Annotated in this window: 428 protein-coding genes, 2 tRNA genes, 1 other RNA gene, 3 pseudogenes and 1 other annotated feature (2 of these 435 cut by a window edge); of the genes and pseudogenes, 211 read left to right on the forward strand and 223 right to left on the reverse strand. The window is 56.2% G+C overall.

Annotation, left to right across the window (positions count from 1 at the left end; translation table 11 throughout):
• Positions 1–727, reverse strand: the 5' end (the start) of a protein-coding gene (locus tag ACR42C_RS09190) for an EAL domain-containing protein (protein WP_479985035.1). It extends 773 nt beyond the left edge of the window; only the first 727 of its 1,500 coding nucleotides appear in the window; its start codon is at positions 725–727; the stop codon falls past the left edge of the window.
• A gap of 193 nt (positions 728–920) precedes the next feature.
• Here ACR42C_RS09190 and ACR42C_RS09195 point away from each other — a divergent pair, with 193 nt between their 5' ends.
• Complete coding sequence (locus ACR42C_RS09195; protein ID WP_239508619.1) at positions 921–2,405, forward strand: sensor domain-containing diguanylate cyclase; 1,485 nt, start codon at positions 921–923, stop codon at positions 2,403–2,405.
• Positions 2,406–2,683: 278 nt separating this feature from the next.
• Positions 2,684–2,932 (forward strand): GlsB/YeaQ/YmgE family stress response membrane protein, encoded by a 249-nt coding sequence (locus ACR42C_RS09200; RefSeq protein WP_028012758.1) that lies wholly within the window; start codon positions 2,684–2,686, stop codon positions 2,930–2,932.
• 126 nt (positions 2,933–3,058) lie between these two features.
• Here ACR42C_RS09200 and ACR42C_RS09205 read toward each other — a convergent pair whose 3' ends face one another.
• Both ACR42C_RS09205 and ACR42C_RS09210 read right to left on the reverse strand, forming a co-directional pair.
• Entirely contained in the window at positions 3,059–3,157 is a 99-nt protein-coding gene (locus tag ACR42C_RS09205; RefSeq protein ID WP_479985036.1) for a YoaK family small membrane protein, read from the reverse strand.
• 45 nt (positions 3,158–3,202) lie between these two features.
• Positions 3,203–4,222, reverse strand: a complete 1,020-nt coding sequence (locus ACR42C_RS09210; protein ID WP_233002374.1) for a sensor domain-containing diguanylate cyclase — start codon at positions 4,220–4,222, stop codon at positions 3,203–3,205.
• A 310-nt stretch (positions 4,223–4,532) separates the two neighbouring features.
• Between ACR42C_RS09210 and ACR42C_RS09215 the strand changes: the two genes are divergently transcribed.
• Complete coding sequence (locus ACR42C_RS09215) at positions 4,533–4,787, forward strand: putative hemolysin (RefSeq protein WP_116340593.1); 255 nt, start codon at positions 4,533–4,535, stop codon at positions 4,785–4,787.
• Positions 4,788–4,867: 80 nt separating this feature from the next.
• A complete protein-coding gene (locus ACR42C_RS09220; RefSeq protein ID WP_163328879.1) occupies positions 4,868–5,173 on the forward strand; it encodes a nuclear transport factor 2 family protein in 306 nt (101 codons plus the stop codon).
• On the opposite strand, the gene ACR42C_RS09225 is transcribed toward ACR42C_RS09220, so the two are convergent.
• Entirely contained in the window at positions 5,174–5,518 is a 345-nt protein-coding gene (locus ACR42C_RS09225; protein ID WP_166710793.1) for a DUF488 domain-containing protein, read from the reverse strand. It lies immediately after the preceding gene.
• 101 nt (positions 5,519–5,619) lie between these two features.
• Here ACR42C_RS09225 and ACR42C_RS09230 point away from each other — a divergent pair, with 101 nt between their 5' ends.
• On the forward strand, positions 5,620–6,327 hold the full coding sequence (locus ACR42C_RS09230) for a CTP synthase C-terminal region-related (seleno)protein (protein WP_163328882.1): 708 nt from the start codon (positions 5,620–5,622) through the stop codon (positions 6,325–6,327).
• 32 nt (positions 6,328–6,359) lie between these two features.
• On the opposite strand, the gene ACR42C_RS09235 is transcribed toward ACR42C_RS09230, so the two are convergent.
• Positions 6,360–7,547, reverse strand: coding sequence for a CynX/NimT family MFS transporter (locus ACR42C_RS09235; protein ID WP_479985037.1), 1,188 nt, complete (start codon positions 7,545–7,547; stop codon positions 6,360–6,362).
• Between the two features lie 99 nt (positions 7,548–7,646).
• On the opposite strand from ACR42C_RS09235, the gene ACR42C_RS09240 reads away from it, so the two are divergent.
• Positions 7,647–8,438, forward strand: a complete 792-nt coding sequence (locus ACR42C_RS09240; RefSeq protein WP_316378930.1) for an AraC family transcriptional regulator — start codon at positions 7,647–7,649, stop codon at positions 8,436–8,438.
• Here the strand turns inward: ACR42C_RS09240 and ACR42C_RS09245 are convergent.
• Entirely contained in the window at positions 8,422–8,868 is a 447-nt protein-coding gene (locus tag ACR42C_RS09245; RefSeq protein WP_316378932.1) for a DUF441 domain-containing protein, read from the reverse strand. The two genes, ACR42C_RS09240 and ACR42C_RS09245, sit on opposite strands and share 17 nt — an antisense overlap.
• Positions 8,869–9,012: 144 nt before the next feature.
• On the opposite strand from ACR42C_RS09245, the gene yoaI reads away from it, so the two are divergent.
• Complete coding sequence (gene yoaI, locus ACR42C_RS09250) at positions 9,013–9,117, forward strand: small membrane protein YoaI (RefSeq protein ID WP_226857506.1); 105 nt, start codon at positions 9,013–9,015, stop codon at positions 9,115–9,117.
• 8 nt (positions 9,118–9,125) lie between these two features.
• Here the strand turns inward: yoaI and ACR42C_RS09255 are convergent, their stop codons facing one another.
• The 3 genes from ACR42C_RS09255 to yeaG all read right to left on the reverse strand — a co-directional run bounded on the left by ACR42C_RS09255 (position 9,126) and on the right by yeaG (position 13,024).
• Positions 9,126–9,632, reverse strand: a complete 507-nt coding sequence (locus ACR42C_RS09255; protein ID WP_479985038.1) for a YbaK/prolyl-tRNA synthetase associated domain-containing protein — start codon at positions 9,630–9,632, stop codon at positions 9,126–9,128.
• Positions 9,633–9,731: 99 nt separating this feature from the next.
• On the reverse strand, positions 9,732–11,015 hold the full coding sequence (locus tag ACR42C_RS09260; RefSeq protein ID WP_116340581.1) for a YeaH/YhbH family protein: 1,284 nt from the start codon (positions 11,013–11,015) through the stop codon (positions 9,732–9,734).
• Positions 11,016–11,089: 74 nt separating this feature from the next.
• A complete protein-coding gene (gene yeaG, locus ACR42C_RS09265) occupies positions 11,090–13,024 on the reverse strand; it encodes a protein kinase YeaG (protein ID WP_116340579.1) in 1,935 nt (644 codons plus the stop codon).
• 430 nt (positions 13,025–13,454) lie between these two features.
• On the opposite strand from yeaG, the gene ACR42C_RS09270 reads away from it, so the two are divergent.
• The gene (locus tag ACR42C_RS09270) at positions 13,455–14,201 is read left to right on the forward strand and encodes a MipA/OmpV family protein (protein ID WP_041910477.1); all 747 of its coding nucleotides are present in this window, start codon (positions 13,455–13,457) and stop codon (positions 14,199–14,201) included.
• 78 nt (positions 14,202–14,279) lie between these two features.
• Here ACR42C_RS09270 and ACR42C_RS09275 read toward each other — a convergent pair whose 3' ends face one another.
• Positions 14,280–15,164: a D-hexose-6-phosphate mutarotase gene (locus ACR42C_RS09275; RefSeq protein WP_166710801.1), complete on the reverse strand. Its 885-nt coding sequence runs from the start codon at positions 15,162–15,164 to the stop codon at positions 14,280–14,282.
• A 75-nt stretch (positions 15,165–15,239) separates the two neighbouring features.
• Entirely contained in the window at positions 15,240–16,235 is a 996-nt protein-coding gene (gapA, locus tag ACR42C_RS09280; protein WP_014831506.1) for a glyceraldehyde-3-phosphate dehydrogenase, read from the reverse strand.
• A 341-nt stretch (positions 16,236–16,576) separates the two neighbouring features.
• On the opposite strand from gapA, the gene msrB reads away from it, so the two are divergent.
• A complete protein-coding gene (gene msrB, locus ACR42C_RS09285) occupies positions 16,577–16,990 on the forward strand; it encodes a peptide-methionine (R)-S-oxide reductase MsrB (protein WP_013097052.1) in 414 nt (137 codons plus the stop codon).
• Positions 16,991–17,031: 41 nt separating this feature from the next.
• Positions 17,032–17,304: a YeaC family protein gene (locus tag ACR42C_RS09290; RefSeq protein ID WP_045261608.1), complete on the forward strand. Its 273-nt coding sequence runs from the start codon at positions 17,032–17,034 to the stop codon at positions 17,302–17,304.
• Positions 17,305–17,354: 50 nt separating this feature from the next.
• Here the strand turns inward: ACR42C_RS09290 and chiD are convergent, their stop codons facing one another.
• The 4 genes from chiD to sppA all read right to left on the reverse strand — a co-directional run bounded on the left by chiD (position 17,355) and on the right by sppA (position 22,367).
• Complete coding sequence (chiD, locus tag ACR42C_RS09295) at positions 17,355–18,608, reverse strand: chitinase ChiD (protein WP_116340573.1); 1,254 nt, start codon at positions 18,606–18,608, stop codon at positions 17,355–17,357.
• Positions 18,609–18,780: 172 nt separating this feature from the next.
• A complete protein-coding gene (pncA, locus tag ACR42C_RS09300; protein WP_479985039.1) occupies positions 18,781–19,422 on the reverse strand; it encodes a bifunctional nicotinamidase/pyrazinamidase in 642 nt (213 codons plus the stop codon).
• 9 nt (positions 19,423–19,431) lie between these two features.
• Positions 19,432–20,448, reverse strand: coding sequence for an asparaginase (gene ansA / locus ACR42C_RS09305; RefSeq protein ID WP_028012774.1), 1,017 nt, complete (start codon positions 20,446–20,448; stop codon positions 19,432–19,434).
• Between the two features lie 62 nt (positions 20,449–20,510).
• On the reverse strand, positions 20,511–22,367 hold the full coding sequence (gene sppA / locus ACR42C_RS09310; protein WP_479985040.1) for a signal peptide peptidase SppA: 1,857 nt from the start codon (positions 22,365–22,367) through the stop codon (positions 20,511–20,513).
• A gap of 167 nt (positions 22,368–22,534) precedes the next feature.
• Here sppA and ACR42C_RS09315 point away from each other — a divergent pair, with 167 nt between their 5' ends.
• The 3 genes from ACR42C_RS09315 (at position 22,535) to ACR42C_RS09325 (ending at position 26,158) form a co-directional block, all read left to right on the forward strand.
• Complete coding sequence (locus ACR42C_RS09315) at positions 22,535–23,086, forward strand: NAD(P)H nitroreductase (RefSeq protein WP_116340567.1); 552 nt, start codon at positions 22,535–22,537, stop codon at positions 23,084–23,086.
• A gap of 116 nt (positions 23,087–23,202) precedes the next feature.
• A complete protein-coding gene (gene selD, locus ACR42C_RS09320) occupies positions 23,203–24,246 on the forward strand; it encodes a selenide, water dikinase SelD (protein WP_163328894.1) in 1,044 nt (347 codons plus the stop codon).
• Between the two features lie 4 nt (positions 24,247–24,250).
• Positions 24,251–26,158 carry a DNA topoisomerase III gene (locus ACR42C_RS09325; protein ID WP_316378934.1) on the forward strand — a complete coding sequence of 636 codons (1,908 nt, stop codon included), beginning with the start codon at positions 24,251–24,253 and terminating at the stop codon, positions 26,156–26,158.
• Positions 26,159–26,229: 71 nt separating this feature from the next.
• On the opposite strand, the gene gdhA is transcribed toward ACR42C_RS09325, so the two are convergent.
• Entirely contained in the window at positions 26,230–27,573 is a 1,344-nt protein-coding gene (gene gdhA / locus ACR42C_RS09330) for an NADP-specific glutamate dehydrogenase (RefSeq protein ID WP_116340561.1), read from the reverse strand.
• A gap of 227 nt (positions 27,574–27,800) precedes the next feature.
• On the opposite strand from gdhA, the gene ACR42C_RS09335 reads away from it, so the two are divergent.
• A complete protein-coding gene (locus tag ACR42C_RS09335; protein WP_028012780.1) occupies positions 27,801–28,073 on the forward strand; it encodes a YnjH family protein in 273 nt (90 codons plus the stop codon).
• Here the strand turns inward: ACR42C_RS09335 and ACR42C_RS09340 are convergent.
• Positions 28,033–28,449 carry a pyrimidine (deoxy)nucleoside triphosphate diphosphatase gene (locus tag ACR42C_RS09340; protein ID WP_116340559.1) on the reverse strand — a complete coding sequence of 139 codons (417 nt, stop codon included), beginning with the start codon at positions 28,447–28,449 and terminating at the stop codon, positions 28,033–28,035. The genes ACR42C_RS09335 and ACR42C_RS09340 overlap by 41 nt on opposite strands.
• A gap of 75 nt (positions 28,450–28,524) precedes the next feature.
• Here ACR42C_RS09340 and ACR42C_RS09345 point away from each other — a divergent pair, with 75 nt between their 5' ends.
• On the forward strand, positions 28,525–29,094 hold the full coding sequence (locus ACR42C_RS09345; protein WP_163328898.1) for a carboxymuconolactone decarboxylase family protein: 570 nt from the start codon (positions 28,525–28,527) through the stop codon (positions 29,092–29,094).
• A complete protein-coding gene (locus tag ACR42C_RS09350) occupies positions 29,087–29,704 on the forward strand; it encodes a CDP-alcohol phosphatidyltransferase family protein (RefSeq protein ID WP_163328900.1) in 618 nt (205 codons plus the stop codon). Before ACR42C_RS09345 ends, ACR42C_RS09350 begins: the two co-directional genes overlap by 8 nt.
• Here the strand turns inward: ACR42C_RS09350 and ACR42C_RS09355 are convergent.
• The 6 genes from ACR42C_RS09355 to xthA form a co-directional block, all read right to left on the reverse strand.
• The gene (locus ACR42C_RS09355; RefSeq protein ID WP_395312705.1) at positions 29,701–31,008 is read right to left on the reverse strand and encodes a sulfurtransferase; all 1,308 of its coding nucleotides are present in this window, start codon (positions 31,006–31,008) and stop codon (positions 29,701–29,703) included. The two genes, ACR42C_RS09350 and ACR42C_RS09355, sit on opposite strands and share 4 nt — an antisense overlap.
• Before the next feature lie 73 nt (positions 31,009–31,081).
• Positions 31,082–31,702 carry an ATP-binding cassette domain-containing protein gene (locus ACR42C_RS09360; RefSeq protein ID WP_479985041.1) on the reverse strand — a complete coding sequence of 207 codons (621 nt, stop codon included), beginning with the start codon at positions 31,700–31,702 and terminating at the stop codon, positions 31,082–31,084.
• The gene (locus tag ACR42C_RS09365) at positions 31,702–33,231 is read right to left on the reverse strand and encodes an ABC transporter permease family protein (protein ID WP_479985042.1); all 1,530 of its coding nucleotides are present in this window, start codon (positions 33,229–33,231) and stop codon (positions 31,702–31,704) included. The genes ACR42C_RS09360 and ACR42C_RS09365 overlap by 1 nt, the downstream gene beginning before the upstream one ends.
• The gene (locus ACR42C_RS09370; protein WP_370552274.1) at positions 33,204–34,364 is read right to left on the reverse strand and encodes an ABC transporter substrate-binding protein; all 1,161 of its coding nucleotides are present in this window, start codon (positions 34,362–34,364) and stop codon (positions 33,204–33,206) included. Before ACR42C_RS09370 ends, ACR42C_RS09365 begins: the two co-directional genes overlap by 28 nt.
• A gap of 15 nt (positions 34,365–34,379) precedes the next feature.
• Positions 34,380–35,012: a TVP38/TMEM64 family protein gene (locus tag ACR42C_RS09375; protein WP_479985043.1), complete on the reverse strand. Its 633-nt coding sequence runs from the start codon at positions 35,010–35,012 to the stop codon at positions 34,380–34,382.
• Positions 35,013–35,069: 57 nt separating this feature from the next.
• Complete coding sequence (gene xthA, locus ACR42C_RS09380) at positions 35,070–35,876, reverse strand: exodeoxyribonuclease III (RefSeq protein ID WP_116340543.1); 807 nt, start codon at positions 35,874–35,876, stop codon at positions 35,070–35,072.
• Between the two features lie 433 nt (positions 35,877–36,309).
• Here xthA and astC point away from each other — a divergent pair, with 433 nt between their 5' ends.
• From astC to ves, 7 genes are all read left to right on the forward strand, one after another.
• Positions 36,310–37,530, forward strand: a complete 1,221-nt coding sequence (gene astC / locus ACR42C_RS09385; RefSeq protein ID WP_479985044.1) for a succinylornithine/acetylornithine transaminase — start codon at positions 36,310–36,312, stop codon at positions 37,528–37,530.
• On the forward strand, positions 37,527–38,561 hold the full coding sequence (gene astA / locus ACR42C_RS09390; RefSeq protein WP_163328912.1) for an arginine N-succinyltransferase: 1,035 nt from the start codon (positions 37,527–37,529) through the stop codon (positions 38,559–38,561). Before astC ends, astA begins: the two co-directional genes overlap by 4 nt.
• Complete coding sequence (gene astD, locus ACR42C_RS09395; RefSeq protein WP_163328914.1) at positions 38,558–40,045, forward strand: succinylglutamate-semialdehyde dehydrogenase; 1,488 nt, start codon at positions 38,558–38,560, stop codon at positions 40,043–40,045. The genes astA and astD overlap by 4 nt, the downstream gene beginning before the upstream one ends.
• Positions 40,032–41,357, forward strand: a complete 1,326-nt coding sequence (gene astB / locus ACR42C_RS09400; RefSeq protein ID WP_479985045.1) for an N-succinylarginine dihydrolase — start codon at positions 40,032–40,034, stop codon at positions 41,355–41,357. The genes astD and astB overlap by 14 nt, the downstream gene beginning before the upstream one ends.
• Positions 41,358–41,367: 10 nt before the next feature.
• Positions 41,368–42,333 (forward strand): succinylglutamate desuccinylase, encoded by a 966-nt coding sequence (astE, locus tag ACR42C_RS09405; protein WP_116340533.1) that lies wholly within the window; start codon positions 41,368–41,370, stop codon positions 42,331–42,333.
• A gap of 336 nt (positions 42,334–42,669) precedes the next feature.
• The gene (gene spy / locus ACR42C_RS09410; protein WP_116340531.1) at positions 42,670–43,164 is read left to right on the forward strand and encodes an ATP-independent periplasmic protein-refolding chaperone Spy; all 495 of its coding nucleotides are present in this window, start codon (positions 42,670–42,672) and stop codon (positions 43,162–43,164) included.
• 298 nt (positions 43,165–43,462) lie between these two features.
• Entirely contained in the window at positions 43,463–44,020 is a 558-nt protein-coding gene (gene ves, locus ACR42C_RS09415) for an environmental stress-induced protein Ves (RefSeq protein ID WP_045261590.1), read from the forward strand.
• Here ves and cho read toward each other — a convergent pair.
• Positions 43,998–44,876, reverse strand: coding sequence for an excinuclease Cho (gene cho, locus ACR42C_RS09420; RefSeq protein ID WP_439206519.1), 879 nt, complete (start codon positions 44,874–44,876; stop codon positions 43,998–44,000). The two genes, ves and cho, sit on opposite strands and share 23 nt — an antisense overlap.
• A 148-nt stretch (positions 44,877–45,024) precedes the next feature.
• On the reverse strand, positions 45,025–45,849 hold the full coding sequence (gene nadE / locus ACR42C_RS09425; RefSeq protein ID WP_316379296.1) for an ammonia-dependent NAD(+) synthetase: 825 nt from the start codon (positions 45,847–45,849) through the stop codon (positions 45,025–45,027).
• A 232-nt stretch (positions 45,850–46,081) separates the two neighbouring features.
• On the opposite strand from nadE, the gene osmE reads away from it, so the two are divergent.
• The 7 genes from osmE to chbG all read left to right on the forward strand — a co-directional run bounded on the left by osmE (position 46,082) and on the right by chbG (position 51,933).
• A complete protein-coding gene (osmE, locus tag ACR42C_RS09430; protein ID WP_003857836.1) occupies positions 46,082–46,426 on the forward strand; it encodes an osmotically-inducible lipoprotein OsmE in 345 nt (114 codons plus the stop codon).
• 281 nt (positions 46,427–46,707) lie between these two features.
• Complete coding sequence (chbB, locus tag ACR42C_RS09435) at positions 46,708–47,025, forward strand: PTS N,N'-diacetylchitobiose transporter subunit IIB (RefSeq protein WP_014883474.1); 318 nt, start codon at positions 46,708–46,710, stop codon at positions 47,023–47,025.
• A gap of 80 nt (positions 47,026–47,105) precedes the next feature.
• Entirely contained in the window at positions 47,106–48,464 is a 1,359-nt protein-coding gene (gene chbC / locus ACR42C_RS09440; protein ID WP_028012799.1) for a PTS N,N'-diacetylchitobiose transporter subunit IIC, read from the forward strand.
• A 47-nt stretch (positions 48,465–48,511) separates the two neighbouring features.
• Positions 48,512–48,859 (forward strand): PTS N,N'-diacetylchitobiose transporter subunit IIA, encoded by a 348-nt coding sequence (gene chbA, locus ACR42C_RS09445; RefSeq protein WP_028012800.1) that lies wholly within the window; start codon positions 48,512–48,514, stop codon positions 48,857–48,859.
• Between the two features lie 29 nt (positions 48,860–48,888).
• Positions 48,889–49,707: a transcriptional regulator ChbR gene (chbR, locus tag ACR42C_RS09450; RefSeq protein ID WP_226857504.1), complete on the forward strand. Its 819-nt coding sequence runs from the start codon at positions 48,889–48,891 to the stop codon at positions 49,705–49,707.
• Between the two features lie 109 nt (positions 49,708–49,816).
• A complete protein-coding gene (locus ACR42C_RS09455; protein ID WP_163328926.1) occupies positions 49,817–51,172 on the forward strand; it encodes a 6-phospho-beta-glucosidase in 1,356 nt (451 codons plus the stop codon).
• 11 nt (positions 51,173–51,183) lie between these two features.
• The gene (gene chbG / locus ACR42C_RS09460; RefSeq protein WP_320720441.1) at positions 51,184–51,933 is read left to right on the forward strand and encodes a chitin disaccharide deacetylase; all 750 of its coding nucleotides are present in this window, start codon (positions 51,184–51,186) and stop codon (positions 51,931–51,933) included.
• Between the two features lie 614 nt (positions 51,934–52,547).
• Here chbG and katE read toward each other — a convergent pair.
• Complete coding sequence (gene katE / locus ACR42C_RS09465) at positions 52,548–54,797, reverse strand: catalase HPII (RefSeq protein ID WP_474482784.1); 2,250 nt, start codon at positions 54,795–54,797, stop codon at positions 52,548–52,550.
• 203 nt (positions 54,798–55,000) lie between these two features.
• Here katE and cedA point away from each other — a divergent pair, with 203 nt between their 5' ends.
• Entirely contained in the window at positions 55,001–55,240 is a 240-nt protein-coding gene (cedA, locus tag ACR42C_RS09470) for a cell division activator CedA (protein ID WP_028012805.1), read from the forward strand.
• A gap of 48 nt (positions 55,241–55,288) precedes the next feature.
• On the opposite strand, the gene tcyP is transcribed toward cedA, so the two are convergent.
• The 4 genes from tcyP to hxpB all read right to left on the reverse strand — a co-directional run bounded on the left by tcyP (position 55,289) and on the right by hxpB (position 59,052).
• Complete coding sequence (tcyP, locus tag ACR42C_RS09475; protein ID WP_041910456.1) at positions 55,289–56,680, reverse strand: cystine/sulfocysteine:cation symporter; 1,392 nt, start codon at positions 56,678–56,680, stop codon at positions 55,289–55,291.
• Between the two features lie 129 nt (positions 56,681–56,809).
• A complete protein-coding gene (locus tag ACR42C_RS09480) occupies positions 56,810–57,400 on the reverse strand; it encodes a metal-dependent hydrolase (protein WP_032644865.1) in 591 nt (196 codons plus the stop codon).
• 94 nt (positions 57,401–57,494) lie between these two features.
• Positions 57,495–58,256: a 2-dehydro-3-deoxy-D-gluconate 5-dehydrogenase KduD gene (gene kduD / locus ACR42C_RS09485; RefSeq protein ID WP_302218791.1), complete on the reverse strand. Its 762-nt coding sequence runs from the start codon at positions 58,254–58,256 to the stop codon at positions 57,495–57,497.
• A 124-nt stretch (positions 58,257–58,380) separates the two neighbouring features.
• On the reverse strand, positions 58,381–59,052 hold the full coding sequence (gene hxpB, locus ACR42C_RS09490) for a hexitol phosphatase HxpB (RefSeq protein ID WP_166710831.1): 672 nt from the start codon (positions 59,050–59,052) through the stop codon (positions 58,381–58,383).
• Positions 59,053–59,200: 148 nt separating this feature from the next.
• Here hxpB and ACR42C_RS09495 point away from each other — a divergent pair, with 148 nt between their 5' ends.
• A complete protein-coding gene (locus tag ACR42C_RS09495) occupies positions 59,201–59,737 on the forward strand; it encodes a YniB family protein (protein WP_049000725.1) in 537 nt (178 codons plus the stop codon).
• Positions 59,738–59,773: 36 nt separating this feature from the next.
• On the opposite strand, the gene ACR42C_RS09500 is transcribed toward ACR42C_RS09495, so the two are convergent.
• The 3 genes from ACR42C_RS09500 to pfkB form a co-directional block, all read right to left on the reverse strand.
• Complete coding sequence (locus ACR42C_RS09500; protein WP_116340514.1) at positions 59,774–60,634, reverse strand: fructosamine kinase family protein; 861 nt, start codon at positions 60,632–60,634, stop codon at positions 59,774–59,776.
• Between the two features lie 105 nt (positions 60,635–60,739).
• Positions 60,740–61,030 (reverse strand): type V toxin-antitoxin system endoribonuclease antitoxin GhoS, encoded by a 291-nt coding sequence (gene ghoS, locus ACR42C_RS09505; RefSeq protein WP_028012811.1) that lies wholly within the window; start codon positions 61,028–61,030, stop codon positions 60,740–60,742.
• A 102-nt stretch (positions 61,031–61,132) separates the two neighbouring features.
• Entirely contained in the window at positions 61,133–62,065 is a 933-nt protein-coding gene (gene pfkB, locus ACR42C_RS09510; protein WP_163329605.1) for a 6-phosphofructokinase II, read from the reverse strand.
• A gap of 296 nt (positions 62,066–62,361) precedes the next feature.
• On the opposite strand from pfkB, the gene ACR42C_RS09515 reads away from it, so the two are divergent.
• Complete coding sequence (locus ACR42C_RS09515; protein WP_028012813.1) at positions 62,362–63,120, forward strand: DUF481 domain-containing protein; 759 nt, start codon at positions 62,362–62,364, stop codon at positions 63,118–63,120.
• A gap of 114 nt (positions 63,121–63,234) precedes the next feature.
• Here ACR42C_RS09515 and yniD read toward each other — a convergent pair whose 3' ends face one another.
• Complete coding sequence (yniD, locus tag ACR42C_RS09520) at positions 63,235–63,342, reverse strand: small membrane protein YniD (protein WP_088205299.1); 108 nt, start codon at positions 63,340–63,342, stop codon at positions 63,235–63,237.
• A gap of 97 nt (positions 63,343–63,439) precedes the next feature.
• Entirely contained in the window at positions 63,440–63,559 is a 120-nt protein-coding gene (gene yncL / locus ACR42C_RS09525) for a stress response membrane protein YncL (protein WP_332908628.1), read from the reverse strand.
• A 294-nt stretch (positions 63,560–63,853) separates the two neighbouring features.
• On the opposite strand from yncL, the gene thrS reads away from it, so the two are divergent.
• From thrS to selO, 14 genes are all read left to right on the forward strand, one after another.
• Positions 63,854–65,782: a threonine--tRNA ligase gene (gene thrS, locus ACR42C_RS09530; RefSeq protein WP_028012814.1), complete on the forward strand. Its 1,929-nt coding sequence runs from the start codon at positions 63,854–63,856 to the stop codon at positions 65,780–65,782.
• Positions 65,783–65,785: 3 nt separating this feature from the next.
• Complete coding sequence (gene infC / locus ACR42C_RS09535) at positions 65,786–66,328, forward strand: translation initiation factor IF-3 (protein WP_023616141.1); 543 nt, start codon at positions 65,786–65,788, stop codon at positions 66,326–66,328.
• A gap of 97 nt (positions 66,329–66,425) precedes the next feature.
• A complete protein-coding gene (gene rpmI / locus ACR42C_RS09540; protein WP_003030583.1) occupies positions 66,426–66,623 on the forward strand; it encodes a 50S ribosomal protein L35 in 198 nt (65 codons plus the stop codon).
• Positions 66,624–66,673: 50 nt separating this feature from the next.
• Complete coding sequence (gene rplT / locus ACR42C_RS09545; protein WP_000124850.1) at positions 66,674–67,030, forward strand: 50S ribosomal protein L20; 357 nt, start codon at positions 66,674–66,676, stop codon at positions 67,028–67,030.
• 115 nt (positions 67,031–67,145) lie between these two features.
• Positions 67,146–67,270, forward strand: a sequence feature (Phe leader region).
• On the forward strand, positions 67,151–67,195 hold the full coding sequence (pheM, locus tag ACR42C_RS09550; protein WP_001386830.1) for a pheST operon leader peptide PheM: 45 nt from the start codon (positions 67,151–67,153) through the stop codon (positions 67,193–67,195). (Overlaps the previous feature by 45 nt.)
• Before the next feature lie 62 nt (positions 67,271–67,332).
• Complete coding sequence (gene pheS / locus ACR42C_RS09555; protein ID WP_020884406.1) at positions 67,333–68,316, forward strand: phenylalanine--tRNA ligase subunit alpha; 984 nt, start codon at positions 67,333–67,335, stop codon at positions 68,314–68,316.
• A gap of 15 nt (positions 68,317–68,331) precedes the next feature.
• Complete coding sequence (gene pheT, locus ACR42C_RS09560) at positions 68,332–70,719, forward strand: phenylalanine--tRNA ligase subunit beta (protein WP_479985046.1); 2,388 nt, start codon at positions 68,332–68,334, stop codon at positions 70,717–70,719.
• A 4-nt stretch (positions 70,720–70,723) separates the two neighbouring features.
• Positions 70,724–71,023: an integration host factor subunit alpha gene (ihfA, locus tag ACR42C_RS09565; RefSeq protein WP_003857805.1), complete on the forward strand. Its 300-nt coding sequence runs from the start codon at positions 70,724–70,726 to the stop codon at positions 71,021–71,023.
• A 102-nt stretch (positions 71,024–71,125) separates the two neighbouring features.
• Positions 71,126–72,106, forward strand: a complete 981-nt coding sequence (gene btuC, locus ACR42C_RS09570) for a vitamin B12 ABC transporter permease BtuC (protein ID WP_116340506.1) — start codon at positions 71,126–71,128, stop codon at positions 72,104–72,106.
• A 32-nt stretch (positions 72,107–72,138) separates the two neighbouring features.
• Entirely contained in the window at positions 72,139–72,690 is a 552-nt protein-coding gene (locus ACR42C_RS09575) for a glutathione peroxidase (protein WP_166710835.1), read from the forward strand.
• Complete coding sequence (btuD, locus tag ACR42C_RS09580) at positions 72,690–73,445, forward strand: vitamin B12 ABC transporter ATP-binding protein BtuD (protein WP_116340502.1); 756 nt, start codon at positions 72,690–72,692, stop codon at positions 73,443–73,445. The genes ACR42C_RS09575 and btuD overlap by 1 nt, the downstream gene beginning before the upstream one ends.
• A gap of 74 nt (positions 73,446–73,519) precedes the next feature.
• On the forward strand, positions 73,520–73,984 hold the full coding sequence (locus ACR42C_RS09585) for an NlpC/P60 family protein (protein ID WP_320720431.1): 465 nt from the start codon (positions 73,520–73,522) through the stop codon (positions 73,982–73,984).
• A gap of 292 nt (positions 73,985–74,276) precedes the next feature.
• Entirely contained in the window at positions 74,277–74,993 is a 717-nt protein-coding gene (locus ACR42C_RS09590; protein ID WP_116340500.1) for an EAL domain-containing protein, read from the forward strand.
• Positions 74,994–75,054: 61 nt separating this feature from the next.
• Complete coding sequence (gene selO, locus ACR42C_RS09595; RefSeq protein WP_479985047.1) at positions 75,055–76,497, forward strand: protein adenylyltransferase SelO; 1,443 nt, start codon at positions 75,055–75,057, stop codon at positions 76,495–76,497.
• A gap of 43 nt (positions 76,498–76,540) precedes the next feature.
• Here the strand turns inward: selO and ACR42C_RS09600 are convergent, their stop codons facing one another.
• From ACR42C_RS09600 to ACR42C_RS09620, 5 genes are read right to left on the reverse strand one after another with little or no spacing between them, the layout of a single operon-like run.
• Positions 76,541–77,311 carry a 3-hydroxybutyrate dehydrogenase gene (locus ACR42C_RS09600; protein ID WP_302218790.1) on the reverse strand — a complete coding sequence of 257 codons (771 nt, stop codon included), beginning with the start codon at positions 77,309–77,311 and terminating at the stop codon, positions 76,541–76,543.
• Between the two features lie 10 nt (positions 77,312–77,321).
• Entirely contained in the window at positions 77,322–78,713 is a 1,392-nt protein-coding gene (locus ACR42C_RS09605) for a GntP family permease (RefSeq protein ID WP_116340494.1), read from the reverse strand.
• A 44-nt stretch (positions 78,714–78,757) separates the two neighbouring features.
• Positions 78,758–79,939, reverse strand: coding sequence for an acetyl-CoA C-acetyltransferase (locus tag ACR42C_RS09610; RefSeq protein ID WP_479985048.1), 1,182 nt, complete (start codon positions 79,937–79,939; stop codon positions 78,758–78,760).
• A gap of 9 nt (positions 79,940–79,948) precedes the next feature.
• Positions 79,949–80,605, reverse strand: coding sequence for a CoA transferase subunit B (locus ACR42C_RS09615; RefSeq protein WP_479985049.1), 657 nt, complete (start codon positions 80,603–80,605; stop codon positions 79,949–79,951).
• Between the two features lie 2 nt (positions 80,606–80,607).
• Complete coding sequence (locus tag ACR42C_RS09620; RefSeq protein ID WP_116340487.1) at positions 80,608–81,315, reverse strand: CoA transferase subunit A; 708 nt, start codon at positions 81,313–81,315, stop codon at positions 80,608–80,610.
• Positions 81,316–81,455: 140 nt separating this feature from the next.
• Between ACR42C_RS09620 and ACR42C_RS09625 the strand changes: the two genes are divergently transcribed.
• Complete coding sequence (locus ACR42C_RS09625; protein ID WP_320720427.1) at positions 81,456–82,379, forward strand: LysR family transcriptional regulator; 924 nt, start codon at positions 81,456–81,458, stop codon at positions 82,377–82,379.
• Here the strand turns inward: ACR42C_RS09625 and ACR42C_RS09630 are convergent.
• The 8 genes from ACR42C_RS09630 to ppsR all read right to left on the reverse strand — a co-directional run bounded on the left by ACR42C_RS09630 (position 82,346) and on the right by ppsR (position 90,522).
• The gene (locus ACR42C_RS09630; RefSeq protein WP_163328955.1) at positions 82,346–83,125 is read right to left on the reverse strand and encodes a heme ABC transporter ATP-binding protein; all 780 of its coding nucleotides are present in this window, start codon (positions 83,123–83,125) and stop codon (positions 82,346–82,348) included. The two genes, ACR42C_RS09625 and ACR42C_RS09630, sit on opposite strands and share 34 nt — an antisense overlap.
• On the reverse strand, positions 83,118–84,110 hold the full coding sequence (locus ACR42C_RS09635; RefSeq protein ID WP_316378951.1) for a FecCD family ABC transporter permease: 993 nt from the start codon (positions 84,108–84,110) through the stop codon (positions 83,118–83,120). The genes ACR42C_RS09630 and ACR42C_RS09635 overlap by 8 nt, the downstream gene beginning before the upstream one ends.
• Positions 84,110–84,931, reverse strand: coding sequence for a heme/hemin ABC transporter substrate-binding protein (locus ACR42C_RS09640; protein ID WP_479985050.1), 822 nt, complete (start codon positions 84,929–84,931; stop codon positions 84,110–84,112). The genes ACR42C_RS09635 and ACR42C_RS09640 overlap by 1 nt, the downstream gene beginning before the upstream one ends.
• Positions 84,928–85,956, reverse strand: a complete 1,029-nt coding sequence (gene chuS, locus ACR42C_RS09645) for a hematinate-forming heme oxygenase ChuS (RefSeq protein WP_316378953.1) — start codon at positions 85,954–85,956, stop codon at positions 84,928–84,930. Before chuS ends, ACR42C_RS09640 begins: the two co-directional genes overlap by 4 nt.
• A gap of 35 nt (positions 85,957–85,991) precedes the next feature.
• On the reverse strand, positions 85,992–87,974 hold the full coding sequence (locus ACR42C_RS09650) for a TonB-dependent hemoglobin/transferrin/lactoferrin family receptor (protein WP_479985051.1): 1,983 nt from the start codon (positions 87,972–87,974) through the stop codon (positions 85,992–85,994).
• Between the two features lie 72 nt (positions 87,975–88,046).
• Positions 88,047–88,235 carry a hemin uptake protein HemP gene (gene hemP, locus ACR42C_RS09655; protein ID WP_166712687.1) on the reverse strand — a complete coding sequence of 63 codons (189 nt, stop codon included), beginning with the start codon at positions 88,233–88,235 and terminating at the stop codon, positions 88,047–88,049.
• A gap of 254 nt (positions 88,236–88,489) precedes the next feature.
• Complete coding sequence (gene aroH, locus ACR42C_RS09660) at positions 88,490–89,536, reverse strand: 3-deoxy-7-phosphoheptulonate synthase AroH (protein WP_479985052.1); 1,047 nt, start codon at positions 89,534–89,536, stop codon at positions 88,490–88,492.
• Positions 89,537–89,688: 152 nt separating this feature from the next.
• A complete protein-coding gene (gene ppsR, locus ACR42C_RS09665; RefSeq protein ID WP_014883510.1) occupies positions 89,689–90,522 on the reverse strand; it encodes a posphoenolpyruvate synthetase regulatory kinase/phosphorylase PpsR in 834 nt (277 codons plus the stop codon).
• Between the two features lie 335 nt (positions 90,523–90,857).
• On the opposite strand from ppsR, the gene ppsA reads away from it, so the two are divergent.
• From ppsA to ACR42C_RS09680, 3 genes are all read left to right on the forward strand, one after another.
• Positions 90,858–93,236 carry a phosphoenolpyruvate synthase gene (gene ppsA, locus ACR42C_RS09670; RefSeq protein WP_023311316.1) on the forward strand — a complete coding sequence of 793 codons (2,379 nt, stop codon included), beginning with the start codon at positions 90,858–90,860 and terminating at the stop codon, positions 93,234–93,236.
• 234 nt (positions 93,237–93,470) lie between these two features.
• On the forward strand, positions 93,471–94,871 hold the full coding sequence (locus tag ACR42C_RS09675; RefSeq protein ID WP_316378956.1) for an MFS transporter: 1,401 nt from the start codon (positions 93,471–93,473) through the stop codon (positions 94,869–94,871).
• Between the two features lie 3 nt (positions 94,872–94,874).
• Positions 94,875–97,250 carry a glycoside hydrolase family 3 N-terminal domain-containing protein gene (locus ACR42C_RS09680; protein ID WP_479985053.1) on the forward strand — a complete coding sequence of 792 codons (2,376 nt, stop codon included), beginning with the start codon at positions 94,875–94,877 and terminating at the stop codon, positions 97,248–97,250.
• 5 nt (positions 97,251–97,255) lie between these two features.
• Here the strand turns inward: ACR42C_RS09680 and rprA are convergent.
• Both rprA and ydiK read right to left on the reverse strand, forming a co-directional pair.
• Positions 97,256–97,363, reverse strand: an RNA gene (gene rprA, locus ACR42C_RS09685) — antisense sRNA RprA.
• Between the two features lie 209 nt (positions 97,364–97,572).
• Positions 97,573–98,688 (reverse strand): AI-2E family transporter YdiK, encoded by a 1,116-nt coding sequence (ydiK, locus tag ACR42C_RS09690; protein WP_116340471.1) that lies wholly within the window; start codon positions 98,686–98,688, stop codon positions 97,573–97,575.
• Positions 98,689–98,886: 198 nt separating this feature from the next.
• Between ydiK and ydiJ the strand changes: the two genes are divergently transcribed.
• The 3 genes from ydiJ (at position 98,887) to ACR42C_RS09705 (ending at position 102,630) form a co-directional block, all read left to right on the forward strand.
• Positions 98,887–101,943, forward strand: a complete 3,057-nt coding sequence (gene ydiJ, locus ACR42C_RS09695; RefSeq protein WP_166710851.1) for a D-2-hydroxyglutarate dehydrogenase YdiJ — start codon at positions 98,887–98,889, stop codon at positions 101,941–101,943.
• Entirely contained in the window at positions 101,940–102,350 is a 411-nt protein-coding gene (menI, locus tag ACR42C_RS09700) for a 1,4-dihydroxy-2-naphthoyl-CoA hydrolase (RefSeq protein WP_028012841.1), read from the forward strand. The genes ydiJ and menI overlap by 4 nt, the downstream gene beginning before the upstream one ends.
• An 85-nt stretch (positions 102,351–102,435) precedes the next feature.
• Positions 102,436–102,630, forward strand: a complete 195-nt coding sequence (locus tag ACR42C_RS09705) for a YdiH family protein (RefSeq protein WP_003857766.1) — start codon at positions 102,436–102,438, stop codon at positions 102,628–102,630.
• Between the two features lie 50 nt (positions 102,631–102,680).
• Here ACR42C_RS09705 and ACR42C_RS09710 read toward each other — a convergent pair whose 3' ends face one another.
• Together ACR42C_RS09710 and ACR42C_RS09715 are read right to left on the reverse strand one after the other, a co-directional pair.
• Complete coding sequence (locus tag ACR42C_RS09710; RefSeq protein ID WP_316378959.1) at positions 102,681–103,310, reverse strand: helix-turn-helix domain-containing protein; 630 nt, start codon at positions 103,308–103,310, stop codon at positions 102,681–102,683.
• 69 nt (positions 103,311–103,379) lie between these two features.
• Entirely contained in the window at positions 103,380–104,039 is a 660-nt protein-coding gene (locus ACR42C_RS09715) for a helix-turn-helix domain-containing protein (RefSeq protein WP_116340465.1), read from the reverse strand.
• 406 nt (positions 104,040–104,445) lie between these two features.
• Here ACR42C_RS09715 and ACR42C_RS09720 point away from each other — a divergent pair, with 406 nt between their 5' ends.
• The 6 genes and pseudogenes from ACR42C_RS09720 (at position 104,446) to ACR42C_RS09745 (ending at position 110,472) form a co-directional block, all read left to right on the forward strand.
• Positions 104,446–104,976, forward strand: coding sequence for a fimbrial protein (locus ACR42C_RS09720; protein WP_163328973.1), 531 nt, complete (start codon positions 104,446–104,448; stop codon positions 104,974–104,976).
• A gap of 61 nt (positions 104,977–105,037) precedes the next feature.
• A complete protein-coding gene (locus ACR42C_RS09725; protein WP_316378960.1) occupies positions 105,038–105,715 on the forward strand; it encodes a fimbrial biogenesis chaperone in 678 nt (225 codons plus the stop codon).
• A gap of 51 nt (positions 105,716–105,766) precedes the next feature.
• Positions 105,767–108,292 (forward strand): annotated as a pseudogene (locus ACR42C_RS09730) (fimbria/pilus outer membrane usher protein).
• A gap of 9 nt (positions 108,293–108,301) precedes the next feature.
• Complete coding sequence (locus ACR42C_RS09735) at positions 108,302–109,264, forward strand: fimbrial protein (RefSeq protein WP_316378961.1); 963 nt, start codon at positions 108,302–108,304, stop codon at positions 109,262–109,264.
• Between the two features lie 11 nt (positions 109,265–109,275).
• Positions 109,276–109,788 carry a fimbrial protein gene (locus ACR42C_RS09740; protein WP_316378962.1) on the forward strand — a complete coding sequence of 171 codons (513 nt, stop codon included), beginning with the start codon at positions 109,276–109,278 and terminating at the stop codon, positions 109,786–109,788.
• 48 nt (positions 109,789–109,836) lie between these two features.
• The gene (locus ACR42C_RS09745; RefSeq protein ID WP_316378963.1) at positions 109,837–110,472 is read left to right on the forward strand and encodes a helix-turn-helix transcriptional regulator; all 636 of its coding nucleotides are present in this window, start codon (positions 109,837–109,839) and stop codon (positions 110,470–110,472) included.
• 71 nt (positions 110,473–110,543) lie between these two features.
• On the opposite strand, the gene fdhF is transcribed toward ACR42C_RS09745, so the two are convergent.
• From fdhF to ycgZ, 4 genes are all read right to left on the reverse strand, one after another.
• Positions 110,544–112,694: a formate dehydrogenase subunit alpha gene (fdhF, locus tag ACR42C_RS09750; RefSeq protein ID WP_192981582.1), complete on the reverse strand. Its 2,151-nt coding sequence runs from the start codon at positions 112,692–112,694 to the stop codon at positions 110,544–110,546.
• 184 nt (positions 112,695–112,878) lie between these two features.
• A complete protein-coding gene (locus ACR42C_RS09755) occupies positions 112,879–113,157 on the reverse strand; it encodes a biofilm development regulator YmgB/AriR family protein (RefSeq protein ID WP_116340453.1) in 279 nt (92 codons plus the stop codon).
• Between the two features lie 29 nt (positions 113,158–113,186).
• Positions 113,187–113,507 (reverse strand): hypothetical protein, encoded by a 321-nt coding sequence (locus ACR42C_RS09760; RefSeq protein WP_116340451.1) that lies wholly within the window; start codon positions 113,505–113,507, stop codon positions 113,187–113,189.
• A gap of 4 nt (positions 113,508–113,511) precedes the next feature.
• Positions 113,512–113,751: a regulatory protein YcgZ gene (gene ycgZ, locus ACR42C_RS09765; protein WP_163328985.1), complete on the reverse strand. Its 240-nt coding sequence runs from the start codon at positions 113,749–113,751 to the stop codon at positions 113,512–113,514.
• 338 nt (positions 113,752–114,089) lie between these two features.
• Here ycgZ and ACR42C_RS09770 point away from each other — a divergent pair, with 338 nt between their 5' ends.
• The 9 genes from ACR42C_RS09770 (at position 114,090) to ldtE (ending at position 123,169) form a co-directional block, all read left to right on the forward strand.
• Positions 114,090–115,310, forward strand: a complete 1,221-nt coding sequence (locus tag ACR42C_RS09770) for a diguanylate phosphodiesterase (protein WP_320720408.1) — start codon at positions 114,090–114,092, stop codon at positions 115,308–115,310.
• A 188-nt stretch (positions 115,311–115,498) separates the two neighbouring features.
• Positions 115,499–116,230 (forward strand): MerR family transcriptional regulator, encoded by a 732-nt coding sequence (locus tag ACR42C_RS09775; RefSeq protein ID WP_479985054.1) that lies wholly within the window; start codon positions 115,499–115,501, stop codon positions 116,228–116,230.
• Positions 116,231–116,540: 310 nt separating this feature from the next.
• A complete protein-coding gene (sufA, locus tag ACR42C_RS09780) occupies positions 116,541–116,909 on the forward strand; it encodes a Fe-S cluster assembly scaffold SufA (protein WP_116340443.1) in 369 nt (122 codons plus the stop codon).
• A gap of 8 nt (positions 116,910–116,917) precedes the next feature.
• Positions 116,918–118,408, forward strand: a complete 1,491-nt coding sequence (gene sufB / locus ACR42C_RS09785; protein WP_032657798.1) for a Fe-S cluster assembly protein SufB — start codon at positions 116,918–116,920, stop codon at positions 118,406–118,408.
• A 9-nt stretch (positions 118,409–118,417) separates the two neighbouring features.
• Positions 118,418–119,164, forward strand: coding sequence for a Fe-S cluster assembly ATPase SufC (sufC, locus tag ACR42C_RS09790; RefSeq protein WP_116340441.1), 747 nt, complete (start codon positions 118,418–118,420; stop codon positions 119,162–119,164).
• Positions 119,139–120,410 carry a Fe-S cluster assembly protein SufD gene (sufD, locus tag ACR42C_RS09795; protein WP_479985055.1) on the forward strand — a complete coding sequence of 424 codons (1,272 nt, stop codon included), beginning with the start codon at positions 119,139–119,141 and terminating at the stop codon, positions 120,408–120,410. The genes sufC and sufD overlap by 26 nt, the downstream gene beginning before the upstream one ends.
• Positions 120,407–121,627, forward strand: coding sequence for a cysteine desulfurase SufS (sufS, locus tag ACR42C_RS09800; RefSeq protein WP_479985056.1), 1,221 nt, complete (start codon positions 120,407–120,409; stop codon positions 121,625–121,627). The genes sufD and sufS overlap by 4 nt, the downstream gene beginning before the upstream one ends.
• 14 nt (positions 121,628–121,641) lie before the next feature.
• On the forward strand, positions 121,642–122,058 hold the full coding sequence (gene sufE / locus ACR42C_RS09805) for a cysteine desulfuration protein SufE (RefSeq protein ID WP_028012869.1): 417 nt from the start codon (positions 121,642–121,644) through the stop codon (positions 122,056–122,058).
• 97 nt (positions 122,059–122,155) lie between these two features.
• A complete protein-coding gene (ldtE, locus tag ACR42C_RS09810) occupies positions 122,156–123,169 on the forward strand; it encodes a L,D-transpeptidase LdtE (RefSeq protein WP_116340435.1) in 1,014 nt (337 codons plus the stop codon).
• Positions 123,170–123,229: 60 nt separating this feature from the next.
• Here ldtE and lpp read toward each other — a convergent pair whose 3' ends face one another.
• The 5 genes from lpp to ACR42C_RS09835 form a co-directional block, all read right to left on the reverse strand.
• On the reverse strand, positions 123,230–123,466 hold the full coding sequence (gene lpp, locus ACR42C_RS09815) for a murein lipoprotein Lpp (RefSeq protein ID WP_001082307.1): 237 nt from the start codon (positions 123,464–123,466) through the stop codon (positions 123,230–123,232).
• Positions 123,467–123,775: 309 nt separating this feature from the next.
• The gene (gene pykF, locus ACR42C_RS09820) at positions 123,776–125,188 is read right to left on the reverse strand and encodes a pyruvate kinase PykF (protein ID WP_045284943.1); all 1,413 of its coding nucleotides are present in this window, start codon (positions 125,186–125,188) and stop codon (positions 123,776–123,778) included.
• Between the two features lie 7 nt (positions 125,189–125,195).
• Entirely contained in the window at positions 125,196–125,390 is a 195-nt protein-coding gene (gene ynhH / locus ACR42C_RS09825; RefSeq protein ID WP_420094870.1) for a protein YnhH, read from the reverse strand.
• Positions 125,391–125,565: 175 nt separating this feature from the next.
• Positions 125,566–126,711: a trans-sulfuration enzyme family protein gene (locus tag ACR42C_RS09830; RefSeq protein ID WP_479985057.1), complete on the reverse strand. Its 1,146-nt coding sequence runs from the start codon at positions 126,709–126,711 to the stop codon at positions 125,566–125,568.
• An 11-nt stretch (positions 126,712–126,722) separates the two neighbouring features.
• Entirely contained in the window at positions 126,723–128,093 is a 1,371-nt protein-coding gene (locus ACR42C_RS09835) for a pyridoxal-phosphate dependent enzyme (protein WP_479985058.1), read from the reverse strand.
• 400 nt (positions 128,094–128,493) lie between these two features.
• Here ACR42C_RS09835 and ACR42C_RS09840 point away from each other — a divergent pair, with 400 nt between their 5' ends.
• The 4 genes from ACR42C_RS09840 to fumD all read left to right on the forward strand — a co-directional run bounded on the left by ACR42C_RS09840 (position 128,494) and on the right by fumD (position 131,458).
• Positions 128,494–129,516 carry a methionine ABC transporter ATP-binding protein gene (locus ACR42C_RS09840; protein WP_316378968.1) on the forward strand — a complete coding sequence of 341 codons (1,023 nt, stop codon included), beginning with the start codon at positions 128,494–128,496 and terminating at the stop codon, positions 129,514–129,516.
• Positions 129,509–130,177: a methionine ABC transporter permease gene (locus ACR42C_RS09845; RefSeq protein WP_028017271.1), complete on the forward strand. Its 669-nt coding sequence runs from the start codon at positions 129,509–129,511 to the stop codon at positions 130,175–130,177. Before ACR42C_RS09840 ends, ACR42C_RS09845 begins: the two co-directional genes overlap by 8 nt.
• Positions 130,178–130,325: 148 nt before the next feature.
• Positions 130,326–131,138 (forward strand): MetQ/NlpA family ABC transporter substrate-binding protein, encoded by an 813-nt coding sequence (locus tag ACR42C_RS09850; RefSeq protein WP_479985059.1) that lies wholly within the window; start codon positions 130,326–130,328, stop codon positions 131,136–131,138.
• A 110-nt stretch (positions 131,139–131,248) separates the two neighbouring features.
• Positions 131,249–131,458, forward strand: a complete 210-nt coding sequence (fumD, locus tag ACR42C_RS09855; RefSeq protein WP_008500615.1) for a fumarate hydratase FumD — start codon at positions 131,249–131,251, stop codon at positions 131,456–131,458.
• Here the strand turns inward: fumD and ACR42C_RS09860 are convergent.
• From ACR42C_RS09860 to ACR42C_RS09875, 4 genes are read right to left on the reverse strand one after another with little or no spacing between them, the layout of a single operon-like run.
• On the reverse strand, positions 131,439–132,125 hold the full coding sequence (locus ACR42C_RS09860) for an amino acid ABC transporter permease (RefSeq protein ID WP_479985060.1): 687 nt from the start codon (positions 132,123–132,125) through the stop codon (positions 131,439–131,441). The genes fumD and ACR42C_RS09860 overlap by 20 nt on opposite strands.
• A complete protein-coding gene (locus ACR42C_RS09865; protein ID WP_479985061.1) occupies positions 132,109–132,855 on the reverse strand; it encodes an amino acid ABC transporter permease in 747 nt (248 codons plus the stop codon). The genes ACR42C_RS09860 and ACR42C_RS09865 overlap by 17 nt, the downstream gene beginning before the upstream one ends.
• Positions 132,855–133,670, reverse strand: a complete 816-nt coding sequence (locus ACR42C_RS09870) for an amino acid ABC transporter ATP-binding protein (protein ID WP_479985062.1) — start codon at positions 133,668–133,670, stop codon at positions 132,855–132,857. Before ACR42C_RS09870 ends, ACR42C_RS09865 begins: the two co-directional genes overlap by 1 nt.
• Position 133,671: 1 nt before the next feature.
• On the reverse strand, positions 133,672–134,502 hold the full coding sequence (locus tag ACR42C_RS09875; protein WP_479985187.1) for an ABC transporter substrate-binding protein: 831 nt from the start codon (positions 134,500–134,502) through the stop codon (positions 133,672–133,674).
• A 245-nt stretch (positions 134,503–134,747) separates the two neighbouring features.
• Between ACR42C_RS09875 and ACR42C_RS09880 the strand changes: the two genes are divergently transcribed.
• From ACR42C_RS09880 to ACR42C_RS09900, 5 genes are all read left to right on the forward strand, one after another.
• On the forward strand, positions 134,748–134,915 hold the full coding sequence (locus ACR42C_RS09880) for a hypothetical protein (RefSeq protein WP_479985063.1): 168 nt from the start codon (positions 134,748–134,750) through the stop codon (positions 134,913–134,915).
• Positions 134,916–135,059: 144 nt separating this feature from the next.
• On the forward strand, positions 135,060–136,466 hold the full coding sequence (locus ACR42C_RS09885) for a DUF1996 domain-containing protein (protein WP_479985064.1): 1,407 nt from the start codon (positions 135,060–135,062) through the stop codon (positions 136,464–136,466).
• A 91-nt stretch (positions 136,467–136,557) separates the two neighbouring features.
• Entirely contained in the window at positions 136,558–137,868 is a 1,311-nt protein-coding gene (locus ACR42C_RS09890) for a sensor histidine kinase (protein ID WP_479985065.1), read from the forward strand.
• On the forward strand, positions 137,861–138,472 hold the full coding sequence (locus ACR42C_RS09895) for a response regulator transcription factor (RefSeq protein WP_163329016.1): 612 nt from the start codon (positions 137,861–137,863) through the stop codon (positions 138,470–138,472). The genes ACR42C_RS09890 and ACR42C_RS09895 overlap by 8 nt, the downstream gene beginning before the upstream one ends.
• 90 nt (positions 138,473–138,562) lie before the next feature.
• Positions 138,563–139,042 carry a GlcG/HbpS family heme-binding protein gene (locus ACR42C_RS09900; protein WP_479985066.1) on the forward strand — a complete coding sequence of 160 codons (480 nt, stop codon included), beginning with the start codon at positions 138,563–138,565 and terminating at the stop codon, positions 139,040–139,042.
• Between the two features lie 35 nt (positions 139,043–139,077).
• Here the strand turns inward: ACR42C_RS09900 and ACR42C_RS09905 are convergent, their stop codons facing one another.
• Entirely contained in the window at positions 139,078–139,218 is a 141-nt protein-coding gene (locus tag ACR42C_RS09905; protein ID WP_061098445.1) for a hypothetical protein, read from the reverse strand.
• Positions 139,219–139,343: 125 nt separating this feature from the next.
• Between ACR42C_RS09905 and ACR42C_RS09910 the strand changes: the two genes are divergently transcribed.
• The 4 genes and pseudogenes from ACR42C_RS09910 to ACR42C_RS09925 all read left to right on the forward strand — a co-directional run.
• Positions 139,344–140,126, forward strand: coding sequence for an MBL fold metallo-hydrolase (locus tag ACR42C_RS09910; RefSeq protein ID WP_316378974.1), 783 nt, complete (start codon positions 139,344–139,346; stop codon positions 140,124–140,126).
• Positions 140,127–140,198: 72 nt separating this feature from the next.
• Positions 140,199–140,834, forward strand: coding sequence for a carbonic anhydrase (locus ACR42C_RS09915; RefSeq protein ID WP_316378975.1), 636 nt, complete (start codon positions 140,199–140,201; stop codon positions 140,832–140,834).
• 550 nt (positions 140,835–141,384) lie between these two features.
• Positions 141,385–143,862, forward strand: coding sequence for a glycosyl hydrolase family 18 protein (locus tag ACR42C_RS09920; RefSeq protein WP_479985067.1), 2,478 nt, complete (start codon positions 141,385–141,387; stop codon positions 143,860–143,862).
• Positions 143,863–144,041: 179 nt separating this feature from the next.
• A pseudogene (locus ACR42C_RS09925) lies at positions 144,042–144,122 on the forward strand (carbonic anhydrase); the annotation flags it as partial.
• 31 nt (positions 144,123–144,153) lie between these two features.
• Here ACR42C_RS09925 and ACR42C_RS09930 read toward each other — a convergent pair.
• The 4 genes from ACR42C_RS09930 to mdtK all read right to left on the reverse strand — a co-directional run bounded on the left by ACR42C_RS09930 (position 144,154) and on the right by mdtK (position 147,552).
• Positions 144,154–145,749: an FAD-NAD(P)-binding protein gene (locus ACR42C_RS09930; RefSeq protein WP_479985068.1), complete on the reverse strand. Its 1,596-nt coding sequence runs from the start codon at positions 145,747–145,749 to the stop codon at positions 144,154–144,156.
• A gap of 118 nt (positions 145,750–145,867) precedes the next feature.
• Positions 145,868–145,944: transfer RNA gene (locus ACR42C_RS09935), tRNA-Val, on the reverse strand.
• A gap of 4 nt (positions 145,945–145,948) precedes the next feature.
• A tRNA-Val gene (locus ACR42C_RS09940) sits at positions 145,949–146,025 on the reverse strand.
• Positions 146,026–146,178: 153 nt separating this feature from the next.
• The gene (mdtK, locus tag ACR42C_RS09945; RefSeq protein WP_316378978.1) at positions 146,179–147,552 is read right to left on the reverse strand and encodes an MdtK family multidrug efflux MATE transporter; all 1,374 of its coding nucleotides are present in this window, start codon (positions 147,550–147,552) and stop codon (positions 146,179–146,181) included.
• A gap of 224 nt (positions 147,553–147,776) precedes the next feature.
• On the opposite strand from mdtK, the gene ACR42C_RS09950 reads away from it, so the two are divergent.
• Positions 147,777–148,418, forward strand: a complete 642-nt coding sequence (locus tag ACR42C_RS09950; protein WP_028012887.1) for a riboflavin synthase — start codon at positions 147,777–147,779, stop codon at positions 148,416–148,418.
• A 31-nt stretch (positions 148,419–148,449) separates the two neighbouring features.
• Here ACR42C_RS09950 and cfa read toward each other — a convergent pair whose 3' ends face one another.
• Together cfa and punC are read right to left on the reverse strand one after the other, a co-directional pair.
• Entirely contained in the window at positions 148,450–149,598 is a 1,149-nt protein-coding gene (gene cfa, locus ACR42C_RS09955) for a cyclopropane fatty acyl phospholipid synthase (RefSeq protein ID WP_116340402.1), read from the reverse strand.
• Positions 149,599–149,896: 298 nt separating this feature from the next.
• Positions 149,897–151,087 carry a purine nucleoside transporter PunC gene (gene punC / locus ACR42C_RS09960; protein WP_479985069.1) on the reverse strand — a complete coding sequence of 397 codons (1,191 nt, stop codon included), beginning with the start codon at positions 151,085–151,087 and terminating at the stop codon, positions 149,897–149,899.
• 114 nt (positions 151,088–151,201) lie between these two features.
• Here punC and punR point away from each other — a divergent pair, with 114 nt between their 5' ends.
• Positions 151,202–152,128: a DNA-binding transcriptional activator PunR gene (gene punR / locus ACR42C_RS09965; RefSeq protein WP_479985070.1), complete on the forward strand. Its 927-nt coding sequence runs from the start codon at positions 151,202–151,204 to the stop codon at positions 152,126–152,128.
• Positions 152,129–152,130: 2 nt separating this feature from the next.
• On the opposite strand, the gene purR is transcribed toward punR, so the two are convergent.
• On the reverse strand, positions 152,131–153,156 hold the full coding sequence (gene purR / locus ACR42C_RS09970; protein WP_008500597.1) for an HTH-type transcriptional repressor PurR: 1,026 nt from the start codon (positions 153,154–153,156) through the stop codon (positions 152,131–152,133).
• Between the two features lie 297 nt (positions 153,157–153,453).
• Between purR and cydH the strand changes: the two genes are divergently transcribed.
• Positions 153,454–153,543: a cytochrome bd-I oxidase subunit CydH gene (cydH, locus tag ACR42C_RS09975; RefSeq protein WP_008500596.1), complete on the forward strand. Its 90-nt coding sequence runs from the start codon at positions 153,454–153,456 to the stop codon at positions 153,541–153,543.
• A gap of 163 nt (positions 153,544–153,706) precedes the next feature.
• The gene (locus ACR42C_RS09980) at positions 153,707–154,873 is read left to right on the forward strand and encodes an MFS transporter (protein ID WP_439206533.1); all 1,167 of its coding nucleotides are present in this window, start codon (positions 153,707–153,709) and stop codon (positions 154,871–154,873) included.
• A gap of 37 nt (positions 154,874–154,910) precedes the next feature.
• Here the strand turns inward: ACR42C_RS09980 and sodB are convergent, their stop codons facing one another.
• Both sodB and ACR42C_RS09990 read right to left on the reverse strand, forming a co-directional pair.
• Positions 154,911–155,492 (reverse strand): superoxide dismutase [Fe], encoded by a 582-nt coding sequence (sodB, locus tag ACR42C_RS09985; RefSeq protein ID WP_116340394.1) that lies wholly within the window; start codon positions 155,490–155,492, stop codon positions 154,911–154,913.
• Between the two features lie 122 nt (positions 155,493–155,614).
• Positions 155,615–156,388, reverse strand: coding sequence for an NlpC/P60 family protein (locus tag ACR42C_RS09990; protein WP_474482744.1), 774 nt, complete (start codon positions 156,386–156,388; stop codon positions 155,615–155,617).
• Between the two features lie 338 nt (positions 156,389–156,726).
• On the opposite strand from ACR42C_RS09990, the gene grxD reads away from it, so the two are divergent.
• Positions 156,727–157,074 carry a monothiol glutaredoxin 4 gene (grxD, locus tag ACR42C_RS09995; RefSeq protein WP_003832760.1) on the forward strand — a complete coding sequence of 116 codons (348 nt, stop codon included), beginning with the start codon at positions 156,727–156,729 and terminating at the stop codon, positions 157,072–157,074.
• 44 nt (positions 157,075–157,118) lie between these two features.
• Here grxD and rnt read toward each other — a convergent pair whose 3' ends face one another.
• The 5 genes from rnt to eptA form a co-directional block, all read right to left on the reverse strand.
• Positions 157,119–157,769 (reverse strand): ribonuclease T, encoded by a 651-nt coding sequence (gene rnt / locus ACR42C_RS10000; RefSeq protein ID WP_061098432.1) that lies wholly within the window; start codon positions 157,767–157,769, stop codon positions 157,119–157,121.
• A gap of 94 nt (positions 157,770–157,863) precedes the next feature.
• Complete coding sequence (gene gloA, locus ACR42C_RS10005) at positions 157,864–158,271, reverse strand: lactoylglutathione lyase (RefSeq protein WP_044596747.1); 408 nt, start codon at positions 158,269–158,271, stop codon at positions 157,864–157,866.
• A gap of 100 nt (positions 158,272–158,371) precedes the next feature.
• Positions 158,372–159,469, reverse strand: coding sequence for an alkene reductase (gene nemA, locus ACR42C_RS10010; RefSeq protein WP_395312746.1), 1,098 nt, complete (start codon positions 159,467–159,469; stop codon positions 158,372–158,374).
• Positions 159,470–159,522: 53 nt separating this feature from the next.
• Entirely contained in the window at positions 159,523–160,122 is a 600-nt protein-coding gene (locus ACR42C_RS10015) for a TetR/AcrR family transcriptional regulator (RefSeq protein ID WP_479985071.1), read from the reverse strand.
• Between the two features lie 41 nt (positions 160,123–160,163).
• Positions 160,164–161,789, reverse strand: coding sequence for a phosphoethanolamine transferase EptA (gene eptA / locus ACR42C_RS10020; RefSeq protein WP_163329032.1), 1,626 nt, complete (start codon positions 161,787–161,789; stop codon positions 160,164–160,166).
• 149 nt (positions 161,790–161,938) lie between these two features.
• On the opposite strand from eptA, the gene ACR42C_RS10025 reads away from it, so the two are divergent.
• The 3 genes from ACR42C_RS10025 (at position 161,939) to sodC (ending at position 163,723) form a co-directional block, all read left to right on the forward strand.
• The gene (locus ACR42C_RS10025; RefSeq protein WP_116340384.1) at positions 161,939–162,178 is read left to right on the forward strand and encodes a DUF1289 domain-containing protein; all 240 of its coding nucleotides are present in this window, start codon (positions 161,939–161,941) and stop codon (positions 162,176–162,178) included.
• Between the two features lie 48 nt (positions 162,179–162,226).
• Positions 162,227–163,123, forward strand: a complete 897-nt coding sequence (locus ACR42C_RS10030) for an aldo/keto reductase (protein WP_116340382.1) — start codon at positions 162,227–162,229, stop codon at positions 163,121–163,123.
• A gap of 81 nt (positions 163,124–163,204) precedes the next feature.
• The gene (gene sodC / locus ACR42C_RS10035; protein WP_116340380.1) at positions 163,205–163,723 is read left to right on the forward strand and encodes a superoxide dismutase [Cu-Zn] SodC; all 519 of its coding nucleotides are present in this window, start codon (positions 163,205–163,207) and stop codon (positions 163,721–163,723) included.
• Here the strand turns inward: sodC and ACR42C_RS10040 are convergent.
• The 3 genes from ACR42C_RS10040 to ACR42C_RS10050 are packed head-to-tail and all read right to left on the reverse strand — an operon-like array spanning position 163,702 to position 166,834.
• A complete protein-coding gene (locus ACR42C_RS10040; protein ID WP_163329036.1) occupies positions 163,702–165,735 on the reverse strand; it encodes an FUSC family protein in 2,034 nt (677 codons plus the stop codon). The two genes, sodC and ACR42C_RS10040, sit on opposite strands and share 22 nt — an antisense overlap.
• Positions 165,735–166,595, reverse strand: a complete 861-nt coding sequence (locus ACR42C_RS10045; RefSeq protein WP_479985072.1) for an efflux RND transporter periplasmic adaptor subunit — start codon at positions 166,593–166,595, stop codon at positions 165,735–165,737. The genes ACR42C_RS10040 and ACR42C_RS10045 overlap by 1 nt, the downstream gene beginning before the upstream one ends.
• 2 nt (positions 166,596–166,597) lie before the next feature.
• A complete protein-coding gene (locus tag ACR42C_RS10050) occupies positions 166,598–166,834 on the reverse strand; it encodes a DUF1656 domain-containing protein (protein ID WP_039266199.1) in 237 nt (78 codons plus the stop codon).
• 186 nt (positions 166,835–167,020) lie between these two features.
• On the opposite strand from ACR42C_RS10050, the gene slyA reads away from it, so the two are divergent.
• Complete coding sequence (slyA, locus tag ACR42C_RS10055) at positions 167,021–167,461, forward strand: transcriptional regulator SlyA (protein ID WP_021241135.1); 441 nt, start codon at positions 167,021–167,023, stop codon at positions 167,459–167,461.
• 35 nt (positions 167,462–167,496) lie between these two features.
• Here slyA and ACR42C_RS10060 read toward each other — a convergent pair whose 3' ends face one another.
• Positions 167,497–168,858, reverse strand: coding sequence for an MASE4 domain-containing protein (locus ACR42C_RS10060; protein WP_316378984.1), 1,362 nt, complete (start codon positions 168,856–168,858; stop codon positions 167,497–167,499).
• A gap of 199 nt (positions 168,859–169,057) precedes the next feature.
• Complete coding sequence (gene slyB, locus ACR42C_RS10065; RefSeq protein ID WP_028012906.1) at positions 169,058–169,525, reverse strand: outer membrane lipoprotein SlyB; 468 nt, start codon at positions 169,523–169,525, stop codon at positions 169,058–169,060.
• A gap of 255 nt (positions 169,526–169,780) precedes the next feature.
• On the opposite strand from slyB, the gene anmK reads away from it, so the two are divergent.
• The 5 genes from anmK (at position 169,781) to pdxY (ending at position 174,363) form a co-directional block, all read left to right on the forward strand.
• Positions 169,781–170,905 (forward strand): anhydro-N-acetylmuramic acid kinase, encoded by a 1,125-nt coding sequence (anmK, locus tag ACR42C_RS10070; RefSeq protein WP_316378985.1) that lies wholly within the window; start codon positions 169,781–169,783, stop codon positions 170,903–170,905.
• Between the two features lie 93 nt (positions 170,906–170,998).
• Positions 170,999–171,322 carry a C-type lysozyme inhibitor gene (gene mliC, locus ACR42C_RS10075; protein WP_116340370.1) on the forward strand — a complete coding sequence of 108 codons (324 nt, stop codon included), beginning with the start codon at positions 170,999–171,001 and terminating at the stop codon, positions 171,320–171,322.
• A gap of 57 nt (positions 171,323–171,379) precedes the next feature.
• The gene (pdxH, locus tag ACR42C_RS10080) at positions 171,380–172,036 is read left to right on the forward strand and encodes a pyridoxamine 5'-phosphate oxidase (protein WP_028012909.1); all 657 of its coding nucleotides are present in this window, start codon (positions 171,380–171,382) and stop codon (positions 172,034–172,036) included.
• A 125-nt stretch (positions 172,037–172,161) separates the two neighbouring features.
• The gene (gene tyrS, locus ACR42C_RS10085) at positions 172,162–173,436 is read left to right on the forward strand and encodes a tyrosine--tRNA ligase (protein ID WP_023311370.1); all 1,275 of its coding nucleotides are present in this window, start codon (positions 172,162–172,164) and stop codon (positions 173,434–173,436) included.
• A 66-nt stretch (positions 173,437–173,502) separates the two neighbouring features.
• Positions 173,503–174,363, forward strand: a complete 861-nt coding sequence (gene pdxY, locus ACR42C_RS10090) for a pyridoxal kinase PdxY (RefSeq protein WP_479985073.1) — start codon at positions 173,503–173,505, stop codon at positions 174,361–174,363.
• 77 nt (positions 174,364–174,440) lie between these two features.
• Here pdxY and gstA read toward each other — a convergent pair whose 3' ends face one another.
• From gstA to blr, 12 genes are all read right to left on the reverse strand, one after another.
• Complete coding sequence (gene gstA, locus ACR42C_RS10095) at positions 174,441–175,046, reverse strand: glutathione transferase GstA (RefSeq protein WP_116340365.1); 606 nt, start codon at positions 175,044–175,046, stop codon at positions 174,441–174,443.
• 105 nt (positions 175,047–175,151) lie between these two features.
• Positions 175,152–176,660 carry a dipeptide/tripeptide permease DtpA gene (dtpA, locus tag ACR42C_RS10100; protein WP_192981514.1) on the reverse strand — a complete coding sequence of 503 codons (1,509 nt, stop codon included), beginning with the start codon at positions 176,658–176,660 and terminating at the stop codon, positions 175,152–175,154.
• A gap of 601 nt (positions 176,661–177,261) precedes the next feature.
• Positions 177,262–177,897 carry an endonuclease III gene (gene nth / locus ACR42C_RS10105; protein ID WP_008500570.1) on the reverse strand — a complete coding sequence of 212 codons (636 nt, stop codon included), beginning with the start codon at positions 177,895–177,897 and terminating at the stop codon, positions 177,262–177,264.
• Entirely contained in the window at positions 177,894–178,580 is a 687-nt protein-coding gene (locus ACR42C_RS10110; protein WP_163329042.1) for an electron transport complex subunit E, read from the reverse strand. Before ACR42C_RS10110 ends, nth begins: the two co-directional genes overlap by 4 nt.
• On the reverse strand, positions 178,577–179,203 hold the full coding sequence (gene rsxG / locus ACR42C_RS10115) for an electron transport complex subunit RsxG (protein ID WP_116340359.1): 627 nt from the start codon (positions 179,201–179,203) through the stop codon (positions 178,577–178,579). The genes ACR42C_RS10110 and rsxG overlap by 4 nt, the downstream gene beginning before the upstream one ends.
• A 10-nt stretch (positions 179,204–179,213) precedes the next feature.
• Positions 179,214–180,266 carry an electron transport complex subunit RsxD gene (rsxD, locus tag ACR42C_RS10120; protein ID WP_302218721.1) on the reverse strand — a complete coding sequence of 351 codons (1,053 nt, stop codon included), beginning with the start codon at positions 180,264–180,266 and terminating at the stop codon, positions 179,214–179,216.
• Positions 180,267–182,288 (reverse strand): electron transport complex subunit RsxC, encoded by a 2,022-nt coding sequence (gene rsxC, locus ACR42C_RS10125; protein WP_479985074.1) that lies wholly within the window; start codon positions 182,286–182,288, stop codon positions 180,267–180,269. It abuts the gene before it with no gap.
• Entirely contained in the window at positions 182,281–182,859 is a 579-nt protein-coding gene (rsxB, locus tag ACR42C_RS10130) for an electron transport complex subunit RsxB (protein WP_028012918.1), read from the reverse strand. Before rsxB ends, rsxC begins: the two co-directional genes overlap by 8 nt.
• Complete coding sequence (rsxA, locus tag ACR42C_RS10135) at positions 182,859–183,440, reverse strand: electron transport complex subunit RsxA (RefSeq protein WP_014883581.1); 582 nt, start codon at positions 183,438–183,440, stop codon at positions 182,859–182,861. The genes rsxB and rsxA overlap by 1 nt, the downstream gene beginning before the upstream one ends.
• 76 nt (positions 183,441–183,516) lie before the next feature.
• Positions 183,517–183,957: a DUF2569 domain-containing protein gene (locus tag ACR42C_RS10140; protein WP_023311379.1), complete on the reverse strand. Its 441-nt coding sequence runs from the start codon at positions 183,955–183,957 to the stop codon at positions 183,517–183,519.
• Positions 183,958–184,043: 86 nt separating this feature from the next.
• Positions 184,044–184,259 (reverse strand): transcription modulator YdgT, encoded by a 216-nt coding sequence (ydgT, locus tag ACR42C_RS10145; RefSeq protein ID WP_013096896.1) that lies wholly within the window; start codon positions 184,257–184,259, stop codon positions 184,044–184,046.
• A gap of 233 nt (positions 184,260–184,492) precedes the next feature.
• Complete coding sequence (gene blr / locus ACR42C_RS10150; RefSeq protein WP_168733269.1) at positions 184,493–184,618, reverse strand: division septum protein Blr; 126 nt, start codon at positions 184,616–184,618, stop codon at positions 184,493–184,495.
• Between the two features lie 241 nt (positions 184,619–184,859).
• Between blr and ACR42C_RS10155 the strand changes: the two genes are divergently transcribed.
• Complete coding sequence (locus ACR42C_RS10155) at positions 184,860–185,900, forward strand: oxidoreductase (protein ID WP_316378988.1); 1,041 nt, start codon at positions 184,860–184,862, stop codon at positions 185,898–185,900.
• Between the two features lie 42 nt (positions 185,901–185,942).
• On the opposite strand, the gene add is transcribed toward ACR42C_RS10155, so the two are convergent.
• From add to malX, 3 genes are all read right to left on the reverse strand, one after another.
• Positions 185,943–186,944: an adenosine deaminase gene (gene add / locus ACR42C_RS10160; RefSeq protein WP_116340349.1), complete on the reverse strand. Its 1,002-nt coding sequence runs from the start codon at positions 186,942–186,944 to the stop codon at positions 185,943–185,945.
• A 96-nt stretch (positions 186,945–187,040) separates the two neighbouring features.
• Positions 187,041–188,213 carry a MalY/PatB family protein gene (locus ACR42C_RS10165; RefSeq protein WP_316378990.1) on the reverse strand — a complete coding sequence of 391 codons (1,173 nt, stop codon included), beginning with the start codon at positions 188,211–188,213 and terminating at the stop codon, positions 187,041–187,043.
• 48 nt (positions 188,214–188,261) lie between these two features.
• Positions 188,262–189,854: a maltose/glucose-specific PTS transporter subunit IIBC gene (malX, locus tag ACR42C_RS10170; RefSeq protein WP_116340344.1), complete on the reverse strand. Its 1,593-nt coding sequence runs from the start codon at positions 189,852–189,854 to the stop codon at positions 188,262–188,264.
• 177 nt (positions 189,855–190,031) lie between these two features.
• On the opposite strand from malX, the gene ACR42C_RS10175 reads away from it, so the two are divergent.
• The gene (locus ACR42C_RS10175) at positions 190,032–191,060 is read left to right on the forward strand and encodes a Mal regulon transcriptional regulator MalI (protein WP_046091759.1); all 1,029 of its coding nucleotides are present in this window, start codon (positions 190,032–190,034) and stop codon (positions 191,058–191,060) included.
• Between the two features lies 1 nt (position 191,061).
• Here ACR42C_RS10175 and ACR42C_RS10180 read toward each other — a convergent pair whose 3' ends face one another.
• Positions 191,062–191,958 carry a LysR family transcriptional regulator gene (locus tag ACR42C_RS10180; RefSeq protein WP_479985075.1) on the reverse strand — a complete coding sequence of 299 codons (897 nt, stop codon included), beginning with the start codon at positions 191,956–191,958 and terminating at the stop codon, positions 191,062–191,064.
• Positions 191,959–192,064: 106 nt separating this feature from the next.
• On the opposite strand from ACR42C_RS10180, the gene ACR42C_RS10185 reads away from it, so the two are divergent.
• Both ACR42C_RS10185 and ACR42C_RS10190 read left to right on the forward strand, forming a co-directional pair.
• A complete protein-coding gene (locus ACR42C_RS10185) occupies positions 192,065–193,045 on the forward strand; it encodes an MBL fold metallo-hydrolase (RefSeq protein ID WP_479985076.1) in 981 nt (326 codons plus the stop codon).
• A 15-nt stretch (positions 193,046–193,060) separates the two neighbouring features.
• Positions 193,061–193,915, forward strand: coding sequence for an alpha/beta fold hydrolase (locus tag ACR42C_RS10190; RefSeq protein ID WP_479985077.1), 855 nt, complete (start codon positions 193,061–193,063; stop codon positions 193,913–193,915).
• A 39-nt stretch (positions 193,916–193,954) separates the two neighbouring features.
• Here ACR42C_RS10190 and ACR42C_RS10195 read toward each other — a convergent pair whose 3' ends face one another.
• The gene (locus ACR42C_RS10195; protein ID WP_479985078.1) at positions 193,955–195,487 is read right to left on the reverse strand and encodes a YdgA family protein; all 1,533 of its coding nucleotides are present in this window, start codon (positions 195,485–195,487) and stop codon (positions 193,955–193,957) included.
• A 99-nt stretch (positions 195,488–195,586) separates the two neighbouring features.
• Positions 195,587–196,762: a mannose-6-phosphate isomerase gene (gene manA / locus ACR42C_RS10200; RefSeq protein WP_479985079.1), complete on the reverse strand. Its 1,176-nt coding sequence runs from the start codon at positions 196,760–196,762 to the stop codon at positions 195,587–195,589.
• Between the two features lie 199 nt (positions 196,763–196,961).
• On the opposite strand from manA, the gene fumA reads away from it, so the two are divergent.
• Both fumA and fumC read left to right on the forward strand, forming a co-directional pair.
• Positions 196,962–198,608 (forward strand): class I fumarate hydratase FumA, encoded by a 1,647-nt coding sequence (fumA, locus tag ACR42C_RS10205; RefSeq protein WP_061715401.1) that lies wholly within the window; start codon positions 196,962–196,964, stop codon positions 198,606–198,608.
• A gap of 139 nt (positions 198,609–198,747) precedes the next feature.
• Entirely contained in the window at positions 198,748–200,142 is a 1,395-nt protein-coding gene (fumC, locus tag ACR42C_RS10210) for a class II fumarate hydratase (RefSeq protein WP_479985080.1), read from the forward strand.
• On the opposite strand, the gene tus is transcribed toward fumC, so the two are convergent.
• From tus to rstA, 4 genes are all read right to left on the reverse strand, one after another.
• Positions 200,143–201,072, reverse strand: a complete 930-nt coding sequence (tus, locus tag ACR42C_RS10215; protein ID WP_479985081.1) for a DNA replication terminus site-binding protein — start codon at positions 201,070–201,072, stop codon at positions 200,143–200,145.
• Between the two features lie 73 nt (positions 201,073–201,145).
• A complete protein-coding gene (gene rstB / locus ACR42C_RS10220) occupies positions 201,146–202,444 on the reverse strand; it encodes a two-component system sensor histidine kinase RstB (RefSeq protein ID WP_116340323.1) in 1,299 nt (432 codons plus the stop codon).
• Between the two features lie 75 nt (positions 202,445–202,519).
• Positions 202,520–202,780: a hypothetical protein gene (locus ACR42C_RS10225; RefSeq protein ID WP_479985082.1), complete on the reverse strand. Its 261-nt coding sequence runs from the start codon at positions 202,778–202,780 to the stop codon at positions 202,520–202,522.
• Positions 202,781–203,006: 226 nt separating this feature from the next.
• Complete coding sequence (rstA, locus tag ACR42C_RS10230) at positions 203,007–203,723, reverse strand: two-component system response regulator RstA (protein WP_116340319.1); 717 nt, start codon at positions 203,721–203,723, stop codon at positions 203,007–203,009.
• 128 nt (positions 203,724–203,851) lie between these two features.
• Here rstA and ACR42C_RS10235 point away from each other — a divergent pair, with 128 nt between their 5' ends.
• Positions 203,852–204,187 carry a GlpM family protein gene (locus ACR42C_RS10235; RefSeq protein ID WP_316378999.1) on the forward strand — a complete coding sequence of 112 codons (336 nt, stop codon included), beginning with the start codon at positions 203,852–203,854 and terminating at the stop codon, positions 204,185–204,187.
• Here the strand turns inward: ACR42C_RS10235 and folM are convergent.
• The 3 genes from folM to ydgH all read right to left on the reverse strand — a co-directional run bounded on the left by folM (position 204,184) and on the right by ydgH (position 207,458).
• On the reverse strand, positions 204,184–204,906 hold the full coding sequence (folM, locus tag ACR42C_RS10240; protein ID WP_061098394.1) for a dihydromonapterin reductase: 723 nt from the start codon (positions 204,904–204,906) through the stop codon (positions 204,184–204,186). The two genes, ACR42C_RS10235 and folM, sit on opposite strands and share 4 nt — an antisense overlap.
• Positions 204,907–204,945: 39 nt before the next feature.
• Entirely contained in the window at positions 204,946–206,328 is a 1,383-nt protein-coding gene (locus tag ACR42C_RS10245) for an amino acid permease (protein ID WP_116340315.1), read from the reverse strand.
• A 185-nt stretch (positions 206,329–206,513) separates the two neighbouring features.
• Positions 206,514–207,458, reverse strand: coding sequence for a DUF1471 family protein YdgH (gene ydgH, locus ACR42C_RS10250; protein ID WP_028012941.1), 945 nt, complete (start codon positions 207,456–207,458; stop codon positions 206,514–206,516).
• 535 nt (positions 207,459–207,993) lie between these two features.
• Here ydgH and pntA point away from each other — a divergent pair.
• The 3 genes from pntA to ACR42C_RS10265 all read left to right on the forward strand — a co-directional run bounded on the left by pntA (position 207,994) and on the right by ACR42C_RS10265 (position 212,138).
• Positions 207,994–209,523, forward strand: a complete 1,530-nt coding sequence (pntA, locus tag ACR42C_RS10255) for a Re/Si-specific NAD(P)(+) transhydrogenase subunit alpha (RefSeq protein WP_163329068.1) — start codon at positions 207,994–207,996, stop codon at positions 209,521–209,523.
• Between the two features lie 10 nt (positions 209,524–209,533).
• The gene (gene pntB / locus ACR42C_RS10260; RefSeq protein ID WP_163329070.1) at positions 209,534–210,922 is read left to right on the forward strand and encodes a Re/Si-specific NAD(P)(+) transhydrogenase subunit beta; all 1,389 of its coding nucleotides are present in this window, start codon (positions 209,534–209,536) and stop codon (positions 210,920–210,922) included.
• Between the two features lie 106 nt (positions 210,923–211,028).
• Positions 211,029–212,138: a mechanosensitive ion channel family protein gene (locus ACR42C_RS10265; RefSeq protein WP_316379001.1), complete on the forward strand. Its 1,110-nt coding sequence runs from the start codon at positions 211,029–211,031 to the stop codon at positions 212,136–212,138.
• 39 nt (positions 212,139–212,177) lie between these two features.
• On the opposite strand, the gene uspE is transcribed toward ACR42C_RS10265, so the two are convergent.
• The 4 genes from uspE to ogt form a co-directional block, all read right to left on the reverse strand.
• The gene (gene uspE / locus ACR42C_RS10270; RefSeq protein ID WP_028012944.1) at positions 212,178–213,128 is read right to left on the reverse strand and encodes a universal stress protein UspE; all 951 of its coding nucleotides are present in this window, start codon (positions 213,126–213,128) and stop codon (positions 212,178–212,180) included.
• A 109-nt stretch (positions 213,129–213,237) separates the two neighbouring features.
• Entirely contained in the window at positions 213,238–213,420 is a 183-nt protein-coding gene (locus ACR42C_RS10275; protein ID WP_014883604.1) for a hypothetical protein, read from the reverse strand.
• A gap of 146 nt (positions 213,421–213,566) precedes the next feature.
• Positions 213,567–214,319, reverse strand: a complete 753-nt coding sequence (gene fnr, locus ACR42C_RS10280; RefSeq protein ID WP_006174991.1) for a fumarate/nitrate reduction transcriptional regulator Fnr — start codon at positions 214,317–214,319, stop codon at positions 213,567–213,569.
• A 183-nt stretch (positions 214,320–214,502) separates the two neighbouring features.
• Positions 214,503–215,018: a methylated-DNA--[protein]-cysteine S-methyltransferase gene (gene ogt, locus ACR42C_RS10285; RefSeq protein WP_233002432.1), complete on the reverse strand. Its 516-nt coding sequence runs from the start codon at positions 215,016–215,018 to the stop codon at positions 214,503–214,505.
• 168 nt (positions 215,019–215,186) lie between these two features.
• Between ogt and ACR42C_RS10290 the strand changes: the two genes are divergently transcribed.
• The 4 genes from ACR42C_RS10290 to smrA all read left to right on the forward strand — a co-directional run bounded on the left by ACR42C_RS10290 (position 215,187) and on the right by smrA (position 218,921).
• Positions 215,187–215,552, forward strand: a complete 366-nt coding sequence (locus ACR42C_RS10290) for a GtrA family protein (RefSeq protein WP_316379002.1) — start codon at positions 215,187–215,189, stop codon at positions 215,550–215,552.
• 2 nt (positions 215,553–215,554) lie between these two features.
• Entirely contained in the window at positions 215,555–216,493 is a 939-nt protein-coding gene (locus tag ACR42C_RS10295; protein ID WP_269837395.1) for a glycosyltransferase family 2 protein, read from the forward strand.
• Positions 216,477–217,991 carry a glucosyltransferase domain-containing protein gene (locus tag ACR42C_RS10300; RefSeq protein ID WP_320719665.1) on the forward strand — a complete coding sequence of 505 codons (1,515 nt, stop codon included), beginning with the start codon at positions 216,477–216,479 and terminating at the stop codon, positions 217,989–217,991. Before ACR42C_RS10295 ends, ACR42C_RS10300 begins: the two co-directional genes overlap by 17 nt.
• 366 nt (positions 217,992–218,357) lie before the next feature.
• Positions 218,358–218,921: a DNA endonuclease SmrA gene (gene smrA / locus ACR42C_RS10305; RefSeq protein WP_163329080.1), complete on the forward strand. Its 564-nt coding sequence runs from the start codon at positions 218,358–218,360 to the stop codon at positions 218,919–218,921.
• Positions 218,922–218,948: 27 nt separating this feature from the next.
• On the opposite strand, the gene tcp is transcribed toward smrA, so the two are convergent.
• Positions 218,949–220,610: a methyl-accepting chemotaxis citrate transducer gene (tcp, locus tag ACR42C_RS10310; protein WP_116340293.1), complete on the reverse strand. Its 1,662-nt coding sequence runs from the start codon at positions 220,608–220,610 to the stop codon at positions 218,949–218,951.
• A 144-nt stretch (positions 220,611–220,754) separates the two neighbouring features.
• Here tcp and ACR42C_RS10315 point away from each other — a divergent pair, with 144 nt between their 5' ends.
• Entirely contained in the window at positions 220,755–221,621 is an 867-nt protein-coding gene (locus ACR42C_RS10315; protein ID WP_028012953.1) for an aldo/keto reductase family oxidoreductase, read from the forward strand.
• A gap of 46 nt (positions 221,622–221,667) precedes the next feature.
• Here the strand turns inward: ACR42C_RS10315 and ACR42C_RS10320 are convergent, their stop codons facing one another.
• Entirely contained in the window at positions 221,668–221,868 is a 201-nt protein-coding gene (locus ACR42C_RS10320; protein WP_192981471.1) for a hypothetical protein, read from the reverse strand.
• Positions 221,869–222,179: 311 nt separating this feature from the next.
• Between ACR42C_RS10320 and umuD the strand changes: the two genes are divergently transcribed.
• Both umuD and umuC read left to right on the forward strand, forming a co-directional pair.
• Complete coding sequence (umuD, locus tag ACR42C_RS10325) at positions 222,180–222,614, forward strand: translesion error-prone DNA polymerase V autoproteolytic subunit (protein WP_116340291.1); 435 nt, start codon at positions 222,180–222,182, stop codon at positions 222,612–222,614.
• On the forward strand, positions 222,598–223,860 hold the full coding sequence (gene umuC / locus ACR42C_RS10330) for a translesion error-prone DNA polymerase V subunit UmuC (protein WP_116340289.1): 1,263 nt from the start codon (positions 222,598–222,600) through the stop codon (positions 223,858–223,860). Before umuD ends, umuC begins: the two co-directional genes overlap by 17 nt.
• Positions 223,861–223,867: 7 nt before the next feature.
• On the opposite strand, the gene ACR42C_RS10335 is transcribed toward umuC, so the two are convergent.
• Positions 223,868–224,764, reverse strand: coding sequence for a LysR family transcriptional regulator (locus ACR42C_RS10335; RefSeq protein WP_192981468.1), 897 nt, complete (start codon positions 224,762–224,764; stop codon positions 223,868–223,870).
• A gap of 97 nt (positions 224,765–224,861) precedes the next feature.
• Between ACR42C_RS10335 and ACR42C_RS10340 the strand changes: the two genes are divergently transcribed.
• Complete coding sequence (locus ACR42C_RS10340) at positions 224,862–225,917, forward strand: SDR family oxidoreductase (protein ID WP_479985083.1); 1,056 nt, start codon at positions 224,862–224,864, stop codon at positions 225,915–225,917.
• A gap of 41 nt (positions 225,918–225,958) precedes the next feature.
• On the opposite strand, the gene ACR42C_RS10345 is transcribed toward ACR42C_RS10340, so the two are convergent.
• Positions 225,959–226,939, reverse strand: a complete 981-nt coding sequence (locus ACR42C_RS10345; RefSeq protein ID WP_479985084.1) for an NAD(P)H-dependent flavin oxidoreductase — start codon at positions 226,937–226,939, stop codon at positions 225,959–225,961.
• Between the two features lie 135 nt (positions 226,940–227,074).
• On the opposite strand from ACR42C_RS10345, the gene ACR42C_RS10350 reads away from it, so the two are divergent.
• Positions 227,075–227,959 (forward strand): LysR family transcriptional regulator, encoded by an 885-nt coding sequence (locus ACR42C_RS10350; RefSeq protein WP_479985085.1) that lies wholly within the window; start codon positions 227,075–227,077, stop codon positions 227,957–227,959.
• On the opposite strand, the gene ACR42C_RS10355 is transcribed toward ACR42C_RS10350, so the two are convergent.
• Positions 227,931–229,385: an aminotransferase-like domain-containing protein gene (locus ACR42C_RS10355; RefSeq protein WP_479985086.1), complete on the reverse strand. Its 1,455-nt coding sequence runs from the start codon at positions 229,383–229,385 to the stop codon at positions 227,931–227,933. The genes ACR42C_RS10350 and ACR42C_RS10355 overlap by 29 nt on opposite strands.
• Before the next feature lie 96 nt (positions 229,386–229,481).
• On the opposite strand from ACR42C_RS10355, the gene ACR42C_RS10360 reads away from it, so the two are divergent.
• Positions 229,482–230,249 (forward strand): arylamine N-acetyltransferase family protein, encoded by a 768-nt coding sequence (locus ACR42C_RS10360; protein WP_233002437.1) that lies wholly within the window; start codon positions 229,482–229,484, stop codon positions 230,247–230,249.
• A gap of 22 nt (positions 230,250–230,271) precedes the next feature.
• Here ACR42C_RS10360 and ACR42C_RS10365 read toward each other — a convergent pair.
• From ACR42C_RS10365 to ACR42C_RS10380, 4 genes and pseudogenes are all read right to left on the reverse strand, one after another.
• Positions 230,272–233,349, reverse strand: a pseudogene (locus ACR42C_RS10365) (efflux RND transporter permease subunit).
• Entirely contained in the window at positions 233,346–234,503 is a 1,158-nt protein-coding gene (locus ACR42C_RS10370) for an efflux RND transporter periplasmic adaptor subunit (RefSeq protein WP_479985087.1), read from the reverse strand. The pseudogene ACR42C_RS10365 and the gene ACR42C_RS10370 overlap by 4 nt, the downstream one beginning before the upstream one ends.
• Positions 234,504–234,581: 78 nt before the next feature.
• Complete coding sequence (locus tag ACR42C_RS10375; protein ID WP_192981456.1) at positions 234,582–235,778, reverse strand: sensor histidine kinase; 1,197 nt, start codon at positions 235,776–235,778, stop codon at positions 234,582–234,584.
• The gene (locus ACR42C_RS10380; RefSeq protein WP_163329103.1) at positions 235,775–236,470 is read right to left on the reverse strand and encodes a response regulator; all 696 of its coding nucleotides are present in this window, start codon (positions 236,468–236,470) and stop codon (positions 235,775–235,777) included. The genes ACR42C_RS10375 and ACR42C_RS10380 overlap by 4 nt, the downstream gene beginning before the upstream one ends.
• A 124-nt stretch (positions 236,471–236,594) precedes the next feature.
• Here ACR42C_RS10380 and ACR42C_RS10385 point away from each other — a divergent pair, with 124 nt between their 5' ends.
• Entirely contained in the window at positions 236,595–237,380 is a 786-nt protein-coding gene (locus ACR42C_RS10385) for a MipA/OmpV family protein (protein WP_479985088.1), read from the forward strand.
• A 28-nt stretch (positions 237,381–237,408) separates the two neighbouring features.
• Here the strand turns inward: ACR42C_RS10385 and yajD are convergent, their stop codons facing one another.
• On the reverse strand, positions 237,409–237,756 hold the full coding sequence (yajD, locus tag ACR42C_RS10390) for an HNH nuclease YajD (protein ID WP_003857471.1): 348 nt from the start codon (positions 237,754–237,756) through the stop codon (positions 237,409–237,411).
• Between the two features lie 178 nt (positions 237,757–237,934).
• Between yajD and ACR42C_RS10395 the strand changes: the two genes are divergently transcribed.
• Positions 237,935–238,960 (forward strand): LLM class flavin-dependent oxidoreductase, encoded by a 1,026-nt coding sequence (locus ACR42C_RS10395; protein ID WP_163329107.1) that lies wholly within the window; start codon positions 237,935–237,937, stop codon positions 238,958–238,960.
• 28 nt (positions 238,961–238,988) lie between these two features.
• Positions 238,989–239,936 (forward strand): zinc-dependent alcohol dehydrogenase family protein, encoded by a 948-nt coding sequence (locus tag ACR42C_RS10400; RefSeq protein WP_479985089.1) that lies wholly within the window; start codon positions 238,989–238,991, stop codon positions 239,934–239,936.
• Positions 239,937–239,939: 3 nt separating this feature from the next.
• On the opposite strand, the gene ACR42C_RS10405 is transcribed toward ACR42C_RS10400, so the two are convergent.
• On the reverse strand, positions 239,940–240,974 hold the full coding sequence (locus tag ACR42C_RS10405) for an AI-2E family transporter (protein ID WP_479985090.1): 1,035 nt from the start codon (positions 240,972–240,974) through the stop codon (positions 239,940–239,942).
• A gap of 133 nt (positions 240,975–241,107) precedes the next feature.
• On the opposite strand from ACR42C_RS10405, the gene ACR42C_RS10410 reads away from it, so the two are divergent.
• The 3 genes from ACR42C_RS10410 to mdtI all read left to right on the forward strand — a co-directional run bounded on the left by ACR42C_RS10410 (position 241,108) and on the right by mdtI (position 242,075).
• Positions 241,108–241,278 (forward strand): protein YdgV, encoded by a 171-nt coding sequence (locus ACR42C_RS10410; RefSeq protein WP_420094871.1) that lies wholly within the window; start codon positions 241,108–241,110, stop codon positions 241,276–241,278.
• Positions 241,279–241,396: 118 nt separating this feature from the next.
• The gene (gene mdtJ / locus ACR42C_RS10415; RefSeq protein WP_320719635.1) at positions 241,397–241,759 is read left to right on the forward strand and encodes a multidrug/spermidine efflux SMR transporter subunit MdtJ; all 363 of its coding nucleotides are present in this window, start codon (positions 241,397–241,399) and stop codon (positions 241,757–241,759) included.
• A complete protein-coding gene (mdtI, locus tag ACR42C_RS10420) occupies positions 241,746–242,075 on the forward strand; it encodes a multidrug/spermidine efflux SMR transporter subunit MdtI (protein ID WP_116340271.1) in 330 nt (109 codons plus the stop codon). The genes mdtJ and mdtI overlap by 14 nt, the downstream gene beginning before the upstream one ends.
• A 38-nt stretch (positions 242,076–242,113) precedes the next feature.
• Here the strand turns inward: mdtI and ACR42C_RS10425 are convergent, their stop codons facing one another.
• The 9 genes from ACR42C_RS10425 to puuD all read right to left on the reverse strand — a co-directional run bounded on the left by ACR42C_RS10425 (position 242,114) and on the right by puuD (position 251,027).
• Positions 242,114–242,935: a trypsin-like serine peptidase gene (locus tag ACR42C_RS10425; RefSeq protein ID WP_479985091.1), complete on the reverse strand. Its 822-nt coding sequence runs from the start codon at positions 242,933–242,935 to the stop codon at positions 242,114–242,116.
• 102 nt (positions 242,936–243,037) lie between these two features.
• Positions 243,038–243,121, reverse strand: a complete 84-nt coding sequence (ydgU, locus tag ACR42C_RS10430; RefSeq protein ID WP_021241182.1) for a small membrane protein YdgU — start codon at positions 243,119–243,121, stop codon at positions 243,038–243,040.
• Positions 243,122–243,213: 92 nt separating this feature from the next.
• Entirely contained in the window at positions 243,214–243,588 is a 375-nt protein-coding gene (gene asr, locus ACR42C_RS10435) for an acid resistance repetitive basic protein Asr (RefSeq protein WP_479985188.1), read from the reverse strand.
• Positions 243,589–243,816: 228 nt separating this feature from the next.
• Positions 243,817–245,304: a carboxypeptidase M32 gene (locus ACR42C_RS10440; RefSeq protein WP_316379014.1), complete on the reverse strand. Its 1,488-nt coding sequence runs from the start codon at positions 245,302–245,304 to the stop codon at positions 243,817–243,819.
• 150 nt (positions 245,305–245,454) lie between these two features.
• Positions 245,455–246,726: a 4-aminobutyrate transaminase gene (puuE, locus tag ACR42C_RS10445; protein ID WP_233002442.1), complete on the reverse strand. Its 1,272-nt coding sequence runs from the start codon at positions 246,724–246,726 to the stop codon at positions 245,455–245,457.
• Positions 246,727–246,751: 25 nt separating this feature from the next.
• Positions 246,752–248,032 carry an NAD(P)/FAD-dependent oxidoreductase gene (locus tag ACR42C_RS10450; protein ID WP_479985092.1) on the reverse strand — a complete coding sequence of 427 codons (1,281 nt, stop codon included), beginning with the start codon at positions 248,030–248,032 and terminating at the stop codon, positions 246,752–246,754.
• A complete protein-coding gene (puuC, locus tag ACR42C_RS10455; protein WP_163329117.1) occupies positions 248,029–249,522 on the reverse strand; it encodes an aldehyde dehydrogenase PuuC in 1,494 nt (497 codons plus the stop codon). Before puuC ends, ACR42C_RS10450 begins: the two co-directional genes overlap by 4 nt.
• Before the next feature lie 157 nt (positions 249,523–249,679).
• Positions 249,680–250,237: an HTH-type transcriptional regulator PuuR gene (puuR, locus tag ACR42C_RS10460; protein ID WP_013096835.1), complete on the reverse strand. Its 558-nt coding sequence runs from the start codon at positions 250,235–250,237 to the stop codon at positions 249,680–249,682.
• A gap of 25 nt (positions 250,238–250,262) precedes the next feature.
• Entirely contained in the window at positions 250,263–251,027 is a 765-nt protein-coding gene (puuD, locus tag ACR42C_RS10465; protein WP_302218667.1) for a gamma-glutamyl-gamma-aminobutyrate hydrolase, read from the reverse strand.
• A gap of 214 nt (positions 251,028–251,241) precedes the next feature.
• Here puuD and ACR42C_RS10470 point away from each other — a divergent pair, with 214 nt between their 5' ends.
• On the forward strand, positions 251,242–252,660 hold the full coding sequence (locus tag ACR42C_RS10470) for a glutamine synthetase family protein (RefSeq protein WP_302218665.1): 1,419 nt from the start codon (positions 251,242–251,244) through the stop codon (positions 252,658–252,660).
• Positions 252,661–253,016: 356 nt separating this feature from the next.
• The gene (locus ACR42C_RS10475) at positions 253,017–254,408 is read left to right on the forward strand and encodes an APC family permease (protein ID WP_116340255.1); all 1,392 of its coding nucleotides are present in this window, start codon (positions 253,017–253,019) and stop codon (positions 254,406–254,408) included.
• A 74-nt stretch (positions 254,409–254,482) separates the two neighbouring features.
• Here ACR42C_RS10475 and ACR42C_RS10480 read toward each other — a convergent pair whose 3' ends face one another.
• Positions 254,483–255,736, reverse strand: coding sequence for an MFS transporter (locus ACR42C_RS10480; RefSeq protein WP_479985093.1), 1,254 nt, complete (start codon positions 255,734–255,736; stop codon positions 254,483–254,485).
• A gap of 121 nt (positions 255,737–255,857) precedes the next feature.
• On the opposite strand from ACR42C_RS10480, the gene ACR42C_RS10485 reads away from it, so the two are divergent.
• The 3 genes from ACR42C_RS10485 to bioD all read left to right on the forward strand — a co-directional run bounded on the left by ACR42C_RS10485 (position 255,858) and on the right by bioD (position 258,930).
• The gene (locus tag ACR42C_RS10485) at positions 255,858–256,754 is read left to right on the forward strand and encodes a LysR family transcriptional regulator (RefSeq protein ID WP_116340251.1); all 897 of its coding nucleotides are present in this window, start codon (positions 255,858–255,860) and stop codon (positions 256,752–256,754) included.
• 129 nt (positions 256,755–256,883) lie between these two features.
• A complete protein-coding gene (gene mlc, locus ACR42C_RS10490) occupies positions 256,884–258,104 on the forward strand; it encodes a sugar metabolism global transcriptional regulator Mlc (protein ID WP_045401244.1) in 1,221 nt (406 codons plus the stop codon).
• A 130-nt stretch (positions 258,105–258,234) separates the two neighbouring features.
• A complete protein-coding gene (gene bioD / locus ACR42C_RS10495; protein WP_116340249.1) occupies positions 258,235–258,930 on the forward strand; it encodes a dethiobiotin synthase in 696 nt (231 codons plus the stop codon).
• Here the strand turns inward: bioD and clcB are convergent.
• From clcB to ACR42C_RS10535, 8 genes are all read right to left on the reverse strand, one after another.
• Entirely contained in the window at positions 258,865–260,175 is a 1,311-nt protein-coding gene (gene clcB / locus ACR42C_RS10500; protein WP_479985094.1) for a voltage-gated ClC-type chloride channel ClcB, read from the reverse strand. The genes bioD and clcB overlap by 66 nt on opposite strands.
• A gap of 102 nt (positions 260,176–260,277) precedes the next feature.
• Complete coding sequence (osmV, locus tag ACR42C_RS10505) at positions 260,278–261,426, reverse strand: osmoprotectant ABC transporter ATP-binding protein OsmV (RefSeq protein ID WP_479985095.1); 1,149 nt, start codon at positions 261,424–261,426, stop codon at positions 260,278–260,280.
• Positions 261,426–262,073 (reverse strand): osmoprotectant ABC transporter permease OsmW, encoded by a 648-nt coding sequence (gene osmW / locus ACR42C_RS10510; protein WP_316379023.1) that lies wholly within the window; start codon positions 262,071–262,073, stop codon positions 261,426–261,428. The genes osmV and osmW overlap by 1 nt, the downstream gene beginning before the upstream one ends.
• A gap of 8 nt (positions 262,074–262,081) precedes the next feature.
• Positions 262,082–262,981 (reverse strand): osmoprotectant ABC transporter substrate-binding protein OsmX, encoded by a 900-nt coding sequence (gene osmX, locus ACR42C_RS10515; RefSeq protein ID WP_420094872.1) that lies wholly within the window; start codon positions 262,979–262,981, stop codon positions 262,082–262,084.
• 18 nt (positions 262,982–262,999) lie between these two features.
• Positions 263,000–263,710, reverse strand: coding sequence for an osmoprotectant ABC transporter permease OsmY (gene osmY / locus ACR42C_RS10520; RefSeq protein WP_116340238.1), 711 nt, complete (start codon positions 263,708–263,710; stop codon positions 263,000–263,002).
• Positions 263,711–263,979: 269 nt separating this feature from the next.
• Positions 263,980–264,723 (reverse strand): YoaK family protein, encoded by a 744-nt coding sequence (locus tag ACR42C_RS10525; RefSeq protein WP_116341139.1) that lies wholly within the window; start codon positions 264,721–264,723, stop codon positions 263,980–263,982.
• Between the two features lie 197 nt (positions 264,724–264,920).
• Positions 264,921–266,105: an MFS transporter gene (locus tag ACR42C_RS10530; RefSeq protein ID WP_479985096.1), complete on the reverse strand. Its 1,185-nt coding sequence runs from the start codon at positions 266,103–266,105 to the stop codon at positions 264,921–264,923.
• 48 nt (positions 266,106–266,153) lie between these two features.
• Positions 266,154–267,281: an alpha/beta hydrolase gene (locus ACR42C_RS10535; RefSeq protein ID WP_479985097.1), complete on the reverse strand. Its 1,128-nt coding sequence runs from the start codon at positions 267,279–267,281 to the stop codon at positions 266,154–266,156.
• Between the two features lie 115 nt (positions 267,282–267,396).
• Here ACR42C_RS10535 and ACR42C_RS10540 point away from each other — a divergent pair, with 115 nt between their 5' ends.
• Together ACR42C_RS10540 and catA are read left to right on the forward strand one after the other, a co-directional pair.
• Positions 267,397–268,281, forward strand: a complete 885-nt coding sequence (locus ACR42C_RS10540; protein ID WP_479985098.1) for a LysR family transcriptional regulator — start codon at positions 267,397–267,399, stop codon at positions 268,279–268,281.
• A 114-nt stretch (positions 268,282–268,395) separates the two neighbouring features.
• Positions 268,396–269,073, forward strand: a complete 678-nt coding sequence (gene catA / locus ACR42C_RS10545) for a type A chloramphenicol O-acetyltransferase (protein WP_320719626.1) — start codon at positions 268,396–268,398, stop codon at positions 269,071–269,073.
• Between the two features lie 80 nt (positions 269,074–269,153).
• Here catA and ACR42C_RS10550 read toward each other — a convergent pair whose 3' ends face one another.
• Both ACR42C_RS10550 and ACR42C_RS10555 read right to left on the reverse strand, forming a co-directional pair.
• Positions 269,154–269,471: a YebG family protein gene (locus tag ACR42C_RS10550; protein WP_116340232.1), complete on the reverse strand. Its 318-nt coding sequence runs from the start codon at positions 269,469–269,471 to the stop codon at positions 269,154–269,156.
• Between the two features lie 68 nt (positions 269,472–269,539).
• A complete protein-coding gene (locus tag ACR42C_RS10555; RefSeq protein ID WP_116340230.1) occupies positions 269,540–269,893 on the reverse strand; it encodes a helix-turn-helix domain-containing protein in 354 nt (117 codons plus the stop codon).
• A gap of 333 nt (positions 269,894–270,226) precedes the next feature.
• Here ACR42C_RS10555 and oqxA point away from each other — a divergent pair, with 333 nt between their 5' ends.
• On the forward strand, positions 270,227–271,402 hold the full coding sequence (gene oqxA, locus ACR42C_RS10560) for a multidrug efflux RND transporter periplasmic adaptor subunit OqxA (protein WP_163329133.1): 1,176 nt from the start codon (positions 270,227–270,229) through the stop codon (positions 271,400–271,402).
• A gap of 24 nt (positions 271,403–271,426) precedes the next feature.
• Positions 271,427–274,579, forward strand: coding sequence for a multidrug efflux RND transporter permease subunit OqxB (gene oqxB, locus ACR42C_RS10565; protein ID WP_116340225.1), 3,153 nt, complete (start codon positions 271,427–271,429; stop codon positions 274,577–274,579).
• Between the two features lie 60 nt (positions 274,580–274,639).
• Here oqxB and oqxR read toward each other — a convergent pair whose 3' ends face one another.
• From oqxR to ACR42C_RS10580, 3 genes are all read right to left on the reverse strand, one after another.
• Positions 274,640–275,119: an efflux pump transcriptional repressor OqxR gene (gene oqxR, locus ACR42C_RS10570; RefSeq protein ID WP_116340223.1), complete on the reverse strand. Its 480-nt coding sequence runs from the start codon at positions 275,117–275,119 to the stop codon at positions 274,640–274,642.
• Between the two features lie 137 nt (positions 275,120–275,256).
• The gene (locus ACR42C_RS10575) at positions 275,257–276,645 is read right to left on the reverse strand and encodes a sensor histidine kinase (protein ID WP_316379027.1); all 1,389 of its coding nucleotides are present in this window, start codon (positions 276,643–276,645) and stop codon (positions 275,257–275,259) included.
• Positions 276,645–277,322: a response regulator gene (locus ACR42C_RS10580; protein ID WP_116340219.1), complete on the reverse strand. Its 678-nt coding sequence runs from the start codon at positions 277,320–277,322 to the stop codon at positions 276,645–276,647. The genes ACR42C_RS10575 and ACR42C_RS10580 overlap by 1 nt, the downstream gene beginning before the upstream one ends.
• 203 nt (positions 277,323–277,525) lie before the next feature.
• Between ACR42C_RS10580 and ACR42C_RS10585 the strand changes: the two genes are divergently transcribed.
• Entirely contained in the window at positions 277,526–278,359 is an 834-nt protein-coding gene (locus ACR42C_RS10585) for a MipA/OmpV family protein (protein WP_479985099.1), read from the forward strand.
• Between the two features lie 95 nt (positions 278,360–278,454).
• Entirely contained in the window at positions 278,455–279,009 is a 555-nt protein-coding gene (locus ACR42C_RS10590; RefSeq protein WP_302218831.1) for a nucleotidyltransferase family protein, read from the forward strand.
• Between the two features lie 89 nt (positions 279,010–279,098).
• On the opposite strand, the gene ACR42C_RS10595 is transcribed toward ACR42C_RS10590, so the two are convergent.
• Positions 279,099–280,016: a LysR family transcriptional regulator gene (locus ACR42C_RS10595; RefSeq protein ID WP_116340213.1), complete on the reverse strand. Its 918-nt coding sequence runs from the start codon at positions 280,014–280,016 to the stop codon at positions 279,099–279,101.
• A 103-nt stretch (positions 280,017–280,119) separates the two neighbouring features.
• Here ACR42C_RS10595 and ACR42C_RS10600 point away from each other — a divergent pair, with 103 nt between their 5' ends.
• Both ACR42C_RS10600 and ACR42C_RS10605 read left to right on the forward strand, forming a co-directional pair.
• Positions 280,120–281,328: an MFS transporter gene (locus ACR42C_RS10600; RefSeq protein ID WP_479985100.1), complete on the forward strand. Its 1,209-nt coding sequence runs from the start codon at positions 280,120–280,122 to the stop codon at positions 281,326–281,328.
• 134 nt (positions 281,329–281,462) lie between these two features.
• The gene (locus tag ACR42C_RS10605; RefSeq protein WP_116340209.1) at positions 281,463–283,178 is read left to right on the forward strand and encodes a SulP family inorganic anion transporter; all 1,716 of its coding nucleotides are present in this window, start codon (positions 281,463–281,465) and stop codon (positions 283,176–283,178) included.
• 39 nt (positions 283,179–283,217) lie between these two features.
• Here ACR42C_RS10605 and dmsD read toward each other — a convergent pair whose 3' ends face one another.
• The 3 genes from dmsD to ACR42C_RS10620 all read right to left on the reverse strand — a co-directional run bounded on the left by dmsD (position 283,218) and on the right by ACR42C_RS10620 (position 286,763).
• Entirely contained in the window at positions 283,218–283,832 is a 615-nt protein-coding gene (dmsD, locus tag ACR42C_RS10610) for a Tat proofreading chaperone DmsD (RefSeq protein ID WP_166710978.1), read from the reverse strand.
• A 93-nt stretch (positions 283,833–283,925) separates the two neighbouring features.
• Entirely contained in the window at positions 283,926–286,364 is a 2,439-nt protein-coding gene (ynfE, locus tag ACR42C_RS10615; protein WP_479985101.1) for a selenate/tellurate reductase subunit YnfE, read from the reverse strand.
• Positions 286,365–286,496: 132 nt separating this feature from the next.
• Complete coding sequence (locus tag ACR42C_RS10620; RefSeq protein WP_316379033.1) at positions 286,497–286,763, reverse strand: DUF1161 domain-containing protein; 267 nt, start codon at positions 286,761–286,763, stop codon at positions 286,497–286,499.
• A gap of 69 nt (positions 286,764–286,832) precedes the next feature.
• Here ACR42C_RS10620 and ACR42C_RS10625 point away from each other — a divergent pair, with 69 nt between their 5' ends.
• The gene (locus ACR42C_RS10625) at positions 286,833–287,579 is read left to right on the forward strand and encodes a YnfC family lipoprotein (RefSeq protein WP_395312775.1); all 747 of its coding nucleotides are present in this window, start codon (positions 286,833–286,835) and stop codon (positions 287,577–287,579) included.
• Positions 287,580–287,596: 17 nt separating this feature from the next.
• On the opposite strand, the gene speG is transcribed toward ACR42C_RS10625, so the two are convergent.
• Positions 287,597–288,157, reverse strand: a complete 561-nt coding sequence (gene speG, locus ACR42C_RS10630; protein WP_023311549.1) for a spermidine N1-acetyltransferase — start codon at positions 288,155–288,157, stop codon at positions 287,597–287,599.
• Positions 288,157–288,495 (reverse strand): DUF1283 family protein, encoded by a 339-nt coding sequence (locus ACR42C_RS10635; RefSeq protein WP_063145673.1) that lies wholly within the window; start codon positions 288,493–288,495, stop codon positions 288,157–288,159. Before ACR42C_RS10635 ends, speG begins: the two co-directional genes overlap by 1 nt.
• A 297-nt stretch (positions 288,496–288,792) precedes the next feature.
• Here ACR42C_RS10635 and rspA point away from each other — a divergent pair, with 297 nt between their 5' ends.
• The 4 genes from rspA (at position 288,793) to ACR42C_RS10655 (ending at position 294,163) form a co-directional block, all read left to right on the forward strand.
• A complete protein-coding gene (gene rspA, locus ACR42C_RS10640) occupies positions 288,793–290,007 on the forward strand; it encodes a starvation-sensing protein RspA (RefSeq protein ID WP_116340201.1) in 1,215 nt (404 codons plus the stop codon).
• Between the two features lie 14 nt (positions 290,008–290,021).
• The gene (locus tag ACR42C_RS10645) at positions 290,022–291,041 is read left to right on the forward strand and encodes a Zn-dependent oxidoreductase (RefSeq protein ID WP_479985102.1); all 1,020 of its coding nucleotides are present in this window, start codon (positions 290,022–290,024) and stop codon (positions 291,039–291,041) included.
• A gap of 72 nt (positions 291,042–291,113) precedes the next feature.
• A complete protein-coding gene (locus tag ACR42C_RS10650; protein WP_163329153.1) occupies positions 291,114–292,481 on the forward strand; it encodes an MFS transporter in 1,368 nt (455 codons plus the stop codon).
• A 218-nt stretch (positions 292,482–292,699) separates the two neighbouring features.
• On the forward strand, positions 292,700–294,163 hold the full coding sequence (locus ACR42C_RS10655; protein WP_479985103.1) for a mannitol dehydrogenase family protein: 1,464 nt from the start codon (positions 292,700–292,702) through the stop codon (positions 294,161–294,163).
• Positions 294,164–294,206: 43 nt separating this feature from the next.
• Here the strand turns inward: ACR42C_RS10655 and ydfZ are convergent, their stop codons facing one another.
• Positions 294,207–294,410, reverse strand: a complete 204-nt coding sequence (gene ydfZ / locus ACR42C_RS10660) for a putative selenium delivery protein YdfZ (protein ID WP_028013008.1) — start codon at positions 294,408–294,410, stop codon at positions 294,207–294,209.
• A 288-nt stretch (positions 294,411–294,698) separates the two neighbouring features.
• Here ydfZ and ACR42C_RS10665 point away from each other — a divergent pair, with 288 nt between their 5' ends.
• Positions 294,699–295,130: a universal stress protein gene (locus ACR42C_RS10665; RefSeq protein WP_116340191.1), complete on the forward strand. Its 432-nt coding sequence runs from the start codon at positions 294,699–294,701 to the stop codon at positions 295,128–295,130.
• 33 nt (positions 295,131–295,163) lie between these two features.
• Here the strand turns inward: ACR42C_RS10665 and ACR42C_RS10670 are convergent, their stop codons facing one another.
• Positions 295,164–295,850 carry a GntR family transcriptional regulator gene (locus ACR42C_RS10670; protein WP_028013010.1) on the reverse strand — a complete coding sequence of 229 codons (687 nt, stop codon included), beginning with the start codon at positions 295,848–295,850 and terminating at the stop codon, positions 295,164–295,166.
• A 91-nt stretch (positions 295,851–295,941) separates the two neighbouring features.
• Positions 295,942–296,688, reverse strand: a complete 747-nt coding sequence (ydfG, locus tag ACR42C_RS10675) for a bifunctional NADP-dependent 3-hydroxy acid dehydrogenase/3-hydroxypropionate dehydrogenase YdfG (RefSeq protein WP_479985104.1) — start codon at positions 296,686–296,688, stop codon at positions 295,942–295,944.
• Positions 296,689–296,830: 142 nt separating this feature from the next.
• Between ydfG and dcp the strand changes: the two genes are divergently transcribed.
• Positions 296,831–298,864 (forward strand): peptidyl-dipeptidase Dcp, encoded by a 2,034-nt coding sequence (dcp, locus tag ACR42C_RS10680; RefSeq protein ID WP_316379039.1) that lies wholly within the window; start codon positions 296,831–296,833, stop codon positions 298,862–298,864.
• A gap of 271 nt (positions 298,865–299,135) precedes the next feature.
• Complete coding sequence (locus ACR42C_RS10685; RefSeq protein ID WP_479985189.1) at positions 299,136–301,718, forward strand: bifunctional diguanylate cyclase/phosphodiesterase; 2,583 nt, start codon at positions 299,136–299,138, stop codon at positions 301,716–301,718.
• A gap of 67 nt (positions 301,719–301,785) precedes the next feature.
• Here ACR42C_RS10685 and uspF read toward each other — a convergent pair whose 3' ends face one another.
• Both uspF and ACR42C_RS10695 read right to left on the reverse strand, forming a co-directional pair.
• A complete protein-coding gene (uspF, locus tag ACR42C_RS10690) occupies positions 301,786–302,220 on the reverse strand; it encodes a universal stress protein UspF (RefSeq protein WP_116340182.1) in 435 nt (144 codons plus the stop codon).
• A 271-nt stretch (positions 302,221–302,491) separates the two neighbouring features.
• Positions 302,492–303,163: an MgtC family protein gene (locus tag ACR42C_RS10695; protein ID WP_116340180.1), complete on the reverse strand. Its 672-nt coding sequence runs from the start codon at positions 303,161–303,163 to the stop codon at positions 302,492–302,494.
• A gap of 453 nt (positions 303,164–303,616) precedes the next feature.
• Here ACR42C_RS10695 and ACR42C_RS10700 point away from each other — a divergent pair, with 453 nt between their 5' ends.
• On the forward strand, positions 303,617–304,825 hold the full coding sequence (locus ACR42C_RS10700) for an MFS transporter (protein ID WP_479985105.1): 1,209 nt from the start codon (positions 303,617–303,619) through the stop codon (positions 304,823–304,825).
• An 18-nt stretch (positions 304,826–304,843) separates the two neighbouring features.
• Here the strand turns inward: ACR42C_RS10700 and ACR42C_RS10705 are convergent, their stop codons facing one another.
• Complete coding sequence (locus ACR42C_RS10705; protein WP_116340177.1) at positions 304,844–305,833, reverse strand: 2-hydroxyacid dehydrogenase; 990 nt, start codon at positions 305,831–305,833, stop codon at positions 304,844–304,846.
• Between the two features lie 326 nt (positions 305,834–306,159).
• Between ACR42C_RS10705 and ACR42C_RS10710 the strand changes: the two genes are divergently transcribed.
• The 4 genes from ACR42C_RS10710 to ACR42C_RS10725 all read left to right on the forward strand — a co-directional run bounded on the left by ACR42C_RS10710 (position 306,160) and on the right by ACR42C_RS10725 (position 309,763).
• Complete coding sequence (locus ACR42C_RS10710) at positions 306,160–306,483, forward strand: hypothetical protein (RefSeq protein ID WP_316379045.1); 324 nt, start codon at positions 306,160–306,162, stop codon at positions 306,481–306,483.
• Between the two features lie 127 nt (positions 306,484–306,610).
• A complete protein-coding gene (locus ACR42C_RS10715) occupies positions 306,611–309,250 on the forward strand; it encodes a YdbH family protein (protein WP_479985106.1) in 2,640 nt (879 codons plus the stop codon).
• Positions 309,247–309,438 carry a YnbE family lipoprotein gene (locus ACR42C_RS10720; RefSeq protein ID WP_045354815.1) on the forward strand — a complete coding sequence of 64 codons (192 nt, stop codon included), beginning with the start codon at positions 309,247–309,249 and terminating at the stop codon, positions 309,436–309,438. The genes ACR42C_RS10715 and ACR42C_RS10720 overlap by 4 nt, the downstream gene beginning before the upstream one ends.
• A gap of 7 nt (positions 309,439–309,445) precedes the next feature.
• Positions 309,446–309,763, forward strand: coding sequence for a YdbL family probable chaperone protein (locus ACR42C_RS10725; protein ID WP_316379047.1), 318 nt, complete (start codon positions 309,446–309,448; stop codon positions 309,761–309,763).
• Here the strand turns inward: ACR42C_RS10725 and feaR are convergent, their stop codons facing one another.
• Positions 309,764–310,672 carry a transcriptional regulator FeaR gene (gene feaR, locus ACR42C_RS10730; RefSeq protein WP_479985190.1) on the reverse strand — a complete coding sequence of 303 codons (909 nt, stop codon included), beginning with the start codon at positions 310,670–310,672 and terminating at the stop codon, positions 309,764–309,766.
• 241 nt (positions 310,673–310,913) lie between these two features.
• On the opposite strand from feaR, the gene ACR42C_RS10735 reads away from it, so the two are divergent.
• On the forward strand, positions 310,914–312,413 hold the full coding sequence (locus tag ACR42C_RS10735) for an aldehyde dehydrogenase family protein (RefSeq protein WP_320719614.1): 1,500 nt from the start codon (positions 310,914–310,916) through the stop codon (positions 312,411–312,413).
• Between the two features lie 99 nt (positions 312,414–312,512).
• Here the strand turns inward: ACR42C_RS10735 and ACR42C_RS10740 are convergent, their stop codons facing one another.
• From ACR42C_RS10740 to paaZ, 3 genes are all read right to left on the reverse strand, one after another.
• Complete coding sequence (locus ACR42C_RS10740) at positions 312,513–313,619, reverse strand: GGDEF domain-containing protein (protein WP_479985107.1); 1,107 nt, start codon at positions 313,617–313,619, stop codon at positions 312,513–312,515.
• A 118-nt stretch (positions 313,620–313,737) separates the two neighbouring features.
• Entirely contained in the window at positions 313,738–316,011 is a 2,274-nt protein-coding gene (gene tynA / locus ACR42C_RS10745; protein ID WP_316379050.1) for a primary-amine oxidase, read from the reverse strand.
• Between the two features lie 196 nt (positions 316,012–316,207).
• Positions 316,208–318,250 (reverse strand): phenylacetic acid degradation bifunctional protein PaaZ, encoded by a 2,043-nt coding sequence (gene paaZ / locus ACR42C_RS10750; protein WP_479985108.1) that lies wholly within the window; start codon positions 318,248–318,250, stop codon positions 316,208–316,210.
• A 285-nt stretch (positions 318,251–318,535) separates the two neighbouring features.
• Between paaZ and paaA the strand changes: the two genes are divergently transcribed.
• From paaA to paaY, 13 genes are all read left to right on the forward strand, one after another.
• A complete protein-coding gene (gene paaA, locus ACR42C_RS10755; protein ID WP_316379053.1) occupies positions 318,536–319,465 on the forward strand; it encodes a 1,2-phenylacetyl-CoA epoxidase subunit PaaA in 930 nt (309 codons plus the stop codon).
• A gap of 12 nt (positions 319,466–319,477) precedes the next feature.
• Positions 319,478–319,765: a 1,2-phenylacetyl-CoA epoxidase subunit PaaB gene (paaB, locus tag ACR42C_RS10760; RefSeq protein WP_003857353.1), complete on the forward strand. Its 288-nt coding sequence runs from the start codon at positions 319,478–319,480 to the stop codon at positions 319,763–319,765.
• Between the two features lie 8 nt (positions 319,766–319,773).
• The gene (gene paaC / locus ACR42C_RS10765; protein WP_479985109.1) at positions 319,774–320,520 is read left to right on the forward strand and encodes a 1,2-phenylacetyl-CoA epoxidase subunit PaaC; all 747 of its coding nucleotides are present in this window, start codon (positions 319,774–319,776) and stop codon (positions 320,518–320,520) included.
• Positions 320,521–320,531: 11 nt separating this feature from the next.
• The gene (gene paaD, locus ACR42C_RS10770; protein WP_116340157.1) at positions 320,532–321,029 is read left to right on the forward strand and encodes a 1,2-phenylacetyl-CoA epoxidase subunit PaaD; all 498 of its coding nucleotides are present in this window, start codon (positions 320,532–320,534) and stop codon (positions 321,027–321,029) included.
• Positions 321,030–321,036: 7 nt separating this feature from the next.
• On the forward strand, positions 321,037–322,107 hold the full coding sequence (gene paaE / locus ACR42C_RS10775; RefSeq protein WP_479985110.1) for a 1,2-phenylacetyl-CoA epoxidase subunit PaaE: 1,071 nt from the start codon (positions 321,037–321,039) through the stop codon (positions 322,105–322,107).
• Positions 322,104–322,871, forward strand: coding sequence for a 2,3-dehydroadipyl-CoA hydratase PaaF (gene paaF, locus ACR42C_RS10780; RefSeq protein WP_316379056.1), 768 nt, complete (start codon positions 322,104–322,106; stop codon positions 322,869–322,871). Before paaE ends, paaF begins: the two co-directional genes overlap by 4 nt.
• Complete coding sequence (gene paaG / locus ACR42C_RS10785) at positions 322,871–323,659, forward strand: 2-(1,2-epoxy-1,2-dihydrophenyl)acetyl-CoA isomerase PaaG (protein WP_116340151.1); 789 nt, start codon at positions 322,871–322,873, stop codon at positions 323,657–323,659. The genes paaF and paaG overlap by 1 nt, the downstream gene beginning before the upstream one ends.
• A 1-nt stretch (position 323,660) precedes the next feature.
• The gene (gene paaH, locus ACR42C_RS10790) at positions 323,661–325,085 is read left to right on the forward strand and encodes a 3-hydroxyacyl-CoA dehydrogenase PaaH (RefSeq protein ID WP_320719609.1); all 1,425 of its coding nucleotides are present in this window, start codon (positions 323,661–323,663) and stop codon (positions 325,083–325,085) included.
• On the forward strand, positions 325,075–325,497 hold the full coding sequence (gene paaI, locus ACR42C_RS10795; protein ID WP_116340147.1) for a hydroxyphenylacetyl-CoA thioesterase PaaI: 423 nt from the start codon (positions 325,075–325,077) through the stop codon (positions 325,495–325,497). Before paaH ends, paaI begins: the two co-directional genes overlap by 11 nt.
• A complete protein-coding gene (gene pcaF / locus ACR42C_RS10800) occupies positions 325,497–326,702 on the forward strand; it encodes a 3-oxoadipyl-CoA thiolase (RefSeq protein ID WP_479985111.1) in 1,206 nt (401 codons plus the stop codon). The genes paaI and pcaF overlap by 1 nt, the downstream gene beginning before the upstream one ends.
• Before the next feature lie 27 nt (positions 326,703–326,729).
• Positions 326,730–328,046: a phenylacetate--CoA ligase PaaK gene (paaK, locus tag ACR42C_RS10805; protein WP_116340143.1), complete on the forward strand. Its 1,317-nt coding sequence runs from the start codon at positions 326,730–326,732 to the stop codon at positions 328,044–328,046.
• 197 nt (positions 328,047–328,243) lie between these two features.
• A complete protein-coding gene (paaX, locus tag ACR42C_RS10810; RefSeq protein WP_021241337.1) occupies positions 328,244–329,179 on the forward strand; it encodes a phenylacetic acid degradation operon negative regulatory protein PaaX in 936 nt (311 codons plus the stop codon).
• A 9-nt stretch (positions 329,180–329,188) separates the two neighbouring features.
• On the forward strand, positions 329,189–329,791 hold the full coding sequence (gene paaY / locus ACR42C_RS10815) for a phenylacetic acid degradation protein PaaY (RefSeq protein WP_023327376.1): 603 nt from the start codon (positions 329,189–329,191) through the stop codon (positions 329,789–329,791).
• Here paaY and ACR42C_RS10820 read toward each other — a convergent pair.
• Positions 329,694–330,965: a serine hydrolase domain-containing protein gene (locus tag ACR42C_RS10820; RefSeq protein WP_479985112.1), complete on the reverse strand. Its 1,272-nt coding sequence runs from the start codon at positions 330,963–330,965 to the stop codon at positions 329,694–329,696. The genes paaY and ACR42C_RS10820 overlap by 98 nt on opposite strands.
• 173 nt (positions 330,966–331,138) lie before the next feature.
• Here ACR42C_RS10820 and ACR42C_RS10825 point away from each other — a divergent pair, with 173 nt between their 5' ends.
• Complete coding sequence (locus ACR42C_RS10825; RefSeq protein WP_316379061.1) at positions 331,139–331,624, forward strand: DinB family protein; 486 nt, start codon at positions 331,139–331,141, stop codon at positions 331,622–331,624.
• A 1-nt stretch (position 331,625) separates the two neighbouring features.
• Positions 331,626–332,117, forward strand: coding sequence for a glutathione peroxidase (locus ACR42C_RS10830; protein ID WP_116340135.1), 492 nt, complete (start codon positions 331,626–331,628; stop codon positions 332,115–332,117).
• A 96-nt stretch (positions 332,118–332,213) separates the two neighbouring features.
• On the opposite strand, the gene ACR42C_RS10835 is transcribed toward ACR42C_RS10830, so the two are convergent.
• Positions 332,214–332,624 (reverse strand): ASCH domain-containing protein, encoded by a 411-nt coding sequence (locus ACR42C_RS10835; RefSeq protein WP_302218829.1) that lies wholly within the window; start codon positions 332,622–332,624, stop codon positions 332,214–332,216.
• A 237-nt stretch (positions 332,625–332,861) separates the two neighbouring features.
• On the opposite strand from ACR42C_RS10835, the gene ACR42C_RS10840 reads away from it, so the two are divergent.
• Complete coding sequence (locus ACR42C_RS10840; protein ID WP_116340133.1) at positions 332,862–333,785, forward strand: LysR substrate-binding domain-containing protein; 924 nt, start codon at positions 332,862–332,864, stop codon at positions 333,783–333,785.
• A 49-nt stretch (positions 333,786–333,834) separates the two neighbouring features.
• On the opposite strand, the gene ACR42C_RS10845 is transcribed toward ACR42C_RS10840, so the two are convergent.
• Positions 333,835–334,305, reverse strand: coding sequence for a hypothetical protein (locus tag ACR42C_RS10845; RefSeq protein ID WP_395312789.1), 471 nt, complete (start codon positions 334,303–334,305; stop codon positions 333,835–333,837).
• Between the two features lie 116 nt (positions 334,306–334,421).
• On the opposite strand from ACR42C_RS10845, the gene ACR42C_RS10850 reads away from it, so the two are divergent.
• The gene (locus ACR42C_RS10850) at positions 334,422–334,940 is read left to right on the forward strand and encodes an Arm DNA-binding domain-containing protein (protein ID WP_479985113.1); all 519 of its coding nucleotides are present in this window, start codon (positions 334,422–334,424) and stop codon (positions 334,938–334,940) included.
• A gap of 70 nt (positions 334,941–335,010) precedes the next feature.
• Here ACR42C_RS10850 and ACR42C_RS10855 read toward each other — a convergent pair whose 3' ends face one another.
• Positions 335,011–335,853, reverse strand: coding sequence for a DUF3800 domain-containing protein (locus ACR42C_RS10855; RefSeq protein ID WP_479985114.1), 843 nt, complete (start codon positions 335,851–335,853; stop codon positions 335,011–335,013).
• 1,496 nt (positions 335,854–337,349) lie between these two features.
• Between ACR42C_RS10855 and ACR42C_RS10860 the strand changes: the two genes are divergently transcribed.
• Complete coding sequence (locus ACR42C_RS10860) at positions 337,350–338,135, forward strand: phosphotransferase family protein (RefSeq protein WP_479985115.1); 786 nt, start codon at positions 337,350–337,352, stop codon at positions 338,133–338,135.
• A gap of 136 nt (positions 338,136–338,271) precedes the next feature.
• The gene (locus tag ACR42C_RS10865; RefSeq protein WP_320719602.1) at positions 338,272–338,748 is read left to right on the forward strand and encodes a WbuC family cupin fold metalloprotein; all 477 of its coding nucleotides are present in this window, start codon (positions 338,272–338,274) and stop codon (positions 338,746–338,748) included.
• A 63-nt stretch (positions 338,749–338,811) separates the two neighbouring features.
• On the opposite strand, the gene ACR42C_RS10870 is transcribed toward ACR42C_RS10865, so the two are convergent.
• Positions 338,812–339,354 carry a cysteine hydrolase family protein gene (locus ACR42C_RS10870; protein ID WP_479985116.1) on the reverse strand — a complete coding sequence of 181 codons (543 nt, stop codon included), beginning with the start codon at positions 339,352–339,354 and terminating at the stop codon, positions 338,812–338,814.
• 228 nt (positions 339,355–339,582) lie between these two features.
• Positions 339,583–341,004, reverse strand: coding sequence for an amidohydrolase family protein (locus ACR42C_RS10875; RefSeq protein ID WP_479985117.1), 1,422 nt, complete (start codon positions 341,002–341,004; stop codon positions 339,583–339,585).
• Between the two features lie 125 nt (positions 341,005–341,129).
• Between ACR42C_RS10875 and ACR42C_RS10880 the strand changes: the two genes are divergently transcribed.
• Positions 341,130–342,014, forward strand: coding sequence for a LysR family transcriptional regulator (locus ACR42C_RS10880; RefSeq protein ID WP_320719599.1), 885 nt, complete (start codon positions 341,130–341,132; stop codon positions 342,012–342,014).
• Here the strand turns inward: ACR42C_RS10880 and ACR42C_RS10885 are convergent.
• From ACR42C_RS10885 to ACR42C_RS10910, 6 genes are all read right to left on the reverse strand, one after another.
• The gene (locus tag ACR42C_RS10885; protein ID WP_479985118.1) at positions 342,007–342,606 is read right to left on the reverse strand and encodes an NAD(P)H-dependent oxidoreductase; all 600 of its coding nucleotides are present in this window, start codon (positions 342,604–342,606) and stop codon (positions 342,007–342,009) included. The genes ACR42C_RS10880 and ACR42C_RS10885 overlap by 8 nt on opposite strands.
• Positions 342,607–342,680: 74 nt before the next feature.
• On the reverse strand, positions 342,681–343,274 hold the full coding sequence (locus tag ACR42C_RS10890; RefSeq protein ID WP_320719597.1) for a TetR/AcrR family transcriptional regulator: 594 nt from the start codon (positions 343,272–343,274) through the stop codon (positions 342,681–342,683).
• A 34-nt stretch (positions 343,275–343,308) separates the two neighbouring features.
• Positions 343,309–346,398, reverse strand: coding sequence for an efflux RND transporter permease subunit (locus ACR42C_RS10895; protein WP_479985119.1), 3,090 nt, complete (start codon positions 346,396–346,398; stop codon positions 343,309–343,311).
• Positions 346,395–347,504, reverse strand: coding sequence for an efflux RND transporter periplasmic adaptor subunit (locus ACR42C_RS10900; protein ID WP_320719595.1), 1,110 nt, complete (start codon positions 347,502–347,504; stop codon positions 346,395–346,397). The genes ACR42C_RS10895 and ACR42C_RS10900 overlap by 4 nt, the downstream gene beginning before the upstream one ends.
• 75 nt (positions 347,505–347,579) lie before the next feature.
• Positions 347,580–348,194 carry a TetR/AcrR family transcriptional regulator gene (locus ACR42C_RS10905; RefSeq protein ID WP_479985120.1) on the reverse strand — a complete coding sequence of 205 codons (615 nt, stop codon included), beginning with the start codon at positions 348,192–348,194 and terminating at the stop codon, positions 347,580–347,582.
• A gap of 208 nt (positions 348,195–348,402) precedes the next feature.
• Complete coding sequence (locus ACR42C_RS10910; protein ID WP_320719593.1) at positions 348,403–348,651, reverse strand: SDR family oxidoreductase; 249 nt, start codon at positions 348,649–348,651, stop codon at positions 348,403–348,405.
• A 74-nt stretch (positions 348,652–348,725) separates the two neighbouring features.
• Here ACR42C_RS10910 and ACR42C_RS10915 point away from each other — a divergent pair, with 74 nt between their 5' ends.
• On the forward strand, positions 348,726–349,094 hold the full coding sequence (locus ACR42C_RS10915; protein ID WP_479985121.1) for a MerR family transcriptional regulator: 369 nt from the start codon (positions 348,726–348,728) through the stop codon (positions 349,092–349,094).
• 195 nt (positions 349,095–349,289) lie between these two features.
• Here the strand turns inward: ACR42C_RS10915 and ACR42C_RS10920 are convergent, their stop codons facing one another.
• Complete coding sequence (locus ACR42C_RS10920) at positions 349,290–349,757, reverse strand: nuclear transport factor 2 family protein (protein WP_032645324.1); 468 nt, start codon at positions 349,755–349,757, stop codon at positions 349,290–349,292.
• A gap of 104 nt (positions 349,758–349,861) precedes the next feature.
• On the opposite strand from ACR42C_RS10920, the gene ACR42C_RS10925 reads away from it, so the two are divergent.
• Positions 349,862–350,440, forward strand: a complete 579-nt coding sequence (locus ACR42C_RS10925) for a TetR/AcrR family transcriptional regulator (RefSeq protein ID WP_116340101.1) — start codon at positions 349,862–349,864, stop codon at positions 350,438–350,440.
• A gap of 51 nt (positions 350,441–350,491) precedes the next feature.
• Here the strand turns inward: ACR42C_RS10925 and ACR42C_RS10930 are convergent, their stop codons facing one another.
• Entirely contained in the window at positions 350,492–351,271 is a 780-nt protein-coding gene (locus ACR42C_RS10930) for an SDR family oxidoreductase (protein WP_116340099.1), read from the reverse strand.
• Between the two features lie 90 nt (positions 351,272–351,361).
• Between ACR42C_RS10930 and ACR42C_RS10935 the strand changes: the two genes are divergently transcribed.
• Complete coding sequence (locus ACR42C_RS10935; protein ID WP_479985122.1) at positions 351,362–351,739, forward strand: winged helix-turn-helix transcriptional regulator; 378 nt, start codon at positions 351,362–351,364, stop codon at positions 351,737–351,739.
• Between the two features lie 91 nt (positions 351,740–351,830).
• Here ACR42C_RS10935 and ACR42C_RS10940 read toward each other — a convergent pair whose 3' ends face one another.
• Together ACR42C_RS10940 and ACR42C_RS10945 are read right to left on the reverse strand one after the other, a co-directional pair.
• Positions 351,831–352,613: a hypothetical protein gene (locus tag ACR42C_RS10940; protein WP_116340096.1), complete on the reverse strand. Its 783-nt coding sequence runs from the start codon at positions 352,611–352,613 to the stop codon at positions 351,831–351,833.
• 1 nt (position 352,614) lies between these two features.
• Positions 352,615–352,812, reverse strand: coding sequence for a hypothetical protein (locus tag ACR42C_RS10945; protein WP_024908361.1), 198 nt, complete (start codon positions 352,810–352,812; stop codon positions 352,615–352,617).
• A 258-nt stretch (positions 352,813–353,070) separates the two neighbouring features.
• On the opposite strand from ACR42C_RS10945, the gene ACR42C_RS10950 reads away from it, so the two are divergent.
• From ACR42C_RS10950 to ACR42C_RS10985, 8 genes are read left to right on the forward strand one after another with little or no spacing between them, the layout of a single operon-like run.
• Positions 353,071–353,505, forward strand: coding sequence for a nuclear transport factor 2 family protein (locus tag ACR42C_RS10950; protein WP_192982463.1), 435 nt, complete (start codon positions 353,071–353,073; stop codon positions 353,503–353,505).
• A complete protein-coding gene (locus tag ACR42C_RS10955; protein ID WP_163329241.1) occupies positions 353,502–354,221 on the forward strand; it encodes an SDR family NAD(P)-dependent oxidoreductase in 720 nt (239 codons plus the stop codon). The genes ACR42C_RS10950 and ACR42C_RS10955 overlap by 4 nt, the downstream gene beginning before the upstream one ends.
• Positions 354,218–355,477: an NAD(P)/FAD-dependent oxidoreductase gene (locus ACR42C_RS10960; protein WP_479985123.1), complete on the forward strand. Its 1,260-nt coding sequence runs from the start codon at positions 354,218–354,220 to the stop codon at positions 355,475–355,477. Before ACR42C_RS10955 ends, ACR42C_RS10960 begins: the two co-directional genes overlap by 4 nt.
• A gap of 1 nt (position 355,478) precedes the next feature.
• Positions 355,479–356,201, forward strand: a complete 723-nt coding sequence (locus tag ACR42C_RS10965; RefSeq protein ID WP_479985124.1) for a DUF1365 domain-containing protein — start codon at positions 355,479–355,481, stop codon at positions 356,199–356,201.
• On the forward strand, positions 356,198–357,418 hold the full coding sequence (locus ACR42C_RS10970) for an SAM-dependent methyltransferase (protein WP_302218549.1): 1,221 nt from the start codon (positions 356,198–356,200) through the stop codon (positions 357,416–357,418). The genes ACR42C_RS10965 and ACR42C_RS10970 overlap by 4 nt, the downstream gene beginning before the upstream one ends.
• A complete protein-coding gene (locus ACR42C_RS10975) occupies positions 357,415–357,900 on the forward strand; it encodes a DUF2878 domain-containing protein (protein ID WP_479985125.1) in 486 nt (161 codons plus the stop codon). The genes ACR42C_RS10970 and ACR42C_RS10975 overlap by 4 nt, the downstream gene beginning before the upstream one ends.
• Positions 357,897–358,421: a chalcone isomerase family protein gene (locus tag ACR42C_RS10980; RefSeq protein ID WP_479985126.1), complete on the forward strand. Its 525-nt coding sequence runs from the start codon at positions 357,897–357,899 to the stop codon at positions 358,419–358,421. Before ACR42C_RS10975 ends, ACR42C_RS10980 begins: the two co-directional genes overlap by 4 nt.
• The gene (locus ACR42C_RS10985; protein WP_479985127.1) at positions 358,418–358,945 is read left to right on the forward strand and encodes a DUF3833 domain-containing protein; all 528 of its coding nucleotides are present in this window, start codon (positions 358,418–358,420) and stop codon (positions 358,943–358,945) included. The genes ACR42C_RS10980 and ACR42C_RS10985 overlap by 4 nt, the downstream gene beginning before the upstream one ends.
• A 2-nt stretch (positions 358,946–358,947) precedes the next feature.
• On the opposite strand, the gene ACR42C_RS10990 is transcribed toward ACR42C_RS10985, so the two are convergent.
• Together ACR42C_RS10990 and ACR42C_RS10995 are read right to left on the reverse strand one after the other, a co-directional pair.
• Positions 358,948–359,406, reverse strand: a complete 459-nt coding sequence (locus ACR42C_RS10990; protein ID WP_233003537.1) for a DMT family transporter — start codon at positions 359,404–359,406, stop codon at positions 358,948–358,950.
• Between the two features lie 4 nt (positions 359,407–359,410).
• Complete coding sequence (locus ACR42C_RS10995) at positions 359,411–359,845, reverse strand: DMT family transporter (protein ID WP_233003536.1); 435 nt, start codon at positions 359,843–359,845, stop codon at positions 359,411–359,413.
• Positions 359,846–359,940: 95 nt separating this feature from the next.
• Here ACR42C_RS10995 and ACR42C_RS11000 point away from each other — a divergent pair, with 95 nt between their 5' ends.
• The gene (locus ACR42C_RS11000) at positions 359,941–360,873 is read left to right on the forward strand and encodes a LysR family transcriptional regulator (RefSeq protein WP_479985128.1); all 933 of its coding nucleotides are present in this window, start codon (positions 359,941–359,943) and stop codon (positions 360,871–360,873) included.
• A gap of 5 nt (positions 360,874–360,878) precedes the next feature.
• Here the strand turns inward: ACR42C_RS11000 and ACR42C_RS11005 are convergent, their stop codons facing one another.
• The 3 genes from ACR42C_RS11005 to ACR42C_RS11015 all read right to left on the reverse strand — a co-directional run bounded on the left by ACR42C_RS11005 (position 360,879) and on the right by ACR42C_RS11015 (position 363,505).
• The gene (locus tag ACR42C_RS11005; protein ID WP_023311627.1) at positions 360,879–361,907 is read right to left on the reverse strand and encodes a methionine synthase; all 1,029 of its coding nucleotides are present in this window, start codon (positions 361,905–361,907) and stop codon (positions 360,879–360,881) included.
• Between the two features lie 23 nt (positions 361,908–361,930).
• Positions 361,931–362,905: a DUF1852 domain-containing protein gene (locus ACR42C_RS11010; RefSeq protein WP_479985129.1), complete on the reverse strand. Its 975-nt coding sequence runs from the start codon at positions 362,903–362,905 to the stop codon at positions 361,931–361,933.
• A 123-nt stretch (positions 362,906–363,028) separates the two neighbouring features.
• Entirely contained in the window at positions 363,029–363,505 is a 477-nt protein-coding gene (locus ACR42C_RS11015) for a GNAT family N-acetyltransferase (RefSeq protein WP_316379090.1), read from the reverse strand.
• 141 nt (positions 363,506–363,646) lie between these two features.
• Between ACR42C_RS11015 and ACR42C_RS11020 the strand changes: the two genes are divergently transcribed.
• Positions 363,647–364,186, forward strand: coding sequence for a DUF2058 domain-containing protein (locus ACR42C_RS11020; RefSeq protein ID WP_229225830.1), 540 nt, complete (start codon positions 363,647–363,649; stop codon positions 364,184–364,186).
• A gap of 7 nt (positions 364,187–364,193) precedes the next feature.
• On the opposite strand, the gene ACR42C_RS11025 is transcribed toward ACR42C_RS11020, so the two are convergent.
• Together ACR42C_RS11025 and azoR are read right to left on the reverse strand one after the other, a co-directional pair.
• The gene (locus ACR42C_RS11025; protein ID WP_163329261.1) at positions 364,194–364,880 is read right to left on the reverse strand and encodes an RluA family pseudouridine synthase; all 687 of its coding nucleotides are present in this window, start codon (positions 364,878–364,880) and stop codon (positions 364,194–364,196) included.
• A 90-nt stretch (positions 364,881–364,970) separates the two neighbouring features.
• Positions 364,971–365,576 (reverse strand): FMN-dependent NADH-azoreductase, encoded by a 606-nt coding sequence (azoR, locus tag ACR42C_RS11030; protein WP_116340063.1) that lies wholly within the window; start codon positions 365,574–365,576, stop codon positions 364,971–364,973.
• A gap of 205 nt (positions 365,577–365,781) precedes the next feature.
• On the opposite strand from azoR, the gene hrpA reads away from it, so the two are divergent.
• Positions 365,782–369,684 (forward strand): ATP-dependent RNA helicase HrpA, encoded by a 3,903-nt coding sequence (hrpA, locus tag ACR42C_RS11035; protein ID WP_316379091.1) that lies wholly within the window; start codon positions 365,782–365,784, stop codon positions 369,682–369,684.
• 65 nt (positions 369,685–369,749) lie between these two features.
• On the opposite strand, the gene ACR42C_RS11040 is transcribed toward hrpA, so the two are convergent.
• From ACR42C_RS11040 to ACR42C_RS11060, 5 genes are all read right to left on the reverse strand, one after another.
• Positions 369,750–370,409 carry an O-methyltransferase gene (locus ACR42C_RS11040; RefSeq protein WP_316379092.1) on the reverse strand — a complete coding sequence of 220 codons (660 nt, stop codon included), beginning with the start codon at positions 370,407–370,409 and terminating at the stop codon, positions 369,750–369,752.
• Positions 370,410–370,484: 75 nt separating this feature from the next.
• Positions 370,485–371,864: an efflux transporter outer membrane subunit gene (locus tag ACR42C_RS11045; RefSeq protein WP_163329267.1), complete on the reverse strand. Its 1,380-nt coding sequence runs from the start codon at positions 371,862–371,864 to the stop codon at positions 370,485–370,487.
• Entirely contained in the window at positions 371,861–372,943 is a 1,083-nt protein-coding gene (locus ACR42C_RS11050) for an HlyD family secretion protein (RefSeq protein WP_479985130.1), read from the reverse strand. Before ACR42C_RS11050 ends, ACR42C_RS11045 begins: the two co-directional genes overlap by 4 nt.
• A 22-nt stretch (positions 372,944–372,965) precedes the next feature.
• Positions 372,966–374,618, reverse strand: coding sequence for an MFS transporter (locus ACR42C_RS11055; RefSeq protein ID WP_116340053.1), 1,653 nt, complete (start codon positions 374,616–374,618; stop codon positions 372,966–372,968).
• Positions 374,619–374,775: 157 nt separating this feature from the next.
• Positions 374,776–376,095: an MFS transporter gene (locus ACR42C_RS11060; RefSeq protein ID WP_116341129.1), complete on the reverse strand. Its 1,320-nt coding sequence runs from the start codon at positions 376,093–376,095 to the stop codon at positions 374,776–374,778.
• 327 nt (positions 376,096–376,422) lie between these two features.
• Here ACR42C_RS11060 and ACR42C_RS11065 point away from each other — a divergent pair, with 327 nt between their 5' ends.
• Positions 376,423–377,217 carry a YdcF family protein gene (locus ACR42C_RS11065; RefSeq protein ID WP_316379094.1) on the forward strand — a complete coding sequence of 265 codons (795 nt, stop codon included), beginning with the start codon at positions 376,423–376,425 and terminating at the stop codon, positions 377,215–377,217.
• Positions 377,218–377,279: 62 nt separating this feature from the next.
• Here ACR42C_RS11065 and gap read toward each other — a convergent pair whose 3' ends face one another.
• Positions 377,280–378,281, reverse strand: a complete 1,002-nt coding sequence (gap, locus tag ACR42C_RS11070; RefSeq protein WP_166711064.1) for a type I glyceraldehyde-3-phosphate dehydrogenase — start codon at positions 378,279–378,281, stop codon at positions 377,280–377,282.
• Between the two features lie 189 nt (positions 378,282–378,470).
• Between gap and cybB the strand changes: the two genes are divergently transcribed.
• On the forward strand, positions 378,471–379,001 hold the full coding sequence (gene cybB, locus ACR42C_RS11075) for a cytochrome b561 (RefSeq protein WP_116340047.1): 531 nt from the start codon (positions 378,471–378,473) through the stop codon (positions 378,999–379,001).
• A gap of 110 nt (positions 379,002–379,111) precedes the next feature.
• On the opposite strand, the gene ACR42C_RS11080 is transcribed toward cybB, so the two are convergent.
• The gene (locus tag ACR42C_RS11080; RefSeq protein WP_479985131.1) at positions 379,112–380,179 is read right to left on the reverse strand and encodes an oxidoreductase; all 1,068 of its coding nucleotides are present in this window, start codon (positions 380,177–380,179) and stop codon (positions 379,112–379,114) included.
• Between the two features lie 13 nt (positions 380,180–380,192).
• Positions 380,193–380,936: a DeoR/GlpR family DNA-binding transcription regulator gene (locus tag ACR42C_RS11085; protein ID WP_163329273.1), complete on the reverse strand. Its 744-nt coding sequence runs from the start codon at positions 380,934–380,936 to the stop codon at positions 380,193–380,195.
• A 738-nt stretch (positions 380,937–381,674) separates the two neighbouring features.
• On the opposite strand from ACR42C_RS11085, the gene ACR42C_RS11090 reads away from it, so the two are divergent.
• The 4 genes from ACR42C_RS11090 to ACR42C_RS11105 all read left to right on the forward strand — a co-directional run bounded on the left by ACR42C_RS11090 (position 381,675) and on the right by ACR42C_RS11105 (position 404,653).
• Positions 381,675–383,012 (forward strand): TolC family outer membrane protein, encoded by a 1,338-nt coding sequence (locus ACR42C_RS11090; protein ID WP_163329275.1) that lies wholly within the window; start codon positions 381,675–381,677, stop codon positions 383,010–383,012.
• A 121-nt stretch (positions 383,013–383,133) separates the two neighbouring features.
• Positions 383,134–401,139 carry an Ig-like domain-containing protein gene (locus tag ACR42C_RS11095; RefSeq protein ID WP_479985132.1) on the forward strand — a complete coding sequence of 6,002 codons (18,006 nt, stop codon included), beginning with the start codon at positions 383,134–383,136 and terminating at the stop codon, positions 401,137–401,139.
• A gap of 176 nt (positions 401,140–401,315) precedes the next feature.
• Positions 401,316–403,481 carry a type I secretion system permease/ATPase gene (locus ACR42C_RS11100; protein WP_479985133.1) on the forward strand — a complete coding sequence of 722 codons (2,166 nt, stop codon included), beginning with the start codon at positions 401,316–401,318 and terminating at the stop codon, positions 403,479–403,481.
• The gene (locus ACR42C_RS11105) at positions 403,478–404,653 is read left to right on the forward strand and encodes an HlyD family type I secretion periplasmic adaptor subunit (RefSeq protein ID WP_479985134.1); all 1,176 of its coding nucleotides are present in this window, start codon (positions 403,478–403,480) and stop codon (positions 404,651–404,653) included. Before ACR42C_RS11100 ends, ACR42C_RS11105 begins: the two co-directional genes overlap by 4 nt.
• Before the next feature lie 34 nt (positions 404,654–404,687).
• Here ACR42C_RS11105 and ACR42C_RS11110 read toward each other — a convergent pair whose 3' ends face one another.
• A complete protein-coding gene (locus ACR42C_RS11110; RefSeq protein WP_116341127.1) occupies positions 404,688–405,572 on the reverse strand; it encodes a helix-turn-helix domain-containing protein in 885 nt (294 codons plus the stop codon).
• Positions 405,573–405,852: 280 nt separating this feature from the next.
• Between ACR42C_RS11110 and ACR42C_RS11115 the strand changes: the two genes are divergently transcribed.
• Positions 405,853–407,316, forward strand: a complete 1,464-nt coding sequence (locus ACR42C_RS11115) for an EAL domain-containing protein (protein ID WP_163329283.1) — start codon at positions 405,853–405,855, stop codon at positions 407,314–407,316.
• Between the two features lie 25 nt (positions 407,317–407,341).
• Here ACR42C_RS11115 and ACR42C_RS11120 read toward each other — a convergent pair whose 3' ends face one another.
• From ACR42C_RS11120 to ACR42C_RS11130, 3 genes are all read right to left on the reverse strand, one after another.
• Positions 407,342–407,614, reverse strand: a complete 273-nt coding sequence (locus ACR42C_RS11120) for an ElaB/YgaM/YqjD family protein (protein ID WP_047651242.1) — start codon at positions 407,612–407,614, stop codon at positions 407,342–407,344.
• 119 nt (positions 407,615–407,733) lie between these two features.
• On the reverse strand, positions 407,734–408,402 hold the full coding sequence (locus ACR42C_RS11125) for an epoxyqueuosine reductase QueH (protein WP_479985135.1): 669 nt from the start codon (positions 408,400–408,402) through the stop codon (positions 407,734–407,736).
• A 173-nt stretch (positions 408,403–408,575) separates the two neighbouring features.
• Complete coding sequence (locus tag ACR42C_RS11130; RefSeq protein WP_045260478.1) at positions 408,576–409,052, reverse strand: GNAT family N-acetyltransferase; 477 nt, start codon at positions 409,050–409,052, stop codon at positions 408,576–408,578.
• 90 nt (positions 409,053–409,142) lie between these two features.
• On the opposite strand from ACR42C_RS11130, the gene ACR42C_RS11135 reads away from it, so the two are divergent.
• The gene (locus ACR42C_RS11135; RefSeq protein WP_316379102.1) at positions 409,143–410,072 is read left to right on the forward strand and encodes a LysR family transcriptional regulator; all 930 of its coding nucleotides are present in this window, start codon (positions 409,143–409,145) and stop codon (positions 410,070–410,072) included.
• Between the two features lie 51 nt (positions 410,073–410,123).
• Here ACR42C_RS11135 and ACR42C_RS11140 read toward each other — a convergent pair whose 3' ends face one another.
• From ACR42C_RS11140 to ACR42C_RS11160, 5 genes are all read right to left on the reverse strand, one after another.
• On the reverse strand, positions 410,124–410,990 hold the full coding sequence (locus ACR42C_RS11140) for an AraC family transcriptional regulator (RefSeq protein WP_166711083.1): 867 nt from the start codon (positions 410,988–410,990) through the stop codon (positions 410,124–410,126).
• 260 nt (positions 410,991–411,250) lie between these two features.
• Entirely contained in the window at positions 411,251–411,502 is a 252-nt protein-coding gene (locus tag ACR42C_RS11145; RefSeq protein WP_116340023.1) for a hypothetical protein, read from the reverse strand.
• Positions 411,503–411,527: 25 nt separating this feature from the next.
• A complete protein-coding gene (locus ACR42C_RS11150) occupies positions 411,528–412,022 on the reverse strand; it encodes a surface-adhesin E family protein (protein WP_479985136.1) in 495 nt (164 codons plus the stop codon).
• On the reverse strand, positions 412,019–412,642 hold the full coding sequence (locus tag ACR42C_RS11155) for a hypothetical protein (protein ID WP_479985137.1): 624 nt from the start codon (positions 412,640–412,642) through the stop codon (positions 412,019–412,021). Before ACR42C_RS11155 ends, ACR42C_RS11150 begins: the two co-directional genes overlap by 4 nt.
• Positions 412,643–412,818: 176 nt before the next feature.
• Positions 412,819–413,205, reverse strand: a complete 387-nt coding sequence (locus tag ACR42C_RS11160) for a hypothetical protein (protein WP_116340020.1) — start codon at positions 413,203–413,205, stop codon at positions 412,819–412,821.
• Positions 413,206–413,432: 227 nt separating this feature from the next.
• On the opposite strand from ACR42C_RS11160, the gene ACR42C_RS11165 reads away from it, so the two are divergent.
• From ACR42C_RS11165 to ACR42C_RS11175, 3 genes are all read left to right on the forward strand, one after another.
• A complete protein-coding gene (locus ACR42C_RS11165) occupies positions 413,433–413,708 on the forward strand; it encodes a metal/formaldehyde-sensitive transcriptional repressor (RefSeq protein ID WP_479985138.1) in 276 nt (91 codons plus the stop codon).
• A gap of 31 nt (positions 413,709–413,739) precedes the next feature.
• The gene (locus ACR42C_RS11170; protein ID WP_166711085.1) at positions 413,740–414,858 is read left to right on the forward strand and encodes an S-(hydroxymethyl)glutathione dehydrogenase/class III alcohol dehydrogenase; all 1,119 of its coding nucleotides are present in this window, start codon (positions 413,740–413,742) and stop codon (positions 414,856–414,858) included.
• Between the two features lie 160 nt (positions 414,859–415,018).
• On the forward strand, positions 415,019–416,710 hold the full coding sequence (locus ACR42C_RS11175) for a methyl-accepting chemotaxis protein (RefSeq protein ID WP_479985139.1): 1,692 nt from the start codon (positions 415,019–415,021) through the stop codon (positions 416,708–416,710).
• A gap of 119 nt (positions 416,711–416,829) precedes the next feature.
• On the opposite strand, the gene ACR42C_RS11180 is transcribed toward ACR42C_RS11175, so the two are convergent.
• The 4 genes from ACR42C_RS11180 to ACR42C_RS11195 all read right to left on the reverse strand — a co-directional run bounded on the left by ACR42C_RS11180 (position 416,830) and on the right by ACR42C_RS11195 (position 421,908).
• A complete protein-coding gene (locus tag ACR42C_RS11180; protein ID WP_479985140.1) occupies positions 416,830–419,211 on the reverse strand; it encodes a glucose/quinate/shikimate family membrane-bound PQQ-dependent dehydrogenase in 2,382 nt (793 codons plus the stop codon).
• A gap of 247 nt (positions 419,212–419,458) precedes the next feature.
• Entirely contained in the window at positions 419,459–420,382 is a 924-nt protein-coding gene (locus tag ACR42C_RS11185) for a LysR substrate-binding domain-containing protein (protein ID WP_316379105.1), read from the reverse strand.
• 187 nt (positions 420,383–420,569) lie between these two features.
• Positions 420,570–421,454, reverse strand: coding sequence for an SDR family oxidoreductase (locus tag ACR42C_RS11190; protein ID WP_479985141.1), 885 nt, complete (start codon positions 421,452–421,454; stop codon positions 420,570–420,572).
• Positions 421,455–421,518: 64 nt separating this feature from the next.
• The gene (locus ACR42C_RS11195; protein WP_163329309.1) at positions 421,519–421,908 is read right to left on the reverse strand and encodes a YdeI family stress tolerance OB fold protein; all 390 of its coding nucleotides are present in this window, start codon (positions 421,906–421,908) and stop codon (positions 421,519–421,521) included.
• Between the two features lie 139 nt (positions 421,909–422,047).
• Here ACR42C_RS11195 and ACR42C_RS11200 point away from each other — a divergent pair, with 139 nt between their 5' ends.
• From ACR42C_RS11200 to ACR42C_RS11215, 4 genes are read left to right on the forward strand one after another with little or no spacing between them, the layout of a single operon-like run.
• Positions 422,048–422,551 carry a hypothetical protein gene (locus ACR42C_RS11200; RefSeq protein ID WP_479985142.1) on the forward strand — a complete coding sequence of 168 codons (504 nt, stop codon included), beginning with the start codon at positions 422,048–422,050 and terminating at the stop codon, positions 422,549–422,551.
• Between the two features lie 9 nt (positions 422,552–422,560).
• A complete protein-coding gene (locus ACR42C_RS11205) occupies positions 422,561–423,007 on the forward strand; it encodes a DUF421 domain-containing protein (protein ID WP_116340006.1) in 447 nt (148 codons plus the stop codon).
• An 11-nt stretch (positions 423,008–423,018) separates the two neighbouring features.
• Positions 423,019–423,537, forward strand: a complete 519-nt coding sequence (locus ACR42C_RS11210) for a 2-oxo-tetronate isomerase (RefSeq protein WP_116340004.1) — start codon at positions 423,019–423,021, stop codon at positions 423,535–423,537.
• Between the two features lie 17 nt (positions 423,538–423,554).
• Positions 423,555–424,541: an SDR family oxidoreductase gene (locus ACR42C_RS11215; RefSeq protein WP_163329313.1), complete on the forward strand. Its 987-nt coding sequence runs from the start codon at positions 423,555–423,557 to the stop codon at positions 424,539–424,541.
• Here the strand turns inward: ACR42C_RS11215 and ACR42C_RS11220 are convergent, their stop codons facing one another.
• The 8 genes from ACR42C_RS11220 to ACR42C_RS11255 all read right to left on the reverse strand — a co-directional run bounded on the left by ACR42C_RS11220 (position 424,542) and on the right by ACR42C_RS11255 (position 431,077).
• The gene (locus tag ACR42C_RS11220; protein ID WP_479985143.1) at positions 424,542–426,167 is read right to left on the reverse strand and encodes an alpha-amylase family protein; all 1,626 of its coding nucleotides are present in this window, start codon (positions 426,165–426,167) and stop codon (positions 424,542–424,544) included.
• A gap of 8 nt (positions 426,168–426,175) precedes the next feature.
• The gene (gene cydB, locus ACR42C_RS11225) at positions 426,176–427,186 is read right to left on the reverse strand and encodes a cytochrome d ubiquinol oxidase subunit II (RefSeq protein WP_479985144.1); all 1,011 of its coding nucleotides are present in this window, start codon (positions 427,184–427,186) and stop codon (positions 426,176–426,178) included.
• Positions 427,186–428,589, reverse strand: coding sequence for a cytochrome ubiquinol oxidase subunit I (locus ACR42C_RS11230; RefSeq protein WP_028013105.1), 1,404 nt, complete (start codon positions 428,587–428,589; stop codon positions 427,186–427,188). The genes cydB and ACR42C_RS11230 overlap by 1 nt, the downstream gene beginning before the upstream one ends.
• Before the next feature lie 66 nt (positions 428,590–428,655).
• Positions 428,656–429,528: a manganese catalase family protein gene (locus ACR42C_RS11235; RefSeq protein ID WP_008502274.1), complete on the reverse strand. Its 873-nt coding sequence runs from the start codon at positions 429,526–429,528 to the stop codon at positions 428,656–428,658.
• Between the two features lie 15 nt (positions 429,529–429,543).
• Entirely contained in the window at positions 429,544–430,050 is a 507-nt protein-coding gene (locus tag ACR42C_RS11240) for a ferritin-like domain-containing protein (protein ID WP_479985191.1), read from the reverse strand.
• Positions 430,051–430,075: 25 nt separating this feature from the next.
• Positions 430,076–430,279, reverse strand: a complete 204-nt coding sequence (locus tag ACR42C_RS11245) for a hypothetical protein (protein ID WP_013096662.1) — start codon at positions 430,277–430,279, stop codon at positions 430,076–430,078.
• A 23-nt stretch (positions 430,280–430,302) separates the two neighbouring features.
• Positions 430,303–430,797 carry a YciE/YciF ferroxidase family protein gene (locus tag ACR42C_RS11250; protein ID WP_008502272.1) on the reverse strand — a complete coding sequence of 165 codons (495 nt, stop codon included), beginning with the start codon at positions 430,795–430,797 and terminating at the stop codon, positions 430,303–430,305.
• Between the two features lie 94 nt (positions 430,798–430,891).
• Positions 430,892–431,077: a con-10 family general stress protein gene (locus ACR42C_RS11255; RefSeq protein WP_004150795.1), complete on the reverse strand. Its 186-nt coding sequence runs from the start codon at positions 431,075–431,077 to the stop codon at positions 430,892–430,894.
• Between the two features lie 526 nt (positions 431,078–431,603).
• Here ACR42C_RS11255 and hglS point away from each other — a divergent pair.
• Positions 431,604–432,947 (forward strand): 2-oxoadipate dioxygenase/decarboxylase HglS, encoded by a 1,344-nt coding sequence (gene hglS / locus ACR42C_RS11260; RefSeq protein WP_116339994.1) that lies wholly within the window; start codon positions 431,604–431,606, stop codon positions 432,945–432,947.
• Positions 432,948–432,990: 43 nt separating this feature from the next.
• On the forward strand, positions 432,991–434,496 hold the full coding sequence (locus ACR42C_RS11265; RefSeq protein WP_439209798.1) for a carboxylesterase/lipase family protein: 1,506 nt from the start codon (positions 432,991–432,993) through the stop codon (positions 434,494–434,496).
• On the opposite strand, the gene ACR42C_RS11270 is transcribed toward ACR42C_RS11265, so the two are convergent.
• Complete coding sequence (locus tag ACR42C_RS11270) at positions 434,483–435,325, reverse strand: LysR family transcriptional regulator (protein WP_316379113.1); 843 nt, start codon at positions 435,323–435,325, stop codon at positions 434,483–434,485. The genes ACR42C_RS11265 and ACR42C_RS11270 overlap by 14 nt on opposite strands.
• Before the next feature lie 114 nt (positions 435,326–435,439).
• Between ACR42C_RS11270 and ACR42C_RS11275 the strand changes: the two genes are divergently transcribed.
• From ACR42C_RS11275 to rimL, 4 genes are all read left to right on the forward strand, one after another.
• Positions 435,440–436,609 carry a pyridoxal phosphate-dependent aminotransferase gene (locus tag ACR42C_RS11275; protein WP_163329325.1) on the forward strand — a complete coding sequence of 390 codons (1,170 nt, stop codon included), beginning with the start codon at positions 435,440–435,442 and terminating at the stop codon, positions 436,607–436,609.
• A 155-nt stretch (positions 436,610–436,764) separates the two neighbouring features.
• Positions 436,765–437,538, forward strand: a complete 774-nt coding sequence (locus ACR42C_RS11280) for a transporter substrate-binding domain-containing protein (RefSeq protein WP_316379114.1) — start codon at positions 436,765–436,767, stop codon at positions 437,536–437,538.
• A 242-nt stretch (positions 437,539–437,780) separates the two neighbouring features.
• Positions 437,781–439,436, forward strand: a complete 1,656-nt coding sequence (locus ACR42C_RS11285) for a glucan biosynthesis protein (protein ID WP_479985145.1) — start codon at positions 437,781–437,783, stop codon at positions 439,434–439,436.
• A 45-nt stretch (positions 439,437–439,481) separates the two neighbouring features.
• Positions 439,482–440,030: a 50S ribosomal protein L7/L12-serine acetyltransferase gene (gene rimL, locus ACR42C_RS11290; RefSeq protein ID WP_316379115.1), complete on the forward strand. Its 549-nt coding sequence runs from the start codon at positions 439,482–439,484 to the stop codon at positions 440,028–440,030.
• On the opposite strand, the gene ydcK is transcribed toward rimL, so the two are convergent.
• Entirely contained in the window at positions 440,025–441,005 is a 981-nt protein-coding gene (ydcK, locus tag ACR42C_RS11295; RefSeq protein ID WP_116339979.1) for a YdcK family protein, read from the reverse strand. The two genes, rimL and ydcK, sit on opposite strands and share 6 nt — an antisense overlap.
• 134 nt (positions 441,006–441,139) lie before the next feature.
• On the opposite strand from ydcK, the gene tehB reads away from it, so the two are divergent.
• On the forward strand, positions 441,140–441,733 hold the full coding sequence (gene tehB, locus ACR42C_RS11300; RefSeq protein WP_479985146.1) for a tellurite resistance methyltransferase TehB: 594 nt from the start codon (positions 441,140–441,142) through the stop codon (positions 441,731–441,733).
• Here tehB and pepT read toward each other — a convergent pair.
• A complete protein-coding gene (gene pepT, locus ACR42C_RS11305; RefSeq protein ID WP_479985147.1) occupies positions 441,730–442,959 on the reverse strand; it encodes a peptidase T in 1,230 nt (409 codons plus the stop codon). The genes tehB and pepT overlap by 4 nt on opposite strands.
• Positions 442,960–443,070: 111 nt before the next feature.
• Between pepT and ACR42C_RS11310 the strand changes: the two genes are divergently transcribed.
• Positions 443,071–444,666, forward strand: coding sequence for an ABC transporter substrate-binding protein (locus ACR42C_RS11310; RefSeq protein ID WP_479985192.1), 1,596 nt, complete (start codon positions 443,071–443,073; stop codon positions 444,664–444,666).
• A gap of 135 nt (positions 444,667–444,801) precedes the next feature.
• The gene (locus ACR42C_RS11315; protein ID WP_302218459.1) at positions 444,802–445,476 is read left to right on the forward strand and encodes a DUF3313 domain-containing protein; all 675 of its coding nucleotides are present in this window, start codon (positions 444,802–444,804) and stop codon (positions 445,474–445,476) included.
• A 33-nt stretch (positions 445,477–445,509) separates the two neighbouring features.
• On the opposite strand, the gene ACR42C_RS11320 is transcribed toward ACR42C_RS11315, so the two are convergent.
• Positions 445,510–446,406 (reverse strand): DMT family transporter, encoded by an 897-nt coding sequence (locus tag ACR42C_RS11320; RefSeq protein ID WP_166711120.1) that lies wholly within the window; start codon positions 446,404–446,406, stop codon positions 445,510–445,512.
• 174 nt (positions 446,407–446,580) lie between these two features.
• Between ACR42C_RS11320 and ACR42C_RS11325 the strand changes: the two genes are divergently transcribed.
• Complete coding sequence (locus ACR42C_RS11325) at positions 446,581–447,453, forward strand: helix-turn-helix transcriptional regulator (protein ID WP_116339966.1); 873 nt, start codon at positions 446,581–446,583, stop codon at positions 447,451–447,453.
• On the opposite strand, the gene ACR42C_RS11330 is transcribed toward ACR42C_RS11325, so the two are convergent.
• Positions 447,433–448,599 (reverse strand): benzoate/H(+) symporter BenE family transporter, encoded by a 1,167-nt coding sequence (locus ACR42C_RS11330; RefSeq protein WP_479985148.1) that lies wholly within the window; start codon positions 448,597–448,599, stop codon positions 447,433–447,435. The genes ACR42C_RS11325 and ACR42C_RS11330 overlap by 21 nt on opposite strands.
• Before the next feature lie 92 nt (positions 448,600–448,691).
• On the opposite strand from ACR42C_RS11330, the gene ACR42C_RS11335 reads away from it, so the two are divergent.
• A complete protein-coding gene (locus ACR42C_RS11335) occupies positions 448,692–449,219 on the forward strand; it encodes a helix-turn-helix domain-containing protein (protein WP_233003507.1) in 528 nt (175 codons plus the stop codon).
• An 80-nt stretch (positions 449,220–449,299) separates the two neighbouring features.
• On the forward strand, positions 449,300–451,264 hold the full coding sequence (locus tag ACR42C_RS11340) for a peptidase U32 family protein (protein ID WP_479985149.1): 1,965 nt from the start codon (positions 449,300–449,302) through the stop codon (positions 451,262–451,264).
• On the opposite strand, the gene ACR42C_RS11345 is transcribed toward ACR42C_RS11340, so the two are convergent.
• On the reverse strand, positions 451,265–451,495 hold the full coding sequence (locus ACR42C_RS11345) for a DUF2554 family protein (RefSeq protein ID WP_116341124.1): 231 nt from the start codon (positions 451,493–451,495) through the stop codon (positions 451,265–451,267).
• A 243-nt stretch (positions 451,496–451,738) separates the two neighbouring features.
• Between ACR42C_RS11345 and ACR42C_RS11350 the strand changes: the two genes are divergently transcribed.
• Entirely contained in the window at positions 451,739–452,101 is a 363-nt protein-coding gene (locus ACR42C_RS11350; protein ID WP_166711126.1) for a hypothetical protein, read from the forward strand.
• A gap of 173 nt (positions 452,102–452,274) precedes the next feature.
• Here the strand turns inward: ACR42C_RS11350 and ACR42C_RS11355 are convergent, their stop codons facing one another.
• Positions 452,275–452,335, reverse strand: the end of a protein-coding gene (locus tag ACR42C_RS11355) for a dihydrofolate reductase family protein (protein WP_162874949.1). 476 nt of this gene lie beyond the right edge of the window; only the last 61 of its 537 coding nucleotides appear in the window; its start codon lies beyond the right edge, outside the window; it ends in the stop codon at positions 452,275–452,277.

The raw sequence follows: 452,335 nt of genomic DNA on the forward strand, positions 1-452,335 counted from the left end.
GTCGAAAGAAAAATAGCGTTATCGCCACCCAGATAAAACATAAAATGGCCGCGAGCACGGTAAACACGACGGGCGACAGGGAGGCCAGTCCCGCATTGTGGTGCTTCACAATGACGCACAAATCCCAGGATGCGCTGCACTGGGTGAGTGTAAGGGTAAACAAAGAGGAATGCAGTCCGCTCTGCTTTTTTAACTCCGGGGTCGCCGAAAAAAATATTCTGCCGAAGTCTTTTGTGGTTGTGCTGAGAGAGTAGTTTGCGGTGACCGGGATGAATTTATCGTAAGCGTTGCGGGAGGTGAAGATAATAAGATTATTATAGATGGCCGCATTGCCGGTAAAAAAATCTTTTCTGGAAAATTGCGCGAGGAGGAATCCTCTGGGCGTTTTATGCAGTTCTGCAGGAAGCGGGACAGGATTAGCGAGTTTTCCCCAAAAAGCGGTACAGATTATTTTCCCCTGTTCTATATAACCGATGTCTGCAAGATAGCGGCTTTCAAGCTTTATCTGCCTGTAGCGATCGAGACTGCTTTTGTCACATCCCTGAGCGCTCAGGCTTTTGAGTGTCTGTGCCACGCTCTGGGTCAAACTTTCCGAATAGTGTAAAAGGGTACGGGAAATTTCAAGCTGCTTGCTTTTCTGCTGACCCACGATAACCGCGTTGACCGCATAAAGAGACAGGAAGACCAGAAACGCTGAAACGATAGCAACGGCAATGATCTTTTTCATTTTCCGGATACCCTGTCTGCTCCCTGATTTCTCAAATCTTAACACAGGCAGGGCAAGCTACAAGCGTGATAATAACGGCAGCCGGGCTACTCCAGAGAAATGAACGCCTGCCTAAGTGCAATTCATTTTCCTCTTAACCAGAGCTTTGTTACAGTGACAACAGTTGTCAGCCAGGGATGACTGGCGTGATAAGGTGGAAAAGCTCGTGCATGTGAAAAATACTTTTTACACAACAACCATTACCGTCATCATTGTCTCACTGATCGTTTCATTGTCGCTTGCCGTCCAGATTGCCACGTCCCGACAGCAGTCAATCCAGCAGATCAATACCAGCGTTGCCAATTTGAGCCATACCCTGAACGTCTACACTGAAGGGATCATCCGCCAAAGTGAAATGTTGATTACCACCGTTTCCGACACAATTGAAATTTATGGCATGACCCCTCAACAGGCGATCAATATTCAGCGAATGATAAGCAATCAGGATAATCTTCTCACTCAGATTAATAATGTAGTTGTCTATGATGCGCATGGGGATATCTTCACCGCGTTGCACAAAAATTTTGCGGGTCCCCGTAAAGGCGCGGACAGGGCATTTTTTGTCTATCACAAGGAAAATAAAAGTCAGCAGATTTATATTGGTGAGCCGGTGATAAGCAGAACCAATGGTAAATGGGTTATTACCCTTAGCCGACGACTTGAAACCCATACCGGTGCGTTTAACGGTGTTGTGGTGGTGACACTGGGTATCGAAAATTTTCTGGCCCTGTATGGACAGATAAATATTGGTCACGCGGGTGTTATCGGTTTAACGACACAAGCAGGCGTTTTACTGATTCGTTATCCTTTTAAAAATAACTATATCGGTACGATTTTTTCTGATTCACCTCTCTTCAGAAAATACCTCAAGGTACAAAATACAGGTATAGCCAGCTCTGTCTCCCGGTTTGATAAAATCGAACGCATTTATGCCTATGAGAAAAACAGACGCTACGGACTGGTTACGACGGTAGCGGTAAGCATCGATGAAGCCCTTTCACCGTGGCGCAAGCAGGCGATTCAGCTTGCCGCACTTATTTTGGTCTTTACCGCGACACTCATCGTGGCGTCCTGTTTCCTCTATTCCGATTTATCCAGAAAAACACGGGATAACAAAGCGCTAAAAATTATTGCCTCGGAGGATGCGCTGACAGGGCTTTATAACAGGCGCATCTTTGATGAAAAAATTCTCTCGGAAATTGCGGCGTGTGCGGTAAAGGACGCGCCGGTTTCGCTGCTCCTTGTGGATGTGGACTACTTCAAAAAGTACAACGATAACTACGGCCATCCGGAAGGAGACAGATGCCTGGCGTTGCTGGGAAACTGCCTCAGGGAAAGTCTCACTCGGGACAACCAGATTGTGGCGCGCTATGGCGGGGAGGAGTTTGCGTTGATTTTGCCTGAAACGGATATTCAGGAGGCGCTCCGCCTTGCGCAGACGATTATTCGCAATGTTTTCTCTCAGCAAATTGAACACGCGTTTAGCCCCTTCGGGCGGGTCACGGTAAGCGTAGGGATCTCCAGTGCGCGTGCTGTCAACATCGCGGATAGCCAGCAGAATATTATTAATGCTGCCGACCAGGCGCTCTATCAGGCAAAACGCGGGGGACGCAACCGGCACGCTTTTGTTGGGGCATGATCAAAAAAAAGCCCACTCATGAGTGGGCAAGAAATACTGGAAGCAATGTGAGCAATGTCGTACTGAATACCTGAGTGTTTTTCTCAACTATTCAGTGTTGAGAAAGATAATCTTTCTCAACAAAAGATGCAACCCCACATTTCTTGTGGAAGGGCATATTGATGAAGAAATGTTCACATGCTCTCTGTGAGGCTTATCACAAATTTCCTTTCTCAGATCCTGTGCTATCCTTTTTGTGTCGTTGATTTAATGACAAAAACCATACAGAGAGGAAAGTTATGGGAATTTTATCCTGGATTATCTTTGGGCTTATTGCGGGTATTCTGGCGAAGTGGATCATGCCGGGCAAAGATGGCGGTGGGTTTATCGTCACCATAATACTGGGTATTGTCGGCGCGGTAGTCGGCGGTTGGATCAGTACGCTGTTCGGTTTTGGTAAAGTCGATGGCTTTAACTTCGGCAGTTTCGCGGTCGCGGTGATCGGCGCGCTGGTTGTGCTGTTTATCTACAGAAAGATCAAAAGCTAATACTGAAGCGTTAAAAAGGCTGCCAGATGGCGGCCTTTTTACGTAGCGGGTTTACCACCAGCCAAACTGTGTGCCGGCAAACGCCACGACGGCAACGAGCAACATAATGAGGGTGGTTTTTCTCATTTATCCCCCCGGAGCTGCGTAACCACCGACAAAAAACCACGCCAGAAAGACTACCGCCGTTATAAAAATAACGACCGGGAAGAGGATCCCTATTCTCATATCATCACCTGTTTCGGTTTCTGTAACGCCGTAGAGTGTACGGGGTTAATCCATAACGAGAAAGCCTGTTTTGCTTTTTCCTTTCTTATCCTGATACATCGCGATATCTGCGGCACGTAACGCACTGTCCGGATCGGTTACCCCGGGATCCACTTCGATAACGCCGAGGCTGGCGCCCGGATAAATGATGCTGATGGTACCCAGCCAGTATTCCCCCGCAATGCGGGCGCTGAGACGCGTTCTGAGAAGGTTAATTTGCTCCTCATTCCCGGCATTGCTCAGGGAGGCCACCAGAAACTCATCGCCGCCCAGCCGACCGATGATATCGTCCTGCTGTTTTTCTGCGGTCAAACGCTTGCCCACTTCAATCAGGAACTGGTCGCCTGCTTCATGCCCGTAGCGATCGTTAATCAGCTTGAAATCATCCAGATCGATAAAGGCAATGATGGCGTTACGTTTCAGATGTCGCGCCAGTGAAAACAGGGTGGTGAGATCCTCAAAAATGGCGCGACGGTTGGGTAACCCTGTAAGGGCATCTGTGTAGGAGTGTGCAATAAGGGCCGCATTGGCTTCACGAAGCTGGGTCACCAGAGACTCTTTCTGGATGGACTGGGCAATCAGCCCGGCGAATAACTTCAGAACCTGTTCACCGCGCTCGCTAAGCGGCTTTCTGGCCGTGCTGGTGGCACAGAGCGTTCCGTAGAGTGAACCATCCGCAAGATGGACAGGAATACTCATGTAGGTCGTAATGCCGAGCGCTTTCGCCGCTTCGCACTCTGGCCAGCGTTCGGGAACGTCGTTGCTGAATACGGTATCACTGTCCAGCGCACGCTTACACAGAGTTTCATCCCACGGGACGCTCAGCCCCTCAGGGATTGTCATCTGCTTGCTGTTGCGGGCATACAGGATATGCTGCAGTCGGGCTTCGATATCGATCTTAGTGAGGTAAGTCGACTCCATATCCGTCACGATCTCCAGCATCTCCAGCAGCTGACGAACGAGACCTTCAAGGGATTGTTCAGTGGCGAGGGTTTCTGAAACACGGGCAAGGATAATATCCGACATGACGTAGAAAGACTCCCAGCAGAAGACGTCTGCATCTGCATGCTATGCTGAATTCGTAGGCTTCCGGCATAGTTAAACATGAATGCAGAAAATTTAATACAGGCTGAAAGAAGGGGGATTAAGCGGGGAAAAAAGCCCCGTTGTTGTGAACGGGGCAAAGACATCTTGATTACGGAATGATGTTCTCTGGTCATAGTGAGAACATGCCGGACTATAGCGCTGAAAAGTGCAGTTAGAATGGAGAAATCATGGAGAATACGGCGACAAGCCGTTACCCTTAGCTTACGATGATGCTAAAAGGATCAATGAGATGAGATTTCTGCTTCTGGCGCTGGCGCTTCCCCTGGTTGCCTGCACCGCAAAAACAACCCCACCCGACGCCCCGAAACCGCCGCACGCCGTAGGCATGGCGAACCCGGCTTCCGTTTACTGCCTTGAAAAGGGTGGGGAACAGGTCCCGATTCAAAGCCCGCAGGGTGTCCGCACCGAGTGCAGGCTGCCTGGCGGTGAAGCGATCGACGAATGGACGCTCTATCGTCGCGATCATCCGCAACCCGCCAGGTGACAGACGGATACCGCCTGCGATACACTTCTCTTTAGGATTAATCTTAGCCAGTACCTGGCTACCGTTACCGCGAGAGAAGTATGTTTCAGCTTAAACCGGGCAGCATGGCGATGATCATCGGTGCCCGTACGGCGTCTGGACGTCGCAATATTGGTAAATCTGTTGAGCTATTTGGTCTTTGCCAGCCAGGCCTGCGTTTCGTTAACCCGGTCAACGGCGTGATGACGCAGTTGCCCGCAAGCGCGGACCGCGCGCTCTGGCTGGTGACGGGTGATGTTTACGCCTTTGACAATCAGCACGGCTTTGCGTTTGTTCGTGCCGAACACCTGATGCCGCTCACCCCGGACGAAGCTCCACAAATCCAGGATGCGCTGGCGGTCGGCTGATCACAGATGGCGCAGCCAGTCGGCTAAAACCAGAGCGTGATTCTGCTTCGTGTCTTTCGCGCCGTAGAGCAGGGTTACGGTCTGCTTGTTCGCCAGCGCCGCCAGACGCTCTCCTTCGTCCTTATGCTGCGCCAGCTCTTCCTTGTAGGCTTGAGTGAACGCCGCGAAATCAATCGCTTCGCTATGAAAGTCCTTGCGTAACGCACTGGACGGCGTGAGTGTTTTGCACCATTCGTCATACGCGAGGTCCGTTTTTTTCATCCCGCGGGGCCAGAGCCTGTCCACCAGAACCCGATAGCCATCGTCCGGGCTTGCCTGCTCATAGACGCGTTTGCATTGGATCATGATTCCACCCTCCCAATTTAAGGTATTGTGATAATTGCAGAAGATCGGTAGTCTGAGGTTCCTTATGTTATCTGATAATACTCTGGCATAAGGAACCTTTCATGGAACACCTCCCGGTTAAAACGACGCTGCGCATTGCGCTGGTTGGCGATTACAATCCTGATGTTATTGCACACAAGGCGATCCCACTGGCCATTGACGACGCCGCCGCGGTCCTTGACCTCACCGCCGATTACGACTGGCTAGCCACCACGGAATTAACCAGTTCTGAGGATCTGGTGGGCTACGATGCCATCTGGCTGGTTCCCGCAAGCCCCTATAAAAACACCGAGGCGGCCTTTATTGCCGCACGCTACGCGCGTGAAAACAGCATTCCGTTCCTGGGCACCTGCGGTGGATTCCAGCATGCGTTGATTGAGTATGCCCGTAACATGCTGGGCTGGAGCGACGCGGCACATGCTGAGACGGATACCGAAGGCACGATGGTGATTGCGCCGCTGACCTGCTCGCTGGTGGAAAAAACCGATGCCATTGAGCTGCGTAATAATACGCTGATCGCGAAGGCCTACGGAAAGCCGGAAATCGTTGAGGGTTATCACTGTAACTATGGCGTGTCGGCGGCGTTTGCGCAGGAACTGGAGAGCGGTGATATGCGCGTGACGGGCTGGGACGAGCAGGGGGAAATCCGCGCTGCGGAGCTGGTGACCCATCCGTTCTTTGTGATCACCTTATTCCAGCACGAGCGTGCTGCGCTGGAAGGGCGTCCGGTGGTGCTGGTGCAGGCAATGCTGCGCGCGGCGCGCGGTTAAAAAAAGGCAGACCCTATGGTCTGCCACCGTGTTTAACGAGGCGTGATTTCGCGGTCGCGCCCGGCAAGTACGCCGCAGATGGCCATGACGACAGCGGCCAGCGCGCAGGCGAGAAGCGGGATGCGCCAGTCTCCAGTCGAATCGTGAATTTTACCCATCAGCGGCGGACCGCAGGCGGCGAGCAGATAGCCAATCGACTGCGCCATACCTGACAGCGCCGCGGCCTGGTGCGCGGTGCTGGCGCGCAGCCCGATAAACGTCAGGCCGAGGATCATCGTTGCCCCGGTACCAAAGCCGAACACCAGCGTCCACATCACCGCCATGTCAGGCATAAACCATAGCCCCGCCGCGCTTACCGCGCACAGCAGCGCCACTGCGCCTGCAATGGTTCGCTGATCTTTCAGACGGTGGAGGATCAGCGGCACGGCAAGCCCAGGCACGGCCGTGGCCAGCTGCAACAGCCCGTGCACCGAGCCGGCCTGCGCTTCGCTGTAGCCGTGGCTGAGCAATATCGCCGGCAGCCAGCCGATGATGACGTAGTAAATCAGCGAGTTAATCCCCAGAAAGAGCGTCACCTGCCAGGCGAGGGCCGAGCGCCAGATGGCGCGATTATGCAGCGCGCCGGCGCCTGTTACCGTCGCAATGTGTTTCTGACGCCACTGGGGCAGCCAGAGCAGCAGCGCGACCAGCGGAAACGCCATCAGCATCAGCAGCGCGCCATGCCAGCCCGCGCTACCCTGCGCCAGGGGAACAATCATCGCTGAGCCAAACGCCGCCGAGATGCCCATTGTCAGGGAATAGGCGCCCGTGAGTCGGGCAACCTGGCCCGGGAAATCACGTTTGATTAAGCCGGGCAGCAGCACATTCCCGAGCGCGATCCCGCAGCCAATTACCGCCGTTCCGACGAAAAGCAGGGTGGTGGAAGGCAGGGAGCGAACCGCAATTCCGGCGCAAATCAGCAGCAAGGCGACAAACAGGCTGCGCTCCATGCCGATACGCCGGGCAACGCCTGCTGCGAGCGGCGAGACAAGGGCGAAAGCCAGCAGGGGCAGGGTGGTCAGCAGACCGGTTTGCGCCGTGCTTAAGCCATAATCGAGGCGAATAGTATCGAGCAGCGGGGCTGCTCCGGTAAAGGTGACGCGAAGCGTGGTGGCAATCATCAGGATGCCTGCGATTAACAGCGCGCCGTGTTTTCCTGAGGTGCGAAGAGCAGTAGTCATTGTGTTCTCATACGTTCAAGCGAGCGCACACAATACCGATTTTTTCAGCGGTTGAAATCAGGCTAAAATGACAGTTTATCGCTTATATCGGACAAACTGATGATTGGTCTGGGACTGGACGGCTACGATCCTGATAGCCAGCACGATGCGGCCGTCGCGTTTCGCATCCGCGTGGTGGCGGAGGAACAATATATTCCCCGGCATCAACACCGTAAGGGGCAGCTGATTCTGGCCCTCGGCGGCGCCATTACCTGCGAAGTGGAAAATGCCATGCTGATGGTACCGCCTCAGTATGCCGTCTGGATCCCTGGCCAAATGCCGCACAGCAACAGGGCCACGCCGGGGGCGCAGCTCTGCTTTTTGTTCATTGAGCCAGGTGCCGCCAGCCTGCCCGACCGCTGCTGCACTCTGAAAATTTCCCCCCTCGTGCGGGAGCTGATTTTATCGCTGGCTGAGAAATCACGTGAACAGCTTCAGCTTGCGGCCACATCGCGTCTGGTGGATGTCCTTTTTGACGAGCTGCCGCTCCAGCGGCAGGAGCATCTGCAGCTGCCCGTCTCACCCCATCCTAAAATCCGGCTGATGAGCGAGAAGATGGCGGAAGAGCCCGCTGCCTGGCAGACGCTGGCACAGTGGGCGAGCCACTTTGCGATGAGCGAACGTAATCTGGCGCGGCTGGTGGTGAAAGAGACCGGCTTAAGCTTTCGACGCTGGCGTCACCAGCTGCAGCTGATTTTGGCGTTACAGCATCTGATAAGCGGGAAATCGGTTCAGCAGGCGGCACAGTCGCTGGGCTACGACTCTACCACCGCGTTTATTACCATGTTCAGGAAGGGGCTGGGCCAGACGCCGGCACGTTATATGGCCAGCCTGACTATGACTTCCCGATAAACAGGGAAACCAGCCCTGCCGCAATCAGCGGGCCCACCGGCACGCCGCGAAAGAGCGCCACGCCCAACACGGTACCCACCAGCAGGCCGGCAACCAGTGAAGGCTGGCTGCTCATCAGCGTAACGCCGCGCCCGCCCAGCCACGAGACAAAAATGCCTACCGCGATCGCCACCAGCGATTTCCAGTTCACAAACGAGTGTAGTAACGTCGAGGCGGGAAGCGTTCCGCCGGCAATGGGCGCCATCACCCCGATGGTTAAAATGATGATCCCGATGGTGAGGCCTTGCTTTTCTATCCACGGGAAAAAGGTGTTTAACGGGGTCACGCGCACAATAATCAGCACCAGAATCGAGATGGCGACTGTGGTGTTATGGCTGATAAACCCGAGCGCGGCGAGAGCCAGAAGAATGAGCAGAGTAGGGTCAAACATGGGAAGTCCTTGCCAGAATAGTTACCCTGCTTACTGTACGCGGAAAAGCGGCGGAAGACAGTTTTAAAAAGATTCTCTTGCTGTCATAACCTTGTCATTTACGCGGACTAAAACGAAGGCAGGTATCGCAACGGGGCCGCCATCATGAACGATCACATGTTTGTTGAAGCGCTGATCATCTCCTCATCGTTTTTCGCTATTGCCGCGATTCTCGTCGCCTCCGTCCTGTTTCTGGAACGAAAAGGCTGACAGCGCCGTCACGACGACGCTTTATGGAAGTTAACAAGCTCAGGACGGGCAATGCGCAGGTAATCCTGGGTATCCATAATCACGGATTTCTCCAGTAAGCCGGCGTTAAAGGCGATTTCGTCGAAACGCTCAAACAGCAGCGGGTCTGCAACCAGCGCTAAATCAGGATGGAAGCTAAAGGGCGGGATAGCGCCAAAAACGCAGGCGGTAAGGGTATCAACCTCGGCCGGGCTGGCGAGGGAAGCCTTAAGCCCGCCAAAATGGCTGGCAAGCTGGCTCAGATCGGCCTGCAGGTCTGCGGCAAGAATCGCCAGTACGTGTTTTTTAACGCCGTTGCCCTTCACTTTGCAGACCAGGGCTTTTGCACCCTGGCGCAGATCGGTCCCGCGAATTTCACTCACCGCTTCACATTTCCCGACCGCCTCATGCTCCATGACGCGAAAACGCGCGCCCTGCTCGGTGAGTAAGGAAATCAGCTTCTGGTGGGTTCCTGCCCCAAAAACGTCGTCAGTCATCACAATTTTCCCGGTGATAATCCAGTATGCAGCTTGCTACATTAGCACGGGATGAACGGGGTCGAAAGAAAACAGCCAGCGGATTCGCTGGCTGCAGGGTTATACGTTGCTGGTGGCAGATTGCTTGTGGAAGAGCTCTCTGAATACCGGATAAATATCATCCTGATCGCGGATATGCTGCATGGCAAAGTTATCGAACATGGACTGCAGATGTTCATACTCCCGCCACAGGGTCTGGTGAGCGCGACGGGTGATTTCGATATAGCTGTAGTAACGCACCACCGGCAGAATTTTCTTCGCCAGGATCTCGTGACACAGCGGTGAGTCGTCGGCCCAGTTGTCGCCATCCGACGCCTGCGCGGCATAAATGTTCCACTGCGCCGGGTCATAACGCTCTTTCACCACTTCGTCCATCAGTTTCAACGCGCTTGATACGATGGTCCCCCCGGTCTCCTGAGAGTAGAAGAACTCATGTTCATCCACCTCTTTCGCCTGGGTGTGATGGCGGATATACACCACTTCCACGTTCTTATAGGTTCTGCTCAGGAACAGGTAGAGCAGAATATAAAAACGCTTCGCCATATCTTTGGTGGCCTGGTCCATTGAGCCGGAGACGTCCATCAGACAGAACATGACCGCCTGGCTGGAGGGTTCAGGGCGTTTTTCGTAGTTCTTATAGCGCAGGTCGAAAGTGTCGATAAACGGCACGCGGTCGATCTTCGCTCTTAGCTCGGCAATCTCTTTACGCAGGCGCTCCTCTTCCAGCAGTTGCGCTGGCTCCGTGTTTTCCACGACCTTCAGGCTGCTCTCCAGCTCGCGCAGCTCACGACGTTTGCCTGCCGTCATGGCCGTGCGTCGCGCCAGCGAATTCTGCAACGAACGCACAACACTGATATTGGCGGGCACGCCGTTGGCGGTATAGCCCGCGCGATGGGTTTTGTACTCATTAAGCTGACGATGCTGATTTTTTTTCAGGTTCGGCAGCGCAAGGTCCTCGAACAGCAGGTCGAGATATTCATCTTTCGAAATCTGGAAAACGAACTCATCCTGACCTTCACCGTCCTGGCTGGCCTGTCCCTGACCGCTTCCTGAACCACCACCGCCGCCCTGAGGGCGCTCAATTCTGTCGTTCTGAACAAAGTGGTCATTACCTGGGTGTACGCGATGGCGCAGGCCCCCGCGCCCCTGATGAAACATCGGTTCGCTGATGTCATCGGTAGGGATGGAGACAGACTCGCCGCTGTCGACGTCGGTCACCGAGCGTTTGTTGATGGCCTCGGAGATCGACTGTTTAATTTGCGCTTTATAACGGCGCAAGAAGCGCTGGCGGTTCACCGTGCTCTTGTTTTTGCCGTTAAGACGCCGGTCAATAAACCAGGTCATATACCCCCCGTACTGCATTTGCCAACTTGCGTTTTTGTTGGCCCGGCAGGCGCAGGCGCTACCGGGCACTTGTTTTAGGACGATTTACGCACGCGCAGATACCATTCGCAGAGCAGGCGAACCTGCTTGCGGGTGTAGCCTTTTTCCATCATACGGTCGACAAAATCGTCGTGTTTCTTCTGCTCGTCGGTTGAGGTTTTGGTGTTAAACGAGATCACCGGCAGCAGCTCTTCGGTATTGGAGAACATTTTCTTCTCAATGACCGTGCGCAGCTTCTCGTAGCTGGTCCAGTTCGGATTGCGACCGTTGTTATGCGCTCTGGCGCGCAGGACGAAGTTCACAATCTCATTACGGAAGTCTTTCGGGTTGCTGATCCCGGCAGGCTTCTCAATTTTTTCCAGCTCCGCGTTCAGGGATTCACGGTCAAACAGCTGGCCGGTATCCGGGTCGCGGTACTCCTGATCCTGAATCCAGAAGTCAGCGTAGGTGACATAGCGGTCGAAAATGTTCTGCCCGTATTCTGAGTAGGATTCCAGATAGGCCGTCTGGATCTCTTTGCCGATGAACTCAGCGTATTTCGGAATCAGGTAGCCTTTCAGGAACTCAAGGTAGCGTTCAGCCTGCTCCTGCGGGAACTGCTCGCGCTCAATTTGCTGCTCCAGCACGTAGAACAGGTGAACCGGGTTGGCCGCCACTTCCGCATGATCGAAGTTAAAGACGCGGGAGAGGATCTTAAACGCGAAACGCGTGGACAGACCGTTCATCCCCTCATCGACCCCGGCGTAGTCACGGTATTCCTGATAGGACTTCGCTTTCGGATCGGTATCTTTCAGACTTTCACCATCATAGACGCGCATTTTCGAATAGATGCTGGAGTTTTCCGGCTCTTTCAGGCGCGACAGGATGGAGAAGCGCGAGAGCGTTTCCAGCGTACCCGGGGCGCATGGCGCGTGTACCAGCTCGCTGTGGTTAAGCAGTTTCTCGTAAATTTTGATCTCTTCGGAGATCCGCAGGCAATAAGGCACCTTGACGATGTAAACGCGGTCAAGGAAGGCCTCATTGTTTTTATTATTACGGAAGGTCACCCATTCTGATTCGTTAGAGTGGGCGAGAATGATGCCGTTAAACGGCAGGGCGGAAATACCTTCCGTCCCGTTGTAGTTCCCTTCCTGGGTCGCTGTCAGCAGAGGATGCAGCACTTTAATCGGTGCTTTGAACATCTCAACGAATTCCATAATCCCCTGGTTGGCGCGGCACAGCGCACCGGAATAGCCATAGGCATCCGGGTCGTTTTGTGCGTAGTTTTCCAGCTTACGGATATCGACTTTGCCCACCAGCGCCGAGATATCCTGGTTGTTCTCATCACCCGGTTCCGTTTTGGCGATAGCGATCTGCTCCAGTATGGATGGCCATACTTTCACCACACGGAACTTAGTGATATCGCCGCCAAACTCGTGGAGGCGTTTTGCCGCCCACGGCGACATGATGGTGCCGAGGTAGCGGCGCGGGATGCCAAACTCTTTATCCAGAATTTGCGCATCTTCCTGCGGATTAAACAGGCACAGCGGATGGTCGTTCACCGGGCTGCGTTCGCCGTTGGCGCTCAGCACATAAATCGGTACGCGCTGCATCAGCGACTTCAGGCGTTCAGCCAGCGAGGATTTACCGCCGCCGACGGGGCCGAGTAAATAGAGGATCTGTTTCTTCTCTTCCAGACCCTGGGCGGCATGCTTCAGATAGGAGACAATCTGTTCAATGGCATCTTCCATACCATAGAACTCTTCGAAAGCCGGATATCGGGCGACCACCCGATTCGAAAACAGACGGGAAAGCCGTGGCTCCAGGGCAGTATCAACCATGTTTGGCTCACCGATAGCCATCAATAGCCGTTCTGCCGCATTGGCATAGGCACTGCGATCTTGCCGACAAATGGTAAGAAACTCCTGCAGTGTGAACTCTTCGTCCTTGGCAGCTTCATAGCGCTGGCGATAGTGATCGAATATATTCATGGCATGCCGTCCTTTCGTTTTTTAGCACAGGATAAGAGCCGTTCGTATGAGTAGTGGAGGCTCCCGGAAGAGAATCTCTCGCACCCCACTGCCAGAGCAGCAACCTGTGTGCCAGGTCAGACGCTAAGAACCGCAGGTGTTCAGGAAAACTCTTCTTAAATTTAAGCGTAGATGGCATTTGCCAAACTTGCATGCTGAGAAAAACTAATTTCAATGACATATCAATAACTCATCCAAAAATTTCCACCTGAGTTATAAGGCTTAAGGACGTTTTTCATTCAGCGGTCATATAAATGAAAGCGGGCTGTCATCTGAAAAGTTAAAAATAATGGGTTAATCAGACTGATTAGCAGGCAAAAAATTTTGGGATGTACGGGAATGGCGGTTACACTTCACCCGCTGATTATTTGACTACAGGAAAGAATGGATTGTGACCAAACTCAAACTTCTGGCATTGGGCATCCTTGCCGCTACCGCAGTTAGCACCGCTCAGGCGGAAAGTCAGTGGACGGTGGGCGCGGGCGTTGGCGTCATTAACAGCCCATACAAACAGTATGACCGCGATGTTTATCCTGTTCCCGTTATCACCTATGAAGGCGATAATTTCTGGTTCCGTGGTCTCGGCGGCGGCTACTATCTCTGGAACGATACGGCCGATAAGCTATCTATCATGGCCTACTACGATCCAACGCACTTCAAGCCGGGAGACAGCGACAGCCATGCGCTTCGCCAGCTCGACAAGCGCAAAAGCTCTATGATGGCCGGGCTTTCGTACGTGCATAACACCCAGTATGGCTTCCTGCGTACGGCCCTGGCGGGTGATACGCTGGATAACAGCAACGGCTTTATCTGGGATCTGGCCTGGCTGTACCGCTATACCAACGGTGGGCTCACCCTGACGCCGGGTATCGGGGTGCAGTACAACAGTGAAAACTACAACGACTACTACTATGGCGTCTCTAAAAACGAGTCCCGCCGCAGTGGGCTGAAAAGCTACAGCGCTGATGACGGCTGGGATCCTTACCTGGAGCTGACCGCGAGCTATAACTTCCTTGGCGACTGGAACGTCTACGGCACCGGTCGTTACGAGCGTCTGAGCGACGAAGTGAAGGATAGCCCGATGGTCGATAAGTCCTGGGCTGGCATCTTCTCTGTGGGTGTGACCTACAAGTTCTGATTGTGCATTATTTTAGTGCAATCTTTGCATCAAAACGGGGCGCTTGCGCCCCGTTTGCTTTTGCGTGGTGCGGCGGCATTATCGCTTAACGATGCGGATCGTCTGCCCTAAACGTGATGGCTTTTCTTCACTGGCTTTCTGCGGGGTGGTCACGCAGGCCGTTTCCACGCAGACGAACGTTTTATAACCGTCGTCAGGCACGTCGGCCATGCTTACAGACAGAGCAGGACCCGGGTTCCAGCCCACCACGTTGCTGTGATGGTGATGGACCACCTCAATGCTGCGGTTCAGGGCACCGTCGTGGATCACGCTGCATGCTTCCGGATGCAGATAGACGCGGTCGGTACGGTCAGGGAACGCCTGAACGCCGTCGCTCAGTTTGCCTTCTTTGGCGTTATCCACTTTATCGATAAAGGTATCGCCAAGGCCGCTCACCTTCACTGCGCTGATATCACCCACGTTGAAGTAGGTATGCAGGGCCGAGGTGGTGTCGAACTCGCCGTGGGCTTCCAGCTCAATTTCGCAGGTTTTACCCAGCTTGAAGCGGGCATACAGGGTGAACTCGTGCGGCCACAGGGCGCGGGTCTCGTCATTTGCCTGCAGCTCAAAGGTCAGCACGGCGCCGTTATCGTCTTCGTTATGCGCTTTCAGCGTCCACTGCTGGTTGCGGGCAAAACCGTGAGAAGGCAAACCCGGCTGTGCAGACGGGCCAAACCACGGCCAGCAGATCGGTACGCCACCGCGAATAGCCGCCCCTTTTTTGAAGGAGGTCGCATCGCTCAGCCACAAACCTTCGGCTTCGCCTTCCGGTTTCCAGGAGAGCAGGTGAGCGCCGTTCAGCGCCACGGACGCTTTAACGCGGGGATGGTCAACGACGATAACGTCGGCACCGTCAATCTGACGGCGGGAGAGCACAGGGGTAAGTTGTTCGACTACCGGAAGTGCAAAAATTTTATTAATCATTAAGCAATCCTCTGTCTAAAAAACAATAAAAAAGGCGACCGAAGTCGCCTTTTTGGATCAAGCACTCATCTCAACTTATTTGGAGATGTGAGCGATCAGGTCCAGTACTTTGTTAGAGTAACCAGTTTCGTTGTCGTACCAGGAAACCAGTTTCACGAAGTTGTCGTTCAGTGCGATACCTGCTTTAGCATCGAACACGGAAGTGCACACTTCGCCGTTGAAATCGGTAGATACAACGTCGTCTTCGGTGTAACCCAGAACGCCTTTCATTGCGCCTTCGGAAGCAGCTTTGATTGCTTTCTTAATTTCTTCATAAGAAGCAGCTTTTTCCAGACGAACAGTCAGGTCAACAACGGATACGTTAGGAGTTGGAACGCGGAACGCCATACCAGTCAGTTTGCCATTCAGTTCTGGCAGTACTTTACCTACAGCTTTAGCAGCACCGGTAGAGGATGGGATGATGTTCTGAGCCGCGCCACGGCCGCCGCGCCAGTCTTTGTGAGACGGGCCATCAACGGTTTTCTGAGTAGCGGTGGTAGCGTGAACGGTAGTCATCAGACCTTCGATGATGCCGAAGTTGTCGTTGATAACTTTAGCCAGCGGTGCCAGGCAGTTGGTGGTGCAGGATGCGTTAGAAACGATGTCCTGGCCAGCGTAAGTTTCGAAGTTTGCACCACGAACGAACATTGGGGTGTTGTCTTTGGAAGGACCGGTCAGAACAACTTTCTTCGCACCCGCAGTGATGTGTTTACGTGCAGTTTCGTCGGTCAGGAAGATACCGGTTGCTTCAGCAACAACGTCAACACCGATTTCGTTCCATTTCAGGTTAGCTGGGTCTTTCTCAGCAGTAACGCGGATGGTTTTACCGTTAACAACCAGGTGGCCGTCTTTCACTTCAACGGTGCCGTCGAAACGACCGTGAGTTGAGTCGTACTTCAGCATGTACGCCATGTATTCAGCGTCCAGGAGATCGTTGATACCAACGATTTCGATGTCAGAACGTTTCTGAGCAGCACGGAAAACAATACGGCCGATACGGCCAAAACCGTTGATACCTACTTTGATAGTCATATATTCCACCAGCTATTTGTTAGTGAATAAAAGGTTGCCTGTAAAATTACAAAAACCTTACGCAGCGTCAAGCGGAATCGTGTCAATCATTGCGACAAATCAATCCTGTGACTAACGTTTGTGCGACTGACTCGCCTCACTTTCCCTTTGAGCTTGCAACCACATGGGGGCTGCGCCCGGAATTTTAAAGGCCTCGCAGGATAAAAATGTGAACATGATCACAATTGCCTGACCGCCTTTTCGCGACACATAAGTTTAGAACAAAAGTGCACGCAAGGGTGTTAATGTTTTGTTAGAATCGGGGTTAAAAGATGTCTGTTTCTACAGCGAGATGTAAGCATATGTCGAACCAACGTAACCCTGACGATTTGAAAAAAAACCTCACAGAAATGCAGTTTTACGTGACGCAGAATCACGGAACGGAGCCGCCATTTACCGGGCGTTTGCTGCATAACAAGCGAGACGGCGTCTACCACTGTCTGGTCTGCGATGCCCCGCTGTTTAATTCACAAACGAAATACGACTCTGGCTGCGGCTGGCCGAGCTTTTACGAGCCGGTGAGCGATGACGCAATCCGCTATCTGACCGACTCGTCGCACGGTATGGTGCGCACGGAAATTCGCTGCGGCAACTGCGACGCGCACCTGGGGCATGTTTTCCCGGATGGCCCTCAGCCAACGGGCGAGCGTTTCTGCGTAAACTCAGCTTCTCTGAGCTTCAGCGACGATGAAAACGGCGACCAGATTAAGGGTTGAAAAAACGATTCAGCAAATTATTCCTTTGAAAGGGAGAGATCGTGAATATTGAGGACATGATTAACGGGATGACCCCGGAAGTTTATCAGCGTCTGGTGACCGCCGTTGAGCTGGGTAAATGGCCCGACGGTGTGGCCCTGACGCCTGAGCAAAAAGAGAACAGTTTGCAGTTGGTGATGCTGTGGCAGGCGCGCAACAACACCGATGCACAGCACATGACTATCGATACCAACGGTCAGATGGTGATGAAGAGCAAGCGCGAGCTTAAGGAAGATTTTGGCATCACGCCGAAGCCGATTGCGACTTTCAAATAACGCTCTCCGTGTGGGCCGGGTAAGCGCTAGCGCCACCCGGCACATACACCTTAGTGCTTAATTCCGAGTGATTCCGCCAGCTGTTTCGCTAACTGATTGTTATCATCAGCCCCGTACTCCCAGAACATCGCCCCGGCGAGGCCTTTCTCTTTGATGTAGTCTGCCTTGATCGCGACGGAACGCGGGTTCTCATACGAAATCGCAAACAGCGCGTTGCCATCAGAACCCTTTACCGAGAGCCACGGCACCTTCGCCTGGTCGTCCCAGTGCTCGGTAAAACGCTTCTGCGGATCGTTCAGCAGCTTCTTCACGATATCGTTGTACTTCACGTAGGTATCTTTGGTCAGGTCATAGCCGAGCGATTTAAACAGGCCGATCTCCTGCGGCCCGAAGTAGGGCTGGGTGACCGGATTTTTTTGCGCGTCCGGCTTGCTCCAGTCAATGCCCGGTTCAACCGCACGTTTCGGTACGCGACCGTAAAAACCGATCCCGAGGTTCATCTGCTTCGGCTTAAGTCCGGCGGCCAGATAGTTGCTCACCACAAAATCGACGCTGTATTTATCGGCGGCAGCCACCGTTGGCCAGGCGCTGGAGTCATACAGGTTCGCGTTGAAATACTGGGTACCGTACGCCATGTCGTAGGTCATCAGGTTGATATAGTCGAGCAGGGGCGCGATGGCTTTGACATCTACCCAGCTTTTCGGACTTTCCGCATTCGCGCCCACCGCAATGGTCACCAGCTTTTTCTGCCCAAACGCCGCGCGCATCTCTTTCAACAAGGCGGTGAAGTTATCCCGATCGGCTGGCTGGCTTGCAACCAGCCCCCACGCGCCGTTAACCGGATACTCCCAGTCGAGATCGATCCCGTCCAGGCCGTATTTGTCGACAATTTCCTGCGCGGAGCGGATAAACACTGCGCGACTCTCTTTGGTTGCCGCCGCGCCAGAGAAACCACGCGCGCCCCAGCCGCCAACAGAGAGCAGGACTTTCAGGTTCGGGTTTTGTTTACGCAGGGCCGGTATGAGGGCCAGATCGGACGCCACTTTTGGCGACAGCCAGATTTGATGCAGTTTCGTCGGATCTTTCAGCGCGGCGTTGGTCTCGTCTTTCTCGTCGTTATAAACAAGTCCAAACGAGTAGTTCAGATGGGTGATCTGGCGAACGTCCAGCTTATTAATATCGCCACCCGGTCCGGCGGTGACATCGCCACCCCCGTTAAAGTAGCCCACGGACATCAGCGGCGCGGCGGAAGCAAGTGACGCGCAAAGCAAGGGTAATGCTGCCAGCAGGGGCAAACGTTTCATACAAGTTCCTCTTTGACGTAATAAAAATAACCACGCCACAGAAAAGGCGTGGCGAAAAAACAGCCTGATGAGAATAGCATTGCCGTTTCGCTTGTGATGCGAGGGAGTTCACTTTATGGGAGATCGGAGCGGGGTAAGCCGGGTAAGCGTCAGTGCCACCCGGCTTAAAAGACTACGCCTGCGTTTCCAGCCAGTCTGCCAGCGTATACAGCGTAGCACCTTCAGCGGCCATATCCATAAACGCCTGAGCGCTGTCCTGTGGGTGAATGTTCACCCCACGACAGCCGTCGGTGATGACGCTGACGGTATAGCCTAACTGGAGCGCGTCCAGCACGGTAAACTTCACGCAATAATCCGTCGCCAGACCCAGCACGATCAGCTCCGTGATTTCATGGTGACGTAACCACGCGTCCAGCGCCGTCTTCTGACGATGCCCGTTATCGAAAAACGCGCTATAGCTGTCGATAGCCGGGCTTTCGCCTTTATGGAACACCGCGTCGATGGCTTTCTGATTCAGGAGCGGATGCAGCTCCGCGCCTTCCGTCTGCTGTACGCAGTGATCCGGCCAGAAAGTTTGCGCCAGCCCGTCGAGTTCACCCTGGGTGAACGGCTCGACGTTGTGCTGGCTGGCAAAGCTGCCGTGATTCGCCGGGTGCCAGTCCTGGCTGGCGACAACCGCTTCACTGCGTGCTTTGCACCAGTCAATCAGCGCGTTGGCCACGTCAACGGTGCTGTCACCTTCGGCGACGGCAAGCGCACCGCCCGCGCAGAAATCATTTTGCAAATCGACCAGTAGCAGGGCGCGTTGCTTCATGAGACCTCCTTATTCGTCCGGGGTCAGTTCGCCGCGCAGGTTTTGCATCATGGCGCGGCGAATGGACTGAATGTCCAGATCCTGACTCAGTAAATAGTGAAGTTTAGTCAGCGTCGCCTCAACGGTCATATCGAAGCCGCTGATCACCCCCGCGTGCGCCAGCGCGTTGCCGGTGGCATAGCCCCCCATATTCACTTTGCCGGACATGCATTGGGTCAGGTTCACGACCACAATTCCGCGCTCGCTGGCTTCCTGAAGCTCTTTCAGGAACTCGCCGTTCTGCGGAGCATTGCCCACGCCATAGGAGCGCAGGATCAGCGCTTTCACCGGCTGGCGCAGGAAGTTGCGCACCACGTCTGCGGAGATCCCCGGATAGATGGTGACCACGCCAATCGGCTGCGGGGTAATCGGATGCACGATCAGCTCGCCAGCGGTGTTCGGTGCCGGAGGCGTTCCCAGACGACGGATATGAATCCCGGCTTCCAGCAGCGGCTGCAGGTTAGGGGAGGCGAAGGCGTCAAAACCGTCGGCATGGGCTTTGGTGGTGCGGTTGCCGCGATACAGACGGTTGTTGAAGAACAGCGACACTTCGTTGATCGGGTAATTGGCCGCCACGTACAGGGAGTTCAGCAGGTTGATCTGCCCGTCAGAGCGCAGCTCGGCCAGCGGAATTTGCGACCCGGTGACGATCACCGGCTTGCTCAGGTTCTCCAGCATGAAGGAGAGCGCCGAGGCGGTGAACGCCATGGTGTCAGTGCCGTGCAGGATCACGAAGCCGTCGTACTGGTCGTAATGGGCTTTAATGTCATCCGCAATGTGCTGCCAGTCTTCCGGCGTCATGTCGGAGGAGTCCATCAGCGGCTCGTATTCGTGGATGGTAAAGTCAGGCATTTCCGGACGGTGGAATTCAGGCATCAGCGCAAGCTGACGCTGCAGGTGGCCGGAGACCGGAATATAGCCGTTTTCAGAGCGCTGCATCCCGATGGTACCGCCAGTGTAGGCGACATAAATCGATTTCTTCTGCATGGTAGTGAGTTCTTGTTCTTCAAAAGAAAAAATCCCCTCTTCACGGGAAGAGGGGACGGTTTTTAACGGACGTTCGCGCAGGTCAGGCAAAACGCGTAACGGCTTTGTGGATCGTTGAAGGCCGCGAGCTTATCGCTTTCCGCCTTCATTGCTTTCGCAGCCGTGGCCACCGGGGCAGGCAGGTACGCCTGCAGCGCCTCCGGCAGCATGGCGCGAACGGAAACGGACATGCTGTCCATCACCATATCTAAGAACGACGGCTCGTCCTGGTAATACTCAATATGCCACTGCTTGAGCTTCGCCAGTTCGGCGGCTTTCTTCACCGCGTCGTCAAAGTCGCCCAGGCTGTCGACCAGACCGTTACTCTTCGCATCCTGCCCGGTCCAGACGTGGCCCTGAGCAATCTGGTCGATCTGCTCAGGCGTCTTCTTACGCGAGTCGGCAACCAGCGTGATAAAGCGCTTATAGCCGTTCTCAATGCTCAGTTGCATCATCTCTGAAACTTCCGGCGGCAGGGATTTGGTCATCGACACATCCGCCAGCGGCGACGTGGAAACGCCATCGGTATGCACGCCCAGATAATCCAGACTGTTTTCCACGGTGTTAATCACCCCGAAGATGCCGATCGAGCCGGTCAGCGTGCTTGGGTTCGCCACAATGTAGTTGGCAGGCGTGGAGATCCAGTATCCGCCAGACGCGGCCATACCACCCATGGATACGACGACAGGCTTGCCGGCGGCACGCGCCGCGGCCAGTTCAGCGCGGATCACCTCGGAGGCGCTGACGCTGCCGCCAGGGCTGTTGACGCGCAGAACAATCGCTTTCACTTTCGGGTCAAGACGCGCGTCGCGGATTTGCGACGCGGTGGTGTCACCGCCGACGTTCCCCGGCGTTTCCTGACCGTCCATGATGGCGCCGTTAGCAAAGACCACGGCTACGCTGTCACCGCTATCGTCCGGCTTTTTCGCAGCATAGTCATACATGCTGATGGCGCTGTAGTTTTTGTCCTCTTTGCTCCAGCCAAACTGTTTGGTCAGGGCCTTTTCGATATCCGCACTGGTGCCCAGCGCGTCAACCAGCTTATTGTCGAGCGCGTATTTCGCGGTATCGCCGTCGACCTTACGCAGCCCGTCCAGCACGCCGCGAGCGCCAGGGAACACCTGCTCAGCGGTAATTTGACGGTTAGCGGCAACGGTGCCGAGATAGTTCTGCCACAGCTCGCCAATCCAGCGGCTGTCTGCTTCACGGGCGGCAGGAGACATATCGTCGCGGATAAACGGCTCCACGGCAGATTTATAGGTGCCGACGCGGAAGACGTGGGTGGTGACCTTCAGCTTGTCGAGCAGCGATTTGTAGTACAGGCCGTTGGTGGCAAAGCCGTGCAGATCGACCGTCCCCTGCGGAGAAAGCCAGATCTTATTGGCGAAGCTCGCCAGATAATATTGCCCCTGGCTGTAGCTGTCGCCCACGGCAATCACCGGCTTGCCGCTGTCGCGGAATTCGCGCAGCGCTTTCCCGATGTACTGCATGGAAGGCTGGTCGCCGCCGGCAAAATCTTTCAGATCCAGCACGATCCCGGTGATGTTACGGTCGTCTTTGGCCTGTCGGATGGTATCGACGATATCGAACAGGGAGTTCTCCTGCAGGCGGTCTGACGTCGCGCCAAACAGCTGTCGGCTGATAACCCCCAGACGGTTGCTGGTGGACGGTTTATCAACGATCACGCCGGTGATATCGAGTAACAGGGCCCCGCGAGTCGAATGCTGAGCCTGATTCGCGTTGCTGATATGCATCCAGATGCCCGCGCAAACCAGAACCAGCAGGATGAAGAAGATATTCATCACCAGGTTGCGGACGAAGTTGAGCAGTCGCCACGTCCATTTAAAGAAACCGGCAAAGATTCGCCAAAGGGTTCGCATGTATTCTCCCTAACCAGAAAATGACTGTTTCCGTCGCCACTGGACGGTAATGTTGGGTTATCGTAATGACCCAACCGCCACTTGTCAGCAGGAATCGCCTGCCAGGCTGTAACAAAATCTGCCGTCGTGTTAATTTTGTGAGTAAATTTCAAGAAAGGAGTTAACCAATGGATGCACTCGAACTGCTTGTTAACCGTCGTAGCGCGTCACGTCTGGCCGAACCTGCCCCTGTGGGCGAGCAGCTGGAAAACATTCTGCGTGCCGGCATGCGTGCCCCGGATCACGGCACGCTGCAGCCATGGCACTTCTTTGTGATTGAGGGTGAAGGCCGCGAACGTTTCAGTCAGTTGCTGGAGCAGGGGGCGATTGCCGCTGGGCAGGATGAGAAGGGGATTGATAAAGCTCGCAACGCGCCGTTCCGCGCCCCGATGATCGTTACCGTCGTGGCCAAATGCCAGGCCGACCATAAGGTGCCGGTCTGGGAGCAGGAAATGTCTGCTGGCTGTGCGGTGATGGCGATGCAAATGGCCGCCGTTGCGCAGGGGTTTAACGGTATCTGGCGCACCGGTCCGCTGACCGAGAGCGCTGCCGTGCGGGCAGGATTCTCCTGCGGTGAGCACGACAAAATTGTCGGCTTCCTCTACCTCGGTACCCCACAGCTTAAAGCCTCCAGCACCATTAGCGTGCCGGACACCACGCCTTTCGTCAGCCGTTTCTGATAACGCGCGCTAAACTGTCTGGATTCTGAGCATCTGCCGCAGAATTCAGACAGTCATACTTACCTCTTTATGGAATGAGCGCTACCATAGCGCGATTGAGATGACAGGAGACGTCCATGAGCGAGCAAACCATTCGTTTAACGCAGTACAGCCACGGAGCCGGTTGCGGTTGTAAAATTTCCCCTAAAGTGCTGGAGACCATTCTGCACAGCGAACAGGCGAAGTTTGTCGACCCGAACCTGCTTGTCGGCAATGAAACGCGTGACGATGCGGCGGTTTATGACTTAGGTAACGGTACCAGCATTATCAGCACCACTGACTTCTTTATGCCGATTGTCGACAACCCGTTCGACTTCGGGCGCATTGCGGCCACCAACGCCATCAGCGATATCTTCGCCATGGGCGGTAAGCCGATCATGGCGATCGCCATTCTGGGCTGGCCGATCAACACCATTCCACCGGAAATCGCCCGCGAGGTGATTGATGGTGGGCGTTTCGCCTGTCAGCAGGCGGGAATTGCCCTGGCCGGCGGCCACTCGATTGATGCGCCGGAGCCGATCTTCGGCCTGGCCGTGACGGGCGTGGTGCCGACCGAGCGCGTGAAGCGCAACAGTACCGCGCAGGCGGGCTGCAGGCTCTTCCTCACCAAGCCGCTGGGCATTGGCGTGCTTACCACCGCCGAGAAAAAATCCCTGCTGAAACCAGAGCACAAAGGCCTGGCAACGGAAGTGATGTGCCAGATGAACCTCGCCGGTGCGGCGTTCGCCAATATCGACGGCGTGAAGGCGATGACCGACGTCACCGGTTTTGGCCTGCTGGGGCACCTCTCTGAGGTCTGTCAGGGCGCAGGCGTGCAGGCGCAGGTCTGGTATCAGGACGTGCCGAAGCTGCCGGGCGTGGAGGAGTACATTGCCCAGGGCGCGGTCCCGGGCGGTACCCAGCGCAATTTCGCCAGCTACGGTCACCTGATGGGCGAAATGCCTGAGGAGTGGCGCAACCTGCTGTGCGATCCGCAAACTTCCGGCGGTCTGCTGCTGGCGGTCACGCCGGAATCCGAAGCCGAGGTACAGGCAACCGCGGCCGAGTTTGGCATCACCCTGACGGCGATCGGCGAGCTGGTGACCGCGCGCGGTGGCCGACCGATGATTGAGATCCGTTAATTCGATGCGGTTGTTTATTGCCGAAAAGCCGAGCCTGGCCCGAGCCATCGCCGACGTGCTGCCTAAGCCGCATCGCAAAGGCGACGGCTTTATCGAATGCGGTAACGGACAGGTGGTGACCTGGTGTATCGGCCACCTGCTTGAGCAGGCGCAACCGGACGTCTACGACAGCCGCTACGCCCGCTGGAACCTCAACGATCTGCCGATTGTGCCGGAAAAGTGGCGCCTTCAGCCTCGCCCGTCCGTTACCAAACAGCTCAACGTTATTAAACGTTTTCTGCACGAAGCGACGGAAGTGGTCCACGCGGGTGACCCGGACAGAGAGGGGCAGCTGCTGGTGGACGAAGTGCTGGACTATCTTGAGCTGGCGCCGGAAAAGCGCCAGCAGGTGCAGCGCTGCCTGATCAACGACCTCAACCCGCAGGCGGTTGAGCGTGCCATTTCGCGTCTGCGTGCCAACAGCGAATTTATCCCGCTGTGCGTCTCCGCGCTGGCGCGTGCACGCGCCGACTGGCTGTACGGGATCAACATGACCCGCGCCTACACTATCCTCGGTCGCAACGCGGGCTATCAGGGCGTGCTCTCCGTGGGCCGCGTGCAGACGCCGGTGCTGGGGCTGGTGGTGCGTCGCGATGAAGAGATTGAGAACTTCGTCGCCAAAGATTTCTTTGAAGTGAAAGCCCACATCGTCACGCCAAAAGACGAACGCTTTACCGCCGTCTGGCAGCCGAGCGATGCCTGCGAGTCGTATCAGGACGAAGAGGGGCGGCTGCTGCACCGTCCGCTGGCGGAGCACGTGGTCAACCGTATTACCGGCCAGCCCGCTATCGTCACCAGCTATAACGATAAACGGGAATCAGAACCCGCGCCGCTGCCGTTCTCCCTTTCTGCTCTACAGATTGAGGCCGCGAAGCGCTTTGGTCTCAGCGCGCAGAACGTGCTGGACATCTGTCAGAAGCTTTACGAAACCCACAAGCTGATCACCTATCCGCGTTCGGACAGCCGCTATCTGCCGGAAGAGCACTTTGCCGGACGCCACTCGGTGATGAACGCCATCGGCGTCCACGCGCCGGATCTGCTCCCGCAGCCCGTCGTTAACCCGGATACCCATAACCGCTGCTGGGATGACAAAAAGGTGGATGCCCACCACGCGATTATCCCGACGGCGCGTGCCAGCAGCGTCAACCTGACCGATAACGAAGCGAAGGTGTATAACCTGATCGCCCGTCAGTACCTGATGCAGTTCTGCCCGGACGCGGTATTCCGTAAATGCGTGATTGAGCTTGAGATTGCCAAAGGCAAGTTTATCGCCAAGGCGCGTTTCCTTGCGGAAGCTGGCTGGCGCACGCTGCTCGGCAACAAAGAGCGCGACGAGGAGAACGATGGCACGCCGCTGCCGGTGGTGGCGAAAGATGACGAACTGCTGTGTGAAAAAGGCGAAGTGGTTGAACGACAGACCCAGCCGCCGCGCCACTTCACCGATGCGACGCTGCTTTCCGCCATGACCGGGATCGCCCGCTTTGTGCAGGATAAAGATCTGAAGAAGATCCTGCGCGCCACCGACGGTCTGGGTACGGAAGCGACCCGCGCGGGGATCATCGAGCTGCTCTTTAAGCGTGGTTTCCTGGAGAAAAAGGGACGCTATATTCACTCAACGGAACCGGGCCGGGCGCTAATTCACTCTCTGCCGGAGCTGGCCGCCCGGCCGGACATGACCGCACACTGGGAATCGGTGCTGACGCAGATCAGCGAGAAGCAGTGTCGTTACCAGGACTTTATGCAGCCGCTGGTCGGGACGCTTTACCAGCTGATCGATCAGGCTCGCAGCACGCCGGTGAAAACGTTCAGAGGGATGGTTGCACCCGGTGGCGGTGCGAAGAAACCGTTCAAGAAGAAAAAGAGCGCGGCCTGATACGCCCGGTTTTCTCCCTCTCCCTGTGGGAGAGGGCCGGGGTGAGGGCACCCGGCCGTACGATATAAACCTTAAATCACACCCTGCCCAATCATCGCATCCGCTACCTTCACGAACCCGGCGATATTCGCGCCGCGCACGTAGTTGGTCTGCGACGCTTCACCGCCGTACTCCACGCAGGCGTGGTGAATATCGAGCATGATGTGGTGCAGGCGTGCATCCACTTTCTCCGCCTTCCAGCTGAGACGCGCGGCGTTTTGCGCCATCTCCAGACCGGACGTTGCCACGCCGCCCGCGTTAGCGGCCTTGCCCGGCGCAAACAGCACGCCCGCCTCCAGGAACAGATCCGTCGCCTCGATAGTGGTCGGCATATTCGCCCCTTCGGCCACCGCTTTCACGCCGTTGGTAATCAGCGTGCGCGCGGCGTCCGCGTCCAGCTCGTTTTGCGTGGCGCACGGCAGGGCGATATCCACCGGCACGCCCCACGGCTGTTTACCTTCCAGATACGTCAGGCCAAACTCCGCGGCATAATCGGCAAGTCTGCCATCGCGGCTGGCTTTGATTTCGCACAGGCGCGCCAGCTTCTCAGCCGTAAAGCCCGCTTCATCCACTACCGTGCCCTTAGAGTCGGAGGCCGTCACCACGCGGGCGCCAAACTGCATCGCTTTTTCGATAGCGTACTGCGCCACGTTTCCGGAGCCGGAAACCGCCACGCGCATCCCTTCAAAACCTAAGCCGTGACGCTTGAGCATTGCCTCGGTGAAGTAAACCAGGCCGTAGCCGGTCGCCTCCGGGCGGATCAGACTGCCGCCAAACGATAGTCCTTTCCCGGTAAAGACGCAGGCGCTGTTATTGGAGAGTTTTTTCATCATCCCGGCCATAAAGCCCACTTCGCGGGCCCCCACGCCGATATCCCCCGCCGGTACGTCGGTGTCCGGGCCGAGGTGGCGGTAGAGCTCGGTCATCAGCGCCTGACAGAAACGCATCACTTCGCCTTCGCTTTTGCCTTTGGGATCGAAATCACTCCCGCCTTTACCGCCGCCCATTGGCAGGGTGGTGAGCGCATTTTTAAACGTCTGCTCAAAGCCGAGGAATTTCAGAATCGACAGGTTAACGGAAGGGTGGAAGCGCATGCCGCCCTTAAACGGACCGATGGCGGAGTTAAACTGCACGCGCCAGGCGCGGTTGACCTGCACCTGGTTGCGGTCATCCACCCAGGTCACGCGGAACTGGATCACGCGTTCTGGCTCAACCAGACGTTCCAGCAGCGACAGTTGACGATAGCGCGGGTTTTCTTCAAGGAACGGCCAGAGGGTGGTCATTACTTCACGAACAGCCTGAGCAAATTCGCTTTGGTGCGGGTCGCGCTGCTGAACATGGGCAAGGAAACTTTCCAGAGAGCGTGTCTGATCCATAGATATAAGAACCTCTTATAGTAATTTATGTCTGTTGCTTATGCGATTTGTGTTGTTTTTTTGACTATACCACCCGTACCGCTTTGTGAAGCAAGCGGAAATGTATGCCGAAAGGGAAATTAATGACCCGGGCCGCGTCATAACAAAAAGCGATGACGCGCTAAATTAAAGATTCTGCCCGATTTACCGTTATAGTCATTAACAGGAGACAACAGGAAGAGAAGTCTATGAACCGTTACGTGATGGCCGCGTTATCATTGATGTTGACCGCAGGCGCGCAGGCTGACCGCATTCGTCCGGATGTAGAAGTGAATGTGCCGCCGGAGGTGTTTAGCTCCAGCGGCCAGCGCGCGCAGCCGTGTAACCAGTGCTGCATCTACCAGGATCAAAACTATTCTGAAGGGGCCGTCGTGAAGGCCGATGGCGTGCTGCTCCAGTGCCAGCGCGATGAACGTACCATCAGCACGAATCCGCTGGTCTGGCGGCGCGTAAAAGAATAAACGCCTCCAGCAGCGGGATATCCGCAGGGGCCAGGCTGTAGCAAAGCGCCTCTTCCGGCGTACACCACACCAGCGCGCTGTGGTAGTGCGCCGTTAACTCTCCGCTGAAGGTAGGCACGTGCCAGGCATGCAGGTTGATTAACCGCTGTGATACCTCGCGCTGATGGCTTGCCACGTACTGCTCAGGCTGCGCCTCAATACCCAGCTCTTCACGCAGCTCGCGGATAAGCGCCTCGGGATGGGTTTCTCCGGCCTCCACTTTGCCGCCAGCGAACTCCCACATACCCGGCTGGTCGGCGTGAGCAGGGCGCTGCGCCAGTAAAATTTTGTCGTCTTTTTCGATGATGGCCGCAACGACATCGACTGTTTTTAGCATGGTCGTCAATACTTGATAGCGAAAAACGCCATATTATCGTGCCCTTTCAAAGAGTCCAGCCATCAGGAGAATCAGGTGAAAGAGACGTCCACCTGGGTAGAGCCCATCCCAACCCTTCCGGCGAGCGTAAAACCCATTGCCGCCGCGCAGCGAAAACACTTCGGCGCCGTGCTGAACCCCACGCGCTGGTGGGGACGCATGCCGCGTCTGTTCTGGCTGGTCGCCTTGTTCGTGGCCTTTCTGGAGCGCAGAAAAGCGCGCCTGACGCCAGTGCTGCGCTCGCTGCTCATGACGCGCGTATCGCAGCTGTGCCACTGTGCGTTCTGCATTGATGCCAACAGCCTGCGCCTGGCCGAGCGCTGCGGCGCGCTGGATAAAGTCCAGGCCGTGAGCGGCTGGACTGATTCTGACTTGTTCAGTGAACAGGAGCGCGCGGCACTGGCATATGCGGAGGCGGTGACCGCCACGCCACCCCGGGTGGATGAGGCCGTCAAAACGGCGATGAAACGCCACTTTACGGATGATGCCATCACTGAAATGACGGCACTCATTGCCTTTCAGAATCTCTCGGCCCGGTTTAATGCCGCGCTGGATATTCCGGCTCAGGGGCTGTGCGCCACGTTTAAAGGGAAGCCAGATGCTTGACCGTCACCTGCACCCGCGGGTAAAGCCCGCTCTGAACCGTCTGGTTTCCATGCTGGATAAGCCGGGCATTACGCCCGACGGGCTAACGCTTGCCGGGTTTGCCATCGGCCTGCTGGCGCTGCCGTTTCTGGCCCTCGGCTGGTATCTGGCGGCGCTGGTTGCCATCGTTCTGAACCGCCTGCTGGATGGTCTGGACGGCGCGCTGGCGCGTCGGAGAGGGCTGACGGATGCGGGAGGGTTTCTGGATATCGCCCTCGATTTTCTGTTCTACGCGCTGGTGCCGTTTGGCTTTGCGCTGGCTGCACCCGCAGAGAATACGCTGGCCGCCGCCTGGCTGCTGTTTGCGTTTATCGGTACCGGCAGCAGTTTTCTGGCCTTTGCCGCGCTGGCCGCGAAGCATAACATCGACAACCCCGGCTATGCGCACAAGTCGTTTTACTATATCGGCGGATTAACGGAAGGGACGGAAACCATCGCGCTGTTCGTGCTGTGCTGCCTGTTTCCGGCCCACTTTACGCTGTTCGCGTGGATATTCGGCGCGCTGTGCTGGCTGACCACCACAACGCGCATCTGGAGCGGCTACGTGACGCTGAAGTCACTCGCCCCTTAGAGAGTGCTTTCCGGCCCGCGCTCGCCGGTAGTGACCGGGTTCTGCGGGTGGCTGCTCCATTCATACCAGCCGCCGTCATAGACGGAGACGTGCTTCCAGCCCATCGCCCGGGCGTACATAAAGGTTTCTGACGCTCGCCAGCCGGTGCCGCAGTAAAACGCGACCTGCTGTTCCGGCAGGATGTTCCAGCTTTTCCACTGGGCGGCGATATCGTCCGCGCTGCGCATGGTGCCATCCGGGTTATGGAAGTCTTCCATATGGGTGGCATCGCTGCCCGCATGGCCCCAGCGGGCGCCGGCAATTTCACCTTTTGGCTTGATGTAGCTGTAGCCGCTGGTTTCGCCGATAAACTCCGGCCACGAACGAATGCTGACCAGGGAGGCATCCTGGCGGTGCAGCATGCCGCGCGCCTGTTCCATATCCACCATCAGCTGCGGCTGGCCGGGGATCGGCGCGCCAAAATCAGCGGCCGGAGCTACTTTAGCGGGCATGCCGCGCTCAACTGGCAGACCGGCATCTGACCACGCCTTCCAGCCGCCATCGAGAATGCGCACATCCTTCACGCCCGCGTACAGCATAATCTGTGCCACGCGCGCGGCGGCGTAAACGTCACGGCCATACAGAATGACGGTGGTATCGTGACGGATCCCGTGCTTTGCCAGCATCGCTTTCAGTCTTTCGTCGGAGACTTTATTCCACAGCGGCTCGCTTTCCACCTCATTAGTGTCGATGTAGCCCGCGCCGGGAATGTGGTTCAGCAGGTAAAACTTCGGCGCGCCCCAGGCAGCTTCAATTACTTTCCATTCGCCCGCCGGCGCGGCGGTCACCGGTTTACCCTGCTGGAGCTGGTGGATCCACTGCGGGTAGACGAGCTGTTCAAAGTGCGCCAGACGCTGAAGGCGGTCGGGCACCTGCAGGGCATCGCTGAGAAGCGAAACGTGGCGGTATCCGACTTTCTCCAGGCGGGCTTTCACCGCCAGGCTGGCGCCACTGTCGCCGTATAGCGCGATGGCCGTCCCCGGCGTCAGCTGATGCTGCCTGGCCCAAAGCGCAATCTGCTCGTCGCTCATTGCATCAAGCCAGGCGGCAGCCAGGTTGAGCGCTGCGGGTTCATGCCCGGATGGGCCGCTGAGGGTCTGCGGCCAGCCGTTATAGAAGGCGCTGGGGCGGGTGTCGATTGCCGCGCCGTGCTGTGCCTGAAGCTGAGACAGCGTCATCGTATTGGCCATATCAGCTGCCAGAGAGGAAAAAGAGGCGAGGCCGCAGATCAGGGCCAGCGCGGTCAGTTGAGAAACACGTTTCATCGAATAACCTGACGTCAGTAAAAGAGGGGGGCATTGTCGTCTCTCCCGAAACGGAAAACATTGCGTTAGCACATTATTGCCAGAGAGAAATCTCCATCACCTCGCCGCCGGGCGGAATATCGTCCTCGTCATGGGTGACCAGCACCACCGGAATATTGCGTGCGCGGACGGTGTCAAACACCCATGCCCGGAACGTCGTGCGTAACGCTTTATCAAGGCGGCTGAACGGTTCGTCCAGCAGCAGCGCCTGCGGCTCTGCGAGCAGGGCGCGCAGCAGGCTAACCCGGGCACGCTCGCCGCCGGAAAGCGTGGCCGGATCGCTGGCGTAATGACCGCTCAGCCCGGCGGAAGCCAGCGCCTGCTCGACCGCTTCCCGACGCGCGCGTCCGACGATCCGCTCGGGCAGCGCCAGCATCAAATTCTGCCCGACGCTGAACGGGTCAAACAGCAGCGCGTCCTGAAAAAGAATGCCCAGACCGCGGGATTCGACGGGCAAACCGTCGCAGCGGCGTTCGTCGAGCCACAGTTCGCCCCACGCCTGAAACTCGTCTGACAGCGCGCCGACCATCCAGGCAAAAAGGGTCGATTTGCCGCTGCCGGATGGACCCATCAGGGTGACAATCTCCCCGCGGGGTACGCAAAAATTGACCCCGCGGAAAAGCGGTTCGATGGTGAGATTGCTTACCTTCAGCATTAACGTAATCCTTGACGGTAGCGGCCCGCGAGCCGGGATAACAGCGCGGCAAGGCCGAATACGACGCCCGTGACGAGCAATAATCCCAGGGCACGGTTCGCGAGAACCGGGATGCTGCCCCCGCTGCTGAGCGCGACGGTCTCAGTGGTCAGCGTGGCGAAACGCCCCGCGCCCAGCCAGAGCGTCGGCATATATTGCGCCATGCTGACGGAAAAGCCGGTGGCAAAGGCCAGCAGCGCAGGGCGCACCAGCATGGGGCATTTCAGCAGTAAGAATATTTTTTCCCGCCGCCAGCCGAGCGTTCTGGCGGTAAGGATAAGCCGGGGATCGATCTGCCGCCAGGCCGGTTGCAGCACCAGCAGCATCCACGGTAGCACCCACAGCAGATGGCTCCAGAGGACGGCGGCAAAGCGTCCATCGAGCCCCAGATGCAAAGCAACCGCGTATTGCCCGGTGACGAGCGGCAGGGCCGGAAGGGCGAGCGGTAACCAAACCCACGCCGCGCCTCGCTGCGGCCCCCATTCCAGCCAGAGAAAAATGACGATAAGGGCGATAAGGCTCGAAAGCAGACCGAAGGAAAGGCTGATGCCCACGGGACCCACGTCGTCCCGTTGCGCCAGCATCAACAGCACGGCGGCGCACAGGATGCCGCAGGCGGGCAGAAACCCGCTGAATGCGCGTTCAGGCAGCACGATATGCGACCTGCGGCGCGTACCTGTCTGGTCCGGAATCGCGCGACGCCAGGCCTTCCACAGGCCGTACCCCAGCGCGGCAAGCGCGGCCAGCAGGCAAAGGAGCAGCAGGCACAGCAGCGTCCCTTTTGCCTGCTGCTGCGCGTCGCCCTGGCTCAGCCACTGCCAGGCCAGCACGGCCAGCGTGGGCGGGTTGCCGGGCCCGAGAACGATCGCCACGTCCACGACCGACAGCGACCACGCCAGCACCGCCAGCATCACCGCCCCGAGAACGGGCGCGATCACCGGAAGGATCAGCCAACTGAGCGTCTGAAAACGCCCGTAGCCGAAGGTCTGCAGGACGATCTTCTGCTGCGCGAGCCCTTTTTCCGGCAGCACGGCGTAAATCGCCCACAGCACAAACGCGCTCTCTTTGACCGCGAGCGTCAGGCCCAGCCCGGCGCCGTAGCGGTCAAACGGCGGCGAACAGACGGTACAAACCTGATACAACAGACCGCCCTCGGCAAACAGCAGTAGCGCGCTGGTGGCGAAGGCTACGTGGGGGATCGCCAGCAGCCACGGCAGGCGCGTGCTGAGGCGCCGCCAGCGGTTGCCGGGCCAGAAAAGGGCCACGAGAGAAAGGGCGATAAACAAGGCCCCCAGCGTGGCGATAAGCGTTGAGACCAGCGTGGCTACGGCTGCCTGCGGCAGCTGCGGATCGTTCAGCAGCCGCTGCCAGTTCGTTACGGAAAAGGCCGGTGCGAACAGCATGGCGCCAGCGGGCAGGATCGGCAGATAAATCACCGCCATCGCCAGCCAGACAAGCCAGCTTAACGGGTGCCGTAACGACGCAGCCATTCCTGCTCCAGCGCGTTCACCCAGGCGGACTGCGGCTCCGCGAGCATCTTCGGCAATCCCTGAGGCGTATGGACCATCAGCTGTTTCGCTTCACCTTCGGGCAGCGTTTTCGCATCCAGCACGCTCGGATCTCCCCAGACTGCCGGGTCGGCTTTGCGGATCTGCGCCTGCGGCGACAGCAGGAAATTGGCGACCACTTTCGCCCCCGCACTCGCGCTGGCATTGGCCGGAACAGCCACAAAATGCACGTTGCCGAGCATCCCGTCGCGAAAACCAAAGCTGTAGCTGTCGGCAGGCAGCTCGCCGCTCGCCACTTTTTGCTGCGCGTGCGCCGGGTTAAAGGTCAGCGACAGATTCAGACTGCCGCTGGCAAGCAGGGCATCCATCCGGGCGGGAGAGGGAGGGAAATCTTTTCCTTCACGCCACAGCAGTGGGTGTAGCTTATCGAGGTAGGCCCAGAGCGGCGCCGTAACCTGGGCAAACGTAGCGTCAGGCGCTTTTTGTAACGCCTCGGGATGCGCCGCAAGCGTCAGCAGCAGCTGCTCCAGAAAGGCCGTGCCGGTAAAATCGGGCGGGCGAGGATAGCTGACTTTGCCCGGGTGCTGCTGCGCGTACGCCAGCAGCGCCTGAGGATCTTCTGGCGGCGTCGGCATGCTGACCCGGCGGGCGATAAAGGTCAGCTGCGCGCCGCCCCACGGCGACTCCGCGCCGTCTGTGGGAATGGCAAAATCTTCCGTGACGGGTTTGCGGGTATCGACATAGCGCCAGTTAGGCAACCTCTGCGCCCACCCGGTTTGCAGCAGGTTAGCCTCTTTCAGGGTGCGGAAGTTTTCGCCGTTGACCCACAGCAGGTCGACCGAGCCGTTGGTCTTTCGCCCTGAAGTGGCTTCGGTCTGGATACGTTTGACCGCATCGGCGGCATCCGCCAGCGGGACGATTTTTAGCGTAATGGCATAGTGCGTTTGCATCTCACCGCTAACCCACTCAAGGTAGCGGTTGACCGCCGGATCGCCGCCCCAGGCGTTAAACCAGACGGTCTGGCCTTTGGCCTGCTGTTGAACAGTTTGCCAGCCTTCGGCGGCATAGAGGGGGGCTGCCAACAGCAGACCGGTCAGGAACGTGCAAAAACGCACACGGCGCATAATGCCTCACTTTTTAGCAGAAGGGAGATAGCGGGATAAGAGCCGGCGCGTGGCCAGCGGTAATAACCCCAGTAGTGTAAAGGCGAATACCATGCCCGGCGACAAAATATCGCGAAGCGATGCCACTTTTCCCAGCTCCCGCCCGGCGTTCAGAAAGACAACCGTCGCGGGCAGCATGGCGACCTGGCTGACCCACCAGTAGCGCCGCACCGTGATGCGTGTCAGCCCCATGAGCAAATTCACCAGAAAAAACGGGAACAGCGGCATCAGGCGCAGGGCAAAAAGATACCCCGTGCCGTCGCGCGCCATGCCGGCATTCACCATTGTCATCTGACGGGCAAACTGCCGTTGCACCCAGTCGCGCAGCAGGTAACGGCTGGCGAGCATCGCCAGCGTGGCCCCGAGCGTGGAGGCAAACGAAACCAGCACGGTGCCTTCCCACAGCGTGAATAACGCCCCGCCCAGCAGGGTCAGAACTGCTGCGCCGGGTATCGACAGGGCGGAAACCGCAACATAAAGCGCAAAGAAGATCAGCGCGCTATGCAGCGGCGCGCGGTCGACATGGGAGAGTAACGTCTGCTGATGCGTTTTAATTCCTGCCAGAGAGAGCGTGTCAGGCGGCAGAAAGACAAATGTCATAAGAAATGCGCCCAGAAGGGCGCACAGGAAAAGTGTTTTTCGCATGTTCACGCGCGATTACAGCTTGAATTTAGCCCATACCGGCGCGTGGTCCGACGGTTTTTCCATGCTGCGGATGTCGTAGTCGATTCCGGTTTCGATGCAGCGCTCTGCCAGCGGCGTGCTGGCCAGCAGCAGATCGATACGCAGGCCGCGGTTGTCGTCAAAGCCCTTTGAGCGGTAGTCAAACCACGAGAAGCGATCCTGCGTTTCCGGGTTGGCACTGCGGAAGGTATCCACCAGGCCCCAGCCCAGCAGGCGCTCCATCCACTCACGCTCTTCCGGCAGGAAAGAACATTTGCCGGTGCGCAGCCAGCGCTTGCGGTTCTCTTCGCCGATGCCGATATCGAGATCCGTCGGGCTGATGTTCATGTCGCCCATGATCAGCACCGGATTCTCTTTTTTCAGTTCGGTCGTCAGGTAATTCTGTAGATCCTGATAAAACTTCGCTTTGGCCGGGAATTTTGTCTCGTGATCGCGGCTCTCGCCCTGCGGGAAATAGCCGTTAATGACCGTGATGTTCCCGAGCGCGGAAGGCACTTCCGCCATGATGATGCGGCGCTGCGCTTCTTCTCCGTCGCCGGGGAAGCCGCGGCGCACGGAAACCGGCGTATCTTTGGTGAGCAGCGCGACGCCATAGTGACCTTTCTGACCGTGGTAAAAGACGTTATAGCCAAGTTTCGCCACCTCTTCGAGGGGGAACATGTCGTCGTGAACCTTGGTCTCCTGCAGGCCGATCACATCTGGCTGATGTTGCTCAACAATGGCTTCAAGCTGATGGGGGCGGGCGCGCAGGCCGTTGATATTAAAAGAGACAAATTTCATAGTCGCTGCCAGTGCAAGGTGAATAGTGCATGGATGGTAGCAGAATTTGCGTCAACTGTTACCGGGTTCGACCAATAACTGCGACAGATCATGCCGGTGGTGCAATATTTGCACCATTCTGACGCGCTTCGCCCCCAAAGAGGGCGTAAATGGCCGATAAATTTCGCGAGCGATCACAATTCCAGAATTATATTTGGCCTCTGCATACTCTTTCTGATTTTCATGCGGCAAAGCGCCGCTTGTCGTAAAAATATTCACTTTTTATGCACTAACAGTGAATAACTCCATGTTGTAACTTGTTGATATTCTGTTACCTCAACCCGTTTATGCAATTTTATCGCTGGCTGGCACGAAGGCTGCAATCTACATTCACAGTGCAAACACTCAATTATTTAACATTCAAATAACTTTTTATTTACCGGATGAGGTCGCTATGTCTCTGTCAATTACGCGTGAAAATTTCGATGAATGGATGATGCCGGTTTACGCTCCGGCGGCTTTTATTCCGGTTCGCGGGGAAGGCTCACGCCTGTGGGATCAGCAGGGTAAAGAGTATATCGACTTTGCAGGTGGGATTGCGGTCAATGCGCTGGGTCATGCGCACCCTGCGCTGCGTCAGGCGCTGAATGACCAGGCGGCGAAGTTCTGGCATACCGGCAATGGCTTTACCAACGAACCCGCACTGCGCCTGGCGAAAAAGCTGATTGACGCGACCTTTGCCGAAAAAGTCTTTTTCTGTAACTCCGGGGCGGAAGCCAATGAAGCGGCGCTGAAGCTGGCGCGCAAATATGCCCACGATAAGTTTGGTACGCACAAAAGTGGGATTGTGGCGTTTAAAAATGCCTTCCATGGACGCACGCTCTTTACCGTGAGCGCGGGCGGCCAGCCTTCTTATTCACAGGATTTTGCCCCGCTGCCGCCGGATATTCGCCACGGCATCTATAACGACCTGCAGTCCGCCAGCGAGCTGATTAACGACACCACCTGCGCGGTGATCGTCGAGCCGATGCAGGGCGAGGGCGGCGTGCTTCCGGCGCAAAAGGCATTCCTTCAGGGGCTGCGCGAGCTGTGCGACCGTCACAACGCGGTCCTGATCTTCGACGAAGTGCAGACCGGCGTGGGCCGCACCGGCGAGCTGTATGCCTATATGCACTACGGCGTGACGCCGGACGTGCTCTCTACCGCCAAAGCGCTGGGCGGCGGCTTCCCGATTGGCGCGACGCTGACTACCGATAAATTCGCCAGCGTGATGACCGTGGGCACGCACGGCACGACCTACGGCGGCAACCCGCTGGCGACCGCCGTCGCCGGACAGGTTCTTGACATCATTAACACACCTGAGGTGCTGAAGGGCGTTAAACAGCGTCACGAGTGGTTCGTTGAGCGCCTGAACGCCATCAACGGCAAGCTTGGCCTGTTTAAAGAAATTCGCGGTCTGGGGCTGTTAATCGGCTGCGAGCTCACCGCTGAGTTTGCCGGAAAAGCTAAACTTATTTCACAGGAAGCGGCAAAAGCGGGTGTGATGGTGCTGATTGCCGGTGCCAACGTGGTGCGTTTCGCACCTGCGCTGATCGTCAGCGAGGAAGAGGTGCAAACCGGTCTGGACCGTTTTGCGCTGGCGTGTGACAAGGTGAAATCCGGGGTGTCATCATGATGGTCATCCGTCCCGTTGAGCGCGGCGATATCGCCGGGCTCATGCAGCTTGCCGGTAAGACGGGAGGCGGGCTGACCTCGCTTCCTGCCGATGAAAAAACGCTGTCGGCGCGCATCGAGCGCGCCCTGCAAACCTGGCAGGGGACGTTGCCAAAAAGCGAACAGGGTTACGTGTTCGTGCTGGAAGACACCGACACGGGGAGCGTGGCCGGGATTTGCGCCATCGAAGTGGCCGTCGGGCTTAACGACCCGTGGTACAACTACCGCGTCGGCACCATGGTTCACGCCTCGAAAGAGCTGAACGTCTATAACGCGCTGCCCACGCTGTTTCTCTGTAATGACCACACGGGCGCCAGCGAGCTCTGCACGCTGTTCCTCGACCCGGCGTGGCGCAAAGAGGGCAACGGCTATCTGCTCTCCAAATCTCGCTTTATGTTTATGGCCGCCTTCCGCGATCGCTTTAATGAAAAAGTGGTGGCAGAGATGCGCGGCGTGATCGACGACAAAGGCTACTCTCCCTTCTGGGAGAGCCTGGGCGAGCGCTTCTTCTCGATGGAGTTCAGCCGGGCGGACTATCTCTGCGGCACGGGCCAGAAGGCCTTTATTGCCGAGCTGATGCCTAAACATCCTATCTATACCCATTTCTTAACGCCGGAAGCGCAGGCGGTGATCGGTGAAGTGCATCCGCAAACCGCGCCTGCCCGCGCGGTGCTGGAGAAAGAGGGCTTCCGCTACCGTAACTACGTCGACATCTTTGACGGCGGACCGACGCTTGAGTGCGATATTGACCGCGTGCGCGCGATCCGCAAAAGCCGCCTGGTTGAGGTATCCGAAGGCCAGCCTGCGCCGGGTGACTGGCCAGCTTGCCTGGTGGCGAACGAAAATTACGCCAACTTCCGTGCCATGCTGGTGCGGGCCAACCCGAAATGTGAACGTCTGGTGCTGACGGCGGCTGAGCTGGATGCCCTGAAATGTAACGCCGGCGATACGGTTCGCCTGGTGCGTCTCTGCCCTGAGGAGAAAACAGCATGACATTATGGATTAACGGTGACTGGGTCACGGGCGAAGGCGAACAGCGCACAAAGACCAATCCGGTTGGAAAAGAAGTTCTCTGGAAGGGGAATGACGCCAGCGCCGCGCAGGTCGAGCAGGCCTGCCGTGCCGCGCGCCGCGCGTTTCCCGCGTGGGCAAAACAGCCTTTCACCGAGCGCCAGGGGATTGTTGAAAAGTTTGCCGGTCTGCTGGAGGCGAACAAAGCCGAACTGACGCGCATCATCGCGTCTGAAACCAGTAAACCGCGCTGGGAAGCGGCAACCGAAGTGACGGCGATGATTAATAAGATCGCTATTTCGGTCAAGGCGTACCACACCCGCACCGGCGAACAACATACCGAGATGCCGGACGGCGCGGCCACGCTGCGCCACCGTCCGCACGGCGTGCTGGCGGTGTTTGGCCCGTATAACTTCCCGGGGCATCTGCCGAATGGCCACATTGTGCCCGCGCTGCTGGCGGGCAATACCGTTATCTTCAAACCGAGCGAGCTCACGCCGTTAACCGGCGAGGCAGTGGTGAAGCTATGGGAACAGGCTGGCCTGCCGCCGGGCGTACTGAACCTCGTGCAGGGCGGACGGGAAACCGGCCAGGCGCTCAGTGCGCTGAGCGATATTGACGGCCTGCTGTTTACCGGCAGCGCCGGAACGGGTTATCAGCTGCACCGCCAGCTGGCGGGCCAGCCGGAAAAAATCCTGGCGCTGGAGATGGGGGGCAACAACCCGCTGATTGTGGAAGACCCTGACGATATCGACGCCGCGGTGCACCTGACGATCCAGTCCGCCTTTATTACCGCCGGACAGCGCTGTACCTGCGCTCGCCGCCTGCTGGTCAAGCGCGGCGCGCAGGGGGATGCCTTCCTGAAACGTCTGGTAGAGGTGAGCGCGCGTCTGGTGCCTGCCGCGTGGGATGCCGACCCGCAACCGTTTATCGGCGGGCTGATTTCCGAACAGGCCGCGCTGAACGTGCTGAAGGCCTGGCAGGACCACGTCGCGCGCGGCGCGAAAAGCCTGCTGGAGCCGAAGCAGGTTCAGCCGGGTACCTCGCTGCTGACGCCGGGCATCGTTGAGATGAGTGGCGCGAGCAACGTGCCGGATGAAGAGGTGTTTGGCCCGCTGCTGTGCGTCTGGCGTTACGACGATTTTGACGCGGCCATTGCGATGGCCAATAACACCCGCTACGGCCTGTCGAGCGGGCTGATTTCACCGCATCGCGAGAAGTTTGATCGCCTGCTGCTGGAAGCGCGCGCCGGGATCGTGAACTGGAATAAACCGCTGACCGGGGCGGCGAGCACCGCGCCGTTCGGCGGCGTAGGGGCATCCGGTAACCATCGCGCCAGCGCGTGGTATGCCGCCGATTACTGTGCGTGGCCGATGGCGAGCCTGGAAACCCCGGCGCTGACGCTGCCGGAGACGCTCAACCCGGGGCTGGACTTTAGCGAAGGGGCTCGACATGAAAGCGCGTGAAGTTAACTTTGACGGGCTGGTGGGGCTTACGCACCACTATGCCGGTCTCTCTTTTGGTAACGAAGCCTCGACGAAGCACCGCTTTCAGGTCTCCAACCCGAAACTGGCGGCGAAGCAGGGGCTGCTAAAAATGAAGGCGCTGGCGGATGCCGGTTTCCCGCAGGCGGTGATCCCGCCGCAGGAACGCCCGAACGTGGCCGTGCTGCGCCAGCTCGGTTTCACCGGCAGCGATGAGCAGGTGGTCGAAAAAGCGGGCACGCAGACGCCGCACCTGCTCTCTGCCGCGAGCTCCGCCTCCTCAATGTGGGTGGCCAACGCGGCGACCGTCGCCCCGTCAGCCGATACGCTGGATGGCAAAGTCCACCTGACGGTGGCGAACTTGAACAACAAATTCCACCGCGCCACCGAAGCGGACACCACCGAGCGCGTGCTGCGCGCCATTTTCAAGCATGACGCCCATTTTGAGGTCCATCAGGCCCTGCCGCAGGTGGCGATGTTTGGCGACGAAGGTGCGGCCAACCATAACCGTCTGGGGGGCGATTACGGCGATCCCGCCGTGCAGCTGTTTATTTACGGGCGCGAGGAGGGCGGGCATTCCGCCCCGGTCCGTTATCCAGCGCGTCAGACGCTGGCGGCCAGCCAGGCGGTGGCCCGCCTGAACCAGGTCAATCCCTCACAGGTTATTTTTGCCCAGCAGAACCCGCAGGTGATCGATCAGGGGGTGTTTCATAACGACGTGATTGCTGTGTCCAACCGCCAGGTGCTGTTCTGTCATGAGCAGGCCTTTGCCCATCAGGAGAAGCTGCTTGCCACGCTGCGCGAACGCGTGCCCGGCTTTATGCCGATTCAGGTGCCAACGCAGGCGGTCAGCGTGCAGGACGCGGTCGAAACCTATCTGTTCAACAGCCAACTGCTGAGCCGCGATGACGGTAGCATGATGCTGGTGCTACCGCAGGAGTCCCGGGATCATCAGGGCGTGTGGCGCCATCTCACTGAACTGGTGAAGGCCGATAACCCGATTGACGAGCTTCGCGTCTTTGACCTGCGCGAAAGCATGGCCAACGGCGGTGGTCCCGCCTGTCTGCGCCTGCGGGTCGTGTTAACGTCGAATGAAATGCAGGCCGTTAACCCGGCTGTGATGATGAATGAGGCGCTGTTCAACACCCTGAACGACTGGGTAGATCGCTACTATCGCGACCGGTTAACGCAGGCCGATCTGGTCGACCCGCAGCTGCTGCGCGAAGGGCGCGAGGCGCTGGACGCGTTATCGACAATCCTGCAGCTGGGATCGGTTTATCCGTTCCAGCGCTAGAGGAGTGGGTATGGAAAATTTACTGGCGCTGACCCTGGCGGATGAAACGCCGGAACAGAGCGAGGGGGAAGGCCCCTCATTCCGCTGGCGGTGGCAGGGGCGCGGGGTGCTTGAGCTGACGCCGAGCGCAAAAAGCGATCTCTCGCTGCTGCTTTCCACTGGGATTCACGGGAATGAAACCGCACCCGTTGAGATTGTCGATGGGCTGCTGCGCGCGCTTTATCGCGGAGAAATCACCCTTGCGTGCCGCGTGCTGGTGGTGCTTGGCAACCCGCCTGCGCTGGCGCAAAACAAACGGTACCTGGTGAGTGATATTAACCGCATGTTTGGCGGTCGCTGGTCGCAGTTCCCGCAGAGCGACGAAACAGCGCGCGCTCAGTGGCTGGAGAACGTCGTGACGACGTTTTTTGCCGCGGCGGGGCCAGCGCGCTGGCATCTCGATCTGCATACGGCGATCCGCGCCTCTTACCATGTGCGCTTCGGCGTTCTGCCGCAGCGCAATCAGCCGTGGGATGAGGGCTTTTTGAGCTGGCTCGGGGATGCCGGGCTGGAGGCGCTGGTGTTCCATCAGTCGCCGGGCGGAACGTTTACGCACTTTACCTGTGAAAACTTCGGTGCGCTGTCCTGTACGCTGGAGCTGGGAAAAGCACTACCGTTCGGACAGAACGATCTTACGCGCTTTGCGCCAACGCGTCTCGCGCTTCGGGCGCTGCTCGGTGGGACAGCTCCCGAGCACGCACATCAGCCCGTTGAGCGGTACCGGGTCGTACAGCAGATCACCCGCCGTAGCAATGCTTTCCAGCTTCATATGGCCGCGCATACCCTGAACTTCACGCCGTTTCGCAAAGGGGCGCTGCTTGCGGAAGATGGCGAAGATCGTTATGAGGTGCAGAAAACAACCGAATATGTGCTGTTCCCTAACCCCACAGTGGCGTTTGGCCTGCGAGCCGGTCTGATGCTGGAAAAACTCTCCTGACCTTTCCCCTCTCGTCATCCGGGAGGGGAAGTAAAAATGTTTTCTTAGCGATTAAAGCGCTCTGACTTGTTTTACGGAATATTCCTGGCGAATTGCTTTATTATTCACCTTCACTCCGTTATACTTCTGCTAAATATCTTTAAAATCATCGCGTTGAATATTTTTTGTTGCAACTCTCCACGCTTTATCCTTATTTCCTCCACATTTGGCGAAAAATTGTTTTTTACACTTTCATTGTTTTACCGTTGCTCTGACTAATTGACGATAAACCCCGTAAAGTTAATCTCGTCAACACGGCATAGCGCCGAAGAATAACTGAAAGAAAGGAAATAAATTATGCGTAAGTTTACTGCACTGTTTGTTGCTTCTACCCTGGCTCTGGGCGCTACCAGCATGGCGTTCGCCGCAGATACCGCAACCACCGCTGCCGCGCCGGCTGAGGGCAAAATGATGATGCATCATCAAGGCAAGCCGGGTATGCACCATGAAATGATGATGTTTAAAGATCTGAACCTGACGGACGCGCAGAAGCAGCAGATCCGCGAGATCATGAAAAGCCAGCGCGACCAGATGAAGCGTCCTCCGCTGGAAGAGCGCCGCGCAATGCATGACATCATTGCCAGCGACAGCTTCGATAAGGCGAAAGCTGAAGCGCAGATCGACAAAATGGCCGAGCAGCATAAAGCCCGCATGCTGGCTCACATGGAAACCCAGAACAAGATCTACAACATTCTGACCCCGGAACAGAAAAAACAGTTTAATGCCAATTTTGAGAAGCGTCTGACAGAACGTCCGGCGATGGAAGGTAAAATGCCAGCACCAACCGAATAATCGGTTCACTCTCTTAAGACCGCCGGGATCCTGTCCACAAAAGCGCAATCGCTGTGGACAGGACCGGCGGTTTTTCTATTCTGCCCTCTTGTCTGCCGCCGCCAGCGCGGTATTCTCCTGTAGTCGCTTCAGAGAATGTTTGTAGAGTCATGGCGTTAGCTTTTTTTACTAACGCTCCTCTAAGGCCTGCCCGCTCTGCTGCCGATACTGTGTCTGTGAATCTCTAACGATAACAAACAAGACTGCAAGGATAGCGATATCCTTGCCCTGGCACGGGTTGTGCCATTCAGGAGTGGTGATGGAGTTCTTTGATATTCGTAAGATGCCGGTCAGCCTCTGGCGCAATGGTGCCGGCGAAACGCGAGAAATTTGCTGTATTCCTCCCGCGACGCGCGATTTTTTCTGGCGTGCCAGTATCGCGACCATCGCCAGCAACGGCGAATTCTCTTCGTTTCCCGGTGTCGACCGGGTAATTACGCTGCTGGAAGGCGGGGAGGTGACGCTGGATGCCGGTCAGGCGTTCTGCCATACCCTTAAACAGCATCAGCCTTACAGTTTTGCCGGCGATTTGCCGGTGAAGGCGCTGCTTTCCGATGGCAGGATGGCGATGGACTTCAACATCATGACCCGGCGCGACTGCTGTCAGGCGAAGGTACGGGTTGCCGATCGTACCTTTACCACCTTTGGCTCGCGCGGAGGCGTGGTGTTTGTATTAAGCGGGGCATGGCAGCTGGGTGATAAATTGCTGACGGCCGATCAGGGCGCCAGCTGGCAGGAGGGGACCCATACTCTGCGTCTGCTGGAGTCACAGGGTACCCTGCTGTTCAGTGAAATTAACTGGCTGCCGGGTCACTGAGCGCGATGACCTCGAACTTGCCCGCTAAGACGGGCTTGCAGAGGATTTTGTAGCCGTCGTGGTCGAATCCGGCGGGGGTGCGCAACAGGGTTGCCGCGTCGCTTAAATCATCGACAGCCCCCAGCCAGAGCCAGTTATTGACGATGTGATACTGCGTCATGGTTTCACCCACCTCTTTTAGCGCAACGGCGCCGTCCCACGGCCAGCAGTTGACGCTGATGGCCGCCAGACCGCTGAGGAGACGGGTGTGATGCGCCTCAAGGCTCTCTTTCCCGCAGCAGGCGCCTGCGCAGCGCTTCAGCGCGGAGCGAAAACAGGCGCGGCCCCGCGTGGTGCCCTCTAACCCTAAAAGGCTGTAGCATAGCTGCAGCTCGTCGGCGAGCGCCTGGAGAGACTGCAGGGCCGCACGCTTGTTTGCGAATAATCCAAAGAGATTAGGGGCATGTGAAAAATCGACTTCGCGGGCGTACACCACCTGCGGCTTGCCGTCGGCGATCTGCAGGGAGCAGAGCTGGCGGTTGCGTCGCAGGCGCTTATTAAAGAGCGGCTGCTGCTCCTTTATCAGCCGGGCTTCCAGCAACAGCGCGCCCATTTCTCCCGCCGTCTGGAACCAGGTAATGCGTCGCGACTGGCGCAGCATGGCGGCCTCGTCCGGGGTACGCAGGTGGGATAATACCCGGCTGCGAATGTTAACGCTTTTGCCGATGTAGAGCGGCAGGGTCTCGCTTTCACCGTGAAAGATGTACACGCCCGGCTGTTTGGGCAACGCCTCAAGCCAGGGGCGGAGATGTTCGGGATATTCATAGATAGCCGCCGCTTCAAACTCAAGACGCGGGGCGGATTGACGCCTGCTCACATACTGCTCCATATACTGTTCAGGTATACAGTGTAGCAGGTGTGCTGTGGTTAAAAAAGAGCCGGGTGGCGGCTGCCCCTCACCCTAACCCTCTCCCCATAGGGGAGAGGGGATTCTCCACTGCTCGCATAAGTTTGTGGAGATGCGTTTATTTCCAGAAGTCGTCAAATACCGTAATTGGCGTGTGGCGCTTGTGCTCGGTTTTCAGATACCAGCCTTCGATAATTTTCGCGGTACCTTCATCCAGCGTTTTGCCTTCCAGATAGTCATCAATGTTGTCATAGGTAACGCCAAGGGCAGCTTCATCCGGCAGGGAAGGGCGATCGTCTTCCAGATCCGCTGTCGGTGCTTTCTTGTACAGGTGCTCAGGGCAGCCCAGCGCGGCGAGCAGCTGCTTGCCCTGTCGCTTGTTGAGACGGAAAATCGGGTTTATGTCGGTGCCGCCATCGCCGTATTTGGTGAAGAAACCGGTGATCGCTTCTGCTGCATGGTCGGTGCCTACCACAACGCCTTTGGTCATCCCGGCGATGCTGTACTGCGCTTTCATGCGCTCGCGCGCTTTCTCGTTGCCGCGCACAAAATCGCTCAACTCAATGCCCGCTTCGCGAAGCGCCTGCTCGCTTGCCAGCACCGAGCCTTTAATATTGACGGTGAGCACGCGGTCAGGCTGGATGAAGGCGATGGCATCCTGGCAGTCCTGTTCGTCCGCCTGTACGCCATAAGGCAAACGCACAGCGATAAACTGCAGCGCGTCATCGCCCGTCTCTTCGCGAAGCTCTGAAATCGCCATTTGACAGAGTTTACCGGTCAGGGTTGAGTCCTGCCCGCCGCTGATGCCCAGCACCAGGGATTTCAGGAAAGCGTTCTTTTTTAAGTACGACTTTAAAAAATCCACGCTGCGGCGGATCTCTTCATGTGCATCTATCGCAGGCTTTGCGCCCAGCGCCTGAATAATCTCTTGTTGCAGAGCCATCATGCCCTCCGTATGCAGAACATAAACAGAATGTGTTAACTGTTAAAACTAAACCTTTGGGCGGAAAACGACAAGGATCACAGTTTCGAGTGCGTTAATTTGCGGCGATTTAGCAGGTTATCGTTGTTTTATTAGAATTTTCCGAAATTCGTCTGGCATAAATCACAAAGTTGAACAATAGTACTTTTTATTCCATGCTTAGATAACACGCTGATAAACAAGAGGACGGAATATGAACAAGAACGTAGCAGGAATTCTTAGCGCAGCGGCGGTACTGACGATGCTGGCAGGGTGTACAGCTTACGATCGCACCAAGGATCAGTTTACCCAGCCCGTGGTTAAAGACGTTAAAAAAGGGATGACCCGTTCGCAGGTGGCTGCAATCGCCGGCAAGCCTTCTTCTGAAGTCACCATGATTCACGCGCGCGGTACGTGTCAGACCTATATCCTGGGTCAACGTGATGGTAAGGCAGAGACCTACTTCGTCGCGCTGGATGATACCGGACATGTGATTAACTCCGGCTATCAGACCTGTGCTGAATACGACACCGATCCGCAGGCACCTAAGGCGCAGTAACCCTGCTTGCCTGACGATGTTAATAAGCCGGCCCATGGGCCGGTTTTTTTATGCATACGTAAATCTTATTTCTTTGCGCGAATTATTTGCCTGAAATGTGAAGGGAGTCAACAAGCCAGGTCAATGAGAGACAATTTGAGTCTATCCAGAATTATCCCCTGTCTGTACCATTGCGTATACTCACTCCAACGATAAACAACAGTATGCAAGCTACCTGTCTGCCGGGACAGCGAGTCGAGTGATAGCGCGACGGCAGGTAGTCCTACAAGAGGGAAATTACGATGGAAAAGAAACATATCTACCTGTTCTGCTCAGCCGGCATGTCAACCTCGCTTCTGGTGTCAAAGATGCGCGCGCAGGCTGAAAAGTATGAAGTCCCTGTGGTGATTGAAGCGTTTCCAGAGACGCTGGCGGGCGAAAAAGGCCAGAAAGCCGATGTTGTTTTACTGGGGCCGCAAATTGCCTACATGCTGCCCGAAATTCAACGACTGTTACCGAATAAACCGGTCGAGGTGATCGACTCGGGGCTGTACGGCAAGATTGATGGTTTAGGTGTACTAAAAGCTGCTGTGGCAGCCATTAAAAAAGCTGCTAATTAATTTTTATTTTTCCCGTCAAAGAGTTATTTCACACACAATTACGCCGTAACATGCGTTACGGCATTTAAGGGTATTTTCCTATGAGTAAAGTCATCGCTTCACTTGAAAAGGTACTCCTTCCTTTTGCTGTTAAAATAGGAAAGCAGCCTCACGTTAATGCCATCAAAAACGGTTTTATTAAATTAATGCCGTTGACGCTGGCAGGGGCCATGTTCGTTTTAATTAACAACGTTTTTCTTAGCTTCGGTGAAGGTTCCTTCTTTTATTCATTAGGAATTCGGTTAGACGCTTCCACTATTGAAACCCTTAATGGTTTTAAAGCCATCGGCGGCAACGTCTATAACGGTACGTTGGGTATTATGTCGCTGATGGCGCCTTTCTTTATCGGGATGGCGCTGGCTGAAGAGCGGAAAGTGGATCCGCTGGCCGCCGGGTTATTATCCGTTGCCGCGTTTATGACCGTCACGCCATACAGCGTGGGGGAGGCGTATGCCGTCGGCGCGAACTGGCTGGGTGGCGCCAACATTATCTCCGGTATTGTTATCGGCCTGGTGGTGGCAGAAATGTTCACCTTTATTATCCGTCGCAACTGGGTCATCCGTCTGCCGGATAGCGTACCGGCCTCCGTTTCTCGTTCATTTTCCGCGTTGATCCCAGGCTTCATTATTCTCTCCATCATGGGGATTATCGCCTGGGCGCTCTCTCACTGGGGCACGAACTTCCACCAGATCATCATGGACTCTATCTCTACGCCGCTGGCGTCGATGGGTGGCGTGGTCGGTTGGGCGTATGTGATTTTCACCTCTCTGCTGTGGTTCTTCGGCGTGCATGGTTCACTGGCACTGGCCGCGCTGGACAGCGGGATTATGACCCCATGGGCACTGGAAAACGTTGCGCTTTACCAGCAGTACGGCTCCGTTGATGCGGCGCTGGCGGCAGGTAAAACCTTCCATGTGTGGGCGAAGCCGATGCTTGACTCCTATATCTTCCTGGGTGGTACCGGGGCGACCCTGGGTCTGATCATCGCGGTCTTTATTGTCTCTCGTCGCGCTGACTACCGTCAGGTGGCGAAACTGGCGCTGCCATCGGGCATCTTCCAGATTAACGAGCCGATTCTGTTCGGTCTGCCAATCATCATGAACCCGGTAATGTTTATCCCGTTCATTCTGGTGCAGCCGCTGCTGGCAGCGATCACCCTGACGGCCTATTACATGGGTATTATTCCACCGATCACCAACATTGCGCCGTGGACCATGCCGGCAGGTCTGGGCGCGTTCTTTAACACCAACGGTAGCGTCGCGGCCTTCCTGCTGGCGATATTCAACCTCGGGATTGCCACCCTGCTGTACATGCCATTCGTGGCGATTGCGAACAAAGCCGCCACCATCATTGATGAAGAAGAGAGCGAAGAGGAAATTGCCCTCTCACTGAAATTCTAAGATTGACCGGCGCGGGAAAGCCCGCGCCAGCCACAAGGAGCTTAAACATGTTAGATTTGGATAGTATCGTCGCAGACGAAGCCGCAGAGAACGATCTCGAAGAAGTGGTGATGGGCCTCATCATCAACTCCGGTCAGGCGCGCAGCCTGGCGTATGCCGCACTGAAGCAGGCCAAGCAGGGCGATTTCGCCGCCGCGAAAACCATGATGGAGCAGTCCCGCACGGCGCTGAACGAAGCGCACCTGGTGCAGACAAAGCTGATTGAAAGCGACCAGGGCGAAGGGAAGATGAAGGTCAGTCTGGTGCTGGTACACGCACAGGATCACCTGATGACGTCCATGCTGGCGCGCGAGCTGGTGGCGGAGTTGATTGAGCTTCACGAGAAAATGCATTAAGTCGGATTGAGCAGCAGGAGGTCAGCACGATGGAAATCAAAACCGCATTTGAACAGCAACTGTTTAATGGCAAAAATTTTCACGTGGTTATCTACAACAAGACGGAGAGCGCCAGCGGTCTGCACCAGCATGACTACTATGAGTTCACGATTGTTCTGACCGGGCGCTACTACCAGGAGATCAACGGTAAGCGCGTCCTGCTAGAGCGAGGGGATTTTGTCTTCCTGCCGATGGGTTCCTATCACCAGAGCTTTTACGAATTTGGCGCGACCCGCATTCTGAACGTGGGCGTCAGCAGACGCTTCTTTGAGAAGCACTATCTGCCGCTGGTGCCGTTCTGCTTTGTGGCGTCCCAGGTATACCGTGTGAAAAACGAGTTCATGACCTGGATTGAAACGGTCATCGCCTCGCTTAACTTCCGCGACAATGAATTTGATGAGTTTATTGAAACGGTGACCTTCTACGTGATGAACCGGTTGCGGCATCACCGTGAAGAGCAGCAGGTGACGGATGATGTTCCACAGTGGCTGCGCAGCACCGTGGAACTGATGCACGATAAAGGCCAGTTCAGCGAAAATGCGCTGGAAAATATGATATCCCTCTCGGGGAAATCCCAGGAATATCTGACCCGCGCGACGCAGCGTTATTATCGTAAAACGCCGGTGCAAATTATTAATGAAATCCGCATTAACTTTGCCAAAAAACAGCTGGAAATTACCAACTATTCTGTCACCGATATTGCGTATGAGTCAGGATACAGCAGTCCCAGTCTGTTTATTAAAACTTTTAAGAAATTGACGTCATTCACACCGAACAGCTACCGGAAGAATTTAACGGTAATTAATTAACTTTCGGCGGGTTACCCGCCACAAATATTGCTTTAATGGCTTGCCCAAATAGCGGGAAGAGTACGCTATACCTTGCAGGCGATTAACCTGATACGCTAAGGGAGATATTATGCAAAAGAAATTAAAAGTCGTAACCATTGGCGGCGGCAGCAGCTATACCCCGGAATTACTTGAAGGCTTTTTAAAACGCTATCACGAATTACCGGTCAGCGAATTATGGCTGGTGGATGTTGAGGAAGGTCAGGAGAAGCTGGATATTATTTTCGACCTGTGCAAGCGCATGGTTGAGAAAGCGGGCGTGCCTATGACCGTGCATAAATCCGTCGATCGTCGCCTGGCGCTGAAGGATGCGGATTTCGTCACTACCCAGCTGCGCGTCGGCCAACTGAAAGCGCGCGAGCTGGACGAGCGTATTCCGCTGAGCCACGGCTATCTGGGGCAGGAGACCAACGGCGCGGGCGGCCTGTTCAAAGGCCTGCGTACCATTCCGGTGATTTTCGACATCGTAAAAGATGTGCAAGAGGTCTGCCCGAACGCGTGGGTGATTAACTTCACTAACCCGGCCGGAATGGTGACCGAGGCGGTTTATCGTCATACCAGTTTCAAACGCTTTATCGGCGTCTGCAATATCCCGATCGGCATGAAGATGTTTATCCGCGACGTGCTGGAGCTGACCGACAGTGACGATCTTTCTATCGACCTGTTCGGCCTGAACCACTTGGTGTTCATTAAGGACGTCATCGTGAACGGAAAATCGCGCTTTGCCGAGCTGCTCGACGGCGTGGCTTCCGGTCGCCTGACCGCGGCCTCCGTGAAGAACATCTTTGACCTGCCGTTCAGCGAAGGGCTTATCCGCTCGCTGAATCTGCTGCCGTGCTCGTACCTGCTTTACTACTTCAAGCAGAAAGAGATGCTGGCCATCGAAATGGGCGAGTACTATAAGGGCGGCGCGCGCGCGCAGATCGTTCAGAAAGTTGAGAAGCAGCTGTTCGATTTGTATAAAGATCCGAACCTGAACGTTAAACCGAAAGCGCTGGAGCAGCGCGGCGGGGCCTATTATTCTGATGCGGCGTGTGAAGTGATCAACGCCATCTACAACGACAAGCAGGCGGAGCACTATGTCAACGTGCCGCATCACGGCCATATCGACAATATCCCGGCTGACTGGGCGGTTGAGATGACCTGCATCCTGGGACGCGATGGCGCTAAACCGCATCCACGCATCACCCACTTCGATGATAAGGTCATGGGCCTGATCCACACCATCAAAGGCTTTGAAGTGGCGGCAAGCAATGCAGCGCTGAGCGGCGAGCTCAATGACGTGCTTCTGGCGCTGAACCTTAGCCCGCTGGTGCATTCCGACCGCGATGCGGAGCAGCTGGCCAGCGAGATGATCCTGGCGCATGAAAAATGGTTGCCGAACTTTGCCGCCACGATCGAGAAGCTGAAGTTCAAACATCACTGAGAGGACGCACAATGGAAAACCTGCTGATCGTTAATGCTGATGACTTTGGCCTCTCTAAAGGTCAGAACTACGGCATTATTGAAGCCTGTCGTCGGGGGGTTGTAACCTCTACCACGGCACTGGTGAATGGTGAGGCGGTTGAACACGCGGCGCAGCTGAGCCGCGAGGTGCCGGAGTTGGGCGTCGGCATGCATTTTGTGCTGACGCTCGGGATGCCGCTTTCGCCAATGCCGGGCCTGACGCGCGACGGCCTGCTGGGCAAATGGATTTGGGAGCTGGCGGAGCAGGACGCTCTGCCGCTCGAAGAGATTGCCCGTGAGCTGGACTGCCAGTACAACCGCTTTGTTGATCTGTTTGGCAAGGCGCCGACGCATATTGACAGCCACCATCATGCGCACATGATCCCGGCGATTTTCCCGATCGTTGCGGCGTTTGCCCAACGCAAAGGCGTGGCGATGCGCGTGGATCGTGAGGTGCGGGGCGTGCAGGACTGCGCCGTGGCAACCACTGAGGGGTTCAGCAGTGCCTTTTACGGCGATGAGATCGACGAAGGGCTGTTCCTGAAGGTGCTGGAAGATTCCGCCGCCAGGGGGGAACGGTCGTTGGAAGTTATGGCGCATCCTGCTTTTGTCGATAACACAGTGCGGAAAAGCGCCTACTGCTGGCCGCGCCTCGCTGAGCTGGACGTGCTAACGTCGGCGTCGCTGAAGTATGCGATTGCCGAGCGTGGGTATCGTCTGGGGACGTTTGGGGATCTGTGAGAAATTCCCCCTCACCCTAACCCTCTCCCCAAAGGGGCGAGGGAACCGGGCGGTGCTGTCTGTAATGCGAGCACAGGTCTGCATTTCTCCCTCTCCCTTTCAGGGGTGTACGGTCCGGGGACATGGTGAACACTTTTTAACATCCTTTATCCAAAGGGGCGAGGGAACCGGGCGGTGCTGCCTGTAATACGAGCACAGGTCTGCATTTCTCCCTCTCCCTTTCAGGGTGTACGGTTCGGGGACATAGTGAACACTTTTTAACATCCTTTATCCAAAGGGGCGAGGGAACCGGGCGGTGCTGCCTGTAATACGAGCACAGGTCTGCATTTCTCCCTCTCCCTTTCAGGGTGTACGGTTCGGGGACATAGTGAACACTTTTTAACATCCTTTATCCAAAGGGGCGAGGGAACCGGGCGGTGCTGTCTGTAATGCGAGCACAGGTCTGCATTTCACCCTCTCCCTTTCAGGGGTGTACGGTTCGGGGACATGGTGAACACTTTTTAACATCCTTTATCCAAAGGGGCGAGGGAACCGGGCGGTGCTGCCTGTAATACGAGCACAGGTCTGCATTTCACCCTCTCCCTTTCAGGGAGAGGGCCGGGGTGAGGGTATTTTTAGGCCGGTATCTGGTCAATCTTACTGCTGCGTGACCAGACGCGGTGCGCGGCGAGCAGGTCAAACAGCTTCGTCATAAAGGCATCGTCCACGTTATCGCCCTCGACAATGCCATCCTCACCTTGATCGGCAACCTTCAGCTGCGCCTTAAACTGTCGCGCGTCGCCGGACAGCGCGATCGGTTTCAGGTGCTTATAGGCTTCCAGCAGATAATACACGGCGTCACCGTTGTTCAGTAGGCTGTCAATATCCCCGCACGGCACAATCACTGCATCGACGGTCAGCGATGGTGCCCCGGCAAAGGTCGCCGCCACCGGCAGCACGGAGCCGTCATCGGCGGTCACTTCCCCCATGCGGGAATAAAGCAGTTTCGCATGCACGCCCTGGGTTTTCAGCGCCTGCATGATCCCCAGCACGTCGCTGGCGCGGGTTTTATCGTTCAGCAGGATGGCGACCACGCGGCCTTTAATCGAGCCTCCAGGCACCGCATACAGGCTCAACGACGGATCTTTCTTCACGCCGTTAACCTCTTTCGGCGGAGCAAGGTTGCGCTGCTCGTCCGTTAGCGTAATGCCCAGGTTATCCGCCACGCTCTGGGCAAGCTGAATATCAATATGTGCCAGCTGATCGACCACCCGCTCGCGGATATAGGTGCGCACCACTTTGCTGAGCTCGAAGCTAAAGCCGCCGATGATGTGCTGTTGCTCAATCGGCGTCTGGCTGTTCCAGAACAGGCGAGGGTGGGCGTAATACTCGCCGAACGAAGGGCTACGCTCGCGAATTTTGTTGCCGTCGATACGTTCCTGATAAGATTCGAATCCGCCGCGTTTCGGCCCCGGCGGGGTTTCTCGCGGCCAGTTATCGTTGATGGAGTTCGGCTCATAGTTCGCCGGGTTGGTATCAATATCCTGACGGTGCATCCCGTCGCGCTGGAAGTTATGGTACGGGCAGGTTGGGCGGTTAATCGGTATCTCGTGGAAGTTCGGCCCGCCAAGACGGCTAATCTGCGTATCGGTATACGAGAACAGACGGCCCTGTAACAGCGGATCGTTGGTGAAATCCAGCCCCGGTACGATATGGCCCGGGTGGAACGCGGCCTGCTCGTTTTCGGCAAAGAAATTATCCGGGTTGCGGTTGAGCACCATTTTCCCCACCAGCTGTACCGGCACCAGCTCCTCAGGAATGAGTTTGGTCGGGTCAAGCAGGTCGAAATCGAACTTAAACTCGTCCTCTTCCGGAATAAGCTGCAGGCCCAGTTCGTACTCCGGGAAGTCGCCCGCTTCAATCGATTCCCACAGCTCGCGACGATGGAAGTCCGGATCGCGCCCGGTGAGCTTCTGTGCTTCATCCCACACCAGCGAGGCTTTGCCCGCTACCGGCTTCCAGTGGAAGCGCACAAACGTGGCTTTACCTTCCGCATTGATCATGCGGAAAGTATGAATACCGAACCCTTCCATCGTGCGATAGCTGCGCGGAATGCCCCGGTCGGACATCGCCCACATCACGTTGTGTAAGGTTTCAGGCTGCAGGGAGACATAGTCCCAGAAGGTATCGTGCGCGCTTTGGCCCTGGGGTATGGCCCAGTGGGGCTCCGGTTTTACCGCATGGACAAAGTCAGGAAATTTATGCGCATCCTGAATGAAAAACACCGGGGTATTGTTGCCCACCAGATCGAAAATACCCTCTTCGGTATAAAACTTAGTGGCAAAGCCGCGGATATCTCGGACCGTGTCTGCCGAACCTGCGCCGCCCTGCACGGTGGAGAAACGCACAAATACCGGGGTGATTTTATCCGGGTCAGAAAGGAAATCCGCTTTGGTGATCGCTTTCAGGCTCTTATAGGGCTGGAAGTAGCCGTGTGCAGCCGAGCCGCGCGCGTGAACGATGCGTTCAGGAATGCGCTCGTGGTCAAAATGGGTAATTTTTTCCCGCAGGATGAAATCTTCCAGCAGGGTTGGCCCGCGCGCGCCTGCGCGAAGGGAGTTTTGATCGTCAGCAATCCGCACGCCCTGATTGGTGGTGAGCGCAAAACCTTCGCTGCCTTTGCGGTGCGGCTCAAGCGATTTCAGCTTCTCGTTTCCAGTATCCGGCGATTTCATGCTTCCCGGCGCGGTTGGCTGTTCGCCAGGGGCTGAAGGGCCAGGCGAGGGGCGGTGAGAGCCGTCAGCAGGGGCGAGAGAGTCCATACCCGGTTGAGATTCTTCAGTGCCATGAATCGGTGATTGATGTGTTTTATCTTTGTTCGACATTGCACGCTTCTCCTTTATCCATTGCTAAAAACCCTATTAAGGATAGAACAATGTCGTGAGATGGCTCGCGAACTAAGAGTTTTCACATCTCGCCATTAACGAAAGGAGCCATCTCACCCACTCGGAGCGCGACGTAAGGTAGCAGGATCGGCTATCATAGAATTTTCCTGCTTCAAGAATTTGCTTTAGTGAATCCGTCGCTTATGAAACCTCTTCGTCAACAAAACCGCCAGGTTATTAGCTATGTGCCCCGCGTTGAGCCCGCGCCGCCTGACCATGCCCTGAAAGTGGATGGTTTTCGTGATGTCTGGCTGCTTCGCGGTAAATATGTGGCTTTTGTCCTGATGGGTGAACATTTCCGCCGGTCGCCGGCGTTTTCCGTGCCGGAGTCAGCCCAGCGATGGGCGACGCAAATCCGCCAGGATGAAGAGGTTGAAGAATAACAGCCATAAAAAAACCGCCATCAGGCGGTTTTTTTATTTCTACCGTGATTAACGGTGCGCCAGCTCGGCGTCGTCTTCACTTTCCAGAATGGCTTTGTCGGTCTGCTTCAGCCACTGGCTGGTCAGCGTACCGGCAGTCATGGAACCGCTCACGTTCAGCGCGGTACGGCCCATGTCGATCAGCGGTTCAACGGAGATCAGCAGGGCGACCAGCGTAACGGGCAGGCCCAGCGCGGGCAGCACAATCAGCGCGGCGAAGGTTGCGCCACCGCCAACACCTGCAACGCCTGCGGAGCTGATGGTAACAATCCCGACCAGCGTGGCGATCCAGACCGGATCCAGCGGGTTGATACCCACGGTCGGGGCAACCATCACTGCCAGCATCGCCGGGTAGAGCCCCGCACAGCCGTTTTGACCAATTGTGGCACCAAAGGAGGCAGAGAAGCTGGCGATGGATTCCGGCACGCCCAGACGACGGGTCTGCGCTTCAACGTTCAGCGGAATAGACGCGGCGCTGGAACGGCTGGTGAAGGCGAAGGTCAGTACTGGCCAGACTTTGCGGAAGTATTTCAGCGGGCTGACGCCGTTTACGCCGAGCAGGATACCGTGCACCACGAACATAATGCCCAGACCCAGATAAGAGGCGACAACGAAGCTGCCCAGTTTAATGATGTCCTGCAGGTTAGAGCCAGCTACCACTTTGGTCATCAGCGCCAGAACGCCGTATGGCGTCAGCTGCATGACCAGACGGACCAGCTTCATCACCCAGCTTTGCAGGGTATCAATAGCGGTCAGCACGCGTTCGCCTTTCGGCGCATCGTCTTTCAGCAGCTTAAGCGCCGCCACGCCCAGGAAAGCCGCGAAGATCACCACGCTGATAATAGAGGTTGGACTTGCACCGGTCAGGTCAGCAAACGGGTTCTTCGGAATGAAGGAGAGCACCATCTGCGGAACCGTCAGGTCAGCCACTTTACCCACGTAGTTAGTTTGAATGGCAGTCAGACGCGCCGTTTCAGCGGTACCCTGAACCAGACCTTCGGCGGTCAGGCCAAACAGGTTGGTAACCAGCACCCCCACCAGGGCGGCAATCAGCGTGGTAAAGAGCAGCGTACCAATCGTCAGAAAGCTGATTTTACCCAGCTGGGTCGCGTTGTGCAGGCGGGCAACGGCGCTCAGAATAGAGGCGAACACCAGCGGCATAACGATCATCTGCAGCAGCTGAACGTAGCCGTTACCGACAATGTTGAACCACTGGATGGACTCTTTCAGTACCGGGCTATCGGAGCCGTAGACGGCGTGTAAGGCCAGACCAAACGCCACACCCATGACCAGGCCCACCAGCACTTTTTTCGCCAGGCTCCACTGTTTGTGACGCGCCTGCGCGAGAAGCAATAGTAATACGACGAACACGACTATGTTCGCGATGAGTGGAAAATTCATCCCCGTTCTCCTGATTTATTATGTGGGATCGGTTTTTCCCGATCCTGTTGGCGGAAGGTTAGCAGAAGTGTGATGTGGCGCTTATATCCAAATGGAATGGTTTATGACAAATGGAATGATTTTGTTGGTTTACTGTTCAATCTGGTGATGAATAAAACGATTGAACTGAAATTGCAGCGAATTGATCATCTGGGAAGACCAGCGCACTGCACTGTTTTCGGGCAAGGTTTGCGGCATCCAGACGGCGTACGCGAACAGCGCCATGCACAGCACGCGTTCAAGCTGGTTCCCTTTCTGCGGCGCAAGGATCGGAAAACGAAAACGCCAGCGGCAGGGCCACAGCAGCGGTACGCCCGCGGGCGTCAGCATATCGGCGAGGATATGGCTTAAATAACCCAGCACCATCCCCTGGATGGCATCGCCCGGCACTATCCAGCTTTCTGGGACTTTTAAATAGAAAAGCGTTAGCAGGCCAAACACGGCCAGCAGACTGTGGGTAAACCCGCGGTGGCCGAACGCGCGGGCGATGGGCTTAGACACCCACTTCAGCCGCTGCCCGAGGAAGGATTTCGGGTGGTCAATATCGGGCAGCAGGCAGGTTAATACGGCGGAAGGGACAATATGCCACCAGTCTCCCTGTGCAAGCACGGGAGTGAGCTCTGCGTTTTTGGCAAATACTGCGCACGCAATTGAAAAAAGCAGGTGGCCTTCCGCCGTCATGATAAAACCCACAAAACTGTCAATTTATACAGTATAGGGTTTTTATACAGTGGGCGAAAGAGGTGACGGTGTAACTGTTTGTCACAAACGCGCGTCAGCGCGCCAGCCAGCCGCCGTCGACGGCTAAGGTGTGGCCATTTACGTAATCCGAGGCGGAAGAGGCCAAAAAGACGACCGGTCCCTGAAGGTCGTCCGGTGTTCCCCAGCGACCCGCCGGAATGCGCGCAAGGATCTCGGCATTGCGTTGTTCGTCCGCGCGCAGCTGCTGCGTGTTGTTCGTCGCCATGTAGCCCGGCGCGATGGCATTCACGTTGATGCCATGTACCGCCCACTCATTCGCCAGCAGGCGCGTTATCCCCAGTACGCCGCTTTTCGAGGCGGTATACGACGGTACGCGAATGCCGCCCTGGAACGAGAGCATAGAGGCGATATTGATAATTTTGCCGCCCTGGCCCTGGGCGATAAACTGTTTAGCGACCGCCTGCGAGAGGAAAAAGAGCGATTTGAGATTCAGATTCATCACCTCATCCCAGTCCTTTTCACTGAACGCCAGAGCGTCCTCCCGGCGAATCGTCCCGGCATTGTTCACCAGAATATCGACCCGCCCCATCTCCGCCACGGCGGTATCCACGACGTGCTGAAGGCTTTCCTGCTGGCTCAGATCGGCCCGAATAGCTAAAAAACGTCTTCCCAGGGCGGTGACGGAGCTGGCCGTTTTCTCTGGATCTTTGCGATTTACCCCAACGATATCGCAGCCTGCCTGCGCCAGCGCAATGGCCATGCCTTGTCCCAGCCCGGTATCGCACCCGGTGATAAGGGCCACTTTGCCTGAAAGAGTAAAGGTGTCCAGTATCATACGCGCCTCAGAAGCTGGTTATCGTCGTTCTGACGTTAAAGATAGGAGGCAGGAATGAGAAAAGCAAATAAAATGAAACAGTGTTTTGTTTTTCAGGCAGCATGATGCTGCCTGAAGGGGGGCGTTACTCGCCGCGCAGGTGTTGCACCGTCAGTTCAGCCAGCGAATTGAGCTTTACGTCGGCAAGAGCAAACCGGGGGTCGTGGCGGTTTTCTTCAGCAGGTACCACAATGGAGCGCATACGCGCGGCTTTGGAGGCCACCATGCCGTTAACGGAATCTTCCAGCGCGACGCAGGTAAGCGGATCAAGACCCAGCTTCGCGGCGCAGTCCATATAGACCTGCGGATGCGGCTTGCTGTAGGGCAATTTTTCCGCAGACGCCAGGGCGTCAAAACTGTCGCGCAGCTCAAACATGATCAGCACTTTTTCCAGCATATGCAGCGGTGAAGCGGAAGCCAGGCCAACCTTCAGCCCCTGAGACTTGCACAGCGCGACAGCGTCACGTACGCCGGGCAAGAGCGGCTTGGTCTCCTCCACCAGCGCGATGGCGCGGCTGATAATGCGCGCGGTGACTTCGTCGCGATCGGGCCCAACCCACGGCTGTTGGGCGTACCAAAGGTCAACGACCATATCAATGCGCAGGCCCAGCGTGTCGGGAAGTTCATTACGGCGGCTGATATCAACGCCCAGGCTGGCCATCACGTCCAGCTCGGCGCGATCCCACAACGGCTCGGAATCAATCAGTAATCCATCCATGTCAAAAATAGCGGCAAGTATCTGGCGCGGTGTCGACATCACAACGTCTCCTTATCCAGGGTGTTCGACAGACGATAAGTGCTAAGCACAGTCTGCAATTTAGCATATTGCTTTCAAAGAGCGGGCGAAATTGATGTCCAGCAGGTAGACTTAGGCACACATAACGCGTCTTTATGAAGAGGAACTGATGACGTATCAACAAGCTGGACGCATTGCTGTCTTAAAACGTATTGCAGGCTGGGTGATTTTTATACCCGCCGTCATTTCTACGCTGATCTCCGTGCTGAAGTTTATGTACGATCACAGCGAAAAACAGCCGGGCATTAATGCGGTAATGCTTGATTTTGCACATGTCATGATTGAGATGGTGCGGTTTAACACCCCGTTCCTGAACGTCTTCTGGTTCAACTCGCCAACGCCGGACTTTCACCAGCAGCTGAATATTGGTTTCTGGATTATCTATGCGCTGATTTTTATTGCGATGGCGCTACAGGCATCAGGTGCACGAATGAGCCGCCAGACCCGTTTTTTACGCGAAGGGGTGGAAGATCAGCTTATCCTCGAGAAGGCGAAAGGCCCTGAAGGAATGAGCCGGGAGCAGATTGAATCCCGCATTGTGGTGCCTCGTCACACCATTTTCCTGCAAATTTTCCCGCTCTATATCCTACCGGTTATTATCATCGTGGCGGGATACTTCTTCTTCTCACTGCTCGGTTTTCTGTAACAGATAAGGGTGGCGGCAAGGCCACCCGTTTTGTCTTTATACCGCAAGCACGCGTTCAAGCGCACGCTGGGCGTTGACCAGATGTTGCCCGCCAAAAAGAATGGCTCGGTTCATCAGCGTATAGAGCTGGTACACGGGCTGGCGCTCAAGGAAGTCCGGCGGCAGGGGGGAGACAGACTGATAGCCATCGTATATTTGCGGCGGCTGTTCGGGATGCAGGGGCAACATGGCCAGATCGCACTCTCTGTCACCCCAGTAGCAGGCCGGGTCAAAGATATACGGGCCGTTGGGGCCCAGCGCGCAGTTATCGGACCATAGATCGCCGTGCAGCAGAGAAGCCTGAGGCTGGTGGGAGGCCAGGCGCTGTTGCACATGCTCGACGATGGCATCAATGTTGCCAAATTCCAGCCCTTTTTCAGCGGCCAGCTCAAGCTGCCATCCGATGCGCTGCTCGGCAAAGAATGTTGCCCAGCGGCGCTGCCAGGCATTGGGCTGCGGCGTGGTGGAAAGGTCGTTGTCAAAGTCGAGGCCAAACTGGGGCTGGTCGCTCCACTGGTGCAGACGCGCTAACTGTTGTCCGAGAATAAAGGCATTATGGGCATCCAACGGACGGGCAGGGAGATAGTCCATCACCAGAAAGCTGTAGTCCCGGTCGCTACCCACGGCCAGTACCTCAGGTACCGTCACCGTTTTACTGCGGGACAACAGTTCAAGCTGATCGGCTTCAGCGGTAAAGATCGGGAGCAGCTCTCGCTCGTCGCATTTAACGAACAGATCGCGTCCTGCGTAGCGTAAATGCCACGCGGCGTGAATTTCACCGCCCGGCAGCTCGTTACGCAGTTCAATTTCACCTTCACCCAATTGCTCATGTAAAAGATGACTGATAGCCTGCCACATGTTGACTCTCCCATGTTGTCTGCCAGATCATAAAGTTAGCGCATAATTGCGGTAAAAAAATACGAACTAACGCACACCTGAGCGGTTTAATTTCATGCAGGGCACTTATTGTTCTTTTTTCTGCCAGCGCTCCCACGTTTCCACGGTAATGTCGGCAGGCTTGTCGGTCACACTTTCCACCAGACTGGCGGCCAGCGCATGCACCTCTTCTTCACTCAGGGCAGCGATCAGGCCAAACGCCAGGGTGCCTAAATCATGAATATGACCTTCGTCATCCGTCAGCGTGAGCAGGAAGTTCGCCCGTGTAAAGGCGTTGTTGAGCTCATTAAGCTCGGTCAGCGATGCTTCATGAAGGCTGATGGTCACGACGTAGCGGGTGATATCACCACTGCTCATAATTCACCTCGTTGTTATCCTGAAAGTTTTTTTAGCATAGTCGATACGCTATATTTGGCGACTTCGACGTGTATCCCCCTCCGTCAGGAAGGGGAATAGCGGTCAGCTTCGTGACAGGTAATCGACGATTTTCTGCGTATCGGCAAGCGAACACAGGCGCGTTCCCTGATTGATGGTGGCGGCACTCCCCGCTGCGACACCATAACGGGTCATCTCCAGAAGTGACGCGCCCTGTGCCAGCTTCAGCGCCATCGCGCCCACCATACTGTCACCTGCGCCGACGGTGCTCTGGCTCTTCATTGGGGGCGGCACAACCTGCACAAATCCCGTCTTGTCGACGGCCAGCGCACCCTGAGGACCGAGAGAGACGACAACGCGGTGCGCTTTGCCGCTGCGAACTAGCTCTTCTGCGGCAGTACGCACGTCATCCGGCTGGCTAAGTTCGCGATTAACAAGCGCACTGAGCTCTTTCTGGTTAGGCTTAACGAGCTCAAGCTGTCCGGGTTCCAATGCTGCCTGCAGGGCTTCGCCTGAGCTGTCGACAATGCAGCGGATGCCGCGCTGAAGTACGGCCTCAACCAGCGCGGTCAGCTTTTCTGTTCTGACGCCCGGCGGCAGGCTACCGCTGATGACCAGCAGCGAGCCGCTTTCAATAGTCAACACCTTCTCTTCCAGTTGACGAAACTCATCATCGCTCAGCCTGGCGCCCGGCATAACGAAGCGATACTGTTCACCGCTGGACTCAACGTGGACATGCAGGTTCTGCCGGGTCCAGTCTTTGGCGTCGACGGTATCCACGGCAACCTGTTCATCGGCCAGCAAGGTAACAAGATGCTCCCCCGTGGCGCCACCGGCCGGGAATATGGCCGTTGCTTTACCGCCGAGGTGAGTAATCGCGCGCGCCACGTTAATCCCGCCGCCGCCCGGCTCAAATACGGGTGCGCTACAGCGTAGTTTACCTTCCGGGTAAATTTGCGGCGTTATGGTCGCGGAGTCGAGGGAAGGGGAGAGCGTCAGCGTATAAATTGAAGCCATCATAACCTCCTTTTAGCATGGGTTCTTTTAAGCCTGGCACCGATCGACAGGAAGGCAATGTAAATAACAGTATGATTTTAAAAATGAATGCTGACATAAATGCGATGAGGGATATATAAAATAAAACGCGTTTTGAGATCGTTCTTATTCAAAAAATGAAATAAGAAAATATTGCTATGTTATTTGCGCCTTTTTATAATTTGTTACCTTTCTCTGGACGCCTTGTCATTGATCCTCAAGAAAGTTTCCGAGACCGTGGTGGTCTCTTTTTTTGTTGTACGGACTCCTTAAATAAAATGAAGCTTTTGAAGACAGTACCCGCAGCACTGATGCTGGCGGGTGGCGTTTTTGCATCACTGAATGCAGCCGCCGATGACACCGTTTTTACTGTCATGGACGATCCCTCCACTGCCAAAAAACCGTTTGAAGGTAACCTTAACGCCGGGTATCTCGCGCAATCGGGTAATACGAAAAGCTCTTCTCTGACGGCGGACAGCACCCTGACCTGGTACGGCAATACCACTGCATGGTCGCTGTGGGGAAATGCCAGCAACACGTCCGCTAACGATGAACGCTCATCCGAGAAATACGCGGTAGGTGGACGTAGCCGTTACAACATGACCGACTATGACTACATCTTTGGTCAGGCTAGTTGGTTAACCGACCGCTTCAACGGCTATCGCCAGCGCGATGTGTTCACCGCCGGTTATGGTCGTCAGTTCCTGAATGGACCGGTACACAGCCTCCGTTTCGAATTCGGTCCTGGTGTCCGCTATGACGAGTACACCAATGGCGAAAATGAAACCCAGCCGCTGGGTTATGCTTCTGGCACGTATGCCTGGCAGATGACCGACAACACCAAATTTACGCAGGGTGTTTCTGTGTTTGGTGCCGAGGATACGACGCTGAACTCCGAAAGTGCTTTGAACGTGGCTATCAATGAACACTTTGGTTTGAAATTGGCCTACAACGTGACCTGGAACTCTTCGCCGCCAGAAACGGCACCGGATCATACCGATCGCAGAACCACGATTTCGCTGGGCTATAAAATGTAATCATAGCGGGCCGATGATGGTGTCGGCCCGTTTTCATTATTATGGTTAACCCGCGCCAATAAATTCTCTTCACGCGCAACGGCATTTATTTTATTTGGACAGCTAAAGTTGTATTTAGCCCCAAATCATTGCCGCCCACCGAAATAACAGCATTGCGCCGCAGATGGCAACCAGCACCAGCACCATTTTCCAGTGTTTTACGGCAAATCGTTTTGTTGGCATAACCTAATCCTTGTTCGTTGATACGCATAGTCTATCAAACGGGGCTAAAAGATGCGCCTTCCCGGGAGCGATCGGGTTATGCCAACGAGGGTTCGGCTCAGAACCAGTGGAATCGTTCGGCGAGAATCAGCAATAAACCTGTTGCGGAAAGGACGTTCAAAATCACAACCGTTCTACTGGATACATTCATGGTATGCACCTGTTGATTTAAAGGCATGTTCAAGAGTAGCCCAGCATGTCTGAAATGCGAGCGCCGGAGAGATGCAGCCTGCAAATTCGCGCGAAATGCCAGCCTATCAATCTGGCTGCAGAGGGTGCAATCTCCTTGCTGATAGTGTTAACATTACGTCGCTTGCCGTAAATCCGCATTAATCTGAATTCGGCAGGTGCATGATGACGAACCAATTTGACGATTGTTGGTCAGATGGTGTCGTAATCTATTGTCAAATCACGATTATTTTCTTTGTATATGCTCTTATGTGTGGGGCATCACTGCAAATAAGGATATAAAATGCCTGTAATTACTCTTCCTGATGGCAGCCAACGCCATTTCGACCACGCTGTTAGCCCTATGGATGTTGCCCTGGACATCGGTCCTGGCCTCGCGAAAGCGACCATCGCCGGCCGTGTGAACGGTGAGCTGGTTGATGCGTCCGATCTGATTGAAAACGATGCGACGCTTGCAATCATCACCGCGAAAGACGAAGAAGGTCTTGAGATCATTCGTCACTCCTGCGCGCACCTGTTGGGTCATGCTATCAAGCAGCTGTGGCCAAACACCAAAATGGCGATCGGTCCGGTTATCGACAACGGCTTCTACTATGACGTTGATCTTGACCACACCCTGACCCAGGAAGATATCGACGCGCTCGAAAAACGTATGCACGAGCTCGCCGAAACCAACTATGACGTCATCAAGAAGAAAGTCAGCTGGCACGAAGCGCGTGAAACCTTCGTCAAGCGTGGCGAGAGCTACAAAGTCTCTATTCTTGATGAAAACATCGCTCATGATGACAAGCCTGGCTTGTACCATCACGAAGAATACGTCGACATGTGCCGTGGACCGCACGTGCCGAACATGCGCTTCTGTCATCATTTCAAGCTGATGAAGATCGCCGGCGCCTACTGGCGTGGCGACAGCAACAACAAGATGTTGCAGCGTATCTATGGTACCGCGTGGGCTGATAAGAAAGCCCTGAACGCGTACCTGCAGCGCCTGGAAGAGGCCGCGAAGCGTGACCACCGTAAAATCGGTAAGCAGCTCGACCTGTACCATATGCAGGAAGAAGCGCCGGGCATGGTGTTCTGGCATAACGATGGCTGGACTATCTTCCGTGAACTGGAAACGTTCGTACGCTCCAAGCTGAAAGAGTATCAGTATCAGGAAGTGAAAGGCCCGTTCATGATGGACCGTGTGCTGTGGGAAAAAACCGGCCACTGGGACAACTACAAAGATGCGATGTTCACCACCTCGTCTGAGAACCGTGAATACTGCATCAAGCCAATGAACTGCCCTGGCCACGTACAGATCTTCAACCAGGGTCTGAAATCCTACCGCGACCTGCCGCTGCGTATGGCGGAGTTCGGTAGCTGCCACCGTAACGAGCCATCAGGCGCGCTGCACGGTCTGATGCGCGTTCGTGGCTTTACTCAGGATGATGCGCATATCTTCTGTACTGAAGATCAGGTCCGTGATGAAGTTAACGCCTGTATTCGTATGGTCTACGATATGTACAGCACCTTTGGCTTCGAGAAGATCGTGGTCAAACTCTCAACGCGTCCGGAAAAACGTATCGGTAGCGATGAGACCTGGGATCGCGCAGAAGCGGATCTCGCCGTAGCGCTGGAAGAGAACGGTATTCCGTTTGAATACCAGCTGGGCGAGGGCGCGTTCTACGGTCCGAAAATTGAATTTACCCTGTATGACTGCCTCGATCGCGCATGGCAGTGCGGAACGGTACAGCTGGACTTCTCCCTGCCGCAGCGTTTAAGCGCCTCTTATGTTGGCGAGGACAACGAGCGTCAGGTGCCGGTCATGATTCACCGTGCCATTCTCGGTTCTCTGGAGCGCTTCATTGGCATCTTGACCGAAGAGTTCGCGGGCTTCTTCCCAACCTGGCTTGCGCCAGTGCAGGTCGTAGTGATGAACATTACCGATTCTCAGGCAGATTACGTTAAAGAATTGACGCAGAAACTACAAAATGCGGGCATTCGCGTAAAAGCAGACTTGAGAAATGAGAAGATTGGCTTTAAAATCCGCGAGCACACTTTACGTCGTGTCCCGTATATGTTGGTCTGTGGTGATAAAGAGGTGGAAGCAGGCAAAGTTGCCGTTCGCACCCGCCGTGGTAAAGACCTGGGCAGCCTGGACGTAAGTGAAGTGATTGAGAAGCTGCAACAAGAGATTCGCAGCCGCAGTCTTCAACAACTGGAGGAATAAGGTATTAAAGGCGGAAAACGAGTTCAAACGGCACGTCCGAATCGTATCAATGGCGAGATTCGCGCCCAGGAAGTTCGCTTAACAGGTCTGGAAGGCGAGCAGCTGGGGATTGTGAGTCTGAGAGAAGCGATCGAAAAGGCTGAAGAAGCTGGAGTAGATTTAGTTGAAATCAGCCCTAACGCCGAACCGCCAGTTTGTCGTATCATGGACTACGGCAAGTTCCTTTATGAAAAGAGTAAGTCTTCTAAGGAACAGAAGAAGAAGCAAAAAGTTATCCAGGTTAAGGAAATCAAATTCCGTCCTGGTACCGACGATGGCGATTATCAGGTAAAACTCCGCAGCCTGATTCGCTTTCTGGAAGATGGCGATAAGGCCAAGATCACGCTGCGTTTCCGCGGTCGTGAGATGGCCCACCAACAGATTGGTATGGAAGTGCTTAACCGCGTCCGTGACGATCTGAGTGAACTGGCAGTAGTCGAATCCTTCCCTACGAAGATCGAAGGCCGCCAGATGATCATGGTGCTCGCTCCTAAGAAGAAACAGTAAGGCCTTCAAGCAGCAAAATCTGTGGAGCCTTCGGGTTTCATAGGTTTTGTTCGCCTATGTTTCGTTTATTTAACAATGCGAAGTGGAAGTTATTAAGATGCCAAAAATTAAGACCGTACGCGGTGCTGCTAAGCGCTTCAAAAAAACCGGTGGTGGTGGATTTAAGCGTAAGCACGCAAACCTGCGTCATATTCTGACCAAAAAATCTACTAAGCGTAAACGTCACCTGCGTCCAAAAGGCCTTGTTTCTAAAGGCGATCTGGGTCTGGTTATCGCGTGCCTGCCGTACGCATAAGCCGTTAACGTTTAATTTTTTACTAAGAATATAGATACAGGAGAGCACATATGGCTCGCGTAAAACGTGGTGTAATTGCACGTGCACGTCACAAGAAAATTTTGAAACAAGCTAAAGGCTACTACGGTGCGCGTTCACGCGTATACCGCGTTGCCTTCCAGGCTGTTATCAAAGCAGGTCAGTACGCTTACCGTGACCGTCGTCAGCGTAAGCGTCAGTTCCGTCAACTGTGGATTGCGCGTATCAACGCAGCAGCACGTCAGAACGGTATTTCTTACAGCAAATTCATCAACGGCCTGAAAAAAGCCTCTGTTGAAATCGACCGTAAGATCCTGGCTGACATCGCAGTATTCGACAAAGTAGCGTTCACCGCTCTGGTCGAAAAAGCGAAAGCAGCACTGGCATAAGCCAGTTGAGAGAGGGGGCTTTGCTCCCTCTTTTCATTTAACACCATCAGAAGATTGACATTTATCCGTCCAGGCTTTTCAATAAGGTCTTAACGGTTTACCACACAAGGTAACGCAAGCATGAATGCTGCTATTTTCCGCTTCTTCTTTTACTTTAGCACCTGATCTCAGGAGGCTAGCGCGTGAAAGATGAAACGAAAAACAGCGCCAGATAAGCCTCCCGATGGAGGCTTTTTTTGTGCCTGAATTTGAGAGAATAACTCCACCAAATCGGTGTCTGCACCGACATAATGAGGAAAATCATGTCACATCTCGCAGAGCTGGTTGCCAGTGCAACAGCCGCCATTAATCAGGCCTCAGATGTTGCCGCGTTAGACAATGTCCGCGTCGAATATCTTGGGAAGAAAGGGCACCTGACCCTTCAAATGACAACCCTGCGTGAACTGCCGCCTGAAGAACGCCCGGCAGCGGGTGCGGTGATTAACGAAGCCAAAGAGCAGGTCCAGCAGGCGCTGAACGCACGCAAGGCCGAGCTGGAAAGCGCGGTGCTGAACGCGCGTCTGGCGGCAGAAACCATTGACGTTTCTCTGCCGGGCCGTCGTATCGAAAACGGCGGTCTGCATCCGGTCACCCGCACCATCGATCGCATTGAAAGTTTCTTCGGTGAGCTCGGCTTTACCGTGGCGACTGGCCCGGAAATCGAAGATGATTACCACAACTTCGACGCCCTGAACATTCCAGGCCATCATCCGGCACGCGCTGACCACGACACTTTCTGGTTTGACGCTACGCGTCTGCTGCGTACCCAGACCTCAGGCGTTCAGATCCGTACCATGAAGGAGCAGGAACCGCCAATCCGCATCATCGCGCCGGGTCGCGTCTATCGTAACGACTACGATCAGACCCACACCCCAATGTTCCACCAGATGGAAGGCCTGATTGTTGATAAAAATATCAGCTTCACCAACCTGAAGGGCACGCTGCACGATTTCCTGAACAACTTCTTTGAGGAAGATCTGCAGGTTCGTTTCCGTCCTTCCTACTTCCCGTTCACTGAGCCGTCTGCGGAAGTTGACGTGATGGGCAAAAACGGCAAATGGCTGGAAGTGCTGGGCTGCGGCATGGTGCATCCAAACGTGCTGCGCAACGTGGGTATCGATCCGGAAGTTTACTCCGGCTTTGCGTTCGGTATGGGCATGGAGCGTCTGACCATGCTGCGCTACGGCGTCACCGACCTACGTGCATTCTTCGAAAACGATCTGCGTTTCCTCAAACAGTTTAAATAAGGGCAGGACAGAACAATGAAATTCAGTGAACTGTGGTTACGCGAGTGGGTGAACACCACGCTGGACAGCGAAGCGCTTTCCAACCAGATCACCATGGCGGGCCTGGAAGTTGACGGCGTTGAGCCGGTTTCCGGTGCCTTCAACGGTGTGGTCGTCGGCGAAGTGGTAGAGTGCGGCCAGCACCCTAACGCTGACAAACTGCGCGTGACAAAAGTGAACGTGGGCGGTGACCGTCTGCTGGATATCGTCTGCGGTGCGCCAAACTGCCGTCAGGGCCTGAAGGTGGCCGTGGCGACCGTCGGTGCCGTGCTGCCGGGTGATTTCAAAATCGAAGCCGCCAAGCTGCGCGGCGAGCCGTCTGAAGGCATGCTGTGCTCTTTCTCCGAGCTGGGTATTTCCGACGATCACAACGGCATCATTGAGCTGCCGCTGGATGCACCAGTTGGCACCGATATCCGCGAATACCTGAAGCTTGATGACAACACTATCGAAATCAGCGTCACGCCAAACCGTGCCGACTGCTTAGGCATTATCGGCGTGGCGCGCGACGTGGCCGTACTGAACCAGACCGAACTCAACGCGCCGGACATTGCGCCGGTTGAAGCGACCATCAGTGACGTGCTGCCGATTCAGGTTGACGCTGCTGACGCATGCCCGCGCTACCTCGGCCGCGTGGTGAAAGGCATCAACGTTAAAGCGCCAACCCCGCTGTGGATGAAAGAGAAGCTGCGCCGCTGCGGTATCCGTTCAATCGACGCCGTGGTTGACGTCACTAACTACGTTCTGCTGGAGCTGGGCCAGCCGATGCACGCGTTCGATAAAGATCGCATTGAAGGCGGCATCGTTGTGCGCATGGCGAAAGAGGGCGAAACCCTGGTGCTGCTGGACGGCACTGAAGCCAAACTGAATGCCGACACCCTGGTGATTGCTGACCACAGCAAAGCGCTGGCAATGGGCGGTATCTTCGGGGGCGAGCATTCTGGCGTGAACGATGAGACGCAAAATGTCCTGCTGGAATGCGCGTTCTTCAGCCCGCTCTCCATCACCGGTCGCGCACGCCGTCACGGCCTGCACACCGATGCCTCTCACCGCTACGAGCGCGGCGTTGATCCGGCGCTGCAGTACAAAGCGATGGAACGTGCGACCCGCCTGCTGATCGACATCTGCGGCGGTGAAGCGGGGCCGGTTATTGACGTCACCAACGAAGCGACGCTGCCTAAGCGTGCGACCATCACCCTGCGCCGCAGCAAGCTGGATCGCCTGATTGGCCATCACGTTGCCGATGCGCAGGTGACCGACATCCTGAAGCGTCTGGGCTGTGAAGTGACCGAAGGCCAGGACGAGTGGAAAGCCGTTGCGCCATCATGGCGTTTCGACATGGAAATTGAAGAAGATCTGGTCGAAGAAGTGGCCCGCGTTTACGGCTACAACAACATCCCTGACGAGCCTGTCCAGGCGGGTCTGGTAATGGGGACCCACCGTGAAGCTGACCTGTCCCTGAAGCGTGTGAAAACCATGCTGAATGACAAAGGCTACCAGGAAGTGATCACCTACAGCTTCGTTGATCCTAAGCTGCAGCAGCTGATCCACCCAGGTCAGGAAGCGCTGATCCTGCCAAGCCCAATCTCCAGCGAAATGTCCGCGATGCGTCTGTCCCTGTGGACGGGCCTGCTGGGGACTATCGTTTACAACCAGAACCGCCAGCAGAACCGCGTGCGCATTTTCGAAAGCGGTTTACGCTTTGTGCCGGATAATCAGGCAAATTTAGGCATCCGTCAGGATCTCATGCTGGCTGGCGCCATCAGCGGTAACCGCTACGAAGAGCACTGGGACCTGGCAAAAGGCACGGTTGATTTCTACGATATGAAGGGTGATCTGGAAGCGATTCTGGATCTGACCGGTAAATTATCTGAAATTGAATTCCGCGCGGAAGCGATTCCTGCGCTCCATCCGGGCCAGAGCGCGGCGATTTATTTAGAGGGCAAACGCGTTGGTTTCATTGGGGTTGTTCATCCTGAGCTGGAGCGTAAGCTGGACCTGAACGGCCGTACCATCGTGTTCGAGCTGGAGTGGAACCCGGTTGCAGACCGCGTTATTCCTCAGGCGCAGGACGTCTCTCGCTTCCCGGCGAACCGCCGTGATATCGCGGTTGTGGTCGCTGAAAACGTGCCCGCAGCAGATATTTTGGCCGAATGTAAGAAAGTTGGCGTAAATCAGGTAGTTGGCGTAAACTTATTTGACGTGTACCGCGGCAAGGGCGTAGCAGAAGGTTTCAAGAGCCTCGCTATTAGCCTTATCCTTCAGGATACCAGCCGTACACTCGAAGAAGAGGAGATTGCCGCTACCGTCGCCAAATGTGTAGAGGCATTAAAAGAGCGATTCCAGGCATCATTGAGGGATTGAACCTATGGCGCTTACAAAAGCTGAAATGTCAGAATATCTGTTTGATAAGCTTGGGCTTAGCAAACGGGATGCCAAAGAGCTGGTAGAGCTGTTTTTCGAAGAGATCCGTCGTGCTCTGGAAAATGGTGAGCAGGTAAAACTCTCCGGTTTTGGCAATTTTGATTTGCGAGACAAAAACCAACGTCCGGGCCGTAACCCGAAGACGGGGGAAGATATTCCCATTACAGCCCGCCGCGTGGTGACCTTCAGACCCGGCCAGAAGTTAAAGAGCCGCGTCGAAAACGCAACGCCTAAAGCAGAGTAATATGAACTAACCAAAAAGGCCGCCCACGCGGCCTTTTTTCTTTGCGCTCTTCGGCAAAGCCGCCGTAAAATCAATTACATCACTCGCTAACAAACCGTACACATGCTTGATTATGCTCATCGTCAGCACCGTTCCGATCGGCGTCGCCTGCTTCTGCTGGTGCTGCTGCTTATTCTCGCCGCGGGTATCAGCCTCTGCGCAGGCGACAGCTGGATCGGGCCTGAAAGCTGGATGGGGCCTGACGGGCAGCTCTTCGTCTGGCAGATTCGTCTGCCGCGCACCGTCGCGGTGATCCTGGTCGGCGCCGCGCTGGCGCTGTCTGGCACCATAATGCAGGCGCTGTTCGAAAACCCGCTGGCGGAGCCCGGCCTGCTCGGCGTGTCGAATGGTGCAGGCGTCGGGCTGATTGCGGCGGTAATGTTGGGCGGGGGAGAGCTGTCCGGCTGGAGTATTAGCCTGAGCGCCATTCTCGGCGCACTGCTGATCACCGTCATTCTTCTTCGCTTCGCCAGACGGCACCTGTCGACCAGCCGGCTGCTGCTTGCCGGTGTCGCGCTGGGGATCATCTGTAGCGCGCTGATGACCTGGGCGGTCTACTTCTCGACGTCCTTTGACCTGCGTCAGCTGATGTACTGGATGATGGGCGGCTTTGGCGGCGTTGACTGGCAGCAGGGCTGGCTAATGGCGCTGCTGGTGCCTGTCATCGCGTGGGCTGCTCTGCAGGCCCAGCCGTTGAACCGGCTCGCGCTGGGGGAAATCTCTGCTCGCCAGCTCGGCATGCCGATTGGTTTCTGGCGTAACGTACTGGTCATTGCCATTGGCTGGCTGGTGGGCGTGAGCGTGGCCCTGGCGGGGGCGATTGGCTTTATCGGGCTGGTCATTCCGCACATGCTGCGTCTGTGCGGTTTCACGGATCATCGAACCTTGCTTCCGGCCTCGGCGGTTGCCGGGGCCGCCACGCTGCTGGTGGCCGATATCATCGCCCGGCTTGCCCTGACGGCCGCAGAGCTGCCGATTGGCGTGGTGACCGCTACGCTGGGCGCGCCAGTCTTTATCTGGCTACTATTAAAAGCCGGACGTTAAAAACTACCCGTAAGACAACCTGAGGGAATGCTATGCAGTCAGATATCCTGAATACCGAAGTGACCACCATTGATGGGGATAACACCACGCTGGAAGGCTACAAAGGCAAGGTGTTGCTCATCGTCAACGTGGCATCGAAATGCGGCCTGACGCCGCAGTACGAGCAGCTGGAGAATATTCAGAAGGCCTGGGAGAAAGACGGTTTTACCGTGCTGGGCTTCCCGTGCAACCAGTTCCTGGGCCAGGAGCCGGGCAGCGAAGAAGAGATCAAAACCTTCTGCAGCACTACCTATGGCGTGACGTTCCCGATGTTCAGCAAAATTGACGTCAACGGTGAAAACCGCCATCCGCTGTATGCGAAGCTGATTGCTGCCGCGCCGAAGGCCGTTGCGCCGGAAGAAAGCGGTTTTTACGAGCGTATGGCCAGCAAAGGCCGCGCGCCGCTCTATCCGGACGACATTCTGTGGAACTTCGAAAAATTCCTGATTGGTCGTGACGGCCAGGTCGTTCAGCGTTTTTCGCCGGATATGACGCCTGAGGATCCGATCGTCATGGAATCTATCAAGCTGGCGCTGGCGAAATAATGCCACTCCTGATGCAGCTCACGGACGTCGCCGAGAAGGGGCGTCTGGAGCCGATAACCTGCGGCATCGATTCGGGCGAAATCCTGCATCTCGTCGGGCCAAACGGCGCGGGTAAAAGTACGCTGCTGGCGCGGATGGCGGGGCTGACTACCGGGCCTGGGCAGATTACGCTGCTGGAACATGCCCTGGCCGACTGGTCACCCGCCTCGCTGGCCCACCGGCGCAGCTACCTGGTGCAGCAGCAGGTACCGCCTTTTGCGATGCCGGTCTGGCATTATCTGATGCTGCATCTGCACGACAAACAGCATACGGCACTGCTGGAGGAAGTGGCTGCGGCGTTAGGGTTGGAAGATAAACTGTCCCGGCATGCCAGCCAGCTTTCCGGTGGTGAATGGCAGCGGGTGCGTCTGGCGGCGGTCATTCTGCAGATCCATCCCGCGGGCAATCCTCACGGGAGGCTGCTGCTGCTGGATGAACCGATGAGCGGTCTGGATGTCGCCCAGCAGGCGGCGCTGGATAGCCTGTTAAGCGCTCTGAGCAGGAAAGGTATCGCCGTAGTGATGAGCAGCCACGATCTTAACCATACGCTGCGTCACGCCCATCGGGTATGGCTCCTGTCGCGCGGCAGAATGATTGCCAGCGGCACGCGGGACCGGGTCCTTACGCCGCCAAATCTCGCCCGCGCCTACAGCATGTCGTTCCGCAGGCTGGATATAGAGGGACATAAGATGCTGATTTCTACCGGGCAGGAGTAACCGTTTCTTGCCTGTGAACACAATTGCACGCTAAATTACCGAAAGAACAATAAAAGCAGAGGATTCGTCTGAAAATGCGATTCTGGTTTCTCCTCATGGCGGCACTATTTCTTGCGGGATGCAGCAGCCATCGTGCACCGCCGCCTAACCCGCGGCTATCAGATTCTATCACCGTCATTGCCAGCCTTAACGATCAGCTGAGCAACTGGCGCGGTACGCCTTATCGCTACGGCGGCATGAGCCGCGGCGGAGTGGACTGCTCAGGCTTTGTCCTGATGACGTTTCGTGACAAGTTTGATCTACAGCTTCCGCGAGACACGCGCAAACAGGCGGAAATAGGAACAGAAATTGATAAAGACGATCTCCTGCCCGGGGACCTGGTCTTTTTCAAAACCGGCTCGGGAGAAAGCGGTTTGCATGTTGGCATATATGATACAGACAACCAGTTTATTCATGCATCTACCAGCCGCGGCGTGATGCGCTCTTCTCTCGATAACGTGTACTGGCGTAAAAATTTCTGGCAGGCGCGACGTATTTAGTCTGCCCGGACACGTTTTTTATGTCGGCATGGTAACTATTAAACCATGCCGTTTTTTCTCAAATAAGCTGATTAAAGTTAAATTTACCTAAATTAGCAACATCCTTATGTGTCTGTTTTATCTAAAACTGGCTATTACTCTGTAACCAGGATAAGATTATTTTAGATTCAGGGATAAATCTGAAAATTAATACGGAACTAATGAAATTAAACTTATTAAAATCAAGACAGTGGAATTGTGTCAGCAATTGCTCCAGGATGTCCTCTCTCATCTTTAATGCGGGGCGAGTGCAATGATTATTACGCTAGATAATGCTTACCAGTCTGAACTGATGCTTCTGCCTGCCCGTAATAGTGCAGGCGAGCTAAAAGGTTTAGAAATACTGGTTAACTTTACTGGCGTCGGCACCGATGTGAGGATCCCTACCGAGCTCGTTATCCCCCGGCTTTCAGCGGCAGAAGAGTTAGCGCTGTTTAACGAAAAACTGCAATTGCTTGATACCTGTAAACTGTTTTTTATTCAGCATCAGTTAATTGCATGGATCAATATTACACCAGCAATTGTTGAGTTTTTATTAAGTAATGGGAATGCTGTTTCAATTCTTGAGCGTTATCCGTTTCTTGAGTTTACTGTTAATGAGAACTATCCAGGTTTAAATAACGGAAAGGACGATCTGCAGCTGGCAAGAATGGCGATCCATTTTCCGCTGGTCCTGGCAAACTTTGGTGCCGGTGCTGCATCGCTCAAGGCCGTCTATGATGGATTATTTAAACGGGTTATTCTTGATAAAGGATTCATCCAGCAGCGTGCTTCGGAGCTTTCTTTCGAGCCTTTTATGCGCGCGATCCTCTGGCAAATAACGCCGCACTGCCAGTCGGTGATCGTCTCCGGCATTGACGACCACGCTCTGCTGCAGCGCGTCCTGTCCTTTAATTTTGGTGCCATGCAGGGCGCGCTCTGGCCAGCCGTCTCGCCGGAGCACGTCACAACGCTCGTTCAGCAGCGATAACCCTGCCTTTCGCCCGTGTTTAAGTCCGGGTAAACCCTCTACACTAAAAGCAGGAGGACTTATGACCCTGTCTTTTACCGCTCACTGGCATGACGAGTTGCCTGGCTTTTACACCGCACTCAAACCAACACCGTTACATAATTCACGTCTTATCTGGCATAACGATCGGCTGGCCGATGAGCTGGCCATTCCGCCTGATATGTTTCAGTGTTCAGACAGCGCTGGCGTCTGGGGAGGAGATACGCTTCTCCCCGGTATGCAGCCTCTGGCTCAGGTCTATAGCGGACACCAGTTTGGTGTCTGGGCGGGGCAGCTGGGCGACGGCAGGGGGATCCTGCTCGGCGAACAACGCCTTCCCAACGGAGAGACGGTTGACTGGCATCTCAAAGGCGCAGGTCTTACCCCATATTCACGAATGGGCGACGGGCGGGCTGTATTGCGGTCTACAATACGCGAAAGCCTGGCATCCGAAGCGATGCACGCGCTGGGTATTCCCACTACCCGCGCGCTGTCGATCGTCACCAGCGACACGCCGGTGACGCGCGAAACGGTGGAAAAGGGGGCGATGCTGATGCGCATTGCGCAAAGCCATCTGCGCTTTGGTCATTTTGAGCACTTTTACTATCGCCGCGAGCCGGACAAGGTTCGCCAGCTCGCGGACTTCGCCATTCGCCACCACTGGGCGCATCTGCAGGATGAGGCGGATAAATACGTTCTCTGGTTCCGGGACGTGGTTGCCCGTACCGCCATGATGATTGCGCGCTGGCAAACGGTAGGCTTTGCTCACGGGGTCATGAACACGGACAACATGTCGATCCTCGGCCTGACCTTTGATTACGGTCCGTTTGGTTTCCTTGATGATTATCAGCCGGGGTATATCTGCAACCATTCCGACTATCAGGGGCGTTACAGCTTTGACAATCAGCCCGCGGTTGGGCTGTGGAACCTCCAGCGGCTTGCACAAACCTTATCGCCGTTTATCGACGTCGATGCCCTGAACGATGCGCTCGACAGCTATCAGGACCTTTTGCTGCGGGAATACGGCACGCTGATGCGTAACAAGCTGGGGCTGATGACCCAGGAGAAGGGTGATAACGACATCCTTAACGGACTGTTTGCCCTGATGGCGCGTGAAGGGAGCGATTACACCCGCACCTTCCGCATGCTGGGCCAGACGGAGCAGCACAGCGCCGCCTCGCCGCTGCGCGACGAGTTTATTGACCGGCAGGCGTTTGACGACTGGTTTACACAGTACCGCACGCGGCTGCAGCAGGAGCAGGTAGACGATGTTACACTTCAGGTACAGATGAACGCAGCGAATCCGGCAATGGTATTGCGCAACTGGCTGGCGCAGCGGGCGATTGAGCAGGCAGAGCAGGGCGAGTATGACGAGCTACACCGTCTGCATCTGGCGTTGCGCACGCCGTTTGCCGACCGGGATGATGATTACGTCAGCCGCCCGCCCGACTGGGGCAAGCGGCTGGAAGTCAGCTGCTCAAGTTAAGGATTTTGGCCGGGCGGCGGGGTCGCCTTACCCGGCCTGTTCATCACTGAGCAACCCAGCCGCCATCCATATTCCACGCGGCGCCGCGAACGTTCACGGCGCCCTCGCTGCACAAAAACAGCGCCAGTTCACCCAACTGCTCCGGGGTAACAAACTCCCCTGAAGGCTGTTTCTCTGCAAGGAGCTGTTCGCGAGCCTGCTCCGGCGGCACGCCATCCGCGATGCGCTTATCAATTTGCTGTTGTACCAGCGGCGTCAGTACCCAGCCGGGGCAGATGGTATTGGCGGTAATACCCGTGCGGGCGGTTTCCAGCGCCAGCGATTTGGTAAAGCCCACTACGCCATGCTTGGCCGCAACGTAGGCCGATTTCTCTTTCGACGCGACCAGCCCGTGAACGGAGGCAATATTGATAATGCGCCCCCAGTTTTTCTCGCGCATGGCCGGCAGCGCCAGCCGGCTGGTGTGAAACACTGCAGAGAGGTTTATGGCGATAATGTCGTTCCACTTCTCCACCGGAAAGGCGTCAACCGGGGCCACGTGCTGGATCCCGGCGTTGTTCACAAGAATATCCACCCCGCCAAACTGCGATTCGGTGTAGCGCATCATGGCCTCAATCTGCAGCGCGTCACGCAGGTCCGCATCGTGATAGCCAGGCTTTTTACCCAGTTGCGCAATTTCTTCCCGTGCCGATGCGCTGTCGCCAAAACCGTTGAGGATCAGCTGCGCGCCCGCCTTCGCCAGTACGCGGGCGATCCCAAGTCCAATGCCGCTGGTCGAGCCGGTCACCAGGGCGGTTTTACCGTTCAGATTCATTTTTCTCTCCTTACACAATGCCGGTCAGATAGAACACGGCAATGACAAAAAGCACTGCCAGACTTTTAATGATGGTGATTGCGAAAATGCCGCCGTAGGCCTGGCGATGGCTCAGGCCGGTGATAGCCAGCAGGGTAATCACCGCGCCGTTATGGGGCAGCGTATCCATCCCGCCGCTCGCCATCGAGGCCACGCGGTGCAGCACCTCAAGCGGAATATTGGCCGCATGGGCGGCAGCAACAAAGGTATCGGCCATCGCCGCAAGGGCGATGCTCATTCCGCCGGACGCCGAGCCGGTGATCCCCGCGAGAACGGTCACGCTGATGGCTTCATTCAACAGCGGATTCGGGATAGTCGCCAGCGCTTTGGATAACACCAGGAACCCGGGCAGGGCGGCGATAACCGCGCCGAAACCGTATTCGGAGGCGGTATTCATCGCCGCCAGAATGGCACCGCTCACCGCGGTCCGACTGCCTTCAGCCAGACGCCCCCGGATATTGCGAAAGCCAAAAATCAGCACCAGCACGATACCGGAGATCAGCGCCGCTTCCACGGCCCAGATGGCGGTGATCTTGCCCACCTCGGTGACAATCGGTTTCGCCAGACCTGGCAGAGTAAGCTCGTGGGTCGTGCCGTACCAGCCGGGGATCCAGCGGGTAAACAGCAGGTTCAGTATGCCCACCAGCAGCAGCGGGGAGATAGCAATCAGCGGATGCGGGAGGTTAATGTTATCCGGCGTTTCGGGCTCATTTTTCAGATCCGTGCCGTAACCTTCATTGTTATTCAGCGCCTTACGACGCTGGCGCTCCAGCCAGAGCAGGCCAAAGACGATAATAAACAGTGAGCCGATAAGCCCCAGCCACGGCGCCGCCCAGGCGTTCGTACCAAAGAAGCTGGTGGGGATGATATTCTGGATCTGCGGCGTGCCGGGCAGGGCGTCCATGGTAAATGAGAACGCCCCCAGCGCGACGGTTGCCGGGATCAGCCGCTTAGGGATGCCGCTCTGGCGAAACAGCTCGGCGGCAAACGGGTACACCGCAAACGCCACCACGAACAGTGAAACGCCGCCGTAGGTTAACAGCGCACACACCAGGACAATCACCGGGATGGCGTGTCGACGCCCGAGGATCTGGATCGCGGCGGCGACGATGGAGCGTGAGAAACCGGAAAGCTCAATCAGCTTGCCAAAAACGGCCCCCAGCAGGAACACCGGGAAGTAGAGCTTAACAAAGCCGACCATCTTTTCCATAAACAGGCCGGTAAACGTCGGGCCGACGGCTCCCGGATCGGTCAGCAGCACGGCACCGAGCGCCGCAATCGGCGCAAACAAAATAACGCTGTATCCGCGATAGGCCGCCAGCATCAGCAGCGCCAGCGCCGCCAGGGCAATTAACACGCTCATTACGACTCCTCACTTTAATTATTATTCGGGTACCAACGAGAGGCTTAACGCTCGACGGTCAGGGCGATGCCTTGCCCGCCGCCTACGCACAGGGTGACAAGCCCTTTTTTGACGTCACGGCGCTGCATTTCGTACAGCAGCGTCACAAGAATGCGGCAGCCGGAGGCGCCAATCGGATGGCCCAGGGCGATAGCGCCGCCGTTAACGTTCACCCTGCGTTCATCCCAGCCGAGCTGCTTGCCCACCGCCAGCGCCTGGGCGGCAAAGGCTTCGTTAGCTTCAATGAGGTCCACCTCGTCGAGCGTCCAGCCCGCCCGCGCCAGTGCCGTCCGGCAGGCGCTGACCGGGCCGATACCCATTACCGACGGATCAACGCCCGTCACGGCGTAACTTACGATGCGGCCAAAAACAGGCAATCCGCTCTCCCGCGCCTTTTCCTCGCTCATCAGCAGCACCGCGGCAGCACCGTCGTTGAGCGTGGAGGCATTCCCCGCCGTGACGGTGCCTTCCTCGTGTAAAAATGCGGGGCGCAGCTGGGCCAGCTTCTCAGCGGTGGTGCATGGCCGGGGCTGTTCGTCACGGCTGACGATAAGCGGCGGTTTTTTACCCTGTTTCACCGTCACCGGCGCTATCTCGTCGTCAAAGCGACCCGCTTCGATGGCGGAGGCCGCTTTTTGTTGCGACCGGGCGGCGAAGGCGTCCTGGTCCTCGCGGGAAATGTCATACTCACGGGCGACGTTTTCAGCGGTGAGCCCCATGTGGTAATCGTTGAAGGCGTCCCACAGGCCATCGGTAATCATGCTGTCCTTAAGGCCCGCATGCCCGAAACGCAGCCCGGCACGTGCGCCGTCCAGCAGATACGGCGCGTTGCTCATGCTCTCCTGACCGCCGGCGATAGCCACCTCCGCGTCGCCGCAGCGGATCGCCTGGGCGGCGAGCTGCACCGCTTTTAAGCCCGCGCCGCACACCAGGTTGACGGTGGTCGCCGGCGTGCTGACAGGCAATCCGGCGCTGATGGCCGTCTGGCGGGCGGGGTTTTGCCCGCATCCGGCCGTCAGCACCTGTCCGAAAATCAGTTCGTCTATGTGCTCTGTGCTGAGACCGCTGTTCTCAAGCAGGTGCCGTACCGTGACGGCCCCAAGCTCAACCGCAGAAAGGGACGAGAGCGATCCGCGAAAACTGCCTATGGGGGTTCGCGTTGCCCCGACAATCATGACCTTTTTCATGCTGACCCCTCAGTTGAAGCGCATCTCGCGCACGTCATCCGCCACAATGATTTTCCCTGCCGTTTTACGCACGATCTCGTCAATACTGATGCCCGGGGCGTATTCCCGCAGAATGAACGCGCCGTCCTCGATTTCCAGCAGCGCGAGATCGGTCAGGACCCGACGGATGCAGCCCGCGCCCGTGAGCGGCAGCGTGCAGCGCGGCAGCAGCTTTGACTCACCGCTTTTTGAGGCGTGGGTCATCACCACGATGATGTTCTGTGCCCCGGCGACAAGATCCATCGCGCCGCCCATGCCCTTCACCATCTTTCCGGGGATCATCCACGAGGCGATGTTGCCCTCCACGTCCACTTCAAACGCGCCCAGCACGGTCAGGTCGACATGGCCGCCGCGGATCATGGCAAACGACTGGGCCGAGTCGAAAATGGCCGCGCCGGTCCGCGCGGTCACGGTCTGTTTACCGGCGTTGATCATGTCGGCGTCAAGGCTCTGCTCATCAGGAAACGCGCCCATCCCCAGCAGCCCGTTTTCCGACTGGAGCATCACATCCATCCCGTCCGGAATGTAGTTCGCCACCAGGGTAGGGATGCCGATCCCCAGGTTGACGTAGTAACCGTCGCGCAGGTCGCGGGCGACGCGCATGGCCATCTGTTCACGGGTTAACATCGTCACACTCCTTCCGCGCGCAGCGTGCGCTGTTCAATGCGTTTTTCAAACTGGCCGACAATCAGCCTGTCGACGTAAATTCCCGGGGTGTGAATGGCCGAGGGGGGCAGCTCACCCGGCGGAACAATCTCTTCCACCTCCACCACCGTGATCCGGCCTGCCGTTGCCATCAGCGGATTAAAGTTTTGCGCGGTATGGCGATAGATAACGTTGCCGTACCAGTCTGCTTTCCAGCCCTTAATGAGCGCGAAATCACCGGTAATAGCCTCTTCAAGGATGTAGTGCTTCCCCGCAAACTGGCGCACGTCTTTACCGACAGCCACGGGCGTGCCGTAGCCGGTAGCCGTGTAAAATGCCGGAATGCCCGCGCCGCCCGCGCGCACCTTTTCCGCCAGCGTGCCCTGCGGCGTGAGTTCAATCTCCAGCTCGCCGCTCAGCACCTGCCGCTCGAACAGTGCGTTCTCGCCGACGTAAGAGGCCACCACTTTGCGTACCTGCCGCGTTTCGAGCAGTATCCCGAGACCGAAACCGTCCACGCCGCAGTTGTTTGACACCACGGTCAGATCTTTCACCTGACGGCGTCTGACCTCTGCAATAAGGTTCTCCGGAATGCCGCACAGACCGAAGCCGCCTGCCAGCAAAGTCATTCCGTCCGTCAGCCCATCCAGCGCCTGCGCATAGCTGCCGACGCGCTTATCCAGTCCTGCCATAGTCATCCCTCCCGTTAACCGTGGCGGTATCATTAGGGGCGGCGACTCATTTGTTAATTTTGAATTTGTGACCCACTCATTTGGTTTTCTTATTAATTTACCGTTAACTAATTCTTTTCAATTAGTTAACGGGATGAAAAATGAGAATGAGTGTCAAACAGTTACGCGCGTTTTTAGCGGTAGCTCACACTCTCAATTTCGCGCACGCCAGCGAACGCTTAAATCTCTCCCAGCCGGCACTGAGCCTGACGATTAAAAGTCTGGAAGACGCGCTCGGTGGCCCGCTGCTGCAGCGGAGCACGCGCAAGGTCGCGCTGACGCAGGAGGGAGAGACGTTTTTGCCGATGGCGCGCCAGCTGCTTGCCGACTGGGATAACGTCGAAGAGGCGATGCACCAGTGCTTTACCCTGCAGCGCGGTAAAATCTCGGTCGCCGCCATGCCGTCGTTTGCCGCGAATGTCCTGCCCGAGGTGCTGAAAGCGTTTCGTGATCGCCACGCCGGGATCAACGTCACCGTGCATGACGTCATCAACGAGCAGGTGATTGAGATGGTGCGGGAAGGGCGGGTTGAGATGGGGATCGCCTTCGAACCGGCCCCCACGCACAACCTGCTGTTTACGCCGCTGGGGCTCGACAGGTTTGTTGCCATTGTGCCTAAAGATTCCTCGCTGGCGGGCAAAAAGCGGCTGGCATGGGAAGAGCTGCTGACGCTGGATTTCATTACCCTGCAGCGCCCTTCGGCGGTACGTCTGATGATGGAGGAGGAGCTGGCGCGAAGCGGCAGAAAGCTGGACGTGGCGCTGGAGAGTCATCAGCTGGTGACGGTAGGGCGCATGGTCGCCAGCGGGCTGGGCGGCAGCGCCGTACCGGCGCTCTGCGAGGCGCAGATGACGGCACTGGGCGCGGTCTGTATCCCGCTGGATAGCCCGCCTATTGAAAAGTGCATCGGAGCAATCCATCCAGGGCACACGCAGCTCTCTAAGGCGGCGCATGCCCTGCTGGAAACGCTGAAGGATTTTTACCAGCCCACTCAGGGGGCGAGAAATACCTGCGGTACGGGGTGATCCGGGTGGCTGCCAACGCACACCTGCGCGCCGTACCAGCGCGCCAGCGTCCCGGCCTGCAGCACGTCCTCGGGCGCGCCGCGGGAGACCAGCCTGCCGTTGTGCATCAGCAGAATGCGATCTGCCCACAGCGCCGCCAGATTGAGGTCGTGCAGCACCACGCAGACATGGAGGTGACCCCGACGGGTCAGGGATTTCAGCAGGCGCAGCAGATGCTGCTGGTGGTAGAGATCCAGCGCGGAGGTGGGTTCATCAAGAAACAGCCAGCCGCGCGGTGCCCCGTCGCACCAGAGCTGGGCCAGCGCGCGGGCGAGCTGGATCCGCTGCTGCTCTCCGCCGGAGAGCGTCGAATAGTGTCTGCCCGCCAGCGGTAAACAGCCCGTAATCGCCATCACTTCCTCAACCACTGATGCTTCAGGGGCGCGAGTCCAGGGCGCCCGGCCCATACCGACCACCGCTTCTACCGGCCAGTCGAATCCAGGCTGTGTATTCTGGCGCATCACCGCCCGGTAGCGGGCGAGGGTATCCGGCGGCCAGTCCGCAAGCGGCGTGCCGGCCAGAGTGCAGCGTCCGCTTGCGGGCTTGAGGTAGCCGGTAAGCAGCCGCAATAATGTCGACTTCCCGGCACCGTTGGGGCCAATCAGTGCGACCAGCTCACCCTGAGAGAGAGTAAGCGACACATCGTCGATCAGCGTCCGCTGCCCGGCGTGAAAGAAAATGTTCTCCGCACAATAGCGTTCAGCCATGCGTACCTCCGCGACGAAAGATAAGCCACAGGAACCACGGCGCACCGAGAAGGCTGGTCAATAACCCGACGGGCATCTCCGCCGGGGAGACCAGGGTGCGCGCCAGCGTGTCGGCAACCAGCAGCAGCAGCGCGCCGGCCAGCACCGAGCCGGGAACGACGGCCCGGTGGTCGGCTCCCAGCCACATGCGCATCAGGTGCGGCACCACAAGGCCAATAAAGCCGATCACGCCGCTGACGGCCACCGCCGCGGCAACCAGCAGGGCGCTGCACAGCAGCAGGATCCTCTGCACAGTGGCAACATCCACCCCGAGATAGTGCGCCTCTTCATCGCCCAGCTGCAGCAAATTGAGCGGGCCAGCCAGCCGCCAGATAATCAGCACCGCGGGCACCATCAGCGACGTTACCGCCAGCAGGGTGGACCACTGCGCCTGCCCGAGGCTGCCCATTCCCCAGAGCGAAAGCTGGCGAAGCTGGGCATCGTTGCTAAGCCAGGAGAGCACCCCGACGGCCGCGCCGCACAGGGCGTTGATGGCGATCCCCACCAGCAGCAGGCGGGACAAGGAGCCGTGACGCTGCTGGCTGAGCAGGAAGATAAGAACGGTTGCGGCCAGCGCGCCGAGGAACGCCGCAAGCATCGGGGCGTACAGCATCAGCAGGGCAGGTAAAGCGGCGGGAATAACCACCCACAGCGCCACCGCCAGCGCCGCGCCGCTGCTGATCCCCAGCAAACCCGGGTCCGCCAGCGGGTTGCGGAACAGCCCCTGCATCACACAGCCGGCCAGCGCCAGCGCACCGCCAATCACCAGCGCCAGCAGCACGCGGGGCAGGCGAATGGTAAGCCAGATCTGACGCATGGCCTCATCGCTGCCGCTCCACAGCAGGCTGACCGGCAGGTGCAATGCCCCAAACCCCGTCGCCGCGAGCGTCATGATGCTCAGGATCGCGGCCAGCATCCACAACGACAATGCGATCCGCCGGGACATCAGGGCAGTTGCTCCGCTTTGGCGCGCAGCTTCAGGATGGCATCCGGCGTTCGCACGCTGAAGCCCAGCAGGGCCATATCATCAATCGCCAGCATCTGCCTGTTGCGTCCCGCCGGGGTTTGCGCCAGGCCGGGCAGCTTCCACAGGTTTTCCTCGCCGCCCAGCGCGTTCACGCCGTCCTGCGAAATCACCACCAGGTCGGGCCGGCTGGCAATGACTCCTTCCTGCGACAGCGGCTGATAGCGGGTGAATCCCTGCATCGCGTTCTGCAGCCCGGCGGCCCGGATGGCGGCGTCTGCGCCGGTCTGCTGCCCGGCGGCCATCGCGGTCATTCCCCCGTGGTTGAGGATAAACAGCACCCGCTTGTTAAGGGGCGCTGCGGGCAGCGCCGCCAGCACCTGACGCAGCGTGTTGCGCAGGGCTTCCCCCTCGGCTTCACGGTGCGTGGCGTCGGCAATCACCCGAACCTTTTCGTCAATGACGCTCAGGTCGTTGCGGCCAGGAACGGTAACCACCCTGACGTGACTGTGTTCGACCTGCTTCAGCGCAAGAGACGGCTGCGCCTGGTCGCTGGCCAGCACCAGCGTGGGGCGCATGGACAAAATGCCTTCGGCGTTGAGCTGACGTAAATATCCCACGTCAGGCAGATCGTTTGCCGCCTGCGGCCACTGGCTGGTGCTGTCGCGTGCGACCAGAGAAGACTGCGCGCCAAGCGCATAGACAATCTCCGTCACGTCGCCGCCAAGGGCGACAATTTTCTCCTGCGCGGCGGCAAACTCTACCAGAGGCAGGGCGCACAGCAGGGCTAACCACGTTTTCATGCGGCCAGCCCTTTTGGCGTCAGGGCGTCAATCTGGCTGCGCCACTGGCTCTGCTCCGGCTCGCCTTCGGTACGCTGGCCATAAAGCTGCGCGATTTGCGTGCCGTCGGCGGCAAACAGCTCCAGGCTGGTGACGTGGCCGTCTGCGGTTGGCTTGCGCGTAACCCAGCTCTCCGCGATGGTTTCTTCCAGCAGATGCAGCGTAAAGGCGGGATTAAAGATGTTCAGCCAGCCTTTCATCGGCACGACTTTCTGTACTGCACCGGTGAAGATCTGCACGCAGCCGCGGTTACCGACGAATACCATGATTTCGTTGCCGTCCTGACGTGCCGTTTCCAGCAGCTGTGCCAGCGCGCTATTCTCCACCTTACAGGCAAGGTCGTCGCCCACCAGGCGAAACGCCTGCTGACGGCTGAGATTGTGGCGTTTGAGCAGGCTGAAGAACTGATGCACGTCAGTCATGGCGCGCCACTCCTTATCCACGAGAGCGGCATCCGCGTTTTCGGCGTGAGCCGGGGCATCCGCAGCGCCCAGCTCAAGCGGCGGATTATCGGCAAAGATAAAGCGGGTCAGCACATCGCCCCAGGCAGCGAGGTCGGTGTTGTCCGTGGTATAGACCTTGAGCACCGCATCGCCCTGGCGATCGAAGAACTGAATGCTCTGCCGCTCGCCGCGTGGGGTGGCTTCGCTGAGGTGAAACGCGCTCGCCCACTGGTTGAGGAACAGGCGAAGATCCAGCGCGCGCGGGTTCAGCACCAGCCCGGCGTGGCCCTTCAGGTGCTGGTTGGTGAAGTTGCCAACCTGCTCGTGCACGGCATACTCGTTGCGGCAGATGCATTTGGTTTCACCCACTGCTTCCAGCGCGCCCAGGATATCGCGGATTTCACCGCGCAGTCGCCAGGCGTCGTGACCCACGCGGGCAAAGGTCAGCTCCGCTTCGCTGATATTCATTAACCCTGCGATGTCTCGCGCGTACTTACCCGGATGTTCTTCTTTTAGCTCAAGCCAGCGTGTGTAGTGATTCATTGTCTTATCCTTCTGAAGAGTGGCCCCGAAGGGAATTACCACTGATAGCTTACGAAAATCTTGCCGTTACGCCCGTCCTGCGGAATGCCCTGAGGTGACCAGTACTCTTTGTCAAAGGCGTTGCCCAGCACCAGCGTGGTGGTGACGCCCTTGAGCTGCTCCTGGCCCTTATAGCTGACGTAAAAATCGTTGACCGCATAGCCCGGCTGCTTGCTGTAGCTGCTGCTGACGTGAGTTGAGCGATCGGCAAAAGTGCCGATCCAGCCGACGGAGAACCCGCTTTGCGCCACCGGAACGTCCAGCTTGCTGGTGACGGTGTCCGGGTTGATGCTGGAGATGTACTCCCCGGTATTGGTATCTTTCCCGCGCGTGCGGTTATAGGCCACGTCAAGGTTAAACAGATCGGCCGAATATTTTGCCATTACGTCCCAGCCCCAGATTTTGGCGTCAGGAACGTTGTACGACATGGTGGTCGCCGCGGCGAAGTTGACGGTGGTGGAGATGTAGTCTTTCGCTTTGGTATCGAAATAGCTGGCCTTGAACTCCAGCGCATCGTTGGCGAGCATCAGATCGTCAAAGCGCAGGCCAAAACCAAACTCCTGCGTTTCGTTGGTTTCCGGGCGCAGGTTCGGGTTAGGTACCCAGTAGTTGGTGTAGAACCGGCCGATGGAGAAGTGTTTAGCGTCGTTATACATTTCACCCATGGTCGGCGCGCGGAAGGCCTGCGCGTAAGAGCCGAACAGCATCAGCCAGTCGGTGGGGCTGACGGTTAACCCCGCCCGGGAAGACCACTTATCGGCATTGACGTCATCGTAGCCATCGCTGCTACCGCGATAGTTGTCATAGCGCGTGCCGCCCAGAAGGGTAACGGGCAGATCGCGCAGGGTGATTTCATCCTGCAGCCAGCCGGAGCTAAAGTCGATTTTCGCCTCCGGGAAGCCGGTCGTGGCGCCGCCCGGACGCTGCTCCTGACGATAGTATTCTCCGCCGTAGGTCAGAAGGTGAGACGCAAAGGAGTCGCTGAACAGGCGGGTACGGTTTTCCACCTTGCCGCCTTTGGTGGTCTGCTTGCGGAACTCGCCGGTGCTGTCGATGTTCTGGGCGTTAATGCGCGCTTCAGACCAGTAAACCTTCGCATCGGCGTTCAGCCAGTCGTACCCTTCCGGCGCAATGCGGTAGCCAACCTGCGCATCTCGCTGGATGGTGGAGCGGTCGGTCATCGGGTTGCTGCTGTTGGCATCTGATGTTTGCGGGTTTTTCGGCTCCTGCGCGGCGTTGTTGTAGTAGCGCAGGGCGCCACTCAACGTCTGAGCCGGGTCGATTTTCCAGCTGCCTTTCGCCAGCATGTTATTAATGGATTCGTCGTTCGGCGCCGTTGCACCGTCGCTCTGGCGGATATCACCACGGTCGCGGCTGGACCACGACACAAGGCCGTCCAGGGTATCGGTGCGGCCATAGGCGCTGGCCCCCAGGCCGAGGCTGTGGTCACCCGTTGCACCGGTACCAAACACGCGATAACCGCTGTTTTTACCCGGCTCCAGCAGGTCTTTGGCGTCGACGGTGTCATAGGAAATCACGCCGCCCAGCGCGCCGCTGCCGTAGAGCAGGGCCGACGGGCCGCGCACCACTTCAATACGTTTGATGAGCGCGGGATCGAGGAAGGTGCTGTTCAGGTGGCCGGTATCGGTTCCCTGACGCACGCCGTCAACCAGTACCAGCACGCCGCGACGGTCGTAGCCGCGCAGGTTAACGTCCTGACCGTTGGTGCGGCCGGTGCCGTCAAGCGTCAGGCCGGGGACGTTGCGCAGCAGATCGGCGGCAGAGCTGGCGGTCTGTTTTTCCGGGGCGGTGGCGTCAATCACGCTCACCATCATCGGGGCTTCGAAGGCGCTACGGGCGTTGCCTGTGGCGGTGACGGTTATTTCATCTGCGGCAGCAAACGCGACGCCCGGCAGGGTGCTGACAATCGCCAGCGCCAGAAGGGACGGGCGTAAACGTGCGGTGTGCAGGTGTGGCATAGCAACTCTCCATAAAGTATCGAAAGCGCTGGCTGCCTGGGGATGACCTGGGTGGCTGGCGAAGGTTTTAGTTTATTTTGTGAGGATCAATTTTCCGGCATTCGTCTGGCGCAGCAGGTAGTGCTGGCCGTCATGCTCGATAATCACCCGGCCCTCATCACCCAGCAGAGTTTTGCTGTCGATGCGACGATCGCCAGGGGCAGGGGACGGTGCTGTGTGTGTTTTTGCTGGCGTTGCCGCGCTGTTATCCGTAGGTGACATCATGTTTATAAATAACAATCAATGTAACAATGATAATCATTATCAATAAACTGCAAATTCACGGCAAGCGTTTTTGTGAAAATTGTGTGACGGGATCAAATTCAGGGGGCGAGGTGCGGTCTGATCCCCTCACCCTAACCCTCTCCCCAAAGGGGCGAGGGGATTGTTCACTGCTCGCATTAATTTGTGGGGATTCCTCAACCAAAAGGAAGAGAATCGTAGGTCGGGTAAGCGTAGCGCCACCCGACAAGGTTTTAGAATCGCGTATCAACCGCAGCTGCAAGCTTCTCCAGCAGCAGTTCGCTGTCTTCCCAGCTCAGGCACGGGTCGGTGATCGACTGACCGTACACCATCTGCTGGCCGGCAATGATTTTCTGCGTGCCTTCCTTGATGAAGCTTTCGGCCATAATCCCGGCAACGGCGGTCGAGCCGCTGCGGATCTGCTGACAGATCTCATCGCAGACGTCCAGCTGGCGGCGATGCTGCTTCTGGCAGTTGCCGTGGCTGAAATCCACCACCAGGTGTTCCGGCAGGTCGAACTCGGCCAGCGTTTCACAGGCCGCCGCAATATCTTCTGCATGGTAATTGGGCTTCTTCCCGCCGCGCATAATGATATGCCCGTACGGGTTACCGCTGCTCTGGTAGATGGTCATATGACCGCTTTTGTCCGGCGACAGGAACATGTGGCTGGCACGCGAGGCGCGGATCGCATCTACCGCGATACGGGTGTTGCCGTCGGTCCCGTTTTTAAAGCCGACCGGACAGGAGAGGGCGGAGGCCATCTCGCGGTGGATCTGGCTTTCGGTGGTCCGCGCGCCAATCGCGCCCCAGCTGATCAGATCGGCGATAAACTGCCCGGTCACCATATCGAGAAATTCGGTGGCCGTCGGCACGCCCAGCTCGTTGACCTGCAACAGCAGCTTGCGCGCCAGTTCGATGCCGTGGTTCACGCGATAGCTGCCGTTAAGGTCAGGGTCCGAAATCAGCCCTTTCCAGCCCACCACGGTACGCGGTTTTTCAAAGTAGGTGCGCATCACAATCTCAAGGCGATGCTGGTATTTATCCCGCAGCCCCTGAAGGCGTTTTGCGTAGTCCATTGCCGCATCCAGATCGTGGATGGAGCAGGGGCCAATCACCACCAGAAGACGCCTGTCTTCACCATTGAGGATTTTTTCAATGCGGCGGCGGGAGGCCGTCACATGTTCCGCGACCGCGGCGGAAACGGGGTGCCGCTCGGCCAGTTCAGCCGGGGTGACCAGGCTGTCTATGCGCGCCGTGCGGAGTTCATCGGTTTTATTCATGACTTGTCTCAGAAAATTTTTGCTTCATCGGCAGACTACCGGGAAGTGATGGGCATCACATTAAACCAATCCCTGCTGATTTCAAGTTCGGGGCGACACCGCCCCGCTGTTGAAATGGATGATACATGAATCCGAGCTAATGTACTAGCTTATTAGTACATTCGGCGGTTAAGTCCCATGATGTCGAGAATTTTGGTGGCGATCTCTTCAACCGAATAGTTGGTGCTGTTCAGCCACGGGATCTGGTTTTTGCGGTACAGCGCCTCTACTTCGGAAACCTCCATGCGGCACTGGCGCATCGAGGCGTAGCGGCTATTCTCGCGGCGCTCTTCGCGGATCGCCGCCAGGCGTTCCGGGTTAATCGTCAGGCCGAACAGCTTGTGCTGCAGCGGCTTAAGAGCAGCGGGCAGCACCAGGTTATCCATGTCATCAGCGATAAACGGGTAGTTTGCGGCGCGGATGCCGAACTGCATCGCCAGATAGAGGCTGGTTGGCGTTTTGCCGCAGCGCGACACTCCGAGCAAAATCACCTGGGCCTGGTCGAGATTGCGCAGCGAAATCCCGTCGTCGTGCGCCAGGGTGTAGTCGATGGCGGCGATACGCGCATCGTATTTGGTCAGGTTGCCGGGGTTCAGCCCGTGGGTGCGATGCGCGATAGGCGTCGGATCAAGCTTCAGTTCGCTCTGGAGCGGAGCCACCAGCGCCTGCACGATATCCTGGCAGAAGCCCTCGCTTTGCAGAATGATGTGGCGAATTTCGGGAATCACGATGGAGTAGAACACCAGCGGGCGCACGCCGGTCTGCTGGTAGATGGCATCGATCTGATCCTTCACCGCTTTGGCGCGGCTCTCATTTTCCACAAAAGGCAGCGTGATGCTGTTAATCGAAACGGGGAATTGCGACATCACCGCGTGGCCCAGCACCTCGGCGGTGATCGCCGTACCATCAGAAATATAAAAAACGTGACGATCGACAGCATTATCCATTTTACCCACCCTGAATATCATACGTAATTGTCTGAAAGCATAAATTAAAAAAGGTAATTACACAGCAAAGAACTTATCCTAATTATAAATGAAACGCTGTTTTTGATTTTACTGAAAAGCGGATTTCATTTTTCAAATAGCGACTTTATTTTTGGGGTTTATGGCTGAATATAGAGGAATCATCGGGTTATTGGCTGGTGGGAAACTATCCGAAAAGTTGAAAATTTAAATTGCTTACACGATTCACCGTTTTTTTAGCGCAAATAATTATGCCAGTATAAATACGTAGTCAGGTGTTACTTACTCCGATCAAATATCACAAAAGGATTGTTTCGATGTCCAACAATGGCTCGTCACCGCTGGTGCTTTGGTATAACCAACTCGGCATGAATGATGTAGACAGAGTTGGGGGCAAAAATGCCTCCCTGGGTGAAATGATTACAAATCTGTCCGGTATGGGTGTCTCCGTACCAAACGGGTTTGCCACTACCGCCGACGCGTTTAACCTGTTTTTAGACCAGAGCGGTGTAAACCAGCGCATTTACGACCTGCTGGATAAAACGGATATTGATGACGTCACCGAGCTTGCAAAAGCCGGGGCGCAGATCCGCCAGTGGATCATCGACACACCTTTCCAGCCGGAACTGGAAAAAGCCATCCACGACGCCTACAACCAGCTCTCCGCTGACGATGCGCAGGCGTCCTTTGCCGTGCGTTCTTCCGCGACCGCAGAAGACATGCCGGACGCCTCGTTTGCCGGACAGCAGGAAACTTTCCTGAACGTTCAGGGCTACGATGCCGTGCTGGTGGCGGTGAAGCACGTGTTTGCCTCCCTGTTCAACGACCGCGCCATCTCCTATCGCGTGCACCAGGGCTACGACCATCGCGGCGTGGCGCTCTCCGCGGGCGTGCAGCGTATGGTGCGCTCCGACGTTGGCTCCTCCGGCGTGATGTTCTCCATTGATACCGAATCCGGCTTCGACCAGGTGGTGTTTATCACCTCCGCGTGGGGCCTGGGCGAGATGGTGGTGCAGGGCGCGGTTAACCCTGACGAGTTCTACGTCCACAAGCCTACGCTGGCCGCTGGCCGTCCGGCGGTGGTGCGCCGTACCATGGGCTCGAAAAAAATCCGCATGATCTATGCCCCGACCCAGGAGCATGGCAAGCAGGTTAAAATTGAAGATGTACCGCAGGAGCAGCGCGACCGCTTCTCACTGACCGACGCAGAAGTGCAGGAACTGGCGAAGCAGGCGGTGCAGATAGAAAAACACTACGGCCGTCCGATGGATATCGAATGGGCGAAAGACGGGAACACCGGCAAGCTCTTCATCGTGCAGGCGCGCCCGGAAACCGTCCGCTCACGCGGTCAGGTGATGGAGCGTTATACGCTGCACGCGCAGGGTAAAATCGTGGCGGAAGGCCGTGCCATTGGTCACCGCATCGGTGCCGGCCCGGTCAAAGTGATCCACGACATCAGCGAGATGAACCGCATTGAGCCAGGCGACGTGCTGGTGACCGACATGACCGACCCGGACTGGGAACCGATCATGAAGAAAGCCGCGGCCATCGTCACCAACCGCGGCGGTCGCACCTGTCACGCGGCGATCATTGCCCGCGAGCTGGGTATCCCTGCGGTTGTCGGCTGCGGTGATGCCACCGAGCGCATGAAGGACGGGCAGAACGTGACCGTCTCCTGTGCCGAAGGCGATACCGGCTACGTATACGCCGATATTCTCGATTTCAGCGTGAAGAGCTCCAGCGTGGATACCATGCCGGACCTGCCGCTGAAAATCATGATGAACGTCGGCAACCCGGACCGTGCGTTTGACTTCGCCTGCCTGCCGAACGAAGGCGTTGGCCTGGCGCGTCTGGAATTCATCATCAACCGTATGATCGGCGTTCACCCGCGCGCGCTGCTGGAGTTTGACGACCAGGATCCGAAGCTGCAGAACGAAATCCGCGAGATGATGAAAGGCTACGACTCGCCGAAAGAGTTCTACGTCGGCCGTCTGACCGAAGGGATCGCCACGCTGGGCGCAGCGTTCTACCCGAAACGCGTGATCGTGCGTCTGTCTGACTTCAAGTCAAACGAATACGCCAACCTGGTGGGCGGCGAGCGCTACGAGCCGGAAGAAGAGAACCCGATGCTGGGCTTCCGCGGCGCCGGACGCTACGTGTCCGACAGCTTCCGCGACTGCTTCGCGCTGGAGTGTGAGGCCGTGAAACGCGTGCGCAACGATATGGGGCTGACCAACGTCGAAATCATGATCCCGTTCGTGCGTACCGTGGATCAGGCGAAAGCGGTGGTGGACGAGCTGGCGCGTCAGGGGCTGAAGCGCGGTGAAAACGGGCTGAAGATCATCATGATGTGCGAGATCCCGTCCAACGCCCTGCTGGCCGAGCAGTTCCTGGAGCACTTCGACGGCTTCTCTATCGGCTCGAACGACATGACTCAGCTGACGCTGGGCCTGGACCGCGACTCCGGCGTGGTTTCCGAGCTGTTTGACGAGCGTAACGAGGCGGTGAAAGCGCTGCTTTCCATGTCCATCCGCGCGGCGAAGAAGCAGGGTAAATACGTCGGCATTTGTGGTCAGGGTCCATCTGACCATGAAGACTTTGCCGCCTGGCTGATGGAGGAGGGGATCGATAGCCTGTCCCTGAACCCGGACACCGTGGTGCAAACCTGGCTGAGCCTGGCGGAACTGAACAAGTAACGACATCACGATCGGAAAAAGGCGAGGATATTATTCCTCGCCTTTTTTATTTCACCGCTAATTTGCTCCCCATCACAAATAAACTAAAAAACCAAATATCATAATTTGTCTGTTAATTAAGACAATTGTTAGTGCGCAAAGCGTTGCTAATACTTGAGCCTTACTGCGCATTTTCCTTCGGAAGATGCGCAACTGGTTGAAATACGTTTTAACCTGATAAAAAGGCAAATAACAATGACACTTTCCTCTGTATTGCGTACCAAAGATAAAATAGGTTATGGCTTAGGCGATATGGCCAGCGCGCTGGTCTGGCAAACGGCCACGTTATTTCTTGCTTATTTCTATACCGACGTTTTCGGTTTACCCGCTGCCATTATGGGCACCATGTTTTTAGTGGTGCGCGTGGTCGATGCGTTTGTCGACCCGTGCATTGGCGCGCTGGTTGACCGCACGCAGACGCGTCACGGCCGTTTCCGTCCCTGGCTGCTGTGGTTTGCTATTCCCTTTGGCGTAAGTTGCCTTATCACCTTCTACGTACCGGACGTCGGGCCGACGGCAAAAATTGTTTATGCCTGCGCGACCTACGCGATTTTAAGCCTGATTTACTCCGCCATTAACGTGCCTTACTGCGCCATGCCGGGGGCGCTGACGCTGGATCCGCGCGAGCGCCACTCCCTGCAGTCCTGGCGTTTTGGCTTGTCGTTTATCGGCGGGCTGATCGTAACGGTTATCGCCTTGCCGCTGGTCTCATTGTTAGGACAGGGCAACGTGCAGAAAGGCTATTTCTACGCCATGAGCCTGATGGGGCTGCTGGGGATTGTGCTGTTTTTCTGCTGTTTCCTGATGACCCGCGAGCGTTATTCCCCACGCAATGATACCTCCGGCTCCATGCTAACCGATTTAAAACTGCTGGCCGGGAACAGCCAGTGGCGTATTGTCTTCCTGTTTAATATTTTGCTGTTAACGGCGGTGGTGACGCGCGGCTCTGCCACCATGTATTACGTCAACTATGTGCTGTTGCGCCCGGAGCTGGTTTTTGCCTTTATTGTTTCCGGCATGGTGGCCTCCTTAAGCGGCGCATTATTATCTGAACGGCTGCTGGGGAAATTTGACCGCGTCCGCGCCTATCAGTGGACGATTATTTCCTTCGTCATCTTCGGCGCGCTGATTTTCTTCCTGCCGCCTTCTCAGGTGTGGCTGATTTTTGGCCTCAACATTGTCTTTAGCTTTGTGCAAAACCTCACCACGCCGCTGCAGTGGACTATGTTCTCAGATGTGGTCGACTACGAAGAGCACCGCAGCGGCCGCCGTCTGGACGGGCTGGTCTTCTCCACCGCGCTGTTTGCCATCAAGTTTGGGCTGGCGCTGGGCGGGGCGGTCGTCGGCTGGGTGCTCGGCATGGTGGATTACGCCCCGGGCCAGGTAGCCCAGGCGCCGCACGTGCTTTCCACCATCAACGCGCTGTTCACCCTTATTCCGTGCGCGCTGTTCCTCTGCATGGTGGCGCTGCTTTCCATCTACAAGCTCAACAGCCGGCTGGTGGATTCCATCGCCCGGGAGCTGGCGAGCAAGCGTGAGGTAAGACCCGATGCGGGGCAGCTCAGCCCGGCAACCCCTTCCGCACTACAGGAGTAAAATATGACTGCTATCTATAAGGACGCTGGACGTCCCGTACACGAGCGCGTCGCCGATTTACTGGCGCGCATGACCCCGGAAGAGAAGTTCGCCCAGATGCATGCGTACTGGCTGATCCTCGATGAAAACGGTAACCACCGCGAGCGCAGCGACCTCAGCGATGAGTTCGCCGGCGTGAGCCAGCAGGCTGCACTCAGCGAACGGCTGAAGCTGGGCGTCGGTCAAATTACGCGCCCGCTGGGCACCCACATCGTTGATGCGAAAACCGGCGTGCGCGCCGCTAACCGCCTGCAGCGCATGATGATGGAGGAGACGCGTCTTGGCATTCCGGCATTGTTCCATGAAGAGTGCCTGGTGGGGCTGCTGTGCAAAGACGCCACGTTGTTCCCGTCGTCGCTGAACTACGGCTCCACCTGGGACCCTGAACTGGTGCAGCGCGCGGCAGAGCAGATTGGTAAAGAGGCGCGTTCCGTCGGCTGCCAGCAGGGGCTGGCCCCGGTGCTGGACGTTTCCCGCGACGTGCGCTGGGGGCGAACCGAAGAGACCTTCGGGGAAGATCCCTGGCTGGTGGGGGTGATGGCCACCGCCTACGTGAAAGGCTTACAGGGCGATAAGCGCGATCTGCTGGCGACGCTCAAGCATTACGTGGGCCACTCGTTCAGCGAAGGGGCGCGTAACCACGCCCCGGTTCATCTCGGCTTCAGCGAGCTGAACGACACCTTCCTGCTGCCGTTTGAAATGGCGGTTAAGCTGGCAAACGCCGGTTCGGTCATGCCCGCCTACCACGATATCGATAACCAGCCGGGGCACAGCGACAGCTTCCTGCTGACCACCGTCCTGCGCGAACAGTGGGGCTTCGACGGCATTATTGTCGCGGACTACGGCGGCGTCAGCCTGCTGCACCAGCATCACGGGATTTCCCACGACGCAGCGGAGTCCGCCGCGCTGTCCTTTAACGCCGGGCTGGACGTTGAGCTTCCGAAAGACGACTGCGCGAGCCATCTGGCAGACGCCGTTGCGCGTGGATTGATTTCCATGGCGAAGGTGGATGAGATCGTAGCGCGTACGCTGACCGAAAAATTCCGCCTCGGCCTGTTTGAGAACCCGTATGCCGATGAAAACGGTATCGATCTGCAAAATGAGATGACCCGAGAGGTCGCGCGGGAGGTAGCGACCAAATCGATCACGCTTCTGGAAAACGACGGCATTCTGCCGCTGAACGGTAAGCCCCGCGTGGCGGTGGTGGGGCCGACGGCAGACGATCCGCTGGCGTTACTCAGCGGCTACAGCTTCCCGGTGCATTTGATCATCAGCGATATGGTTGAGGAGACCTCGCAGGTGACGACCCCGCGCGCGGCGGTGGAGCAGTACCTGGGGGCATCGAACGTGCGCTACGCGAAAGGGTGCCACATTATCGAAAAACGGATGGCGGGCGCGCCGGTCTTCCCCGGCGACAGCGGTGGCAAGCCGATGCAGCAGTCTCCCGTGTCGCAAAGCACCGCACTTATCCCTGAGGCGGTCAGCGCCGCGCAGGATAGTGACGTGGTGGTGGCCTGCGTGGGCGATCTCGCCGGACTGTTCCAGAGCGGCACGGTCGGGGAAGGATCTGATACCGATTCTCAGAATCTGCCCGGCGTGCAGCAACAGCTGCTGGACGCCCTGGTCGCCACCGGCAAACCGGTGATTGTCGTGATGACCGGCGGGCGCCCGTACAACCTTCAGGGGCTGGAGGAGAAGGTTGCCGCGCTGATGATGGCCTGGGCGCCGGGGCAGGAAGGGGGCTGGGCGATTGCCGATGTGCTGACCGGTCGCGCGGAGCCGCAGGGGCGGCTGGTTGTCAGCGTGCCGAAAAGCGCCGGGGCAATGCCGTATTACTACAATCACAAGCTGAAAAGCGGCGGCACGCCGTTTGCGTTCCATTTCGGTGCGCGTTATCCGTTTGGTTTTGGCCTTGGCTGGACGCAGTTTAGCTGGGGCGCTGCCCGCGTCGCTGAAAGCCGCGTGCCGGTCGACGGTGAGGTGACGCTGAGTGTGGATATCACCAATACCGGCGAGCGCAGCGGGAGTGAAGTCGTGCAGGTCTACGTGCGGGATAGGGTCGCTAGCCAGGTGCGCCCGCTTCAGGAGCTGAAGGCTTTCCAGCGCGTCACGCTCTCGCCGGGCGAAACCGCCACGCTCACCTTCACGCTGCCGGTTGAGATGTTCAACTTCACCCGACGTGACGGGAAACGCATTGTTGAGCCTGGCGAGTTTGAACTGCAGATTGGCGCATCGTCGGCGGATATCCGCGAGGTCGTGACGGTCAACGTAACCGGAGAGACGTGGGTTCTGCCTGCTGAATGGCGGATGCTCAGTCGCTGTGACGTGAAGCGCGCGTAGTCAGGATAAAAAAAAGCCCATCGTGGGAGATGGGCAAAGACTACACACAGCAATTCGTTGTTTCACTCAGGGGATTTCCATGCTTATAAACCAAGGTGTTGATTTATAACCGTGAGCTAATAGTAGGCATTGTGTTATTTAGCGTCGATCAGATTCGTCTCAATAGTTAAAGAGACTTAAAGATTTCTTGAGGATAATAGCGGACTTACTGTTGAAATAGCGGGTCTGACCAGTGAGTGACGAATAAATAGTTTAGTAATGCTTAAGTGTTGGTGAGGGTAATGTAGACCGGGTGCGCGTTAGCGCCACCCGGCCAAAAGGCTTACTGCGTGTTCTTCTCTTCCAGCTCTTCCAGCTCGCTCAGAATCACGTCCGGGTCGGTTCCCGGCGGCGGCACTTCATGAACCCAGGCGGAGAACAGACGCCAGGTGACGGCAAGCAGCACCGGGCCAATGAACAGACCGATCATCCCGAAGGCAATCAACCCGCCGATAACGCCGGAGAGGATCAGGATCAGCGGCAGGTCTGCACCCATACGGATGAGGATGGGGCGAATCACGTTATCCATGGTGCCGACCACGCAGCTCCAGACCAGCAGAACCGTTCCCCACGTGGTATCACCCGTCCAGTAAAGCCAGATAATACTCGGAACCAGCACCAGCAGCGGCCCCAGTTGCGCAAGGCAGGTCATCAGCATGACCACGGTAAAGACGGTGGCGTACGGTACGCCGGAAATCGCCAGGCCGATACCGCCCAGCACCGCCTGCACCAGCGCCGTCACCACAACGCCCAGGGCGACCGCGCGCACGGCCTGCGCAGCCAGCAGTACCGCGGCATCGCCCCGTTTTCCCGCCAGGCGGGTGGCAAAGTGACGAACGCCTAAAGCCACCTGCTCACCGCGCCAGTAAAGCAGGGCGCTGAAGACCAGCATCAGGGTACAGTGCATCATAAAGCGGCCGATATGCGCGGCCTGACCGACAAACCAGGTGGTGGTGGTGCCAATATACGGACGCACTTTCGCCATCAGCGCGCTGCCGCCCATCTCCAGCAGGCTATGCCAGCCGCTGTAGAGTTTAGCGCCCACGACCGGAATGCTGTTCAGCCAGGCGAGATCCGGCAGCGTCAGGTCGCCGCTGGTCACGGCGCGGATCACCGGGCCGCTGGAGTCGACAAGGCTGTTAACCAGCAGGGCAATCGGAATAATAAACAGCAGGAACAGCAGCAGCGTCATGACCAGCACGGCTAAGCCGCGGCGGCCAAACAGCAGCTTCTGCAGGCGTAATAAAAGAGGCCAGGTTGCGACGACAACGGTCGCGGCCCACGCAAAGCCGAGAATAAAGGGTTGAACAATCCACAGACACGCAATAATCATGAGGGCTAAGAACAGCACCGACAGCAGAATTTGCGCAACATCCCTGGGCTGACGAAGATTGACCATAAACGAAACATTTCCTTAAATGAACGCCAGCCGGGCTGGCGGGAACGTAAACCACATCTCTCTAATCATTAGTGATATCAGCGATTTTTGACAGGCGAATTCTGCCTGTAATTCAGCAGAGATTATAAGAAAAAAATGTGATAAAACTTTTAAGATACACGCAAACGATTCCCACAACTCTAATTAGGGTCGACAGTAATGATCCCACAGATTTCTCAGGCACCTGGCGTCGTTCAGCTGGTGCTTAATTTTTTGCAGGCACTGGAGCAACAGGGTTTTACAGGTGATACCGCCACGAACTATGCCGACAGGCTGACGATGGCAACCGATAACAGTATCTACCAGCTTCTTCCCGATGCCGTTGTTTTCCCTCGATCTACGGCCGACGTGGCGCTTATCGCCCGGCTGGCAACGCAGGAGCGCTTTGCCTCTCTGGTCTTCACGCCGCGCGGCGGTGGCACCGGGACCAATGGTCAGGCGCTGAACCAGGGCATCATTATTGATATGTCGCGCTATATGAACCGCATCATTGAGATCAACCCTGAAGAGGGGTGGGTGCGGGTCGAAGCGGGCGTCATCAAAGATCAGCTTAATCAGTATCTCAAGCCTTACGGCTACTTTTTTGCCCCTGAGCTCTCCACCAGCAACCGCGCGACGATTGGTGGAATGATCAATACTGATGCTTCCGGCCAGGGCTCGCTGGTCTACGGTAAAACCTCCGACCACGTGCTGGGCGTGCGTGCGGTGCTGCTGGGCGGAGACATCCTTGATACCCAGCCGATGCCGGTTGAACTGGCGGAAACGCTGGGCAAAGATAACACCGCCAGCGGGCGCATCTACCGCACCGTGCTGGAGCGCTGCCGCGACAACCGCCAGCTTATTCTCGACAAATTCCCCAAACTGAACCGCTTTTTAACGGGCTACGACCTGCGCCACGTGTTTAATGACGACCTGACGCAGTTTGATTTAACCCGCGTGCTGACCGGCTCCGAAGGGACGCTGGCGTTTATTACCGAGGCGCGGCTGGATATCACCCGCCTGCCGAAGGTGCGTCGTCTGGTGAACGTCAAATATGACTCCTTCGACTCCGCGCTGCGCAATGCGCCGTTTATGGTGAAAGCGCAGGCGCTGTCGGTGGAAACCGTCGACTCGAAGGTGCTCAATCTGGCCCGGGAAGATATCGTCTGGCACTCCGTTAGTGACCTCATTACCGACGTGCCGGATAAAGAGATGCTCGGTCTCAATATTGTGGAATTTGCCGGCGATGATGCGGAGCTGATTGAACGCCAGGTCACCACGCTCTGCCAGCGTCTGGATGAGCTGATTGCGCAGGGAGAAGGCGGTGTGATCGGCTGGCAGCTCTGTAACGATCTGGCCGGTATCGAACGTATTTACGCCATGCGTAAAAAAGCCGTGGGCCTGCTCGGCAATGCGAAAGGGGCGGCGAAGCCCATTCCTTTTGCCGAAGATACCTGCGTGCCGCCTGAACATCTGGCGGATTATATCGTTGAGTTTCGCGCCCTGCTGGACAGCCACGGCCTGAGCTACGGCATGTTCGGCCACGTGGATGCCGGGGTGCTGCACGTGCGTCCGGCGCTGGACATGTGCGACCCGCAGCAGGAGATCCTGATGAAGCAGATCTCCGACGACGTGGTGGCCTTGACCGCCAAATACGGCGGTCTGCTGTGGGGAGAGCACGGGAAAGGGTTCCGCGCGGAATACAGCCCGGCCTTCTTCGGGGAGCAGCTCTACGCGGAGCTGCGTAAGGTGAAAGCGGCATTTGACCCGGATAACCGCCTTAACCCGGGGAAAATCTGCCCGCCAGAAGGCGTGGACGCGCCAATGCTCCAGGTGGATGCCGTCAAGCGCGGCACCTACGACAGACAGATTCCGATTGCGGTGCGCTCGTCCTGGCGCGGCGCGATGGAGTGTAACGGCAACGGCCTGTGCTTTAACTTCGACGCGAAAAGCCCGATGTGCCCGTCAATGAAAATCACCAGCAACCGTATTCACTCGCCGAAAGGGCGGGCGACGCTGGTACGCGAGTGGCTGCGTCTGCTTGCGGATCGCGGCGTCGATCCCCTGAAGCTGGAGCAGGAGCTGCCGGAAAAACGGGCCAGCCTGCGCTCGCTGATTGAGCGCACCCGCAACAGCTGGCATGCCAACAAGGGCGAATATGATTTCTCCCATGAGGTGAAAGAGGCGATGTCCGGCTGCCTGGCCTGTAAAGCCTGCTCTACCCAGTGCCCGATTAAAATCGACGTGCCGGAATTCCGCTCGCGCTTCCTGCAGCTTTACCACACCCGCTACCTGCGCCCGGTGCGCGACCATCTGGTGGCGACGGTGGAAAGCTACGCGCCGCTGATGGCGCGCGCGCCGAAGACCTTCAACTTCTTTATCAACCAGCCGCTGGTGCGCAAGCTTTCCGAAAAACACATCGGCATGGTCGATCTGCCGCCGCTGTCGGTGCCGTCTCTGCAGCGCCAGCTCGTCGGCCATCGCTCGGCAAACATGACCCTGGAGCAGCTCGAAGCGCTTACCCCTGAGCAAAAAGCGAACGTGGTGCTGGTGGTCCAGGATCCGTTTACCAGTTACTACGATGCCCAGGTCGTGGCCGATTTCGTCCGTCTGGCGGAGAAAGTGGGTTACCAGCCGGTTGTGCTGCCGTTCTCGCCTAACGGCAAGGCGCAGCACATCAAGGGTTTCCTGAACCGATTTGCGAAGACAGCGCAGAAAACGTCTGACTTCCTGAATCGCGTGGCGCAACTCGGAATACCGATGGTCGGCGTCGATCCGGCGCTGGTGCTTTGCTATCGCGATGAATACAAACAGACGCTGGGTGAGAAGCGGGGCGATTTCCACGTCATGCTGGTGCACGAGTGGCTGCCGTCGGCCCTGGAAGAGAAGACCGTTCAGGAGGCTGGCGGTGAACCGTGGTATCTGTTCGGCCACTGTACCGAAGTGACGGCGCTGCCGGGGGCCCCGGCGCAGTGGGCCGCTATTTTTGCGCGTTTCGGCGCGAAGCTGGAGAGCGTCAGCGTGGGCTGCTGCGGGATGGCCGGCACCTACGGCCACGAAGTGAAAAATCACGCCAACTCGCTCGGCATCTATGAGTTGTCCTGGCATCAGGCGATGCAGCGTTTACCGCGCAACCGCTGCCTGGCGACGGGCTACTCCTGCCGCAGCCAGGTCAAACGGGTAGAGGGTAACGGCGTACGCCACCCATTGCAGGCTTTACTGGAGATAATTGGATGATCTGGAAACGTGCCGTGACGCTGCAGGCGCTGAACGCCATGGGCGAAGGGAATATGGTGGGGCTGCTGGATATCCAGTTCACCCGCATCGGGGAAGACGATCTGGAGGCGACGATGCCTGTCGATAGTCGCACCCACCAGCCGTTTGGTCTGTTGCACGGCGGGGCCTCCGTCGTGCTGGCGGAAACCCTGGGCTCTGTCGCGGGGTATCTCTGCACCGAAGGCGAGCAGAAGGTGGTCGGGCTTGAGGTGAATGCTAACCATATTCGCTCGGTGCGTAGCGGACGCGTGCGCGGTATTTGCCGCGCGCTGCACGCCGGTAGCCGCCACCAGGTGTGGCAGATTGATATTCTCGATGAGCAGGATCGCCTGTGCTGCTCGTCGCGGCTGACGACGGCGGTCGTGTAAAGTTTTCAGATGAATTGGCTTTGGTCAAAAACTAGCCAGGATGTTGTGATATACTGGTCAGGATTTGTACATAAGCGAGGACATCATGGATACTGAAATAACCCCAACACAGCTGGCAATTGAATATTTACGTCGCGATAAGAGCAACCTGTCTCCGGCGCAGTACCTGAAAAAGCTGAAACAGCTTGAGCTGGAGTTCACGGACTTGCTGGCGCTCTCTTCGAATGAGCTGAAAGAAGAGATCTACTTTGCCTGGCGGTTGGGCGTTCACGTCCATTGAGCGAGTGTTGTTGAAAAGGCCGCGACTGCGGCCTTTTTTGTGCCCCGAATTCAGTATCGGGCAGGAAGCTTGTTGATCCTGATGAGTCGGCCTTCTTCGATTTCGATAAATCCGCCGGTTTTTAAATCCGCCAGAATACGCATTACGCCGCTGCGGGAGAGCTGGGTTTTCTCCCGAATATACCTTTCCGCCGTCACGCTGCTGCGATAGCTCTCATCTTCCTCCATCAGCTTTATCAGCTGCTGGCGAATCATCTCATACGCCGTCGGGGCGCCCTGCGGCATTACATTGTTATAAAGACGGCTATACACAAACATGAGTTGCTTCGAGAGTAGTCCCCACAGCGCCTTATCTTTAATAATCTCATTCACCCGCGCGGTGGTGAGCGTGCCAATCAGGCACGGGCTAACCGTCTTGATATAATCATTAAAATAGATATCGGTGAGGTTAGCGAGGCCGAACACGGCGGGGCTGCGGGCCGTAGACAGCATCATGTCATCGCTTCTTCTGTAGATGGCGACCGTTCCCTCAAGAATTAAATAGCAGATTCCCTGACCGTTGATCTGGAGGTCAAGCCGCTCGCCGCGAGCGGTGCGTCGCGTTGTGCAATCAGGCAGTAAGTGTGAAATAAGCTCTTGTGCGTAAGGTGAGCCGCGGTGAGACGTTTCTGGAAGGGACATGGTAGCCGGTAACCTTAAGAATAACCTGGCTAATTATAGCGTCTCTCGCTGATACAGGCACGGTGGCAATCAATATTTGCGTGGCAGATGGTGAATTTCACGCAGCACACCGCGCTCCATGGTGATGTACTTGCCGGTCCGAAGTTCCGACAGGATACGCATAATTCCGCTACGTGAAAGATACGTCCGGCTTTTGATGTAGGCTGCCGCCGTCGTATTGTGCCGTATGGCGTCCGGCTCCTGCATCAGCTCAACAAGCTGGAACCGGATGATATCGTAGGCAGACATTTGCGATATTTGCGCGCAATGTTCGTATACCCGCGAGGCGGTATAAATAAGCAGCTTTGAAAAGTGCTCCCATAAATCATGCTGCGACACAATCTGGTTAAAGCTTTCCAGGGGCACGCGGGCGATTTCCGCGGTTTCCAGCGCCCTGACGTAAAGATGCTCAGAAGAGAATTGACTGCTCACGCCCAGAATAAAAGGCGCTGACTCAGAGTTTAATACAATACCGTCACCGCGGCGATGAAGCGCCACGCTGCCCTGGATAAGCAAAAAGCACTGCCGAACATCATCTTTATAATAATGAACCGTTTCACCCCGGGCGATGATCATTCTCTTCGCTGCCGGGACCACATGGTTAATCAGCGTGTCTATATGGAATAACGGTTTTAAATCCAGAGCGGATGACGGCTGATTATTCAGCGGGGTGGTTAAACGTGTATTCATAAGATACCTCACATCGACTGCTTGTGTGATCATTTTTTGATCTGCGAAGAGAATTATCTTAAAAATTAATAACTCAGGGAACATTCTGCAGAGGTCTAAAAGTAGACTGGGGAGTTTTTTCTATCTAACTCCTTGAAAAACAAGAGGAATTTATTTAAGTCTATTAATAGACCTGAAGCAACACGTGATAAGAATTTTCAAAAAATGAATGTTTCTTTTTTGTTAAATCTGAGTCTACAGCTAGACCATATAACCGTTGTCCTTGTGAAAAGAATTATATAAATTTTAACCAAGCAGTAAGAAAAGGCTTAAGCCATTTATTGGAGAATAAAAATCCCCAGGATTTTTATCGGCCCTCTACTGCATGAATCTCAGTAATAAATAAAGTGATACAGGGTAGAGCATTATGAAAAAGCAATTAATGATGGCAATGTTTGCAGCCAGTTCTGTACTGACCATGACAAATGCATTCGCAGCGGCAGGTACCGTTAATTTTAACGGTAATATTCTTGATTCTGCCTGCGATGTTGATGTGGCTTCGCAGAACCAGGTGGTGGTGCTGGGCGATTATAATAAAACGGAATTCCCGGTTACGGGTTCCAGAACGGCTGCAACACGATTTGATATTGTACTGAAAAACTGTCCGGTTACGGTTACCAGCGCAAAAGTCCGTTTCGACGGCACGCCGGATCCAACCAATGCCAACCTGCTGGCAATTGATTCGTCGGTGGCAGGGGCGGCAACAGGGGTGGCGATTAACCTGATGTCAGCGGATAAGGCCGATCTGCCGTTACACAGCAGCAATAATTATTCCTATGTGCTCAGTAGTACAACGGATAATACGCTGAATTTTTACGCGCAGTATATTTCCACTGAAGCAACGGTAACCGCCGGTCCTGCAAATTCCGTGGCTAATTTCTCCGTTGTCTATAACTGATTTTTCTTGACGGAAACCATTGGGGGGCCGTCTGTTGGCCCCTTTGTTATTGAGGTATAAAATGTATTTTCTGAGTAAAACTTTACTTGCCTGCGTGTTTCTTTCAGTCGGTATTTCTCAAGCCACTGCGGGTGTGGTCATTGGCGGGACGCGCGTTATTTATGATGGCAATAAAAAAGAGTCTTCTATTAGCGTCACTAACCCCGACACGGCACCGTATTTAATTCAGTCGTGGGTAGAGTCGCAAAACGGAAGTGCTGAGAAAACACCTTTTATTATCACGCCACCACTCTACCGCCTGGATAAAGGCCAGCAGAACGTGGAACGTATTGTATTAGCAGGTTCGGTTGCCCAGGATAAAGAGTCGCTCTACTGGCTAAATATTAAGTCTATTCCTGCGGCATCGCGAAAAGACAATACGCTGCAAATTGCGGTAAAAACCCGCATTAAATTGATCTATCGTCCAGCAGCCCTGAAAGGGGTCATTCCTGAAGAGCTGGCAGATAAATTAACCTGGCAGCGTAGCGGGAATCAGATTCAGGTCACTAACCCAACTAACGTGGTAATGAATTTCAATGAAATCCGCGTGAATGGTAAAAAGCTCGAGGATGTAACTTATGTACTTCCCGGGGCTAGCGCACGGTTTGATTTGCCGAAAGGTATTACCGGCGGTTCGGTAACGTTCAAGTTAATTAATGATTACGGTGGTACCGGAAATGTGCACAACGCCACTCTGTAATTCGTATTGTGCCAGAGGCTCCCTTTATTCTCGGTATGGAGTAACGTCGTGATTAGCCATAATAAGCAGGCGGTTTTATTTAATCCGGCACTGTTAATCGCTGTCGTACTCGGTTCGGTTACCGAGACCGCTTATGCAGGTGAGTATTTTAACCCTGAGCTGATTGAACTGGACAACCCTGGCATGAAAGGCGCCGATCTTTCGGCGTTTGAATCCGGTTCGCAGCTGCCCGGCACCTATCGCGTTGATGTGCTCATCGGCGGGCAGGTTGTTGACACGCGCGAGATCAGATTTGACGCGGTAAAAAACGCGGAAGGTGAGACGTCCTTGCAGCCCTGCCTGAGCGTGGCGCAGCTGAAAAGCTGGGGGGTAAAAACCGAGCTATTCCCTGACCTGAATTCAGGCGGCGAATGTGCGAAGCTCTCGGCGATCCCGCAGGCGTCAACCGCGTTTATTTTCAGTGCCCAGCACCTTGAGATTACGATTCCACAGGCGGCGCTGTCACCGCAGGCTCGCGGATATGTGCCGCCAGAAATGTGGGACGAGGGGATCACCGCCGCGCTGCTCAACTACAGTCTGAGCGGCTCAAACAGCTGGGGACGTGACGGCAACAGCAGTAACACGAACAGCCAGTACGCCAACCTGCGTCCGGGCATTAACGTCGGTCCATGGCGGATCCGCAACTATTCCACCTGGAGCCGCGACGGCAGCGGTAAAGACAAATGGGACACGGTCTACACCTACGTACAGCGGGCGATCGTTCCGCTGAAGGCTCAGCTCACGACCGGCGACAGTGCCTCTCCGGCTGACGTATTTGACAGTATTCCATTCCGGGGGGCGCAGCTGGCCTCTGACGATGACATGATGCCGGACTCGTTGAAAGGCTATGCTCCGGTGGTGCGCGGTATTGCCCGCACCAATGCACAGGTCATCATTCGTCAAAATGGCTACCAGATTGCTCAGAGCGATGTGGCGCCGGGGGCGTTTGAAATTACGGATATATACCCCACTGGCGGCGCGGGTGACCTCGACGTTACCGTGAAAGAGAGCGACGGCAGCGAGCAGCACTTCACCGTGGCCTTTGCTTCACTGCCGGTATTACAGCGTGAAGGGCGTTTTAAGTATGCGGTAACCGCAGGCCAGTACCGATCGTATAGCAGCGAAGTTGATAAAACCCCGTTCGCACAGTTGACCGGGATCTACGGCCTGCCGCATGGCCTGACGCTCTACGGCGGTTTCTAGGAATCGAGCAAGTATCAGTCTCTGGCAGCAGGGATCGGTAAAAACATGGGCGACTTTGGCGCCTTCTCGACGGATGTTACTCAGGCGTGGTCAACCCCACAAAATCTGCCGGGAAGTAGCGGTCAGTCCTGGCGCATTCGCTACAGCAAGAACTTTGTTGAGACGGGAACCAACTTCGCCATCGCGGGCTACCGCTATTCAACCAGCGGCTACTACGGAATGCAGGAAGTGCTGGATTCCTATGGCGACAGCAGCGCGCTGCAGAACCGCCGTCGTAACCGGGCCGAGCTGACGATGAGCCAGAACATCGGTCAGAACCTGGGATCGCTCATGCTCAGCGCCGTTCGTGAAGATTACTGGAATTCAGGCAGGACCACAGCGTCTTACAGCGCCGGGTACAACAACGCCTGGAAAAGCGTGAGCTATGGGATCACCTATACCTACAGTGAAAACGGCAGTACTGACGGCAACAGTGGTTCATCCCGCAACGGTAAGGATCAGCAGATTGCACTGAACGTTAGCGTGCCGTTAGAGGCCTTCTTGCCGCGTACCTGGGCTAATTACAGCATGAACGCCAGCAAGAACAACGGCACGACGCACAGCGTCGGCCTTAACGGCACCGCGCTGGAAAACAACGCGCTCAGCTGGAACGTACAGCAAGGTTACGGAACGGATTCCGTGGGATATACCGGCAATGCCAGCGCTGATTTTAAAGGCACGTATGGTGAAGTCTATGCGGGGTACGGTTACGACAAGGGCAGCGATCGTCTGAACTATGGATTGCAGGGGGGGATCCTTGCCCACGCCGACGGGGTGACTTTCTCGCAGCCACTGGGTGAAACCAACGTGCTGATAAAAGCACCCGGCGCGAAAGGGGTGAGTATCCAGAATCAGAGCGGCGCAAAAACCGACTGGCGTGGCTACACCGCGGTGAGCAATTTAATGCCGTATCGCAAGAACGACGTGGCGCTGATGACCGATACGCTACCGGATGATGTGGAGCTGGAGTTAACCAATAAGACGGTGATACCAACCCGCGGTGCGGTGGTCAGGGCGGATTATGTGGCAAATGTCGGCATGCGGGTATTGATGACGCTTCAATATCGTAATGGCCAGCCGGTCCCGTTTGGCGCTATCGCCACTGTCAAAGGGCAGAGCGGGAACAGTTTTATTGTTGGGGATAAAGGTCAGGTTTATTTGACCGGCTTGAGTCCGAACGGAACGTTATGGGTTAAATGGGGTAGTGATAATTCAGAACAATGTCAGGTCAACTATGCGATTACTGGAAAAGACAGGTCAAACAGTATCCCTGCCGTTGTTTATGATTGTCGTTGAGGAAGCGTTATGTATTTAGTAAATAAATATCGGCCGTATGCGCAATTCATTTTTCTGGCGCTGTTATGGTTATGCTCACTACGTGCTGAAGCCGACTGTACGTATGGGGGAAGTGGATTTAACCCGGCACAACCGTTTAACATACAGCAGCCCGCCGTAACGGTTCAGCGTGATGCTCCCGTTGGCACAGTGATAAGTAGCTTCATTACCAATGGCAGCGGTGATATTGATCTCTGTGTCGGTTCGGGAACTATTACGTATGAAATGAGTATGTTCAGTACGCCGTCATCCATCACTCATTATTATAATACAAACGTGCCGGGCGTCGGTATTGCGTTAAGATTTGCTTCTGCAAGCTGGTATTTTTCCAACGTCAGGCAGTATGTAGACTCAACACCGACAAAAACGGTTGTGTATCCTCTGGAGGTGACGTTAATAAAGACGGGGGATATTACGTCAGGCGTGATCGGCTCTGGATTACTGGCAACGGCTCATGGTGACGATAACATTCAGTCGTTAACGGTTAACTATATTGGCAATAAAGTGACGCAATTAGCATGCGCAATAACAACGCCTAATTTAACTTTTCCAATCGGTGATATATCGGCATCGGCTTTTGGCAATACTGTCGGCACCATTCCTTCTGGTGCTCAAAGCACACAGAATCTGGGTCTTGATTGCGATGCCGATGCGAATATTAACGTCATGCTGCAGGGGATGCAAAACCCGGACGTCAGCACTGACAGCGTATTAGCCTTGACTGGGCAAGGGAACGCGGACGTGGCGAAAGGTGTCGGCGTGCAATTGCTATATAATGGGGCGCCTTTAGCGTTAAATAACCGAATTGTTTTGAAACAATCCGCAGGTGGCCAGGAAACGTTCCCGATAACCGCCCGTTATTATCAGACTCAGGCGAGTGTTTCAACAGGCAAGGCCAACGCATCAGCCACCCTTGACTTAACGTATCAGTAATGGATAACGCGATGAATATTTTGCGCGCGGCAGCGCTTGCCGCCACGTTAATAAGCTGCAATACCTTTGCAGGGGACGCTGTTAACGTCAGCGTTACCGGAAATATTATTGCCTCGCCCTGCATATTTAACGGAGGGAATGACAATATGGATATTAACTTCGGTAATATTCAGGCATCAAACATGTCTACGCCGGGTTCATCTTCCGATCCTGTGCCGTTTAACCTGATGTTTACCCAGTGTCCGGCTGGCACTAGCAGCGTAACGGTCTCATTTACCGGTAACCCCGATCCCGTCGCGGGGGCGGATTACTACATGAACAGCGGTTCTGCCACTAATGTCGCGATAGCGATGAGTGAGGCGGCAACCGGTGCGTTAAAGGGGACGGGGACAAGCATTACGCAGACGATCGCAGCAGACAGAACCGCAACGATGGCCATGCAGGCCGCGGTGACATCCTTTACCGGCGGGGCGACGCCGGGGAACATCAGCGCCGTTGTTGTCATGACGATGCAGTACAACTGATCGCTACGTGGAGATAATGGTGATGATTGACTGCTGGCGGTAACTGCTATGTTGAATATTCTCATTAAAGAGACTGATTTATTTTTTAGAGACGGATTGCAGCGTTTTCTTGTGGATTTCTTCACCCATAATTTCAGGCATTCGCTCCATTTTGACGTTGAACTTTCTCATGAACATGTTAGTGCCGCCGATATTATTTTTCTCGCGTTATGTCAGGGGGAAACCCTGACCTGCTATCCTGAATTACTGGCGCGCAAAAAAGGAATTGTGGTTGGTCTGGTCGAGGATGAGCACCGTTTCTCGGCATGTCCGTCTTGTTATCAGGACATGATATTTCTCTCTCGGCGCACCTCGCTTGACAGAATGACCGAGACGCTGTTTATCGCATGGTATCGCACCCAATTACCCAGCTTTCGCTGGAAAAATAAAAGCTGCGATGAATGCCAGCACAAAATATTATCGCTGCAGCAAATTCGCGTTATGGTGCATTTTTACAGAGGATTATCGGTAGGGCAGATTGCGGATAAGCTTAACACCAGTGATAAAACCATTTTTACCCATAAATATCTGCTGATGCAGAAATTTGACCTGCGTAGTGATTTTGAACTCATGGCCTTGATCCACCGGATGGTAGAGAAGAATACCTGTCCGAACCGGTTGCGTGACTATCTGACTAACGATTGATAAACAGCAGCAAAGCTAACGCGTGGAGTTGTTGCCGGGTGGTGTGGTGCTGACGCCACCCGGCAGATGCATCAGACATTCACTGCATTAATCAACCGCGTTTTCATCGTCTGGTAAGACGACGCCGCAAAATCCTCCGCCCAGCGCTGGTCCTCAATCGCCTCCAGCTGCACTGCGCAGTACTTCGTTTCCGGGGTTTTGGAGATGGGATCGAGGTTATCCTGGGTTAGCTCGTTGCAGGCGCCAATCCACCACTGATAGGTCATATAGACGGCTCCGGCGTTGATACGCTCGCTGATGCTGGCGCGGGTAATCACCTTGCCGCGACGTGAACGTACCCAGACCAGCTGTCCGTCGGTAATGCCCAGTTTGTCCGCATCGGCAGGATTCATTTGCACCCGACCCGGCTCATCGGCCAGGCTTTGCAGCGCGGCGCAGTTCCCGGTCATCGAGCGGCAGGAGTAGTGGCCTACCTCGCGCACCGTGCAGAGTACCAGCGGATAATCATCATCGGGCGTCTCTGCCGGCGCGCGCCACGGCGCGGCAAACAGTTGACCCTTGCCTGTTGGCGTGTCGAACTGATTGTTTTTGTACAGGTACGGCGTTCCCGGATGATCGAGCGTCGGGCACGGCCACTGCACGTGCCCCATCTCGCCCATCTTTTCATACGTCACGCCATAGAAGAGAGGGCACAGCTCGCGCATCTCGTCCCAGATCTGCTGGTTGGAGTCATAATGCATCGGGTAGCCCATCTCGGTGGCGAGCAGGCTGATGATCTCCCAGTCGCGCTTCACGTTGCCGCTGGCCTCAATGGCTTTGCCAAAACGCTGGAAACCCCGGTCGGCGCAGGTAAAGACGCCGCCGTGTTCGCCCCAGGAAGTGGCAGGGAGCAGAACGTCCGCCACTTCCGCCGTTTTGGTCATAAAGATGTCCTGAACCACCACAAAATCGAGGGCGTCAAAACCGCTGCGGACGAGACCGAGATCGGCTTCCGTCTGAAGCGGATCTTCCCCCATGATGTAGTAGGCCTTGACCTTGCCTTCCAGCGCCAGATGAGGCACCTCGGTAATACGCGTCCCGACCCGATCGTCCATTTTATTGACGTCAATCCCCCAGGCATCAGCGAACTTCTGCCTGACCGCCGGATCGGTCACATCCTGATAGCCGGGGAACATATTCGGCAGAACGCCCATATCACAGGCACCCTGAACATTGTTTTGTCCGCGTACGGGGCCGACGCCGACGGCGGGGCGGCCCAGGTTGCCGGTCAGCAGTGCAAGGCTGGAAAGCCCTTTGACGACATCGACGGCCTGACCAAACTGGGTCACGCCCATTCCCCACATTACGGTGGCGGAAGGGGCCGCCGCGAAGGTGCGCATTGCCTGACGTACGTCTCGGGCGGGAATGCCGGTAAGATGCTCGACCTTCTCCGGCGCATAGTCTTTTACCGTTTGCCGGTAGGCCTCAAGCCCTTCCGTAAAGCGAGCGACATAGTTTTTGTCGTACAGCTCCTCTTCCAGCAGCACATAGCCAAAGGCGTTCACCAGCGCCATGTTGCTGCCGTTTTTCAGCTGCAGGTGCTGATCGGCAATGCGCGCCGTTTCGATGCGGCGCGGATCGCAGACGATGATTTTCGCGCCGTTTTCACGGGCTTTGAGTACGCGGCGGGCGACGATAGGGTGAGAGTCTGCGCAGTTATAGCCGAATACCAGCAGACATTTAGAATGCTCAATATCGTTGATGGAATTACTCATCGCACCGTTGCCGAGGGTCTCCTGTAACCCTGCCACGGAAGGACCGTGACAGACGCGCGCGCAGCAGTCGACGTTGTTGGTGTGCAGCACCGCACGGGCAAATTTTTGCATGACGTAGTTGGTTTCATTGCCGGTTCCGCGTGATGAACCGGTAGTCATGATTGACCGCGGCCCGTGTTGCGCTTTAATGCTGCTGAGCTTCTGGGCGGTGTATCGGATAGCCTCCTCCCAGGTCACGGGAGTGAATGCTTCGCCTTTACGGTAGCGGATCATTGGCTGGGTCAGGCGTGGGGTGAGGAGGCGGGTATCGTTGAGGAAGTCCCAGCCGTAAAATCCTTTCAGGCATAAAGTGCCCTGGTTTGTCACCCCTTCTGCCGCTTCGGCACGGATGATACGGTTATTCTCAACGACAAGGTTTAATTTGCAGCCTGCACCACAGTAAGGGCAGACGCTGGCGATTTTTTTCATCAATAACAGACCTGTTAAGAAATGAAGCAAAATGACTGGTAAGCCCAGTCCCGTAAAAGGGAGTAAGCAGAAACCATGCCATCTTTATAGCGCTTATTTAACAGGGGATTATGAAGAGAAAGCGTGTCATCGTCAGAACGTTCGTCAGTTTTGACGATGACACGATTGCGGAATGGCAGGGTGCTTAAACGTCATCCATGGTGTAGCCCACCACGATTTCAAGCGTCTTACGAATAACATCCGCCTGAACAACGTCGTTGGTCGCTTCCAGCGTCTGAATGAGCCAGAGAATGATGGCTTTATTGGACAGATGTCCTTCAGAAGCCAGAACACAGCGTACTGCAGTAGAAAAAACAGCAGACTCTTCAGCAAAACGATCGCCTGCATGACGGAAATACTCCGACAGCGCGCTTTCTAAAAAAGCAGAATGGTATTCGGGTTGCAGCTGAATATTTTGTCTCATTTGTTCTCACCGTAGCTGTTAAATTGCAGTCAATGTATTTTTTTGGGATCGGACGGTTTTCCCTTTCCAAATAACGGCACTACATTGTCTCTTTGATAACTGAGAGGTCCCTCTCTGTTCATTCGTCCTTGTGCGGCTCTGCGACGTTTTAATCCGAGGCTTTTTGATCCGATATCGGCAATCACCCTCGCAAGTGTCTCCCGCCGCCGGGGATCCTTTTCATGTGCTTTCATATCCCGCAGACGCAGAACCAGCGCTTCCGTTGTAACGGGACCGTGCTCCTTCAAAAGTGAAAGAACGGCTTGTCCAATCAGCTGGTCAGTCAGCGTGTCTGCGTCACTGCTTTTCATAACATTATCGTTCGAAGAGAAGACCAAGCAGCATGTGGTAATGCTGCTCCTCTTCCGGGCCATCGGCTCTTTCGAGGCGGCTTAATAGTTTGGTACAGAGCGATTTACGATTGAGGTTCCGCCCGTCGCTAAGGATCTCAACAACCACCTGACCGAGCGTTTCTTGCTGGGTAGGAAGAGAGGCTTTTTCGAAGTACTGTGCGATTGCTGCTGCGGAATCTGCGACGTGACCTTTCTGCTGCATGTTTCGCTCCTGTAAAATTTTGTAATCAGTAACGTTACATTTAAGGTATACACAATTTATAAATCTGTACATTAAAAATGTACAATTTTTTAAATTTAGTATGATATATTTTATAAAGTGCTTTTTATTCAGGTGGTTAAGATGATGTAGCGCATCGGTGAAATCACAGGATATATTGTACAAAGCTGTGCGTTGCAGTTAAGTTGTACAGCACGGAAAAAGGTCTCATTAAAAGCCGTAAATGGTTGAGATGTAAATTATTTGTCAGCCAATTAATGTGCTATAAATGATCCTTACCCACCTTTATTGTGGCCAAAACCCTAACCCCCAGGAATAGCATGCTTACAACCATCATTTACCGCAGTCATATCTGCGAAGACGTTCCAGTGAAAGCGCTGGAAACAATGGTCGCTGCTGCAAATAGTAAAAACCGGCAATCCAATGTCACGGGGATCTTGCTGTTTAACGGCACACATTTTTTCCAGTTGCTTGAGGGGCCAGCGGATCATGTTTCTGCTATTTATGAGCAGATCTGCAACGACACCCGCCACCATAACGTGGTAGAGCTGATGCGGGATCACGGGCCTGTCCGGCGTTTTGGCAAGGTGGGCATGGAGCTTTTTGATTTACGCCAGTTCGACAGGGATGAGGTGCTGCAGCAGGTGCTCAACAGAGGCACGACGCGCTACCAGCTGACGTATAATGACCGCCCGCTGCAGTTTTTTCGGACCTTTGTTGAGGCCACAGAAAAAGCGAACTATTTTGAACTGCCTCCTGCAGATTCATGGGATTTTGTTCCTGAAGACACTCACTTATCTGCACAACCTGAGGTGGTCGCGAAAGGGGCGGATTGTAGCTTTGCCTTTCAACCGATAGTCGATCCGTTTATGCAGCGGGTCGTCTCCTGGGAGGCGCTTCTCCGCACCCCGTCCGGCGACTCGCCGGGGGTCTACTTCGCCAACCGCTCGCGCGAGGACGTGTATACCTCTGATTTGCAAAGCAAGCAGGTAGCGCTCTCAATGGCCAGCGCGCTGGGGTTACAGGACCAGACGTTGTCTCTTAACCTGCTGCCTATGACGCTGGTCAATCTCCCCAACGCCGTGGACTTTCTGCTTACCGCCATCGAAGCAAATGGTTTTGTGCCCGAGCAAATTATGGTCGAGTTCACCGAGAACGAAGCCATTTCCCGTTTCGATGAGTTCACAGACTCGGTCAGGCAGTTAAAAAGTGCGGGGATCAGCGTAACGATCGATCACTTTGGTGCCGGTTTTGCCGGGCTACAGCTGCTGGCCCAGTTCCAGCCGGACAGAATTAAGATTAATCGCGATCTGGTAGCGAACGTGCACAAAAGTGGCCCGCGTCAGGCTATTATTCAGGCGATTATCAAATGCTGTTCTTCGCTGGAAATTCAGTTCTGCGCGGTCGGCGTGGAGAAGGCGGAAGAGTGGATGTGGCTGGAGTCTGCGGGGATTTCGCAGTTCCAGGGACATCTTTTTGCCAGCCCCCGGCACGGCGGTATTCCGGCCATTGCATGGCCAGAGAAAAAATTCGACTTTTGATAAAGCCGGGCGCAATTGAGTCGGTCTGGCTGTACGAATGGCAAATTTTGTACAACAATGTATTAACAGGTGGATGGTGGAATGCCCCATTCACCTGGGCAAAATACGGTCTTAGTTATACAAATGGTTTGTACAATCTGATAAGGTTGGTGCAGTTAGGTATGGAAGTTCTGAGCGTGAGGGAGTTAATGGCCTATTACAGTATCGGCGAAGTAGCCGAACGATGCGGTATCAACCCCGTTACGCTGCGTGCCTGGCAGCGCCGTTATGGATTGTTGAAGCCGCAGCGCAGCGAAGGGGGTCATCGTCAGTTCGACGATGAAGATATCCTGCGTATCGAAGAGATCAAGCGCCTGATGAAAAGCGGCGTTTCGGTCGGAAAAGTCAAAGCCCTGCTGGAAAACAAAGAAGTTCTGACCCAGGGTAACTGGGCCTCGTTCCAGGAAGAGATGATGACCGTTCTGCGCTACGCCAGCCCGGCAAAGCTGCGTGCCAAAATCGGCGAATTTCGCCGCGACCACGCGATGGATGCGCTGATCGATAACATCATTTCCCCCGTCCGCCAGCGAATGAATCAGGATCAAAATACCGTACGCCACATGGCGAGCATGCTTGACGGTGTTCTGATTGAATTCGCGATTGCAAGCCTGGCGGAGTCGCGCAAGAAAGCGGGTAATGATGCGTTGCTTATCGGCTGGGAATGCGATGACCGGACCCATCTGTGGCTGGAAGCCGCGCGCTTATCGCACAAGGGCTGGCACATTGATGTTCTGGCCGAGCCGATTGATTCCCCGCGTCCTGAACTCTTCCCGGGGCAAAAAATCTTCGTCTGGACGGGAAAAACGCCAACACCGCGTCAGCAGGAACAGCTCGATCACTGGCGTGAACAGGGTTTTACCGTTTCATTTCATCACTCATAATCAGAGGCCTTGAGGGCCTTTTTTTGTTTTGGTCACTTCCTGAACAAAAGCTATCTCAAAAATAGGCATTTCCGATGCATATTTTACTTTTCCTTTCGTCGCTGTTTCCTCCGTTCAATAATCTATTAATTTTCAAAGCATTGAACAATTTAATCCATCCCGCCCGCATCTTCTGACAGGGTCTATGCTTAATAAAAGTAGACAAAAAGGGCGGTTTAGCCGAATGCCCCTGCTGACAGAGGGTTGAAGTGATAATCGTTATCACTAACATGGTGTTATGCCCTGATGGCTAATCAGATGAGGTGGACCTATGGAACTGCATTCAGAAACCTTCAATCCTGCCGATTTTGCCTGGCGTGGTTTAACGCTCACGCCTGCGGCGGCAGCGCATATCCACGAGCTGGTGGCGAAAAAGCCCGAGATCCTCGGCGTACGCTTAGGCGTTAAGCAGACCGGCTGCGCGGGCTTTGGCTACGTACTGGATACCGTCACCGCACCGGAAAAAGATGACCTGGTGTTTGAAACCGATGGCGCAAAGCTGTACGTCGCGCTACAGGCTATGCCGTTTATCGACGGTACAGAGGTGGACTACGTACGGGAAGGTTTAAACCAGTTATTCAAATTTCATAACCCGAAAGCCCAGAACGAATGCGGCTGCGGCGAAAGCTTTGGGGTATAGGCGGTACTATGTCTCGTAATACTGAAGCAACGAGTGATGTAAACACCTGGAGCGGCGGACACCTCAACTATAAAGAGGGTTTTTTCACGCAGCTGCAGACAGACGAGCTGGCGAAAGGGATTAATGAAGATGTCGTGCGCGCCATCTCGGCCAAACGTAACGAGCCCGAGTGGATGCTCGAATTTCGCCTGAGCGCCTTCCGCGCCTGGCTGGAGATGGAAGAGCCGCACTGGCTGAAAGCCCATTACGACAAACTGAACTATCAGGATTACAGCTACTACTCCGCGCCCTCCTGCGGCAGCTGTGACGATACCTGCGCTTCGCAGCCCGGCGCGGTACAGCAGACCGGTGCCGAGAACAGCTTCCTGAGTAAAGAAGTGGAAGAGGCCTTTAATCAGCTTGGCGTCCCGGTTCGCGAGGGCAAAGAGGTGGCGGTGGACGCCATTTTCGACTCCGTCTCGGTGGCGACCACTTATCGCGAAAAGCTGGCCGAGCAGGGGATTATTTTCTGCTCCTTTGGCGAAGCGATTCATGACCATCCCGAGCTGGTGAAGAAGTACATCGGCACCGTGGTACCGAGTAACGATAACTTCTTCGCCGCGCTAAATGCCGCGGTAGCCTCTGACGGCACCTTTATCTACGTGCCGAAAGGCGTGCGCTGTCCGATGGAGCTCTCCACCTATTTCCGCATTAACGCCGAAAAAACCGGCCAGTTCGAACGCACCATTCTGGTTGCGGACGAAGGCAGCTACGTCAGCTATATCGAAGGGTGTTCTGCACCGGTGCGCGACAGCTATCAGCTGCACGCGGCGGTGGTCGAGGTCATCATTCATAAAGACGCGGAGGTGAAATACTCCACGGTGCAGAACTGGTTCCCCGGCGACGGCAACACCGGCGGTATCCTGAACTTCGTCACCAAGCGCGCGCTGTGCGAAGGTGAAAACAGCAAAATGTCCTGGACGCAGTCGGAAACCGGCTCCGCTATTACCTGGAAGTACCCGAGCTGCATCCTGCGCGGGGATAACTCCATCGGTGAGTTTTACTCGGTGGCGCTCACCAGCGGGCATCAGCAGGCCGATACCGGCACCAAGATGATCCACATCGGTAAAAACACGAAATCTACCATCATTTCGAAAGGGATCTCTGCCGGGCATTCCCAGAATAGCTATCGCGGGCTGGTGAAAATCATGCCGACGGCCACCAACGCGCGTAACTTCACCCAGTGTGACTCGATGCTGATTGGCGCAGACTGCGGGGCGCATACCTTCCCGTACGTGGAGTGTCGCAACAACACGGCCCAGCTGGAGCACGAGGCGACCACGTCGCGCATTGGGGAAGATCAGCTCTTCTACTGTCTGCAGCGTGGGATCAGTGAAGAAGATGCCATTTCGATGATTGTGAACGGCTTCTGTAAGGACGTGTTCTCTGAACTGCCGCTGGAATTTGCCGTTGAAGCACAAAAACTCCTCGCCATTAGTCTTGAACACAGCGTCGGTTAAGGAAAGCACATGTTAAGCATTAAAGATTTACAGGTTAGCGTGGAAGAGAAAGACATCCTGCGCGGTCTCAATTTTGACGTCAAGCCGGGTGAAGTTCACGCCATTATGGGGCCGAACGGCTCCGGGAAAAGTACGCTTTCTGCAACGCTGGCGGGACGTGAAGATTACGAAGTGACTGGCGGTTCGGTCGAATTTAACGGCAAAGATCTGCTGGAGATGTCGCCGGAAGACCGCGCGGGTGAGGGCATCTTTATGGCCTTCCAGTACCCGGTGGAAATTCCGGGCGTCAGCAACCAGTTTTTCCTCCAGACGGCGCTGAATGCGGTGCGCAAGTATCGCGGCCAGGAGGCACTGGATCGCTTCGACTTCCAGGATCTGATGGAAGAGAAGATCAAGCTGCTGAAAATGCCGGAAGACCTGCTGACCCGCTCGGTCAACGTTGGCTTTTCCGGCGGCGAGAAAAAGCGTAACGACATCCTGCAGATGGCGGTGCTGGAGCCCGAGCTGTGCATTCTGGATGAGACCGACTCCGGTCTGGATATCGACGCCCTGAAGATTGTCGCCGACGGGGTGAACGCCCTGCGCGACGGCAAGCGTTCATTCATAATCGTCACCCACTACCAGCGCATTCTGGACTATATCAAGCCGGACTACGTGCACGTGCTTTACCAGGGACGCATTGTGAAATCCGGTGATTTTACGCTGGTTAAACAACTGGAGGAGCAGGGTTATGGCTGGCTTACCGAACAGCAGTAATGCACTCCAGCAGTGGCACAGGCTGTTTGAGGCGCAGGGTAATACGCGCTCCGAGCAGGCGCAGCAGCATCTCCAGCAGATGCTGCGTCTCGGCCTGCCGACGCGCAAGCATGAGAACTGGAAATACACCCCGCTCGACGGCCTGCTGAACGGCGAGTTTGTGACGCGCCTGGCGGAGATCGACCCGGCCCGGCGTGACGCTCTGGCGCTGACGGTGGATGCGGTGCGTCTGGTCTTTGTCGACGGCGTCTGGCGCCCTGAACTGAGTGACGACGTTCAGGGGAGCGGGTTCGATATCGTGATTAGCGACGACCGCCAGAGCCTGAGCGCCCCGGTTCAGCCGGAAGTGTTTCTCCACCTGACCGAGAGCCTGGCCCGCAGCGTGACGCATATTCAGGTTAAGCGTAACCAGCGCCCGGCCAAACCGCTGCTTCTGATGCACATCACGCAGGGCGTGGAGGGCGATGAGATCAACACCGCGCACTATCGCCATCACCTTGATCTGGCGGAGGGGGCGGAGGCTACGGTAATCGAACATTACGTCAGCCTCAACGAGACCCGCCACTTTACCGGGTCGCGGCTGACGATGAACGTCGCCGCAAATGCGCAGCTTCACCACATTAAGCTGGCGTTTGAGAATCCGCAGAGCCACCATTTTGCCCATAACGATATAGCGCTGGGTCAGGATGCCGCGGCGTACAGCCACAGCTTTCTGCTCGGCAGCGCGGTGCTGCGCCACAACACCAGTACGCAGCTTAACGGTGAAAACACCACGCTGCGCATCAACAGCCTGGCGATGCCGGTCAAATCAGAAGTGTGCGACACGCGCACCTGGCTTGAGCACAACAAGGGCTACTGCAACAGCCGCCAGCTGCATAAAACCATTGTCAGCGATAAAGGGCGGGCGGTGTTTAACGGCCTGATTAATGTGGCCCAGCACGCCATTAAAACTGACGGGCAGATGACCAACAACAATCTGCTGTTGGGGCGCCTGGCGGAGGTGGACACCAAACCGCAGCTGGAGATCTACGCTGATGACGTGAAATGCAGTCACGGCGCGACGGTCGGGCGGATTGACGACGAACAGATGTTTTACCTGCGTTCCCGCGGCATCGACCGGCAGGCGGCGCAGAAAATGATTATCTACGCCTTTGCGGCGGAGCTTACGGAAGCGCTACACGATGGCGTATTGAAGCAGCAGGTGCTGGCCCGCATTGGTCAGCGTCTGCCCGGAGGCGAAGCATGAGTTTTCCCGTAGAGAAAGTGCGGGCCGACTTCCCGGTTCTGACCCGTGAAGTGAACGGCCTGCCGCTGGCCTATCTCGACAGCGCGGCCAGCGCGCAGAAACCGAATCAGGTGGTGGATGCGGAAGCCGAGTTCTACCGCCATGGTTATGCTGCGGTGCACCGGGGTATCCATACCCTGAGCGCCGAAGCGACCCAGCGCATGGAGAACGTGCGCACGCAGGTGGCCGCTTTCCTCAATGCACGTTCGCCTGAAGAGCTGGTCTTCGTGCGCGGAACCACTGAAGGGATCAACCTTGTCGCCAACAGCTGGGGCAACGCGCAGGTCCACGCGGGGGATAACATCGTCATCACCCAGATGGAGCACCACGCCAATATTGTGCCGTGGCAGATGCTCTGCGAGCGTGTCGGCGCACAGCTGCGGGTCATTCCGCTGAATGAGGACGGCACGCTGCAGCTTGAGCAGCTTGACACGCTGCTGGACGATAAAACGCGGCTGGTGGCGGTCACACAGGTCTCTAACGTGCTGGGCACCGAAAACCCGGTGGCAGAGATTATCGCAAAAGCCCATCAGGCCGGTGCGAAGGTGTTGATTGACGGCGCGCAGGCGGTAATGCACCACGCGGTGGATGTGCAGGCGCTGGACTGCGATTTCTACGTATTCTCCGGGCATAAGCTCTATGGTCCAACCGGCATCGGCGTGCTGTATGTGAAAGAGGACATTCTGCAGGCGATGCCGCCGTGGGAAGGCGGCGGATCGATGATTGCCACCGTAAGCCTTTCGGAAGGGACAACCTATGCCCGTGCGCCGTGGCGTTTTGAGGCGGGTACCCCCAACACCGGCGGGATTATCGGCCTGGGGGCGGCGGTGTCTTACGTTTCCGCAATCGGCCTGGACGCCATCCAGGAGTACGAACAGCTGCTGATGCACTACGCGCTGCAGGAGCTTGCCAGCGTGCCGGATCTAGCCCTGTATGGCCCGGCCGACCGCCAGGGCGTGATTGCGTTTAACCTTGGGAAACACCACGCCTATGACGTGGGCAGCTTCCTTGATAACTACGGCGTGGCCGTCCGTACCGGGCACCACTGCGCCATGCCGCTGATGGCCTTTTACCAGGTACCGGCAATGTGCCGCGCGTCGCTGGTGATGTATAACACAATGGAAGAGGTCGACAGGCTGGTGGCGGGGCTTAAGCGCATTCACCAGCTGCTGGGCTAACGAAGAGGCAAAAGATGGCAGAACTGCCGGACAGAGATAAATTGCTGCGCAACTTTGGGCGCTGCGCAAACTGGGAAGAGAAGTACCTTTATATCATCGAGCTGGGGCAGCGTCTGCCGCCGCTCGGCGAAGAGGCGCATAACCCGGAAAACATTATTCAGGGCTGCCAGAGCCAGGTGTGGATTGTGATGGAGCAGTCTGACGACGGCACTATCGCACTGCACGGCGACAGCGATGCGGCCATTGTAAAAGGGCTGATTGCGGTGGTCTTTATTCTTTACCACCGGATGTCGGCGCAGGATATCGTTGCGTTCGATGTCCGCCCGTGGTTTGAAAAAATGGCCCTGACCCAACACCTCACCCCGTCCCGTTCCCAGGGGCTGGAAGCGATGATTCGCGCCATTCGCGCCAAAGCTGCAATCCTTAGCTAGACTTACAGAACAGCATTCATTCTGTTTCGCGAGGTGGTTCCCGCCTCGCTGGTTTTTCAGCTTTCTGGCGTCCTGCCAGTGAATAAGGAATCTCAGCATGAAGCGCGCGTCTCTAATAACTCTATTACTCGTCAGTTCGCTCGGTACGTTTAATTCGGCCCGCGCGATGGACTATCCGTTGCCGCCCGCAGGCAGTCGCCTGATTGGGCAAAATCAAACCTACACGATACAGGAAGGGGATAATAAGCTTCAGACCATCGCCCGTCGGTTTAATACGGCGGCGCAGGTGATCCTTGAAACGAACAATACCATTGCGCCGGTAAACCCGGCACCGGGTACCGTTATCACGATTCCGTCGCAGATGCTGCTGCCGGATACCCCGCGCGAGGGCATTGTGGTGAATCTCGCTGAGCTCCGGCTCTACTACTTCCCGCCGGGAGAAAATATTGTCCAGGTCTACCCGCTCGGCATCGGACAGCTGGGGCTGGAAACGCCGGTGAGCACCACCCGCGTAAGTCAAAAAATCCCTAATCCAACCTGGACGCCAACGGCGGGCATCAGAGCCCGTTCGCTGGCACAGGGTATTAAATTGCCTCCGGTCGTCCCGGCCGGGCCAAATAACCCGCTGGGGCGCTACGCGCTGCGTTTGGGTATTGGTAATGGGGAATATCTTATTCACGGCACCAGCGCGCCGGACAGCGTAGGCCTGCGCGTCAGTTCCGGCTGCATGCGTATGAACGCCCCGGATATTAAAGCCCTGTTCGAACAGGTACGGGTTGGCACGCGGGTACAAATTATCAATGAGCCGGTGAAGTTCTCGGTTGAGCCGGACGGGAAGCGTTATATTGAGGTTCACCGTCCGCTGGCGCAGGTGGAGGGCGAGAACCCGCAGATTTCGCCCATTAACCACTCCGCAGAGTTTGCGACCTTTGTGTCTCAAGCCGGAAGCGACAAAGCGCTTATTGATAAAGCGCTGGCACGCCGCGCGGGGATCCCGGTTGTCGTATCCGCGGGTAGCGGCCCGTCGGCCAGCAATAGCGTGCTGTCGGTACAGAACAGTCGGGTGTCGGCTGCGGTAGCTGAAGAGGAAGGGGAGAAGGTAACGCAGTAGTCGTTTGACGCAGGCAAAAAAAATGGCGCACAATGTGCGCCATTTTATTAACAGGTACTATTACTTACGGTATTTAGTAGCCTGGTTGTCCAGACGCTGGTTAGCGCGAGCTGCGTCGTCTTTAGCAGCCTGAACGTCGGAACGCATTGCGTTCACGTCGTTGCTCAGCTGGTCAACTTTAGCGTTCAGAGTCTGAACGTCAGAAGACAGCTGATCGATTTTAGCGTTGCTGGAGCAACCAGCCAGCAGAGTAGAACCCAGGATTACCGCGCCCAGTACCAGTTTAGTACGATTCATTATTAATACCCTCTAGATTGAGTTAATCTCCATGTAGCGTTACAAGTATTACACAAACTTTTTTGGGTTGAGAATATTTTTTTGATGGGAATACGCCTATTTTTGATCGTTCGCTCAAAGAAGCATCGAATCAGCCCTTTTTGAGTAAAAAGCTATGTAAAAAAAGGCATTTTTCATCGGATTCATCTTAGATAATTCGCAATTAAATAGAAAAACCCGATTTGCTTTTTGAATGAATTTGGCTAATGACGGTAATAAAAAAAGCGCCTATTGGGCGCTTTTTATCAAAACTAATTCGTTCCTGAATTATTACAGCACGTGAACGGAGGCCGTATTGGTCGTTCCGCTTGGTACCAGCGCACCAGAAACCATCACAACAACGTCGCCTTTCTGCGCCAGACCGCTTTCCAGAGCCAGTGCTTTACCCTGAATGTAGAAATCGTCAGTAGAGGCGATCTCTTTGACCAGGTGCGCAACCACGCCTTTGCTCAGCACCAGCTGACGTGCGGTGGTTTCGTTGGTGGTCAGGGCCAGGATGGTGGCATCCGGGAAGTATTTACGTACTGCGCGCGCAGATTTACCGCCCTGGGTCGCTACCACAATCAGTGGTGCTTCCAGTTTCTCAGCGGTTTCTACTGCACCGCGGCATACTGCTTCGGTGATGCGCAGCTTGCGGCTGTCGTTGTTGAAGTCCAGACGGCTTGTCATCACGCGGTCAGTACGTTCGCAGATGGTTGCCATGATGCCGACCGCTTCCAGAGGATATTTCCCTTTCGCGGATTCACCGGACAGCATCACTGCATCGGTACCGTCGAGGATGGCGTTCGCCACGTCACCTGCTTCAGCGCGGGTAGGGCGTGGGTTTTTGATCATGGAGTCCAGCATCTGCGTTGCGGTGATAACCACTTTACGCGCGCGAACACACTTCTCGATCATCATCTTCTGCGCGAAGATCACTTCTTCAACCGGGATTTCAACGCCCAGGTCGCCACGTGCAACCATGATGCCGTCAGATGCTTCAAGGATTTCGTCGAAGTTGTTCAGGCCTTCCTGGTTTTCAATTTTGGAGATGATCTGGATCTTCTCGCCGCCGTGCGCTTTCAGGTGCTCACGAATTTCAACCACGTCGGAACGCTTACGGATGAAGGACGCCGCAACGAAGTCAACGCCTTGTTCGCAGCCGAAGATCAGGTCCTGTTTGTCTTTCTCAGCCAGTGCCGGCAGTGCGATGGAAACGCCCGGCAGGTTAACGCCTTTGTTTTCGCCCAGGTCGCCGTTGTTCAGCACTTTACAGATAACCTTGTTGCCTTCGATAGCGGTCACTTCCATACCGATCAAACCATCGTCGACCAGCACGGTGTTACCCACGGAGAGATCGCTGGTGAAGCCTTCATAGGTTACCGCAACGATTTCGCTGTTACCGACAACGGATTTATCGGTAGTGAAGGTGAAGGTCTGGCCCGCTTTCAGAGAAACGTCGTTACCGCCTTCCAGTTTGATGGTACGGATTTCCGGACCTTTAGTATCCAGCAGAATAGCGGCTTTTTTGCCAGTCTTGCTCATCACGTTGCGCAAGTTCTGGATACGCTGACCGTGCTCAGCATAGTCACCGTGGGAGAAGTTCAGACGCATCACGTTCATGCCGGCGTCCAGCATTTTGCTCAGCATCTCTTCGGATTCGGTTTTCGGGCCGATAGTACAAACAATTTTCGTCTTTTTCATGACAGTCTTAGTCTTTAAGTTGGGAAGGATATGGAAATCTCGCTCCGGGGGCGCACCGCCGCGGAGTCAAACCTGTGTTGCAAAAGAGTATATGACACGCACTAAGGATAGGAGACATCAAATGAGCGTGCAGAAGAAAGTGTGCCTGAGTGTCAGCCCAACGAAGGAGAGGAGAAGTTGTACGTTGTTTTTTGTATTCCAAGCGCTGAAACCATTCACCAGGGATTTGGCGCGCATTATACGCTGATTTTAAGATAAAAGGAAAATGGATACGGCGTTTCAGAATTAATCAATGCCGTTTCACATAATATTGTTATCAAGGCGTTAAGCCATGATGACAACTTTTGGCGGCAGGCGTTTGACCTGCCGCATTTTGCTTATTTTTGCAGCGCCTGACTGAGGTCGGCAATCAGGTCTTTCGGATCTTCAATGCCCACCGACAGTCGAATCAGCTGCGGCACAATGCCGTTTGCCAGGCGTTGTTCCAGCGGAATCGAGGCGTGCGTCATGCTGTAGGGCTGGCTCACCAGGCTCTCTACGCCGCCCAGGCTTTCCGCGAGGGTGAACAACTTCAGGTTGCGAATCACCTCTGTGGCGCGTTGCGCATCGCCTTTTACCACGACGGAAATCATCCCGCCAGGCAGGGCCATCTGCGTGCGGGCAAGCTGATATTGTGGATGCGATTCCAGCCCGGGATAGAACACCTTTTCAACCAGAGGATGCTGCTCCAGCCATTGCGCAATCGCCAGCGCGTTGCTGCTGTGCTTTTCTACCCTCAACGCAAGCGTGCGGATACCGCGCAGGGTCAGGAAGCTGCTAAAGGGATCCAGGACGCCACCGACCGCATTTTGCAGGTAGCCAAGCCGGTCCGCCAGTACCGGGTTATCACCCACCACCGCCAGCCCGGCCACCACGTCCGAGTGGCCGTTGAGGTATTTAGTGGCGGAGTGCACCACGATATCGAAACCCGACGCCAGAGGGCGGTGGATCGCCGGCGACGCGAAGGTGTTATCCGCCACGCTGATGACGTTATGGCGCCGCGCGATAGCGGCAATGGCCGCCAGGTCCGCCAGCTTCAGCAGCGGGTTGGTCGGCGTTTCCACCCACACCATGCGCGTGTCCGGGCGAATGGCGGCCTCAAGCCCCGCTAAATCGTCAGGCTTAACCCAGCTGACCTGCAGGCCGGTGCTGCGCTTGCGCACGTTTTCAATCAGGCGGTACGTCCCGCCGTAAACGTCGTCAATGGCGACGATATGGCTGTCTTTGTCCAGCAGTTCGAGCACCGTGGAGATGGCGGCGAGACCGGAAGCAAAGGCGTAACCGCGCGTGCCGCCTTCAAGTTCAGCGATAGCGGTTTCCAGCGCGTGGCGGGTAGGGTTGCCGCTGCGGGAATACTCATAGCCGGTATGCTCGCCGGGTGACGGTTGCGCAAACGTCGAGGTGGCGTAAATCGGCGGCATGACGGCGCCGTGCTGGTCGTTGAACGCGCCGCTGTGGACGCTCAGAGTTGCCAGGTTTTTCATCGTTTATTCCTTTATTGCTGTAGACGATTGCGCCACGCGGTCAGAACGTCGCTGCGCGTAATCAGGCCGAGAAAACGGTCATTGTCGTTAATCACGGCCACCAGACCGCGGTCGAAGATGGCGTGCAGGGCGCTCTCCGGGGCGCGTTTGTCGAGGAATTCCACCTGACGCGTCATGGCTGCCGTCACCGGAAGGGCAAAGCGGTCGCCGTCACCGCCGATATGCCGCAGCAGATCCCACTCGTCGATAATGCCCACCACCTTGCCGTCCTCAAGGACCGGCAACTGGGAGATGTCATACAGGCGCATGCGTGCCAGTACGGTGGAAAGCGTGTCGTCCGGAGCGGCGGTGACGGTGGCGCCTTCATCGTGTCGCAGGGCGATGTAGTCGGAGAGATCGCCCGCCTGAGGGCGCGTGAAAAGCCCCTGCTGGCGCATCCACTCGTCGTTGAACATCTTCGAGAGATACTTATTGCCGCTGTCACAGGCGAAGGTCACCACGCGTTTCGGTGCGGTTTGTGCCTGGCAGTATTTCAGCGCGGCCGCCAGCAGCGTGCCGCTGGAGGAGCCCGCCAGAATGCCTTCCGTTTTCAGCAGATCGCGCGCGGTGGTGAAGGCTTCGCGGTCGGTGATGCGCCAGGCGCGATTCACCCCTTCGATGTGAGCCAGCGGAGGAATAAAGTCCTCTCCAATGCCCTCAACCAGCCAGGAGCCCGCGTCGTGGTAGCGTCCGGTTTCCACCTGGTCGGCGAGAACCGACCCGGCGGGGTCTGCCAGGACAAACTCCGTGTGTGGAGAGTGCTCGGCAAACCACGCCTGCAGGCCGCCGAGCGTCCCGCCTGAGCCGACGCCGACCACGATGGCGTCGATCCTGCCGTCAAGCTGCTCAAACAGCTCCGGTGCCGTGGTGGTGCGGTGCGCAAGCGGGTTGGCTTCGTTATTGAACTGGTCGATGTAAAACGCGCCGGGCAGCTCGTTAGCCAGACGCCGGGCGTAATCCTGGTAATAGGCGGGGTGGCCCTTGTTGACGTCGGAGCGGGTCAGCACCACCTGGGCACCCAGCGCGCGCAGGTGGAAAATCTTCTCGCGGCTCATTTTGTCCGGCACCACCAGGATCAGCGAGTAGCCTTTCTGGGCGGCGATCAGGGCCAGGCCCAGACCGGTATTCCCCGCCGTTGCTTCAATAATCGTGCCGCCCGGCTGCAGCTGACCGGTGCGCTCCGCTTCGTTAATCATCGACAGCGCAACGCGATCCTTGATAGAGCCGCCCGGGTTCTGGTTTTCCAGCTTCAGGAACAGCGAGCAGGGACCGGTATCAAGCTTATGCAATTGGATAAGCGGGGTACGACCAATCAGTTCAGTGACGGAGTGATAAATCGTCATGATGTTTTCCTTTCTGGATGTCATGACGGGATGATAGAGCGGTGAAATTTTCGCAATAAAGAACCATTCACTGCCGTTTAGAACGGAATGGAATATAAATGTTTTTTTTGGATGGCAGGACAGCAAGACGTAAAGTTGTCTGGAAGTGAGGATGGCTATATCCGCATAAAATGCTGCAAAAATGACCGTTTTTTTAGCCAGTCAGCCAGCTGATATGCGTCTGACAGATAATTATTGCTGAAATTGGTCTAAATGCTTTCGACCCTCTAAATCCGCTGTTTATTACCTCAGGTTATAACACATGCTTTTTTGTTCATTTAAAAGCTGATAACGCCTGTTTACTATCTTTTGGACATCCATACTGCTAAACCGCCAAGGGCGGATCGGATAACGAATAAGAATGATCGTACTCAGGAATATTTCGAAGGTTTTCGACAACGGAAAGGTCGCGCTGACTGCCGTTGATAACGTCAATTTGACGATAGAGCAGGGACAGATTTACGGCATTATCGGCTACAGCGGCGCCGGGAAAAGCACGCTGATTCGTCTGCTGAACGGTCTGGAAAAACCCAGCGCCGGAAGCGTCACAATTAACGGGCAGGATATCTCTGCGGCAAAAGGTGAAGCGCTGCGTCAGGCGCGTCTGAAAATCAGCATGGTGTTCCAGCACTTCAACCTGCTGTGGTCGCGCACGGTGAGCGAGAACATCGCTTTCTCGATGCAAATCGCCGGTGTGCCAAAAGCCCGGATTAAGGCGCGCGTGGCCGAGTTGGTGGATCTGGTTGGCCTGAAGGGGCGTGAGCATGCGTATCCGTCGCAGCTGAGCGGCGGGCAAAAGCAGCGCGTGGGTATTGCGCGTGCTTTGGCTAACAACCCTGATGTGCTGCTCTGCGATGAAGCCACGTCCGCGCTCGACCCGCAGACCACCGATCAGATCCTCGATCTGCTGCTGGACATTAACCGTCGCTTCAAACTCACCATCGTGTTGATCACGCACGAGATGCACGTTGTGCGCAAAATCTGCGACCGCGTGGCGGTGATGGAGAACGGTAAAGTCGTGGAGGAGGGCGACGTGCTGAGCGTCTTTACCCATCCGCAGCAGCCGATTACGCAGCAGTTTGTCCGCCAGGTGAGCCAGTACGCTGAGGAAGAAACCTTCAATACCGAACTGGCAAACGATCTGGAAGGCACGGTCATCAGGCTGACCTTTACCGGGCACAGCACCCATAAGCCGATCGTGGGTGAACTAACCCTGCGCTACGGCCTGCCGTTTAACATCCTGCACGGGAAAATGACCCAAACCGCCCACGGCGTGTTTGGCCAGCTCTGGGTGCACGTGGTGGCATCCGACGAACAACTGAACAATATCCTCGCCGACCTGCAGCACAGCGATATTGAAGGCGAGGTGATTAAACATGGCTGAGAATCTCTTTCCGCATCTCAAGTGGGATCAACTCTGGGCGGCAACGCTGGAGACGCTTTACATGACCGCGCTTTCCGGCGTAGCGACTTTTGTGCTGGGCATCGTGCTGGGCCTGGCGCTGTTTTTAACCGCGCGCGGCGGGCTGTTCCACAACCGCACGGTTTACAGCGTGATTTCGATTGTGGTGAACGTGTTCCGCTCTATTCCGTTCATCATTTTGATTGTCCTGCTGATCCCTTTCACCAAGACCATCGTCGGCACCATTCTTGGCGCCAACGCGGCGCTGCCAGCGCTGATTGTGGGCGCCGCACCGTTCTACGCACGCCTGGTGGAGATCGCCCTGCGTGAAGTGGACAAAGGCGTTATAGAAGCAACGCGCTCGATGGGCGCACGACTGAGCACGTTAGTGTTTCGGGTTTTGCTGCCGGAATCATCACCTGCACTGGTATCAGGCATAACGGTGACGCTCATTGCGCTGGTGAGCTACAGCGCGATGGCGGGGGTGATTGGCGCCGGCGGTTTGGGAAATCTGGCTTATCTGGAAGGATTCCAGCGCAACCATGGTGACGTCACGCTGGTGGCAACGGTGACCATTCTGATCATCGTTTTCATTATCCAGTTCTGCGGCGATGTCATTACATCACTGTTAGATAAACGCTAATACCCGTCATATTTCGAGCCTCAGGCGCGTTGGCTGCATTCGTTCACCCCAGTCACTTACTGTATGTAAGCTCCTGGGGATTCGCTCACTTGCCGCCTTCCTGTGACTCGAACTATTTAGGGTAACAACAACACACAGGAACCACATCATGAAAAAGACACTGACGCTGATTGCCGCCGTAACCCTGAGCGCCCTGAGCTTCGCCTCCTGGGCCGACACTCTGACCGTGGGCGCGTCCAACACGCCGCACGCCGAAATTCTGGAGCAGGCCAAGCCAATTCTGGCGAAGCAGGGTATCGACCTGGAGATCAAACCGTTCCAGGACTACATTCTGCCCAATACCGCGCTGGCGGGACATGACATTGACGCCAACTATTTCCAGCATATTCCTTACCTGAACAGCGTGCTGAAAGATCACGCGGGCGATAAAGACTATGACTTTGTCAGTGCGGGCGCGATCCACATTGAGCCCATCGGCATCTACTCCAAAAAATACAAATCGCTGAAGGACCTGCCGGAAGGCGGCAAGATCATCATGCGTGATGCGGTTTCCGAAGAAGGCCGTATTCTCTCCATCTTCGAAAAAGAGGGCGTGATCAAGCTGAAGCCGGGCATCGATAAAGTGACCGCGCGCATCAGCGATATCGTCGAGAACCCGAAAAAGCTGAAGTTCACGCCAAACGTTGAAGCCTCTCTGCTGCCGCAGATGTACAACAACGACGAAGGCGACGCGGTGGTGATTAACGCCAACTACGCGATTGACGCCGGTCTGGACCCGGTTCATGACCCGATTGCGGTCGAGAGTGGTGAAAACAACCCGTACGCCAACATCATTACCGTGCATCGCGGCGACGAGAAGAAGAAAGACATTGTCGCGCTGGTGAACGTGCTGCACTCCAAAGAGATTCAGGACTGGATCCGCACCAAATACAAAGGCGCGGTCATTCCCGTAAACAACTAATTACCTGATTTTCAAGATGAAGCCCGGCGAGTATCTCGCCGGGCTTCTTTTTTGTATCCGGCAGGAGAATCATTTAAGCTCAACGTTTAACAGGCAATGGAGTGATGACGATGGGTAACGTGACCAAAGATGAAGCGCTGTACCAGGAGATGTGCCGGGTGGTCGGGAAGGTGGTGCTTGAGATGCGTGATTTAGGGCAGGAGCCAAAGCATATTGTCATTGCCGGAGTCCTGCGAACCGCGCTGGCGAACCAGCGCGTTAAACGCAGTGAGTTGACGACCGAAGCGATGGAAACGGTGGTTAAAGCGCTGGCCGGGTAAGGCGCCAGCGTTTCGCAAGCTGCTCGAGCGCGCAGCAGAGCAGGTAGTAGACCACGCCCGTAAAGATAAAAATGGCCGCCGGGTAGATTTGCACCCGGTTGTTGACCTGGCCCGCTACGGTGGTCAGTTCCGGGACGTTCACGATAAACGCCAGCGACGTATCCTTCAGCAGGCTGATAAATATCCCCACCAGAGACGGCAGAATATTGCGCATTACCTGCGGGAGCAGCACGCGCCACAGGGTTTGCCGCGTGCTGAACCCCTGGGTCAGTGCCGCTTCATATTGCCCGGCGGGCAACGCGTTTAGCCCGGCGAGAACCGAATGCATGACCGATGCCGCCGTGAACCAGGCCAGCGCCAGCGTGACGGTAAGCGCCCCCGGCAGATCGCCGCCGGTCATCAGCGGCAGCAGATACCACATCCAGAAAATCACAAAGATGAGCGGAATACCGCGTATCAACTCTGCCCATAAAAACAGCGCCTTACGCCCAGGTCCGGGATAGCGCCACGCGGCGCACGCCAGCGCAATACCGCCGGGCAAAGCAAGTATGGCGGCACCCGCGGCCATCAGCAGCGAGAGCAACACGCCTCCGGGCTCACCCGCAGCGGCACGTCCCCACAGCAGATAATCCAGGTTATCAGCAATCACGTTAAATCCGGCAATCATGCTGAGCCCTCCCTGCGCGGGGGCCGAGTCGCGTCAGTAGCGTACCCATCACAACGCCGGTAAGCAGATACAGTGCGGTTCCCACGGTAAAGGCCTCCAGCGCGTGCGCGTTGTAGCTTTCGATCTGCCGCACCTGACAGGTGAGTTCGGCAAAGCCAATTCCGCTGGCGAGGGAGGAGAGCTTCATCAGGTTGAGATACTGACCAACGACAGGCTGCCAGGCGTTCGCCAATCCTTGCGGCAGCAGAATGTAGCGAAATAACCGCCAGGCAGAAAACCCCTGCGCCAGCGCCGCTTCCCGCTGTCCGCCGGGGACGGAACGCAGCCCGGACTCAATCTCCTCAATTAAAAATGCTGAGGTGAACACGCCCAGCCCCCAGGCAGAACATAAAAATTCAGGGGTGAACCACCAGACGTCACCGGGCAGAATCGACCAGGCGTGATCGGCATTCACGACGTCCTTAAGCCCGAGCGGCAGGCCGTTCCAGGCGGCGAAGTACCAGAACAGGAGCTGCACAAGCAGCGGCGTGTTGCGAAACAGCGAGACCCAGCCGCTGACGACGGCATGACCAAACCGTCCTGCGGAGAGGCGAAGAAGCAGAAACAACAGCGCTAGCAGGGTGGCAAGCGCCACTCCCGCAAGCGTGGCCCACAGCGTGGTGAGAAAACCGGATAATATCCACTGCAGGGGCTGCCCGGTCAGCACGCCCTGCCAGTCGAACGCGTGCATTACAGCGGCTCCTGGTGAAGCGGGTCGAGCACTTTTTGCAGGAACCGCCGCGCACGCGGATGTGACGGCTGGCTGAAAAACTGTGCCGGCGGAGCGGTTTCCAGAATTTGCCCGCCGTCGATAAAGACGATCCGGTCAGCAATCTCCCGGGCAAACTGCATCTCGTGGGTCACCACAATCATGGTGATCCCGCTGTGGGCGAGGGCCTTCATCACGTACAGCACTTCGCCAATCATCTCCGGATCCAGCGCGGAGGTGGGCTCATCGAACAAAATGATTTGCGGCGACGAGGCCAACGCGCGAGCAATCGCCACGCGCTGCTGCTGGCCGCCGGAGAGTTGCGCGGGAAAGTGGTGGGCTTTATCAAGCATGCCGACTTTTTCCAGCAGTGCCAGGGCGCGCGCCTGGGCAGGCTGCGGCTTCCAGCCGTGCACGTGCTCCAGTGCCAGGGTAATGTTCTGGCTGGCGGTGAGGTGGGCGTAAAGATTGAACTGCTGGAAAACAAAACCGACGCGGCTGCGTAACTGGCGCAGGGCCGCAGCTGCAAGTCGGGCGGTGGGTTTGTTATCAATCAGAATGTCGCCGTCACTGAGGGTTTCAAGCTGGTTGATAAGACGGATCAACGTCGATTTACCTGAACCGGATGGACCGAGGATTGCCACCACTTCACCCGGAGAGATGCTGAGGTTAATGCCTTTTAATACCTCGTGGTCGCCGTAACGTTTAACGACGTCACGAAACTCGACACTGGCGTGTTCCAGATGTGAAAAATCCGCGGCGCTGGCCGCGGAGTGTGAAAATAAACCTGAGAGCATATTACTGAGCTTCTATTTTAAAGGCGCGAGGCTGTGGGGCGGGGGTGTTTGGGCCAAACCAGACATCGTAGATTTTTGCCGCCTGACCGTTCTTCTCAAGATTAACCAGCTCGTCGTTGACGGCCTTCAGCAGCTCAGCTTCGCCTTTTTTCACCCCAACGCCAATCTCTTCCTTGCTGAGCAGATCGGGGAGGATTTTAAAGTTCGCTTTATCCGGGGCCTGTGCCAGCAGGCCTGCAAGAATAGTGCTGTCCTGGGTGATGGCCTGCACGTTGCCGTTGCGCAGTGCCGTCAGCGCCAGAGGAATATCATCATAAGAAAGCACGCGAGACTGCGGGAAACGCTGGTGCAGCGCCTGCTCACCCGTTGTCCCTTTCACTGCACCAATGCGCGCCCGGCTATAGTCATCAAGCTTGTCCGATGATTTAGCCGGAACCAGAAACTGTTGTCCGGTCACGAAATAGGGGGTGGAGAAATCAATCACCTGCGCGCGTTCCGGGGTGATGGTGATATCCGCCACAATCAGATCCGCTTTACCGGACTGAAGCAGTGGAATTCGGTTCGCCGGATTGGTGGCAACCAGCTCAAGCTTCACGCCGAGTGATTGCGCCAGCGCTTTGGCGAAGTCCACGTCATAACCCACGATCTCGTGCGTTTTGGCATCAATAGAGCCAAACGGCGGGTTGGCGTCAAACGTGGCCACTTTCACCACCCCTGCGGCCTTAATATCCGCCAGCCGATCGGCCTGTGCTTGTGCTGAAAGCAGGCTGCCCGCCGCCAGTAATCCCAGAACCAGTGTCCGTTTGGTAAACCCTTTCATGTTTGCTGCCATAGTCATTCGCCATCCCGTTGTTTTTGTTTTACCCCGCTACGCTCCCATAAGCGAAAGCTATCACCAAATAAGAAATCGTTCTTTGCTATGAGAAAAAAAGCATTAGTGAACAGGGTGTTATGAACAGGTAAATAAAAGGGAAGGCTATTTGCAGATACTGCACATGAACAGTCGATATTGGTATTTCCCCCGCGCCAAATTTGAGTGTTTAACTTAGATCAGGTGAAGCAAGAGGAGTAAAGACGATGAAAAAATGGATCAGCACGTTACGGCGGTTTTTTGCGACCCGACCCGCGAATGCGGAGAACAGCGCGCAGCGTGTTCTTGAGTCGATACTGCCTGTTGCCAGCCTGTATGGCGTGGACGTTGCCACCATCGACCCGGAGTGGTTCCATGATAAAACGTCACGCTGAACTGCGCCGCACGCGCGAAATGTACTGGAATGAGCTGTGCGTGCTGCATGTAAAGCAGGGATGAACGGAAAAATACGCGGGCAAATCCTCGGTAAACCATAGCCGTTTTGTTACCAATATCTCCTTTCTCAGAGGGAGATGATAATGAAACGGACAGTATTAACCCCGGCACTTTCTGCCACCGCACTACTTTTTGCCATGCAGGCGGCACACGCTGCGCCACAGGCGCATGTCGTCTGCGGTTACTCCCACACGCTCGGCGACGATGCCATTATGATGTACGGCATGCCCAACGAGGCTATGCTGCACGATTTTTTTGGCAACGTGCAAACGGATGCCTTCTCCAGCCGTGAATCGCTGCGTAGAGATGAAAAGACCACCTGCGATAACAAAGCAGACAGCTCGGCCTACTGGGCACCCTCTCTGAGATTGCCTGACGGAACGGTGGTTAAACCTGCCTATCAAAAAACCTATTATCAGGCATCGAACGTGTACGCCTGGCCGCTGCACCCATTCCCGGCGGGGCTGTCGCTGCTGGCGGGCGATCATCACGGCACCGCGCCGAATCCACATATCACCTTCCTGTGCGCTAACGGCAATGGCTACACCACCAAAACGGGTGAGGTCTGCGGCTTACGCAAGGCGAACGATGCTGTGCAGTTTAATATCGGCATTCAGTTTCCGAACTGTTGGGACGGGGTAAACCTGAAGCCCGCCCACGGTCTTGTCAACGCCACCTACGACACCAAAGGGCAGTGCCCGTCCGATTTCCCGGTGAAAATTCCCACCGTGAACATGAACATTGCGTACGTGCTCCCGACAATTAGCTCGCTCGATACCAGCAAAGCGCAGCTTTCCCTCGACCCCATCATGCACGGCGACGAGCGTGAAGAGCGATGGGGAAGCCTGTATACGGCGCATGCTGACTTTATGAACGGCTGGACGGAAGACGCCGCGCGCTTTATGACTGACATGTGTATGAATCGCGGGCTGGATTGTGGCACTACCGTTCCGTATGGTTATTCAAAAGCGAAAGCCAACGTCTGGCTCAGCAGCCTGGAGCCAGCGCTTTCCCAGCCCGATCCCCAGGCCCTGCTGGTGCAGGATAACTGGCAGAACGGCGGACGCACGAGAAACAGCGAAACGCTGTCGCTGGTGAAGTTCCATATTCCGCCGCTGCCTGCCGGACAAGATCCTGCGCAGTTTAAATACCGCGTGCGGATTTATGGCGGGAAAGTGGAAACCAACGGCGCGGATCAAATCTTCTTCTATCCGGCAAGCAACGACTGGGATCCGGCCAGCGTGAGCTGGCAGTCGCGGCCAGCCTGTAACTACCGTTCGGATGCGGTGCTTTACCTTAACCACTCCCGCGAATACCGGATGGTGGACGTGGATAAAGCGGTGCGCAAGGCGCTGGCAGAAGGGAAAACCGAGATTTCGTGGTACATCGGCGGCGATCGTCAGGGCAATCACTACCAGTTTGAGACGGCAGCATCCCCACAAAGCCTGATCCTCATGCTGACCGGCTTTAGCAAAACGCCGGAGATCTGATCGCGCCGCGTTTTTTTGTTCTCATCAACGTTAACTGGTAATGTCGATAGCCTGAATGACGGTGCCAGTTAACGCTATGAGCATAAAAAAAATGATAAAGCGCAGCATCGCGGTATGGGTGCTGGTCTGCCTGATAAGCGGCGTGCTGCTGTATGCGGAACAGATACGCCGCCAGTTCTGGGAGCGCGATCGCGAGTTTACGGCGCTGTATTCGGCGATCGGCGCCGTGCTGACGCAAAACGAGTCGGTGCTTCCGCTTCTGAATGGCGATGAAGACCTCGCCGCGTTGCGCAAAAAATTCCCCCACATTAAGGCCCTGGAAAAAACCACCGGTCGTGCACTGGACGCCGCGCGCGTGGAGCCGTTTAGCGGTGTTCAGTACTGGCTATACAACCCGTGGCGGCAGATCCGCGTCCTGATCGACTTAACCGCGCTGCTTGCGCCGGGCCATCGCTTTGCAGAGCTGCATCTGAACCTCTCGAATGACGAACAACCGGGGTCTACAGGCGCGTTCTGGCACTGGCAGCGCGCCTTCCCGCAGCATACACAACCCTTTATTCTCACTGCCACGGCAGATCCGGACTGGTTCAGGGTCTCCTGGCTGGCGTATCCGCTGCTCTTTCTGACGTGGGGAATGGTGATTGCAGGCGCGGGAACCGTGCTCTGGCAGCGCAAACAGCGCCAGCAGGCCGAGCAGCGTGCACTTTATTATCAGCATGCCAGGCTTAACACGCTGGGGGAGATCACTGCGGGCATCGTCCATGAAATCAATCAGCCGCTTACCGCCGTGCAAACCTGGATCCAGGGGGCGCAGCGACAGCAGCAGGATAATCCGCAGGCCGTCTCGCAGGCGCTCGCGGCCGCGCTGCTGCAAACGCAGCGTATCAGCGCTTTGCTGACGCGGTTTCGCGAGCATGTGGTACAGGAGAAGGTGACCCTGCGCGAAACCGATCTGGTGCAGTGCTGGCAGCAGGTGGAGAATTTACTGGAGCACGAGCGTAAATCCCGGCGTATCGCGGTCATTCATGCGTTTGCTGCGGATGCCACGATCGTGATGGCGGACCGACTCTGGCTGGAACAGATCCTGCACAATCTGCTCAGCAATGCGATTCAGGCGCAGCAGGAGAGCATGCACGGCTGGGTGCGAATCGACAGTCAGAAAAATGAGAAGGGCATTCTGGTGACTCTGACCGACGGCGGGCCCGGGTTTAGCCCGGATGCTCTGCAGAACGCATTTATGCCATTCTTTAGCGGACGTACCGGCGGAATTGGGCTGGGGATGACCTTAACGGAGACGCTGATGACGCGCATGAACGGCTCGATCGCCCTGGGCAATGCCCCGCAGGGTGGGGCGCAGATCCGCTTGCAGCTGGCAGCAGGAAAGGAGATAAAGCATGGATAAGGTGGTCTGGCTCATTGATGACGACGAGTCCATCAGAGAATCCCTGGCGTTTTTACTGTCAGGGATGGGCTGGCAGGTTAAGGCCTTTGAGAGCGTCGAGGCCTTTACTAAGGCGCAGCGCGATGAATCGACGCTCGTCGGCTGTCTGCTTCTGGATATGCGCATGCCGGGCAAAGGCGGGCTGACGTGGCTGGAGGAGGGCGAATGGCCGTGGCCGCTGCTGCCGATTATTATCATGACCGGGCACGGAACGATTGACGCCTGCCGTCGCGCGTTTCGCAACGGCGTGTTTGAGTTTTTCACCAAACCGTTAGACGCCGATAAACTCATCGAAACGGTTGGGTTGGCCTTTGAGGAGAGCCAGCGACGGTCTGCCGCCTGGCAGGATCTTTCACAGATCAAAGCACGCTTTGAACAGCTAACCGCGCGGGAGCACGAGGTGCTGACTGTACTGATGGAAGGGTGCAGTAATAAAGAGGTTGCTGCACGTCTGAATCTTTCCCCGAGGACCGTGGAAGCGCACCGCGCAGCGGCGTTTGCCAAGCTCGGCGTTACTAGCCTGGTGCAGGCGAGCCGGGCGTACGACAAATTGCAATCCGTATAACTACCAGGTGGAGTGCGTAATCAACCGAATTACGTTTCATCGCGCCGTTAAGTAACCTCCGGGATGTCTAACAACACGCGAGGAAGTGCGATGAAAAAAGTCATGATGGTTGCGGCACTGGTCGCGGTTAGCGTAAGTCTGGCCGCGCAGGCCGAGACGTTGACCCAAAAAAATCTCTCTCTGACCCAGGCTAACGCGCTGGCAACATCCGCCATTCAGGCGTGCGCAGCGAAAAATTACCAGGTTGCTGTTACCGTGGTTGACCGTGCGGGCGTGGTAAAAGCGGTGCAGCGTATGGATAACGCCGGTCCTCACACGGTAAAAGCCAGCGAAATGAAAGCGTTTACGGCGCTTAGCGCAAAGAATGCGTCAGGCAAAGTAATGGAAGCGGCGCAGAGCAATGCGGGCGCACAGAATATGCGTGATATTCCAGGCTTCCTGCTGCTGGCCGGCGGGCTGCCGGTAAAAGAAGGTGATGAGGTGATTGGGGCTATCGGCATCGGCGGTGCGCCGGGCGGTCATCTTGATGAAGCCTGCGCTCAGGCGGCCATTGACGGGCTGAAAAAGTAGTAAAAAAAAGCACCGGTTTTCCGGTGCTTTTCTTATCAAATCTTGCAAGCATCACCGCAGTCGTCGTCAGCAACAACCGCCTGCGCTTTTTTATCCGCGTCGTCCAGACGTTCCGCGTTACGCTCTTCCGCTTCATCCAGTCCGTTAAAAACTAAGTTATCGAGATCAATTTCCATGTTGCACCTGCTCTGTTCGGGTTTTGATACTGGCACAGTATAGGGTAAAAAAAGCCGGCAATGTACCTCGCAGCACATAAGGATAATCCCTGCCATACTCAGTGCTTTATCACCGAGGAGCGCTCATGATTACACTCTGTAGAACCTGCGGTACTTCCTATGATGGAAAGCCGGAGAGATGTCCGATTTGCGAGGATGAACGCCAGTATGTCCCGGCCAGCGGTCAGGCGTGGATTGATTACGCGACGGTGACGGCCACACACGCGAACAAGTGGCAGCAGCTGGAGCCCGCGCTGTTCAGTATCAAAACGGTACCGTCCTTTGCTATTAACCAGCGAGCGCTGCTTCTGCGCACCCCCCACGGCAATATTCTGTGGGACTGCATTGCCAACCTCGATCCCGCAACCCAAACGCTCATCACCGCGCTCGGTGGCCTTCACGCCATTGCGATTTCGCACCCGCACTATTACACCACGATGCAGGCGTGGGCAGCGGCTTTCGATGCGCCGGTCTATCTCCACGCCAGCGATAAGGAGTGGGTGATGCGCGACAGCCCGGCGATTCATTTCTGGGATGGCGACGCGCTGGAGATTATGCCCTCGGTCACGCTGCTGCGCCTCGGCGGGCATTTTGCGGGCGGGACGGTGCTGCACTGGCAGGAAGGCGAGGGCGTTTTGCTGGCAGGGGATATTTTGCAGGTCACCCCGGGGAAAGATGCCGTGTCGTTTATGTGGAGCTACCCGAATATGCTTCCGCTGCCTGCCCGTACGGTTGAGGACGTTACCCGGCGCCTGGCGGGAAAACCGTTCGCTCGTCTTTACGGCGCGTTCGAAGGGCAGAACATCCAGGCCGGTGCCGACGACATCGTGCAGCGGTCGGGCCAGAAATATATTGCTTGTCTCAGGTAAAGTACGGTGGGTAAACTTTACGAGTGTGATCGCGATCATACCTAAACGAAAACAGATAAAAGAGAAATTGCTATGCAACATATCATTGAAGGTTTTCTCAGCTTTCAAAAAGAGATTTTCCCGCAACGTAAAGAGCTCTTTCGCAGTTTAGCGTCCAGCCAGAATCCCAAAGCGCTGTTTATCTCCTGCTCCGACAGCCGTCTGGTTCCTGAACTGGTCACCCAGCAAGAGCCGGGACAGCTCTTTGTCATTCGTAATGCTGGCAACATTGTCCCTCCGTTCGGGCCGGAGCCAGGCGGCGTCTCTGCAACCATCGAGTATGCGGTAGTGGCGCTGGGCGTGACCGACATCGTGATCTGCGGCCACTCCAACTGCGGCGCGATGAAGGCGATTGCCGATAACGCGAACCTGGAGCCAATGCCTGCTGTATCGCACTGGTTGCGCTATTCCGACGCGGCAAAAGCCGTGGTTGAGAAAAAAAGCTGGGATAAGCCGATCGATAAAGTGAATGCGATGGTGCAGGAGAACGTGTTTGCGCAGCTCAGCAACATCAAAACCCACCCGTCCGTCGCGGTGGGCCTGCGTAATAACTCGCTTCGCCTTCACGGCTGGGTGTATGACATTGAAAGCGGCGATATCCGCGCGCTGGATAAAGCGACGAAAACCTTCGTTTCACTGTCTGAGAACCCGGACGTGTTCTTCGAGTAATCTCGCTTTGCAGGGCATGGAAGCCCTGTCAGTTTTCAACGTAAAGTAATCTCCGCCGTAAACCAGAAACGGGTATTTCCGCTACCTTCATCCGTAGCATCCAGCTATTTACATCGCGTCGTTAAAAGGCAGAACGTTTTTTTTGCGCGGCATTTTTCTGCACGGATTAAAAAACCGTGAAACGGTAATGTACAGTGTTGTGAAATCATCGTCCGCACATTGCCTGTGTTAAAATAAAAATTGAGATGTTTTACGAAACATTAATCAGGGTAAATTAATAGCCCTTAAATATAACTCACGTAAATAATGACAGTGTCAGATGGTAAGGTGTTTTATTGTTTATTGGGGGCGGGTTGGTATATTAGGTGTGAATATTTGTCTGAGGCAGATATAACTGATATCTATTAATATCTGGTCTGTCTTGCAGGCTGAATTCTTGGTTTTATTGCCTGCTGTGCTTTTAAATTCCTCATTGCGTGAGATGCTTATAGAGTTGTATTGCTAATCATTCTTCTATTAGCTTAATTTTTTTGCGACAAGGAAAAAATAAATGAAACTCAGTGCAATGAGTAAAGCGATGCTTGCTGTTGGATTATTATGTTCTGCCGTGCCGGTATTTGCGCTTGAAGCATGGAACGGGCAGGAAGGTTCGGGGCCCTATGAAGTCATTTATGACAGCAACGTTTACACCAATGCATGGTGGGTCGCTAAAACCGACTGCCCGGGGACCGAGTCTGACAGCAATCCCTGGAAGTATGAACGTGTTGCGACAAGTGCAGAAATGAGCCAGTACGGTAATCCTACGACTTGTGAGACCAGCGGCGGCGATGTGACCTACCCGGACTACAACAGCGCTAACAGTTATAACGCAAATGATGTCGTCACTTATAACGGTACAACCTGGAAAACCTCCACAGCTCAAAGCCCGTATGGTTTTGCTCCAGGTGAAGGTAACCCCTGGGCTCTTTATTCGGAGGTCCCGCAGTGGATTTCAACTACCACTTACAATAAAGGGGATAAGGTTCAGAAAGACGGTCAGGAATATGAAGCTCTGTTCTATACAGTCGGCGAGGATCCTTCTCTACCTGCCAACCAGAACCCGACAGGCACCAACGGACGCCCATGGAAACCGTTGGGTGCAGTTGTTGTGTATACAGAGGATCAGTTAAATAACGCACCTGTGTTTAGTGACAGCACACTTTACGCGAGTGGTACGTTAATTCGCTATAACGGGGAGAATTTCGTTTCCCAGGCGAAAGTTCAGAAAGTAAGTCCTTCTGATACAAACCCATGGAAAGTATATATCGACTGGTCTGGAACCAAAGCGATGGTGGGTACACCTTCAGCGCCGTGGCCAGCCCATGTTTATGCACCATACGTCGATTTTACGCTGAACAGCATCCCGGATCTGGCAACTCTGGCGAAACAAGAGAATGTCACTCACTTCACCATGGCATTTGTGGTGAGTAAAGATGCTGACACCTGCCTGCCAACCTGGGGCACTGCGTATAATATTAACGATTATGCCCAGTACAGCAAAATCAAGGCACTGCGTGAGGCGGGCGGCGATGTAATGGTATCGATCGGTGGCGCCAACAACTCACCTTTGGCAGCCTCTTGCAAAAATGTATCCGACCTACAACAGCATTATTATGACATTGTTGAAAATCTGAACCTGAACGTTCTGGATTTCGATATTGAAGGGACGTGGGTTGCCGATCATGACTCCATCAATCGTCGCAACGAAGCTGTTAAAGCGGTGCAGGATCAGTGGAAGTCCGAAGGCCGCAGTGTAGGTATCTGGTACACTCTGCCTGTCCTGCCTACGGGGCTGACGTCAGACGGTCTGTATGTGCTGAACGATGCAAAAGCAAAGGGGGTAAACCTGGCAGGGGTGAACGTGATGGCGATGGATTATGGCAGTAGTATCTGCCAGTCCGACGGAACGGAAGGGCAAAATATCCATGGCGCATGCGCAACGTCAGCCATTGAAAACCTCTTCAGTCAATTGAAGCAGATCTTCACCGATAAATCAGACAAAGAAATTAATGCGATGATGGGCGTCACGCCAATGAACGGCTATAACGACGTTCAGGGTGAAGTGTTCTATATCTCCGATGCGAAGTTGGTGGAGGACGATGCTCAGGATCGCGATATGGGTATGATCGGTATGTGGTCGATGATGCGCGATCAGCCGGGTGTACCGGGGCAGGTCTCTCCGGAACACAGTGGTCTGACAGAATCACAGGCACCGCAGTATGCTTTCAGCGAGGTGTTTGCACCGTTTACGCATAACGATACGGTACCCGTTGATACGGAGATCAAAGACGTCGCAGTGAATAAGGAAAGTTATGCTCCTTCACTTGAATGGTCTCAAAATACTGCCAGTGTGCAGGGGAAAAAATATAACGTTGTGTTGCAGCGAGACGATTTCCATGATGGTCAGCCCTACTCAGGCGGAAGCTATGGGGCAGGCGTTGACCAAACTCCAATTGTTCAGACCGATCTTGGGAATGGCTATACAAAAATCAGCTTTAAGGGCAAAGATCTCCGTGAAGGACATCTCCTTAAAGTGATGGATGAAAGTAACAATGTTGTTTTAACCTATCAATTTACTGTTGAGGACTTTGCGACTGCAACGTCTGCAAACATCGACTGGGCAAAAACAGAAAGGGTAGGCTCGCAGTTTAAATATTCTGTTGGTATCCCCACCCAGTATTATGCCTCGTATCAATATTTCAACCTCTACATAGATTCCCAGGATGCCACTGGAAAAGTGAGCACGACTTTCTGCGGTTCCTGGTTCCAGGGGAAATTTAAAGGAGGCAGCACGAATAAGTGTTCTGGATGGGGCACATCCAACATGGACTACGCAGGTTATGTTTTGGGTGAGACAGCCTCTACGCTTCCTAAGGTGGGCGACAAATTCTTTATCGCTACAGCTGACGGAAATACAAAAGATGCCAAAATCTTCAATGTTCTAAACAGCCTGACGGTATCGGAAGGAATGCTTCAGTCAACAAAATAAAGGATCCATAATGTCTGAAAAAAGCCGCAATAGTAATATTGCGGCTTTTTAATAGCATGACAAATTTCTCTTTCCACATGCCCGGCGGAGTAGGACAGGGGGGATTTTCATTACCGGTAGGTTTATCGATATGTTAGCGAATTCCGGAACACAAAGAATACGTCTGGGGAGACGGCAGTGAACTCGGCAAAATTTGTGTGCTGGATAAAGCAACGAGAACCTTCGTCTCGCTGTCTGAAAACACGGACGTGTTCTTCGAGTCATCTTGCTTTGCAGGGCATGGAAGCCCTGTCAGTTCTCCACGTAAGGTAATCGACGCCGTACCCCTGAGGCAGGTTTTTCAGCCGCCTTCGCCATCGCTTCTGCAATCTCCGCGCACTCCGCCAGCCCCTGAACGAAGGGACTATCGTGCATCAGCCAGGGTATCGCGCCGAAAGCGATGCGCCCGCGAACCGATTCAGGCGCTTGTAGCGTGTAATCCTCGCCGATATCGGGTATTTCTTCCCCCGTTGCTTCCAGTCGTTTGCGTATCGTCGGGAAGGGCAGATCTTTCGTTTTGAGCGGCTTTTGCCCGCGAGCGTCAATAAAAACGTCGAAACGATAAACGGTCTCTCGTGTGGTGATGACTGTCCGATCGCTGCCGGCATCAAGCGTGTAATCATCGCCGAGCGCTGTCACGCTAATGATGCCTGCCTCGCGAAGCGCGAGAAGCCTGCGAATAGACTGCGGCGGGATGGCGGCATAGTTGTCGATAAACACGCGCGCCAGGCCCTGCTTAAAGCGTTTTCTGTCCTGCTCGCTGAGATGCGGAACGATCTCCTGAACGACCTCATGCAGCCGAAGTACGGTGTAGCGCCAGGCCACGGTACGGCGTTCACGTTTGTTCCGCTCAACCTCGCTGAGGTTCTCTTCCGCCCAGGTGAAGGGCCCGTGCCGTTTACGATCCTCAAACCACGCCTCACGAAGGCTGTCGGCATCCTGGTTACGCAGAGAAATTTTCTCGCACCACGCCGGGTCGGCGAGTTCAAGCTCTTTCACCATCAGAGCAAAGATGCGGTCAAGCAGGCCATCCGATCCTTTGGCTATCTCGCTTTCAACCACGAATTCGGTCAATACCGACAGCGGTTCATAAGGGATAGGGCAGTAAAAATCGGCTTCCGGCAGAATGCCCGTTCGGGACAATAGCGTAATGTTTAACCCCTCGCTGCCTTTGTCGAGGATGAATTCACCATCACGAAACTCACCGTGCTGCATCACCACCGCCATAGCCGCGTCCAGACCGCTCAACGAGGTTCCCATAATGCCCACGCGGCAAGGGGGAATGCTGGCGTCCATCAAACCGGACCACGGGCTTGGGAAGAACGTGCGCGTGGCTTCATCCTCTTCTGGCCAGACATGGCCGGTGGCGATAACCGCCAGGTCGAATTGATCGGGCAAGGTGTCGTCATTGACTGAAAGCGTTACGCCGGATGTCGAGGGGATGATGTCCGTTACCTTCGCGGATTCATGGACCGTAACCTGGAACCCCAGCTTTTGAGCCTCTTTTACAATTGAACGAAAGCTGTCGCGAAAATACTCTCCCAACAGGAGTCTGGGCAGGAACTGCCGATCATGCAGGCTGGCTTTATCAACCTTAAAGCGCGCCAGATGGATGTCGCTCTGTTCCTTGAGCCAGTCGAGGTAGGTCATAAAAATGGGGGGAATTTCAATGCTCGCAATGTTCGCCAGCATCAGCCGGGAATTATCGTCGTCATTATAGGGCATGCCTACGCCGGCTTCATCGGCCTGTTCAAAGACTGACACGGAGAGCGGGGTGCTGTTATTCAGCAAATGATAAAAGGTGTAAATCCCTGTGGGGCCGGAGCCGATAATCGCGATATTCTTCATTGACGCGCTTCCTGTATTTTTTCCATAAGAAAAGCGTAGCAGGAGAATAATGATGGAAATAAGGGATTAAGAAAATTCAGGGTAACAAGAGAGGATTTGCACCATTTCAGGACTGAAATGGTGCGTCCGAGTGGACTCGAACCACCGACCCCCACCATGTCAAGGTGGTGCTCTAACCAACTGAGCTACGGACGCAGAATGGTGCGTTCAATTGGACTCGAACCAACGACCCCCACCATGTCAAGGTGGTGCTCTAACCAACTGAGCTATGAACGCAACGTGTTGTCGGTGACAACGGGGACGAATATTAGCGGCACAGCACCAAGGAGGCAAGAGGGAAAACGCATTTTTCTCTCTGATTTCACGCGATTGCTTCATTACCGCGCAAAGTGAAGAGAAAGTAGCCGCCGGGCGGCGGCTACTGCGTAGTTAACGTGCAGCGCGCTGCAAAATCATCGTTGACGGCTGGCGCTGCAGGAAGCGCATGCGCAGCATCATCATGATCGCCGCCGATGTGAGTCCGATGATAAAGCCCATCCAGAATCCGGCTGGCCCCATGCGATCAACGACCAGATCGGTCAGCGCCAACACGTAGCCAGCCGGCAGACCCAGCACCCAGTAGGCGATAAAGGTAATAAAGAAGATCGAACGCGTGTCTTTATATCCGCGCAATACGCCGCTGCCAATCACCTGGATGGAGTCAGAAATCTGATACACCGCAGCCAGCAGCATCAGGTGTGAGGCCAGCGTCACCACGTCCGGGTTGTCATTGTAGAGCAGGGCGATCTGCTCACGCAGTGCCACCGTGAACAGCGCCGTACAGATGGCCATACAGACGCCGACGCCCAGCCCGGTACGCGCGGCCGTTTGCGCATCCAGCGTCGAGCCCTGGCCCAGGCGGAAGCCAACGCGAATCGTCACCGCCGCCGCCAGCGACATCGGCAGGACGAACATCAGAGAGCTGAAGTTGAGGGCAATCTGGTGCCCGGCCACGTTAACAATCCCCAGCGGGGAGACCAGCAGGGCGACCACGGCAAAGAGCGTCACCTCAAAGAACAGGGCCAGTGCAATCGGCAAGCCTAGCTGTACCAGACGCGTCATGATGCTCCAGTCCGGCGTGCTGAAGCTCTTTGCGTTGCGAATATCGCGCATTGAACGGGCGTGTTTCACATAGGCGATCATACTGAAGAACATTACCCAGTAAACGGCCGCCGTCGCCACGCCGCAGCCGACGCCGCCCAGCTCCGGCATGCCGAAATGACCGTAAATAAAGACATAGTTCACCGGAATATTTACCAGCAGGCCGATAAAGCCCATCACCATGCCGGGCTTGGTTTTCGCCAGCCCTTCACACTGGTTACGTGCTACCTGGAAAAAGAGGTAACCAGGCGCTCCCCAGAGCAGGGCGCGCAGATAGCCCACGGCTTTGTCTGCCAGCGCCGGGTCAATATTGTGCATGGCGCGAATGATATGGCCCGCGTTCCAGAGCACGACCATAATCAGCACGGAGACAAACCCTGCCAGCCAGAAACCCTGGCGGACCTGATGGGCAATACGCTCGCGACGACCCGAGCCATTGAGCTGAGCGATAACCGGCGTGAGCGCGAGCAGCAGACCGTGGCCGAACAGGATGGCCGGAAGCCAGATTGACGTGCCGATGGCAACGGCCGCCATATCGGTGGCGCTGTAGCCACCTGCCATTACCGTATCCACAAATCCCATTGCGGTCTGGGCCACTTGCGCGACGATCACTGGTATAGCCAGTGCCAATAACTGGCGCGCTTCATTCATGTACTTCTGCACGTGAACACCTTTATTTTGTAGTTATATGAGAGACAAAAAAGCCGCCGTAACTGGCAGCAAGAAGAAAATGCAGGGGGGTGCCAGCTATTGTAGCGGGCTTTAGCTATTTATCTAGTGAAAAAATCGCCAGAAAATGCGCTCCGCTGGCAACCTGTTTTTCCAACTGTTATTGTGGTGGGATTAAACGGTGTTACCACCGTCCGGAAAAAACAGGAGTTGTAAGCATGTTTACTGGTATTGTGCAGGGCACCGCCAAAGTGGTGTCCATTGATGAAAAACCTAATTTTCGTACGCATGTTGTAGAGCTGCCGGAATATATGCTCGACGGCATCGAAACCGGCGCCTCGGTTGCCCATAACGGCTGCTGCCTGACCGTCACCGAAATTAATGGCAACCAGATTAGCTTTGATTTAATGAAAGAGACGCTGCGTATTACCAACCTGGGCGAGCTGGTGGTGGGGGACACCGTCAACGTTGAGCGCGCGGCGAAGTTCAGCGACGAGATTGGCGGCCACCTGATGTCCGGGCACATCATGACCACCGCCGAAGTGGCGAAAATCGTTACATCAGAAAATAACCGTCAAATCTGGTTTAAAGTGCAGGACCCGTCATTAATGAAATACATCCTCTATAAAGGGTTTATTGGCATTGATGGGATTAGTCTGACGGTAGGAGAAGTTACTCCGACGCGTTTTTGCGTGCATTTAATTCCCGAGACGCTGCAGCGCACCACGCTGGGTTCGAAAAAACTGGGGCATCGCGTGAATATCGAAATCGATCCGCAAACCCAGGCGGTTGTAGATACCGTTGAGCGCGTGCTGGCCGCAAAAGAAGCCGCAATAATTAAAGCTGTAGAAGAAGAATAAAAAATACCCCCGGCTTGCCGGGGGTATTTTTCTAGCGTGCGACCCGCAAGCCGTGTTCAATCCCTCGGCTGAAAACAACCTGCCAGAGCTGAATATCGCGCGCGCGAAACGCCCCCGCGCAGGCATTCAGATAATAGCTAAACATCCGCTTGAATCGTTCAGAATAGTTGTCCGCAATTTCAGGCCAGGCTTCCTGAAAACGCGCATGCCAGGCCATTAACGTGGTGTCGTAATCCGCGCCGAAGTTATGCCAGTCTTCCATGACGAAATGGGATTCGCTGGCGTTGGCAATCTGGCGAACGGACGGTAAACAGCCATTCGGAAAGATGTATTTGTTGATCCACGGGTCGACGTTATTGTCGGTCCGCTTCGAGCCGATGGTATGCAGCAGGAAGATGCCGTCCGGTTTCAGATTACGGTCCACCACCTCAAAGTAGGTGTCGTAGTTTTTTGGCCCCACGTGCTCGAACATGCCGACGGAAACGATCCGGTCAAACTGCTCATTCAGGTCACGGTAGTCCTGCAGCCGAATATCCACATCAAGATCCTGACAGCGCTCTCGCGCCATTTTTTGCTGTTCTGCTGAGATCGTCACGCCGACCACGCTGACGCCGTAGTGCTTCGCCATAAAATACGCCAGTCCGCCCCAGCCGCAGCCGATATCCAGCACGCGCATGCCGGGCTGTAGCTGCAATTTCTCGCTAATCAGGCGCAGCTTGGCCTGCTGAGCCTCTTCAAGCGTCGACGCCTCTTTCCAGTAGGCGCAGGAGTATTGCATGAAGGGGTCCAGCATGCGGCTGAACAGATCGTTGCCGAGATCGTAATGCTCTTTGCCGACGATCCACGCACGTTTTTTACTTTGCAGATTAAACAGGCGGGCAGAGGCGACACGCAGGGTGTCTTTCAGATTGCGAGGGAGCTGTTTTTCCAGACCGGCACGCAGCACGCTGGCGAAAAAGGTATCCAGCCGTTCGCACTCCCACCAGCCGTCCATATAGCTTTCTCCCAGACCTAACGATCCCTCCCGCAACACGCGTTTATAAAAATCGGGATGTTTAACCTGAGGATCGGATGGCGATGATCCATTGATAGTGATGCCTGCCCGACCTAACAGTTCACTGACGATCCGGGACCAGTTATCGTCCGGAACGCTGACTTCTTCTATACACGATGAACTCATAGCTTCTCCATCACCCTACTGTGATCAGAACCTTAAAACAGCGTAGACGCTTTTTTTGGTTTGTGAGAAATCTCACGGTAAATACCGCGAGGCTAGTATCCGACGTAGAACAGAGGAAGGGAGATAACCCTTGCCGAAATGCCTTCCATGGTAAAACGGGAGCACTCCGGCTCCCGTTAACACTTAATATTTATCGTATTTAATCGAACCAAATTTAGTATAGGCCTCAAAATTTGGTGATTCAATAGAAAATTCTTAGCAACCTAATCACTGAAAATTAACATAGTTCCTGGTGCGATCAGGCGTGCGAGGTTTCAACCTGCGTACTCTCATCCTGCGCGGCAGCCTGCATGCGATAGCCTATGACGGCCAGCGCAACGGTAGCCAGCATTACGCTGGTTGTCGTCAGCAGCGGCGTGGCAATCAGCGCTGAGACTACCAGACTTGCCAGGAAGCACAGCCCCAGTTGCAGGGTGTTCTGCAGCGCGGCCGCGCGGCCTGTCGCCTGCGGGAACGGACGCAGCGCCTGCGCCACCACGATAGGGTAGATCGCCCCGTTCGCGACGGCCATCACGCAGAATGGAATCAAAATTTCGGCCAGACCGGCACCCGGAATAAAGCCAACGGCCCAGGTCCCGATGACGCTCAGCGCATACAGCACCAGCAGCCATGGCAGCATCTGCTGACCTTCCCACTTTTGCAGCGCCGCGCGGCAGCCATACCCGCCCACCAGGAACGCGATAGTCTGTGGAACATAGCTCAGGCCGATGGCTGCAGGGCTGTAGCCTATATCGTGCAGAATGAACGGCGAACCGGTGAGCCACGCGAAGAAGCTTGCCGAGCAGGCGGCATAGATCAGAACGTTGCCGCGATACGCTTTGGTGCTGAGCAGGGAGGTGAAGGTGATCGGCTTCGCGTCTGCGTGCACCTCTTTTTTATGCGCGGGCTTGAGGGCGAATGCCGGCAGCATCAGCACCAGCGTGATGGCAAACAGCGTGGCAAAGATGGCCTGCCAGTCAAAGTGCGCGAGGATCCAACTACCCAGCAGCGGAGCAAGGGCAGGTGAAAGCCCTACCAGCGGCATAATGGTGGCGAAAATACGGTTGGTGCGGTTTGCCGGGTAGTAGTCGGTGACCAGCGCCTGCCAGGTCACGGCAGCGGCACAGACGCCGACCGCCTGAACAAACCGCAGTACCAGCAGCCAGGTGGCATCGCGCACCCATAGCATTCCCAGGCAGCCCACGGCAAAAATGGCCAGACCCAGCAGCAGTACCGGTTTACGGCCGAAGCGATCCGAAAGCGGTCCCCAGAGCAGCTGCGCGAAGGCAAAACCGGCAAGGAACAGGCTCAGGCTGGCGCTGATGGCGGCAGCAGGGGTTTGCAAATCTTCCTGCATGGCGGCGAAAGCCGGCAGGTACATATCGGTGGCCAAAAAGCCCAGCACGCTTAAGCCGCCGAGCCAGACTAAAAAACCTTTCCTGGGTTGCACTGTTTTATTCTCCTGAGGAGGCAGGTATACGTTGGCGCTGAGTGTAGGGAGTGCAAAGCCGCTTGTGAAACGCTAATATTTGGCGGGTGCATTCAAATTTTTTGCAGGCAGAAAATGTGGTCAGATTATTCTCTTGAAGTGGTCGATGCTGTCGCACGTAACGGCAGCTTTAGCGGGGCGGCGCAGGAGCTGCACCGCGTCCCTTCGGCTATCAGCTATACCGTACGTCAGCTTGAGGAGTGGCTGGCGGTACCGCTGTTTGAACGGCGGCATCGTGATGTGGAATTAACGCCTGCTGGGGCGTGGTTTTTGAAGGAAGGGCGTTCTGTTATCAAAAAAATGCAGATCACCCGCGAGCAGTGCCAGCAGATCGCGAACGGCTGGCGGGGACACCTTTCCATTGCGGTGGATAACATCGTTAAGCCCGAGCGCACCCGGCAGATGATTGTCGATTTCTACCGTCATTTTTCTGACGTCGAACTGCGGGTTTCGCAGGAGGTGTTCAACGGCGTCTGGGATGCGCTGGCGGACGGCAGGGCAGAGATGGCCATTGGGGCCACGCAGGCGATCCCGGTCGGGGGGCGTTACGCCTTTCGTGATATGGGGATGCTGAGCTGGAAATGCGTGGTGGCAAGCGATCATCCGCTGGCGAAGATGGAAGGGCCGCTGAGCGATGATACGCTGCGCGGCTGGCCGTCGCTGGTGCTGGAGGATACCTCCCGCTCGCTGCCCAAGCGTATCACCTGGCTTTTGGACAACCAGCGGCGGGTGGTGGCCCCTGACTGGGAATCGTCGGCGACGTGCCTCAGCGCCGGGCTCTGCGTCGCGATGGTACCCGTTCATTTTGCGCGACCGCGAATCGACACCGGTGAGTGGGTTGAGCTGGCCCTGGAGAATCCGTTCCCGGATGCGGCCTGCTGCCTCACCTGGCAACAAAATGATGTTTCGCCGGCGATGGCCTGGCTTCTGGATTATCTGGGGGACAGCGAAACGCTTAACCGGGAGTGGCTGAGGGAGCCAGCCTGGCTGGCTCCGCAATGAGATTAACGACGGTAGTCGCGGAACGGGCCATCCGCAACGGAACGGCGTTCGATAAGGCGAGGGTGAACTTCAATGGACTGCGACTCTTCACGTTTGTTGACGATCCTGTCCAGCAGCATATTGAAGGCGGTTTCACCCAGCGAATCTTTCGGCTGGTGAATGGTGGTCAACGCTGGCGTGAAGAAGCGCGCGTTGCGCACGTTGTCATACCCGATCACGGAGATGTCCTGCGGGACGCGCAGACCCAGCTCGTCGGCCGCACAGAGGGCGCCCATCGCCATGATGTCCCCCCCGCAGAAGACGGCGGTCGGGCGGTGCGGCTGGGAGACGATCTGCTGCATCGCGCGGTAGCCTGATTCCGGCTCAAAGTCGCCCTGCACGATCCAGTTTTCCGGCACGGTAATCAGCGCTTCTTCCATCGCTTTCATAAAGCCGGCCAGACGGCCCGCGCCGGTGTTGCGCTCCAGCGGACCCGGGATCACGCCAATCTCGCGATGGCCGCGCTCAATCAGATAACGGCCGGCCATATAGCCGCCCTCAAAGGCGTTATCGATAACCGAATCGGTGAAATCCGCGCGCGCTTCGCCCCAGTCCATCACCACCATCGGAATATGGCGATACTCTTCCAGCATCGACAGCACGGATTCCGGGTACTCGGAACACATTACCAGCAGGCCATCCACGCGCTTTTGCGCCATCATCGACAGGTAGGCGCGCTGTTTTTCAATGCTGTTCCATGCGTTGCCGAGAATCAGGGTATAGCCTTTCTGGAAGCAGTTTTTCTCCACCGCTTCAATGATCTCGGCAAAATAGGCCGCTTCACTGCTGGTCGCCAGCAATCCAATGGACTTGGTGTGATTGACCTTGAGGCTGCGCGCAACCGCGCTTGGCGAATAGTGCAGCTCTTTGATTGCTGCCCAGACCGCGTTGCGCGTCTCTTCCGCCACGAAGCGGGTTTTGTTAATTACATGTGATACGGTTGTAGTGGAAACGTTTGCGCGTTTTGCTACGTCTTTAATTGTTGCCATTAAATGTCACTCCAGACCATATCCTAAGCTCCTGAAAAACTTGAAGGTAAACGTTTGCCTTCTCTCACCCTTATCACGCAATTTTGGATTGCGGCACGCCAGGAAAACGACACGGGACGTCAGGAGGGGGTCAATGGCCGGTACGCTAATAAATTTAGCGTGGAATTTTGGCCTATCTTGATGAAAAGGGGAAGAGGTAAAGTGGTTATCAGTATAAATCCAGGAAGATTTTTGACGGAATCTGTGCAAAAATGAGCAAGCTCACTTTTCGTGGGGGGATTAAAAGGAGAAAAATTGATGAGTTCCGATCTGAAGTTTTCGCTGTTCACCACCGTTGTTGTGCTGGCTCTGATTGTCGCGGCCGGTCTGACGGCTGCACTGCACTGATTTACGCGGAGGGAGAGCCTTCTCCCTCCCCATCGCCGCGATTGTTACTTCTCTGGCAAAAATCTTTTGCCATTTTGTTAACTTCTCATTTTTTGTGATTGATGTCATGCTTTCCGCTTCTTTGTTCTGTGTCACCACATGACACGGCATCCGGAGTTGACGCATGAAAATCAATTTTCCCCTGCTGGCCCTGGCGATTGGCGCTTTTGGGATTGGCACCACTGAATTCTCCCCGATGGGGTTACTGCCTGTTATTGCCCGGGGCGTAGACGTCTCGATCCCTGCGGCAGGCATGTTAATCAGCGCCTACGCCATCGGCGTGATGGTGGGGGCGCCGCTGATGACGCTTCTGCTTTCTCACCGGGCGCGCCGCAATGCGCTGATTTTCCTGATGGCGATTTTCACTCTGGGCAACGTGCTTTCGGCCATTTCGCCGGACTACACTACCCTGATGCTGTCGCGCATTCTGACCAGCCTGAACCACGGCGCGTTCTTTGGGCTGGGCTCGGTCGTGGCCGCAAGCGTAGTGCCAAAACACAAGCAGGCAAGCGCTGTAGCGACCATGTTTATGGGGCTGACGATTGCCAACATTGGCGGGGTGCCGGCGGCAACCTGGCTGGGGGAAGCGATCGGCTGGCGTATGTCCTTCCTGGCGACGGCCGGGCTGGGCGTGGTCGCAATGGTGGCGTTGTTCTTCTCTCTGCCGAAAGGCAGTGCAGGAGAACGTCCGGAAGTGCGTAAAGAGCTGGCGGTGCTGATGCGCCCGCAGGTGCTCTCCGCGCTGCTCACCACGGTGCTGGGGGCAGGGGCGATGTTTACCCTCTACACCTATATTTCACCGGTGCTGCACGATATCACCCACGCACCGCCTCTTTTCGTTACCGCGATGCTGGTGCTGATTGGCGTCGGCTTCTCGATCGGCAACTATCTCGGCGGGAAATTTGCTGACCGTTCCGTGAGCGGGACGCTGAAAGGCTTCTTAACCCTGCTGATTGTCATTATGGTTGCTATCCCGTGGCTGGCGCGTAATGAGTTCGGAGCGGCGATTGCGATGGTCGTCTGGGGGGCCGCAACCTTTGCCGTGGTGCCGCCGCTGCAGATGCGCGTGATGCGTGTCGCCCATGAGGCGCCGGGCCTCTCGTCTTCCGTGAATATCGGGGCGTTCAATCTCGGCAATGCGCTGGGCGCAGCCGCCGGAGGCGCAGTGATTTCAGGTGGTCTGGGGTACAGTTTTGTGCCGGTGATGGGGGCCATTATTGCCGCGCTCGGCCTGCTGCTGGTAATGATGTCCGGCCGTAAACAGCCTGAAGCCGTTTGCACGGCGGAATAAGCAAAAACGCAGAAGGGCGCACCCTTCTGCGTGTCTTTTACGCGGCGAAATTCTTCGCGACAAATTCCCAGTTAACCAGCGCCCAGAAGTGTTCCAGGTAGTTCGGGCGCGCGTTGCGGTAATCAATGTAGTAAGCGTGTTCCCACACGTCCACGGTCATCAGCGGCGTAGCGCTGGTGGTCAGCGGGGTGCCCGCGTTAGACGTGGACACGATAGCCAGTTTGCCATCCGCCTCTTTTACCAGCCACGTCCAGCCAGAACCGAAGTTCTTGATGGCTGCATCGGTAAACTTCGTCTTAAACTCGGCGAAGCTGCCAAAAGCGGCGTTAATCGCGGCCGCCAGCTCACCGGCAGGTTCGCCACCGGCATTGGGTGCCAGGCAGTGCCAGTAGAAGGTGTGGTTCCACACCTGAGCCGCGTTGTTAAAAACGCCACCCTCTGAGCTGCGAACGATCTCTTCCAGCGTTTTGCCTTCGAAATCGGTGCCCTTGATCAGGTTGTTCAGGTTGGTGACGTACGTCTGGTGATGTTTGCCGTAATGATATTCCAGGGTTTCCGCTGAAATGTGCGGTGCCAGGGCGTCTTTTGCATACGGTAGTGCAGGTAATTCGAACGACATTGCTTCTCTCCTTATTGTATTTTGCGTTGCCAATAACCACACAGACAACAGGGACAGGATAGCAAATTGAAAGGGTATGCAAAAGAGGAACTTACCCTGCCACGGATGTGGCAGGGCAGGGATTAGCGAATGGTTTTTGGCGTCATCACGCGACGCGCGCCGACGTAGTGGCGCATCCAGTAGTCTTCACTGAGCGAGGTGATCTGAATATCCTGGCCGCTGCGCGGTGACTGGATGAATTTCCCGTTGCCGACGTAGACGCCGACGTGGTCAGCCGTGCCGCGACCCTGGGTACGGAAGAAGACCAAATCGCCGTTTTCCAGCTCCGCGCGGTTAACCGGTGACGCATCGCGCAGGTGATACATCTCGTTGGCGGTACGCGGAATGCGGAATTTAACCAGATCTTTATAGGCGTAATAGACGAGGCCGCTGCAGTCGAAACCGGTACGCGGCGAGCTGCCGCCCCAGCGATAAGGTTTGCCAATCTGTCCCATCAGCTTATTCATCGCGGTTTTTTGCGCTTTTTGCACACGCACTTTATGCACATCCGCCAGTTTCGTCACCTTCGTGCATTTTGCTTTATGCCCTTTACGGGTAATGCATTTTTCTGTAACGAGGTTAGCGGCGGTCAGCGAAGCTTTATTTTTGGCGGTGCGGGTAGTGCGGGAAGATTTTGTTTTCGTCTTGCTGGAAGCGGTCTGTTTAGTCTGAGCGGTGGTTTTTTTCTTGACGTTCTTTGTGGTGGTTTTTTTCTTACGTTCTGTGGCTTTTACCAGATGGCTTTTTTGTACAGCAGATTGCCGCGCCTGCTGAGAGGCGTTTGCCGCTGGCGTGAAAGTGAGTGAAGTAAACAGTAAAGCACAGAGCGTGATCGAGATTTTAGTTATCCGCGCCACTGGGCAGTCCCCTGATATATGCAGGTCATCAATAATACCCGCGTGTGATTTACAAAGCCCGTCGATTCTAATCCATAAAAACCCGAGAAGTTAATAGCATTTTTCAATCTAAAAACCTGTTTCGTTAGCAAGTGCAAAAAAAATCATCGTTCTGCCGCACAATTGTTCACTCCCTGAGCAAAACCCTGACGGTCGCAGGGGTAAACACCATTTGCAATGCAACTTTTGTAGAGTCGCGGTAAAATATATAAACGTGACGAAAATGTTATTTTCCGATGCCAGCCTGACCCGCTACAATGTCAGACTATTGCCGTAACAGAAGTTAAAGGAAGCAAGACATGAGCACCACTATTGAAAAAATCCAGCGCCAGATCGCTGAAAACCCGATTCTGCTGTATATGAAAGGTTCTCCGAAGCTGCCAAGCTGCGGCTTTTCCGCGCAAGCGGTTCAGGCGCTGTCAGCCTGTGGTGAGCGTTTTGCTTACGTTGATATCCTGCAGAACCCGGACATCCGCGCAGAGCTGCCAAAATACGCTAACTGGCCGACTTTCCCGCAGCTGTGGGTTGACGGCGAACTGGTTGGCGGCTGCGATATCCTGATTGAGATGTACCAGCGCGGCGAACTGCAGCAGCTGATCAAAGAGACGGCGGCGAAGTACAAAACCGAAGAGCCAGACGCTGAGTAATTTTCTGCGTTAATAAAAAAGCGACCTGATAAGGTCGCTTTTTTTTATTCTTCACTGTCGCCCATCGGCAGCGGCCAACCGCCCAGACGCTTCCAGCGGTTGACGATCTCACAGAACAGCTCTGCGGTGCGCTCCGTGTCGTATAAGGCGGAGTGTGCCTGGGTGCCGTCAAACGGTATACCCGCCGTAATGCAGGCCTTTGATAACACCGTTTGTCCCAGCGCCAGGCCGCTCAGCGCGGCGGTGTCGAAGGTCACAAACGGGTGGAAAGGGTTGCGCTTGAGCGACGCGCGCTCGGCTGCAGCCATGGTAAAGCTGTGATCGAAGGTGGCGTTATGGGCCACCATGATGGCGCGGCTGCAGTTGCTCTCTTTCATGCCTTTACGCACCATTTTAAAAATGGCGTGCAGCGCATCATATTCGCTGACTGCACCGCGCAGCGGGTTATGCGGATCGATACCGTTAAACGCCAGCGCCTCCGGCTGTAAGTTTGCCCCTTCGAAAGGTTCAACGTGGAAATGCAGCGTGGTGTCCGGTGTAAGCCAGCCCTGTTCATCCATCTTCAGCGTGATGGCGGCAATTTCAAGCAGCGCATCGGTTTTAGCGTTAAATCCGGCTGTTTCTACATCAATGACAACGGGATAAAAACCACGAAAACGGTCGCACAGACCGCTAAATTGAGCGTTATCGGACATCAGGGTCTCTTACCAGGGAAAAAGCAGAGCGCATTATGGCAAATTTTGCGGGGGGATGCAGTAAAACTACGGGCGCATATTGCGCCCTGAGGGATCAGTTGCCCAGACCGCGACCCGCGTCTTTGGCTTCAATCAGCTCGATCTTGTAACCGTCCGGATCTTCAACAAACGCAATCACGGTGGTGCCGCCTTTTACCGGGCCTGCTTCGCGCGTGACGTTACCGCCATTTTTGCGAATGCGTTCGCACGCTTCGGCCGCGTTGTCCACTTCCAGCGCGATATGGCCATAGGCGGTACCCAGCTCATAGCTGTCCACGCCCCAGTTGTAGGTCAGCTCAATGACAGCTTCATCCGTTTCCGGTCCGTAACCCACGAACGCCAGCGAGTATTTGTATTCCGGGTTTTCGCTGGTGCGCAGCAGCTTCATGCCCAGGACGTTAGTGTAGAAATCGATCGAACGTTGCAGGTCGCCAACGCGCAGCATGGTGTGAAGTAGGCGCATAATTTCCTCATTAACCAATGGAATAGACTATTTTTTTGAACAGAAACGATGTTTTAGTATAGCGGCGAAGTGTCGCCGCTATCAATGAACAATGGCGAGATTACAGAGAAGGATAGTCGGTGTAGCCTTCCGCGCCGCCGCCGTAGAAGCTCTCAGGACGCTGCGGGTTCAGGGCCGCTTTCTGCTGCAGACGGGCTACCAGATCCGGGTTGGCAATATAGTCGCGGCCAAATGCCACGGCGTCGATCAGCCCTTTATTAATCAGGTCTTCGGCTTTCTCTGGGGTATAAGCACCCGCACCGATGATCACCCCGTGGAAGCGCTCGCGCACTTTCTGACGGAAGGCTTCCGTGTAAGGCTTGCCGCCAGCCCAGTCCGGCTCGGACATGTGCAGATAAGCGATGCCACGTTTAGCCAGTTCTTCGATCAGGTACAGGGCATCGGCTTCTTCGTTCGGACCGTTGTCGACGTTCTGGAAAGAACCGATTGGGGAGACGCGGATCCCGATACGTTCCGGGCTCCACTCCTGGCAGACGGCGTCAACCACTTCCAGCACCAGGCGAGCGCGGTTTTCGACACTGCCGCCGTACTGGTCGGTGCGATGGTTAGACGACGGTGACAGGAACTGGTGCAGCAGGTAACCGTGCGCGGAGTGCAGCTCAACCAGGTCAAAACCGGCTTCACGGGCGTTGGCTACGGCCTGGCGGAAATCGTTCACGATACCCGGGATCTCGTCCAGCTCAAGCGCGCGTGGCGTAGAGGTATCGACGCGGATCGCGTTGCCGTTTTCATCGCGCAGCGAGGTACGGGTATTCGCATTCAGGGCAGAGGCTGAAACCGGTGCCTGACCGCCAGGCTGAATGCTGCTGTGGGAGATACGACCGGTATGCCACAGCTGGACCGCAATGCGACCCTCTTCAGCGTGAACACCCGCGGTGATTTTCTGCCATGCGGCGATCTGCTCCGGGCTGTGCAGCCCCGGTGCACCCGCATATCCCTTGGCCTGAGCAGAAATCTGCGTGGCTTCGGTGATAATCAGGCCAGAGCTGGCGCGCTGACGATAGTATTCACCCATCAGTGGGGTTGGGATGTCACCCGGCTCAATGCTGCGCAGACGGGTAAGCGGAGCCATAAACACGCGGTTTGGCGCGGTGACGGCACCCACTTTTAAAGGGGTAAATAATTTTTCAGCTGACATAAAGACTCCTGAGTAGACCAGTCGACTAGTAATAATGGAAATAAAAACGCCTGCTAAGCGCCAGGCGCAGTAATCGTACTTTTCACATGCGCCAGCGAGCTTTCGAGCGGCACGGCACTGCGAGAAATTTTAGCCTGCAGGTTGGCCCCTAACCAGAGAGAGTAGAGTACCTGAGCCTGCGTTAAGGGATCGCCGGGGAAGGCGAGCGTATTTTCTTCGCGCCCCTTCGCCAGCGCCTGCGCCAGCAGGGCGATAACGCCGCTGGCGCCTTTATCCATTGCCGTGCGCATATCTTCTGAGAGATCGCACACTTCGGCAGAGAGTTTAACCGTCAGGCATCCGCTGATAATGCCCTGCTGACAGAACTGGTTCAGCGTTTCCTGATAGTAGTTCAGAACACGATCCCGATAGTTACCTTTCCCCGTGGCGAAGTGGGTCGCGAGGCGCTGGTGGTAGGCAGCATAGTGCCGCTCCAGCATCGCCACGCCAAAGGCCTCTTTGGACCGGAAGTAGTGATAGAACGACCCTTTCGGTACCTCAGCGGTTTTTAATAGCTCGCTCAGCCCCATACCGGTAAAGCCGCGGTGCATGCACAGCCGCTCGCCGGTCGCCAGGAGATGTTCGCGGGTATCGTGTTCAGTATTTCTGCTCATGGATTCACTCTAATAGACCGTTCGGTCTAATGCAAGCTCTGTTACTGGCGACACGCGTTCAGAATGTCCAGCTGTTGCTGATAAACGCTTGATTTAACGTCCATCATGCCCAGCACCGTCGAGAACAAATTGTCCTGCGAAACCGCATTTTTTGCTGCGTGGTCGCGTAAACACTGCTCGTTGATGCCAAAGTTTTTCGCATAGTCCGGGGACAGCCAGAACATAAACGGAATGTGCGTTTGCTGCTCCGGCGCCAGCATGTACGGCGTGCCGTGCAGATAAATACCGCTCTCACCGAGCGATTCCCCGTGATCGGAGAGATAAATCAGCGCGGTGTTCATGTTCGCCTGACGGGCTTTCAGCGCGTCAATGGTTTTGCTGACCATGCTGTCGGTATACAGAATGGTATTGTCATAGGTGTTCATCAGCGCCTGATGATCGCAATCCTGAATTTCGTTGGTATCGCAGGTAGGGGTGAATTTACGGAAATTATCCGGGTAACGGCGATAGTACGCCGGGCCGTGGCTGCCCATCAGGTGGATAACCAGCACCGTGTCCTGCTTCAGACCGTCCAGCACGTTGTCCAGGCGGTAGAAGTTCACGTCATCAATACAGGATTGGTCTTTGCAGAACTGATCCAGCTTCCACTGCGTCATGTCGGTATGGGGAATACGATCGCACGCGCCTTTACAGCCACCGTCGTTGTCGCGCCACAGGAGGTTGAAACCCGCATGCTTGAGCACGTCGAGCAGCCCTTCCTGATGGTGCGCCAGGTCGGCATCGTATTTGCTGCGCGTCATACCGGAGAACATGCAGGGAACGGATACGGCGGTTTCAGTGCCGCACGACGAGGCCTGGGGGAAGTTGATCACATCCTGCTTTTTCAGTTCGGGGTTGGTTTCACGCCCGTAGCCATTCAGGGAGTAGTTCGCCGCGCGCGACGCTTCGCCGATGACCAGCACCAGAACGGTTTTCTTATGCTGACCCGAAATCAGCGCGCCTTTGTGCGCATCTTCGCCAATCCGCACCAGCGTTTGATCGCCGGCAAACCAGCGCATTTTGCTGTATTTCACCACGGCGCTGACGTAGTTCGCCGGGGTGACCATTTTGACGATGCTTTTATTATTGCGGAACAGCGAGGCGTAATCTTTATAAAACACAGCGGCGATTAGAATAATCACCAGCAGGGCACCGAGCATCGCAGCAACGCGCGTCAGCAGGGCGTACCACCATTTTCCGGTACGAATACGGGTCAGCGCCAGCACCAGGGATGGAACAAGACCGGCTATGACAATCCACAGAATCATCTGCGGGGTCACCAGGGCGGTGGCTTCCTGGGAGTTAGTTTCGAACACGTTCACAATCATGTTTTGATCGATGACCGCGCCGTAGGTAAACATAAAATAAGTTGCCGCAGCGCACCCGACAGTTAAGACGATCAGCAGTGGCTTGCGGATATACGGAATATTGAGCAGGCTAAAAACAATCACCCAGCCACAAAACAGCACCACCGGTACGGACGCGGCAAAGAGAATGTCGTGTAGATGAGCAGGGGCAATAATGGCCCAGCTGCGCTGGATAAACAGCCCGTTTAGCAGCGTAAAGAAGAGTGCACAGCCCAGAGTGAATTTAATGTCGTTACACTGTAACTTTTTACTTAACCACATCGATCGCAAAACCTGTCATTGTATTGATGTGGCGAGTATAGAGAGTGAAGATTAGTGAAACCTTAATGCCATAAAACTGTGGTAAAGCCCTTGCACGCGGCGCTGTTAGCGTCTTCACTGTAGGTGAGAGTGGTTAACCGGAGGTGAGTGTGGCAGAGCAACTGGAGTTTTTCCCCATCCAGAGCCCGTGCCGGGGGATTTGTCAGGTAGATGAGCGCGGTTATTGCCGCGGGTGCATGCGTACCCGTGACGAGCGTTTTAACTGGCAAAACTTCAGCGACACGCAAAAGCAGGAGGTGCTCCGCCTCTGCCGGCAGCGACTTCTGCGCAAAATCCGCGCAAACAAAGCCAGCGAGGCCGAAGAACCCCAGCAACCTTCACTATTTTAATGCGGTAATTGCGTATACTCATGACATCACGTCCTTGAGGAAAATGTTATGGTTCAGCGAATTACCCTTGCCCCCCAGGGGCCAGAATTCTCCCGTTTTGTGATGGGCTACTGGCGCCTGATGGACTGGAATATGTCCCCCCTCCAGCTGGCAAGCTTTATTGAAGAGCACCTCGATTTAGGCATCACCACGGTCGATCATGCGGATATTTACGGAGGCTATCAGTGCGAGGCCGCCTTTGGCGAGGCGCTCAAGCTGGTTCCGGCGCTGCGCGATCGCATGGAGATCGTCACAAAATGTGGTATTGCCACCACGGCCAAACCTGAACATGCCCTCGGTCATTACATCACCGACAGCGCGCATATCATCAAGAGCGCCGAGCAGTCTCTGGTCAATCTGGCAACCGATCGTATCGACCTGCTGCTGATTCACCGTCCTGACCCGTTGATGGATGCCGATGAGGTGGCGGAAGCCTTCCTGAGCCTGCATCAGAGCGGGAAAGTGCGACACTTCGGCGTCTCCAACTTTACCCCGGCCCAGTTTGCGCTGCTTCAGTCTCGTCTGCCGTTTACCCTGGCCACTAACCAGGTTGAGATCTCCCCGGTACACCAGCCGCTGCTGCTGGACGGTACGCTCGATCAGCTGCAGCAGTTGCGCATTCGCCCGATGGCCTGGTCCTGCCTGGGCGGTGGACGCCTGTTTAATGACGAGGCGTTCCAGCCGCTGCGCAATGAGCTGGAAACCATCGCCCGCGAGCTGAACGCGGAGAGTATCGAACAGGTGGTTTATGCCTGGATCCTGCGTCTCCCGTCAAAACCGCTGCCGATTATTGGCTCCGGAAAAATTGAACGCGTCCGTTCCGCTCTGGCCGCCGAAGAGCTGCAGATGACCCGCCAGCAGTGGTTCCGCATCCGCAAGGCCGCGCTGGGTTACGACGTGCCATAAACCGCCAGAAGGTGACTTTCCGGTGAAATCTGTGCCCCTGGTATACACTTAAGGGGCAAAAAATAACCCGCGGAGGTCATTATGAAGCGTTTTGCTCTGGCAATGGTCGCGCTGGTTGTTTGCGCAGGGGCGCAGGCAGCCAGCGACGAAGTAGAAATGAATCTCGTCACCTCACAGGGGGTGGGTCAGTCAATCGGGACGGTGAAAATCACTGAGACCGATAAAGGGCTGGAATTCGCACCCGATCTTAAAGCACTCCCGCCGGGCGAACACGGCTTTCACGTTCATGCCAAAGGGAGCTGTCAGCCAGCAATGAAAGAGGGTAAACCGTCGGCGGCGGAAGCAGCAGGGGGCCACCTCGACCCGCAGAACTCAGGTAAACATGAAGGGCCTGACGGAATGGGGCACCTGGGCGACTTGCCGGTGCTGGTGGTAAACAATGACGGTAAAGCCACGGATCCGGTCGTGGCCCCGCGGCTTAAAAAGCTGGATGAGGTCAAAGGCAAAGCGCTGATGATCCATGTGGGCGGGGATAACATGTCCGATCAGCCTAAACCGCTTGGCGGCGGTGGGGCACGCTATGCCTGCGGCGTAATCTGATCTCCAATCGTGCCCGGCGGTGGCGCCTGCTCGAGCTGCGACAGCGAGCAGTGCAGGCGCCAGATAATCGAGGCCAAATCGCGGGCTGCGGGCAGGTGATGCCGTGCAAGGGTATCGCAGATGCGCTGCAGTTCAGCAAGCGTGGCCTCCAGCGGCCGCTGCTGAACCCCGCGCTCGCTCATGACATCGCGCAGCAGGGAAATGCAAACGTCACGCACCTGCGACAGCGGATCGGAACGCGTTTCCCACGCGCGAAGCTGCCAGACTACATGTGAACAGTTCAACAGCACCACGCCCCAGCGCAGCAGCCAGCGGCGGGAAAGCGCGTCCTGACTGTTATTTAACTGGCTGACGTGGTGATACACCAGCGATTCATACTCGCTTTCACGCAGATGCGGTTTGCGGCTGAGTTGGTCGACAAACCCTCTGCGCAACTCCCGAATATGCCTGCGGCTTTTGCGCGCGTCAGAGCCGGGACGCAACACCGCGAAGGCCAGCCACGCCAGCCCCACGCCCAGGATCTTCGCCAGGTTGTCATTGAGAAAGTCGGCGTAATCGTAAACCGGCGGATTCGTCACGGAGATAAACGAGCCCATAAAGACAATCAGCTGTCCCCAGAGGCCCGCCAGTTTCGGCATTTGCAGCTTAAGTAGCTGCATGGTGGTTAACAGCGGAAACAGGAACAGCAGAAACTGCCAGAGATCGCTTATCTGTACCATCAGGCCAAACTTCACCACAAAACTGAACAGTGACAGCAACACCAGCGTTCGCAGCAGCAGCGTAAGGGAGTTAAACGGCGAGGCCGCGACGGAGTATAGCACGCAGCTGATGGCGGCCAGCGTCAGGGCCGCCGAACCGGACTCCCACTGCGTGGTGATGCTCCATGCCCCCACCAGCATCAGCGCGCAGAAGGTGCGAAAACCGCTCCACAGCGCTTCCAGATAATCGGTGTGCCGCGCGAGAGCCGGGCTGCCGGGAACGGTGAACTCCGTGACCGGGGTGGCATTCTCTACCGCCTTAATCCAACGGCTGCTGCGCAGGTATAGACGGCAAAAATAATTCAGACGCTGCCAGAAGGCGCGATGGCGGTAATCATATTCATCCACCGGAGCGAGCGGGGCAATGATCTTCGCAACGGTGTAGATATCTGCATCCGGGCGGGCAAGCGCCGCGAGCAGCGTTTCGATCACGGCGCGCGTGTTTTCCGGCGGCGTTGACCAGTTGAGCAGCATCCGGCGCAGGCTGGAGATGGCGCTGGTCATGCGCAGCTGCTGGTGCAGCAAATAGTTAAGCAGGGTGTTCTGACGGCGAAAACGGTAATGGCTCCAGAAAGCCTGAATCCGCAACAGATTCATGGTCAGGATCTGCCCGATAACCTTTTCATGCGCGAGGCGGATGTCATCGCTGGTATCCGGTTGCCACAGCAGGCTCGCGTGTTCCAGCAGCCGGGTATGCATGGTTTTCAGCGCTGTGATAAGCGCGGTCCCGTCGGAGGTGCTGGGCAGGACCATCATCATAAATCCGCCGCAGAGGATCCCGACAATCACTTCGCAGACGCGCGCCTGAGCGATATCCCACAGCTCGGTAGTGTCGAGCACGTTGACGACCGGGAAGGCGATAATGGCGGCCGTATAGCCCGCCAGCTGAAAAGCGTAGGCGACGTTATTGGTGAAATGGGCGCAGGCCCATGTACAGCATCCCAGCCATGCCGCCATGCTCAGCAGGAACAACCACGGATCGTTCAGCGTGTGGCCCGCGATAATTAACGCCGCGGTGGCACCCAGCAGACTGCCTGCGATACGGCCAAGGCTTTTGCTGATCACTCCGCCAACGGTCGGGAAACTCACCACCGCCGCGGAGGTCATCGCCCAGTAGGGTTCGTCCAGGTTCAGGTAATAGGCGACGGTCAGCGCCAGGCACATGGCTATGCCGTTACGCAGCGCGTAGCGCCACTGGGGACGCGTCGCTTTCATCCACGGCGTGTTTTGCCAGGAGAGCGCCTGCAGCTTCATTAACGGGTTCCGATGGAGACAGTGCAGGTGGTGCCGGATACCAGCGTGATGTCCCCGGGTAAATGGTCAAACTCCACGCGCACAGGCACGCGTTGAGCCAGGCGCACCCATGGTACATTCGGTTTGATGTCCGGCACCAGCCCGGAATCGGTTTCAACGCTTTGATCGTAAATGGCGCGGCCAATGCTGGAAACGTGACCCCGTAACTTCTGCGAGCCGCTGTAAAGCGTTATGGCGGCGGGTGCGCCTTCACGGATGTGCCGAAGCTTGGTCTCTTCGAAATAGCCCACTACGTAGAAGGAGTGGCTGTCGACGAGGGCAAAAATCGGCTGGCCGGTGGTGGCATAATTCCCCACGCGGGCGGAGAGGTTGGTCACCCATCCGTCGACGGGGGCGGTAATCACGGTTTGAGTCAGCTCCCACTGCGCTTGCTTCAGCGTCGCCTCTGCCGCGTTAACGCTCGCCTGCATCGCCTTAACGTTGATGTTGGCGGTATCCAAATCTTCCGCAGAGATGTAGTTTTTCGACAGATGACGGCGGCGGTTGGCCTCGTTGTTGGCCTTTGCCAGATCGGACTGGGCTTTCGCCAGCTGTGCCTGGGCGTTCAAAATCGCAATATGGTACGGGGTGTCGTCGATGCGGAATAACACCTCTCCCTTTTTAACGTACTGGTTATCCTTAATCAGCAGCGACGTAATGCTTCCTGACACCTGCGGGGTGATGCTGACCTGCTCAGCGCGAATTTTACCGTCGCGGGTCCAGGGGGACTGCATATAGAAATTCCACAACCACCAGCCAGCGACCAGGGCGAGGACCAGGACAAACAGGGTGGAAAAGTACTTCAGCGTTTTCAGAGGCATATTCACCACACGATCAGAACAGCAAGGCCCAGGCACACGGAGAGGGCAAACAGGGAGAGATCCATCAGCATGGGATGCCAGATTTCGCCGGAGTACATCCAGTCGCGAAGCAGGCGATGCGCGATGAGCCAAAGAATAAAGCCCACCAGCACGGCTTTAAACAGAGGGGGAAAGTAGACTGACGCACCGAAGATCAGGTCCTGGAGGGGTAAACCCTCTGAGCGATGAAAAAAGGTCACGAGCAGAGATCCTTTGCAGTGAACAGAATGCCGCGTTGGCTTGTCTGAGTATGAAGAAGCATCACGATTCAGTGTAAGTCATACTTTTGAGTTAGATGAATGCAGTATTGCATTTGTTTTGCCAATACAAATGCTGCACACTATTCTAAAATCAGTATAATAACTTAGCAAGCTAATTATAAGGAGATGAAATTGGAATCGCCATTAGGTTCTGATCTGGCAAGGTTGGTACGCGTCTGGCGTGCTCTGATTGACCATCGCCTGAAACCTCTGGAACTGACACAGACGCATTGGGTCACGTTGCACAACATTCATCAGCTGCCGCCGGACCAGTCGCAAATTCAACTGGCTAAAGCGATAGGCATTGAGCAACCGTCGCTGGTGCGCACGCTTGACCAGCTGGAAGAGAAGGGGCTGATCTCCCGACAAACCTGCGCCAGCGATCGTCGCGCCAAACGGATTAAGCTGACCGAGAAAGCGGCTCCTATCATCACTGAAATGGAAGCCGTAATTACCAAAACGCGCGGTGAAATCCTTTCAGGGGTTTCACCGGCGGAGCTGGAAATGCTCATCAGCCTGATTGCACGCCTTGAGCAAAACATCCATGAGCTGCAGTCTCGCGACTGACAAACACCAGGCCTTGCAGCAGCAAGGCCTTTTAATTACTTAAAGACGACCACCCGATTACGGCCGGTCTCTTTCGCTTCATACATCGCCTTGTCGGCACTTTCCACGCACGTTTCAGCGGTTATCGATGATGAGGTTGCCGTGAATACCCCCATGCTGATGGTAATCGGCTCCGGTAACTGCCCCCCGCTGCTGGCTTTATCAAAGCTGCTTAGCTTTAACCGTATACGTTCCGCCACCTGACATGCTGCCTCAGAGGAGGTGTTTGCCAGCATCAGGACAAATTCTTCGCCACCGATTCGCGCCGCGATGTCCTGCGGGCGCACGGAATCCATCAGCAGATTGGCGACAAACTGCAGGACTTTGTCTCCCTGAAGGTGACCATAGTTATCGTTGATGCGCTTGAAGCGATCGAGATCGCTGACGATAACCGAAACGGGCCGGCTGGATTTCGCGATCTCCAGCGCCTGGTTTAACGATTCATAAAAATAGCTGCGGTTATAAAGGCGCGTGAGCGGATCGCGAATCGAATTCTGATACGACTGCTGATATTTTAAATGGGAATCGCGGTACAGCATGAAAACGTCGTAAAGCAGAACAAAAATAATCATCAGCGTAGCGACGGTTTCAAATAGCCGGGCGCGATACCACGATATATCTTCAGCATGTCCGCCCACTAACAGCATTACAAGCGTAACGATATAGCACACGCACAGAAAATTACCGCCCACCCAGAACAGATTACGTACCCGCGTAATAAACATCAGGCTTGCTAATGTTACAACCCAGAGAACAATTAATGAAATATTGATGCAGTGGCTCCACAGAACCATAAACTGCCGCGTTTCATTATCAACCAGGTCGATGGATAAAAACGCAGAATGGCTGGAATATATCCAGGCTAACAGTACGCCGCAGGCGGTAAACAGAAATATACCGCTGACGATGGCGATATGGGCCGCACGGGAAAAGGACTGATTCCGAGTGGGATAGAGTAATGCCGAAGCGATCATCAGCACAGCCATTAAGAGATGGCGGAACATATAGTAGATCATCGCATCGTTGTAGTTAACGACGTTAAACTGATAGAGGTCAAGCCACGCTGGAAAGCTGGACAGCGTTCCGACCATCAGCAGTGCCGAACCGGCAAAGGCAAAGGCGATCGCAATCAGATAGAGCCGCCTCTTATCGCACCAGTATTTCATAGCCATAAAACAGGCAATAAACAGGTGAAACACGAGTAAAAAAATGGTGAGCGTAGGGAACACAAGAGGCGAGAAGGATGGTACCCATTCAACCAGTTTTGAAAAGAGGGCTTGTAGTATTCCGATAACGACAAGGCACCCGAAACAGAACGAGATATAACGACCTTTTAGACAAAGACTATTCGCAAGCATATAAATTTTTACAAAATGAAAAATAATTTATGAAGAGGTAATTGCGAAGAGTCTAATCAATTAATGCAATAAATACTTTGCGCAGAAACAATATACGGTGAGGTTAATTATTGGTGGGGTGAATGGATTTTGTAAATATATTCGTTCAAGTGATATATATTGTAAATGGATGTGGCCCGACGGCCACATCCATTTTTAATTAACGTGGGGACACGGTAACCTGGCTTCCGTTGCTTGCCAGCACAACGCGCTGACCTGCTGAGAAGCGGGTATTGCCCTGTTTCTGAACAACCATAATGGTGCTGCCGTCGTCTTTACGAATTTCCAGCTCTACGCCCTGCGTTTTGTTCATCGCACCCTGGACGCCCTGGCCTGCCACGCCACCGGCAACGGCGCCCGCTGCGGTTGCCAGAGAGCGGCCTGTGCCACCGCCAACGGTGTTACCCAGGAAACCACCCAGAACAGCACCACCGATTGCGCCCATGACGTTGTTTTCATCACCACCCTGAATTTGTACAGGACGGGCGTTAACAACGGTACCGTAAGTCACGCTCTGAACCTGTTTAGCTTCAGAAGCGCTGTAAACGTCGCCAGACAGTGAGCTGTCGTTCACACAGCCAGCCAGGGTTAAACCAATCAGCGAAACGCCCAGTACACGTACAATCATTTGAATCTCCTGTTCACCAAAAACGCCCATTTGGAGGCATCCGTTATGGCTAAATTATATGGCATAAAGGGCCATAGTTCATATCTTTGCACTAACAATAAGAAAATTGTACTTGAATTTGACTTAACGAGACATAAACAGGATCCGCTCGCGTTACCGGCATGACATTGTTAAAAAATATTATCGTCGGATGGCAAAGCAGCGTCGTTTATGGTTGAGTGGATATCCTTAGCCCACGCAACGTAAGGAAAGCGCATGAAATCGGGTCGCTACATTGGTGTGATGTCGGGCACCAGTCTGGATGGGGTAGATGTCGTTCTGGCCGCCATTGACGAACATATGGTAGCACAGCAGGCGAGCCTGACCTGGCCAATCCCCATTTCGCTGAAAGAGGATATTCTGAGTATCTGTCAGGGGCAGCAGCTGACTCTCTCCCAGCTTGGTCAACTTGATGTTCGCCTGGGGGCGCTGTTTGCGGATGCGGTGCAGGCGTTAATGCAAAAAGAACATCTTCGACCTCAGGATGTGGTCGCCATCGGGTGCCATGGACAAACCGTCTGGCATGAGCCGATTGGCGAGGCGCCGCATACGTTGCAAATCGGCGATAACAACCAGATAGTGGCAAAGACGGGCGTGACGGTCGTCGGGGATTTCCGTCGTCGCGATATTGCCCTTGGCGGGCAGGGCGCACCGCTGGTGCCCGCTTTCCATCAGGCGCTGTTGGCGCATCCTTCAGAGCGTCGCATGGTGCTCAACATTGGCGGGATTGCTAACCTCTCGATGCTTATTCCGGGGCAGCCCGTTCGCGGTTACGATACCGGCCCCGGGAATATGTTAATGGATGCCTGGATCTGGCGGCAGTGCGGTCAACCGTATGATAAAAATGCCGAGTGGGCGAGCGAGGGTAAAGTGATCCTCCCGCTGCTGCAGTCTATGCTCAGCGACCCATATTTTGCCTTGCCGGCGCCGAAAAGCACGGGGCGTGAATACTTCAACTTTGGCTGGCTTGAGCGCCAGCTGGCGCTGTTCCCGGCACTGGCCCCGCAGGATATTCAGGCGACGCTTGCCGAATTAACGGCCGTGTCTATCTCTGAGCAAGTGCTGCTCAGCGGCGGCTGCGAACGCCTGCTGGTGTGCGGCGGCGGAAGCCGAAACCCGTTGGTGATGGCACGCCTTGCCGGGCTGCTGCCGGGTACAGAAGTGACGACGACGGACGAGGCCGGCATCAGCGGTGATGATATGGAAGCGCTGGCTTTCGCCTGGCTTGCCTGGCGCACCATCGCCGGGCTACCGGGCAATTTGCCGTCGGTAACTGGCGCGCGCGAGGCCAGTGTCCTCGGGGCGATTTTCCCGGCAAATCCGCGTCATAATCAGAGTTAACTGAAATTCAGCGCGTCGTCTCGTCGTTAGAATGGAGTAAAACAGGAGGGCGGTCATGCCCTCCAGGACCAGGAAAGTCTTCGGAATACGCCCATGAAAAAAGTTCTTCTTATTGTCGCGCCTTTATTGCTGTCAGGGTGCAGCGTCTATAACCAGTTCCTTGAGCGCATGCAGACCGATACGCTGGAGTATCGCTGCGATGAAAAACCGCTGACCGTGAAGTTGAATAACCCACGTCAGGAAGCCAGCTTCGTTTACGACAATAAGCTGCTGACCCTTAAACAGGGGATCTCGGCCTCCGGAGCACGTTATTCTGACGGTATCTATGTGTTCTGGTCAAAAGGCGACAGCGCTACGGTCTACAAACGCGACCGCATTGTGCTGAACAACTGCCAGCTTGAAAATCCGAAGCGTTGAGATTTTTACAGGGGCGGCGCACAATAGCGCCACCCAATCTCAAGATCAGCTAACGCCATGTCAGATAACGATGAACTGCAGCAAATTGCGCATCTGCGCCGTGAATACACCAAAGGCGGCCTGCGCCGCCAGGATCTTCCCGCTGAACCCCTCGTGCTCTTTGAACGCTGGCTGAAACAGGCCTGCGATGCGAAGCTGGCTGACCCAACGGCCATGGTCGTCGCGACGGTAGATGAAAACGGTCAACCGTATCAGCGCATCGTCTTGCTCAAGCATTACGACGAGAAAGGGCTGGTGTTCTATACCAACCTGGGTAGCCGCAAGGCGCACCATCTGGAAAATAATCCCCGCATCAGCCTGCTGTTCCCCTGGCACATGCTGGAACGTCAGGTGATGGTCACCGGCAAGGCGGAACGTCTTTCGACGCTGGAGGTGGTGAAGTATTTCCACAGCCGTCCACGCGACAGCCAGATTGGCGCCTGGGTGTCAAAACAGTCCAGCCGGATCTCTGCCCGCGGCGTGCTGGAAAGTAAGTTCCTGGAGCTGAAACAGAAGTTCCAGCAGGGGGAAATTCCCCTGCCAAGCTTCTGGGGCGGCTTCCGCATTCCGATTGAGCAGATGGAGTTCTGGCAGGGCGGTGAGCATCGCCTGCACGACCGCTTTTTATACCAGCGCGAGAATGGCGGCTGGAAAATCGACAGACTGGCACCGTAATCCCCGAAATTTGTTGATTTAAGCGCTAGCGCACACCGCGCTTGCGCTTTATTCTATTGTCCTTTCGCATCAGGCGAAAAGTCGTGTACCGGCAAAGGTGCAGTCGTTTATACATGGAGAATTTGATGGCAAGCAGTAACTTGATTAAACAATTGCAAGAGCGGGGCCTCGTGGCCCAGGTGACGGACGAGGAAGCGTTAGCAGAGCGACTGGCGCAAGGCCCGATCGCGCTCTATTGCGGCTTCGATCCCACCGCTGACAGCTTGCATTTGGGGCATCTTGTTCCATTGTTATGCCTGAAACGCTTCCAGATGGCGGGCCATAAGCCTGTTGCCCTGGTGGGCGGCGCGACCGGTCTGATTGGTGACCCAAGCTTTAAAGCCGCGGAGCGTAAGCTGAACACCGAAGATACCGTGCAGGAGTGGGTGGATAAGATCCGCAAGCAGGTTGCACCGTTCCTCGACTTCAACTGTGGTGATAACTCTGCCATTGCCGCCAACAACTACGACTGGTTTGGCAGCATGAACGTGCTGACCTTCCTGCGAGACATCGGCAAGCACTTCTCTGTTAACCAGATGATTAACAAAGAAGCCGTGAAGCAGCGTCTGAACCGTGACGATCAGGGTATCTCCTTTACCGAGTTCTCCTACAACCTGCTGCAGGGCTATGACTTTGCCTGCCTGAACAAGCTGCACGGCGTTTCTCTGCAGATCGGCGGTTCTGACCAGTGGGGGAACATCACCTCCGGTATCGACCTGACCCGTCGTCTGCATCAGAACCAGGTGTTTGGCCTGACCGTTCCATTGATTACCAAAGCGGACGGCACCAAATTCGGTAAAACCGAAGGCGGCGCGGTGTGGCTGGATCCGAAGAAAACCAGTCCGTACAAATTCTACCAGTTCTGGATCAACACGGCGGACGCCGATGTTTACCGCTTCCTGAAGTTCTTCACCTTCATGGACATTGCAGAGATCAACGCGCTGGAAGAGGAAGATAAGAACAGCGGTAAAGCACCGCGTGCCCAGTACGTGCTGGCGGATGAAGTGACCAAACTGGTTCACGGTGAAGAAGGTCTGGCCGCGGCAAAACGCATTACTGCAAGCCTGTTCAACGGTACCCTGAGCGATCTGAGCGAAGCGGACTTCGAGCAGCTGGCGCAGGACGGTGTGCCGATGGTCGAAATGGAAAAAGGGGCTGACCTGATGCAGGCGCTGGTGGACTCTGAGCTCCAGCCTTCCCGCGGTCAGGCGCGTAAAACCATCGCGTCCAACGCTATCACCATCAACGGTGAAAAGCAGGCTGACCCGGAATACACCTTCGTTGACGGCGATCGTCTGTATGGCCGCTACACGCTGCTGCGCCGCGGTAAGAAAAACTACTGTCTGGTCTGCTGGAAATAATTAAAAGTCTTCAGGGGCGTGGGAAACCACGCCCTTTTTGTTTTTTTCGGGTTTGGTAAGTAAAAGATGAAGAACATCCTCGCCATTCAGTCCCACGTTGTATTTGGACATGCTGGCAATAGCGCAGCGGAGTTCCCGATGCGCCGCCTCGGTGCCAACGTCTGGCCCCTTAATACCGTGCAGTTCTCTAACCATACGCAATACGGCAAATGGACCGGCTGCGTGATGCCGCCTTCACACCTCACCGAAGTTGTGCAGGGTATTGCCGATATCGACCAGCTCAAACGCTGTGACGCCGTGCTGAGCGGCTACCTCGGCTCAGCGGAGCAGGGGGAACATATCCTCGGTATCGTGCGTCAGGTTAAAGCGGCAAACCCGGCGGCAAAATACTTCTGCGACCCCGTCATGGGACACCCGGAGAAAGGCTGCATCGTGGCGCCTGGCGTAGCGGAGTTTCACGTTCGTCATGCGTTGCCCGCCAGCGATATCATTGCGCCCAACCTGATTGAGCTGGAGATCCTCTGCGAGCATTCGGTTAATAGCGTAGAAGAGGCGGTACGCGCGTCTCGCGAGCTGATAGCCCAGGGGCCTGAAATTGTGCTGGTAAAACATCTCGCCCGCGCAGGACTGACCCAGGAGCGTTTTGAGATGCTGCTGGTGACGAAAGATGACGCATGGCATATCAGCCGCCCGCTGGTGGATTTCGGCACGCGTCAGCCGGTGGGTGCGGGTGATGTGACCAGCGGGCTGCTGCTGGTGAAACTGTTGCAGGGCGCAACGGTGAGAGACGCGCTGGAGCACGTTACGGCAGCGGTGTATGAAATTATGATTGCGACGAAAGATATGCAGGAATATGAACTGCAGGTGGTCGCGGCACAGGATCGAATCGCTAAGCCGGAGCATTATTTCAGCGCAACGCAGCTTTAAACGATGCCGGGTGGCGCTGCGCTTACCTGGCCTACTTAATCCGCAGGCCCGTGCAAGCGTAGCGCCGCCGGGCGATATTAGTTAAGACCTTCCGCTTTTAGCGCCGCAGCCACCGCTGGACGCTCCGCCACGCGCGCCATATACGATGCGATGTGGTCCAACCCCTCCAGGTTCAGCTTAACCGCACGCGCCCAGCGCAGTACGGTAAACAGGTACGCGTCGGCAATGGTGAAACGTGAACCACAAATCCACTGATCGTCTTTCAGCGCTTCATTCACAAACTGCAGCTTTTTCTCCAGCAGGGCTCGCACGGTTGGCTTGTACTCTTCCGGCGTATCCGGGCGGAACAGGGGGGTAAAGCCTTTGTGCAGCTCGGTGGCGATATAGTTTAACCACTCCAGCGTCTTATAACGTGCGACGCTGCCGGTAGGGGCAAGGAGCTGGCGATCCGGTACGTTGTCCGCCAGGAATTGCATAATCGCCACGCCTTCGGTCAGCAGAGTACCGTCATCCAGCAGCAGGGCCGGAACCTGCCCTTTTGGATTAATCGCAAAAAAGTCATCCCCGTTTTCCAGGCGCTTTTTCATCAGATCAACGCCATCCAGCGTGAAATCTTTGCCGCTCTCGCGCAAGGTGATATGGGAAGCAAGAGAGCACGCGCCCGGTTTGTAGAACAGTTTCATCGGTAACTCCTTTTTGCTGAGGTTTCAGCTATGTTAGTGCGCGAAGGGACAAAAAAAAAGCCGCTAATCTCTTAGCGGCTTCTGTTCAGTCGTTTCTCTCAGATATTACGCGGTAGCGGTTTTGGTCGCTTCAGCCGTCTTGTCGTCGTCCTGAGTCATTCGATTCAGTTTCGGCGCGGTCAGCAGCATCAGCGCCGCGATAACCGCCGTAGCGATACCAATCTGCATGAACACGGTACCGTAGACGTTCAGGGAGACCAGTGGATCGGTCACGTTTTCCGGCACCGCCATCAGGTTCGCGATCTTACCGGCGATGATTGCTGCACCGGCAGTGGTCAGGAACCAGCTACCCATAATGAAGCCCATCAGACGCTGTGGCACCAGCTGTGCAACCATCGCCAGACCCAGACCGGAGATCATCAGTTCGCCGATAGACTGCAGCGCGTAGCTCAGGATCAGCCAGTTCACGGACACGATACCTGCGTCAGTCGCAAACCTGGTACCCAGCGGCAGCACCAGGAACGCACCGGAGCACAGCACCATTCCGATGGCGAACTTGTGCGGCATCGGCAGGCGGTCGCCCATCTTGTTATAGATAGCGGCCAGAATCGGGCTACCAATCATGATCCAGAATGGGTTCAGCGCCTGATACTGCTCCGGCTCGAACGCGATGCCCAGGATAGAGTGCTCAACGTTACGAATCGCGAAGAAGTTCAGAGAGGTTGGCATCTGGCTGTACAGCACGAAGAAGATAATCGCTTCCAGCATCAGAATGAACGCCACAATCATCTTACGGCGCGCAGCACCCTGCATAGCGAACGCTTCTTTCGCGAAGATGACCACGATACCCAGCGCAACCACGCCCAGAACGGCACGAGCGATACCCTGGTTGTGCAGCAGCCAGGTGGCGATCGCCGCCAGGACGACAACGCCCACGATAGTCGCCAGCAGTTTACCCATGTGTACTGGCTCGAAGTCAGGTTTTGAACCGTAGTCTTTTACCCAGCTGCGGCAGAACAGGAAGTTCACCACGGTGATCAGCATACCCACGAAGCTCAGCGCAAACGCCACGCTCCAGCCAAATTTCGCGGCCAGCCATGGGGTTGCCAGCATGGAGAAGAAGGAACCAATGTTGATGGACATGTAGTACATGGTAAATGCACCGTCCAGACGTGGGTCATCTTTGCTGTAGCAGGTTGAGAGCAGGGAAGACGGGTTCGCTTTGAACAGACCGTTACCCACGGCGATGGTTGCCATGCCCATATAGACCACAGCCGCATCATGTCCAGACCATGCAACCAGACCATAGCCAATAGCCAGAACAATAGCGCCCAGCATAATGACGCGCTTAGTACCAAGAACTTTATCACCCAGCCAGCCGCCAATGGCAACCAGACCGTAGACGAGGGCACTGAAGGAGGAGAACAGCGTGATGGAATCGGCTTCGGACATACCCAGCTGTTTAACCAGGTAAACCGCCATGATCCCTTGCAGGCCGTAGTAACCAAAACGCTCCCATAACTCGATAGAGAAGATGAGATAAAACGCTTTCGGTTGTTTAAAAGCGTTCAGACTCACGCTTTCATCTGTTGGTTTATTGTTTGCAGTCGACACATATACCTCTTTTTTTACATCCCATATTAACGGGGGTGTTCATAGCGTGATGGCCGTAGCCCATCCGCCTTATAGTTATATTGGGAGGAGAAACGGCGGGTAATGTTCACTATCCTGACCCGTCTGGCAATACGTTTGTAATACTCTGTTACATATATCTGGAGCGGTATAATCGTCGGTTTCTGCAAATGTTATTCAGCGTTAAATTTTATACGATAACTAAAGGTAGTTTTTTCGACTGGTATACACCCTGTGTGATGGGCTTTTGGCGATATGTTCTGCTATTTGCCGTCTGTTGCAGTGATATAGCCCATATTCTGAAAAATAGCTGGTCTTATCTTCCGGGTAAGCACAGTTATATCTTGCCCGGCAAAGGGTTTGCGATGACTTTGACTACAAAAAATCAACATGACGTTATCAGAGTGATCGCGATCACAGATGTATAGAAATTTTTGGCTATGAAAAAACTATTAACCTGTTTGAGCGTTATAGCGCGGAAGAAGTGACAGGCTGGAGGATAAAGAAGGCGGATGATTTATGGTCAGGAGAAGGGTTTCTGGAAGGCCCTCTCCTGGTGTGGGATTGTGATTGCGGATAAAAGTCAGGGATACACTTTTTCTTTATATTCGCAGAGATCTTCAATAATACAGGAGCCGCAGCGCGGCTTTCGGGCTATGCAGGTATAACGACCGTGCAAAATCAGCCAGTGATGGCAGTCAACCTTGAATTCGGCAGGGACCACTTTTAATAGCTTCTCTTCTACCTGCTCGACATTTTTCCCTGGGGCGAAGTTGGTCCGGTTTGAGACGCGGAATATATGGGTATCAACGGCTATCGTCGGCCAGCCAAACGCGGTATTGAGTACAACGTTCGCGGTTTTACGTCCCACCCCCGGTAAGGCCTCCAAAGCCGCGCGGTCTTCCGGCACCTCGCCTCCGTGCTGTTCCAGCAGGATCCGGCAGGTCTTAATGACGTTCTCCGCCTTGCTGTTAAACAGGCCGATGGTTTTGATATAAGACTTAACGCCCTCCACGCCCAGCTCCAGCATCGCTTTTGGCGTATTGGCGACCGGATAGAGCAGGGCAGTGGCTTTGTTGACGCTCACATCGGTCGCCTGCGCAGAGAGCAGCACCGCGATCAGCAGCTCAAACGGGGAGGTAAAATTCAGCTCCGTCGTCGGGTGCGGGTTCTCGTCCCGCAGACGAGTCAGGATCGCAATGCGCTTTTCTTTATTCATGAAGCTTTCTCGGGTGTCCCTTCCAGAACGCTGCGCTCTGCCGCGCGGCGCTTACGTTTTTCATCAATCAGGTATTTTACCGCCAGCATCATGCCAAGGCCAATGAACGCGCCAGGCGGCAGCATCGCCAGCAGGAATGGCGTGTCGGTGTGGAACACTTCTATGCGCAGCACCTTGGCCCAGCCGCCCAGCAGGGCATCGGCACCGTCGAAGAGCGTCCCGTTGCCGAGAATTTCACGCATGGACCCGAGGACGAACATGGCGGCAGTCGCGCCCATGCCGATGGAAAACCCATCCAGAGCGGAAATGGCCGGGTTGTTTTTTACCGCGAAAGCCTCAGCGCGGCCAACGACGATGCAGTTGGTCACGATAAGCGGAATAAAAATCCCGAGCGACTGGTACAGGCCAAACGCGTAAGCGTTGATAAGCATCTGCACGACGCTCACCACCGACGCAATGATCATCACGTAAATCGGAATACGGATCTCCGACGGCGTCCAGCGGCGCAAAACAGAAATAGAGAAGTTGGTCAGGGTCAGCACCAGCGTGGTCGCCAGGCCCAGCCCGAGCGCGTTGGTAGCGGTAGATGTCACCGCCAGCAGCGGACAGAGTCCCAGAAGCTGTACCAGCGCGGAGTTGTTCTTCCACAGCCCCTGGACAATAACCTCTTTAACCTGGCTCATGATGACTCCCCACAGGCCGGAAGATTGTTGATTTGCGCGGGCAGCGTTTCAGCATATAGCCCGGCTCGTTTTACGGCGTTCACCACGGCGCGCGGCGTGATGGTTGCGCCGGTGAACTGGTCAAACTCACCGCCGTCTTTCTTCACCGCAAACGCGGTGTCACCTTCGCCATGGATTACTTTACCGGCAAAGTGCAAAATCCAGTCGCTCAGCCGGGTTTCAATTTTATCGCCCAGGCCCGGCGTTTCATGGTGTTCCGTCACGCGGGTGCCCAGTATGGTTCCGGTGAAATCGCTGCCGACAAGCAGTTGAATGGAGCCAGAATAGCCATCGGGCGCCGTCGCTTCCATCACTGCGCCTACGGGTTTATCTCCTTTGCGGGCGATAAAGACACGGTGCGTGCCTTTTCCAAGCTGCGTCGCGTCTACCACAAAGCAGCTTTTTTGCAGGTCATTATCGTAGAAATCGGACGGGATCACCTGATCGAACAGCGCCTTTTGCTGCTTCAGCGCCTGTTCTTCAATGGTCGTTTTGGTCAGCGCATTGACCAGTGCCGTCAGCCCGGTCAGGACCGCGGCGAAGACTGCCAGCGTGACGCCGTGTTTTTGCATCGTTTTTAGCATGGCGAAACCCTTAGCGATGGCCGTACACGCGGGGGCGCGTGTAATAGTCGATGAGCGGAACGGTAATATTGGCAAGCAGCACGGCAAACGCCACGCCGTCCGGGTATCCGCCAAAGCTGCGAATAAGCCACACCAGCAGCCCGGCCAGCGCGCCGAAGATCAGACGGCCGCGGTTAGTCGTTGATGCCGTAACCGGATCCGTCAGGATAAAGAAGGCACCCAGCATGGTCGCACCGGAGAGCAAATGCATCTGCGGGCTGGCCAGTGATTCAGGAGAGAAGAGCCAGCCCAGCGTGGCGCAGAACGCCAGCGTCACGAGGAAGCTCACCGGAATATGCCAGCGAATGGCTTTTTGCTGCAGCAGGAACAGGCCGCCCAGCAGATACGCCAGGTTGACCCACTGCCAGCCCGCGCCCGCCAGCATGCCGCTGTAGATCGCGGATTTCATGGTCTGCTCAACGCTGTGCCCGGCATGCAGGGACGTTTTGAAGGTATCGAGAGGCGTCGCCTGGCTGATGCCGTCCACGCCCATACGCAGCGCGTTCATATCAGCCCCCAGCGCCGTATGGCCGGTAAAGATCACGTGCAGGGCATCCATAAAGCCCGGAACCGTGGCCGCAATCTCGTGCGGAGGAAGCCAGCTGGTCATCTGCACCGGGAAAGAGATCAGCAGCACCACGTAGCCAATCATCGCCGGATTAAACGGGTTATGGCCCAGCCCGCCATACAGCTGTTTAGCAATAATTACGGCAAACACGGTACCAAGTATCACCATCCACCACGGGGCAAACGGCGGAATACTGATGGCCAGCAGCAGGCCGGTCAGCAGCGCGGAGTTGTCGGCCAGGATGCGTGAAACGGCCATCTTGCGCAGCTTCAGCACGAGAGCCTCTGCTGCTATGGCGCTGGAACAGCCCAGGGCTATCTGGAACAGGGTTCCCCAGCCGAAAAACCAGCACTGAACGGCAATGCCCGGCAGCGCGGCCAGGCAGACCAGCATCATGATGCGCGAGGTCTGACGCTGGTTGTGGGTGTAAGGGGAACTTGCGATTCTGAAAACCATTTAATCCTCGTTTACGGCTTGCTGTGCGGCTTTCTTCGCCTGAACGCGCGCGATCGCGGCCGCGACGGCGGCCTTGCGCGGGTCGTCGTTTGCGGCCTGCGGCTGCTCTTCCTGCTGTGCCGCTTTATGCGCTTTGGCGCGAGCAATCGCGGCTTCAACGGCGGCTTTACGCGGGTCGACCGGTGCTTCGGGTTCTGCGGCAGGCGCCTGCTGCGCCGCTTTGCGCGCTTTGGCGCGGGCAATTGCGGCTTCAACGGCGGCTTTACGCGGATCGACCGCTTCCTGTTCAACCACTACCTGCTGCTCCCCGGCCTTGCGGGCTTTGGCGCGGGCAATGGCCGCTTCAACGGCAGCTTTGCGTGGATCGACTTCAGCTTCCGGCTGTGCCGTTTGCGCTTTTTCCGCCTGGCGGGCGCGGGCCGCAGCCTTACGTGCTTCGCGGGCGGCAATCGCTTCGCTGTTATCCGGTTTTTCACCGGCCTGGATCACCAGCGTCTGGGCGGCATTGGCTTTTTTCTCGCGAACGCGCGCCAGGGCGGCGTTAATCGCATCCTGATCTTTTTCGGCAGGCTGAACGGCGGCCTGCTTATGTCGCTCCTGACGAGCCATCTTCTCACGTTCGAGACGCGCCTGGCGCGCTTCGAAGCGAGCCCTGGCTTCCGCGGCGCGTTTTTCTTCCATGGAGATGGCATAAATCTCGGCCTTCTCCTGGCGGAAGTACTGCACCAGCGGAATGTTGCTTGGACAGACCCAGGCGCAGGCGCCGCATTCGATACAGTCGGCCAGGTTATGGGCTTTGGCTTTATCGTGCAGCTGGCCTTTGCTGTACCAGTACAGCTGCTGCGGGAGCAGATCCGCCGGGCAGGCATCGGCACAGGCGCTGCAGCGGATGCAGCCTTTCTCTTCCTGTTCTTCGCCCATCTCAGTCGGGGAAGGGGCGAGCAGACAGTTGGTGATTTTCACTACCGGGACATCGAGCCACGGCAGGGTAAAGCCCATCAGCGGGCCGCCCATGATCACCATCTGGTCGCTGGCCGGGCAAAATTCAGCCTGTTCCAGCAGGTGGCGCACCGGCGTACCAAGACGTGCCCAGACGTTGCCCGGACGAGAGACCGACTCTCCGGTCAGCGTCACCACGCGTTCGGTCAACGGCTCGCCGTCAATCACCGCGCGCTTCACGGCGTAAGCGGTTCCGACGTTTTGCATCAGTACGCCGATATCCGACGAGCGTCCGCCGTGCGGCACCTGCTTTCCGGTGAGGATTTGCGTCAGCTGTTTTGCGCCGCCAGAAGGGTACTTGGTCGGAATGACGCGCAGTGCGATATCATGGCTACCGGCCAGCACGGCGCGCAGCATCGAGATAGCCTGCGGTTTATTGTCTTCAATACCAATCAACACTTCTCGCGGCTGTAAGATGTGCGCGAGGATGCGGATGCCTTCCACCACCTGGGCGGCGCAATCCTGCATCAGACGATCGTCAGCGGTGATATACGGCTCGCACTCGGCGGCGTTAATAATCAGCGTCTGAATGTTATCGCCACCGCCGCGCAGCTTGACGCCGGTCGGGAAGCCCGCGCCGCCGAGGCCCGCGACGCCGTACTGATGAATACGCTCGATAAGCGCTTCGCGGCTCCGGCTGCGGTAGTCGCTCCAGCCGTCACGGTCAATCCAGCGATCTTCGCCGTCGGCTTCAATAATCACGCTCAGTTCCGATAGCGCGGACGGATGCGCCACCGTATGAGGGGCAATCGCCACCACTTTACCGGATGTTGGGGCGTGAATCGGCAGCATACGTCCACGGCCAAAGGTCAGCGGCTGACCGCGCAGGACCGTATCGCCTTCTTTCACGCACAGCTCGCCCTCAGCGCCAATATGCTGCTTGAGCGGCATGACGAAACGGGTAGCCAGCGGAATTTGACGCAGCGGCGTGCCGTTGGACTGGGTTTTCATCTCCGGCGGATGGATCCCGCCGTCAAAGTCCCAAATCTTCTCTTTTCTGAAAGCAGAAAATAACTTAAGCATGTTGTTCCACAGGAATATTGCGAACCGGAATGGTTTGAAGATCCCACTTCCAGCTTTCGGTAGTCGTTTCAACCGGGCGCAGCTCAATACATTGCGTCGGGCAGGGGGCCACGCAGAGGTTACAGCCGGTGCACAGATCCGCCACAACGGTGTGCATGGCGCGGGTCGCGCCGACAATGGCGTCAACCGGGCAGGCCTGAATACATTTGGTGCAGCCGATGCAGTTTGCTTCGTCGATCACGGCGAGGGCGCGAACCGGCTCCTGCACCTCCGCATCGCCATCTACGGGCTGCGGATCTACGTTAAGCAGGGCGGCAATTTTCAGCATTACCGCTTCGCCGCCGGGCGCACAGCGGTTAATTTTTTCACCCTGAATCCCTACCGCTTCAGCGTAAGGGCGGCAGCCCGGGTAGCCGCACTGCCCGCACTGACTTTGCGGCAAAAGCTCATCAATTTTTTCAACAACAGGATCGTCCTCTACCGCGAAACGGCGGGAGGCGTAGCCCAGGATAAGGCCAAACACCAACCCCAGGACGCTGATAGAGGCGATGGCAATCCAGATAGCATTCATTACAACTTCACCAGACCACTAAAGCCCATAAAGGCCAGAGACATTAAACCCGCGGTGACCAGCGCAATGGCATTACCGCGAAATGGCGCAGGGATGTCCGCTGCCGCCAGACGTTCGCGAATCGACGCGAACAGAACCATAACAAAGGAGAAACCGACGGCGGCGGAAAAACCGTACAGCGCCGACTGCATAAAGTTATGCCCAAGGTTGATGTTCAGCAGCGCCACGCCGAGTACCGCGCAGTTGGTGGTGATCAACGGCAGGAAGATACCCAGCAGGCGATAGAGCGCCGGGCTGGTTTTACGCACCACCATTTCAGTAAATTGCACCACAACCGCAATGACCAGAATAAATGCCAGCGTACGGAGATAGATTAACCCCAGCGGGATAAGGATCCAGGTGTCAATCAACCACGCGCAGATAGACGCCATCGTCATGACAAAGGTCGTCGCCAGCCCCATGCCCATCGCCGTTTCCAGCTTCTTGGACACGCCCATAAACGGACACAGGCCAAGGAACTTCACCAGAACGAAGTTGTTAACCAGCACGGTGCCGACAAAGAGCAGTAAGTAATCGGTCATTATTTAGCCTGAAATAAAAAAGCCGCCTATTATCGGACAAACCGGGTCAGGCGACAACAGGTTATCTGTAAGGTTATTACGGGTTCACGAAGGTGTTTTTCACACGCGTTGAACGCTTGAAATAGGGCACCAGCAGCGCCGCAGCCAGTAACGGGAAAAGCAGCTGGCGGACAGCAAGCGCGTCAGACACGGGCGAGAAAGCAAACGCTTTAACCGCCAGCAGAACCGAAATGAGCAGCCAGATAATATAGTGCTTAGGCACGCTCTTGCGGCGCTTAAAGAAGGCGATGGTCAGCCACAGGGTGTAGTACCACATCCCAATCGCGAAAACGAACGACACAAACCACATAGCTATATTCAGCACGCTTTGCGACATCAGGGTCTGGATGGCGTGAGGGGTAATCAATGCGGTGGTATAAAGCAGCAGCGCAAGCGATGCGCTTAATAAGGCAACCAGCAGCCATGCCAGTGGGGCGATTAACCAGCCTCCGATGCGTTCTCCAGGCGTTGCGGTCATGAACTCTCCCATTATCTGCGCGAAATGTTGTACAGCCAGTTTGCAGGGCGGAGAGTATATAACATTTCGCGCGGATGGCTACTTTCTTATAAAACGTAGCGCCATACGGACTTCGGCACCTCGCCGACGTTGAACAAGCGTCCGCCGGAGACCAGCTCCGCACGGCGGTGGTCAGCGGCGCGATACATATTGATAATGTCCTGATTATCCGACAGGGTGTAGTTCAGATGGTCAAACAGTTTTTCCAGGCTCTCAAGCGAATTGATCTTGCGAAATTTTAATAAATAGTCCTGAACTGTCATATTAATAAGTTTCCATATAAAAGTGAGTAATACCAGTTAAGGTAATTCGGTCGAATAATAAACGGATTAATAAAGACGTAAACAGCCCACTCAGGTAACGCGACGAAATTAGGAGTTTTCTTTGCTGAAATTCAGGCACCGAAGGCGATGCCTGGAAGAGAAGGTTAACCGCGTTCACCAGGGCTGGCAATATGAAACTGACATATTATGTCACTCTTTATCGCAGCAACCGGTTACTTAGGATGGGTGACGGCAGCAGGCTCCGGCGGCTGGTAGTTATCAATATGGCTGGCTACGCCGAGCAAAATGACCGAAACCCCAAGAACAATCCATCCCGCTAATTCAATGATTCGATTAATAATTGATGCCATGATTTGCTGTTGTAATTTATCCATAAATACAGGGCGCAAATGTTACAGCGCTGTTTCTCTGACGGCAAGCGCTTTGGGAACGATTCCCTTAAACAAAATCAGAAGGTTAATACTATGTAACAAAAATAACCGCTACAGCCTGCTATTTTAAGCGCCATGGCTCATTATTAATGAGGGCAATGCCAGACAGGCCAGTATGAAATAAGAAACGCAAAAAGAGGACAACACGATGAGTGATAACATCCGCGTCGGGCTTATAGGCTACGGGTACGCGAGCAAAACGTTTCATGCGCCTCTGATAGCCGGGACGCCGGGGATGGCGCTGGCTGCGGTATCCAGCAGCGACGCTGCTAAAGTCCACGCTGACTGGCCCTCTGTGCCGGTTGTCTCTGAGCCAAAACATCTCTTCAACGATCCGAATATCGATTTAATTGTTATCCCCACGCCTAACGACACGCACTTCCCGCTGGCGAAAGCCGCGCTGGAAGCGGGAAAGCACGTCATTGTTGATAAACCCTTCACCGTGACGTTGTCACAGGCGCGTGAGCTGGAGGCGCTGGCAAAAAGCCTGGGAAGGGTGCTGTCCGTTTTCCATAACCGCCGCTGGGACAGCGATTTTCTGACAGTAAAAACGCTTCTCGGTGAGGGTACGTTAGGGGAGATCGTTTTTTTTGAATCGCACTTTGACCGCTTTCGCCCGCAGGTAAGAAACCGCTGGCGCGAGCAGGCCGGTCCGGGCAGCGGCATCTGGTACGATTTAGCCCCGCATCTGCTGGACCAGGCCGTTAATCTGTTTGGTCTGCCGGTGAGCATGACGGTCGATCTGGCCCAGCTCAGGCCCGGGGCACAGACAACCGATTACTTCCACGCGGTGCTCAGTTACCCGCAGCGCCGGGTTGTGCTGCACGGCACGATGGTCGCGGCTGCGGAATCTGCCCGATATATCATTCACGGCACGCGCGGGAGCTACGTGAAGTTCGGCCTCGATCCGCAGGAAGACCGGCTTAAAAACGGTGAACGTCTGCCGCAGGAAGACTGGGGCTATGATATGCGTGACGGCGTCGTGACGCGGGCAGAAGGTGAGGAACGGGTCGAAGAAACGCTACTGACGATACCGGGTAACTATCCGGCTTATTATGCAGCCATCCGCGATGCGCTGAACGGAACGGGGGAAAACCCGGTTCCGGCCAGCCAGGCGATTCAGATTATGGAACTGATTGAGCTGGGGATTGAATCAGCCAAACATCGCGCAACGCTTTGTCTGGCATAATTTTTGTAAGCCGGGTAAGCGCCAGCGCTACCCGGCAGCGCGTTAACCGCGCGCCACTTTATCTCGCAGCGCCTGCTTCTCTGCTGGTGTCAGGAAGGCTATTTCCAGCCCATTAACCTGCGCCTGACGGATCTGCTCGCGGCTCAGACCTGCCTGCGGTGCCGCAATGTTGTACTCGTGGATGATATCCACGCCCTGGACCGCCGGATCGTCCGTGTTCAGCGAGGCCAGCACGCCGTGCTCAAGGAACGTTTTCAGCGGATGCTGCGCCAGCGTTGCCACGGTGCTGGTCTGAATGTTGGACGTCAGGCATGATTCTATCCCGATACGCTGCTCCGCCAGGAAATCCATCAGGGCGCGATCTTCTACCGCCTTCACGCCGTGGCCGATACGCTCGGCGCCCAGCTCGCGGATGGCCTGCCAGATGCTTTCCGGGCCCGCTGCTTCCCCCGCATGCACGGTAATGTGCCAGCCGGCATCGCGCGCGCGGTTGAAGTGGGAGAGGAACAGGCTGCCGGGGAAGCCCAGCTCGTCACCGGCGAGGTCGACGGCGGTGATGGCATCGCGATGGGCCAGCAGCGCTTCCAGCTCCTGCAGGCAGGCGGCTTCACCGAACGTACGGCTCATAATACCGATAAGACGGGCCTGAACGTCGAAGGTTTTACACCCTTCGCGGACGCCTTCAATGACGGCTTCCACCACGCCTGCAACGGGCAGGCTGTGGGTCATCGCCATGTAGCCCGGCGAGAAGCGCAGCTCGACGTAATGCAGGCCGTTACGTGCCGCATCTTCAATGTTCTCAAACGCCACGCGGCGACAGGCATCCAGCGAGGCCAGCATCTTCACGCCCCAGTCGAGCTTGCTCAGGAAGCTGACCAGATCCGGTTCATTGGAGGTCACCTGTACGTGAGGGATCAGCGACTCAAGCGTCTGCGCAGGAAGCGTTAAATTGAACTGGCGGCCAAGATCGAGGATGGTTTGGGCACGAATGTTACCGTCAAGGTGACGATGAATATCAGTTAAAGGCAGGCGTGTATCAATCATGGTCGCACTCTTTTCTGGTTAAAGTGCGCCATATTATAAAAACAAAACGGGGTAAAAAGCTATTTGCGCAAGTGAAAATTCCGTTGCGCAAACAAATTACAGCAGCGTGTTGATCCCGGCGATGAGGCGCTGAACCCCTTGTTCCAGCTTGCTGCGCGGACAGCCGGCGTTTAGCCGTACGAAGCCGTTACCTTCGTTTCCGTACGTGTATCCCGGCATGATGGCGACCTTTTGCTGCTCGATCAGCACTTTTTGCAGCGCTCTGTCGTCAATGTTCAGCGGGCGCAGGTCGATCCAGGCCAGATAGGTTGCTTCCGGCGGCTGCCAGTTCAGTTTCGGAAAAGCACTGTTTACTTCATGCGCGACGTACAGAAGATTCTCCTCCAGATAACGCCGTAAGGCATCCAGCCACGGCTCTCCCTGCTGGTAGGCGGCAATATGGGCCGTCAGCGCCAGTACGGAAGGAGAAGAGAGTCCATCCCGGCCTTTTAGCGCGCTGAGATAGCCGTCGCGGCTCTCTTCATCGCCAATCAGGCCATATGCGCCCGTCAGCGCCGGAATATTAAAGCTTTTCGAGCCGGAGGTGAGAAGCGCCCATTTGCCGCGCGCCACCGCGTTCCACGGGGTGTGGCGATGCGCGCCCCACACCATGTCCATATGAATTTCATCGCTGATAACCGCCACGTCATAGCGTGCGCAAAGCTCCGCCATATGAGTCAATTCTTCCCGCGTCCATACTTTTCCGGTTGGGTTTTGCGGGCTGCACAGTAGCAAAATTTTGTTTTCCGATTTCGCCAGCGCCGCTTCAAGCGCCGCCATATTGCCCTGCCAGCCTGCCGCCTGTTTCTCCATCTCAACGGGCACCACAAGGCGCGCATTGCCCTCAATGGCCTTAAAAAACGCATCGTACGCCGGGGTGTGAACCACCACGCCGTCACCGGGCTTTGACCAGAGGCGAATCAGCTCTGACACCATGTAGATGACGGAAGGTCCATAAACGACGGTTTCCGTATCAATCGGGCTGTTGAAGCGCTGTCGGAACCAGTGCGCGACGGAGGCGAGAAACTCGTCGTTCTTCCAGCGGCTGTAGCCCAGCACGCCGTGGTTAATGCGCTGATGCAGCGCGTCGGTTATGCAGGGGGCGGTGGCGAAATCCATATCTGAGATGGTGAAGGGCAGCAGATCTGCCGCGCCAAAGCGGTCGGCGACGTAGTCCCACTGCGTACACCAGGTGCCGTGTCGATCCACGACGGTAGAAAAATCAAACATGACGTAAATCCTTAAAGTAAAACCCCCTCATGAGAGGGGGTTGAGGCATCAGGCTTCTACTGTTCGCATCAGGGTGGCCAGCTCATCCTTCACTGACTGAACCTGCGGGCCGATAACTACCTGCAAATTGTGCTGGTTTAATTGTACCACGCCGATGGCCCGGTTGGCCTTCAGGGCGTTGGTATCCACTTTTGCCATATCCGCCACCGACAGGCGCAGGCGGGTAATGCAGTTGTCCAGTGAGGTGATGTTATCCGCACCGCCCAGCGCCGCCAGAATGGCTGGGGTGTTATACCCGGATTTGCCCACGGTACCGGTAACCGCCTGCTCAACGCTGGTGGCCGTATCGGTATCGCGGCCCGGCGTTTTCAGGTTAAAGCGGGTGATGGCGAAGCGGAAGATACCGTAGTATACCGCGAACCAGATAGCCGCCACGACCGGCACCAGATACCACTTGGTGGACAGACCGTGCAGGATCCCGAACACCACGAAGTCGATGACGTTGCCGTCGGTGTTGCCGATGGTCACGCCCAGCACCGCCATCACGGTGAAGCCCAGACCGGTCAGCAGCGCGTGAATGAGATACAGCACCGGCGCAACAAACAGGAACAGGAATTCGATAGGCTCGGTGGTGCCGCCGACGACGCAGGCAATCACGCCGGAAATCAGCAGCCCTTTAATTTTATGACGGTTTTCCGGGCGCGCGCAGTGGTACATTGCCAGCGCGGCACCCGGCAGGCCGCCGAGGAAGGCCGGCATTTTGCCCTGAGACAGGAAGCGGGTGGCGCTTTCGGAGAAGCCGTGGGTGGTCGGGCAGCTCAGCTGCGCCTGGAAGATGGTCAGCGCACCGCTCACGTCGTGACCGCACACTTCCATGGTGCCGCCCGCTTCGGTGAAGCGAATCAGGGCCACCAGGATATGCTGCAGGCCAAACGGCAGCAGCAGACGTTCGCCGGTGCCAAAGATCATCGGACCAAAATCGCCCGCGCCGTTGATGATGCGGCCAATGCCGTTAATGCCCATCGCAAAGACCGGCCAGATTAGCGGAATGATCAGGCCGAACAGACCCATGACCACCAGAGTGACGATCGGCACGAAGCGGGTACCGCCGAAGAAGGCCAGGGCATCCGGCAGGCGGATATTGTGGAAGCGCTCGTGCAGCATCCAGATAATGACCCCCGCGATTACCGCCCCGAGGATCCCGGTATCAATAGACTGGATACCAATCACGCTCTGGATGTTGTTAGCCTTCAGCACGGCAGCGTCGGTGGTCGGCAGAATGCCTTTCGCGGTCAGCCAGAAGTTAACCGCCAGGTTCATCACGGCGTAACCCACAAACCCGGCAAACGCCGCGACGCCTTTGTTCTCGCGGGCCAGGCCCAGCGGGATGGCGATGCAGAACATCACGGGCAGGAAGCTAAACGCGAAGGAGCCGACCTTACTCATCCAGATAAAGATCGCCTGCAGCACAGGGGTACCGAGGAACGGGATCAGCGTGATGACGTCTTTACTGCTTAGCGAACTGCCGATCCCGAGCATGATCCCGCAGAATGAGAGGAGTGCCACGGGGAGCATAAAGGTTTTACCCAGTTGCTGGAAAAACTCCCACAGCGATATTTTTTGTGCCGCTTTCGCCGTCATAAAACGACTCCTTTATTGTTAAAATCAATTTATCTGCTTCAATGCTGCGAGAAGATAAAACGTTTTATCAAAGTTTAGTGCGCGCTGAATCACATTCTCAGGCTTTGACTGGTAGTATAAAGATAACGTATTGATAAAACGTTTTACCGATCTCATTTCAGGGAGTCACGCTGACACATGGCTGTAGCGAAAAAAGTCACCATCAACGATGTCGCGCTGGCGGCGGGGGTTTCCGTCAGCACCGTTTCTCTCGTGCTCAGTGGAAAAGGGCGCATCTCGCCCGCAACCGGCCAGAGGGTGAACGAGGCGGTTGAACAGCTGGGCTTTGTGCGTAACCGTCAGGCGTCGGCGCTGCGCGGCGGGCAAAGCGGGGTGATTGGCCTGATTGTCCGTGACCTGACGTCACCGTTCTATGCGGAGCTGACCGCCGGCTTAACCGAAGCGCTTGAAGCGCAAGGGCGGATGGTCTTTCTGCTGCACGGCGGTCGCGAGGCCGATCAGCTGCTTTCCCGGCTCGATATGCTGCTGAATCAGGGAGTGGACGGGGTGATCGTTGCCGGGGCGTCGGGCGTGGGCAGCGAGCTGTGCGAGCGTGCCGCCGAAAAAGGCGTGCCGCTGGTGTTTGCCTCGCGCGCCAGTTACCTGGACGAGGCCGACACGCTGCGCCCGGATAACATGCAGGCTGCGCAAATGCTGACCGAGCATTTGATTCGTCGCGGCCATCAGCGCATTGCCTGGCTGGGCGGCAAAAGTTCGTCCCTGACGCGCGCCGAACGGGTCGGCGGCTACTGCGCGACGCTGATTAAATACGGCCTGCCGTTCCACAGTGAATGGGTCGTGGAGTGCGAATCCAGCCAGAAGAAAGCGGCGGAAGCGATTGGGGCACTGCTGCGAAGCAGCCCGACGATCAGCGCCGTAATTTGCTACAACGATGTGATTGCCATGGGCGCGTGGTTTGGCCTGATCCGCGCCGGGCGTCAGAGCGGTGAAGGGGGCGTTGAAACCTTCTTCGGCCACCAGGTGGCGCTGGGGGCGTTCGCCGACGTTGGTGAGAACGCGCTGGACGATCTCCCCATCGTCTGGGCCACCACCCCCGCACGCGAGATGGGCTACACCCTGGCGGACAGGATCATGCAGCGCATCGACAATACGGATGTCCAGGCCGGGCACCAGATTGTGGCGGCACGGCTGGTGACGGTGAAGTAAATCAGCTCTGCCGCGTAAGAGGGTTGAGCGTCAGCTGTGTCTCCAGTGCCTCTATAAATTTTCGCACTTTTGCTGGGATCAGGCGAGAAGTCGGGTAAACAGCCCAAATGGCCAGCGATTCCGGCTGAGCATCTTCAAGGACGATCCGCACGAGTTTACCCTCTGTAATTGCAGGCTCTACGTACCAGCGAGATAAATTTGCGATGCCGAGTCCCCCCTGGCAAGCCTCGAAAATTGCCTCAATCGAGTTAGCCGAGAATCGGCCTGACACCTTTTGTTTGTAGCGCTGTTCACCCTTTTCAAATGACCAGTGTGTCGTATCTGAGATGGTCAGGCAGCTATGTCCAGCCAGATCGTTAAGTAATTTCGGCGAACCGTACGCAGCCAGATACTCCGCGCTGGCGCAAAGCTCGCGGGGATTATCACAGATGCGGTGTGCAACCAACCGGTTATCGCGCAGCGGGGCAATGCGTAACGCCACGTCTATGCCTTTCCCGACAATATCAATCTGATCATCGGTTGCCAGCAGGTCAACCTGCAGGGCCGGATGTTGCTGCATAAACAGCGGCAGCATTGGCGCGACGATCTTGCGCCCAAACGCCGCTGAGGCGGTAATGCGAAGGCGTCCGGACAGGTGCGTACCATCGGGAAACAGATCGGCAAGCGCGTTATTTTTATCTTCCAGCAACGCCTGTGCATGAGGCAAAAAAACCTCCCCATCGCTCGTGGGTGAGAGGGAGCGCGTGGTGCGATGCACCAGCCTGACACCCAGCTCAGCCTCAAGATTATTAAGAGACCGTGACGCCGCCATGGCGCTCATTGAGAGCCGACGCGCGGCGCCCGCCAGGCTACCTGCCTTAATGGCTTCGACAAACACTTCAACGTCTTCAAGCTTCATTATATCGTTTTTCGTTACTCTGCCTTATCAAAGTACATATCTACAGTATTTATCGTTGTGCTGCCATAGTCTCTTCACATCCTGAAAACATGAATCTGGAGTGAAGATGAAAAAGTTGAAAACGGTTCTGGCATTCAGCGGCCTGTTCCTGGTAAGTGCCGCCTGGGCTGACGCACCTGCGCAGGTGAAACAGCAGGTCCCCGGCTATTATCGTCTGGCGGTAGGGGAATACGAGGTCACGGCGCTGTTCGACGGCTATAATGACCTTTCGCCGTCATTACTACACGGGCTTTCAGGCGACAAGGTTCGTAAGCTGCTGGATCAGAATAAAATTGATGCCGAACGCATGCCGACCGCGTTTAACGCTTTCCTGGTTAATACCGGGAAACATCTGGTCATGATTGACAGCGGAGCGGGACACTGCGTGCCGCAAACGGCAGGCCAGCTGGTCAACAATATGAAAGCATCAGGCTATCGTCCTGAGCAGGTTGATACCATTTTCCTGACGCATCTTCATCTTGATCATGTTTGTGGCCTGAGCGACGCGGACGGTAAAGCGTTGTTCCCCAATGCGACCGTCTACGTACCGCAGGGGGAGGCCGACTACTGGCTCGATCCGGCAAAAGAAGCGAGCGCGCCGGCTAATGCGAAGGATTATTTCGCTATCGCCCGAAAAGCGTTATCTGAGTATAAAGCGTCAGGACACCTTAAAACCTTCGTTCCGCCAGCTTCGCCTATCCCGGAAGTCCAGACGGCCTATGCCGTTGGTCATACGCCTGGCAGTACCGTTTATCGCTTTGCGTCCCAGGGAACGGCTATTAACTTCATTGGGGATCTGATCCATGCGCCTGCCGTCCAGTTCCCGCATCCTGAAGTATCTATTCGCTTTGATGTCGATTCGAAAAAAGCCATCTCGTCCCGGGCGCAGGAGTTTAACGCGCTGGCGAAAGACGGTGAGTGGATGGCTGCAGCGCATCTGCCTTTCCCCGGTATTGGGCATATCACCGCCTGGCAGCAGGGATATAGCTGGAACCCTGTAAATTACGGTCCTTATCAACGTGCGGCCAACGTGCCTCTGCTGAAATAAAGTGAGGTTACGACCATGAAAAGTTACACCGTAACGGCAAACGGCATCCGCCAGTTTGTGGTTGAAGAGGGTGAAGGCGCGCCAGTTATTCTCCTGCACGGTTTTCCTGAAACAAACTATGCCTGGCGCTTCCAAATACCGGTATTGTCCCGGCACTACCGCGTAATCGCGCCGGATTTACGAGGATATGGCGAAACGGATAAACCGGCTTCTGGCTATGATAAACGGAACATGGCGCGGGACATCCGGGAGCTGATGCGTGCGCTGGATTTACAGAAGGTGGTGCTGGTGGGGCACGATCGCGGCGCGCGCGTCGCGACGCGGTTCGCAAAAGATTCCCCTGAGCTGGTGGATCGTCTGGTGGTGATGGATAACGTGCCAACGCGCATTGTGGCGCGCGATTTGAATGCGTCCATCGCCCGCGCATACTGGTTCTTCCTGTTCCATCTCGTGCCCGATCTTCCGGAAGCGCTGATTGCAGGTCGAGAAAATATCTGGCTGCGCCACTTTTTCTCGGACTGGACCTACGATCCGTCAACCATCAGCGGCGAGGCGTTTGACACCTATGTTCGGGCGTATCAGGCGCCCGGAGCCGTGCGAGGCGCGATGGCTGACTATCGCGCCAACGCAGAAGATGTGGCGCAGGATCTTGCCGACGCTGACGTGAAAATCGCGTGTCCGGTAATGTCGCTGTGGGGCAATGATTTTCATGCGGTCGGCAAGCTCTTCGATATGCAAAGCGTCTGGGCTGAAATGGCGGATAACCTTCGGGCGTACGGTATCGACGAGTGCGGCCATCTTCCTCAGGAGGAACAGCCTGAGAAAGTTAACGCACTGCTGTTGGATTTCCTGCAGGGATGGAAGGGATAACGGTAATAAAAAAACCCCTCATGCGAGGGGCTTTGCTGTTTACTTCTGCGGTGCCGCCGGGTCTGCTGGCGCTGCCGGTTCAGCCGGTTCCGGCATCCCCAGCGTGGGCATACCAAACATGCCGACAAACTCTTCCAGCGGCATTTTGTCGCCGTTGAGCGTGACCTGGCCGTTGGCGTACTGCAGGCTGGTAGAAATCGTGTTGTTATCCACCTTCGTGATGCGGAACATCTGGCCCATGGCCGCCAGACCTTTCACCTGCTGGTTCGCCAGCTTGCCGGCATCTTCATCGCCGTAGCCTTCCAGCTTCGCAATCTGGGTCATAAACTCGGTCGCCATATCCATCGGGATGGTCAGCTTGCTGTCGAGCGACTTCACGCTACGATCCACTTCCTGCGCCAGCGTCTGCGGTTCACCCGTTGCGGCTGCAGGATCTTTCAGGAACAGCGACAGGTTAAAGCTGGTTTCGCCTTTGCTGTTTTTCCAGCTCAGCGGCGCAACGGTGACCACCGGCTCGCCTTTCAGCAGGATCGGCAGGTTATTGAACAGCACCGCCATCGCCTGCTGCTGGTACACCTCAGGGTTCTGCTGCAGCGCGGCGTCGGTCAGCAGCGCCTGGCTCTCTTTGCTGTATTTCTGGCTAAACTCGTGCCACGCCTGACCGTCGATATTGCCGATCTTCAGCGACAGCTTGCCGGTGCCCAGATCCTGATTCTGCACTTTCAGGCTCTTCAGGGTGTAATCCAGCTGGGTGTTGATGCTCTTACCGTCTTTAGATACGTCGGATTTACCGTTAACGTCCATGCCTTCCAGCACGGCCATCTCTTTCCCTTCAATTGCGATAGCAATCTTATCAACGGAGAGCTTCTGGTCGCCGATACGCTCTTTAAAATCGGTCATACGGCTGTTGCCGTCGGCTTTCAGGTTGTTGAAGGTGAGCTGAACCTTCTGATTATATTCGTTCACGGCGTTGACCAGGCCACTTTCCGCTTCACCCGTCATGGAGAAGACGTTGCCATCCCGATCTGCATCAAGTTTGAAATGACCGCCGCTGAAGGCGACTTTCTCGTTCTCTTTCTCGTAGTTCAGCGCTTTCAGCGCGATATCAGAGCTGGTATCACCGGAGTAGCTAATACGGGTATTAATGTCGAAAGGTGACTCATTCTTTGCCAGGTCAAACAGCGGTTTAGTGACGTCGTTATTCACCAGCACGGTATGAACTGACGCCATGGACGGGATCAGGTTAAACGACTTCAGCTGCGCCAGCGGCAGCGGACCGTGGCTTACCACTTCATCCAGCACCACGCTCTGGCCCGGCTTCAGCCAGCCGTTTGCTGCACCGGCCACCGGCTTCACCACCAGCTGCATACGGCTGGTAAACACGCCGCGCTGATAGTTCTGATAGCTCAGCTCCAGACCCGCCTCCGGCGCGCTGCGCTTAATTTCTCCGTTAGCCTGTGCCACCATCTCAGCCAGACGGCTTTCCAGCTGTTTCCCGGTAAACCAGGAGGCACCCGTCCAGACCACGCCTAACGCTACAATCACTCCAACCGCTACGACCGATTTTTTCATTGCGACTATCCCTAAAATGAAACCAGGCGGTAAAAACCGCCCGGAGATATTAAGCCTGCAACTAGCTTAGCAAGAGTTGTTAAAAAATTCAGTAAGTGCTTAAAGCTTATTAAAAACGCGCGCCAGGCGACCGGCGCCGCTTACGCTAACCGGAGACTCATTGGCTGCAACGAATGCTGACTCACCGGGCTTAAGCACCAGACGCTGTTCGCCTTTATGCAGCGTCGCTTCGCCCTCCACGCAGAACAGGATCGCCGCGCTCTCCTGCGCAATGGCGGTTTCGGCCTGGCTCAGGTCGTGCAGAGAAAACGCAAAATCCTCAACCGGAATCGGGAAGTCCAGCTCTGCGCCGTTTTTCACCGGCTGAGTCAGCAGCTCCGCGGCAGGCTTCGCCACAAACTTCACGTTGGCAACCAGCTCAGGGATGTCGATGTATTTCGGCGTCAGGCCCGCGCGCAGCACGTTGTCGGAGTTGGCCATCACCTCCAGTGCCACGCCCTGCAGATAGGCGTGCGGGGTTTCGGCGAACAGGAACATCGCTTCGCCCGGGTTCAGCTTCACCACGTTCAGCAGCAGAGGGGAGAACAGGCCGCTGTCGTCCGGGTAGAATTCGGAAATCAGGCGGATGGTCTCCCACGGCTCACCCTGCTGGCTGTCCAGGGCCGCTTTCAGCACCGCCAGCGCGTGAGATTTCTCTTCACCCTGCATATTCAGCAGGCTGGCGAACAGCTGGCTCAGCGCGTCTGCGTTCGGGTTTTCGAGGAAGTGGGCGATAGCCTTGTTGGCACCCGCGACCGGCTGCAGCAGGGAGATAATCTCTGAAAACTCGCGGAACGCGTTCATCGCCAGGAACGGGGTCAGCGCAAACACCAGCTCCGGCTTGTGGTTAGGATCTTTGTAGTTACGCTCTGCGGCGTCTAACGGGATACCCGCCGCGTTCTCTTTCGCGAAGCCAATTTCAGAGGCTTTCTTGTTCGGGTGAACCTGGATCGAGAGCGGCTGGTCGGCGCACAGCACCTTGAACAGGAACGGCAGTTCGCCGAAGCGCTGAGCCACCTTGTCGCCCAGCAGCGCGGTTTTATCGGCATCAATCACGTCACGCAGGCTGCGAACCTGGCCGCTGGCGTCTTCAATTTTTGAGCTGCTCTTCGGGTGCGCCCCCATCCACAGTTCCGCCATCGGCAGGTTGTTCGGGTTCGCGATACCGTAGAGATCCGTTAACGCAGTTTTACTTCCCCAGGCGTAGTTTTGCACTGAGTTAATGAGTTTTTGCATTATCAAGCCCTGATTCAAATGTGGAATTAACTCCGGGTATTAAAGCAATAAACCACGTGGAAGTAACCTGTGGATGTAAAAAGTCGTACTAGTCTCAGTTTTTGTTAAAAAATTGTGTAGGATAAGCTGACTCGCTTTTAAGCCGGGCAGCGGAACATCTGCCCTGAATAAACAGACCGAAGCAGTAAGTGAGAGAACAATGTCGAATAAACCCTTCCATTATCAGGATCCTTTCCCCCTCAGCAAGGATCAGACCGAGTATTACCTGTTAACCCGCGATCACGTCTCCGTCTCTGAGTTTGAAGGACAAGAGATCCTCAAGGTGGATCCGCAGGCGCTGACGCTGCTGGCGCAGCATGCTTTCCACGACGCCTCGTTTATGCTCCGCCCCGCGCATCAGCAGCAGGTTGCCGATATCCTGAGCGACCCGCAGGCCAGCGAGAACGATAAATACGTTGCCCTGCAGTTCCTGCGTAACTCAGACATCGCGGCGAAAGGCATTCTGCCAACCTGCCAGGACACCGGCACGGCGATCATCGTCGGTAAAAAAGGCCAGCGCGTCTGGACCGGCGGCGGTGATGAAGCGGCGCTGGCGCATGGCGTCTACAACACCTACACCGAAGACAACCTGCGCTATTCGCAAAACGCGGCGCTGGATATGTACAAAGAGGTCAACACCGGTACCAACCTGCCCGCGCAGATCGATCTCTACAGCGTCGACGGTGACGAGTACAAATTTCTCTGTATCGCCAAAGGCGGCGGTTCAGCCAACAAAACCTATCTCTACCAGGAAACCAAAGCGCTGCTCACCCCGGGCAAGCTGAAGAACTACCTGGTTGAGAAGATGCGCACCCTCGGCACCGCGGCGTGCCCGCCGTACCATATTGCCTTCGTGATCGGCGGTACCTCGGCGGAAAGCACGCTGAAAACCGTCAAGCTGGCCTCAACCAAATACTATGACGGCCTGCCTACCGAAGGTAACGAGCACGGCCAGGCGTTCCGCGACGTGCAGCTTGAGCAGGAGCTGCTGGAAGAGGCGCGTAATCTGGGCCTCGGCGCGCAGTTTGGCGGCAAATACTTTGCCCACGACGTACGCGTGATCCGTTTGCCGCGTCACGGCGCATCCTGTCCGGTCGGGATGGGCGTCTCCTGTTCTGCAGATCGCAACATCAAGGCCAAGATCAACCGCGAAGGCGTGTGGATCGAAAAACTGGAAAACAACCCGGGCAAATACATCCCGGAAGAGCTGCGTAAAGCGGGTGAGGGTGAAGCGGTTCGCGTTGACCTGAACCGTCCGATGAAAGAGATTCTGGCGCAGCTTTCGCAGTACCCGGTCTCGACCCGCCTCTCCCTGAACGGCACGATTATCGTGGGCCGCGACATCGCGCACGCGAAGCTCAAAGAGCGTCTGGACAACGGTGAAGGGCTGCCGCAGTACATTAAAGATCACCCGATCTACTACGCGGGCCCGGCGAAAACGCCTGAAGGCTACGCCTCTGGCTCGTTAGGCCCGACCACGGCAGGGCGTATGGACTCGTACGTTGACCAGCTGCAGGCCAACGGCGGCAGCATGATCATGCTGGCGAAAGGCAACCGCAGCCAGCAGGTGACGGACGCCTGCCACAAGCACGGCGGCTTCTACCTCGGCAGCATCGGCGGACCGGCGGCGGTACTGGCCCAGGGCAGCATCAAGAGCCTGGAGTGCGTGGAGTACCCGGAGCTGGGTATGGAAGCGATCTGGAAAATCGAAGTAGAAGACTTCCCGGCGTTTATCCTCGTGGATGACAAAGGTAACGACTTCTTCAAGCAGATCCAGTCGTCCCAGTGTTCGGCGTGCGTGAAGTAATTCTGTAAATTGCCGGGTGGCGCCAGCGCCACCCGGCATCAAAAAGAGCGCACAAAGCGCCATAACGTTTCTCAGAAGTCATCAATACTTATCCCTTAAGCATGTGAGCAATCCCTCTTTTGTTATCAAGGAGAAAGTAATGACAACGGTACGCCATGAGAAAGATTCTATGGGCGCAATCGCGGTTCCGGCCGACAAGCTGTGGGGCGCGCAAACCCAGCGTTCGCTGGAGCACTTCCGTATTTCGACCGAAAAAATGCCCGTCTCGCTGATTCAGGCGCTGGCGCTCACCAAACGCGCCGCCGCGAAAGTGAACCAGGATTTGGGCCTGCTGGACGCCGATAAAGCCACCGCTATCATCAACGCCGCCGACGAAGTGCTGGCGGGCAAGCATCCCGATGAATTCCCCCTCGCTGTCTGGCAGACCGGTTCCGGCACCCAGAGCAACATGAACATGAACGAAGTGCTGGCGAACCGGGCCAGCGAGCTGCTTGGCGGCGTGCGCGGCATGGAGCGTAACGTCCACCCGAACGATGACGTCAACAAAAGCCAGAGCTCTAACGACGTCTTCCCGACGGCGATGCACGTGGCGGCGGTAATTGCCATTCGCGAGCAGCTGATCCCGCAGCTCAACGTGCTGAAATCCACGCTTAACGAGAAAGCGCAGGCCTTCCGCGACATCGTCAAAATTGGCCGTACGCACCTGCAGGACGCCACGCCGCTGACCCTCGGCCAGGAGATTTCCGGCTGGGTGGCGATGCTGGAGCACAATCTGAAGCATATCGAGAACAGCCTGCCGCACCTGGCGGAGCTGGCGCTCGGCGGGACGGCGGTCGGTACCGGGTTAAATACCCACCCCGAATACGCGGTACGCGTGGCGGAAGAGCTGGCAAGCATTACCGGACAGCCGTTCGTCACGGCGCCCAACAAGTTCGAAGCGCTGGCGACCTGCGATGCGCTGGTCCATACCCACGGCGCGCTGAAGGGGCTGGCGGCCTCGCTGATGAAAATTGCCAACGACGTGCGCTGGCTGGCTTCCGGTCCGCGCTGCGGCATTGGCGAAATCAGCATCCCGGAAAACGAGCCGGGCAGCTCTATCATGCCGGGTAAAGTGAACCCGACCCAGTGCGAAGCCATGACCATGCTCTGTTGTCAGGTGATGGGCAACGACGTGGCCGTCAACATGGGCGGAGCGTCCGGCAACTTTGAGCTGAACGTCTATCGCCCGATGGTGATCCACAACGTGCTGCAATCTGTTCGTCTGCTGGCAGACGGGATGGAGAGCTTTAACGAACACTGTGCGGTAGGGTTTGAGCCCAACCGCGAACGTATCAGCCAGTTGCTCAATGAATCCCTGATGCTTGTGACTGCACTCAATACCCATATCGGCTATGACAAAGCCGCGGAGATCGCTAAAAAAGCGCATAAAGAGGGGCTGACGCTGAAAGCCTCCGCCCTGGCGCTGGGCTATCTCACGGAGGCGGAGTTTGACGCCTGGGTTCGTCCGGAAGCGATGGTCGGCAGCCTGAAATAATCATCCCGCCACGTACAGGTGCAGCCGCGGAATAATCAGCTGTAGCGGCTGTGCCTGAGGTCTGTAACGGTGCTGAACATTTTCAGCATCGTAATTCAGCAGTTCCCCAATATCGGGCACCACCGCGCCCTGGTTGGCATCGTAAAGCGCAATCAGCGGCGTCGGGCAGGCATACTGCACCTGCTTTTGCTGACCGGAATACCAGACTCGGGCGATAGGCTGCACCTTCACCGGCCGCTTTATCTTGAGGCGCGTATCCGCCGGAAGCGAGGCGATGCTGTGGTACTCCTGCTCCAGGCGCTCAATCCACTGTTCACGCGACCACGGCGCGACGGTGCGCGGCGTCTTCAGGCTTTTTTCCAGCTGCGCCAGAATCTCATCCCGGGTGAAGTTTTTAATGATGTGTTTATTCGCCCAGCCGAAGCGCAGCGTGGCGGGGTGACGCAGTACCGTCAGGGTTCGGTAGGCATTCAGAGTAATCAGCCCCGGAAGCTGGCGGTGCACCCACTCAAACCGCGCGGCAGGCGCGAGGCCGGACTCTTCGGTGATGATCTTTTCAAAGGCCGCTTTCAGGGTGTTGATATGCGTAATCTGGCTTTCCAGCGCTTCACGCGTTATCGCATCGGTTTGCAGACAGATGACGCCCGGCAGGCGCACGGCGGCCTTACTGCTGCGGTTTTCTGACTGCTGCTGGATAAACAGGCGACGATAGTGCTTCAGTGCCCGTTCAAGAGCGGCATTGCCGATGTGCTGTTCGACCTCGATGGCATCCAGCGGATCGTGCTCGGCCCCTTTAGCCACATCGGGCAGGGTAAAGACGCGCGCGGCCAGCAGACGGCAGGCCTGCAAGCGCTCGGTCAGGGTCAGTAGCTCATGTTCTATTTCCCGAAACGTGCTGTTCAGCCGTTCGATGAGATCGTAAGTTGCCATAAACACCCTCATTAGTTACAACATACTTATCATATAGCACAGCACACCGGGTCAGGCCAGCGTGCGGGTGAGGTCAGGCAGGAACGGGAAGGGCGATGTTATGGTACACCGGCCAGCTAAAGCAGAAGCGCGCGCCGCCGAGCTCGCTCTCCTCGCAATGCACCGTGCCCCCCATCGCCTGCGCGATTGAGTAAACAATTGCCAGCCCCAGGCCGCATCCACCGGTGGCGCGATCGCGGCTGGGGTCGAGGCGGACAAACGGTTCAAACACGGTTTCTCGCGCTTCCGGGGCAATTCCCGGTCCGTCGTCCTCCACCGTCAGGCTGGCCCGGTTGCCCTGCAAATCCAGGCCAATCTGGAGCGTACTCTCGCTGTAGCGCATGGCGTTGTTCATCAGGTTGTCCAGCACGCGCTCCATCAGGCGCATATCGAGCGCGCCGTAATCACCCGGCGTGACGCGCGTCAACAGCGTGCGCTGCGGGTTTACGCTCTGAACATCATCAATGTGGGTTTGCAGCCAGGCGGGTAGGTCCGGCGTGCTGAGGTTCAGCTCGTTCTGCGGACGATCGAGACGCGCGTAGGTCAGCAACTCCTCAATCAGCGCTTCAAGCTGGCCAATGTCGCGGTTCAGGGCCTGAGACTCCGCTTCCGTCAGATTTTCGCTCATCTCCAGACGGTAGCGCAGACGAACCAGCGGCGTGCGCAGCTCGTGCGCAATCCCGTCGATCAGCTGCTTTTTACTGGCGATCAGGGCATTGATGTTATCAGCCATCTGGTTAAAGGCCACGCCCAGACGCTCAAAGCTGGAACCGCTGTCGAAGTGAATGCGCTCGGTAAAATGCCCCTCGCCAAAACGCTGCGCGGCGGACTCCAGCTTCAGCATGTCCTGCCAGTGGGGGCGCATCCAGATAAAGACCGGAAACGCGAGTGAAATGGCGATAAAGGCCATCAGCGCCATATCCAGCAGACGCATCTGGTGCAGATAATAGAGATAGGGCACCGGCCCGACGGCCAGCACGTAATGGCTGCGCGGGATGCGCTGGATAAAGGTGTATTTCTCATCCAGCGCGACGATATCCCCGTCGCGCAGGCGCTGCATGGCGGGTGGATCCAAATCGAAATCTTTTAACGGCTCGATGCGTAAATCAAACGACAGGTTCAGATCGAGCTCTTTGAGGGTTTTTGCCCAGTCGTGCGGCGGGATCTCTCTCAGCTCGCTGCGCATCAGATACAGCGAGCTTTTCATCAGATCGTCCAGCGACTGCCTGCCCGCACGTTCGGCGGTGAACTTATAGACCAGCCCGACCAGCATGGTCATCACCAGGAAGCAGACAAACAGCAAAAGATAAAACTGCACAAACAGCTTTTTCATTGGATCTCACCGAAAAAACGCTTTGTGCAGAATATACATGAAAACCCGTCGATATTTTCATGTCTGTGAAGCGTGTTACATGGCTTTCGCGCTGTTTTTTACCCTGGCGATGAGTGTTTCCGTTACGGCCAGTCCTTCCGCAATGTGCGGTTCAATCACGGCGGTCCCAAATTCGTTAATTAAATCCAGAAGAATTTCGTAAAACTGGATGAGTTCAAGGAGATCAATGAGCGCTTTTTGATCGGCGCGTGAGAGGGAGGAATGGCTAAGCGCAGCCTGATTAACAATCCATTCAAGATTGGTTTTGATGGCTTCGACTTCGTGGTAGCTATACATAGTTCATGGGCTTAAATCCTCATTTCAAGATTTTATGGGAGAAATGTGCTGAAAAGGTGTGGGTTTATAGCCGGCCCGGTGAGGCTTTAAGAAAAGAATGTAGGAATGTTAATTATGGATTAGTTCGCGGGCTTATCAAGTTAATTGTTGCGCAAACTGGCAAACTAACGCGCGAAAAAGGGGACATCGACGGGTAATGCCTTCATTTCGCGCACGTTATCTTTTATCAGGTTTCCCAGGCGTGCGGGGCAAACAGATACCCCTTATTACGCACGGTTTTAATGCGGTAGGGCTCGGTGGCGTTATCCTGCAATTTTTTGCGCAGACGCGAAATCGCTACGTCAACGCTGCGATCCATTCCGTCATAGCTCACGCCACGGAGGTTTTTCAGCAGCGCGTCGCGGTCCATGATTTGCCCGGCATGCGTGGCTAGCTCCCACAGTAGGTCAAAGTCTGCGGTGGAGAGGGCGATAAGCTCGCCGGAAAGCAGGACCTGGCGGTTAACCGGGTCAATAGACAGCGTACCGAAGCGCATCGCTTTGTGAGGCGTCAGAGACGGTGCGGGCGCTTCGCGTTCGATACTGGCGTGCTGGCGCAAATGCAGGCGCAGGCGGGCCAGCAGGACGGCAGGCGGTGTGGTCTTCAGAATGTAATCATTGGCGCCCATCTCCAGCGACAGAATATGGTTCATATCGCTGTCCAGTGAGGTGAGCAGAACGATAGGGCCGTCCCAGCGGGCGCGCAGGTCACGGCAGAGCGTCATGCCGTCTTTGCCTGGCAGCATGATGTCCAGCAGCACTAAATCCGGATTTTCACGGACGACCACCTCTTCGGCACGATCGCCGCGAGGCTCAACAATGACGTCCATATCATGTTTACCCAGATAGGCGGCGATCAATTGCCCGACTTCGGGTTCGTCTTCAACATAAACAATCTTATTCATACAACGTCTGTTTTCGTGAAAAAAGCCAACATACACCGCGGAACCTTAACCTTCCATTAATCTTTCAAAATTAACGCCGCTTCCGTTATTCTGACGTCTATTGTTACTTGATTGTTATAGGGAAAAATATGGGGCTGGTGATCAAAGCCGCGCTGGGGGCGCTGGTGGTGTTATTGATTGGCATTCTGGCAAAAACCAAAAACTACTATATTGCCGGGCTGATCCCGCTGTTCCCGACCTTCGCGCTGATTGCCCACTATATTGTGGCTTCTGAACGGGGCACGGAGGCGTTACGTACGACCATTGTGTTTGGCATGTGGTCGATCATCCCATATTTTCTCTACCTGCTTTCTCTGTGGTATTTCACCGGTTTTCTGCGGCTTCCCCTGGCGCTGGGCGGGGCGGTGATCTGCTGGGCACTCAGCGCCTGGATGTTAATATCCTTCTGGAGCCGCTTTCACTAGCGCAGCGGGCGTCCACCGTCCACGGCAAAGGTTCTGCCGGTGACATAGCAGCTGGTGAGGAGGTAATCCACAAGGTCGATCACCTCTTTCTCGCCTGGGGCAATTTTCATCAGCGACTTATTCAGCGCCTGCTGGCGGTACTCCGCATCATCGTTTTCGTTAAACAAAATCATCGCCGGGGCGATGGCGTTCACCTTCACCTCGGGCGCAAGCTTGCGGGCAAAGGAGCGCGTCATGTTGTCCAGCGCGGCTTTACTGGCCGCATAAGCGATGTGCTTGTCGCTGCCGCGCTCAACCACATAATCGGTGAAGTGGATAATGTCACCCGCCGCATGGCCGTGACCGCGCAGCAGATCCTGCAGGGCGTGGTTAAGCAGATAAGGGGCGTTGACGTGGATCTGCAGCATGGCGGATAGCGTATCGCTGAGGGACGTGCCGGGCTTCTCTGCACACCAGGCGCTGGCGTTATGGATCACAGCGCGCAGCCCCGTCGCGGTGGATTTCACCTGCTCCGCAAAGGCCAGGATGCCTTCATCGGTGGAAAAATCAGCCTGAATGCAAACCGCTCCGGCTTTGCGCAACCCCTCAATCGACGGGTATTCCGTACGGTAGCTGACAATGACCGGATGGCGAAGGTTGAGAAAGTGATGGGCGAGGGCGAGGCCGATACGGCGGCCTCCACCGGTGATCAATATTGGGCGAAGCGGTGCATTTCCCATCGTATTCTCCTTTACAGTTCAACAATGGGAAAGACAGTGCTATCCCATTAACATCCAGGTTGCCGGTACGGCAGCAACCAGTAACAGCCCGATTAAGGCCATTTCACGGCGTTTCAGCGCGTTCTCCAGCTGATGCGTGCGGCGGGCGTAGATAAATACCAGCAGGCCCGGCGCATACAGCACTACCGACAGCAGCAGATGCATCGGCCCGGAAGCATACAACAACCACAGGCCGTAAATACAGGCCCCAACGCCCACGACATAGTGCGCCGGACGCGTGGCGATTTTTAACAAATACGCACCCACTAAGAAATAGGGTACCAGAATCATCTCGGAGGCGATGGTCAGCAGGGTGTTATAGTCTGAACCTGTGAGCCAGATCAGCACCAGGCAGACCTGAACGCTGATGTTGGTCAGCCAGAGTGAGGCTGATGGTGCATTATTTTTGTTTTGTCGGGCAAACAGGCGTGGAAACGCCTTGTGCGTCGCGGCCAGGAACGGCACTTCAGCCGCCATGATGGTCCAGCTCAGGTAAGCGCCGCAGACGGAGACGATCAGCCCTGCGGCAATCACCACGTCGCCCCAGGGGCCGAGCATTTTCACCATCAGGCCTGCCATCGACGGGTTACGCATTTCGGCCAGTTCAGGACGCGCCACCACGCCCAGCGACAGCAGCGTTACCAGCAGATACACGCCCAGCGCCGCCAGGACGGCCAGCAGCGTGGCGCGGCCCACATCGCGTTTATTACGCGCGCGGGCAGAAACCACCACCGCGCCTTCAACGCCGATAAACACCCACAGGGTAATCAGCATCGTGTTTTTCACCTGTTCCCAGACCGGAACGCCAAGCGCAATTCCGCTGAAATCAAGCGTAAACACGTCGAGACGGAACGCAATGAAGGCCAGCACGATGAACAGGCCAAGCGGCACCAGTTTCGCCAGCGTCGCTACCAGGTTGATGCTGGCGGCGGTCTGGACGCCGCGCAAAATCAGCCAGTGAACAATCCATAGCAGCGCCGAGGCGCCGACGATAGACTGCCAGGTATTACCGTCGCCAAACAGGCGCAGCTCAGGGGTATCGGTAAAGAAACTGAGCGCCGAGAAGACAATCACCAGATAAGAGACGTTAGCGATGACCGCGCACAGCCAGTAGCCCCAGGCGGAGCAGAAGCCAATCAGCTCGCCAAAACCTTCACGTGCATAGGTGAAAATACCGCCGTCCAGATCCGGGCGAACCCGGGTCAGCAGTAGCATGGCGAATGCCAGCAGCAATATCCCGACACCGGTAATGCCCCAGCCAATGAGCAAGGCGGCAGGGCTTGCAACGGCCGCCATGTTCTGCGGTAAACTGAATACGCCCGCACCCAGCATTGAGCTTAAAACGAGTGCAGTCAGAGCACTCAGGCCAAGTTTCTTTTCCATTGGCTTCCTGTTATGAAAAGTCCCAATCCAGAATAATTATTTCGCTAAGGCGCATAAAAATGGTGGATCACACTAAGGCGCGGGATTTTACGGAGTGTAACGAAAGCATGCAATGATGTGTGGCAGAAATTCGAAAAAAGTAACAAAAAAAGGCGGCATTGCGCCGCCTTTCGTCAACGATTTTGTTACTTGTACAGATCGGCGCTGATGGTCACGTTGTTGCCACGTTCCTGCCACTGGCGGGTGATGTGGTAATACTTCGCCCCTTTCTTCGCCGCACGCTTCGCGACCTGGTAGGAGACTTCCGTCATATTGCCGTAGTTGCCGGTGAACTTGATGCTGTCGAACGGCACCATTTGCGCGGCAGTGGCTTTGTTCAGCTCTTCAATTTTAGTGCCGTCCGGCAGCGTAACGGAGTAGCGGCCACCTTTCGTGGATTGTGTTTCAAAGAAACGGCCCACTTCAGCGCTTGGCGCCGCAGAGGTCGCGACGCCTGGAATTTCAACTTTCTTCGCTTCTTCGCCGCCTTTGGCTATCGCCGCGCGACCCGCTTCAGAATCCGCAGGGATGGCATCCGGGCTCTGCAGAACGCGTTTTTTCGCATCTTCTTTGTAGATGAATGCGGTAATGCGCTGGTTGCCACCCTGGTTAGCATCCACCTGACGCACGATATAGAAAGAGTAGGCACCTTTCTCTTTTGCGGCTTTGGTGATGGCATCGTTCACTTCAGGCTGGCTGCGATAGAAGCCCTGAACGGTAACGGTGTCGTAAGGTTCCAGCTCAATGGCCTGATCTTTCGGCAGCTCAACGATACCGTTGATCACGCGGTTTTTCGGTGCGTCAGCCTTTGGCGCATTATCTTTATATAGCGCAATGGTCACGCGCTGGTTACCGCTGTTGCCGTAATCGGACTGGTCAACAACGTAAAACGAGGCCGCCCCGTTTTTATCAGCGGCTTTTGATGCGGCGGCGACGGCATCGCCAATAGAATTATAACGACCCACAATGACCGTATGGTCAAAAGGTTTTAATGCTGCCGCTTGCTCCGGCGTTAACTCTGTTGCGGCATTCGCAGACAGGGCGGTCGCACAGAGAAGTGCGGACGCCAGGAGTGTGTTCTTAAGCTTCATAAAAATAATCCTTCGCCTTGCGCAAACCATGTACTGGTATTGTTGTTTATTTGAGACGGTCCCGATTATGGCATTTAAAACCCGTCGCTGTCTGCGCCATTTTTCACAGCCTGTGCTCACTGAATTACCGAATTCGATAACATTTAGTGATATGTTGAAAAAACAGGCGTTTGACAAGCAAAACTGATAAAGCATATGACTTTTACAAGTTAATTTAATGTTAATAACTTGTTCTCTTATGGCGCTATATCATGTTTTTACCGCTTCGCTTGCGCGATTTATCGGTTCTGGCGATGAATTTAAGGTAAATATCACTGTCAGTGACGCCGATCGCTTATTTTTCACAGATAAAGTAAGAAATAGTGTTTTCTGGCGGTAGATCACAAGCGCTATTTTCAGTAGGTTATAGACAGTTTGTTACTGTTTTATTTTGCGGGGGTACTCATTTCTCGTCGCTATCATACTGGCGAAAATTGATACAAACCGCGGGCATTTATCGACAAACCATCATCAAAAACCGATGGAAGGGAAAACTATGCGTATTGGGGTACCAAAAGAACGGTTAGCCAATGAAACCCGCGTAGCGGCAACACCGAAAACGGTGGAGCAACTGCTTAAGCTGGGTTTTACCGTCGCGGTTGAAAGCGGCGCAGGCAAACTGGCGAGTTTCGATGACGAGGCCTTTATTCAGGCTGGCGCAGAAGTGGTGGACGGTGCTGAAGTCTGGCAGTCTCCCGTGATTCTGAAGGTCAACGCGCCGGAAGAGAGCGAGATTGCGCTGCTGAATCCGGGAACAACGTTGGTGAGCTTCGTCTGGCCTGCACAAAATCCTGAACTGATGGAGAAGCTGGCGGCCCGTGGCGTGACCGTGATGGCGATGGACTCCGTGCCGCGTATTTCGCGCGCGCAGTCGCTGGATGCGCTCAGCTCCATGGCAAACATTGCCGGCTACCGCGCCATTGTCGAAGCCGCTCACGAATTTGGACGCTTCTTTACCGGTCAAATCACCGCGGCGGGGAAAGTCCCGCCGGCGAAAGTGATGGTGATTGGCGCGGGCGTGGCGGGTCTTGCTGCAATCGGTGCGGCAAACAGCCTGGGCGCTATCGTGCGCGCGTTCGACACCCGTCCCGAAGTGAAGGAACAGGTTCAGAGTATGGGGGCCGAATTCCTTGAGCTGGACTTTAAGGAAGAAGCGGGCAGCGGTGATGGCTATGCGAAGGTGATGTCAGAAGCCTTTATCAAAGCCGAAATGGAACTCTTTGCCGCGCAGGCGAAAGACGTCGACATTATTGTTACCACCGCGCTTATTCCGGGTAAACCCGCGCCGAAGCTGATCACCCGCGAGATGGTGGACTCCATGAAGCCGGGCAGCGTGATTGTCGACCTGGCGGCGCAAAACGGCGGTAACTGCGAGTATACCGTTGCCAATCAGGTGACCACGACCGCTAACGGCGTGAAGGTTATCGGCTATACCGATCTCCCTGGCCGCCTGCCAACCCAGTCTTCCCAGCTGTACGGTACCAACCTGGTTAACCTGCTGAAGCTGCTTTGCAAAGAGAAAGACGGCAACATCACCGTTGATTTTGATGACGTGGTGGTGCGCGGCGTCACCGTGGTACGCGAAGGTGAAATTACCTGGCCTGCGCCACCTATTCAGGTTTCTGCTCAGCCTCAGGCGGCGCAGAAAGCGGCACCCGAGCCAAAAGAACCTGCTAAACCGGCTTCGCCGTGGCGTAAATACGCCATCATGGCGCTGGTTATCATTCTGTTCGGCTGGCTGGCTGACGTTGCGCCGAAAGAGTTCCTCGGCCACTTTACCGTCTTCGCGCTCTCCTGCGTTGTAGGTTATTACGTGGTGTGGAACGTCTCCCACGCGCTGCATACGCCGCTGATGTCGGTCACTAACGCCATCTCGGGGATCATCGTAGTGGGGGCGTTACTGCAGATTGGACACGGCGGCTGGATCAGCTTCCTGAGCTTTATCGCGGTGCTGATCGCCAGTATCAATATTTTCGGTGGTTTCACCGTGACTCAGCGCATGCTGAAAATGTTTCGTAAAGGCTAAGGGGTAGCATATGTCTGGAGGATTAGTCACAGCCGCATACATTGTTGCTGCAATCCTGTTTATTTTCAGTCTGGCGGGGCTTTCCAAACACGAAACGTCTCAGCAGGGAAATAACTTTGGTATCGCCGGGATGGCGATTGCGCTGATTGCCACCATCTTCGGGCCGGATACCGGCAACGTGGCGTGGATCCTGGTGGCGATGATCATCGGCGGCGCGATTGGTATTCGCCTGGCGAAGCGCGTTGAAATGACCGAGATGCCTGAGCTGGTGGCGATTCTGCACAGCTTCGTGGGGCTGGCGGCGGTGCTGGTGGGCTTCAACAGCTACCTGTATCACGAACCGGGCATGGAACCGATTCTGGTCAACATTCATCTGACCGAAGTGTTCCTCGGCATTTTCATCGGTGCAGTGACCTTCACCGGTTCTATCGTGGCGTTCGGCAAGCTGCGCGGTAAGATCTCTTCTAAACCGCTGATGCTGCCTAACCGTCACAAGCTGAACCTGGCGGCGCTGGTGGTGTCGTTTGTGCTGCTGGTGGTCTTCGTGCGTACCGAAAGCGTGGGCCTGCAGGTGCTGGCGTTGCTGGTGATGACCATCATCGCGCTGGCGTTCGGCTGGCATCTGGTGGCGTCCATCGGCGGTGCGGATATGCCGGTGGTTGTCTCAATGCTGAACTCCTACTCCGGTTGGGCAGCGGCGGCTGCGGGCTTTATGCTGAGCAACGACCTGCTGATCGTCACCGGTGCGCTGGTGGGTTCTTCCGGTGCGATCCTGTCTTACATCATGTGTAAGGCGATGAACCGCTCGTTCATCAGCGTTATCGCCGGTGGTTTCGGGACCGATGGGTCTTCTTCCAGTGCGGATGAAGAAGTGGGTGAGCACCGTGAAATTTCTGCGGAAGATACCGCAGAGATGCTGAAAAACTCGCATTCCGTGATCATCACCCCGGGCTACGGCATGGCGGTGGCACAGGCGCAGTATCCGGTGGCGGAAATCACCGAGAAGCTGCGCGCGCGAGGCATCAAGGTTCGCTTTGGTATTCATCCGGTGGCAGGGCGTCTGCCGGGCCACATGAACGTGCTGCTGGCGGAAGCGAAAGTGCCTTACGACATCGTGCTGGAAATGGATGAGATCAACGATGATTTCGCCGACACCGACACCGTGCTGGTCATTGGCGCCAACGACACCGTTAACCCTGCTGCACAGGACGATCCGGGTAGCCCAATCGCCGGGATGCCGGTTCTGGAAGTGTGGAAGGCGCAGAACGTGATTGTGTTTAAGCGCTCCATGAACACCGGCTATGCCGGGGTTCAAAACCCGCTGTTCTTCAAAGAGAACACCCACATGCTGTTTGGCGACGCCAAGGCCAGCGTGGATGCGATTCTGAAAGCGCTGTAATTCGCTTTCTCCTGACAAACCGCCCTTCGGGGCGGTTTTCTTATTTCTGCGGTCAGCTTTTCTCCTCTGTCTATACTTTACCCTTTGTGTAATACGAGGAGGTGTAATGCAATTTCTGTCCCGCTTCGACTTCATCGCGTTGATGATGACGCCGACATTCTGGATAGGCGCCGCCACGGTTGTCTTTGTGACGCTGCTGGTGTACTGGCTGCTGACGCGCCTGATCGCGTTCGTTAAGAAAGGCATCACCACCTGGGGCGACAAGCACCCGGCCACCAACCGGATGCGTTTTATCCTGACGGATATGCTTAACCGCACCAGCCGTTTCCTGCTGTTTGTGGTGGCACTGCTCCTCAGCCTGCGTTTCGTTGACCTGCCCGATCATCTTTTTGGCACCGTCAGCCACGCCTGGTTCCTGGTCTTCGCCATCCAGGTTGCGCTGTGGATGGATCAGGGGGTCGTGTCGTGGCTTCGTCACGTCATGCTGGCGCCGGGAAGCCATAAAAACCCGGTTACGCTGGTGATCACGGGGCTTATTCTCCGTGCCATCGTCTGGTCAGTGATGCTGCTGTCTATCCTTGCTAACGCGGGCGTCAACATCACTGCTCTGGTTGCCAGCCTTGGGGTAGGGGGTATTGCCATTGCCCTTGCCGTACAAACGATTCTGAGCGACGTGTTTGCCTCGCTTTCTATCGGCTTTGATAAACCGTTCGAAATTGGCGATTTCGTGGTGTTCAACGACGTGGCGGGGACGGTAGAGCACATTGGCCTGAAAACGACCCGTATCCGCAGCCTGAGCGGAGAGCAGATCGTCTGCGGCAACGCCATTTTGCTTCAGCAGACGCTTCACAACTACAAACGCATGCAGACGCGCCGCATCGTCTTTACCTTTGGCGTTGCCAGCGACACGCCGCCCGATAAGCTCCGCTACGTGGGGGATATGGTCAGGCAGATCATTACCGATGTCGGTGAGACAAAATTTGATCGCGCCCATTTTCTCGGATTCGACCGCGACCGCCTGACGTTTGAAGTCGTCCATATTGTTAATACCGCGGATTACAACAAATACATGGACATCCAGCAGGAGATCAATATCCGTATTCTTGAAGGGCTGAACGCCCAGGAGATTAAGCTGGCGCTGCCCAGCATGGTATTGCACGCGCCGTGGATGCAGGAGGAGTCAGGTGAACAGCCGAAGCCGGTAATGGAGAGCTGATGAGAAAAGCCCGCCGGAGCGGCGGGCTTTTAAATTACATTAATCGTCTTCCGGGTCGTCCAGCTCAATCGGCGTCTGATACTCATCCGGCTTAATGACCAGCAGGTCGCAGCGCAGATGGTCGATCACCTGTTCGGCAGTATTGCCGAGGAAAGCGGCAGAAATACCGGTCCGGCCAATGGTTCCCAGGACCACAATCCCGGCCTGCAGATGCTCGGCTAAATCCGGGATCACCTCTTCAGGCAGCCCTTTTTCCACGTGCGTCATGTTTTCGTCGATGCTGAACTTCTGGCGCAGCGCTTTCATCGCCAGCAGATGCTGGCCGCGGATGGCGTCGTTATAGACGCTAGGGTCAAATTCCGGCAGCTCGATGGCGATATTGATCGGGGTAACCGGATAGGCACCCACCAGATGCACTTCGGTGTGGTTGACCTGGTCAGCAAGCTGGATGGTCTCCTTCACCAGCTTTTCGTTGAGCGAATTGTGATAATCCTCTTCGCTCGCGAGGTTCACCGCCACAACGGCTTTCCCGCCTTCAGGCCACGGCTGGTCTTTCACCATCCAGACCGGGCAAGGGCATTTACGCAGCAAATGCCAGTCGGTCGGGGTGAAGATCACGGATTCCAGCTTGTCGTGCTGGTGCGCCATCTTCAGCAGCAGGTCGTGCCCGCCGGCAACCACTTCCTGGATAATGGCTTCAAAAGGTCGGTTATGCCAGACCACTTTAATATCAATAGGCACACCCGCTTCCAGGTAATACTTCGCCTGTTCACGGATCCACGCGGTACGCTGGCTGATGACGCCCTGACGCATAGCGGTGCGCTCGTCAGGCGACAGAAGGGTGGTCATCTCATACGAGAAGTCATAGATCGGCAAAAACGCTTTGATTTTGCCACCAATCCGTTGATGTAAATACACAGCACGTCGTAATGCCGGCTGATCGTCCTGATTCGGATCGATAGCCACCAGCATGTTTTGATACTTTGCCATACAGGTCTCCTTACTACTGTCACCACAGTCTGTAATTAAAAGAGTAACCTATATATCCTGAATGAAACAGAGGGGAGCTTTTGCCAGATCAATAATTCATGAAAATTTATCAGAGGAAAAGCACGGTGGTTGTCACCGCGATAAACGCAATGAACAGCAGCACCATTACCGCTATCGCAAAGGTCGTGGAATCCTGAACGTAGGTTTTTTCCTCCCCCTTCATTGGGCCGACAAGCATGATCCAGATGAAGATAAAGGTCACAGAGGCAATCACGACTGAAACGAAAAACAAACTTTCTCTCAATTCATAACCTCAACGACAACCTTTCAGGCGCTGTGTAGGGACGTGCTACGGTGAAAATGTCTTGAAACGGGGGCGATTATACCAGACCAATAAATCACGTGAATTTATCAGTCTGGTTATCAGCATGCGGAGAGTTATGCCACGTTGCGGGCGTGCCCGGCAAGAACGGCCAGCGCTTCACCGTTTTCGATAGTGATGTATTTACCCTTAACGGCCAGCATACCGCTTTTCTGGAAACGGCCCAGCAGACGGCTGATGGTTTCCACGGTCAGGCCCAGGTAGTTACCGATATCGCCACGGGTCATGGTCAGACGGAACTCACGCGGCGAGAAACCGCGCTCGGCGAAGCGGCGGGAGAGGTTATAGATAAACGCGGCCAGGCGCTCTTCTGCATTCTTTTTGGAAAGCAGCAGAATCATGTCCTGATCGCCTTTAATCTCACCGCTCATCAGACGCATCATCTGCTGACGCAGATTAGGCATCTTGCCGGACAGATCGTCCAGGGTTTCAAACGGGATTTCGCAAACCATCGAGGTTTCGAGTGCCTGAGCAAAGCTCGGGTGGTGGCCAGTGCCGATGGCATCAAAGCCCACCAGATCGCCAGCCAGATGGAAGCCGGTGATCTGCTCGTCACCCTGTTCGGTGATGGTGTAGCTCTTGATGGTGCCAGAACGGATTGCATAGAGCGATTTCAGTTCGTCTCCCGCTTTAAACAGCGTCTGCCCTTTCTGAATAGGCTTTTTGCGCTCGATGATGTTATCAAGCTGATCGAGTTCATGCTCATTCAGGGTAAACGGGATACAGAGCTGGCTGATGCTGCAATCCTGGCAATGGATAGCACAACCGCCAGACTGAATGCGTCGTATAATTCGCTTTTCCGGGATCATAGGTTTGCTCAAGCCTTAATTGATATTGGTCAATTTTAACATCTTTTTGGTAAGTACGTAAGCCTGACAAACCCTCAATAAGGACAAGTGGCGACATTGTGTCGCCATCTTCTTGAAATTCCACAGCTTGATTATGGATTTTTAGCCTAACCGGTAGAAAATTAAGCACAAAAAGCCTGGGAACTAGAGTAAGAGATACCCTTCGTGACGCAGCAACCACTCTTTTCGCTGCACGCCGCCGGCATAGCCGGTCATGGTGCCGTTGCGGCCGATGACCCGATGGCAGGGAACCACAATGCTGACAGGGTTGGAGCCATTGGCAGCACCCACCGCGCGTGCGGCGCCCGCGCGACCTAGCTGCTCCGCGAGTTGACCATAATGCATGACCTGCCCGCACGGAATCGACCGCAGCGCCTGCCACACTTCCCGCTGAAAAGGCGTGCCTGCTGTGGCGGTTGGCAGAGTATCAATGATGCTGAGATCGCCTTCGAAATAGGCGCTGAGCTTATCGCACAACCCCCCCGGGTTAACCGCATTCCGGCGCTGATAGCCTTCTTTACTGTAATGGATGGCGAGCAGCACCTCCATGCGATCGCTGTGCTCTTGCCACTCTACAGCTCTTAAGCGGTACTGTTCATCACATATGACCCATAGCGGCCCCAGCGGCGTGGGGATCAATTCCTGCAATAGCGTTAGCATAAGCGATACCTGAATAACCAAAGCCATTATCATGTCGGGAAATTTCGGGATGTTCAAGATGTTGCGAGGGAACAAGAGGGGTAGTTTTTCAGATTATATTTACATGCAGGAGGAATAATTTCCGAAGGCGTTAGCATATACTATGGATAATTGTGTCTGGGATTAATTATGCGTGCGTCCTTATATTTATTCATTCGGTTTGTCTCCGTCGGTGTGCTGAATACCGCTATTCATGCCGCTGTATTTCTCCTGACCTTTTTTTTATTTTCATTTTCGCAAAGCCTGGCTAACGTAACTGCTTTTTTTGTTGCGGCATCATTTAGTTTTGTTGCTAACGCTACCTGGACGTTCAAAAAAAAAAGGACCTTACATAAATATCTGCTTTTTGTCATGGCGATGGCGTGTCTGGCGTGGTTGACGGGCAAGCTGGCGGAGGTTGCCGGACTTCCCGCTTTATTCACGTTACTCACGTTCTCTTCTGTCAGCATGGTGCTCGGCTTTTTACTTTCTAAACGTTTTATATTCAGGGATTGAATATGGTTATCTCACTTGTGATTCCCGTTTTTAATGAGGAACAGGCTATTCCACTGTTTTTCAACGCGCTGCGATGCGAGCCCCTCCTGGCTCATTACTCGCTTGAACTGATTTTTGTCGACGACGGTAGTCGCGATAATACTGTCCAGGCGATCCGCCGGGAAACGTTTCCCGGCAGCGTTCGTCTTGTCGAGTTTAGCCGTAACTTTGGCAAAGAGGCTGCACTGTTGGCCGGGTTGCGGGCGGCAACGGGCGACGCGGTGATCCCTGTTGATGTAGATTTACAGGATCCTGTTCACGTCATACCTGCGCTTATTTCGCGCTGGCAGGACGGGTTTGATACCGTGCTTGCCCAGCGCATCGATCGCCGATGTGATACCTGGCTAAAACGAAAAACGGCACAGTGGTTTTATCGAGCACATAATCAAATTAGCTCACCAGGCATTGTGGAGAACGTTGGCGATTTCAGGCTCCTGTCACGTGAGACGGTAAACGCGATTCTTCAATTACCAGAAAGAACGCTTTTTATGAAAGGCTTGCTTTCGTGGACAGGAGGAAAAACCACGGTTGTGGCTTATTCCCGTGATCCCCGCCGTACGGGGATCAGCAAATTCAACGGTTGGAAATTATGGAGGCTGGCGGTGGAAGGCATTACCTCATTTTCCATTTTTCCGCTCCAGCTATGGACTTACCTGGGTTTTTTTATCGCCACCCTTTCTATGACTTACGCTCTATGGATGATTATCGATAAACTCATCTGGGGAAATGATGTCCCAGGCTATCCATCATTAATGGTGGCGATTTTATTTATTGGCGGCGTGCAGCTAGTCAGTATTGGTGTACTGGGTGAATATATCGGCAGGATTTTTATCGAGGTAAAAGGTCGCCCGCGTTATATTCTTAAGCAAGGAAGTGAAGGGTGTGATGATGTTAAAAAATAATGCGGCAATGTTGGGGTTATTCGCACTTTGTGCTTTTATTTATTTTTTCCCCGCTCTGAGCCAAACCTATCTGTTCAATGATGATATTGGGCGTAATGCATTAGGTTACGGCAGGTACGAATTCACAGGTTTAGGTGAATATGCTGACAGCGGTCGTCCGGCCGCGGAAATCCTCATTCGCTTGCTCTCCGGGTGGATCGGTCGTTCAACCGACGTTGTGGCTATTAACCTTGCACCGTTAACCAAACTCATTAGCGCTATGTGCGTGGCGAGCGTAGCGTGGATTGTCTATCAAAGAATCATCAAGGAAGCGACATGGAGCGGTTTTCTGGTCTGCCTGACGGTCGTCTTCTCTCCCTGGTTTATTCATTGTATCCAGTACAGCTTTGACTCAGTGTCAATGGGAGCCGCATTGCTTCTGACTGCGCTTCCATTTATTGGTAAACGTAACTGGCGCGGCTATCTGTTCTTCTATGGCTGCTATTTTCTTTCTCTCTGTTTTTATCAGCTTTTCCTGGTTGCCCCGTTTTTGATTATCGCGGTTTTTCTGTTAAAAGAGTTTTTTGACACCGGAACCTTAAGTCTTGCCACGCGGCAGCACGCCGGGAATGTCATCATTACGTTATTTGCTGGATTTGTTACGTATAAAGTATTTATTCTGCTGCTGCCGCTAAGGGAGTACGTATTAATTCACAGCAAAATGCTGACGCTGAGTATTATTTTCCCTGCGCAGGTTTCTACTCATCTCCGGTATCTTCTGGATGTGTTTTTTTCGCCATTTTACGGTACGGCCGGAGTGGTTCTCATCATATTATTTATGTTTTCCATCGCGGGTGTGATCGTGGCGGCAACGCGTATTCAGCGTAACAGATGGCTCTGTCTAACGATCTATTTGTTATCCTGCGTGCTTGGACTGCTGATGGCGTTGCTGCCCCAGGCACTGTTGCGTGCTCCTCTTTATGCGGGAAGGGCGATGGCGGGGAACCAGTTCGTGATGCTTATTTGGTTCTTCCCATTGCTTTATCTGCCGAAGATAATGCTTAAATATCTTTGCGTGGGCTGGGTAATTTTCTTTACGTTGATGGCAAGCCTTAATGCGGCGATTACCGGCGCTATTCTGGCACAATATCAGTATGAAGATCGGTTGCTTGACGTAATTTTAAACTACCCGGTCAATGATACATTGCCTGAGAAAATATTTTTGGTTGCACCATATTACGCGAAAGATCGTGTCTGGCTACGTCAGGCGAGCAACGTTCGCGCTAATTTCCCCTATACAAAATATATTTTGCATAATACCTTTATTTTAAATGCCAGTATCTGGCCAACCCGCCAGGCGCAGTTATACAATAGAGATATACTTATCAAAAAAGTAAAAAATGATGGTTCTTTCTGTCAGTGGAAAGACAAACTGGTCAGGCAAGAATTTACCATGTATGTCAAGGGGGATGTACGCTACGTAGACTTTGACAAAACAGCATGCAATAAATCGTTATAAATAGCAGCGAAAAAAACTGGGCCTGCCGACATCGTCAGGCCCATGAACACACAGCAGTGCTTCCTTTCGCAAGCCCACTTTGCTTTTTTCCCTTACAGCAGGTTTTTTATATATAGCATACGCGCCGGAAAATGACAGCGTGTTTACTGATTGAATTCACAAAATTTTAACTTAAATTTGAATTTTAAGTGTCGTAAAATTTTAGTTAAGCCTTGTTAAAGATAATCATTCCGCAAATATGTTTAGCGCTTTTAAAATATGGCTTCCCCGGTAATTAAACCGCTCTTCTCCATGTACCCGTTTGTCATTGAGCCCGTTATCCTCTATGGGTATAGTACGTCTCTCAGATGTAGCCGGAGGATTTCCATGAACCCTGACGACAAATCTCTTTTTCTTGACGCCATGGAGGATGTCCAGCCCCTGAAGCGCTGCACCGATATCCACTGGCAGCAAAGCCGTAATACCCGGGCTCGCCAGGACATCGATACCGAACAGCTCGACAACTTTCTGACCCTGGGTTTCCTTGAGCTATTGCCCCTTGACGAGCAGCTGGCTTTTCAGCGCGAAGGCGTTCAGCAGGGCGTTATTGATAAGCTGCGTTCGGGTAAATACTCCCGACAGGCCAGCCTGAATCTGTTGCGCCAGCCTGCTGAACGCTGCCGCCAGATGCTGTATTCCTTTATTCGTCAGGCCAGTCGTGACGGACTACGTAACCTGATCGTCATTCACGGGAAAGGGCGCGAGCAGAATTCGCACCCTAATGTGGTGCGCAGCTATCTTGCTCGCTGGTTAACCGAGTTCGAGGAAGTGCAGGCTTTCTGCGTGGCGCTGCCGCATCACGGCGGCAGCGGGGCATGCTATGTTTCCCTGCGAAAATCCGATGAAGCAAAACAGGACAACTGGGAGCGGCACGCCAAGCGCAGCCGCTAGCGGGCGATATCTTCGCCCGTCTGAGGCTTAAAACGTTTCCCAGTTACTGTCGGGGGTGGCGGTTGCCGTTGCCGGACGCAGCAGCTGCGGCGTTTTAACGTTGGCCGGGCGCGGGGCGGTGGCGTTGACTTTACCGTTCAGGCGAAACGCGGCCACGGCCTGGCGCAGCTGTTCGGACTGGTCTTCCAGCGCCGCTGCCGCCGTGGCGGACTGCTGCACCAGCGCGGCGTTTTGCTGCGTCACGCTGTCCATCTGCGACACGGCGAGGCTCACCTGCTCAATACCGCGGCTCTGCTCGTCGGACGCGGACGAAATCTCGCCCATGATATCGGTCACGCGGGTGACGGCGGCGACAATCTCCTTCATGGTGGTGCCAGCCTCGCTGACCTGCTCAGAACCGGTGTTCACCCGGCTGACGGAGTTCTCGATAAGCCCTTTAATCTCTTTCGCCGCCTGCGCGCTGCGGCTGGCCAGCGTACGGACTTCACCGGCGACAACCGCAAACCCGCGGCCTTGCTCGCCGGCGCGCGCGGCTTCCACCGCGGCGTTAAGCGCCAGAATGTTGGTCTGGAACGCAATGCTATCAATCACGCCGGTAATATGGGCGATTTGCTGCGAACTGTTGGCAATTTCGTTCATGGTGCGAACCACGTTATCCACGACGTGGCCGCCGCGAGCCGCTGTTTCAGAGGCGTTCTTCGCCAGCAACGTCGCCTGACGGGCGTTATCGGAGTTCTGTTTAACCGTCGCGGTCAGCTCTTCCATGCTGGCGGCAGTTTCTTCGAGCGAGGCAGCCTGCTCTTCGGTGCGGGCGGAGAGATCGTTGCTCCCTGCGGCAATTTCACCCGCGCCGGTGTAGATGGAATCGGTGCTGCCGCGCACGGCGCTGACGGTGGTTACCAGCGATTGCTGCATCTCATGCAGGCCGGCGGCCAGCTGACCCATTTCATTGCGGCCAGAGAGGGCGATATTCTGCGTCAGGTCGCCTCCGGCAATGGCGCGAATATGATTCATGATGGCGTTGAGCGGTTTTAACAGCAGGTGCTGTAAACCCTGCCAGATCACCACCAGAACGGCAATAACGGCCAGGAAAATAGCTGCCAGCGTCCACTGCATCTGGGTGAAGCTGCTCTGGTTCTCTTCGGTTGCCGCTTTCAGCAGCGTGTTGTTTTCGGCGCGCCAGCGGTTGTAGACCGCTTCCATATCGTCCTGAGCCTGCTGAGCGTCCAGATCGCCATAGGCCTGATAGTTGTCGGCACGCAGATACTCAATCGACAAACGCATCACTTCATGCATCTGATTCCAGGATTTCTGCATCTCGTCGGTTAACGCCGCATTCTGGCCGTTAACCTGCGGCATTTTCTGCCATTCTTTGTTATAGGTTTCCGCTTTAGCCAGAGAGTCGCCTGCGGTGCCGAGCAGTTTGTTAATTGCGGCAAGGGATGCCGGATCGCGCTGGTTTTTCAGGTAGCGAATTGCCACGCGGGTGACGGTGACGCGCGTTTTCACCAGCGTGTTCACGCTGTCGCTCAGGCTTTCCTGCTGGGCATTCAGCACGCCGGAGTTCTGGAAGTTATGGCGATCGTTGCTGACGGCAGAGTAGAACAACCCTCCCGTGACAACTTGCAGCAGACAGAATATGGTGAGGGCAAAGATAATTCCGGTAATCACGTGCAGATTTTTCAGCATAGCGGTCGTCCGTTAGAAAAGATGCAGAGGTACACCAATACTATCGTCGTATAGAATTTAAACTTTAATTTAACTCGCGCTTAACTTAGGGCTTCGGTCAGGAACCTGTTGTAAATCCGGATCATTTTGATGAGGAAGGTTAATATGAGCAGCATTGATAAAAGCGGGACGTACGCGCTCGGAACGCGAACGGTTAAACGACTGGGCTACGGGGCGATGCAGCTTGCCGGGCCGGGCGTGTTTGGCCCGCCGAAGGATAAACAAGCCGCGTTGGACGTGCTGCGCGAAGCCGTGGCGGCGGGCGTGAACCATATTGATACCAGCGATTTTTATGGTCCGCATGTGACGAACCAGCTGATCCGCGAGGCGCTTCATCCTTACCGGGACGATCTCACCCTCGTCACCAAGATCGGCGCCCGCCGTGATGACAAAGGGGCCTGGCTGCCCGCTTTTTCCGCGCAGGAACTGACTCAGGCGGTGCATGACAACCTGCGTAATCTGAAGCTGGATGTGCTGGACGTGGTGAATCTGCGGATCATGTTTAGCGCACACGGCCCTGCGGAGGGATCGATTGCTGAACCGCTTTCCACCCTCGCAGAATTACAGCAGCAAGGCCTGGTGCGCCACATTGGCCTGAGTAACGTCACGGCCACGCAGGTGGCGGAAGCGCGGAAGATGGTGCAGGTCGTCTGCGTGCAGAACATGTACAACATTGTGAACCGCGGCGACGATGCGCTGGTAGATTTACTGGCGCAGCAGGGGATTGCGTATGTGCCGTTCTTCCCACTGGGAGGCTTTACGCCACTGCAATCTACCGGCCTGCAGGCCGTCGCGGATTCCCTGGGCGCAACGGCGATGCAGGTTGCGCTTGCATGGCTGTTGCAACGGTCGCCGAACATCCTGCTGATCCCCGGTACTTCATCCGTGGCGCATCTGCGGCAAAACCTTGCGGCGGGAGAGGTGCAATTGCCGCCTGAAGCACTTGAAAAACTGAATGCTCTGATGGGTTAATCACGGCATGGGCAAAGCCGGAAGGACACCTCCAGACTTTGCCCGATCAGACTCCGCATTGACTTTGCTGTCTGTGAAGCGCTAACGCTTCTGCCACAATCTCCTGCTTGCTTTTACGCGTCTCAAAGGCGGTGATTCTGATGTATTCCATCAGCTCAGGCTCAATGCGGGCGCTCAACATCCTGAGATCGGCCTCCTTTGCTAAACCACGGGCAACTCGCTTGTCGGGATAGTCACGGGCTGGCATAGAAAACGTCCTCCAAAAGTCTTGATAATTCGTGCCCTAAAATATGCGTCACTCTTATATAAAAGTCAATTGATAGTGTTTCTGTAGTGATTTGTCGATCTTTCGTTTTTCACTTAAAGTGATTTTAAAGTGTTTGAATGACTTTCTTATGACTTCTGTTTAACCCATCTGCGACCGCCCGCACAAGAGGTTGCTGAATTAAATCCGCTCAAACTTCAAGGCGTTTGCGGTCTTTGTCGGAAATGACCTTGATCCTGTGCCGGAATCCGTAATACTGTGTTTATATACAGTATCTGGCGAGAAAGGCATTTATGGACACTCTCTTTTCTTATCATCCAAAACAACCTATTGAATTACCTCTCTATCTTGAGCGCGTTGCCTGTGGCTTCCCAAGCCCTGCGCAGGATTATGTGGAGGATCGTCTCGATCTTAACCGGCTGGCAGTCAGGCACCCCAGTGCGACTTACTTTATCAAAGTGAGCGGGGACTCCATGATCGACGCGGGGATTAGCGACGGCGATCTGCTGGTGGTCGACCGTTCGTTGAATGCTGAACATGGGGATATCGTTGTGGCGTCGGTCGCCGGTGAGTTCACGGTGAAAGAGCTACAGACCCGTCCGGTTCTGCGACTGTTGCCGCGTAATGCCCGCTATCAGCCGATCGCCTTTCAGTCCGAAGAGGAGCTGCAAATCTTCGGTGTCGTCACTCATACGCTTAAAACGCATAAACATGTTCGCGCTGGTTGATGTGAATAGTTTCTATGCCTCCTGCGAGAGGGTGTTTCGCCCCGATCTGGTGGGTAAACCCATCGTGGTGGTGTCCAATAACGACGGCTGCATTATTTCGTTGTCGCGAGAGGCAAAGCAGTTCGGCATAAAAATGGGGGAGCCCTATTTTAAATTCAAAGAGAAGGGTTATCCGTCGCGGGTTTACGTCTTTAGCTCGAACTATGCGCTGTATGCCGACCTCAGCAGCCGGGTGATGCAAACGCTGACCGATCTCGCGCCGGCCATTGAGATCTACTCCATTGATGAAGCATTTGTGAACGTTTCGGGTGTCAGCAACTGCCTGTCGCTGGAAGCATTCGGTCATCAGATGCGTACGCAGGTCTTCAAAAACACTGGCTTAACCGTTGGCGTCGGGATTGCGCCGACCAAAACGCTGGCGAAGCTGGCCAACTATGCGGCGAAGCGGTGGTCAGCCACCGGGGGCGTGGTCGATCTCTCGGATCGTGAACGGCAGCGTAAGCTGCTGGCAAAGGTTCCGGTGGAGGAGGTGTGGGGAGTAGGACGACGCATCACGAAAAAGCTCAACGCGATGGGGATTACCACGGCGCTGGAGCTGGCGGAAGCGTCATCCTGGGTCATCCGCAAACATTTTAACGTGGTTATGGAGCGCACGGCACGCGAGCTTCGCGGTGAGCCCTGCCTCGATCTGGAAGAGTTTACCCCTACGAAGCAGCAAATTATCTGTAGCCGCTCGTTTGGACATCGTATTACGCAGTACGAGGAGATGCACCAGGCCATTTGCGCCTATGCGGAACGCGCAGCAGAGAAACTGCGCGGCGAGCATCAATACTGTCGTTTTATCAGCGTGTTTGTACGCACCAGCCCGCACGCGGACAACGAAATTTATTACGGCAATCAGGCTTCCGTCACCCTGATGACGCCCACCAATGACTCGCGTGATATCATCCGCGCCGCCACGGAGGCGCTGGGGCGTATCTGGCTTGACGGGTATCGCTATATGAAAGCCGGGGTCATGCTGGCGGACTTTTTCAGCAGCGGCGTCGCTCAGCTTAACTTGTTTGACGATAACCGCCCGAGCGCCAACAGCGCGGCGCTGATGGAGACGATCGACAGCCTGAATCACTCCGGCAAAGGGAAGATATGGTTTGCCGGGCAGGGGATTGAGAAATCCTGGGCGATGAAGCGTGAGATGCTGTCGCCGGCTTATACAACGCGGTACGCGGATTTACCGGTGGCGCGGTAGGAGGCGGTTATTTTGCGGGGGCGTGCTCCGCGATCTCAATCAGCAATTGCTCAATCACACCTACGACGCTTCGCACGCGTTGCGGAATAAAGCGGGCGTCAGGATAGACGGCATAGAGAACGCGATCGGGCAACCGCCAGTCGGGCAATACCGGCACCAGCGTGCCGGTTTTCAGCGCCCTGGCCGCAAGCGGTCGCTGCATACCGCCGATACCGATGCCCGCCTCCAGCGCCCTTAGCAGCGCGTCGCTGGTGTTGGCGCGGAAAACGGTATTCACTTTTACTTCGATCGCTTCTTCATCCGTGATGAGCCGCAGGGGGGCATCCAGCGGGATGCCGCTAAAGCGCACGTGGGGCAGCGTGGTCAGCTCGCTAACGTCGTGCACCGCCTGAAAGCCGGGGGCGGCGAACAGCGCGCTTTCAATACGCGCCAGCACGCGGGCCGCATGCGCCTGCGGGGGCTCACTGCCCAGCCTAATCGCGACGTCCACGCCCTCCGTCACCAGGTCTGCAAGGCGGTCATCAAGAGAAAGCCTGAGATGTAATTCTGGATGCAGGCGCTGCAGCTCCAGTAGATGTGGTAAGACGATCTGCCCCAGGCCGCTCGGCAGCTGGACATGAACGCTTCCCTGAAATTGATGATCGACCGGCGCCAGCCGTCCCTCCGCTTCCCGCATGGCGTCCAGCAGCAGCTGCATGTCGCGGCGGTAACGTTCTCCCTGTTCGGTCAGCTTCATTGCACGCGTTGTTCGGTGCAGTAACACCACGCCCAGTTCTTGTTCAAGGGCGGCGATCTGCTGGCTGACGGCGGACTGCTTCATCCCGCTCCGACGGGCTGCGGCAGAAAAAGAGCCTGCATCCGCGACGCAAAGAAAGGTGGAAATGGCGTTGAGCTTATTATTCATTTAATGGTTTTTCTGATAAGTGATATCGGATGGAGGGGGTATTCACTAAAAAAATAATATATGACACTGCATCTGTCACCCTTTCTGGAGAAACACGATGGATAAGATGCAGCAAAAAAATGTCGCCCTGGTCGCGGGCGCGAGCGGAATTGTCGGCAGACAGCTTGTTAAAACGCTTCTGCACAATGGATGGGAAGCGATCGGCCTGAGCCGTCAGGCATTATCCCATCCTGACGGTATTCCAGTGGTGAACGTCGATTTGCTGGATGCTAAGGACAGCGAGCGGGCGCTGCAATCGCTGAGCAGGGTTACCCATCTCTTTTACAGCGCCTGGGTGAACGCCGCGAACTGGACAGAGATGGTTGAGCCGAACGTCACTATGCTGCGTAACCTGGTCAGCACCCTCGAAGAAACGGCACCTTTGCAGACGGTCAGCCTGATGCAAGGCTACAAAGTGTATGGCGCACACCTGGGGCCGTTTAAAACTCCGGCTCGCGAAAGCGATCCTGGCGTGCCCGGTGCCGAATTTAACGCCGCGCAGCTCGCGTGGCTCAGCCAGTTTCAGCAGGGGAAACGCTGGCACTGGAATGCCATTCGGCCGGGCGTGGTGGGCAGTGCGGTGCCCGGTAATACCATGAACCTTGCGCTGAGTATCGCCCTGTATGCCTCTTTGTGTAAGGCGCTGGGGTTACCGCTGCGTTTTCCCGGTTCGGAACAGACCTGGCACAGCATTGTGGATTATACCGATGCCGGACTGCTGGCCGAGGCCACGCTGTGGGCGGCCACGTCACCGGCGGCACATAATCAGGCGTTCAACGTGAATAATGGCGATATCTGGCGCTGGAGCGAGCTGTGGCCGCGCATTGCCCGCTGGTTTGAACTGGACTCTGCGCCGCCGGTGAGGTTGTCGTTTCACCAGTTGTTTACGGACTATCGCGGCGTATGGCGCGATCTTGCCGGGGAAGGGCTGGTAGAAGCGGATATTTTGCAGCTGAGCGATGGGCAGTTTGCCGATTTCGTCTTCAGCTGGAACTACGACATGTTTGGTGACGGGAGCAAGCTGCGGCGGTCGGGCTTCACGCGGATGCAGGCGACGGATGAGATGTTTTTCAGCCTGTTCGCGCAGCTGAGAGCGGCGCGGATTATTCCCTGATAAATCTGGGCGTCCAGGTGCAAGCCAGGACGCCGGGGGGTTTACTCAACCGTTAAGGCATTAACAACCTCGGCCACGCTTTTCACGCTGCGGATGTTCCCAATCCCCGTGCCGAGCGCGATATAGCCTTCATCAGTATTATCTTCCAGCATGCCCAGGCGCAGACCCCGTAATCCTCCCATCGCCTTGCCCAGCGCTTCGTTGCTTGCGCCTGCTTTATCCATCGACGCCAGTTTTTCCGCCAGCTTGCCGGGAAGAGCGCGGTAGTAGTGGGGCACGGTGCGGAAAAGCAGCAAATCGAGACCGTTGGCAGCAACAATTTTCTCTTTGACTCCCTGCGGCACGCGGCTTTCTTCCGTGCTGATAAAGACCGACCCGGCAAACACGCCTTCCGCGCCTAATGCATGGGCCGCTCTGGCGGTGCGATTATCGGTAATGCCGCCCGCGGCCATCACCGGGATGTGCTTCACGGCATCGGCAATCAGCGGCACGATGGAAAAGGTGCCAAGCACCGTTGCGGGTAACGTTCCGCCCTCATCAAAACCGGTAGCAACGATAATGTCAGCCCCCATGTCTTCTGCGAGGCGGGTGTTCTCCGGCGTTGGATTGATGTCGCGGTAGATAATGGCGATACCCGCCTCTTTTAACTCGCTGAACAGCGCGGGAATAATGCTGCCTTCCCCGTAGCCCGTATACACCACGGCCCTGACGCCTTCGTCTTTCACCACCTGAAGAATAGGCCCAGTCCAGACGTCATTAACGGCCGTGGGGATCAGGTTCACGCCAAACGGTTTTTCGGTCAGCCGTTTGGTTTTACGAATTTCTTCGCGCATTTTTTCGGCGGTCTCTTCCGGCGTGGAGACCGCCGTGTCGGCGGTTAAACCGGCATTGGGCCCCAGCACGCCGAGCCCGCCGGCATTGCTGACCGCGGCGACCAGGCGGGCATCCGTGAGCCAGGATAACGGCCCCTGAATAACAGGTTTTTCGATACCCAGGATCTGACAAATACGGTTATTTTTCATAGCAGACTCTCCCTTACGTTTGAATGGGGAAGAGTGTAGGGCGCAGGATTGTTAGGAAAAATAGCCAAAAAAATTCATCACTGTTATAAAATTAATAACAATAACGTTATTCTGATCGCGGCAAAAGCATCCCTTATGCAAATAAACCTCTTTGAAGCTATTCGAATTTTTATTGAAATTGTCGAGTCGGGGAGCCTGACCCAGGCTGCGGAAAATCTGCAGGTCCATCGCCCGGCGGTCACCAAAGCGTTACAGCTTCTGGAGCAGCACAGCGGCACGCGTTTGCTGCAGCGAACAACGCGTCGAATCAGTCTGACGCCGGATGGCGATGCGTTTTATCGCCGGAGTAAACCTCTGCTGGCGCAGGCGGACGAATTACTGGAGTCGTTTGGTACGGACCGGGCAATACACGGTCAGCTGCGTGTGGATATGCCGGTCTCTTTTGCCACGCTGCGGGTGATCCCTCATCTGCCTGATTTTTATCGGCAGCATCCTGAAATCGACATCATTCTGAGCAGCTCTGACCGCCGTCGGGATATGCTCAGGGACGGCCTTGACTGCGTGCTGCGGGTGGGAGAGCTGGAGGACGGCGAGTATATCGCGCGTAAAATCGGGAACATCAACATCACGACCTGCGCCAGCCCGGCCTGGCTGGCAAAACACGGTACGCCAGAAACGCCGGATGATTTACGCAAACATCAGGCCATCAACTGGATTAATAACCGCAGCAGACACATTCAGCCGTGGACGTTTACCACGCCGGAAGGCATCGCGGAGATTACCCTGCCCGGTAAGCTTGTCGTGGATAACTCCGAAGCCTACATTGCGGCAGGCCTTGCCGGGCTGGGGTTAATGCAGGGGATGAATCTTTTTCTCCAGCCTTACATTGACCGCGGTCTTCTGGTTGAAGTCTTGCCAGACTATCGCTCGCCGGACCGCAAGCTGTCGCTGCTCTATCCACACCGTCACCTCTCCCGCAAGGTGCGGGTCTTTACCGAGTGGCTGGAGACTCTGGTGTGAAAGCGGCCAGCTCGTGACACAGCGCGCCAATCTGGTCCACGGCGTTCAGCAGGCGGGGCGTGGGTTCGTTTGCGCAGTTCAGCCGCAGAAAATGCGTTAACTCTGCGGTCGGGGAAAACAGGGGGCCAGGGCTGACGCCGATGCCCAGCGCCAGCGCGCGACGGTGCACCTCCAGCGCGCTGACCTGCTGAGGCAGTTCTACCCACAGCAGGAAACCGGCTGCGGGTACGCTAACGCGCGTGCCGGGTGGGAAGCTGGCCTCGACCCGCGCGACAACGGCGTGGATCCCCTCTGCGACCCGGCGCTTTAGCCTCCGGAGATGGCGATCGTAGTCGCCGCTTGCCAGCATCTCGCTGGTTGCGGCTTCCAGCAGCGGCGTGCCGGCCCAGTCTCCGGCCATGCGGGCCTGTAAGACCTGCGGGTGGTAGCGTCCGGCGGCAATCCAGCCGATTCGCCAGCCAGGCGCAAGCGTTTTTGACAGGGAACTGCAGTAAATCACATTCCCGCTCTGGTCGAACGCCTTGCAGGCCGGAGGACGTTGCCCCTCGCCGACCAGGTCACCGTAAACATCATCCTCAATCAAAGGAATTTCTGCCTCTTCAAGCAGGGCAACCAGTTCCTGCTTGCGCGCGACGGGCATGCTGGCACCCAACGGGTTTTGCACGGTGGGCGAGGCCAGAACGGCAGCAGGGCGGTGGCAGCGAATGGCGTCTGCCAGCGGTTCCAGCAGCAGGCCTTCGACAGGGTCGGTGGGGATCGCTAAGGCCTTCAGGCCTAAATCCTCCAGCAGCAGGAGCGTGCCAAAGTAGGCGGGCTCCTCAATCGCCACGACATCACCTGGCTGACACACGGCCCGAAGGGCCAGGCGCAGCGCCTGCGTCGCACCTGCGGTAATAATCAGATCGTCTGCGCCGAACCGGGCTCCCCACTGTGCAGAACGCGCGGCAATCTTACTTCGCAAATCCCCTCTTCCCGGAGGCAGGCTGTAGCTCTGTCCATGCGCGTCCAGACGACGACCCGCAGAGTGCAGAGCCCGCTGCAGCGCATCTCCCGGCAGCCACGCGGGATCGGGCAGGGCGGCGCCCAGCGGGATCAGCCTGGCTTCTGCACTGCTGAACAGCGACCGGGCCACGGCGGACATGGTGACGGGAACCGGGCCAGGTGAGGAACGTGCGGGCTCCACGCGCGGAGGCAGGCTGGTCTGGCGGATGTAATAACCTGAACGCGGGCGCGCAACAATCAGCCCTTCAGCCTCAAGGCAGCGAAGGGCCTCCAGCGCCGTCGGAAGGCTAACGTGCTCGCGCTCGGCCAGTTTACGTGCGGAGATCATCCTGTCACCGGCGCGCAGCGCGCCAGAGGTCAGCGTGAGGCGCAGCATCTCAGCAATTCGGCGATAGTGTGGGGACGACTGGGACGGGGCGGACATGGGGATCTGTTCAGGCTAATTTTCGATAAAACTGACTATACAGCCAATGATGCACGCCATCTATAGTGTCCGGCATGTTCAGGACAAGGAGGCATTATGCACAGCGATAATTTCAACATTTCCACCTATTTCAAACGCATAAACTACACCGGACCGGCGGCTGCCGATACGGCCACCCTGCATGCGCTGATGCGCCATCAGCTCTTTTCCGTTCCCTTTGAGAATCTGGACGTGCAGGCGGGTAAAATTGTCTCGCTGGCGCCAGACGACATTGCCGATAAGGTGTTAACGCAGGGGCGCGGCGGCTACTGCTATGAGGTGAACGGGCTTTTTGCCATGGCGCTGGCGGCGTTAGGGATACCTTACCGTTTCGTGGCGGCGCGGCCGATGTTCTACCCCGTGCGGCGACCTAAAACCCATATGGCGCTCATCGCTGAGGTAGATAGCCGACTGTGGCTTTGCGACCTCGGGTTTGGCAGCTACGGTATTCGTGCGCCGATGGCGCTGGACACGCTTGATGTGGATATCACGCAGGATTTCGACACGTTTCGACTAAGCCGCAGCGCGGAGGGCGAATATCTGCTTGAGGCGAAGGTGGAGGGAGAATGGGCCCGGCAGTATGGCTTTGATCTCACGCCTCAGGAATGGATTGATTTTGTTCCGGCCAACTACCTTAACTCCACGCACCCGGATGCGATCTTTGTGCAGAAGCGGGTGGTGGTGCAGCATCGCCCGGAAGGACGCCTGATTTTACTGGGCGATGTGCTGAAAACCATCACGGCGAACGGCACTGAAACGCGGCAACTGGCGGAGGAGGAAATCCACCAGGTCCTGAAAGACCGTTTTGCGCTGACCGCCGCGTAATCAGCCGGGAAACGGTGGAGCCTCAGCGCAGTCCGTCTTCTGTGGCGTTGCGCTGAGCTCCCCACTGTAACAGCAGGCTAAACGACGTGGGTAACACGGTCAGCGTCACCAGCGTCGCGGACAGCAGCCCGCCGATAATGGCATAGGCCATTGGGCCCCAGAATACCTGGTGAGAAATGGGGATCATGCCCAGAATGGCGGCACAGGCGGTCAGACAGATGGGCCTGGCCCGGTGTTCCGCAGCCGCCATAATCGCGGCATCGTTTGTCATCCCCTGAGCAAGATTGCTGTCAACCTCGCTAATCAATATCACCGCGTTACGCACGATCATCCCCGCCAGTGCGATGACGCCCAGCAGCGCGACAAACCCCATCGGCGTTCCGCCGGGCAGCATAGCCAGCACGATCCCCGGTAAACCAAACGGGGCCATCAGGAGTGCCAGCAGCATCCGGGAATATCGCCGCAACTGAAGCATCAGCAGCAACAGCATGATGACCAGCGTCACCGGAAGAACGGTGAAGACGGAGCTGTTCCCCTTATCCGATTCGGCAACCGCGCCGCCTTCTTCAATGCTGTAACCTGCCGGCAGGCTAGCGCGCAGTTTATCGACCGCCGGACGCAGCGCTGCAGATACCGCTTCAGCCTTCAGCCCCGGGGCAAGATCCGTTTGCACCGTGATAAAGGGCACGCGTTGCCGACGCCAGATGACCGGATCGTCCACGCCCCAGACCGGCGTCGCGACGGCGCTGAGCGGAATTTATTTACCGTCATTCCCCTGGATCGTGAGCGAGGAGAGGGTGGCGGTGCTGTGACGTGCATCGTCCGTGGCCCGGAGCACCACGTCGACAAGGCGGTCGTTATCCCTGATAGACGTGACAACGCTGCCGGACCAGACGGTATTCAGCGTGCGGGCGAGGCTCTCTGATGATATTCCCGCCGCCCTGGCCGCCGTCTGATTCACCTCAAGGGTTATGACCCTCTCCGGCTCTCCGGCCGTCTGGTTAACGTCGCGTGAGAACGGGGACTGCCCAATCGCGTCCGTGAGACGGTTCGCAAACGCCCGAACCTGCAGATAGTCAGGCCCGCTCACCCGGTATTTGATTGGCCAGCCGACGGGGGGCCCCAGCTCAAGGGGCGACACGCGCGTGATGATATCGCTAAACTGCGTCGCCAGGAGCCTGTTGAGCTGCTCATGCAGACGATCCCGCGCCTCAAGATCCTTAGCCACCACAACCATCTGGGCGATATTTTCATTTTCCAGCAGCACGTCCATCGGCAGGTAAAAACGGATGGCGCCGGACCCGACGTACGTCGAATAGCGATTGATGTTGCCGTTGCCTGCCAGCGCCTTTTCCAGCTTTTCCACCTCTCTTAGCGTTTCCGCCTGCGACGCGTTGGCCGGAAGCGTCAGGCTGACCAGCAGCTCAGGCCGGTCCGAGGCGGGGAAGAACTCGCCCTGCATAAATGTCGTGCCGTACGCTGACAACCCCAGCGCGGAAAGCGCAATCAGCACGGTAGCGAGCCGGTGGCGCAGTGCCAGGCGTAAAAGCCGTCCGTACCCGCGCGCGATCCTTCCGGGGCCCGCCGCGTGATGTCTGACTTTTTCCGGCAGCAGCCACGTACCCGTCAGCGGCGAAAACAGGATCGCGACAGCCCAGGAACAGAGCAGGGCAATGAGCACCACGGCAAACAGGGAAAAACAGTATTCACCGGCGCTGGAGGCCGCAAAACCAACGGGAATAAAACCGGCAATCATCACCAGGGTACCGGTGAGCATCGGGAAGGCCGTCGTTTTGAATGCATGGGTGGCCGCATGCCGACGGGAATCCCCCGCTTCCAGCCGGGAGACCATCGTTTCGACGGCGATCATGGCGTCATCCACCAGCAGGCCCAGGGCAATAATCAGCGCCCCGAGCGAGATGCGCTGAAGGCCAATGCCGGCGAACATCATGCTGGCAAACGTCATGGCGAGCACCAGCGGGATGGCCGTCGCCACCACCAGCCCGGCCCGTAAACCCAGTGAGACAAATGAAACCGCCAGCACGATAATAACGGCTTCGATAAGCACCCGGATAAACCCACTTACCGCGTCACTGACCACCGCTGACTGATCGGCGACTTTCACCATCTCGATACCGTGCGGCAGCCCGGCGCTGAGGGCCGCCATTCTGGCGTTCAGCGCAGCACCGAAACGCAGCATGTTGCCCGTTGGCGCCATCGACACCGCCAGCCCGATAGCCGGTTTGCCGTTCACCCGGTAGGCCGGGGCCGGTGGCTCGGCGATTTCCCGGGTGACGGTGGCAATGTCGGTCAGCGGAATATAGCGATTATTCACGTGCAGTGTGACGGCCCGTAAACTCTCTTCGGTCGTGAGCGCCCCGCTGACTTTTATCGCCATGTTCTCCTGCCCGGTACGCATAGTGCCTGCCGGGACAACCGCGTTCTGCGCCCGGAGGGCGTCGGCGACCGCCTGAATATCGAGCCCCATCCCGGCCAGGCGTGCCGGAGAAAAGGCGAGAACCCACTGCTCCTGCTGTTCGCCCAGCAGGGTGGTTTTGCCCATATCCGGCAGGGACATAAGCTCGCGTCGCAAGGTCTCTACGCGATCCCGCACCTCCCGCAGGGTGAAACCTTCGGGAATAAAGGCATAAATTGTGCCGAACGTGTCGTCAAATTCGTCGTCCACGGCAGGAACCTGCACCCCTTCAGGCAGGGACGGCGCGATGTCCTGCATTTTTTTGCGAACCTGATACCAGATGTCCGGCACGCTTTGCGGGGGCGTATCGTCACGGAGGTTGACATGGATAACGGTGCGTCCGGCCCGGGTTTCACTTTCGAGATAGTCCAGCCAGGGGGGTTCCTGCAGCTTTTTTTCAAGCGTATCGGTCAGCAGGCGGGTGGTATCCGCCACGGATGCTCCCGGCCACTGCGCGGAGACGACGGCCGTTTTAATGGTAAAAGCCGGATCTTCGTTACGCGGCAACTTCTCATAGCAGAACACGCCCATCGCAATCACCAGCAGCATAAAAAAGCTGACCATCTGCTGGTTCTTCAGCGCCCAGGCGGAGAGGTTAAATTTGGCTTCCTGTCCTGTGTTCATGGCTGAACCTCTCCGGCCATCACCGGCTCGTCGGACCGCAATGTGCTCACGCCCGCGGTAATCACCCGATCGCCGGGCTCAAGGCCGGAGGCGATGATGACGGAGGTAGCCGTATAGCTCGCGGGTACCACCACGCGCAGCTGCGCCCGCGACTGCGGGGTAATCACAAAAACCGCCGGTTTGTCGCCGGCACGGGTCAGCGCGGATGCGGGAAGGGTGTACCCGTGCGGGGCTGACGATGGCAACGTGACGGTAACGCTGGCACCCAGCGCCATGGCCGACGGCGGGTTTTGCAGGGTGGCTCTGACGCGCCAGGTGCGGGTCTGAGGATCGGCCTGCGGGGTGATATCCCGCAGCACGGCAGACGCCTGTACTGACGGGTCGCTGAGAAGGGAAACCCGCAACACCGCCTTATCAAGAGGCGGGAACGCATCGGGAGTGGCAATATCAAACATCACATCGCGTTCTTCCCCGGTCGCCAGCGTCAGCACGGACTGACCGTCGCTGACAACCTGTCCCGCAGAGGCGTTCACGGCCGTGATGATGCCCGCTTGTGGCGCGATCAGGCGCGTCCAGCCGAGGCTTTCGCGGGCATTTCGCCGCGCGGCCTCGCTGCTTTTTAAGCGCGCGCGGGCGACAAGCCAGTCCGCACGGGCGCTGTCGAGCTGCGTGCGGGCTATTGCCCCCGTTGGCATGAGTTTTTGCATTCGACTGACGTTAAGCGCGGCGACCTGCGCGGAGGCTTTGGCGCCTTCATAGTCGGCCTCAGCGCTGTCGAGCTGATTCTGCCCGGTCGTATTGTCAAGCGTGGCCAGCAGTTGTCCGGCAGTGACCCGGTCGCCAATATCAACGCTATCAACGCTGCGCGTCAGTATCCGACCCCCGGTACGAAAGCTCAGGGTCGTTTCATCGTGGGCATGGATCTCACCGGTTCTTTCCAGCGCGGGAAGGGTTTGATCGGTGCCAACGACGACGTAGCGTACCGCCCGTGCAGGAACGGGCTTATTTTCGTGTTTATCACCACAGCCGGTCAGCGGAAAAATCGCCAGCGCAAGCAGGGCCAGGGGAAGAAAATGCAGCCAGGAAAGGGTGCGCGCCACGCCGTACAAATGATGCAGGCAGTGGCGGAGGGAGAGAAAAAATTCGTCTGACATAACGCCGCTCCATAAAGGGAATGGCGTTATTAAATGCGCGCTACGTCGAGAAAGATTCGATGTTCTGTCAAGGCTTTATCAAGAGTGGCGATTTTCATTATCGGACGGATGCCAGGGCAGCAAAATGCGCACGGCGAGGCCGCCGGTTTCCGGTAATGACGCGCTAATCTCACCCCCATGCGCCTGACAAATCGCCCGTGCGATGGACAAGCCGAGGCCGCTGCCGCCGGAATGCCGCGCGCGGGACTGCTCCTCGCGGCTAAAACGTTTAAACATTTCCGGTAAAAACTGGGGCGATACGCCCGGCCCGTCATCGGTAAATTCAAGGGTGTAATGCCCGCGGGCGTAGTACAGTGCCACCTCAAGGTGGCCGCCATCGCGTCCGTAACGTAGCGCATTTTCCATGAGGATAGTAACGACCTGTCCCAGGCGGAACGCATCGCCTCTGAAGGGGCAGGTACGCGGGTTACGAAGGATTATCCGGAAATTATGCGCATCAGCCTGGGGCATGATCCAGGCTGCCCGCTCCTGAATCAGCTCATCCAGACAGAACGGCTGGTCCTCCAGCACAAGGTTACCCGCGTCGGCCAACGAGAGAAGGTGGAGCTCATCGGTGAGGCGGTTGAGGTGCTGGAGCTGTTTCATCACCATGCCCAGCTGCGCCGGGCTGGCATCAAACACGCCGTCTAACATGCCTTGCAGACGCCCAATGGCGGCCGTCAGGGGCGAGCGCAGCTCGTGCGCCATCGCGACGTGTGAGGCGCGGAGCTCTTTTTCATAGCGGGCGAGTTGCCCCGTCATGGAGTTAAAATCGGTCGCAAAGCTGACCATTTCCGCCGGTGCATCCTTGATGAGCTCTGCCTGACGGCCAAACTGCCCGTCGGCGACATCCTTTGCTGCATCGCGAAGGCGGCTGAACTGCTGCGCCAGCGGCCGGGCGTGTTTTAGCCCCATCACCACAATAAACGGGATCATTACCAGCACCAGCAGGGCCACCGTGACCCAGTCGGCTGAGGCGATAGACGGCGTGGAGTAGCTCAGGCCCCACCAGGTGTCCACAATCGTGTGGAAGCGGGCCGGATTGGCCTGCGGGTTCTGGCTGAGCGTAAGAAACTCCTGCCGGACCGCCGCTGGCATTTTGCCCATTATCCAGTAGTTCTGCACCGCATAACGTAGCCACATGCAGGTGGCAATGACGATCACGCTGCCGATGGCCAGCGCTAAGATGCGGGCGCAAATCCAGCGCCACAGAGACGAGTGCCGGTTTTTTATCATGGCTGTCTGAACCTGTAACCCACGCCGCGAACGTTGATCAGCACGCCGGAAATACCCGCCACTTCGAGTTTTTTACGCAGGTTATAAATATGGGTGTCCACCACGCGCTCCAGCGCCTCGCTTTCCGGCAAGCAGTGTTCCAGTAAATACTGGCGGGAGAACGGGTGCGCAGGAGAACGCAGCAGCGTTGCCAGAATCGAGAATTCCGTTGGCGTAAGATCGAGCATCACAGGCGCGTCGCCGCCGTTATCCACGCTCGCCACAATGGCGCCCACATCCACCTCCAGCGTTTGCCAGCGAAGGATCGCTTCGTCTGTCTCTTTTTTACTGCTGCGCCGCAGCACCGCCTGTACCCGAGCCACCACTTCCCCCGGATGATAAGGCTTCACAACGTAATCATCGGCACCGTACCGCAGGGCCCCAATGCGGTCGGGGGTATCCCCCATGGCCGTGACCATAATCACCGGCACATCGCTTTTACGGCGCAGACCAGCCAGCACCTCGGTGCCGTTAAGCCCCGGCAGCATCACGTCCAGCAGGATGAGGTCGGGCTTCCACCGCTGCGCCATATCCAGCCCGGAAAGACCGTCTCCGGTAATGGTCACGTCGTAATTTTCACGCCGTAAATAGGCTTCGAGCACGCCAGCCGCATCGGCGTCATCTTCAATAATCAGCACTCTTCTGGACAACATCCGTTCACCTTGACCATTTCTTAACACTATCCCGACGATTCATTGATTCAGCCAAATCATACTGCGCCAACATTATGTGGCCGCCCCTGTATCAGGTGACGCCAGCGTCTGTATGGAGAGCAGTATGATAGCGATAAAAAAAGTCCTGTATATGTCCGTCCCGCTTCTGATGGTCGTGACGTCTGGCGTGCAGGCGGATGATGGCTCCGCGTCCGATTCCTTAACCGTCGGGCTGGGAGGGCAGTATGCCCCGCGTTACTCAGGCTCAGACAAGCAGGTGTGGCAGGTGGTTCCGGTGCTGCAGGGTCGTAAAGGCGCTTTCTTTATTGATGCGCAAAAAGGGGTGGGATATGACCTGCAAAACGACAGCGGTTGGTACTTCGAACACACGCTGGGCTATGACTTCGGAAGGGCTGAGAAAAATTCTGGCTGGCGTGAGGGCGCAAACAATCTGAAAGGGATGGGGGACATTGATACCACCCTGAATACCGGCCTTGCAGTGGGCTGGCAGGCCGCGCCCTGGCTGAGTGTGGAGGGGAAAGCGACGCTGCCTTTAACGGACAGCCAGGGGGCCAGCTATCAGGCCTCCGTGACGCTAGTCCCCGTACAAAATAACCAGGATACGGTCGCCTTTCAGTCTGCGGCCCTGTTTGGCGACAGCCATTATCTGAATACCTGGTATGGGGTCAGCGAGCAGCAGAGCCGCCGCAGCGGATATCGCCGCTATTCAGCGCCGGGTGGATTTTATGGCGTCGAAACCAGTCTGACCTGGAGCCATCAGTTCGATGCCCACTGGGGGACGGTGCTGAGTGCGGACTATACCTGGCTTGGCGACCATGCCAATGATAGCCCGATTGTGATACGGCGCAATGAGGGGTCTGCAACCGCCGCTATCACCTGGACATTCTAATTCGCGGAGCGCGATGTGGGCGAGGGGATTATTTCTTCTTATCCATCATCGCTTTTAAATCGGCAAACGGGTTAAACGTGGCGACGCCCACGTCTTTTTGGGCGTCTTCACCGGCGACCACAGTGGTGCCGTACTGATCCGCTTCGGTGTATTTCGAATGTTCGTGATCGTGGCAAAACAGGCACAGCAGCTCCCAGTTGCTGCCGTCTTCCGGGTTGTTGGTATGGTCGTGATCGATATGGTGAACCGTCAATTCACGCAGGTTGGAATAGACGAACTCCCGCGAGCAGCGTCCGCAGACCCAGGGATAGATTTTTAATGCTTTTTCGCGATAGCCGCTTTCCAGTCGCGCGTAGTTTTTAGGGATCAGAGCCATTGCCGGTTTTACCTGCCATGTAAAAAGTGGGGGATATTATATCCCATTATGAAGCGGAATGACGAACCGCTCAATTCCGTCAATTTATTTGACGCTTTCCGTTAAATAAACGGCATTTATTCTCACCGGGTAATGCGTAAAGTAGAGAGAACGCAATGCATTATCAGGACACACTGTTATGAAAAAGATCGGGTTTTTATCATTTGGTCACTGGACGCCTTCTCCGCAGTCCGGCACGCGTTCGGCGGCAGATACGCTGCTGCAGTCCATCGACCTGGCCGTGGCGGCCGAAGAGCTGGGGGCAGACGGTGCGTATTTCCGCGTGCACCACTTTGCCCGACAGCTTAGCTCGCCGTTCCCCCTGCTGGCCGCAATCGGCGCCAAAACGAAAACCATCGAAATCGGTACCGGCGTGATTGATATGCGCTATGAAAATCCGATGTACATGGCTGAAGATGCGGGCGCGGCGGATCTGATTTCCGGCGGTCGTTTGCAGCTTGGCATCAGCCGGGGCTCCCCGGAGCAGGTCATTGATGGCTGGCGTCATTTCGGCTATGTCCCGCAGGAAGGGGAAAACGAAGCGGACATGGCGCGCCGTCATACCGAGGTGCTGCTTGAGGTACTGCGCGGCGAAGGGTTTGCAAAGCCGAATCCACAGCCGATGTTCCCGAATCCTCCGGGGCTGCTGCGCCTGGAGCCTTATTCAGAAGGTTTGCGGGAGCGTATCTGGTGGGGTGCCGGTTCGAATGCGACGGCCGTATGGGCCGCAAAGCTGGGAATGAACCTGCAAAGCTCAACCCTGAAAGACGATGAAACCGGCGAGCCGTTCCATATTCAACAGGCAAAACAGATCCGCGCGTACCGCCAGGCCTGGCAAGAGGCCGGGCATGCGCGTGAGCCGCGCGTCTCGGTCAGCCGCAGTATTTTTGCCCTGATGGACGACCGCGACCGGATGTACTTCGGCGCCAGCCGCAACGACAGCGACAGCGTGGGGTATCTTGATGAGAAAACGCGCGCGATCTTCGGACGCAGCTATGCCGCAGAGCCTGACAAGCTGATAGAGCAGTTGAAAAAGGACGAGGCGATTGCCGAGGCTGATACATTATTACTGACCGTACCGAACCAGCTTGGTGTGGATTACAATGCGCACGTGATTGAGTCCATTCTCAAACATGTCGCACCGGCAATGGGCTGGCGCGATTAGGTATTCCGCCGTCAGCCGTGAGATCGTAATGGAAAATCTGGCCCTCTGGTATCGCCGTTTTGGCGAGCCAGAATCTGTTCTGCAACCTGAAACCGCGTCGCCGGGCGCGCTTGCACCGGAACACCTCCGCGTGCGAATGCTGTTTGCGCCGGTGAACGCGTCCGATCTCATTCCCATGACCGGCGCCTATCGCCACAGGACTCCGTTACCCGCCGTCGCGGGGTATGAAGGCGTCGGCGTTGTCATTCAGGCGCCCGCGTCGTTTGCGCATCTGGAGGGTAAACGCGTTCTGCCGCTGCGCGGGCAGGGCACCTGGCAGCGCTATGTCGATTGCCCGGCAGAGTATGCTATCCCCGTTCCGGACGATCTCGATTCATGCCTGGCCGCGCGGGCCTATATCAATCCTCTGGCGGCGCAGATGATGCTGACCCACTATCCACCGCAGGGAAAGCGGGTGATGCTCACGGCCGCCGGTTCGGATTGCGCCGTTCTGCTCGGGCAGTGGGCGCGTCTGGCGGGGGCTGACGCGGTGTACGGTATTCATCGTTCGCCCGTTCACGCTGAGCGGCTGGCGGCCATGGGGATTGTTCCTGTCGCACAGCATGACATGCAGAAGATCGCCAGCGTCGCCTCGCGTGCCGACGTCGTTTACGATGCAACCGGCGGGGCGCTTGCGGAAGCGATCCTGAACGTGATGCCTGAGCAGGGTATATTTGTCTGCTATGGGCTGCTCTCCGGGCAGACCTTCCGCCAGCAGCGGCCCCTGCCTCGCGTGGCGTGGTTCCATATTCGTAACTATCTGGACAGGCTCAGCGCTGAGGCGTGGCGCGCGGAGTTCGATCAAATCTGGCCCCGGATGCGCGCCAGCGAGTACAGCCCCGGTACGGTATACCCTCTGACGGACTGGCAGAAGGCGCTCAGGGTTTATCGTGAAGGCGGAAGGGCAAGCAAGCCCCTCCTGTCGATGGCGGAATGACGGCTACTGATGGCTCATATCGCTCAGCAGTACGGCGATGCTTTGCCCGCCCGCCGTCTGTTCCAGACCAATCTTCACGATGATGGTCAGCGGAACGGAGAGCAGCATGCCTACGGGGCCGAGCAGCCAGCCCCAGAAAATCAGGGACAAAAAGACGACCAGCGTCGAAAGCCCCAGCCCGCGTCCCATCATTCGTGGTTCAAGAATATTACCGAATACCAGATTAATCACCAGATAGCCGGCCAGCAGAATCAGCGCATCATAAAATCCGCTGAACACCAGCACCTGAAGAATAGGGGGGATCGCTGCCAGCACGGAGCCGATGTTGGGAATGTAGTTGAGCGCAAACGCCAGTAACCCCCAGACGAACGCAAAGCGAACGTCCAGCGCCACCAGCATTCCCCAGACCACCACCCCAGTAACCAGGCTAATGGCGGTTTTCAGTACCAGATAGCGGGAAACGCTGTCCAGCGCGCGCTGAATAGCCCCCATTCCTTCAACCGGACGAACCATAATATGCTGTAACTTTGCGGGCAGCTGTGGCACCTCCAGCAGCATGAACACGACCGTTAAAAACAGCAGGAAAATGGAGGTCATGGCATTGGAAAGCTGCGTCAGCAGGCCTGTGACGATCGTCATGGCCGCATTAGGGTCGATATATTTAAGAAGCTCCTCAACGGAGACTTCTATTCCCGCGCGCTGTAGCCAGGGCTCAAGCTGCAGCAGCGGTATCGCCAGCGAGGAGCGGTATTTCGGCAGCGTTCGCGCCAGTTCGTTCAGCGAGGTACCCAGATAAGCAACCAGTAACACCATGGCGAAAATAATGACGCTAATCAGCAGGGTAATGGCCAGCACGCGCGGGATGCGCAGCCGTGTCATGCGCTGTACCAACGGGTTAAGGATCACCGCAACGAACAGGGCCAGAATAAAGGGCACAATGATGTCGGCGGCAAAACGAACGCCCGTCAGTATGATCACCAGCATGCCCAGCATGATGACAATTTTTATCCCGTTCAGGGTAATAATGGGTTTAGCCATGGTGACTCCGAAAAACGCTTTTTCTTCATAATAAAGGGTAAACGCCCTGCAATAAACTAACCAAAATCAAACGGGACGGGTAAAGAATTGAAAAGACTTTGAGTAAAATCCTGGCTTATGGTACAAATCTAGCGTGTTCAACTACCGAGGACAATTTTCATCCGCAAAGACGAGAAGCAACAACGCGGATAATTGTAATTTTATGGACAATTTGTTCAGGACGTATTCTTCAAACAACACTGCTGTATTTACCACCTCCTTCTCCCTGCTTGCTGGTGAGCAACACTGGCGCACCGCACTATAGTTATCTCTTCTGCCTGAGCTGGCGCTACGCGCTTAGCTGTCTGATTTAATTTCATATTTTTTGGGTTTGCTGCATGCGGCAGGCCACGATGGATTATATTCTCAAGCAGGAGAAAAACATGTTTTACTGGATCTTATTAGCTCTGGCGATTGTCGCTGAAATTACCGGCACGCTGTCTATGAAGTGGGCAAGCGTCAGCGAGGGTAATACCGGTTTTATTTTAATGCTGGTGATGATTTCACTTTCCTATATTTTCCTTTCGTTTGCGGTGAAAAAAATTGCGCTGGGCGTGGCGTATGCGCTGTGGGAAGGTATTGGTATTTTATTGATTACGCTGTTCAGCGTCCTGATATTTGACGAAACATTAACAACAATGAAAATCGCAGGATTAACGACGCTGGTTGCGGGCATCGTGCTGATTAAATCAGGTACCCGTAAACCGGCTAAACAGCAGAAGGAGCAGAACCATGCAACAGTTTGAATGGGTTCATGCGGCCTGGCTGGGCTTCGCTATCGTGCTGGAAATTTTCGCTAACGTTCTGCTGAAATTCTCCGACGGTTTTCGCCGTAAAATATACGGCCTGATGTCGATTGCCGCGGTGCTGGGAGCGTTTAGCGCCCTGTCACAAGCGGTCAAAGGTATCGATCTTTCAGTGGCCTATGCGCTGTGGGGCGGTTTTGGTATCGCCGCCACCCTGGCCGCCGGGTGGGTGCTTTTCGGGCAGCGTTTAAATAATAAAGGCTGGATAGGGCTGATATTGCTGCTTGCGGGCATGATCATGATAAAACTCGCCTGATCAATCGGAAACCCTTACTTAACGACAGCCGCGCTGGCTTACTCTTTAGCCAGCGCTTCCAGCTTATCGCGAAAGCCGGTGACGGACAGGGCCCGGTTATCGGCTCGCCAGCGGTCTTTCGCCGCCGGGGCGGAGCTTTGAACGCCAATCAGCTGCCAGCCGTTATCGGTTTTCAGCATCAGCGGTGAACCGCTGTCGCCCGGCAACGTATCGCACTGGTGCGAAAGCACGCTGGTTTGTGCCCAGCCCGTCACGATACAGTCCGTGTGGGTGTAGAGCGCATCCAGATGATCGACCGGATAGCCAGACTGCGTCACCTTGCGGTCGGCGGCTTTCAGCGCGGCGGTCAGCGCCGCTTTATCTCCGTCAAACAGGGGCAGCGGCGTAATACCCGAAGGCGGGTAGCGTAAAATAATCAGGCCAAAATCCCATGAGGCTGCCGCGGGCGGCACTATCCAGCCGTCACCATCCGGCTTCAGGCGCTTCCCGAGAGAAGGATCAACCCGGCCTTCAATGCCGTGGATTTCATAGCGCCAGATCCCTTTTTGCGACACAAATCGTAAGGCTACCGCTTTGTCTGGCTTACCGTTGGGTGGCGTCAACAGGCAGTGGCCCGCCGTCAGAGCTAATTGTGGGGTAATCAGGGTTGCAGTACACAGGTTACCGCTGGCGGTTTCCAGTTGCCCGATCGCATCCCAGGGGGCCTGGGTAGAGTCGGAGACGCGAGTACGATCGTCATGACCGAAAAAAAGCGTCTTTAGCTCTTTCGCGCTAATGGCACCATCATCGCCATCATCCGCCTGTGAAAATCCAGAAAAAAGGCCAAACGTTCCCAGCAACAACACAACAGATTTACGCATATCACACTCTGGTGGGGGTAATTATGATTATTAAAAGTGAACCCTATGAAAATACTATAGACGGGACGGCGCTAAAGTGGGAGTAAAATCAGCGTGCTACAGTCAGGAAAGATAAAAATGGCTTGCGATGAGCGCGCATAAAATAAGCAGGATCAGAATCAGCTCAAACCGATAGCGTCGCAGCATACGCCCTCCGGATAAAAAAACGGCGCAGAACCTTTTCCGGTTCAGCGCCGGTTTACCAACGTGCCCCGCAGGGCACGGTTAAGCTTGTACTCTTACGCAGCTGGCTGTGCAGCTGGTTTAGCAGCTTCGTGTTTTACTGCTTTTTTGTGATGCTTTTTCGCAGCCTGGGCTTTTTGCTCTACGGCTGGTTTAGCCGCTTTTTTATGGTGCTTTTTCGCCGCCTGGGCTTTTTGCTCTACGGCTGGTTTAGCGGCTTTTTTGTGGTGCTTTTTAGCCGCCTGCGCTTTTTGTTCTGCAGCCGGTTTAGCGGCTTTAAGGTGTTTCTTGTGATGTACGGTTTTTGCTGGCGCCGCGGTGGTCGTTGCAGCAGGTGCCGCAGCCGCTGGTGCAGCAGTGGTTTCAGCAGCAAACGCAGCAGAAGACAGACCCATAGCAGCGGCAACAACCAGAGCTAATACTTTTTTCATGTTCATACCCTCGAATTTGGTTTTTCATTTAACCCCACTGCGGGGCCGTTGAAATAACTATATCCCTGTAAATTCGGGGTTTCCGTGAGTGATTGGTATCGGCGTGTAACCATATGTACAAGGCCGGGGTTCTGCACGGACGACCCCCTCTCCCTTGAGGGAGAGGGCTGGGGTGAGGGGGAACATACGGCTCTTTTACTTGAGGTCCCTCACCCCCGGCCAAACAGATTACAAATAGCGCGAGGTCAGATGTTCGCGGAAGTAACGAATATTCAGATCCTCGCCCGTCGCCTGGGTGATTAACTGCGACGTGCTGAAGCGGCTGCCGTGCTGCCAGATGTTCTGACGCAGCCACTCAAAGAGGGCGGAAAAATCGCCTTCGGCGATGGAAGCCTGCAGTCCCGGAAGCGCGGTCTTTGCCGCATGGAACAGCTGCGCGGCATACATCGCGCCCAGCGTGTATGACGGGAAGTAACCAAACCCGCCGTCGGTCCAGTGGATATCCTGCATGCAGCCGTTGCGGTAGTTGTCTTTGGTGGATAACCCGAGCCAGGCCTGCATTTTTTCATCCCACAGGGCGGGGATATCGTCCACCTCGATCTCGCCGTTGATCAGCGCGCGCTCAATCTCATAGCGCAGCACCACGTGTGCCGGGTAGCTCACTTCGTCCGCATCGACGCGGATATAGCCAGGCTTAACGCGCTGGTTCCAGGCAATAAAGTTCTCTTCGCTAAACGCTGCCTGGCTGCCAAAGCGGGCATGTACCGCAGGGAGGAGGTGCTTGAGGAAGGCTTCGCTGCGCCCCAACTGCATTTCAAAGAACAGGCTCTGGGATTCATGGATCGCGGTTGAGCGGGCGAGGGCGATGGGCTGGCCTGCCCACGTACGCGGCAGGTTTTGTTCATAGCGCGCGTGTCCGGTTTCGTGGATCACGCCAAACAGCGCGCTGAGCAGTTCGTCTTCATCATAGCGTGTGGTGATCCGCACGTCTTCCGGAACGCCGCCACAGAACGGGTGCGCGCTTACGTCCAGCCGTCCGCTGTTAAAATCGAAGCCGAGCATCTTCATGGCTTCCAGACCCAGCTCGCGCTGGGTTGCCGTCGGGAAGGGGCCCTGCGGCGGAACGAACGACCGCTGAGCCTGTTTCTCCACCGCGCTTGCCAGCAGGTCCGGCAGCCAGGTTTTCATATCGCCAAACAGCACGTCCAGGCGGGCGCTGGTCATGTCCGGCTCAAAAATGTCCAGCAGCGCGTCGTATGGCGTACAGCCTTTAGCTTCGGCGCGCAGGCGGGCCTCTTCGCGGCTGAGTTTCACCACTTCTTTCAGGTTGGCGGAAAAGCCCTGCCAGTCGTTGGCGGGGCGCTGTGTGCGCCAGGCGTGCTCGCATTTGCTTCCCGCGAGCGATTTGGCTTCCACCAGCGATTCCGGCAGCAGGGTCGCCTGCTGGTAGTGGCGCGTCATTTCGCGCAGATTAGCCTGTTCAACGTCGTTCAGATCTTCTCCTGCTGCGGCCGCTAACAGATCGCCGACTTTTTTATCGGTCAGGATCTGATGTTGCAGAACGCTCATTTCCGCCAGCGCTTCACCGCGCGCGGCGCTGCCGCCTGGCGGCATCATGGTGAACATGTCCCAGTTGGCGATGGAGGAGAGGTGCGAGAAGCGGGAGAGACGCTGGAAGGTTTTGACAAGTGATTGATAGGCTGATGTTTTTTGCAATTCTTATTTCCTCATGCCAGGGATGTGTTTCATGGAGCATACAATGAAACAGACCAAATTCCCCAACATTTCCCACACAGAGGAAATCTGTGCCGATCTCCTCCGTTGAAACCGTCCCCGGCATTCCGGGAGACGGTTTTCGGTGGGCACTCAGGACTTATCACGCATAACCTGTTGCAGGATCGCCAGCGCCTGGGTGAACTGGGCATCCGGAATCGTCAGCGGATAAAGGAAGCGGATCACGTTGCCGTACTGGCCGCAGATCAACAACAGCAGGCCCTGGGCGAGCGCCTTTTGCTGGATCGCCTGCGCGATGGCGGCCGAAGGTTCACGGCTCTCGGGGTCAAAAAACTCCGCCGCAATCATCGATCCTCTTCCCCTTATTGCCACGAGCGCAGGAAAGCTGCCCTGAATCTCCTCCAGCGTGGCTTTCAGTCGATCGCCCAGATGGCAGGCGCGGGCGCACAGTGACTCGTTGTCGATAATATTCAGCACCGCGTGCGCGGCAGCCACCGCCAGCGGGTTGCCTGCATAGGTTCCTCCCAGACCGCCGGGAGCCGGCGCGTCCATGATTTCGGCGCGGCCCACCACGCCGGACAGCGGCATTCCGCCTGCCAGGCTTTTCGCCATCGTCATCAGGTCGGGCTTGTCCGCGTAGTGTTCCATGGCAAACAGTTTACCCGTACGGGCGAAGCCGCTCTGCACTTCGTCAGCAATCATCACGATCCCGTGCTCATCGCAGATGCGGCGGATGGCGGCCACCAGCTCTGGCGGGGCGACGTTGAATCCGCCTTCACCCTGGATGGGTTCAAAAATAATCGCCGCCACCTGTTTCGCCTCAATATCCGCTTTGAACAGGCGCTCTATCGCCGTGATGGCATCCTGCGTCGTAATGCCGTGCAGCTCAGAGGGATACGGCACGTGATAAACCGACCCGGGGAACGGACCAAACCCCAGCTTATAGGGCGCGACCTTGCCGGTTAAGGCCATGGTCATATAGGTTCGGCCATGAAAGCCTCCCCCGAAGGCAATCACACCCGGTCTGCCGGTGTGGGCCCGGGCGATTTTAATGGCATTTTCCACCGCTTCCGCGCCCGTTGTGAAGAACGCCGTCTTGGCCGGGCCCTGCACCGGGGCCAGCTCGTTAAGTTTTTCGGCTAAGGAAACGTAGCTTTCATACGGCACAATCTGGTAGGCCGTGTGGGTGAACTGGTGAAGCTGTTTTTCCACTGCGGCCACCAGTTCAGGGTGACGATGGCCGGTATTCAGTACCGCTATCCCGGCGGCGAAATCAATATAGTCATTGCCTTCCACGTCGGTGAGGGTGGCATTCTCCGCCGTGCGGGCAAAGAAATTACACATTACGCCTACGCCGCGCGGGGTGGCAGAAAGTCTGCGTTGATGAAATTCCTGGTTACTCATGTCAGATACCCTTTTGTCGAAACGATCATACGCCAAGACGATCGCGCAGGCTGTAGTACGCCGCGCCCATCGCCGTAAATGGAATCCGCAGGCTGCGACCGCCCGGGAAGGGATAGTGCGGGAGGTTGGCAAACGCATCAAAGCGCTCGGCGTCACCGCGCAACAGTTCCGAGATCAGCCGTCCGGCCAGGTGGGTGCAGGTCACGCCGTGACCGCTGTAGCCCTGCATGTAATAGATGTTATTGTCCAGACGACCAAACTGCGGCATGCGTGACAGGGTCAGCAGGAAGTTGCCCGTCCAGCGGTAGTCGATTTTGACGCCTGCCAGCTGCGGGAAGGTTTTCAGCAGCTTTGGCATCACCAGACGCTCGACATCGTCCGGATCGCGCGCGCCATAGACTACGCCACCGCCGTACAGCAGGCGGTTGTCGGCGGTGAGACGGTAGTAATCCAGCAGGTAGTTGCAATCCTCCACGCAGTATTTATTGGGGATCAGCGTGCGGACGACCGCTTCCGGCAGCGGGGCGGTGGTCACCACCTGGGTGCCGCAGGGCATGCTGCGTTTTGCCAGCTCCGGTTCTATCTTATCGCCCAGATAGGCATTCCCGGCGACGATCACATAGCGGGCCGTCACCTGGCCATGCTGCGTGCTCACCACGGCCGGGCTGGTGTGCTGAATGGCGGTCACCGGGGACTGTTCATACACCCGCCCGCCGTTGAGGCGAATGGCGTCCGCTTCGCCGATTGCCAGGTTCAGCGGATGAATGTGTCCCCCGCTGCGGTCCAGCAGCGCGCCGGTATAGCGTTCGCTGTCAACTTCCCGGCGGATGGCGTTAGCGTCCAGCAGCTCCAGCTGCGTGTTGCCGTAGCGTTCCCAGTTGGCTTTTTGCTCCTCCAGCGTCTCCAGCTGCTTATGGTTTAGCGCCACAAACAGCCCGCCGGGACGATAGTCGCACTGGATCTGGTAGCGCTGGATACGCTCCCGGATGATTTCCCCGCCCTCAAACATCATGCTCCCGAGGACTCTGGCGGCATCGGGGCCGTAGTTTTTCTCAATCACGTCGATATCGCGGCTGTAGGAGTTAACCAGCTGGCCGCCGTTGCGTCCGCTGGCACCGAAACCGATGCGCGCTCCTTCAAGGAGCACCACGTCGTAGCCCATTTCGGCGAGATGCAGCGCGGAGGAGAGGCCGGTATAGCCGCCGCCCACCACGCACACGTCACAGCTGATCGACTCGTTTAGCGTCGGGAAAGGTTCGTAAGCGTTCGCGCTGGCCGCGTAGTAGCTGGTGGTATGTTCGGTCATGATTGAGGCTCCAGGGCAATCCAGATGGTTTTCAGTTCGGTAAATTTTTCCAGCGCGTGCAGGGACTTGTCGCGACCGTTGCCGCTCTGCTTATAGCCGCCAAAAGGTACAGTCATATCGCCATCGTTATAGTTATTGACGAAGACCGAGCCTGCTTTCAGACGGCGGCTCATGCGGTGCGCGCGGGAAAGATCGCGGGTCCATACCGCCGCGCCAAGCCCATATTCACTGTCGTTGGCCAGCGTTAAGGCTTCTTCTTCGGTTTTAAAACGGGTGACGACCAGCACCGGCCCGAAAATCTCCTCCCGGCACAGCGGGGAGGCTGGGTCGATGTCGACAAAAATTGTGGGACCCACTGCGGAAGGCCATGCTTGTTCCCGCCCGTCCAGCAGCAGCGTACCTTTCCTTGTTCCCTCGCGAATAAACGTGTGGACGGTATCGGCGTGCGCAGCGTCGATGAGCATTCCCATCGTGCTGTCGGGGTCGAGCGGATCGCCCGGCTGCCAGTGACGGGCCTGCGCTTTTAGCTTTGCCAGGAAGTCATCGGCGATGCTGTCTTCGAGCAGCAGGCGGGTACCGGCGATACAGACTTGCCCCTGGTTATAAAAAATCCCGGCGGCGGTCGCGCTCACGGCCTTGTCCAGGTCCGGACAGTCGGCAAAGATAATGTTGGCGCTCTTGCCGCCCGCCTCCAGCCAGACGCGCTTCATGTTGCTTTCTCCCGCGTCCTTCAACAGCTGCTTGCCGGTACGGGTAGAGCCGGTAAACGTCAGCACCTCGACTTCAGGATGCAGTGCCAGCGCCTGTCCCGCTTCGTGGCCGTAACCGCTTATCACATTCAGCACGCCGTCAGGCAGGCCCGCCTCTTTCGCCAGCCCGGCCAGCCGCAGGGCGGTGAGGGGCGATTTCTCCGACGGTTTCAATACCACGCTGTTGCCCGCGATCAGCGCCGGGCCCAGCTTCCAGCAGGCCAGCAGCAGCGGGAAGTTCCAGGGGACGATGGCCGCGACCACCCCGATCGGCTCGCGCACGATCATCGCCAGCTCGCCTGGACCCGTAGGCGCCACTTCGCCGTAGACTTTATCCGCCGCTTCGGCGTACCAGCGAATGGCGCGAGCCGCGCCGGGAATATCGTCGCGCAGGCTGTGGCGGATGGGTTTACCGGTGTCCAGCGTTTCCAGTAAGGCCAGCTCTTCGGCGTGGCGTTCCATCAAATCGGCGAGCTTATTCAGCACGGCCTTGCGCTGCGCCGGAGACGCCTGCGACCAGTCACCGCGCTCAAATACCTCACGCGCGGCCTGAACCGCACGGTCTACGTCCGCCTGCTTGCCGCGGGCCACGTTCGCCAGCGTCTGTTGGGTAGCAGGATTGACGGTTTCAAACGTGGCGTTATCGGCGGCGTCACAATAGGCACCGTTAATAAATAACCGGGTCTCAATGGCGCTGTTTTTTGCTTTATCCTGCCAGTAAGTCAGGTGCTGAAAATGCATATTCACTCCTTTCTTTCGCAATCAGATAAATAAAGGCATGGCCGTTTCAGGCAATACGAAGCCGTGAGGCATCCCGGGAATTAACCCGTTGAATGCCGACATTGATCGTTTTTATTTGTCCCGGCGTAAGCGTGCTTACGCCGGGACTGAGTGGTTATTAGAACGTGGTGGGGGTGTGGGCACTGATAATGCGGCAGATGCCTGCCGAGGTGTTGCTGAAGCTGTGCGGTATGCCGGTATTGATGGCATAGCTCTGCCCCGCAACCAGGTGATAAGGCTGACCATTAATGGTCAGCACTATTTCACCTTCCAGTATCGTACCAATCTCCTCACCCTGGTGTTTGATCCTCTCTCCGGTCGTGGTTCCAGGCTGGTAAGTTTCAAAAATCATCGCCAGCGTACGGTTCGGATTTCCGTTATGAACCAGCTTCATCGAAACCCCCTGACTGCCTATTTCGATAAGGTCTTCCTGATTAATAACCACCTGCGGTTCATCAGGTTTTTCCGGTTCCGAAAAGAATTCCGAGAGCGACAGCCCATAAACTTTCAGCAGCTTTTGCAGCGTACTGATGGCAGGACTGACTTTGTCCTGCTCGATGGTGCTGATGGCACTGTGTGTTAACCCAGACAGTTCGGCGGCACGCCGCTGCGAGAGACCCAGCTGCTGGCGGATCTCAGACAGACGTTTCCCTGGCGCCAGTCCGTCATCGCTCATAGTTGCATTTCCTTTACGGTAGAGGTCAAAGCCGTTGCTTCTCGGCAATGTGGCTTTGACAGGCGGTGATAAAACCTTCAAACAACATGCGTGACAGGGCGTACTCGCTGCTGTTCCATTCGGGGTGCCATTGCACGCCGAGGGCAAAAGGGTGGTCCTGAACGCTGACCGCTTCGACCAGCCCATCCGTCGAGCGGGCCTCCACGCGAAGCCGTGGTCCTAACGTTCGTGCACCTTGCCCGTGTAACGAGTTTACCCAAAATGTGTTACAGCCTGGTATTAATTGAGACAGCAGTCCTCCCTCCTGAACCTGAACTTCATGAGACGGGGCGTATTGTAGCTCAACCGGCAGTTCAGGGTCTTCCCGGTGCTCAAGCAGGTCGTTCTGCTCGAACAGGCGGCGATACAGCGTCCCTCCCGTCGCAACAACCATTTCCTGCAGCCCCCGGCAGATGGCGAAAATGGGGATGCGCCTTTCGAGCGCGGCACCAATCAGCGCCATACTCAGAAGATCTCGCCCGGGATCGGCGTCAGGCTCATCGCCGTTTTCACCATAAAGGTGCGGCTGCACGTTACTTGGGCTGCCCGGCAGGTAAATCCCGTCCAGGGTGGGCAGCAGAGCGGTAAGTAGCTCTGGCTCTGCCAGCGCATGCGGTAAGGCAATGGGTAAGCCCCCCGCGTTAATAATGGCATTCAGGTACTTTTCTTGCAGGGTCTGGGTCTCATGACCCTTAAGCCTGTTTCTGCACATCACCACGCCAATAACTGGCTTGTTCATTATATTTTCCATGATCGCCCTCACAAAGTGGACTAAATTTAGGCCATTTTCGCCTGTGAAACGGCCTTTTCGTTCAATATTTTCTCAATCTAGCAACGAGATCTGCCTTTTGCAAACTTAATTTAACATTTGACAAACATTTTATTTGCATACAGATTCGATAGGGTGGACATTATATTTGACAGTCCAGAGCAGCGAACGCAAATCCCAAAAACGGTGGTAAATCATGGAAACCAATATCGTAGAAGTTGAGAACTTTGTGCAGCACACGGACGAGAGGCGGGGCAGCGCCTTTACGCAGGAAGTGAAGCGCTATTTAGAAAAGTATCCTGACACCCAGTTTATTGATGTCCTCCTGACCGACCTGAACGGCTGTTTTCGCGGCAAACGTATCCCGGTTGCCGGACTGAACAAGCTTGAAAAAGGCTGCTATTTCCCGGCATCGGTTTTCGCCATGGACATTTTGGGTAACGTCGTGGAAGAGGCGGGGCTGGGGCAGGAGCTCGGCGAGCCGGACTGTATCTGCGTGCCGGTACCGGGCACCCTGACACCGTCCGCCGCCGACCCGGAATACATTGGTCAGGTGCAGCTCACCATGGTTGATGAAGATGGCGCTCCCTTTGACGTTGAGCCGCGGAACGTACTCAACCGACTCTGGCAGCAGCTGCGCCAGCGCGGTCTGTTCCCCGTGGTAGCGGTAGAGCTGGAGTTCTATTTACTTGACCGTCAACGCGATGCCGACGGCTATTTGCAGCCGCCCTGCGCGCCGGGGACCGACGTGCGTAACACGCAGAGCCAGGTCTACTCGGTAGATAACCTGAACCACTTTGCTGACGTGCTGAATGACATTGACGAGCTGGCGCAGCTGCAGCTGATCCCCGCCGACGGGGCGGTGGCTGAGGCCTCCCCGGGCCAGTTTGAGATTAACCTGCACCATACGGAAAACGTGCTCGACGCCTGCGATGATGCGCTGGCGCTAAAGCGTCTCGTCAGGCAGATGGCGGAAAAACATAAGATGCACGCCACGTTTATGGCAAAGCCGTATGAAGAGCATGCGGGCAGCGGGATGCATATTCACATCAGCATACAAAACAACAGAGGCGAAAACGTGCTCGCAGACGCCAGCGGCGAGGATTCCGCGCTGCTGAAACGCGCGCTGGCCGGGATGATCGATCTGATGCCGGCGTCCATGGCGCTGCTGGCACCTAACGTCAACTCCTACCGCCGTTTCCAGCCGGGAATGTACGTGCCGACGCAGGCATCATGGGGACACAATAATCGCACGGTTGCCCTGCGTATCCCCTGCGGCGATCGCCATAACCATCGGGTCGAGTACCGGGTGGCGGGAGCAGACGCGAATCCGTATCTGGTGATGGCGGCGATTTTTGCCGGCATTCTTCACGGGCTGGATAACGATTTACCCCTGCAGGAAGAAGTGGAAGGCAATGGTCTGGAGCAGGACGGGCTGCCGTTCCCGATCCGTCAGAGCGATGCGCTGTGGGAATTTATGCAAAACGATCATCTTCGCGAGCGGCTGGGCGAACGTTTCTGCCACGTATATCACGCCTGCAAAAATGATGAGTTACTGCAGTTTGAACGCCTGATTACCGAAACAGAAATTGAGTGGATGTTGAAAAACGCCTGATGACGAGCCCCGGTAAGGGGCCGCTTTGTTTCATCGCATACGTATCACCAAACGGCCTGCGCGGAGCCTGGCCTAACTGTTCGCTGGCACGCCAGCTATCTCCCGGGAGTCGCGTTATGGAGCGCAGGCGGCACAGGGATTTTCTTAACGACACTGTGTGACGAGGTAGGAAATGATGCAGATGTTCAACTATCCGCAGGGCGAAGGGGGCCAGTCAGGCGCCTGCTGTGAGTGCGAGCGAGAGATGCTGCGCTGGTACGATCGCGTATGTTCTTTACAACTACCCCCTTTGCTAAGCAGGTTTGCGTTAAGGACAACGCGATTGCAAACCACGGTAAGCATGGGGGGGACGGTTTATGGCGACTAACACCTCTCTTGACTCGCCGGGCATGGCCGGAAGAACCCGGCTGCGCAGTTCCCTCAAGCTCTGGCAGGTGGTCATGATGGGCCTGGCTTACCTCACCCCCATGACCGTGTTTGATACCTTCGGCATTGTGTCCGGTATCAGTAATGGCCACGTGCCCGCCTCGTATCTCCTGGCGCTGGCGGGCGTTATGTTTACCGCCATCAGCTACGGCAAACTGGTGCGTCAGTTCCCGGAAGCGGGCTCTGCGTATACCTACACGCAGAAATCGATCGGACCCCATCTGGGCTTTATGGTCGGCTGGTCATCGCTGCTGGACTATCTCTTCCTGCCGATGATCAACGTGCTGCTGGCGAAGATCTACCTTTCCGCGTTGTTCCCGGAAGTCCCACCGTGGGTCTGGGTGGTGGGGTTTGTGACGATCCTGACGCTGGCGAACCTGAAGAGCGTTAATTTGGTCGCCAACTTTAACACCCTGTTTGTGCTGGTGCAGATCGCCATCATGGTGGTGTTTGTCATACTCGTGGTACATGGCCTGCACAAGGGTGAGGGCGTCGGCACCGTCTGGTCGCTGCAGCCGTTTATCAGCGAGAACGCCCACCTGATCCCGATTATTACCGGCGCGACTATCGTCTGCTTCTCTTTCCTCGGCTTTGACGCGGTCACCACGCTGTCAGAAGAGACGCCAAACGCGGCGCGGGTGATTCCCAAAGCCATTTTCCTGACTGCACTGTATGGCGGGCTGATATTCATTGTTGCCTCGTTTTTCATGCAGCTCTTTTTCCCGACGATCGCGCGCTTCAAGAACCCGGACGCCGCACTGCCGGAAATTGCGCTGTACGTAGGCGGCAAGCTCTTCCAGTCGGTATTTCTGTGTACCACGTTTGTGAATACGCTCGCTTCAGGCCTGGCCTCGCACGCCAGCGTCTCACGCTTGTTGTATGTGATGGGGCGTGACAACGTCTTTCCGGAGCGGGTGTTTGGTTACGTGCATCCGAAATGGCGGACTCCGGCTCTGAACGTCATTATGGTAGGGATAGTGGCACTGTCGGCCCTTTACTTTGATCTCGTGACCGCGACGGCGCTGATCAACTTTGGCGCACTGGTGGCGTTTACGTTTGTTAATCTCTCGGTGTACAACCATTTCTGGCGGCGTAAGGGGCTGAACAAAACGTGGAAAGATCGGTTCCACTATTTCCTGCTGCCACTCATTGGTGCCGTAACGGTCGGCGTGCTATGGATAAACCTCGAAGCGACGTCCCTGACGCTTGGCCTCATCTGGGCGGCGCTGGGGGTCCTTTACCTGGCATGGCTAACGCGCCGTTTCCGCAAACCGCCTCCGCAGTTTGAAGCCGGTAAGATAGAGCAGGCCTGGGATTCCTGAACGTGAAACGGCACCAGTACGCTGGTGCCGTTTATCGGGATCGCTCATCTACCGGGCATCAGCCCGCAGGCTTACTATCTCAGACGTTTATGAAGACTTGCTCCCACCAGCAGCGCAGCGCACAGCATCAGCGCGATAAACCCGCCCACGCCGTTCCAGCCGTAGTGATGCCAGAACACGCCCCCGAGGGTCCCGGCGATGCTGGAACCCAGGTAATAGCTAAACAGATACAGCGACGATGCCTGACCTTTGGCGCGACGCGCGCGCGGGCCAATCCAGCTGCTGGCGACCGAGTGTGCGGCGAAGAATCCTGCGGAGAAGAGCAGCATTCCGGCAAAAATCAGCCACAGGGAGGTGAAGAGCGTCAGCAGCAGGCCGACCAGCATCACCACCGTGAAGAACAGCATGACCGGGCCGCGGCCGAAGCGCGCGGTCATCGCCCCGGCTTTCGGCGAGCTCCACGTGCCGGTGAGATAGGCCACGGAAAGCAAACCTACAACGGCCTGGTTTAGATGCCACGGCGAGAGCATCAGGCGATAGCCAATATAGTTAAACAGCGTCACGAAGGAGCCCATCAGCAGGAATCCCATCAGAAACAGTCGCGGCAAACCTTTGTCGCGCCAGTGCAGGCGGAAGTTGATAAACAGCGTTTTCGGCCGCAGAGAGGTCGGGCGGAAATGGCGCGATTCCGGCAGGATTTTCCAGAACATCAGGGCCGATGCCAGCGCAAAACACCCGATTACCGCCAGCGCAATACGCCAGCTAAAGAAGTCCGTGAAGACCCCGCTCAGCAGGCGTCCGCTCATGCCGCCAATCGAGTTCCCGCTGATGTAGAGCCCCATAGAGAAGGCAACGAAGCTCGGGTGGATCTCCTCGCTGAGGTAGGTCATCCCGACCGCCGCTACGCCGCTGAGCGAGAGTCCAATCAGCGCGCGCATTACCAGAATACCGTGCCAGCTGGTCATCATGGTCGAGAGTAACGTGCAGACCGAGGCCAGCATCAGGGCGGTTACCATCACCGGTTTACGGCCAATGGCGTCGGACAGCGGCCCGGTAAAGAGCAGGCCAATCGCCAGCATGCCGGTAGAAACAGAGAGTGAAACGCTGCTGCTGGCAGGCGATACGCCAAACTCGTGCGAGAGAACGGGCAGGATCGGCTGAACGCAATAGAGCAGGGCAAATGTTGCCAGACCGGCGGAGAAGAGCGCCAGCGTGACGCGCATAAACTGGGGGGTACCACGTTTAATGAACTGGACCGGCTGCGGTGCTGCGGGTAAATCATTGATATCTCTTGCCGGATCGATATCAATAGTAGTTGTACGACTCACACAGTTTCCTTGCTTAAACATCCCCGTGATTTCTGGTGACGGGTATGACCACCTGTTCAGGGTAGGAAAATGTAAATATTCTGTCTAATATATTAATAATCTCAAATGATACCTTAAAAATATGAATATCGAGCTGCGTCATCTTCGCTACTTTGTCGCCGTCGCTGAGGAGCTGCATTTTGGTCGCGCGGCGGCGCGGCTGAATATCTCTCAGCCACCCTTAAGCCAGCAGATTCAGATCCTGGAACAGCAGGTCGGGGCGCGCCTTCTGGCCCGCACCAACCGCAGCGTGAGCCTGACGGCGGCGGGGAAGCAGTTTCTGATCGACAGCCGACAAATCCTGAGCATGGTCGATGACGCCGCCGCCCGGGCGGAACGGCTTTATCTCGGGGAAGCCGGAGAGCTGCGAATCGGGTTTACCTCGTCCGCGCCGTTTATCAGCGCCGTCTCGCAGACGCTCTCGTCATTCCGCCGTCATTTTCCGGATGTGCATATTCAGACGCGCGAAATTAATACCCGCGAGCAGATTGCGCCGCTGAATGAAGGTGCGCTCGATCTGGGGCTGATGCGTAATACCCAGCTGCCGGACACGCTGGCGTGGGAGGTGATCCTGCGCGAACCGCTAATGGCCATGATCCCGCTCGATCACCCGCTGGCGTCGCGTCCGGCGGTCTCGCTGGCAGAACTAGCAAAAGAGCCGTTTGTTTTTTTTGACCCGCAGGTCGGAACGGGTCTGTATGACGATATTCTGGGGCTGATGCGCCGCTACGATCTGGCGCCGGTCATTACCCAGGAAGTGGGAGAGGCGATGACCATTATTGGCCTGGTCGCCGCCGGGCTGGGCGTGTCGATACTCCCGGCCTCCTTTAAGCGGGTACAGCTGCGCGAAATGCGCTGGGTTGCCATTGCCGAAGAGGATGCCGTTTCGGAGATGTGGCTGGTGTGGTCAAAACATCGCGAACAGAGTCATGCTGCGCAGCGCTTCAAACAGCAGTTAATCCAGGCCTCCGCAGCCTGATTTTTCCCGGGAAAACGGGTAAAAATGTGCGGTAAATCACATGGCTAAGTAAATATTTGACGACACCCATGGAAGTGCTTCACCATAGCCAATAGTTTATTTCGAAGCTCGAAAATAAGGGAGTACGAGGTGGTTGCTGATAGTCAGCCAGGGCATATTGATCAGATTAAGCAGACCAATGCTGGCGCGGTGTATCGCCTGATTGATCAGCTTGGTCCGGTTTCGCGTATCGATCTGTCGCGCCTGGCACAGCTGGCACCTGCCAGTATCACCAAGATTGTCCGCGAAATGCTGGAAGCGCACCTGGTTCAGGAGACGGAAATTCAGGAGCCGGGCAGCCGTGGCCGTCCGGCGGTCGGGCTGGTAGTTGAGACGGAAGCCTGGCACTACCTCTCACTGCGCATTAGCCGCGGAGAGATCTTCCTTGCGCTGCGCGATCTCAGCAGCAAGCTGGTGGTGGAAGACCGGCTTGAGCTACCGCTCAATGCCGAGGAGCCGCTCCTTGACGCGATTGTCTCGCACATCGATCGCTTCTTTATCCGCCATCAGCAGCGGCTTGAGCGCCTGACGGCGATTGCCATCACCATGCCGGGAATTATTGATACCGAAAACGGCATTGTGCACCGCATGCCGTTTTACGACGACGTCAAAGAGATGCCGCTGGGTGAGGTGCTGAAAAACCATACCGGCGTGCCAGTCTATATTCAGCACGACATTAGCGCCTGGACGATGGCGGAAGCGCTGTTTGGCGCGTCTCGCGGTGCGCGGGATGTCATTCAGGTGGTCATTGACCATAACGTCGGGGCGGGGGTGATCACCGACGGTCGTCTTCTCCACGCCGGAAGCAGCAGCCTGGTGGAAATCGGCCACACCCAGGTCGACCCGTACGGTAAGCGCTGCTACTGCGGGAATCACGGTTGTCTGGAGACGATTGCCAGCGTGGAAAGCGTGCTGGAACTGGCGCAGGTCCGGCTCAGTCAGTCCATGAGCTCCTCGCTGCACGGCCAGCCCTTAACGGTGGACTCCCTCTGCGCCGCCGCGCGCCAGGGCGATCTGCTGGCGAAGGACATCATTACCGGAGTGGGGAATAACGTTGGCCGCATTCTGGCTATCATGGTGAACCTCTTTAACCCGCAAAAAATCCTGATTGGCTCACCGCTCAGCCAGGCGGCGGAGATCCTTTTTCCGGCGATTACGGCCTGTATTCAGCAGCAGTCGCTTCCCGCCTACAGCAAAAATATTGCGGTAGAAAGCACTCAGTTTTCCAACCAGGGAACGATGGCCGGTGCGGCGCTGGTCAAAGATGCTATGTACAACGGCTCGCTGCTTATCCGCCTGTTACAGGGTTAACTCTTTTTTGCAGATGTAAGAAAAATTGCGCTATCTCAAGCCGGGTAGCGCACGCATCCCGTAGACTTCCTCCACTGAATTATTTACCTGGTTTATATTTTCGAAGCATACCCAAGAGGTGGAGTGAGTCATGCTTAAGCGTTTCTTTGTTACTGGTACAGATACCTCTGTCGGCAAGACCGTCGTATCCCGCGCGTTGCTGCAGGCGCTGGCAGCAAGCGGTAGACGCGTTGCAGGGTTCAAACCGGTCGCAAAAGGGAGTAAAGAGACGCCAGAGGGATTGCGTAATAAAGACGCCCTGGTGCTGCAAAGCGTCTCGTCGCTGGAACTGCCTTATCACGCGGTCAATCCCATTGCGTTAAGCGAAGAGGAGAGCAGCGTGGCGCACAGCGGCCTGATTAACTACTCCCTGTTGTCCGACGGGCTGGCGAACCTGAGCGAGCAGGTTGATCACGTGGTGGTGGAAGGCACGGGCGGCTGGCGCAGCCTGATGAATGACCTGCGTCCGCTCTCCGAATGGGTCGTGCAGGAGCAACTGCCGGTGGTGATGGTAGTGGGTATTCAGGAAGGGTGCATCAACCATGCGCTGCTGACGGCGCAGGCGATTGCCAATGACGGCCTGCCGCTGATTGGCTGGGTGGCAAATCGCATTAATCCGGGCCTCGCGCACTACGCTGAAATCATCGACGTGCTGAGCACCAAGCTGCCTGGTCCGCTGGTGGGCGAGCTGCCTTATCTGCCACGCGCCGAGCAGCGCGAGCTAGCGCAGTACATCGATCTCTCTGCCCTCGGTGGCGTGTTGACCGTAGATCGAGTCGTGGCGTAGCGTCCGCGACAGCACGGACGCCATCACGCAGGCGACCAGTAAACCGGGCAGTAAAAAATATTGCCCGGTCATTTCACTGACCATCAGCGCCGACATAATGGGCGCATGCGTGGTCGCGGCAAGTAGCGTTGCCATTCCTGCCAGCCCCAGCAGAATCGCCGTCTCAGAGCTCGGCAGCCATAGTGCGAACAGCTGCGCGAACAGCATCCCCGTTGCCATGCCGACAAACAACGTGGGCGTAAACACCCCGCCCGGCGCGCCCGAACCGCTGCTCGCCAGTACCGCCAGCAGCTTACAGATGAACACCCCGGCAATCACCGACAGCAGCGGCGGGGCGAGCAGAAAAGCCTGAACCACGCTGTAGCCATTCCCCCACACCTTCGGCGTCATGAGAGACAACAGCCCGACGATCAAGCCGCCGAGCGCCAGCTGCCACGGTGGCGAAAGCCTGAGGCGCAGGAAAAGTCCGTGGCTGAAGGCCATCAGCCACATCAGCAGCGGCCCGCAGAGACCCGCCAGCAGGCCCATGGCGACCAGCAGAGCATAATCGGCCGCGGTGAGAATACCGCTCAGATGGACCACGTAGAGCGTACCGGCGCCCGGAGCCAGAAGCTGCGTGGTGAGAAGCGCCACCACCGCCGCAATCACCACCGGACCGAGCGAGGCCAGCATCAGCGTGCCAAACAGAATCTCAGCGATGAACAGGCTTCCGGCTAACGGTGCATGGTAGGCGCTGGCCATCCCGGCGGCGGCGCCACAGGCGATCCAGAGCTTCCATTCCGATTTGGGCGTAAAACGACGGGCGAAAAAGGAGGCGGCGAGGGCGGCAAGCAGGATCATCGCACCTTCCCGGCCGATGGCGCTTCCGCTGGCAACGACCAGCAGCGAAGCAAGGGATTTAACGAGGCTGGCGCCGTAGTCAAACTGACCGTCGCCGGTCTCCAGCGCTTCCATATAATCGGTCGGGGCGTGGGGACGCTGGGCGGTCAGGCGCTGCCATCCCCAGAGCAGCAGTCCGGCAGCCAGCCCTCCAAGCGCAGGCGTTAGCGCGCGTCGCAAGGGTGAGAGCGACGCGGCGGCATTCACCAGGCTGCCGCTGTCGTTGCTCAGAAGCAGCCACTCCAGCAGGTACATGCTGTGGCGGAACGCCGCAACGGCCAGCGCGGCCAGCACGCCAGTTACGGTGGCAATCAGCAGTCGGCGAAACATCGCGCGGATGTCGGGGTAGGTATGAAGACGTTGCATGGGTCGCGTTTTAACGGGAACGATACGATATTGTGGCGGGAAAACGCGGGGTTAGCAAAAGGTCTGCGTGCGAAAAAGCCGGGCGATGCCCGGCCAGAAAGGTTAGCTGTCGCTATGAATATTCAGCGCCCGACGCGTACGCCCGGAGCTCAGGTACTCGGCAATATAGTCCTGCGAAATCTCGCCGTTATAGCGCCCGTCCTCATCCACGATCGGCATCCAGCTGGCATTACTCTCATACAGACGGGAAAGCACCACGCGCAGGTTGTCCTCGGCCTTGCCGGTCATGCGGAACGGATGCAGAATGTCGGCACAGGTGCCGCTGGCGTTACGCGCTTCGCGACGCTTCACAAAGCCCAGCGGTTTGCCGTGCTCGTCGACCACCGTAACGGCACGAATATCATTATCATCCATGGTCGCAAAAGCTTCGGGAAGCGGAGTAGAGCCCCGCACCGTAATGGTCGGCTGCTGGTCGGTGACGTCTCCCGCGGAGACCAGCAGCAGGCGCTTCAGCGTGCGGTCCTGACCGACAAACGAGCCGACAAACTCATTCGCCGGTTTCGCCAGCAGTTCATCCGGGCTGGCGCACTGCACGATTTTCCCCTGACGGAACACCGCAATACGGTCGCCGAGCTTCAGAGCTTCGTCGATATCGTGGCTCACCAGCATGACGGTTTTTTTCAGCTTGCGCTGCATTTCCAGAAACTGGTTCTGGATCACCTCGCGGTTGATCGGGTCCACCGCGCCGAACGGTTCATCCATCAGCAGTACCGGAGGATCCGCCGCCAGGGCACGGATGACGCCGATACGCTGCTGCTGGCCGCCGGACATCTCGCGCGGATAGCGGTGAAGGAACTTGTGCGGATCCATCGCCACCATGTCCATCAGCTCTTCGGCGCGGGTTTTGCAGCGCGCTTTATCCCAGCCCAGCATGCGCGGCACGACGGTGATGTTCTCTTCAATGGTCATGTTCGGGAACAGGCCAATCTGCTGGATCACGTAGCCGATGTTGCGGCGTAATGTCACGGTGTCCATCCCGCTGGTGTCCTCGCCGTTAATCAGGATGTTCCCGCTGCTTGGGGTGATGAGGCGGTTAATCATCTTCAGGGTGGTGGTTTTCCCGCAGCCGGACGGGCCGAGCAGGACGCACATTTCCCCTTCAGGCACGTTCAGGTTGACGTTATCGACGGCCTTAAAGGTCTGGCCGTGCTTTTGTGAAAATTGTTTGGTGAGGTTTTCCAGTTTTATCATTATCGAATCCCCTTCGGAGTCAGAACCACCTGCAGACGGTGCAGCAGCCAGTCGAGTACAATCGCTAAAAGACAAATCATCAACGCGCCCGCAATCAGCATGCGAATATCGCTTCCGCCGATGCCGTTAAGCAGCAGCAGGCCCAGCCCACCCGCGCCAATCACGGCGGCGATTGCCATCACGCCGATGTTCATCACCACGGCGGTGCGAATCCCGCCGAAAATCACCGGCAGCGCCATCGGAATTTCCACCCAGCGCAGACGCTGCCAGAACGTCATGCCAATGCCGCGTCCGGCTTCGCGCAGGCCCGGCGGCAGGCTGTCGAGCGCCGTGTGGGTGTTACGCACAATCGGCAGCAGCGAGTAAAGAAACACCGCCGTAATGGCGGGCAGGGCACCAATCCCCTGACCGATCAGCGAAAACAGCGGGATCATCAGGCCAAACAGCGCGATAGACGGAATGGTCAGCACGATGGTGGCTATCCCCAGCACCGGCGTCGCCAGCCACCTGTGGCGGACAATCAGAATGCCCAGCGGGACGCCGATGAGAATCGCTAAGCCCACGGCCAGCGCCACCAGCCACAGATGCTGCAGCGTCAGGGTTAACAGATAGTCCCAGTTGTCCAGAATGTAGTGAACGGTATCCATAGCGCCTCCTATAGCAGCTGTTTGCTACGCAGGAAATCGCGGGCGACCTGCTGCGGTGACTGATGGTCGATATCCACCTTTTTGTTCAGCTCGGTAATAACGTCGTTGTTGAGCTGGGCAGAGAGGGTATTGAGCGCCTCTTCCAGACCGGGATTGGCCTCCAGCGTGTCCTTACGCACCACGGGCGTGACCGCGTAGCTCGGGAAGAAGCCTTTATCATCCTCAAGCACCTTCAGGTCGAATCCTTTCACGCGCCCGTCGGTGGTGTATACCAGGCCGGCGTCAACGAAGCCGTCGCGCACCGCGTTATAGACCAGGCCGGGGTCCATCTGGCGGATTTGCGGGCGGTCCAGATCCAGCTTATAGGCCTCCTGCAGGGGCTTCATGCCGTCGCTGCGCCCGGCAAACTCCAGGTCTAAGCCCAGCAGCCAATTTTTGTCCGGGTTGGTGTTACGGATCTGCTCAATCTTCGCCACCATCTCCGACATGGTGTTGATATGCTCCGCCTCGGCGCGCTTACGCTGCATGGCGAAGGCATAGGTGTTGTTCATGTCGGCGGGGTTGAGCCAGACCAGACCGTGCTTCGCGTCGAGGCGCTTCACCGTCTCGTAAGATTCCTGAGGCGACATGCGCTTATTGATGTGGTTGAAGATGATCAGCGACGTACCGGTGTACTCCCACGTCATATCAATCTGCTTGTTGATCATCGCGTTGCGGGAGATCACCGTGGCGATATTGGTTTTTGGCTGAACCTGGAAGCCTTTTTTTTGCAGGTACTGCACGGTCATCGCCGAGAGAATGTGCTGCTCGGTAAAGCTCTTGGTCGCCAGAATCAGCGGGGCTGCCATCGCCTGGCCGGTGAACAGCGCCGCGGCACACAGCGCCGTCAGGCTGGAAAACAGTCTCATAGAAGCTCCTTGTTATTGTTATCGAGCGAGATGGGGGCTCATCACGCGACCCAGCGCGGCCAGCAGGGTGTCGAGGATCAGGGCGAACAGAGCGGTGGCCGCCGCGCCGAGGATCAGGGTCGGGAAATCGTTCAGGTAAATGCCCGGGAAAATCAGCTCGCCGTAGCTGCTGGCGCCAATCAGGAAGGCCAGCGGAGCGGTACCGACGTTAATGGCCGTGGCGATGCGGATCCCCGAGAGCATGACCGGCCATGCGTTGGGCAGTTCAACCTGGCGCAGGCGCTGCCATTTGGTCATCCCAATCCCGTTTGCCGCTTCCAGCAGCGACGCAGGGACCGAGCACAGCCCGGCGTAGGTATTGCGCACTATCGGCAGCAGCGAGGCGAGGAACAGGGCGATGATGGCAGGCGTATCGCCGATGCCAATCACCACCATCGCCAGCGCCAGCACCGCCAGCGGGGGCAGGGTGTTGCCGACGTTGAAGATTTGCATCACATATTCGGCGACGCCTCGCGCGGCCGGTCGGCTCAGCAGAATCCCGGCCGGAATGCCCACCAGCAGGGCAAAAAACATCGAGGAGAAAACCAGAATCATGTGCTGTTGCCCGAGGTAAATCAGGTCAACCTGTCGCGCCTTGATTGTCTCAAGCCCAATACCCCAGACGAGGAGGGCGAGGACCACGATAATGGCGCCGACAAACAGCAGTGAACGTTTGAGTAATGGGTGCATTGCGGTGTGTCTCCCTGTGCGCATGCGTTATAGCAACCACCGGTTGCCTGTTGTTATGCCATGTTTCGGCAGGGGTAATTGAGCTATAGCAAGCGTTTGGGAAGGGTTCCAGCGAAGGGGGAAAATCAGTAACCCTATGAAATTAGTGACAACCTTAATTAAAGCCTTACGGCGTAAGGGCTGGTTGCGTGTCAGGCAGAATAGTCCTAAAGCGAATTTGCACAAGTGACAGTGTCACAAAATACAGGGCCCTTACGCCGATGTCATCGTTATTTACAGAGGGAGGCACGAACCCGGCGAACGCGAACCGAGATGCTAATGATAGAAAAAATGGCTACAATCGCGAGCATCAGCCCCAGCGCCAGCATGGCGTTAAACCCAATCCACCTGAACAGCAGCAGCCCCGCGATACCGCCCGTAATAAACGAGAAAAGGGTGGTTAAGTGGGTCTTGAGCTGACTTTTTTGCGCTGCGGTATCCTTCGAGTAATCCCTGCGAAGCATCGCCACCAGCACGGAGGCCAGTGATATTCCCGCATCCGTCAGGGTGCCGGTAATGTGCGTCGATCTTACCCGCCCTCCGGAGAGCTGCGTCGAGGTCGAATTATGAATGCCCATCAGGCCGCACAGGAAAATAATAATCTCGCGGTTGCTCGTGAGGGCGTGGAAATACATTTCGTAGAGAGATACGCCGGTCAATAATATCCCCTCGACGAAAAGGATTTGGCAAAAAACCAGCCGGATATTATGGATAATCCCCCATAACACAATGAGACGCGCAAGGATTGCGCCTGCAACAAAGGAGAGAATGATCGAGCCAAAGAAAATGATATCGCTCAGATCGGTGGAGGAGACTTCGCTGGATAACTGTGAGGTGTTGCCGGTCATGTGAGAGGGGAAGAAGCCAAACGCCCCAAGGGCGATGGCGTTCAGTAAACCTGCCGAGGTCGCCAGCCAGAGAGCAAGCCGGCGATCCTCCTTATGCGTTCGTTCTTTCTTGAGTCTAATCAGCAAGAATACCTCCGGGTTGAGCTTTGCCTGAATAGTCAGGCTAGCAAAGCGGTGCAACGGGCTGTCCAGGATATGGCTTAATTATTATTCCCTCTGACGCCAATCAGGGTTTAGTAATTAAATAAAATATCCTTGCTCAAGGTGTGGATGTGAATAATTAAAACCCTGCCGTTATTTCCGTTCCCTTTATCCCCGCCGCGTTATCGGTGGAGACGTGAAAGCATAAACGTCAGCACGACCGCACTGAGGAGCAATATTCCACTCAGGGCAAACGTGCTCTGCCAGCCGAGACGATCGAACGCTATACCGCCCGCCGTTGAACCCAGCGCAATGGCGAGCTGGATCACCGCGACCATCAACCCCCCGCCCGCTTCGGCACTCTCCGGCAGTGTTCGGGCGATCCACGTCCACCAGCCCGTCGGTGCCGCCGTCGCCAGCATTCCCCACAGGCCTGACAGCAGGGCAACAATCCACACGCTTTGCCCGGTCAGAATCAACGCGCCAGCGATGGCGGCCATCAGCAGTGGAATGGCTATCAACGTCAGGTAAAACGCCGCGTTCAGGACCAGCGCAACGAGCAGGGTGCCAACAAAACCGGCAATCCCGATGGTGAGCAAAATCAGCGACAGCCCGGAGGCGCTGACGTGCGTGACGGTCTCAAGAAAAGGGCGTACGTAGGTAAACAACGTAAACTGCCCCATAAAGAACAGGCCGCAGGCCATCAGACCGACGGAAATGACGGGCTGGCGGAACAGCCGAAAGACGCTGTCGCCTGACGCACCGTTTTTACGCCCGTTCATATCCGGCAGGCTAAAACACTGCCAGATAAATGCCGCTACCGCCACGGGCACCAGGCAAAGAAAGGCGCCGCGCCAGCCGATGGTGGCCCCCAGGTAGCTGCCAAGCGGGGCGGCGACCACCGTTGCCAGCGCGTTACCGCCGTTGAAAATAGCCAGCGCGCGAGTGACCTGATGCGAGGGAACAAGACGAATAGCCGTTGCCGCAGACATGGACCAGAACCCGCCGATGGCGATGCCGATCAGCGCGCGGCCGGTCATATACGTCGGATAGTTCGGTGCAAAGGCAATAATCAGCCCCGAGAGAGCCATCAGTATCGTCATGCCCAGCAGAAGGTGTTTACGATTCATATTCCCGGCAAGCCGGGAGAGGAAGAGGCTGGTCAGTACCGCCAGCGCGCCGGAGATGGCAATACCCTGGCCTGCAAGCCCCTCCGTAACGCCTAAATCTCCGGCAAGCGGGGTGAGCAGGCTTACGGGCATAAATTCTGAGGCAATCAGGACGAATACGCAGAGGGTCATGGCAAAAATACCGCCCCAGTGCGCAGGTTCCTCATGCTGTGAGGTAGCGTGGTTTAATGTGGACATAGTCAGATTTCGCGCAGGGCCGCCCGTCAATACGGGCGGCAGAGGGGTTTATTTCAGGCTGGTTTTGAAGAACTGTTCAAACTGAGCAAACGGGATCTTCCCGGCGGCATTGTCGTAGAGATCGACATGGTTTGCGCCCGGGACAATCACCAGCTCTTTCTGCTTGCTGCCGACTACTTTAAACGCATCTTCGGCGAAATAGCGGGAGTGTGCTTTTTCACCGGTGACGATAAGCGTCGGGATAGCGATCTCCCCGGCATAACTCAGGAGCGGCATGTTCATGAACGAGAGCGGCATCGTCGCAGTCCATGCGCCGGTTGAGTTAACGGAACGCGCATGGAAGCCGCGCGGCATGCGGTAGTAATCGTAAAACTCTTTCAGAACCGGATGCGGAGCGGCAGGCAAGGCTTCTGGCAGAATACGCTCGGCCGCGGTCACTTTGCCATTCTCGTCAACATAAATGTCATGGCCACCCTGCGCAAAGGTGCCGCTCTCGGCATCCTTCCAGCGTTGCTCGTTCAGGTATTGCAGCACAGCATGGCGATCCGCCGCTGAATAACGATCTTTCCCGTCGCCCACGCCGTGACCCATCGCCCGGCTCATATCATACATTACACTGGTGGCGACGGCTTTCACGCGCGTATCCATGGATGCCGCATTCAGCGCCATACCGCCCCAGCCGCAGATGCCAAGAATACCGATTCGGTTACGGTCGACCTCTTTCTGCTGTCCCAGGAAATCTACCGCGGCGCTAAAGTCTTCGGTGTTGATGTCCGGAGACGCGACGTTGCGCGGCTGGCCGCCACTTTCGCCCGTATAGGACGGGTCGAACGCCAGGGTCACAAATCCTTTTTCCGCCAGAGTCTGCGCATAGAGGCCGCTGGACTGCTCTTTGACCGCGCCGAATGGCCCGCTGACGGCAATCGCCGCCAGCTTACCGTCGCCGCGGTTTTTAGGAAGATAAAGATCGCCTACCAGGGTAATTCCGTAGCGGTTCTGGAAGGACACCTTGCGGTGGTCGACCTTGTCGCTCTCGGCGAAGGTTTTATCCCAGGCGGTGACCATCGAAACAGGCGCGTTTGGGTTGGTGGTTTCTGCATAACTCATTGTTGTCACTCCACTTAATGATGCGCAAAGCAGCATCGCAACGGACAATTTTTGGGTGAATGTTTTCATGAAAAGATCCCCTGTGCTGTTGTGTTGCGGTCATTATAGTTAGCAGGAATAGTGCTGATTAGAGGCTAAAACGTGCTAGGATTAATATCATATTGTTATGAATTGGCGGGACAGGATGGCAAAGCGAGAAAACTATAATGAGCTGTACCTGTTTATGCAGGTGGTGCGTGAGGGGAGCTTCACGGCGGCTGCGCAACGGCTCGGGCTGGCGCAGTCCGGCATCAGCCGCTCGGTTCGCGAGCTGGAGGAGCGGCTGGGCGTCCAGCTTCTTGTTCGCACCACGCGCAAGCTGTCGCTCACCCACGCCGGGGAACAGCTCTATCAGACCGCCGGATCCGCATTCGATGCGCTCGATTCGGGCCTGGCGACCCTGGCACATTATCGTCAAACGCCGTCAGGTACGGTGCGCATCAACGCCAGTCAGCACGCCATCGACAAATGTCTGCTGCCAAAGCTAGCCATCTTTAAACAGCGTTACCCGGATATCCGGCTGGAGCTGATGAATGAAAGCCGCTTCGTTGACATTATCACCGAGCGGTTTGATGCCGGAGTAAGGCTGGGGCCGGAGGTGGGGCCGGGGATGATTGCGGTGCGCATCACGCCTGACATGGAAATGGCCGTCGTGGCCGCCCCGGGACACTTCAGGCGCTACGGTTTTCCCCAGACGCCAGCCGATTTGGCGGCTCATCCCTGTATTGCCTATCAGTTTGCCGATGGCAGTGATTATCAATGGGAGCTGGTTCAGGACGGGAAAAAAATCACCCATCGGCCAGAAGGGCAGTGGGCGCTGTCGGACAGCTATATGGAAGCCGAAGCCGCCCGGCTGGGGCTGGGGCTGGCCTATGTCCCGCTGGAGCTGGTGGTTGACGATCTGGAGCGAGGAACGCTTATCCGGGTATTACAACGCTACAGCCTGCGCATGGATGGACTGTATCTCTATTACCCGCACCGCAACGTGTCGCCCGCGCTGAGAGCGGTGATTGATACGCTGAAAATTTGATTACTGCGATAGCGGTTATTCGGCGACATTGTCTCCACGGACGTCTGATTGCTTGATTGATGAAAAAAAATTAGGCTAACATCAGATATGTAATGGCTCATTAAGAGTTAAAAAATGAAAAAAACACTCCCGAAATATACGTCCGTTGACTTATCTCGTTGGGCAAGGAAAGAACATTTTGAGATATTTCAGGGCTTTGCTCAATCGACATTTAATCAGACGGTTTTAATTGATATTACTGCGCTGTTAAAACATATCAAAGCGGTTGGCTGGAAATTTTACCCGACTATTATTTTTCTCATTTCGAAAATCGTCAACAGTCATCCGGAATTCCGTATGGCTATGAAGGACAATGAGCTTATTATATGGAACGAAGTCCATCCAAACTATACTATTTTCCATAATGAAACAGAGACCTTTTCATCATTATGGAGCCATTACGATGGCAATATTCAGCACTTCCAGAACACCTATACTGAAGACATTGCACGCTACGGTAATAATCTTGCTTATTGGCCTAAAGAAGAATCCCGGGAGAATATCTTTTTCATATCAGGTATTCCCTGGGTAAGTTTTACCAGCTTTAACGTCAACGTTGCACACATGAAGAACTTTTTTGCCCCTATGTTTACGCTTGGAAAATACTACGAACAAGATGGCAAAGTATTATTGCCCCTCGCCGTTCAGGTTCATCATTCCGTGTGCGATGGTTTCCATGTGGCAAGACTGTACAATGAGCTACAGGCGATGATCGATGCCTTGCCGCGCCACTCGGCGCAATCCGGTGCGTGATGCGCCAGGCGCTGACGTTAATAAAAAAAGCCGCAAGCAGCATGCTGCTTACGGCGTCAGGCTCGGTGACGATGAGGCGATCAGGCAGCTTTTACCGCTCTGATTTTTTTACTGTCAGCTTCAGCTGGCTCGGCTTTATCGTCAGCCGTTGGGGCATCGGGAGCAGGGAGCTTGCTGGTGCGCAGAATATGCTGCACGGTCTCTTTCTGCTCGGCGAGATACAGACCAAGATCTTCAGCCTGGTTTTCATCCATCTGCATTCCGCTTTGCAACAGCCAGTCGGTGAACGCGTCTGCCATATCGAGCAGCTTGTCGTGAGCGTCAGCCTCTTTCTTACTGGCAAATGTCATTTTCTCTTCACCTTTTCTTACGACAACATATTTTATTTCAACAGCCATCACGCACCTCTCATACTGTATTTATATACAGTATAACAGATCCGGGATGATGTTGCAGTAAAAAGTGACTACTGGTGCATCGGCTGGGTTTCACGGCTGCCGATACTGCGTCGCCATGCGCCCGGAGCCTGGCCGTATTGACGCTTAAAGCTGCGGTTGAAGGACTGCTGAGAGTCAAAACCGAGCGCGATTGCCACGTTCAGGATGGGCTCATCGCTGTGGGCTAAGCGTTCAACCGATTTTTGCAGCTTTTGCGCGCGAATATATCCGGCGAGGGGGTAGCCCGTGTGCTCTTTGAACAGGCGCTGGAGGTGCCATTTCGAATAGCCGGAGCGTCTGGAGACGGTCTCAATGTCCAGGCGACTGTCGAGGTTGTTATCGATCCAGTCGAGTAAATCATGCATAAATGCGCCAGTGTTCATCAGGTTTCCCCCACGCAGCGATAGAAAAGTATCTTTGTTTGTTGCACTTTAAGGTGGCCTGGTTTTACGGTAATTGCAAGTTTTATTGTTGCATTTAAATCCTTGCCCGAAACGGGCCTTTTATCGTCGACGCAAATAGCACATAAAGTGCAACAATTATTCTTGCACTTAGTTAGGCGCATTCCTACAATCGCCGCGATAGTGTATTCGAAACTGTTACAGTTTTGTGGCGATGAACGACACAAATGGCCTTAAGCCAGCCCGGACAAAGGAAGTGGCGCAGCGCCTCCCGCTGCGTCTTGCCCGGCGGCTACAATTACCGGAATAAAAATAATGAGCCTGCAAAAAACCTGGGGAAACTATCATCTGAATGCGCTGGGAGCGATGCTGCTCTCCGTGCTGCTTGTCGGATGTGATGACAGCGTCGCGCAAAACGCCGCGCCGCCCGCGCCTGCCGTCAATGCTGCTGACGTGGTTGTGAAATCCATTAGCCAGTGGGATAGCTTTAACGGCCGGATTGAAGCTGTGGAAAGCGTGCAGCTTCGCCCCCGCGTCTCTGGCTACATCGACAAAGTGAATTTCACCGACGGCCAGGAAGTGAAAAAGGGCGAGGTGCTGTTCACGATTGATGACCGAACCTATCGCGCCGCGCTGGAGCAGGCGCAGGCGACGCTGGAAAGGGCCAAAACGCAGGCCAGCCTGGCGCGAAGCGAGGCTAACCGTACCGATAAATTAATCAATACCAACCTGGTATCCCGTGAAGAGTGGGAGCAGCGCCGTTCGGCCGCCATCCAGGCACAGGCCGATATTCGCGCAGCCCAGGCTGCGGTAGACGCCGCGCAGCTGAATCTCGACTTTACCAAAGTGACGGCACCTATTGATGGCCGCGCCAGCCGGGCGTTAATCACCAGCGGCAATCTGGTCTCCGCGGGCGACAGCGCCAGTGTACTCACCACGCTTGTCTCGCAAAAGACGGTTTACGTCTACTTTGACGTGGATGAGTCAACCTATCTTCACTATCAAAATCTGGCGCGCAGCGGGCAGGGGGCGTCCAGCCATCATACGGCGCTACCGGTTGAGATCGGCCTTGCCGGCGAGGAGGGCTACCCCCATCAGGGTAAAGTGGACTTCCTGGATAATCAGCTCACGCCGAGTACCGGTACGATCCGCATGCGCGCGTTGCTGGATAACGCGCAGCGCCAGTTCACGCCGGGACTTTTTGCCCGCGTTCGCCTGCCGGGCAGCGCAGAATTCCAGGCGATGCTTATCGACGACAAAGCGGTGCTGACTGACCAGGATCGCAAGTATGTCTATATCGTGGATAAAGAGGGCAAAGCGCAGCGTCGCGATATTACGCCGGGGCGTCTGGCCGACGGTTTACGCATCGTGCAGCAGGGGCTGAAACCTGGCGATAAAGTCATCGTCGACGGTTTACAAAAAGTGTTTATGCCGGGTATGCCGGTGAACGCGAAAACCGTCGCCATGACCGCCAGCGCCGCCCTCAACTGATCACTTGACCTGAGAATCCTTCCCATGGACTTTTCCCGCTTTTTCATCGACAGGCCCATTTTCGCTGCCGTACTGTCGATTCTGATTTTTATCACAGGATTAATCGCCATCCCGCTGCTGCCGGTGAGCGAGTATCCTGACGTCGTACCGCCAAGCGTGCAGGTGCGCGCAGAGTATCCGGGCGCCAACCCGAAAGTGATTGCCGAGACCGTGGCGACGCCGCTGGAAGAGGCTATCAACGGCGTCGAGAACATGATGTACATGAAATCCGTCGCCGGCTCGGACGGCGTGCTGGTCACTACCGTCACGTTCCGTCCGGGTACCGATCCGGATCAGGCGCAGGTACAGGTGCAAAACCGCGTAGCGCAGGCCGAGGCGCGTCTGCCGGAAGACGTGCGGCGCCTGGGCATCACGACGCAGAAGCAGTCGCCAACGCTTACGCTGGTGGTGCATCTGTTCTCGCCCAACGGTAAGTACGATTCACTGTACATGCGCAACTACGCCACGCTGAAGGTGAAGGACGAGCTGGCGCGTCTGCCCGGCGTCGGGCAGATCCAGATTTTTGGCTCCGGTGAATACGCCATGCGCATCTGGCTGGACCCGAACAAGGTTGCAGCCCGCGGGCTGACCGCCTCGGACGTGGTCACGGCAATGCAGGAGCAGAACGTGCAGGTGTCCGCCGGGCAGCTTGGCGCCGAGCCGCTGCCGAAAGAGAGCGATTTCCTGATCTCCATTAACGCTCAGGGCCGTCTGCATACCGAAGAAGAGTTTGGCAACATTGTCCTGAAAACGTCGGAGGACGGTTCGGTCGTCCGCCTGCGCGACGTGGCGCGTATCGAGATGGGTTCCGGCAGCTATGCGCTGCGTTCCCAGCTTAACAATAAAGACGCGGTCGGGATTGGTATCTTCCAGTCACCGGGAGCAAACGCCATCGATTTGTCTAACGCGGTGCGCGCGAAAATGGAGGAACTGTCCACCCGTTTCCCGGAAGATATGAAATGGGCGGCACCTTACGATCCGACGGTTTTCGTGCGCGACTCCATCCGTGCGGTGGTGCAAACCCTGCTGGAAGCGGTGGTGCTGGTTGTACTGGTGGTGATCCTGTTCCTGCAAACCTGGCGCGCGTCGATCATTCCGCTGATCGCGGTGCCGGTGTCGGTGGTGGGGACGTTCAGCATTCTCTATCTGCTGGGCTTTTCGCTTAACACCCTCAGCCTGTTCGGGCTGGTGCTGGCCATCGGCATCGTGGTGGACGACGCCATCGTGGTGGTGGAAAACGTCGAGCGAAATATCGAAGAGGGGCTTGCGCCGCTTGCGGCGGCGCATCAGGCGATGCGTGAGGTCTCCGGGCCGATTATCGCGATTGCGCTGGTGCTGTGCGCGGTGTTCGTGCCGATGGCGTTCCTCTCCGGCGTTACCGGTCAGTTCTACAAGCAGTTTGCGGTGACGATCGCGATTTCCACGGTGATCTCCGCCATCAACTCGCTGACGCTCTCTCCGGCGCTGGCCGCGCTACTGTTAAAACCGCACGGCGCGCCGAAAGACTTCCCGACCCGGCTTATTGATCGCCTGTTCGGCTGGATTTTCCGTCCGTTTAACCGCTTTTTCCATCGTAGCTCGAACGGCTATCAGGGGCTGGTGGGCAAAACGCTTGGCCGACGCGGCGCGGTGTTTGTGGTTTATCTTCTGCTGCTGTGTGCCGCGGGCGTCATGTTTAAAGCGGTGCCCGGCGGGTTTATTCCGACCCAGGATAAGCTTTACCTGATTGGCGGCGTGAAGATGCCGGAAGGCTCGTCGCTGGCCCGCACCGACGCGGTGATCCGCAAAATGAGCGAAATTGGCATGAACACCGAAGGCGTGGATTACGCGGTCGCGTTTCCAGGGCTGAACGCGCTGCAGTTCACCAACACGCCGAATACCGGGACGGTCTTCTTTGGCCTGAAGCCGTTTGACCAGCGCAAGCACTCAGCGGCGGAAATTAACGCGGAGATCAACGCCAAAATCGCGCAAATCCAGCAGGGCTTTGGTTTCTCCATCCTACCGCCGCCGATTCTGGGCCTGGGCCAGGGATCGGGCTACTCGCTGTACATTCAGGATCGCGCGGGCCTGGGCTATGGTGCGCTGCAAAACGCGGTGAACACCATGTCCGGTGCAATTATGCAGACGCCGGGAATGCATTTCCCAATCTCCACTTACCAGGCTAACGTTCCGCAGCTGGACGTGCAGGTTGACCGCGATAAGGCAAAAGCGCAGGGCGTGTCGCTGACCGATCTGTTCGGTACGCTGCAAACCTATCTGGGCTCGTCGTACGTGAACGACTTCAACCAGTTCGGGCGTACCTGGCGCGTGATGGCGCAGGCAGACGGGCAGTTCCGCGACAGCGTGGAGGATATTGCGAATTTACGCACCCGGAATAGTCAGGGCGAAATGGTGCCGATTGGCAGCATGGTAAAAATCACGACCACCTACGGGCCGGACCCGGTGATCCGCTACAATGGCTACCCGGCGGCAGATCTGATCGGCGATGCCGACCCGCGCGTGCTCTCGTCCGCTCAGGCGATGACGCAGCTGGACGCGATGTCTAAGCAAATCCTGCCGAACGGGATGAACATAGAATGGACGGACCTGAGCTTCCAGCAGGCCACCCAGGGTAATACGGCACTGATCGTCTTCCCGGTCGCGGTGCTGCTGGCGTTCCTGGTGCTGGCGGCGCTGTATGAAAGCTGGACGCTGCCGCTGGCGGTGATCCTCATCGTGCCGATGACGATGCTCTCCGCACTGTTTGGCGTCTGGCTGACCGGTGGCGATAACAACGTCTTCGTGCAGGTGGGGCTGGTGGTGCTGATGGGGCTGGCGTGTAAAAACGCGATTCTTATCGTGGAGTTTGCCCGCGAGCTGGAAATTCAGGGCAAAGGCATCATGGAAGCTGCGCTTGAAGCGTGCCGCCTGCGTTTGCGTCCGATTGTGATGACCTCCATCGCCTTTATCGCCGGGACCATTCCGCTGATCCTCGGCCACGGCGCGGGCGCAGAAGTGCGTGGCGTCACCGGGATCACGGTCTTCTCCGGGATGCTCGGCGTAACGCTGTTTGGCCTGTTCCTGACACCGGTATTCTACGTGACGCTGCGTAAGTTTGTGACGCGCGGCAAAGTGGAAAGAGAGGTTCTGCCCGCGTAGGGATATCGCAGATAACAAAAAAACCGCCTTTATCGTAAAGGCGGTTTTTTTTCGCGAAAATTAATGGGCTTTTTTGTACTGGGCAATAAGTTCAGGTAAAGGATCGCACCCGCTGGTATCGGCTTTTTTAACCTCGTCCAGCGCGCTTGCCACGGTGTGGCGCGCTAATACCGCGAGCGATGCCTGCTCCGCTTCTTCGGAAATCGATTTAAAGTACCAGCAGGCGTTCGCGCTGACCACGCAGCGGGCCGGCACGTCAGGGCGCGACGCCCAGAGTTTTTTATCTTCGGTGACCGAAAGGTAGATATCGCGCAGGGTGATCTCTTCCGGTGGACGACCAAGATGAATAGAGCCGTTGCGGCCAAGCGTTGAGACGATAATGCCGTCGCGCGTGAGTGGAACCATCAATTTGCGGATAAAGCTCGGATTGGCTTCCAGGCCGTAGGCCAGAATTGCACTTGTCGAACGTTCACCTAGTTGCTCCGCCATCGCTACGCTGAGAACCATCTGCAAAGCTGTCGGGAAGCGGTAATCTAACATTTCTCTTTCCTGGGTAGCGGTGAATCTTGTTCTTTTTGGCACCGCAGAGGTGAATAAGCAATAAACAACAATATAACAAATACGGTAATTTTTTTGAAGCAATCTGCGGCATTTGCGATCGAACACCCTGTTCCGGTTTAGCTAAACGTGCGGTCCGGGAAGTCAACCGTCACCAGGAGGCCACCTTCCGCTGAGGTACTCAGGTTTACACTGCTGTTATGTTGCAGTGCAACCGCTTTGACGATGGCAAGCCCCAGTCCGCTTCCGCTCTGCACCTGATTGGGATCGCGGAAAAACCGGTCGAAGACGCGCTCGCGCAATTCAACCGGAATGCCCGGCCCCTCATCGGAGACGCGTATTTGGGCTGATTTATCTGCTGAGCGTACCTCTACCTGAATCCGTCCGCCCTCAGGACTGTACTTCACGGCATTTTCAATAAGATTGTCTATCAGCGACATCAGACGTTCCCGGACGCCAGCGATCCAGATTTCATCCTCAGCGAAGAATTCCAGCTCAATCCTGCGCCCGGACGCCAGCGGCTCCAGCGCAGCCATTCGCTCTTGTATGAGTGACGTCAGCGGCACGGGCTCCATCGCGGTGTCAATACGCGCTTCACTGTGCATCATCAGCAGCAGCTGGTTGACGAGCCGAGCCGCCCGGCTGTTGCTGCGCACAATCCCTGCAAGCAGCTGCCGCTGGCTCTCGCTGCTCGCCCAGGACTGCAGCGCCTCCACGTTGATGCGCATCGCTGCCAGGGGCGTACGCAGCTCGTGTGCAGCATCCGCAATGAAAACCCGTTCCCGTTCAGCGCTTTCCCGCACTCTGGCAAGAAAATCGTTTATCGCGTCCACCATTTTGCGAAGCTCCCTGTGCCTGGGGCCGGCTTTTAAGGGAGAGAGATCGTCTGGCCTGCGTAATGAAATTTCATTCACCACCTTGCTCCAGGGACGCATCGCAATGCGGATCGACAGCCACGCGGGAAACAGAAGAAAAGGAATACAGACCAGCAGCGGCATAATGTAGTAGCCGCGTGAGTTCAGATAGATAAAGAAGTTCCAGCTGCCGGCCGGGGTGAAAAGCGTAACTTCCACGTCGGAACGAGGGGACTTAAGGGTACGGCTGGTCCAGGTACGACCGTCACTCTGAACACGCTGCATTTCCCCCTGCCTGGTGTTCATTACCCCCGTCGGAGCGCCATCCGATGAAAAAATGATTGCGTTATTCTTACGAACGATGAGGTTGATTGATAATGCGGGATCTTCGCCGCCGCCATAGCCTTCCCGCAACGCCTTACTGAACGCTTCCAGCACCTCGTTACGGTCCTGCGGGCGCTCGCCAATATGATCAACCAGAGTAAAAATGGTTTCGTAGGTCTTACTGCCCGTGAGTATCGGAGGGCTACGCAGGTCCTCCAACAATATGAAGGTCAAAAAAATACACCACAGCAGGGTGAGCAGCGCCATCTGGGCGATGATAATTCGCCGTACCAGCGTGGGACGCTTCAGGAGGTACCAGACGTTTCGCATTAACCCGTCACTTTCTGAACAGCAACGGTATCAATGACGTATCCGACGCCCCGCACCGTTCGCACATAGCCTTCACCAATTTTCCGCCGCAAATTCCCCATATGGACGTCGAGCGCATTACTGAGATTTTCTTTGTTGCCGAATATCCTTTCTTCCAGAAAACGTCGGGTAATCACCCGGTCAGCGCGCAGCATCAACGTTTCAAGAAGCGCATATTCACTGGCCGTCAATTCAACGTGACGCGCGCTCACCGTCACGCGACGCGTCGGTACATGAAGCGATAAGCCCCGGATCTCTATTGCCTCATTTTCAAAACCGTAGCTGCGTCGGGCAAGAGCCCTGACTCGCGCCAGCAGTTCGGCGAGAACGAAGGGTTTGACAAGATAGTCGTCTGCACCGGCATCCAGCCCGCACAGGCGATCCTGCAGCGTACCTCGCGCCGTCAGGATGATGACGGGGATCCCCTTCAGCTGCTGGCGCAAACGCGTCATCAGGCTCATGCCGTCGCCGTCGGGCAGCCCCAGGTCGAGCAAAACAAGTTCCGGCGCACAGACGTCAAGCTGATGCAGCGCATCCTCTTTACGGCGAACCCATATGACATCAAATCCTTGATCTGAAAGGGCGATACGCACGCCATTGCCGAGATCCAGGTCGTCTTCGATTAGTAAAATTTTCACATTGATAACTGTAACAACCGTGGATGAAGAACAACTTAAGAAAAAAACGGTAGCAGGAAATCCGTCCGGTTTACAGCACCGGCTCGTGCTTCAGCGTTTCTTCATTTTCGGCTCATAAGAACCTTAGGGTCGGTATTCAAAATGGGCGTCCTGGCGTTTAACCGCTTGCATCGCAACCATTTGAATCCATAAGGGCTTCTTTAATGAGAAACATCGAACTGCGTCATACGTTCCTCCATTCACTTTCGGGCTTCAGACTAAAAAGCATAGTGCCGGGCGTTGTTCTGGCGTTACTGGCCACCCCGGTAATGGCGGCAGAGCAGAAAGGCAATGTCTTAACTCTGGGGGGCGGCGCGGACGTCGCGCCACGCTACTCGGGTTCGGATAAAAGCCGCGTCAGCGCGGCTCAGGTGGTGGATTACTCGATGGCGAATGGCTTCTTTATCAGCACCACGCGGGGTATCGGTTACGGCAATAACATCGGTAATTTCGATTACAGCGCTGCCCTGAGCTATCGCGCAGGCCGTAAAGATAAAGACGTCAGCAGCGATTCGATCGCCTCCGGCAGCGACGAGCTGCGTGGAATGGGCGAGATAAAAGGCTCGGCAATCGTTGTGCCCGGGCTGGGGTACAAGGTGACCGACTGGCTTAACCTGCAGCTGCAGGCTGAGGTGCCGGTTTCTGAGAGAGACAACGGAGAGGCGGTGCATTTCGGCATTTCCAGCCCGCTCTATGCCTCATCAAAAAATGAGGTGACGCTGGCGCTGACCGGCAGTTGGGGATCCGGCAAGTATATGCAGACGTACTATGGCGTCAATGACGCTCAGTCGAGCGCATCGGGGTTTGCCCGACATGACGCCGGGGCGGGGATTTATGCCTGGTCTATGAATCTTGACTGGACCCACAAGCTCACCTCGCGCTGGAGCGTGCTTGCCGCTGCGGGGGTTACGCAACTGACGGGGGATGCGGGTGACAGCCCGATCGTACAACGTAAAACGTCCCCCACGGGGAGCTTGAAGGTGACGTACAGTTTTTGATGGCGGTTGCTTATGAGTTTGAGCGCGCAATAGCGACGAATTTGAGCCGCTCCGGTTAAGATGACGGGGCGGTGCTTTTGATGACGGGAATAATGATGGATTATTTAAATTCATTGCAGAGAATATTGTCACTTGATCCTTCACGAATGCAGGTGCTTTACGCGGTTCGTGATTTGCAACTTCCTGATTGCTGGATAGGCGCGGGTTTTGTCAGGGATGCCGTATGGGATCACTTGCATGCCTATTGGAAAAAGTCCTTTTCAGGCGATGTGGATGTGGTCTGGTTCGATCCCGAATGGTGTACGCCAGACGATGAACGTCATCTGGAAGAAAAACTTAAGCAACGGATGCCCGCTTTTGACTGGTCCGTAAAGAATCAAGCCAGGATGCATCTGCGTAATGGTGATAATCCCTATCGCTCAACAGAAAATGCGCTGTTGTACTGGCCCGAAACTGCGACGGCTGTAGGCGTCAGGCTGGGCGCTAACGATGTTATTGAGGTCATTGCACCCTATGGTCTTAATGACCTGTTTGAGCTGAGTTTAAGACCAACGCCTGCGTTTGAGCGGGAAAAATATGACGTATTCAGGCGGCGCGTTGAAGAGAAGCGGTGGTTAGAACGTTATCCTCAACTGCGACTTATTAATTGAGCATAATTAATAGCTTAAAGTCTAATCTGTCTGTTGGGCGCTTATGCCTGTGAACCTTACAGATGACCTGTTGCACACGATCGTGAGCCTTATGTTACGCAAGATATATTACTCAATTTCTGATGCATGAAATCTATGAGTGCTCGTGTTTTAGCAGGCAAGTAGCGCCGATCTGAATAAAGTGCGAACAATTGCAGTGGAGCAGGGGATTGTTCAAAGTTAAGCTCGATTAGCCGTCCATCGTTGATGTAGGGTTGGCAGGCTTGTTTCGATAGAATGGCAAAACCGACACCTGCTACAGCCGCTCGTCCTGCCATCTCTCCGCTGTTTACCCGGTAATGGCCTTTAACCTTTATCGTCTCGAATCCCCCCTTTTTATTAACAAACTGCCAGGGAGCACCTTTAAGTGCGCTTACGGTTGTAATACAGGGTAATTCTTCAAAATGCTGTATATGAGAAGGGGTGCCATAACGTTGAATGACAGAAGGAGCAGCAACGATGGTACAAGGGATAGTCACCAGATGGCGAGCGATGTAGTCACTGTCATCCATCTGGCCACGGGTGACAATGATCGCTAAATCCAGATCGTCACGAACGGATTCAAAGCCAGACAAATTTGTGACGCAGCTAATTTCCAGATCCGGGTGCTGACAGGCGAAATCGGCAACTATAGATCCCAGCAAGACCGGGCCTATTTCATTAGGAATACAGATACGTAACGGGCCCTTAAGCTGCATTTGCCGCAACGTTAATTCTGTTTCAGTTTGCTCAAGTGCCTCCAGTATTGGCTTCGCTCGGTTATAGAGCAGGTGGCCCGCCTGGGTGAGTTTCATATGGCGGGTACTGCGCTCTATAAGCTGAAGGTTGAGTTTGTCTTCTAACTGAGAAATACAACGACTCACATTTGATGTCGGCATTTCCAGCGCCCTGGATGCCCCAACAAAACTCTCTTTTTCAACCACAGCAATGAACACTTTCAGGGTATTAAAATCCAGAGGCGGCCGCATTGATTATCCCATAAATGATAACAATAAGTGCCATTTTTACCATCTAATGAACAGATTTGATAGCGGTTAAACTCGGATATCTTTCATCCACAGGTCGCCTGCTATGCCACTGGTCACAAAAACGTTAAATCATAAAACCCTCATACGAATCGCTGCTGTAATTGCTTTTATCCAGTTCACGAATGCGCTGGAATATATGATGTTCAACCCTATTTTTGCTTTTATGGCGGCTGATTTTGCTGTTCCCGTATCCTTCTCAGGCTACGTTTCTGGCCTGTACACAACAGGTGCCGTTCTGTCGGGCATTATCGCTTTTTACTGGATCGGTCGTTTTAATAAGAAACGCTTTCTCATCGCCAATATGGCTCTCCTGGGGCTGCTGACCTTTTTAACGACATTGACTTCCAGTTTTAGCCTTTTGCTTACATTACGATTCTGTGCAGGATTGTTGGGCGGTACCACAATGGGGGTGGGTATCAGTATATTGATAAACCACGCACCGACTCACTTGCGTGGAAAAATGTTAGCGACGGTGATTGCGTCATTTGCGATAGTAAGCATTGCGGGAATGCCCACAATATTATTTTTATGTACTCATTATGGCTGGCATATTGCTTTGTGGTTCATCAGTACGCTGTGTTTGTTGGCGATGCCACTGATTGTCACCATCATTCCGCAAGATCGCGTTTCTTTCGAGACACCCCATTCACAGCCTCTCAATGTGGATATTTTACTGTTTGCTTCCGCTAATGCGCTTGTACAGTTTAGCCCAATGCTGGTCGTTCCTGTTCTGGTACCATTATTGTTACAGCAGCCTGGCGCTTCTTCGGACATGTTGTCCTGGCTATTCTTCGGCGGGGGGATGGCAGGGTACCTGTCGACAAAAATGACAGGCGTGTTAACGACACGTTTTTCTGCTGTAGTTCTGGCGACAGCTTCAACTATCATTTTTATTCTGAGTTTGCTCATACCCATCCTGGGGCTTCCGCATCCGGCGCTATTTATTACTTTATTTCTCGGTGCATCTTATAGTCGTCTGGTTTCATCTTCGGCGGTTACGATTCAGTTTCCTGATAACAGGCAACGCGCAGGATTCATGTCATTACAAACATCAATGATGTATTTGATTACAACGATCGCATTTTTTTTGTCTTCTTTTTTATTACCTGGGCATGACATGTCACAACAAAAAATGAACACGTTACTAACGGTAAGCGCCATTTCCGCATTAGGGTTCCCAATCATCGTTATCATTTTGCAAAAGAAACTGGCTAAACGTAAGAACCAACCTGATCTTCTCGTCATTGATTAGCATAACGTCCGCTTTTGGCTGTGAGTACAACGGGTCGATGCAACGCGATCCTTTATCCGGAGCATTTGAAAGCCAGAACCTCGTAAAGAAGTGTGCCAATATTACGTGGGTGATATCTATATCCGGAGAATAACGTGTTCGGAAGAGTTTTATTAAACTACATGCCAGGTCTACAAAATTTGTTAGCCTACGATAAAAGCTGGCTAAAACAGGATGTTAAAGCCGGGTTATCCGTTGCGGCTGTAGCGCTACCCGTAGCTATTGCTTATGCTGAGCTGGCAGGTGTTGGGGCAATAGTGGGGCTTTATTCGTGCGTTTTACCGATGATAGCGTATGCACTGTTTGGTTCTTCACGTCAGCTTATTGTTGGCCCTGATGCCACGACCTGCGCGGTGATTGCGGCCGTCGTCTTTCCGCTTTCTGCAGGTAATCCCGAACTGCACTGGCAACTGACGATTATCATGACATTGATGATGGGCGGGTGGTGCCTGCTTGCCAGTAAGTTTCGTCTGGGCGCACTTGCCGATCTGCTTTCTCATCCCATTCTTACGGGTTTGCTAAATGGCGTAGCCGTGACGATTATTGTCGGGCAATTAGGCAAGGTTTTAGGGATCAAGCTAGATGAAGCACAGGTTATTGAAAAAATAATAGCCTTGCCAGGCCGATTGTCAGACAGCCATTTATTAACCATAGGGATATCACTTTTAACGTTAATTATTTTAATGGTTATTAAAACGTATCGTAGCCACTGGCCAGCACCGTTGATTGCCATTGTCCTGACAACGGTTCTGGTGTGGGGAACAGCTGCGCAACAGTATGGTATCGCCACGATTGGGGGAGATGGCTTCCAGTCTGGCTTACCCGTCGTTAACTGGGGGGAATTCCAGCCTGGTCCGATGCGTGATTTGGTGATCCCGGCGCTGAACCTGGCTTTGGTCAGTTTTGTGAGTCTGATGCTGACCGCCCGCAGTTTCGCCGCGAAAAATGGTTATGAAATCAATGCTGATGCTGAGTTCAGAGCACTGGGTATTGCGAACATTATGTCTGGGTTATCCCAGGGTTTTGCTATCAGTGGAGCTGATTCCCGGACCGCGGTTAATGATTCAGTGGGTGGGAAAAGTCAGCTGGTTTCCATAGTCGCGGCCTTACTCATCGGTATCGTTGTGGTATTTTTCACCCAGCCATTACAATTTATTCCGGTATCTGCATTAGGTATTGTTCTAATGTATGCCTCGTGGTCATTAATTGATTTACGTGGGCTCTGGAACCTGAGGCGCAGAAATAAACAGGCATTCCGCCTGGCCTTCTTCACTTTTGGCTGTGTTTTAATTATCGGCGTTATCCAGGGGATCGGCCTTGCGGTGTTGCTTGGCCTGTTACAGTTCCTTCGTACAGTGTTTCGTCCCTCTGAGCACTTGTTGGGCACTGACGAAGATGGAATGATTCACTCATTAGGTAATACAACCGATATTAAAATGGTCCCGGGCGTGCTGATGTATCGATTTAACTCACCGTTGACCTATTTTAATGTGGCTTATTTTAAACGTCGGGTATTGAACCTGGTTGATGGTACTGCATTACAACCTAAATGGGTGGTCATTGATGCCGTTGCTTGCTTCACCTATTCAGACATCAGCGTCCTGGCAACCATTAATGAGTTAAAGCGTGACCTGAAAGGGCGAAAGATTACGTTAATCCTGGCGGGCAGAAAAACGGAATTAACGCGCTGGTTTAAAGAGAGTCGGCCAACGATGAATGATGATGACATGATTCTGGCGCCAGACCTCTATCTGGCACTTCGGTTCATTCAGAGTAAAGAGAGTGCGAGTGAATCAGGTGGCGAGGTATAAGTTAAAGGCTTGCCCGCCACCAGCGAGCAAGCCACACCTCTAGCGATACAGCGTCTTTTCCGCAACCGGAATAAGCAGTCCGGATCGCCAGTCCGCCAGCGTCAGCTGCGCAAGCCTGCCCAGCGCGGTATAAAACGGATGCCCGGCGTTATCGACAAACACCGACAGGAAGCGGGTGCTCCACGGCAGGAGGTGCCACGCCAGAAGTTGAGCGCACTCCGCTTCGCGGCCATTCTCGGCCAGCCACGCCGCGAGCATTAGCAACGTGCCAAAGTGATCTTCCGGTTCCTGTTGCTGCATCTCAAACGCGATATTGTTCTCCCGCATCCACTGTCGCAGCGCGAGGGTCGAATCGCCAAACAGCACGGATTCACGGTCCAGCCAGACGGAACCCCACGGCGGAGCGGGCAGGGCATAAGGACCAATAAACAGCCGTTGCCAGGCGTCGGTCAGCGGTTCATCGGAAGATGAGGCAAACGTATCGGCAACGGGCTGCAGCGCTTCCGGCGGCAGGGGCCAGTCCTGAACCCATTCGCCAGCGGTGAGAGCGCTCACCAGCGGCGCGGCCTGCTCGCTGTCGGGAGCGAAATAAAACAGCGCGCCCAGTACCCTGGCACTGAACGCGAACGATTCACGATGTGAGACGTCTTCCATAAAACTTTCCTTGCTTGCGCGGACGACGCCCGCGCGACTGTGATAACCGATAATACTGACCATTGAATAAACTATGGTCTCGCGTTTCACCTTTTACACCTTCTCAATCTGCACCAGATTGGTGTGCTGCGGGTTGCCTTTTGCCAGCGGAGAAGGTCGATGGGTCGTCAGCGTGTTGATGCATGAGCCGTGGTCGATACGATCGCCACTCATATTGGCATCGTGCCAGGCTCCCTGGCCCATCGCGCTCACGCCGGGCATGATGCGCGGCGTCACTTTTGCTTCAGTTCGCACCTCACCGCGACTATTAAAGACGCGCACCGTATCGCCGTTCTTAATGCCGCGTTTTTCGGCATCGACAGGATTAAGCCAGACCTCCTGGCGGCAGGCCGCTTTCAGCACGTCGACGTTGCCATAGCTCGAGTGGGTTCGGGCTTTAAAGTGGAAACCGAACAGCTGCAGCGGGAACTGCGCGCGCTCGGGCGCATCCCATCCGTCAAAGGTTGATGCGTACACGGGCAGTGGGCTAATGGTCTCGTCTTTTGCCAACTCCCAGGTCGCCGCAATCTTCGCCAGCTTGCTGGAGTAAATTTCAATCTTGCCCGATGGCGTTTTCAGCGGATTGGCTTCCGGGTTCTCGCGAAATTTTTTATAGGCCACAAAGTGTCCGTTAGGATCTTTGCGCTTATAAATGCCCATTTTTTTCAGCTCGTCATAGGACGGTAGTACGGGATCTTTTGCGAGCATTTTGGCATACAGATACTGCAGCCACTCTTCCTGCGTGCGCCCTTCGGTAAATTTCTGATGAATATCCGGCCCGAGGCGTTTCGCCACTTCGCTCATGATCCAAAAGATGGGCTTACGCTCAAACTTCGGTGCGGTTACGGGCTGGAGGAAAATCAGATAGCCCATATTACCTGCATAATCGTTAGGAATGATGTCTTCCTGTTCGACGGTCATCAGGTCCGGCAACACGATATCGGCGTACTTCGCTGACGAGGTCATGAAGTTATCAATGACGACGATCGTTTCGCATTTACTTTCGTCCTGCAGGATCTCGTGAGTTTTATTGATATCGGAGTGCTGGTTAATAATGGTGTTGCCCGCGTAGTTCCAGATGAACTTAATCGGCACGTCCAGCTTATCCTTACCGCGCACCCCGTCGCGCAGGGCGGTCATTTCCGGGCCACGGACGATGGCATCCGTCCAGCTGAAGCAGGATATTTGCGTTTTAACCGGATTTTCCGGCAGCGGCATACGTTCGATAGTGATGGTGTAGCTGGATTCGCGCGCGCCGCTGTTGCCACCGTTGATCCCCACATTACCTGTGAGGATCGGCAGCATCGCGATGGCGCGGGAGGTCAGTTCTCCGTTTGCCTGTCGCTGTGGTCCCCAGCCCTGGCAGATGTAGGCCGGCTTCGCGGAGCCGATTTCGCGGGCCAGCTTGACGATACGATCTACCGGAATGCCGGTGATTCGCGAGGCCCATTCAGGCGTTTTCGCCGTGTTGTCATCCCCCTGGCCGAGAATATACGCTTTATAGTGACCATTCGCGGGGGCGCCTTCCGGCAGCGTTTTTTCGTCATAGCCAACGCAGTATTTGTCCAGGAACGGCTGGTCGACCAGGTTTTCGTCGATCAATACCCAGGCAATAGCTGCCACCAGTGCGGCATCAGTACCCGGACGGATCGGGATCCATTCATCTTCGCGTCCGGCTGCCGTATCGGTATAGCGTGGGTCGATAACGATCATGCGCGCGTTGGACCGCTCGCGAGCCTGCTCCAGATAATACGTAATCCCGCCGCCGCTCATGCGCGTTTCCGCCGGATTATTGCCGAACATCACCACCAGTTTGGTGTTTTCAATATCCGAGGTGCTGTTCCCGTCATTGCTGCCGTAGGTATAGGGCATGGCGCAGGCGATTTGCGCCGTGCTGTAGGTGCCGTAGTGGCTCAGAAAACCGCCGTAGCAGTTCATCAGGCGCGCCACCAGCGAAGCGTAAGGAGAGGAACGGGTGATATTGCCGCCGACAATGCCGGAGGAGTAGTTAATATACACCGCTTCGTTGCCGTATTTGTCGACCACGTCTTTCAGGCTGGCGGTGATAGCGTCCAGCGCTTCATCCCAAGTGATGCGCTCAAATTTGCCCTCACCGCGTTTGCCCACGCGTTTCATCGGGTAGTTCAGGCGGTCAGGGTGGTTGATGCGGCGGCGAATAGAGCGCCCGCGCAGGCAGGCTCGGACCTGGTGATTACCATAGATATCCTCACCGGTGTTATCCGTTTCGACCCAGTACACTTCATTGTCGCGGACGTGCAGGCGCAGCGCGCAGCGGCTGCCGCAGTTGACCGAGCAGGCACCCCAGACCACTTTATCTTCCGCAGGCTGGACGGCATTTTGCACCGCAGCGGCTGCGCTTTTTAGACCAAAAGGAAGCGAGATCCCGCCAGCGGCAAGCGCCAGAGAACCTATTGCGGTAGATTTCACGAGAGTTCGGCGGCTAATACCGCCGTGATGATCGACCTCAGACATGGCTCACCCCAAGATTGAGATTACGTATTATTTTTACCCGTGATTACAACCGGGCTAATGATGGGGTGAGTGTTACTTATTTGGAGGTATTAGATCTTAATCCTCATCAAATCAAAGGGGATTGAAGGTAAATTACTGAGATTCCGCAGCCCCATTGCCTGTACGGGTGTACAAAATTTTAAAGGTGTCGTTGGCGCAGTGGCCCACCACCTGCGCGTCCGGCTGGTCAGCTTGATCATTCGGCACAATGCTCAGCGTAAAACCTGACTCCGGCACGCCGTTGTTGATAATCTTCTGCTGAATGTCGCTTTTCACGCGCTCGCAGGAGTCGGGTGCCGCCAGCGCGGCGGTTGAAGCACTCATTAACAGCAGGGCGGTAATCCAGGGTAACCGTTTCATCTGTAGCTCCTTTTCTCTGTGTATAGATTAATTTTAGCATGCTTCGTGTAAACAACTGTATTTGCTAATATGATTGGGAATAATCTCTCTGTATTGGTAAAGAATGTGAAGAAATATGCAGCGATAACGCTCCTGGCAGCCGCTCTCGCAGGGTGTGACAACAACTCCGCGCCGCTGTCGTTTACACCGGAGATGGCGAGTTTTTCAAACGAGTTTGATTTTGACCCTCTGCGCGGCCCGGTCAAAGACTTTACCCAGACGCTGTTCAACGAGAAGGGCGAAGTGTCCAAACGGGTTACCGGCACCGTGTCGGCGGAAGGGTGTTTCGATACGCTGGAACTGCACGACCTGGAGGCTAACACGGGCGTAGCGCTGGTGCTGGATGCCAACTACTACATCGATGCAGAAACCCAGCAGCGTAAGGTGAAGCTGCAGGGCAAATGCCAGCTGGCCGAACTGCCGTCAGCCGGTGTGACGTGGGATACCGACGACAACGGCTTTGTGGTGGCCGCGCACGGCAAAGAGATGGAAGTGAAATATCGATACGATGCGGATGGCTATCCACTGGGCAAAACCACTGTCTCCGGGGATCAGCATTTATCGGTGCAGTCGACACCGTCAAAGGATCTGCGCAAAAGAATGGATTACTCGGCCGTGAGCCTGTTAAACGACAAGCCGCTCGGCAACGTGACGCAGAGCTGCGACTACGATCGACACAACAACCCGGTCAGCTGCGATCTCACCATCACTGACGACAGCGTTAAGCCTGCCGTTGAGCGCAAGTACACCATCAAGAATACGATTGAGTACTACTGAGAATAAAACCGCGCAGGTTACTGCGCGGTTGGTTTCAGCAGGCTGGCGCCTGACGGCTTGTGTCCCGCCAGGTGCTGATGCTGGAAGATGCACATGCGGATGGTGTTGCGGTATTCGCCGTTGATAAAGAACTCGTGAATCAGCTCGCCTTCTACCATAAAGCCCAGCTTACGGTAGATATGGATCGCTTTCTCGTTCTCTTTATCCACAATCAGATAGAGCTTGTAGAGATTCAGAACGTTGAAACCGTAATCCATTGCCAGCTTCGCAGCCCGTGAGGCAAGGCCTTTTCCCTGATGCTCAGGCGAAATAATGATCTGAAACTCCGCCCGACGGTGAACATGGTTGATCTCAACCAGCTCCACAAGCCCCGCTTTTTCACCCTCACACTCCACCACAAAACGACGCTCGCTCTGATCGTGAATGTGCTTATCGTAGAGATCAGACAGCTCGACAAAGGCCTCGTACGGCTCTTCGAACCAGTAGCGCATTACGCTGGCGTTATTGTCGAGCTGGTGGACAAAGCGCAGATCTTCACGCTCCAGCGGCCGGAGTTTTACGTCACAGGGCGCCGACATTATGGGGCAACCGTACGACCAGTGCGGCGATCCAGGCAGCGCAGGGTGTTCGGCTCCCAGTAGGCATTGACGTTCGCACTTTGCTGACACTTATCGCGTGCGTCGAAGGCGACATCTTCTTTGTCCCACTCTTTCTCAGCACGTTTGTTGACCTTCTGACGAAGGCTGCGGGTGTCATTCCATTGTTCTTTGTCCATCGCGGCGTTCTGGCGGCTTTGCGCGCTGTCACCAGACTCAATAACGAGCTTGCTGGTTTCCGCTGTCGCAGAGGCGGCAAAGGCGAACGATGACAGCGCCAGCAGGGCTGTCAGACAAAGGCGTTTGCTTAATGTAGTCATAGCGTTTCCTTTAAAATGGGTGCAGATGAGCAAGTTTCCCCGTTCAGATTCTACACCAAAGAGCAATAACGGCATACCCGCGGCACAGGTATGGAAAAGTAAAGGATATCTTCAGGTATGCTGCCTAAATGAATCGTCACCTGAAGTGAAACAGGCACGAAATGATGGGTTTTAGGGATACGCGGAGCCGACAGTTTTTGTGACCGTTAGCTGATTTTATGATCATTATACTTGTATGGTAGTAGTTCGGATGGGTAAATTTCCGTCATCACAACGAACGATGTAAGGAAAGGAATTATGAAGATTGTCGCGGCTGACGTGTTTGTTACCTGCCCGGGGCGGAACTTTGTCACCCTAAAAATCACCACCGATGAGGGGATTGTGGGCCTCGGTGACGCCACGCTGAACGGGCGTGAGCTCTCCGTTGCCTCCTACCTGAAAGATCATCTCTGCCCGCAGCTGATTGGCCGCGACGCGCACCGTATCGAAGACATCTGGCAGTTTTTCTATAAGGGCGCCTACTGGCGTCGCGGCCCGGTCACCATGTCGGCCATCTCCGCCGTGGATATGGCGCTGTGGGACATCAAAGCCAAAGCGGCCAACATGCCTCTTTACCAGCTGCTGGGCGGCGCATCCCGTGAGGGCGTAATGGTCTACTGCCACACCACCGGGCACACCATTGACGACGTGCTGGAAGATTACGCCCGCCATAAGGAGATGGGCTTTAAGGCGATCCGTGTCCAGTGCGGCGTGCCGGGCATGAAAACCACCTACGGCATGGCCAAAGGGAAGGGGCTGGCCTACGAGCCTGCGACCAAAGGCGACTGGCCGGAAGAGCAGCTCTGGTCCACCGAAAAATACCTCGATTTCACCCCGAAGCTGTTTGACGCGGTGCGCAGCAAATTTGGCTTCAATGAACATCTTCTGCACGACATGCACCACCGCCTGACGCCCATCGAAGCGGCGCGCTTCGGCAAGAGCATTGAAGCATTCCGCATGTTCTGGATGGAAGACCCAACGCCCGCTGAAAACCAGGAATGCTTCCGCCTGATCCGCCAGCATACCGTCACGCCAATTGCGGTGGGGGAAGTGTTTAACAGTATCTGGGACTGCAAGCAGCTCATCGAAGAGCAGCTTATCGACTATATTCGCACCACCATTACCCACGCGGGCGGGATCACCGGGATGCGTCGCATAGCGGACTTTGCCTCACTCTACCAGGTGCGCACTGGCTCGCACGGCCCGTCGGATCTCTCGCCTGTATGCCACGCGGCCGCGCTGCATTTTGACCTGTGGGTGCCAAACTTTGGCGTCCAGGAATATATGGGCTACTCCGAACAGATGCTGGAAGTCTTCCCGCACAGCTGGCGCTTTGATAACGGCTATATGCACCCGGGCGACAAGCCGGGCCTGGGCATCGAGTTTGACGAAAAGCTGGCGGCGAAATACCCCTACGATCCGGCCTATCTGCCGGTGGCCCGTCTTGAAGACGGCACGCTGTGGAACTGGTAAGCGAGGAACGAACGATGAAAAGCGTAGTGATTCAACAGCCGAACGAACTGGTGATTGAAGAGCGGCCACGCCCGGAGCCCGGCACAGGCGAAGTCCGCGTCAAAATCACGCTGGCGGGGATCTGCGGTTCGGACAGCCACATCTACCGCGGCCATAATCCGTTTGCGAAGTATCCACGCACGATTGGCCACGAGTTCTTTGGCGTGATTGACGCCGTGGGAGAGGGCGTAGACAGCGCGCGCCTGGGCCAGCGCGTCTCGGTTGACCCGGTGATTAGCTGCGGGCACTGCTATCCGTGCTCCGTCGGAAAACCGAACGTCTGCACCTCGCTGGTGGTGCTGGGCGTACACCGTGACGGCGGCTTCAGTGAATATGCGGTAGTGCCCGCTAAAAATGCCTGGCCTGTTCCGGACGGCATTCCTGATAAGCACGCCGTCATGGTTGAGCCCTTCACCATCGCCGCCAACGTGACGGGGCAGGCTAATCCCACCGAACAGGACATTGCGCTGATCTACGGCGCAGGGCCGATGGGGCTGGTCACCGTGCAGGCGCTGAAGGGTGTCTATAAGGTGAAGGAGATCATCGTTGTTGACCGCATAGACGAGCGCCTGGCGATGGCCCGGCGCAGCGGCGCGGACTGGGTCTTAAATAACAGCGAACAGTCGCTGCAGGCCGCGCTGGACGAAAAAGGCATCAAGCCGACGTTAATCATTGATGCCGCCTGTCACCCGGCGATTTTGCACGAAGCGGTCACTCTGGCCTCTCCGGCGGCGCGCATCGTGCTGATGGGGTTCTCCAGCGAGCCGAGCCAGATAGTCCAGCAGGGCATCACCGGTAAAGAGCTGGCGATCTTCTCTTCGCGCCTGAATGCTAACAAATTCCCGGTCGTCATCGACTGGCTGCAAAAAGGGCTGATCGACCCGGACAAACTGATCACCCATACCTTTGACTATCACCATGTAACAGACGCCATCGAACTGTTTGAAAAAGACCAGCGGCAGTGCTGCAAAGTCTTGCTCACGTTCGGACAATAATCCTATACGCGGTTAAGAGCCTGCGCAGACAGGCTCTGGTGGTACGCATCTTACCTTTTAGAGATAGCCATTATGACGCAAGCACAACCTCAAAGAACCACCTCCGATCTGGTGAAAGCCGCCGTCTCCGGCTGGCTGGGCACCGCCCTGGAGTTTATGGATTTCCAGCTGTACTCGCTGGGCGCCGCACTGGTCTTCCATGAGATCTTCTTCCCGGAACAGTCCGCCGCGATGGCGCTGATCCTCGCGATGGGCACCTACGGCGCTGGCTATATTGCGCGCATCGTCGGGGCCTTTATCTTTGGCAGAATGGGCGACAGCATTGGTCGTAAGAAGGTGCTGTTCATTACCATCACCATGATGGGGATATGCACCACGCTGATTGGCGTGCTGCCGACCTACGCGCAAATCGGCATTTTTGCACCCGTACTGCTGGTGACGCTGCGTATTATTCAGGGGCTGGGCGCCGGGGCGGAGATCTCCGGGGCCGGGACCATGCTGGCGGAGTATGCGCCAAAGGGGAAGCGCGGCATCATCTCCTCGCTGGTGGCGATGGGTACAAACTGCGGAACGCTGAGCGCCACGGCGATCTGGGCCATTATGTTCTTTGCCCTCGACCGTGAACAGCTGCTCGCCTGGGGCTGGCGCGTGCCGTTCCTCGCCAGCGTCGTGGTGATGGTCTTTGCCATCTGGCTGCGAATGAACCTCAAGGAGAGCCCGGTGTTTGAGAAAGTAAACGATGCAGAAACCGTGCAGCCGGACACCTCGCTGGGTTCAATGGTGAAAAGTAAATCCTTCTGGCTGGCGACCGGCCTGCGTTTCGGTCAGGCGGGCAACTCGGGGCTGATCCAGACATTCCTCGCGGGTTATCTGGTCCAGACGCTGCTGTTCGATAAAGCGATTCCCACCGATGCGCTGATGATAAGCTCCATTCTCGGGTTTATCTCCATCCCGCTGCTGGGCTGGCTTTCCGATAAAGTGGGGCGCAGGCTGCCGTACATTATCCTTAATATCTCCGCCATTATTCTGGCCTACCCGATGCTGTCGATTATCGTCGATAAAAGCTATGCGCCGGGGACAATCATGCTCTCGATCATCGTTATCCATAATTTCGCCGTGCTGGGGCTGTTTGCGCTGGAAAATATCACCATGGCGGAGATGTTTGGCTCGCGGAATCGCTTTACCCGCATGGCTATCTCTAAAGAAGCGGGCGGGCTGGTAGCTGTGGGCTTTGGTCCGGTACTGGCGGGGATCTTCTGCAACATGACCGGCTCCTGGTGGCCGATCGTTGCCATGCTGGTGGCCTATTCCGCAATCGGCCTCGTCTCGGCGTTCCTGATGCCGGAAGTACGCGACCGCGATTTGAGCGCGGCGGAAGATGCAGCGGAGGCCGCGCCAAAAGCGAGCGTGGGCTACGGTGCGATCTCCACGCGACGCTAGTGGTTTATATCTTGCGTGACTTATCACACAACTTTTTATTTATGTCACACCACATGAGCAAAAGTTAATATAAATCAAAATCTCAAACGGCAGTATCAGTATGGTTGATGGCAGTTATTTTTACCCCAACTGCCATTCTAGTTGGTGTAGTCAGCAGGCGCTGCCGATTCAGAAGGAGCGGCAGCGATCCACAGCTTTCTAATGAGCGAGTCTTAATCATGGAAAACACCTTATTACAGGCCAACGCGACGCTGCCACAGTACGATCGCGACAGTCTTAAAGCACGCATTGTACATTTAGGCTTCGGCGCATTTCACCGCGCGCATCAGGCGGTGTATGCCGATATCCTCGCGGCTGAACACAGCAGCGACTGGGGCTACTGTGAGGTTAACCTGATTGGTGGCGAGCAGCAGATTGCCGATCTGAACGCGCAGGATAATCTCTACACCGTGGCGGAAATGTCTGCCGATGCCTGGACCTCCCGCGTGGTTGGCGTAGTCAAAAAGGCACTGCACGCGCAGGTTGACGGCCTGGAGAGCGTGCTGGCAGCGATGTGTGAACCTCAGGTGGCGATTGTTTCGCTGACCATCACCGAGAAGGGGTACTGCCACTCGCCGGCGACGGGGCAACTGATGCTCGATCACCCGTTTATCGTCGCCGACCTGCAAAACCCGCACCAGCCGAAATCCGCGCCCGGGGTGGTGGTGGAAGCGCTGGCGCGTCGCAAAGCGGCGGGTCTGCCTGCGTTTAGCGTGATGTCCTGCGACAACATGCCGGAGAACGGCCACGTGATGCGCAACGTGACCTGCGCATACGCCCGGGCGGTAGACGGCGAGCTGGCGGACTGGATCGAGGCAAACGTCACCTTCCCGTCAACCATGGTGGATCGTATCGTGCCGGCGGTTACTCCCGATACGCTGGATAAAATCGAAAAGCTGACCGGCGTGCGCGATCCGGCGGCGGTGGCCTGTGAACCGTTCCGCCAGTGGGTGATCGAAGATAACTTTGTGGCAGGGCGCCCCGAGTGGGAAAAAGCGGGCGCCGAGCTGGTTTCAGACGTGATCCCGTTTGAAGAGATGAAGCTGCGCATGCTCAATGGCAGCCACTCGTTCCTGGCGTACCTGGGCTATCTGGTCGGATACCAGCATATCAACGACTGTATGGAAGATGAGAGCTACCGCGTCGCCGCCCACGCGCTGATGCTCAACGAGCAGGCGCCGACCCTGAAAGTGAAGGGCGTCGATTTAGAACGCTACGCTGACCTGCTGATTGCCCGTTACAGCAACCCGGCCCTGCGTCACCGCACCTGGCAAATTGCGATGGACGGCAGCCAGAAGCTTCCGCAGCGTATGCTGGACTCCGTACGCTGGCACCTGGTGCACCAGACGCCTTTCCCACTCCTGGCGCTGGGCGTGGCAGGGTGGATGCGCTATGTCGGCGGCGTTGACGAGCAGGGTAATGCCATCGATGTGAGTGATCCGCAGCTGGCGGTGATTCAGGCGGCGGTGAAAGGGAGTGCCGAAGGGGAAAACCGGGTTAACGCGCTGCTCGGCATTGAGTCCATTTTTGGGAAAGAGCTGCCGCGAGAAAAAGCCTTCACAGACGCCGTGATGAGCGCATATCTGACGCTGCTGCAGAAGGGGGCAAAGAACACGGTTGCGGAGTGCGTGTCACATCTGTAATTCAACACATGCCGCCGTTCGCGGCGGCATGTTGGCGCACAATTTAGTGCATACCCAGACGAATCAGTTCAATTGGTTCGAACTTACCTTCGCATCCTTCCACTTCCACCGTTTTGCCACGGCGCACCTGCGCGGCATCGAGCCCGTCGCTGTGGATTGCCTTAATCACGCCGGTTTTGCCGGTGCCGCTAATCATGACGCGGCTGCCGGTGGTGATTGCATTGCGGTTACGGTCGTATGTCATCATGGTATTTTCTCCTCTCTAAACTATCCGTTACGGCGCTATTTCAGCTTTTGCCGTTCACGGGGCACTATAAATACGCCTGTCTGCCAGCCATGTTTTTGTTTTTGATCAAACTCACACTTTTTTCTTTATTCCGTGGGGTGCTGACGGTTAACGACAGCAATTTACAAAGCAGACCGTTATTTTCATTTGTTTATAGTTTCGAAGAGGAAGTGTTGAGGATTGGTTTATATTCCCGATGCCATTCTGGGTACAGGAAATAACCCTTCATCGGAATGAGGAGTCAGGCTTATGTATAAGAAGATTTTGATGCCTGTTGACGTGTTTGAAATGGATCTGAGCGACAAAGCGGTTCGCCACGCGGCTAACCTCGCGAAGGCTGAGGGCGCGTCGATTACCCTGGTCAATATTCTGCCAGCCAGCAGCCGGTCTCTGCTGCGAGGATTCAACGCCGATATTAAAAAGTTTGAAGAGTATATGACCGCGGAATCCGCGAAGAAAATGAACGCGTTAAAAAGACTGTTCGATATCTCTGCGGAGAATATTCACTCTCTGGTTCGTTTTGGTAACGTCCGCGATGAAATTATCAGACTGAGCAAAGAGGGGGAATATGACGTGATTGTCATCGGGTCGAAAAATCCGGGCATCACTACCCATCTGCTGGGATCAAATGCAGAATCTATTCTGCGCTACGCCACCATCCCGGTGTTAGTCGTTCGCTAATCACAACGCCGCCCGCGAATGGGGCGGCAAATATCACTCTTCGCTAAACCACTCGCTATTTTCCTGACGAATAAGCTGCACGGATTCGCCGATCTCCTGCAGATGCAGCGTCATCGCTTTTTCCACGCCGTCCGGGTCGCGTTTTTCCAGCGCGCTGAAAATATCGTGATGCTGTCGGAGCAGCATTTCCGGCGGGGAGACGTGATCGAGGCTCATATAGCGCACCCGGTCAATGGTGGCCTTGATGTTCTCGATGGTATCCCAGGCCAGCTGGCAGTCCGCAATTTGCGCCAGCTTCTGGTGAAACTCGTCATCAAGCTGGAAGAAATCGTTGAGCTGCTTACGGTCAATCGCAATGCGCTGCTGATGCAGGTTTTGCTCCAGCAGGTAACACTGGTTGTCATTAATAAGCGTTGCAGCACGGCGCACCACCGCGCATTCAATCGCCTGGCGGACGAAACAGCCGTTGCGCACCTGAGAGAGTGAAATTTTGTTCACGTAGCTGCCGCGCTGCGGGCGGATCTGAATCAGGCCGTTCTCAGCAAGCTTAATAAACGCTTCACGCACCGGCTGGCGGGACACGTCAAAACGCACGGAGACCTCTTTTTCAGAAAGCGGCGTTCCCGGCGGGATCAGGCAATGGACAATATCACGTCGCAAAATGCGATAGATTTGCTGGTTTACGGGCTGGGTGGGATTGAGTTGCGATTCAGCGGCCATGAGTTGTCAGTTCTCAGAGAGTTAGCCTGAACATACTACCATTCTTTTACAACCCGAAACAGACCCGGCCCGCAGGCCGGGAAGGGCATATTTAACCACGATGGACGCTAAGTCCGGCAAAACTCTGGCTGACCGGCATCATCTCTACGGTATTGATGTTGACGTGTTTTGGCAGCGTTGCCACCCACCAGACCGTTTCGGTCACATCTTCCGGCGTCAACGCGTTGGCGTTTTCGTAGGTTTTATCCGCTTTCGCGTCATCGCCCTTGAAGCGCACGTTAGAGAATTCGGTGCCGCCCACCAGGCCCGGTTCGATATCGGTGACGCGAATGGCGGTGCCGTGCAGATCGGTACGCAGGTTCAGGCTGAACTGGCGAACAAAGGCTTTAGTTGCGCCGTAGACGTTACCGCCCGCGTAAGGCCAGCTCCCGGCGGTAGAACCGATGTTGATAATGTGGCCGCGGTTGCGCTCCACCATGCCCGGCAGCACCGCGCGGGTCATGTACACCAGCCCTTTGTTGTTGGTGTCGATCATGTTTTCCCAGTCCTCAACGCTGGCTTTGTGGGCAGGCTCCATGCCCAGCGCCAGACCGGCATTGTTGACCAGCACGTCGATGGCGCGCCACTCTGCCGGCAGGTTAGCAATCATCTCTTCAATGGCCGCGCGGTTACGCACGTCCAGCTGTGCGGTCAGGATTCTGTCACCTAATTCGTCCTTCAGCTCCTGCAGGCGCTCCTGACGACGGCCGGTTGCAATAACCTTGTGTCCGTTGGCGACGAAGCGACGCGTGATGCTTTCACCAAAACCCGCCGTTGCCCCGGTAACTAAAATAATCATCTCACTGTTCCTCAACGCTTTTTGTGTTGTACTAACATAGCACGGTCGCAGAGGATGCGTTAAGGCAACATTTGTATGACGGCGTTGCAGGCGATGGCGGCCTGGCCTACTCTGGGAGGATACCCGTACTCAGGAGTGAAAGATGACGGCCACGAATCCCTTTTTTGACATCAGCCTGTTGCCCTATCAGGCACCCCATTTTGATACCATCAAAGACGAGCACTATCGTCCGGCCTTCGATGAAGCGCTTCGTCAGAAGCGGGCGGACATAGACGCGATCGTCTCTCAAACCGCTGCGCCAGACTTCACTAACACCGTGCTGGCGCTGGAGAAAAGCGGCCTCATGCTCGCGCGCGTCAGCAGCGTTTTCTTCGCCATGACCTCCGCGCACACCAATGCGTATCTGCAGGAACTGGAAGAGCAGTTCTCCACCGAACTTGCCGCGCTGGCGAACGACATCTGGCTGAACGATATCCTTTTTGCCCGCGTCGAGAGCGTCTGGCAGGACCGCGCCGCGCTGGACGCCGAATCCCGTCGGCTGGTCGAAGAGACGTATCAGCGCTTTATTCTGGCTGGCGCGCGCCTGAATGAGACAGAAAAAGCCGAGCTGAAGGCGCTGAATACTGAGGCCGCATCCCTGACCAGCCAGTTTAACCAGCGCCTGCTGGCCGCCAACAACGCGGGCGGGCTGGTGGCTGATTACGCGCACCAGCTTGAAGGCCTCAGCGCAGAAGAGATTGCTGCCGCGGCGCAGGCCGCCGCGGAAAAAGGGCTTAACGACCGCTGGCTGATCCCGCTCCTGAATACGACACAGCAGCCTGCGCTAGCCGCGCTGCGCAATCGCCAGACGCGCGAAAACCTGTTCAACGCGGGTTGGACGCGCACCCAGAAAGGGGATGAAAACGACACCCGCGCATTGATCCTGCGTCTTACGGCGCTGCGCGCGCGCCAGGCCCGTCTGCTCGGCTTTGAAGATTACGCCAGCTGGAGCATCGCCGACCAGATGGCGAAAACTCCAGACGCCGCGCTGGCCTTTATGCGCGGGATTGTGCCCGCGGCGCGTGCCCGTGCAGAGCGCGAGCAGGCCGATATTCAGAAGGTCATTGATGACGAGCAGGGCGGTTTCACCGCGCAGGCCTGGGACTGGGCCTTTTATGCCGAGCGCGTGCGCCAGGCGAAATACGCCCTTGATGAATCGCAGATTCGACCCTATTTTGCGCTCAATACCGTATTGCAGGATGGCGTATTCTGGGCGGCCAGCCAGCTGTTTGGTATTCGTTTTGTGGAGCGTTTCGATATTCCGGTTTATCACCCGGACGTCCGGGTCTGGGAAATTTTCGACCACACCGGTGAGGGCATGGCGCTGTTTTACGGCGACTTCTTTGCCCGCGATTCCAAGCAGGGCGGAGCCTGGATGGGGAATTTTATCGAGCAATCCTTCGAGTTTGCTGCCCGTCCGGTGATCTACAACGTCTGCAACTACCAAAAGCCGGGTAACGGCGGCGTCGCGCTTCTCTCCTGGGATGACGTGATAACCCTGTTCCACGAGTTTGGCCATACTCTGCACGGTCTGTTTGCCAGCCAGCGCTTCGCTACGCTGTCCGGTACCAATACGCCGCGTGATTTCGTTGAATTCCCGTCGCAAATCAATGAGCACTGGGCCAGCCATCCTCAGGTGTTTAGCCACTATGCCCGTCACTACGAAACCGGTGAACCCATGCCGGACGCGCTGCGGGAAAGCATGCTCAACGCGACCCATTTCAACAAGGGTTATGACATGACGGAGCTGCTGAGCGCGGCGCTGCTGGACATGAACTGGCACGGCATCAGCGAGGCCGTGTCGAGCGTTGAAGAATTTGAAGCCGCGGCGTTGAAAAAAGAGGGGCTGGATCTGCCCGCCGTACCGCCGCGTTATCGCAGCAGCTACTTTGCCCATATTTTTGGCGGCGGCTACGCTGCGGGGTATTACGCCTACCTGTGGACGCAAATGCTGGCGGACGATGGCTATCAGTGGTTCGTGGAGCAGGGGGGCTTAACCCGCGAGAACGGGCAAACGTTCCGTGAGGCGATTTTGTCTCGTGGCAACAGCGCTGATTTAGCCGAACTGTATCGAAACTGGCGCGGGCACGATCCGAAGATTGAACCGATGCTGGAGAATCGCGGATTGAGCGAATAGCGTCATGTTTGGGTGAAAACAGAACCGGGCCCGAAGCCCGGTTTTTATCTCCTTTCTCTTCTTCTGCTATTTCAATAAATATCAGTGACATTTTCCAGAATATACGCGGTGCAATTATCTTTATCACGAATAGCGCCTTTTATTAAAATTTTCCGGGTTATAAAAATAAACGCTGATTTAAGGTGTGTTTTTCACTGTAAATTTTTCCCTTTTTATGCCGATAAATGAAGATGAGAAAAAATTGACGTTATAGCAGTTAAGAAGGCGAATGATGACCCTACCTCTGACCACCTCTGGCTTTACGGATGTCGAGCAATCTAAAAGGCTGATAAATAAAACCTTTACCTATGTTGTAACGTTGCTGGTCGGTATTTTTGCGGCAGCAATAGTGTCTTTGCTGGTAATAAAAAATAATGTTAATGAAATCAGCGACAAGCATGACGAATTTTTATTAAGAAAAGCGTTAGAGGCCCGCCAGGAGAGCATCCGCAGTCATCTGAAAGACTATGCAGAGTGGGGCGATGCCTACAAACACCTCCATCAGAAAATGGATACGCACTGGGCATGGGACAAGCAGAATCTGGGCAAGTCGCTGTATGAAAACTTTGGCTATGAAGGCGCGTTTGTCCTCTCCCCGGAAGGCACCACGCGCTACAGCGTGATTGACGGGAAACTGAAACAGGAAGAACTGGAGCGCTGGTTAGGTACATCGACAAAAGACCGTTTACTCAGCGAACTGAGCAAAAATAAGGGATTGCCGGTTTCTGTACTAACGCTAATTGATTCCATGCCTGCCATTGTATCTGCTGAATGGATAACAACGGGCGATGATACCAGTGTACACCCCTTACCGGGCCGGCCTTCGGCAATGGTGTTTGTAGATAAATTAACGGCTAAAAAACTTCTCACGATGGGGCATGATGCCGCCATTAAAAATGTTCGTATTTTACCCAACGCGTTGGTTTCTAAAATAAACGATCGGACGGAATTAACATTAAGCACCCAGAAGGGTGATGTGCAGATTATCTGGGACAGCGAAAATCCCGGCCAGGCGTTGATCGTCTATTTTCTGCCGTTACTTATTCTTTCCGTACTGCTTACAATAACGATGACGGTAATTCTTATGCGTCATATTATGCACAAGGCGAAAATTCATGACGAAAATGCCTTTCTCCTTGAGCAGGCACGGTTGAATCTTATCACCAGTGAAAAACGATTCAGGGATGTCAGCGAAACAACCAGCGACTGGTTCTGGGAAACAGATTTATCGTTAACTATAACGTGGCTATCGGGCCGCTTTTCCACCGTTACGGGATATGAAAACAGCAAATGGATAGGTCGCAGGCTGGATGAACTCTTTCCTTCAACAGGAGACCTGCTTCGTGATTGTGTCAGCCATCGGGAATTAACAGGACGCTTTGAATTCAGGAACTGTCCTTATATCAATAATCAGCACTCCACCTCTTATTGCACGCTTTTGGCAAAATTTTCTGCTCAGCCTGATGGAACGGTAGTTTTACGCGGGGCGGCAACGGATGTCTCTCTGGAAGTAGAGGCAATAAAACGCGTGGAGTTTCTCTCCCGCCATGATGAATTAACGGGGCTCCCGAACCGGTACCACATCAAGGAGTTTCTGGCGGGCCAGTTAGCTCAAGAAGGCGTCAACGCGAGCCCCTTTGCAATGATTTGCCTCGATTTAGATAAGTTTAAGCCCGTCAACGATATATTTGGGCATTCCACGGGCGACGCCCTGCTTGGTGAAGTCGCGTCACGACTTAAGGGCTGTATTCGTGATGGTGATTTTGTTGCACGGCAGGGAGGAGATGAATTTATGCTGCTCCTCGGCAACACCAGCCAAATAGATCGTATTGAAGAGGTGTGTCAACGCATCGTGCAGGAACTTAACCGTCCTTTCTCCATTGAAGGTAATGAGGTAACAATAGGCGTCAGCATGGGGATTGCATTGGCTCCGCGCGATAGCAGCAGCGCAAACGAGCTTCTACGCTATGCGGATATTGCGCTTTATCAGGCTAAACAATCCGGCAGAAACAGATGGGTCTATTATCGTCCGGATATGTCAGAAAAGTTGACCGAACGCAGGAAGCTGGAATTAGAACTGAAGACGGCAATTCGTGAAGACCAGCTCTGCCTGCTCTACCAGCCGCGTTATAACCTCAGATATTCCAGAATAGATGCCGTGGAAGCGCTTGTGCGCTGGCAGCACCCGGTTAGAGGAACCATAATGCCCGATCGGTTCATTCCGCTGGCTGAAGAAACAGGATTAATTATTAGCCTCAGCAACTGGGTTATTCGTAAAGCGTGTGTAGAAACAAAAGGTAAATTACCAGGACTATCGGTATCCGTAAACATCTCTGCTATTGAATTCCAGGCAAGCGATCTCGCTGAACGGATAAAAGAGATCCTCCATGAAACAGGGCTTGAGCCCAACCGTCTGGAAATTGAAGTGACTGAAAACGTCACGCTTTCCGATCCTGAACAAACGCTGCTGACCATGAAGGCCCTTAAAAAAATGGGCGTGCGCATTCTGATTGATGATTTCGGTACGGGCTATGCGTCTCTGAGCTATCTTCGGAAGTTTCAGTTTGACGGCCTCAAGCTCGACAAAAGCTTTATTTTTGCTTTAGGCGATTCACCGCAGAACCAGTCGGTCGTCGAGAAAATTATCGATCTGGGTAAAGCCTATTCGATGGAGATAACCGCAGAAGGGGTGGAAACCATCGAACAGCTGTCGTTCCTGAAAAAAAATAAGTGCGATGAGGTTCAGGGCTACCTGCTTGGAAAACCGGCTGCCATTGCCGATCTCAATTTAAACGCGAACGTACTGAGTGTTTAAACGCGTTTTTTCAGCCCTGACTCAGGGAAGCATCAACGAAAAAAAACCGGGCTTCTCGCCCGGTTTTCTATCTTACGACCAGTACCGGACATTTCGCATGCCGCACCACTGCTGCAGCATTTGAGCCTAACAGATACGTTGATATGTCAGGCTTGTGGGATGCGATGATAATCAGGTCAGCGCCGATCGTGTCAGCGAGCTTAAGAATCTGATCTTTAGGGGATCCCGTCACGGCATGAGTCTGTATCTTGTCTGGAGGAATTTTGAACTGCTTAACAATTTCATCCAGTTTTGCTAAGGCCGCATGCTGGAACTCTTTTATCTTCGGCATTTCCACTGAGTATGCCAACCCTAAAGATGAATAGTAGGGTAGCGAGGGAATAACAGTTAGAAAATGGACTTTGGCCGTATTGAGTGCTGTATGTGCCTGAACGAACGGGATAACCATGTGGGTCAGGCTATCCTCGGAAATGTCAATCGGAACCAAAATAGAGTTGTACATTTGTCCCTCCTGAGTGTTTTTTACACAGTTCAGGTTAGACCGTTAATTTCAGGAAAACAGAGAGCAACGTGTCATAACGGGTACAAATTTCTGTTCTGTAGTATTTGTGCAGTCAAACTTGCCTGGCATTTCGTCGTGACTAAGTACATTCTCGCTTTATGGGCGAGCTGGCGCTCAGCCTTGATCGGCGCATGTCCCTTTTTATGGGCAGCGAGCAGAGTAGCGTAAAATTATGCTAAAACAGAACCGGGCGTAATGCCCGGTTTAGTATTTATACTGCGTGACAGCTGACGGACGCGATAATTTTATTTCCGCCCATATTCCCCATAATCAGATCGAGTAATTTTCGGTATTCCTCACGGGTCATCACCTCAGCCCGAATTTCGGTTTTTCCCTCGGCGTGCGCCGTAGCGGAATAAATCGCTTTCAGACTTAACGTCAACTCTTTGGCCATATTTACGATGCTATTCCGCACTGCATCTTCATGCTCATCATTGCAGGTGATAGTCAGGACATAGCATTTTTCGTCTTCGTGGAGCGCGGGCAGCTGATTGATTCGCTGCGCGGCTTCACGAAGCAATATGTTGGCGCTGAGAATAATTAAGCTTGCCGTGGCGGCATTCCAGAATTGACCTAAGCCGCACAGTACGCCTATTCCGGCCGAGCACCACAGCGTTGCGGCGGTATTCAAACCGCGAATGTTCATGCCTTCACGCATAATGACGCCTGCGCCAAGAAAGCCTATTCCGGAGACGATCTGCGCTGCGATGCGCCCAGGGCTATCAGAAGACGTAGATATGGAACTTAAAATAAACACGGCCGCACCCGTGGCAACCAGTGCATTGGTACGAAGTCCGGCCATGCGCTGGCGCCACTGTCTTTCCGCGCCAATAATTGCGCCCAGCAGCATTGCTGCGAGCAGATGAGAGATATAAGGGAACATCAGCCTGTCGCCTGTTAACGTATTAAATAATAAGCGTCAGCGCTTCACAAAGCGCGCGATAACGCCGTTTAAACGCAAAGCATTTCAGGCGAAGGCGGCGGGAAAAGGGAATGTTTAAACATGACCATCGCGATTACCCACAATTTTAGTCTTTGTAAATGTATCGGGAGGCAATCGTCTGGAAGAGATTGCTGCCCACCGTTAAGGTAAGCAGCGAGAAAATCGCGTTAGCTTACCTTCGTATCGTATATAAAATGGCTGTCCAACGAAGAGCTCCTGTATGAATTTATCGTCAGTATAATCAGACGTATTAATGAGTAAAGCGAAAAAGAAGGGTCCGTGAGGATTTGTTTAAGATCGGGAAAATTGTTTTTCAGCGTTCCTCTGGTCTTCAAAATACCCGGTATACTACGTTTTGTTCTTTTCAGGCGACAATATGCAAAGGCAGGAAGTATGTCCCTTCGTTCGCTGCGGGCGTTATGCCTCACAAGTTTTTTCATTGCCGACGTCCGCGATGGCCTCGGCCCTTTTCTCGGTATTTTCCTCACTGAGCGTCACTGGACCCCCGATGATATCGGCTTTCTGATGACGGCAGGTGGGCTGGCGGGATTACTGGCCACGTTGCCGGCGGGGGTTATCACCGACACCTCACGGAACAAACGTGCCTTGCTGGCGCTGCTCTGCATGTTGATCACCCTGAGCACGCTGCTGCTCTGGTTTAGCCAGCAGACCAGCGTTGTCGCCGTCTCACAAATGGTCACCGGCATCTGTGCGGCGTTTGTCGGGCCGCTCGTCGCCGGGATTACGCTGGGGCTGACCGGCCAAAGCGGGTTCAGCGCACAGATGGGCAAGAATGAGGCGTTCAATCACGGCGGCAACTTTGTTACCGCGCTGATTGCAGGCGGCATTGCCTGGTACTGGGGCGTCGGCGGGATTTTCCTGCTGATGACCTGTACCACGCTGTTAACGCTCTGTGCGCTACTTGCCATCCGCAACGAGGACATTGATAACGACGCGGCGCGGGGGCTTTCATCCTCAGGAAGCGTGCCTGTCCCCGGCTTCGCGGTGCTGATTAAAAACCGGGCGCTGTTTGTGACCGGGCTGACGCTGCTGCTGTTCCACCTGGCGAACGCCGCGCTGCTGCCGATGCTGAGCATGAGGGTGGCCGCGGCACCCGCCTCGATCAACCCCGGCCTGTACGCGGCGGGCACCGTCATCATCTCTCAGGCGGTGATGATCCCCGTTGCCATCTGGGTCGCCCACCGAATAGACCGCTACGGCTACTGGCGCTTAATTATGCTGGCGCTGCTGGTTATGCCGGTGCGCGCGGCGCTGGCAGCAAGTACGGACGCGCCGTTAATGATGATCCCGGTACAAATTCTCGACGGGCTGGCCGCAGGGATCCTGGGGGTGGTGGTGCCGTCGTTTATCGTGGTGCTGTTGCGCGGGAGCGGGCACGTCAATGCCGGACAGAGCGTGGTGATGCTGATGCAGGGCGTTGGCGCATCCATGAGCCCGGCGTTAACCGGCACAATTGCCGGTCACTACTCCTTTGCGACGGCGTTCAGCGTGCTGAGCGCGATTGCGCTGGTGGCCGTCCTGCTTTGGTGGTGCTTTGCGCACCGGACCTGGGAAACAGACAGTACGCCGGGTGGGGCATAGCCGCCACCCGGGGTCACGTTAAACCAGTTCGTTAGGGCAGGTTTCGCCCTTTTCCAGCTGCTGCAGGTTGCCCAGCGTGGTTTCTGAAATGCTGATCAGCGCTTCGGCAGTCAGAAACGCCTGGTGGCCTGTAAACAGGACGTTATGACAGGCAGACAGGCGGCGGAACACGTCGTCCTGGATCACATCGTTGGACTTATCTTCAAAGAACAGATCGCGCTCGTTCTCATAGACGTCCATCCCCAGCGCGCCAATTTTCTGGGTTTTCAGCGCTTCGATAGCGGCCTGAGAGTCAACCAGACCGCCGCGGCTGGTGTTGATGATCATCACGCCGTCTTTCATCTGGTCAAACGCCGCCTGGTTAAGCAGGTGGTAGTTTTCCGGCGTCAGCGGGCAGTGCAGGGAGATCACGTCTGACTGCGAGAACAGGGTCGCCAGGTCAACGTACTCCACGCCCAGCTCCAGCGCCGCGGCGCTTGGGTACGGATCGAATGCCAGCAGACGCATGCCGAAGCCTTTCAGAATGCGTAGAGCGGCGACGCCGATTTTTCCGGTGCCGATCACGCCCGCGGTTTTGCCGTACATGGTAAAGCCGGTCAGCCCTTCCAGAGAGAAGTTGGCGTCACGGGTGCGCTGATAAGCGCGATGAATACGACGGTTGAGCGACATCATCATGCCAATAGCGTGTTCCGCGACGGCTTCCGGGGAGTATGCAGGAACGCGCACCACTCTCAGACCCAGCTCTTTCGCCGCGTCGAGGTCCACGTTATTAAAGCCCGCGCAGCGCAGGGCGATGTACTTCACCCCCTGTTTTTTCAACTCTTCCAGCACCGGACGACTGCCGTCGTCGTTAACAAAAATGCAGACGCCTTCACAGCCGTGCGCCGTTTTGGCGGTTTTTTCGGACAGCAGAAAGTCGAAAAATTCAAGCTCAAACCCGTAAGCCTCGTTAACATGTTGCAGATACTTTTTGTCGTACTGCTTTGTGCTATATACCGCGAGTTTCATAAGACTTTCTCCAGTGATTTTGCATTCACGTTAGCATGATTAAAATTATCTTACAATTTATAAAATATTATTGAATTCAATAAGTTCTATCAATTATTCTAGAGCATATGTACACCCTAACTCCATGATATTCTTACTACGAGAAATCTTCGGCGCGAATCTGAGCAGGGCATGTAGCGGAAAATGGAGTGGGTAGAGGATGCGAGAAACGCCTGTCTGGATTACGTTAAAGAATGGCAAGAGGGTGTGAAAACTGCAATGCCTCCGGATGCGATGGAAAGATATTAGGAACCGGGTGAGTTTCTGACAAATATGGAGAATGATGCATGTCGCAACAATTGGAGTTGTCCTTATCTCCGCCGATGCTGCCCGCTTTGTACTATTTTGTTGTATCTATTGCGGTTTTATTCTTACTGTTGATGGGGAAACTCAAGGTCAACAGGCTGCGTAAATATCCTCTGCTCATTGCCTATACGCTTTTTGTGATAGCCATTGCTGCCATTCAAATTAACGTTTTTGCCAACGGCTATGAGTTTGTTAGCGGTTTCTTACATATTGATTTTGATCCCTGGCGTTACGACTCGGTGTTTTGGGGGTCGTTGATATTCGCCATGCTTTACCTTCTGGCGATGCCTCGGAACAGGCCCTAGTTTCGCAACTTAACGTTACAACATCTATCCTTAAATCTGGCTTTGGCTTCAACTGACCCGCTAAACATGCGACAATATTCGGCATTGCCGGCTTAATTCTTTCGAAAAATCAGGATATTAACTGCCCATGAAGGGTAAATACAAAGCCGCCATTGCGGTTTTACTGCTGTTAATTTTGGTGCCGCTGACGCTGCTGATGACGCTCGCCCAGTGGGTGCCGACGCTCGCCGGGATCTGGCTTCCCGTCGGAACGCGCATCGCTTTTGAAGAGAGTCCAAAACTTACCCGCCATGCGCTGGTGATCCCCGATCTTCGCTATCTGGTTGAAGACTGCGAAATTGCCCGTATCGATAACGTGACGCTGTCACATCCGAGCCGCTGGAAACTGGATGTCGGCTCGCTGGATCTTAACGCCGTCTGTCTGAGCAAGATTCCTCAGTCAGCCCCGTCCACGGTAGCACCAAAAACGCTGGCCCAGTGGCAGGCGGTGTTACCGAATACCTGGCTCACCATTCACCGTCTGACGCTCTCGCCCTGGCAACAGTGGCAGGGCGAGCTGCATGCGTCGCTGACTCCGTCCATTCAGGAGATCGCCTATAAAGGCGAGCAGGTCAGCATTAAAGGCACGCTTCGCGGCCAGACGCTATCGGTCAGCCAGTTTAATGTTCAGCTCCCGGACCAGCCGCAGCCGATTAAGCTGGTGGGCGAGTTTACCTTGCCGCTGGTACCGGATGGCGTGCCGGTGAAAGGCCACGCGGTGGCGACCTTTAACGTGCCTCAGCTAACGTCTCTGGTCGATGCCGATCTGGACTGGGAAGACAATCAGGGGCAGCTGGTGGTCATGGCGCGAGACAACCCCGAGCCGCTGCTCGATCTGCCGTGGCAGATCACCGCGGAACAGCTGAACATCAGCGACGGGCGCTGGAACTGGGATCTCTCCGGTATGCCAGCGAGCGGCCGGGTTTCCCTTCGCGCCTACAACTGGCAGCAGGGGCTGGAGAAAGCCACCCTGACCGGACGTCTGAATGTGCTTACCCACGGCGACGCGGGGAAAGGCAACGCGGTACTGAATATTGGGCCCGGCAGGCTCAGCATGGAAAACAGCGACATGCCACTGCATCTCAGCGGCGAGGCGAAGCAAAACGATCTCATTCTTTACGCCAGATTGCCGGCAAAACTGACCGGCAGCCTGTATGAACCGCAGCTGGCCTTTGCGCCGGGCGCGCTGCTTCGCTCGCGCGGGCGCATCATTGACTCGCTAGATATCGATGAAATCCGCTGGCCGCTGGCGGGCGTGAAGCTCACGCAGAAGGGTGTCGACGGTCGTCTGCAGGCTATTCTGCGCGCCCATGAAAACGAGATGGGGGATTTTGAACTCCACCTGGACGGCCAAGCCAACGATTTTCTCCCTGACAACGGCCTGTGGCAGTGGCGCTACTGGGGCAAAGGGCATTTTACGCCAATGAATGCCCGCTGGGATGTCGCCGGGAAAGGCGAGTGGCGCGACAACCTCATTGAGCTGACGGCGCTTTCCACCGGTTTTGACAAGCTCCAGTACGGCACGATGGACGTCAGCAAGCCGCGCCTGGCGCTGGAGCAACCGGTGCGCTGGGTCCGCGATCCCGAAAAGCCTACCTTCAGCGGCGCGCTGTCGCTCAATGCCGGGCAAACCCGTTTCTCCGGCGGCAGCGTTTTGCCGCCGTCGGTCCTGACCTTCAGCGTCGACGGCACCGACCCAACCATTTTTCAGTTTAAGGGTAACCTGCATGCGGACGCCATCGGCCCGGTGCAGGTGAACGGTCGTTGGGATGGGGAGCGCCTTCGCGGACAGGCCTGGTGGCCGAAACAGTCGCTCACCGTCTTCCAGCCGCTGGTCCCGCCGGACTGGAAAATGACGCTGCGTGACGGGGAACTTTATGCGCAGGTTGCCTTCTCTGCGGCCCCCGATCAGGGCTTTGAGGCGGGCGGGCACGGCGTGCTGAAATCCGGTAGCGCCTGGATGCCGGATAACCAGATCAACGGCGTCGATTTTGTGCTGCCGTTCCGCTTCAGCGAGGGAACCTGGTCCCTGGGTACCCGCGGCCCGGTCACGTTGCGCATTGGCGAAGTGGAAAACCTGGTGACCGCGCGCAACATAACCGCCGATCTACAGGGGGATTATCCCTGGACGGAGGCCAACCCGCTGCTGCTCACCAACGTCAAGGTGGAAATGCTCGGCGGGAAAATCACCATGCAGCAGCTGCGGATGCCGCAGCACGATCCGGCCCTGCTGCGCGTGGACAATATCTCCTCAAGCGAGCTCATTAGCGCTGTCAACCCGAAGCAGTTTACCCTGTCGGGTCCGGTGAGCGGGGCGCTGCCGTTCTGGCTGGACAATGAAAAATGGATTATTAAAGATGGCTGGCTGACCAACCCTGGGCCAATGACGCTACGCATCGACAAAGATACGGCCGACGCCATCGTGAAAGATAATATGGTGGCGGGCGCGGCGATTAACTGGCTCCGATATATGGAAATTTCGCGTTCGTGGACGAGAATCAATTTAGATAACCTGGGTGAATTAACCATGCAGGCGACCATCAAAGGGACCAGCCGGGTGGACGGCAAAAGCAGCTCCGTCAATCTGAACTATACCCATGACGAGAATGTTTTTACCCTCTGGCGCAGCCTGCGTTTTGGAGACAACCTGCAAACCTGGTTTGAGCAACATGCGGTGATACCTGCTCCCCGCAGTTCGACCGGCAAGGAAAGTGAGGAACAACAATGAAAAAGATGGCTGGTGCGCTCACCGTTGCCGTTGCCGCGCTACTGACCGGCTGTACGCCGCGCATTGAAGTCGCTGCGCCAAAGGAGCCGATTACCATCAACATGAATGTCAAAATCGAACACGAGATCCATATTAAGGTCGATAAAGACGTTGAAACCCTGCTGAAATCGCGCAGCGATCTGTTCTGAGGACGCCATGAAACGAGTAGCTCTGATTTTACTGGCACTGGGGATGAACGTGCAGGCGGCTGCGCTGACCTTAAACGATGCCCGCTCGCAGGGGCGCGTGGGGGAAACCCTGAGCGGTTATCTTGCTCCGATCCAGCAGGATGCCGAAACGCTGGAACTGGTAAATCGCATTAACGCGGCGCGCACGGAGAGCTATCAGAAGCTCGCCGACAGCAACAATTTACCGGTTGATGAAGTGGCGAAAATGGCGGGGCAAAAGCTGGTAGCCCGCGCGCAGCCGGGCGAGTATGTGAAGGGCATTAACGGTAAGTGGCTGAAAAAATAGCTAGCGGTAGCGCCTGCGATATTCACCCGGCGAGACGCCAAAACGCTGTTTAAACGCCGTTGAAAAGTGGCTATGGTCGGTGAATCCCCAGCTGAAGCCAATGCCCGCCAGCTTTTCGTCATCGCCGGTTGACTGCAATGCCTGCGCGCAGAGATCCAGACGACGGTTTTTAATGTACTGCGCCACCACCAGCCCCTTTTCGGCAAACATGCGGTACAGGCTGCGCACGGACATTCCGCTCTCGGCGGCAATCCATTCCGGGCGCAGCGATTCAGACTGAATATGGTCGTCAATCAGCGCCACCACATGCTGGAACTGGCGCTCCTTGCGCGGCTGAATGATTTCGCGCTGTTGGAAAGCGGGGCGCAGCAGGCAGATCATCGCTTCGAGCGCCGCTTCGCTCTCCCGGTCACTCAGGTCGGCATTGCTCATGCTCTCCATCAGCAGGCGATGGCTCAGCTGTACCGTGGGCAACGAGCGGGAAAGGGCGGTTGCGCAGCTTATCTCCTGGAAGCGACACTGCTGCTCAATAATCTGACGGGGAACCAGCAGCGAAATCTGGCGGGACTTTTCCTGCCAGTTGATCGAGCAGGGGCGAGCGGCGTCAATCAGCGTAATATCGCCGGTTCTGAGCACCGCGCGACGCTCATCCTGCTCAATTTGCGCACTACCCTCAAGCTGGAACACGGTATAGAACCAGGCATCGTTACTCTGTGTAATCTCCTGGCGGGAGCGGAACAGGTTAACGCCGCCTGCGGTAACGGTACTGAGCTTCAGGCTGCGCGCGTAGCTGGTCTCCAGCTCGCCGAAGAATTTGCCTTCGGTGGGCTGCGCGTTAAAACGGCCGCAAACCTGGTTAATTTGCGCCAGCCACTGCTGATACTGTTCCTGCTCACTTGCACACGCCATCGTTTCTCTCGCCGCACCGTCAACGTTTTCGCATTGTTGCATTTGTGTTGCATTTTGTCAGAGCTATGAGGCTGACTATAGGAAAGAACACTCTCCGGTAACAGCGATATAAGCGACGATTATCGCGAATTGCGGCACCTGTCACAGGTGGCAAAGCGAATGTCACAGAGACAAAAGCGAGAATGCAAAACCGCACGTAGACTGGATGAACACCCTGAGAATAACAACGAAGGAGTATCCTATGTCTGAATCACTGGTGGCCATTCTGCCTGCCGTGCAGCAGTTTTTAGACCGACACCACGGCCTGTGGATTGAAGGGCGTCAGGCCGCGTCGGACAGCGAAAAGCGGCTGAACGTCTACAACCCGGCCACGGGCGAGGTGATTGCCTCGACCGCCGATGCCAGCGTCGATGACGTTGACCGGGCCGTTATGTCCGGTTGGCGCGCGTTTGTCGCCCGCTCCTGGGCCGGAAAGTTACCGGCGGAGCGCGAGCGGATCCTGCTTCATTTCGCCGATCTCGTCGAACAGCACGGCGAGGAGCTGGCCCAGCTTGAAACGCTGGAACAGGGCAAATCGATTAACATCTCCCGGGCCTTTGAAGTCGGCTGCACCCTCAACTGGATGCGCTATACCGCCGGGCTGACCACCAAAATTGCGGGCAAAACCCTCGATCTCTCCATCCCGCTGCCGCAGGGGGCGCGCTATCAGGCGTGGACGCGTAAGGAGCCGGTTGGCGTGGTGGCCGGGATTGTGCCCTGGAACTTCCCGCTGATGATCGGAATGTGGAAAGTGATGCCTGCGCTGGCCGCGGGCTGCTCTATTGTCATCAAGCCGTCGGAAACCACGCCGCTGACACTGCTGCGCGTGGCCGAGCTGGCAAGCGAAGCGGGTATCCCGGACGGGGTCTTCAACGTGGTAACCGGGAGCGGCGCGGTGTGCGGCGCAGCGCTGACCTCGCATCCGCATATTGCAAAGGTGAGCTTTACCGGCTCAACGGCGACGGGTAAGCAAATCGCCCGCGCGGCGGCGGACACGCTAACCGGAGTAACCCTGGAGCTGGGTGGGAAAAACCCGGCCATCGTGCTGAAGGATGCGGATCCGGCGTGGGTGATAGAAGGGTTAATGACCGGCAGCTTCCTGAACCAGGGGCAGGTATGCGCGGCGAGCTCGCGCATCTATATTGAAGCGCCGCTGTTCGACACGCTGGTCAGCGGGTTTGAGCAGGCGGTGAAATCCCTGAGCGTCGGGCCGGGCATGTCGCCGGAGGCCTTTATCAACCCGCTGGTATCACGCGCGCACTGCGATAAGGTGCAGACCTTCCTCGATGAAGCGACGTCGCGCAACGCGGAGCTGATCGTCGGCAACCGGGGCCCGGAGGGCAAAGGCTATTACGTGTCGCCGACGCTGGTGGTGAACCCGGATGCCGCGCTGCGGTTAACCCGAGAAGAGGTGTTTGGTCCGGTGGTCAACCTGGTGCGGGTATCCGACGGAGAAGAGGCGCTCCAGCTGGCAAACGACACCGAATATGGCCTGACCGCCAGCGTCTGGACGCAGAATATCAGCAAGGCGCTGGCGTATACCGACAGGCTGCAGGCGGGCACCGTCTGGGTGAACAGCCATACGCTGATCGACGCTAACCTGCCGTTCGGCGGCATGAAGCAGTCCGGTACAGGACGTGATTTTGGCCCGGACTGGCTGGACGGCTGGTGTGAAACCAAGTCGGTGTGCGTGCGCTACTAGTAAAAGCAAAAGGCAACCGGGAGGTTGCCTTTTTAGTGTTTGTTCCCTCTCCCGTGGGAGAGGGTCAGGGTGAGGGCATCAGGCCGCACCCGGCGTTATTCAAAGCGACCACCGATCCCGCCCGGCCTCCTTCGCCCGGTACAGCGCCGCATCGGCGCGAGCAATGATCTCGGTGCCGGCTAAGCCCTCCACCATGCCCGCAATCCCCATGCTCACGGTGACATGCTCGCTAACGGTCGAAGCGCTGTGCGGTATGGACTCCGCGCGAAGGCCGTCCTGAATGCGTAAGGCCACTTTTTCAGCGATGTTTTCCGGGCAGTTAAACAGGATCACCACGAACTCCTCGCCGCCGTAGCGTGACACAACATCGTCAGGCATCCGCACCGACTGCTTCAGCACCCGCGCCACGCGCGTCAGACAGTCGTCACCCGCCTGATGCCCGTAGGTGTCGTTGTAGCGCTTGAAATAGTCGATATCCAGCATAATCAGTGAGAATGGTTTCTTCTGCTCAACCGCGTTCTCCAGCACCACTTCCATCCTCCGGCGATTGGCGGTTGTGGTTAACGGATCCTGATGCGCCAGCGCATCCAGTCGTGAGATCAGCAGCTGGTTTTGCTGGTTACGTCGCCAGGCCTCGTCAAACCAGCTCAGCAGGATGAAACGCCCGCAGATCAGGATCAGCGAAAAAACGCTCCAGATGATAACGAAATGAAGATTAAGGCCATCATTAAGTACCCAACTCGCTATCGGCAGGGTGATCCAGAGCGGGAGCACGAAGGCGAGCAGCCCCTCGGGGTAAAAATAGAGCGCCGTTAAGCCGGCGAGCAATAAAATGACGCACAGCGGCCAGACGTGCGGTAGCAGAAGCTGGGTGATAAACCAAAAGCAGGAGACCGACCAGATGGCGCTGCAGATAAACAGCACCACGCTGATGCCGGCGATGCGGCGCCAGGCCATCAGGATCAGCGCAGCCGAGAGGATGATGATGCCGAGCATGGAGGCATCGACCATTTTCGTTAGCGGCGGCGAGTGGGGATAAAGAGGATCGCTGGCCTTAAGCAGGACGTGGCGCAGCAGGATCATCACGGCGAAGCTAACGTTGACGAAGGCCAGCCAGGGCAGGTTCATCGCCAGCCCGTGCATGACCATGGCATGGCGCGTCGGCCAGGTTGCCCGTTCAAGTGTCGGTTTTTTTCTTTTTTCCATAAAATCCTTTCCCGTCCGGGGGATAAATCATTCAGGTGAGATATCAGTAACTATAAGCAAGCCCGGACGATCCTCAAACGCTGGGGCAAAAAAAACCGGGCTATTGCCCGGCAGGTGGTTATTTTTCGTCTTTTTTCTTACCAAGCGTTGGCGTCTCGTCGAAGAAGTTCCACGGTTTAAGCAGGGTGTGCACCCATTCCGTCGGCATGATCGGCCACTCTTCCGCTCGCGCCACGTGGGTTGTACCGGTGGTCATCCAGACTACGTCATCCTGGCCGTTGAGCGACTCGTTATCCTTGCTGTACTGACCGAGGCCCGTGTCGTGGATGGAACGGTTGGGGAATTTCCCTTCCGGGTAGAGCTCATCCGGGTGGTAGCGGGTTACCCAAAGCTGTTTGTCCATAAAGCTCAGGCGATGGTAGATCCACTCGTCCGGGGCAAATTTCGCGCCGGTCGCCACCGGATGGGTACCGCCCGCGTAAGGGATGATCTGGTACGAGACCGGGTTGCCCATGCGGTTCTCCTTGCTGGTGTTGCTCAGCAGGCGGATGGTGCCAGGGTCGAACTTCTGCGCCGCCTGCTGTTCGGTATCAATATCGTACTGATTGACCTGCATGGTGCTGGTGCGCGGGCCGCCGGCGGTATTCGGCTTCACTTCCGGATCCATCGCCACCAGCTTGTTGTTGATGCCGTCCACGTCCATATCAAGCCGGAAGTTATAGATGTGCTGGTGAGTAGTGCCCACGATGTTATGGTCGATCAGCGTGCCGTATCGGGTGTCATCTTTAGCGGTGGCATCGTGCATGGTTTTCGCCTGAACGCCTTTCACCGCCTCGATACCCGTCGCGCCGGCATCAATGCCGATGGTGCCGTTTTCATGGAACACCCAGTCGAAGATGTAATCATAGTTGCCCACTGTGCTGACCCAGCGCACCACCAACTCGCGGCGCTCGGCGCTGACGTTGGGCTTACCCATCTCCTGATGCTTATATTCCGGGCCCGCGTAGCGTTCGAAAATGGCGATCGCGCGCGGGATCTCCATCGGCGTACCGGTGTAGTCCGGGATGGTTTCATTGAGCATCACGGCGTTGGACGGCACGTCCTTACCGCGCACCAGCGGCGAGGTCAGGGTGCCCATGCCGTAGTCACCGGAGTCGAGATAGGCTTTAAAGTACCAGCCCACGTCCGGATCGCCGTAAGGGACGATCATGCCGCCGAGCGATCCCTGATACATTACCTGACGCTTTTTGCCGTTGTCGTTATACGTGACGGTTGAAATCATCGGGCCGACGCGGGAATCGAGGCTCAGGTGGAAATCCCAGTTCTGCCAGTGCACCATATCGCCGGTGATGGTGTAGTTCTTGCCTTCCGGCTCAATGATGTGGAGCGGTTTTTTCGGCGTCTCGACACGGTCGCGGCCGTCATAGGGGCGCGGAGTCATCGGAACCGGCACAACGGCGCCTTCTTCAATTTTCTGGATCTTTTTCTGCTCAAGATCGACCACTGCCACGAGGTTCTCAATCGGGTGCGCCCAATAGTTGCCGTCGCCGACGTCCAGATAGCTCACCACCTTCAGCAGGCGGTCTTCCTGCTTCAGGCCGTCTTTTCCGTCGAAATAGCCGACGGTCAGCGGCGTGGTAATCACTTTTTTCGGGTCGGTGATGCCGTGTTTTTTAAGCACCTCGGCGAACTCTGTACTTTCGTTGATGATCTGCTGAACCGCGGTGAAATCATCCAGCAGCACCATGCCGTGCGCGTCTTTCACCGGTTCCCAATGCAGGATTTTTTTATCCTTCAGATCCACCACGCTTTCGATGACGTGCTTGCCGTCGAGCATGACGATTTTCGCCTGGCGAGGGGCATCCACTGCCGTACCGTTGAGGACAAAGTCCCACACTTTGGCCTTCTCTGGTTCCGCAAGGGCAATCTGGGTAAAGCGGGTATTCGGTTTAAAATCCGCAGAGGCTTTAACAATCTCGACGGCCTGCTTAATTTCGTCCGCCGTCAGCGCGTTTAGCGGGTGAGGGCGTTTTTCAACCTGGAAGGTCTGGTCAAGACCAGACTGGAAAACATCGTTGATGAAGGTCTCTGAGATAAAGGCTTTTTGGCCCTTCATCACTACCGGCACCTCAAGCTTGAGGGGTTGACCGTTAACGATGGCCGTCTTAGCGCCTGGTTTGACCTTCACAAAGGCGCCGTCCTTCGCAATGGTGAACATCTGTGCGTAATCATCCCACTGCACGTCCGCGCCAAAGTCCTGCAGGGTTTTGTCCATCGGGACCATATGCGCCTCGCTGCCGTGGGCGAAAACAGGGGATTGCCAGGCGCAACACAGCGCAACGGCCATGGCCAGCGCCGTTCTACGGGCAGAAAAAGAAGAAATGCTTCCCATCGTAGACCTCATCTTGTTGTGTTTATTGTGTTGTGACAGCCTTATCCTGACAGGCGCCTGAGAAAAGCGTTTGCCTGCATCTGCCAGGTTATTTGTTGGTCTTGCCAGGTTAAAAAAAGAGCGGGGGGTAAATCACAGGGTCGTGCAGAACATTCCCCTCTCCCCTTCGGGGAGAGGGTCAGGGTGAGGGGCGACGTTACCTGAAATCACCCTGCTGGCGCGCCACCAGCGTCAGAATGGAATAGAGCGCCACGGCTTGCTGGTGCTGGTTGAAGATCTCAACCGCCCATTCCACCACGCCGGTCGGTCTTTCCTCGGCGGTACGCTGTTTCTTAAGCGTTTTGCGTTTGCAGGTCAAACGCACCTGGATGGTATCGCCCGGCTTGACCGGCTCGATAAAGCGCAGGTTTTCCATGCCGTAGTTGGCAATCACCGGCCCGACGCCCGCATCAACGAACAGTCCCGCCGCGGCGGAGATCAGGAAGTAGCCGTGCACCACGCGCTCGCCAAAGATCGACTCTGCCGCGCCGATCTTGTCCATATGGGCATAGAAGTGGTCGCCGCTCAGGCAGGCAAAGTTCACAATGTCCGCTTCCGTGAGGGTGCGGCGCGGCGTCAGCAGGCTGTCGCCCGGCTGCAGCTCCTCGAAGTATTTGCGGAACGGATGTACGCGATCCTCCTGCACCGCTGCGCCGCGTACCCACTGTTTGCCAATCGCGGCCAGCATCGACGGGCTGCCCTGAATCGCGGTGCGCTGCAGGTAGTGCTTCACCGCGCGCAGGCCGCCCAGCTCTTCGCCGCCGCCCGCGCGGCCCGGACCGCCGTGCACCAGCTGAGGCAGCGGGGAGCCGTGGCCGGTGGACTCTTTTGATGATTCCTCGTTAAGGATCTGAATACGCCCGTGGGCGCGCGCCGCACCGGCAATAAACTGGCGGGCAATCGCCGCATTTGCGGTTACCAGCGTGCCCGCCAGGCTGCCGCCGCCCGCGCGGGCAAGCTGCATCGCGTGGTCTGCGCTGCGATACGGCATCAGCGTGGCGACCGGGCCGAAGGCTTCGGTATCGTGCACGGCGGGCGTTTCGTCCGGCTGCGCACAGAACAGCAGGGTCGGCGGGAAGAACGCCCCCGCGGCCTGCAGGTCCGCTTTGCCGCCCAGACGGATCTGGCAGCCTGCGGCGACCAGCCGATCCACTTTCTCCTGCACGTCCGCGCGCTGCTCGGCGTTGACCAGCGCCCCCATCTTCACCCCTTCCTGCGCCGGGTCGCCCACCACCACCTTTTCCAGGCGGGCAATCAGCGCCTGGCTCACGGTGTCAATCTGGTTTTGCGGAACGATAATGCGGCGAATGGCCGTGCATTTTTGCCCAGCCTTAGCGGTCATCTCGCGGGCCACTTCGCGGATGAACAGCGCAAACTCCGGCTGCTCCGGCGTGACGTCTTCCCCCAGCACGCAGCAGTTCAGGGAGTCGGCTTCCATGGTGAACGGTATCGAATTCGCCACAATATTCGGGTGCACGCGCAGGCTTTGCCCGGTGCTGGCAGAGCCGGTAAAAGTGACCACGTCCTGGCCGTCGAGCTGGTCGAGCAGATCGCCCGCGCTGCCGCAGATCAGGCTGATGGCACCGTCCGGCACCAGCCCGCTGTCGACGATGGATTTCACCATCGCCTGCGTCACCTGCGCGGTAGCGGTAGCGGGTTTAATGATGGCGGGCATCCCGGCAAGCCAGGTCGGCGCCAGCTTTTCCAGCATTCCCCAGCAGGGGAAGTTAAAGGCGTTGATATGCACCGCCACGCCGGATTTGGAGGTCAGGACGTGGCGCGCCGCAAAGCCGCCTTCTTTCGACAGGGGGATTAACTCATCTTCCGGCCACAGCGTGTCGTCCGGCAGCTCGCGGCTGCCCAGGCTTGCATAGGTGAAGAGGGTGCCGATCCCGCCTTCAATATCTACCCAGCTGTCCGCCTTCGTTGCCCCGGTCTGGGCTGACAGGGCATAAAACGTCTCTTTCTCGCTGAGCAGGTGCTTTGCCACCGCCTTCAGCATGGCGGCACGTTCGATAAAGGTCATGGCGCGTAATGCCTCGCCCCCCTGCTCAATGGCATAGCGACGGGCGGCCGCCATGTCCAGCCCTTCGCTGGTCACTTTCCAGAGTGCTTCGCCGCTGATGGCGTGATGTATCGCGCGTTCGCGGCCCCGGCCAGACTGCCAGGTACCGGACACGAAGCTGGCTAACTGCTGCATCGCTTATCTCCAAGTGTTTCGTTATTTCACTATTAATAGTTTGATCGCGAATCATAAAAATCAAGCTGTGTTTTTAATGAATTGTTAACGTTGTGATCTGGCTGGACGAATCGCATCGCGTAAAGGCGCTTTCTGCAAGGCCTGTAGTAAAAGCCTTGCGAGCAGCATCACAAAACCGGGAAACAATTCTTGGGGTTATATTTAACCTTTGTGTAACTTTTAAAAAACAAAGTGATTCAACATTTCGCTTTAATTTGCATACTAACGAATCATAAAGGTGAAGATGTGACGCAAGAACAACGGTTTGAGCAGCGCATAGCGCAGGAGACGGCGATTGAGCCTCAGGACTGGATGCCGGAAGCCTACCGTAAAACGCTGATCCGCCAGATTGGTCAGCACGCGCACTCCGAAATTGTCGGCATGCTGCCGGAAGGAAACTGGATCGCTCGCGCGCCGACGCTGCGTCGTAAAGCCATTCTGCTGGCGAAGGTGCAGGACGAAGCCGGACACGGGCTCTACCTCTACAGCGCGGCGGAAACGCTGGGCTGCGCGCGGGAAGACATCTACCAGAAGATGCTCGACGGCAGGATGAAATACTCCTCCATTTTCAACTATCCGACCCTGAGCTGGGCCGATATCGGCGTGATTGGCTGGCTGGTGGACGGCGCCGCCATCGTCAACCAGGTGGCGCTGTGCCGGACCTCCTACGGTCCGTATGCCAGGGCGATGGTGAAAATCTGTAAAGAAGAGAGTTTCCACCAGCGTCAGGGCTTTGAAGCCTGCATGGCGCTGGCGCAGGGCAGTGAGGCCCAGCGCCAGATGCTGCAGGACGCCATCAACCGCTTCTGGTGGCCAGCGCTGATGATGTTCGGGCCGAACGATGACAACTCGCCGAACAGCGCCCGCAGCCTGGCCTGGAAAATCAAACGCTTCGGCAATGACGAGCTGCGCCAGCGCTTTGTTGACAACACGGTGCCGCAGGTGGAGATGCTGGGCATGACGGTGCCGGATCCCGACCTGCGCTTTGACGAAGAAAGCGGCCACTACCGCTTCGGCGAGATCGACTGGCAGGAGTTTGACGAGGTCATTAACGGGCGCGGCATCTGCAACCACGAGCGCCTGGCCGCGAAACGTAAAGCCTGGGAAGAGGGGGCGTGGGTGCGCGAAGCCGCACTGGCGCACGCGGAAAAACAGCGCGCCCGTCAGGCCGCATAAGAGGAAGTAACAATGAGCAATGTCTACTGGCCGCTGTACGAAGTGTTCGTACGCAGCAAACAAGGGTTATCCCACCGTCACGTGGGCAGCCTGCATGCCGCCGACGATCGCATGGCGCTGGAAAATGCGCGTGATGCCTACACTCGCCGCAGCGAAGGGTGCTCTATCTGGGTGGTAAAGGCGAGCGAGATTGTCGCCTCCCAGCCGGAAGAGAGCGGTGAGTTCTTCGACCCGGCGGAAAGCAAGGTTTACCGCCATCCGACGTTCTATACCATCCCTGACGGCATCGAGCATATGTGAGGCAAAGAATGAATTCAGTGACTGCCTATGCCCTGCGTCTGGGCGACAACGGTCTGGTGCTCTCCCAGCGTCTCGGCGCCTGGTGCGGCCACGCGCCGGAGCTGGAAATTGACCTTGCGCTCGCCAATATCGGTCTCGACCTGCTGGGCCAGGCGCGCAATTTCCTGACCTATGCCGCGGAATCAGAAGGCCAGGGCGATGAAGACACGCTGGCGTTTGGCCGCGACGAGCGTCAGTTCCGCAACGTCCTGCTGGTGGAGCAGCCGAACGGCAGCTTCGCCGAAACCATTGCCCGCCAGTACCTGATGGATGCCTGGAATGTGGCGCTGTACGAGCGGCTGACCCAAAGTCGCGATAGCCAGCTTGCCGCCATTGCCGCCAAAGCGATTAAAGAGGTGCGCTACCACCTGCGCTTCAGCCGCGGCTGGCTGGTGCGTCTGGGCGACGGGACCGAAACATCCGCGCAAAAAATGCAGCAGGCTATCGACAATCTGTGGCGTTTTACGGCGGAGCTGTTTGACGCCGATGACGTCGAGCTGGCGCTGATTGACGCCGGCGTGGCGGTTGACCCGCGCGTCCTGCGCCAGCCGTGGGAAAGCGAAGTCTTTGCCGGTCTGAATGAAGCCTGCCTGCAGGTGCCCGCAGAGGTGGCATACCGCACCGGGGGCAAGAGGGGGCTGCATACCGAACATCTGGGCCCGATGCTGGCGGAGATGCAGTATCTCCAGCGCGCGTATCCCGGTCAGCAGTGGTAAAGGAGAACGCCATGCAACGCCTCGTCGACATCGCGCCTGCGCAAATTCCGCAGATCTGGGCGCTGTTAAGCCAGATCCCCGATCCGGAAGTGCCGGTATTAACCATCACCGATTTAGGCATGGTGCGCAGCGTGAAGGCGCAGGGGGAAGGCTGGGTCATTGGTTTCACGCCAACCTACTCAGGCTGCCCCGCAACGGAACACCTGCTGGGGGCGATCCGCGACGCGATGACCGCGCACGGCTTTACCCCGGTACACATTGTGCTCCAGCTTGAACCCGCCTGGACCACCGACTGGATGACCGCCGACGCGCGCGAGCGCCTGCGGGCGTACGGCATTAGCCCGCCCGTGGGGCATAGCTGTCACGCGCACGCGCCTTTGGAGGTGAGCTGCCCGCGCTGCGCCAGCACTGACACCTCGCTTATCAGTGAATTTGGCTCGACGGCCTGCAAAGCGCTCTACCGCTGCAACACCTGCCGCGAACCCTTCGACTATTTCAAATGTATTTGAGGCTGCCATGACAACGTTTTATTCATTAACAGTGGCAAAAGTGGAACCCGAAACCCGCGACGCGGTGACCATCACCTTCGCGGTGCCGCAGGTACTGCAGGACGCCTACCGCTTCCGCCCCGGCCAGCACCTGACGTTAAAAACGAAGCTTAACGGGGATGAGCTGCGCCGCTGCTACTCCATCTGCCGGAGTACCGCGCCGGGTGAGATCAGCGTGGCGGTCAAAGCCATCGACGGCGGGCGCTTTTCCCGCTACGCCCGGGATGAGATCAAAGCGGGTATGGCTCTGGAGGTGATGGTGCCTCAGGGGCAGTTTGGCTACCAGCCGCGGGCTGAACGTGAAGGCCACTATCTGGCGATTGCGGCAGGCTCCGGGATCACCCCGATGCTGGCGATTATCTCCGCTACGCTTGCGACCGAACCCAACAGCCATTTCACCCTGATCTACGGCAACCGCAGCAGCCAGAGCATGATGTTCCGCCAGGCGCTGGCGGACCTGAAGGACAAATATCCGCAGCGGCTGCAGCTGGTCTCTATCTTCAGCCAGGAGCGGCTGGACAGCGATCTGCTCTTTGGCCGCATCGACGGAGAAAAGCTGCAGGCGCTGGCGAAAACCCTGATTAACTTCCGTCAGTACGACGAGGCGTTTATCTGCGGCCCGTCGGCGATGATGGATGATGCCGAAGCCACGCTGAAGGCGCTGGGGATGCCGGACAAAGCCATTCACCTTGAGCGCTTTAACACACCGGGCACTACCGTTAAACGCGCGGCGCACGTACAGGCGGAAGGTCAGAAAGTGACCGTTCGCCAGGACGGGCGTGACCGTGAAATCACCCTGACGGCGGACGACGAAAGCATCCTCGACGCCGCCCTGCGTCAGGGGGCGGATCTGCCGTACGCCTGCAAGGGCGGCGTGTGCGCCACCTGTAAATGCAAAGTGCTGCGCGGGAAGGTGGACATGGCGACCAACTACAGCCTGGAGCCGGACGAGCTGGCCGCCGGGTATGTGCTGAGCTGCCAGTCGCTGCCGTTAACCGCCGACGTGATTGTCGACTTCGACGCGAAGGGGATGGCATGAGCGAACTGATTGTTACCCGTCATGGCCGCGTGCTGCAGCTGACGCTCAACCGTCCGGCGGCGCGCAACGCCCTCAACAACGCGCTGTTAACCGAACTTGCTGAGCAGCTTGAGGCTGCCGCCGTGGATGCCGACATCGCCGTCTGCGTGATTTACGGCAGCGAGCGCTGCTTTGCCGCCGGGGCCGATCTCAACGAAATGGCGGAGAAAGACTTGCCCGCCACCCTGAACGATATCCGCCCGCAGCTGTGGGCGCGCATTAATGCGTTCAGCAAACCGCTGATCGCCGCCGTAAACGGCTTCGCGCTGGGGGCAGGCTGCGAGCTGGCGCTGCTGTGCGACGTGGTGATTGCTGGCGATAACGCCCGCTTTGGCCTGCCGGAAATCACGCTGGGCATTATGCCCGGTGCGGGCGGCACCCAGCGTCTTATCCGCAGCGTCGGTAAATCCCTTGCCAGCAAAATGGTGCTGACCGGCGAGAGTATTTCCGCGCAGCAGGCGCTGAGCGCCGGGCTGGTCAGCGATGTTTTCCCGGCCGCGCTGACGCTGGAGTATGCCCTGAAGCAGGCGGCGCTGATGGCGCGCCACTCGCCGCTGGCGCTGCAGGCGGCGAAACAGGCGCTGCGCCAGTCTCAGGAGGTGCCGCTCCAGGCCGGTCTGGCCCAGGAGCGCCAGCTGTTTACGCTGCTTTCTGCCACCGAAGACCGCCGGGAAGGCATCGACGCCTTCTTACAAAAACGCACCCCCGACTTTAAAGGACGTTAATTGTGGAATTTATTCTCAGTCATGTAGAACAGGGCGTGATGACCATTACGCTGAACCGTCCGGAGCGTCTGAACAGCTTCAACGACGTGATGCACCAGCAGCTGGCCGAGTGCCTGAAACAGGCCGAGCGTGATGACACCGTGCGCTGCCTGCTGATCACCGGGGCAGGACGCGGCTTCTGTGCCGGGCAGGATCTGAACGACCGCAACGTCGACCCCAACGGCCCGGCGCCGGATCTGGGCATGTCCGTTGAAACCTTCTACAACCCGCTGGTGCGCCGCCTTGCAAAGCTGCCGAAGCCGGTCATCTGTGCCGTTAACGGCGTGGCGGCGGGCGCGGGGGCCACGCTGGCGCTCGGGTGCGACATGGTGATTGCCGCCCGTTCCGCCAACTTCGTGATGGCCTTCAGTAAGCTCGGCCTGGTGCCGGACTGCGGCGGCACCTGGCTGCTGCCGCGCGTGGCCGGACGCGCCCGCGCCATGGGGCTGGCGCTGCTCGGCGACAAGCTCAGCGCCGAACAGGCGCAGGCGTGGGGGATGATCTGGCAGGTGGTGGATGACGAACAGCTCTCCGCTACGGCGCAGCAGATGGCGCTGCACTTTGCCTCGCAGCCGACCTTCGGGCTGGGGCTGATCAAGCAGGCCATCAATGCCGCGGAAACCAACACCCTGGACGCCCAGCTCGATCTGGAGCGTGACTATCAGCGGCTGGCCGGGCGCAGCGACGACTACCGCGAGGGCGTCAGCGCCTTCCTGGCGAAGCGCACGCCGAACTTTACGGGGAAATAAGATGCTGAACGTACGGACTGTCGCCGTGATTGGCAGCGGCACGATGGGCGCCGGGATTGCCGAAGTGGCGGCCAGCCATGGGCATCAGGTGCTGCTCTACGACATCTCCAGCGATGCGGTATCCCGCGCTATCGACGGGATCCGCCAGCGTCTGGCCTCCCGGGTGACGCGCGGAAAACTCTCCGCCGATGCCGGGAGCCAGATCCTTGCCCGGCTGGTTCCGGTCACGGATATCACCGCGCTCTCCACAGCTGAACTGGTGATTGAAGCGGCATCCGAGCGGCTGGAGGTGAAAAAGGCGCTGTTTGCGCAGCTGGCTGACATCTGCCCGCCGCAGACGGTGCTGACCAGCAATACCTCTTCCATCTCCGTCACGGCGATTGCCGCGGACATCCACCACCCGGAGCGGGTCGCAGGGCTGCATTTCTTTAACCCGGCGCCGGTGATGAAGCTGGTGGAGGTGGTCAGCGGGCTGGCGACCTCCCCGGAAGTGGCAGACGCGCTGTGCGAGCTGGCGCTGAACTGGGGCAAACAGCCCGTTCGCTGCCAGTCAACGCCGGGGTTCATCGTCAACCGCGTCGCCCGTCCGTTCTATTCCGAAGCCTGGCGCGCGCTGGAAGAGCAGGTCGCGCCGCCGGAGGTGATTGATGCCGCCCTGCGCGAAGGCGGCGGTTTCCCGATGGGGCCGCTGGAGCTGACCGACATGATTGGTCAGGACGTGAACTTCGCGGTGACCTGCTCGGTATTTAACGCCTTCTGGCAGGAGCGTCGTTTTCTGCCTTCGCTGGTGCAGCAGGAGCTGGTGCTGGCGGGAAGGCTTGGCAAAAAGAGCGGGAAGGGCGTCTACGACTGGCAGGGCGACAGGCCCGCCGTGCAATGGGTGCAGGCCGTGAACGATAGCTACAGCCCGATGCGCGTGGAAAAGAGACGTGACGGTGTCACCGAAATTGATGATGTATATCTGATTGAAACGCAAGGAGAAACCGCCCAGGCGCTGGCACTGCGGCTCAACGGCCCGGTGGTGGTGGTGGACCGCATCGAGCGCGACGTGGCGGTGATCGCCGCCGCTGCCAGCAACCCGCATACCGCAACGCAAAAAGCCATCCGCTATCTGCAGCAGCAGGGTAACCGGGTAGTGCAAATTGCCGATTATCCCGGCCTGCTGGTCTGGCGCACGGTGGCGATGATTGCCAACGAAGCGCTGGACGCCCTGCAAAAAGGGGTCGCCAGCGAGAAGGACATCGACACCGCCATGCGCCTGGGCGTCAACTACCCGAGCGGGCCGATTGCCTGGGGCGAGCGTCTGGGCTGGCAACGGCTGCTAACGCTTCTGGAAAACCTGCAGCGTCATTACGGCGAAGAACGCTATCGCCCCTGTTCCCTGCTGCGCCAGCGCGCGCTTCTGGAGAGTAGCTATGAGTCATAACGCCTGGCATAACGCCCGCGCCATGTACGAACGGGACGCCTGCGCGCAGGCGATGGGGATGGACATTGTCGAGATGGACGAGGGCTACGCGGTGGTGACCATGACCATCACCCCGCAGATGCTTAATGGCCACAAAACCTGCCACGGCGGACAGCTATTTTCGCTGGCAGATACCGCCTTTGCCTACGCCTGCAACAGCCAGGGGCTGGCGGCGGTAGCCTCCGGCTGCTCAATTGATTTTCTGCGTCCGGGCTTTGCCGGGGACACGCTCACCGCCACCGCGCGGGTGATGCATCAGGGCAAGCTGACCGGTGTGTATGACATTGAAATCCAGAATCAGCAACAGAAAACCGTCGCCCTTTTTCGCGGAAAATCTCACCGCATCGGCGGCAATGTGACAGGAGAGGCCTGATGCGTGACGCATTTATATGTGATGGCGTTCGAACTCCGGTGGGGCGCTACGGTGGCGCGCTTTCCGCAGTCCGAACTGACGATCTTGGTGCCGTGCCGCTGCGCGCGCTGCTGGCCCGCTACCCGCAGCTCGACCTGGAGCGGATTGACGACGTGATTTTCGGCTGCGCTAACCAGGCGGGGGAAGATAACCGCAACGTAGCGCGCATGTCGTCCCTGCTGGCCGGGCTGCCGCAGACGGTGTCCGGGACCACCATTAACCGCCTGTGCGGGTCGGGGCTGGACGCGATTGGTTTTGCGGCGCGCGCCATTAAGGCGGGCGATGGCGATCTGCTGATCGCGGGCGGCGTGGAGTCGATGTCCCGCGCGCCGTTTGTGATGGGTAAAGCCACCGCCGCGTTTCAGCGTCAGGCGGAGATCTTTGATACCACCATCGGCTGGCGATTTGTGAATCCGCTCATGCATCAGCAATTCGGAACTGACAGTATGCCGGAAACGGCAGAGAATGTAGCTGAATTGTTAAATATCAGCCGTACCGATCAGGACGCGTTCGCGCTGCGCAGCCAGCAGCGTACCGCGCAGGCGCAGCAGAACGGCATCCTGACGCAGGAGATTGTACCGGTTTCGATCCCAGGTAAAAAAGGGGCAGTCACGGAATTCAGCGTGGATGAACATCCGCGGGCGGACACTACGCTTGAGCAGCTTGCTGGTCTGAAAACGCCGTTTCGTAAGAACGGGGTGGTCACGGCGGGAAATGCCTCCGGCGTCAACGACGGCGCGGCGGCGCTGATCGTCGCCAGCGAGAAGATAGCGCTGGCGCAGGGATTAGTCCCGCGCACCCGGATCGTGGCGATGGCGACGGCAGGCGTGGAGCCACGTCTGATGGGCCTCGGCCCGGTACCGGCCACCCGCAAGGTGCTGGAGCGCGCCGGACTCAGCATTAACGATATGGACGTGATCGAGCTTAACGAAGCTTTCGCCTCGCAGGCGCTGGGCGTTCTGCGTCAGCTGGGCCTGCCGGATAATGCCGCGCACGTCAACCCGAACGGTGGCGCGATTGCGCTGGGTCACCCGCTGGGAATGAGCGGCGCCAGGCTGGCGCTGGCCGCGAGTAATGAACTGCACCGACGCGGCGGGCGCTACGCGCTGTGTACGATGTGCATCGGTGTGGGTCAGGGCATTGCCATGATCCTTGAGCGTGTTTGAGCATAAAAACAATGTGAGTACCCTGCGATGACAAATACAACAAAGCTTGATCCGATTGAAACGGCCTCCCTTGATGAACTGCAGGCGCTGCAGACCGCGCGTCTGAAATGGACGCTGCACCACGCCTATAGCAACGTCCCGATGTATAAACGCAAGTTTGACGCCGCGGGCGTTCACCCTGACGATTTCAACGAGCTGGCGGATATCCGCAAATTCCCGTGCACCACCAAGCAGGATCTGCGTGATAACTATCCGTTCGATACCTTTGCCGTGCCGATGGAGCAGGTGGTGCGTATTCACGCGTCATCCGGCACTACCGGCAAACCGACCGTTGTCGGCTACACGCAGGGCGACATCGACAACTGGGCCAACCTGGTGGCACGTTCACTGCGCGCGGCGGGCGGCAGCGCGAAGGACAAAATTCACGTGGCGTATGGCTATGGCCTGTTTACCGGTGGGCTGGGCGCGCACTACGGCGCCGAGCGTTTAGGGGCGACGGTGATCCCCATGTCCGGCGGCCAGACGGAGAAACAGGCGCAGCTGATCCGTGATTTCCAGCCGGACATGATCATGGTGACGCCATCCTACTGCCTCAACCTGATTGAGGAGCTGGAGCGCCAGATGGGCGGCGATGCCAGCGGCTGTTCCCTGCGCGTGGGCGTCTTTGGCGCCGAGCCGTGGACGCAGGCCATGCGTCGCGAAATTGAAAAACGCTTAGGGATTACGGCGCTGGACATTTACGGCCTCTCCGAGGTGATGGGGCCGGGCGTGGCGATGGAGTGTATCGAAACCGCCGATGGCCCGACCATCTGGGAAGATCACTTCTACCCGGAGATCGTCAACCCGAACGACGGCACGCCGCTGGATGACGGTCAGCAGGGCGAACTGCTGTTCACCACGCTGACCAAAGAGGCGCTGCCGGTGATCCGCTACCGCACCCGCGACCTGACGCGTCTGCTCCCGGCCACCGCGCGCAGCATGCGCCGCATGGACCGGATCAGCGGCCGCAGTGACGATATGCTGATCATTCGCGGCGTCAACGTCTTCCCGTCGCAGCTGGAAGAGGAGATTGTGAAGTTCGAGCATCTTTCTCCGCACTACCAGCTGGAGGTGAACCGTCGCGGGCATCTTGATTCACTTTCCGTGAAGGTGGAGCTGAAAGAGAGTAGCCTCACGCTGACGCACGAGCAGCGTTGCCAGGTGTGCCACCAGCTGCGCCACCGCATTAAGTCGATGGTGGGGATCTCCACCGACGTAATGATTGTTAACTGCGGCAGCATTCCGCGCTCAGAGGGGAAAGCCTGCCGGGTGTTTGACTTACGTAAAGTTGCGGCCAACGGTTAAACAACTCCCCCTCATCCTAACCTTCTCCCCAAAGGGGAGAAGGGACTGTACGGTGCGGTCTTTTCCCTCCCCAGAAAGGGGATAAGGAACTGCTCGGTGCGGCCTTTTCCCCTCTCCCCTCAGGGGAGAGGGCCAGGGTGAGGGGGAAACCCCAGAATCCTATGCTATGATTCATCCAGGACAAAAATAACAACAGAATGAATCACATGAATAAACTCGACGCCTTCATCCAGCACGCGGTCAGCTCCGTTCCCGTCAGCGGGACATCGCTTATCTCCTCGCTATACGGTGACGCGCTTTCCCACCGCGGCGGTGAGATTTGGCTCGGCAGCCTGGCCGCCTTGCTGGAAGGCATGGGATTCGGCGAGCGTTTCGTGCGCACCGCGCTGTTTCGCCTCAACAAAGAGGGCTGGCTGGATGTTTCCCGCATCGGGCGTCGCAGCTTTTACCGCCTGAGCGATAAGGGGCTTCGCCTGACGCGCCGCGCGGAGAATAAGATTTACCGCGCGGAACTGCCCGCCTGGGACGGCAAATGGCTGTTGCTGCTCTCCGAGGGGCTGGATAAAACCACCCTTGCCGACGTCAAAAAACAGCTGATCTGGCAGGGTTTCGGCACGCTGGCGCCGAGCCTGATGGCCTCGCCGTCACAGCATCTGGCGGACGTGCAGTCCCTGCTTCACGATGCCGGGGTGGCGGAAAACGTGATTTTCTTTGAAGCCCACTCGCCGCTGGCGCTCTCCCGCGCCGCGCTGCGTTCGCGGGTGGAGGAGTGCTGGCAGTTAACCGAGCAAAACGCGATGTACGAGTCGTTTATCAACTCGTTCCGTCCGCTGCTGCCGCTGTTAAAAGAGGCCGCGCCGGAGGAGCTGACGCCGGAACGCTGCTTCCAGATCCAGCTGCTGCTGATTCACTTTTATCGTCGCGTGGTGCTGAAAGATCCGCTGCTGCCGGAAGAGTTGCTGCCCGCGCACTGGGCGGGGCAAAGCGCCCGACAGCTCTGCATTAATATCTATCAGCGTGTCGCGCCGGGGGCGCTGGCGTTTGTCAGCGAGAAGGGCGAAACCTCCGTGGGCGAACTGCCCGTGCCCGGCACGCTCTACTATCAACGCTTTGGTGGTCTTACAAGCGCATAAGGAGTGAAGATGCCAGTTTATCAAATTGACGGTCTGACCCCGGTCGTGCCTGACGAGAGCTATGTTCACCCGACGGCGGTGCTGATTGGCGACGTGATCCTGGGTAAAGGCGTTTATGTTGGCCCTAACGCCAGCCTGCGTGGTGATTTTGGCCGTATCGTCGTGAAAGACGGTGCGAACATTCAGGATAACTGTGTGATGCACGGCTTCCCGGAGCAGGACACGGTGGTGGAGGAGGACGGGCATATCGGCCACAGCGCCATTCTCCACGGCTGCGTGATCCGCCGTAACGCGCTGGTGGGCATGAACGCGGTAGTCATGGATGGCGCGGTCATCGGTGAAAACAGCATCGTCGGCGCGGCGGCGTTCGTGAAGGCGAAAGCGGAGATGCCCGCCAACCATTTGATTATCGGCAGCCCGGCCAAAGCGATCCGTGAGCTAAGCGAGCAGGAGCTGGCGTGGAAGCGGCAGGGCACGCGGGAGTATCAGGTGCTGGTGGAGCGCTGCAAGCTGACTATGCACCAGGTTGAACCGCTGCGCGAGGTAGAGCCTGACCGGAAACGGCTGACGTTTGACGAGAATTTAAGGCCGAAGTCGGCGAACCAGGGGTAAGGTCGTCTTTTTTCGCCATATCCATCAATAGCGCAATGCCAATGTAATTACTCCAGTTAAAGGTATTTTGCAGCACCACCACCGCATTGCCTTTTTCTTTGTCATAACCGATAAAGCTGGAGTAGCCGCCGATATAGCCGACCTGATAGGTGATTTTTTCCAGGCCGATAAAGTCGGTGGTCCAGGCAATACCCTGCACTCCGTCGGGGCGTTGAATATCGGTATTTCTGACTTCGTCAAAAACGCTGTCCAGCAAGGGACTGTGGGTCGTTGAGACGTGATAGCGGGCATAGGCCGCCAGATCTTCGGCGTTGCTGTACAAGCTCGCTGCCGCCACCATGTTGTTAGAAAAATGCCAGTCCGGGGTGAGCTGCCCGCGCGGGATAAATTTCGGCTGATCGCCCGCGTGGCCGAGCGCCCGCTGCGGGTAGCCTTTGAGCTTCTGGGGCGTAAAACTGCTGTTAGCCATGTGCAGCGGACGGAAAATATAGCGTGAGGCTAAACTCTGAATATCTTCCCCGGTTTTGTGCTTCAGGATATAGCCGATCAGGGCGTAGCCGGTATTGGAGTATTGCGGCGTTTTATCCTTCGGCGCTCGCCAGTTGGCGAGATAATTCAGCACGTTATCGCTGTCCAGCTCACCGTAGAAGTTATCACCCGTGCTTAAATAGCGGATGAATTTTCCGAGCATCGGAACATCCATATTCTGGCGCGGCAGGCCGGAGGTGTGGGTTACCAGCTCCAGAAGAGTGATTTTTTGTGCATCCTTGCTTAGCGGCGTTCCCGCCGGTAGCAATGTCGCAAGGCTGTCGTTCCAGTTCAGTTGCCCCTCACTCACCAGACAGGCCACCACTTCCGCCGTGATCCCTTTGCTGAGCGAGCCGAGCGCAAACAGGGTGTCGGGCCTGACCGGATAGCGATTGACCGCATCGGTTACTCCCCAGGTATAAAACTGCGGTGAGCCGTGATTATGGATCACCGCGACCGTCATCCCGGGAACGGACTTTTGCGCCATGTAGTGACGCACCACGCTGTCAACGTCGCCATCCAGCGACTCATGGGTGAGAAGTTCCTGTGTACCTTCCGGGGAGGACATTTGTGAGAGCGTGCCGCAACCACTGAGGAGTGGGAGAGTAAGCAGAAGCCAGTGAATTTTTTTTGTTGTGTTCTGCATACCTGATAGCGAGTGTGGTGATCATTGACGCGCCAGGAATGTACCACACTTAGCCTGCCATGAGGGAATTTTTCGGGTGACCCAATTACCGTCAATTTTGTGCCGGGAACGGAAGCGATATCCACCTGACAATGTTGCTGATATGATAATTTATTGTTAATCAGGAGGGGAAAATGGACACAAGCACGATTGTCACGTTATTCAAATTCAAACGCTGGGCAGACACGGAAACCTTACAAGCAATACAGAGGGTTGATGCCTCAGCTAATCCTGAAAAGCACCATCTGATGCTCAGACTTATGAATCATGTTTATGTCGTGGATATGATTTTCAGAGCAAATATTACTGGTCAAACGCATCAATACACCGCGTTGAATACGCCAGAAACGCCGTCTGCAGACGAGCTTCTGAATAACATGACTGAATGCACTGACTGGTATATTAAGCACGCAGGTTCAATGGACATTCCCGGACTTTCTGAAATCATCAAATTCCGCTTCGTCGATGGCGGACACGGTGAAATGAAAGCGGTGGATATGCTTAATCATGTGCTGTTTCACAGTATCTATCATCGCGGCGCTGTGGGCTGGATGCTTTCTGAAACGGGCATAACCCCTCCAAAGGATGTGCTAACCGTTTTTCTAAGAGATCATCATTAACATGACTCATTTTCATCAGCTTACCGCCGCCCGTCTGGATGGGCAGCTTATCTCTATGGCCGACTATGCGGGGAAAGTGGTTCTGGTCGTGAATACTGCCAGCCACTGTGGCTTTACGCCGCAATATGCGGGTCTTGAAGCGCTATACAAAAAATATGCCGAACGAGGGTTAGTGGTGCTGGGCTTCCCCTGCAACCAGTTCGGCAAACAGGAACCTGGCGGCACCGACGAAATCTCGAAAACCTGTTACATCAACTACGGCGTGAGTTTCCCGATGTTTGAGAAAGTCGAGGTCAACGGTAACGCAGCGCATCCGCTGTTTCGTTATCTGAAAGATGAATTGCCCGGCGTGCTGGGGGGGCGTATCAAGTGGAACTTTACTAAGTTTCTGATTGGACGCGACGGTAAACCGCTCAAGCGTTTTGCACCGATGACTACGCCCGAGAAAATGGAGGGGGCGATTGTCGCCGCACTGGGAAGCCAGGCGTTGTAGGTGTTGGAACTTGCCTGGCGTCGATAACGTCCGAAATGCTGATGTTCACTTTTGTAACGAGCGACATTGCTATAAATGCCGGCCCGTTTCGTTATCCTACAGCACCTCAGTCACTTCAAATTCTTCTGCAATCAACTCCATATCTTCAGAAAAATGACCTTCGCTGGTGAAAAATCGCTGATGCTCTTTCTGCCAGTATTCAAGGCTTAAATCACCTTCACCTTCTTTACGGGCAAACGCCTCAGTAACATCACAAAAACGCACCAGCCGCATTGAAACGAGCCTGGTTACGCAAACAGGGACATTCTGACCATCGAGGATAATGTTATAGCTCCCGATCCTGGGAGCAGATTGTTCCTGCTGGTAAGAGGCAAAAGATCCGCACGAGGCCGTTTTAATCCCTTTTTTAATCAGATCCGCAAGCTCGCTGGCCAGCTCCGGACTGTCACCCATTTGCCAGGCCTCTGCGCCTGGATATTTCACTCTAATTTCCTCAACCGTAACCATTAAGAACCCTTTAAAACTGTCGATGATAAGAAACGTTATACGGGTTTTAGCATGCGCTGTCCCGACTTCATGTGTGAGCATTCTGTAGCCATGGATTCAGTAAAGCCTCGAAATGAGGGCAGCCGCGCCATTCAGGCAACCGAGCAATGACTGCTGACGTTTCCGTCTAATCAACCAGGTGATAAGTTACGGGGGCGATAAAAAACGCCACGATCAAACCTCATTAAAAGGGAACGTATGTCTTTACCGCCACTGTATGCGCTGCGCGCGTTTGAAGTTGCCGCGCGGCTGAACTCCTTCAGCAAAGCCGCTGAAGCATTGAATATCACTCCGGGGGCGGTCAGCAGGCATGTCCGGACCCTTGAACAGTGGTTCGACTGCGAGCTGTTTAAGCGGCAGGGGCCGAGAGTGGAGGTCAGTGACGCCGGGCGTATTCTTGCCGGGCAGCTAAGCGAAAGTTTCTCGAATATTGAGTGGGCCTGCCGCGCGTTCAGGAGTGAAAATCACCTTCTGCGCCTCAAGGCCCCCAGTACCCTGACGATGCGATGGCTTCTTAGTGTCCTGAAATCTTTTCGCGAGAACCATGCGAAGCCGAAAATCGAAATTGCCAGCGTCTGGATGGATTTCGACACCGTTGACTTCAGCCGTGAGCCATACGATTGTGCGATCCTCCTCGGTAACGGTTATTTCGGCGAGTCAACGGAGAGCAGCCTGCTTTTCAGCGAATGGCTTATTCCGGTTTGTCCCCCGTCGCTGCTCGAACCTGCCCGGCATCGGCTTGAACAGTGCGATCTTATCCATCCCTCACCGGACAGGCGGGACTGGAAGCGCTGGCTTAAAACGACGGGGTTATTTCCCGGTCTCGACATGAGCGGCGGGATTGTGTTCGACACGTTAGAGCAGGGAAGCCTGGCCGCCATGCACGGTCACGGCGTGGCGATGGCCGATCTCCGCCTCACGCTCGACGCGCTGAAAAGCGGCCTGCTCGCGCTGCCCTTCAGGGAGGCGATAGCAACGGGAGATGGCTACTACCTCGTCTGGCCGAAACATTCGCTCAGAGGACAGAGTATTGAACGGTTGCTGGCCTGGCTTAATCTTAACGCGCCGGTTGTTCCTTCGCTGGATATCGTCTGTCTTGATTACAATGAAAAGCGTGTATGAAATAAAAAGCAGGATATTTCTCGCGGAATATCCTGCCTGTTAAATGTGTTCAGGCGTAGGGAATATTTGCCATTATCTTATATCTTTCCGGCAGGGCACTGTTCAGATCGAGTAATTTGTCCAGAATATAAAGCGCTGGCGTTCCTTTTGCGCGCTCGGCGTCGATCAGTGCCGCGCGTATCACATTGGCAGCCGAGGTCATTTTGCTGAAATACTCTTCTGATTCCGGCGTCTGGACTTCCCCGGACACTGCGTAACGCACCCGAGGCCAGTCAGCGAAGTCAGGCAGGGTAAGGGCTGCATCGTCTTTTGGAACGTGTGCCGAGAGCAACGCTTCGGCGTTACCCGGATTGCGTTGAGCGAAAGACAGGAGATGCAGTCGATGGATAAATGGCGAAAGCGCCTCAGCGCGATCGCTATCTGACGAAAGTAACGTGATGAGCGCATGTATATTTTCACCGGCGGTGTTTTTTTCAGGTGAGATCGTTTTCATTAGATGAAATAAAACATCGAGTGTCATAGGTGCTCCATATACATATATTATTATTTGAATTTTGCTATCAATTTCTGGCCAGCAATATACCAGGGATGAAGGGATGGTATTTCAACGCGGATAGGTTTGAAAAACGATAAATAGTGGCAGTCAATGTGAGTTTTACTCAACGTGGGATGATGATCCACTATCCTTCACACTACCTCATGGGTACGCATGAAGAACCGGATTCATTCATTAACTCATTGTTAATTATGAAGAAGAAAGAAATGTTGTTTGCATTGCTTTTATACTGTTTTTCGGCGTTGCAGTTGGGTGTGTATTGCAGAATGAGGTGTTATGGCGGGCGAGAACAAGTTAAGCGACAAGGCGTTAAAAGCCTACATGGTAAACCGCTGCCGCGTCAAAAGATGGTGGCCGATGGACGGGAACTGTCCGCCAGAGTCAGTATGAGTGGCACGGTGAGCTTTGTTTATTTCTTCAGACATTCCGGCCGACAAAGCGCCCCCGTCTGGATGACGTTAGGCAAGTATCCAGATATGACACTTAAACAGGCCAGAGAGAAAAGGGACGAGTGCCGGGCATGGTTTTCTCCGGGACTCGATCCACGGAAAGAGAACAAACTCACCAAAGAGAACCTGTTCACTCCAGTAACTGTGTAGAACGCTATCGATTACTGGTGTGATATCTATGCCAGTGAAAAGCGCAAAGAGCAAAGAGACTGTACTTATTTTAATTTTTTCTACCTGGTCCAAATATTTTTCCGATTAAATTCATCTCTTCAAGGTCAGGGGTGAATTGCAGCATTAAAAACTCTTCTAAGGGATGACCGAAGCTAGCCTTTGATGTATTAAGATCCATCGTAGGATTATCTTGCATAAACTTAATTAAATGTTGAAATGTTGTATAAGATAATACATCGGAAATAAACGTGATTGCTGAGTTTTCAACGCGAATATCAACTTCGAACTTCCCATTTTTGGGTCTCGGATCATGTGATAAATTGGTTATTTCTGATTCGACATATTCGGTTTTGGTTATGTATGTTCTATTCCTTGTCCCATTTAAAAAATTAACTATTCGGGAAAAATCTTTTTTCATTGTTTTTAATACGCCGGAATCTATGTTATCACTTACAATTTGTAATTTCACATCAGTGTTGAACTTTTCAATTATACGGGTACAGAGTGATAGGGCTGTAATTAAGATGTTTTGTAGTAACTGAGAGTGCATGGACTCTTTTTGTTGTTCCGGGTTGAGTCCAACAAAAGATGCATATGATGAGGTATATATTACAGAATAAAAAAACTTTAGATTAAATTTTTTAAATAACTCTTTGATTAAATCAATTACTTTGGCTTGCTGAGTTTTATCTAACCCTGACATGTGAAGTTTTTTTATGGGATCGAGGTTGAGTTTGCTTAATCCACTCTCTATCTTTTCTTGTAGGATTGGGACATTCCAGTCATTAATAAGGAATCCTGCCATTACTCCTATTTCGTGGAAGGGTCTTGAGTTTGAATAACCTTTGTCACCAGATTCATCTATGAAAAAATATATTGTTGTTTTGTTCATGCAATCTCCTTAAATCAATATCTTGTCGTTTTAATTACGCGCTGTTGATATTTTTTAAAAATCCCATTAACCTTTAGGATCTATTCCACTTTTGCGAATTTTTTCTCTGCACTCTTTTTTTTACCCATGAGCTAAAATCGCCTTCACCAGCCAAAATGTCTATTTGATTAAGTAATTCATCTTCGAGGCGGATGATCTTTCTTGTGCTATTTGAACGATCAGTTTTGTTTTTGGCATTCTTCTCTTACATTGGTTCATGCCACTGTGTTAGCGTTAATTTGAATAGTATGAACCACTTTATATGCGAATACCATAAAAAGCAACGCCCTGAAGTGGTGGAACACTGCCGAGGCGTCTAACCAGATCGTTAACAGGAGTAACGACTATGGCTGGAACACAGCATACCCAAACTCGGCCCAAATTTACATGACTATTCCCTGGTACGCCGCGAGGTCACTCCTGTCTCCAGGTAGTTCTGCGCACCGTTGCAGACACTGGCCCGTGCAAAGTTCTGCGGCTGGGACTTAACCTTTGCCGCTAAAATCCGAACCGAAAGCCCGCTCTCAGTGGCGTGGGTGGATTATGAGAACCACACCCTGTGGAGCAGTTCAAATAATTCATATGCAACTCGCAATATTAGAGTTGCATATATTCAATATTTAACTAATTGCCTCGTAAGATTCTTGATATGATTTCATCTATATTTGGGCTGTAGAGTGATATTGTATAGTAACCATCAATCCCAGCTAAATAATTGTCATAAATATCTTTTGTTACACGCTCGGAATCTGCGAAGTAGACATAATTTCCCTTGAGTTCTGTATCGGAGTAACTTATTTCAGAATAATGATGAAGTTCAATGTTTATTAGATTGATACCTTTATCGTTAAATTTTTTTATGATTTGTTTTTTTTAGGTTGCTGAATAATAAGATGTTGTTCTCACCTATGCCCCCTGACATGCGATCTTTTCCGCCGGACTTCTTTGATTGAACAGAGAAGTAATCAACGTAGAATTTTTTTTTCATATGATTTGTTGCTAAGGGTATATGCAACATTCATGATTGAATGGAGTTTATAGTCATAATTGTTTATGGAATAACCTTCGTTGAATATATCAAATTTTTCTGATTGAGTTGGTGAGTAATCTTTTCCGAAAAGTTGGTTAATGCTTAAAATAAAAAGTGGTGAGTATTGGAGTTTTGATATTCTATTTTGCTCAAGGCTAAAGGTTACACTAAGTATAAAAGTTGCGAGCGCTAATATGAATTGTATTGTAGGCGAAATAAATGAAGTAATTTTAAATCCAGACTTTGTCATTTTTAAATCCGCTGCGTTAATGAAAATGGGGGGGGCTTGTGTATAGCAGGTGTTCAGCAGTTCCCGTTTAAAGGGGTAATTTTAAACTAAAAGATTAGTAAGTTCAGAGGGTTATTTTCATAGCATTGCATAATGATCCACTATACTTATGCCCCGAACCAGTGACATGAGGGTGGTATGTCTGGCGAGAACTTATCCAGAATGGGCGCAGCAAAAGTCCGCCTGATTGCGGATCGCCATGGCAATCAGGTAATAGAAAAATGCCCTGTTAGCGATGTTGAATATGGCTTTTATACGCGTGCGGCGGAACCACTCAGCGGCGTTGTTGAATCCCCGCGGTTGCTTCACGCCGACCCACGCCGACGCAGCCTGACGCTCGAATACGTTCCTTATAAGATCTCCCAGGATGAGGTTGCAGGGGACGAGATATTGAGGCAACTTTCACGCCTTCACAATTATCCTGCCGACGCCGAATGGATATATCACACCCACACCTGGTCTGCGTCAGCACTTGAAAAATCTCTGTCTCTTCTGGAATTGCCCGCCCGCGCTGAGCGGCAGATGCGACGTTTTCAACAAGCGGGCAGCGTTTTGTTTCGTCAGGAATGTTTAATTTCAGGCGATACCAATGCGGGTAACTGGGGCAGAAGAGAAAACGGCGATACGATACTTTTCGACTGGGAAAGATTCGGCACCGGCAGCCCGGCTATCGACCTTGCTCCGCTGGTTAAGGGGATGGGCTCAAAACAAAGCATTTTACAACTTGCCGAGCGCTACTGTGTTTTTGCCACGCATCTGGACGCAGACAGGTTAGTCAGAGAAATCGCTCTCGCCAAGGCATGGATTGTTACTGAAGTCGTGTTACTCCTGCACGAAAGGAAAAAGAGCGACTTTAATCTCTACCTGACCTGGTACAGAGAACATCTCCCCGGCTGGCTGGATGAGTCCCTCTCTCTGCTTTGAGCACGTTGTAACAGAACATGCGAACCCCATGCAGCGTTTTGTTTCATAAATGCCATCGCTCATCGACCTTTCAGGATGGTATAACGTCTTGCGGCAATCGGATTGCCGTAGACTGCCCACATTCACAAAGGCTTATATGAAACAAATTACCTTCAGTGACCTGCAGCAGCAAAGCGAGCAGGCCGCAAATTCTCCTCGCTTACGGGCGCACCGTAATTTACATCCTGAGCTGAGCGACCCGGTGCAGCGCCTGGCTATCGCCATGGAGCCCGGCACCTATGTTCGCCCCCATCGCCATCCGCATACGTTTGAGCTGCTGACGGCGCTGAGCGGTCGCTTTTTGGTATTGAACTTCGATGACAGCGGGAACGTGACCCGGCGCGTGGTGTTAGGTGAAGAGTGCAAAGTGCTGGAGATGGATCCCGGTACCTGGCATGCCGTGCTGTCGCTGGATAAGGGCGGCGTTATTTTTGAGGTTAAGCACGGCGGCTACCAGCCTGTTCCTGAGCAGGATACCGCCCCCTGGTCACCGGCGGAGAATGCGCCCGGTACCGCGGCGCTGATGAAATGGTACGCTCAGGCGCAGGTGGGTGACGGGGGTTTTACCCTGTAATTTTTCTCTTATTTGCCCGGCGCGCGGAAAGCCGCGCCGGGAAAGAGAGACGATCCCGCCAACTCAACCGACCGTATTAAAATGCCAGTCTCCGGCAGTCGACAGCGTCACGAACGGACCGGCCAGCGTGCTGTTGTGATGCGCGATGATGTCATTGGCGGATAAATGTGCATTATCCATTGTTGTATGTGCATCTGAAATCAATACCGTCCTGAAACCCAGATCCGGCGCGGCCCGACAGGTGGTGTCGACACAAAATTCTGTTTTCATCCCGGCAATGACCAGCTGTTTGATGCCTCTCTGAATAAGTTTGTGCTGCAAATCGGTATCCCGAAAACAGCTGGGATAGCGCTTGGTGAAAATAACATCCTGCTCCTTCACGTCCAGCTCGGGTATCAGCTGTGTTAACGGCCCCTTCTCTGAGAAGGGCGAGTCGTCTGGTCCGATATGACGGGCAAAAAAGACGGGTACCTGCGCGTGCCGCGCGTTGGCTATTAACAAACGGATATTTGCCAGAACGGCATCGGCGGAACTGGGGGAAAAAGGGCCACGGAAGAGGCCCTGCTGCATGTCGATGATTAAGAGAGCATTGTCAGATGAAACCATTTTCTTTCTCCATTCAGAGGGTGGTGAACGGAGAGAGATTTCCCCGTCCTGGCCGGCGGGGATTGAGGTTCTGTTTGTCAGTCGTTCGCTACAGATACGCTCGCACCGCCGAAGGTTCCGGTGGTGGTGAGGGTGGTTGTTGGCTGAACTGACTGATACATAACATGGCCTTTGTTAATACATTCCGCTGTATACGGAATTATCGCGTTAGTTATAACGTTGCTTAACTCATTCCTTCAATACACCAACTTGAGTAGGGGCCTGATGCAGCGGCAGGAAGGAGTCTGCAAACATGTCAGGCTCATAGCCTGCAGCGGTATAAAGATGCTGACGTGATTCATCAATCGCTGCACGGAGACGTGCTCTGTCCACGCCCAGCACGTTGCCGCCTTGCTTAACGATGCGTCCGCCAATCATCACGGTGTCAATATTGCTGCGCTCTGCTGCATGCACGACCGTGCCAAAGGCATTTCCGGAGGGGTAAAGGTTCAGATCCCCCGCGTTAATCAGGATCAGATCGGCCTTCTTGCCCGGCGTCAGGCTGCCGACTTTCTCCTGCAGACCGGCGCACGCCGCGCCATCGAGAGTGGCGGCCTTCAGAAGCTGGGCTGCCTGAAGCGTTTTCGGGGAATGTGCGCTGCGACAGCCGTGTTGTTGATGCATACCCATAACGCGCTGCAGGTAAAACGCTACGCGCATCTCCATAAACATGTCACCGCTGTAGGACGTTTCATTATCCACGCTTAGGCCAGGGTGAATGCCGTGGCGCATCGCTGACTGAATGGCAAACATCCCGTCCTCAATGCCGTAGTGTGCGTCGGAGCGAGGGCAGACGTTTACCCTCACGCCAGCATCTCTCAGGATCGCCCAGCCTTCGTCAGGCAGCGCCGTGCAGTGATTAAAGATATTATCCGCGCCCAGCAGTCCCTCCTGCTGCAATACCGCAAGCCGTGAGGCCATCTCACCGCCGAAAAATTCAGTGACGATCGGCAGCCCGAGCCTGCGCGCCTCAGCCCACATCTCCGGCTCCAGCTGCGCCATCACCGCCAGCGACACAAGTCCGTCCGGGTTGTCCCGGAAATACTTTTCCTGCAGGCGTTGCCAGTTTCCTGGCCAGTGTGCGGTATCCCATTCCCCGGAAACCGGTGCGCCTGAAGCGTGAATGGCGCGGATCCCCGCATCCAGAAGCGCCTCGACGGCGGCATCCGAATGGGCTGCGCTGCGGCTGTTGTGGGAATTATCAATGACGGTGGTGATCCCGGCGTCAATACAGCCCAGCGCGGAGAGGAGGTTGCCAACGTACATATCGGCAGGGCGGTAGTATTTCGCAAATGAGAAATGCGTGGCGTTGCAGTAGTCTTCCAGCGATTCCGCGTTGGGGTTGATGCGACGCAATTGCCCCTCCCAGGCGTGGCGATGGGTGTCCACCATCCCCGGCATAGCAATCATGTTTGTAGCATCAATAACCCTCGCTCCCTTTGCCTCCAGGTTTTCGCCGACAGCCACAATGGTGGGCCCGGCGATCAGGATCTCGCCGCGTTCAATACTGCCCACGCTCTCATCCATGCTGAGGATCGTAGCGCCACGGATGAGCGTCGCCGGGGAAGTGGTGTTTTGATTATTCACAATATTTCTTGCGTAGCCGGTCATTTTCAGTCTCTTTCTGTCATTAGTACCGAAACGCTACGCCACTTAATTAACGCGAAAAAGATGCGCAATGCGTTTTCATTATTCATAATTAGCGAATAATTAAATTTATAAAGGCTTTGGGACAAATGGATCGTATCCAGGCAATGCAAATCTTTGTGCGGGTGGCGGAGTCCGGCAGCTTCGTTCGCGCGGCTGAAACACTCTTCCTGCCTTCATCAACGGTCACCAGCACGATTAAAAATCTGGAAAAATACCTGCAGGTGCGCCTGCTGAACAGGACGACACGGCGGGTGAGCGTGACGCCGGAAGGTTTACAGTACCTGACGCACTGTCGGGAAATTCTCTCATTAATCGAGCAGGCGGAGTCCAGCCTGAGCGATTCCGGCAGTCGGCCACAGGGACGCCTGCGGGTAGATATACCTGCCGGGATTGCTCATCACATCGTGATGCCACATCTGGACGAGTTCTGCCGTCTTTATCCGGATATCTACCTGACGATCGGCGTCAGCGATCGCCAGGTTGACCTGGTGCAGGAGGGCGTCGACTGTGTAATTAGAACAGGGGAACTGAATAACTCCACGCTGGTAGCCCGTCCTCTGGGCCGTTTTCGCTGGGTCACCTGCGCCTCGCCGGACTATCTCCGGGAATACGGTATTCCCCAGTCGCCCGATGCGCTGAGCGGGCACCGGGCGGTTCACTATTTTTCCGGGCAGAGACGACGCGCGAACGAATTGCGCTTCGTTCAGGGCAATGAAATGCGGTCTGTTCCAGTGAGCGGTGCTGCCGCCGTCAATGATACGGAGCTTTATATCCAGATGTGTCTTAAGGGTTTTGGGCTGGTGCAGGTTGCCGGGAATATTGTCGCAGAGCATCTGCGCGAGGGAAGGCTGGTGGAGGTGCTGGCGGACTGGCAGCCGCCGTCGGTGCCCGTCACGCTGCTTTATCCCCACCAGCGTTATCTTTCTCCTGTCGTGCGCGCTTTTGCTGACTGGATAGCCGGGATTATTTAATACTCCCAAGCCCCTCCAGAAAATCCTCAACCTGCTCAGGCGTAGCCGTGTCTGCCTGGTAAAGGATATCGAGCTTAACGTTCTTCAACCCGCAGAAGCCAAATACACCTTCGATAATCTGCGTCTGAATCGCCGTCGAATAGCCATGTTTGTCGAATCCGGCGAGATCGCTGCCGCCGGTGGCAATCAGGCGGACGGGAACGTCCCGTAAGTTACCCACAATCCGTCCGTCGTCGGCCACCTTATACGCCCAGTTCAGGGTTAAAACGCGATCGAACCAGCCTTTCAACAGCGCGGGGACCGACCACCAGTACACCGGGAAGACAAACACCAGCATATCCGCCCGCTCGACGCGCTGCTGCTCGCGCAAAATATCGTCGGGAAGCGCGCTCGGATCGCCGTGATAGAAATCGAGATCGGCGCGGGTCATCGCCGGATTAAACCCTTCAGCATGCAGATCGGCGATCTCAACCTGTGTACCTTGCTCGCGTAATTTCCCGGCAATGCGGGTAGCCAGCTTATGGGATAAGGACGTGTCGACAGGGTGAGCCGTCACGATCAGCGCGTTATTGATGGCGTGTGTTGCAGACATAGCGACCTCGCAATAGGTGAGAACTGATGTCTATATTACTATTGGTAACTTAGCTGTCAATCCGCCCCAGGCGATCATTTTGTGCTGTTCACATAGGTCTCCAGCACGCCGATCATCGCGCCGCTGAGCGTATCTTCCGCCACGTTCCGGGCGAGCACGCCGTTACCCGCGGCCGTGCTGAGCGCGTCTGCCGCACCGATAATGGCCGTCAGAGCTGCTTCTCCCTGAACGCCTTTCAGTACGACGAACGGGGAAAGCGCGGTACGCAGGCAGTCGGCACATTCGGTCACGCATGCCTCCCGAAACGTCTGCAACGCGCGGGAGCCGGATAGCGCCGCTGCGATTGGCCCGGTTTCAGGCCCGGCGGAAATGGCGCAGTCGATATAAGCGGCGCTGAAAAAGCGGATCGTCTTTTCCAGCGTTTTGCTGTCGACCGCCAGCGTCTCACGGAATTTCGCCAACTGCCGATCGCTATAGTCCTGGTACAGCGCCATCAGCAGCCCTTCACGATCGCCGAAGTGGTCGTAGGGGATAGGCTTGGTCACGTTGGCTCGCTCCGCCAGGTAGCCAAGGGTCAGCGCCTCCGTGCCTTGCTGACGAACGATTCCGCGCGCAACCTCCAGTAGCTGCACGCGGCGGTCCTCTTTTCTCAAGCGCTTAACAACCATGTTTTCCTCTGAACTGTTATCTACTCATGGTAGTTTACACGTTTTCTGCGGGGTGCTGCACCCGTTGTTCCGCAGGGCGGATCCGGAACCAGATCGCATACATCGCGGGCAGGAAGACGAGGGTAACGATCGTCCCGCCCAGCGTTCCGCCGATTAGCGTGTAAGCCAGCGTGCCCCAGAACACCGAATGCGTCAGGGGGATGAACGCCAGCACGGCCGCCAGTGCCGTCAGCAAGACGGGCCTGGCTCGCTGGACCGTTGCCTCGACCACCGCCCGGAACGGATCGAGACCCTCGTTCTGGTTATGATTGATTTGGCCAATCAGGATCAGCGTATTGCGCATAAGAATCCCGGAAAGGGCGATCAGGCCGACCAGCGCGTTGATGCCAAACGGCTGATTGAAAATCAGCAGGGTCGGCACCACGCCAATCAGCCCCAGCGGGGCGGTTAAGAACACCATCACCATCGCCGAGATTGAGCGCACCTGCAAAATGATGATCAGCAGCGTCAGGGCAATCATAATCGGGAACAATGGAATCATTGCCTGCGTGGCTTTTCCCGATTCCTCAATCGAACCCGCCATGTCAATACGGTACCCGGCCGGCAGCGTCTCAACAATCGGCTGGAGCTGCTTCATGATGGCGACCGACACGTCCGGTGGCTGAAGGCCGTCGGCGATATCACCGCGCACGGTGATTGTGGGGGTACGATCGCGACGGCGCAGAATCGGATCTTCCATACCGATCTCAATCTTGCCGATTTGAGACAGCGGAAGGCGCTGTCCCGCATTGCCGACCAGGGTGAAGCCCTCAATTTTCGCCGGATCGAGACGGATATCACCCGCCGCGCGACCAATGACCTCTACCGAACGAATATCTTCCCGTACGGTGGTTATCGGCACGCCTGATAGAAGGAACTGAAGCTGCTCGGCAACGGCGCTGGAGGTTAAGCCGGTCGCCTGCAGGCGGCTTTGATCGAGAGTGAAATGCAATACCGGAACGCGCGACCCCCAGTCGGTGTTGACGGTCCGCATCATCGGGCTTGCCTGAAGCACGGCTTTCACCTTATCAGCAATGTCGCGCACCTTGCCTACGTCCGGGCCTGACACACGCCAGGCGACCGGGAAGGGCGAGTAGGGGCCAAACACCAGCTGCGTCACCCGCACGCGCGCTTCGGGCGCAAGGCCGTTGGCGACAGCCTCTCTCAGCCGGAGCTTGAGCGCCTCGCGTGACGTCTCGCTGTCCGTCAGGATCACAATTTTCGCAAAAGACGGGTCGGGCAGTTCAGGCGCCATCGCCAGATAAAAGCGGGGCGAACCCTGACCAATATAGGCAGTGACAATGTTGGCTTCAGGCTGCTGGCCCAGCCACGCTTCGATTTTTGCCGCTGCGGTGCTGGTTTGTTCAATCGAGGTGCCGTAGGGCATCTGCACCTCAACCAGCACTTCCGGGCGATCGGAGGTCGGGAAAAATTGTTTTTTTACCAGACCCATGCCGAGCACGGCCAGGATGAAAATGGCGACCACCGACCCGGCCACTCGCCATTTTCTGGCGATAACGCTGGCAAGCAGCTGGCGAAAACGGTTATAGCGAGGCGTGTTATAGATGGCGGCATGGCCTCCTTCTACTTTAGGGATCGTTGGCAGGATCTTCACCCCCAGATAGGGCGTGAACACCACGGCGACGAACCACGAGGCAATGAGAGCGAGGCCAACCACCCAGAACATGTTGCTGGTGTATTCTCCGGCGGTCGACTGGGCAAAACCATTCGGCATAAAGCCAATGGCCGTCACCAGGGTACCGGCCAGCATCGGCGCGGCGGTGTGGCTCCAGGCGTAGGCCGAGGCTTTGATTCTGTCGTAACCTTCCTCCATTTTCACCACCATCATTTCAATGGCGATAATGGCATCATCAACCAGCAGGCCGAGGGCGAGGATCAGGGAGCCCAACGTGACGCGGTCAAAGTTTATCCCCGCCGCCTCCATCACCACGAAGACCACCGCCAGCGTCAGCGGCACCGCCGCCGCAACCACCACCCCTACGCGCCAGCCCATGCTGACAAAACACACCACCATGACAACCAGCAGGGCGACGAAGAATTTAATCATGAACTCGTCGACCGACGAGCGAATATTCACGGACTGGTCGGTGACCTTGGTCAGGGTCATGCCAAGCGGCAGACTCTCATTAATTTTCGCCGTTTCCGCATCCAGCGCCTTACCCAGCGTCAGGCCGTTCCAGCCCTCGCGCATCACGATGCCGAGCAGCAGGGCGGGCTCATGCTGGTTACGTATCAGCATCGTCGGGGGATCTTCGTAGCCGCGTTCAACCGTGGCGATGTCGGACAGCCTGAGCGTTTTGCCCCGGGCCACAACGGGCGTATCGCGGATCTTCTGCAGTTCGTCGAACGCGCCGTCGAGGCGGATAAAGATTTGTGCGCCTCGGGTCTCGATGGAGCCCGCTGCGGTTAACGCGTTCTGGCCGTTAAGTGCGTTAAAAATGTCCTCAGGGGCGAGGCCCATCGTCGCCAGACGGTCATGGGAGAAGGCGATATAAATCCGCTCGGCCTGTTCGCCAATAATGTTCACTTTCTTGACGCCGGGAACGTGCAGAAGCTGCTGGCGCAGGCTTTCGGCATCACGTACCAGCTGCCGCTGCGGTTCGCTTTTTGCTTTCAGGGCAAAAAGGGCAAAGGTGACATCCGAGAATTCGTCGTTGATCATCGGGCCGATGACGCCCGTCGGAAGACGCTGCGATTCATCTCCAAGCTTCTTCCGCGCCTGATAGAACTCCTCCTGCACCTCGGCAGGCGGGGTTTTGTCCTGCAACGACAAGGTGATAAACGCCATGCCGGGACGGGTATAAGTTTCCGTCCGGTCATACCATTTAAGTTCCTGCAGCCGCTTTTCCAGCGGCTCGGCGACCTGATCCTGGATCTCCTGCGCGGTCGCCCCCGGCCAGACGGTTATCACCGTCATTTGCTTCACCGTGAAGGGCGGGTCTTCCGCGCGCCCGAGCCCAAAGAAGGCGTAAATTCCGGCGATGGTAACGAGAACGATCAGAAACAGCGTGACGGAACGCTCACGCACGGCCAGCGCTGACAGGTTGAAGCGGCTTCCGCTCATGGCGCGCTCTCCGCAAGTGTGGCATTGCGTTGCGCGGCAAGCCTGACAATTTCACCTTCATGTAAAAGGTGTGCGCCTAACGCCACAATCTTCTCGCCGGGCTTCACGCCGCCCGCGATCTGCACCGCATCTTCACCCACGCTCAGCACCCTGACGGGCGTCCAGGCGACCTTTGCAGGCGGAGCAGAAATGCGCCAGACGCCGGGGCCGTTGCCCGCATCGTAGAGCGAGGCCAGAGGGACCTGCATGACCTGACCTTCCGCTTTATTGTGCTGAATGTTAATCGTGACGGTCGCCCCCAGCGGCGCGTTCGCCAGCGGCCCGTCCAGCACGTAACGAGCTTCGTAGGTGCGGGTTGTGGCATCGGCCGAGTCAGACAGCAGGCGCAGCGTTGCGGTGACCGGGTGTTCTTCATTGCCATACAGCGTGGCCTGCGCTTCGCTGCCGACGGCAGGGCGCAGCGTTTCCGGAAGCTGCACGAGCGCTTCACGCTGTCCCGCTCTGGCGAGCCTGATCGCCACCTGTCCGGCACTGACGACTTGACCCGGCTCGGCGAGCGTCTCCATGACCACGCCGTCAGAATCCGCCAGCAGGACGGCATAGCCCGTGGCGTTGTGCGCCACGCTGGCCTGCGCCCGTGCCGCGCTGAGTTCTGCTCTGGCGGTATCCGCCGCCGCTTTGATTTGGTCATACTCGGAGGCGGACACCGCGCCGGTGGCCACCAGACCACGATAGCGCGCCTCATCGCTGGAGGCTTTTCGCGCGCGCGCCTGGGCTGCGTCCACCGCGCGCTGCTGCGCCTGGGCCTGTAATTTCAGGTCAATTGGATCCAGGCGCAGCAAGGGCTGGCCCTGTTTGACGGTCTGACCCGTATCAACCAGGCGTTCAAGGATTTTCCCCTGAACCCTGAAGCCTAAATCGCTCTGCGTTCTGGCAACCACCACGCCCGTGAAGGCACGGGCGGTATTGTTCGCAAGCTCGACGGATACGGATCGGACAAGCGGTGGCTTTGTGCGCGGATCGTCATTCGCGGAAATATCGCCGCATGCCGCGAGGGCAAACGGCAGGAGACAAACGGCAACGCGGGCTGAAGTGAGCCTGAGCATGGGAAACCCTTATTGAGGTAACAGGACAGTTTCCGCATTCTGTGATTAGTGACCAATAAAGTCAATGGTCACTAATCAGGGGGCCAGGCTTCTTAAGATCAGTGAGCAGAGAAGTACCGCTGCCGTTGGGGCGGTTTCAAGGTTGTACTGCAGCTGAACGGGGTTAATGTAAGGGCACATCACCATATAGACGGCACAGGTTACCTCATCCAGCGGCGTCTTCCTTTCGAACTCGCCGGACTGTCTGCCTTCGATAATGATGCTCTCAATCAGCTTCATCAGGCTTTCACAATACTTTTCGGTTGAAGGCCACTGCTCCTGCGCGGCGACGGCGGCAATGTCGTAAAGCTTACGGTCGTGGAAAAACAGCTCGCTCCCCGCTTCGGTGAGCGCCTTGAAAAGACGGCGTAATCTTTCGCTTGCTGAAGGCGCATCCTCGATGGCGGAAAGCACCGCCGCCATAATCAGCTCCAGGCGGTTAGCGCAGATCACTTCGCCGATAGCCTGCTTGGAATCGAAGAACTTATAAATGTAGGATTTTGAAAAACCGATAGATTTCGCCAGCTCGGCGACGGTGGTTTTTTCATAGCCGTAGTGACCGAAGTGCTCAAAGGCCGCTTCGACGATTTGTTCTCTGACAGCGTGGTCAAGGGGACCACGTGCTGATGGGGGATTCATATTTTTAGTCATTATTTAAGCTTAGCGTGACAGGCTACGATTAACAACGAGTGACCATTTTGTACTTTGGTTACCGTCATTCATCATGCGCCGTTCAGACGGGACGATCAACCAGATGGGGTGAGTGTATCACTGTTTTTCGCGCACTATGGCATCTATCTGTCTGCGATAAGCGAGGATTTCAGCGCAACTCCCTTGCACTGAACAAAGCCGTTTTTGCTTAAGCCGAGCGTGGACGCAATATTTTTTCGACGATGAGTACCAGACGCCTGCGCGTCACGAAGCGGTGTAGCTGCCCCAGAAGCCAGTTACCGCATCCGGTAATCAGGTAGCTACGGTTACTCTCCACGGCCTTCAGTGCCAGGGTGACCACTTTGTCAGCGGGCATTCTTTTACCTACCGAGGCTTCCTCAGCATTCACCACATCAAAAAAGGCCGTATCCGTTGCGCCGGGGCAAAGCGCCAGCACGCGGATGCCCTTTGAGCGATACTCTCCCCACAGCGCATTCGAAAAGAGTTTTTTTTCGAGGTGAGGGCGACGCGATGCGAATTGGTGAACTGTGTGCGAAAACGGGATTGTCGAAAGAGACGGTGCGTTACTATGAGCGGCAGGGGCTATTAGAGAATATCCCGCAGCCCAATCGCAGCAATAACTACAAAGTTTATTCCGCCGTCGATTTACAGCGTTTAAACATGATCAAGCATGCCAAAATGCTGGGTTTTACCTTATCCGAAATTTCAGAGGTTTTAGCTGTCTGGGTTGACGACAAATTTACCGCTGAGCAAAAACGCGATTCTTTACAGCGCAAGTTGCAGCAGCTTGAAGAGAAAGAAGCGGCGTTAATTGAGCTCAGAGCCAGGATAATAAACGCCATTAACAAAGTCGGCCAGCCTTGTATCGATACGTTTTAATCGACAAGTAAGAAGAGGCCGCAAAACCGATGCGGCCTTATATTTCAGACAGCCAGTTCAGGCATCTGTTCCTTTACAAAATCCAACACCTTCCTCGCGTCCACAAATGCATACGGATATTTATGAGATCGATGATGGAAAGATTGTGGCTAACTGGTACATCAAGAACAATACGGCCCGGTTGATGCGATAATCCTATAAGCCAAGATCGCTCAGCGAAGGGTGATCGTCCGGGCGTCTGCCCAGCGGCCAGTGGAACAGGCGCTCGGATTCTTTTATCGGCATATCGTTTACGCAGGCAAAGCGGCGCTTCATCAGTCCATCAGGCTCAAATTCCCAGTTTTCATTGCCATACGAGCGGAACCAGTTGCCGGAATCATCATGCCATTCATAGGCATAGCGCACCGCGATCCGGTTATCCGTAAATGCCCAGAGCTCTTTAATCAGACGATAGTCCAGCTCTTTTTTCCATTTCCGCTCCAGAAACGCCCGGGCTTCTTCACGGTTGGTGGCGAACTCTGCGCGGTTGCGCCACTGGGTATCCAGCGTATAGGCCAGCGCGACTTTCGCCGGGTCGCGGCTGTTCCAGCCATCTTCTGCCAGTCTGACTTTTTCGATGGCGCTTTCACGTGTGAAGGGCGGTAAAGGAGGACGTGTGTTCATTGCGGTAACCTCAGCGTTAGATGAAGTAGACAGGTCTGTCTACCTGATGTAATCTATGCCTGTGAAATAACGCTGTCAATATCCGTTTTGAGGCCGCCGAAAAAATGAAAACACAATCCGCAAGCAACGATACAAAAATTAGCGTCAGGGATAAGATATTATTGACGGCGCACGATCTGTTTTATTCCACGGGCTTCAGGGCGACGGGGGTGGATACGCTGATTAAAGCGTCAAAAGTGACCAAGGTGACTTTTTATCGCCATTTCCCGAGTAAGAGCTTGCTTATTCTCGCCTATTTGCACTATCGGCATGAAATATGGATGAACTGGTTTGAAGCCTCTCTGCGCCGTAACCTCGCCGAAGGTCAGGTACTTTCTGACGCGATATCTGCAACGCTTTGCGAATGGTTTAATTCGTCCGAATTCCACGGCTGTGCGTTTATTAACGCCAGCGCAGAGGCAAAGTCCGAAGAGATTGAAAATGAAATAAAAGAGATATGCCGCGACCATAAAGCAGAAACAAAGAAAAAAATCGAAACGCTCGCCGGTATAACGGATGAAAAGACCAGTAATGACATTATGATGCTTATTGACGGGGCTATTATTCATGCCCAAATGGGAATGGATACCGAAGCGGTAATAAACGCGTTAAAAACGGGCTTAGAAAAACTGACGGGTCAGTGATATTTCCCCGTGCTTAATCGGCCCTTATCCCGGGCCGATTAAGCCCCCGTGTCATACCGTCGGGATGGTGCCGCCATCAATGACAAATTCAGTACCGGTAATACTCGCAGCATGCGATGAGGCGAGGAAGACGATGAGGTTAGCCACCTCAATTGGTCTGGCGGGGCGTCCGAGCGGTATTCCACCTAATGCCTTCATAATGATCTGCTTGCCACCTTCGTAGTCTGTTCCTGCCTGCTTCGCCAGTCTCTCCGCGAGTGCCACCGCCGCTTCAGTTTCGATCCAGCCGGGTGCAACGCGCACTACCCGAACGCCCTTCGGCGAGACTTCCTTTGACAGGCTCTTACTGTAGGTTGAGAGGGCTGCTTTAGCCGCCGCGTAGCCCGTGGTTGATTCCGGTAACGGCAGGTCGCGCTGAATAGACGTCACGTGAATAATCACCCCATTTCCCTGCGCGAGCATTCCGGGAAGCAGGGCGCGGTCTAAGCGTACCGCAGGTAATAAATTAAGATTGAGTTCCTGCTGCCACGCTTCTTCGTCAAGCGCAGCAAAACCGCCACCGGGGGAGGTTGAACCGCCTGCAACATGGATAATCACGTCGACCCCTCCCATCTGTTCCTGCACCGCAGATGCGACAGCGGCACATCCGGAGACCGTAGTAAGGTCAGCGGCTACGAACGTATCAGCGATATTTACGTCTGGCTCGTGGCGCGCAGTGGTGAATACCGTTGCGCCGAGCTGTTTTAAAAGCCCGACAACTGCTTTTCCCAGCCCTTTCGTGCCAGCGGTAACAAGCACGCGCTTACCGGTGAAATTAATATCTAATGACATGACCAATAACTCCCGTTATTTACAGTACAGGCATATTCAACATAGACTGAGAAATTGACAAGTACGCACGAAAAAGTGAGTTACTAAATTATGAGTAAGTTATATAGTCCGGAATCTGCCGCAAGCGGCGTGGAGCAAGTATTACGGCTGCTGGAAGGGCGCTGGAAATTAATTATTCTTTTTCATCTTTTCGACGGAAAAGTGCAGCGCTACTCTGATTTCGAAAAGCTGATCCCCGGTATTTCTCAGAAGATGCTGGCGCAGCAGCTTCGACAGCTTGAGTCCGACGGTATTGTTTCGCGGATGGTCTACCCTCAGGTACCACCGAAAGTGGAATATCGCCTCACCGATTGGGGGCAGGCACTGTGCCCGGCGCTGGATGCCATGCTGAAATGGGCAGAAAAACGCGAGGCTTACGCGAGCCAGGCAACCGATGGAAGTCCTCTCAACATTCCCAACGGCGAATGACACCTTAAAATTGTTGTCATTCGCCGTTCGTTAACGCGGGTTATTAGCACGGAGAGCGCCCATGACCCCTCGCAGCAGAGCATTCTCAGGATTATGAGGATGCCTCTTTAGAAAGCGTATCATGCTGTGCCAGCGACAGCGCGCTGGCGCTGGCGGGGTCGAACAGCGAGATGCTCTCAATCTGATTGAGTAAAATCACCTTCCGGAACGACATGGCGCTTTGGGGTTCAGAGTCGAGCGTGATGTCATGTTCTGCATACCACCTGCTGTAATTATTCTCGATGCGAAAGTTCATCGTCTTCGCGTCCCTGTACCCGCTTAGCATCGGGATCAACACGATATTGGCCGTTTTTTCATATTCCAGCGTCGCGGTGTGGATCATGCCGACGTAAATCCGCCTCGACCGGAGCGTGACCTGCGCCAGTTCGCCTTGCTCCATACACTGGTACAGCAGCTGTTCAATACCGCTCGACTGGGCCAGACGTTTGTAGAGCTTTTTACGGCTTTCACCGTCCAGCCTGGCGCTGCCCGCCCAGTTAGAGCGGTAGAGGCAAAACAGGATGGCAAACGCCAGCATCACGACCACCGGTGCCTGAATGCCCAAAAAACTCCAGTTCATAAAGTCGACTTGCCAGTCGGCATACTGCTGCGACGTAAAGTGAAACGTGTTGTCGGCGGCGGAGAGGGCGAGCAAGAATAGCCAGAGCAGACCGGTGGCAATCACGCCCTGCAGAACGAAAATACAGCCATAAAGCGCAACGAGAAAATAGACGTCCCAGCCGAAGGAACGCTTGATTTTAAAGCGCGTCGACAGATCCCGGCTGGTGTACCAGTACCCGCATACCATCAGCACCATAAATATCGCCGTTCCCATTTCAGGCCCTCTTCAGCGTGTTGACGTGACGCAGAAAATCCTGCCGCACCTCGTTGCTTTTGTAGTTCACCGAGGCGTTCCCGTCCTGGTCGATAATGATGCGATCGCCATCTTCGACGGCTTCAATAATTTCCTGCTGGCTCATCACCTGGAGCAAAGATTCGGGGCTGGAGAAAAGCGAGAGAAAGAAGCGTTTCATGTCAGGCATCCTTATGAATTAAAAAGAATAAGCCTGGAAGATGACCGACGAATTTGCCTTAAGGATATCCTGAAAGTGAAAGCCGGGTGGCGGCTACGCCTTAACCTGACTACAAAAGCTACTTTTTTGATCGTCAATAAGTTATTGATATGTATATGTAATAAAAAATAGATAATCACAAACTTGGACAAATAACGTTAATTGTGTAAGTTTTAATTATGCGATTACGCCACGTTGTTTACAGCCAGGATGTGACCCATGAGCACTTTGCCCTCTGTCGTGAGTCGGTTTGTTGAGTACTACGCCGCACTGGATAGCCAGCCGCCTTCCGCGTTGGTGGGGCTTTACCATTCGAATGCCACGCTTATCGATCCATTCGGCGAGCACGACGGGATTTTCGCGCTTCAGCGCTATTTCACCCATCTGCTGGCCAATGTCGAGAAGTGCCGTTTTACCATCGACACGCCGCTGTGCAGCGGTAACCGGTTTGTTGTCACCTGGATAATGCACTGGTCGCACCCGCGGATCGCCGGGGGCGAGCCGCTTGAACTGCCTGGGTGTTCAGTGGTGGAGACGGAAAACGATCTCATCATGCATCAGCGGGACTACTACGATGCGGGAGAGATGATCTACGAACACCTCCCTCTGCTGGGCTGGGCGGTACGCGGCGTGAAGCGGAGGGTCAAATCATGAAGACGGTGCTGATTACCGGCGCAAGCTCGGGCATCGGCGCGGGGCTGGCGAAGTCCTTTGCCGCTGACGGCTTCCACGTGATTGCCTGCGGGCGCGATCCGGCGCGGCTTGAAGCGCTGCATCAGACCTGCCCCAATCTCAACGTTCGCCTGTTCGATATGACAGACAGGGACGCCTGTCGCCAGGCGCTTAGCGGCGTTTACGCCGATCTGGTTATTCTCTGCGCCGGAACCTGCGAATACCTCGACGGTGGCGTGGTGGATGCGGCGCTGGTGGAGCGGGTCATATCCACCAATTTCCTCGGTCCGGTGAACTGCCTGGCCGCGCTGCAGCCGCAGCTGGCCGCCGGCAACCGCGTGGTGCTGGTGAGCTCGATGGCCCACTGGCTTCCCTTCCCGCGGGCAGAGGCCTACGGCGCGTCCAAAGCGGCCCTGAGCTGGTTTGCCGAGAGCCTGCGGCTGGACTGGGAGCCAAAGGGGATTGACGTGACGGTCGTCTCTCCGGGCTTTGTCGATACCCCGCTGACGCGCAAAAACGATTTTGCCATGCCGGGCAGGGTGAGCGTCGACGAGGCGGTCAAGGCGATCCGTACCGGGCTGGCGAAAGGCAAAATGCATATCGCGTTTCCCGCCGGGTTCGGCTTCATTTTGCGGCTGCTCTCCGGGCTGCCCGCGTTTTTGCAGCGCGCGCTGCTGCGTAGGATGGTGCGCTCATGAACATTGCGATTATCGGCAGCGGCATCGCCGGGCTGACCTGCGCCTGGCGTCTGGCCGGGCACCATCAGGTAACCCTGTTTGAAGCGGGAGCCACCCCCGGCGGTCATACCGCTACGGTTGACGTCTCAACGCCACAGGGCACATACGCGATCGACACCGGGTTTATCGTCTACAACGATCGCACCTATCCACGCTTTATGGGCCTGCTCAGCGAGCTCGGCATCAGTGGGCAAAAAACGCAGATGAGCTTTTCGGTGCACAACCCCGAGACGGGGCTGGAGTACAACGGCCACACCCTGACGTCGCTGTTTGCCCAGCGCCGAAACCTCGTGAATCCGGCGTTCTGGCGGCTGCTTGGGGAGATCGTCCGCTTCAATCGTCTGGCAAAACAGGCGCTGGACGGAGAAGTGGACCCGAACGCCACGCTGCAGACGTTTCTGGATCAGCACGGCTTCACGCCGTTTTTCGCGCGCCACTACATTCTGCCGATGGGGGCCGCCATCTGGTCATCGTCGCTGCAGGAGATGAAGCGTTTCCCGCTGCCGCTTTTTTTGCGCTTCTTCCACCACCACGGCCTGCTGGATATCACCCAACGCCCGCAGTGGTACGTGGTGCCGGGCGGCTCGCGGGAGTATATCCGCGCCATGCTCGACAAGCTGGGCGACCGTCTGAATCTGCATCTTAATTCACCGGTGCAGCGCGTGAGCCGCCACGAGCATGGGGTCACGCTTCAGCTCGAAAACGGCGGCCATACCTTCGATCGGGTGATTTTTGCCTGCCACTCCGCCAGCGCGCTGGCAATGCTTGAGAACCCGACGCCCGCCGAACGCGAGGTGCTGGGCGATATCGGCTGGCAGCGCAACGAGGTCGTTTTGCACAGCGATCCGCGCTGGCTGCCGGTGCGGCAGCGCGCGTGGGCCAGCTGGAACTACCGCCTGAGCGCGCAGGAACAGGCCAGCGCCTGCGTGACCTACAACATGAACATTCTGCAGGGGCTGCCTGCGGGCAGTCCGCTGTTCTGCGTCACCCTGAACCCGGACGCGCCGGTGGATGAACGCTTCGTCCTGCAACGCTTTGTCTATGAGCATCCGCTGTTTAACCCGCAAAGCTGGCGGGCGCAGGCGCGTCGCGGCGAGATCAACGGTCATAACCGAAGCTGGTTCTGCGGAGCTTACTGGTACAACGGTTTTCATGAAGACGGTGTGCGCAGCGCGCTGGACGTGGTCAATGAAATAGCCGCCGGGGAGGGGAACTGAGATGAACAGCTGCCTCTATCACGGCGTACTGCGCCACCGCCGCCTTCAGCCGAAAACCCACGAATTCAGCTACGGCGTCTTTATGGCCTGGCTGGATCTTGATGAGCTGCCGCTGCTGGCCTCCGTCGGCGTGCGGCGCAACCGCTTTGCCGCCGCTTCGTTCCACGACGCGGACTATCCGCTCGGCTCGCCCCTTAAAGACAACGTGCTCAACAGGCTGGAGAGCCTGACCGGAGAACGTCCGGACGGACGGGTCATGCTTCTGACGCAGCTGCGCTACTTCGGGTTCCATTTCAATCCGGTCAACTTTTACTACTGCTATGACCGGGAAAACACGCTTCGCTGGGTGCTGGCCGAGGTACGCAACACGCCGTGGAACGAACGTCATTATTACGCGGTCGACGGGCAAAATGCCCGGCCCACGGAAAAGGCGTTTCACGTTTCCCCCTTCAACCCGATGGACATGATCTACCACTGGCGCTTCAACAACCCGGACAACACGCTGCATATGCACATTGAAAATCATCAGGAGGCGAAGGTCTTTGACGCCACCCTGGCGCTGCGCCGGGAACCTCTGACCCGCCAGACGTTGCGCTCGCTGCTGCTGCGTATTCCGCTGATGACCCTGAAAACCGTTTTCGCCATTTACTGGCAGGCGCTGAGGCTGTGGCTCAAGCGCGTGCCGCTGTATAACCATCCCGTCAGCAGGAGTGAACGCTCATGACCGATCCCGTTTTTGCGCTAGAACCCGATTTCCCGCGCAACGCTCGCATTGCGCGCTGGCTGCTGTTTCGTCTGTTAAGCGGCATTCGCGGCGGCTCGCTCACCCTGCGTGAAGGTGCGCAGACCTTCCATTTTGGCGAGACATCCTCCGCGCTGCACGCGGACGTGCAGATCCTCACGCCCGGCGTCTACTGGCGCGTCTTAACGGGCGGGAGCCTTGCTGCGGCAGAAGCATGGATGGACGGCGAATGGGAAACCGCGCAGCTTACGCCGCTTCTGCAAATCCTGGCCCTCAACGGCGAGGTGCTTGGTCGTCTGGAGAAAGGGTTCCGGCTGCTCGGCAGGCCGCTGGAGCGTCTGCGCCACTGGACGCGGCGTAACTCTCGCGCCCAGGCTCGCGAAAATATTGCCGCCCATTACGACCTGGGCAACACCTTCTATGCCCATTTTCTGGATAAGGAGCTGCTTTACTCCAGCGCGCTGTTTACCGCTGACGAGCAGGATCTGACGGCGGCTCAGCAGGCCAAAATGGCGCGCCTGTGCGACCAGCTGGCGCTAAGTCCGGGTGACCACCTGCTGGAAATTGGCACCGGCTGGGGGGCGATGGCGGAATACGCCGCTCGTCATTATGGCTGTCGGGTGACCACCACTACGCTGTCGCAGGAGCAATATATCTGGGCGACCGAGCGGATCGCCCGCGCCGGGTTGCAGGATCGTGTTGAGGTACTGCTCTGCGACTATCGCGACCTCACCGGACAGTACGACAAGCTGGTCTCGATAGAGATGATTGAGGCCGTCGGGCAACGCTATCTGCCGACGTTCTTCCGTACCTGCCAGGCGCGCCTGCGCCCCGGAGGACGGATGGCAATTCAGGCCATCACTATTCAGGACCAGCGCTATCGCGACTACAGCAAAAGCGTCGATTTTATCCAGCGCTACATTTTTCCCGGCGGCTTCCTGCCGAGCATTACCGCGATGAACGAGCTGATGACGCGCCACACCGATTTCGTGGTGCGCAATCTCTTCGACATGGGCCCCGACTACGCCCGCACGCTGGCCCACTGGCGGCAGCGCTTTGTCCACGCCTGGCAGGAGATAGAAAAGCTCGGCTTCGATGAACGGTTTCGCCGCATGTGGCTGTACTACTTCGGCTACTGCGAAGCCGGGTTTAACGCTCGCACCATCAGCGTGGTGCAGCTGACCGCCGAGCGCGTATGAGACGTTACCTTCAGGTCTTTCTGCTGGCCGTGGCGTTCGATGTCTACTGGGCGCTGGTGGTGCTTTTTCGCGAACAGGGCCTGATTATCTGGCTCGGGCTGGCGGTCCTGGCGTGTATGTTATTGCCGTCAGCTTACCGTCTATACGCCATTGGGCTGGCCGCGGCGGGCAGCCTGCTGGATGCGCTCTGGGCGTTGACCGGGCTGATTGCCTTCACGGGTGACTCCCTGATGCCGCTCTGGATGGTGGCATTGTGGCTGATGTTCGCCACCGTCTGGACGCAGCTAACGCGCACCACCACGTTACCCGGCTGGCTGCTGACCCTGCTGGCCGCCGTGGGCGGTCCGGTGGCCTACCTGTTTGGCGAGCGGCTGGGTGCCATCACGTTTCTGGAGCCGACCTTTATCGTCGTCAGCTGGATGGCGCCGGGCTGGCTGGTGTTGATGCTGTTTTTCCACCTGCTGATGGGGAGACAAAAATGAGAGCTGCGGTTCTGCTGCTTTGGCTGATGCTGGTTGTTCCCGGTGCCCAGGCCGCCGACTGGCTGGCCTGGCGTAAGGTGGGCGACGCCACGCTGACCTGGGGGCCGTTCACCGTTTATACCTCCCAGCTGCGTACTCCGGACGGGCGTTACGGTCGGGAGAACCAGGATCAGGCGCTGATTATTACCTATGCGCGGGATATCGATCGCGATGAGCTGGTCGAGGCGACCCGCGATCAGTGGCAGGCGCAGGGGATCCTGCAACGGGAACCCCGGAGTGAAGCCTGGTTACAGATGCTCCGCTCGCTGTGGCCGGATGTCCGGCCAGGCGCACAGCTGGCGTTTGTGCTCGACGACGGGCAAGGGCAGTTCTGGTATCGCGCGTCAGCGGCGCAAACATCCTTTATTCCGCTCGGGCCGCGACAGTCAGAAGCGTTCAGCACCCGTTTTCTGGCCATCTGGCTCGATCCCCGCACGCAATATCCTGAGCTGCGTCAGCAGTTAATCGGAGGCCAAAAATGAAACGAATCCTGACGCTGGCGCTGGCATTCACGATGCTGCTGGCCGGCTGTAGTACCGACGTGTCCGAGTATCGCCAGCAGCAGCCGCGGCTTGATATTTTTGACTACTTTCAGGGCAAAACCGAAGCGTGGGGCATGGTGCAGGATCGCAGCGGCAAGCAGATACGTCGCTTTCACGTTGAGATTGCCGGGGACGTTATTGGCGATACGCTGACGCTGAACGAGCACTTCGTTTACGACGATGGCGAGAAGCAGCAGCGGGTCTGGCATATTCGCCGCGTGGGGAACGACCGCTACGAGGGAACGGCAGGGGATATTGAAGGGGTTGCCACGGGGCAGGCTGCAGGCAACGCCTTTAACTGGCATTACAGCATGAACGTGAAGGCCAACGGCAAAACCTGGCTGCTGAACTTTGACGACTGGATGTACCTGCAGGATGAAACGCATCTGTTTAATAAAACCGAGATGAAGAAATTTGGCGTCACCGTCGCCACGGTGACGCTGTTCTTCACCCGGAAGACGTAAGCTTAGTCGCGAACATTGCCGGTTTTGCTGCTGGAGTAAATGAAGTACAGGGCAATCCCCAGGCACACCACCGCGCCCAGACGGCTCGGTGAAAACGGAATAGCGGGATTGTTCAGCCAGCCAAAGTTATCAATCAGCATACTCATGGCGAGCTGGCCGAAGATCACCGCGACCGTGGCGACGGCGGTGCCGATCCGCTGAACGGCGAGCACCATGATTACGATATAGGGCACGCCAAACATCGCCCCGAGTAGCTGCCATTTCGGCACGTCCAGCAGGCTGACGGCCTGCTTAGGTTCAAAGAAGAAAATCAGCAGGGCGGTGACCAGCGCGCCGACGGAAAACGTCAGAAACGCGCTCTTAAATACCCCGACATTGCTGCCGAGCTGTCCGTTAATCGCCGCCTGGACGCTCAGTGTGGCGCCGCCGCAGACGGCCAGAAGAATCATTATCAGCGTCATAGCATTACCCCTGCGCGACCAGAACCAGTGCCGCAATGATGAATCCCAGTGCGATAAACCGTTTGGCATCGATCTTGCGCGCCTGCGTGCCGAGCAGACCAAAGTGGTCAATGATCAGGCTTTTAAAAATCTGGCCCGCCAGAATACCGATCATCGTCAGGGCGATGCCGATGGCGGGCGTGGCGATAGTCAGAATGACAACGTAAACAGGACCCAGAACGCCGCCGAGCAGCTGCCAGCCGGGCTGTGCGAAAAACGACGGGCTGTTACGCGGGCTGAAAAACAGCATCAGCAGAAAGGTCAGCGCAGCGCCGACCCCGAAAATGCTGAACGTGGCCCATAAATCGCCCACTTCTCCCCCCAATGGCCCCAGCAATCCTGCCTCAACGGAAAGCCCCATCCCGCCGGCAATCACCAGTAAAATCAATACAAACTGCATTTCGCTTCCTCCGTTTTCAGGCGAAGAAGATTACGTCTGTAGACTCGTGAGAAAAATGCCATAATGCAGGAAACACCTTTGCAGGAAATGCATTAATGCCAGATGCCGGAAGCATGAACCTTCGATCGCTGCTGCTGTTTATTGCCGTCTATGAAACGCAAAACTTTTCCGTCGTTGCGCGGCGGGAGGGGATTTCTGCATCGCAGGTGTCGCGCATTGTTCATCAGCTTGAGGACGCGCTCGGCCAGCAGCTCTTCTATCGCAATACCCGGGCGGTGATCCCCACGGAAAGCGGGGATCTGTTTATCCGCTATGCCCGGGCGATGGTCGATAACTTCGAAGAGGCGCGGCGGGAGCTGGATGAGCGTTCGACCGAACCTTCCGGCACGGTCCGCATTAACGGGCCGGTATTTTTTGGACAGAGGCACGTTGCACCCGGCCTGGCAGGCCTGGCCGAGAGTTATCCACGGTTAACCATAGAGCTGACGCTGACTGATGACTTTATCGACCCGCACCGGGATGCCGCCGATCTCATCTTCCGCATCGGCACGCTGACGGATTCGACATTCCACGCCCGTGTTTTCGGGCAGCAGCGCTACCACCTTGCCGCGTCGCCCGCGTACCTGCGTCAACACGGCGTACCGGTCGATCCGGCCGAGCTGAGCCAGCATAAATGCCTGGTCTATCGCGGTTCGTCCGGGCCTAACCGCTGGCTGGTGCGGCGCAAGGGGGAGAATTGGGTGCACTATCCTGTCGCGCCGCTGATGACGTCCAATAGTGCGGAGTCGCTGCTCGTTGCCGCGCTGGGTGGGATGGGGATCGTCCTGTTTCCGGACTGGCTGATTGGCGACAGGCTGCAGCGGGGGGAGCTGGTCGCCCTTATGCCGGAAATGGCCTGCGCCATCAACACGGAGCAACTGAATATCGCGGCGATTTACCCTAACGCACGTCATCCGCCCCTGAACGTCAGGGCGGTGATTGATTATTACGTAGCGTTTTTCGGCTCGCCGCTCTACTGGCAAGCGTAAGGCAATTACGCGCCGAGCTCCTTGCGGATGATCTCTGCGCCGGCGCTGAGTGCTTTCAGCTTGCCGTTAGCCACCTGGCGAGAAAGCGGAGCCATGCCGCAGTTGGTTGACGGGTAAAGCTTGTCCGCATCGACGAACTGCAGCGCTTTACGCAGCGTATCGGCCACTTCCTCCGGCGTTTCAACGGCGTTGGTTGCTACGTCAATCGCGCCGACCATCACTTTCTTACCACGGATCAGCTCCAGCAGATCCATCGGTACGCGGGAGTTGTGGCACTCCAGGGAGATGATGTCGATGTTAGAGGTCTGCAGCTTAGGGAAGGCCTCTTCGTACTGGCGCCACTCGGATCCGAGCGTCTTTTTCCAGTCGGTATTGGCCTTGATGCCATAGCCGTAGCAGATGTGTACCGCGGTTTCGCACTTCAGCCCTTCGATTGCACGCTCCAGCGCGGCGATGCCCCAGTCGTTGACCTCGTCAAAAAAGACGTTAAACGCCGGTTCATCAAACTGGATAATATCCACGCCCGCGGCCTCTAACTCACGCGCTTCCTGATTGAGAATTTTGGCGAATTCCCAGGCCAGCTTTTCGCGGCTTTTATAATGCGCGTCGTAAAGGGTGTCGATCATAGTCATCGGCCCGGGCAGGGCCCATTTGATCGGCTTATCGGTAAGCTGGCGCAGGTACTTCGCATCGTCCACGAATACCGGCTTCTGACGCGCAACAGCAGAAACCACGGTCGGCACGCTGGCGTCATAGCGGTTACGAATGCGCACCGTCTGGCGGTTCTCAAAATCGACGCCGCTCAGGTGTTCAATAAAGGTGGTGACGAAGTGCTGGCGGGTCTGTTCCCCGTCGCTGACAATATCGATTCCCGCACGGATCTGCTCATCCAGAGACAGGCGCAGCGCATCCTGTTTACCCGCCAGCAGTTCCTGATCCTGCAACTTCCACGGAGACCAGAGCGTTTCAGGTTGCGCAAGCCAGGTCGGCTTAGGCAGGCTGCCAGCTGTAGACGTCGGGAGCAATGTTTTCATAATAAAAGACCTTTTTTGATAAATTAAAGCGCGTAGTTATCAGACCACTGCTCAAGAATGTGTTTATAAGGCTTAATGAAATATTCTTCAGTAAATCGACCCTGTTCAATCGCCAGGCGGCTTCGCTCTTCGCGGTCATAAACAATTTTGGTTAATGAATGGTCCTGTTGGTTCAGATCAGGGCGATAAAACAGTCCCGCCGCCGAGTTTGCGTTATAAATTTCCGGGCGATAGATTTTCTGGAACGTCTCCATCGTGCTGATGGTGGCAATCAGTTCCAGATCGGTATAATCACTCAGTAAATCCCCGGTAAAGAAGAACGCGAAAGGCGCCACGCTATTCTCCGGCATGAAGTAGCGCACCTTCAGGCCCATTTTGGCGAAGTACAGTTCCGTTAGCGACTCGCCATCGGGATGATACTCAATGCCCAGCACAGGATGCTGGTTGCCGGTGCGGCGGTAGGTGTCTTTGCTGGAAACGCTCAGGCAGATTACCGGGCCCTTTTTGAAGCTCTCTTTATATTCCGGGGAATTTCTAAAATGGCGGAAAATATTGCCGTGCAGTTCGCCAAATTTATCCGGAATGCTAAAGTGCTGCTGATTCTTATTGTGTTCCAGCAGCCGCACGCTGAAATCATAATCCCGCACGTAAGAAGAGAAATTATTCCCGACAATGCCAGGGATGCGCTGGTTATTTTTCTTGTCGACAATATACGTTTGTAATACCTCAATGGCCGGGAACGGCTTTTCCGCGCCAATGTTCAGGTCAACTGAGATAATTTCAAGCTCAACCGCGTAGCGATCGGCATTTGGGTTATCCCAGTGCGCCAGGGCGTTAAAGCGGTTGTTGATCATCACCAGCGTATTGCGCAGGTTTTCCTGACGTTTTTCTCCGCGCGCCAGGTTGGCAAAGTTGGTGGTCGTACGCGTATTTTCAGACGGGTTGTAATTCTCATCGAAGCAACTGCGCTTAAGGGTATATGTGAAAGCTTTGCTCATTGTGGTTATGCATCCTAAGTTCATGTTGCTAAGAAGTTACCGATGCATAATTTATGCCTGAGCCCGCGGCGCAGGGGAAGTGACTTAATTTCAATGCAACATGAGCGAAGTTCATGATGTTGATCACAAATTCCCTCGACTCTCGTGCAGCGTCAGTTTTTTTGCGAAACAGACGGCTTCTTGCCTGCCGATGTAGGGGCCATAGTTATCAATTACACGGTAGCCATTTCGCTCATAAAATTTCACCGCACGTGCATTAACGTGTCGGGTTTCTAGCCAGATTTCGCTATAGCCTGGACGTAGTGCCGACGCTTCAAGAAAAGCCAGTAAAGCCTTACCAATCCCCGGCTCGCTCCTGTCGGAATACATGCGTTTCAGCTCCGCAACCTGTTCGGAGAGGGGGCGCAAAGCCGCACATCCAACGGCTTTATCTTTTTCATTCCTGGCGACAACCCACAGGGCGCGTTCGGCCATCATCGAGTCGACGTTAAAATGACGCCTGCCGCCATCCCCGGTGATATTCGCCAGTTCTGATGACAATTTTTCAATCAGACGCAGGGATTCAGAAGTGTGCAGGTCGGCTTTTTTAATCGTTATCATTGGAGGATTCCATTGAGCTTTATTTTTCAGACGTCAAATTATCAGACGGTTAAGTTGAGTCGTCCTATGTTTTACTTATGTTTCGGCACGCGCTTAATGACGCTATAATCCCCAAAATTTCCAACCGGTTTAGAAACGATCATGACAAAACTCACCTTACAAGAGCAGATGCTGAAAGCGGGCCTGGTCAGCAGCAAAAAAGCGGCGAAAGTGCAGCGCACGGCAAAGAAATCACGCGTTCAGGCGCGTGAGGCTCGGGAAGCGGTAGAAGAGAACAAGAAGGCGCAGATCGAGCGTGACAAGCTGCTGAGCGAGCAGCAGAAGCAGGCCGTACTCGCGAAAGAGTTTAAAGCGCAGGTGAAGCAGCTGATCGAGATGAACCGCATCACCGTGGCGAAAGGCAACATCACCTTTAACTTCACCGACGGTACTCTCATCAAAAAAATCGAGGTCGACAAGCAGACGCAAACTCAGCTGATCAACGGTCGTCTGGCGATTGCCCGTCTGGTGATTAACGCCAGCGGCGACTGCGAATACGCGATTATTCCGGCGGTAGTGGCCGATAAAATCGCCCAGCGCGATGCCGACAGCATCGTGCTTAACAGCGCGCTGAGCCAGGAAGAACAGGACGAAGACGATCCGTACGCGGACTTCAAAATCCCTGACGATTTGATGTGGTAAACCGCATTCAGAACGGGGCGGCGTGACGGGCGTTAACCGGCTCTCCGCTCACGGGATGAATAAAATTCAGAACGCTTGCATGCAGCATCAGCCGGGGCGTTCCCTCAGCCCCCGGCGCGTCAAGACCGCCATACAGATCGCAGCCCAGAATCGGGTGCCCCAGCCGCTGGCAGTGGATGCGCAGCTGGTGGGTTCGCCCGGTTTCCGGCGTGAGTTCAACCCGCGTTAACGGCAGTCCCGTACCCTGATAAAACCGTTCCACCACCCGATAGCGGGAGCGGGCGGGTTTACCGTTGATGGCGCAGATCGACATCAGCGGAAACAGCGCCGGGTCTTTGGCAATCGGTGCGTCTATGACTCCCTCATCGTTTTCCAGATGTCCGCAAAGCAGAGCGCTGTAGACTTTCTCCACGCTGCGCTGGCTGAACTGCTGGCACAGCGCCGCGTTGATGGCCTTATTGCGCGCAACCACCATCAGCCCGGACGTGCCGAAATCCAGACGGTGTACCAGCGTGCAGCCGGGGAACGTCTGGACCAGACGATAATGGACAGAATCGAGGTTTTGCGGATTTTTGCCCGAGAGGCTGAGCAGGCCGGAAGGCTTATCGATCAGCAGCAGATGTTCATCCTGCCAGAGGATATTGATGTCGTCGTGACACGGTGGGGCTATAAAAGAATCGATAATCGCAGACATCAGGCCGCCCGGCTGGAGAGTAGGTGCGGATGATAACGAAATGCGGGGAAAAAGAAAAACCCTCCCACCGGGCGGTGAGAGGGCAAAATCTTACGCTGCTACCAGGCTGTCGATGGCGGCTTTCGCATCGGTCTGCGCTTTGGTCGCCACTTCCGGACCGTAAGCGATACCTTCAGCGAACACGAAGTTCACGTCGGTGATGCCGATGAAGCCCAGGAACAGGCTCAGGTACGGCGCAACCAGGTCGGTTGGGGTATCTTTATGGATGCCGCCACGGCTGGTCAGGACGATCGCACGTTTACCTTTCACCAGACCTTCAGGGCCGTTCTCGGTGTAGCGGAAGGTTACGCCAGCGCGCGCCACCAGGTCGAAGTAGTTCTTCAGCTGGGTAGGGATGTTGAAGTTGTACATTGGGGCGTTGATAACGATAACGTCGTGCGCCTGCAGCTCAGCAATCAGCTCGTCGGACAGGGCCAGCGCTTCCTGCTGACGTGGAGACAGCGGTGCATCGCTTGGGCGCAGCGCGCCAACCAACTCGCCGTCCAGCACAGGAATTGGGTTTGCAGCCAGGTCACGCACGGTGATTTGATCTGCGGAATGCTGTTCACGCCACTGTTCAACGAAGTAATCAGACAGCTGACCAGACTGAGAGTACCCTGCCAGAATGCTGGATTTCAAAACTAATACTTTGCTCATGGGTGATTCCTGTTTTTGCATTTGATTGAAGGGGGTTGCCCCGTTGCTTGTTGACACTCTATTCACAATCCTGTCGCAGGGATAGCGCAATATATCGAAGCCTATGTTCGAATTTTTTGAATAAGGCGCTGAAAGCGTCGATGTGGTACTCTATAGCAATCATTAAAAAGAGATTTTACCCGGCAGAGCACTGCCCATTAATGCTATGACAGAACAACAAAAAATCACCTTCCCGATGCTCCTGCAACAGCTTGATTCCCTGATGCTGCGCGATAAACAGCGGTTTTCACGCCGGCTGCACGGCGTGAAGAAGGTTAAAAATCCTGATGCACAACAGGCCATTTACCAGGAGATGGCGAAAGAGATTGAACAGGCGGCAGGGAAGGTTGTGCTGCGCGAAGCCGCACGTCCGGCGATTACCTACCCGGAAAACCTCCCCGTCAGCCAGAAAAAACAGGACATCCTTGAGGCCGTTCGCGACCACCAGGTAGTGATTGTCGCGGGTGAAACCGGTTCGGGAAAAACCACCCAGCTGCCGAAAATCTGTATGGAGCTTGGGCGAGGGCTAAAAGGGCTGATTGGCCACACCCAGCCGCGTCGTCTGGCGGCGCGTACCGTGGCGAACCGTATTGCCGAAGAGTTGCAGACGGAGCCGGGCGGCTGCATTGGTTATAAGGTGCGATTCAGCGACCACGTTAGTGATAACACCATGGTCAAGCTGATGACCGACGGTATTCTGCTGGCGGAAATCCAGCAGGATCGCCTGCTGATGCAGTACGACACCATCATCATTGACGAAGCGCACGAGCGCAGCCTGAACATCGACTTCCTGCTCGGCTACCTGAAAGAGCTGCTGCCGCGTCGCCCGGATCTCAAAATCATCATCACCTCCGCGACCATCGACCCGGAACGCTTCTCGAAGCATTTCAACAATGCGCCGATTATTGAGGTGTCAGGCCGCACGTATCCGGTTGAAGTGCGCTATCGCCCGATTGTTGAAGAGGCGGATGATACCGAGCGCGACCAGCTGCAGGCCATCTTCGACGCCGTTGACGAGCTGGGCAACGAAAGCGCGGGCGACATTCTGATCTTCATGAGCGGCGAGCGCGAGATCCGCGATACCGCCGATGCGCTCAGCAAGCGCGACCTGCGCCACACGGAAATCCTGCCGCTGTATGCCCGCCTGTCCAACAGCGAACAGAACCGCGTCTTCCAGCCGCACAGCGGACGCCGTATCGTTCTGGCGACCAACGTGGCGGAAACCTCGCTCACCGTGCCGGGGATTAAATACGTGATCGACCCGGGCACGGCGCGCATCAGCCGCTACAGCTACCGCACGAAGGTTCAGCGGCTGCCGATTGAGCCGGTCTCTCAGGCTTCTGCTAACCAGCGTAAAGGCCGCTGCGGCCGCGTGTCGGAAGGGATCTGTATTCGTCTCTATTCCGAAGATGATTTCCTGTCACGTCCGGAATTTACCGACCCGGAAATTCTGCGCACCAACCTGGCGTCCGTTATCCTGCAGATGACCGCGCTGGGGCTGGGCGACATCGCGGCGTTCCCGTTCGTCGAAGCGCCGGACAAGCGCAACATTCAGGACGGCGTACGTCTGCTGGAAGAGCTTGGCGCCATTACCACCGACGAACAGGCGAGCATCTATAAGCTGACGCCGCTGGGCCGCCAGCTCAGCCAGCTGCCGGTGGATCCGCGTCTGGCCCGTATGGTGCTGGAAGCGCAAAAGCACGGCTGCGTGCGCGAGGCGATGATCATTACCTCGGCGCTCTCCATCCAGGACCCGCGCGAGCGTCCGATGGACAAACAGCAGGCGTCTGACGAAAAGCATCGTCGCTTCCACGACAAAGAGTCCGACTTCCTCGCCTTCGTGAACCTGTGGAACTATCTCGGCGAGCAGCAGAAAGCGCTCTCCTCGAACCAGTTCCGCCGTCAGTGCCGCGTGGATTTCCTCAACTACCTGCGCGTTCGCGAGTGGCAGGATATCTACACCCAGTTGCGCCAGGTGGTGAAAGAGCTGGGTATTCCGGTTAACAGCGAGCCGGCGGAGTACCGCGAAATTCATATCGCGCTGCTGACCGGCCTGTTGTCGCATATCGGGATGAAAGATGCGGACAAGCAGGAGTACACCGGCGCGCGCAACGCTCGCTTCTCCATCTTCCCCGGTTCCGGCCTGTTCAAAAAGCCGCCGAAATGGACCATGGTCGCCGAGCTGGTGGAAACCAGCCGCCTGTGGGGGCGCATTGCCGCGCGTATCGATCCGGAATGGGTTGAGCCGGTGGCGCAGCACCTGCTGAAACGCTCGTACAGTGAACCGCACTGGGAGCGCGCGCAGGGCGCGGTAATGGCGACCGAAAAGGTGACCGTTTACGGCCTGCCGGTGGTCGCCGCGCGTAAGGTTAACTACAGCCAGATCGATCCGGCACTCAGCCGCGAGCTGTTTATCCGCCACGCGCTGGTGGAGGGGGACTGGCAGACGCGTCACGCCTTCTTCCGTGAAAACCTGAAGCTGCGTGCCGAGGTGGAGGAGCTTGAGCACAAGTCCCGCCGTCGCGATATTCTGGTGGACGATGAGGCGCTGTTTGAGTTTTACGACCAGCGCATCAGCCACGATGTTATCTCCGCCCGCCACTTCGACAGCTGGTGGAAAAAGGCCAGCAAAGAGACGCCGGACCTGCTCAACTTCGAAAAGAGCATGCTTATTAAAGAGGGGGCGGAGTCGGTCAGCAAGCTCGACTACCCGAACTTCTGGCATCAGGGAAACCTTAAGCTGCGGCTGACCTATCAGTTTGAACCGGGTGCCGACGCGGATGGCGTGACCGTTCATATTCCGCTGCCGCTGTTAAATCAGGTCGATGAGGGCGGCTTTGAGTGGCAAATCCCCGGCCTGCGCCGCGAGCTGGTGATTGCGCTGATCAAATCCCTGCCGAAACCGGTGCGCCGTAACTTTGTACCTGCGCCAAACTATGCGGAAGCGTTTTTAGGCCGCGTCACGCCGCTGGAGCTGCCGCTGCTGGACGCGCTGGAGCGCGAGTTCCGCCGCATGACCGGTACCACCATCGACCGCGAAGACTGGAACTGGGATCAGGTGCCCGATCACCTGAAAATCAGCTTCCGCGTAGTGGACGATAAAAACAAAAAGCTGCTGGAAGGGCGTTCGCTGAGCGAGCTGAAAGAGGCGCTGAAGGGGAAAGTTCAGGAGACGCTTTCTGCGGTGGCGGACGATGGTATCGAGCAAAGTGGGCTGCACATCTGGAGCTTTGGCCAGCTTCCGGAAAGCTACGAGCAGAAGCGCGGGAACTATAAGGTCAAGGCCTGGCCTGCGCTGGTGGACGAGCGCGACAGCGTGGCGATCAAACTCTTTGATAATCCGCAGGAACAGCAGCAGATGATGTGGCGCGGGCTGCGCCGCCTGCTGCTGCTGAACATCCCGTCGCCGATCAAGTATCTGCACGAGAAGCTGCCGAACAAGGCCAAGCTGGGGCTCTACTTTAACCCGTACGGCAAGGTGCTGGATCTGATTGACGACTGCATCTCCTGCGGCGTGGACAAGCTGATCCACGAGGCAGGCGGTCCGGTCTGGACGGAAGAGGGCTTTGCACAGCTTCATGAGAAGGTGCGCGCCGAGCTGAACGACACCGTAGTGGAGATTGCCAAACAGGTCGAGCAGATCCTTACCGCTGTGTTCAATATCAACAAGCGCCTGAAGGGGCGCGTGGATATGACCATGGCGCTGGGGCTCTCGGACGTGAAGGCGCAGATGGCGGGGCTGGTGTACCGCGGCTTTGTCACCGGGAATGGCTTCGCACGCCTGGGTGACACCCTGCGTTATCTCCAGGCGATTGAAAAACGTCTGGAGAAAATGGCCATCGATCCGCACCGCGATCGCGCGCAGATGCTGAAGGTCGAAAGCGTGCAGCAGGCGTGGCAGCAGTGGCTAAACAAGCTGCCGCCGACGCGCCGCGACGATGAAGACGTGCAGGCGATCCGCTGGATGATCGAGGAGCTGCGCGTCAGCTTCTTTGCCCAGCAGCTCGGTACGCCGTATCCGATTTCGGATAAGCGTATTCTGCAGGCGATGGAGCAGATTTCCGCTTAAGCCCCGGTTTTCTCCCTCTCCCTGTGGGAGAGGGGCGGGGTGAGGGCATCATCCCGCACATTTTTTCACCCGTTCACCATCGCCAGCGTAAACCCATCCCATCCTTTAACCCCCACCGTCTGCAGCGCGGTGGCGGTTACGCGCGGGTTATCCCCAATCATCTCGATAAAACGCCGCACGCCCTGCACGCGCGCGTCGTCGCTTTCCCCGTTAATGACTTCGCCGTCGCGCACCACGTTATCGCCAATGATTATCGTGCCGGGACGGGAATAGTGCAGCGCCCACTCCAGATAGCCGGGATTGTTGGGCTTATCGGCATCGATAAAAATTAAATCGAACGGGGAAACGTCACCGAAATTCTCCAGCGAGTTCAGCGCTGGGCCTTCAATCAGTTCAATGCGATCGTTTAGCCCCGCGAGGTGAATATTCTGGCGGGCAACATTGGCATGCGTCGGGTCAGCCTCAAGCGTAATCAGCTTTCCATCCGGCGGCAGGGCGCGCGCCATCCAGATTGAGCTATAGGCACCCAGCGTACCGATCTCAAGTATCCGCCGCGCCTGCGTCATGCGTACGAACAGCGCCAGCAGCTGCCCCTGATTGGCCGCTACGTCGTGTTCGGGTAGCCCGGCGCGTTTGTTGTTTTCCAGTACCTGATGAAGTACGTCATCGTCAGGGATAAGCGAAGAAATCATGTAATTATCTACTGCAGACCATTGTTGTTGCATAGATTGACTCCTTGGATTTTTCTCCCTCTCCCTGTGGGAGAGGGTCGGGGTGAGGGCATCAGCGCGCAAGGCGGTTCATGCGTTCTTCCAGCCGCCGCCCAGCGCCCTGTACAAATCGATCTGCGCCAGCAGCAGGTTATTTTTCACCTGCACCACGCTGGTCTGGACCGAGTACAGCGTGCGCTGCGCGTCCAGCACGTCCAGATAAGAGGAGTAGCCGTTGCGATAGCGATTCTGGGCTATGCGCAGCGTCTCCTGGGCCACGTCCTGCTGGGCAAGCAGCTCCGTCAGCTGTTCCTGATAGCGCGTAATGGCATCAAGGCTGTTGTTCACCTCGGCAAACGCGTTACGCACGGTTTTTTCATAGGCGTACAGCGCCTGGTTACGCTGGGACTGGGAAATATCCACCTGCGCGTTCAGCGCCTGGCGGTTAAGGAGCGGGGCGAGAATACTGCCGCCTGCGCTCCAGAGCTGAAGCGGGTTGTCCAGCAGGCCGGAAAGCGTACGATCCTGAATCGATCCGGTTGCGGTCAGGTTGATCGACGGCAGCAGGCTGGCGCGTGACGCGGCAAGCGAGGCGTCAGCCGCAACCAGCTGTCGCTCGGCCTGAACGATATCCGGCCTGCGATTCAGCAGCGTAGAAGGCAGCTGCGACGGCAGCGTGAGCGGCGTCAGCGCCGCAAAGCTTTCGCTGCGAGCCACCGCGCCGGGATTGCTTCCCAGCAGCAGGCTCAGGGCATTCTCCTGTTGCGCTATCTGATGCCGCAGCACGGGCACCTGCGCCCGCGTTGAGCGAAGCTCGGAATCCGACTGCATCAGCTCCAGGCGAGAGCTGTAGCCCGTCTCAAGCTGGCGTTTGGCGAGCTTAAACGCCTCCTCGCGCGATTTCAGCGTGGATTCGGTCACGCGCAGCTGTTCGTCAAGCGAGAGCAGGGTGACGTACCCGGAGGCAACGGACGACGCGACGGTGAGATCCGCGGCGGCAGCGGCGGCTTTTTGCGCTGCCAGCGAGGCTTCGGCGGCATTGGCTGTGCTGCGGTTGACGCCCCAAATATCAACGTCATAGCTCGCCGTTAGGCTGCCTCTGTACAGTGTGCCGTAGACCGGCAGCCCGGTCGCGGCGGATTGCGACCGGGCGCGCGTCCCCGTTACGCCCGCGTCAAGGGACGGAAACAGGCTGCCGTCGGCAGCAAAGACCCGCGCCTGATACTCGTTAATTCGTTCGCGGGCGATCAGCACGTCGCTGTTGTTCTTAAGCGCCTGATCCACGTAGCGGTTGAGGTTGTTGTCATGAAAATTACGCCACCAGAGCTGCTCCGTCGGGCTGGCAGGACCGGCGTCAGCACGCCACTGGGCAGGAATTTGCAGCGTCGGCTGCGCCGGTTTGACATCGACGGACTGGCATCCGGCCAGCATGACCGCCAGCACCAGACCGGCTATCGGGCGAAGAGTCATTGCTTCGCCTCCCGCGTATCAATCGTCACCTGTACCGACATACCCGGACGCAGCAGTTTGTACGCATCTTCTTCACCCAGCACCTCAATACGCACCGGAATACGCTGGGCGATTTTTACAAAGTTGCCGGTAGCGTTGTCTGGCGTGATGGCGCTGAATTCAACCCCGGTCGCCGGGGAGATGCTCTCCACGCGGCCCTGATACGCCTTGTTGTTTAAGGCATCGACGGTGAATTTCACTGGCTGGCCGACGCGCAGCTCCGCCAGCTGGGTCTCTTTGATGTTGGCGATCACCCAGTGCTGAGGCGGCACAAGGGTAGTGAGGTGCGTTCCGGCGGTTACATACGCCCCGAGACGCACGGCAATCTGACCGAGCTGGCCGTCGCGCGGGGCGATAATGCGGGTGTTTTGCAGGTCAATCTGCGCCAGCTCCAGCGCCGCTTTGGCGTTTTCAACATCCGCCTCCAGCGCGCCGCGGTTCACAATCACCGTCTGCAGATCCTGACGCGACATCTCAAGCGTGGCTTTCGCCTGGTCGATGTCGGCGCTGCCCTTGGCGGCGCTGGCCAGCGCGGCATCACGTTCGCGAATGGAAAGCGATCCGTCTGCCGTCAGATCCTTCACGCGCTTTAGATCCGCCTGGGTTTTCAGGCTCTGGGCGCGGGCATTTTTCAGCGCGGCGTCATTTTTGGCGATGGTCGCTTCGGCGCTTTTACGCTGCTGTAGGTTGTTATTCAGGGCTGCAATTTTCATCGCCAGCTGTGCCTCGGCCTGATGGACGCGCTGACGATAGATTCGGTCGTCGATCTGCAACAGCAGGTCACCTTTTTTGACCTGCACAAAGTCCTGAACCTTCACCTCGGTGATATAGCCGTTAACCTGGGGGCTGATGAACGTCGTCTGGCCGCGCACGTAGGCGTTGTCAGTAAACTGCGCGTGGCGGGTAAACGGCGGCAGCTGCCATGCATAAAGGATCACCAGTACGCCGACTATACCGATGGCGGCGGCGGTAAAAACGGACACAATGCGCACATTTTTGCGGGTGTTGGCCTGCTCTTTGGCGGCATCCTGCTGACTCATAAATTCTCCAGAAATAATTCAATTATTTGTTGCCGGTGGCGTTCTTCAGCGCCATACGGGCAGTGATGCGCAGGCGCAGCAAGCGCCATAAAATCCAGACCAGCGTGGCGGCGGCAATGCTCGCCGTCAGAAGATAAGTATCGTTGTAAGCCAGAATGTTTGCCTCAAGGGTGGTCACCGTCTGTAGCTGGGTAATGGCCTGCGTTCCCAGCAGCGAACTGTCGCCAATCAGGCTTTTATACATCTGGGTATATAGCTGAATTCGCTCGTTGACCAGCGGGTTGAGCGTGGTGAGCTGATCCGCCAGCAGGCTGGAGTGGTACTTCTCGCGCCAGGTCTGGAAGGTGCCGAGAATCGCTGATCCCAGCAGGCCACCGAGGTTCTGGCTCATACCGAACATCACCGAGAAGCTGACCAGGTTACGCGGGTCGGCGATCACCCCGCCAATGGCGGCCAGCATGGCGGGTGCCAGGAAGAAGGCGCTGCCGAAGCCAAGCAGGAACTGGCTTAGCATCAGCTGATCCGGGCGGGTCAGGTTGTTGGATTGGCTGTCCAGCAGCGAGGCAACAATCATCAGCGCCAGAGAGGTGATGATTGGCCACGCAAGTTTCGTCGGCTTGATGGTGAGACAGCTGGTGACGATCCCGCAGACGATCCCGGCGAAAATGGACCACGCCAGGTGGGTCATCTGCTCGTTCTGCAACCCCACGTACTGCAGCCAGCCGATGACGCCGGTGTTTTGCTCCGCCAGCACGATGCGGATCAGCAGCATAATGAGCCCCAGACGGACGATGCTGCCGCTCGACAGCCAGCGGGTGTTCAGCAGCGGGTTGCTGCGGTTATGTTCAAACACGATGGCGGAAACAATGAGCACCAGCGATAGCGCCAGCGACCAGCCGATCCACGGCGCCTCGAACCACCATTCAAGGCGGCCTAACGAGAGCACGGCGCAGAGCAGGGCCATACCAGGAGCCAGTAAAAAGAAGGTGATGAAGTCTTTCTTCTCAAAGACCTTGCGCCGATCCCCCGGCGGCAGCTTTAAGGCTATCACGCAGGCAAGGGAGATCAGCGCCAGCCCGAGCTCGAAGAAATAGAGCCCACGCCATTCGTCCAGCTGCAGCAGTTCGGTGGAAAAGAGACGCGCCAGCGGAATAGCGAGCGACGATCCGGTGATGCCGATGGTGAGCGCCTTCAGGCGGTGCTTCGCAGGCCAGGCTTGTATTTGATAATAAATCCCCAGCGAGCTGAGCGCCGCGGCCACCATCCCGTGCGCGGCGCGCACCATCAGCGCCGAGCTGAGATCGTTAACGAACAGGTGGAAAAAGGTGACCAGTACGTACAGCACCAGAAAACCTTCCGTAAAGGCGCGCAGGCCGTACTGCTGGCGGAATTTGACCAGCAGCAGGTTGATGGAGATGTTGGTCATCACATAGACCGCGGGTAGCCAGGCGATTTCGGTCGACCAGGCCCCGAAGGTTCCCTGCAGGTTTTGCAGGTTGGCGGTCACCACCGCATTTCCCAGCGCCCCCGTCAGACATACCAGCAGGCCAACGACGCCGTAGGCGACGCGTTTTGGCGTACTGTGCTCCGGGGTGGAAGGTGAACCCAGCAGGGCGGGTTTCTCATGTGGCTGCCACTCGCGAGGAGCATAAGGGTCGCGTTCGGGCAGGCGCATAACGTCATTACCTTAGAAATAATTGAATAATTAGCGGGCTGGCGATTCTACGTCTGCCGCAAATGATAATTCAAGTGAATATGATTTACGCATGTTAATCAAATGTAGAAGAAAAATTTAAGTAAAAAGAGCGGCCCGGGGGACGGGCCGGGAAAGGTCAGAGACGTTCGGGCTGCGCCTGGATGAGTGTTGCACGCTTGACGCGGCTGGCGCAGAAGATCGCGATTAAGGAGATGACCACCGTGACGGCAAGATACCAGGCCACCGGAACCCAGTCGCCGTCATATTTTGCCAGCAGGCCGGTGGCAATCAGCGGGGCAGTACCGCCAGCCAGCGCGGCACCGAGCTGATAACCGAGGGTAATGCCGGTGTAGCGTACGTTTGCGCTAAAGATTTCAGAGCACAGCGTGCCGAGTACCGCCGTTACCGGTGCCCACAGCACGCCAAAGGCGATGACCGTTGCGAGCACGATGCCCCAGGTTGTACCGGTATTGAGCAACATAAACCACGGCACGATAAACAAACCGAGGATAAAGACGCTTGTGGCATACATACGCTGACGGCCAATTTTATCCGAGAGCAGCCCCATTAACGGAATCATTATCGTAGCCACCAGGGCTCCCAGCGTCACGGCCTCCAGCGCCTGCGATTTTTGATAGGTCAGCGTGCTGGTGGCGTAGCTCACCACAAACGTAGAGAAAATATAGAACGGCGCGGTTTCCACGACTTTGAGACCGGCGGCAATCAGCACTTCACGCCAGTGGTGCTTCAGCGTATCGCGCAGGGGAGCCTTAGCCACCTGACCGGACGCTTTGACTTTCTTAAAATCAGGCGTTTCATCGATATCTTTGCGGATCCACAGGCCAAGCAATACCAGAACCGAACTCAGCAGGAACGGGATGCGCCAGCCCCAGGAGAGGAAATCTTCCTCACTGAAAAGCGTCATCAGCGAAACGATGAAGGTCGCCATCAGCATGCCGATGGTCACGCCCGCCTGTGGAATGCTGCCGAAGAAGCCTTTACGTTTTTCGGGCGCGTATTCGTAGGCCAGCAACAGCGCGCCGCCCCATTCACCGCCTATGCCCATCCCCTGAATAATACGCATCAGGATCAGCAGAGCGGGCGCCCACAGGCCAATCATGTCATACGTTGGGAGCAGGCCGATCATGACGGTTGCACCTCCCATCAAAGAGAGGGTAAGTACAAGGGTTTTTTTACGGCCAATGCGGTCGCCGATATGGGCGAAAAGTACCCCGCCAATCGGACGGATAAAAAAGGTTAATGAGAAAGAGAGATACGAGAGAATGAGTCCGATCACCGGATCGACCATCGGGAAAAAGATCTTATTAAAGACCAGCGCGGCCGCCGTACCGTAGAGAAAATAGTCAAACCATTCAATGGCGCTCCCGGTAAGGCTGGCGATTAACACCTTCTTATTTTTTCGTAATACCGTCGTCGTACTTTCATGTTCTGTCATGACCTGAAACCCCGCCACGTTGATGATGTATGAGGTGTCACCTGGCGCGCTTCAGGTGCAACCCGTGATGATGAAAAAGGTTGTCAAATTGTTAAGCAACTTAGGGTTGGATGTTGTATTTGGCAAGAGCAGGGGGGTGGAAACTGGTCAGATCACGGCGAAATAAGCAGCGTTGGGTGCTTTTCCATGACGTCTGTACAATACAATGTTTTGTAAGGCTGGAAATCAAAAGCATAATAGGCAGGTGCAACCTGATGATATTTGGATGTTTCTGGTTATTTCAGAAAAACGATAAATTCGGCGATTCAACAACATGAGGAGTTGACCATGGTTCAGCCCCATTTTCCCATTCTGGCGGATGCCACGCTGGCGGCCATCAATACTGTCGGCGCATGGCTGGCGCAGGACGACCTGAGCGAGACCCGTCAGCCCCCGGCGGTCGATGTGGTGATTCTGGCTGGCAACGCGGTGATCCCGACCATTGACGCGGCCTGCCGTATTGCCTCTCAGAAAAACGTGCCGCTTCTGATCAGCGGCGGCATCGGCCATTCGACCACGTTTTTATATGAAGCGATCCGCAAACACCCGCGTTATCACACTCTATCGGTCGCGGGGCGGGCGGAAGCAAGCATTCTTGCCGACGTTGCGCGGGAGTTCTGGCAGATCCCCGATGAGCGCGTGTGGATTGAAGATCGCTCCACTAACTGCGGTGAGAACGCGCGTTTTAGCTGGAACATGCTGAAGCAACGCCAGCGGACAAGCGGGCGGGTGCTGGTGGTGCAGGACCCGACGATGCAGCGCCGCACGATGGCAACCTTTGACCGCGTGTGCCGCGATGAGCCCGCGCCACCGCAGTGGATAGGCCATCCCGGATTTACGCCGATGCTGCAAAACGGAAAAGAGGGCGTGGAATTTAGCGAGGACACCGCCGGGCTGTGGCCCGTTGATCGCTATCTTTCACTGATTCTGGGTGAACTGCCGCGGCTGTATGATGACGTTAACGGCTATGGCCCGGCCGGGCGTGATTATATCGCTCACGTTGAGTTCCCAGAGGTCGTCACCGCCGCATGGAGACGGTTACAACAGGACCCGGTCCTGAAGGGCGCACGTAAAATAATCTGAGCACGGAACAATCCCCTCGCCCCTTTGGGGAGAGGGTTAGGATGAGGGGTAGGGTTGGAAAATCACAGCGCCGCAAACTTATCCAGCGTGCGCACCAGCTGGGTCACAAAACCATATTCGTTGTCATACCAGGCCACGGCTTTCACCAGCTGCAGATCTCCCGCTTCTGACACTTCCGTCTGCGTGGCGTCGAAGACCGAACCATAGTGCGAGCCAACCACATCGGACGAGACAATCTCCTCATCCGTATACCCAAACGATTTATTCCCCTGGGTCGCCTTTTTCAGCGCGGCGTTGATCTCCTCGACCGTCACCTTTTTACCCAGAATCGCTACCAGCTCGGTAACGGAGCCGGTTTTCACCGGCACGCGCTGGGCGTGGCCTTTCAGTTTGCCGCTGAGCGCGGGGATCACCAGACCGATGGCTTTCGCCGCACCGGTGGTATGCGGAATAATATTTTCTGCCGCCGCCCGCGAGGCGCGAAGATCTTTCCCGCGCGGCCCATCCACCAGCGCCTGGGTGCCGGTGTAGGCATGAATGGTGGTCATAGTGCCCACTTTAATTTCAAACGCGTCGTTCAGGGCTTTTGCCAGCGGAGCGAGGCAGTTGGTGGTGCAGGACGCGACGGAAATAATGGTATCGCTGGCGTCAATGGTGTCGTCATTCACGCTGTAGACGATGGTTTTCATCTCACCCGCAGGTGCCGAGATCAGCACTTTCTTCGCTCCGGCGTCCAGGTGCGCCCGCGATTTCTCTTCTGAGGTATAAAAGCCGGTGCACTCCACGACGATATCCACGCCCGCGGCTTTCCACGGAATGTGCTTTGCCTCTTTTTCGGCGTACACCGCGATGGTTTTACCGTCGACGATCAGCGCATCCTCGGTGAAGTCCACGCTCCACGGGAAGCCACCGTAGTTGGAATCATGCCTGAGCAGGTAGGCCAGGACTTTCGGGGAGGTAAGGTCGTTGATGGCGACGACGGTATTGCTGTCCTGGGTTTCAAGAAGGCGGCGCAGCACAAGGCGTCCAATGCGTCCAAATCCGTTAATGCCAATTTTACTCATGATGTTCTCCTGTGAACGTGTCGATACGACAGTTTGAACTCATCCAGGCTTAGACCATCACGGGCAGGGCGGCAATTGAAGATACTTCATACGACGGGAAGTATTTGAAAAACCATACAGAAAAGTTAATGAATTTTTAAGGAAAGGAGATTATGTTGGCGCGGTGACTGTTTTTTTTCAGGAAATCCCATGCGCACTAAATATACAAGCCTGCAAATCACGATTCACTGGCTGGTGTTTTTGTTAATCGTCGTCGCATACAGCGCGATGGAATTCAGAGGCTTTTTCCCGCGTACTGACCGTCCGCTTATAAACATGATCCACGTCTCCTGCGGGATCTCGGTTCTGGTGCTGATGGTGGCGCGATTGCTGATCCGCCTCAAGTTTCCCGCACCGCCCATTCAGCCGAAACCCAAAGCGATGATCACCGGTATGTCTCACCTTGGGCATCTGATTGTCTATCTGCTGTTTATTGCGCTGCCGCTGATTGGCATTGTGATGATGTATAACCGCGGAAACGACTGGTTCGCCTTCGGTCTGGCGATGCCGCACGCGGCGGAGGGGAATTTTGACCTGGTGGATGTGCTGAAGGAGTGGCATGAGACGCTGGCAAACCTGGGCTATTTCGTGATTGGTCTGCACGCGGCGGCGGCGCTGATGCATCACTATTTCTGGAAAGATAATACTCTTCTGCGCATGATGCCGAAAAAGCGTCAGTAGTGCTGAAACATTGTCGCCGCCTTTCTTGCCCGGCGGCGCTTCGCTTGCACGGGCCTACAAACGGCTCTGAATCGTAGGCCGGGATCGCTACGCGTCACCCGGCGTGTTTTTTAACCCAGCTGCGCACGCTCTTCATCAGTTAACGCCAGCGTCTGCGTTGACCCCGTCTCTGACGATATCACCGCCGCTTCCAGAACAGCCATGACCGCTAACGCCTCGACAGGATGGACAGGATTGGTGATTTTCCCGAGCAGTGCATCACGTACGTTGACGTAGTACTGGCGCTGATCGCCTTTCGTGGTCGGGATCGTCTGCGGTTCGCCGTCAGCCCCAAAGAACACCAGGCTGTCGTCGTCTTCACCCCAGGCGTCGCTGCCGGGGAGCACGCCAGCAAGCAGCTGCGCTTCCTGCTGGTCGATTCTGGCTTTCACCACGCTGCCTTTATCGCCGTGGACGGTAAAGCGCGCCGTACCGCCAGCCACCAGCATGCTGGCGTGCAGAACCACCTTATGTTCCGGGTAATTTAAGACCACGTGCGCCCAGTCGTTAACCTCTGCGCCGTCGCGCAGCGTTGCGATATTTCCCTGCACAGACTCTGGCAGGCCAAACAGCTGAAGCGTCTGGTCGATCAGGTGCGGCCCCAGGTCAAACCACAGGCCGCTGCCGGGCACGTTCTGCTCGCGCCAGCGCACGCGCACTTCCGGGCGGAAGCGGTCAATATGCGACTCCAGATGCTTAACCTTGCCGAGCGTACCCTGCTCGATAATTTGCTTAATGCCGAGGAAATCGCTGTCCCAGCGACGGTTGTGGAAAACGGAGAGCAGAAGCTGCTTTTCATCCGCCAGGGCAATCAGGTCCCGGGCTTCCTGCATATCAAGGGTGAAAGGCTTATCCACGACCACGTGTTTACCCGAGTTCAGGGCCAGCGTCGCCAGCGGCGCGTGGGTGGCGTTAGGAGAGGCAATCACCACCAGGTCGATATCGGGATGCTGAATGGCCTCTTCCGGCGTCGCCACCACCTGTACGTCCGGCAGATCGCGTTTAACCTTCTCTTCATCACGGGAAGAGACCACCGCCAGCTTAAGCCCGTCCACGGACTGGATCAGCGGGGCATGGAACGTTTTCCCCACAAATCCATACCCGATCAGCGCAATGTTGATTGTTTGAACTTTACTCATGACCTTCTCCACGTTAATTCGCGCACACCGTGACCTGCAATGCGCCTGGGTCCCCAAGCTCAGGCCAGGGACGATCTAAAAAGAGTTGATGAATGTCGGTTAACCCGGAGACCAGATACGGTTCGCAGCGGTTAACCTTCAGGTGATCGGCGACAATCCAGCCAGCATGGCTGGCGTCGAGCATCGCGCGTTTTACCTCGGCATCCGCTTCTTTACCGGCGCTCAAACCGAGTTCGGCATGAAGGGCGCACGCCCCAAGAATGGCGATATCTGCCCGATAGCGGGACAGCAGGGACAAGGTGGCGCTTCCGGCAAACAGGCGCTGCTTCCGGTCCCAGTTTCCGCCGAGCAGAACAAGCTCTATGTCCTCCCGGTCACTAAAATGCTGGGCGATATCCAGCGAGGTAGTGATCACGGTGTGAGGCCCCTGTAGAAAAGTGGCCACGGCCATCACCGTGCTGCCGGCATCCAGAAACAGGGTGGAACCCGGCGGAACCGCCTGCGCAACCCGTTTCCCGAGGCGCTGCTTGGTTTCCGGCAGCAGGGTATTGCGGCCCTGACGATTCATGGCCGAAAGATTGAGTGCAATTGCCCCGCCGTGATTCTTCTGGGCAAGGCCCTGATTTTCCAGATCGGTTAGATCCCGACGAATAGTATCCGCTGAAACCTGCAGCTTTTCTGCCAGTTCGGTGATGCTGGCCTGACCTTGTTCACTGAGAATATCAAGGACATAGCGCTGACGTGCGGTTTTGTGCATGGCAGTAATCCTGCAAAATGTCGCAATAGTTTGCATAATACAGCATTTTAAAGCAGAGGGAAGGGTGAGAATGGAATCGCAATGACGACGAGAGAAATCGTTTAGATAGGTGATTATTGAAATTATATTAAACAGATATCATTAAGCCGTTCTGAATGTTAACCAGAGTGTTACTGTTTTGTTTTTATTAATTATTTGGATTATGTAACCAGTGCGCACCCCTTAATGGGATTAATGTTCTGATAAAAACAATATAAATAGCATTTAATTGCTTACATTAGTTTTTTAATGGAATTTAATGTCAACATAAGTGTGTTGGTTACTTAAATTGACACTTCTTTGAAAATCTTTGTGTCTGACCCGCCAAGAAATTAACGCAAAAATGTACGCAGAGGAGATTAAGAATTTTCCTTAAATAACAGAGGGTTTGGGTGTTTCATTTGAAAGGCCATTTTCGGAGTTTTGTCCAGAAACCCCATGTTTTTTCTTGTTTGTAACACCATATTAACATTACGGGTGTAGTGGCCTATACCACATTTTGTTATGCTGCAAATCAACTTAAGAAATAAGTAAATTCTTATTTTTAATAAGACGAAGGCGCTTCTCATCTCCAATGGAAATGGGTATGGGACGTTTTACCTGAAATTCAGTGAGGGAGCGAAAAAGATATTTGTCTAATTATCTATACCTCTTTTTGGGTAATTGTTTTGAGTATCACTCAGAGTCAGGGAGATAAAAATGACGATATTGCACAAGCCTGTGTCACGCCAATTTATAGCTGCGCTGGCATTAATTTCATTAGCCATTAATACGGCTTACGCCAATAGTCGCCAGGTGGGTATTGCCCCGGTGGCAACGACAACCTTAAAAGAAAGTATCCTTTTTGCTATCGACCGCGACCCCTCTGTTAGCCAGCAGGCCGCGCAGTTAGGTATTGGTCAGGCACAAATAGATGAGGCGCGCAGCGGCTGGATGCCGCAAATAGCCTTAAACGGGAGCACGGGGCACAGCCAGACCACCGATTCCAGCGGTTCGCTGAAGAATTCTGCGGCCTGGGGGCTGAGCCTTACCCAGCTGATATACGATTTTGGCAAGACCAACAACAGCATCAGCCAGTCTTCCGCCCGGCGCGATAGCTACCGCTATCAGCTCATGAGCACACTTTCTGATGTGGCGGAAAAAACGGCGCTCGGCTACGTGGAGGTTAAACGCTATTCAGACCTGTTACAGGCGGCAAAAGATAACGTTCAGGCGCTGAAAAACGTGGAGCAGCTGGCCAAACTGCGCGCCGATGCGGGCGTGAGTTCCACCTCCGATGAGCTCCAGACCCGCACGCGGATTGCCGGCATGCAGGCGACGGTGGCGCAGTATAACGCCGCGTTGAACAGCGCCCGCGCGCGGCTCGCGGTATTAACCGGGATGCAGGCGGATAACTATTCGCCGGTACCCGCAAACCTTGCGGTTGAGCCGGATTCGCTCAACCGCATTGATTATTCGTTGATACCGGCGGTAATGGCTGCGCAAAACATGGAACGTTCTGCCCAGTATGGCGTTGAAACGGCGAAGTCCCAGCACTGGCCAACCCTGAGCCTGAAAGGGGGACGCACGCGTTACGAATCGGACAACCGTTCCTACTGGGACGACCAGATCCAGCTCAATATTGACGCACCGCTTTATCAGGGCGGCGCGGTATCCGCACGCGTGCGGCAGGCTGAAGGCGCACGGGCGATGGCATCCTCTCAGGTCGATCAGGCGCGTTTCGACGTTCTGCAAAAGGCCTCCGTCGCACAGGCTGACTGGACCGGCGCACGGGGAAGAATGGAGGCCGGGAAGCGGCAGCTGGAAAACGCGCTGCGGGCCCGCGAGGTTTATAAAAATGAATACACCCTGAGCAAGCGGAGCATTAATGATTTGCTCAGCGTTGAGCAGGATGTCTGGCAGGCCACGTCGGCGAAAATAATTGCCGAGTATGATGGCTGGAGTTCGGCAATTAATTATGCTTCCGCGGTTGATAATTTAATGCCGCTTATTGGAATAGAGAAAAACGCTGCCGCAAAATTACCCGATTTGAGTTAACAAAAGCCACGCATAGCTGCGCGAAATAAGTCTGAAAATAATGGGTGTTTTTTCCCAGGGATAGCTACATCCGTCTGGTGGACATATCCACAGGAATCCGTACACCTGCAAGGAGAAGAATATGAGTAACGTAAAGGTTGTTGATGTCATCATTCGTAAAACGGCGGAGAAAACGAAATTAACCGGCGAAGGAAATCTGTCGGTGTCAATTTCATCGCCGAGCGTGATTGAAATTCAGGGCTCTGCTCAGGACGTGGTGCGTTATGTCCGCCAGGGTAAAGACCTTCTCATTTATATGAAGGACGGCAGCGTTATTCGCTGCAATAACTATTTTGTCGAAGATCCTGACACCCAACATCAGTCAGAGCTGGTGTTCAACGACGGGCAGGAGCTGTCTCATATCTCTTTTGCCGATGCCGGTGAAGCGTCAGGCGTTGCCGTCACTGAATTATCCGCGCAGGCCACACCCATTAGCAGCATTGAACCCTTCCTGGAGCAGGGAAGCGTCCTGAGCGATGCGCCGTGGGGCTGGATTGCAGGGGCGGCATTAGGCGGTGGTGCTATTGGCGCCCTGCTGGCCCACGGCGGAGATGGCGAAACAAAAACCAAAGTTATTGATAATACGAAGGAAGTAGAAAGCGCCACGCCGACCTTTTTGCTGTCGGACAAGGTGGGCGACAAGCAGGGAGTACTGAGCGCAAACGCGATCACGGACGACAACGCGCCGACCTTTAGCGGTACCGGTCAGCCGGGCGCGACCATCCAGATTAAAGACGGCAGCGGTAGCACCATCGCCAGCGCGATGGTCAGTAAAGACGGTACCTGGACGGTAAAACTTCCGACCCAGGCCGACGGAGAGCACACCTGGTCGGTGGTGCAGATCGACGGCAGTAAAACCACCTCTGCGGGCAGCATCACCGTCACCGTCTCTACGGCCGAGGCCACGCTTACGCTGGCAACAACGGCGGGGGACAACGTGATTAACGCCAGCGAGCAGTCCGCAGGCTTTACGCTCTCCGGTAGCAGCCAGCATCTGGCTGAGGGAACCGACGTCTCCGTGACGCTGAACGGTAAAACCTACACCGCTCAGGTGGGGGCAGACGGCGCGTGGCGCGTTAACGTGCCTGCGGCAGACGCGCAGGCGCTCGGCGACGGCACCTGGACGGTCAACGTCAGCGGCAAAGACGCGGCGGGGAATACCGTGAGCGGAAGCCAGACGATTGGCGTGGATACCGCCGCGCCAACCCTCTCCGTCGATACGCTCGCGCAGGACAACATCATTAATGCCGCCGAGCACAACCAGCCGCTGACGCTGAGTGGTAAAACCAACGCGGAAGCCGGGCAGATAGTGACGGTGACGCTGAACGGCAAAAATTATAACGCCACGGTGGGCAGCGACGGCTCCTGGTCCGTCACGCTGGCGGCCAGCGAGGTGCAGGCCCTTAATGAGGGAAACCACACCCTGACGGTGAACGTCAGTGACAAAGCGGGCAACGGCTCGTCCGTGACCGCAGATTTCACGGTGGATACCACCGCGCCGGTCGTCACCATCAATACTGTCGCGGGTGACGACATTCTGAACACCGGCGAGCAGGGCCAGGCGCAGATTATTTCCGGGCAGGCGAGCGGCGCGGCGGCAGGGGATGTCGTCACCGTGACCGTTGGCGGCCAGACCTTCACCGGCGTAGTACAGGCAGACGGCAGCTGGAGCGTGGGCGTTCCTGCCTCCGTCATCGGCGCGCTGGGTGAGGGCAACCACACCATTGCCGTCTCCGTCACTGATGCGGCGGGGAATACCGGTAGCGCCACGCACGGCATTTCGCTGAGCGGCAACCCCCCGGAATTCACGATTGACGCCATCAGCCAGGACAACGTGCTGAATGCCCGGGAGGCGATGCAGCCGCTGAGCCTGACCGGAACCAGCAACCTGCCGGACGGCAGCGCCGTCACCGTGACGCTGAACAACGTCAACTATCACGCTACCGTCGAAAACGGTATCTGGGCGGTCCAGGTGCCGGTGTCCGACGTCCTGAATCTGGCGAACACCCTTTACACCGTCAGCGTCAGCGGCACCGACAGCGTGGGCAACAGCGGCTCTGCCGGGGCGACGCTGCTGGTGGATACCGTGCTTCCGCAGGTTATTATCAACACCTTTGCGGGCGACAACCTGGTCAATAACGCCGAAGCGGGCGTGGACCAAACCCTCAGCGGCCGCGTTACCGGCGCGGCGGCGGGCGATACGGTGTCTGTTACCGTGGGCGGCAAGAGCTACAGCGCCACGGTGGGCAGCGATCTGACCTGGAGCGTGAAAATCCCGTCAGCGGATCTTCAGGCGTTTGGCGACGGTGATTTAACCTTCACCGCATCGGTGACCAATTCGCACGGTAATACCGGCACCGGCGAGCGCGATATCAATATCAACGCGGAACTGCCGGGGCTGCGCGTAAACACCATTTCCGGCGATGACGTTATCAACGCCATCGAGCAGCAGCAGGATTTGAGCGTTACCGGCTCCAGCACCCACCTGGCCGCGGGCACGACGATCGTCGTCACCATTAACAACGTCGAATATAACGCCGTGGTTACTGCCAGCGGCGGCTGGAGCATTGGTGTTCCTGCTGCGGACCTGCAGGCCTGGACGGCGGGAGAGGTGACGGTTAGCGTCAGCGCAAAAGATGCCTGGGGCAATACCGTTGCGGCTGAACACCCGATTGAACTCGATCTCAACGCCGTGGCGGTCACCATTGATACCGTCTCCGGCGATGACCTGCTGAATGCGGCTGAAAAAGGCAGTGATTTAACCCTTTCCGGCCAGACGCAGGGCGTGGAGGCGGGGCAAACCGTGGTGGTGAAATTTGCCGACCAGACCTTTACCGCGCAGGTGCAGCAGGATGGCTCCTGGAGCCTGACCGTGCCCGCCAGCGCCATGGAAACGCTGATTGACGGGCGCGCGCAGGTGAGCGTCAGCGTCACTAACATCAGCGGCAACAGCGCGGACGCCGCGCGCGTGGTCACGGTGGATACGCAGCCTCCGGCGATTACGCTCGATAACCTGACCGACGACAACATTATCAACGCGGCGGAAGCGCAGCAGGATTTAGCGTTAAGCGGCAGCAGCACGGCGGAACCTGGCCAGACGGTCACCGTGACGCTGAACGGCAAAAACTATCAGACCACCGTCCAGGCGGACGGAACCTGGCAACTGAGCGTGCCCGCGGTCGACGTGGGCGCGCTGGCAGACGGCATTGTTACCGTGAAGGCAACCGTCAGCGACGTGGCGGGCAACACCAGCAGCGCCGATCGCGTGGGTCTGGTGGACGCAACCGTACCGCAGGTAACCATTAACGAGTTTGTCACCGCCACCAACACCGTAAACCAGCTCGCCCATTCACAGGCGCAGATCCTGAGCGGCTCCGTCACCGGCGCGGCAGCGGGCGATCTTGTGACTGTCACCATTAACAGCGTGGATTACACCACCGTGGTGGACGCGGCGGGCAACTGGAGCCTCGGCCTGCCCGCGTCCGTCGTGCAGGGGCTGGCGGACGGCACCTGGACCATTAACGTCTCCGTGACCGACCAGTCCGGAAATACCGGCAGCAGCTCACTGGACGTGGTGGTGAATACCGTGACGCCAGCTATCGGCATTAACACGCTGGCGGCGGACGATGTGATCAATGCGACGGAGAAAGGCGAAGATCTGCAGATCTCCGGCTCCAGCAACCAGCCGGAAGGCACGACCATTACCGTGACCCTGAACGGTATCCACTATACGGCCACCGCTGACGCCAGCGGCAACTGGAGCGTGACCGTGCCTGCGGCCGCGGTCAGCGCGCTGGGCGAAGCGAATTACACCGTGACGGCGAGCGTCACCGATAGCGTGGGCAACAGCGCCTCAACCTCACACGACGTGCTGGTGGACAGCTCGCTGCCGGTTGTAACGATCGACGCGCTGGCGGGTGACAATGTCGTTAACGCGGCGGAAGTGGCTGCAGGGCAAACCCTGACCGGCAAGGTGACGAATGCGGCGCCAGGTGACACTGTCACGATTACTCTTGGCGGCCAGACATACACTGCAACCGTGCAGGACGATCTCTCCTGGAGCCTGCCGTTAACCCAGAGCCAGCTAACCGCGCTTGGCAACGGCGATTTGACCGTATCCGCCAGCGTTACCAACGCGCACGGCAATACCGGTTCGTCTTCGCTGGACTTCACCATCGACGCCCAGCTGCCGGGACTGCGTATTGATACCGTCGCAGGTGACGACGTGATCAACGTGATTGAACACGCTCAGAACCTGATTGTGTCCGGCACCAGCACCGATCTGGCGGCGGGCAGCACAGTGACCGTGACCATCAACGGCAATGCCTATTCCGCCACCGTGCTGGCGGACGGCACCTGGAAGGCCGCGGTACCAGCAGCGGACGTGTCCCAGTGGGCGGACGGTTCGCTCACCATCAGCGCCAGCGCAAAGGATGCCTCCGGCAACCCGGTGACCATCGGCACCGTCGTGGACGTCGATCTCGCGCCTGTCGCCATCACCATCAGCAGCGTGACCGACGATAACGTGCTCAACGCGGCGGAAAAAGGCCAGGACCTGGTGCTTTCCGGCTCCACGTCCAACGTTGAAGCGGGTCAGACCGTAACCATCACCTTCGCGGGTAAAACCTATACCACGATGGTGGATGCCAACGGCGACTGGACGTACACCGTTCCGGCAGCCGATCTGAGCGGACTGAAAGACGGCGACGCCAGCGTGCAGGTGAGCGTCACTAACGTCAACGGCAACGCGGCGTCTTCGGCGCAGGAATTCAGCGTCGATACCGCCGCGCCGACGGTCACGATTAACACCATCAGCGGCGATAACATGCTGAACGCGGCAGAGGCGGCGCAGGATCTGACCCTGAGCGGGACCTCTACTGCCGAGGTGGGCCAGACGGTCACCGTGAACTTCAACGGCAAGCAGTACAGCGCGCAGGTTCAGGCGGACGGCAGCTGGACGCTGGACGTTCCGGCAGCCGATCTGGTGGGTATTTCCGACGGCAGCGCCACGGTCACCGCTTCCGTTTCCGATAAAGCCGGCAACCCGGCCAGCGCGGATGCTTCCGTGTTGGTGGATACCACCGTACCGCAGATTAGCTTTAACATCGTTGCGGGCGACGACATCGTGAATATTGCCGAGCACGGCCAGGCGCTGATCGTCTCCGGTAAGGTGACGGGCGCGCAGGCGGGCGACGTGATTACCGTCACCCTGAACGGCAAAGACTACACCGCCATGCTGGACGCGTCCGGAAGCTGGAGCGTGGGCGTTCCGGCGACGGACGTGGGCGCGCTGACAAACGGCGACCAGACGATTTCCGCGACCCTCACCGATAAAGCCGGTAACAGCACCAACGCGACGCACGAGTTTGACGTCTCCCTGACCGCGCCGGTCATTGCCATCAATACCCTGGCGGCTGACGACGTGATTAACGCCGTCGAGAAGGGCCAGGATCTGCAGGTGTCCGGTACCAGCAACCAGCCTGAGGGTACCACCATTACGGTGACCCTGAACGGCATCAATTACACCGCTACTACCGACGCCAGCGGCAGCTGGAGCGTCACCGTTCCGGCGGCAAACGTTGCTGCGCTGGGCGAAGCGAACTATGCCGTGACGGCAGCAGTGACCGACGCGGCGGGCAACAGCGCAAGCGCCAGCCATGACGTGCTGGTCGACAGCGCGCTGCCGCAGGTGTCCATCAACCCTGTTGCCACGGACGATGTCATTAACGCAGCGGAAGTGGCTACCGGGCAGACTCTGAGCGGCAAAGTGAGCGGTGCGGCGAGCGGTGACACTGTCACTATTTCAATCGGCGGCAATACGTATACTGCCACCGTTCAGGACGATCTGAGCTGGTCGGTCAACGTGCCGTCCACGGTCTTAACCGCCATCGGTAACGGCGATCTGACGGTGTCAGCCAGCGTCACCAACGGCCACGGCAACACCGGCTCCGGCGAGCGCGACATCACCATTGACGCCAACCTGCCGGGCCTGCGCGTCGATACCGTGGCGGGCGACGATGTCATCAACAGCATTGAGCACGCTCAGAACCTGATTATCACCGGCTCCAGCGACGGCCTGGCAGCGGGCGCGGCGTTAACAGTCACCGTCAACGGCAAAACCTACGCCGCAACCGTGCTGGCGGACGGCACCTGGACGGCGGCCATTCCGGCGGCAGACGTCAGCGCGCTCGGCGCAGGCACGGTCACCGTGAAGGTCGAGGGGAATAGCGCGGCGGGCAACCCGGTGTCCATCAGCCATGACGTGACGGTGGATCTGGCGGCGGTCGCCATCAGCATTGACGCGATTGCCACCGACGACGTGATTAACGCGGCGGAGAAAGGCGAGGACCTGGTGCTGTCAGGCTCCACCACCAACGTAGAAGAAAACCAGACCGTCACCATCACCTTCGGCGGCAAGTCGTACACCGCGACCGTGGATGCCAGCGGCAACTGGACGGCGACCGTACCGTCTGCCGATTTGGGCAGCCTGAAGGACGGCGATGCCAGCGTGCAGGTGAGCGTCACCAACGTGAACGGCAACAGCGCGTCGGCAGGCCGCGAGTACAGCGTGGACGCCACCGCGCCGACGGTGTCTATCGAGATCGTCAGCGACAATAACATCATCAATGCGGCCGAGGCGCAGCAGGATCTGGTCGTTAATGGTGTAACCAACGCCGAAGCGGGCCAGACCGTTACCGTGACGCTGAACGGCGTGGACTACAGCACCACCGTGCAGGCAAACGGCAGCTGGAGCGTGACCGTGCCGTCCGCGGATCTGAGCGGCATTAGCGACGGTAGCTACACCATCAGCGCCGCCGTGTCTGATAAGGCGGGCAACCCGGCCTCTGCGGATCGCGACGTGCTGGTCGATACCACCGTCCCGCAGCTGACCATTAACACCGTTTCCGACGACGACGTGATCAACAGCGTCGAGCACGCGCAGGCCCTGATTGTCACCGGTTCCGTGACCGGCGCGGCTGCGGGCGACGTGGTCACCGTTACCCTCAATAACAAATCGTACACCGCCACCCTGGACGCCTCCGGCAACTGGAGCGTGGGCGTACCTGCGGCAGACGTTACCGCTCTCACCGCCGGGGATTACACCATTACCGCGGCGCTGACCGATAAGGCGGGCAACAGCAACAGCGCCACACACGGCGTGGAGGTGAACCTGACCGCGCCGGTGCTGACCATTGACACCGTTTCCGGTGACGATGTGATCAACAACAGCGAGAAAACCCAGGAACTGACGATCTCCGGTACGGCTTCCGGCCTGGCGACAGGCGCGGTAGTGACCGTGATGCTGAACGGCAAAGCGTACAGCGCGCAGGTAGACAGCAACGGAAAATGGACCACCACCGTGCCGGCTAGCGAGGTAGGTCAACTGGGCGAGGCGCTTTACACCGTCACCGCATCGGCGACGGACAGCGTTGGCAACAGCACCAGCGCGTCGCACGCCGTGATCGTCGAGTCCGTTCTGCCGGGGATTATCATCAACACCGTCGCGGGTGATGACGTTATTAACGCGGCGGAGCTGGCAGCCGGCCAGACCATCAGCGGTAAGGTGGTGAACGCTGAGGCGGGCAACACCGTGACTGTGACGATTGGCGGCAACAGCTACACCGCAACGGTGCAGAGCGATCTCACCTGGTCCGTGAACGTGCCGTCCGACGTGCTGACCGCGCTGGGTAACGGCGATCTGACCGTGTCAGCCAGCGTTACCAACGACGTGGGCAATAGCGGAACGGGCGAGCGCGAAATCGTGATAGACGCTAACCTGCCGGGCCTGCGCGTGGATACCGTGGCGGGTGACGACGTGATCAACAGCATCGAACGTACTCAAAACCTGATTATCACCGGCTCCAGCGACGGGCTCGCGGCAGGCACCACGCTCACCGTGACCGTCAATGGCAAAACCTATCCGGCGACCGTGCTGGCCGACGGCACCTGGAGCGCGGCTATTCCGGCGGCAGACGTCAGCGCGCTGAACGCAGGCACAGTCACCGTGACCGTCACGGGCCAGAGCAGCGCGGGTAACCCGGTTTCCATCAGCCACGATGTGACGGTGGATCTGGCAAGCGTCGCCATCAGCATTGACGCTATCGCCACCGATGATGTGATTAACGCGGCCGAGAAGGGCGCGGATCTGCTGCTCTCCGGCACCACAAGCAATGTGGAAGAAAACCAGACCGTCACCATCATCTTCGGCGGCAAGAGCTACACTGCGACCGTAGGCGCCGACGGCAAGTGGACCGCCACGGTGCCATCAGCCGATCTGGCGGGCCTGAAAGACGGCGACGCCAGCGTGCAGGTGAGCGTCACCAACGTCAACGGCAACAGCGCCTCGGCGGGCCGCGAGTACAGTGTGGATGCGACCGCGCCGTCCGTGACCATTAACACCCTGGCGACGGACGACATTCTGAACGCAACGGAGGCGAAAGCCGATCTGACCGTATCCGGTACCAGCACCGCCGAAGCGGGCCAGACCGTGACCGTGACGCTGAACGGCAAAGACTACACCTCAACCGTCAGCGCAGACGGCAGCTGGACGCTGAACGTTCCGGCGGCGGACCTGGCAGGATTAACCGACGGCAGCGTGACCGTCACCGCATCGGTAAGCGATAAAGCGGGTAACCCGGCGTCCGTGGATCACAACCTGGCGGTAGATATCACCGCACCTGCGGTGACCATCAACACCGTGGCGGGCGATGATGTCATTAACATCGCAGAACACGGCCAGGCGCAAATCATCAGCGGTACCGCCACCGGCGCGGCAGCGGGTGATAAGGTCACCGTCACGATTGGCGGCCAGAGCTACACCACCGTGCTGGACGCGGCGGGTAACTGGAGCGTGGGCGTACCGGCGAACGTGATTTCCGGCCTCAGCGACGGCACCGTGACCATCACGGCGTCAGTCACCGACGCGGCGGGCAACACCGGCACCGGCAGCCATGACGTGACTGTCGATACCGGGCTGCCATCGGTGGCCTTCAACGCCATCAGCGACGATAACGTTCTGAACGCGGCAGAAAAAGGTCAGGATCTGAACGTCAGCGGCACCAGCGCCAACCTTGCGGAAGGCACCGTGGTGACCGTAACCCTGAACGGTAAAAACTACACGGCGACAACGGCGGCAGACGGCACCTGGAGCCTGACGGTTCCGGCCGCCGATCTGGCCGGCCTCGGCCAGGCTAACTACACCCTGAACGCGACCGCCACCAACGGCGTGGGCAACAGCGTGAGCAACACCGCGAACCTGCTGGTGGACACCGCGCTGCCGACCGTCACCATCAACACCGTGGCGGGCGATAACGTCATTAACGCGGCGGAAGTGGCAGCGGGCCAGACTCTGAGCGGCACCGTGGCGAATGCCGAAGCGGGTAATACCGTGACCGTCACCCTCGGCGGAAACACGTACACCGCAACGGTGCAGGACGATCTGACCTGGTCCGTGAACGTGCCGTCTGACGTGCTGGCAGCCCTGGGCAACGGCAGCCTGAGCGTGACGGCGACCGTCACCAACGGCCACGGCAACATCGGTTCCGGCGAGCGCGACATTGCCATTGACGCTAACCTGCCGGGCCTGCGCGTCAATACCGTGGCGGGCGACAATGTCGTCAACACCATCGAGCACGCGCAGAACCTGATCGTCACCGGTTCCAGCGACGGGATGGCGGCGGGCACGGCGCTGACCGTCACCGTCAACGGTAAAGACTATGCGGCTACAGTGCTGGCGGACGGTACCTGGAGTGCGGCGATCCCGTCCACCGACGTGAGCGCGTGGCCGGAAGGCACCGTCAAAATCAGCGTTACCGGCGACAGCGCGGCGGGCAACCCGATTACCATCAGCCACGACGTGACGGTGGATCTGGCGACCGTTGCCATCAGCATCAATTCCATCGCTACCGACGACGTGATTAACGCGGCGGAGAAGGGCGCGGATCTGGTGCTGTCCGGTGCGACCACCAACGTGGAAGCCGGGCAGACCGTGACCATCAGCCTGAACGGCAAAATCTATAGCGCGACAGTAGACGACAGCGGTAACTGGACCTGGACCGTGCCGTCTGCGGATCTGGTACACCTCAAGGATGGCGACGCCAGCGTGCAGGTGAGCGTCACTAACGTGAACGGCAACAGCGCCTCGGCGGGCCGCGAGTACAGCGTGGATACCACCGCGCCGTCCGTGACCATCAATACCCTGGCATCCGACGATATTCTGAATGCCGCAGAAGCGAAGTCCGATCTGACCATTTCCGGCACCACCACCGCCGAAGCGGGCCAGACCGTGACCGTGACGCTGAACGGCAAAGACTACACCACAACCGCAGGCGCGGACGGCAGCTGGACGCTGAACGTTCCGGCGGCGGATCTGGCATCGCTCGGCGACGGCAGCGTCACCGTGACGGCGAGCGTCAGCGACAAGGCGGGCAACCCGGCGTCGGTTGATCACACTCTGACGGTGGACGTGACCGTGCCTGCGGTGACCATCAACACCGTGGCGGGAGACGATGTGATTAACATCGCTGAGCACGCTCAGGCGCAGATCGTCAGCGGCACCGCCACCGGCGCGGCGGCGGGCGATAAGGTCACCGTCACCATCGGCGGCCAGACCTACACCACCGTGCTGGACGCGGCGGGCAACTGGAGCGTGGGCGTACCGGCCAGCGTCATTTCCGGCCTCAGCGACGGCACCGTAACCGTCACTGCGTCAGTCACCGACGCGGCGGGCAACACCGGCACCGGCACGCATAACGTGACCGTCGATACTGGCCTGCCGTCCGTGGCATTCAACGCCATCAGCGGCGACAACGTGCTGAACGCGGTGGAGAAAGGCCAGGACCTGAGCGTCAGCGGCACCAGCGCCAACCTGGCGGAAGGCACTGTGGTGACCGTGACCCTGAACGGTAAAAACTACGCGGCCACGACGGCGGCAGACGGCACCTGGAGCCTGACCGTTCCGGCAGCGGATCTGGCGGGGCTGGGCGAAGCGAACTACACCCTGAGCGTCGCCGCCACCAACGGCGTGGGCAACAGCATCAGCAATACGGCGACCCTTCTGGTGGACACCGCGCTGCCAACCGTCACCATCAACACCGTGGCGGGCGATAACGTCATCAACGCGGCGGAAGTGGCGGCAGGCCAGACCATCAGCGGTAAGGTAGCGAACGCGGAAGCGGGCAACACGGTAACCGTGAATATCGGCGGCAACAGCTACACCGCAACGGTGCAGAGCGATCTGACCTGGTCCGTTAACGTGCCGGAGTCCGTCCTGACAGCCCTTGGCAACGGCAATTTGACCGTATCGGCGACCGTCACCAACGGCCACGGCAACACCGGCGCGGGCGAGCGCGAAATCGTTATAGACGCCAGCCTGCCGGGCCTGCGCGTCGATACGGTAGCGGGCGACGATGTGATCAACAGCATCGAACATACTCAAAACCTGATCGTCTCCGGCACCAGCGACGGGCTGGCGGCAGGCACAACGCTCACCGTGACCGTCAATGGCAAAACCTATGCGGCCTCCGTGCTGGCAGACGGCTCCTGGAACGCGGCGATCCCGGCGGCAGACGTTGCGGCCTTCGCAGCAGGTACGGTCACCGTGACCGTTGCAGGCCAGAGCGCGGCGGGTAACCCGGTGACCATCAGCCATGACGTGACCGTCGATCTGGCGGCGGTGGCTATCAGTATCGATGCGATTGCCACCGACGACGTGATTAACGCGGCGGAGAAGGGCGCGGATCTGGTGCTCTCGGGCAGCACCTCGAACGTGGAGGAAAACCAGACCGTTACCGTTACCTTCGGCGGCAAGACGTACACCGCGAAAGTGGACGCCGATGGTAACTGGACGGCAACCGTACCGTCTGCGGATCTCGCGGGCCTGAAAGAGGGCGATGCCAGCGTGCAGGTGAGCGTCACCAACGCGCACGGCAACAGCGCCTCGGCGGGCCGCGAGTACAGCGTGGATACGACCGCGCCTGCCGTGACCATTGATACGGTGGCCGGTGATAACGTGATTAACGCCAGCGAAGCGGCTGCGGGCGTGACCGTCTCCGGTACCACCACGGCGGAAGCCGGGCAGACGGTCACCGTGACGCTGGGCGGTAAGAGCTATACCGCGCAGGTGCAGCAGGGCGGCATCTGGAGCGTGAACGTGCCGGGCACAGACCTGTCCGCACTGGCGGATAACGGCTACACCGTGCAGGCCAGCGTGAGCGACGCCGCGGGTAACCCGGGCAGCGCGGGCAAGACGATAACGCTTGATACCACGCCACCGACCGTCAGCTTTAACGCTGTCGCGGGCGATAACGTCATCAACAGCGTGGAGCACGGGCAGGCGCAGATTGTCAGCGGCACGGCAACCGGCGCGAGCGTCGGCGATAAGCTTGTCATCACCATCGGTTCGAACCAGTACACCACCACCGTTGACGCCAGCGGTAACTGGAGCGTGGGCGTTCCGGCCAGCGTGATTTCCTCGCTGACCGACGGCACCGTGACCCTCAGCGCGACGATTACCGACAGCGCGGGCAACAGCAGCACCCGCACCCACGATGTGGAGGTCAATACTGCATCGGTCGGGCTGACAGTTAACACCATCAGCGGCGATGACGTCATTAACGCGGCAGAAGCGGGCAGTTCACTGGCGATTAACGGCTCCAGCGCCCAGTTCGCCAGTGGAACCCAGGTCACCGTGACCCTGAACGGCAAGAGCTATACGGCCACCATCCAGAGCGACGGCAGCTGGACGACCACCGTTCCGGCCGCAGACGTGGGCGCCCTGGCCGATGGCGCGAGCTATCAGGTGTCTGTGTCGGCGCAGGACAGCGCGGGCAACAGCGCGTCGGCGACGCACGGCATCAGCGTGGATACCACCGCGCCGGTCGTGAGCATTGCGACGCTGTCGGGTGACGACATGCTGAACGCGCTTGAAACGCAGCAGCCGCTGACCGTGCACGGCTCCTCCAGCGCGGAGGCGGGCCAGAGCGTCACCGTTTCCCTGGGCGGTAAGACCTACACCGCCACCGTGGCAAACGACGGCACCTGGACGCTCGACGTGCCGGCGGCAGATCTGGCCGCCCTGAGCCAGGGCGCGCTGACGGTCACCGCATCGGTCAACGACAAAGCCGGCAACGGCGGCCAGACCACGCATACCTTAACGGTCGATACCGTCGCGCCAACCGTAACCATCAGCACCGTGGCCGATGACGATATCGTCAACAACGCGGAGCAGTTGGCGGGCCAGACGATCCGTGGTACCACCACGGCGGAACAGGGCCAGACGGTGACCGTCTCCTTCAACGGGCACAGCTATCAGGCGACCGTCGGGGCGGACGGATCGTGGTCGGTCTTCGTGCCGGGCCGCGATTTCCTCGGCCTGAGCGACGGGGATTACACCATCACCGCTTCAGTAAGCGACAGGGCGGGCAACCCGGGCAGCGCAACGCACGACGTGACGCTGAACGGAGATGTCCCAACCATCACCATTAACACCTTTGCGCAGGACGATATCGTCAACGCCGCCGAGCACGGAACGCCGCTGGTCGTCAGAGGCACCACCGACGCCCCGGCGGGCCAGACGGTGACCATCACCCTGAACGGTAAAACCTATACGGCGACCGTGCAGAATGACGGCTCCTGGAGCTACACGCTGGGCAGCGCAGACGTGGCCGCGCTGGCGGACGGCGGTTCCTACGTGATTAACGCGCAGGTCAGCAACGCCATCGGCAACAGCGCCAGCGATAACCACACCGTCACGGTGGATCTCACCGCGCCGTCGATGGGCATCAGCATTGATTCGCTGCAAAACGACACCGGCCTGAGCGCGAGTGATTTCATCACCAACGACGCTCAGGTGGTGGTCAACGGCTCGCTGACCTCGCAGCTCGGCAATAACGAAAAGGCGCAGATCAGCCTTGACGGCGGCACCACCTGGATTGACCTGACCGTGACCGGCACCACCTGGCGCTACACCGATGGTCGCACCCTGACGGACGGTACGTACCAGTACCAGGTGCGCGTTATCGATAACGCGGGCAACGTGGGTGCGACGGACAGCCAGGACGTGGTGATTGACCTGACGAAGCCTGTGGCAACGACGATTACGGTCGATTCCATCACCCAGGATACCGGCCTGTCCGGCAGCGACTTTATCACCAGCGACAACCAGATCAGCCTGAAAGGGACGCTCGGCGCGGCGCTGGGCAGCGGCGACCACGCGCAGATCAGTCTGGACGGCGGCGTTACCTGGATCGACGTCAGCGTCAGCGGCCTGAGCTGGACGTACGTTGATGGCCGCACGCTGGCCGACGGGGATTACAACTACCAGCTGCGCGTGATTGACGACGCGGGCAATATCAGCGCCACCGCCAGCCAGGTGGTGACCATTGATACGGTTGCACCGGACGCCAGTAAAACTATCACCATCGACAGCATCAGCGACGATACCGGTCTGAGCGGCAGCGACTTTATCACTAACGATACGTCCCTGACCCTGCACGGCTCGCTCGGCGCGACGCTGGCGGACGGTGAGTATGCCCAGATCAGCATCGACGGTGGCGTTACCTGGCAGAACGTGATTGTCACCGGCAACAGCTGGTATTACGTGGACGGTCGCACGCTGGGTAACCAGACCTATGACTACTACGTTCGCGTTGTGGATGCGGCGGGCAACGTGGGCGCCAGCGCCCATCAGCAGGTGACCGTCGATACGGTCGCGCCGGATGCAGCGATTACGGTGACCGTGGATAACATCACCGTGGATACCGGCTTCGACAATAACGACTTCCTGACCAGTTCGACCTCGTACACGCTGCACGGAACGCTCGGCGCAGAACTCGGCGCGGGTGAATTCGTGCAGGTGAGCGTGGACGGCGGCAGCACCTGGGTGTACGCCACCGTAAGCGGTACGCAGTGGAGCTACAGCGATACCCGTACCCTGACCGACGGTAGCCATAACTATCAGGTGCGGGTCGTTGACCAGGCGGGCAACGTTGGGGCAACCACCTCTCAGGCGGTGACGGTTGATACCCAGGCGCCGCAGTACGGCATCACCATCGACAGCATCAGCGAAGATACCGGACAGTCCGGCAGTGATTTCATCACCATGGACACCACGCTGACTATCAACGGTTCGCTGGGCAGCACGCTGGCAAACGACGAGCGCGTACAGATCAGCCTGGACGGCGGGAATACCTGGTCAGACGCCACGGTCACCAACCAGCGCTGGAGCTACACCGATACCCGCGACCTGCCTGACGGGGACTACACCTACCAGGTGCGGATTATCGACCAGGCCGGCAACGTTGGCTCCACCGCGTCGCAGGTGGTGACGGTGGACACCACGCCGCCTACCACGGTCGGCAGCGTAGTGAGCTATACCGACGGCGAAGGCGAGCGTCAGGGTACCTTTGGCAGTACGGTGGCAACGGACGATAACGCGCCGCTGATCAACGGGACGCTTAACCGCGCCCCGGATGACGGTGAAATTGTTCAGCTCTACCGTGACGGCGTCCTGCTCGGCCAGGTGACGATGAACGGCAGCGCAAGCTGGTCCTTCCAGGACAACGGCCTGAGCGATGGCAATCACATCTACATTGTGCGCGTCACTGACAGGGCCGGTAACTACACGGAATCCGATGGCTTCGTGCTGAGCGTGGATACCAGCGTCCCGACCACCACGGCGGCGATTACCGCGCAGACTACGTCGGATACCACGCCGATCGTCAGCGGTACCGTCTCCGCTGACCTGGTGAACGGTGAATACCTGGTGGTAACGGTGAACGGAAAAACCTACACCTCCCAGACCGGCGGCGCGGTGGTGGTCGACCCGGATCATAACACCTGGTATCTGCAGATCCCGGACGGCGACGCCCTGAGCGTGGCGAGCTACAGCGTGACGGCACAGGTGAAGAGCAGCGCGGGTAACGGCAATACCACCGGTACGGCGACCGGGAGCCTGGTGATTGATACCACCTCGGTGAATACCGACTGGGCGACCACGGCGGGGAACAGCAACAACTCGACCATGACCTTCGGCATCAACAGCAGCGGTCTGTGGAATATCATCGCTAACGGTCAGTCTTACTCCAGCAGCGATAGCTCGACCTATGCCGGCAATACGCTGACCAACACCCGTGGCTACTACGTGGTGAGCCAGACCGCCGCCGACTTTGACCGTAACGGCACGCAGGATATCTTCGCGACGGAGAACACCTACGCCGGCTCGACGCAGGTGATGTGGACCTACGATGGCAGCACCTATAACGCCAGCCAGCTGGCAATGGGCACCACCATCTGGTACGGCGGCGTGATTGCCTACGATAAAACCGGCGATGGCTATCTGGATCTGGCGTACGGTGATGCCGGTATGGACTCACTGACCTACCTGGTGAACAACAACGGCGTTCTGTCGCCGGACGGCACCGGTGGTGAAGGCGGTTTCTACGGTCAGTTCGATTCTGGGCGCGAAATCTCCGGCGTCGACCTGAACAACGACGGTACGGTAGATATTGTCCAGCACACCAACCGCAGCGGCGCGTACTCGTTAACCGTGATCAACAACAACGGCAACGGCACGCTCTCCATCGGACAGAACCTGACCAACGTGTTTGTAGGGAACGCCTCGAATACCACCACGGCGGCGTCGATGACGTGGGCGGACTTCAACGGCGATGGCTACATGGATCTGTACCTGGGCAGCAGCTACAACAACAACGGCGGGGTGATCTACTACAACGACGGTACCGGGAAGCTCTCTGCCACCAAGAGCGCGGTGGAAGCCTCTAACGCCACGGCGGGGTATTTGTCGGTGGCGGTGGACTGGAACGGGGACGGGCAGATGGACATCATCAAGCTCAGCACCTACGGCGGTTCACAGACGGCGACGCTGTTCACTAACAACGGTTACGGTTCTACCTGGACCTCAAGCCAGCTGGCGTCCGGTATTGCCTACGCCACCGGTGTGGCGGCAGTGGACTACAACTGGGACGGCGCGAAGGATCTGCTGGTGTCGCAGCAGAACGGCAAGGTGGTGCTGGTGCAAAACAGCGCCAAAATTGCTGACGGTACCGCGATGCACCTGCACATTGTCGACAGCGAGGGCATCAACGCCTACTACGGCAACACGGTCAATCTGTACAACGCCGCGGGCGTGCTGGTGGCCTCGCAGATCATCAACGCCCAGTCCGGTATCGGTTCAAACGATACCTCTGCGCTGGTGAGCTTCTACGGGCTGGATCCGAATGAAACCTATTCGGCCGAGATCCTGAAGATCACCAACGGCGTATCGGATAACGTCACATGGAGCGGCCTGGAGGCGGGCAACGGCAAAGAGGGCTATGTCCTGACGGCCGAAGCCGCCACCGGGGGCCACAGCGGGACCATTACCGGAACCGGGTATAACGACACCTTTATTGCAGAGGATGGCACCTATACCTACAACGGCTCCGGCGGCTGGAATACCCATTCCGACTACGACACCTGGAGCAACACCGGTGGGATGGACGTGGTGGATTACCGCAATGCGACCTCCGGCGTGACCGTTGACCTGCGCCTTTCAACCGCGCAGGACACCGGGTTCGGTACGTCACGACTGCTCAACATTGAGGGGATCAACGGCTCGAACTTCGACGACGTCATTACCGGCAACAGCGGTGATAACCAGTTCGAAGGCCGCGGCGGGAACGACACCTTCAACATCGGCAGCGGCGGTCACGATACATTGCTCTACAAGCTGATCAACGCCTCGGATGCGACGGGCGGTAACGGTCACGACGTGGTGAACGGCTTTACGGTCGGCACCTGGGAAGGGACCGCGGACACGGATCGCATCGACCTGCGCGATCTGCTCTCCGGCAGCGGCTATACCGGCACGGGCTCGGCGAGCTACGTGAACGGCGTGGCCACGCTGGACAGCAGCGCGGGCAATATCAGCGATTACATCCGCGTGGTGCAAAACGGCAGCAATACCGAGATCCAGGTTGACCTGGACGGTACCGGCGGTCAGTTCTCGCCAACCACCCTGGTGACCCTGAACGGCGTGCAGACGGATCTGGCAACGCTGCTGGCGAACCATCAGCTGTTAATTGCGTAAAACAACGCCGCGGGGAGCGATCCTCGCGGCCTTTTGCGTTTCTTTACATGAATAGCCATAACCCTATATTTCACAAGATTATTTTGCGGGCTCGTTTAAAGAGTGTTCGAATTTTAATCACCCCGTAAAGGTATCATTTCAGGGCGAAATTATCGCCCTGGACAGGACGTAGCATTATGAAGACACATCCACAGTACGAACCCTGGCTGCAGGGCATGCTCATCATCGCGAAGCACTACCGGCTGGACTTTTCCGCGGAGCATGTTCGGGTCACGATTAACCATGAAAGCCAGTCTCCGCGCCAACTGGTGCTGGAGGAAATGGCGCGCCAGCTTGGGCTGGGGATGCGTGTGGTGGCGGCCGAGGCGGTCTCTCTCGATCCATGGCGCCTGCCGCTTCTCGCGGAATTCACTGGCGGACAAATCGCGGTCATTAACCGCATGGACAACGATGGCAACGTCAGCCTGCAGTTCAGCGGCGACGGTGGGCTGGAGACGACGCTGACGCGTGACGAACTCGGGGCACGGTTAAAGGGGCTGATGGTGTTGCGCCCCCTCGAATCCACGCCGGATGCCCGCGTGGACGACTACATCAAACCGTATGAGAAAAACTGGTTCTGGCAGCTGGCGCTGAAGGACTGGCGACGCTACAGCGACATTATGCTGGTGGCGCTGGTGGCTAACGTGCTGGCGCTCTCCGGCATGGTCTTCTCCATGCAGGTCTATGACAGGGTGGTACCGTCCCAGTCGGAAGCCACGTTGTGGGTGCTGTTTGGCGGCGTGATGATTGCCATCGTGTTCGAATTCATCATGCGCATGCTGCGGGTGCATATTTCTGACGTGGTGGGGAAGCGCACCGACCTGCGCATCTCTGAACGCGTTTTTGCCCACGCGCTGCGGATTAAAAACGGCGCGCGCTCGAAATCAACCGGATCCTTTATCGCCCAGATCCGCGAGCTGGAGTCGGTGCGCGAGCTGATCACCTCGACCACCATTGCGGCGATTTCCGATCTGCCGTTTTTCCTGCTGTTCGTCTTTATTCTGTGGATGATTGGCGGTCCGCTGGTGCTGGTGGTTCTGCTCGCCGTGCCGCTGCTGCTCATTCCGGGCCTGCTGGTGCAGCGCCCGCTGGGGAAGCTCTCCAGCGAAGGGATGCGCGAATCCGCCATCCGTAACGCCACGCTGGTGGAGGCGGTGCAGGGCATTGAAGACATCAAGCTGATGCGCGCCGAGCAGCGTTTCCAGAACCAGTGGAACAACACCAACGACGTGGCCGCCAGCGTCGGCATGAAGCAGCGCTGGCTGACGGGCCTGCTGCTCACCTGGACGCAGGAGGTGCAGTCCATCGTCTATGCGGTGGTGCTGCTGGTGGGCTGCTACCTGGTCATCAGCGGCGACATGACCACCGGCGCGCTGGTCGGGACCTCGATTCTGGCGTCGCGCACCATCGCGCCGCTGTCGCAGATTTCAGGCGTGCTCTCGCGCTGGCAGTCGGCAAAAGTGGCCCGCAAGGGGCTGGACGACCTGATGCAACGCCCGATTGACGATCCGCAGCACGGCAAGAAGGTGCACAAAGCGCACCTGCGCGGCGACTATGCGCTTGAAGACGTCGGGTTCTATTACGACGAGGAAGAGAAACTTACCGTGCTCAACATCAGCAAGCTGCAGATCCGCGCCGGGGAGCGCGTGGCGGTGCTCGGGCGTAACGGCTCCGGCAAAAGCACGCTGCTGCAGCTTCTTGCTGGCATGCAGGAGCCGCAGCAGGGGAGCATTTTGCTGGACGATGTTGCTCTCAATCACCTGGACCCGGCCGACCTGCGTCGCGACATGCAGCTGCTTAGCCAGCAGGCCCGGCTGTTCTTTGGCTCCGTGCGGGACAACATCCTGATGGGGAATCCGCTCGCCACCGACGATGAAATTCATCAGGCGCTGGTCAACAGCGGCGCGCTGGAGTTTGTGCGCAAGCAGAAAATGGGGCTGAACTATATCATCAACGAAGGCGGGGCTGGCCTGTCGGGCGGCCAGCGTCAGGCGCTGCTGCTGGCGCGCGCGCTGATCACTTCCCCTAATATCCTGCTGCTGGACGAGCCTACCGCCTGGCTGGACGAAATGAGCGAGAAGCAGTTTATACAACATCTTCACAAATGGCTGGGCAAGCGCCGGACGCTGGTGGTGGCAACCCATCGCCTGCCGATTCTGGACCTGGTCGACCGCATCATCGTGCTGGAAAACGGCAAAGTGGTGATGGACGGCCCGCGCGACGCGATCCTGCATCAGCACGGGCTGGCGCCGCAGAAAGCACCGCAGCGTACTGTTACCATGAAAACGGAGGGCGTGGCATGAACGATTTCTCCCGTTTTAACAGCCGTCTGAAAGAGCCTCGTCTGCCGCGATCGTCACTGGTGGCATGGTCGCTGTTCGCCCTGCTGGCGGTATTTATCGCCTGGGCGAGCCTGTTCCAGCTGGATGAAGTCACGACCGGCAGCGGCAAGGTGATACCGTCTTCCCACGAGCAGGTGATTCAATCCCTGGAAGGGGGGATTATTCACAGCCTGATGGTGCGCGAAGGTGACATTGTGGAACGCGGCCAGCAGCTGGCACAGCTTGACCGGACCAAAACCGAGTCCAGCGTGCTGGAGAGCGAGTCTCGTCTGAACGCGGCGCTGGCAACGGCTGCGCGTCTGAAGGCCGAAGTCAACGACACGGAGCTCGCGTTTCCCGAGGAGCTGGACGATGATGTTGAGCTGGTTAAACAGGAAACGGCGCTTTATCAGTCCCGTCGCGAGAGCCTTGAAAAAGGGCTGGCCGGCTTACGTCAGGGCGCCGAGCTGGTCCAGCGCGAGCTGTCGCTGACCCGTCCGCTGGTCACCCAGGGGGCGGCCAGCAAGGTTGAGGTGTTACGTCTTGAGCGTCAAAAAAATGAGCTTGAGAACAAAATTACCGAGATGAAAAACCAGTATTACGTCCGCGCCCGCGAAGAGCTGGCGAAAGCCAACGCGGAGATTGAAGCCCAGCGTTCGGTGATGAAAGGGCGTGAGGACTCCCTGACCCGGCTGACCTTCAACGCGCCGGTGCGCGGGATCGTGAAGGATATTGACGTTACGACCGTGGGCGGCGTTATCCCTCCGAACGGCAAGCTGATGAGCCTGGTGCCGCTGGACGACCAGATGGTGGTTGAGGCGAAAATCTCGCCGCGTGATGTTGCGTTTATCCACCCCGGTCAGAAAGCGCTGGTGAAAATTACGGCCTATGACTACTCCATTTACGGCGGGCTGGAGGGCGAAGTGACCATGATTTCACCGGACACGTTGCAGGACGAGGTGAAAAGAGATGTCTACTACTACCGCGTCTATATCCTTACCGACAGTAACCATCTGACCAATAAGCAGGGCAAAACCTTTCCGGTCTTTCCGGGCATGATTGCTACCGTTGATATCAAAACCGGCAGCAAAACTATCCTGGATTATCTGCTGAAACCGCTCAACAAGGCAAAAGAGGCGCTGCGCGAGAGATAAGGGTTGGCGTTCGGGATACCGAACGCCATCTGCATTATACCGTTGACGTTACGATGTTTGGGTGGCGTCGCTCCTTCGGCACCACGTTAATGTAATGTGTGACGTAGGCGAAATATAATCCGGCATAGTTTTCGACCAGTTCGAAAAACGCCGGATACACCGACAGGCGACCGTCACCGCGATCTTTCAGATAGCCTGCCTCTTGCGCCGATTTGATAATTCGGTTGACGTGGATCCGGGAGACAAAGAATTCTTTCGCGAGCGTGCTGGCGGAATAGTCAATAACCGCGCCATGGGCAGATTTGTTTTTTATGGCCTGCAGGTAAAGATACAGCATAATCATGCGGCCTCCGTCCTTATCTATAAATAACCCTACCTCCGGTAAAACTTTTCTGAACGTTAATCCACGAAAGAGATACTCCGCCGCGCGGCGGAAGAAATTATTTCTCAACGTGTCATTATCGAGCAGGTTTACATCAATATTAAACGTCGGGTAAAGAGTGCTGACGGGCAAAAATGCACCGGACATATAGCGCTTGAGTTCATTCAATCCTTTTTCGGTTGGGGCAATTCTTGTTTTGCGCCGGTCTTCCGTACAGCGCCAGGTCCTGATGCGCCCCGTGGTCCGAAGTATTGTAATGATCGCAATTACGCTGTTGGGGCTGGCTATTTTATAGCGGGAACATAACTCTTTAATCTCTGAAACAGATTCGGCCTGATTGCCAAATATAAAACAACACATGGAGAGGATAATGTTAAACCGTGATTCCTGAAGCATTGTCTTATAGAACAAAGGTTGTTTTTTGTAGATGGCGTCATTGATTGTGTAGTGCTCTAATATTGCCTCACTAAATCGCGGGTTGCTCTTTATAACATCCCTTCGATGTAGCAAGGCCCTGGATGAGATGTGATTATCCATAGCATTTTTCTCGTATTTGATGAGCCGATAGATGAAGTATCCAGCCTTCTTTTTCGGAATTTTCATTATACCTGAGAAAAAGTGGCTTGCGGTCGTTATTTTAAAAGAAACATATATTTATATCGGTGCGTGGAAAAGGGTGATTAACGCAAAGATGTTCCGGTGCGTGGCGTTGATAACAGTATCTTAACCTGGAGGTGTATTGTAAAATTATTATACACACCGCTGTTGGTTTACATATTCATAATAATAATGGCGCTTTCGTGCCCAGGAGCAGGTTATGACCCATAAAGTTTCTCTCAGGAATGTCGCGAGCAATGAGCAAAGATTTGTCATTTCAACCTGCGGTTTTACGTTTCAGGGGTATCGCCTGCTGCTCAAAAAGTACGGAATAGAGGCTGCGCATATACATTTTGATGGAGATGAGCTATCTCAACTGGACAAGGAAAATATCCTTATTCATCAGAATGCTCACATCGTAGTGTTCCTGGGAAAAGGTACGGTAACTCTGCTGGAGAGCCTGACGCGACTGGCTTCCGTACTCAATGCACTTCCTGTTATTCGTTGTGTAACCCTGTATGGTGATATACCCGACAGCTGGCTCTATCGAACTCTGGGTAGCCTTTTAAATAACAGCTATCAATTATCACTGATTCGTATAGCCAGCGTTTCTGATGTAATAACCTGCTTCCACACCCACAATAATGGGTTTAGAGACCGCTCGCGCTTATTACGCGATTACTATCTGGATTGCTCGTCGCGTGAAAACCTTAAATGGCTGACAAGAAGAGAGGTTGATGTTTTATTAAATTTCTATCGCGGCATGTCCATAAAAGATATGTGCGACAGACTGAGGCTTTCTAATAAAACGGTTTATACCCATCGTAAAGAAGGTTTGCAGAAATTACATTATATTAAACGATGGTTGAATGAACCGCACACATTCAAAGTGGAAAAGCGGATTAAAAGCCAAAGTCAAAGAGTGGACTTCACGGATAAAGAAGCGGAGGTTTTTAATGCGCTGGTAAAAAGGGAAATATTCCCCGCTTATCAAATTATTACCGATTGTGACAAAAAAGGAGTGGGGTTTGAGATACTCATTCGCTGGAATAAAAACGGAAAAATAGTCAAGCCCGCCCGTTTTTTGAATGATATCGATAATTATGAAGTATGGCTAAAAATTACGGCATTGGTGATTCATGCCGCCGTTTCCGGGATTAATAAATATAATGGTAAGTTCTATTTTTCAGTGAATATACCGCCTCGCCTGGCGTCCGGGAATGCACTGCCAGAGATGGCCAGGAAAGCCATCGGCATGCTGCTCAACCCCCAGTGGGCGGAAAAGCTGGTCTTTGAATTCGCGGAAGATATTGATGTGACGAAAGACAAAAATATCCCTGAAACCATGCGCCATCTGCGTAATACGGGGTGCAGACTGTTTCTTGACGACTGCTTCTCAAGCCATCACGCCATGTTCCCCGTCAGGCAGGTGCATTTTGATGGGCTGAAACTGGACCGGGACATCGTCGATCATTTTGTGGCGAACGATAACGATTATAATCTGATTAAAGCGATACAGATTTACAGCGACATGACCGGAACGGCTTGCATTGCAGAGGGCGTTGACAGTGAAGAGAAATTTGAAAAATTAGTTGAGCTGGGTGTGAAAAACTTTCAGGGATATTATCTTTCGCGCGCCGTGAAAGAGGAGGAGTTAGACCGTATGGTGAGATTGTTCAGCTAAAAAATAAAGCCCCGAAGGGCCTTGATTATTTACGTCCCAGCAACAAGCCAAGCACAATACCGACGGCACCCGCTGCGATGAGACCGGTCAGCGGATTATTTCTGACCGCTTCAGTGACGTCAGAGACGGCATCGCTGGCCTGCGCCGCATATTTTTTCGCAGCGCCTTTTACCTGGTGTTTTGGTGAATCAACAAATTCACCGAACTGCTGCTGGGCTGAACCTGCAAGCTCATCAAATTTATTTTTTGCTTTGTCTTCAGCAAACTGGGTGTTTTTATCAGTACCGAAATCAGACATTTTTGCCTCCTTTTGTTGATAGTTAAAGGATAGCCTCTCTTTGAAAAGATGAGAGGCGTAACGCTAAATTTCGGAGGGGATTGACCTGTTTTCGGATATATCTACACGAGATGAGAGCGTTATTTTTCGTTCTCATCCTGGCCGTAATACAGTTTTCCAATCCGGATAAGCGGGCGGCCCTGAGACTTGCGGTGCAGGTTGCTGTCCCGAAGGGAATACACGCAGCCGCAATATTCCTGCTGGTAAAACTGTTCCCGCTTACTGATCTCAATCATGCGTGAGGAGCCGCCCTGTTTGCGCCAGTTGTAGTCCCAGTAGACCATCCCCGGATAGCGCGCTGCCGCACGCTGGCCGCAGTCGTTTATCTGCTGCATATTTTTCCAGCGGGAAATCCCCAGCGAACTGCTGATAACGCTAAAACCATTTTCTGCCGCATAAAGCGCTGTGCGCTCGAAACGCATATCGAAGCACATGGTGCAGCGAACGCCGCGCTCGGGTTCCCACTCCATGCCTTTCGCGCGTTCAAACCAGTTATCGGTGTCGTAATCGGCATCGACAAACGGCACGCCGTGTTTTTCCGCAAAACGGATATTCTCCTCCTTGCGGATGAGGTATTCCTTTTGCGGATGGATATTGGGGTTATAGAAGAAAATGGTGTAATCAATACCCGAGGCCTGAATGGCTTCCATTACTTCACCGGAGCAGGGGGCGCAGCAGGAGTGCAGCAGAAGTTTATCAGCGCCGCTGGGCAGGGTGAGTTGCGGGCGGACGAAAGGAGTCGTACTCATGTTGCTCTACAATATGTTAATGAAATTTATGGAATTGTAGCACACGTTATTAATCTATTCAGACTGTACTGATGAGCTGAGGGATCCTCATAAATAAACGCAAGCAGCGAACAATCCCCTCGCCCCTCTGGGGAGAGGGTTAGGGTGAGGGGAACATACGGCTCAGGTGGTCATTATTCGGCAAATTTGAGCAGCGCTTCGCCGTCAAGACGGTAGCGCACCCATTCGGACTGCGGCAGCGCGCCAATGCTCAGATAAAAATCGATGGCGGGCTGGTTCCAGTCCAGCACGCTCCATTCAAGGCGGCCACACTGCCGTTTTACCGCGAGCTGCGCGATATGTTTCAGCAGCGCTCTGCCCGCGCCTTTACCGCGATAGTCCGGGGAAATATAGAGGTCTTCCATATAAATACCGTTGCGTCCAAGCCAGGTCGAATAGCTGGTGAAGAACACGGCATAGCCGGCGATCCTGCCGTCAAACTCAGCGATCAACGCCTCGGTTTTACTGCCCGCACCAAAGAGGGTTTCCCGGATCTCGTCCGGCGTGGTTACGACCTCTTCGGGCGCTTTTTCATATACCGCCAGCTCATAGATCATGGCGTAAATGGCCGCGGCATCTTCGGGACGGGCCTGACGAAGGGTTATGCTCATTGTTTTTCCTGTTTTTTTGCATGGTTCGCGATTGATGGCGTTAAGCATACGGAGTATTGTCCGAAGAATTAAGTGCAATGAAATCAACAAATGATGAATATTATGCATCCGGCTCTGAGACGTCTTGATTTAAACCTGCTGCCCATTTTTGACGCCATTTACCGCCACCGTTCCGTTCGCCTCGCAGCCGACGAGCTGGCGATGAGCACCTCGGCGCTAAGCCATGCGCTGTCGCGTCTGCGCATGACCCTTAACGATCCGCTCTTTTTTCGGGAAGGGCATCGTATGTCCCCCAGCGTGTATGCTTCTCAGCTCGCGCCTTCCATTGCTTCCGCATTGTCATTTCTTAATCAGGAGCTGACCCCGCAGCCGGAGTTTGACGCGGCCAGCAGTACCGAAAGCGTACAAATTGGGATTACGGACTTTACCGCGCTGTGCATTTTTCCCGCCCTGATGCACAAGCTGCAGCTTGCTGCCCCGGGGCTGCGTTTCGAATTGCGCTATCTGCCGCACAGCCCGGCGCTGACGGAACTGCTGGCGGGTGAAGTGGATCTGGCACTCGGTTTCAGCACGCCGGATGATATCCGCCATCCGGAACTGGAGGAGATCGGCTGGTTTGAAGATGAGTATGTGGTCATCAGCAACGCGCGCCGGACGCGGCTGACGCTGGAGGATTATCTCGCTGCCCGACACCTGGTGGTGACGCCGTGGAACGAGAAGCAGGGCGTTCTGGATTTACGGCTTGAGCAACTGGGCTATACGCGGCACATTGCGATCAAAACGCCGTCGATGCTGAGCGCACCGTTTATCGTTGCGGAAAGCGACCTGCTGATGGCGATCCCTCGTTTTGCCGCTGAGAAGCTGACGACGGCAGCGGACCTGAGGATTTTTCCTTTACCGTTTTCGATACACACGTTTGAAGTGAAAATATACTCGCATAAACGCAGCGGCCAGCGGGGCGCGACCCGATGGCTTAAGGAGGAGCTGCAAACGCTGGCGCAGGCTGGCAGGGGACTGTAGGCCGGGCAAGCGCTGTGCCGCCCGGCAGAAATGGCGGTCAATAAGGGATAGTCACTTTAACGGCAGGTAGATATCCGTTTGCAGCGCATGTTCTGGCACCTCGTGAATAAAATTGAGGTAATGGAAAAACACCGGGGCATCGCGCAGCGTTTCGCCGCTGGCCGGTAGCCAGTCGCGAAACATTGCCCACACCGTGGCGGAAATGGTATCCAGCGAACCGGTGTGACGCCCGACGGCGTAGCGTCCGCCGTCAATTTCACCACTGGAAACGCCAAATTCATTCTCTGGTATCGGTTCCGAGATACTGCCGCAGATATCGAAACGAAAGGCGTCTGCGGGTGTGGTTGCCGGGTCATCCCAGGCAATGCCAAACGTGCTGCTTTCGTGTACTGGCGATAGGCCCGTGCTTTTACGCCAGGCAATAAATTTCGCCGCGCTGTCATTAACCCGATCCGGGCTGCCACGGTGCTGCAGCATTGCCACCTGGGTCTGTGGGAAATCGACAATCTTAACTTCCATCGTTTTTTGCTCCTGAAAGGTCATTTTCGGTACGCGCTGGTGCCAGTTCAGCCAGTCCGGCTGCTGCCGAAACTGACGCGGGCTTTTTCCAAACGCGTTTCTGAAGGCGCGACTGAACGATTCAGGGCTCTGGAACCCGGCATCGAGCGCAATATCAATCACCTTATCCTGAGGATTAAACGCCAGTCGCCAGGAAGCATGACGCAGACGCAGCCACTGGATATAGCGATACAGAGGCTGACCGCTAAATGCCAGAAACTGTCGGTGAAAATGATAAGGCGAACAGCAGGCTAACGCGCTGAGCTTCTCCAGCGTAAGCGGTTCATCGAGATGGTTGGCGATATAGTCGCACACCATCGTGAAACGCTCGCGGTAGGCCGTTTTGATTGCATCGTTCATTGCATCCTCCTGATGACCCACTTTGCCTCACCGAATGGATATAATCCTGACCGATCTTGCTGACTAGTTTCATCGTTGACAAAGTTTTTTCCTGTGAGGGCCATATTGTTCTGGCTTTAACCCGCGTCATTAAGCAGGTGCGGGGAAGGAATCTGGGACACGAATGCCAGGTTGATCCCCTGGCATTACAATATTTTCGACGCTATCAACGCTGAATGGACTGAGGGATGAAGTTAAATCTGTCCTCCGAAAAAGGTGGACTATTTGTCAGCGATCAGCCCTAACAACTTACAGTGCTCGTCAATTGCTTCCCATATCATGTCCTGCTCATCACCGTCCCATTCTTCAGCCATCGCAAGCTCTGAGCGGAACTGTTTGAGCCTGATATGGATAGCGGCTATCTCATTGCGACCACATTGCTTTGCCATTTTTATCAATAAGGATTCGGGCGTTTTTTCGTAGGGGGACAGCCCAGCGCGCGCTTTAATGTAGAGTGTTGTTAGTTTGTCCATAGAAGCTTAGGTCGTGAAGGTTCTATCAATCCAGTAACGGTTTGCGACTTTCTTTCGCCGGCTCTGGCTTGAGTTTTTCAACGGGAATACTGCACATGCTTTCAGCTATTATCCCAAAAAGAGAGCCTTTCGGGAAACTTTCCCATTGCCCCACATCCTGTGACACATGTATGACATCGCCTTCCGCGAACGGTTTGGAAAAATAGGTTCGCGCCATAATGGCACGCTCGTTTTTGTCGCAATTAATCACGTCGATTGCCCGGGAACTCGCTATGTAGACGGGAGGATTTTTTATGATGAGTTCCTGCTCGGCGTAGTTATTGATGAAATAAAAGCGGCGCAAGTGGTCGTTACCCTGATAAGTTGAAATCACCCGAAGATCGATATATGAAGTGACTTTTTGATCTTCAAGAATTTTTATGACGCCAGCCGGTGGCTTGGGCGTAGACTGCAGCAGGGGTTTACCTATCCCGGTACAACCTGTCAGCATAAGTAATACCAGCCATGTTAGCTTTTTCATTTCGCACCCCCTGCGGATAAATCAGGTCGTAATGTCGTCAGCATGTCAGGCGTTACATTCCCCTGAACGGTACAGAGCAATAATGTCCCTTCTTTACCTTTGCTGAGAATTAACAGCTTTTCGGTACTTTCTTTTGCCGGAGCAATACCTGACACCGCCTGCGCGTTGTCTTCCCAGTCACTGTTTGGGTTGATTTTAATCATCGTCTGAGAAACATAATCGTCTCCCGCCTTTTTCCAGGATAAACGATCGAGTTTGGACATTACTTCTTCCGGTGACTCTTTGAAAATTAGTCCCCAGTAATAGTACTTACCGTAATTGATTTCATCGAGATTGCTGGTTTGTATATAATATCCCGATACCGTCAGATTTAATTCATGCAGTGGTTGGGTAAACCAGACGTTGCGATTGCCGTCTTCAGGGGCTTTGAACCAGGCCTGCGAATGCTTGTTAAGCGTTAAGGGGGCTAAGCGGCTGAGTTTGGCTCGCTGATGATAAATCTCGCTGAAAAAGGTTGAGTCGCAACGGGTCAAACTTTGTGTCAACGTGCTGGCGTGAACTGCGGGTGAGGCTGCAGCCATACCCGCTATGAGCCCAATGGAGGAGATGAGTTTACGCATGTAATTTCCCTATAATAAAAAAGACCCTGTTTTTATCGGCTCATCAGGATGAGACTTTACGCTTTTTATTTTACTACATTATCAGGCGTATTGAATGCCTAACCTACAGTCAGTTAATCCTGCTCATCGAGCGTCTAGCGATGGGTTATTGCCTTCGTTTAAAAACCTGCGAAGTTTTAGTATCCATGAAAGAAGTAGCGAATCTTCAGGCCGATAAACTTCAATACAGGCCAGACATAATGCTGAATTAAATATAAGACAGGTGGCACAACTAATGTCGCACCAGTTGCGCAGATTGCGTATGCCGCCGAATCCTTTGCAATTAATTCATAGTTTAGGTTAAGTGTTTCAAGATTAATTGCATTGGCTGTACTCGAACCTACAAATCCAGAACTAAAAACTACCAGGAACACATAAAGTGATGCTGTTATGAGTTTTAAAATTAGCCAAAAAAATTTCACGATGACCACCTGCTGATTGATGTCACCATTTAACACAAAAACGTCCTGCTTAGCTAGTTTATGGTTTGCGTTTTTCTGAATAGTATTCAGATCTTGACACATCCTCATTTTCCCTGACTGTCGCCGGGTATTTAATTCAGGCAGCAGAAAATCATTTTCAGATACCTCTTCGCTTTTTATCTAATATCACGAATAGGGCAGGGAGAATAAGAGTTGAGTACCGAAACTTTTAACATGTTAAGAAACCGGCTAATAACCATATAAAACTTAATGTTTACATAAAGTTGCTTTAAAAGATACAATACCCCCCTATAGTATCAGGAGGGTATATGCCGCACTCACCCGAGGATAAAAAACGTATTCTGACGCGCGTTCGTCGCATTCGGGGCCAGGTTGATGCCCTTGAACGCGCGCTGGAGTCTGGCGACCCCTGTCTGTCCATTCTGCAGCAAATTGCCGCCGTGCGCGGGGCTGCCAATGGCCTGATGGGCGAAATGGTTGAAATTCATCTCAAAGACGAGCTGGTGACGGGAGACACAACGCCGGATCAGCGAGCCGTACGCATGGCGGAAGTCGGCCATTTGCTGCGCTCTTATCTAAAATAAACCCACACACCTCACAATAAGGGACGTCACTATGAAATCTCGCGCTGCTGTCGCATTTGGCCCCGGCCAGCCGCTGAAAATCGTCGAAATCGACGTAGCACCGCCGAAAAAAGGCGAAGTGCTGATCAAAATCACCCATACCGGCGTGTGCCATACCGATGCGTTTACCCTCTCCGGTGACGATCCGGAAGGCGTCTTCCCGGCGGTGCTGGGTCATGAAGGCGGCGGGATTGTGGTGGAAGTGGGCGAGGGCGTGACCAGCCTGAAGCCTGGCGATCACGTTATCCCGCTGTATACCGCGGAATGCGGCGAGTGTAAGTTTTGTAAATCCGGCAAAACTAACCTCTGCCAGGCCGTTCGCGCCACCCAGGGGAAAGGGCTGATGCCGGACGGCACCACCCGTTTCTCCTACAACGGTGAGCCAATCTATCACTACATGGGTACCAGTACCTTCAGCGAATACACCGTTTGCGCGGAGATCTCCCTGGCGAAGGTGAACCCTCAGGCGCCGCTGGATAAAGTCTGCCTGCTGGGCTGCGGCGTCACCACTGGCATTGGCGCGGTGCATAACACGGCAAAAGTCAAAGAGGGCGACACCGTGGCGGTGTTTGGTCTTGGCGGCATTGGTCTGGCGGTGATTCAGGGCGCAGTCCAGGCGAAGGCCGGTCGTATCATCGCGGTCGATACCAACCCGGAAAAATTCAAGCTGGCGGGCGAAATGGGCGCGACCGATTTTGTGAACCCGAAAGATCACGAGAAACCGATTCAGGAGGTCATCGTAGAGATGACCGACGGCGGCGTGGACTTCAGCTTCGAGTGTATCGGCAACGTGAACGTGATGCGTTCCGCGCTGGAGTGCTGCCATAAAGGCTGGGGCGAGAGCATCATCATCGGCGTGGCCGGGGCGGGCCAGGAGATCAAAACCCGTCCATTCCAGCTGGTCACCGGACGCGTCTGGCGCGGCTCCGCCTTTGGCGGCGTGAAGGGGCGTACCCAGCTTCCTGGCATGGTGGAGGATGCGATGGTCGGTAAAATTCAGCTCGACCCGTTCATTACCCACCGTTTGCCGCTGGAGCAGATCAACGACGCGTTCGATCTGATGCACGAAGGAAAATCCATCCGCACCGTCATTCATTTCGGCGACAAGTAACTCTTCTGCCAGCGGTTTTTAGCCGCTGGCATTTCTTTAATAATCTTCTCTAAAGTGTGACCAATGCGGCGTTTTTAGCCGTAATCTAAATCCCCACCGTGCCGATGACTATTTAACACGCATGTTTTTACGCATCTTCCCTACAAGAGAGTCGACGGTCATGGACAACACTACTTCGATGCAGGCGCAGCGCAAGCTGGGCTTCCTGCATCACATCAGGCTGGTTCCGCTGTTTTCCTCCATTCTCGGTGGCATTATTCTGCTGTTTGCCTTGAGCTCAGGGCTGGCGGGGTATTTCCTGCTGCAGGCCGATAACGATCAGCAGGACGTTACATCTGAAATTCAGGTGCGTATGGGGCTGTCGAACAGCTCAAACCATCTGCGAACCGCGCGTATCAATATGATCCACGCCGGGGCGGCAAGCCGTATCGCGGAGATGGAAGCGATGAAGCAGAACATCCGCGAGGCGGAAACGCGAATTAAGCAGTCCCAGGATAGCTTTACCGCCTATATGAATCGTTCCGTGCGTAGCCCGGCGGACGAAGCGCTGGATGCGGACCTGAAGGCACGCTACGACGCCTATATCGCGGGCCTGCAGCCGATGGTCAAATTTGCCAAAAACGGCATGTTCGAGGCGATCATCAACCACGAAAATGAAACCGCCCGCCCGCTGGATGACGCTTATAACGCCGTTCTGCTGAAGGCGATTAAGATCCGTACTGACCGCGCCAACGCGCTGACGGCACAGGCGCACAGCCGCACGCAGCTGGGCCTGATGTTTATGGTGGGGGCGTTTGCGCTGGCGCTGGTGCTGACCGCGATGACCTTCGTTGTGCTGCGCCGCACGGTCATTAATCCGTTGCAGCGTGCAGCGAAACGTATCGAGAATATCGCCAAAGGCGACCTGACGATGCCGGACGACGTGGCCGGACGCAGCGAAATTGGCCGCCTGACGCGCCATCTGCAAACCATGCAGCACTCCCTTGAAACAACGGTCGGCACCGTCCGTCAGGGGGCGGAGGAGATCTACCGCGGTACCAGCGAGATTTCAGCCGGTAACACCGATCTCTCTTCGCGCACCGAGCAGCAGGCCGCGGCCATTGAGCAGACAGCCGCGAGCATGGAGCAACTGACCGCCACGGTGAAGCAGAACGCCGATAACGCGCATCATGCCAGCAAGCTGGCGGAGGATGCCTCCGGAAAAGCCAGCCGTGGCGGCCAGATGGTCTCCGGCGTGGTGAAAACCATGGGCAATATCTCGACCAGTTCGAAGAAAATCTCTGAGATTACCGCGGTGATCAACAGCATCGCCTTCCAGACCAATATCCTGGCGCTTAACGCGGCGGTAGAAGCGGCGCGCGCGGGCGAGCAGGGGCGCGGGTTCGCCGTGGTGGCCAGCGAAGTCCGAACTCTGGCCAGCCGCAGCGCCAACGCCGCAAAAGAGATCGAAAGCCTGATCAACGAATCGGTGTCGCTGATTGACCAGGGTTCCGGTGAGGTCGTTGCCGCAGGCAACACCATGAATGAGATCGTCGAAGCGGTTAAGCGCGTGACCGACATCATGCTGGAAATTGCCGCCGCATCTGACGAGCAGAGCCGCGGTATCGTGCAGGTCAGCCAGGCCATTTCGGAGATGGATAAAGTGACCCAGCAGAACGCCTCGCTGGTGGAAGAAGCCTCCGCGGCGGCGGCGTCGCTGGAAGAACAGGGGGCGCGTCTGACCGAGGCGGTCGGGGCATTTCGTCTGAGCGGTGCGAAGCCGAACCGCGCGGTGGCGTCAGCGCCAGTGGCGACGAGCGCGCCGTTGCGCCCGGCGGCGACAGTTTCGGGGGATAACTGGGAGACGTTCTGAGTCGCGTGTTTTGTCGGGTGGCGGCTTCGCCTTATCCGACCTACTTGTATTTGTAGGCCCGCGTAAGCGTAGCGCCACCGGGCAAAAAAAAGGGACCTTTCGGTCCCTTTTTTCATTTGTTACTGCTTATCGGGTAACGCGTACGCGATAACGTAATCACCGCGATCCGGCGACTGGCGGGCGCCCCCGGCGTTAATCACGATGTACTGCTTACCGGTTTTCGGCGAGACGTAGGTCATCGGGCCGGACTGGCTGCCGACCGGCAGACGGTCCTTCCAGATCTCTTTCCCGGTGGCGGTATCAAACGCGCGCAGGTAGAAATCCTGGGTGCCGGCGAAGAACAGCAGGCCGGACTGGGTAGAGAGCGATGCACCCAGCGTCGGCATACCGATCGGGATTGGCATGTGCATGCGAATGCCCAGAGGGCCGGTATCTTCCACCGTGCCGACAGGGACCTGCCACACCAGCTTGCCGGTTTTCAGGTCAACGGCCGACATGGTGCCGAACGGCGGCTTCTGGCACGGAATGCCCAGCGGCGACAGAAAACGTTCGCGCATCGCGCCGAACGGCGTACCGTCCATCGGGACAATCCCCATCTCAATGCCGCTGGCGTTTTTCGCCACGTTCGCGCGCGGCACCATGTAGTTTGCCAGACCCAGGCGCATATCGTTGACGAACATCAGGCTGTTGTTCGGGTCAACGGAGACGCTGCCCCAGTTCATTCCGCCGAGCGAGCCGGGGAACTGCAGGGAACGGTCGAGACCCGGCGGGGTGAAGACGCCCTGATGACGCATCTCTTTAAACTGAATGCGGCACAGCAGCAGGTCAACAGGCGTCGCCCCCCACATGTCGGACTCGGTCAGCGTCTGGTTGCCAATCATCGGCATGCCCACGGAATACGGCTGGGTCGGAGAGTAGCGTTCACCTTCAACGTTACCCACCGGAACGGGACGTTCCTCTACCTTCGCCACCGGCTTGCCGGTTTCGCGGTTAAGCATGAAGATCATGCCCTGCTTGCTGGTCTGGACGAGCACAGGTGTGGTGCCGCCTTTGCCGTCCGGCAGGTCGTACAGCAGGGGCTGGGAAGGCAGGTCAAAGTCCCACAGATCGTGGTGGGTGGTCTGGAAATGCCAGCGGACCTGTCCGGTGGCGGCGTCAACGGCGACGATGGAAGAGCTGTATTTATCGTCCAGCGCGGTGCGCTCACCCGCCCAGAAGTCCGGAGTGGCGTTGCCGGTTGGCAGGTAGATCAGGTTTAGCTTAGCGTCGTAAGACATCGCTGACCAGACGTTCGGCGTGCCGCGCGTGTAGGTCTGGCCTTCCGGCGGCAGGCCGGTCAGGTTCGGATTACCCGGATCCCACGCCCACGCCAGTTTACCGGTGTGAACGTCGTAGGCGCGCACCACGCCCGGCGGTTCGCCGGTGGAGAAGTTATCCGCGACGCGGCCGCCGACGACAACGACATTGCCGGCCACCAGCGGCGTGGAGGTCTGCTGATAATACCCGGGCTTGATCTCGCCCATGCCGACGCTCAGATCAACGGTACCATGGTCGCCGAAGTCTTCGCAGACCTTGCCGGTATCCGCATTGATGGCAATCAGGCGGGCATCGGTGGTCGGCAGGAACAGACGCCGAGGGCAGGCCGCAGGGGATGTGTCTGTTTGTGACGTTGTCACGCTTGCGCGATCTTCAAAATAGCCCAGGCCACGGCAGCGCTGCCAGTTAGGGGCGGTGGCTTTGGAATCATAACGCCATTTCTCTTTACCGGAATCCACGTCCAGCGCCAGTACTTTACTGTACGGGGTACATACATACAGCGTGTCGCCAACCTGCAGCGGCGTGTTCTGATCTTCCGCACCGGAGCCGTTGCTTTGCGGAATATCGCCGGTGTGCGCAACCCAGGCAACTTTTAGATCGCTGACGTTTTGCTTGTTGATCTGGTCCAGCGCGGCGAAACGGTCGCCGTGGGTGGTATTGCCCCAGTGCTCCCAGTTCTTTTGCTGCTCGCCGGGTGCGACGGGTTTAACCGGAACGGGCTCGTTCGCGGCCACGAGGGTTTGTGGCTTAAACATCCAGCCGAGGCTCACCAGCATCGCCAGCGCGAGCACGGCCGCGACGCCAAAAGCGGGCGCCTTGTTCGCGGCGCTGTGGTTCGCAGCACGCAGGAAAGGCCAGACGATGGCGCAGAGGAAGGCCAGTACGGCAAAGGTGAACAGGCGAGAGAAGAGCGGCCAGAAATCCCAGCCCGCATCGCTTACTGCCCAGAACAGCGAGGCAATAAACGCGATGCCGTAAAGCAGGATCCCGCTGCTGCGATTGAGGAAAATCAGGAGCGCGGCAACGACCATCACCACGCCCATTATCAGGAAGTAAATACTTCCGCCTACGGTGGCGAGCTTAAAGCCCAACCCGCCGACCGCCAGACCGATGAGCATCATCAGTCCGACAAGAAGCCACTGCAGAATACGAGGTACCCCGCGCGGCGCGCTGCCAAATGCCATTTCTGTCTCCTTTAAATCCCCCGCCGTGCCGGATGTGTACCATTTGGATAAAAAATGCGGGGAACACAATGATTAACACGAGTGAATTCGTATTTATAAAATGATATGCGAACCATTTGGTGAATTCGTGGCTATGATAAAACTGTTAAATTGTTTTGCGCAATTGTTAATGAATCATTCCGCATTATTTGATTAACACACAGGCCAGTTCCCTCTCCCCTAAGGGGAGAGGGTGAGGGGTAAGAGGTCAAACAGGCATGGATTTGCGAATGGCGCTCAGCAGCGTTTGTGCGCCCGTGGAAAGTGGGGTATCCACCCGGGTCAGAATGCCGATGGGTTCGCCCGCACCGGGGGAGGTGATCGGCAGGGCGGTCAGCGTCCCCTGTCGCAAATCGTCTTTTACCGCACCGGAAGGCACGAACCAGACGTAGTCATAATCCAGGGTGAGCTGACGCGAAAGGGAGGCCGAAAGCGTTTCGATACACCCTGAAGACAGCGTACACCCCTGCATCTGCAGCAAAGTTTCAGCGGCCTGGCGCGGAACGGTCCCTTTTGGGCAAACCACTACCGGCCACTCCATCACCCGGCTTAACGTCACGGTGTCCTGAAGCAGGGGGTGATCGGGACGAACCACCAGCTTCAGGGATTCCAGAAACAGCAGTTCATAATTGAGGCCGCCCATCAGTTCAGGGTCGGACATTCGACCGATACCAAGATCCAGTTCACCGGATTTAAGCCCCGCGAGCAGCATGGTGTTATTCATGGTAGCAACCTGAATAGTGGTATTGCGCTGCTGCTTGTGGAACTGACCAATAACAGGCGGCAGAATCCCCAGCGCCGCGGTTGGCAAGGCGCCGACGCGAACCACCTCGCTGGAGAGCTCTTCTTTTCGGTGCAGGGACTGGCCGGCGGTGTTGAGCGCATCCAGCACCTTTACGGCGTGCGTCAGGAACTGTTCGCCTACCAGAGTCAGCTGTGCCCCAAGCCGACCGCGATCAAATAGCCGGGCGCCGGTCAGCTGTTCCAGCTCGTTGAGGGTTTTCGAGAGCGCAGGCTGGCTCAGGTTAAGAGTTTCAGCCGCACGCCCCAGCGTTCCCTGTTGAGCGACGGCCACAAATGTATGCAAATGGCGCAAGCGTATGCGCTGACTGAACAGACCATTTTTTTCCATAGGCGATGTTAAAAACAGAGCGATGCGGGTGACAAGTTAAGTTGTTTAATTTTGATAACCTGATAGCAAAATATTTTTAACATTTGATCTGTTTGAGTTACAACATGTTTTTCAGGCAAGGCGGGTGATGAACGTCCTTGTTCATTTATTGCTCACTGCGAGGAAGGGAGAAAAGGGTAACGCATTTTTAAATCACGCCGTCGCCGCCGTCAGAACACCACACCTGACCGGAGGTAAAGGAACATTCGTCGGAGGCCAGCGTGACGTACAGCGGAGCAATCTCGACGGGCTGCCCCGGACGACCCAGCGGGGTATCACCGCCGAACTCCTTCACTTTATCCATCGGCTGCCCGCCGCTGGACTGCAGTACCGTCCAGTACGGGCCGGGGGCGACCGCGTTGACGCGAATCCCTTTCGGACCCAGCTGTTTGGCTAAGGATTTGGTAAACACCGCCAGACAGGCTTTCGTCTGGGCATAGTCAAGCAAAACAGGGCTGGGCTTCACCGCCTGAACGGAAGAGGTGTTAATGATCACGGACGACGCTTTCAGGTGGCGCAGAGCCGCCTTGGTGATCCAGAAGGGGGCGTAAACGTTGGTTTTAAACGTCGCGTCAAAATCTTCGGTGGTCAGCTCTTCAAGGGATTCCCGGTATTGCTGACGGCCTGCGTTGTTGATCAGAATATCCAGCCCGCCCAGCTTCGAGACGGCTTCTTCGACCAGATTCTGACAGAAGGTTTCGTCCCGGACGTCTCCGGGCAGCGCGATGGCCTTACGACCTTCCGCTTTGATCAGATCGATGACCTCGGCGGCATCTTTCTCTTCTTCAGGCAGATAGTTGATCGCAACGTCAGCGCCTTCACGCGCATAGGCGATAGCCACCGCGCGACCGATACCGGAGTCACCACCGGTAATCAGCGCTTTTTTGCCGGCAAGGCGGCCATGTCCTTTGTAGCTTGTTTCCCCGTGGTCGGGTACCGGCTGCATTTCGGATGCCAGTCCCGGCGGCGTTTGCGGCTGTTCCGGGAACGGGGGCTGCGGGTAAGCGTTCGTACGTTGTGTTGTATCACTCATAGCTGACTCCTTAAGCCAAGGGGTGAGATTTGATGGATAGCTGCAGCGTTAACGCTTCGCTGAATTATTTCTGCAAACGATCAACACGAACGACGGCAGGAGATGATTTTTTATCAAGCGAACCGTTGATACTGATCATCTGATCGGGTTTTACCGTCCTGCCGTCGAAGACTGCCTGGGGAATAATAACGTCGATTTTTCCGGTTTTATCCTGGAATACAAACTTATCGCCGCTACCGTCAATAAGATTACCGCGCAATGAAATTGTCGCACCATCGTGCATTTGTTTTGCCTGTTCGATGGTCATAATACGTGCGTCGTCGGTTCCACGATATCCGCTGTCCAGCGCGTGGGGTGGCGGCGGTGCTTCACCTTTTTGTAACCCGCCGTTATTATCAGCCCATGCGGCTGGAACCAGAAATATCAAAAAAGCGGAAATAAGTGATAATTTCATCTGATATCCTTCATTTTTGAGTGTCTTGACATATTAAGTATTGTTGCTATTCCTTTATGTGGCAAATGTGATAAGTCTTAAAAACATTCTCTTTTGAAATCAAAACTATCATTAAATAAGCGAAACGGTGACGACGGCCATGAAGCGTGAAAATGAAAAGTTACCCGGGATAGATGAGAGTTATCGCTTGCTGAGGTTCGAATATACATTTCGGCAGGTGGGTTTTGTGGTCCTCCTGGTTATTATCATCGCAGCGGTTGCCGGTCTTTTTTCCAGCGGAATGGTGAGCGAGACGGCCAAAACCAATTCCGCTAACTCATTGAGCATAAACTATGAACGTTTTGGCAGGCGGGAGACGGAGTCAAGAATGCAGTTCACGTTCCCGGTGAAAACGGAGGGCAGCTATACCCTCAGCCTGACCAGCGACAGCAGCGACGTGTACAAGCCCGGCAGCGTCTGGCCGCAGCCGGACAAAATGTATAGCCATGAAAAAAACCTCTATTTGGTCTATGACAACCTGCAAAAATCAGACAATTTCTCTGTTTTATACTTCACGACGCCTTCCAGAGCCGGTAAATGGAACACCGTCATCCGCGTCAACAACGAGCCAGAGATAAATATCTGGCAATTTATTTATCCGTAGGAGGCTGATATGGATATGGTCTTTCGCGCGCTGGCGATTTATCTGTTTCTCGTGGTGGTATTTAAAGTGGCGGGGCGTCGCGCGCTGCTGCAGATGACCAGTTTTGATCTCATCCTCCTCTTGATTATTAGTGAGGCGACGCAACAGGCGCTTCTGGGTCAGGATTTCTCCGTCACCGGCGCGATGATTACCATTACCACACTGGTGGTAGTTGACATTATATTTGGGCTTATGAAGAAGTATTTTTCACCGGTGGAGAATATTCTGGATGGTACGCCGGTAATTCTGGTTGAAAACGGCGTGCCGCTAGCGGATAAGCTAAAAAAAGTCGACGTGTCCTGTGATGATATTCTGGTGTCAGCGCGACAGAATAATGGCATTACAGAAATGAGTGGAATTAAATATGCCATACTTGAGCGCAACGGTCATATTTCAATCATTCCTTTTGAGAAATAAGAGGCGGCAAGATGAGCAATCTTTTACACGACAGTCATTTTACCGTGAGTGAACTCACCAAAAAGCTGGCGAGTAAATTAACCGATGCCGGGCTGCGCTTAACCACGGCGGAATCCTGCACGGGAGGAAAGCTCTCGGTGGCGCTGTGTGCAGAGGAAAACACGGCCGATTTTTATGATGTCGGGCTGGTTGTGTTCAGCGATGAAGCCAAATCGCGGATCCTCGGCGTGCGTCCTGAGACGCTGGCGCGCTACACCGCCGTCAGTGAACAGACGGTCACCGAGATGGCCGCCAGCATCCGCGACATTGCCAGGGCGGATATCAGCATCGCTATCAGCGGCTATGCGGGCCCGGAAGGGGGCGATGACGGCACCGCGGCGGGTACGGTCTGCTTTGCCTGGAATGTGCGCGGCGAGACGGAAACCCGCACCGTCCTTTTCTCCGGCGACTGTGAGGATGTGGTGGAGAAAGCGGTGCACTACTCGCTCGCGGAACTGGTAACAAAACTGTCGGACGGCAATAACGGCTAAATTCACGCGGAGGTTCTATGGCGGTCATAGTGATTACCGGCGGGACGGCGGGCGTGGGAAAAGCCACGGCGCTGCACTTTGCAAAGGCAGGTTACAATGTGGGGATTATCGCCCGCGATGAAGCCAGCCTGCACTCTACCCAGGAAGAGCTGCGCCGCTTTGGCGTTAATGCCCATGCGGTGCAGGCGGACGTCGCCGACAGCCAGGCGGTGGTGGATGCGGCTAATGAGATCGAGTATCGCCTCGGGGCGATTGATGTCTGGGTCAACAATGCCATGGGTGCCGTGCTGGCACCGTTTCGTACCCTGACGCCGGATGAGTTTCGTCGCGTGACGGATGTCACCTACCTCGGGTTTGTCAACGGCACCCGCGCCGCGCTGGAGCTGATGGTGCCCCGCGACAGGGGCGTGATTATTCAGGTGGGTTCCGCGCTGGCCTACCGTTCCATCCCTTTGCAGTCGGCCTACTGCGGAGCCAAAGCGGCGATCCGTGGGTTCACCGATGCGGTGCGAACCGAGCTAATGCACGAGAACAGCCGGGTACAGCTTTCGATGGTTCAAATGCCGGGCCTCAATACGCCGCAGTTCGAATGGGCGAGGAATAAGTTTGCCTGGGCTATGCGCCCGGTGCCGCCGGTCTTTGAGCCTGAAGTCGCCGCCAGGGCCATCTTTAAAGTTGCACAGAAACCGGTGCGCGAGCTGTGGGTGGGCAGCAGCACCATCCAGTCCATCGTCGGGCAATTCCTCTTCCCAGGCTACCTTGACCGGCTGATGGTGAAAAAGGCCTGGGAAGGCCAGATGACCGACGATCTGAACGCAGCGGATCGCCGGGACTATCTCGACCAGCCGGTTAACGACCTGCACAAAATCCATGGGCGTTTTACGGACGAAGCAAAAGACCGCGCCCCGTCCGTCACCTCCGGTATGCCGGGTAAGGTGGCGCTGGGGGCGCTCGCGGTGGCGGGGATTATGCTGACCCGTCTGATCGCCCGGCGGAAACGCTAATCAGCGCAGCGCGCTGCGGTGCGTCCAGAACCATCGGTAGCCGTAGCCGCTAATACTGAGCTCGACGGTTTTGCCGCAAACCAGCGCGTCGTCGTAGCGTTTGTCCTCAAGGCAGGCGGTCCAGGTGGCGTTGCGGATCCCCTTTGCGGTGAACTGAACGGGCTGGTCGCTGAAGTTAACGAATGTCAGGATGCTGCGCTCGTCGGTCTCGTAATAGATCCCCAGCACCGCGTCATGATCGAGGGTGATGAGGCGAAAGGGCGCCACGGCAATTTCGGGGAACTCCGAGCGGGTATTGGCAATATCGATTATCCGGTGCAGGAGCGAGTTGCGGTGAAGCAGCGAATCGGCGACGTTGATTTTCTGATAGCGATAGGGTCCGTGGTCGATTATCGGCGCAATAAATTTTTCAGGATCGGCCGCCGAAAAACCGCCGCCCTGCGAACCTGCCCACTGCATCGTGGTGCGAACGGCGTAGCGTTCCTCCAGCTCCAGGTCATCACCCATGCCGATCTCATCTCCGTAGCGCATCACCGGCACGCCCGGCAGGGAGAAGAGCACCGCGTGGCAGAACGCCAGCCGCTTTTGATCGCCATTCAGCATCGGCGCCAGGCGTCTGCGGATCCCGCGCTGATAGACGTTCATCTCCTCGTCAGGGGCGAAGGTGTCGAGGACAAACTGTTTATCTTTCTGACTAATCCCTTCCAGATCCAGCTCGTCATGGTTGCGCAGCCAGTTGGCAAAGCAGCATGAATCGGGCGGGACGATCATTTTCTTCACCGCGTTGCGCAGTGGGCGGGCGCTTTTCCTGGCCAGGCTGACGTAGAAATACTTGTTGAGCCAGAAATTAAGCACCAGATGCAGGCGGTCGTTATTGCCGAAGTAGTCTTTATAGGTCTCAACGTCCACGTCCACTTCACCGAGCAGGATGGCGTCCGGATTGCGCTGCTCGATAAGACGGCGCATATGCTCCAGGATCCACAGGCCCTTCTTTTCGTCACCGTTTCCCGCCTGCGTGGTGAGGTGGGACGCGGCATCGAGGCGAAACCCGGACACCCCCAGCTTGAGCCAGAAGAGAATAATATTCTCAATTTCCTTAAGCACGGCGGGCGAGGTCAGGTTCAGATCCGGCTCGTGACGATAAAACATATGCCGGTAATACTGTCCCGCCTCGTCATCCCAGCTCCAGATGCTCTTTTCCACGCCGGGGAACATGGGTGGCGTGTCGTCGTCGTCGTTATCCGACCAGAGATAGTAGTCGCGATACGGCGAGGTGGGGCTGCGGCGAGCCTGCTGGAACCAGGGATGGGCGTCAGAGGTGTGCTGGATCAGCAGCTCAATAATGACCTGCATGCCCAGCTCCCGGGCTTGTTCGATAAAGGCGATGATATCGGCCAGTTTTCCGAAGCGGGGATCCACCTGCAGATGGTCGCTGACGTCGTAGCCTTCATCCAGAAAGGGCGTGAGGTAAAACGGGGTGATCCAGATAACCGTCGCCCCCATGCGGCGAATATAGCGCAGCTTGGCCGCTATCCCGGCGATATCCCCGCAGCCATCGCCGTTTATATCGTAAAAAAGCGCGGTATCAATCTGGTAGATAATGGCTCGTGTATGCCAGTCCGTCATAGCGTTTCTCAGTGATAGCCTTCAGTATCCGACACTTTTCCCCGGAAAACATAGTAGCTCCAGGCGGTGTACACCAGAATCACCGGAATAATCAGCAGGGTCCCGACCAGCATAAACAGCTGGCTGGCGGGGGGCGCTGCGGCTTCCCACAGAGTGATGCGCGGTGGAATAATGTTCGGCCACAGGCTGATACCCAGGCCGCTAAAGCCGAGGAAAATCAGCCCCAGCGTCAGCAGGAAGGGACGCGAGTGGCTGCTCGGGTTGTGGGTCAGGCGCCAGATCAGCACGCTGAAAAGCCCGACCAGCAGCGGAACTGGCAGGAACCAGAAGAAGTTGGGCAGGGTAAACCAGCGGTCGGCTACGTACTGCCAGCCGAGCGGCGTCCAGACGCTGACGACCGCGATGACCACCACCAGGGCCAGCAGCACGCGGCGGGTCAGCTCGCGCATGCGGTGCTGCAATGCGCCTTCACTTTTCATGATAAGCCAGGTGGTGCCCAGCAGCGTGTAGGCGACGACCAGCCCGATACCGCAGAAAAGGTTAAAGGGCGTCAGCCAGTCAAGCGGCGAGCCCACAAATCGTCTGCCCTCAACCTCAAAGCCGTTGATCACCGCCCCCACGACGATCCCCTGGCTGAAGGTCGCGAGCAGGGAGCCACCGGCGAAAGAGTAGTCCCAGAATTTGCGGTGCGAAGGCGTCGCTTTAAAGCGAAACTCAAAGGCTACCCCACGAAAGATGAGGCCGATCAGCATCGCAGTAAGGGGGATGGTGAGCGCATCAATAATGACCGCATAAGCCAGCGGGAACGCGCCGAACAGCCCGGCGCCGCCGAGCACCAGCCAGGTCTCGTTGCCGTCCCACACGGGTGCGACGCTGTTGACCATCACATCCCGCTCTTTCACATCGCCCACGAAGTTAAACAGCAGGCCGATGCCCAAATCAAAGCCATCCATAATGATGTACATCAGCGTGGCAAAGACGATGATGGCAAACCAGATAACAGAGATATCGACGCCCATCAGTTTCTCTCCTGTTCCGGAACAGACTCCGCGGCAGACAGCGGACGGGCGGGGGTGCCCGACGTGTTTGAGGTCAGCGTATCGACAGGCTGCGGGCCTTTCTTAATCAGCCGGATGAGGTAAACATAGCCCACGCCAAACACCGACGAGTAGACAACGAAGAACGCCAGCAGGCTGATGCTCATCTGCAGGGTGCTGTGCAGGGAGACCGCATCAATTGTGCGCAGATAACCGTAGACGACCCACGGCTGGCGGCCCACTTCGGTGGTTACCCAGCCGGCGAGCAGCGCCACCAGACCCGCGGGCCCCATGCAGAGGGCAAACCACTGGAACGGGCGCGAGTGATAGAGCCTGTGGCGATAGCGTAGCCAGAGGCTGACCAGGCCGAGGGTAATCATCAGCAGGCCCATCCCGACCATGATGCGGAACGACCAGAAGACGATGGTTGAGTTTGGGCGATCCTCTTTCGGGAAGTCTTTCAGCGCCGGCACCTGCTTATCCAGGCTGTGCGTCAGGATAAGGCTGCCGAGGGCGGGGATCTCCAGACCGTATTTGGTGCGCTCCTCGTCCATATCCGGCAGGCCAAACAGCAGCAGCGGCGTGGCCTCACCGGGCGGATTTTCCCAGTGCCCCTCAATGGCGGCAATTTTGGCAGGCTGATGCTCAAGCGTGTTCAGGCCATGCATGTCGCCCACCACGGCCTGGATGGGGGCGACCAGCAGCGCCATCCACATCGCCATGGAGAACATGGTGCGTATGGCAGGGGTATCATTTCCGCGCAGTAGGTGCCATGCGCCCGACGCGCCGACGAACAGCGCGCTGCTCAGAAACGCGGCGATGGCCATATGGATAAGGCGGTAAGGGAAGGAGGGGTTAAAGATAATCGCCAGCCAGTCCTGCGGAATGACCTGTCCGTTTTCGATAGTAAAACCCTGCGGGGTGTGCATCCAGCTGTTGGAGGCGAGGATCCAGAAGGTCGACATCAGCGTGCCGAGCGCCACCATGCAGGTTGAAAAGAAGTGCAGCCCGGGGCCGACCTTGTTCCAGCCGAACATCATAACGCCAAGAAAGCCGGCTTCCAGGAAAAAGGCGGTTAATACCTCGTAGGTCAGCAAGGGGCCGGTAATGCTGCCCGCAAACTGGGAGAACCCGCTCCAGTTGGTACCGAACTGATACGCCATGACCAGCCCGGAAACCACCCCCATCCCGAAGTTAACGGCAAATATCTTGAGCCAGAAGTGGTAAAGCGAACGCCAGACGTCGTTTTTGGTGCGCAGCCACATGCCCTCCAGCACGACAAGATAGCTGGCAAGACCAATGGTAATCGCCGGGAAAAGAATGTGAAACGAGACGGTAAAAGCGAACTGAATTCTGGCGAGATGGAATGCATCAAGTTCGAACATTGTCCGTACCTCTGAAGCGATGGGGCACGAGAATTACCGGTAGCGCAGGGCTACCGGCAAAACCGATTACGGTTTAGTCTTTCCGGCGCCCAGCTCGGCACCGGTCAGCGGGTCGGAATGTGGATCGGACTTCGTGCGGGCAGACATCGCCTTAACCAGGGTTGCCTGTTCGGTTGTGAGCGTCACACTGGCGCTGCCGTCACCGCCATCCACCGCAGGCTGGGGGGACTCAACGTAATCAAAGTGCTTATCGCTGTTCCAGCTTCCGCGAACCTCTCCACCTTCTGACATATTGTAGTACTTGTTGGTGAATTCCTCGATTGGCGGCAGTTTCCCCGGCGGGAAATTATTACGAATGGACTGCAACGCTTTTTCAAAGGAGAGCTGATGCGCCGCCTCACGCGTCATCAAAAACGCCAGCGCATCTTTTACTCCGGGATCGTCAGTGACGTTGATCAGCCGTTCGTAGATGATCTTCGCCCTGGCCTCTGCCGCCACGTTAGAGCGCAGATCCGCCGTCGGCTCACCGATGGTATCGACGTAGGCCGCCGTCCAGGGCACGCCCGCCGAGTTAGTGAGCGGTGTGCCGCCGCCGTAGAGCAGGGAAGTGATGTGGCTGTCGTTCCCGTTTTCGGTCATGGACCGATAGAGCTCAGCCTCATTTTCCACCCCTTCCGCCAGCGCGCCTTTGGCACCTTTATTCAGCATGCCGACCAACGTACCGATGATTTCGAGGTGGCTTAACTCCTCGGTTGCAATGTCCATCAGCATATCCTTACGGCCAGGATCGTCATCGCTCAACCCTTGCGTAAAGTAGCGGCAGGCGGCCGCCAGTTCGCCCTGCGGCCCGCCAAACTGTTCCAGGAGTAGATTGGCGAGACCCGGGTTCGGTTCAGCAACGCGAACCGTGTATTGCAGCTGTTTAACGTGTCGAAACATATAGACTCTCCTGAGTTATTTTTTCGCTTCGACACCCGATGCGTCTGAACGCAGCAGGAACTGTTCCGTCGTTTGCGGGATGTGGCGAATCAGCCAGTCGGCCATCTCGCGCTCTTCCGCCAGGATCGTCTCAATGGCGGGCACGGAGTCGGTATCGCCCGCTTTTTTTGCGGCGGCGAGCAGGGAGGTGTAGCAGGCGATTTCAAACTGTTCGAAAACATAGCCGCTGATTGAGCCCTTAACGATTTCATCAGACGGGAACATGCCGCCGATGGACTGACCCAGCGCCGCCATTTTGCTCATCGAGTCTTTTAAAACCGAACGAGAAATATCATTACGGTCGAGGATTTCCTCCAGCAATGTAATTTGCCGTTTTGTCTCATTAATATGCTGTTCAATTCTGGCGCGAACATCGGGATAATTATCGATGCGGCTGGCCATGGATTCCAGCATTGACTCGGCTTGCTTTTCCATCGCATGGGCATCGCGTAGCCAGTCATGGTAGTGTTCTACGTGATTCATCATTGTATCCTCATTAGGGGTTCGCTTATTTGGTCTCACTCTCAGCAGCCTGATCGGCACGCGCGGCACTGTAGCCAGATAAATGGCCAACAATATTGGCGTAAATACTGATGATAATGACCCATAGCACGCTGTTCTTCCACCATATTACGGAAGGGATAGCGAGAATGAACCATATTATAGCTGCCGTTAAATGGCACCGTTTAATTGTCCTGGGACTGATGCTCATTTTATTTAACCTGTGTTATTGCGTCATTTTTGCGCTTTTTGGTTAATATTTCCAACGGCCAGATCGGTGAGTTTAAGGTCGGTCTCTTTTTCTTCTTCCAGCGTTTCGGCAAGAAGCTTAACGGCTTTTTTATAGCCAAGTTGTTCTGCAAGCGTTGCTAGAGTACCGTAACTGGCAATTTCGTAATGCTCTACTTTTTGCGCAGCGGCAATTAGGGCAGCATCACGGACTTCATTTTTTTCCGTGCTTTCGATGACTTCGTTGGCTTCTTCAATTAAGCCTTCCATCGCCACGCATTTCATGCGCTTGAGTTTGATACCGTCTTCTTGTTCGACGATCTGGTCGATACGCTCGATCTGGCCCTGCGTCTCTTCAAGGTGTGCGGTAAAGGCCGCGCTCAGTTTCTCGCTGGAAGCGGCACGGGCAAGCTTACTCAGCGCGCGGGTAAGCTGTTTTTCCGCACTGTAGGTATCCGAGAGAAGATGAATAAATACATCCTCAACACTTTTCATATTCATAATTATTACGCTCCGGTAAAATAAGGAGAGGGTACTGCGAGCTTTTCAGCCCGCAGCATGCTCTCTGGTTTTATTAAAAGAGTACTAAATAAGATCAGGAGTTATCAGATTTACGGCCTCCGCCGTGACTGTTCTGTCCCCCTTTCTTACCCGCTTCAGATGCGCGTTGCGGATCGTTTTTAAAATTACCACCGCTGTGCTGGCCACCTTTACGTCCAGCTTCTGATGCTTTTTCACGGTCTTCAGCGAAATTACCGGAACCACCACGATGCTCTGCCATATTAAACCTCATATTCATATATTGGTTATGTCAGTACGATACGAAAATATTCCGTATCACTCGTCGTTCGATTAATAACTTTAGTCGCTATGGGGCATTCGTCAAATGCGTCTTGCTATTTGCGGTTGCGTTATTTTTGAATATTGAACGCTTTGCGCTTCGCCTGACGGGAAAATATTGAGAAGTGGGAGGAACTTGTAAACGTTAGCTAAGATTAGTCCTAAGTTTCGACTAAAAAGTTGAAAGGTGAAGATAAAATAAAGGGCGTGCCATGACTGATTATTTTGCAATCAGCACCGTGCGAAAAATTAATACTTTATAGCTAGAAAACTGAGCCATAAATAATTATAAGGAAAATCCTGGAAAAAGATGACGAGGCGAAAAGCGCGTTTCGGCAGGGAGCGTCAGCGACCGGTAGCACACGGTTTGACCACTGTCGTCTTAAGATCACAAATCAGAAATTCTTCCCCCCGGAAGGAACGGGTTTCTCTACACTCCAGGTAATATTCACTGGAGGCATGACATCATGGCGAACACCATCACGGCTGATGATATTCGGGAACATTTTTCGCAGGCTATGTCGGCGATGTACCAGCAGGAAGTTCCGCAGTACGGCACGTTGCTTGAACTGGTTGCGGACGTAAACCTGGCGGTTCTGGAAAATAACCCACTCTTACATGAACAACTGGCGAATGCCGACGAGCTGGCGCGCCTTAACGTGGAGCGTCACGGGGCGATCCGCGTCGGGACGGCACAAGAGCTTTCCACCCTGCGCCGTATGTTTGCCATTATGGGCATGTATCCGGTCAGCTATTACGATCTCTCCCAGGCGGGGGTGCCGGTCCACTCGACGGCGTTTCGTCCGGTTGATGATGCGGCACTGTGCCGCAATCCGTTTCGTATCTTTACCTCTCTGCTGCGCCTTGAGCTGATTGAAAACCTGGCGTTACGCGAGCGGGCGGCAGAAATTCTCTCTCACCGAAACATCTTTACGCCACGCTGTCTGGAACTTATTGATCTCCACGAGTTGGAAGGGGGCTTTACCGAAACGCAGGCGCACGAGTTTGTACAGGAAGCGTTAGAAACCTTCCGCTGGCACCGTCATGCAACGGTCGACCAGGAGACCTACCTGGCGTTGAGTCACGAGCACCGTCTGATTGCCGACGTGGTCTGCTTCCCCGGGTGCCATATCAACCACCTCACGCCGCGCACGCTGGACATTGACCGTGTGCAGGAGCTGATGCCGAAGTATGGCATTGAGCCAAAAATTCTGATCGAAGGGCCGCCGCGTCGTGAAGTGCCGATCCTGCTGCGTCAGACCAGCTTCAAGGCGCTGGAAGAGCCGGTGCTTTTCGCCGGTGAACACAAAGGCACCCACACCGCGCGCTTCGGTGAAATTGAACAGCGCGGCGTGGCGCTGACTCCGAAAGGCCGGGAACTGTACGATAGCCTGCTGGCCCAGGCCGGAACCGGTAAAGATAACCTCACGCACCAGCTGCATTTGCAGGAGATTTTCAGCGCCTTCCCGGACAGCGAAATGTTCCTGCGCCGTCAGGAGCTTGCCTATTTTCGCTATCGCCTGACCCCGGCGGGAGAAGCCCATCGCCACGCGTTTCGTCCGGGAGACGATCCGCAACCGCTGATCGAGCGCGGGTGGGTGGTTGCTCAGCCGATCACCTACGAGGATTTCCTCCCGGTCAGCGCAGCGGGGATTTTCCAGTCCAATCTCGGGAACGAAACCCAGGCCCGCAGCCACGGTAATGCCAGCCGCAATGCGTTTGAAGCCGCGCTCGGCTGCCCGGTGTATGACGAGTTTACGCTCTACGAGGAGGCGGAAACGCGCAGCAAACAGCGTTGCGGTTTGCTCTGAAATCGTTACTCTTCAGGGGTGTGATGGAAAAAATAAGGTTGTTATGCAAAATCCTTCCGCCCCTGTGGTTGAAACGCGCCAGGGCGCACTGTCTGGTTTAACCGATGAAAACGTTCACCGCTGGTGCGGTATTCCCTATGCCGCGCCGCCCGTTGGCGAGTGGCGCTGGCGCTCGCCGCGGCCTCCGGAACGCTGGGAAGGCGTGCGTGAAGCCACCGCCTTTTCGCCCTCAAGCTGGCAAAGCAGTGAATATTGTCAGGAGCTGGGCGGGGGCGATCCCGGACAGTTTTCTGAAGACTGCCTTTATCTTAACGTCTGGTCCCCCGTTGACCGTACCGGGCCGCTGCCGGTCATGGTCTGGCTGCACGGGGGCGGGTTTACGATCGGCGCCGGTGGCCTGCCGCCGTACAACGGCAAAGCCCTGGCATCACGCGGGGTGGTTGTTGTCACGATTAACTACCGTCTCGGCCATCTCGGCTTTTTCGCCCATCCCGCGCTGGAGGGGGAAGAAGAGCGGGTGGTGCATAATTTTGCCCTGCTGGACCAGATCGCCGCGCTCGAATGGGTGAGGGAGAATATCGCCGCGTTTGGCGGCGACCCCAATAACGTCACCCTGTTTGGCGAATCCGCCGGCGCGCGCAGCGTGCTTTCTCTGCTGGCCTCGCCGCTGGCAGCAGGATTGTTCCATAAGGCGATAGTGCAAAGCGGATACACCTTGCCGGACACGCCGCGCGAGCAGGCCCTGCAAAAAGGGGAAGCGCTGGCCGCCCATTTTGGTCTGGAGAACGCGACGGCAGAGCAGCTGCGCGCCATTCCGCCCGAGGCGTTCTGGCCGTTGACCGCGCCGCTGAACGTCGCCCCGGCGCCCATCGTCGGGGATTGCGTTCTGCCGGAGGCGATGCTGGACGTCTTTTTCGCCGCCCGCCAGCATCCCGTGCCGGTGATGATTGGCTCCAACAGCGATGAAGCCAGCGTGATGGCGGTGTTTGGGGTCGACCTCGCAGGGCAAATCCAGAAGCTTCGCCGGGAGCGCCGCTTCGGTCTGGGGCTCATCAAGCTGCTTTATCCGGGCGTGAAGGGCGATGAGGAGCTCGGCAGGCAGGTATGCCGCGACATGGCCTTCACCACCATGGGCTACGTGGTGATGCAGGCCCAGCAGCGCGTCGGCGGGCTTTGCTGGCGTTACTGGTTTGACTATGTGGCCGAAGCGGAACATGGCACGTATATTAACGGCGCCTGGCACGGCAACGAAGTTCCCTATGTCTTCGATACCCTCGGCCAGGTGGAGCCTTCACGTCAGTATGTCAATGAGCGGGATCTACAGTTTGCCGCCCAGGTGGCTGATTACTGGGTAAGCTTTGCGCGCGATGCCGGAACACATGACTGCCTTCACGGGCCGACGCGCTGGCCAGCCTGCCGCAAAGGGCGGGACGTGCTGTTACGTATTGGCGTGAATAAACATGCAGGTTTCAGGCTTGAAAACCGCTTTATGCGCGCCCGCATGAGCCTTTTTAAGCGAGTGATGAAGCACCACGTCAGCCTCGATTAAGCAAACAGGCGCGAAACGCCGACAGACCATTTTCCTGACAAGGCGTTTCGCGCAGTACCAGCCGGTAGCTCGCGCCGGTTTTTACACTTGCTTCATAGGGGCGCATCAGCCTTCCGGCGCGGACATCTTCTGCCACCAGCGTTTCGTCGGCGATGGCAACACCAAGCCCCTGAATGGCGGCGGTGATGGCGAGATCCATCGTATCGAAGTGTTGATTTTTGTGCATAGCAAAGCCCGGACCTTCCTGATTCGCCAGCCACAGTGACCAGTCTGTCTTATCCCTTGTCGGGTGAAGAAACGTCAGCGAACCCAGTGCGGCACCCGCCCTGACGGGGCTGAATACCGGGGTTAGCGCCTCTTCGAACAGCAGATCGCCTGCGCTCATGTGCGTGCCGAAGACGATGGCCGCGTCGTAAGATTCGGTTTTGAAATTGACGTTATGATCGGTGGTGGTGGTGAGCGCGATCTGCAGGTCCGGCTGCTCGCGCTCCACCTCCAGCAGACGCGGCACCAGCCAGCGCATGGCGCAGGTAGGCGCCTTAAGCCGGATCACCGTGTGCAGGCTGCGAGCCTGGTCGGCTACGGTCAGCAGCTGCCCGAAAGCGGACTGCAGCTCAGGCAGCAGGGCGCTGCCCTGGGGCGAGAGGCGCAACCCGCGCGCGTGGCGCTCAAAGAGCGGAAAACCAAACCACGTCTCAAGAGAGGAAATCTTGCGGCTCACGGCCCCCTGCGTCAGACACAACTCTGCGGCGGCGTGGGTCAGATTCAGATGACGCGCGGTAACTAAAAATGCGTCGATGGCAGTGAGCGGGAGCGAACGGCGCGACATGAAAACACCTCAGCTATGCATTTTTCTCATGGCTATTATGACAACAATTCGATTGTCCCGGCAACGCACTTGTTGTTTGAATAGTTATGCAATGTCCATGAGAAGGGAAAGAGGATGACTTTACGAACGCCGGTGCAAACGCGCTCCAAGCTGCCAGATGTGGGAACCACCATTTTTACCGTTATCGGCCAGCTTTCGGCCCAGCATAATGCCATTAACCTTTCTCAGGGCGCGCCGAATTTTTCCTGCGACCCGAAGCTTATCGCCGGCGTCACCCGCGCGATGGAGGCAGGGCATAACCAGTATGCGGCAATGACCGGCCTGCAGCCGCTCAAGGAACGTATTGTTGATAAAATTGCCGCCCTCTACGGCACGCAGTATGACCCTGCCAGCGAGGTGCTGGTGACCGCCAGTGCCAGCGAAGGGCTCTATTCAGCGATAAGCGGGCTGGTGCACCCGGGCGATGAAGTGATCTACTTTGAGCCGTCGTTTGACAGCTATGCGCCCATTGTTCGCCTGCAGGGGGCAACGCCTGTCGCCATCAAGCTTACGGTCCCGGATTTTGCCGTCAACTGGGACGAGGTCCGTGCCGCCATCACCCCGCGCACGCGTATGATCATCATCAATACGCCGCACAACCCGAGCGGCCAGGTCTTCACGGCCAATGACCTGCAGCAGCTGGCGGCGCTGACGCGCAATACCGACATCATTATTTTGTCTGACGAAGTGTACGAACACGTCGTGTTCGATGGGGAGCCGCACCACGGGATGGCCACGCACCCGCAACTGGCGGAGCGCAGCGTGATTATTTCTTCTTTCGGAAAAACCTATCACGTCACCGGCTGGCGCGTGGGTTATTGTGTGGCACCCGCAGAACTGATGGACGAGATATGTAAAGTCCATCAATTTTTGATGTTCTCTGCCGATACGCCAATGCAGCACGCGTTTGCAGAACACATGACCGATCCGCAAACCTGGCTGTCGCTGTCGGCGTTTTACCAGCGCAAGCGCGATCTGCTGCACGGTCTGCTGGCCGATTCGCCGTTTACCCTGCTGCCGAGCGCCGGATCGTTCTTTATGCTGGCGGACTACAGCCGGTTCAGCGACGAGCGGGACAGCGAGCTGGTGAAACGGCTGATCGTTGAGTACGGTGTTGCCACCATTCCGCTGTCGGCGTTTTATGCGGACGGCACGGATAATAAATTGATTCGTCTCTCTTTTGCGAAAGATGAGGCGACGTTACGGGCAGGTGCTCAAGCCCTGTGTCGGGTTAAACCACGCTGAGCCTATCCCATTAGGCTATTTTATTCGCCATTTTGGCACCGGGCAGTGCTCGAAATCCTCACGTACTACATGTACGTTCCGGTTTCTGTGCGCTGTCCGGTACCAAACTGTCTTCAACAATTACGCCTACTGGGATAGGCTCTGAGGAGTTTGAAATGAAATTACGCGCGTTAGTTGTCGGCATGGGATTGCTGTGTACCTTTTCGTCCTTCGCTGCCACCGAGTTGCGATACGGTCTGGAAGCGGAGTACCCGCCGTTTGAGAGCCGCAATGCCTCAGGCGAGCTGGAAGGGTTTGACGTTGAGCTGGGTAACGCCATCTGCAAAGCGGCTGCGCTGAAGTGCAGTTGGGTGGAAACCTCGTTTGACGCGCTGATCCCGGGGCTGGTGGCGAAGAAGTTTGACGCCATCAACTCGGCGATGAATATCACCGAACAGCGCCGCAAGAGCATTGATTTCACCCAGCCGATCTACCGTATTCCGTCTCAGCTGGTCGGCAAGGCCGGGACGGCGGTTGAGGCGACGTCTGAAGGGCTGAAGGGGAAAACCATCGGCGTGCTGCAGGGCTCCATTCAGGAAACCTATGCCAAAGAGCACTGGGAAAAGCAGGGTGTCACCGTGGTGTCTTATAAAGATCAGAATATGGCCTGGGGCGATCTGCTGAATGGCCGTATCGACGCCTCGCTGGTCATGTCCGCGGCCGGGCAGGCAGGTTTCCTCAGCAAGCCGCAGGGGAAAGGGTTTGGCTTCATCGGCAAACCGGTGTCTGACGACACTATCCTCGGCAGTGGGATCGGTTTTGGGCTGCGTAAAGGGGACGAGGCCACCAAAAAGCAGCTTGATGCCGCGATTGATAAAGTACGTGCCGACGGCACGATCGCTAAACTCGCTGATAAGTACTTCCCGGGTATCGATGTCAGCGTAAAATAACCGCCTCATTTGCCCCGTCAGCTGATGTCCTGACGGGGCATTTTTATACACATTTTCCAGGCTTTCTTTACACCACTTTCGGGCCGTTCTGGTCGACAGAAAATATTTCTCACTTTGTTCAGATAATCACCGGCCAACAATTGGATTCTTAACCATTTTTGTTTAGGCTGTGCGTTCTTTCTTGCCGTCATTTCGCCGAGCGCGAAACACATTCACACGACCATAAGGACGTTTTTCCAGGCATGAATCGCAGACGTTTTCTAAAAGGCTCGCTGGCAGTGGCAGCCCTGAGCGGTACCTCTGGCCTTGCTTCCCTGTTTTCCAAAGCGGCATACGCGGCCGACTCTGACATTGCTGACGGCCAGAGCCGTCGTTTTGACTTCTCCGTACTGCAATCCATGGCGCATGACCTGGCGAAAACCCCGTGGGGGGGCGCGCCGCGTCCGCTGCCGGAGACGCTGGCGACCATGACGCCGCAGGCGTACAACGCCATCCGCTACGATGAAAAGCAGTCACTGTGGAACAACATTGAAGGGCGTCAGCTGGACGTGCAGTTCTTCCATATGGGAATGGGGTTCCGCCGCCGCGTGCGGATGTTCTCGCTGGACCAGTCGACCTCGATGGCGCGCGAGATCCACTTCCGTCCTGAGCTGTTCAGCTACGGCGAAACGGGGGTGGATACCAAACAGCTGGAAGGGCAAAGCGATCTCGGCTTTGCGGGCTTCCGCGCCTTTAAAGCGCCAGAGCTGGCGCGTCGCGATATTGTCTCTTTCCTGGGGGCGAGCTATTTCCGCGCGGTGGATGATACCTACCAGTACGGCCTTTCCGCCCGCGGTCTGGCGGTAGATACCTTTACCGACACGCCGGAAGAGTTCCCGGACTTTACCTCTTTCTGGTTTGAAACCGTTAAGCCGGGTGACACCACCTTTACCGTCTACACGCTGCTGGACAGCCCGAGCATCACCGGTGCCTATAAATTCGTGATCCACTGCGAAAAAAGCCAGGTGATCATGGAGGTGGAAAACCATCTCTACGCGCGTAAGGACATCAAGCAGCTCGGCATCGCGCCAATGACCAGCATGTTCAGCTGCGGCAATAACGAACGCCGCATGTGCGACACCATTCACCCGCAAATCCACGACTCTGACCGCCTTGCTATGTGGCGCGGCAACGGGGAGTGGATCTGCCGTCCGCTCAATAACCCGCAGAAGCTGCAGTTCAATGCCTACCTCGACAAAAACCCGAAAGGGTTCGGGCTGCTGCAGCTCGATCGCGATTTCTCGCACTATCAGGACGTGATGGGCTGGTATAACAAGCGCCCGAGCCTGTGGGTTGAACCGCGCAACGACTGGGGTAAAGGATCCATCGCGCTGATGGAGATCCCGACCACCGGTGAAACGCTGGATAATGTGGTCTGCTTCTGGCAGCCGGAAAAATCGGTGAAAGCGGGCGCCGAGCTGGACTTCAAATATCGTCTGTACTGGAGCGCACAGCCGCCGGTGCGCTCCCCGCTGGCGAACGTCTACGCGACCCGCACCGGCATGGGCGGTTTCCCGGAAGGCTGGGCGCCGGGCGAAAATTACCCGAAAGTGTGGGCCCGTCGCTTTGCTATCGACTTCGTCGGCGGGGACCTGAAGGCCGCCGCGCCGAAGGGCATCGAGCCGGTGATTACGCTCTCCAGCGGTGAAGCAAAGCAGGTTGAAATCCTTTACGTTGAGCCGTTTGACGGCTATCGCATTCTGTTTGACTGGTACCCAACGTCGGATTCGACGGAGCCGGTGGATATGCGCCTGTTCCTGCGCTGCCAGGGCGATGCCATCAGCGAAACCTGGCTGTATCAGTATTTCCCGCCAGCGCCGGATAAACGTCATTACGTTGATGACCGGGTAATGCGTTAACGATCGATTCCCTCTCCCTCCGGGAGAGGGTTAGGGTGAGGGGCAATGACCGCAACACAATCCGAAACTATTCCCGTATCTGACGCTCTCGAGCTTCGCGCCGTCGAAGAGCGCTATACCGCCGAACTGCATAACCTCGTCGTCAAAAACAGAGCCTTTCTGCAAACCGCTTTTGACTGGGCGCAGCACGTGGGCAGCGAGGACGATACCCGACGCAACGTGCAGAGTAACCAGATGCTGCACCAGCGCGGCTACGCCAAAATGTTTTTGATCTTCAGGGAGGATGCGCTGGTCGGCGTACTGTCGTTCAATGCGATTGAGCCAGCCAACAAAGCCGGGTACATCGGCTACTGGCTGGATGAAGCACATCAGGGGCAGGGGATCCTCTCGCAGTCGCTGCAGGCGTTTATGCGCTACTACGCTGAGCGCGGTGAGATCCGCCGTTTTGTGATCAAGTGTCGGGTGGCGAATCAGCAGAGCAACAGCGTGGCCCTGCGCAACGGTTTTACGCTGGAAGGGTGCCTGCGGGAAGCGGAATACCTGAATGGCGCCTATGACGATGTGAACATCTACGGCAAAATTTATACCCTATAGCGCCCCCAGCAGCGGTGTACGGGTGATGCGCTGGTCGCCGTTGATCACCTTTTCGCCGCGCAGGTGAATGCTCTCACCAGCAAAGGCTTCAATCACCGCATCGTCGGTAATTTCAACCCGATGCTCAATCAGCACGTCGCCGCTGATCCTCGCGCGTCCCTGAATCACCACTTTATCATCCAGCATGATTGGCCCGCCGCGCAGCCAGGCCTGGCCGCCGATCAGGACGTGGTGCTTGATGACGCAGTTTCCTTCCACCACGGCGTTCTCTGCAATCTGCGAGCTGTAGCGCACGGTCGGGATGGCATCGTCGTCGAAACCGGCAATTACCCGGGCGTTGCCGTACACTTTGGCGCAGTCGCACACCCAGACGTTGTTGAGTTCGTTACCTTCGAGGATCGCGCAGTCGAACACTTCGGCGCGGTGCTCAACAAACGCGTTATTCACCATCGCCTCGCCGTAAATTTGTGCCTGATGCACAATGCGCGACCGGCTTACCGTCGCCCTGTCGTATATTTGCAGGATCTGGTCGTGGTCCGGCGTGAGGCCTTTGGCACCTATGATGACGCTGTTGTGCAGGACGCGCGCGTCGCCGAAGAGATGGCATTCGCCACGCACGCAGGAGTGCTGAACGGTGACGTTGTCACTTATTCGCGCCCCGTGGCTGACCTCTGCTGCGTCCAGCCAGCAGTTACCGCCGATATGCGCGTCGTGGCTGACGGTACACGGCAGGGTCAGGCGCGCGTTGCCGGACACGGTTGCACCGGCAAACACCACGCTGTTTTCATCGTAGATCCAGCAGTCTCCCTCCTGGGACAGGGCACGCTCATCGTCAACCCAGCCGCCTTTCGTGCCGGCCGTCACGTCGCTAAAATCTACCGTGGCGATAACCTGCCGCAGCGTCGTTGAGTGGGGTGTTTCGCCGTTTTTCCATTGCCAGAGGCGGGTCTCGTCGCTAAGGCGGTATTTGTTCATCTTCAAGTCTCTGATAAGCGTCTTCACTAAACGTAGCAAATTTTTCGATTTTCGAACGGCTGGCAACCAGACGGTAAACCCCTTAAAATGGCATGTAAAATGCACTTTCAATTTATGAGAACGCAGGAAAAACAATGACCGTCGATGAGAATTACTTCACAGATAAATATGGACTCACCCGCACGCATTCAGAAGTGCTGTACAGCGCGGGGATTGTAAAGCCCGGTAAGACGCTGGATCTGGGCTGCGGTAATGGCCGCAACAGCCTTTACCTGGCTGCCAACGGCCACGAGGTGACCGCCTGGGATAAAAACCCGATGAGCGTTGATAACATCGAGCGCATCAAGTCGGCAGAAGGGATTGAGAATCTTCATACCGCCGTCAAAGATCTTAACAGCCTGAGCTTTGACGGCGAGTACGACTTTATTCTTTCCACCGTGGTGCTGATGTTCCTTGAGGCGAAAACCATCCCGGGCCTTATCGCCAACATGCAGCGTTGCACTAAACCTGGCGGCTACAACCTGATCGTTGCCGCCATGGATACGGCAGATTATCCGTGCACCGTTGGCTTCCCGTTTGCGTTCAAAAGCGGTGAACTGAGCAACTACTATGAAGGCTGGGAGCTGCTCAAATACAACGAAGAGGTTGGCGAGCTGCACCGCACCGATGAAAACGGCAACCGCATCAAGCTGCGCTTTGCCACCATGCTGGCGCGCAAGCCCGCCTAACGGGCGGCCAGCAGGCAGATCTGCAGGGCAGTGTTGTAAGACGCCTCGAACGACGACAGCGGCAGAAATTCAAACTTCGAGTGGAAGTTATGCGCGCCGGTGAAGAAGTTCGGGGTGAGCACCCCTTTTGCCGAGAGCGCCGCGCCGTCGGTGCCGCCGCGCATAGGGATCGGTTTTGGGGTGATGCCGAGCGATTCCATCGCCTCAAACATCAGGTCGATGGCGCGCCGGTCTTCGCCAATCGCATTGCTGATGTTACTGTAGGTATCTTCAATGCGATAGTCGACCTTCGCCGTCGGGTACTGGGCGGCAATCAGCGCGGCGACGTCCGCAATCTGCTGCTTGCGGGCGGCAAAGCCGGCTTTATCAAAATCACGAATGTTGGCCTTTAGCACGGCGTCGTTCTGTCCGGCCTGAATGCCGTTAAACCAGATGTAGCCCTCGCGACCCTCGGTGCACTCTGGCGTTTGCTGGCGGTCGAAATGGCTGATGAAATCGGTCGCCATCAACAACGGGTTCACCAGTACTCCTTTGGCGGACATCGGATGCGCCGTCACGCCGGTGAAGCGGATCTCAGCGGCTGCCGCATTAAAGTTCTCGTAGACAATTTCCCCCAGCTCGCAGCAGTCGATGGTCCAGGCAAAGTCGACGTCGAAGCGCTTAAGATCCAGCGCCTTTGCACCGTTCAGGCCGATCTCTTCATCAGGCACAAATGCCACGACGATGTCCCCATGCTGATGCTCTGCCGTCAAGTTTTCCAGCACCGTCATAACGACCGTGACCGCCGATTTATTATCTGCGCCCAATACGCTGGTACCGTCGCTGAAAATAATCTCTTCATTTGGGTAAGCCAGAATTTCAGGATGCTCTTTCACCCGCAGCCAGATCTCTTTTTCTTTATTCAGACAGAGATCTTCACCGGTAAAGGTTAATATTTGCGGATGAATATCCGGTGATAATCCCACGTCCACGGTATCAACATGGGTAATAAAGCCAATGCGCGGCGCGCCGGGCACGTTGCCTTTTTTTACCGCCGTCACGGTAGCGAACTCGTCAATCACGATGTCGTCTAAACCCAGCTGTGCCAGCTCCTGCGCCAGTTCTCGCGCCATGTCGTGCTGGCCCGGCGTTGAGGGCAGAGTTTTTACTTTCGGATCGCTCTGGCTGGTAATCGCAAGATAGCGGAAAAAACGGTGCGTTAATTGTCTGGAAAGCGGCGAGCCCATAGTGTTTTCTTCCTTATTTATTTTTCAGGTGTTTGCCACTTCACTTTAATGTTATTTATGAAATGGCAAAAGAATTAATTAGCCGTCGAATTAAAAAGACAGGAATAAATGATGACAAGCAAACGCACAATGTTAACGCTGGCACTCGCTGCGCTCACGGTCAGTTCTACCGTAGCCGCGAAAACGCTGGTGTATTGCTCCGAAGGGTCACCGGAAAACTTTAATCCTCAGTTATACACCTCGGGCACCAGCGTGGACGCCAGCGCCGTGCCGGTCTATAACCGGCTGGTCGATTTCAAACCCGGCACCACGGAGCTGGTGCCGAGCCTGGCTGAGCGCTGGGAGGTGAGCGACGACGGAAAGGTTTACACCTTCCATCTGCGTCAGGGCGTGAAGTTCCAGAGCAATAAATTCTTCACGCCGACCCGTGACTTTAACGCCGATGACGTGATCTTCTCGTTTATGCGCCAGAAGGACGTGAATCATCCGTATCACAATGTCTCTAACGGCAGCTATTCCAACTTCGAAAGCCTGGAGTTTGGTAGTCTGATTACCGCCATTGACAAAGTTGATGACCATACCGTGCGCTTTACCCTGGCACACCCGGAAGCGCCGTTTGTCGCCGACCTGGCATGGTATTTTGCCTCGATCCTCTCCGCGGAATATGCCGATGCGATGCTGAAAGCGGGCACGCCGGAGAAGGTGGATATGCAGCCGATCGGCACCGGGCCGTTTAAGCTGGCGCAGTATCAGAAGGATTCCCGCATTCTGTTCACGGCATTTGCCGACTACTGGCAGGGAAAATCGAAGCTGGACAGGCTGGTCTTCACCATCACCCCGGATCCCTCCGTGCGTTTTGCCAAAATTGAGAAAAACGAATGTCAGGTGATGCCGTTCCCGAACCCGGCGGACCTGCCGCGCATGAAGGCGAACAAGGATATCAACCTGATGAGCAAAGCCGGGCTGAACACCGGTTTCCTGGCGTTTAACACCCAAAAGCCGCCGCTGGATAACGTGAAGGTTCGCCAGGCGCTGGCGATGGCGATCAATAAACCGGCCATTATCGACGCGGTGTTCCACGGTACCGGAACCGCCGCGAAAAACCTGCTGCCGCCGGGCGTCTGGAGCGCTGACAGCGAACTGAAGGATTACGATTACGATCCTGAAAAAGCGAAAGCGTTGCTGAAAGAGGCCGGCCTGGCCAGCGGCATGAGTATCGACCTGTGGGCGATGCCCGTCCAGCGGCCCTATAACCCGAACGCCAGACGGATGGCGGAGATGATTCAGGCCGACTGGGCGAAGGTGGGGGTGCAGACCAAAATTGTCACCTACGAATGGGGCGAATATCTCAAGCGCGTGAAGGGCGGTGAACATCAGGCCGCGCTGATGGGCTGGACGACCGCAACGGGCGACCCGGATAACTTCTTTGGTCCGCTCTTTACCTGCACCTCGGCAAACGGCGGTTCGAATTCGGCGAAGTGGTGCTACAAGCAGTTTGATAAGATCATCGGCGAGGCAAAATCGATAACCGATCGCGATAAACGCGTGGCGCTGTACAAAGAGGCGCAGCAAATCATGCATGACCAGATGCCGGCGGTCATGATTGCGCATTCAACGATCTTCGAACCGGTGCGCAAAGAGGTGACAGGCTACGAAATCGATCCGTTTGGCAAGCATTTATTCTGGCAGGTGGATATTAATCAGTAATTTTTCACTGCCCGGTACGCTGCCGGGCACTCTTTTCGCAATTTGTGCTGTCCGCATCATTTTTTGTCACAACAATCCCACCAGACTTTTGCTATAACTTCAAATGCATACTTGCAGATAACATGGAAAACTATCATGCGTCCTCAAACTTTTTTTAAAGTTGCAGTGCTTACGGGTCTGTTGGCACTGGCGGGCTGTTCTTCAAAAGTCGCCGCGCCAGAACAATATTCAGGCTTTTTAAAAGATTACTCCGGCCTGCAGCAGACGACCTCTGCGACGGGTAAACCCACGCTGCGTTGGGTCGATCCTTCCTACAACGAAGCCAATTACGACAGTATTATCTGGACGCCGATTACCTATTATCCTGCGCCTAAGCCAACCACGCAGATTGGTAAAAGAACGCTTGATGAGCTGTTGAATTACACCAATAACAAAATGAAAACGGCGATTGGTACCCGTAAGCCGATTGTGAGCACGCCGGGTAAACACAGCCTGATTTTCCGCGGTGCAATCACCGGGGTGAGTTCGCAGAAAGAGGGTCTGCAGTTCTATGAAGTGGTGCCGGTCGCGCTGGTGGTTGCGGGGACGCAGATGGCAACCGGCCATCGCACCATGGATACGCATCTCTTCTTTGAAGGTGAGCTGATCGATGCGGCCACCAACAAACCGGTGATGAAGGTGGTTCGTAAAGGCGAAGGTAAAGAGCTGACCAACGAAAGTACGCCAATGACCTTTGCCACGCTGAAGCAGGTTGTTGATGACATGGCGACGGATGCCACCATGTTCGACGTGCATAAAACAGCGAAATAACAGTAAGCGGCCTGCAGTTTGCAGGCCGTTTTTTTATGCTGTCCGCAAGCGCCTGAACCAGGTCTCTGGTTTTGTGAACATCACCATATTCCCGCCCAGAATCAGCAGTAACCCGACGATACCGTTAATGTGCCAGACGTAGCCTTCATACACCGTTGAGATGGAGAGCGCCACCAGCGGGAAGAGCAGCGTACTGTAAGCCGCTTTACCGGGGCCGATACGTCCCACCAGCGTGAAGTAGGCGCCAAAGGCTATCACCGAGCCGAACAGGGCCAGATAGAGCAGCGCGCCCATGTAGGTGACCGTCCATTCCGGGGTAAAACTGTCGCCTCTGCAAAGCGCAATGCCGCCCATCACCAGCGTGCCGTAAAGCATCGCCCAGGCGTTGGTGGTCATGGTTTCCAGACCTCTGCGCTGATGACGCATGCTGATCATATTGCCCAGCGAGAACCCATAAGTGCCGAGGGCGGAAAGGCCAATGCCCGTCAGAAGCGATACGCTCCAGCCGCTGGCCAGCAGGTCGTCCCAGAAAAGGGTCACGATCCCCACAAGACCCAGCGCCGCCGCCGTCCAGAAACGCGCGGGCGGGCGCTGTCCGAAGAAAATAAAACAGTTAATGGCGTTGTAGAGCACCGCCATGGAGAAGATCACCGATTCCAGCCCGGTGTTGATGTGCGCGGCCGCGGTATAGAAGCACCAGAAGTTAAAGCAGAAGACGCAGCATCCCTGAAGCATGCAGAACAGGTGATCCCGCAGGGCCAGCTTGCGCAGGCGGCGCAGGGCAAGTAACACCACCATCATCGTGGCGCTGGCCACCGCGAAGCGCCAGAAAATTGACACCGGGGCTGCCACGGGACCCTGCTGCAGGAAAATGGCAATCCAGGTGGTTCCCCAGATGATCACCACCAGTCCGTATAATAATGCGTTCATATTTTTTCTCTTCTCAAACCACGGAAGCCCGCAGTATGGCGCGGAGAGCGACAGGGGACTTTCACCGGCTTGCGGTAGACTTGCAAAATCTTGCGCTTTTTTCTTTTCCGGGGGCTGGCAACGGGGGACAACAGTTCTTAGACTGACAGTTCACTCAATAACGCGCTAACGGTTATGTCTCACGCTTACGATACCTTTGAAACGCTACGCCAGCAGAATGCGGTCCTGCGGGAAACCGTTTCTCTGAATTCCGGCATTCAGCTGGCGGCGTGGTACAACAAGCGCGATACGATAACGGTTAAGAGCAACCATCACACCCTCAGTCTGTACGTCGCCGACGGTTACGAGAGCTATCAAAAGACGCCGGGCGGCTGGAAGAACGGCGGGGGACCGGATCGTTTCTGTTTAATGCCGAAAGAGAGTGAATCGACGTGGGATATCCGCGACGACCTGTCTTTTGTCCATCTCTACTGCACCGACGAACACCTGCGCGATGTGGGCGAAAAAATCTGGGACAAGCGGCCGCTGTCGCTGACGCTGGACGAGCGCATTTTTGGCAGCGACCCGAAGATCACCGCGCTGTACCGCCAGTTTCTTCTCGGCTGCGACTGGCAGCAGCAGGCCAATCAGCTCACCCTGAGTACGGCCTCCACGCTGCTATTGACCCACCTGCTGCAAAACTACGCTAACGTTCAGTGGAAGCTGCCGGTCGTTACCGGCGGGTTATCGCCGTTTGTTCTGCGCAACGTGCTGGCTTTCATTGAAGAAAACCTCGGGCAGCCCCTGACGCTGGCTGAGCTCGCGGCGCAGGCTGCCCTCAGCGAATACCATTTTGCCCGCATGTTCCGCCAGTCGACGGGGCTGGCGCCGCATCAGTACGTCATGCAAAGGCGCATGGAAAAAGCGAAAAACCTGGTACAGCATACCTCGACGCCGCTCACCGATATCGCGCTGGCCTGCGGGTTTAACTCCGCCAGCCACTTCAGTAACCGTTTCCGTAGCGTCATGGGCATCACGCCGTCTCAGCTACGCGCGGCGAGCGCGTGAGAACAGGGCGTAGCACACCCCACCCAGCACCAGCCCCCAGAATGCCGAACCGATGCCGAGGATCGTAACGCCGCTCGCGGTCATCAAAAACGTGACGATGGCCGCGTCGCGCTCCGCTTCATGATTCAGCGCCTCATATAAACTTCCCCTAATGGTACCCAGCAGCGCCAGACCGGCAAGGGTCTGGATCCAGCTGAGCGGCAGTGCTGCCATTATCGCGGTGATAGATCCGCCGAACACCCCCGCCAGCAGATAAAACCCGCCAGCCGCGATGGCCGCCAGCCAGCGTTTAGCGGCATCCGGGTGGGCATCCGGGCTTTGACAGATAGCGGCGGTAATGGCGGCTATGCAGATGGAAAAGACGCCGAAGGGGGACAGCAGCAGCGCGAGCCCGCCCGTAAAAATAATGATCGGTGAGACCGCCAGCGGATAGCCGGACGCTTTCATCGTCGCGAAACCGGGCGCATTTTGCGAGGCCATGGTCACCAGAAAGAAAGGCAAACCGATACTTACCAGACTGGTGAAGGTAAAGGCGGGGGCAATAAACTCAGGCATCACGGGGGAGAGGGTGATTTTATCGGTGACAACGTCACCTCCGGCCCACGCCACGATCCCGCCCACCAGCAGCGTAACGACGATGGCATACCGCGGTGCCAGCGCTTTCGCTACCAGCCACGCCGCAATCATGCTTCCGCACAGCAGAAAGTGCCCGTCCAGATGGGCAAACGCATGCAGCCCAAACTGCAGGAGTACGCCCGCCAGCATGGCGGCCGCAAGCGAATGGGGGATTAGCTTCATCAGACGGGCAAAAAGCCCGGTAACGCCGCAGAGTAAAATGAGCGCGTTGGCGAAGATGAACACGCCGATCGTCTCAGCCAGCGTTACGCCGTGCAGGCTTGTGGCGAGCAGCGCCGCGCCGGGCGTAGACCAGGCGGTCAGCACCGGGGCCTTATACCACCAGGAAAGCGCCAGGGTGCTGACGCCCATTCCTGTCCCCAGCGCGGTCATCCAGCCCGCGATCTGCTGCGCGCTGGCGCCCGCCGCCGCCGCGGCTTGCCAGATAATGGCTGCAGAACTGGCGTAACCGACCAGGACGGCGACAAATCCAGCCAGTGCGGCTGGAACGAGATGAGAGGAAGGGCGCATGGGAACTCCGTTGTGCGTTATAACGTCCGCGATAAGGTAACACTGTGCGTTATAGCGTACAAGTGGTATGCTCATCACCATCAGGAGGGAGCATGGACATTACACAACATCTTGCAGCAACGCTGAAAACGCTGCGCCAGGCCCGCGGCTGGAGTTTGTCGAAGCTGGCGGAAGAAACCGGCGTGTCGAAAGCGATGCTCGGGCAAATCGAGCGCAATGAGTCCAGCCCGACGGTGTCGACGCTGTGGAAAATTGCCACCGGGCTGAACGTCCCGTTTTCCGCGTTCATCACGCCCGAGGCGGACAGGCCGGCGGTGTTTGATTCGCAGCAGCAGGCGATGGTGATTAAACCGCTCTTTCCCTGGGATGAGACGCTCAGGTTCGATCATTTCTCCATCACGCTGGCACCGGGCGCCCTGAGTGAGTCCACGCCGCACGAGGCGGGGGTGATCGAACATGTGGTGGTGATCGACGGCGAGCTGGAGATGAACATCGACGGCGAGTGGCAGACGGTTTATGCCGATTCTGGCGTTCGTTTTGCCGGCGATAAAGCACACGCCTACCGCAACAGCACCGACCGGCCGGTGCATTTTCACTCTCTGATCCATTATCCCCGCTGAGACTACGCAAAACTGTTTCGCTGTCGCATACTTCTGACTACAATAGCCGCCATTTTGACCATAACGGATAACGACGAAGTATGCGCCTGCAATCCCATCATCTTGAACTTTTAAGCCCGGCCCGCGACGCCGCCATTGCCCGTGAAGCAATCCTTCACGGCGCTGACGCCGTCTACATCGGCGGCCCTGGCTTCGGTGCCCGCCATAACGCCAGCAACAGCCTGAGCGATATCGCCGAGCTGGTGCCGTTCGCCCACCGTTTCGGGGCGAAAGTGTTCGTGACCCTGAACACCATTCTTCATGATGATGAGCTGGAGCCCGCGCAGCGTCTGATTACCGATCTCTACCAGACCGGCGTTGATGCCCTGATCGTTCAGGACATGGGCGTCCTGGAGCTGGATATTCCGCCCATTGAGCTGCACGCCAGTACCCAGTGCGATATCCGTACGGTAGAAAAGGCGAAGTTTCTCTCCGACGTCGGCTTTTCGCAGATTGTTCTGGCGCGCGAGCTGAACCTTAATCAGATCCGCGATATTCACCAGGCGACGGACGCGACGATTGAATTCTTTATCCACGGGGCGCTGTGCGTGGCCTATTCCGGCCAGTGCAACATTTCCCACGCCCAGACCGGCCGCAGCGCCAACCGCGGCGACTGCTCTCAGGCCTGCCGTCTGCCGTATACCCTGAAAGACGATCAGGGCCGCGTCGTGGCGTTCGAAAAACACCTGCTCTCCATGAAGGATAACGATCAGACGGCTAACCTGGGCGCGCTGATCGACGCGGGCGTGCGTTCCTTCAAGATTGAAGGGCGCTACAAAGATATGAGCTACGTGAAGAACATCACCGCGCACTATCGCCAGATGCTCGACGCCATCATTGAAGATCGCGGTGACCTGGCGCGCGCGTCAGCCGGGCGTACCGAGCATTTCTTTGTTCCGTCGACGGACAAAACCTTCCACCGCGGCAGCACGGACTATTTCGTGAATGCCCGTAAAGGGGATATCGGCGCGTTTGACTCACCGAAGTTTATCGGCTTACCCGTTGGTGAAGTGCTGAAAGTGGCGAAAGATCACCTTGATGTCGAAGTGACGGAACCGCTGGCGAACGGCGATGGCCTTAACGTGATGATTAAGCGTGAGGTCGTGGGCTTCCGCGCCAACACGGTCGAGAAAACCGGGGAGAACCGCTACCGCGTATGGCCGAATGAATTGCCCGCCGATCTCTACAAGGCAAGGCCGAACGCGCCGCTCAACCGTAACCTGGATCATAACTGGCAGCAGGCGCTGCTTAAAACCTCCAGCGAGCGTCGCATCGCGGTGGATATTGAGCTGGGCGGCTGGGAAGAGCAGCTGATTCTGACCATGACCTGTGAAGACGGCATCAGCGTGACGCATACGCTCGACGGCCTGTTCGAGGTGGCAAACAACGCGGAAAAAGCGCTTAACAGCCTGAAGGATGGCGTGGCGAAGCTGGGCCAGACAATTTACTACGCGCGCGCGATAGAGGTTAATCTGCCGGACGCGCTGTTCGTACCGAACAGCCTGCTTAACCAGTTCCGCCGTGAAACGGCAGAGATGCTGGATGCAGCGCGTCTGGCCCAGTATCCGCGCGGCAGCCGTAAGGCCGAATCTGTTCCTGCGCCCGTGTATCCGGACACCCATCTATCCTTCCTCGCGAACGTTTACAACCATAAAGCGCGTGAATTCTATCATCGTCACGGCGTGCAGCTGATCGACGCGGCCTATGAAGCGCACGAAGAGAAGGGCGATGTGCCGGTGATGATCACCAAGCACTGCCTCCGCTTTGCTTTTAACCTGTGTCCTAAGCAGGCGAAAGGGAATATCAAGAGCTGGAAGGCGACCCCCATGCAGCTGGTTAACGGCGACGAAGTTCTGACCCTGAAGTTTGACTGCCGTCCGTGCGAAATGCACGTTATTGGTAAGATGAAAAACCACATCTTCAAAATGCCGCCGCCGGGCAGCATCGTCGCGTCCGTCAGCCCTGACGATCTGATGAAAACCCTGCCGAAGCGTAAAGGCAGTTAACTACCTTACGTGCGTGTCCGGTTTGCGCGATTTCTGCCACTGGTGGTGTTCGCGCAAACCCTCCGCCGACTCTTCTGCCGCACTGCGTAACTCGTCGCTGTCGGCCTCATGCCGCAGCTGATGTTCAACATTTTTTACCCATACGTATTCATGGCCTTTGTGCCCGGCCATAAGCTGGCCTGAAAACAGAGCACAAATAAGCAGGACGACAGATAACCCTTTTTTTAGCATGGTGTTCACCGCTGAATAACATTGCGGAATAAGCATGCCGATCGTTTCTTCGTGTTATTATTCTTTTATTCAAAGTACGGCAAAGAAAATGTCAAATACTGTTGGATCGGAATTCGTCTTAGGAAATTTCCTAAATATGATTGTGGCGTTGTAAACTACCTGTTCTGGTACTGAAAGAGACGTTTACTTTAAGGATAATCCTATATAATAGAGGTTCTCTGGCTAAGGAATGGGTCTTAATTAATGAAAAAAATAATCGCGCTTGCGCTCCTTGTGGCGGCCGTAGGGGCTACCGCAGGGTTGCGCTATATCGAGAATGGCGAACCAGAATATATTCAGTCCGCAGAAACCCGCGTTGGTTCCTATTTAACCAGCGACTACGGACGCGTAGCCTGTAATAGCAAAAAAGTAAATGAACAACGCTGGGAATTAGACTGCACGCATCAGGCTGGGGGAAAAACATTCCAGTTCGCGGTGTATCCCTCTGAAAAAGCACCCTATGGTGTCTCGCGATCGTTTTATCTCGAAGCCCTTAACGATGATGCAAAACAGAGCGCTGAGCAGGGTCTGATGCGCTATTTGCAAATCAACACCAGGTCGAGTTAATCCTTAATAAGGCTGTTGAGCTTTCGTTGAGGAAGCCGGTGTTAGTTTGTTCGAGATCCGCTGCCCGACCATGGAGTGTCGGGGACGTAGAGACCAAAATACAAATCTATCCATGCAAGCATTTACCGCCAGATAATGGCGGTTTTTTTTGCCAACTCGCTTGTGCCATGCCCCTATGATCTAACCTGATAGTGTGACTGTACCAGTCCCGAAGGGAAGCTGCGGCTTGATACC

Source organism: Enterobacter sp. MG-EB028, assembly GCF_056673305.1.

What these genes read in the sequence shown, in the direction of transcription:
- ACR42C_RS09845 (WP_028017271.1), top strand. Translation starts at nt 129,509, where the DNA reads ATGGCTGAGAATCTCTTTCCGCATCTCAAGTGGGATCAACTCTGGGCG.
- ACR42C_RS09575 (WP_166710835.1), top strand. Translation starts at nt 72,139, where the DNA reads ATGCAGTCAGATATCCTGAATACCGAAGTGACCACCATTGATGGGGAT.
- osmW (WP_316379023.1), bottom strand. Translation starts at nt 262,073, where the DNA reads ATGGATACCGTTCACTACATTCTGGACAACTGGGACTATCTGTTAACC.
- ACR42C_RS09260 (WP_116340581.1), bottom strand. Translation starts at nt 11,015, where the DNA reads ATGACCTGGTTTATTGACCGGCGTCTTAACGGCAAAAACAAGAGCACG.
- ydfG (WP_479985104.1), bottom strand. Translation starts at nt 296,688, where the DNA reads ATGATTATTTTAGTTACCGGGGCAACGGCGGGTTTTGGTGAAAGCATC.
- ACR42C_RS09905 (WP_061098445.1), bottom strand. Translation starts at nt 139,218, where the DNA reads ATGGAAATTGATCTCGATAACTTAGTTTTTAACGGACTGGATGAAGCG.
- ACR42C_RS11110 (WP_116341127.1), bottom strand. Translation starts at nt 405,572, where the DNA reads ATGGATAATCACATCTCATCCAGGGCCTTGCTACATCGAAGGGATGTT.
- ACR42C_RS10485 (WP_116340251.1), top strand. Translation starts at nt 255,858, where the DNA reads ATGAATATCGAGCTGCGTCATCTTCGCTACTTTGTCGCCGTCGCTGAG.
- chbC (WP_028012799.1), top strand. Translation starts at nt 47,106, where the DNA reads ATGAGTAAAGTCATCGCTTCACTTGAAAAGGTACTCCTTCCTTTTGCT.
- ACR42C_RS10470 (WP_302218665.1), top strand. Translation starts at nt 251,242, where the DNA reads ATGGAAACCAATATCGTAGAAGTTGAGAACTTTGTGCAGCACACGGAC.
- ACR42C_RS09240 (WP_316378930.1), top strand. Translation starts at nt 7,647, where the DNA reads ATGATTGGTCTGGGACTGGACGGCTACGATCCTGATAGCCAGCACGAT.
- ACR42C_RS10665 (WP_116340191.1), top strand. Translation starts at nt 294,699, where the DNA reads ATGTATAAGAAGATTTTGATGCCTGTTGACGTGTTTGAAATGGATCTG.
- hrpA (WP_316379091.1), top strand. Translation starts at nt 365,782, where the DNA reads ATGACAGAACAACAAAAAATCACCTTCCCGATGCTCCTGCAACAGCTT.
- cybB (WP_116340047.1), top strand. Translation starts at nt 378,471, where the DNA reads ATGCGCACTAAATATACAAGCCTGCAAATCACGATTCACTGGCTGGTG.
- paaZ (WP_479985108.1), bottom strand. Translation starts at nt 318,250, where the DNA reads ATGCAGCAGTTAGCCAGCTTCGTGTCCGGTACCTGGCAGTCTGGCCGG.
- pdxH (WP_028012909.1), top strand. Translation starts at nt 171,380, where the DNA reads ATGTCAGATAACGATGAACTGCAGCAAATTGCGCATCTGCGCCGTGAA.
- ACR42C_RS09880 (WP_479985063.1), top strand. Translation starts at nt 134,748, where the DNA reads ATGAAAAAATGGATCAGCACGTTACGGCGGTTTTTTGCGACCCGACCC.
- ACR42C_RS10425 (WP_479985091.1), bottom strand. Translation starts at nt 242,935, where the DNA reads ATGCGTAAATCTGTTGTGTTGTTGCTGGGAACGTTTGGCCTTTTTTCT.
- umuD (WP_116340291.1), top strand. Translation starts at nt 222,180, where the DNA reads ATGGACACTCTCTTTTCTTATCATCCAAAACAACCTATTGAATTACCT.
- puuR (WP_013096835.1), bottom strand. Translation starts at nt 250,237, where the DNA reads ATGAGCGATGACGGACTGGCGCCAGGGAAACGTCTGTCTGAGATCCGC.
- ACR42C_RS10060 (WP_316378984.1), bottom strand. Translation starts at nt 168,858, where the DNA reads ATGCTTGCGAATAGTCTTTGTCTAAAAGGTCGTTATATCTCGTTCTGT.
- ydiK (WP_116340471.1), bottom strand. Translation starts at nt 98,688, where the DNA reads ATGGTCAATCTTCGTCAGCCCAGGGATGTTGCGCAAATTCTGCTGTCG.
- selO (WP_479985047.1), top strand. Translation starts at nt 75,055, where the DNA reads ATGACCCTGTCTTTTACCGCTCACTGGCATGACGAGTTGCCTGGCTTT.
- ACR42C_RS10540 (WP_479985098.1), top strand. Translation starts at nt 267,397, where the DNA reads ATGGCAAAGCGAGAAAACTATAATGAGCTGTACCTGTTTATGCAGGTG.
- umuC (WP_116340289.1), top strand. Translation starts at nt 222,598, where the DNA reads ATGTTCGCGCTGGTTGATGTGAATAGTTTCTATGCCTCCTGCGAGAGG.
- rspA (WP_116340201.1), top strand. Translation starts at nt 288,793, where the DNA reads ATGAAGATTGTCGCGGCTGACGTGTTTGTTACCTGCCCGGGGCGGAAC.
- sufE (WP_028012869.1), top strand. Translation starts at nt 121,642, where the DNA reads ATGGCAGAACTGCCGGACAGAGATAAATTGCTGCGCAACTTTGGGCGC.
- rstB (WP_116340323.1), bottom strand. Translation starts at nt 202,444, where the DNA reads ATGAAAAAGCTGTTTGTGCAGTTTTATCTTTTGCTGTTTGTCTGCTTC.
- ACR42C_RS11085 (WP_163329273.1), bottom strand. Translation starts at nt 380,936, where the DNA reads ATGCACAAAACCGCACGTCAGCGCTATGTCCTTGATATTCTCAGTGAA.
- paaK (WP_116340143.1), top strand. Translation starts at nt 326,730, where the DNA reads ATGACAAATACAACAAAGCTTGATCCGATTGAAACGGCCTCCCTTGAT.
- gapA (WP_014831506.1), bottom strand. Translation starts at nt 16,235, where the DNA reads ATGACTATCAAAGTAGGTATCAACGGTTTTGGCCGTATCGGCCGTATT.
- pntA (WP_163329068.1), top strand. Translation starts at nt 207,994, where the DNA reads ATGCGTATTGGGGTACCAAAAGAACGGTTAGCCAATGAAACCCGCGTA.
- clcB (WP_479985094.1), bottom strand. Translation starts at nt 260,175, where the DNA reads ATGCAACGTCTTCATACCTACCCCGACATCCGCGCGATGTTTCGCCGA.
- paaE (WP_479985110.1), top strand. Translation starts at nt 321,037, where the DNA reads ATGACAACGTTTTATTCATTAACAGTGGCAAAAGTGGAACCCGAAACC.
- paaB (WP_003857353.1), top strand. Translation starts at nt 319,478, where the DNA reads ATGAGCAATGTCTACTGGCCGCTGTACGAAGTGTTCGTACGCAGCAAA.
- ACR42C_RS10945 (WP_024908361.1), bottom strand. Translation starts at nt 352,812, where the DNA reads ATGAAACGCTTCTTTCTCTCGCTTTTCTCCAGCCCCGAATCTTTGCTC.
- ACR42C_RS10110 (WP_163329042.1), bottom strand. Translation starts at nt 178,580, where the DNA reads ATGAGCCAGGTTAAAGAGGTTATTGTCCAGGGGCTGTGGAAGAACAAC.
- ACR42C_RS10195 (WP_479985078.1), bottom strand. Translation starts at nt 195,487, where the DNA reads ATGAAAAAATCGGTCGTAGCGGTTGGAGTGATTGTAGCGTTAGGCGTG.
- grxD (WP_003832760.1), top strand. Translation starts at nt 156,727, where the DNA reads ATGAGCACCACTATTGAAAAAATCCAGCGCCAGATCGCTGAAAACCCG.
- ACR42C_RS11015 (WP_316379090.1), bottom strand. Translation starts at nt 363,505, where the DNA reads ATGATAACGATTAAAAAAGCCGACCTGCACACTTCTGAATCCCTGCGT.
- ACR42C_RS11330 (WP_479985148.1), bottom strand. Translation starts at nt 448,599, where the DNA reads ATGCGCCCTTCCTCTCATCTCGTTCCAGCCGCACTGGCTGGATTTGTC.
- gap (WP_166711064.1), bottom strand. Translation starts at nt 378,281, where the DNA reads ATGAGTAAAATTGGCATTAACGGATTTGGACGCATTGGACGCCTTGTG.
- ACR42C_RS09585 (WP_320720431.1), top strand. Translation starts at nt 73,520, where the DNA reads ATGCGATTCTGGTTTCTCCTCATGGCGGCACTATTTCTTGCGGGATGC.
- btuD (WP_116340502.1), top strand. Translation starts at nt 72,690, where the DNA reads ATGCCACTCCTGATGCAGCTCACGGACGTCGCCGAGAAGGGGCGTCTG.
- malX (WP_116340344.1), bottom strand. Translation starts at nt 189,854, where the DNA reads ATGACGGCGAAAGCGGCACAAAAAATATCGCTGTGGGAGTTTTTCCAG.
- ACR42C_RS10245 (WP_116340315.1), bottom strand. Translation starts at nt 206,328, where the DNA reads ATGGAAAAGAAACTTGGCCTGAGTGCTCTGACTGCACTCGTTTTAAGC.
- pheS (WP_020884406.1), top strand. Translation starts at nt 67,333, where the DNA reads ATGTCACATCTCGCAGAGCTGGTTGCCAGTGCAACAGCCGCCATTAAT.
- yeaG (WP_116340579.1), bottom strand. Translation starts at nt 13,024, where the DNA reads ATGAATATATTCGATCACTATCGCCAGCGCTATGAAGCTGCCAAGGAC.
- ACR42C_RS11010 (WP_479985129.1), bottom strand. Translation starts at nt 362,905, where the DNA reads ATGAGCAAAGCTTTCACATATACCCTTAAGCGCAGTTGCTTCGATGAG.
- ynfE (WP_479985101.1), bottom strand. Translation starts at nt 286,364, where the DNA reads ATGTCTGAGGTCGATCATCACGGCGGTATTAGCCGCCGAACTCTCGTG.
- ACR42C_RS10960 (WP_479985123.1), top strand. Translation starts at nt 354,218, where the DNA reads ATGAACATTGCGATTATCGGCAGCGGCATCGCCGGGCTGACCTGCGCC.
- ACR42C_RS10860 (WP_479985115.1), top strand. Translation starts at nt 337,350, where the DNA reads ATGTCTGGCGAGAACTTATCCAGAATGGGCGCAGCAAAAGTCCGCCTG.
- ACR42C_RS09850 (WP_479985059.1), top strand. Translation starts at nt 130,326, where the DNA reads ATGAAAAAGACACTGACGCTGATTGCCGCCGTAACCCTGAGCGCCCTG.
- ACR42C_RS09900 (WP_479985066.1), top strand. Translation starts at nt 138,563, where the DNA reads ATGAAAAAAGTCATGATGGTTGCGGCACTGGTCGCGGTTAGCGTAAGT.
- ACR42C_RS11215 (WP_163329313.1), top strand. Translation starts at nt 423,555, where the DNA reads ATGGCGGTCATAGTGATTACCGGCGGGACGGCGGGCGTGGGAAAAGCC.
- yajD (WP_003857471.1), bottom strand. Translation starts at nt 237,756, where the DNA reads ATGGCTCTGATCCCTAAAAACTACGCGCGACTGGAAAGCGGCTATCGC.
- ACR42C_RS09610 (WP_479985048.1), bottom strand. Translation starts at nt 79,939, where the DNA reads ATGAAAAAGGTCATGATTGTCGGGGCAACGCGAACCCCCATAGGCAGT.
- dmsD (WP_166710978.1), bottom strand. Translation starts at nt 283,832, where the DNA reads ATGGAAGACGTCTCACATCGTGAATCGTTCGCGTTCAGTGCCAGGGTA.
- ACR42C_RS10955 (WP_163329241.1), top strand. Translation starts at nt 353,502, where the DNA reads ATGAAGACGGTGCTGATTACCGGCGCAAGCTCGGGCATCGGCGCGGGG.
- ACR42C_RS09275 (WP_166710801.1), bottom strand. Translation starts at nt 15,164, where the DNA reads ATGATTAATAAAATTTTTGCACTTCCGGTAGTCGAACAACTTACCCCT.
- ACR42C_RS11240 (WP_479985191.1), bottom strand. Translation starts at nt 430,050, where the DNA reads ATGAATCACGTAGAACACTACCATGACTGGCTACGCGATGCCCATGCG.
- ydgU (WP_021241182.1), bottom strand. Translation starts at nt 243,121, where the DNA reads ATGCTGCGACGCTATCGGTTTGAGCTGATTCTGATCCTGCTTATTTTA.
- ACR42C_RS09830 (WP_479985057.1), bottom strand. Translation starts at nt 126,711, where the DNA reads ATGAAAAACCTGGCAACTCTGAGCGTCCACAGCGGCGCGTTCAACGAC.
- ACR42C_RS10925 (WP_116340101.1), top strand. Translation starts at nt 349,862, where the DNA reads ATGAAAACACAATCCGCAAGCAACGATACAAAAATTAGCGTCAGGGAT.
- ACR42C_RS09745 (WP_316378963.1), top strand. Translation starts at nt 109,837, where the DNA reads ATGTTGAATATTCTCATTAAAGAGACTGATTTATTTTTTAGAGACGGA.
- ACR42C_RS09340 (WP_116340559.1), bottom strand. Translation starts at nt 28,449, where the DNA reads ATGCTAAAAACAGTCGATGTCGTTGCGGCCATCATCGAAAAAGACGAC.
- nemA (WP_395312746.1), bottom strand. Translation starts at nt 159,469, where the DNA reads ATGTCAGCTGAAAAATTATTTACCCCTTTAAAAGTGGGTGCCGTCACC.
- ACR42C_RS09615 (WP_479985049.1), bottom strand. Translation starts at nt 80,605, where the DNA reads ATGTTAACCCGTGAACAGATGGCCATGCGCGTCGCCCGCGACCTGCGC.
- ACR42C_RS10045 (WP_479985072.1), bottom strand. Translation starts at nt 166,595, where the DNA reads ATGCCTCTGAAAACGCTGAAGTACTTTTCCACCCTGTTTGTCCTGGTC.
- sppA (WP_479985040.1), bottom strand. Translation starts at nt 22,367, where the DNA reads ATGCGAACCCTTTGGCGAATCTTTGCCGGTTTCTTTAAATGGACGTGG.
- folM (WP_061098394.1), bottom strand. Translation starts at nt 204,906, where the DNA reads ATGGGAAATGCACCGCTTCGCCCAATATTGATCACCGGTGGAGGCCGC.
- ACR42C_RS11205 (WP_116340006.1), top strand. Translation starts at nt 422,561, where the DNA reads ATGGATATGGTCTTTCGCGCGCTGGCGATTTATCTGTTTCTCGTGGTG.
- fumA (WP_061715401.1), top strand. Translation starts at nt 196,962, where the DNA reads ATGTCGAATAAACCCTTCCATTATCAGGATCCTTTCCCCCTCAGCAAG.
- ACR42C_RS10295 (WP_269837395.1), top strand. Translation starts at nt 215,555, where the DNA reads ATGGTTATCTCACTTGTGATTCCCGTTTTTAATGAGGAACAGGCTATT.
- cydH (WP_008500596.1), top strand. Translation starts at nt 153,454, where the DNA reads ATGAGTTCCGATCTGAAGTTTTCGCTGTTCACCACCGTTGTTGTGCTG.
- ACR42C_RS10685 (WP_479985189.1), top strand. Translation starts at nt 299,136, where the DNA reads ATGACCCTACCTCTGACCACCTCTGGCTTTACGGATGTCGAGCAATCT.
- tynA (WP_316379050.1), bottom strand. Translation starts at nt 316,011, where the DNA reads ATGGGAAGCATTTCTTCTTTTTCTGCCCGTAGAACGGCGCTGGCCATG.
- ACR42C_RS10335 (WP_192981468.1), bottom strand. Translation starts at nt 224,764, where the DNA reads ATGAATAATAAGCTCAACGCCATTTCCACCTTTCTTTGCGTCGCGGAT.
- ACR42C_RS10595 (WP_116340213.1), bottom strand. Translation starts at nt 280,016, where the DNA reads ATGCGGCCGCCTCTGGATTTTAATACCCTGAAAGTGTTCATTGCTGTG.
- ACR42C_RS10155 (WP_316378988.1), top strand. Translation starts at nt 184,860, where the DNA reads ATGAGTGATAACATCCGCGTCGGGCTTATAGGCTACGGGTACGCGAGC.
- rsxG (WP_116340359.1), bottom strand. Translation starts at nt 179,203, where the DNA reads ATGCTAAAAACGATGCAAAAACACGGCGTCACGCTGGCAGTCTTCGCC.
- ACR42C_RS09620 (WP_116340487.1), bottom strand. Translation starts at nt 81,315, where the DNA reads ATGGCAGGACTGGATAAGCGCGTCGGCAGCTATGCGCAGGCGCTGGAT.
- msrB (WP_013097052.1), top strand. Translation starts at nt 16,577, where the DNA reads ATGTCGAACCAACGTAACCCTGACGATTTGAAAAAAAACCTCACAGAA.
- pepT (WP_479985147.1), bottom strand. Translation starts at nt 442,959, where the DNA reads ATGGGCTCGCCGCTTTCCAGACAATTAACGCACCGTTTTTTCCGCTAT.
- ACR42C_RS11350 (WP_166711126.1), top strand. Translation starts at nt 451,739, where the DNA reads ATGAAAAAAATAATCGCGCTTGCGCTCCTTGTGGCGGCCGTAGGGGCT.
- ACR42C_RS10820 (WP_479985112.1), bottom strand. Translation starts at nt 330,965, where the DNA reads ATGCAGAACACAACAAAAAAAATTCACTGGCTTCTGCTTACTCTCCCA.
- ACR42C_RS10535 (WP_479985097.1), bottom strand. Translation starts at nt 267,281, where the DNA reads ATGAAAACATTCACCCAAAAATTGTCCGTTGCGATGCTGCTTTGCGCA.
- ACR42C_RS11025 (WP_163329261.1), bottom strand. Translation starts at nt 364,880, where the DNA reads ATGTCTGCGATTATCGATTCTTTTATAGCCCCACCGTGTCACGACGAC.
- hemP (WP_166712687.1), bottom strand. Translation starts at nt 88,235, where the DNA reads ATGTCACCTACGGATAACAGCGCGGCAACGCCAGCAAAAACACACACA.
- tus (WP_479985081.1), bottom strand. Translation starts at nt 201,072, where the DNA reads ATGGCAACTTACGATCTCATCGAACGGCTGAACAGCACGTTTCGGGAA.
- ACR42C_RS11200 (WP_479985142.1), top strand. Translation starts at nt 422,048, where the DNA reads ATGAAGCGTGAAAATGAAAAGTTACCCGGGATAGATGAGAGTTATCGC.
- paaF (WP_316379056.1), top strand. Translation starts at nt 322,104, where the DNA reads ATGAGCGAACTGATTGTTACCCGTCATGGCCGCGTGCTGCAGCTGACG.
- pntB (WP_163329070.1), top strand. Translation starts at nt 209,534, where the DNA reads ATGTCTGGAGGATTAGTCACAGCCGCATACATTGTTGCTGCAATCCTG.
- rsxA (WP_014883581.1), bottom strand. Translation starts at nt 183,440, where the DNA reads ATGACCGATTACTTACTGCTCTTTGTCGGCACCGTGCTGGTTAACAAC.
- rsxC (WP_479985074.1), bottom strand. Translation starts at nt 182,288, where the DNA reads ATGCTTAAGTTATTTTCTGCTTTCAGAAAAGAGAAGATTTGGGACTTT.
- ACR42C_RS09210 (WP_233002374.1), bottom strand. Translation starts at nt 4,222, where the DNA reads ATGTCGGATATTATCCTTGCCCGTGTTTCAGAAACCCTCGCCACTGAA.
- ACR42C_RS10265 (WP_316379001.1), top strand. Translation starts at nt 211,029, where the DNA reads ATGCAATTTCTGTCCCGCTTCGACTTCATCGCGTTGATGATGACGCCG.
- paaD (WP_116340157.1), top strand. Translation starts at nt 320,532, where the DNA reads ATGCAACGCCTCGTCGACATCGCGCCTGCGCAAATTCCGCAGATCTGG.
- astE (WP_116340533.1), top strand. Translation starts at nt 41,368, where the DNA reads ATGGAAAATTTACTGGCGCTGACCCTGGCGGATGAAACGCCGGAACAG.
- nadE (WP_316379296.1), bottom strand. Translation starts at nt 45,849, where the DNA reads ATGGCTCTGCAACAAGAGATTATTCAGGCGCTGGGCGCAAAGCCTGCG.
- ACR42C_RS10965 (WP_479985124.1), top strand. Translation starts at nt 355,479, where the DNA reads ATGAACAGCTGCCTCTATCACGGCGTACTGCGCCACCGCCGCCTTCAG.
- ACR42C_RS11105 (WP_479985134.1), top strand. Translation starts at nt 403,478, where the DNA reads ATGAACGATTTCTCCCGTTTTAACAGCCGTCTGAAAGAGCCTCGTCTG.
- ACR42C_RS11130 (WP_045260478.1), bottom strand. Translation starts at nt 409,052, where the DNA reads ATGAGCATAACCCTTCGTCAGGCCCGTCCCGAAGATGCCGCGGCCATT.
- chiD (WP_116340573.1), bottom strand. Translation starts at nt 18,608, where the DNA reads ATGAAACGTTTGCCCCTGCTGGCAGCATTACCCTTGCTTTGCGCGTCA.
- ydcK (WP_116339979.1), bottom strand. Translation starts at nt 441,005, where the DNA reads ATGAACAAATACCGCCTTAGCGACGAGACCCGCCTCTGGCAATGGAAA.
- ACR42C_RS09215 (WP_116340593.1), top strand. Translation starts at nt 4,533, where the DNA reads ATGAGATTTCTGCTTCTGGCGCTGGCGCTTCCCCTGGTTGCCTGCACC.
- ACR42C_RS09375 (WP_479985043.1), bottom strand. Translation starts at nt 35,012, where the DNA reads ATGACATTTGTCTTTCTGCCGCCTGACACGCTCTCTCTGGCAGGAATT.
- ACR42C_RS10930 (WP_116340099.1), bottom strand. Translation starts at nt 351,271, where the DNA reads ATGTCATTAGATATTAATTTCACCGGTAAGCGCGTGCTTGTTACCGCT.
- ACR42C_RS11145 (WP_116340023.1), bottom strand. Translation starts at nt 411,502, where the DNA reads ATGGACAAACTAACAACACTCTACATTAAAGCGCGCGCTGGGCTGTCC.
- ACR42C_RS10450 (WP_479985092.1), bottom strand. Translation starts at nt 248,032, where the DNA reads ATGACCGAACATACCACCAGCTACTACGCGGCCAGCGCGAACGCTTAC.
- sufB (WP_032657798.1), top strand. Translation starts at nt 116,918, where the DNA reads ATGTCTCGTAATACTGAAGCAACGAGTGATGTAAACACCTGGAGCGGC.
- ACR42C_RS10920 (WP_032645324.1), bottom strand. Translation starts at nt 349,757, where the DNA reads ATGAACACACGTCCTCCTTTACCGCCCTTCACACGTGAAAGCGCCATC.
- ACR42C_RS10620 (WP_316379033.1), bottom strand. Translation starts at nt 286,763, where the DNA reads ATGAAACGGTTACCCTGGATTACCGCCCTGCTGTTAATGAGTGCTTCA.
- astC (WP_479985044.1), top strand. Translation starts at nt 36,310, where the DNA reads ATGTCTCTGTCAATTACGCGTGAAAATTTCGATGAATGGATGATGCCG.
- rnt (WP_061098432.1), bottom strand. Translation starts at nt 157,769, where the DNA reads ATGTCCGATAACGCTCAATTTAGCGGTCTGTGCGACCGTTTTCGTGGT.
- ACR42C_RS09590 (WP_116340500.1), top strand. Translation starts at nt 74,277, where the DNA reads ATGATTATTACGCTAGATAATGCTTACCAGTCTGAACTGATGCTTCTG.
- ACR42C_RS10895 (WP_479985119.1), bottom strand. Translation starts at nt 346,398, where the DNA reads ATGAGCGGAAGCCGCTTCAACCTGTCAGCGCTGGCCGTGCGTGAGCGT.
- ACR42C_RS09640 (WP_479985050.1), bottom strand. Translation starts at nt 84,931, where the DNA reads ATGAAAACGTGGTTAGCCCTGCTGTGCGCCCTGCCTCTGGTAGAGTTT.
- ACR42C_RS09515 (WP_028012813.1), top strand. Translation starts at nt 62,362, where the DNA reads ATGAAGCTTTTGAAGACAGTACCCGCAGCACTGATGCTGGCGGGTGGC.
- ACR42C_RS11065 (WP_316379094.1), top strand. Translation starts at nt 376,423, where the DNA reads ATGGTTCAGCCCCATTTTCCCATTCTGGCGGATGCCACGCTGGCGGCC.
- ACR42C_RS11135 (WP_316379102.1), top strand. Translation starts at nt 409,143, where the DNA reads ATGATGAATATTATGCATCCGGCTCTGAGACGTCTTGATTTAAACCTG.
- fumC (WP_479985080.1), top strand. Translation starts at nt 198,748, where the DNA reads ATGACAACGGTACGCCATGAGAAAGATTCTATGGGCGCAATCGCGGTT.
- purR (WP_008500597.1), bottom strand. Translation starts at nt 153,156, where the DNA reads ATGGCAACAATTAAAGACGTAGCAAAACGCGCAAACGTTTCCACTACA.
- ACR42C_RS11095 (WP_479985132.1), top strand. Translation starts at nt 383,134, where the DNA reads ATGAGTAACGTAAAGGTTGTTGATGTCATCATTCGTAAAACGGCGGAG.
- ACR42C_RS11275 (WP_163329325.1), top strand. Translation starts at nt 435,440, where the DNA reads ATGACTTTACGAACGCCGGTGCAAACGCGCTCCAAGCTGCCAGATGTG.
- tcyP (WP_041910456.1), bottom strand. Translation starts at nt 56,680, where the DNA reads ATGAATTTTCCACTCATCGCGAACATAGTCGTGTTCGTCGTATTACTA.
- ACR42C_RS10725 (WP_316379047.1), top strand. Translation starts at nt 309,446, where the DNA reads ATGAAACGAGTAGCTCTGATTTTACTGGCACTGGGGATGAACGTGCAG.
- ACR42C_RS10385 (WP_479985088.1), top strand. Translation starts at nt 236,595, where the DNA reads ATGATAGCGATAAAAAAAGTCCTGTATATGTCCGTCCCGCTTCTGATG.
- paaC (WP_479985109.1), top strand. Translation starts at nt 319,774, where the DNA reads ATGAATTCAGTGACTGCCTATGCCCTGCGTCTGGGCGACAACGGTCTG.
- pykF (WP_045284943.1), bottom strand. Translation starts at nt 125,188, where the DNA reads ATGAAAAAGACGAAAATTGTTTGTACTATCGGCCCGAAAACCGAATCC.
- ACR42C_RS10555 (WP_116340230.1), bottom strand. Translation starts at nt 269,893, where the DNA reads ATGAACACTGGCGCATTTATGCATGATTTACTCGACTGGATCGATAAC.
- rimL (WP_316379115.1), top strand. Translation starts at nt 439,482, where the DNA reads ATGACCGCAACACAATCCGAAACTATTCCCGTATCTGACGCTCTCGAG.
- ACR42C_RS10710 (WP_316379045.1), top strand. Translation starts at nt 306,160, where the DNA reads ATGTCGCAACAATTGGAGTTGTCCTTATCTCCGCCGATGCTGCCCGCT.
- ACR42C_RS11080 (WP_479985131.1), bottom strand. Translation starts at nt 380,179, where the DNA reads ATGAGTAAAGTTCAAACAATCAACATTGCGCTGATCGGGTATGGATTT.
- ACR42C_RS10970 (WP_302218549.1), top strand. Translation starts at nt 356,198, where the DNA reads ATGACCGATCCCGTTTTTGCGCTAGAACCCGATTTCCCGCGCAACGCT.
- rsxD (WP_302218721.1), bottom strand. Translation starts at nt 180,266, where the DNA reads ATGGTTTTCAGAATCGCAAGTTCCCCTTACACCCACAACCAGCGTCAG.
- kduD (WP_302218791.1), bottom strand. Translation starts at nt 58,256, where the DNA reads ATGATACTGGACACCTTTACTCTTTCAGGCAAAGTGGCCCTTATCACC.
- ACR42C_RS11315 (WP_302218459.1), top strand. Translation starts at nt 444,802, where the DNA reads ATGCGTCCTCAAACTTTTTTTAAAGTTGCAGTGCTTACGGGTCTGTTG.
- ACR42C_RS10650 (WP_163329153.1), top strand. Translation starts at nt 291,114, where the DNA reads ATGACGCAAGCACAACCTCAAAGAACCACCTCCGATCTGGTGAAAGCC.
- bioD (WP_116340249.1), top strand. Translation starts at nt 258,235, where the DNA reads ATGCTTAAGCGTTTCTTTGTTACTGGTACAGATACCTCTGTCGGCAAG.
- hglS (WP_116339994.1), top strand. Translation starts at nt 431,604, where the DNA reads ATGGCGAACACCATCACGGCTGATGATATTCGGGAACATTTTTCGCAG.
- ACR42C_RS11235 (WP_008502274.1), bottom strand. Translation starts at nt 429,528, where the DNA reads ATGTTTCGACACGTTAAACAGCTGCAATACACGGTTCGCGTTGCTGAA.
- ogt (WP_233002432.1), bottom strand. Translation starts at nt 215,018, where the DNA reads ATGCTAACGCTATTGCAGGAATTGATCCCCACGCCGCTGGGGCCGCTA.
- ACR42C_RS09980 (WP_439206533.1), top strand. Translation starts at nt 153,707, where the DNA reads ATGAAAATCAATTTTCCCCTGCTGGCCCTGGCGATTGGCGCTTTTGGG.
- pfkB (WP_163329605.1), bottom strand. Translation starts at nt 62,065, where the DNA reads ATGGCTTCAATTTATACGCTGACGCTCTCCCCTTCCCTCGACTCCGCG.
- ACR42C_RS10865 (WP_320719602.1), top strand. Translation starts at nt 338,272, where the DNA reads ATGAAACAAATTACCTTCAGTGACCTGCAGCAGCAAAGCGAGCAGGCC.
- chbA (WP_028012800.1), top strand. Translation starts at nt 48,512, where the DNA reads ATGTTAGATTTGGATAGTATCGTCGCAGACGAAGCCGCAGAGAACGAT.
- pdxY (WP_479985073.1), top strand. Translation starts at nt 173,503, where the DNA reads ATGAAGAACATCCTCGCCATTCAGTCCCACGTTGTATTTGGACATGCT.
- ACR42C_RS10380 (WP_163329103.1), bottom strand. Translation starts at nt 236,470, where the DNA reads ATGTTGTCCAGAAGAGTGCTGATTATTGAAGATGACGCCGATGCGGCT.
- xthA (WP_116340543.1), bottom strand. Translation starts at nt 35,876, where the DNA reads ATGAAATTTGTCTCTTTTAATATCAACGGCCTGCGCGCCCGCCCCCAT.
- ydfZ (WP_028013008.1), bottom strand. Translation starts at nt 294,410, where the DNA reads ATGATGACATACGACCGTAACCGCAATGCAATCACCACCGGCAGCCGC.
- ACR42C_RS10190 (WP_479985077.1), top strand. Translation starts at nt 193,061, where the DNA reads ATGAAAAGTTACACCGTAACGGCAAACGGCATCCGCCAGTTTGTGGTT.
- ACR42C_RS11335 (WP_233003507.1), top strand. Translation starts at nt 448,692, where the DNA reads ATGGACATTACACAACATCTTGCAGCAACGCTGAAAACGCTGCGCCAG.
- ACR42C_RS10825 (WP_316379061.1), top strand. Translation starts at nt 331,139, where the DNA reads ATGGACACAAGCACGATTGTCACGTTATTCAAATTCAAACGCTGGGCA.
- ACR42C_RS09635 (WP_316378951.1), bottom strand. Translation starts at nt 84,110, where the DNA reads ATGTCCCGGCGGATCGCATTGTCGTTGTGGATGCTGGCCGCGATCCTG.
- lpp (WP_001082307.1), bottom strand. Translation starts at nt 123,466, where the DNA reads ATGAATCGTACTAAACTGGTACTGGGCGCGGTAATCCTGGGTTCTACT.
- puuE (WP_233002442.1), bottom strand. Translation starts at nt 246,726, where the DNA reads ATGAGTAACCAGGAATTTCATCAACGCAGACTTTCTGCCACCCCGCGC.
- ghoS (WP_028012811.1), bottom strand. Translation starts at nt 61,030, where the DNA reads ATGAGCAGTGGTGATATCACCCGCTACGTCGTGACCATCAGCCTTCAT.
- ACR42C_RS11210 (WP_116340004.1), top strand. Translation starts at nt 423,019, where the DNA reads ATGAGCAATCTTTTACACGACAGTCATTTTACCGTGAGTGAACTCACC.
- btuC (WP_116340506.1), top strand. Translation starts at nt 71,126, where the DNA reads ATGCTTGATTATGCTCATCGTCAGCACCGTTCCGATCGGCGTCGCCTG.
- ACR42C_RS10355 (WP_479985086.1), bottom strand. Translation starts at nt 229,385, where the DNA reads ATGTCCGCCCCGTCCCAGTCGTCCCCACACTATCGCCGAATTGCTGAG.
- ACR42C_RS10985 (WP_479985127.1), top strand. Translation starts at nt 358,418, where the DNA reads ATGAAACGAATCCTGACGCTGGCGCTGGCATTCACGATGCTGCTGGCC.
- rplT (WP_000124850.1), top strand. Translation starts at nt 66,674, where the DNA reads ATGGCTCGCGTAAAACGTGGTGTAATTGCACGTGCACGTCACAAGAAA.
- ACR42C_RS10695 (WP_116340180.1), bottom strand. Translation starts at nt 303,163, where the DNA reads ATGTTCCCTTATATCTCTCATCTGCTCGCAGCAATGCTGCTGGGCGCA.
- ACR42C_RS09835 (WP_479985058.1), bottom strand. Translation starts at nt 128,093, where the DNA reads ATGACGATTTATCACTCCGTCACTGAACTGATTGGTCGTACCCCGCTT.
- ACR42C_RS09500 (WP_116340514.1), bottom strand. Translation starts at nt 60,634, where the DNA reads ATGTGGCAGGCTATCAGTCATCTTTTACATGAGCAATTGGGTGAAGGT.
- sufS (WP_479985056.1), top strand. Translation starts at nt 120,407, where the DNA reads ATGAGTTTTCCCGTAGAGAAAGTGCGGGCCGACTTCCCGGTTCTGACC.
- fnr (WP_006174991.1), bottom strand. Translation starts at nt 214,319, where the DNA reads ATGATCCCGGAAAAGCGAATTATACGACGCATTCAGTCTGGCGGTTGT.
- add (WP_116340349.1), bottom strand. Translation starts at nt 186,944, where the DNA reads ATGATTGATACACGCCTGCCTTTAACTGATATTCATCGTCACCTTGAC.
- ACR42C_RS10340 (WP_479985083.1), top strand. Translation starts at nt 224,862, where the DNA reads ATGGATAAGATGCAGCAAAAAAATGTCGCCCTGGTCGCGGGCGCGAGC.
- ACR42C_RS09950 (WP_028012887.1), top strand. Translation starts at nt 147,777, where the DNA reads ATGTTTACTGGTATTGTGCAGGGCACCGCCAAAGTGGTGTCCATTGAT.
- ACR42C_RS11340 (WP_479985149.1), top strand. Translation starts at nt 449,300, where the DNA reads ATGCGCCTGCAATCCCATCATCTTGAACTTTTAAGCCCGGCCCGCGAC.
- ACR42C_RS10530 (WP_479985096.1), bottom strand. Translation starts at nt 266,105, where the DNA reads ATGTCCACATTAAACCACGCTACCTCACAGCATGAGGAACCTGCGCAC.
- ACR42C_RS09770 (WP_320720408.1), top strand. Translation starts at nt 114,090, where the DNA reads ATGCTTACAACCATCATTTACCGCAGTCATATCTGCGAAGACGTTCCA.
- eptA (WP_163329032.1), bottom strand. Translation starts at nt 161,789, where the DNA reads ATGTGGTTAAGTAAAAAGTTACAGTGTAACGACATTAAATTCACTCTG.
- ACR42C_RS10030 (WP_116340382.1), top strand. Translation starts at nt 162,227, where the DNA reads ATGGTTCAGCGAATTACCCTTGCCCCCCAGGGGCCAGAATTCTCCCGT.
- ACR42C_RS10300 (WP_320719665.1), top strand. Translation starts at nt 216,477, where the DNA reads ATGATGTTAAAAAATAATGCGGCAATGTTGGGGTTATTCGCACTTTGT.
- ACR42C_RS09200 (WP_028012758.1), top strand. Translation starts at nt 2,684, where the DNA reads ATGGGAATTTTATCCTGGATTATCTTTGGGCTTATTGCGGGTATTCTG.
- rsxB (WP_028012918.1), bottom strand. Translation starts at nt 182,859, where the DNA reads ATGAATGCTATCTGGATTGCCATCGCCTCTATCAGCGTCCTGGGGTTG.
- ACR42C_RS09225 (WP_166710793.1), bottom strand. Translation starts at nt 5,518, where the DNA reads ATGATCCAATGCAAACGCGTCTATGAGCAGGCAAGCCCGGACGATGGC.
- ACR42C_RS11120 (WP_047651242.1), bottom strand. Translation starts at nt 407,614, where the DNA reads ATGTCTGATTTCGGTACTGATAAAAACACCCAGTTTGCTGAAGACAAA.
- ACR42C_RS09710 (WP_316378959.1), bottom strand. Translation starts at nt 103,310, where the DNA reads ATGTCCCTTCCAGAAACGTCTCACCGCGGCTCACCTTACGCACAAGAG.
- ACR42C_RS10870 (WP_479985116.1), bottom strand. Translation starts at nt 339,354, where the DNA reads ATGGTTTCATCTGACAATGCTCTCTTAATCATCGACATGCAGCAGGGC.
- sufC (WP_116340441.1), top strand. Translation starts at nt 118,418, where the DNA reads ATGTTAAGCATTAAAGATTTACAGGTTAGCGTGGAAGAGAAAGACATC.
- ACR42C_RS09245 (WP_316378932.1), bottom strand. Translation starts at nt 8,868, where the DNA reads ATGTTTGACCCTACTCTGCTCATTCTTCTGGCTCTCGCCGCGCTCGGG.
- osmV (WP_479985095.1), bottom strand. Translation starts at nt 261,426, where the DNA reads ATGATAAAACTGGAAAACCTCACCAAACAATTTTCACAAAAGCACGGC.
- chbB (WP_014883474.1), top strand. Translation starts at nt 46,708, where the DNA reads ATGGAAAAGAAACATATCTACCTGTTCTGCTCAGCCGGCATGTCAACC.
- ACR42C_RS10375 (WP_192981456.1), bottom strand. Translation starts at nt 235,778, where the DNA reads ATGATAAAAAACCGGCACTCGTCTCTGTGGCGCTGGATTTGCGCCCGC.
- ACR42C_RS10900 (WP_320719595.1), bottom strand. Translation starts at nt 347,504, where the DNA reads ATGCTCAGGCTCACTTCAGCCCGCGTTGCCGTTTGTCTCCTGCCGTTT.
- osmY (WP_116340238.1), bottom strand. Translation starts at nt 263,710, where the DNA reads ATGCACCCATTACTCAAACGTTCACTGCTGTTTGTCGGCGCCATTATC.
- ACR42C_RS09630 (WP_163328955.1), bottom strand. Translation starts at nt 83,125, where the DNA reads ATGGCTGAACGCTATTGTGCGGAGAACATTTTCTTTCACGCCGGGCAG.
- ACR42C_RS09350 (WP_163328900.1), top strand. Translation starts at nt 29,087, where the DNA reads ATGCTTGACCGTCACCTGCACCCGCGGGTAAAGCCCGCTCTGAACCGT.
- ACR42C_RS11310 (WP_479985192.1), top strand. Translation starts at nt 443,071, where the DNA reads ATGACAAGCAAACGCACAATGTTAACGCTGGCACTCGCTGCGCTCACG.
- ACR42C_RS10395 (WP_163329107.1), top strand. Translation starts at nt 237,935, where the DNA reads ATGAAAAAGATCGGGTTTTTATCATTTGGTCACTGGACGCCTTCTCCG.
- ACR42C_RS09735 (WP_316378961.1), top strand. Translation starts at nt 108,302, where the DNA reads ATGTATTTAGTAAATAAATATCGGCCGTATGCGCAATTCATTTTTCTG.
- puuD (WP_302218667.1), bottom strand. Translation starts at nt 251,027, where the DNA reads ATGGAAAATATAATGAACAAGCCAGTTATTGGCGTGGTGATGTGCAGA.
- ACR42C_RS09235 (WP_479985037.1), bottom strand. Translation starts at nt 7,547, where the DNA reads ATGACTACTGCTCTTCGCACCTCAGGAAAACACGGCGCGCTGTTAATC.
- asr (WP_479985188.1), bottom strand. Translation starts at nt 243,588, where the DNA reads ATGAAAAAAGTATTAGCTCTGGTTGTTGCCGCTGCTATGGGTCTGTCT.
- ACR42C_RS10600 (WP_479985100.1), top strand. Translation starts at nt 280,120, where the DNA reads ATGCCACTGGTCACAAAAACGTTAAATCATAAAACCCTCATACGAATC.
- ACR42C_RS09840 (WP_316378968.1), top strand. Translation starts at nt 128,494, where the DNA reads ATGATCGTACTCAGGAATATTTCGAAGGTTTTCGACAACGGAAAGGTC.
- ACR42C_RS09230 (WP_163328882.1), top strand. Translation starts at nt 5,620, where the DNA reads ATGGAACACCTCCCGGTTAAAACGACGCTGCGCATTGCGCTGGTTGGC.
- tyrS (WP_023311370.1), top strand. Translation starts at nt 172,162, where the DNA reads ATGGCAAGCAGTAACTTGATTAAACAATTGCAAGAGCGGGGCCTCGTG.
- ACR42C_RS11180 (WP_479985140.1), bottom strand. Translation starts at nt 419,211, where the DNA reads ATGGCATTTGGCAGCGCGCCGCGCGGGGTACCTCGTATTCTGCAGTGG.
- ACR42C_RS09890 (WP_479985065.1), top strand. Translation starts at nt 136,558, where the DNA reads ATGATAAAGCGCAGCATCGCGGTATGGGTGCTGGTCTGCCTGATAAGC.
- gloA (WP_044596747.1), bottom strand. Translation starts at nt 158,271, where the DNA reads ATGCGCCTACTTCACACCATGCTGCGCGTTGGCGACCTGCAACGTTCG.
- ACR42C_RS09910 (WP_316378974.1), top strand. Translation starts at nt 139,344, where the DNA reads ATGATTACACTCTGTAGAACCTGCGGTACTTCCTATGATGGAAAGCCG.
- ACR42C_RS10830 (WP_116340135.1), top strand. Translation starts at nt 331,626, where the DNA reads ATGACTCATTTTCATCAGCTTACCGCCGCCCGTCTGGATGGGCAGCTT.
- ACR42C_RS09895 (WP_163329016.1), top strand. Translation starts at nt 137,861, where the DNA reads ATGGATAAGGTGGTCTGGCTCATTGATGACGACGAGTCCATCAGAGAA.
- oqxR (WP_116340223.1), bottom strand. Translation starts at nt 275,119, where the DNA reads ATGTTAGATTACCGCTTCCCGACAGCTTTGCAGATGGTTCTCAGCGTA.
- ACR42C_RS10935 (WP_479985122.1), top strand. Translation starts at nt 351,362, where the DNA reads ATGAGTAAGTTATATAGTCCGGAATCTGCCGCAAGCGGCGTGGAGCAA.
- ACR42C_RS10875 (WP_479985117.1), bottom strand. Translation starts at nt 341,004, where the DNA reads ATGACCGGCTACGCAAGAAATATTGTGAATAATCAAAACACCACTTCC.
- sufA (WP_116340443.1), top strand. Translation starts at nt 116,541, where the DNA reads ATGGAACTGCATTCAGAAACCTTCAATCCTGCCGATTTTGCCTGGCGT.
- ACR42C_RS10140 (WP_023311379.1), bottom strand. Translation starts at nt 183,957, where the DNA reads ATGACCGCAACGCCTGGAGAACGCATCGGAGGCTGGTTAATCGCCCCA.
- uspE (WP_028012944.1), bottom strand. Translation starts at nt 213,128, where the DNA reads ATGGCAAAGTATCAAAACATGCTGGTGGCTATCGATCCGAATCAGGAC.
- ACR42C_RS10175 (WP_046091759.1), top strand. Translation starts at nt 190,032, where the DNA reads ATGGCTGTAGCGAAAAAAGTCACCATCAACGATGTCGCGCTGGCGGCG.
- fumD (WP_008500615.1), top strand. Translation starts at nt 131,249, where the DNA reads ATGGGTAACGTGACCAAAGATGAAGCGCTGTACCAGGAGATGTGCCGG.
- ACR42C_RS10655 (WP_479985103.1), top strand. Translation starts at nt 292,700, where the DNA reads ATGGAAAACACCTTATTACAGGCCAACGCGACGCTGCCACAGTACGAT.
- ACR42C_RS10915 (WP_479985121.1), top strand. Translation starts at nt 348,726, where the DNA reads ATGCGAATTGGTGAACTGTGTGCGAAAACGGGATTGTCGAAAGAGACG.
- ACR42C_RS10720 (WP_045354815.1), top strand. Translation starts at nt 309,247, where the DNA reads ATGAAAAAGATGGCTGGTGCGCTCACCGTTGCCGTTGCCGCGCTACTG.
- ACR42C_RS11055 (WP_116340053.1), bottom strand. Translation starts at nt 374,618, where the DNA reads ATGCGCCTGCCCGAACGCGACCCTTATGCTCCTCGCGAGTGGCAGCCA.
- anmK (WP_316378985.1), top strand. Translation starts at nt 169,781, where the DNA reads ATGAAATCGGGTCGCTACATTGGTGTGATGTCGGGCACCAGTCTGGAT.
- paaI (WP_116340147.1), top strand. Translation starts at nt 325,075, where the DNA reads ATGAGTCATAACGCCTGGCATAACGCCCGCGCCATGTACGAACGGGAC.
- ACR42C_RS10635 (WP_063145673.1), bottom strand. Translation starts at nt 288,495, where the DNA reads ATGACTACATTAAGCAAACGCCTTTGTCTGACAGCCCTGCTGGCGCTG.
- ACR42C_RS10550 (WP_116340232.1), bottom strand. Translation starts at nt 269,471, where the DNA reads ATGGCTGTTGAAATAAAATATGTTGTCGTAAGAAAAGGTGAAGAGAAA.
- ACR42C_RS11125 (WP_479985135.1), bottom strand. Translation starts at nt 408,402, where the DNA reads ATGAGTACGACTCCTTTCGTCCGCCCGCAACTCACCCTGCCCAGCGGC.
- ves (WP_045261590.1), top strand. Translation starts at nt 43,463, where the DNA reads ATGGAGTTCTTTGATATTCGTAAGATGCCGGTCAGCCTCTGGCGCAAT.
- ACR42C_RS11005 (WP_023311627.1), bottom strand. Translation starts at nt 361,907, where the DNA reads ATGAAAACATTGCTCCCGACGTCTACAGCTGGCAGCCTGCCTAAGCCG.
- ACR42C_RS09220 (WP_163328879.1), top strand. Translation starts at nt 4,868, where the DNA reads ATGTTTCAGCTTAAACCGGGCAGCATGGCGATGATCATCGGTGCCCGT.
- nth (WP_008500570.1), bottom strand. Translation starts at nt 177,897, where the DNA reads ATGAATAAAGAAAAGCGCATTGCGATCCTGACTCGTCTGCGGGACGAG.
- oqxA (WP_163329133.1), top strand. Translation starts at nt 270,227, where the DNA reads ATGAGCCTGCAAAAAACCTGGGGAAACTATCATCTGAATGCGCTGGGA.
- ACR42C_RS11175 (WP_479985139.1), top strand. Translation starts at nt 415,019, where the DNA reads ATGGACAACACTACTTCGATGCAGGCGCAGCGCAAGCTGGGCTTCCTG.
- ACR42C_RS11345 (WP_116341124.1), bottom strand. Translation starts at nt 451,495, where the DNA reads ATGCTAAAAAAAGGGTTATCTGTCGTCCTGCTTATTTGTGCTCTGTTT.
- ACR42C_RS09360 (WP_479985041.1), bottom strand. Translation starts at nt 31,702, where the DNA reads ATGCTGAAGGTAAGCAATCTCACCATCGAACCGCTTTTCCGCGGGGTC.
- ACR42C_RS11185 (WP_316379105.1), bottom strand. Translation starts at nt 420,382, where the DNA reads ATGGAAAAAAATGGTCTGTTCAGTCAGCGCATACGCTTGCGCCATTTG.
- cedA (WP_028012805.1), top strand. Translation starts at nt 55,001, where the DNA reads ATGAAACCTCTTCGTCAACAAAACCGCCAGGTTATTAGCTATGTGCCC.
- ACR42C_RS11285 (WP_479985145.1), top strand. Translation starts at nt 437,781, where the DNA reads ATGAATCGCAGACGTTTTCTAAAAGGCTCGCTGGCAGTGGCAGCCCTG.
- pncA (WP_479985039.1), bottom strand. Translation starts at nt 19,422, where the DNA reads ATGAAGCAACGCGCCCTGCTACTGGTCGATTTGCAAAATGATTTCTGC.
- ACR42C_RS09875 (WP_479985187.1), bottom strand. Translation starts at nt 134,502, where the DNA reads ATGGCAGCAAACATGAAAGGGTTTACCAAACGGACACTGGTTCTGGGA.
- ACR42C_RS09760 (WP_116340451.1), bottom strand. Translation starts at nt 113,507, where the DNA reads ATGAAAAGCAGTGACGCAGACACGCTGACTGACCAGCTGATTGGACAA.
- ACR42C_RS10315 (WP_028012953.1), top strand. Translation starts at nt 220,755, where the DNA reads ATGAGCAGCATTGATAAAAGCGGGACGTACGCGCTCGGAACGCGAACG.
- ACR42C_RS11160 (WP_116340020.1), bottom strand. Translation starts at nt 413,205, where the DNA reads ATGTGTCAAGATCTGAATACTATTCAGAAAAACGCAAACCATAAACTA.
- ACR42C_RS09915 (WP_316378975.1), top strand. Translation starts at nt 140,199, where the DNA reads ATGCAACATATCATTGAAGGTTTTCTCAGCTTTCAAAAAGAGATTTTC.
- selD (WP_163328894.1), top strand. Translation starts at nt 23,203, where the DNA reads ATGAGCGAGCAAACCATTCGTTTAACGCAGTACAGCCACGGAGCCGGT.
- sufD (WP_479985055.1), top strand. Translation starts at nt 119,139, where the DNA reads ATGGCTGGCTTACCGAACAGCAGTAATGCACTCCAGCAGTGGCACAGG.
- chuS (WP_316378953.1), bottom strand. Translation starts at nt 85,956, where the DNA reads ATGAATCACTACACACGCTGGCTTGAGCTAAAAGAAGAACATCCGGGT.
- astA (WP_163328912.1), top strand. Translation starts at nt 37,527, where the DNA reads ATGATGGTCATCCGTCCCGTTGAGCGCGGCGATATCGCCGGGCTCATG.
- ACR42C_RS09870 (WP_479985062.1), bottom strand. Translation starts at nt 133,670, where the DNA reads ATGCTCTCAGGTTTATTTTCACACTCCGCGGCCAGCGCCGCGGATTTT.
- ACR42C_RS10705 (WP_116340177.1), bottom strand. Translation starts at nt 305,833, where the DNA reads ATGAAACTCGCGGTATATAGCACAAAGCAGTACGACAAAAAGTATCTG.
- pheT (WP_479985046.1), top strand. Translation starts at nt 68,332, where the DNA reads ATGAAATTCAGTGAACTGTGGTTACGCGAGTGGGTGAACACCACGCTG.
- ACR42C_RS10975 (WP_479985125.1), top strand. Translation starts at nt 357,415, where the DNA reads ATGAGACGTTACCTTCAGGTCTTTCTGCTGGCCGTGGCGTTCGATGTC.
- ACR42C_RS09480 (WP_032644865.1), bottom strand. Translation starts at nt 57,400, where the DNA reads ATGACGGCGGAAGGCCACCTGCTTTTTTCAATTGCGTGCGCAGTATTT.
- ACR42C_RS10950 (WP_192982463.1), top strand. Translation starts at nt 353,071, where the DNA reads ATGAGCACTTTGCCCTCTGTCGTGAGTCGGTTTGTTGAGTACTACGCC.
- ACR42C_RS10670 (WP_028013010.1), bottom strand. Translation starts at nt 295,850, where the DNA reads ATGGCCGCTGAATCGCAACTCAATCCCACCCAGCCCGTAAACCAGCAA.
- mdtI (WP_116340271.1), top strand. Translation starts at nt 241,746, where the DNA reads ATGCAACAGTTTGAATGGGTTCATGCGGCCTGGCTGGGCTTCGCTATC.
- ACR42C_RS09885 (WP_479985064.1), top strand. Translation starts at nt 135,060, where the DNA reads ATGAAACGGACAGTATTAACCCCGGCACTTTCTGCCACCGCACTACTT.
- ACR42C_RS09675 (WP_316378956.1), top strand. Translation starts at nt 93,471, where the DNA reads ATGACACTTTCCTCTGTATTGCGTACCAAAGATAAAATAGGTTATGGC.
- ACR42C_RS10585 (WP_479985099.1), top strand. Translation starts at nt 277,526, where the DNA reads ATGAGAAACATCGAACTGCGTCATACGTTCCTCCATTCACTTTCGGGC.
- ACR42C_RS10235 (WP_316378999.1), top strand. Translation starts at nt 203,852, where the DNA reads ATGGGGCTGGTGATCAAAGCCGCGCTGGGGGCGCTGGTGGTGTTATTG.
- ACR42C_RS09650 (WP_479985051.1), bottom strand. Translation starts at nt 87,974, where the DNA reads ATGCCACACCTGCACACCGCACGTTTACGCCCGTCCCTTCTGGCGCTG.
- ACR42C_RS10370 (WP_479985087.1), bottom strand. Translation starts at nt 234,503, where the DNA reads ATGTCAGACGAATTTTTTCTCTCCCTCCGCCACTGCCTGCATCATTTG.
- ACR42C_RS10475 (WP_116340255.1), top strand. Translation starts at nt 253,017, where the DNA reads ATGGCGACTAACACCTCTCTTGACTCGCCGGGCATGGCCGGAAGAACC.
- chbR (WP_226857504.1), top strand. Translation starts at nt 48,889, where the DNA reads ATGGAAATCAAAACCGCATTTGAACAGCAACTGTTTAATGGCAAAAAT.
- yncL (WP_332908628.1), bottom strand. Translation starts at nt 63,559, where the DNA reads ATGCCTTTAAATCAACAGGTGCATACCATGAATGTATCCAGTAGAACG.
- ACR42C_RS09205 (WP_479985036.1), bottom strand. Translation starts at nt 3,157, where the DNA reads ATGAGAATAGGGATCCTCTTCCCGGTCGTTATTTTTATAACGGCGGTA.
- ACR42C_RS10185 (WP_479985076.1), top strand. Translation starts at nt 192,065, where the DNA reads ATGAAAAAGTTGAAAACGGTTCTGGCATTCAGCGGCCTGTTCCTGGTA.
- ycgZ (WP_163328985.1), bottom strand. Translation starts at nt 113,751, where the DNA reads ATGCAGCAGAAAGGTCACGTCGCAGATTCCGCAGCAGCAATCGCACAG.
- ACR42C_RS10845 (WP_395312789.1), bottom strand. Translation starts at nt 334,305, where the DNA reads ATGACACTCGATGTTTTATTTCATCTAATGAAAACGATCTCACCTGAA.
- thrS (WP_028012814.1), top strand. Translation starts at nt 63,854, where the DNA reads ATGCCTGTAATTACTCTTCCTGATGGCAGCCAACGCCATTTCGACCAC.
- rstA (WP_116340319.1), bottom strand. Translation starts at nt 203,723, where the DNA reads ATGAATAAGATTGTTTATGTTGAAGACGAACCCGAAGTCGGGCAATTG.
- ACR42C_RS10405 (WP_479985090.1), bottom strand. Translation starts at nt 240,974, where the DNA reads ATGGCTAAACCCATTATTACCCTGAACGGGATAAAAATTGTCATCATG.
- slyB (WP_028012906.1), bottom strand. Translation starts at nt 169,525, where the DNA reads ATGATTGTACGTGTACTGGGCGTTTCGCTGATTGGTTTAACCCTGGCT.
- ACR42C_RS10885 (WP_479985118.1), bottom strand. Translation starts at nt 342,606, where the DNA reads ATGTCTGCAACACACGCCATCAATAACGCGCTGATCGTGACGGCTCAC.
- cydB (WP_479985144.1), bottom strand. Translation starts at nt 427,186, where the DNA reads ATGGGCGTCGATATCTCTGTTATCTGGTTTGCCATCATCGTCTTTGCC.
- ACR42C_RS10320 (WP_192981471.1), bottom strand. Translation starts at nt 221,868, where the DNA reads ATGCCAGCCCGTGACTATCCCGACAAGCGAGTTGCCCGTGGTTTAGCA.
- ACR42C_RS11045 (WP_163329267.1), bottom strand. Translation starts at nt 371,864, where the DNA reads ATGACTCTTCGCCCGATAGCCGGTCTGGTGCTGGCGGTCATGCTGGCC.
- ACR42C_RS10165 (WP_316378990.1), bottom strand. Translation starts at nt 188,213, where the DNA reads ATGTTTGATTTTTCTACCGTCGTGGATCGACACGGCACCTGGTGTACG.
- ACR42C_RS11325 (WP_116339966.1), top strand. Translation starts at nt 446,581, where the DNA reads ATGTCTCACGCTTACGATACCTTTGAAACGCTACGCCAGCAGAATGCG.
- astD (WP_163328914.1), top strand. Translation starts at nt 38,558, where the DNA reads ATGACATTATGGATTAACGGTGACTGGGTCACGGGCGAAGGCGAACAG.
- rpmI (WP_003030583.1), top strand. Translation starts at nt 66,426, where the DNA reads ATGCCAAAAATTAAGACCGTACGCGGTGCTGCTAAGCGCTTCAAAAAA.
- gstA (WP_116340365.1), bottom strand. Translation starts at nt 175,046, where the DNA reads ATGAAACTGTTCTACAAACCGGGCGCGTGCTCTCTTGCTTCCCATATC.
- ydiJ (WP_166710851.1), top strand. Translation starts at nt 98,887, where the DNA reads ATGATCCCACAGATTTCTCAGGCACCTGGCGTCGTTCAGCTGGTGCTT.
- ACR42C_RS09625 (WP_320720427.1), top strand. Translation starts at nt 81,456, where the DNA reads ATGAGAATGAGTGTCAAACAGTTACGCGCGTTTTTAGCGGTAGCTCAC.
- katE (WP_474482784.1), bottom strand. Translation starts at nt 54,797, where the DNA reads ATGTCGAACAAAGATAAAACACATCAATCACCGATTCATGGCACTGAA.
- ansA (WP_028012774.1), bottom strand. Translation starts at nt 20,448, where the DNA reads ATGCAGAAGAAATCGATTTATGTCGCCTACACTGGCGGTACCATCGGG.
- catA (WP_320719626.1), top strand. Translation starts at nt 268,396, where the DNA reads ATGAAAAAAACACTCCCGAAATATACGTCCGTTGACTTATCTCGTTGG.
- ACR42C_RS10625 (WP_395312775.1), top strand. Translation starts at nt 286,833, where the DNA reads ATGATTGGGAATAATCTCTCTGTATTGGTAAAGAATGTGAAGAAATAT.
- ppsA (WP_023311316.1), top strand. Translation starts at nt 90,858, where the DNA reads ATGTCCAACAATGGCTCGTCACCGCTGGTGCTTTGGTATAACCAACTC.
- astB (WP_479985045.1), top strand. Translation starts at nt 40,032, where the DNA reads ATGAAAGCGCGTGAAGTTAACTTTGACGGGCTGGTGGGGCTTACGCAC.
- puuC (WP_163329117.1), bottom strand. Translation starts at nt 249,522, where the DNA reads ATGCATTTTCAGCACCTGACTTACTGGCAGGATAAAGCAAAAAACAGC.
- mdtJ (WP_320719635.1), top strand. Translation starts at nt 241,397, where the DNA reads ATGTTTTACTGGATCTTATTAGCTCTGGCGATTGTCGCTGAAATTACC.
- ACR42C_RS10015 (WP_479985071.1), bottom strand. Translation starts at nt 160,122, where the DNA reads ATGAGCAGAAATACTGAACACGATACCCGCGAACATCTCCTGGCGACC.
- ACR42C_RS11220 (WP_479985143.1), bottom strand. Translation starts at nt 426,167, where the DNA reads ATGACGGACTGGCATACACGAGCCATTATCTACCAGATTGATACCGCG.
- ACR42C_RS11265 (WP_439209798.1), top strand. Translation starts at nt 432,991, where the DNA reads ATGCAAAATCCTTCCGCCCCTGTGGTTGAAACGCGCCAGGGCGCACTG.
- yniD (WP_088205299.1), bottom strand. Translation starts at nt 63,342, where the DNA reads ATGCCAACAAAACGATTTGCCGTAAAACACTGGAAAATGGTGCTGGTG.
- ACR42C_RS10350 (WP_479985085.1), top strand. Translation starts at nt 227,075, where the DNA reads ATGCAAATAAACCTCTTTGAAGCTATTCGAATTTTTATTGAAATTGTC.
- ACR42C_RS09740 (WP_316378962.1), top strand. Translation starts at nt 109,276, where the DNA reads ATGAATATTTTGCGCGCGGCAGCGCTTGCCGCCACGTTAATAAGCTGC.
- ACR42C_RS11230 (WP_028013105.1), bottom strand. Translation starts at nt 428,589, where the DNA reads ATGTTCGAACTTGATGCATTCCATCTCGCCAGAATTCAGTTCGCTTTT.
- ACR42C_RS10905 (WP_479985120.1), bottom strand. Translation starts at nt 348,194, where the DNA reads ATGACTAAAAATATGAATCCCCCATCAGCACGTGGTCCCCTTGACCAC.
- azoR (WP_116340063.1), bottom strand. Translation starts at nt 365,576, where the DNA reads ATGAGCAAAGTATTAGTTTTGAAATCCAGCATTCTGGCAGGGTACTCT.
- ACR42C_RS11270 (WP_316379113.1), bottom strand. Translation starts at nt 435,325, where the DNA reads ATGTCGCGCCGTTCGCTCCCGCTCACTGCCATCGACGCATTTTTAGTT.
- ACR42C_RS09455 (WP_163328926.1), top strand. Translation starts at nt 49,817, where the DNA reads ATGCAAAAGAAATTAAAAGTCGTAACCATTGGCGGCGGCAGCAGCTAT.
- ACR42C_RS11170 (WP_166711085.1), top strand. Translation starts at nt 413,740, where the DNA reads ATGAAATCTCGCGCTGCTGTCGCATTTGGCCCCGGCCAGCCGCTGAAA.
- cfa (WP_116340402.1), bottom strand. Translation starts at nt 149,598, where the DNA reads ATGAGTTCATCGTGTATAGAAGAAGTCAGCGTTCCGGACGATAACTGG.
- ACR42C_RS10180 (WP_479985075.1), bottom strand. Translation starts at nt 191,958, where the DNA reads ATGAAGCTTGAAGACGTTGAAGTGTTTGTCGAAGCCATTAAGGCAGGT.
- ACR42C_RS10735 (WP_320719614.1), top strand. Translation starts at nt 310,914, where the DNA reads ATGTCTGAATCACTGGTGGCCATTCTGCCTGCCGTGCAGCAGTTTTTA.
- paaX (WP_021241337.1), top strand. Translation starts at nt 328,244, where the DNA reads ATGAATCACATGAATAAACTCGACGCCTTCATCCAGCACGCGGTCAGC.
- ACR42C_RS09355 (WP_395312705.1), bottom strand. Translation starts at nt 31,008, where the DNA reads ATGAAACGTGTTTCTCAACTGACCGCGCTGGCCCTGATCTGCGGCCTC.
- paaH (WP_320719609.1), top strand. Translation starts at nt 323,661, where the DNA reads ATGCTGAACGTACGGACTGTCGCCGTGATTGGCAGCGGCACGATGGGC.
- ACR42C_RS11020 (WP_229225830.1), top strand. Translation starts at nt 363,647, where the DNA reads ATGACAAAACTCACCTTACAAGAGCAGATGCTGAAAGCGGGCCTGGTC.
- osmE (WP_003857836.1), top strand. Translation starts at nt 46,082, where the DNA reads ATGAACAAGAACGTAGCAGGAATTCTTAGCGCAGCGGCGGTACTGACG.
- ACR42C_RS09325 (WP_316378934.1), top strand. Translation starts at nt 24,251, where the DNA reads ATGCGGTTGTTTATTGCCGAAAAGCCGAGCCTGGCCCGAGCCATCGCC.
- gdhA (WP_116340561.1), bottom strand. Translation starts at nt 27,573, where the DNA reads ATGGATCAGACACGCTCTCTGGAAAGTTTCCTTGCCCATGTTCAGCAG.
- ACR42C_RS10715 (WP_479985106.1), top strand. Translation starts at nt 306,611, where the DNA reads ATGAAGGGTAAATACAAAGCCGCCATTGCGGTTTTACTGCTGTTAATT.
- ACR42C_RS10040 (WP_163329036.1), bottom strand. Translation starts at nt 165,735, where the DNA reads ATGAAGCTGCAGGCGCTCTCCTGGCAAAACACGCCGTGGATGAAAGCG.
- uspF (WP_116340182.1), bottom strand. Translation starts at nt 302,220, where the DNA reads ATGTACAACTCTATTTTGGTTCCGATTGACATTTCCGAGGATAGCCTG.
- ACR42C_RS10880 (WP_320719599.1), top strand. Translation starts at nt 341,130, where the DNA reads ATGGATCGTATCCAGGCAATGCAAATCTTTGTGCGGGTGGCGGAGTCC.
- ldtE (WP_116340435.1), top strand. Translation starts at nt 122,156, where the DNA reads ATGAAGCGCGCGTCTCTAATAACTCTATTACTCGTCAGTTCGCTCGGT.
- osmX (WP_420094872.1), bottom strand. Translation starts at nt 262,981, where the DNA reads ATGAGACTGTTTTCCAGCCTGACGGCGCTGTGTGCCGCGGCGCTGTTC.
- ACR42C_RS11320 (WP_166711120.1), bottom strand. Translation starts at nt 446,406, where the DNA reads ATGAACGCATTATTATACGGACTGGTGGTGATCATCTGGGGAACCACC.
- spy (WP_116340531.1), top strand. Translation starts at nt 42,670, where the DNA reads ATGCGTAAGTTTACTGCACTGTTTGTTGCTTCTACCCTGGCTCTGGGC.
- ACR42C_RS11140 (WP_166711083.1), bottom strand. Translation starts at nt 410,990, where the DNA reads ATGAACGATGCAATCAAAACGGCCTACCGCGAGCGTTTCACGATGGTG.
- ACR42C_RS11165 (WP_479985138.1), top strand. Translation starts at nt 413,433, where the DNA reads ATGCCGCACTCACCCGAGGATAAAAAACGTATTCTGACGCGCGTTCGT.
- ihfA (WP_003857805.1), top strand. Translation starts at nt 70,724, where the DNA reads ATGGCGCTTACAAAAGCTGAAATGTCAGAATATCTGTTTGATAAGCTT.
- ACR42C_RS10940 (WP_116340096.1), bottom strand. Translation starts at nt 352,613, where the DNA reads ATGGGAACGGCGATATTTATGGTGCTGATGGTATGCGGGTACTGGTAC.
- pcaF (WP_479985111.1), top strand. Translation starts at nt 325,497, where the DNA reads ATGCGTGACGCATTTATATGTGATGGCGTTCGAACTCCGGTGGGGCGC.
- yoaI (WP_226857506.1), top strand. Translation starts at nt 9,013, where the DNA reads ATGAACGATCACATGTTTGTTGAAGCGCTGATCATCTCCTCATCGTTT.
- ACR42C_RS11195 (WP_163329309.1), bottom strand. Translation starts at nt 421,908, where the DNA reads ATGAAATTATCACTTATTTCCGCTTTTTTGATATTTCTGGTTCCAGCC.
- ACR42C_RS10360 (WP_233002437.1), top strand. Translation starts at nt 229,482, where the DNA reads ATGCACAGCGATAATTTCAACATTTCCACCTATTTCAAACGCATAAAC.
- ACR42C_RS09495 (WP_049000725.1), top strand. Translation starts at nt 59,201, where the DNA reads ATGACGTATCAACAAGCTGGACGCATTGCTGTCTTAAAACGTATTGCA.
- ACR42C_RS10890 (WP_320719597.1), bottom strand. Translation starts at nt 343,274, where the DNA reads ATGGTTGTTAAGCGCTTGAGAAAAGAGGACCGCCGCGTGCAGCTACTG.
- ACR42C_RS11050 (WP_479985130.1), bottom strand. Translation starts at nt 372,943, where the DNA reads ATGAGTCAGCAGGATGCCGCCAAAGAGCAGGCCAACACCCGCAAAAAT.
- ACR42C_RS09365 (WP_479985042.1), bottom strand. Translation starts at nt 33,231, where the DNA reads ATGGCTGCGTCGTTACGGCACCCGTTAAGCTGGCTTGTCTGGCTGGCG.
- tehB (WP_479985146.1), top strand. Translation starts at nt 441,140, where the DNA reads ATGACCGTCGATGAGAATTACTTCACAGATAAATATGGACTCACCCGC.
- ACR42C_RS11250 (WP_008502272.1), bottom strand. Translation starts at nt 430,797, where the DNA reads ATGAATATGAAAAGTGTTGAGGATGTATTTATTCATCTTCTCTCGGAT.
- oqxB (WP_116340225.1), top strand. Translation starts at nt 271,427, where the DNA reads ATGGACTTTTCCCGCTTTTTCATCGACAGGCCCATTTTCGCTGCCGTA.
- ACR42C_RS09725 (WP_316378960.1), top strand. Translation starts at nt 105,038, where the DNA reads ATGTATTTTCTGAGTAAAACTTTACTTGCCTGCGTGTTTCTTTCAGTC.
- ACR42C_RS09860 (WP_479985060.1), bottom strand. Translation starts at nt 132,125, where the DNA reads ATGATTGCCGGATTTAACGTGATTGCTGATAACCTGGATTATCTGCTG.
- ACR42C_RS11280 (WP_316379114.1), top strand. Translation starts at nt 436,765, where the DNA reads ATGAAATTACGCGCGTTAGTTGTCGGCATGGGATTGCTGTGTACCTTT.
- ppsR (WP_014883510.1), bottom strand. Translation starts at nt 90,522, where the DNA reads ATGGATAATGCTGTCGATCGTCACGTTTTTTATATTTCTGATGGTACG.
- ACR42C_RS09775 (WP_479985054.1), top strand. Translation starts at nt 115,499, where the DNA reads ATGGCCTATTACAGTATCGGCGAAGTAGCCGAACGATGCGGTATCAAC.
- mliC (WP_116340370.1), top strand. Translation starts at nt 170,999, where the DNA reads ATGAAAAAAGTTCTTCTTATTGTCGCGCCTTTATTGCTGTCAGGGTGC.
- ACR42C_RS10590 (WP_302218831.1), top strand. Translation starts at nt 278,455, where the DNA reads ATGGATTATTTAAATTCATTGCAGAGAATATTGTCACTTGATCCTTCA.
- ACR42C_RS09605 (WP_116340494.1), bottom strand. Translation starts at nt 78,713, where the DNA reads ATGAGCGTGTTAATTGCCCTGGCGGCGCTGGCGCTGCTGATGCTGGCG.
- ACR42C_RS09335 (WP_028012780.1), top strand. Translation starts at nt 27,801, where the DNA reads ATGAACCGTTACGTGATGGCCGCGTTATCATTGATGTTGACCGCAGGC.
- speG (WP_023311549.1), bottom strand. Translation starts at nt 288,157, where the DNA reads ATGTCGGCGCCCTGTGACGTAAAACTCCGGCCGCTGGAGCGTGAAGAT.
- feaR (WP_479985190.1), bottom strand. Translation starts at nt 310,672, where the DNA reads ATGGCGTGTGCAAGTGAGCAGGAACAGTATCAGCAGTGGCTGGCGCAA.
- ACR42C_RS11150 (WP_479985136.1), bottom strand. Translation starts at nt 412,022, where the DNA reads ATGAAAAAGCTAACATGGCTGGTATTACTTATGCTGACAGGTTGTACC.
- ACR42C_RS09920 (WP_479985067.1), top strand. Translation starts at nt 141,385, where the DNA reads ATGAAACTCAGTGCAATGAGTAAAGCGATGCTTGCTGTTGGATTATTA.
- ACR42C_RS09680 (WP_479985053.1), top strand. Translation starts at nt 94,875, where the DNA reads ATGACTGCTATCTATAAGGACGCTGGACGTCCCGTACACGAGCGCGTC.
- chbG (WP_320720441.1), top strand. Translation starts at nt 51,184, where the DNA reads ATGGAAAACCTGCTGATCGTTAATGCTGATGACTTTGGCCTCTCTAAA.
- ACR42C_RS11060 (WP_116341129.1), bottom strand. Translation starts at nt 376,095, where the DNA reads ATGACAGAACATGAAAGTACGACGACGGTATTACGAAAAAATAAGAAG.
- sodC (WP_116340380.1), top strand. Translation starts at nt 163,205, where the DNA reads ATGAAGCGTTTTGCTCTGGCAATGGTCGCGCTGGTTGTTTGCGCAGGG.
- ACR42C_RS10290 (WP_316379002.1), top strand. Translation starts at nt 215,187, where the DNA reads ATGCGTGCGTCCTTATATTTATTCATTCGGTTTGTCTCCGTCGGTGTG.
- slyA (WP_021241135.1), top strand. Translation starts at nt 167,021, where the DNA reads ATGAAATTGGAATCGCCATTAGGTTCTGATCTGGCAAGGTTGGTACGC.
- ACR42C_RS11155 (WP_479985137.1), bottom strand. Translation starts at nt 412,642, where the DNA reads ATGCGTAAACTCATCTCCTCCATTGGGCTCATAGCGGGTATGGCTGCA.
- ydgH (WP_028012941.1), bottom strand. Translation starts at nt 207,458, where the DNA reads ATGAAGCTTAAGAACACACTCCTGGCGTCCGCACTTCTCTGTGCGACC.
- ydgT (WP_013096896.1), bottom strand. Translation starts at nt 184,259, where the DNA reads ATGACAGTTCAGGACTATTTATTAAAATTTCGCAAGATCAATTCGCTT.
- sodB (WP_116340394.1), bottom strand. Translation starts at nt 155,492, where the DNA reads ATGTCGTTCGAATTACCTGCACTACCGTATGCAAAAGACGCCCTGGCA.
- ACR42C_RS11090 (WP_163329275.1), top strand. Translation starts at nt 381,675, where the DNA reads ATGACGATATTGCACAAGCCTGTGTCACGCCAATTTATAGCTGCGCTG.
- ACR42C_RS10855 (WP_479985114.1), bottom strand. Translation starts at nt 335,853, where the DNA reads ATGAACAAAACAACAATATATTTTTTCATAGATGAATCTGGTGACAAA.
- ACR42C_RS09255 (WP_479985038.1), bottom strand. Translation starts at nt 9,632, where the DNA reads ATGACTGACGACGTTTTTGGGGCAGGAACCCACCAGAAGCTGATTTCC.
- tcp (WP_116340293.1), bottom strand. Translation starts at nt 220,610, where the DNA reads ATGCTGAAAAATCTGCACGTGATTACCGGAATTATCTTTGCCCTCACC.
- ACR42C_RS10345 (WP_479985084.1), bottom strand. Translation starts at nt 226,939, where the DNA reads ATGAAAAATAACCGTATTTGTCAGATCCTGGGTATCGAAAAACCTGTT.
- ACR42C_RS09755 (WP_116340453.1), bottom strand. Translation starts at nt 113,157, where the DNA reads ATGAGACAAAATATTCAGCTGCAACCCGAATACCATTCTGCTTTTTTA.
- ACR42C_RS09600 (WP_302218790.1), bottom strand. Translation starts at nt 77,311, where the DNA reads ATGAATCTGAACGGTAAAACCGCCCTGGTGACCGGCTCGACCAGCGGC.
- manA (WP_479985079.1), bottom strand. Translation starts at nt 196,762, where the DNA reads ATGCAAAAACTCATTAACTCAGTGCAAAACTACGCCTGGGGAAGTAAA.
- ACR42C_RS09720 (WP_163328973.1), top strand. Translation starts at nt 104,446, where the DNA reads ATGAAAAAGCAATTAATGATGGCAATGTTTGCAGCCAGTTCTGTACTG.
- ACR42C_RS11000 (WP_479985128.1), top strand. Translation starts at nt 359,941, where the DNA reads ATGCCAGATGCCGGAAGCATGAACCTTCGATCGCTGCTGCTGTTTATT.
- ACR42C_RS10835 (WP_302218829.1), bottom strand. Translation starts at nt 332,624, where the DNA reads ATGGTTACGGTTGAGGAAATTAGAGTGAAATATCCAGGCGCAGAGGCC.
- ACR42C_RS09865 (WP_479985061.1), bottom strand. Translation starts at nt 132,855, where the DNA reads ATGCACGCGTTCGACTGGCAGGGCGTGCTGACCGGGCAGCCCCTGCAG.
- ACR42C_RS10740 (WP_479985107.1), bottom strand. Translation starts at nt 313,619, where the DNA reads ATGGAAAAAAGAAAAAAACCGACACTTGAACGGGCAACCTGGCCGACG.
- paaY (WP_023327376.1), top strand. Translation starts at nt 329,189, where the DNA reads ATGCCAGTTTATCAAATTGACGGTCTGACCCCGGTCGTGCCTGACGAG.
- ACR42C_RS10400 (WP_479985089.1), top strand. Translation starts at nt 238,989, where the DNA reads ATGGAAAATCTGGCCCTCTGGTATCGCCGTTTTGGCGAGCCAGAATCT.
- ACR42C_RS10575 (WP_316379027.1), bottom strand. Translation starts at nt 276,645, where the DNA reads ATGCGAAACGTCTGGTACCTCCTGAAGCGTCCCACGCTGGTACGGCGA.
- ACR42C_RS09315 (WP_116340567.1), top strand. Translation starts at nt 22,535, where the DNA reads ATGGATGCACTCGAACTGCTTGTTAACCGTCGTAGCGCGTCACGTCTG.
- ACR42C_RS11190 (WP_479985141.1), bottom strand. Translation starts at nt 421,454, where the DNA reads ATGAGTGATACAACACAACGTACGAACGCTTACCCGCAGCCCCCGTTC.
- ACR42C_RS09930 (WP_479985068.1), bottom strand. Translation starts at nt 145,749, where the DNA reads ATGAAGAATATCGCGATTATCGGCTCCGGCCCCACAGGGATTTACACC.
- ACR42C_RS10225 (WP_479985082.1), bottom strand. Translation starts at nt 202,780, where the DNA reads ATGTATAGCTACCACGAAGTCGAAGCCATCAAAACCAATCTTGAATGG.
- ACR42C_RS11255 (WP_004150795.1), bottom strand. Translation starts at nt 431,077, where the DNA reads ATGGCAGAGCATCGTGGTGGTTCCGGTAATTTCGCTGAAGACCGTGAA.
- ACR42C_RS10645 (WP_479985102.1), top strand. Translation starts at nt 290,022, where the DNA reads ATGAAAAGCGTAGTGATTCAACAGCCGAACGAACTGGTGATTGAAGAG.
- ACR42C_RS09715 (WP_116340465.1), bottom strand. Translation starts at nt 104,039, where the DNA reads ATGAATACACGTTTAACCACCCCGCTGAATAATCAGCCGTCATCCGCT.
- ACR42C_RS10990 (WP_233003537.1), bottom strand. Translation starts at nt 359,406, where the DNA reads ATGACGCTGATAATGATTCTTCTGGCCGTCTGCGGCGGCGCCACACTG.
- ACR42C_RS10995 (WP_233003536.1), bottom strand. Translation starts at nt 359,845, where the DNA reads ATGCAGTTTGTATTGATTTTACTGGTGATTGCCGGCGGGATGGGGCTT.
- ACR42C_RS11100 (WP_479985133.1), top strand. Translation starts at nt 401,316, where the DNA reads ATGAAGACACATCCACAGTACGAACCCTGGCTGCAGGGCATGCTCATC.
- menI (WP_028012841.1), top strand. Translation starts at nt 101,940, where the DNA reads ATGATCTGGAAACGTGCCGTGACGCTGCAGGCGCTGAACGCCATGGGC.
- punR (WP_479985070.1), top strand. Translation starts at nt 151,202, where the DNA reads ATGTGGTCAGATTATTCTCTTGAAGTGGTCGATGCTGTCGCACGTAAC.
- ACR42C_RS11245 (WP_013096662.1), bottom strand. Translation starts at nt 430,279, where the DNA reads ATGAGCATCAGTCCCAGGACAATTAAACGGTGCCATTTAACGGCAGCT.
- ACR42C_RS10700 (WP_479985105.1), top strand. Translation starts at nt 303,617, where the DNA reads ATGTCCCTTCGTTCGCTGCGGGCGTTATGCCTCACAAGTTTTTTCATT.
- aroH (WP_479985052.1), bottom strand. Translation starts at nt 89,536, where the DNA reads ATGAATAAAACCGATGAACTCCGCACGGCGCGCATAGACAGCCTGGTC.
- ACR42C_RS11115 (WP_163329283.1), top strand. Translation starts at nt 405,853, where the DNA reads ATGACCCATAAAGTTTCTCTCAGGAATGTCGCGAGCAATGAGCAAAGA.
- smrA (WP_163329080.1), top strand. Translation starts at nt 218,358, where the DNA reads ATGAACCCTGACGACAAATCTCTTTTTCTTGACGCCATGGAGGATGTC.
- hxpB (WP_166710831.1), bottom strand. Translation starts at nt 59,052, where the DNA reads ATGTCGACACCGCGCCAGATACTTGCCGCTATTTTTGACATGGATGGA.
- fdhF (WP_192981582.1), bottom strand. Translation starts at nt 112,694, where the DNA reads ATGAAAAAAATCGCCAGCGTCTGCCCTTACTGTGGTGCAGGCTGCAAA.
- dcp (WP_316379039.1), top strand. Translation starts at nt 296,831, where the DNA reads ATGACGGCCACGAATCCCTTTTTTGACATCAGCCTGTTGCCCTATCAG.
- ACR42C_RS10840 (WP_116340133.1), top strand. Translation starts at nt 332,862, where the DNA reads ATGTCTTTACCGCCACTGTATGCGCTGCGCGCGTTTGAAGTTGCCGCG.
- ACR42C_RS10980 (WP_479985126.1), top strand. Translation starts at nt 357,897, where the DNA reads ATGAGAGCTGCGGTTCTGCTGCTTTGGCTGATGCTGGTTGTTCCCGGT.
- ACR42C_RS11040 (WP_316379092.1), bottom strand. Translation starts at nt 370,409, where the DNA reads ATGCAACAACAATGGTCTGCAGTAGATAATTACATGATTTCTTCGCTT.
- ACR42C_RS09705 (WP_003857766.1), top strand. Translation starts at nt 102,436, where the DNA reads ATGGATACTGAAATAACCCCAACACAGCTGGCAATTGAATATTTACGT.